Origin of the sequence: Vibrio astriarenae (assembly GCF_010587385.1) — a bacterium.
Classification (GTDB): domain Bacteria; phylum Pseudomonadota; class Gammaproteobacteria; order Enterobacterales; family Vibrionaceae; genus Vibrio; species Vibrio astriarenae.
In genome coordinates this window covers 1729486-2190858 of record NZ_CP047475.1, presented here as the reverse complement: position 1 = coordinate 2190858, position 461373 = coordinate 1729486, and the positions used below count along the sequence as shown (strand labels likewise).

The window sequence follows — 461373 nt, the reverse complement described above, 5'->3', positions numbered from 1 at the left end:
TCGAGCAGATGCGCTTGTCCGCGACGAAAGCATTGCTAGAGCGCAAAGACGCCATCATCATTGCTTCTGTTTCCGCTATTTATGGTTTGGGCGATCCCGAGTCTTACTTAAAAATGATGTTGCATGTGTGTCGTGGAGACATGATTAATCAACGTGATGTCATTCGACGTTTAGCAGAGTTGCAATACACACGTAATGATGTCGCTTTTGAACGTGGTCAGTTTCGCGTGCGCGGCGAAGTGATCGATGTTTTTCCTGCGGAGTCTGACCAAGATGCGGTTCGTATTGAGATGTTCGACGATGAAGTCGACAACATCAGTATTTTTGACCCATTAACCGGTGTAATAAAACAGCGCGATTTGCCGCGTATTACAGTTTATCCGAAAACTCACTACGTCACCCCGCGAGAGCGAATCCTTGAAGCTATCGAGAATATTAAAGATGAGCTAAAAGACAGGGCGCAATACCTAAAAGACAATAACAAGCTACTTGAAGAGCAACGCATCACGCAACGTACCCAGTTTGATATTGAAATGATGAATGAGTTGGGTTTCTGCTCCGGCATTGAAAACTACTCTCGTTTTCTAAGTGGGCGTGCGGAAGGTGAAGCGCCACCAACGCTATTCGATTATCTACCTCATGATGGTCTTTTGGTCATTGATGAATCACACGTTACGGTGCCACAAATTGGCGCCATGTACAAAGGTGACCGCTCACGTAAAGAGACGCTGGTGGAGTATGGATTCCGTCTACCTTCGGCGTTAGATAACCGACCGATGAAGTTTGAGGAGTTTGAGGCAATAGCGCCGCAGACGATTTTTGTATCAGCAACGCCGGGTAAATATGAACTAGAAAAATCAGAAAATGAGATAGTCGACCAAGTGGTGCGACCAACAGGTCTGCTCGATCCAGAACTTGAAGTTCGCCCTGTTGCGACTCAGGTGGATGATCTGCTTTCTGAGATACGAATCCGATCTGCGAAAGACGAGCGTGTACTGGTGACGACGCTTACAAAGCGCATGGCTGAGGACCTAACAGAATATTTACACGAGCATGATGTGAAAGTGCGTTACCTCCACTCAGACATTGATACCGTCGAGCGGGTGGAAATTATTCGCGATCTTCGATTAGGAGAGTTCGATGTGTTGGTGGGTATCAACCTTTTGCGTGAAGGTTTAGATATGCCGGAGGTCTCGTTAGTCGCTATTTTGGATGCAGATAAAGAAGGCTTCTTGCGTTCTGAGCGTTCACTAATTCAGACGATAGGTCGAGCGGCACGTAACCTACAAGGTAAAGCGATCCTTTATGCAGATCGAATCACCAACTCGATGAAGACTGCAATGGATGAGACCAACCGACGTCGTGAGAAGCAACAAGCATACAATGAAGAGCAGGGAATCACTCCTCAAGCTCTTAAGCGCAACATCAAAGATATTATGGAGCTTGGTGATATCACTAAGGCGAAGGGAGATCGTAAGTCTAAAGTGGTGCCATTGGCGAAAGTTGCTGAAGAGAAAGCCGATTATGGCTCACTCTCTCCACAAGCTTTGGAAAAAGAGATCGCGAAGTTGGAAGCCCAGATGTACAAGCACGCACAAGATTTGGAGTTTGAGTTAGCGGCAGAAAAGCGTGACCAAATCGAGAAGATGCGTCAGCAATTTATTGTTAATAGCTAAACAGCAGGCAAAAAAATAGCCAATAGCAAAAAAGCTATTGGCTCTATTTGTGAAAAAACTTTTCACTAACAACGTCAGTTGGCTAGGTGACCCTTGCGGGTCGAATTTAATAAAGCATTCTTTGTGCCAAGTTTTAATTTTTAGCATCCAATTAAATTAACCCTATTAAAATCATTGTTTTAAGTGTTATCTTATGTTTCATAATTCTTTATGCGGCTTGTTGCGCTACAAATGATTGACGAAATCATTTGATATATGCAATTGCAAATTGCAAAATGGAAACCATATAATTATTAAATTGCAATTATAGCGGCTAGGTTATGCAACATAATGATAAAAGCAACAAATACCTATTGATGGTAGAGGACACTGCGTCTGTTGCGACTCTGTATCGCACCTATCTCACTCCTCTTGGCATTGATATCAATATCGTTGTCAACGGACATGATGCGATAGAAAGCCTCAACCATCGAATTCCTGATCTTATCCTGCTCGATCTTCGCCTACCCGATATGACGGGTATGGATGTTCTAGAGATAGTAAAGAAAACACATCCCGATGTTCCCGTCATCTTCATGACCGCCCACGGCTCAATTGAAACCGCGGTTGAGGCGATGCGCTTGGGTGCACAGGACTTTTTGATTAAGCCCTGTGAAGCTGACCAACTCCGTATAACTGTTAATACCGCGATGCGCAAGGCAGAAAAGCTCAAAACGGATGTGGGCAACCCTAAGAACCATCGATACCAGGGGTTTATCGGTAGTAGCCAGAATATGCAGTCGGTGTATCGAGTTATTGACTCCGCTGCGAGCAGTAAAGCAAGCATCTTCATTACTGGTGAGAGTGGTACGGGTAAAGAGGTGTGTGCAGAAGCTATCCACGCTGCAAGTAATCGCCGTTCTAACCCGTTCATCGCGATCAACTGTGCAGCAATTCCTAAAGACTTGATTGAAAGTGAGCTGTTTGGTCATGTCAAAGGCGCCTTTACCGGGGCTTCTACTGATAGACAAGGTGCAGCAGAGATGGCGGATGGCGGGACGCTGTTCTTGGATGAGATCTGTGAAATGGATTTGGACCTGCAGACTAAACTATTGCGGTTTATCCAAACGGGCACTTTTCAGAAGGTGGGCTCTTCAAAGATGAAGAGTGTTGATGTGCGTTTTGTATGTGCGACTAACCGTGACCCGTGGACAGAAGTTCAAGAAGGGCGTTTCAGAGAGGACTTGTACTATCGTCTGTATGTGATTCCATTGCACCTACCGCCATTGCGTGAGCGAGGTGAGGATATCATTGAGATTGCCTACTCACTGCTTGGCTTTATGTCAAACGAGGAGGGGAAAGCGTTCAACCATCTGTCACCACCAGTAGTGGAACGTTTTATTAGCTATGAGTGGCCAGGTAATGTTCGTCAGTTGCAAAATGTTTTACGTAATGTCGTGGTGCTCAACACCGGTAAAGAAATTACGCTGGAGATGTTACCTCCGCCGATAAACAGTATTGATATTCAATCTGCTAGCGTATTGAGAGGGGAGGCAGAGGCACCTCAATCGGATCCTGTTATCTTCACGGAGCAAGATATTTTGCCTTTGTGGGAAAGTGAAAAGGCGACCATTGAACGAGCGATTGAGGCATGTGAGGGAAATATTCCCAAGGCAGCACGCCTTTTAGAGGTGAGCCCATCAACCTTGTACCGTAAGTTGCAATCCTGGGAACAGCGTAAAGAGGTCAACTAATGCAAATCATGAATAGAGTAAAAATTGATGAATTAGGTGCTCAAATAGGCACGGGTAACCTGGTTCCGTTATTTGAAATTTTTACGGGTGAGCTAGCTCAATATCAGGAGCTACTCAAGAACTGCGATAGTGGTATGGTTTCAAGGGAGTTGGGTGAAATATGCCATGCATTAAAGAGCAGCGCGGCAAGTTTTGGTGCGGATGCTCTGTGTGAGCACGCAATTCAAGTCGATGGAGAGTTCAAGGCAGGAAACGATCTATCAAAGGGTGAGTGGGTAGCGGATACCCTTGAGCTTCTCGTTCAAACCCACGAAGCCTACACACAATATAAGTAGAACACTGACATTGATAGGACTGTGCCAGGCTGTCGTCACGGCACAGTCAATGTGATGGTGCAAATTACTCGGAAAGTAAATCGACGATCGCTTGCTGAAGCTTGTTGCGGTCATGGCGCCAATCACGGTTGGCGGACGCCAGTGGTGTTTTGACGTAGTTCCATTGCTCGGTAACAACAGGATTATTATCTTCACCTAACACCAAATCAATTTTGCGTGCTTGGCATGCCCGCTCACACCACTGTAACTTCTCTTGTGGTGTCATACGTCCAGCAGGGCCGTATTCTGGTGACAGGTTTTCAATAAAGACCAGTTTTGCTTTGGTATTATTAGCAATCGCCCTACCGATTTCTGGCAGTAAAAGTGGCGGCATGATACTGGTTAGGAAACTCCCAGGTCCGAGAATAATGCAGTCTGCGTCTTCAAGTGCGCTCACGGCTTCTTTGGTCGCAGGTACCTCTGGGGACAAATCCATACGCAATAAATCTTGCTCCATTTCATCGACCGACGTTTCCCCCGTCACCCAGACACCCTCTTTAGATAGCGCGGTTAAATCGGAAGGATGCTCAGTCATTGGTACGATATTAACGTCAACCTTCAACATATCACGAATCAGGTTAATCGCCTCTAAAGGGCGGACAGAGAGGTTATCGAGCGCGGTTAGCATCAGGTTGCCGAGGTTATGTCCATCGAGTTCGCCGGCACCACGAAAACGATATTCGAACATCATAGAACTAATAGAGGGTTCGGTAATCAGCTGATTGATGCAGTTGCGCATATCCCCCCAGGCGATACCACCCTGACAAAGGCGAATACGCCCAGTTGAACCGCCATTGTCCGTGGTGGTCACTATGCCTGTTGCATTGCTACCAAACTCTTTGAGTGCGGCCAACATACGCCCTAAGCCATGACCGCCACCGACGGCGACCACTTTTTTGTTTTGATAGATATTCATGTGTATTCTTATTGTTTGGCGTAATTAGGACTAAACTTTACTCTAACACTGGTTTTTTGCCCACTGATTCAGGCTAATTTGAGATTTCATCAATATTATTTGGGTTTTCCGCTAGCCAATAAAGGCAATATTCAGTATTTTAGCGACAGCTGTTATCTGCTCGTCATAAGAGGCTTGCAGATAATTGCCATAACTCCGAGCTCTTTTCGCTAAGTTGCACAGGTTGTATCTCAATCTAAGACAATACGCTATCAGAGCCAGTGACCATAGAGTCACAAGGGCATCGTTGGAAATGACGACGCCTCCCGTGTTTGGAAAGGTGTTCCGTGGCGCAACAACAATTAGAAGATATATACCATCGCAAGTTTTATTACTTGCGCCTATCAGTTACAGACGTTTGTAATTTCAAATGTACCTATTGCTTGCCTGACGGTTATAAACCCTCGGGGCGGCGCAACTCGTCTTTTTTAAACCTGCCAGAGATAAGCAGAGTCGTGAAAGCTTTCGCTGATTGCGGAACCTCCAAGGTTCGCATCACAGGCGGTGAGCCAACGCTGCGTAAAGACTTCACAGAGATTGTGAATGTCATTTCTCAGACTCAAGGTATAGAAAAAGTGGCAATGACCACAAACGGTTACCGCATGAAGCGCCAAGTTGAAGACTGGCGTCAAGCGGGTCTATCACACATTAATGTGAGCGTTGATAGTTTAGACCCTCGTTTGTTTCATCAAATTACCGGTGAGAATAAGTTCCATGACGTCATGGATGGCATAGAACGCGCCTTTGAAGTCGGTTATGAACAGGTGAAAGTGAACGTTGTTTTGATGAAGGATCTCAACCATCATCAGTTGCCGCAGTTCCTGCAATGGATAAAGACGCGTCCAATTCAGCTTCGATTTATCGAGTTGATGCAGACGGGAGAAATGAACGATCTGTTCAAAAATCATCACGTTTCTGGCGTGGCTATTCGTAATCAGTTGATCGCTAATGGTTGGTTGCTCAAGCCGCGTGGACAAAGTGATGGTCCAGCTCAAGTTTTTTACCATCCCGACTACTTAGGTGAAATCGGTCTAATTATGCCTTACGAAAAAGATTTCTGTGAGACATGTAACCGACTTCGAGTGTCAGCGATGGGTAAACTGCACCTATGTTTATTCGGTGAACATGGTGTTGACCTGCGAGACTTGCTTGAAGATGACACTCAAGAAGCGCAGTTAATAGAGCGTATCCAACACCATTTGCAAACCAAAAAAGTAAGCCATTTCCTTCACGATGGTAATACAGGGATGACACCGCACCTCGCTTCGATTGGCGGCTAACCCAATTCCAACTGAGATTTCATGATCTTCGACGTTTTGTCGAGGATCACTGACGATAAGAATACTAAGACATAGGTAAAGTTATGGGACACGCAGAGAGCAAATTCCAGCCAGCAAAAATTGCTGTTTTAACAGTTTCTGATACGCGAACAGAAGAAAATGACACATCGGGTCGCTTCCTAGTAGAGAATGCGCAGGACGCTGGCCATCAGGTGGTTGAAAAGCAAATTGTTATTGATGATATGTACAAAATACGCGCGGTTGTGTCTCAGTGGATTGCTGATGACAACGTGCAAGCCATCATGATCACAGGCGGTACTGGATTTACTTCTCGCGATAGCACTCCAGAAGCACTAAAACCGCTATTCGATAAAGAGGTTGAGGGCTTTGGTGAGCTATTCCGTATGGTGTCATACGAAGAGATCGGCACATCAACAATTCAATCTCGCGCTGTGGCGGGTTTTGCTAACCATACGGTTATTTTTGCCATGCCGGGTTCAACGGGTGCTTGCCGTACTGGCTGGACGAAGATCATCAAGCAGCAATTGGACGCCAGTCATCGCCCGTGTAACTTTATGCCTCACCTTTCAGTTTAAGGGCTCAAACAATGACAGATTTTACTCATATCAATGCCAGTGGTGAGGCGAACATGGTCGATGTCTCTGCCAAAGCTGAAACGGTACGTGAGGCGCGAGCTGAAGCTTTTGTGCACATGGCGCCGGAAACGCTTGAACTGATTGTATCAGGACAGCACCACAAAGGGGATGTGTTCGCGACGGCCCGCATCGCGGGCATCCAAGCAGCAAAGAAGACTTGGGACCTCATCCCTTTATGTCACCCACTACTGTTATCAAAAGTTGAAGTACAGCTTGAGGCAATAGAAGCGGATAACTGTGTGCGCATCGAGTCGGTGTGTAAGCTGGCAGGTAAAACAGGTGTTGAGATGGAAGCGCTGACGGCAGCTTCGGTAGCAGCGCTAACGATTTACGATATGTGTAAAGCGGTACAGAAAGATATGGTGATTAGCCAAGTTCGTTTATTAGAAAAAACAGGCGGCAAATCGGGCCACTTTAGGGCGGAATCATGATTAAAGTTCTTTTCTTTGCGCAAACACGCGAGCTGATTGGTCAAGATGAGTTAGAGCTTGAGTCAACATTTGACTCGGTGGAAGCCTTGCGTGCTGCTTTGGCTGAGCGAGGTGATAAATGGGCACTGGCGCTGGACTCGGGTAAGCTTCTAGCCGCAGTGAATCAATCGATAGTGCCTTTAAATACTGCACTGAATGAAGGGGATGAAGTGGCTTTCTTCCCTCCTGTTACAGGTGGTTAAGGCGGCATAATGGATAAACGAATTTCAGTGCAAGCAGCAGACTTTTCTGTCGGTGACGAATATCAAGCCCTGGCACAAGGCACGGCTGCAGGGGCGGTGGTGACATTTGTCGGTAAGGTGCGCGATATGAATTTGGGCGACGAAGTAACAGGTTTGTCTCTTGAGCACTACCCTGGGATGACAGAAAAAGCGTTGGCGGAGATCTGTGATCAAGCCGAGCAGCGCTGGCCACTATTGGATATTCGCGTGATCCATCGAGTAGGGGATCTGGATATAGGCGATCAGATTGTTTTTGTCGGCGTATCGAGTGCCCACCGAGACGCCGCTTTTGAGGCGTGCGAGTTTGTTATGGACTACCTGAAAACGAAAGCGCCTTTTTGGAAAAAGGAACGTACTTCGGAGTCGACGCGTTGGGTTGAATCTCGTGATTCAGATGCCAAAGCCGCTGAGCGTTGGCATAAGTAGTTTATCCTCATCCATCTTACTCATTATCAAAAGAGTCGCGCAAGCGGCTCTTTTTATTGGTGGCGTTCCTCAACTCCTTTCTGCATATACGTTTTCGAGCCTATTGGATTTAGCTATCAATAAAATTACCAATTTCGATTTAGCAAAATCAAGAAATTAGGCAACAATTAAGTTAAAGGGATATACCTACCAAAGGACGTGTATTCCACAATCAGCAACGAAAGTTGCGAGTTAGGTATATCGGCAGAATAGCGAGGAACGAAGATGCAATCACTAAAAGTAAGAGACTACATGACACTGCAAGCAGTCACCTTTACTGCGGACATGTCGTTGAGTGCTGCGCTAGATAAAGTATTAACATCGGATTACCTGGGTGGCCCCGTTCTTGATGAGAATAAAGAGGTTATTGGTTTCCTATCGGGACAAGACTTGTTAGAGAAGCTGATCAAAGTGAGTTATATGTGCCAGGAGACCCACACCGTTGGGGACTGTATGTACAAAGAGGTTCTGTCAGTCTCTCCTGAAACTTCGGTGATTGAGCTAGCTGATATGATGAAAGTCGGTAAACCGAAAGTTTACCCCGTCATTGAAAATGGCAAGCTCGTAGGGATCATTACTCGACGCCATGTTCTTAATGCCATCGCTAAAAACATCGACCTATGTTTCAAAAACCCCGTTTAACAAACAGATCAGTATAAATAAGGCGCCATCTTGGCGCCTTTGTCGTCTTCAACTGCTAGAAAGAGGTTGCCATGGAGCAAGAGGGTAAATTCACGCAAGGATCCACCATGAAGCATATCTTGGTGATGTCCGGAGCTGGCTCAATCGGCTTGATGGCACTGTTTGTCGTCGACCTCGTGGATATGCTGTTTATCAGTATGCTAGGACAAGATGAGCTTGCAGCCGCAGTGGGCTTTGCTGGAACATTGGTCTTCTTTTCAACTTCAATTTCGATCGGAACCTCGATCGCAATGGGGGCGTTGGTCTCCAAATCTTTAGGCGCAAAACGACACCTTGAAGCGCAACGAATCAGTATCAGTACTATGATGACAGCGCTGCTCATTGGCTGTACTGTCAGCGTCATAGTGTATATTTTTATACCAGAGTTGCTCAGTCTCATTGGGGCAAAAGGCTATGCGGCTGAAAGAGCAGAAGCCTATTTGAGGATTTTGATTCCTAGCGGGCCTCTCGTCGCAGTCGGCATGGCGGCGGGTGCAGGCCTGCGCGCTGCAGGTGATGCAAAACGTTCAATGTGGGCAACACTCGCGGGTGGGATTGTGAATGCTATTCTCGACCCGATCTTTATCTTTGCCTTTGAGATGAATGTGGAAGGCGCTGCTTGGGCATCGGTCATCGCCAGGTTCACGGTGTTCTACTTCTCTGTCACTCCTTTGGTTCGGGTGCATAATTTGGTGGCCATGCCCTCCATTGTTCATTGGCTTGGACACAGCAAAGCGATCTTTGCGATTGCTCTACCAGCCATTCTTACCAATATTGCAACGCCGTTTGGCAACGCAATCGTAACGTCCGCAATTGCGCAGTTTGGTGAGGACTACGTAGCCGGTTTTGCGGTCATTGGTCGACTAACCCCTGTGTGCTTCGCGGTCATATTTGCTCTGTCTGGCGCTGTAGGCCCAATTATTGGCCAAAACTATGGGGCGGAGCGTTATGACCGAGTCGAAGATACCCTGAAAAACTCATTGTTCGTGACGACCATCTATACCATTGTGGTTTGTTTTTTACTCTATTTCTTACAAGACTATGTGGTCGCAATATTTAGCTTGCAGGGTGATGCCGCATTAATCGTGACCGCATTTTGCACCTACGTTGCTATTAGCTTTATCTTCAACGGCACGTTGTTTGTGGCCAATACTTCTTTCAATAACCTGGGTAAGCCTTTGTACTCCACAGCCCTCAATTTGGGTAAGGCAACACTAGGGACAATCCCTTTCGTTTATCTCGGCGCGGATATGTTTGGTGCGCTCGGGGTGATGTATGGTCAAGCGGTAGGTACTCTGTTATTTGGCCTGATTGCACTGGTTGTGTTGCGTAAACACATCAGTGATATCGCGAAAGGCCACGAGCCAGAAATGGAGGAAGACGTACCGGCGACCTGTGTCAATACTCAACCATTTTGCACACACGATGCTTTGGTGATTGATGATGCAAGCTTGGTAACAGATGAAGCGACTAAATAGCATAGGTCGGGTATTTGTCTTAGACCATTCATTTAAAGGTCGTTCAATCAACGGTATAGATGCGATTTCTATAACAATTCTATGTAACGTGGGCTCTAAAGTACGCCAATAAATGTGATGCAAATCGATTAACTGTGTAACTTGCACTAATGGTGTTCATATTGTTGTGAGATTGATCACCAAACATAACTCTGGGGTTGGTTACATTGAGTTGTACCCGATAATTACATTTTGAGCGAAAACGCCAACCAAGGAGCCCCCATGACACAAGCCGTATTTCATTTAGGTGTGACCGAAACAGACCTCGCTGGTGCGACATTGGCCATTATTCCAGGTGACCCTGCTCGAGTTGAAAAAATTGCTGATCAGATGGAAAATCCGGTCTTCCTCGCGAGCCATCGCGAATACACACTTTATCGCGCAGAACTCGACGGCAAGCCAGTGGTTGTGTGCTCGACAGGTATTGGTGGCCCATCGACATCGATTGCGGTTGAAGAATTAGCACAGCTTGGTGTACGCACTTTCTTGCGAGTGGGCACAACGGGTGCTATTCAGCCTCACGTTCACGTTGGCGATATGATTGTTTCAACAGGCTCAGTCCGTCTTGATGGCGCGAGTCTCCATTTTGCACCAATGGAATTCCCAGCCGTTGCCGATTTTGACGTGGCAACCGCGATGAAAGCCGCAGTGGAAGAGAGTGGAGCACCTGTACACATGGGTGTAACAGCTTCAAGTGATACTTTCTACCCTGGTCAAGAACGTTACGACACCTTCTCTGGTCGTGTGGTTAAGCGCTTCCAAGGTTCGATGAAAGAGTGGCAAGATATGGGTGTGCTGAACTTCGAGATGGAATCGGCGACGCTGTTGACAATGTGTGCGAGCTCGGGCTTGAAAGCGGGCTGTGTTGCTGGTGTTATTATCAATCGTACTCAAAAAGAGATCCCCGATCACGACACGCTAAAAGAGACCGAAGCGCGTTCGATTAAAGTTGTGGTAGAGGCGGCGCGTAAGATGCTAGCGTAACACGAATGAAAAGTTCCCCTCCTCCCTGGAGGCTTTCAGAGGAGGGGAAAAACGGAGTCCCCACTGCTGGTGGGCATTTCAAGTAACTATGTTCTAATAACCGTGTTCTCAATAGCTGTGTTCATGTTCTCCTTTCTAATCATCGTTTTATGCTCTTAATGACTCAGCTGTGACGGGCGGTAGGTCATCAAGTGGTTGATACAGGTCTTCTGCAAAAGTTTTTAACATGTCGTCATAGACGTCTGAAATTGCAAGAGAGACTTCACTACTCAGTGAATACAAATTATTGGTATTGCTAAAATCGGCATAGCCTTCACTCACCTCATTTAGCCTGTTCAGTGCAATCACACACTGTGGTGTATTAATCACTTTGCGGTTAATCACCGATAGGCGATTCATTTTGTTTAAAATGCTGCCACAGTAATAGCGAATGCGCTCCTCACTATGGCCGATATCTGACTCTTGAATAGAGATGCGCAGCTGGGTAAGTGATTCCATTGAATCTAAAATCGCTTGCCAATTTTGGTGATACTCTTCGTAGAGATCGTCTCGTCCTGCTTGGGCAAGCCACGCTAACACCACATCATCCAACAGATACATACAGTGGCGAATCACTTTGCCATGCATCATTTGATTCTTGGCAATACTCTGCTCGCTCCACTGATTGATCATCGCTTTGACTTTGATTTCTAATACGCGGTAGAGAGGCTTGTTCTCGAACTTAGCAATGGTGACTAGGTGTTGAACAATGTCCATCAATTGACTCTCAACACGAGTGAGAACCTCTTCATCAAGGCGGTGATGAACCTTGGCATGATGAGTGAGGCTACGGTGCTGTCGGCAGAGACTCAATACCGTGCGCAGATCCATCACGAGTTGGTATTTACGCTCGAAACCAGAATTGTGCTGCTTAGAGTAAAACAGCAGCAATGCAATGATGCTGATAGAAACGAATATAGAGATGGCCACAATCATAGTGTTCTCCTCTGTGTGGAATAACACTTTAGAGTTAGCAGAAGCCGTGCCATATAATTTTTTATATTAAAATCAATAATTTAATATTTTGTGGATGGCAGAGTGCACAGACATGGTGCGATGGTGCGGGATTTTGGTTAGTTTTATCGTAAAGTTTGCTCGACTTTGAGCATAAAAAAGGCTGATACCCAGTGAGTATCAGCCTTAAAGACTCTGTTTACGCTCGATTACATCACGCGCATGCCAGGCTGTGCGCCTTCGTGCGGCTCAAGAATCCAAAGGTCACTGCCGCCAGGGCCAGCGGCTAGGATCATGCCTTCAGACATACCGAACTTCATTTTACGTGGTTTCAGGTTGGCTACCATCACCGTTAGCTTGCCTTCTAGTTCTTCAGGTTTGTAAGCGGACTTAATACCTGAGAAGACTTGGCGAGTCTCACCACCGATATCTAACTGGAATTTCAGTAGCTTGTTGGCTTTTGGCACTTCCTCACACGAGATAATGCGAGCGATACGCATGTCAACAGCAGCAAACGCATCAAACTCAATCTCATCAGCGATTGGGTCTTTGCTTAGCTCTGTCTCTGTTTTCCCCGCTTCTGCCTTCTCTTTAGCCGCTTGCTCTGCTGCTGCATCTTCTTTTGATGCTTCAATCATTGCTTCCACCTTCTTAGGGTCGATACGGTTAAATAGCGCTTTAAACTTAGTGATCTCGTGACCCGTCAGTGGTGCAGCGATGCCTTCCCATGTTAGTTCTTCGTTCAGGAAAGCTTCAGTGCGTGCTGCAAGAGCTGGCATCACTGGTTTTAGGTAAGTCATCAGGACGCGGAACAGGTTGATGCCCACAGAGCAGATATCTTGTAGCTCTTGGTCTTTGCCTTCTTCCTTTGCAACAACCCATGGTGCTTTTTCATCAACGTATTGGTTCGCTTTATCAGCCAGTGCCGTAATTTCACGGATAGCACGACCAAATTCACGTGTTTCGTAAAGTTCAGCAATACGATCAGCCGCAGCAACGAACTCGTTGTACAGCTCTGGCTCAGCAAAGTTTGCTGACAGTTGACCTTCAAAACGCTTAGTGATGAAACCCGCGTTACGTGAAGCTAGGTTAACAATCTTGTTTACAACGTCAGCGTTTACGCGCTGTGTAAAGTCTTCAAGGTTCAGATCTAGGTCATCAATACGACTGTTCAGCTTAGCGGCGTAGTAGTAGCGTAGACACTCAGGATCTAAGTGATCTAGGTATGTCGCTGCTTTAATGAACGTGCCTTTAGACTTAGACATTTTCGCGCCATTTACCGTTACGTAACCGTGTACGAAAACGTTGTTTGGTTTGCGGAAACCTGCGCCTTCAAGCATGGCTGGCCAGAATAGTGAGTGGAAGTACACAATGTCTTTACCGATGAAGTGGTAGAGTTCTGTTGTGCTGTCTTTTTTCCAGTACTCATCGAAGTCTAGGCCTTCGGTTTTGTCACATAGGTTCTTAAATGAAGCCATGTAACCAACCGGTGCGTCTAGCCAAACGTAGAAGAATTTATCTTTCTCGCCTGGGATTTCAAAACCAAAGTAAGGTGCGTCTCGTGAGATATCCCACTGCTGTAGACCTGACTCAAACCACTCCTGCATTTTGTTTGCGGTTTCAGATTGAAGTGAGCCAGAGCGGGTCCACTCTTTTAACATGCTCTCAAACTGAGGCAAGTCAAAGAAGAAGTGCTCAGAGTCTTTCATTACAGGGGTTGCGCCAGAGACGGCTGACTGCGGGTTGATCAGCTCCGTTGGGCTGTAGGTTGCACCACAGTTGTCACAGTTATCACCGTATTGGTCTTCAGACTTACAGTTTGGACAGGTACCTTTTACGAAACGGTCCGGCAGGAACATCTCTTTCTCTGGGTCAAATAGCTGAGAAATAGTACGGCTAGAAATGAAGCCGTTCTTTTTCAGCTCAAGGTAGATGTGAGAAGCCAGCTCGCGGTTCTCTTCTGAGTGTGTGCTGTGGTAGTTATCGAAGCTAATATCAAAGCCAGCGAAGTCTTTTTGGTGTTCTTCACTTACTGCCGCGATCATCTCTTCTGGCGTGATACCCATCTGTTGTGCTTTCAGCATGATAGGCGTGCCGTGTGCATCGTCAGCACAGATAAAGTTTACAGTGTTGCCACGCAGGCGTTGGTAACGGACCCAGATATCCGCTTGGATATGCTCAAGCATATGACCAAGGTGGATAGAACCGTTAGCGTACGGAAGGGCACAAGTTACCAGCAATTGTCTCGGATCAGTCGCCATACTTATTAATTCGCTTCTAGTGATAGGTATAAAAATTGATGCAACATATTACCTCATGACGCCTCATACGCCAAGGCGTCAAGCTTGGAAGTCCCTAACTTTTGTCCTGAAAAGAAACAATAAGACCTTCAGATAATTATGGTTATGTAACGACGGTATCACTGCTAGTATTAAGCGTAACAAGGAGGCCAAATGCGTCAGATCTCATCTCTTAGTGATTTTCGGCAGCTGCTTGAGCAGTTCGAACATCCACATCTCATCTCAGGATGGGCGAAACACCCAGGACTTATTACCGCTAAGCCGGATGGCGTGATACAGGTAAATGTTCCTTTTGCCTCGCACACATTAGTGCATCAATTATCCGATTGGATTTCCGCCCAACATCAGCACTATCAGTTACCAGCGGTTGAAGTCGTCTTAGCGCCTAAGGCGCTCGAGACCCAATCTCAGGCAATCAAGGGCGTTAAAAACGTCATTGCCGTGACATCAGCGAAAGGGGGAGTGGGTAAGTCGACGACTGCTGTTAACCTTGCTCTCTCCATAGCGCAAACTGGGGCCAAAGTCGGCATACTCGATGCGGATATCTATGGCCCTTCGATTCCATTGATGATGGGAACACTTGAGGCGAAATTGCAGGTTCGAGATAACAAGTGGATGCAACCGATTACCGCGCATCATGTGGCGACCCAATCTATTGGTTACCTGGTCGCTCAGGATGAAGCAGCTATCTGGCGTGGCCCAATGGCGTCAAAAGCGCTCGCCCAGATGGTCAATGAAACGGAATGGCGAGAGTTGGACTACCTCGTGCTGGATATGCCGCCGGGTACGGGGGATATTCAGTTAACCCTTTCGCAGCAGATTCCAGTAACAGGAGCCATTATCGTTACAACACCACAAGATCTTGCGCTTGCCGATGCACGCAAAGGCGCAGCGATGTTCGACAAGGTTGATGTGCCCGTTGTTGGGCTAGTAGAGAACATGAGCTACCACATTTGCAGTCATTGTGGGCACCATGAAGCGATATTTGGCACCGGAGGCGCAGAGCGTATGGCGCAAGATTATCAGCTATCCGTGCTTGCTCAGGTGCCGCTGCATATTGGGGTTCGTGAGGACATTGACCAAGGAGAACCGACGGTAGTTCGACGTCCAGAAAGTCAGCATGCTGAAATCTATGCTCAACTCGCCGATTCCGTATGCAGCAAACTGTTTTGGCAGGGTAAAACTAGACCAGAGTCGATAGCCTTTACTATGCTTGATAGTTAAGACGAGGTTAAAAGTTCAGGGAGAATACTCAATCTGTTGAGTAATTTCTCCCTCCGTTTCACGACATATCGCGACAAACTTAAACTCAATTACAGTTTATCGTGATGAAGTTCACATAAGTGCTGGCAACGAGTCGTGTCAACGCCTATAATCTGCCGGTTTTCCTCAGTCCATCATCATCGGGTGCACATAATGTCTGATAATAATCAATGCGTAATCGTCGGTATCGCAGGTGCTTCTGCATCGGGTAAGAGTCTGATTGCTAGCACGATCTACAACGAACTACGTGAAAAAGTGGGTGATCACCAAATTGGTGTAATAACAGAGGATTGTTATTACAATGATCAAAGCCACTTGAGCATGGAAGAGCGCGTTAAAACTAACTATGACCACCCGAAAGCGCTTGATCACGATCTACTATGTGAGCACCTAGAAAAGCTAGTCAGCGGCGAAGCGGTTGAAGTGCCAGAGTACAGCTACTCTGAGCATACACGTACAGAAAATACCAGCACGATGACACCAAAAAAAGTGATCATCCTAGAAGGTATTTTGCTATTAACAGACCCACGTCTACGTGACCTTATGCACGCTTCAGTATTTATGGATACACCACTAGATATCTGTCTTCTGCGCCGCGTGAAGCGTGATGTAGAAGAACGTGGGCGCACGATGGAGTCGGTATTAGAGCAGTACCAGCAAACCGTTCGTCCGATGTTTATGCGCTTCATCGAGCCTTCAAAACAGTACGCAGACATCATCGTACCTCGTGGCGGTAAAAACCGTATCGCTATCGACGTACTAAAAGCGCACATTGCTAAGTTGCTAAAAGCTTAGTTTTGCGTAATGCTTAGGGCATATAAGCCCGTAGAGACAAGTCTCTAATAGTAAAAAAGAAAGTGGCGCTTAGGCGCCACTTTTTTCGTTCTAGCAAGGACTCAGCTAATGAAAAAACTCTTTATCGCCCTCGGTGTGATTGTGGTCGTCTTGATTGGTGCCGTGATTGCTCTGGTGACTCTCGTCAATCCGAACCAATTTAAGCCTCTTATTGTTGAGCAAATTCAGAAAAATACTGGCTATGAGCTGGTCATTGAAGGTGATCTCGGCTGGACATTCTTCCCATCGGTGGGCCTGTCTATTGGGCGTACTGAGCTGAAAAACCCTGCGGGCTTTAGCGAGCCAAACTTGTTTGCCGTTGATCGTGTGGGCGTTGAGGTTTCAGTGATGCCGCTGCTCGACCGAAAGTTAGAAATAGGTAATATTTTACTCGATGGTGCCAAGGTGAATATTGAGCGCTTGAAAGAGGGTAGCACCAACCTTGATCAGTTAACTCAAAAGGGAACTTCGTCAGCTGAAAAGCCTCAAACTCAGTCAACCGATACACAAGCCAGTGAGCAGTCTGCACAAGACTGGGCTATTTCACTAGCAGGTTTGACGATCTCTAATGCCTCACTGTCTATTAATGATCAACAACAGCAGCAAGTGACACAACTGCAGGATGTTAACGTCACCCTGTCTCAGTTTGATTTTGAACAGTGGGCAACACTTCAAGCGAATGTTCAAGGCAGCAACAACCAACAAGTTTTTGCGGCTGACTTAGCTTTAGAGTTTTTGTTAGGCAAAGACTTTGCCCGCTATGAGTTGAGAAACATTGTGCTTGATGCCTCTTTTAGTGACGAAGTGAATAAGCTAGAAAGAGCATCCCTTAAGCTCGATCGTTTCGCTTTTGATGAGGCGAATACGCTCTCCTTCGAGGTGGCTGGGCAGTTCGCCGAGCTTGGGTTAAAGACCTCAGGAAACGCCGAAGTTATCGTCGATAAAGCCATCGAGACGATGTCGATTGACTCATTGACAGTTGCGACCACATTAGAGGGAAGCTCGCTTCCAGTATCACCGCTTGAATCTAATCTTGCTGCTGATATCAGCTATCAAGTATCGAAGGGTCACTTAGATTTTGTACTCGAAAGTTTCAAAGCACTGGATACGGAGTTAGACGGTAAGCTTGCCGTCACATTGGATGAAATTGCTAAGGTTCGTTTCAGTTTGCACAGCCCGAATATCGACGTTGACTCTCTGTTGGCGAAAATGGCGCCCGAACAGCAAGGCAAAGGTGAGGGCTCAACATCTGAAGATGCTCAATCTTCGAAGTCAGCTAAAGAACAAGAGCCGGATTTAAGTGTGTTGAAAACTCTCGATGTTCAGGGTGATGTGGCCATTGATAAGCTGAAAGCGAATAACGTAAAGTTAGATAGCGTTAAGACGGAGCTCAAGGTGAATCGTGGTGTTGCCGAAATTACGTCGTTGAGTGCAAACCTATATGAAGGGTCAATTGCGGCCAATGCGCGTTTAGACGCGAATAAAGCGCCAGCAAGTTACACCACGAAAGCCGCGGTTAAAGGTGTAAAAGTGCTTCCGCTACTGGTGGATGCGGCTGACGTTGACCTCCTTGAAGGTACGGGCAATATTGATATGGACCTGAAAGGAAAAAGCCTAACGCCGACCGGGATCAAGCAAAACCTGGCAGGTACAGTGAAGATTAACTTTGCCGATGGGGCCGTGCACGGCATTAACGTTGCACAGTTGATTCGTGAAAACTACGCCAAGTTTACGGGTAAAAAAATTGATGGTGTCGATGGCCCGCAAAAGACTGACTTCTCAGCGATGACGGCGACGTTAAAAATGAATAAAGGCGTTGTTACTACCAATGACCTTGCCGCTCAATCGCCACTGTTGCGTGTGCGCGGAGAAGGGCAGGCTAATTACTTGAAAGAGACGATGGATATGACCATCAGTACATCGGTTGTTGGCTCTTTGAAAGGTCAGGGCGGTTCGGATATCGATGAGCTTAAAGATGTGACGATTCCTGTCCGTATCCACGGTTCTTGGGCGCAGCCACAGTTTGCACTGGTTTTTGATGACTTACTGAAAGAGAAAGCGCAGAAAGAGATCAATCGTGGGCTTGATAAAATTAAGGATGAAAAAACACGCAAAGCTGTCGATGGCCTGCTAAAAGGGTTATTCAACTAGTCATAGATATTCAAACAAGTTCAACGAGAGTCGCTTGATTGACGCTCTCGCTGAACTTATTCGCAGATTACTTATCTTAGTTTGTTCAGGCTTAATATTTTGGCTAGGAAAAATGGATTTAAATCTTCTTTCAACGTTTCAATCGGTCTATAAACTCCGCTCGATTACTCTTGCAGCAGAAGAGTTAGACTTATCCCAACCCGCCGTTAGTGCGGCTTTGAAGCGCCTCGAAAAAGTCACGGGCAGAGCACTCTTCGTTAGAGAAGGGCGAGGTATTGCTCCGACCGGAGCGGCTGTTGCGTTAGCAAATAAAATTGAAGGCCCAATGTCTGTTCTCGAAACGGTTGAGACCCAAAGTGAAGACTTTAACGTCTATTGCAGTGAAAGTTTGATGCATTTGGTCTCAAGTATTGATGGGTTGAAGTTTCATGAGGCGCCACTCAACGAGGAAGCCATCCTTGATGACTTGACGAGCCAAAAGGTCGATTTGGTCATTGATGTTTTGGGAACAAAGCGCCAGGCCTTTGTCGTTGAAGATCTTTATTCAGAACCCACTGTCTGTTTGTGCCGTAAAGACCACCCCAGAGTGAAAGAGACGATGACCTATGACGACTACTATGCTGAGCAGCATATTGCCCTTAAAGTTCGCCGTGGTGATCTCGATACTCTTAACTTTCTCTCCAACCACCCGGTAAAGCCGAGAAATATCAAGGTTGAAACTAGTTCTGTATCGAGTATGTTGATGCTCGCATCTACCACGGATTATGTGGCATCATCGACCCGATCGTTGGCGACTCATCTTGCAGAAAGGCTCAACTTAAATGTCTTTACCATCCCGCTTGAATTGCGTCCTATCACCTATCGCATGATCTACCATCGCCGCTATCTTCACGATACAGCACACAAAGCGATGCGTGAGCGATTGCTTGCTGCGGTCAGTCCATAAATAAAACTGAGGTATCAACATAAGTAGAGGGCATTTTTTTGTTACTGCCTTTTGTTGATACTCCTCCTGAACTTTCAACCTCATGAATTCAGGAGTATCTTAGATGACGTTTTCACGTACCTCACTTAGCCTATTGATGGCAGGTCTATTCTCTGGCGCGGCAATGGCTGCGCCAGTCGAAGTTTATATTGAACAAGAGCTTTCTTCGAATGCCACTGATGAGTCTGTCTACAAGACAGAGGCGGGTGCAGTCATTGATACATCGGAAAACGGCTATGTCTACGTTGGTTTTGACGATCAAGGTTGGTTGGCGGCTGGTTATGGGCACTCATTTGCATTGTCGGATGGTTGGTTGCTGGGCCTCTATGGTGAGTTAGGTAAATGGGAAGATGGCGAAGAGATGCTGTTAGAGGCGGTGGTTGATTACCAGCTGGTGGATAACATTAATCTATTTGCCGGTTATGGCTATAACCGCTCTGGTCAAACGCCTGAGCTGTTGAGTGACACCGCGATTAACACAAACCAGTTTATTGCAGGTACATCCATGGCGTTTGGTCAGTTCAGTCTTGACTATACATACACACATGAAAAGCGAGATGGTTCTAATGGGTTTATTAGCGGCCCAGGTGGAGGTGTCGACTTCTCACAAGATAGTTATCGGACAAATGAACATGAAGTTGTGTTCAGTATGTATATTGACGACTGGCGACCTTACGTGAAATACACCTACTTCAACTCGGGTGCTGATAGCGCAGAAGCAATAAGCTCGAGCCCTTTCTCTAGTAATAACCTACCGCTTTATGTCCCGGTCGATAGCGACCACATCTGGACGGTCGGCTTAGCTTACCAGTTCTAACATCGACCACTGGTGTTCCGTTGAGCCGTTAACCACAAATCGTGATAGTCACTCCGAAGTGAAAGCTTCGGAGTGACTGACGTCTAGCGGCTCTATGCTAGAACTCCGCTTGCTTGCAAAGTTTCTAACTGAGCAAGGTAAGGCAGCAGATCACCAATATTCTCTTTCACCCACGTTTCGTCGTAGTAAGTATCTAGATATCGCTCACCACTGTCACACAGTAAAGTGACAATGGAACCTGTCTCGCCGCGCTGTTTCATTTCGCTAGCGAGTTGAAGCGCGCCAAATAGGTTCGTGCCGGTCGATGCACCTGCTTTGCGTCCTAAAATACCTTCCAACCAGTGCACTGTTGCCACACTAGCGGCATCAGGAATCGTACGCATCTCATCAACCACACCTGGTATAAAACTAGGCTCAACGCGAGGGCGACCAATACCCTCAATTTTGCTGCCGCAATCGTGAGTCACCGATAGGTCACGAGTTTGGTAATAGCGATGGAATACCGACTGTTCAGGATCAACCACACACAGTTTGGTATTGTGTTGTTGGTAACGAATAAAGCGGCCAATGGTTGCTGATGTGCCCCCTGTGCCAGGGCTCATTACTACCCAAGTTGGAATGGGGTGTTGTTCCATTTTCATTTGATTAAAAATAGAGTTGGCAATGTTGTTGTTACCACGCCAGTCGGTTGCACGCTCAGCATAAGTAAACTGGTCCATATAGTGACCATTAAGCTCTTTTGCTAAACGGTGTGATTCTGCATAGATTTGATCCGAACGCTCGACAAGGTGTGCTTGACCACCATAAAACTCAATCTGTTCAATTTTCTTTCTCGCGGTACTTTTTGGCATCACAGCAATAAAAGGCAAGCCAAGTAAGCGAGCAAAATAGGCTTCAGAGACAGCAGTACTGCCAGATGATGATTCGATGATCGGTGTCTTAGGACCTACCCACCCATTACAAATTGCATATAGGAAAAGGGATCTCGCCAGTCTGTGCTTTAGAGAACCCGTTGGATGTGTGCTTTCATCTTTTAGATAGATGTCGATACCTTCAAGGCTCGGTAAATCTAACTTGATCAGGTGAGTGTCCGCAGAACGTTGAAAATCTGCTTCGAGTTTTTGAATTGCACTGTTAATCCATTGGTGGTCGGTACACATAGCCGGGTTCCTCACAATAACTTGTCGATAGGGATAAGTTACCTCTTCATAGTGAGAAGAACTTTGCTATATTTACTTTGTTAATGCCATTTTGTAGAAAATAATTCTCCACATGAACGATATGATAGATTCAGTTGACCGCAAAATACTCAAGTTGCTGCAAAATGATGCAACACTCTCCCTTAGTGACATCGCTGAGGCGGTAAATCTCACAACAACGCCTTGCTGGAAAAGGCTAAAAAAGTTGGAGGAGAGTGGGGTGATAGGTAAGCGTGTTGCTTTATTAGACCCTGAAAAACTCGCTCTGTCGTTTACCGCATTTGTGATGATCAAAACCAGCAACCACTCCAATCAATGGTACGAAGAATTTGTGTCTACCGTGAGCGATTTTCCCGAAGTGATGGAGTTCTATCGTATGGCGGGGGAGTATGACTACATGATGAAAGTACAGGTTAAAGACATGAAATGTTTTGATGCCTTCTATAAGAAGCTGGTCAATAGTGTGGAAGGTATATCTAATGTAACATCGACGTTTTCAATGGAGCCGTTGAAGTATACAACAGCTCTACCTATTGAATAACAAAGGAAAATCATGAAGGAATATGTTGCTATCGGTAGCCGTATGATACTGGCAGTGGCCATTGGCTATTTGGGGTATTCAATTATTCATTTTACCCAGAAGGTAGAGGACTTGGCCTTGAAGTATCCGCACGTTATTGAGGATGTTGAACGTGTAACTCAAGAGCTAAAAATTGAGCAGTGGTTAGCGTTAACACAGTCGTTCGAGTCAATGCTACCTGAAATCATCAATACCGTTGATAACGTCAATTCAACGGTCAGTGAGGTTCAAGCGAGTATTGCTTCGGTGGATGCAAAAATTCCGGCCATTCTTACACAAGTTGAGCAGCTGCAAAATGAGTCTCTTCCGCTAGCTTTGGATGAAATGAAAGAGTACCGAGTTGGCACCATCCCAAGTGTTGTTGACGAAATGCAGGCTTATAGAAAGGACGTGATACCTGATGTTCAACAGGAGTCTGAAAGTTTAAGAAGAGATGTACCTGTGATCTTAGCTCAGGCGGAGACGATAGTAGATAAAAGCCAAGAGTTGACAGCACAAGCGGCGACTGGTGCAGTGAAAGGCGTCGTCCTGACGCCTTTCAGTCTAATTAATGATGCGAAGGAAGGTGTCACCGAGCGAGTGCGCGCCGTCGGGGACTCACCAGACAAGTAGTGACACAGGCACTAGGTAAATCGCATGACGCCTTCTTGCACTGCGGTTGCCACCAGGTCGCCTTGACGGTTATATACCTCGCCACGAACCAAACCACGAGTATTACTCGCTGTTGGGCTTTCAATGGCAAACAGTAGCCACTCGTCCATCTTGAAAGGGCGATGGAACCAAATAGAGTGGTCGATGGTGGCTACTTGGAACTTAGGAGTCATCAACGACACTTCATGTGGATGAAGGGCGGTTACTAGGAAGCCCCAGTCAGAGGCATAGCCTAGGAGATACTGGTGAATCAGTTGCTCGGGTGGCACCGAGCCATTGGCCTTGATCCAAAGATACTGTTTGGGCTCTGCTTTTTGTGGTTTCAACGGGTTAATGACGGTGACCGGACGAACCTCAATCGCTTTATCACCACAGAAAGTTTTCTTTAAGTTTTCTGGCAAAAGGTGCGCGATTTGCGATGCAAGCTCAGATTCTGAGGCAAAATTCTCAGGCCCAGGCACTTCTGGCATCGTGTTTTGATGCTCAAAGCCGGGTGCATTTTGATGATAGGATGCGGTCAAATAGAAAATAGGACGTCCGTTCTGAATTGCTTTGACTCGTCGAGTGCTAAAGCTACGGCCATCACGCAGGTTTTCCACATCGTAGATAATAGGCTTTTCAACATCACCAGGATATAGGAAGTAGCTGTGGAATGAGTGCACAAAACGGTCCTCTGGTACGGTGTAACGAGCAGCTGATAGAGCTTGTCCAATCACTTGTCCACCATAAACTTGGGGTAGTCCGAGGTTTTCGCTGTTTCCTCTGAATAAACCTTCTTCAAGTTTTTCTAACTGTAAAAGTCTTAACAACTCATCAAGAGCACGACTCATAATGCCTCACTTTGTTTTCATAATTCACTATTTTTACAGGGTATAACAACACTGGTCGGATTACCAAGTTGATGAGTTGGTCAACTCCTATTGATATTTATTATGACTCGGATCGCATATTTGTTTTTAGTCAGAGAATTGTAAAAAAATCTACTCACAGCAAGACAGCGGTTTCGAGTATAACTATACTCCGTTCGTCCTTTTGACTATGAGAGGCTTTATGAAAAAAGCACTACTGTTGGCTGCAGTGATACTAGGGACGACAACGCTAGTTGGCTGTCAGCAATCAGAGAAACAGGAACAAGTTTCTCAAATGCAAATGGTAACAGGGACAATTACCTACCGTGAGCGCATTGCGCTTCCAGAAAACGCCGTCGTAGAAGTGACATTGCAAGATGTGTCGCTTGCCGATGCCAAAGCTCGGGTGCTATCACAGCATCGATTCAAATCTAATGGTGCACAAGTGCCGTTTAAATTTGAATTACCTTACAATGTATCGGAGATCGATGATCGTCATCGTTACAGTGTAAGTGCTCGAATTGAGGTAGATGGTAAGCTGCGATTTATTACAGATACTTCGAACCCGGTGATTACGGATAACAATAAGTCACATAAGATTGATCTTCGACTTATTGGTGTACGCTAATTTATTAGCATACTAAGGATTGTTTCAAGGGAGCTTCGGCTCCCTTTGTTGTTTTTTGTGCTGGCTAGTCGGGAGACCAGCGATAGTGCCTTAGTGAGATCTTACCGCCCGTCTCAACCTTAACGCCCTCATCGCGCAATTTTTCCATCTGCCTTGCTAAATCAGATCCTTGTAACGAAATTTTACCTTGACTGTTAATCACTCTGTGCCATGGTAACTTAGTGCCTTGTGGTAAATTTTTCAGTGCCGCACCCACTTGACGTGCATAGCCGGGATAACCAGCTAGCTTGGCAATGTCGCCATAGGTAGAAACTTGACCATGTGGAATTTGGTGAATTACTGCAAAGATTTGCGCTAAAAATTCATTCATACTGAATACGTGTCCAACCAATACTCACCAACGGATGGTGATGAATAGAGTAATTAGTTTGGCTAATAAGAGAGATTAGAGTAGCAAATCCTGTTGCGATTTAAATAACCATTTTTGATCTGTGCTTAGTCTCTTCAAAAAGCTTGGGTAATGCCATAAGGAGGATGTATGGTTTATTCAACGATTCAATTTCTTGCCGTTGTGTTTTTAGCGGTAATCTGCTCACAGGCCATGATGTTCAGTCAAGGTGAGTTGCCAGCACTTGTCGTATTGATACCTGCACTGTGGTTAGTGAGCCAGCTCCGCTCGACTGGCGTTGTATTTGTGGTCACCATGCTCATTTATGGGCTTACACTCTCTCATCAACCCGTTGCGCTCTCTGTTGGGCTATGGATGCTAGCTCCATTGTTGATGGTGGTATTTTCTCATCGCAGCACGTTATGGGTGATAGGCACTACGGGATTAATTACTCTAACGCTGCTTGTGGGTATCACCTTAACCCAATCAGCTGGTCGTTTGGACGGCACTCCTCTCGTTACTGTCGTTCAAACTCTGTGTGTAACATCGATATCATGGTGTCTGCACCATTGGAAACCCTGCAAGTCTCATAGTTGGTGGACATTGGGTTTACTCGTTCCCATGTGGATATCGGGATTAGTTTATGCGGCGCTGGTGACACTTTGCATCACCGCGATAATGGGTACGGTTGAGCACTTAGCGAGAATAAAAGGGTTCCGTTGGAGTAAGCTACTGACATGGACTTTACCTACCGTTGGGTTTGCAACGCTTGTCGTTCACCCCAATGTTGATGTACCACACCCGGTTTTCGTTTTGTGGTTCTGCTTGCTTGGTACAGCTTGGATGACGGATTACATACTCAGAGTGGCTGCGATTGAATCAGAAAACGAGTGAATTTACCCTTTCAGAACGATGATCCTGACTTAAAACTACTAATCTGTGCAACTCTTAGGCAACCAGATCGAATTTGAGATGAGGGGGCTTGCATTCGCCAGAGGGATAATGAATAATGCCCACACGTTAAGAGATAGAGCATCTCTAACAACAGAATCTATGGGGTTCTGGTCCTCTCGCAACAATAGCTCGTGAACTCGGTCAGGTCCGGAAGGAAGCAGCCGCAGCGAGTGACTTGTGTGCCGGGATGTGGCTGGGGCCCCACCCATATAAAAAGCCGCTTCAATGAAGCGGCTTTTTGCTATCTGATACTTTCAAATAACCTCATCACTTTCAGTTCATTCACCTGATGATCAAATCAATGTCGAACCCAGGTTAGTCATGTTGTGACACAGGAATTAGTATTGATCTATTGAAGTGGCGAATAACGGTTATTTTACTGAATACCAAACGCAAAAAAGCCGCTGATTTCTCAGCGGCTTTTTTAGAATGTGGCGGAGAGATAGGGATTTGAACCCTAGATACGCTATTAACGTATGCCGGTTTTCAAGACCGGTGCTTTCAACCACTCAGCCATCTCTCCGTTGTTGAAGCGCATATTAAAGGGGTTCTGAAATCTTGTAAACCCCCAAAATGTTCGTTTGTTTACTTCGTATGCGTTTTTTGTCTATTTATTTGTTTTTTCTGTTTGTTGGGATAAAAAACAAGCTAAAGCGACCATGATAACTGAGTCCAGTTACGTTGTTCGGCTTCCCTTTTCAACTTTGGGCACGCATTTATCGTGACTGGGTTGGGGACTTCCAATAGCAAAGGCAGGTCATTGATAGAGTCCGAATAGAAATGTGTCGCTTGATATTTCCCACTTTGTTGCTTTATCCACTGTTTTAAGCGGATGACTTTCCCTGACTGGTAGCTTGGTACACCGGATATTAAACCAGTATAAAACCCACTTTTGACCTGTAGGTCTACACCCTCAGAAAATTCAACAGCAAGGTGTTTGGCCAACGCTCTCACCAAGAAGGTAACCGTTGCGGATATGATCATACACGCTTTATCTTGTTGCTTTAGGTTCGTGATCAGCGCTATTGCATCAGGGTAAATGTATTTGGTCGCGACCTTTTTGACAAATAGGTCGGCCAAGTCGTCGATCTCTTTGGTGCTGAGATGTTTTACTGGGGACATACTGAACTCGATGTAGCTATCAAGATCCATTACCCCTTGATAGTAATCGCTCATCATTTGCTCATCTGCTTTTAAAAAGGACGCATCGGCTAGTTTTAGTTCATCGACGAGAAAATGGTGCCAAAGGACGGATAGGTCATGGGCAATGAGGGTTTCGTCCATGTCGAAAACAAAGAGAGAGGTTGGTTGAAGTGGGTTGCTCATATAAACTCCAGAGCAGGCTAGATAATACAGCCTGAAAGCGAATAATTTTTAGAAAACGCGTTGCTAATCATCACTGAATTATCACTTGAACAGATAACAGTATTGTTACAGTTGGCATTCATAATGTTCGATGAGATTTTTAGCACAACTTGCTATCCCTATAACGTTTTTAAATTTGGAGTTTATGTTGCACTACTTGTTACTTAGTCTAGCCATCGCCGCAGAAGTGATTGCCACCAGTTTTCTCGCGAAAACAGAAGGGTTCAGCAAGCCTTTACCGACCTTGATGTGTCTGGGGTTTTATGCCATCGCATTTGCTTCCCTAGCACAAGTTGTAAAAGTGATGCCGGTCGGGATTGCCTATGCCATTTGGTGTGGGGCAGGTATCGTTTTGGTCGCTGGTATAGGTTGGCTTTACTACGGCCAGAGGTTGGACTTGCCAGCGATAATCGGCATTGGTTTTATTCTCGTAGGCACAGTGATTATCAACGTGTTTTCTAAAGCAGTAAGTCATTAACCTCATCGCTTTGAAGGGATGAATATCTGATAGTCACAATTGTATTGTTGCTTCCTTTACACTGCTTTCTAAGATGAAACTCACACTAAAGGTACGATCACGATGATGCACGATAAACGACAGACCGTCACAGTAAATTTCAGTGAGAGGGGTGCATTATGATCAGTGTACCTATGGTGATTTTTCTTGCGTTAGCCATTCCACAGTTATTGGGAGGTTAATATGCTGATACCTGCAGTCCTTGATGTGATGATTATGTTGGTGGCAACGTGTATCGCGGGGGCAGGCATACACACAAGTGATAAGCGTTAAACGAAAAAAAGGTCAGCAAAAGCTGACCTTTTCTGTGTCTGGTCGGACTGGCGGGATTTGAACCCACGACCCCCGACACCCCATGACGGTGCGCTACCAAGCTGCGCTACAGTCCGATAAGCAAGATAGTATCATGAGCTTATCGATCGTCAAGTGGTTAACGTGTTGAAAAATAGCGTTTTTAGAATCTAGCTCACAGTGTAACACGCGAGATTCATTGCTAGTCGTTATAGAAGCGTTGCAGCTCTGTCAGGCCTTGCATCAGTACGGGTAGCGTTGGGCTTGCATCTTTCAAGCGGCGATACTGCTCGTCGTAGATCTTAAAGTTGCCAAAGCGGTCAACAACCGTTGTGTTGCGTTTGGTCAGTAGTGCTAGCTCGGAGTTATTACCGGCAATGACCCAATTTCGTTTGCGCTCATTAAACAGGTTACGACCACTACTGTAATCACTTGGGTTGGATGACGCACCAAGCAGCTCTTCCATTAATGTAACCGAGATATCAAGGTGACTCGTCGCATGGTCATACTGTGCAGAGAGCTTACCCGGCCACTTGATGACAAGCGGCACAGAAAGCTGGTATTTGCTGTAGTTTGAGCCAGCACCCCAACTATTGGTCTCCGTCTCATTAAACTCAATACCGTGGTTAGATGTGATAACGACGACTGTCTCATCTTTATCTTCTAACAACGCAAGTTGTTCAAACAGTTGGCGTAATTGCTCGTCAGCTTGACGAACAGATTCGGCGTATCCTTGGCGAAGGATATCTCGTGTTGACCCTTTGTATTCCGCGACAGGATTAAATTGCTCGACGGTAGTGAGTTCGATAAAGCTAAACCATGGTTCATCAGTTTGCTCTGCTGCCCACTCGCCCCAGGCTTGTGCAATTTGTTCATCGTTTTCAACATTGATGATTGGCATATCCTTGAAGACCACTTGCTTGTATAGGTCGTCATCAAAGTTATCACCGCTGAATAGCCCAAATTGGTACTCATTTTCTGCCATTGTAGAGAGCAAAATGGAGCGTTCATCTTGGTTTGCAACACTGCTTAGATAGCTGGTTGGCAGTCCGTAGAATAGGCCAAAGATACCTTGCACGTCGTTGCTAGAGCTGTAGTGCTCAGTAAACGAAAGGGCATTGTTTGCATAGCGATAAGTGAATGGCATTGCGTATTGGTTTAAAGCGTCCGCTCGGAGATTATTGACACTAATCACCAAAACATTGAGCGGGTTGGCACGTCGCTCAAAGACAATAGATTCCAATGGGTATTTAATTTCATCACCACGTGCTTCATTCTCTTTGAGGCGTCGTTCGTACTCTTCACGGTCAAGAATACCGTGTTTTTCCATGAACGATTTCGCTGTCATTGGGTAAGAGAGCGGGAAGTTAGCACGTTGCTTAGTAATTGGCTCATAGAATGAGACGTCTGCCCACATGTAGCTCAAGTGGCTGATAATGAAGCAGATAAAGTAAATGGAAGCGATAGGACGACCAATGTGACGCTGAGATAGCTTACGCTGCTTTCGCCATACCCACTCAGACAAACCGAGTTGCAGTAAAAAAATTAAGGGTAAAACAATAAACAGATGCTGAATGTCACGACTGACTGGAGACGCGTCATCGGTGAACAGCAACTCCCAAACAACGGGGTTTAGGTGCAGGTTGATAGACTGATAGGCTTGAGTATCAATCAGTAAAACGGTAAGTCCAATTGTTGCAAACAGCACCGCAATAAGGCGGAGCAGCTTGCGCGAGGGGACTAAAAATGTCAGAGGGAACAGCACCAGGAGGTATAGGGCAAACACCAAAAAGCCAAAATGACCAACCCAAGAGACAGCTAAATAGAACTGACCAAATAGAGTTTCAGGCCATGGTGACTGCACGATATAGCGCGTACCAATAAGCATGGCTGCAATGATATTGAAAAATGCAAACCAATGTCCCCATCCTACAAGGCGAGAAACGCGTTCCGAATAGGAATTTCCACTATCTACCATAAGTGCTGTTCTTTTATCCAACGTATTAGTGAGCTTTATCTTCTAGAGAAGAAACAAGAGCTTGAGCAAATTTATCAGCAATCGCCTTACGCTGTGAAGGTGCAACGTTTTGATTTAAGACATTAGTTGCAATATTACCTGCAATCATCAGAGACAATTCAGGTGATGCTTGGTGCTTTTCAAGGATAGCGGCAACCTCTGCTAGGATTTGCTCAACTTGTTCGTCACTGTATTTAGATGTAATTGGCATAGAAACTCTACATGTATATATGATAGTAAAAACGTCTTATGATAACCTACTAGACCCGCTAACTAAACCAAGATTACTTCAAATCCTATGAGTCTGCAGCTTTCTAACATCATTTTGCACCAACTAAGTAAGAACGATCAGGAAGAATTGGTCGTTAATTATCGCGCTGACGCGTTAGACCTCGATCAATCGAGTGAAAATTTAGTGGCTGAATTGCACCGTACATTCAATGCCAAAGCAGGCAAGGGCTTTGGTTTGTTCAAGAACGATAGCGAGTTTCAACAGCGCCTTGATACATTTCGCAAAGACGAGATGAGCTTTTACGAGTTTTCTCAACAGTGTGGTGAGAGCTTAAAGCAAGAGCTAAGTAAGTACCCGTTTGCCGACGAAGGTATTTTTGTATTAGCTGAGTATCAGTCTTTGGCTACTGATTACCTTTTCATCGGTATTTTACCATCCAACCAGAGCCTTAAAGTGACGGAAGGGCTAGATATCAGTGCGACAGACTACCTAGATATTAATAAAATGGATATTGCGGCACGTCTTGATCTATCTACTTACGACACGGATAAAGAGTCAAACCGTTACCTTACCTATATAAAGGGGCGTGTAGGGCGCAAAGTCGCTGACTTTTTCCTAGACTTTTTGCAGGCGGAAGTTGGCTTAGACAGTAAGCAGCAGAACCTTGTATTGATGCAAGCGGTGGAAGACTTTTGTGCCGATGCGCAGTTAGACAAGCAAGAAACCACGGAATACAAGAAGCAAGTGGCGACGTACTGTACCGAGCAGCTAAAGGCGGGCGATGAGATTCAGCTAACTGAGCTATCAGGTGAGCTTCCACCAACAGACTCTGGTAGTTCGTTCCAAGAGTTTACTCAATCTCAAGGCTATGAACTGGAAGAGAGCTTCCCAGCAGATCGAACAACTGTGCGTAAACTAACGAAATACGTTGGTGCTGGTGGTGGATTGAACTTGAGTTTCGACAGCCTACTACTCGGTGAGCGCGTCTTCTATGATCAAGAGACTGACACCCTGACTATCAAGGGGTGTCCACCTAATCTAAAAGACCAGTTGACGCGTCAATCGAATTGATTGTGATCGATAAATGGGAGAGGGCGTTTGCTCTCTCTTTTTTTTTAGTTTAACGTGAAACCGGGTGCACTCAATTTCTTAAGGACAAGGATGAAATTTCACAAGGGTTACATAGCGTTAGTCATTTGGGCTTTAGCGACGATAACCGGTATTATCTGGATTCGTGGAGAGTATGCCATTCTCACCGCACTCGAGGAGTTAGATAGTGAAATTCAACAGACACGGACACTGGTGAGTATAGAGCCTGTCTATCAAACCAATCATTTAGATCATCTTGCCCTATCAACACACTTGATTAACTCCCTGAAGTTAGAGTTACTCTCTTCGCAACAAAATGCACTTTTCACCCATGATGTGAATCAGTTAATGCTTTTGGTTGAGCGTTTTACTCGACTTACTGAGCAGCTTAGTGACAACCAGCTGCAAGTGGTTGATCTTCTTGATACGCTTGGCCGCCTGATGGAGCAGTACAAAACGGACCCTAAGGTTCATGCATTGCTTACCGAATTGGGCTCACTGACCTTTATTGCGATGTTTGGTGATACCAGCTCAAATGCCTATGTCTATCGAGATTTGGATCGACTTTATACCGCGTCTTTAACATTACCAGAACACGACCGAGTACCGTTTCAAAGGATATTAGCAGAGAGCTCCGATACTCTGGGTGCCTATGCGCAAGGAGCCTACTTAATTGAGCAGTTGGTTGAGTTTGAGGTGAGTCGTTACGTTACGGATTTGCGCCAAGAGTTGTTGAGTCATATTCGTAACGGCGGCATTGCTTTTGCGTTGGTTGGCTTTATTCCGGCGTTCTTACTTCTGTTTGATCACTCAAACAAACCAAGAGTCGCTAGCCCGTCACCAATAGGGAGTTCGAAATCTGTCTCTGAGGGACAATCGGTGTCGAACGATAGCTCTTCCAATCCTCCTCAATCGGCGTCTTATGAAGAGAGGGATGCCGAAACGATGCAGAGTAGCCCTGAGGCGGTGAGTAAAGTGGATTACGACTATATGCTCGATTCCGTCAATGGTGACAAAGAATCAGTAGCACTCTTATTGGGTGTATTTGTTGAAGACCATAAAGGTGATGCTCAGAAAATCGGTGATCTTATTGCACAGCAAGATCCTGAAGCAATGCGCGCAGCACACAGTTTGAAGGGGGTGGCTGCGAGTATCGGGGCATCACCACTAAAAGAGATTGCGACTATCATTGAAGCGAACATCAAACAGGGGCGAGTGACGAGTGAAGCCGAACTCGACCAGCTCGCCAAATATCTAGCCCAAACGGTAGAGAGCGCTAAACAATATACCTAGGCCATTCATTTTTATTAAAAATATCACTCGGATGGATGGTTTAGCCAGTAAAAGTAGCGTCGTTTATAAGAATTGAAATACGGGCCTCTTTTTGTTTGTGCTGTAAAGTCGTTTTTGGTCTAATCACGCCACAAAAATAAGACGGGACGAGTGTTTAGCTTGTCACTGCTCTTTCTTGATTATTACTATCCGTTGGTTAATCCAATCTATTAGTTAGTACAATGTTTAAGGCTACAGTGTGATTAAAAAGCATTTATGGTTACCCATTCTATTGATGGTCACTACTTTGAGCGGTTGCTCCTTACTAGAAGTTAAAATTGACAACCAAACCACGCCACTGACTCAGCAAGAGTTAGCGACCCGCTTATTGACTCGAGAGTATGCGCTTTCGTTCTTTTCACAAGTGGAGCAAAACGCTGATTTACTCAAAGAGCAATACTTAGTGGATGATCGCTACCATCAGTCTTATGTCTTGTTGTGGAAAATCAATGCGCAAGAGGGGCTGCAGCGCGCCGTTTATCAAGCATCGCCACAAGCGGGCTTAATTGATAGCTGGGTGTTCACCAAACAGATGGATGAGTTTTTTAAGACTGAACAGGGAATGGCGCTCTTTGAATCGCAATTACCCGGTCAAACATCCACTAAGTTGTTGGCAGAAATCGAGCAACTCGCGAGCATGTTAATGTCTCGCAGCCTGTTCAATTCATCAAAAGAGTTTGTAGAGCAGTTCAGCCAAGCGCACCCTTTTGATGAAATTCGTTTTATTCAGACTCCTTCTTATCGCAGTTGGCTTGAGTTTAATGGGTTGTCTACAGAGGAAGCGGTCACCAGTGTTGGCACGATGGCAGAGGCGATGGGAGATGTATCCGATCGCCTGAGCTTAGTCTCTCAACAAACACCAAAACTTATTGGTTGGAAAGCGGAGCTAGTGGCACTTAACAGTGACCTCACTGCGGAAGACGTATCGAGTGCGTTGGAAACACTTAAAGCAACCTCAGAATCTTTCCAGGACTTTGTAGAGAATAACCCAGAGTATATGCGTAACCTTGCTGCTTACATGGCGGTAGAGCTGCAACCATTAGTCGATGATATTGATAGTAAAACCACGGAACAACTGGGTAAGCTGTCTCAAGAGCGTCAAGCTTTGGACGTGATGGTAGAGCGTGAACGGCTGGAGTTGATTGCTTTGGTGGAACGCGAACGCCAAGCGATTGCAGGTATCGTTTCAGAGCAGCGACAAATGCTGACACAAGAGCTCGATCAAGTTTCGCAAGATGTGCTTACACTGGCGATGGATAAGCTCATCGAGTTGATTAAGAGTACGATCATCTACTTTATTTTATTCATTACTGCGATTTTCTTTGCACCACTTGGCTTAGGTTATATGTTGGGTAAACGCAGTGCCATAAAGACAAGCAATGGGTAACAACTCATCGGGGTTGTGCATAAAAAATCGTTAAAAAATGTGTGTGGGTGAAATAACACTTGCGCTTTGAAAGGGAAATCTTTATTACTGAGGTTTCCCTTTTTTATTTACCGTTTTGACATGGAGTGCGAAAGCTTATGAGAGTTGGTCTAGTTGGTTGGCGTGGCATGGTGGGCTCTGTCCTGATGCAGCGCATGGTTGAAGAGCGAGATTTTGATCTTATCGAACCGGTCTTCTTTAGTACCTCGCAAGTGGGTATCCCAGCCCCGAATCTTGGTAAAGAAGCAGGTCTTCTTCAAGATGCGTTTGATATTGATGCTTTAAAACAACTAGATGCCGTGATTACCTGTCAAGGCGGTGGTTACACTGAAAAAGTGTATCCAGCACTTCGTCAAGCAGGCTGGAAAGGCTACTGGATTGATGCAGCTTCTACTCTTCGTATGGCGAGTGACTCTATCATTACTCTTGACCCAGTGAATATGAAGCAAATCCAAGAAGGTATTCACGGTGGAACGAATACCTTTGTCGGCGGTAACTGTACCGTGAGCTTGATGCTCATGGCCCTGGGTGGCTTGTACGAGAAAGGCCATGTTGAGTGGATGAGCGCAATGACGTATCAAGCCGCTTCAGGTGCTGGTGCTAAGAACATGCGTGAGCTGATTTCACAGATGGGCACAATCAAAGAATCGGTTGCGTCAGAGTTAGCGAACCCGGCTTCTTCAATTCTTGATATCGACAAGAAAGTCGCAGAAACCATGCGTGCAGATTCATTCCCAGTCGATCAATTTGGTGTGCCTCTAGCGGGCTCACTGATTCCATGGATTGATGTGAAGCGTGATAATGGTCAAAGCAAAGAAGAGTGGAAAGCGGGCGTTGAAGCGAACAAGATCCTAGGTTTGCAAGATGCACCAGTGCCGATCGATGGTACTTGTGTGCGTATCGGCGCAATGCGTTGTCACGCGCAAGCTCTCACCATCAAGCTTAAGCAAGCAATCCCAATGGACGAGATCGAAGAGATGATCGGCACTCATAATGATTGGGTTAAAGTGATTCCGAACGATCGTGATATCACTGCTCAAGAGCTGACACCAGCCAAAGTGACAGGTACGTTGGATATTCCTGTTGGTCGTCTACGTAAGATGTCGATGGGTGATGACTTCCTAAATGCCTTCACCGTTGGTGACCAACTGCTTTGGGGTGCTGCGGAACCACTACGTCGTACATTACGCATTATCTTGGCAGAAAAACAGTAACCATTTACTGAATAATTGATAAAAGGAAGCGCCAGTAGGCGCTTTTTTTTGTGCAATACTCGTTGCAGCAAACTATTTGTCTGACGTTTCTACAGGGACAACTCGCTGATCAGGGTCGGCTAGCTCACTGCCGCAGTATTTACAAAACATGGCTTCGGTTTCATGTCCAGACTTTGAACAGTTTGGACATTTAACCAGTTGACGGTGGGATTTCATCTCGTTGTTCAGCTCTGCTGTGATGATTCCAGTTGGCACTGCCAAAATGGAGTAACCTAATAGCATAGTGAGTGATGCAATGGTCTTTCCTAGGCCCGTTTGGGGAACGATATCTCCGTAGCCGACGGTGGTGATAGTGACAATTGCCCAGTAGATGCTTTTAGGAATACTCGTAAAGCCATGTTCTGGTCCTTCGATAACATAGATCAGAGAACCGAAAATAGTGACTAAAATCCCTACGGTGGAGAAGAAGATGAAGACCTTTCTTCGGGCCATAAGCAGACTGCGTAACAGCAGGTTGGAATCTTGTAAATAGCCGACCAACCGAAGAATACGAAAGATACGCATGATGCGTAGCATGCGTATCACCACCATATAAGAGGCTCCGGGGACGAACGGCGCTATATAAGTAGGTAAAATGGCTAAAAGGTCGACGACGCCATAATAACTTCTAGCGTAGGCAAAGGGTTTTGGCGAGCAATAGAGGCGGACTAGGTATTCAATAGTAAACAGCCCGGTCAAGCCCAGTTCTATGTAGTGAAGAGGTACGCCATAGGCAAGCTGTATTTCAGGAACCGATTGAGCAACGACAATACACAGCGAGGTTAAAATAGCGATTAGTAACCCAATGTCGAACGCTCTACCCGCTGAGGTGTGGGTGCCGAATATTATGACATAGAGTCTATTTTTGAGAGGGTGCGGGTGCTGCTCTTGTTCCATACTGATTCCATTCAAGTCACTATCGTGTGTCTATTCAGTATGATACTAGCGAAGCGGGTGGCAAGTCATTAGGCAAGTTCGCCTCTAGCGGAAGGCTAGAGGCGATCGAAAAGTGATGGTTACATCAATCCAGGGAATAGGTTACGAAGACCATTGGCAATAAATTCGATACCAAGCGCGCCCAAGATCAAGCCCATAATACGTGTGATCACGTTGATTCCGGTTTGACCTAAGAAACGAACAATCAGTGGCGCAGAACGGAACAGCAGCCATGAACTAAAACAGAAGGCGATAACAGTTAGAGCGATACCTACGGTTTCAAGCGCGCCAGGGTAACGTGAACCGTAAACAATCGTAGAGCTGATTGCACCAGGTCCTGCCATAAGCGGCATCGCGAGAGGAACTACGCCAATTTGCTCACGACTGACATATTCTGACTTCTCTTGTTTGTTCTGCTTATCTTCACCGAGTTTACCGCTCATCATTGAAAACGCGATACTCAATAGCAGCAACCCGCCTGCGACTCGAAATGAGTCTAGCGAAATACTGAACATATCAAGCAGTACTTGGCCAGCGAGAAGTGAAGTGATCAAAATAACTGCGACAGCGATATTGGCAGTCTTGGCGGTTTTGTGTTTTTCCTCAAGAGTCATGTGTCCAGTCAACGAAACAAAAACCGGCATGATCCCAACCGGGTTCACTGCGGCGACTAAACCAAGAAAAAACTGAAGAAAAATAGCGATTTCTATGCTTTGCATTTTGGCATTCAATCCAGTGTGAAAAAGGGCGACAAGTAAGCGCGGCTAATGTAGGACTTTTTTAAGCAAAATTCGAGTAAAAAACGCAGTAAGGTTTGTATCTTTTTATGAAAAAGGGAAGGTAGAACCTAGCAAGGGGAAAAGTTCGTGCAACAAAATCTTTGTTTTGTAATGCAATAGTAATTTTTTTGTGTCGAACATCTTGTGAACATGAAAATAATCCCAATATAAAAACTAGCGAGTTGACCAAAGATCCTTATACTAAAGTGGCACGTAAATGCTGTGTATGTGTCGAAAGTTGTTCAATTATGAAAGTTTTTTTCAAAATTATGTGGTTAAACTTTCATCGCGCAACCGTTCGATTGTTTTTTGCACAGATTTATTTTCGGCCATAAAAGATTTATAAATCAGTTGCTTAGGTTTAATTTGTTCGGTTGTGTAACCCTAATGGGGTAATTAATTTTTCATAACTGATCTGAGTCAATTTATTTCACACATTGAAACATTATACTCAGTCTCGAAAGCAATTTACTAAGCCTACTGGTTTACAAACAGTTAACTTAGTCGTCATTGAAGCGTGGGGGCGTGACAATGGCACCGGAGCAGTAAGCTCAATAAATTAGCTTTTATATTTTATTATTTTAGGAGATTTTCTATGCCTGTAACTAACCTAGCTGAACTAGATGCTCTAGTAGCACGCGTTAAAGCTGCACAAGAAGAGTTTGCTACTTTCTCTCAAGAGCAAGTAGACAAGATCTTCCGCGCAGCTTCTCTAGCAGCTAACCAAGCACGTATCCCTCTAGCGCAACAAGCGGTAGAAGAATCAGGTATGGGTATTGTTGAAGATAAAGTAATCAAGAACCACTTCGCTTCTGAATTTATCTACAACAAATACAAAGATGAAAAAACTTGTGGCGTTCTAGAAGAGGACGACAACCTAGGTACTATGACTATCGCAGAGCCTGTGGGCATCATCTGTGGTATCGTACCAACGACTAACCCAACTTCGACTGCTATCTTCAAGTCTCTAATCTCACTTAAGACTCGTAACGGTATCATTTTCTCGCCACACCCACGTGCGAAAAACTCTACTAACGACGCAGCGAAACTTGTTCTAGATGCAGCAGTAGCAGCAGGTGCTCCAAAAGACATCATCGGTTGGATCGACCAGCCTTCTGTTGAGCTATCTAACGGTCTAATGAAGCACGATGGCATTGCTCTTATCCTTGCGACTGGTGGTCCAGGCATGGTTAAAGCAGCTTACTCTTCTGGTAAGCCAGCAATCGGTGTAGGTGCGGGTAACGTTCCTGTCGTTATCGACGAAACTGCTGACATCAAGCGTGCAGTGGCTTCTATCCTAATGTCTAAAACGTTCGATAACGGCGTAGTTTGTGCTTCTGAGCAGGCTGCAATCGTTGTTGACGAAGTATACGACGAAGTAAAAGAGCGTTTCGCTTCTCATAAAGCTGTTGTACTAAGCAAAGCTGATGCAAATAAAGTACGTAAAGTCCTTCTAATCGACGGCGCACTAAACGCGAAAATCGTGGGTCAACCAGCACCAGCAATCGCTGAGCTAGCAGGCGTTAAAGTTCCAGCTGACACTAAAGTTCTAGTAGGTGAAGGTCTTGGTAAAGTTTCTTACGACGACGAGTTCGCACACGAAAAACTATCTCCAACTCTAGGTCTATTCCGTGCAGACAACTTCGAAGACGCAGTTGCTCAAGCGGTAACTATGGTTGAGATAGGTGGTATCGGTCACACATCTGGCCTTTACACTAACCAAGATACTAACGCAGACCGTATCCGTTACTTCGGTGACAAGATGAAGACTGCACGTATCCTAATCAACATCCCGACGACTCACGGTGGTATCGGTGACCTGTACAACTTCAACGTTGCACCTTCTCTAACTCTTGGTTGTGGTTCATGGGGTGGTAACTCTATCTCTGAGAACGTAGGTCCTAAGCACCTAATCAACAAGAAAACTGTAGCGAAGCGAGCTGAAAACATGTTGTGGCATAAACTACCTAAGTCAATCTACTTCCGTCGTGGCAGCCTTCCAATCGCAATGAGCGACCTAGAAGGTAAGAAACGTGCGTTCCTTGTAACTGACCGTTTCCTATTCAACAACGGTTACGCTGACGAAGTAGTGAAGCTACTTAAAGAGCAAGGCATCGAAGTTCAAACTTTCTTCGACGTAGAAGCAGATCCAACACTATCTGTTGTTGAGAAAGGTGCAGAAGCAATGAAGAGCTTCCAACCTGACGTAATCCTAGCTCTAGGTGGTGGTTCACCAATGGATGCTGCGAAGATCATGTGGGTAATGTACGAGCACCCAGAAACTCACTTCGAAGAACTAGCAATGCGCTTTATGGATATCCGTAAACGTATCTACAAGTTCCCGAAAATGGGTCAAAAAGCTGAACTTGTATGTATCACTACAACTTCAGGTACTGGTTCAGAGGTTACTCCATTCGCGGTTGTTACTGACGACAAGACAGGTGCTAAGTACCCACTAGCTGACTACGAAATCACGCCAAACATGGCTATCGTTGATGCTAACCTAGTAATGAACATGCCTAAGTCTCTAACAGCGTTCGGTGGTTACGATGCAGTAACTCACGCTCTTGAAGCTTACGTATCTGTTCTTGCTAACGAGTACTCTGACGGTCAAGCTCTACAAGCACTTAAGATGCTAAAAGAGTACCTACCTTCAAGCTACGCGAACGGTGCAAACGACCCAATCGCTCGTGAGAAAGTACACAACGCGGCAACAATCGCTGGTATCGCGTTTGCGAACGCATTCCTAGGTGTTTGTCACTCAATGGCGCACAAGATTGGTGCTGAGTTCCACCTACCACACGGTCTAGCGAACGCACTACTAATCTCGAACGTTGTACGTTACAACGCGAACGACAACCCAACTAAGCAGACTGCATTCTCTCAATACGACCGTCCTCACGCACGTCGTCGTTACGCAGAGGTTGCTGACCACCTAGGCCTAAGCCAAGCTGGTGACCGTACTGCTCAGAAGATTGAGCGTCTACTAGCATGGCTAGAAGAGCTGAAACTAAACCTAGACATCCCAACGTCTATCCAAGCTGCAGGTGTTGCTGAAGCTGATTTCGTTGCGAAACTAGATGAGCTAGCAGTTGAAGCGTTCGATGACCAGTGTACAGGTGCTAACCCACGTTACCCACTAATCACTGAGCTTAAAGAAGTACTAATGGCTTCTTACTACGGCAAAGCATTCGTTGAAGGTGAAACTTTCGAAGGTACTACGGTAATCAAGAAGAAAGCAGACCAAGAAGCAGCGCAAGCGCCTAAAGCTAAGAAAGAGAAAGCAGAAGCTTAATGGTAAGTTTTAGTTATGAGATAAGTCTTCGCTAGCACGATAACTTATCGGAAAAGATTGAGACCCCAGCCGGAAGGCTGGGGTCTTTTTTTGGTTTTGGGAAGTGCTGAAGTAATGGTTAAGCACAGTACCAGTGCCTCCTCTTTTGAAGGGGAGGCTAGGAGGGGTTAAACCATCTAACGAGTTACGCCAGAGCTGACTAGTGAGCAGGTACTGAAAAGAGCAGTGGAGTGGGCGTTTTGGACGAGTCGCAGTGACCCCTCCCTAACCCTCCCCTTGAAAAGGGGAGGGGACTAGATCAACGCACAAACTGACCGCATCGTTTACAAATCAAATCACAAAGGCGCCCTTTGAACACGCAATACTCAAATCAAAGTGCCCAACCAGTCCCTCCCCTTTTGAAGGGGAGGCTAGGAGGGGTTAGACCATCTAACGAGTTATGCCAAAGCTGAATTATAAGCAGGTGCCAAAGAAGCAATCAAGCGACTGATTTGGTTACCACAACACGGTCATACTGAATTTATTTCAGTATCTAATTGAGGTGTTCACAGGGATATGAGCGCGTTGAGTAGACCCTGAAACCAGTTCAGGGTGACCACATTTCGAATGGTACAAAAACAAAAAGGGTCGGAATAATCCGACCCTTTGCTAAATACCAACTACGTTGTTATTTGAATTAGAAGCTACGGCTGTATTGCAGACCCACTAGGATAGCATCAGCACGTGTTGTTGCTGTTAGAACAGGAGTATCTCCGACTAGATACTCTTCAGCCGATGTGTCTTTTCCGATCAAGTATGTAAAGCCAAAGTCTACATTAGATTTTTGGTCAATATGGTATGTGAAACCTGCGGATAGCCATTGACGGTCTGAATCTGGAACAGATATCGAAGTCAGTTTATCCTGGGCACTTGTATCGTACATATAGCCTGCACGCAGAGTCCAGTCAGAGTTAAGGTAGTATGTACCACCTAAAGCGTAGTGCCAGCCATCTTGCCATTCGTAAGCTTTAGTGTAAGAGCCGTTAACGCCGCCTACTGGTGAGTCCGCTAAGTTAAGGTTAGTAAATTCGATCTCATCAAATGCACTCCAACCTATCCATTGTACGCTATAGTGTACAGCGAATTTAGTATCCTCTAAGCGATGGTAACCAGAGAACTCAGCCATGTCTGGAAGCGCAAGTGAAATTTCTTGCCCTTTGTCATCTTTTGCATCGAACTGAGGGCTATAACGATAAGATAAGCCAAATCGGTTGTTTTCATCTAACTCGTATACAGTACCGATGTTAAAACCGACACCCCAACCATCTGCGTCTTCAACCTTAAGTGTTGTTTCAGGTGCGAACTGAGGGAATCCTGGTGGTGCGAGTTCAGCGCCTCCACGTACGAAAGTCCCAACACCGTAAATAATGTCTAGGCCAGCACCAAAACTCCATTGTTCATTTAAACGGTATGACCCGGCAATACCAATGTTGCCACTCTTAACATCTGTTTCACCGCCGAACACAGAGTTTTCTAAAGCGCCTTTAAATTCTGTACGTGTACCAAAGTTCGAGTAAGCGTTAATACCCCAGGCAAACTTCTCGTTTATAGGCATAATGAAGTGAATGTTAGGCGCAACTGATGTGCTGCCGACATCATCGTTACCAGCTGTAGGGCCACTGGCTGTGTAGTTAACATCAGATACAGAAATATCTGTAATGATAGTTTCAAAACCTAGAGACAACTCCATAGAGTCAAAAAGTGCCATAGCAGCAGGGTTACGAGCCATTACAGATGCGTTATCAGCGATAACTGCATCACCCGCGAATGCGCGGCCGATACCTGTTGCAGATTGTGCGTTTAGTTGGAAGCCAGCAGCTACCGCTTGCTGAGAAGCCAGTGCGACCGTTACGGCTACCACTGATTTTTTAAACAGACGCATGTTTTTCATTTGCTTTTCCTTTTTACGTTGCCTCTATCGGGCAGTTTGTTGAGCTTTAGCTCTTTTGGGGGCTAATCCTAGTGGCAAGTATAGGAAATAGAAATCCGACCATTGGATAAAATTAGCTAAATTTCGTAGAAATGATGGGTATCTGGCAGGAAAAGGGGGGTATTTGATGATAATTAGAGTTTTAGCTCTATAAAAGTGAGACAAAAAACGCCTCATGGGGTACAAGAGGCGTTGGAATAGATAACTTTCAATGAATTACATAGGTTTGAGTATATACTCTATATTTTCGGCGATTTTAGCGACATCTTCGTTCAAGTGAGCCACGATGATCATGCTCGAATTTTCTAGAGGTACAACCATACCCTTCATTTTATCGTCATTGAATGTCTCATCCTCACTAGGCTGATTGGTTATAAAAACAGTCACTCGACCATGTTCGCCCCTTAATACCGCGTGGAAAGCATTGCTTGTACCAAATGAGCAATGATTCAAGTAATAAACGTGGTATGGGAATTGGCTATCAACTTGGTAGTGGAAAGGCGTTAACTTCGCGTTTATCTGCTCGATAGAAGAGCTCTCATCAAGCGAGGCGATAAAATCTTTCTCACCGTAGAAATATTCAAGGGCAGTAACGCCTAAACTTGCTTGTGCTTGGGGAACAAACACATTGCCCCAGTTGATTTGCCCGGCAAGTAAGCCAGCCATAAACGCTACTGAAGCGGCCATTGACATCATACGCTTAGTAAATGTTGGGCGTACGACTTTGGTTTCCTCGACGGCTTGGTTTAAAAGAATTCTGTCTGCAAGATCATCCGGCACATCAATTTTCATGGCTTCGTTGATCTTTTTGTCGAGATCAAGCACGTCATCTAAAAACTTTTCGTTTGCCTCACTCGCACGTGTCGCGTCCATTATATCGGCGTCACGAACGTTTGGTTCAGTCAAAACTCTTCGACGAAACTCTAACTCATCCATTGCTCATACCTCGACTCGATGTGGATGCATCCACTTTCTCTTTCAACTGATTTCGGGCGCGGAAAAGGCGAGTCATTACTGTATTCGTATTGAGCTCAAGAATCTTTCCTATCTCCTCACCACTAAATCCCCCAACGACCTGTAGATAGAGTGGCTCACGATACTCTTCGTCTAACGTCATGATCTGCTCATGAAGCCACTGCGTTTGATGATGGTTGTCATCAGACGTTTTGGCCTCTTGGCTGTAATCATCAATGTCCACAAGGTCGAACTGTTTACGTTCAAAACGACGTGCGTTTTCGCGACGTAAGATCGTAATCAGCCATGATTTAGCCGCCTTATCGTCTTGCAGGCTATCTAAAGACTTCCATGCACGCATGAAGGCTTCTTGCACCACATCCTCTGCAATGGTTGGATCTTTACACAACCAATAAGCATAACGATAGAGGTCCTTGTGATAGGCTCTGACGAGCGCTTCGTACTTTCTTTGCTTGTCCATATCCCTATTGACCGAGGTAGTGGACTTTTTCTTTCCGAAAAATTCAATAATCGCCACAAGCAATACCTAAATGTTGTCTTTAGTAGGCATAATCCCACTAAAAATTGATCTACTTCAAAATCTTATACCCGAATGGCTTTATAGTACACCTTGTCATCTAGTTAGTTCTTTGAGCTAACATGTTGAGCAAGATGACACTTCCTTTTGAAGGCTGACTTTACTTTCTCCTAATCAGGAAACTGATTATTTTCAATTGGCGTAAGTTAATTGTTTTATAGATTCCGACCACACAGTTTTGTGTGGTTTTTTTTTGCCTAAATTCCTTGTTGAGTGTTCGCTCAGTAATATTTCATACGCTAGCTTTAAACAGTAGCGTGATGGGCAAGTGATCGCTATCTATTCTGATTTCGTTGCCAATATCACGTTTATTTAAACGCTCGTTTGATTCTGTTAACATTCTCGTTACACTGTTCAGGTCAGACCTCTACAATGGAAGGAATCCTACATGGGCAAGTCGCATACTTCGCAGCAGCTCAACCTGCAAACTCGCTCCGGTGAACGTATCGCTGTCGTTTCCGGACTTCGTACTCCCTTTGCTCGGCAGAGCACCGCTTTTACTGATGTTCCAGCAGTCGATCTCGGAAAGATGGTCGTGTCAGAAATGATGGCACGCGTCGATATTGACCCTGCGTTAATTGATCAGGTCGTGTTTGGTCAAGTGGTCCAAATGCCAGAAGCGCCGAACATCGCACGTGAAATTGTTCTGGGAACAGGGATGAACATACACACCGATGCGTACAGCGTGTCACGAGCTTGTGCGACGAGTTTTCAGTCTGCGGTAAATGTGGCTGAAAGTATTATGTCAGGTGCCATTGATATCGGTATCGCTGGCGGTGCGGATTCCTCTTCTGTTCTACCTATTGGGGTTTCTAAGAACATGGCCGCTAACCTGCTCGCACTGAGTAAAACGAAAACCGTCACTCAGAAACTCAAGTTACTTCAGAAGCTCTCATTTAAAGACTTGATGCCTGTCCCACCTGCGGTTGCAGAATACTCGACTGGGCTATCTATGGGGCAGACAGCCGAGCAAATGGCAAAATCTCATGGCATTAGTCGTGCCGAGCAAGATGAGCTGGCACACCGCTCTCACTCGTTGGCAGCTCAGGCATGGGCGGATGGCAAGATCCAAGGTGAGGTGATGACGGCTTTCCCTGAACCCTACAAGCAGTGGATTGATGAAGATAATAATATTCGCAAAGACTCGACCATCGAGGGCTACGCCAAACTAAGACCTGCTTTTGACCGTCAGTTTGGTTCAGTGACAGCGGCAAACAGCACGCCGCTGACGGATGGCGCTGCAGCGATCATGTTGATGCGGGAAGGGCGTGCAAAAGAGCTTGGTCTGGATGTGTTGGGTTACATTCGATCGTATGGGTTCTCAGCGATAGGCGTACATGAAGACATGCTGATGGGGCCTTCCTATGCGACACCTATCGCTTTAGACCGTGCAGGGGTCACCCTCTCAGATTTGACCTTGATTGATATGCACGAGGCGTTTGCCGCGCAAGCACTGTCGAATGTGAAAATGTTTGCCAGTGAGAAGTTTGCCAAAGAGAAGCTGGGCCGCAGTCAGGCTATCGGTGAAATAGATATGGATAAGTTTAACGTGCTTGGTGGGTCGATAGCTTATGGGCATCCTTTCGCTGCAACAGGGGCACGAATGATTACTCAAACCCTGCGTGAACTTCAACGTCGCGGTGGTGGTTTAGCGCTTAATACTGCATGTGCGGCAGGTGGCTTGGGTGCTGCAATGGTGTTGGAGGTAGAATAATGACAACTCAGAACGCTTTTACATTAAACATTGACGAACAGAAACTCGCTTGGCTGACCATTGATGTGCCGGGTGAGAAGATGAACACACTGCAAGCAGCGTTTGCCGATGAAATGACAGAGGTTTTTTCGCAACTAAATGAACATAGTGACCTAAAAGGCTTAGTCATTGAATCAGGAAAGCCTGACAACTTTATTGCTGGTGCGGATGTCCGAATGTTGGCGGCGTGCAACTCTGCCGAAGAAGCCAAAGCGTTAGCTGCAAAAGGGCAGGAGATGTTCCAGCAACTGTCAGCTCTTCCTTTTCCTGTGGTGGCGATGATTCACGGGCCTTGCCTTGGAGGTGGCTTAGAGCTGGCTCTTGCTTGTGACTATCGCGTGTGTAGTGATGCGGATATTACTCGTTTAGGTTTACCCGAAGTGCAATTGGGTTTGTTGCCTGGTTCTGGCGGTACACAGCGACTACCAAGATTAATTGGTCTGCTTCCATCCCTTGACCTGATCTTGACGGGTAAGCAATTGCGAGCCAAGAAGGCGAAAAAACTGGGTGTGGTAGACGCCAGTGTTCCCGTAAGTATCTTAAAAGACGTTGCTATCTCAATGCTTGATAAAGGTAAGCGTAAAAAAGAGAAGGTCTCTAACAAAGAGAAATTGATGTCAGGCACAGGCTTGGGTCGAAAAATGATTTTCGAGCAAGCCGCTAAGAAAACACGCGCCAAAACGCGAGGCAATTACCCGGCCGCTGACGCGATTCTCGATGTGATCAAACATGGTCTTGAGAATGGCATGCCAAAAGGCTTGGAGTTTGAGGCCAAGCGTTTTGGTGAGTTGGTGATGACATCAGAGTCTGCCGCGCTTCGTTCCATCTTCTTCGCTACCACAGAAATGAAAAAAGAGAGTGGTTCGTCAGCAGAGCCTGCCCAGGTAAACCAAATAGGCGTGCTTGGCGGTGGCCTGATGGGGGCGGGTATTGCACATGTTTCAGTTTCAAAGGCAAAAGTTCCCGTGCGCATCAAAGATGTATCGAATGATGGTGTGCTTAACGCCATGCGCTACAACTACGATCTATTCGCTAAGCAACGCAAGCGCCGAATCCTGTCTAAAGCGCAGCTTCAAGAGAAGATGTTGCAGATTTCAGGTGGCACAGATTTTACTCGCTATCAGCATGCAGATATGGTGATAGAGGCAGTATTTGAAGATCTTGAACTAAAACAGAAGATGGTCGAAGATATTGAAAAGAATGCGAAAGATAGCACCATTTTCGCTACGAATACTTCCTCTTTGCCTATTGGGCAAATAGCAGAAAAAGCACAGCGACCAGAAAACATCGTTGGTCTACATTACTTCAGCCCTGTAGAGAAAATGCCCTTGGTTGAAGTTATACCCCACGACTCGACATCGGAAGCAACGATCGCAACGGCAGTGAAGTTTGCCAAGAAGCAGGGCAAAACGCCGATCGTTGTTAAAGACAAAGCGGGCTTCTTCGTTAACCGAATTTTAGCACCGTACATGAATGAGGCTGCCAATATATTGATGACGGGAGAGCCGATTGAGCACCTTGATGAGGCTTTGTTGAACTTCGGATTCCCGGTTGGCCCGATAACATTGTTGGATGAAGTCGGCGTTGATATTGGCGCTAAAATTATGCCAATCATGGTTAAAGAACTGGGGCCAAGATTCCAAGGTCCTGATGTTTTTGACACTTTGCTTGATGACGACCGCAAGGGTCGGAAAACGGGTAAAGGTTTTTACACCTATAAGGGGGGTAAGAAGAAGGGCGTCGATGAGTCGGTTTATAAACTGTTGAGTTTGACGCCTGAGAAAAAGTTGAGTGAAAAGGAAGTTTCTCTGCGCTGCGTGTTGCCAATGTTAAATGAAGCGGTACGCTGCCTAGATGAGGGTATTATCCGTTCTGCTCGAGATGGTGATATTGGCGCAATCTTTGGGATTGGATTCCCGCCTTTCCTCGGAGGTCCATTCCGTTATATGGACCAGATTGGGCTGGTGCAGTTAGTTGAGATGATGAACGAATATGCAGAGAAGTTTGGTGATCGATTTGCGCCTTGCGATGGGCTGCTGACGCGTGCAGGTAACAACGAAAGCTTCTACTGATGCGCGTGAAGTGATTGTTAATCATGGATTTGGCGAGCTTCGGCTCGCCTTTTTAATAGTTGAGAGTTATTATCAATTACGGTAAAGCTGTTATTTCAAAGGATAAGGTATGGACGCACTCGAACTACTATTAAATCGCCGCTCTATCGCTAAACTTTCTGCTCCAGCACCTGAGGGTGTTGCGTTGGAAAATATTATTCAAGCGGGGTTGAGAGCGCCTGATCATGGTAATTTGCAGCCATGGCGATTTGTGATTGCGCAAGGAGAAGGGCTATCTAAGTTGTCAGATATTTTGCTCGGTGCTGCGCAGCAAGAGAACAGTGAGCAAGCGGTACTCGACAAGGTTAAAAATGCCCCATTTCGTGCGCCAATGGTGATTACGGTGATTGCTAAGGTCTCAGAACACGAAAAAGTGCCTGCCTTTGAACAGTACTTATCTGCGGGTTGTGCTGTGCAAGCGATGCAGATGGCAGCAGTAGCGCAGGGCTTTCAAGGTTTCTGGCGTTCAGGAAAGTGGATGTTTCACCCAAGTGTTCATCAGGCTTTCGGACTTGAAGGTGATGACCAAATAGTGGGCTTTTTATATCTAGGAACACCAGGCTGTGAGCCGATGAAAGCGCCAAAGAGAAATTTGTCGAACTTTGTAGAGTTTATGTAGGTCTTGTTGAAAAAGCGCCGCTCAAATTGCGGCGCATTGAGAGCTTAGCGCTTGTTGGTCTCTATGTAGTCGATAACAAAATCGATAAATAGACGGACTTTCTCTGGTAGGCGGTCTTTATGGTTGTACAGCATAAAGATATCTCGTGGGTTTGCGTGCCAATCGGAGAGGACACGCACAAGCTCACCACGCTGCATGTATTCTCTGATCATAACGTCGGGCATCAGGGTGATACCTAGCCCTTCCGCACAAGCGCGACGTACAGTATCGAGAGAGTCGGCTTCAAAGCGGCCCTTGTCTAAGTTGACAACGTGTTCACCTGAACTGTTGGTTAGCTGCCATTTGAGAAGCGGATGCCCTTTAAGCAATGAATGTTCTGCAAGGTCTTCTGCATGGCTTGGAGCCTGCTTCTTTGCAAGATAGCTTGGGCTAGCCACTAAGATATCTTCAACCGCACCCACTTTACGCGCGATTAAGCTTGAATCACGTAGTGACCCCACGCGAAAAATAACGTCCCACTCAGTAGGGTCGAGTTGGTCAAAGTGATTGGTCGTCATCAACTCAATGTTGATTTCTGGGTACTGAAGCATGAACGCATTAAACAGCGGCATGATCATACGCTTAGTTAGATTAGATGGAGCAGCAATCTTGATGCGTCCAGCAGCCCCACGGCACGAATCAGAAAGAAGCTCCGCAGTCGTTGAAAGGGTTTTGAGCAGTGGAGAGCACTCTTGGTAAAAGCGCTCACCAGCTTCAGTGAGTGACAATTTGCGTGCATGACGATTAAGAAGGCGCAGATTAAGAGACTCTTCCAAAGCTTGGATGCGTCGAGTTATCGTCGCAACAGGAATCATTGTTTTGCGTGATGTTGAGGTGTAGCTCCCATTTTCAACAACCAGTCGAAAAAGGTTTAGGTCATCTAGTTTCATATGATATGAGACGCAATAGTGGTCGATTTCATTAAATGTATAGTGAGATACTGATCAACAGCTTGAGTTGTGTCAACTAAATGTGTAAAACGTGATGTATATCTGACACTAGATGCTGTGTTTTACCGTCACCCATACCTTGCTCACTGCCCTATTTCTGACTACTTTTAATAGAGTGGTTATCCATTATTTATTTCCTAAAATACAGCTCCTCGATGTTTCCATACAATAAATAATACGATTTCGGGTGGGCTGACAGAGTAGTAAGACGGTAAATGCGTCAGTAGTGAGGTCAATACATGTTAAACACTCACCCTAGTGTGAGTCCACAACCTGCAAGCGAACCTGCCCTTAAAAAGACAATAATGTTGGTAGATGATGATCCGATATTTCGTCAGGTCACCAAACAGTTTTTGGTCGTGAAAGGCTACGATATTGTCGAGGCAGAAAACGGGTTGGACGGACTGCAAAAATTAAATGGCGCTGAACCGGACTTGATCCTATGTGATCTTTCGATGCCGATACTTGACGGTATTGAGTTTGTTGAGGAGGTCAGTCAGCAATACCCTTCTATGCCGGTGATCGTCGTGTCTGCCACCGATGAAATGTCTGATGTCGCCAAGGCTCTGCGTTTCGGTATCAAAGACTTTCTCCCAAAGCCGATTGGCAATTATCAACATCTCAGCGATGCCGTTGAAACTGTGATTAATGAGAGTGATTCCATCAACTCAGATGGTAAAGATTTTTCAACCCAGTGGTACCGTGTTGATGGGGGAGGAGAATTACCAGAAGAGCAAGAGCTGCATTGGCACTTGGAGTATCTTCAGAATAACCCGGCGGCGGCACGGGATCTATTGCACGCACTGTTACCAGAAAAAGACACGGTTCAAGGCAGCTGGCGCTGTAACTACCGCTTGCTGCAATCGACAGAAGCGATGCCCTTGGTGTTTGATTATGCTTGGCTGATGAACGGACAGTTCATTTTCTACATTGTGGATTCTGGTAATGAGGACTTTGAGAGTGATCACTCTGCTAGTGTTGCAACGACCATCTTAGTCCGTGCGCTGTTTCATGACTACTTGCGCCACTTGAAGAACTTTAGTGCTGATTTGAAAGATATGATGAGTGTCATCGAACGCGGTATAGAGTGTTCACAAGGCACAGGGTCGGTTCCTGCGCTGTTTGGACTGGCAGATTTACCCAGTGGCACCGTGGATATATTACCGGCAGGCTTAGGCTGTCGCTGGGCAAGCGACGAGTTTACTCAAACGATTCATGAAGGGGAGCGCCTAGGTGGTCAGTCCCTCAAGAATTTTATCACCCGCGATCTGCCTATCAATAGGGCGGGTAAATTAACACTATCGATTACTGGCACAACGAGCTTCAGCTTCGACATACAGCAAAGAGAGGGCTAGCTCCTATTTTGCGATGCTCGTTTGTTGACGAAGGTCTCAAGCGAGCAATACCCCCACTTTCCTTCGGTTTTTGATGACTCTGAGTTTGGTTATAGTCACGTTGCCAAACGATAAAGGAGGATTTTCAATGGCTGATATGGATTTCAAAGAACCCTACAATATACTCTATTTTTTGGGTTTGGTTCTCGCTCTACTGATTCCAACGCTTCCAGCCACACTCACTTGGTTGTCAGTGTTGCAGAATATGAATAGCTAGGTGATTTCACTTGCGCCAATAGGCGAGTCATTCTAACTTACTCAAAGTTGAGCCGAGTGGCATTGTCATTGAGGAAAAAATCATTCGTAAGGTTAAGCAGTTACTATGGAATCTCGCGGGTGGTCTCTGTCTGCTACTCGGTGCTATCGGTATTTTTCTCCCTCTTCTTCCAACAACTCCTTTTGTTCTGCTTGCTAGTGCCTGTTTTATGCGTGGCAGTGAGCGGGTGCACCGTTGGTTACATCAACATTCCACCTTTGGTCCAATACTCGACAACTGGCACAGCCATCGTGCGGTTTCACGTCAAGTAAAGCGTCGCGGTGCCGTCTTGATCGTGCTGAGTTTTTGCTTTTCGATCATTGTCGTCCCCAAGCTTTGGTTAAAGGTTATGCTAATCGCATTTATGTGCGCACTTCTTTCATGGTTTCTTCGCTTACCCGTGATGGAGTCGGTTGCTGAAAACCAAGAAAATAACTAAGATGTCAGCCTTATGTTGGCTCTACCAACATTGAACAAATCTTCAGCATGGAAACGTCCCTGCTATGCTTATACCAATCTGGATAGGGTATTTTTTGATGCCTTACCTAGATTGGTATGAAACCTTTAGGTCACATAGAAAAGCACAATTATGAGTACTGAAACTATTTCACTTATCCAATCAAGTATCAAAAGCATCCCAGACTACCCAAAGCCAGGCATCTTGTTCCGCGATGTAACCAGTTTGCTCGAAGATGCCGCCGCTTACCAAGCAACCATCGGTCTATTGGTTGAGAAGTATAAAGACATGGGTTTTACCAAAGTGGTTGGTACTGAGGCGCGTGGCTTCCTATTTGGCGCACCACTAGCGCTTGAGTTAGGTGTTGGCTTTGTTCCTGTGCGTAAGCCAGGCAAGTTGCCGCGCAAGACGATCGGTCAGTCTTATGAACTTGAGTACGGCACAGATACACTAGAGATTCATGTTGATGCGATTTCTGAGGGTGACAAAGTATTGATGGTGGACGATCTGCTTGCGACAGGTGGTACAATCGAAGCGACAACGAAACTGATTCGTCAGCTAGGTGGTGAAGTTGAGCACGCGGCTTTTGTTATCAACCTGCCAGAGATTGGTGGTGACAAGCGTCTAGAAGCGATGAACTTGAACGTTTACAGCATTTGTGAGTTCGACGGTCATTAATCAATGAGTTATCTAGCACTCGCCCGTAAGTGGCGCCCCAAGGCATTTAATCAAGTCGTTGGCCAGGCACATGTCCTGACAGCGCTTGAAAATGCGCTTGACCAGAATCGCCTGCACCATGCTTACCTTTTCTCTGGTACGCGTGGCGTTGGTAAGACAACGATTGGTCGCCTTTTCGCGAAAGGGCTGAATTGTGAAACTGGCATTACCAGCAAGCCATGTGGCCAATGTGATAGCTGTATCGAGATCGATCAAGGCCGTCACGTCGATCTACTTGAGATTGATGCGGCTTCACGAACCAAGGTCGAAGATACTCGTGAGCTGCTAGATAATGTTCAATATAAACCTGCCCGTGGTCGCTTTAAGATCTATCTGATCGATGAAGTTCACATGCTCTCGCGTCATAGCTTTAATGCGCTATTGAAAACGCTAGAAGAGCCACCGGAATATGTGAAGTTTTTGCTAGCGACCACCGATCCACAAAAATTGCCTGTGACTATTTTGTCACGTTGTCTACAGTTCCACCTGAAGCCGATTTCTGTTGATACGATTCATGAACAGTTAGATACGGTATTGGCGAAAGAGTCAGTGGAGTCTGAAGCGCGTGCACTGGGCATGATTTCTCATGCGGCTGATGGCAGTATGCGTGATGCATTGAGCCTGACGGACCAAGCGATTGCGTTAGGCAATGGCTCTGTCAGTGTCGAGACCGTGTCACATATGCTCGGTACGCTTGATACTGACCAAGCGCTGCACATCTTACAAGCCATTGCTGCAAAGCAAGCGCAAGGCGTGATGGACTGTGTTCAATCTCTGGCTGCGAATGGTGTTGAGTGGGATAACCTATTGCAAGAAATTGCTAACCAACTTCACCGCATTGCTATGTACCAAGCACTGTCTTCAACGCTAGATAAAGCGCAGCCTGATGCTGAAAAACTCGCGTTACTTGCGCAGCAGTTAACCGCGCAAGATACGCAGTTATTTTATGACATTGCGTTGAAAGGGCGTCAGGATCTGCCATTTGCGCCGAATGAGCGTACAGGGCTAGAAATGACGCTATTGCGAATGCTCGCTTTCCGCCCAGCGCAAGCTTCAGTCGTAAATGTGGTCTCAACAGAGACGGTTGCAATGGCGCAGCCAGCAGTGCAACCTGCACCAGCTCAACCAGCTCAACCAGCTCAACCAGCTCAACCAGCTCAACCAGCTCAACCAGCTCAACCAGCTCAACCAGCTCAACCAGCTCAACCAGCACCGCAGCACTCTGCTCCGGTACCATCTCAGCCTCCAATGATGAATGAGCCGCCGATGATGGACCCTGACCCTTATTATGAGCCAGTGCCAGAGCACTACATGGACCAGGGCTCAGCTCCAGTTCAGGCAGCGCAAGTTGAGCCTGTTGCACCGAGTCAGGCCCAAAATACAGCGATAACTCAACCTTCCGCAGGTTCTTCAATTGGTGGTCTGCGCCATCAGCTGCGCTCTCGACGCGGTTCTAGCGCTGGCGATAAAGGAAACACTGGAAAAAAGTCTAGTGCGGCATCTGGGCAACGTGAATCGGTCATTGATCGCGTTGCTAAAAAGCAGTTATCTGCGCCTCAGGTGTCGCGAACGTCAGAACAGACAATGGCTGCACCGAAACCAGATGAACCTTATCAGTGGGCGCCAATCAATCCAGTCGTCGAGAAGGTTGATAAAGAGCTAACACCGACTCAAATCAAAAAGTCACTAGAGCATGAAAAAACACCAGAGATGGTGGAGAAGCTGCTGAATGAGTCTATTGCTCAAAGTGAATGGGCAGAGCTTATTAGTCGCCTTGACATCCCTAAGCTGGTGGAACAGTTGGCGCTAAACTCTCATTACCAACAGCAGGGTGATGAGATTCAATTGATGCTACGTAGCTCACAGGCGCATTTGAATAAAGAAAGAGCTCAAGCGGAACTGTCTGAAGCGATTAACAAAACGCTCGGTAGCCCACATTCGCTAACAATTACGGTTGGTGAAGAGGGGCAAACCCCGCTAGAGTTACGAGAAGAGCTCTATCAAGCTCGACTACAACAAGCATTTACAAGCTTAAACCAAGACAAACATGTCCAGTTTATGCTGAATCGATTTGATGCTGCTCTTGATGAAGACAGCGTCAGGCCGATTTAACCTTTGTTGGGGTTGAAAAATCGACTTTTCGACCCCATGTGTATAGAAATCAATCCAACCAGAGAGTATACAATGTTTGGTAAAGGCGGTATGGGCAACCTAATGAAGCAAGCCCAGCAAATGCAAGATCGCATGCAAAAGCTTCAAGAAGAAATTGCTAACATGGAAGTGACTGGCGAAGCTGGTGCTGGCCTTGTTAAAGTGACTATCACAGGTAGCCACAGCACTCGTCGCGTAGAGATTGACGAGAGCCTAATGGAAGACGACAAAGAGATGCTTGAAGACTTGATCGCAGCCGCGTTCAACGATGCAGCTCGCCGCGTTGAAGAGACTCAAAAAGAGAAAATGGCATCAGTTACTGGCGGTATGCAATTACCACCAGGCATGAAAATGCCTTTCTAATTAAGGTATACGATGCGAACCAGTTCTATGCTGGAGCATTTGATGGAGGCCTTGCGTTGTCTACCTGGGGTGGGTCCCAAGTCGGCTCAGCGCATGGCCTTTCATTTGTTACAGCGCGACCGTCAAGGCGGTTTGCAGCTTGCTGATGCCCTTTCACAAGCGATGACGGAAATCGGCCACTGCCAAGAGTGCCGAACGTTTACCGAAGAGGAAACGTGTCACATCTGTACGAACCCTAAACGCCAAGAAAACGGTTTATTGTGTGTTGTTGAAAGCCCTGCTGATATTGCAGCGGTTGAAGCAACCGGTCAGTACTCTGGGCGCTATTTTGTGTTGATGGGACACTTGTCACCACTTGATGGCATCGGCCCAAGCGATATCGGCTTAGACATGCTCGATTTTCGCTTAAGACGCGGTGACATCAGTGAAGTCATTCTGGCAACCAACCCTACGGTGGAAGGCGAGGCCACTGCGCACTACATCGCTGAGCTTTGTAAAGAGCACGGTGTCTCTGCAAGTCGCATTGCACACGGTGTCCCAGTGGGTGGGGAGTTAGACTTAGTGGATGGTACAACGTTGTCCCATTCCATCTTAGGTCGTCATCAGCTCTAAGCTGTCTCTGTGATTATTGAAAACCGCGCTTCTACAGCGCGGTTTTTTCTTGCCCCTAGCACAAGCTTTGGGATTATTATCTAATTAAATTTGATAATGTCTCTGTTTTAGTGCGGTTTATCCAATGGAAATTAGCGACTATTCTTTACCTCGTATTACAGACAAACGCGGCAGACCAACATGCCCATTATCGAGGAAAAAAGTATGTCAAAGCTAACTATCGTTGCGAATATCATTGCTAAACAAGACAAAGTTGAACTGGTTAAAGCCGAGCTACTAAAGCTTATTGATGTCACCCGTGCTGAAGAGGGTTGCATCAACTACGACTTACACCAAGACAATGAGAACCCAGCACATTTCATGTTCTATGAAAACTGGACGTCACGTGAGCTATGGCAGCAACATATGGGTAACCAGCATCTTGCAGAGTACATGGCAGCGACGGAGGGGGCGGTTGAGGAATTCATCCTCAATGAGATGACTCATATCGCCTAGGGGTGATTGAGTCGCTCTCAGTGATTTAGAACGCAGTAAAGAGTGCTTTACTGCGTTTTTAGTTTTGTGTGAGTGCACGTTGCAAGTGGAGACCTAGGCCGATGAACGGAGAGTCATTTTGGCCGAGCAACAGAGGCTCGACGCACAAGTATCGGCATGAAAAGCTTGTGTTCATCGGGTTTATGGTCGGCTTCATTGGCTAGTTTGATGGACAGCTTCACGGCCTCATTGGCCATGACTTGAATCGGGTATCTAACCGTAGTGAGTCTTGGATATATGAAGCGAGCAATATGCCCATCATCAAAACCAATAACAGACAGGTCATCGGGAATTTGGTACCCGTTCTCTTGCAACAGTGCCAAACATCCGGCGGCCATGTAGTCGTTATAAGCAGCAACAGCGGTAATGGGGGTGTTCTTGGCCAAAAGATTCACCATACACTGTTCTCCGCCCATTTCATCAGGCTCACCGTATTCAATATACTCATCTCGGTATTCGATGCCATGTGTTGCGAGTGCGTCGAGATAACCCCGCTTTCGGTCATGAGCATCATCAATATTGTGGCTTGAGCATAGGTAGCCAATATGTCTGTGACCACTGCGGATGAGATGTTCTGTTGCCATATAAGAACCACGGTAGTTGTCTAGAGCTACGCAACGGTTGGCGATGTCCGGTACTACACGATTGATGATCACTAGCCCCGGAATTTCTTTGGCAAACGCGACCAACTCCTGATCAGCTAACCCTTTACTGTGAATCACGAGTGAATCACAGCGGCTATTGATGAGAAGGTTAATTGCATTTCGTTCTTTGTCTGGGTCGTGATAGCCACTGCCTATGAGGAGCTGTTTTTCTTGCTCGCTCGCAATGGTATCAATTGCTTTGATCATGGTGCCAAAGAAAGGTGCGCTCGCATCGTTGACCAGAACACCAATGGCATTGGTCGTTTTATTCACTAGAGCGCGTGCGTTTGCGTTAGGGCGATAACCCAATTTCGTCATGGCTTGCTGAACCGCATCCAGTGCTGCTTGACTGGTGTTAGGCGAGTTATTGATCACGCGTGATGCTGTGGCGATGGATACCCCAGCTTCCTTCGCTACGTCTTTGATAGTGGCCATGAAAATCCCTAATAAGTGTTCGGATACATTTAACAATGGCCAACCAAAGATGACAAGCGACTTACCCATGTTTGTGGTGTAGATAGAAGAAAAAATCCCCAAGCGGGGGGCTTGGGGATTATCAGGAGGCTGACCGTTAGCTAAAGACGACCGAGTAGTGGTAGTGATTATCAGTAAGCTGGAAAGCCTTATGAACACTTGGACTCCAAGAGTCATCACCACCAACACCCATTTGCTGGTGATCTATGCGCAGGTATAGCGTTTCCTCTTCGATAAGCTCATTAGTGTGTTTCGCCGCGGCGAGTTGGGTGAGAGAGTAATGCCCTGTGCTAAAGTGAAAATCACCAGACACTCTCAAGTTGCTTACATTGAGCCACTGAGTATGACAGCGCAAACCATTGTCGGTTGGGAAAACATAAGGTGTATGCATCTCATTGATTGACGCCTTATAATGACCAAACCGAGCGGCCGCAAGGCGGTCAGGGTAGTTTTCAAACGGTCCAAGACCTTTCCATTCAATGTTATTGGTGGAGGCGACCTGACACTCCATACCAATACGCGGCATTGGAGGGAGGTGGTCGGCGAGCTGTACATCAACATCGACTTTCATTTGCCCATCATCGGTAATCGTATAGTTCCATGTTGTAACGGCTTGAACTTGGTCTTTAAACTGATAGGCAAAGCGAGTTTCGATACAGACCTTCTCACCCTGTATTTGCGCTTTCGTTGCTAGGCATTGACGCTGCCATTGACCGATGCCCGCCATGTCCCAGCGACACATCCAAGCATTTGGGTCGACGTTGTCGATTTCACTCACGCCAATGTCATTATCGAGCGGCGCACGGTAGAAGTTGTCAACGAGCGGTGCGGCGAGTTTATCGACTCCGAGCTGTTGCCATTGGACGAGAAGACCGGAAGATTTGTCCCATGTCCAACGGCCGCTGTCCGTGTGTACATTGATCTCATTGCCCGAGGCGTCTAAAACGGGAGTGGTTGACTCCTCATCGATAGCAACCACAAGACCACTGTAGTTAGTAAGCGCAAGCTGTTCAGTAGCAATGACATAACCACCATCAGACCATGGAGTATTGCTGATCAGTGTAATATCCGTGTTCAAGTGATAACGTGCGCCGGATTTTGGCTTGAAACTGATATCCAGCGTGATGGTTTTTTCACTATCTGCGTCTACGTCTAGGGGTAAATTGCCGTTGAGCACTTCAACGCCATCTTCAAGCAGTGACCAGTTTAGTTGTTCATTATCGGTGGCTCGGAACAAGTTCTCATTGCGGACGTTCAAGGTATAGCGCCCTGGCTGCTCATGACTCAGTGCCACGGTGATCATACGTTGACAGAACTTCGCCTCTTCCAACGTTGGATGTGGCGTTCTGTCTGGAAAAACAAGGCCATTGATACAGAACTGACGATCGTTGATTTCATCATTGAAGTCACCGCCGTACGCCCAATACTGGTTACCATTGTCATCAGTTTTGGCAATACCTTGATCAACCCAATCCCAAATAAAGCCACCTTGGAGGCGAGGAAATTCGCGGAAGGCATGCCAGTATTCATCGAAGCTACCCAAACTGTTGCCCATCGCATGCGCGTATTCACACAAGATCAACGGGCGCTGTTCGTTAGGTAAAGAGATCCATTTCTTGATTGGCCATTTCGGTACTGCTTCGTCTTCAATGACTGTATTCACGCGAGCGTACATTGGCGCGATGATATCGGTTGCCGTGGTATTTGAGCCCCCACCTTCGTATTGCACTGGTCGTGATGGATCGTATTGCTTAGACCATGCATACATAGCGTTGTGATTGGCTCCATGACCCGACTCGTTTCCAAGTGACCAAAGAATAATTGACGCGTGGTTCTTGTCACGCATGACCATCTGGGTGTAGCGATTCATGTAGGCATTTGCCCATTGAGGATCGCTCGATAGACGATTCATTGGCTGCATACCATGCGTTTCAATATTGGCTTCATCACATACATATAAGCCGTATTGGTCGCACAACTCATACCAGCGTGGGTGGTTAGGATAGTGCGCAGTACGAACGGCATTGAAGTTATGCTGTTTAAGTAAACGAATGTCTTCAATCATGTCTTTTTCAGTCATGACATGACCTAGTTCAGGGTGATGTTCATGCCGGTTAACACCACGAATCAACAGCGGTTTACCATTCAGCTTTAGTTGACCATCTGTGATCTCGATTTTTCTGAACCCAACATCATACGCTTCGCTCTCAATATGATGGCCCTGTTCATCAATTAATGAAACAACCAGGCGGTAGAGGTTAGGCACTTCGGCCGACCACTGCTTTGGCTCACGAACGGACAGGGTTTGGAACACGATATCGTTATAGGAGCCACGTTCATCAATACGGCGGTTATTTGGTGTCGCTGATTGCGGGTCAAAAATGGCTTGTTCGCCATCGAACAGTTGGAGTTGAACTTGGTAACTCTCAGGGGCATTGATTCGCGTTTCTACTTTAAGTGTTCCATCGCGGTAACACGCATCAAGGTCTGGTGTAATAAAGACATCTTCAATGCAGTTGTTTGGTTTTGATAGCAGCGTGACATCACGGAAAATTCCGCTTAGCCACCACATATCTTGGTCTTCGAGATAACTACCATCACTCCAACGAATCACCATGACAGCGAGCGTGTTGCGGCCTTCAGTTAAATACTCTGATAGGTCAAACTCAGTGGGTAGTCGACTATCTTGGCTGTAGCCAACCCAAACGCCGTTGCACCAGAGGTGGAAAGCGGAGTTAACGCCATCAAAGATAATGCGTTGAGTGTGTTCAAGATCAGCGGCTGTCATGTCGATGTTCGTGCGATAGCAACCGGTTGGGTTATCTGATGGAACGTAAGGAGGGTTAACCTCGAAAGGGTATTTTACATTGGCGTAAATGGGCTTGTCATAGCCTTGTAACTGCCAGTTTGACGGCACGGGAATACTTGACCATGGACTGTCGTTAAAGCCCGCCTTGATGAAGTCTTCATCGACTTGCTCTGGGGCGTCAAATAGCTTGAATTTCCAGTCACCATTTAGAGAGCGTCGATGACTGTTGTTATTTTCTTGAGCATCTTTTGCACTGCGAAAGCTCGCTAACGGACTGTGCGCTTTCATGCAATGTAGGTTAACACTCTGTGGGTTTTCCCAATCACGTCGTTGGATAATTTCGGAAAATGCCATGCGATTCGATCCTAGTATGTCGTTTTTTTACTTGCCACTGTGCTTAGCGTTTCTTTGTTGATGAAACGGCACTAGTCTGCAAGATGTTGTAATAAATAATCTTTTGCTTGAGGGTGGCCTGCTTTGCCTGCCTCTTGAACGATATTGGCCGCTTCACTGATATTGTTGCTCGCTAAAGCTTGGTCAATACGGCTTTGATAGTGTGCCCAACCATGTTTGTCAGGGTGTTTTGATGTTGGGTCGGTATCGGTTTCAGCACGTTGCGGACTCGTCTTGGTGAACTCGGCGAGCATGGAGAGCAGCGCACTGTTTGAAAATTCGCTCGTCGTAATGTCTATTCTGCCATAGTCACTGTACTGCGCCGTTAGCGGCAGGTGCTTTTGCCCAATCACATTGTTTTGTTCGGCATACACTTCTTCTGGGTGCTTACGCGGCAGTGTATGGCCTAATAATTCAACATCGGTTGTGACCACCATAAACTTAGCGCGAGTAGTTTTTGGCGATAGGGTGATGATTTTTTCAACACGCTCCAATCCTTTTAGACTCGTTGGGTAGTATTTATAACTGTCAATATTATGCTGGTCGATGATTTGCCACTCAGAATCCATAAATAGCACTTTCGCTGCAAAAACCTGGTCATTTGCGATGTAACTGCGCAGCAAAACAGAAAACAGATCGGATTGAGAGTTGTTCACAGTGCCGGGCAGTTCGTACACTATCACTGGAACGAGCGCATCGTCGGTTGTGACTAAATCCTTGTTCAGCATAGACAAGGGGATGTGTTGTGTGTGTGAGGTTAGTATCACTTCTTGATGAAAAGGAACCGTCAGCGCGGTCTTATCAACCGAGTGAACATCGTTGCAACACGAGACCCTAGGGGTTAACGACTGTGTAGAAACAGGGGCAGTGCTGCACCCTGTCAGTGCCATAGTCAGTGCTGATATTATGAGAGTTTTCACGTTCATCTGAGGTTCCTTTTAGGGGGAGGGTGCACGCACCCTCAGTTTCTACAGGATTTGTTACGAGGCTGGATTACCACCAAGTTTCTACGTTGAAGCCGAAGGTCACTTCGTCAATCGTTTCTCCGCTGGCACTCATCGCTGTACCGTAGGCATCTCCACCACGGCTCCACTCATCTGTGGTCTCTGAGTAAGTAACAAACAAACGTAGAGATGGTCGTGCCCAAACGCCTTTCCCTGCTTGGAACATTTGAGAGAGTGTGACTTTATACATGTCGTTGGTACCGGCACCATTTTGAGCTTCTACTGTCTCATAGCCCGCTTCAATCGCTGTAGCCATGTAATTGTTCCAGCTGTATTGAGGGCGAGCGCCGACGCTGAACCACTTTTCACCATCGTTGTTGTCGAGGTTCTTATCTTGGTATGCAATGGAGTACATCACTTGGAAGTCTTCATTGATATTAAGGTCACCGTGGTTAAATACGCGCCAGCTATAGCCGTCGTGATCAACACCAGTGCTGTACTTGCGGTTTGAACCGCCCTCTGCACTCATTAAGCCACCGGCAAGTGCGTCTGTACCGTACTGGAATGCAAAAGTGTTGGAGCCGTATTCCCACGCTTGGCGGTATAGGGCTGAAAGCATGGTACCAGAGGTGGTAATGTTGGTATCATCGTAGCTAGAGTTGTGTGCTGCCACGTAGTTCAGGCCGACAGTAAGGTCAGCGCTGTCGCTCAGCGCGATATCACTGATACGAGCATCGATATTATGCAGGCTACGGTCGTCAGCGCTTGAATCTGGCGCCATCCATGCAAAGTGACCATTACCAAAACCTAGATCCCAATCTTCGACACCAATACCAGTGCTTGACGTGTCCCAGTACTTAATGTCAATCATGTGCACTTCATGACGTCGGTAGAAGCGTTCACCGGCCCAAAGTTTTGCATTAGGTTGACTATCAATCAGACCATGACCTGCTGACCACATCTGAATGATACTCACGTCACCCCAGCTCTCACCACTGCCAAGATAAAGGGTTGTATCGAAGTAGGCATCGTTATTGCGCCATACGTCTGCCTTTAGACCTGCTTCCCACCAGTTCATCTCGTTACCTAGTCGGTAGTTACCGTAACCTTCGCCTGCACGAATGACGTCATTACGTTCGCCTTTACCATCATTGTGGTCTTTGTTGTCGGTGTAGATGTTTCCCCATTTGGCATAACCAAAGTAGGTGATGTTCTCCACTGCTGCCAGACCGGCCATCGGCGCAAGGGCGAGGGAAAGCCCAAGTGCTCTAACAAGCGCATTATGTTTCATGAATCGTCTCCATATGACGGTTATTGGATTTATTTTTTGTGTTGAGTCCTAACTCAGGAGGGAGTGTAATGATTTTGTGGAAACGTTTTCATGACGAAGTTGGCATTTTGATGTGATGAATTAGGTAATAACTGATTCTTGTGATTTAGATCGAACAAATAGCTATATTTGACTAAAAATAAAGCAGTTTATATAGAGGATGGAATGTAAGCGTTTATTTTCAGGGTGTGATAGTGAATAGCAGGTAAGAATAACCCAGTGTCAGAAAACACTGGGTCTGTGAGACAAGAGAAGGCAATACAATCACTTGAGGTCATGTATTGTCTCGTTGGAATATAAGTTAGGACCCAACGGAGACGCTTCATATTGTATACAGGCTTAATGCCTATAAACTGAATCTCGAAGACTTTACCTTACGAATGTAAGGCGAGAGGTGCAAGTGGTGAACTCACGTTATCGTGTTTCCAACGGTAAAAAATAGTTATCTTATTGATAAATATCAGGCTCAAGGTGAGTTAGTGTGCAGAAATTCCGCGAAAAATGGATAAGAACAGTCTTAATCGATGTGAACGTAGAATTATGATGTGAAATTGTAAACGTTTCCATAAGTTTGCTTTGGCTCACAGACAATCAAGATAAACTGTTTAATATGCAGCAAAAACGAATGACACTAGGTGTGCAGTTATGACTGATAAAGTTCTCTATTCACTGACAGGTAATAAAACTCAACTGATTGTTGAGGTAGGCGAGTATGCGGAAATCCTTCACTGGGGACAGCCTTTCAATGGCGATCTCTCGATAGCTCGTCACGCGTTGCATCGACCGGTTCCATATGGTCGCTTGGACATTGATGTGCCGGTGACATTAACACCAGAATTGGGACGAGGCTCCTTTGGCAGCCCTGCTTTGGAGGGACATCGCGCAGGTCAAGATTGGGCGCCAGTAATGAAGGTCGTTAAGGTTGATCACGGCGCCTTGGGGCTGAAGATCTACTGTGAGGATACGCTGGCTGGACTAGAAATTATTAGTGAACTGTACCTTGATCAGCACGATGTGATTAAAACTCGCCAGACCCTACGCAATATTGGTCAAGGCGCATATCAAGTTGCGCGTTTAGCGAATACCTTACCTTTACCTGGGCGCGTTAGTGAGTTGATGACCTATCATGGACGCTGGGTGTATGAGTTTCAGACAAGTCGCCAGTCGCTGACACAAGGGGGTTATCAGCAAGAGAACCGTCGCGGGCGTACTTCGCATGAGCACTATCCTGCTTTTGTTGCAGGCACAGCCAATTTTGATGAGCTGTCTGGTGATGTATTTGGTTTTCATCTTGCTTGGAGTGGCAACCACCGTATGCGCATTGATGTAAAAGCCGATGGTCGCCGTGTGATGCAGGGTGAGGCGATCTATTTACCTGGAGAAATTGAACTGAGTGAGGGTGCATCATTATCAACACCTTGGTTGTATGCGACACACAGTGGTCAAGGCTTAAATGAAATGAGCCATCATTTTCATGAGCATGTTCGCGCTTCGATCTTGCCGTCTGAGTTTGCCAACAAGCCTCGCCCGATCCATTTGAACACATGGGAAGGTATCTATTTCGATCATGACCCAGACTATATAATGCAGATGGCGACACAATCCGCGCAGATGGGTGTAGAACGTTTTATTATTGATGACGGCTGGTTTAAAGGACGTGATGGCGACAAAGCCGCGTTGGGAGACTGGTTTTTAGACGAGAAAAAATACCCCAATGGTCTGGAGCCAATCGTGAATCATGTCAATGATTTGGGGATGGAATTTGGTCTGTGGTTTGAACCTGAGATGATCAATAAAGACTCCGATCTCTATCGTACACACCCTGATTGGTTGTTGGAAGTGAAAGGCTATGACCAACCTACCGGGCGTAACCAGTATGTGATTGACTTAAGTCAGCCACAAGCGTTTGAGTTTTTATATCAGCGTTTGGATCACTTCTTGTCTACCTATAACATTGGCTACATCAAGTGGGACATGAACCGAGAGGTGGTACAACCGGGACATGAAGGCAGAGCGTCCGGTCATGCACAGGTTGAACGTTACTATGAACTCGTGGATAGAGTTCGCCTTAATCACCCTAACGTGGAAATTGAATCTTGCTCAGCTGGCGGCGGGCGTATCGATTACGAAGTGCTTAAGCGTACTCATCGATTTTGGGCATCAGATAACAATGATGCGCTAGAGCGTCAGACTATTCAGCGCGGCATGAGTTATTTCTTCCCACCAGAAGTGATGGGTAGTCACATTGGTGCTAGTCATTGCCATAGCACCCGTCGCCGCCATAGTATTGAGTTTCGGGGTTTGACGGCTCTATTTGGCCATATGGGTATTGAACTTGATCCAGTCAGAGAGTCAGAGGAAGAAAAGCAGGGTTTCGAGCACTATGTGGAGTTGCACAAATCAATACGCACATTATTGCACTCAGGCAAGTCATGGCGTATTCCTACCGATGATACCGCACATCAAATTCAAGCGGTTGTTGCTCAAGATCAGTCTCAAGCTGTGGTATTGATTGCGCAACTTGCGATGCCTACCAACGCACTGAGTGGCCACTTAAGAATACCAGGTCTAGATCCGGATGCGCTTTATCAAGTGACCGTTATTGATCAACCGACCAATTATCATGACATTGTTAACTATCAACCCCCTTGGACAACAGATGGATGCCAATTAACCGGTCGCTGGTGCCAAGATATAGGCTTAACGATGCCAGTGTTGGATGCAGAAACCGCGCTGCTGGTGAAGCTAGAACAAATCGACTAGTTCTCAGGTAAACCCTTTCATAATCAAGCTTAATGACGAGTGCCGCAAGCTATTTTTAGTTGCGGCGTTTTTGTTTTTTTGACTCTATCATCGCTATCAAATAACAGACTAACCATCTGTTTTATATTTGTATATTTAGTAACAACTTCGCAGCATTGTGTTGGAGATCTCAGTTTCCATCATCGACTGTAAACGTTTCCATAAAGCGGTTTTTGATCACAGTAAATCTGCGCCCCAATGATTAGCATTAGCCTCGAAACTTATAAATAAAAAGGCCAATGTCGCTCATTCTAGTTAGGGGAAGGGTGATAAGCCTAAAGGAAACAAAATGTCTGAGAATATCACTTTAAAAACCAAAGCCTCCTACGGCATAGGTGCATTAGGTAAAGATTTCGCTTGTGCACCAATTTATATCTTCCTCATGTTCTACTTCACGGACGTGGCTGGTTTGTCTGCCGCTTTCGTGGGTACCATCTTCTTAGCGGCGCGTATTATTGATGCGATTACTGACCCAATGATGGGTGTGATCGTTGATAATACTCGTTCGCGCTTCGGTAAGTTCCGTCCATGGATTGTGATTGGCACACTATTGAATGCCATTGTTTTAGTGGGCCTATTCAGCACTCACATGTTTGATGGGAAAGCGCTTTATATTTACGCGGCAGCGGCATACATTCTTTGGGGTCTGACCTACACCATAATGGACATTCCATACTGGTCAATGATCCCTGCACTTTCAAGCTCTCGCGAAGAGCGTGAAAAGTTAGTTGTTTGGCCACGTTTGTTCGCAAGTCTTGCATGGTTCATTACGGGTACATACGGCCTACATATCGTTGGTGAGTTGGGCAATGGTGACCAAGGTGCAGGTTTCTTCAACATGGCTATGCTCATAGCAGTGCTGTTCGTTATGAGTGCGTTTTTGATTGCACGTAACGTGAAAGAGAAAACCGCAGCAGTCACCAACACACCCGCTGAAAGATTCGCATTCAAGGATGTACTGACCATCATTGGCAAAAACGATCAGCTAAAAGCACTGATCGGTACAGTGCTTTCTTTCCAAATTGCTAACCTGCTTGTGGGTGGCTTTGCTATCTACTACTTCTCATACGCGTTAGGTAACCCAGAGTTATTCCCTGTATACATGATGGTTGCGGGCGCGGCTGAAGTGGCAGGTGTATTCTTGTTCCCACGTATCGCAGCGGCATTGCCACGCAAAAATCTATGGTTAATTGCTTGTGGCTTCCCAATCCTGTCTTGCTTAGTGCTTCTTGTTATGGGCGTAATGGTACCAGGCAACGCAATGCTGATTGGTGTGGCAGGTGCAGCGATTAAGTTTGGCGTGGGTATCGCAAACGCACTACAAACCGTAATGCTAGCAGACGTAGTAGATTACGGTGAGCACAAAACAGGTCACCGCAGTGAGAGCGTTATTTTCTCAGTGCAAACGATGCTAGTGAAGTTTGCCGGCGCTGCAGGTGGTTTCATTGTCGGTGTGGGTTTGACTATCGTGGGTTACGTACCAAATGTAGAGCAAGCGGAGAGCACAATTATGGGTCTGCACTTTATGATGGTTGGTCTTCCTGCAATTCTGATGCTAATCAGTGGCCTTGTTTACAAGCGTTACTACCACCTTCATGAAGGTTTTGATAAAGAAGCCTTTGAAGCAAAAGAGAAACGAGTAGAAGGTCAAACAGCCCAAGCGTAAGACAGCTCTCCTAAGTTCCTCAATTTAGTCCTAAGAAAAAGCCATCTCTTTGCGAGATGGCTTTCATCTTTCTAGTGCGGTTGATTCTGTGCGACCGGTTCTGCTTTACGCCTTAGCCATTTACGCCATTGAACTGGCATCATTGGGATAACAATAAAAGCGATACCCAATAGCGTCAAGAAGTCGGGTATTTCGTCAAACCACATCACGCCGAATAGCGTGACAAACACCAACCCTGAATACTCGGCAAGTGCAATCTGACTTGCTGGCGCTTTTTTATAAGCCACGACAACTAAGGCGTGATAACCCAATACAAACAAGTTGATCGCCATGATCCAACCCACATGTCGCCACTCTATTTCCGCCCATTGGGGTAACGCAAAAGCCAACGCAAGAGGAAGTGTCATCAAGCTGGTCCAGAATAGGGTTGAGATAATATGCTGATCATCACTCAAGCGCTTGATTAAGATATTGCCTACTCCCATCGCGAGGGCACTACCTAAACCCGCAATCGCAGCCCAATGGAAGTGCTCAGGGCGAAGCACAATCAACACACCCATAAAGCCTATCAAGGTAGCGATCACTTTGCCTCTATTTGGGCGCTCTTTGAGGAGTAATATCGAGAGGGGGAGCATTAAAATCGGGCCGACATAGAACATAGCGTTTGCGGTAGCAAGGGTGAGGTGGGTGATCGCAATCATGGCACAGCCACTGCCCACCAAAATGAATTGGGCACGCAAGAAGTTGATTCTGCAGCCGCCCTGCATACGTGTTGCTCGAGGCAGCTTTAGCCAGAAAGGCAGAAGCAGCATGACACTTAAAAACTGACGTATAAATACGTATTGAAACGTTGGCACTTCGCCATTAAGTACCTTTAGCGAAACATCGGAGAAAGACGCGAGCAGGTTGGCAAGGACGAGGAGAAAGATTGCGTGATTGGTGGCTTTGCTCATGAAACGATTACAGCTTATTTGTCATACAAGAAAACAGCGGCACATCATACAGGAGAAATTTCAAAAAAATAGCGCCAAAGCGCATTAATCGACGGTTCGATAGCCTAAGGTGGTCGAACCGTGAGGCTACCTATAGAACAAACAAGCATAAAGTATTTGTTTTTATTCATTTAGAAATCATACGTTAGCCCCATATTAGATAGGGTATGCACTGCACAAACACTAAGACCAAGGATTAGAATTATGTCGAATGAATATATCCCACCAAAAGTTTGGACTGCTGACAGTGAAAACGGCGGTACATGGGCGAGCATAAACCGCCCGGATTCCGGAGCTCGTTTTGATCGTGATCTACCTGCAGGTGAGCACCCATTCCAGCTTTACTCGATGGGGACACCCAATGGGCAAAAAGTCACTATTATGTTCGAAGAACTATTGGCTGCTGGTGTAGATGCTGCTGAGTATGATGCGCACATCATTAAAATTGGTGACAGTGACCAGTTTTCATCTGGCTTTGTTGATGTGAACCCAAACTCTAAGATTCCAGCGCTGGTTGATCACTCAGGTGTCGAGCCTATCCGTGTGTTTGAGTCGGGCAATATTCTCCTGTATTTGGCAGAAAAGTTTGGTCATTTCTTGCCAAGTGATGTGGCTAAGAAAACGGAAGTGATGAACTGGCTGTTCTGGCTACAAGGTTCAGCGCCTTATCTTGGCGGTGGTTTTGGCCATTTCTATGCGTATGCGCCGGAGAAGTTTGAATACCCAATAAACCGTTTCTCGATGGAGGCAAAACGCCAACTGGATGTGCTTGACAAACGTCTTGCTGACAACAAATACCTGGGTGGTGATGAGTACAGCATCGCTGATATCGCGACATGGCCTTGGTATGGCAGCCTAGTGTTGGGCAAGTTGTATGATGCAGCCGAGTTCCTCGATGTAGAGAGCTACAAAAACCTAACGCGCTGGGCACAAGATATTGCCGCGAGACCAGCCGTAGAGCGTGGCAAGATTGTTAACCGAGCTTGGGGAGAGGCTTGGGAGCAAGTGGTAGAGCGCCACAGCGCTGCTGATATTGACGCTGCACTAAAGCAAAAACCTTAGCGCTTTATCTCTCCACCCCATCTTGGGGTGGAGATGATTACCAATCGACACCCTTGAGTGCTTTTACACCAGATTCGAATGCGTGCTTAACGTTTTTCACTTCGGATACCGTATCCGCCATTTCAATTAATGTACGGTGAGCACCGCGTCCAGTAATGATGACTGACTGCATCTTAGGGCGGTTGTTTAATGCTTCAACCACTTCTTCTAGCTCAATGTACCCATAGCTCACCATATACGTGAGCTCGTCAAACAGCACCACATCCAGCGATTTATCTTGCAGCATACGCTTACACTCTTGCCAAATCAGTTGGGCAGCTTGTGTGTCAGTTGCTTTATTCTGCGTTTCCCAAGTAAAACCCGTTGCCATGACTTGAAACTCAACACCTAATTTTTCAAGTAAGTTTCGTTCACCATTGTCCCAGGTGCCTTTGATAAACTGTGCAACAGCGCACTTCTTATCATGACCAACAGCTCGGGCGACAGTACCAAATCCTGAGGTTGTTTTTCCTTTGCCATTGCCAGTGATGACAAGCAATAATCCTTTCTCTTCTTGAGCCGCCGCGATCTTCTGGTCAACTTCCTGCTTTACTTTTTGCTGTCGCTGCTTATGTTTCTGATCTTTGTAAGAAAGATCTTGGCTATCATTGCTCACTGTTTATTTCCTTTGTCGCAGTTTAATCACGCCATAGTAGCGAAGTTTCTATATCCTAAATACCCCAAATTTATTCAGGAGATAAGGAAATGACACCGCTTGTTGGTTTAAATCATTCTGGCTATGATGAAATGACTTGTTCAAGTAGCGTTTCAAGTGTGGGTGAAGGATGGGTCAAGTAGTGAATAAACGGATTTTAGTGGTGTGCATGGGCAACATTTGCCGATCACCAACAGGAGAGGCGGTACTGCGAGCGAAAGCGAAGCAGCTTGGCGTTGATGTCGAGGTAGACTCGGCGGGAACGATTGATTTCCATAAGGGAAAGGGGCCTGATTCACGCAGTAAACTGGCGGGTGAAAAACGAGGATACTCGTTCAAAGGTATCACGTCACGACCAGTTGTCGCTCAAGACTTTATCGATTTTGATCTGATTTTAGCTGCAGATAAGGCCAATTTAGCGGATCTTTATGATGATTGCCCAAAAGAGTATCAACACAAGCTATCGCTGTTTTTGACTCACGGAGAGTCGAGTTATAGTGAAATTCCAGACCCATATTATGGTGGAGAGCAAGGGTTTGAGCTGGTGTTGGATTTAATCGAAGAGTCGAGCGAAGCAATACTACGTAGTTTATAACCACGATGAATTGAAAAGCCGAAGCGATCACTCGATTGCTTCGGCTTTGTTATGCGGGGTAAATTAAAACTCAGCCGACATGACTCGTCCGTTAAAGTAGTCGTTGGCAACAATATACTCAGTATGGCGCACCAGTTCGTCCTGAGAGGCGGCGATATGGCTGTCTGAATAGTTCACGCGCGGTGCTGGGACAATGCCTCCAACACGGATGTTGAATGGGTTCAGTTCACTTGCCCAACGCTTAGTGAAACCTGCAACAATCGAGGAAGCAGAATCTCCCCCCATCAATGTGCCCACTTGACCGTCAGAGATTATATTGATGATCACCCCTTCTTGTTGATGTGGCTTCATTCGCTCTGCTGCGACTTTACCTAGGTTTAATAAACTGCCGGTTGCTTTCGCAAGTTGCTGAACAAAGGTGTCGGAATCCGTCTGCTCAAGTGCGTCTGTGTTGGGGAACCCGGTACAGAGGTTAACCACAATATTCGGTGCTTGAGCGTTGGTGTGTTCAACAAAATCGAATAAGGCGTTATTGGCTTCGATAGATTGACACTCCATAACATGTGCATAGACATTTGGGGTATGTGCTGCACAAAGGGTGAGAGTGTTGTTGAGGGCTGATTCATTAGTGTCAGTGATCACAACCGAAGCACCTTGCAAAGCAAAGTGTTGTGCGAGCGTGCGACCTAGCATCGTACCCGCAGCAGTGACCAAGATGACAGCTTGAGCAATATTCATATCTCTTATTACCATTGTTGTATTTTGTTATCTGGTCACTTCAGGATGGTTTAACAATGGTTGCAGTGCTGTGAATGAGGTCAAATAAATATCGAATGGCGTACTTATTTGGTGGTTTTTAGTTGTACATCACATTAAGCGTGCAAGTTAAGCGTATCGCGACGGTGTGACTCATTCATCTGGTGATAGAAATGGTGCGGCAGTTTCGCTGTGTTGTCGGGTGTGTTTAGGTGGCGCAGCTGGTGGTATGAGAGGTTATGGTACACCTCTTCGGGTAAATCTGCCGTATTTTCAGGCAGGTAGGCCAGTGCTTCAGGTGTTAGGTAGTGGCTTAGTTTGGCGCTTGCCATACCGCCTTGCTGGAACTGACGCGCTTGCTCTGCCGATGTATCGTAAGACGGTGCAGAAGAGCGTAGCGCTTGCGGCTCGCTCAATTGAAACTCTTTGCGTAGCAGGTCATCGCTAGTGACGACTTCTTCAATGCTATCAACAGGCGTCACTTCTCGAATATCGTGTGAGAACATCGATAGAAACAGGGCAAAATCAGCACGACGACCTTCATGTACAGCACGGTTAATGCCGTTACCCGCTTGAAGTTCGTTGATGATGATATTTTGCTCAGCAGCAGTGATTTGCATGATGTTCTCCGTCTTAACAATTAGTTATCGACAGAGTGCTGGATGACTTTAGAAAAAATGAATAAATCAGAGAGAAAAGAAAACCCGCGCTATAGGGAGCACGGGTTTGGTATTCGATGACTAAATCGAGTGGCTAAGTGCCAAATTACTTAGCTAGGTTCGCTGCTACGAATTCCCAGTTAACTAGGGCCCAGAAACCGTTCATGTAGTCTGGACGTACGTTGCGGTAATCGATGTAGTATGCGTGTTCCCAAAGGTCTACAGTTAGAAGCGGTGTTACACCTTCTTCTGTAAGCGGAGTTGCTGCATTAGACGTGTTTACGATGTCTAGTGAGCCATCTGCTTTTTTCACCAACCAAGTCCAAGAAGAACCGAAGTTATTGATTGCTGAATCAGTGAATTTTGCTTTGAACTCTTCGAAAGAGCCAAATGCTGCATTGATTGCGTCTGCAATTGCACCTGTTGGTTCACCACCTGCGTTTGGCGCTAGACAGTGCCAGTAGAATGTGTGGTTCCAGATTTGTGCAGCGTTGTTGAAGATGCCACCAGTAGAAGTCTTAACGATCTCTTCTAGCGTCTTACCTTCAAACTCAGTACCAGGGATAAGACCGTTTAGCTTAACAACATAAGTGTTGTGGTGCTTACCGTGGTGGAAATCTAGAGTCTCAGCAGAGATGTGTGGTTCTAGTGCGTCTTTTGCATAAGGAAGAGCTGGTAGTTCAAATGCCATTACTCGTTTCTCCATTTATTTGATTGAAAGAGGGGTGTCTCTTTCGTGAGCTTCCAATATTGTTTTAGGCGTCTTTTTGACTGACTTCACGCTAGTTTATCAAGTTTTTAGCTAAAAAAAAGCATCTTTGAGAGGTTTGCTATAACCTTAAATATTATGGGCTTTTTATTCTCTACTAATGGTTTAGAATAACTGGATCAAAAAAGAAGTAACTCCATCACGAGGAAGCCATGGAAACTATCGACAAAATCAAACAGCAAATTGAAGAAAATGCGATCCTTCTATACATGAAAGGCTCACCAAAACTACCTAGCTGTGGTTTCTCTTCTCAAGCTGCACAGGCTCTAATGAACTGTGGTGAGAAATTCGCATACGTAGATATTCTACAAAACCCAGACATTCGTGCAGAGCTACCTGCTTACGCACAGTGGCCAACTTTCCCACAGCTTTGGGTTGAAGGTGAACTGATCGGTGGTTGTGACATCATCATGGAAATGTTCCAAAAAGGTGAGCTGCAGCCGTTGATCAAAGAAGCGGCAGCGCGCAACGCAGAGTAAATTGCATTTAATGACTGTATGTAGATACAGTTATTAGTTGATTTTATAAGGCCACATTGGATAATGTGGCCTTATTTATTTGTGCTGGAAGCCATTATGTCTCGTCTCTATATCGCTGAAAAACCAAGTCTTGGCCGCGCTATTGCAGCAGCGTTGCCCGGGGCGCAAAAAAAGGGCGAGGGTTATATTCAGTGCGGTAGTGATATTGTGACCTGGTGTATTGGGCACTTGTTGGAGCAAGTGGAACCTGATGCCTATGATGAGCGCTATAAAAAATGGAATTTAGCCGACCTACCTATCATTCCCAATGAGTGGCAGCTAAGACCGCGTAAAACTGCCAGCAAGCAGCTGTCTGTGGTAAGAAAGTTACTCAAGAGTGCTAATGAGATCGTCCATGCTGGAGACCCTGATCGAGAAGGGCAGCTATTGGTTGATGAAGTCTTGGATTACTGCAAAGTCTCGAAAACAAAGAAAGCGGCGGCGCAGCGACTATTAATCAGTGATTTGAACTTGCCGGCCGTTAAGCGAGCATTAGGCTCCATGCGCAGCAATCGTGATTTCATTCCTCTTTCAGTTTCCGCATTAGCTCGCTCAAGAGCGGATTGGTTATACGGTATGAACATGTCACGAGCCTATACGTTGCTCGGTAAACAAGCGGGATATCAAGGCGTACTTTCTGTCGGGCGGGTACAAACGCCAGTGCTCGGACTTGTGGTTCGCCGAGACGAAGAGATTGAGAATTTTGTTCCCAAAGATTATTACACCCTGCACGCACTGATCCCTTATCAACGTGACGGAAAAGCATTTGATATTCGCGCTCGCTGGAAGCCAAGCGAGGCTTGCCAGCCGTGGATGGACGAAGAGGGGCGTGTACTCAACAAGAAACTGGTAGAAAACGTTGCGGGGAGAATTGCAGGTCAGCCGGCGATTGTGCAAGACTCAGAACAGAAGCAAACCAAGCAGTTTGCGCCTTTACCTTATTCCCTGTCAGCCTTGCAGATTGATGCTGCTAAGCGTTTTGGTATGAGTGCTCAACGTGTGCTTGATACCTGTCAGGCGCTCTATGAAAAACATAAGCTGATTACTTACCCACGCTCGGACAGCCGTCATCTACCGAAAGACCATTTCAAGCAAGCAAGAAGTGTGTGTGACGCGATCGCAAACAATAGTCGAGAGATGCAATCCGCTGTTAATGGGGCGGATTTGTCAATCAAATCGAAGGCTTGGAATGACAGCAAAGTGGATGCGCACCACGCTATTATCCCAACACCGAAAAAGGCATCGAGCAATGTGATGTCTGGCGATGAGAACAAGGTCTACGACTTGATTGCGCGTCAATATTTAATGCAGTTTTATCCCCCTGCGGTGTATGCAGAAGCCAAGCTTGTGTTTGATATTGCGGGAGGCACCTTTATTGCCAAAGGCCGTCAGTTAATCGAATTAGGTTGGAAGGTCTTGATGGGCAAAGTGGAGGAGTCTGACAGTGGCGTTGACCAAGTGCCACCTTTAGCGAAAGGCACACGGCTGGTTTGCCGTGAAGGTGAGATCAGCGAGAAAAAGACCGAGCCGCCACGCCACTTCACTGAAGCAACTCTCTTGCAAGCGATGACAGGTATTGCACGCTATGTAGAGAATAAAGATCTTAAAAAGATACTGCGTGATACTGATGGCATTGGCACTGAAGCGACTCGCGCAGGTATTTTGGATACCTTGTTTAAGCGCCAACTTTTGAAACGGCAAGGCAAACAGGTGTTGAGCACGCCAGCAGGTAGAGGGTTGATCCATGCTTTACCATCAGAATCGACCTATCCAGACATGACAGCACACTGGGAGCATCAACTGCAGAGTATTGCCGAGAAGGGGCAGGCCTATCAGCCATTTATGCATGATCTTACCCAACGGCTTGATCAGCTTATGAATACTGTCAAAACTTCACCAGTGCCTGACTCTCTACGCAGCTTGCCACCAGTAGAGCGACCTGCCTACAAAAAACGAAAATACAGCGGTAAGAAAAGAGCCAAGAAATAAAAATGGCCTGCAATAGCAAGCCACTTCTGAGCTGTCACCCTTGAACATTATCTTGCTCTACTCAAAGAGCTGGTCATTGCCTTTGATTGCGCTACTGACATCGGTTTGAGTCAAGACACGTTTACCTAAGTCTTGCTTTACCTGCCTACCTAAGCCAATCAGTGCTTCCCTGTTGGCTTTGGTTTGACGTTTTCCCGCACTGCGTAGGCAGTAGTTCAACTCATGGTCTTGACTAAAATTAACTAGGTCTTTATCTGCCGCCATCGTTTGTCTCCATCCGATTGGTTGATTCCCAATAATCATGGAAGAGATTGGTAGATTTTCAAGTCAATATCGTTGTCGTTCGCGCCAAATTTTCGCTATATCTCGACAGTTGGCAACTAATTATAAATGAATCAATAAATTACTTGTTGTGGTGCAAAATTGAAACTGCGTTCATTCTGTTCGTTACCAAGGCAGTTCATTGCCGTCGTAGTTCAGGAAGCGTCCAGAGTCCTTTGAGCTCGATGATGCAATGACCTCCACTAGCCCTTGCGCACTTTGTTTTGTCGTGATGAGTGCATTCGGCCCACCCATTTCAGTCTGAACCCACCCTGGGTGTAGAGCGAGAACAGTATAGTGCGATGAGGAGAGATCGTTGCTCAGACTTTTCACTACTGAGTTGAGCGCGGCTTTGGAAGAGCGGTAAATGTACCCGCCCCCAGATGTATTTTCAGTCATACTGCCGACCTTTGAGGAGAGGCACATGATTTTTTTATCTTGGGCTTTTTCCAGCAGTGGATAAAGAGCTTCAACCAACTTAAGTGGGGCAATGGCGTTGATCTCGAATACTTTGCGCCATTCAGCCACGTCGGTATGACCAAATCCATAGCCTTTGGGACCATAGTAGCCAGCATTATTAATTAATATATCGATGGGGCTCAAGTGGGTTGCAAACTGTGTGACGGCCTCATAGTCGGTTACGTCGAGCTGGTAGCAGGTGAGGTTTTGATTGCTATCGGCTAACTCTAAAAGCTCAAGTGACGATTCCATCGTTCGATAAGTCACCGAGACTTGAGCGGATTGAGAAAGGTACTCTTTTACCAGTGCTAACCCGATACCGCGGTTGCCACCAGTGATCACAATATGCTTCATCGTATTGTCCTTAAGGGATTATTGAGTAAACCGCACCATCATACGCGCGGTTTTCATAGATATATCGGTTCCTAGCTATGGTTTCAAATTGTCCACCACAACGCTCAATGAGTTGTCGACTGACGCTATTGCAAGGGTCACACACCGCCTCGATACGAGTGACTTTGAGCATTTCAAAACAGAAGTTAACCAATGCGGTTACGGACTTTTTGCCCAATCCCTGATTCTGATATTGGTCGGCAACCCAATAGCCAATCGAGACCATATTGAACGTGTGGTACAACTCGTTTATGACCACCATACCCACCAGATCTTTGTTTTGTCGAGCGAAAACACCAAAGCCATAGGCACTACTTTTTACCCAATTAAGCCGGGTTTCGTAGATAAACCTCTGTGCTTGTTCAAGCGAAAAGTCGGGCTGACACCAATCAATCCATTGGTGCAGAGAAGGGGAGTGGCAGATGAGAGATTGAAGCTGCTCAGCGTCGTTATCGCTGAGCAGCTTGAGTTCGAGCGAGTCGGTAATGATTGAAAAATCAGGACTCATTAGTGGGTGCGCGGCGAACCTGAATGATCATACCCATAAGAGGATGATCAAAGTAATGAATTTCACCACTGCGCATACGACGTTTTTGGTCTAGGCGATAAGATTTTAAGAACTTCTCTACTTCTGTGGTGTACTCAATTTGCTGCATATTGCCAGCAACCACACTGTCGCCCTGCTGATCTTCTGTAGGCTCAACATATTCGGTGGTTTCGACAACCACTTCACGCACGCTAGGGCGTTTAAGGTCGAATTCCGCTTCTGCAAACAGATAGTGCTGAACATAGATTTGTAACTTGCCGTCAAGCTCGTAAAGTGGACTGGCGACACTTTGCTCAACCACATCATCGACCGGAGACTCTACAAGTTGATCAGAGTAGACAGAGCCATCAGGCATATACGAGCCAGAGTAGTCTTTTCCACCCTTGATCCTGAACACTGGCGCTGAAGCACGGCCGCGATCATCTTGACGCCAAGCGGTGTGTAGCAGTACTGAAAAACCTGCATGACGACGGAGGTCATCGACCTGAGGTGTCAACTCATAGCTAGAGGCTGGAAGTAGAGTTACCCCTTTATTGCTGCGATATTGAGCATTTGCAAGGCTACCTGCATTACTCATATTGATCTCTGGAAGGCTATTTGGCCAGGCTTCCGTAGTTTGCTCTGGGTTCACTGAACGTTTGAATACGATCACTTCTATATCGAATTCTCGTTGTGCCATGCTAGGCATAGACACTAGAAGAAGTAGAAATGGGATCAGTTTGTTCATCATTACTCCGTAAGTCGGTGAACAAGGTGAGTCACTTTGCTCGCTCACCACAATTATTAGTAACTATACCCAAGTCTTTCATTAATGTCAGGTTCTTGGGTATAGGCAATAACAGCTTATAAGCCTAAACGGCCGATTCACTATGCTGGTAGTCGATTTTGGGCAAATTCATCCAGCATGTTTTTCACAAATTTCAAGCGCTCTCTGCGGTCAGTCAATGGCAATACGAACTTGAACTTTGTTGGTCCTTCCATGCCGAACTGCTTTGGCTGTGATTGAAGTAGTTTAACCAAGAAAGCTGGGTTTATGTCAGCGTCTGGATAGAATTCGATGTAGCCCCCTTTCTCATGAGCTTCAATCTTCTTCACTTTGAGTTTTGCTGCATTCAGTTTTAACTCAGACACTTTAAGAAGATTCTTAGTGGCATCTGGCAATACGCCAAAACGGTCAATCAGTTCGACTTTTAGCTCTGCTAATTCGGCATCGGACTCAACACTCGCAATTTGCTTATACATTGACAGGCGTGTGTTGACGTCTGGAATGTAATCGTCCGGCAGCAGGGCAGGCAGGCGCATCTCTACTTCGGTTTGCTCTCGCAACAGCTCATCAAGGGACGGTTCTTTCCCTTCTTTCAATGCTTCAACCGCTTGCTCGAGCATTTCCATGTATAAAGTGAAGCCAACGGATTGGATCTGACCACTTTGTTCATCACCGAGCAGTTCACCTGCACCACGTATTTCAAGGTCGTGGGTTGCTAGGGTGAAGCCCGCGCCCAAATCTTCGAGAGAGGCGATGGCATCGAGACGTTTTACGGCGTCTTTACTTAGGGCTTTAGGGTGCGGCGTCAGCAAATAAGCATAAGCTTGATGGTGGGAGCGACCCACACGGCCACGCAGTTGGTGCAACTGTGCAAGACCAAGACGGTCGGCGCGATCCATAATGATTGTGTTTGCTGTCGGTACATCGATACCGGTTTCGATGATGGTCGTACAAACCAAGAGATTAAAGCGCTGATGATAAAAATCATTCATCACTTTCTCCAGGTCACGTTCACGCATTTGACCGTGTGCAGTGACCACGCGTGCTTCTGGGATAAGGTTGGCAAGATCGGCAGCCACCTTTTCAATGGTCTCGACATTATTGTGCAGGAAGTACACCTGACCACCGCGCATGATTTCTCGCAGCACCGCCTCTCTGACTACCGCATCGTCTTTTTCGCGCACGAAAGTTTTGATTGAAAGGCGACGTGCTGGTGGCGTAGCAATGATAGAGAGATCGCGCATACCACTCATCGCCATGTTGAGTGTGCGTGGAATAGGTGTTGCAGTGAGCGTCAGGATATCAACATCCGCACGCATCGCTTTCACTTTCTCTTTCTGGCGTACCCCAAAGCGATGCTCTTCATCGACAACCAGTAAACCTAGGTCTTTAAATTGAATGTCACTGGTGATCAGTTTATGTGTGCCTACCACAATATCGACTTTACCCTCAGCAACATCAGCAAGGATCTGCTTTTGCTCCTTGGCAGATTTAAAGCGAGATAACACCTCTACGCGAATAGGTAGGTTAGCAAAGCGGTCACGGAAATTCTCAAAGTGCTGCTGTGCGAGCAGTGTTGTTGGCACTAAAACCGCCACTTGTTTGCCATTGTCCGTTGAGACAAACGCAGCGCGCATCGCCACTTCTGTTTTACCAAAGCCAACATCACCACAAACCAGGCGATCCATTGCTTTGGCTTGACACATATCAGAGAGTACCGCATTGATGGCCATCGCTTGGTCATCGGTCTCTTCAAACGGGAAGCTCGATTTGAAGGTTGCATATTGGCCTCTATCGAGTGCAAATTTATAGCCAGGTTTTAACTCACGTTTGGCATAAACATCCAAAAGCTCAGCCGCGACATCACGAACTTTCTCTGCCGCTTTACGACGTGCTTTACTCCAGGCATCACCACCCAATTTGTGGAGTGGGGCAGATTCTTCAGCGCCACCGGAGTATCGGCTAATGAGGTTGAGTGACGCAACTGGGACGTAAAGCTTGGCATCATTCTGATACTCAAGCGTGACGTATTCGGTTGTCATACCACCAGCTTCAAGAGTTTGAAGGCCAAGGTAGCGACCAATACCATGGTCAATATGGACAACGGGCTGGCCCGGCTTGAGCTCTGCAAGGTTACGAATAACCGCATCACTATTGGTATTACGGCGATCTTTTTTACGACGTTGAATGACGCGGTCACCAAGCAGGTCACTTTCACAGATGAACGCTATTTGGTCATTGCCGAAGATAAAGCCTTTTTCACTTGCGCCGAGTACTAGGCTGGCTTTTTTACTGCTGCCCAAGGCTTGTTCAAAGCTATCACACGGTGTTGGCTTGAGCTTAATAGGCTGTAAGAGTTCGAGCAACGCCTCGCGGCGACCTTCAGACTCTACAGAGAAAATGACTCGGCCCGTAAAGCCCTCGATGAACTGACGCAGGCTAGCCAGTGGCTCTTTGTTTTGTGGTTTCGCGGCAAGGTCGGGCAGTGAACTGAACTCTGGATTGAATCGTCCTTGCTTCTCAGCCGCGGGTTCAACAGAGAGTCTTGCGACACCAAGCGTTTTTAGGTGAGCAAACAGCTCGTCCTTTTTAAGCCAGAGAACTTCAGGCTTAAGCAGTGGCCTTAACGGATCAATACTGCGCTGATCGTAACGATGCTCAACGTCGGCAAGGAAACTATCGATACCTGTTTCGATGTCACCAATAGTGATCAGCTGCGTGTCATCTGGCAGATAATCAAACAAGGTTTCGGTGTGATCAAAAAACAGCGGTTGCCAATATTCGATACCAGCAGGCCAAGTGCCTTTTGATACCTGCATGTAGATACTCTCTGGCTCGCGACGAGCTTCAAACTGCTGGCGCCAACGAATACGAAAGTCCTCAATCGCTTCGTTGCTGGTTGGGAATTCGTGCGCAGGCAGCAGGCGAATCTCTTTGACATCTTCTATGGAACGCTGATTTTCAGGATCAAACGTTCGAATGGTATCAATCTCATCGTCAAAAAAATCAATCCGATAGGGTGCATTGCTACCCATAGGAAAGAGATCAATGATCGAGCCACGACTCGCGTATTCACCGGGACTAAAGACTTGGTCACTATGACGATAGCCTGATTTCTCAAGCTGCATGCGTAGCTTTTCAAGTGAGAAGTTATCGCCTTGCTTGACCATTAAGGTGTGCTGAAGCAAAAAGTCACGAGGAGATTGTCTTTGGAGCAGCGTGCTCACCGGGACAATGGTAATGCCGGAGCTTTGTGTTGGCAGTTGATACAGACAAGAGATACGGTCTGAAATGATCTCTTCATGTGGCGAGAAGTTATCATAAGGCAGTGTTTCCCAATCTGGGAAGATATTCACGGAGCCTAAATAGAACTGCTCTATTTCTTGCTGCAGTTTAAGTGCAGTTTGAGGGTCAGGTACGACGACCAGGTTGTGCTTGCCCTTCTGGCTAGCAAGTTCTGCAACCGTCAGCGCTAACCCCGAGCCAAGTAGGTTTCCGTAGTATTTATTGTCTCCTGCGCCATTTGGCAGCTCAAGAGAGAGGAGTGTTTGTGATGTCATAGTATTAAGTGTCGCCTCGTTCAAGTGAGCGCTGGCGGAGTAATTTTTGCTGTTGATGTAGAGCCGCTTTAATCAGCATGTCTTGGTCTGTTTCTTTCAGTCGAACAAATTTCACCTGCACAAGGTAGCCAGCCTCCGAATGTGGCTCGCACTGAGTCACCTCACCATAGCAATAGATAGCGGCTGCAGGATGTTCTAGGAACAGCTTGGCCCGCAGTGGTGTGGCAATATCGATGTTGGTGCTTGAGACGTAAGTGAATCGACTCGCGCCGAATGATTTAGTGGTGACTGCAAATTGAGGATCGTCTTGCTGCGATAGCATATAGCCAAGTAATAAATTGAGCTTGGCGTTTTGTGTGTCTAAAAGCTCGATGACATGGCGCAAGTCAGAGTTTTTGAGTTCGGTTCTTGCACTTTCTTGCAGTGGGTCAAGGCGAGAAAACTCACTTGCTACAATAAATGGCGCAGGTGTCTCTGCCTCGAGCTCATCCATCGTTGGAAAGTGAAAATTGGTAGCGAGCGGTTCTACGTTGGCTTTCATCGCATGGTGGACGGTGAAAAACTCTTGCTCTGACATAAACCATGTCCCTTGTAATAGTCCTAGTGCCGACATGTTAGCGAGCCACCGAAGTGGTTTCAATCATGATCAAGCATAGCTCGTGAGTATTTGGTTACGCTGTGACCACAACGATGATCACTTTGCATGATGTGTAGATAGTATTGATTATTTAGTGTGGTTTTATTCGGTAAGTTGTCAAGATTTGGGAATTTTTGCAGGTTTTGGGCTACACCCTATGCGCAATTACGTTTAGAGTAGAGTTCTCAAATTATCGTCATGGACGTCTATGTTTCATCCAGTTTCCCTTTTTATCGGTTTGCGCTACTTGCGAGGGAGAAGTGGTGACCGTTTCGGTCGCTTTGTCTCGTTTATGTCAACTGCAGGCATCACTATTGGTGTGATGTCGCTTGTCACCGTCCTTTCAGTCATGAATGGTTTTGAAAACCAACTGAAAGGACGCATGCTTGGCGTGTTACCACAAGCGGTGGTCAGTCAAGAAGGTGGCAAGACCTCGACAACGGAAGGGGTGCCAGATTTTATTTCCGCTCTCACGCCATATCAAGCGCAGCCCATTGCCCGTAGTGAGGCGGTCATACAGAGCTCTGAGGGACTGGGTGTCGCCATGATGGTTGGCATTGAATCTGACTCGGAAAACCCTGTCGCCCAGCATCTTGTTACTGGTCACATGTCCCACCTTAACGCTGGAGAGTACGGCGTGTTTTTAGGGCATTCATTGGCGAGAGAGCTCAATGTGTCTATGGGAGATAAAGTCCGCCTTATGGTGACCAGTGCAAGTCAATTTACTCCACTAGGGCGTATCCCAAGCCAACGTAATTTCACAGTGGTTGGGTTGTTCAATACGGGTTCCGACATAGATAAGCAGCTTGTGATTACAAACCTTGAAGACGCGACGCGTTTAATGCGCTTACCTAAAGAAACCGTATCTGGTTGGCGTCTTTACTTTGATGACCCGTTTATTGTCTCCGATTTAAGTCAGAAAGCGCTACCTGATGGTTGGGTATGGAGCGATTGGCGAGAGCAGAGAGGTGAGCTTTTCCAAGCGGTGAAAATGGAAAAGAACATGATGGGCCTAATGCTCGGGCTTATTGTTGGCGTAGCGGCGTTCAATATCATTTCAGCCTTGATTATGGTGGTCATGGAGAAACAGTCGGAAGTCGCCATCTTGAAAACCCAAGGCATGACATCAGCAAAAATCATGGCCATTTTTATGGTGCAGGGGGCAAGTTCTGGCATTGTTGGAGCCGTTGTTGGCGGCGGTTTAGGGGTCATATTGGCACAGAATCTTAATCCACTCATGCAAATGCTAGGTGTTGAACTATTTACGCTAGGTGGCTCGTTGCCAGTATTGATTCAGCCACTGCAAATTATTAGCGTTATTCTACTGGCGATTGCGTTGAGTCTACTCGCAACCGTTTATCCATCTTATCGTGCATCATCAGAAAAACCGGCAGAGGCCCTTCGTTATGAGTAATTTATTAAGCTGTCATAACATCAGCAAAACCTATCGTGAGGGGGAGGTGGAGACACCGGTGTTGCGAGGGGTAAGTTTTGATATAGCGCATGGTGAGTTGGCGGCGATCATCGGCACGTCAGGGTCGGGCAAAAGCACCCTGTTACACATTCTTGGCGCACTCGATGATGCTAATGATGGTGAAGTGTTTTTCCAAGAGCAATCTCTGCTCGATATGTCATCGAATCAGCAGGCTAAAATTCGCAATCAGAATCTAGGTTTTGTTTATCAGTTTCACCACTTACTGTCAGATTTCTCAGCGCTAGAGAATGTCGCGATGCCGCTGATGATCGGCGGTATGAATCCCAAACTTGCCAAGCAAGAGGCGTCGCAGTGGCTGGATAAAGTGGGCTTAAGTCATCGTTTAGAACATCGCCCATCAGAGCTTTCTGGTGGTGAGCGCCAGCGAGTGGCGATCGCACGTGCATTGGTGAACAACCCCGCACTTGTGCTCGCTGATGAACCTACGGGTAACCTCGACCACAATACTGCACTTGCTATTTATGATTTGATGCGCGAGCTCAACCGTGAATCGGGTACTGCGTTTTTGGTCGTCACTCACGACAACGAACTTGCCGACAAAATGGATCGTCAGCTGCGTATGCAAGACGGTCTGTTGGTGCAGGAGTAGTTTATGTCACTCTCTTTGTTAGTTGGCTACCGATTTAGCCGCGCGAAAAAACGCAACAAGATGGTGTCCTTTATTTCGATGTCATCGATGATAGGAATCGCCGTTGGCGTCGCTGTGATCATTATTGGTTTATCTGCGATGAATGGTTTTGAGCGTGAATTGCAAAATCGCGTTCTATCTGTGGTTCCCCATGCTGAGCTTGAGGGGGTAAGAGGTCCTTTGTCTGATTGGCAACGAGTCGCAGAGCGTGCGGAACTGCATCCAGACGTCGAAGCTGCAGCGCCTTACGTGACCTTAACCGCGTTAGCAGAGAGGGGCCAAGAGATTAAGGCAATCGAAGTGCGAGGTATGGATCTTGAGTTAGAGTCTCGCGTTTCTAGTTTGGCCAATTTTGTCGGCGAAGACGCTTGGCAGAGCTTCGCTCCGGGTCATCAGCAAATCATCTTAGGAAGTGGTGTTGCGAGGCAGCTAGGTGTTGATACAGGAGATTCCCTATCGTTGATGCTGCCCTCTTCTGATACCACTAAGGTAAGAGCGCCGAAACGAGTTCGCGTTAAAGTGATTGGCCTATTAGAGCTGCACGGACAAATCGACCACAATTTGGCGATTATTCCTTTGCAAGATGCGCAAACGTACGCACAGATGGGGGAGGGCGTGAGTGGTGTCTCCCTCAAAGTCAGTGACGTGCTCAATGCCACGCAAACTGTTCGCGAAGTAGGAGGTACCCTCGATGTCTATGTTTATTTGAGTAGTTGGCAGCAAAAATATGGCTTCCTCTATCGCGATATTCAATTGGTGCGCACGATTATGTATCTCGTTATGGTACTGGTTATTGGGGTCGCGTGTTTTAATATCGTATCGACATTGATGATGGCGGTGAAAGATCGCGCATCTGAGATTGCGATTTTGCGAACAATGGGAGCAAGCGATGGCTTAGTTAAACGGATTTTTGTTTGGCAGGGTGTCTTTTCAGGAGTGTTTGGTAGCCTGGTGGGTAGCTTAGTTGGCCTTCTTGTGGCAATGAAACTAACATCGTTGATCAAAGCGCTTGAAGCTCTGATTGGTTATCAATTCCTCTCTGGAGATATCTACTTTGTTGACTTTCTGCCTTCGCAAGTTGTGATGTCAGATGTTTTCCTTGTATCGGGTACGGCCATTGTTTTGAGCCTGATTGCCACTTGGTATCCAGCAAAACGGGCAAGTCAGTTAAACCCAGCGAGTGTATTGAGTGCCAAATAACCCAGTAACCGCTCAACATATGCGATACATGAAAGTGATAACTCACTCGTAGGTTTATCACCGTCGATTGTACAGAAACCACAAAAAAGAGAGCCTTACAGTAGATGTAAGGCTCTCTTTTTTATTCGTTTGTATTTACCAGCTATTTGCTTATGCGTCGCTGCTGCCAGCTTCTCACCACTGAGTAGCGCCAAAGGCCACGGATACCGAAGTAGCCCAAAATGGCTGCTGCGATACCACAGACCAAACAACCCACTAGAAATGGTGGGCCAATGGTATTCATTTGAGTGGCTAGGTACTCCCAAGACAGCTCAAAGTGGAAAGGCTGAGGAGGGGTGTTCATTAACAGCGCACCGACTTTGTATGCGAAATAGAACAGCAATGGCATGGTCACTGGGTTGCTGATCCAAACCAAAGCAACAGCTAGCGGCAGATTGACACTACACATAATTGCAGCTCCGGCTGCCATGATCATCTGACTAGGCAAAGGCATGAATGCCATAAAAAGACCAACAGCAAAAGCACCCGAAGCGGAGCGGCGGTTCAAACACCACAAGTTCGGGTTATAAAGCACATTTCCAAAGATCTTTAATGCTTTTTGACGCTTAATCACGTCGTGGTTCGGCATAAAGCGTTTAATGAACTTTCTAGGCATAGGGCAAATATGACTCTCTTAAATCACTCTTGGTCGTTGCTCACTTTCTCTATCACACTGCTGTCAGTTCCATTTTGGCCTGCACTACCCGGCACTGGCTGGATATGTGCAGTTCTAGCGCTAACCTTGCTTTCCCTGAATTATAGACGGATGAGATATTTGTCTGTTGTTTTACTGGCCATGTTGTTGGGTATTGCACATGGCAAGTTCGCACAACAGCAAACTCAGAGACTATTTGAAAACGGGCTGAATATTACCATAAAAGCAGAAGTTGACAGCTTTTTTAATCAAATCAGACACGGTTATGAGGGGACGGTCTTGATCCGCTCGATAAATGGGCAGGAACTGTCTTTTTTTACACCAATAAAAATGAAACTAATCAGTCCTGTAGCGCATGAGTTAGGGGATGAGATTTATGCTCAAATAAAATTAAAACGCATTATCGGTAGACTGAATTCTCATGGATATGACCGAGAATCCATGGCGATGGTAGAGGGGGTCTTTGGAGCTGGCACTATCGATGAAAATTCCTCTTGGCGGGTTATCTCCGACACATCGATAAAGCAAAAGCTTTATCACCGGATTGGTCATGCGCTTAATGACTCTGAATATCTCGGATTAGTGCTCGCACTCACGTTCGGAGAGCGTAAAGATATTGCGCCTCAACAGTGGATTCAAATGCAACAGATGGGTTTGATCCATTTGATAGCGATCTCTGGTCTGCATATTCAACTGGTGTTTGCCTTGGGAGTCGTGATATCGCGCGTGCTGTTTAGTCGCAGTCTGTTCATCCGCTGGGGGCCTCACTTGGTTGGATTAGTGGTCGCGACGGGTTACGCATGGCTGTCGAGCTTTTCTGCCCCTACGACACGAGCACTGTTAACTTGCATACTGTTCACCATCATAGCGATGGGTAATCTGCATCTCACGCGAAAAAGTAAGTGGTTACTTATTCTTGCGCTTATGCTGGCTTTGAATCCTTTTTATGCGCTCAGTGCAAGTTTTTGGATGTCTTTTACTGCGGTGGCGACGATTTACTTGGCTCTATCTCAACATGGTTCTAAACCATGGTGGCAACTGGCTTTATGGATGCAGGGCTATTTGACTCTGTTCCTTGCACCGATTGCTGCCTATCTGTTCGGGGGGGTAAGTTTGAGTGCTTGGTTATTGAACCTGTTAGTGGTGCCAGTGTTTAGTGTCGTTGTGATGCCCAGTATTTTGCTCGCCTTACTGGTTGAGCTGAGTACGTTATTTGTAGGGCTGCAAACAATAGAGCCTTGGTATTGGGTTAGTTTTGCGCTGTGGCCACTAGCGCGGCTTTTTGAATTGGATTTGGGCTGGTGGCTACAAACCAGTAGAGTTGAGTTATGGTGGATTATCGTGTTGTGCGCATTGGTCGTATTGCTGCGATATATAACCCGTGGTGCGCTTTTGTGGATTGGTCTAACGTTGTTTTGGGTGATGAGTGAGTTCTTTCCGACGAAACGGTGGCAACTTGCGATGTTTGACGTTGGACATGGCTTGGCAATCGCGATTCGAGAACCACGACATCTGTACCTCTACGATGTCGCAGCGAGCTGGCCTTTAGGAAGTGTTGCTGAGCAGGTCATTATTCCATGGTTGAATTGGCAAGGCGTGTCCGAGATAAATGGAATTTTTATCAGTCATGATGATAACGATCACGCTGGAGGCGTGGCTATTCTGCGTGAAAAGTTTAGAGGTGCTCCGGTACTTGGCAGTCGAAATATGAACAGTGATCAGGCTTGTATTGAAGGCATTACGTTTGATCTTGAAGAGGTTTCGCTTGAGGTTGTGTGGCCACATCAACAGCCTGAGCGAGCTTATAACCCTCACTCGTGTGTAGTTCGTATTCGTGACAGAAAATTAGGCTTAACGGTGTTGCTGACGGGGGATATTGATGCGGTAAGTGAATACTTACTAAGTCGGAATGGATCAGCGATAGCGAGCGATGTGGTCATTGTTCCCCATCATGGTAGTCGAACATCCTCAACCAAGGCTTTTATTGAGACAGTGAAACCTAAGATTGCTCTCTCCTCTAATGCGTACCAAGGGCGCTGGAATTTACCGAATGAAGAAGTCGTAAAGCGCTATACTGATCAAGGTGTTGTTTGGTATGACACTGGCCGTGACGGTATGTTATCTATTGATGTTTACCACGATAATTGGCAAGTTACTCCACGCCGTACTGGCACAAGAAACGCTTGGTATAGGCAGATGCTGCGTAACCGAGTAGAATAGCCCCCTTAACTATCGCAAAAATAAGAAAACACGATATGTCTGTAGAAACCTCAGTCGATCAAGATGAGAAGACGTGGCACACCTTTAAAAGGTTGTGGACCTATATTCGAGAGTACAAAAAAGGCCTTGTAGTTGCTGTCATCGCTCTAGTGATTAACGCTATTGCTGATACTTATATGATTTCTTTGCTAAAGCCACTTTTAGATGAAGGCTTTGGCGATGCCGATTCGCAATTCTTGCGTACATTACCCCTGATAATTTTCGGCATGATATTTATCCGTGGTTTGAGTGGTTTTGTCTCTACATACTGTTTGAGTTGGGTATCGGGTAACGTCGTGATGCAGATGCGTCGCGGTATTTTCCGCCAGTTTATGCATATGCCGGTCTCTTTCTTTGACAAAGAGTCGACAGGCGGCTTGCTATCACGCATCACTTACGACTCGGAACAGGTTGCCAATGCAACGAGTGGAGCGCTGGTCAACATCGTGCGTGAAGGCGCAAGTCTTATCGGCTTGATGGTATTGATGTTTTGGAATAGCTGGAAGTTGTCTTTAGTCCTGTTCTTAGTGGCACCCATTGTTGCTTGGGGCATTGGGGTGATTTCGCGTCGCTTTAGAAAGATTTCTAAGAACATGCAAACTGCGATGGGTCATGTCACGTCGTCGGCAGAACAGATGTTGAAAGGTCACAAAGTGGTGATCAGCTATGGTGGCCAAGACGTTGAATCAGAGCGCTTTGATGGTGTAAGTAACCGTATGCGCCAGCAAACAATGAAATTGGTGGTCGTTCAAGGTCTGGCAAACCCAATTATTCAGATGATTGCCTCTATTGCGATTGTGACGGTTCTGTTCCTTGCGAGCTTTGATAGCATTCGTAACGAATTAACACCAGGTACGTTTACCGTTGTGTTCTCCGCTATGTTCGGCATGATGCGTCCATTAAAAGGCTTAACTAACGTTGCTGGTCAGTTCCAGCGAGGCATGGCGGCGTGTCAGACCCTATTTGGCTTAATGGACTTAGAGACCGAGAAAAACACTGGCAAGCATAAAGTGGACAGTGTGAAAGGCGATGTGTCGGTGAAGGACGTGACTTTCACCTACGAAGGCAAAGACTCACCAGCACTTAAAGAAGTCTCTTTTGAACTGCCTAAGGGTAAGACCGTTGCATTAGTCGGGCGCTCTGGCTCAGGTAAAAGTACCATTGCTAACTTATTTAACCGTTTTTACGATGTAGATTCAGGTTCGATTGAACTTGATGGCTACGACATTCGCGATTACGAGTTGAAAAACCTACGTGAGCACTTCGCTTTGGTATCGCAAAACGTTCACCTGTTTAACGATACGATAGCAAACAATATCGCTTACGCGGCAGAAGAAAATTATACGCGCGAGCAAATTGAAGAAGCGGCACGTCTCGCTTATGCAATGGACTTTATTGAAGGGCTAGATGATGGTTTAGACACGGTTATCGGTGAAAATGGTGCAAGCCTCTCTGGTGGCCAACGTCAGCGTATCGCGATTGCACGCGCTCTATTACGTGACGCTCCTATCCTGATTTTGGATGAGGCAACCTCAGCACTGGATACCGAGTCAGAGCGAGCGATTCAAATGGCGCTTGATGAGTTGCAAAAAGATAAGACGGTACTTGTGATTGCTCACCGACTATCGACCATCGAGAAAGCGGATGAGATCTTGGTGATTGATGAAGGCGAAGTGGTTGAGCGTGGCTCTCACACAGAGCTTATCAGCCAGCAAGGCGCTTATGCTCAACTGCACAAAATCCAGTTTGGTGAGAAGCAGTGATAGAGCGACTTTGGTATCAGCCAAGTGCGCTAGCAACATGCTTAAAGCCAGTTTTATGGCCTTTAAGCATGGTGTTCAAATCGATCAGTGAATCCAGAAAAGCGGCGTTTGAGCGCGGTAGTAAAGAGAGTTATCGTGCTCCAGTGCCAGTAGTGGTTGTGGGAAACATTACCGTGGGTGGCAATGGTAAAACCCCAGTGGTTATTTGGTTGGTGGAACAGCTACAGGCGCTTGGGTATCAGCCCGGTGTTGTATCTCGAGGTTATGGTGGCAAAGCCGAACAGTATCCTGTGATTGTGACTCCAGATGTGCGTGCAGAAGCTTGTGGCGATGAGCCTAAGCTTATCGCTCAACGCACAGGTGCTCCCGTTGCCGTCGACCCTGTCCGTAGCAACGCAGTGAAAGCGTTGCTCAAACACGATGTTGATATCATCATTACCGATGATGGCTTGCAGCACTATGCATTACAAAGAGACATTGAGTTCGTGGTTGTGGATGGTAAGCGTCGCTTCGGCAATGAGTCGTTTATGCCACTAGGCCCGTTACGTGAGTCGCTACAACGTCTCGATAGTGTGGATTTTATTATCAACAATGGTGGTGAGCCGCATAGAAATGAGATTCCAATGTTGCTGCAGCCGCAACTGGCGGTGAATATGGTCACTGGGGAAACCAAGAAGGTGTCTGAGTTAAAGAATTTAGTGGCATTTGCAGGCATTGGTCATCCGCCGCGATTTTTCAACACATTGACGACACTCGGCGCGTCTCTGGTGGCAGCACAGGGGTTTGCAGACCATCAGGCTTATGATCAACAAAAGCTCAGTACCTTGGTTGAAAAAGGTGACAATGTCATTATGACCGAGAAAGACGCCGTAAAATGTGGTGAAATTGCCCAGGATAATTGGTGGTATCTCCCAGTCTCCGCGGAGTTACCCAAAGAAGATGCCCAGCGCATCCTAGAACGAATTAAAGAGGTTAAAGAACAGTATGGATCACCGTTTGCTTGAGATTGTTGCATGCCCAGTGTGCAAAGGTAAATTGACTTACGATAAAGACCAACAAGAGCTTATTTGTAAGTTTGACCGTTTGGCGTATGCGATCAAAGAGGGTATTCCTGTTCTACTTGAAACGGAAGCTCGCTCTATTTCGATGGATGAGGGACAAGGGTAATGGCTTTTACCGTCGTTATTCCTGCTCGCTATCAGTCTAGTCGATTACCTGCGAAGCCTTTGGCGGATATCGCGGGCAAACCTATGGTGCAATGGGTTTATGAGAAAGCCCTGCAGTCTGGAGCCGACCGAGTCATTATTGCGACAGACGATGAGCGTATCGAAACGGTTGTTAAAGGCTTTGGTGGCGTAGTGTGCATGACCTCACCCGATCACCAATCGGGCACAGAGCGTTTGGCGGAAGTTATTAAACTGCTCAATATTGCTGACGACGAAATTATCGTCAACGTGCAAGGTGATGAGCCGCTTATTCCACCATCGATCATCCGTCAAGTTGCGGATAACTTGGCTCAATCTCAAGCGCCGATGGCAACCTTGGGTGTTGCCATTGAGGATGAAGAGGAAGCGTTTAATCCGAATGCAGTTAAGGTGGTGACAGATGCGAATGGCTATGCGCTTTACTTCAGCCGCGCCACGATTCCATGGGATAGAGACCAGTTTGCAGCGAAGCAGGGCGGCTCTCAATTAGAAGGTGGTTTAAAGCAACCTTTGATGCGCCATATTGGAATCTACGCTTACCGCGCTGGATTCATCAATACCTATGTGAGTTGGGCACCATCACAGCTAGAGCAGATTGAGTGTTTAGAGCAGCTGCGTGTACTGTGGTATGGTGAGCGAATCCACGTAGAGCTTGCGAAAGAAGCGCCGCAGGCGGGTGTGGATACACCAGAAGATCTTGAAAAAGTTCGTGAGATTTTATCGAAGTAGCCTTGTCTGTTCTGGATAAAAATGAAGCCCCTGAATGGGGCTTCGTTGTATATGAACCATCGTATGTGAACAATAGAAATCAGGTTAGATTTTCGCACCGTAATCGTGTCGTTGCGGGCAGGTCGCAAGGATTTCCCTTCTTCCGGTATCCTTTACTTCCTCAAGAATGACATCGAACCCCCATAAACGATAAAGGTGCTTCATTACCTCATCATGTCCCTTATCTAGCGGCACACGGTTGTGTGGCACATGCTGTAGAGTTAGAGAGCGGTCGCCGCGAACATCAACATTAAAAACTTGAATATTGGGTTCTAGATTACTCAAGTTGTACTGAGCTGCGAGCTTTTCGCGAATTTCACGATAGCCCATCTCATCATGTATAGCGCTCACCTCAATAAAATTACGTCTGTCGTCATCAAGAATTGAGAACAGCTTAAACTCACGTATCAGGTGAGGTGACAAGTATTGGCTAATGAAGCTCTCATCTTTAAAATTATGCATTGCGAAGTGAACCGCATCGAGCCAGTTGGTATCGACTAAATCTGGGAACCATTCGCGATCCTCATCGGTAGGCTCTTCACAGATACGCTTGATGTCCTTGAACATGGCAAAGCCAAGGGCATAAGGGTTAATACCACTATAATACGGGCTATTGTAAGCTGGTTGAGCCACAACACCGGTATGGCTATGTAAGAACTCGAGGATAAAGCGGTCACTCACGACGCCTTCATCATAAAGGTGATTGAGGATGGTGTAGTGCCAGAAGGTTGCCCAGCCTTCATTCATCACTTGTGTCTGTTTTTGTGGGTAGAAATATTGACTGACTTTACGCACAATCCGCACGATTTCACGTTGCCATGATTCAAGTAGGGGGGCGTTCTTTTCAATGAAGTACAGAATGTTCTCTTGTGGCTCTGAAGGGAAGCGAACTTTTTCGACTTCTTCCTCTTTTTCTTTGTTCTTAGGAACCGTGCGCCACAAGTCGTTGACTTGAGACTGCAGGTAAGATTCGCGCTCCTCTTGGCGCAACTTCTCCTCTGCGATGGAGATTTTTTCAGGGCGCTTGTATCGGTCAACGCCATAGTTCATCAAAGCATGGCAAGAATCGAGAAGTAGTTCGACTTCTGATACTCCGTACTTCTCCTCACATTTCGCGATGTAGTTTTTAGCAAACAGAAGATAGTCAATAATGGAGCTGGCATCCGTCCATGTTTGGAACAGGTAATTCCCCTTGAAGAAAGAGTTATGCCCGTAACAAGCGTGCGCCATAACCAGCGCTTGCATCGTCACGGTGTTTTCTTCCATCAAATAGGCGATGCAAGGGTCTGAGTTGATCACAATCTCATACGCTAACCCCATCTGACCATGTTTATAGCCTTGTTCGGTTTGGATAAATTTCTTACCAAACGACCAGTGGTTGTAGTTAATTGGCATACCGATACTGGAATAGGCATCCATCATCTGCTCAGAAGTAATCACCTCAATTTGGTTTGGGTAGGTGTCGAGTCTGTAGTGTTGTGCAACGCGTTTGATCTCTTGGTGATAACGCTCAAGCAGATCGAAAGTCCAGTCTGGACCATCGGGTAGCATGCGTGTCGAATCCGCGACTTTTTCTTCTATCATGCTGTCCTCCTAGACGTCTTCCTTGGCGAATAGCTCCCTAAATACAGGGAAAATATCGTCCGTTGAACGGATGTTTTTCATGGCAAAGTTACTGAACTCACTCTGTACTTTTTCATATTCGTGCCACAAGGTTTGATGTGAACGGCGAGTAATTTCGATGTATGAATAATACTGACAGGTCGGGAGTAGTTTGTTGACCAACAGCTCTTTACAGCGAGGAGAATCATCGGCCCAGTTATCACCGTCAGAGGCTTGTGCAGCGTAGATATTCCACTCAGAAGAAGGATAGCGATCATCGACGATCTCTTTCATCAATTTGAGTGCGCTTGAGACGATTGTGCCCCCTGTCTCTTGAGAGTAGAAGAACTCATGTTCATCCACTTCTTTAGCTTGAGTGTGGTGACGAATAAAGACCACCTCGACGTTTTCATAGCGGCGGTTCAAAAACAGATATAACAGCACATAAAAACGCTTGGCGATGTCTTTCGTCGCTTGATCCATTGAACCAGATACATCCATTAAACAAAACATCACGGCTTGGCTTGATGGTACAGGTCGTCGTTCGTAGTTCTTAAAGCGTAAGTCGAATGTATCGATGAACGGTACTTTATCGATTTTTCTTCTTAGCTCTTGGATTTCAGCTTTTAGACGCTGTTCTTCCATTAGCTGTGCTGGCTCGCGATTTTGGATTGCATCGAGTTCATCTTCGAGTTCGTTGATGAGTCGTTTCTTGCCAGCCGTCATTGCTGTGCGGCGGGCAAGAGATTGCTGTAGAGATCGCACAATTGCGATGTTAGAAGGCATACCGGCTGTTTGATAGCCTGCGCGATGTGTTTTCCATTCAGTGATTTTATTCACTTGGTTTTTTTCTAGGTTTGGTAGCTCCAAATCCTCAAACAGAATATCGAGATACTCATCTTTGGAAATCTGAAATACAAACTCATCTTGGCCTTCACCGTCTTTGCCCGCATCTCCTTCGCCAGCACCCCCACCGCCTTGGCCGCCTTTCGGACGCTCAATTTGGTCGCCTTTAGTGAACTGGTCGTTACCAGGGTGGACGCGCTCTTTTAAGCCGCCTTGACCTTGGTGAAATGAAGGTTCTCGAATGTCCTTTGACGGAATCGCTATATCCTCACCGGTTTCCGTATCGGTGATAGAGCGACGACTCACGGCATCGGTAACAGATTCTTTGATCTGCGCCTTATGCCGCTTGAGAAATCTTTGACGGTTAACAGCACTTTTGTTTTTGCCGTTTAAGCGTCTGTCTATAAATTGCGCCATAATCATCCCCTCAATCGAGCCCCTCAGCGTGCGCTGAGGGACACACTAACCACGATTATGATGACTTACGTACACGCAAGTACCACTCAGAAAGTAGACGTACTTGTTTCTCGGTATAACCTTTTTCCATCATACGAGCGACAAAGTCGTCATGTTTCTTCTGATCTTCAGAAGAGGTTTTTGCATTGAATGAGATGACAGGCAGTAGCTCCTCAGTATTCGAGAACATTTTCTTCTCAATAACGGTGCGAAGCTTCTCGTAGCTTGTCCAAACGGGGTTTTTACCATTGTTATTGGCACGCGCACGAAGGACAAAATTAACGATTTCATTACGGAAATCTTTCGGGTTACTGATCCCTGCCGTTTTCTCGATTTTTTCTAGTTCATTGTTAAGCGATGAACGGTCGAATAGCTGACCCGTTTCTGGGTCACGATACTCTTGGTCCTGAATCCAGAAGTCTGCGTAGGTAACATAACGATCAAAGATGTTTTGACCATATTCTGAGTACGACTCTAGATAAGCGGTTTGAATCTCTTTACCGATGAACTCCACATAACGCGGCACGAGATAGCCTTTCAAGAACTCCAGCAGTTTCTCAGCAGTTTCTTGAGGGAACTGTTCGCGTTCAATCTGCTGCTCTATGACATAGAACAGATGAACGGGGTTGGCGGCAACTTCTGTTTGGTCAAAGTTGAACACACGAGAAAGGATCTTAAACGCGAAGCGCGTTGAAAGACCGTTCATACCCTCATCGACACCCGCGTAGTCGCGGTACTCTTGGTAGCTTTTCGCTTTCGGGTCGGTGTCTTTGAGTGTTTCACCATCATAGACACGCATTTTCGAGAACAGTGATGAATTTTCTGGCTCTTTCAAGCGAGACAGAATACTGAACTGCGCAAGTAGGTCGAGCGTGCTAGGTGAACATGGTGCTTTGGAAAGCTCGGAATGGTCGAGCAGTTTTTGGTAAATTTTCACCTCTTCAGACACGCGTAAACAGTAAGGCACTTTCACGATGTATACACGGTCGAGGAAGGCTTCATTGTTTTTGTTGTTGCGGAATGTCTGCCACTCAGACTCGTTCGAGTGCGCGAGAATCATGCCATCAAACGGCAGGGCAGAAAGGCCTTCGGTACCGTTGAAGTTACCCTCCTGAGTCGCGGTGAGTAGAGGATGAAGTACTTTGATTGGCGCTTTGAACATCTCAACGAACTCCATCAAACCTTGGTTCGCTTTACAAAGCGCGCCAGAGTAGCTGTAGGCATCAGGATCGTCTTGAGAGAAGTGCTCAAGTTGGCGAATATCGACTTTACCCACGAGTGAAGAGATGTCTTGGTTGTTTTCGTCACCCGGCTCGGTTTTCGCGATCGCTACTTGGTCTAAGATTGATGGGCGTACTTTGACGACTTTAAACTTGGTGATGTCACCGCCAAATTCATGTAGACGTTTGGCCGCCCATGGTGACATGATAGAGCGTAGGTATCGTTTCTCGACGCCGTACTCTTCTTTAAGTAACTGGCCATCTTCACTGGCATCAAAGAGACAGAATGGATGGTCATTGACCGGGCTTCGTTCGCCATTCGCAGAAAGGATGTAGATCGGCATCTTCTGCATCAGGGCTTTGAGTTTTTCCGCCAATGATGACTTACCACCACCCACAGGGCCGAGTAGGTAAAGAATCTGTTTACGCTCTTCCAATCCTTGTGCAGCATGTTTTAGGTAGGAAACGATCTGCTCAATGGCATCTTCCATCCCGTAGAAATCTTCAAACTCCTTGTATCGAGAGATGACTCGGTTGGAAAAGATACGACTCAGTCTTGGGTCTTGGGCAGTATCAATAATCTCGGGCTCGCCTATCGCTAGCAGCAGACGTTCAGCTGCATTGGCGTAGACACTTTTATCGTCTTTACACAGGGACAAGAACTCCTGAATGGACAGCTCTTCATCCTTCGCCGCTTCATATCGTGATTGATAATGGTCGAAAATACTCATGGCTATTCCCCTCTGTTCCTTTTGCCTCAACCTCAAGGGTTGTTAATGGCAATTCACTCGCGCTCTTAGTTTTATACGTGATGTCAGTCTTTCTATATCAGGTCCATCAATCTATATGACCGACTTCGTTTGTTAAAAATTACGAGGAGGTAGGTAACGAACTTTACTGCGCACTACATCCATCGAAACTAATTAAAGTTCTAAACGTATACCTATAGCCTAGTAATGGTTTGGCAATTTTGCTTAACAATTATAGATTTAATGAACAAACAGCGGACTAGTTCAACATTGAAACCTTTTCCAGTTGTATTTTCCGACTTTGTTTACTTTTTTAGATCTTATGTGCATGAATTGTTGAAAAAATATTGCATTTATGCCTATAAAAAGGTGAACATAGGCTTAAGCAGCGCTATCAAACGCTGTGTCTGACTCATAACGCGGTGCAAAATAGAAAATGGAACAGCCTCCACCGCTATCTTGAATTGGCTAACTTCACGGAGAGATCATGTTGTATAACTCTAAGCGTCAGTTTTTACTCTTTACTGCCCTTGCGTGCAGTGCAAGTGTCAGTGCGGCTCCTTCGCCTTGGTCTGTGGGTGTCGGCGCTTCTTATTCCCCAGAAGTGTATATTGATACCGATTCAAATCGTACGGTGATTCCGATTATTGGCTATGAAGGAGAGCATTTGTTCCTGCGTGGTTTTTCGGCGGGCTACCGAGTTTTTCCACGCGGTACACCTCACAATTTTGTGTTCAGACTCCAATATGATCCTCGAACACTGGACCCAGGCGATTCAAGTGACCCTGATATCAAAAAGCTCGACAAGAGGAAGTCGTCAGTGCTGGGGGGCGCGAGTTACCAATACTTGAGTCGCTATGGCATGTTTGAAGTGTCTGCTGGTACTGATATTGGCTCAAGGCACAATGGTCTTTATGCGCAAACTTCCTACTCATATCCTATTCGAGGTGAACGTTGGGGAATTACCCCTAACATTGGTTACGCTTACAACAGTGAAAAGTTAAATCAGCACCTCTATGGAGTGAGCGCAGCAGAAGCGGCAAGAACGCGATTTGATGAGTTTCAGCCAGGGTGGGATGGTAACTTCTTTATTGGTGCATCGGGATATTACGGTATCACCCGCAGTATTCGCGTGATGGGGGCAATTCGCTACTCTAACTTAGAGGGAGACCTTGAAGAGAGCCCAATTCTAGATGCGACTCATGGTACGAGTGTGATGCTGGGGCTGACATACTCTTTCTAGGTTCGATATGATAGCCAATAAAAATGCCGTAACGGTTTCGACGCGTTACGGCATTTTTGTATGCGGGAGTTGGGTGATTAAGCGTTAAAAATCTGCTTAAACTCAGCTGCTGACAAGTGATATTGACGAGGGCAGTGGCGCCATGTCGCAAGCATACGGCGGTACTTATCAAGCATTGGCATTTGCGAGTTAAAGTGGTGATCGCCTTTATCAAATTGAGGGTAAAGGCCCTCAGAATCTACAAGGAAGCGCACATAGTGAACGTATTGCGCTTCAGTCGCCGCGTCAAAACCCAAGAACAGAAGGCGGCGCTGGTCGACGTCCGCACGCTCTTCTGCATCTAGCATTTTGTTCGACTCTTGCATCGCGTGATACATTTCCATGAAATCGATCACTTCACGACAAGCATCTTCCGTTAGGCGGCCGAAGTCTTTGTCTAGTTCACGCATTTGTAGCCCGTATCCACGCTCTACAATGGTTTGTAGACGTTGGTAACGACCTGAGTTCTCTGGGTCCATCTTCATCATCAGACGGTATTGATTTGATAGGATCAAACGTTGAGCGTTTGTCATTTCCATGGTTTAGAGCCTCTTTACTTTGTTGTCGGTCTACCGGATCGACATCCGATAGACACTTATTAGTATTTAATGTTGTCGTGGTATTCGCTAAGGACTTCTACGATGCTATCCATCACCTCTTTTGAAGGTGGGTTAACGCCTTCGAGCGGGTATTCATGACCCAGCGCTTCCCATTTGTGTGCACCTAGCTTGTGGTAAGGCAACAGCTCCACTTTCTCGATGTTGTCCATATCTTTAATGAACTCACCGAGCTTACGTGCAGCGTCTAGGTCATCTGTGTAACCTGGTACGACAACATAGCGAATCCATGTCGTTTGACCGATTTTCTGTAGATAACGTGCAAAATCGAGTGTACGGTGATTAGAAACACCAATCAGATCTTCATGGATTTCGTCATCCATATGCTTAAGGTCAAGCATCACTAGGTCGGTTTGTTCCAACACTTCATCAATGACTTCAGTGTGTTTACGGATGTAGCCGTTGGTATCAAGACAGGTGTGAATACCTTGTTCTTTCGCTGCTTTAAAGAAATCACGCACAAACTCAGGCTGCATCATAGCTTCACCACCTGAACAAGTGACACCGCCACCAGAAGCGTTCATGAAGTGACGGTAAGACGTCGCATCTTTGATGATTTCATCCACCGTGACCTCTTTGCCACCTTTCGGATCCCAAGTATCACGGTTGTGACAGTATTTACAGCGCATCAGACAGCCCTGTAAGAAAACGATAAATCGGATACCTGGGCCATCGACAGTGCCACAAGACTCGAACGAGTGAATACGACCAGTAGTAGACATGAGTTAATCTCTGTTCTTCAAATAGTTGAGATATTTTATTACAAAAGTTGAGGATTAAATAGGTTTGATTGCAGCGAAGCTGGTTACAGAAGGTAACAAGTTTTACAACTGTGACAGGTGGAAAGGATTGAGGGAGTGCATGACTCCCTCGAAGAGTTTAGAAGAAGCCGAACAGGGTGAAACCACCGGTGCCATAAACAGATTGAGGGGCGTTCGTGTATTCAGGTGTATGCCCGGCGATAGTCAAACTTGCACCAAAGTTTTGGTTATACCAAACCAAGCCGGTAACCAGCGTGGCTTGCAGCGGCTCGACTTCCATCTCATAGGCTGACAATGGCAAACTCGGGTCGGGGTTGACTAAATCGCGATGACCTTCAATAGTCACATCATTGAACCGAATTCGACCCTCAGCACCCACAAAGCCAAACCAACCCGAATTGGACGCGCCAATCATACCAGCTCGAAATGGATTCTCATGGTCAATATTTGCCGCACCCATATTACCATCAAGATCAGTACCCCATCTAAACATGACACCCGTCGATACATCACTTCGGAAGTTACCAACATTGACTTCACTAACATTAGAGATCTCAACTTGAGAGTTACCGAAAGAGCGTTCACGCATCAAATTGTAGTGGCTGAGGTAGCCAACACTTCCGACCCAACCTTCATCGATTTGGTTATCCCAACCCCTAGGGTCATCAGAACCAACGATACCATGAACAATGCTTTGAGCTTGTGAAGCAAAAGAGTTTTCACCCGTCACACCCACCGTTAAGTTAAAGCGGTGAGCTTGCTGAGGGTGCAAACTGATATAGTTAAATTCGGTATGGAAAAAACCGGCGTAAGGACGGTCACCAGCAATCGCATTCTCTTCTTCGATGTCTTCTGGCGTCCACATCTTATGGCCGAGTACGAACTCAAATTTATCGAGAGAAGAGACGCCCCACATGGATAAGCTCAAAGGGCGCAGAAACATCGGTGGATTGATCGCTCCCGTTGTGTAGGAGAGAAACAGACCATTTGAATAGTCGTGATCAGTGCGCACCATTCCATCGTTATCGATGCTGAATACAAGTGTATTTCTATCAGAGGCAGCAACGCTGCAAGCGAGAGAGGAAAGGCTTAATGCCAGAACTGATAAAGGCTTCATTATTATAACTACAACTTCCTTTTGTTAATTGCAGCTATAGTACATAAAAAATGGGCTTAGTCCGAGAAATTGTCAGGGTTATGTGAGGTTTTGTGCAGTTTGTCTGCATACAAAAAGCCCCGCACGCAGGCGGGGCTTTCTCTATTCAATGAGTGTCTCTAATTATAGAGATTCAGTGAATGTACGTGCGATTACGTCAGCTTGTTGCTCTGCAGTTAAAGAGTTAAAGCGTACAGCGTAACCAGATACACGGATTGTTAGCTGAGGGTACTTCTCTGGGTGCTTAACAGCGTCTTCTAGAGTTTCGCGGTTAAGAACGTTCACATTTAGGTGTTGACCACCTTCGATGCCAGCTTCGTGGTGGAAGTAACCATCCATCAGACCAGCAAGGTTAGAACGTTGTGAATCCTCTTCTTTACCTAGTGCGTTTGGAACGATAGAGAACGTGTATGAGATACCATCTTTAGCGTCAGCAAACGGTAGTTTACCTACAGAAGTAAGAGAAGCTACAGCACCTTTCTCATCGCGACCGTGCATTGGGTTTGCACCTGGAGCGAATGGAGCGCCTGCTTTACGACCGTCAGGTGTAGTACCTGTCTTCTTACCGTATACCACGTTTGAAGTGATAGTAAGGATAGACTGTGTAGGTACTGCATCACGGTAAGTCTTAAGCTTACGGATTTTACCCATGAAGATAGAAACAAGTTCACAAGCCATGTCATCAACACGTGCGTCGTTGTTACCAAATTTAGGGTAGTCGCCGGAGATGTCGAAGTCGATCGCGATGCCGTCTTCGTCACGGATTGGCTTAACTGTGCCGTATTTGATTGCAGATAGAGAGTCAGCTGCAACAGATAGACCAGCGATACCACAAGCCATAGTACGACGTACGTCACGGTCATGAAGAGCCATTAGCGCTGCTTCGTAGCTGTACTTGTCGTGTGAGTAGTGGATAGCGTTTAGTGCAGTCACGTACTGCTTAGCTAGCCAGTCCATGAAGCTGTCTAGGCCAGCCCAAACTTTGTCGAAGTCTAGAACTTCGTCAGTCATCGCTTCAGTCTTAGGACCAACTTGGATCTTAAGCTTCTCATCTACACCGCCGTTGATAACATAAAGTAGAGTCTTAGCTAGGTTCGCACGAGCGCCGAAGAACTGCATGTGCTTACCGATAACCATTGGAGATACACAACAAGCGATAGCGTAGTCATCGTTGTCGAAATCTGGACGCATTAGGTCATCGTTTTCGTACTGGATAGAAGAAGTATCGATAGATACTTTCGCACAGAACTTCTTGAAGCCTTCAGGTAGCTGCTCAGACCAAAGTACAGTGATGTTTGGCTCTGGAGAAGGACCCATAGTGTATAGCGTGTTTAGGAAACGGAAGTTTGTACGCGTAACTAGCGTACGACCGTCAACACCCATACCACCCATAGATTCTGTTGCCCAGATTGGGTCGCCAGAGAATAGCTCATCGTACTCAGGAGTACGTAGGAAGCGAACCATACGTAGTTTCATTACGAAGTGGTCGATCATTTCCTGAGCTTGTTCTTCAGTGATAAGACCAGCAGCGATATCACGCTCAACGTATACGTCTAGGAAAGTCGAAGTACGACCTAGAGACATAGCCGCGCCGTTTTGAGATTTAACAGCCGCTAGGTAACCGAAGTAAGTCCACTGGATTGCTTCTTGTGCAGTAGTCGCAGGACCAGAAATGTCGAAGCCGTAAGAAGCTGCCATTTCTTTCATTTGACCTAGTGCGCGGTGTTGCTCTTGAAGCTCTTCACGCAGCTGCATAGTCATTTGCAGGTTGTCACCCGCTTCTAGTTGCTCTTGAGTTGAATGGAACTGAGCAACTTTGTCCTTCATTAGGAAGTCTACACCGTATAGTGCTACACGACGGTAGTCACCGATGATACGACCACGACCGTATGCATCAGGAAGACCAGTCAGAACACCAGACTTACGACATTTTAGGATGTCTGGAGAGTAAACATCGAAAACACCTTGGTTGTGCGTTTTGCGGTACTCTGAGTAGATTTTAGAAACTTGTGGGTCAAGCGTACGGCCGTATGCTTTACAAGAACCTTCGATCATGCGCACACCACCGTTAGGCATGATTGCACGCTTAAGAGGCGCTTCAGTTTGTAGACCAACGATAGTTTCTAGGTCTTTGTTGATGTAACCCGCATCATGTGAAGTGATGGTAGAGATAACAGAAGTATCGAAATCAACAGGAGCGTGAGTGCTGTTTTCCTGCTTGATACCTTCCATTACTTTAGCCCAAAGCGTGTTAGTCGCTTCAGTACCTTCAGAAACTAGGAAAGACTCGTCGCCTTCATAAGGAGCGTAGTTCTTCTGAATGAAGTCACGTACGTTTACTTCGTTTTGCCAATCACCTTCAGCAAAACCTTCCCAAGCTTTAGCAAATTGCTCAGCCATGACATACCTACCTTTTTAGTAGAAAAAACACGTACATCAGACACCGTGTGGCGTCCTAGTACACTCTAAGTAACAATATGTATAGACGATAAAACGTGCTATACATCCATAAATATTGTCACCACCTATAGTGTGGAGATTTACTCGATTTAATTCAAGGGTAAAACAAAAAAATTTTTGAAACCTTAAACTAAATCAATAAATGCTAAATTTTTTTGTAATTGTTAAAATTCATTTACAAAGGGCAGCCGAAGCTGCCCCTGTCATAGGCTTAACTTATTATAGCCAAGCTTTTAAACCGTATTGGCTCTCTAGCATACCTACAGCAAGCATTGCTACAAGACATACTGCGAATACACCAACTGGGATCACAATCTTATCGACAAACGATAGACGCGAAGCACGCTCTTTATCGCCGATTAAACCGTTGTTGTCTAGGAACATTGTCAATGCCCATGCAAGAACTGGGTTTGCAACAACAGAAGCGAAGATACAGATACCTGCAGCTTGAGAATCTTTGGTGTCCTTAACCATCTGCATACCTGCTTCAAGTAGTGGCAAGAATACGCCGACAAGCAGTGCAACACGCATTACTGGTGGCCATACTGCCACATCCATTGGGAAACCAAGGATAGCAACGATGATACAGAATGAACCAAGTAGGATCGCACCAGCAGGAATCGGGCGCTTCGCGATTGCGGCTGGAATCATGTATGTGCCCCAAGACGAAGTGATGTTACCACCACCAACTGCAGTACCTACCATTTGACGGAATGAACACATGGTCATTGTGTCATCAACGTCCATCAGTACTTTCTCAGTACGACGCGGGTAGTTGAGCTCTTGGAAGATACGGTGACCAAGGAAATCAGGAGACCACATTGCTACTGCTAGAATAGCGAATGGCAATGAAGCAATGAAGTGCTCTAGGTTTGGAAGACCTAGCATCCAACCTTGCTCAGTGCTGCCCCACCAGTAGACTGGGTTAAGGTTAGGTAGACCCATCTCGGTTTCAAACGTTAGGTCGAAACCAGCGCCTAGACCAAGCGCGATCAATAGACCCGCAATTGCACACACAGGGATAGCCAACCAACGCTTGTTGATTTTTGCTAGGTATGCGTAGATTGCGATGTTGATACCAAGAACGATCAGACCAACGTAACCCATGCTGCCTGCTGCAACATCACCAGACTGCAGGCCGACAGCCCAAGACTGGATAGAGCCAATCTGACTCATTACACCGGTAAAGCCGAGGAAGATAAGTAAGCCACCAGCGGTACCCTCAGACGTCAAGTTGACGAGTTTGGACCCCCCTTTAAAGTAGCTCAACAGAAGGCCGAACACACCAAGCAAAATTGCTAGTGCTAGAGGGTGAGCACCCGCCAAAGCAATAGAACCGATCAGTGGGATCATCGGGCCGTGGTTACCAGCAAGGTTTGCTCTTGGGTTAAAGAAACCGGAAGCAAGGATACAGAAGAGTAGCGCAGGGATAAGCATCTCTACACGGGCAACTTCAATAGCAAACTCTTTGCCGAGTTCAACGTGGTCCCAAGCAGCGGTTAAACCATCTGCCCAAGACATCATTACCGCCGAGTACATTGCGATAATGCCGATAGTACCTGCAAGTGCAGGAACAAGATCTTCAAGTTCAAAGCGGAAATCACGACCTGGAAGGTTTAGACCGAAGCGACGAGGCTTCATAATTTGTAGTTCGTGATCGAGATAATCTGAGCGTGAATCGAACTCTGATGCGGGACGATGTAGCTCACTGTAGCTTTTAGTCTCAATATCTTCAGCTGAATGAGCCTTATTCATTGCGTCTGACATAGATTCCTCATGATGTTAGAAATAGTAAGTATGTTCTTTCGAACAAATCGCAATCCTTGCGATGAATGGTTATGAAAATCCTAGCACACATTTTAGTTGCCAAAGGTTTAATACGGCTGCCAAGCGATATTCAACCCGACCCTCTTCGTGCCAACAAAAAGGGGAGTGTACCCAGATTGGCAGGGAGTTTAACGTGCTTACCCTTTTGGGTGATTGATTTAGATCACTTTATAAAATTAATGTGAAATTTAATTACATTTCGTTCTATTCAATGGTAAATCCCTGCCAAATATAGGGAAACTGGATTTCAAAGTGGAAAGTAGATTACTTTGTCATACAAAAATGACCCTTTTTTAGCCTGATTTTGAGTTGGTAACACTTATTTACATTTGTGGCATGAACCCTGCATTAAACCGCTATATAACTAACACAGTCAGATTTCCGGCACGAGTTTGCCGCTCAGAATGAATTGAAAGGACCAAATAATGAAAAAAGCAGTTGTTTTGCCAATCGTGGCGGCACTTTCGGGTGCGTTGCTAGGTTGTGGTGGTGGCGGTGGTGGTACGCCTCCTCCTCCGGCACCGACGAAGTACACATTTAGCTTTATCCAGATGGAAGTGGATAAAGATCCAGATTTACTATCGTCTACTTGTAAAAATCCAACGTACTTCAAAGAGTATGATTCGGGCAATGTGGATTATGCAAAAATCGCCACAACAATTGAATCGGTTATTAGTTACGATGCAAATGGTGAAATGTTTAAAGACTTAACGGCAAGTATCAATAGCTCGGGTACTCTCACTTTTACAGAGAATGATGTTCCTGATGCAGGGTTCGTAGTCGTTATGGATAACGTTGGCTCATCATCTAGCCGAAACTACCATTCTTTAGCTATCCAAAAAGAATTACTGGGTAATTACCTCATCAATGTTGAATCGCCACAAGGTGGCAACGCTGCCTGTTACACAGCTGGCAAACTGAGTGTTTCAGATGTAGCTAAATCTGCTAGTTTAGCTTCTGCTGACGGGAGTATCGCCATAGCAGATTATAGTTTTGAGACACTACGCAATAGCAAAATAACTAATAGCGCTTCAATTAAGAGAGAGATTGATATTGTAGCGACCTCAGAAAGTGTGCTTTTCGCTGGCTATGATGCTTCAGGAATGATTAATTCTTTTGCGATGCCTAAAGCTTCCTCATTGTCAAATGATGTTGAAGGTAGTATTCCATCAACAGTAGAACTTGAAACTCTTACTGGTTTTTCTTACGTAAATTGGACCAGCGATTCTTCAAAATCTATCGATAGTTCAAATGTAATGACTTACTCGAAAGATACAGCGTTTGTTTGGCAGGAGTTAGATCTATCACGAACACAAGTTAACCTGACAGATGAGTTAAGTTACGCTTTAAGAAATGTAGGCGAGTATAATGGTTGGAAAGTTGAATCGAACAAACTCATCGCATCAAATGAATCCTTTGATAATGAGTTAGCAGAAGCTTATGTCTATTTAGGGAATGAACCAGAGGTTTTCTGTAGTGCGGCTGGCTGTTCAGTTGAAGGGAACGGGGTGGTGAATACTCGTGATGAAAACTTTGTAAGAGCATATATCGAGGTTGGAGCGAACGCTAAGCATACGATTTACGCAATTGCGGATGATCGAGATTCTGTTGTTATTCCAGATTATGAAATTAGTGCGAGTTACAAACCTGAAGGAGGGGAGAATATAGAGTTCTCCGTAATCGCCAGCAGTGACGACTTGAACTCAGATTTCGTTAAGTTGATGATGTTTCAATACCATGCTCCGCTTTCAACAGAACAATTTGTAGACAAAGTTTCTATTGTATCTACGCCTAATGAAGCTCAATCAAATAAACTAGATTTGGTTAAAGTTGGGTATGAAATAATCCAAAAATAGTAGTTTTAGTAGTTTTAGTAGTTTTAGTAGTATTTAGTGATATAAGCGCTCCCTTAAGGGAGCGTTTTTTGTTGCGTTAATGTTTCACGAGCTTTAATGGGTGCGCTTGAGTAAATATTCAAACTTCGGCATACATCCCCGCATTTACAAATTATTACAGACTAATTATTCGCGACCGCTGTTTTTTACCGCGCTTTTTGCTGAAAAAGTAAACGTTTGCCGTTAATGCTATGTTGCGTTCCCTGTGGCTGGGTGCTAGTTTAGTACGCAGACTTTCTCATGATGAGAATAAATGTTAAGACAGGGAGTTAGAGCGCATGAAAGATGTCGCCGCGCTAGATATCAAAGATCTACACAAAACCTTTGGCCAAAATGAAGTATTGAAAGGGATCTCCCTTGAGGCGCACAAAGGTGACGTGATCTCCATCATCGGCTCCTCTGGCTCAGGTAAAAGTACCTTCCTTCGTTGTATCAACCTTCTTGAAACACCTACTGCGGGTGAGATTTGGGTCAATGGTGAATTGATTCAAATGAAACAGAACCGCTCTGGTGAATCCCAACCCGTCAATGAAAAGCAAGTTCAGCGTATCCGCTCTCGTCTTGCGATGGTGTTTCAAAGCTTCAACCTTTGGTCACACATGACTGTTCTCGAAAATGTTATCGAAGCGCCTGTGCACGTGTTGGGTGTACCTAAAGCACAAGCGATCGAAAACGCAGAGCTACTTCTCAAAAAAGTGGGTCTTTGGGAGCGCAAAGACTACTACCCAGGACACCTCTCTGGTGGTCAACAGCAGCGTGCAGCTATCGCACGAGCACTCGCCGTTGACCCAGAAGTGATGTTGTTTGATGAGCCTACCTCCGCACTCGACCCTGAACTCGTTGGTGAAGTATTGGGTGTGATGCGTGAGCTTGCCGAAGAGGGGAGAACCATGCTGGTGGTGACGCACGAAATGGCTTTTGCTCGTGACGTATCAAACCACGTCATGTTCCTTCACCAAGGGAAAGTGGAAGAGCAGGGAGATCCAGCTAAGCTATTTACGAACCCTGAATCAGAACGACTACAGCAGTTTATATCATCTATTTACTAAAAACCTGTGCTCACAGAATGGATAAAGGCAGTCTATTGGGTTTCAAACCAACGAGCACGACAATAACAATCACAGGAGTATGGAAATGAAAAAGTGGTTATTAGCCGCGACAATCGCAGCAACAGCAGTAACAGGTATGGCGCAAGCGAAGGAATGGAACACCATTCGTTTCGGTATCGAGGGCGCATACCCTCCATTTAGCTGGACAGAAGGTGACGGTTCACTGAAAGGCTTTGATGTGGATATGGCAAACGCGCTGTGTGAAGAGCTAAAAGCGAAGTGTGTGATCGTACCGCAAGACTGGGACGGCATTATTCCGTCACTGCTAGCGCGTAAATACGACGCGATTATTGCAGCGATGTCTATCACTGAAGAGCGTAAGAAGCGTATTGATTTTACTGAAAAATACGCTCTTATCCCGAACAAATTTATCGCTAAGAAAGATGCAGGTATCGACTTCGAAAACCTAGCAGGCGTGAAGATTGGCGTTCAACGTGCAACCACTCATGACAAATATCTGACGGACAACTACAAAGATGTAGACATCGTACGTTATGGCTCTTTTGACGAGGCATACCTTGACCTAGCAAACGGTCGTATCTCAGCAGTATTGGGCGATGCATCTGCACTAGAAGAAGGTGTATTAAACGCAGATGGTGGTGATGCTTATGAGTTCACAGGCCCATCACTGACTGATCCTAAATGGTTCGGTGAAGGTTTCGGTATCGCTGTACGCAAGCAAGATAAAGACCTAACTGAAGCATTGTCTGGTGCTATCCAATCTCTACGTGAGCAAGGCAAATACCAAGAAATCGCAGCAAAATACTTTAACTACGACGTTTACGGCGATTAATCAAAATAGTTGGCCTGCTCAGGTAGGCCAACCCTCCTTTCTCCCTGCCAGTGTAGTTTTGAAAGGTCAGGACAGGAATCCTCTATGATCGACTTACAAGGATATGAAGCCTCTATCTTTAAAGGGGCTATCTTGACGATTGAAGTAGCGCTTCTATCGCTATTGCTTGCCGTCATTCTTGGCATGGCTGGTGCGCTTGCTAAGCTTGCACCTTACCGATGGGCACGCGCCATCGCGACTCTTTACACCACCATTATCCGTGGTATTCCCGACTTAGTGCTGATGATGCTGATCTTTTTCGGCGGGCAAATTCTGCTTAATAACACCCTTTATGGCACTAATGAGTGGTTGAACGAATTCTTTACAGGTCGTAACCCTGATCATGAATGGGTTTCGTACCTCCCTGATTACATCGACGTTAGCCCATTTATTGCGGGTGTGTTGACTATCGGATTTATCTTCGGTGCCTATATGGCAGAAACGTTCCGCGGCGCCATCATGGCGGTTGATAAGGGACAAATGGAAGCGGCAAAAGCCTATGGCATGAGCGCGTTCAAGGCCTTCCACCGTATTTTGCTTCCACAAATGATTCGCCATGCTCTGCCGGGCTTTGGTAACAACTGGTTGGTACTGCTTAAAACTACGGCTCTGGTTTCGATTATCGGTCTTGAAGACATGGTGCGAATCAGCTCTCTAGCGGCAGGTTCAACCAAAATGCCGTTCACTTTCTACATGACAGTGGCCGTGATCTTCCTTTTCTTTACTGCAGTATCAACAGGCTTGCTGAAGCTGGTTGAACGTAAATTTAGTATTCACGCGAGGTAATCATGGATTTTTCTTTAGTTGTAGAAAGCTTTCCAATTTACCTTGAAGGGTTATGGACGACCGTTTGGCTGGTGGGTCTCGCGCTGATCATTGGGTTGTGTATTGCCATTCCGTTAGCGATAGCTCGCAACACATCCAATCCGATATTTTGGCTACCGAGTTGGGCGTTTATCTACTTTTTCCGAGGTACACCGCTTCTTGTTCAGCTCTACTTGATCTATTACGGTATGGATCAGTTCTTCCCAGTGAAAGATACCATGTGGCAACATGCTTGGTTCTGTGCCTTGGTGGCTTTTGTACTTAACACTTCGGCTTATACCGCAGAGATCATTCGCGGTGCGATTAACGGGCTACCAAAAGGGGAAGTAGAAGCTGCGAAGGCTTATGGTATGGGTACGTTCATGACCTATCGCCGTATTATTTTGCCAAGTGCGTTGCGTAGAGCGCTTCCTGCGTACAGCAACGAAGTGATCTTTATGCTGCATGGCTCAGCGGTTGCAGGGATTGTCACCATCTTAGATCTAACGGGTGCTGCTCGTTTGGTGAACTCGCGCTACTATGCTCCGTTTGAGTCATTCCTTACGGCAGGCATGTTCTATATGGCGCTGACGTTTATTATTCTGTGGTGCTTTAAGTTTGCAGAGAAGCGTTTCTTGGCGTATTTGAAGCCTTTGAGTTGATGTGAAAAGAGCGCCATAATGGGCGCTCTTTTTGATTCTAATGAATTCGTCTATTACTTAAAGCTAGACCAAATAGGTGCATGATCCGAAGGTTTCTCAATGCCACGGAGTTCATAATCGACATCTGACTCGAAGCACTGTGCTGCGAGTGACTCTGTAGCCAATATCACATCGATTCGTAGGCCGCGATTGTCAGGGAAACCTTTTGAGCGGTAATCAAACCACGAGAATCGGTCATTCACATCAGGGTGAATTTGACGGAACGTATCAGTAAGACCCCAATCAAGGAGAGTTTGTAGCCATTCACGCTCTTCTGGTTGGAATGAGCACTTACCAGTTTTCAGCCAACGCTTGCGGTTAGGCTCACCAATACCGATGTCGTCATCTATTGGGCTGATGTTGATATCACCCATCACAACCAGTTTTTCATCGGCACTGTGGTGCTCATTGAGGTACGTCATAAGGTCTTTGTAAAACTGACGCTTGTACGGAAACTTTGTTTCATGAGCGATATTGTCGCCTTGTGGGAAGTAGCCGTTAAGCACCGTCACCTTATCACCGTTATCATCTTCCACAGTGCACATAATCATGCGTTTTTGGTGCTCTTCGTTATCCGTCGGAAAGCCTTTTTGCACGTGCAGGGCTTCTTTCTTGCACAGCATAGCGACACCATAGTGCGCTTTTTGGCCATGGAAGTAGACGTGGTAACCCATGGCTTCTACATCTTCGATTGGGAAGGCTTCATTGTGCACTTTGATCTCTTGCAGACCAATGACATCTGGCTGATGTTTGTCGATCAGCGCTTGAAGTTGATGGAGGCGGGCACGCAGGCCATTTATGTTGAAGCTGACTATTTTCATTGTTCGATCCGTCTTTTATTAAGAGTAAACACAGCGTGTTTTTAGGGATTCTAACATGAAGAACAGTCAAAATTTCTTAAGTTAAGGGTAAAGCGGTCGATAAAGTATTGAGTTGTTAACTTAATGTGATGTATTTTTGGTTTCTACAACCAAAGTTGTATGACTATCATTCATGTGGCACGGGCAAGGATATGGCCGGCTACACAATCACTTCAAATTATAATTGTAAGTTTGTGCCTCAAGGCATGGCTTATTGCGGATGTTTGCCTAAATAAGGATGTGTTATGCGAACACTTTCAGTGCAGTGGAAAATCACTTTACTCGTCGGTTGCTGTCTACTTGTAACTTCTTTGTCTCTTGTCGCTCTGTCACTATATAACGCCACAACCAACCAGAGCGTGGTTCAAGCGCATTCAACGCGTACTGTTCAAGACAAATCTCAACAATTAGTGATTACTCAAGCGATGCTTGCATCACTTGAAGTGGAGCAATATCTCGAGCGAGCACAGTTGCGAGCAGAAATGATTGCTGCAACGGTGTTGTTGTCGAAATCCAGTAGCGAAGATAGTTTTGGTTCAAGTGAAGATTTGCGAACGGCATTAGTCGACATTGTTCGTGAAACGGTGGTGAGTTTTGACGAGATCGATAGCGCGTATCTCGTCTTTCTTCCCGATGCGCTAGATAGTGAAGATACGAACTACGCCGGGGCTGATTACGTAGGTTCAAACGACGTAGGTCGCTTCGCCTCTTTGTGGTCGATGGAAGAGAACAGTCAGCAGCCAGTTCAACGAGTACTCAAAGAAAGTCAACTGGCTAGCGGCCGGTTTAATAGTATTGAATCTTGCCTGTCTGCATCGAACTCGGTCTGTCTTGGGGCTGTCGAAACGAAAATTTTCAACAGCCGTACTATTTTGAACGTTCCACTCTCGGTGCCAGTGAGATCTGAGGGAGAGTTACTCGGTTTCTTTGGCACTGTGATTAACCTCTCCTCAATGGCATCAATCGTTACGAATGCCGATGAACAGCTCTTTGATGGTGTAGGGCTTGTTACGATAACAGACGCACAGAATCGTGTCATTGCGACTGACAGCACGGATCTTACACTGCTCACAGCATATACAAGTGCGGATTTTACCCAACCAGAGTTAAGTCGTTTGTTTGCTCAGTCTGCAGTGACATCCCAATGGAGTGAAAATCAGCAGCAATTCGCTGTTTATGTGCCGATTTCACTGGGCAGTCAAGTTTGGCGTGTGATGATTGAAATTCCGCGAGATGCCGTATTTGCAGATGCTTTTAGTTTGGATACCGTTATTGCAGAGCAGATGAAAGAGGCGATAGAAAAGGAGCTAATTTTTGCGGCACTAGTGATTGCAGTAGCGCTCGGTGTGATTTATCTAATGGCTAGGAGTATCGTGAGACCGATTAGGGCTGTCGCTAACCGCCTTGAAGAAATTTCATCGGGTGAGGGTGACTTAACCCAACGTTTAACCGTCAACTCGAAAGATGAGCTGGGGGCCTTGGCTCACGGGTTTAATACCTTCCTTACCCGCTTGCAAGAGACTATCTCAGATGTTGTTAATACCTCCAATGAGATCGCAAGTACGACACAGCAAGCAAAACACTATGCTCATGAGACACGAGAAAGTAGCAGCGCTCAGTTCAAAGAGGTGGATTTAGTGGCGACTGCATCAGAAGAGATGACACAAACGGCTGGTATGGTAGTACAAAATGCTGAATCTGCAGTGGTTGCTGCGCTTCAAGCGCAAGAATCAGCACTGGCCGGTGAGCAAGTTGTGGTGTCTACTGAGGGTGAGATGAATAAGCTTGTCGATAATATGACAGCGGCGGTACCTGTAGTGACCGCGCTTGCCGAAAACAATGCCAATATCACTGAGATACTTGCTGTCATTGAAGGGATTTCAGAGCAAACCAATCTATTGGCACTGAATGCAGCGATTGAAGCAGCCCGTGCGGGTGATCAGGGACGTGGCTTTGCCGTTGTCGCTGATGAGGTAAGGGGCTTAGCGACACGCACGCAAGACTCCGTGGGAGAAATTCGTGAAGTGATCAATAAGGTTGAAGCAGGAACTCAAGATGTTGTGGATGCCATTGAAGTGGGTAACACGCTCGCATCAGGCGCTGCGGTTGAGGTAAAAAAGGCGGTAGAGGAACTTAAGCAAATCGCTGATTCGGTTAACGCTATTCATGATATGAATAGTCAAATTGTCAAGGCTGCCGAAGAGCAGCAGCAAGTCTCTACAGAGGTGAATCAGAATGTTGCAAATATCCGAGACCTAAGTGCAGGAATACTGCAAAACGCAAAGGATTCCGAAGACGTCGCGCAATCAATAGATGGAATATCTTCACAGCAGCAGGCCTTAATGCAGCAATTTAAAGTTAGCTAAATATCGAAACCAAAAACACCCAGAAACTTTGGCTTGGGTGTTTTTAGTTTAATCAGACGGTTAAGTATTATTCCATATGGAATAGTTACTATTCCTAGGTGAGTTGAGAGGAATGCGGTTAGTCTTTGTGGAAACAACAAGGTTAAATCAGTCTCAACTTCCGGAGTTTTTATGAAACGCCTGACATTATTTATCACTTTGACCAGTTTGGCTGCTGGCGCACACGCCAATCTAATCATCGACAAGAACGGTGTTGATGAAAAAGATTACATCTACGATCTACACCAATGTGAAGAACTGGCTGGACAAGTACAGAAAGAGACACGTTCACGTGGTGCAGTTGGCGGCGCAGTGAAAGGTGCAGCACTTGGTGCAGCAGGTAGTGCAATTGCCGGTGGTTCAGGCTCATCTGGTGCGAAAGTAGGCGCGGGTGTTGGCGTTGCTGCAGGTGTTCTAGGTGGCAGTCGCGATCGTCGTGAAAATCAAGATAACTATGAAGCTGACCAGCAAACGGTAATGCGCAACTGCATGACAAATCGTGGATATACAGTATTAAACTAATAACGTCAGGGCCCCTTTATTGGGTGACTCACTGATGGCTAGTGGCGGCAGAGGACTTTGTTCTCTGCCGTTTTTCTTTTTGTGGCGACGAACGTTATCGCAAACAAAAAAAGCGCCCAGGCCATAGAGGTCTGGGCGTATCAATATTACAGGAGTTAAATAAGAAAAAGCAGCTTCATTAGTAGCGGACAGATGAAAAAATATTTCGACGGCCAGTGAAACTCGGTGTTATCTGTTCGCTACATGTATGTAGACCGACTTTAAAGTAAAGAGTTCCATAAAAACTGAAATTTTTATTTGCTGCTGATATATCAACTCGTTAACACATAACCAACCGAGAATCTGCCAAAGTGTGATGTTAATTACTTGTTAATCTGATGTTGTGGGGGTATATTTCAAACAGGTGTTTAATACGGTCGATTGAAATGACGTCAAGAAATTCTACGAAAGACAAAATTTTGGATGTTGCAGAAGCGCTATTTGCAGAGCATGGTTTTAACGATACTTCGCTACGAACGATCACAAGCAAAGCGGGAGTGAACCTAGCTTCGGTCAATTATCACTTTGGAGATAAAAAGACGCTGGTTCGAGCGGTATTAGACCGTTATTTGGAAGCATTCATGCCGGCGGTCGAAGACGCATTGATTACACTTAATCTCAATAAGAGTTACGCAATGGCGGATGTTTTTGAAGCGCTTCGCGCGCCTTTGCGCTCACTCAATGAGGTTCGACCTAACGGGACCGCACGCTTTATGTCCTTGATAGGCCGTGGCTACACCGACGTGCAAGGGCATTTGCGTTGGTTTATCACAACGCGTTACCAAAACAGCCTGTCTCTCTTCACTCAATCGATTATGCAAGCAAACCCTAAGCTAACCCCCGATGTTCTGTTTTGGCGTTTGCATTTTACGCTCGGTACCTGTGTCTTCACCATGGCATCGAGTCAAGCATTAACCGAGATCGCGAACAACGATTTCGACCAAGCAGCAGATCCCAAATCTGTGGTGGATCAATTGATTCCTTTCTTAGCTGCAGGGATGTCCGTTGATCTTATTGACGCAAAATAACAATAAAACGATATACAGCACGTGAATAAAAGGATTAAACCATGAGCTCTCTACGTAAAAAGTGGATCAGTGATCCCGCATTTAAAATGTTCAAAAAGGTGCTCCCACCGCTTTCTAGCACCGAAAAAGAAGCGATGGAAGCGGGTAGTGTTTGGTGGGATGGTGAACTGTTTTCTGGTCAACCAGACTTCACTAAATTGCACCAATACCCAGCGCCAGCACTGAGTGCGGAAGAACAGTCCTTCATGGACAACGAGCTGGAAACCTTGCTCGGTATGCTGGATGATTACGAAATCGTCTCTAAAGACCGTAATTTGCCACCACAGGTGTGGGAGTACATGCGAAAAGAGCGATTTTTCTCACTGATCATTTCCAAAGAGTATGGAGGTAGAGAGTTCTCGGCCCTTGCTAACTCAACTATCGTAAGCCGTTTGGCCACTCGCAGTATCAGCGCAGCCGTGACGGTTATGGTGCCCAACTCATTAGGCCCAGGAGAGCTGCTGTCTCACTACGGAACTCAAGAGCAGAAAGACTACTGGCTGCCACGACTTGCTAACGGTACGGATATCCCTTGCTTTGCATTGACTGGCCCGGAAGCAGGGTCCGACGCTGGCGGTATCCCTGATACTGGTGTCGTCTGTTACGGTGAGCATGAGGGAGAGCAAGTGCTCGGTTTGCGTCTTAACTGGAATAAACGCTATATCACGCTCGCACCTGTCGCTACCGTACTTGGTCTGGCTTTCAAAATGTATGACCCAGAGGGCCTACTCGGAGATAAGCAGGATCTGGGGATTACCTGTGCTCTGATTCCAGCCGACCACACCGGAGTGGAGATTGGTGAACGCCATGACCCAATCGGCCTTGCATTTATGAATGGCCCTACACGGGGCAAAGATGTGTTTATCCCGATGGACTGGTTGATCGGTGGTCAGGACTATGCAGGCAAAGGTTGGCGTATGTTGGTGGAATGTCTGTCAGCGGGGCGAGGTATTTCATTGCCAGCATTGGGTACGGCAATTGGTCACCTGACTTCTAGAACAACGGGTGCCTACGCTTATGTTCGCAAGCAGTTTGGCATGTCTATTGGTAAGTTTGAAGGTGTCGCAGAGGCACTTGGCCGAATAGGTGGATTAACCTATCTACTTGAGGCGTCAAGAACCATGACCACCACGGCGCTTGATCTGAAAGAGAAGCCGGGCATTATCACAGCGATTGCTAAATATCATATGACTGAGATGGCGCGAACCATTTTGAATGATTCGATGGACATTCACTCAGGACGTGCGATTCAGGCGGGCCCAATGAACTATCTCACGTCAGCATACCTTGGTGTGCCAGTCGCCATCACGGTTGAAGGGGCAAACATCCTTACTCGAAACCTAATGATTTTTGGTCAAGGTGCCACACGTTGTCACCCTTATGTTCTCAAAGAGATGGAGGCTGCAGCAAATCCCGATGAGAAAGAGGCAGCCCAGCAGTTTGACGATCTATTGTTTAAGCATATTCGCCATGCAACCAAGAACACCTTTGGCGTATTTGGCGCGGCCTTGACGGGATCTCGTTTTGTTAATGCTCCAATGCCGGGTCCGACAAAACGCTACTATCAAGAGTTGACGCGCCTGAGCAGAGCTTTAGCGGTAAGTGCAGATTTTGCCATGCTGACGCTCGGTGGTGACCTTAAACGTAAAGAGATGATTTCTGCTCGTTTGGGCGATGTGCTGAGCTATCTATATCTAGCGTCATCTGCTTTGAAAAAGTATGAAGATGAGGGACGTCAGCAGCAGGACTTAAACTACGTTCACTACGCGGTGCAACACTGTTTCTACAATGCGGCAAAAGCGTTATCTGATGCATTCCGTAACTATCCGGTTGTGGGTGTGGGCGGGTTGTTGAAAGGGATCGTTTTCCCACTGGGTAATCATTTCAAACAGCCAAGCGATGATCTGACTGTAGAGATCGCTCAAAGCATGATGACTCCAGGGGCACATCGTGAGCGCCTAACCAAACTGTGTTATATCGGTCAAAGCGAAGATGACAGTGTTGGTTTGATGGAACGTGCATTTGTTGCCATGTATGACATCAAAGGTATCGAACGCAAAATCTTTAAAGCGGTAAAAGAGGGCAAGGTGGATAAAAAAGGCATGCTGCAAGATCGTTTAGAGCAGGCATTGCAAGCGGATGTACTGACGCAGGAGGAAGTGGAGCAAGTCCTAGCGGCAGATAAACTTCGCTACCATGCGATTCAGGTTGATCACTTCAGTCATGATTTTGCTGAGGTCAGAACTCAAGATACATTGGGAGGCGGTGAGGATAAAAAGTCTTCGGAGCTTAACAGTGCCGCTTAGAATGTTTTAGGTATTACTTTTCATTACCTGGCAGTGAACGTCGACGAAATGTACAGACTTGGCTGCCAAACTCTGTTTTCATCTTCTATCCTGTTTTCGACCACTCTCTTTGCCGGGCGTGGTCGCTTTTTTTGTGTGGAATGTCACCAATTGTTGGCTTTTAGCAGACAACAATGTTGCGGCAGGCTCAAACTTTGGTGTGAAAGTCATCCAACCACTTGCAAATTTCGTGGAAATTTACACAAACTAGATGCGATTTTAGTGTGAACCTTTTATCCTACTGCCAACTGATAAAGGAAGTTGAATATGATCATCAAACCTCGAATTCGTGGATTTATTTGTACAACAACGCACCCAGTTGGCTGCGAAGCAAATGTAAAAGAACAAATTGCTTACACACAAGCACAAGGCAAAATTGCTAACGCACCAAAGCGTGTACTGGTTATCGGCTCTTCAAGTGGCTACGGTCTCTCTTCTCGTATCGCAGCTGCCTTCGGCGGTGACGCATCAACTATCGGTGTTTTCTTTGAAAAAGAAGGCACAGAGCGTAAGCCAGGCACGGCTGGCTTCTACAATGCCGCGGCATTTGACAAGCTAGCTAATGAAGCGGGTCTTTACTCGAAAAGCTTGAATGGCGACGCGTTCTCAAATGAAGCAAAACAGAAAACGATTGATCTGATCAAAGAAGACTTGGGTCAGGTGGATATGGTGGTTTACTCGTTGGCGTCTCCAGTGCGTAAGATGCCGGAAACGGGTGAGTTGATTCGTTCGGCGCTTAAGCCAATCGGTGAAACTTACACAGCAACGGCGGTAGACACCAATAAAGATGTGATCATCGAAGCGAGCGTAGAGCCTGCAACAGAAGAAGAGATCGCAGATACAGTGACGGTAATGGGCGGTCAAGATTGGGAGTTGTGGATTAATGCACTTTCAGACGCTGGTGTTCTTGCTGACGGTTGCAAGACCGTGGCGTATAGCTACATCGGTACCGAGCTGACATGGCCGATCTACTGGGATGGTGCATTAGGTCAAGCGAAGATGGACCTTGATCGTGCGGCGTCAGCATTGGGTGAAAAGCTGGGCGAAACAGGCGGCACTGCAAACGTAGCCGTATTGAAGTCGGTCGTTACGCAAGCAAGTTCTGCGATTCCAGTTATGCCTTTGTACATCGCGATGGTATTCAAAAAAATGCGTGAAGAGGGCGTACACGAAGGTTGTATGGAGCAAATCTACCGCATGTTTAGCCAGCGTCTATATAAAGAAGATGGCTCGGCACCAGAAGTGGATGAGAAAAACCGTCTGCGCCTTGATGACTGGGAGCTTCGTGAAGACATCCAGCAACACTGTCGTGACCTTTGGCCACAAGTGACTTCAGAGAACCTGAAAGAACTTACAGACTACGTTCAATACAAAGATGAGTTCCTGAAACTATTCGGCTTTGGTGTTGAAGGTGTTGACTATGAAGCTGACGTAAACCCAGCCGTAGAAACCAAGTTCATCGCTATCTAATCCAAGATTACGCAAAGCACCCAGAGAGCCGTTCTTACCAGAAGTAGAGTAAAACGGCTCTTTCTTTTTTACCGGATGTATTAGTCACGGTAGTCTGCTTTAACCTTTAACCTTCAACCTTCAACCTTCAACCTTCAACCTGAACCTCTAAAGTTCAATCTCCTTCCACTCTCCAGGCTGCAACCCACCAAGCTCAATCCCTGCCATAGATGCTCGAATCAACCTCAGAGTCGGAAAACCGATATTTGCCGTCATACGCCTAACCTGGCGATTGCGACCTTCAATGATAGTGATCGATAACCAGGTGGTAGGAATGTTGGCGCGGAAGCGAACTGGAGGGTTACGGTCCCATACAGGTGGCTCAGCCATCACCTCTACGTCTGCTGGCAGAGTCATGCCGTCTTTAAGCTCGACACCTTTACGTAACTTATCTAAATCAGCTTCAGTAGGGGCGCCGTCAACTTGAACCCAGTAGGTTTTTGGCGACTTTGATTTTGGTTGAGTCAACCTTGCTTGAAGTATGCCGTCGTTCGTCAGTACCATTAGCCCTTCGCTGTCGCGATCGAGACGACCAGCCGCATAAACTTCTTTGATTGGAATATAATCGGCTAGCGTTTTTCGACCTTCACCATCGGTAAATTGGCTCAGCGTGTCATAAGGCTTGTTAAAGATGATGACTTTGCGCTCTGCTGGAGAAATAGCTTTTGGCTTAGAGTGATTTTTTCTCACTGGGCGTTTGAAGCGTGTCGAATTTTTCGATGAAGAGGGACGACGTGAAGAGCGCGAATCTCTAGCTGGCATGTTAACTACCTTGCAAAAATGTAACGAAAACGTATGCGGAATTTCTGAATAGAGGCAAAATGCGCTATCATTCGCACGCCCAAAATCAGTATTCGAGCGCAAGATGATAGACTATTTCTCTCATTTTGTTTAATTATGTAGTCTGGAATACGCAAATCACCAAAACAGAGTACTCAAATGATAAGTTGAGTACCAAGACACGAAGTCATCTGTTGAGGCAATAACAATAAGTGAGTAGCAAGAGTGGGGATGAAAATCAGCTTGCTGCTTCAACCATCTCGGCATCATACATCCATTGATGTCGCTAAATTATAGGGAAATTTCATGTCTTCAGAAAAGCCTACAATTATCTATACCATCACTGATGAAGCTCCGGCGTTGGCAACATACTCTCTCCTGCCAATCATTCAGTCTTTTACCGCTTCTTCTGGTATTAATGTAGAAACTCGTGACATCTCACTGGCGGGTCGCATCCTAGCTAACTTTCCAGAACATCTAACTGAAGAGCAACGCATTGGCGATGCACTAGCAGAACTTGGTGAACTGGCGAAAACGCCAGAAGCGAATATCATCAAGTTGCCAAATATTTCAGCTTCAATTCCACAGCTACAAGCTGCAATTAAAGAGCTGCAAGCGCAAGGTTATGCTCTTCCTGATTACCCTGCAGAGCCAAGCACTTATGAAGAAAAGGCAATCAAGGAAACCTACGATAAGATTAAGGGTAGTGCGGTAAACCCAGTACTGCGTGAAGGTAACTCTGACCGTCGCGCACCACTTTCGGTCAAGAACTACGCGAAGAAGAACCCTCATTCGATGGGTGCTTGGTCGGCAGACTCGAAGTCTCACGTTTCAAGCATGAGCGATAGCGATTTCTTTGGTAGTGAAAAATCCACCACGATCGATGGCGCTACAGATGTGTCGATTGAGTTTGTCGCGGCATCAGGTGACAAGAAAACACTTAAGGCTGCTTTCCCTCTACAAGATAAAGAGGTGATTGATTGCTCGGTCATGAACAAGAACGCGCTCGTCCGTTTCTTTGAAGAGCAAATTGAAGAAGCGAAGCAGCAAGACGTTCTGTTGTCTTTACACATGAAAGCAACCATGATGAAAGTCTCTGACCCAGTGATCTTTGGTCACGCGGTTAAGGTGTACTACAAGTCTGTGTTTGATAAATACGGTCAGCTTTTCGATGAGCTAGGTGTAGACGTGAACAATGGTGTGGGTGATGTCTACGCTAAGATTGCTCAGCTACCAGCGGATCAGAAAGCGGAAATCGAGCAAGCACTTGAAGCGGTTTACGAGACGCAGCCACCGTTGGCAATGGTAGATTCAGATCGCGGCATTACGAACTTACATGTTCCAAGTGACATCATTGTTGATGCGTCTATGCCCGCGATGCTGCGCGCATCGGGGCAAATGTGGGGGCCTGACGGTAAGCAAAAAGACACCAAAGCTATGATCCCTGACCGCAGCTATGCGAGCATCTATCAAGCCGTTATCGATTTCTGCAAACAACATGGCGCGTTTGACCCAACGACAATGGGCAGCGTGCCAAACGTGGGCTTGATGGCACAAAAAGCGGAAGAGTATGGCTCTCACGACAAGACTTTCGTCATGGAAACAGAGGGTGAAGTACAAGTCGTTGCTGCTGATGGTAGCGTGCTACTCGCTCAATCTGTTGAACAGGGCGATATCTTCCGTATGTGTCAGGTTAAAGATGCGCCAATTCAGGATTGGGTGAAGCTGGCAGTGACTCGTGCTCGCGCAACGGGTGCACCAGCCGTCTTCTGGCTGGACAAAAATCGTGCGCATGATGCACAGCTGATCAAGAAAGTCGAAGCGTACCTGCCAAACTTTGATACGGAAGGTTTGGACATTCGTATCTTAGCGCCACTGGAAGCGTGTTTAGTCTCTTTAGAGCGTATCAAAGAGGGTTTGGACACTATCTCTGTGACAGGTAATGTACTGCGTGACTATCTGACCGACCTGTTCCCGATTCTAGAGCTTGGTACTTCAGCGAAAATGCTATCGATTGTGCCGCTAATGAATGGAGGTGGCTTGTTTGAGACGGGGGCTGGTGGCTCTGCGCCGAAGCACGTACAGCAGGTACAAAAAGAAAATCACCTGCGTTGGGATTCTTTGGGTGAGTTCCTTGCTCTCGCTGCATCGCTTGAACACTTGAGTACAGTAACAGGCAACGAGAAAGCGCAAGTCTTGGCGCAAGCGCTTGATGCTGCGACAGGCGAGTTCTTAGACAACAACAAGTCGCCTTCCCGTAAGGTGGGTGAGCTGGATAACCGCGGTAGCCACTACTACTTAGCTCGTTATTGGGCAGAAGCACTAGCAGCTCAATCAGCAGATGCCGATCTTGCAGCAGAGTTTGCTCCTATTGCTAAATCACTTCAAGAAGGTGAAGAAGCGATTGTGGCAGAACTTAATAATGCACAAGGTGTAGCCGGTGAATTAGGTGGTTATTACTCACCCAATGATGAGCAAGCGTCTAAATTGATGCGACCAAGCCAAATGCTAAACAGCATTATCGATTAATGACGGACTTGGTTTAATCAACAAAGGTTTAATCAAGAAAATAGAAAGCCCCGTACTGACTAAGTAGTGCGGGGCTTTTTCTATCTTTTGGCCTGTCTTTAGTCGCGCGTTGACGTTAGACACGCTAATTTAAATAAGTCGAACTATTTAGCAGCTTGTGCGAGCTCAAACTCCACAGGTGTGACCGTGCTTGCGTGTGACCCTTTCGGACCTTTCTCCACTTCATACGATACGGTTTGGCCTGCTTTCAGTGTGCGGTAGCCATCCATCTGAATTGTGGAGTAGTGAGCGAAGATATCTCCCTCACCAGACTCTGGACAAATAAAACCAAATCCCTTGGCGTTGTTGAACCATTTAACTGTACCTGTAGCCATGCTTTACATCCCTCATGCATTATTACTTGACGTTGTTACGTGATATTTATCTAGCTGCTGCTAAATTGTTACCCACACTTTCCCAATCTAGACCAAGATTTAGCCAAGTCAATATCTAAGCGTTATATTTGATTACTAATTAGTAATTGGATTCATTTTTGAGATTTACGTTTGTTTAACCTTCCTGAAATCAATGGCCTTGTTGAGCACAGAGCTCAGTGGGTATTGGCGGCTGGTGGCATACTTAATCATAACGTCATTGAGTAGCTACTCAGCAGCGTGATGTTTTTTTCGGCAATCGATCTGCGAAATCAAAAAACTGCGATGATTTTATTTGCAGCGATTCATCGGCTGGATTAGTCTTAAATTGAAGCTGCTAAAAACAATTAACTAACAAAACTAAAACACACTTAACAATTAAAAATGTCGATGAGTTTTAGGCGCTAAGGTGTTAGGATATTTAATTAGTAGCCAATAACAATGTAACTAGGAACATGAGCGGAAATTTTGATTGGGTATCCCCGGATTTTGACCTTTTGGAACGAGAAGAGACGAAGGTTAAACCGCCGGCGATGTATAACGTAATACTTAACAATGATGATTACACTCCAATGGACTTCGTCATTGATATTTTAACGCGCTTTTTCTCAATGGATGAAGACAAAGCGACCCAGACAATGCTTCAAGTTCACTACCAAGGCAAAGCCATTTGTGGCACGTTCACTTCTGAAGTGGCAGAGACGAAAGTCGCGCAAGTCACCATGTATGCAAGAGAGAACGAACACCCACTGCTTTGTACTATGGAGCAAGCCTAACTGGTCAACAACGTACTTTCTTAGGCGGTTCTATAGCAAGCATCAGGATGAGCTTAGTTAGGATATGTTCCGTAAGGGGGTACTTATGCTTAATAAAGAACTAGAGTCGAGTCTCAATAGCGCATTTGGTCGTGCGCGAGATAAAAGACATGAATTTATGACCGTGGAGCACCTCCTACTGGCGTTGTTGGATAACAACGCGGCGAGAGAAGCGCTAACGGCTTGTCAGGCTGATATCGAGGCGCTTCGCCAAGAACTTGATATCTTTATCGACCAAACCACTCCTCTAATTCCAGAAAACGACGACTCACGTGAAACGCAGCCTACGCTTAGCTTCCAACGTGTTCTGCAGCGCGCCGTTTTCCATGTTCAGTCATCTGGGCGCAATGAAGTCTCAGGTGCTAATGTACTCGTCGCGATATTCAGTGAACAAGAGTCTCAAGCGGCATACCTACTCAAGAAGAATGACGTTAGTCGTTTAGATATCGTCAACTTTATTTCCCATGGCATTTCAAAAGACGGCAGCAGTAGCTCGGGCAGTGAGCCTTCGTCGGGCCCTATGGGGGGCGCAGAACCCGTTGAAGAAGCGAGTTCAGAGGATCGACTTGAGAATTTTGCAACTAACCTCAACCAAGTTGCCCGTAACGGCAACATTGATCCATTAATTGGCCGAGACAAAGAGCTTGAGCGCACGATTCAGGTACTTTGCCGTCGTCGCAAAAACAATCCACTGCTTGTGGGTGAAGCGGGCGTAGGTAAAACGGCGATTGCTGAAGGACTTGCTTGGAGAATCGTTGAAGGGCAGGTGCCTGATGTGATTCAAAACAGCATCATTTACTCACTCGACATCGGTTCTTTGCTGGCGGGTACTAAGTACCGCGGTGATTTTGAGAAGCGCTTCAAAGCGATCTTGAAACAGCTGGAAAAAGAGGATGACGCGATTCTGTTTATCGATGAGATTCATACCATCATCGGTGCTGGTGCCGCCTCTGGTGGGCAAGTGGATGCTGCTAACCTAATCAAGCCGTTGTTAAGCAGCGGTAAATTGCGCTGCATCGGTTCAACGACGTACCAGGAATACAGCAACATTTTTGAGAAAGAACGTGCGCTGTCACGTCGTTTCCAAAAAATCGATGTGGTTGAACCCTCTCTTGATGACACCACTAAGATCTTGATGGGGCTGAAACCTAAGTACGAAGAGCACCACGAAGTTCGCTACACCAACAAAGCACTGAGAGCGGCAGTTGAGCTCTCTGCGAAATATATCAATGAACGCCATCTGCCAGACAAAGCGATTGATGTGATTGATGAAGCGGGTGCCCGCAGTCGTCTAACACCTGCAAGTCGTCGCAAGAAAACGGTCGGTGTCGCTGACATTGAATCGATGGTCGCCAAGATGGCACGTATTCCTGAGAAGTCAGTGTCTTCGTCTGACAAAGATACGCTGCAAGCACTCGATAAGAAGATGAAGATGCTGGTGTTTGGACAAGATCCTGCAATTGGTGCATTGAGTGAAGCGATCAAGCTTTCACGTGCTGGACTAGGTGTTGAACACAAACCAGTCGGCTCTTTCCTATTTGCTGGCCCAACGGGTGTGGGTAAAACGGAAGTGACCGTCCAGCTCGCTAAGTTAATGGGTATTGAGCTGCTACGCTTTGATATGTCTGAGTATGGTGAGCGTCATTCTGTGAGCCGTTTGATTGGTGCGCCTCCTGGCTATGTTGGATACGATCAAGGTGGTCTACTGACAGATGCTGTGATTAAGCACCCTCACTCAGTGGTTCTTCTTGATGAGATTGAAAAAGCACACCCTGATATCTTTAACTTGTTGCTGCAAGTGATGGATAATGGCACGTTGACCGATAATAACGGTCGCAAAGCTGACTTCCGCAACGTCATCTTAGTGATGACCACCAACGCTGGTGTACAAGAGACTCAAAAAAAATCGATCGGCTTGATCCAACAGGATCACAGTCACGATGCGATGTCAGAAATCAAGAAAGTGTTTACTCCTGAGTTCCGCAACCGCCTAGACAGCATCATCTGGTTCAATAGCCTAGACGAGCAGGTTATCCATCAAGTGGTGGACAAATTTATTGTTGAGCTGCAAGTTCAGCTTGATGCTCGCGGTGTGTCGCTGGAAGTGGATGAGGATGCTCGCCACTGGTTAGCTAACAAGGGCTATGATAAGGCGATGGGTGCTCGACCTATGGGACGTGTTATTCAAGAACAGCTTAAGAAGCCGCTGGCGAATGAGTTATTGTTTGGCTCTCTCGTCGATGGTGGTACGGTGAAAGTATCGCTCAAAAAAGGTGAGCTTAAGTTTGCGTACATTGGCTCAAAAGAAGAAGCTCTACACTAAAGTTGATCAATCGAAAGTGAAACCGAAGAGTACCATCTCTTCGGTTTTTTTTTGTCTGCGCTTAGCTGCGAGGATAGATATTAAGAATAGTTTGGTAGGCGATAGAGACGTTCTCAGGTATCTCTTGTTCAGTCAGGAACCCAAGTGCGGGGTAAGCTTTGATACGCTCAAAGTCCTCTAACAGTGCGTTGATCACAAAGTCTGATGTAAACACGTCATTGTCTAAATAGTCTATGAACGTACCTGCCTGTGAAGTCACTTGAAGACTTTGGTAGTCTCTCGGCCATTGAGCCTCAAACGTCGCTAAAGCTCTACGTTCCATAAAGGGTTTCTGCACCAGGGTAAATGTATCTGCTTCTGGTAGCACCTCTGCAAGTAACTGAGCCGACAACAATACGTTCTCTCCGGAGTTGCTTGCTTTGTTTTCTATAAAAATAGCTTCTTGAGGCACACCAAGTGAACGCGCAATCAGAGCGAAGGTCTCGGCTTCGGTATGTTCAAACTCACCTTGGGTAAAGCGCCCAAACCCACCCGAAAAGAGAATTTTGTTGGCCACGCCTTGTTGATAAAGAGTCGTAGCGACTTGGGCAACGCGTGTGTCATTGCTGCAAAACACGACAATACAGTCGCTTTTTTGCACTTGGTGATGAAGCTGCATGTAATCCCATAACGTATCAATCGCTTGAAATAGGCGCATAATTCTATTTGTCTCCCAGTGCGTCTAGCGCTTCAAAAATATGTGGGTATTTGAACGTAAAGCCAGTATTTACGAGTTTGTCCGCCATGATCTGTTTGTCAGGTGTATGGACGGGAGCTGGCATCGAAAATGGTTCGTGGTAAAGCCCTGTTGCACGTCGATAAAATTCATACTTGCTGACGGTTTCTGGGGTAGTGACGTTAAATATCTGATTGGTGCCGTTCTCAAGCATAAATACGATAGCAGCGATAACATCGTCCAGATGTACCATATTTGCAGGCGCTTTATCGCTGATTGCTTTTAATCGAGGGGCAAATCTTGCTGGATGACGGTTAGGGCCAATCAAACCAGAGCACCGTAAGATAGAGTATGGAACACCACCGTTGATGACCTCTAGCTCTCCTTTGGAAAGTAAATTTTGTTTACTATCATGCGGTTGTGATGCCAGTTCCCGACACTCGTACATCTTCTCGGCTAAAGTAGGGTAGACACCTGATGTGCTGATCATGATGACTTTTTGTGCCTTAACAGTGTGGGCCAGCTTCGAAAGCTGAGACCAGTTTTCTACGTAATTTGCTGGTTTTTTTGCGCGCAACCCCGGAGGAAAGCAGCCAATGATGATATCTGGACTGAAAGTCTCAAAGGCTTCTTTTTGCTCTTCATTAAGGTCCTTCCCAAGACTTAAAGCGAACGAGTGGTAGCCCTGTTTTTCGAGTAAGAGACAGCCTTCTTGAGTGGTTTTCGTCACAGCAACAATATGACCAAGTCCCTTTAAATGTTTAGCGAGGGGCAGTCCAAGCCAACCCCCTCCAACGACGACAATTTTCAATCTAGTTTCCCTCCTTGAGTCAGGTCGGCTAAATCATAACCTGAAAGTGATTAGGCAGGCACATGTTATCCACATTTTCTGTGGATAACACTGTAAATCAAAGTGAATATTGGGGCTTTGCTAGAGTCAATAAAAAAGAGAGAATTTCTTATTTGTTAATGGTTTGTATCGGCCGTTTCATTCTATAAACTGACATAACCATTAACAAGTTTTCATATAAAAACCCAATCGTTCACATCTCTGGATGAACTCAAAAAAGTGTTGATTAACAAGGGGTGAGGGGCACTTTAACGTTGAAAAAATGTGCCTCAATGGTCTACCATTTTAACTAAGAAGTAGTATTTCAAATTCGTGCTCAATCGAGGGCGGGTCAGTCTTTCAATTACAATTTACAGGCATTATGTATGAGTGATGTTAATAAAATCGACAGCGCAGAGGAGCGTTCACTGGAATGGAAATCATTCTTAGTGATTGCTGTTCTCCTGTTCCCAGTGCTAAGCGTCGCGTTGGTCGGTGGCTACGGCTTTATCGTTTGGATGCTTCAGGTCTTCGTATTCGGTCCTCCTGGTGCTCATGGTTAACACCTAGCTTTGTTTTTAAAGAATCATTAGAGAAGTAATCGTATGTCTTTCATTAAAAAATTGTGGCGCACTATGACGCGCCCCGCTGTACACATTAGCCTTGGTGTACTCACACTCGGTGGTTTCCTCGCCGGTGTCATCTTTTGGGGTGGCTTCAACACAGCCCTAGAGGTAACAAACACGGAAGAGTTCTGTATCAGCTGTCACACGATGCGTGACAATGTTTACGTAGAACTTCAAGATACAGTTCACTGGAAAAATAATTCTGGTGTTCGTGCAACTTGTCCAGACTGTCACGTACCACATAACTGGACAGACAAAATCGCGCGTAAGATGCAGGCTTCAAAAGAAGTTTTTGCACAGATTTTCGGTGATTTAGATACACCTGAAAAATTTGAAGCTCGCCGTTTAGAGCTAGCTCGTCACGAATGGGATCGTTTCTCAGCAAATGGCTCTCTGGAGTGTAAAAACTGTCACAACTATGACTCGATGGACTTCGAGCAGATGTCACCAACAGCACGTATCCAAATGGCTTCGGCAGCTGAACGAGATCAAAGCTGTGTGGATTGTCACAAAGGTATCGCGCACCACCTTCCACAAGACATGGCAGCGGCAAGCGGTATCGTTGGTGACCTAGAGCAAGTTGCCAACAGCACGCGTTACTCAAGTGGTAATGATGTTATCTCAGTTCGCCACTTACCAATGTACACCGATGAGTCGGCTCAAACAGAGGCAGGTCTACTTAGCCCAGCAAGCCAAGTGGCGATCGTGGGCGAAAAAGGCGACATGATTGAAATTCAAATTGACGGTTGGCGTAAAGCGAAAGGCTTTGGTCGAGTCCTTCAAGAAGAGTTTGGTATGAACATTGCGACTGCAATCCTGACTCGTGAAGTGTCGACAAGCGATATCGTTAAAGTGGGTGAGAAGAAAGAAGACGAGCTGACAGGCCTTCCGTGGGAAGAAGTTTCAGTCAATCTATGGATGAAGAAAGAGTCTATGGTGTCTGACTTTGATCCGATCTGGAAAGCAGCGGGTGAAGCTTACGTAACGAACTGTTCAACCTGTCACACGCAACCTGATGAAGCACACTTCAGTGCTAACGGTTGGGTCGGCATGCTAGACGGTATGATCGCATTCGTTAACTTCGATACAGATACAGAGGCGCTAGTACTTAAGTACCTACAGAAGCACTCATCTGATTTCTCTGAAGGCCACCACTAATAAGACGTCAATTGGAGTTAAAAAATGGCAATTACACGAAGAAGTTTTCTTAAAGGTGTAGCAGGGACAAGTGCGGCCTCTCTAATCGGCCCGAGTCTACTAGCATCAGCGTCAGCAAACGCAGCGGAAACTGAAGGTACTTGGAAAGTATCTGGTTCACACTGGGGCGCATTCCGCGCTCGAGTGTGGGGTGGTAAAGTTCAAGAGATTAAACCACTAGAGCTAGATAAATACCCAACAGACATGTTGAATGGTATTAAAGGTATTATCTACAGCCCATCACGTGTGCGTTACCCTATGGTGCGTCTTGATTGGCTGAAAAAGCACAAGTATGCGGCGGATACACGCGGTAACAACCGTTTCGTTCGTGTGACTTGGGATGAAGCGCTTGATCTATTCTATCGTGAGCTAGAACGCGTACAGAAAGACTATGGCCCTTGGGCTCTACACACTGGCCAAACAGGTTGGCGTCAAACGGGTCAAATGCACAGCTGTAATAACCACATGCAACGTGCAATGGGTCTACATGGTTACTCTGTGAAGAAAGTGGGTGACTACTCAACAGGTGCAGGCCAAACGATCCTACCTTACGTTCTTGGTTCGACCGAGGTATACGCGCAAGGTACGTCTTGGGAACTCATCCTTGAGAACAGTGACAACATTGTCCTTTGGGGTAACGATCCTGTTAAGAACCTACAGGTAGGTTGGACGTGTGAAACTCACGAGTCATTTGCGTACCTAGAACAGCTAAAAGAGAAAGTGGCGAAGAAAGAGATCAACGTTATCTCTGTTGACCCTGTTCGCAATAAGACAGCTCGCTACCTAGAGAACGATCTGCGTTACATTCACCCACACACAGACGTACCGTTTATGCTGGGTGTTGCGCACGTTCTATATAATGAAGACCTGCACGACAAAGACTTTATTGAAACCTACTGTTTGGGCTTTGAAGACTTTATCAAATACGTTCAAGGTGAGACCAAAGACCGTATTGAGAAGACCCCTGAGTGGGCGGCTGAGATCTGTGGCGCAAGCGCACAAGAGATCCGCGACTTTGCTCGTATGCTAGTTAACGGCCGTACGCAAATCTTGGTTGGTTGGAGTATCCAACGTCAAGAGCATGGTGAGCAACCATACTGGATGGCAGCAGTTATCGCAGCAATGGTGGGCCAAATCGGTCTACCGGGTGGCGGTATCTCTTATGGTCACCACTACTCTGGTATCGGTGTTTCTTCAACAGGTTTTGCAGCGCCAGGCTCATTCCCATTGAACATCGACCAAGGCCAAGAGCCGAAGCACACCAACCAGGATTTCAACGGCTACAGCCGTGTTATCCCAGTCGCACGTTGGGTTGATGCGTTGATCGAACCGGGCAAGAAAATCAACGCAAACGGTGCAGTGATTACGCTTCCAGATACCAAGATGATGGTATTTAGTGGTAACAACCCATGGCACCACCACCAAGATCGCAACAAGATGAAGCAAGCGTTTAAAGCACTTCAAACCGTTGTATCGATTGACTTTGCGTGGACGGCAACGTGTCGCTTCTCAGATATCGTATTACCAGCATGTACTCAGTTCGAGCGTAACGATATCGATGGTTACGGTGCATACTCTGGCCGTGGCTTGATTGCGATGCACAAGCTAGTGGATCCATTGTTCCAGTCGAAGACAGACTTCGACATCATGACTGAGCTAACGGCTCGCTGGGGTCGTGATAAGGACTACACTCGCGGTATGACAGAGATGGAGTGGGTTAAATCACTTTACGATAGCTGTAAAGCATCAAACGAAGGCAAGTTCGACATGCCAGAGTTTGAAGAATTCTGGGAGAAAGGCTTCCTAGACTTCGGTAAAGGTAAACCTTGGACTCGTCACGCAGCATTCCGTGAAGACCCTGAGATCAATGCTCTAGGTACACCATCGGGTTTCATTGAGATCACAAGCCGTACTATCGGCAACATGGGCTACGAGCACTGTCAAGAGCACCCAATGTGGTTCGAGAAGTCTGAGCGTTCACACGGCGGCCCAGGCTCTGAAAAACACCCATTCTGGCTGCAGTCTTGTCACCCAGACAAGCGTCTGCACTCTCAGATGTGTGAATCAGAAGAGTTCCGCGCAACGTATGCGGTACAAGGTCGTGAGCCAATCTACCTCAACCCTGAAGATGCCAAGAAGAAAGGCATCAAAGATGGTGATGTGGTACGTGTATTTAACGATCGTGGTCAGCTTCTTGCAGGTGCAGTTCTGATGGATGCTTACGCTCCAGGTGTTGTACGTATCGAAGAAGGTGCTTGGTATGGCCCTCTTAACGAGAAAGTCGGTGCCATTGACACCTACGGCGATCCAAACACACTAACACAAGACATTCCGTCTTCTGAACTTGCTCAAGCAACCAGTGCAAACACGTGTCAGGTTGATATTGAGAAATTCAATGGTGACCTTCCGCCAGTAACAGCATTCGGTGGACCGTTAGAAGTCGCCTAGCGACAGTTCTAAAATAGACCTCAAAGGCGACAGTGCAAACTGTCGCCTTTTTTGCGTTTGATGTTCAGTGCTTTTAAAACAGTGAGCTAAGTGAGTGAAAAGGATAGTTGCTGATAAGCTTTGCTTATTAGCTTAATTGAAAATCCTACTTAGACCAAATCATCATCAGTGAATAATATTTGAACGTTAGGGAGAGAGGTTGGGCAATTGAGGGAATCGTGCTCGTTTAATCATCGAATTAATGTGAGAAGTGAAATGAAAAAAACAGCTGCATTAGCCTTGTTGCTATCTGTTTTTGTGGTCGGATGTAATAGTTCAGATAATGATTCAAGTGCGCCGGTGGACCCTATTCCAGGTAATCCAGGTTTGCCTGTCTTGCCTCCTGGCTCAGGTGGTGGCGATGATGGCAATGATCAAACGACTCCAGATAACGATACCGATATTGATTTCCCACAAGAAGATCCACTTATTGCGGAAGCTGCCCACCGTTGGGGAACCAGTTATAAAGAGATGGAACGCGCTTGTAAACTATGGACGTGTAACCTTGGTAGTGTGCAGGAAAGAATGATTTTCTCTCTTGAGCGTGATACTCAAAATACGGAAGGTTCGGCGCGCGTTACATTTACTCTATCAGAGAGTAAACCCGATTTCTGGGCGAGTTATGTTTTTTACAGTGAGCTTATTCAGAATAAAAATGTGCAGATTGAGTCGGTGATTTCAAACTTTTATTACCTGAACGATGATACTCCGGTTACGGTTGATTCTGTTTTGATGGGAGAGAAAACGGGATTTGATCATTGGAGCACACATCAGCCAAGAGATTGCGGGGGACAGCATTGCGGGGAGATGAAGGCATCAATACTGGGCTCAGCGACATCATCTTTTGCTATGGCGGTATACCGCACTGATGGCGTGGTTACCTCAACGCAAACAGTTTATGTGACCGATGAGGAACTCCAAGTCCTAGCTCCAATATTTAGCCCAACTTTCCCTGAGAAAGGTTGGTAGCCAAACAAAAGCCGCCCGAACAAAGGGCGGCTCATTTACTGGTGCTAAATAGCCTTTAAAGAGCTATTTACGTTTTGATTCGCGTTTTTGCAGTTCAAATTCGAATTCATCTGGGTAAAGAACAACCCCTTCACCATTGGTGTCTGGGAAGACCACGAGTGATAGCTCATCTTCTTCCAAACCGCGTGTCCAGCGACTTTTCCACTTAGCCAGTGAAATAGGCTCAGCTTTGAATCCTTCCCACTCGTCGGTTGCCCACATTAATGCGTGCTCTTCTGACGGCCATACTGGGACACACTCTTCATCATCTGTGTTGAGCAGCACACTGCCGTGCTCATCAATCAGAAGCCAAATTTTAAGATCAGCAACAGCGGCCTTAAAGAAGATATTCATTCGCTCCATCGGATCTTTAGGAACAGATGGTGTATTTACAGAAGTCATGACAACCCTTTGGTGTTCAGTGAGATAAACTAGATTATAGTCGAGTCAGGTGGCGTGTGGCTACCGTAGAAAAGAGTAAGGGGGCCTAATGGAGCAATGTATATACCTTGGTATCGATGGATGTAAGTTTGGCTGGTGGGCTTGGTCTATAGAAGATGGTCGGCTGACTGGCGGTCTATTTTCTGGCTTGGAAGCGTTACTTTCGCAATATGACCAACCTATCCATTGCCTGATCGATATGCCAATAGGTTTTAGCGATTCAGAAAGTCCTGACCGACAGTGTGATAAAGCAGCACGAAGGAAACTTACTAAAGTGAAACAGTCATCGATTTTTCCAGTGCCGTGTCGAGATGCTGTGTATTCGGATAGCTACCTGCAAGGTTGCGAACTTAATATGAAAGAGGTAGGGAAGAAATTTTCGAAGCAGACTTGGGGGATCGTCCCAAAGATACGTGAGTTGGACGAGCATTTACGCCGAGCCGAGGTAGGGTATAACGACGTTATCAGAGAATCACATCCAGAGGTGTTATTTGCACAGTTAGCTGGAAAGCCACTTGAAACGAATAAACGCACGTCCGAAGGACGTGATGAACGAATAGCCTTACTCGAAACCTTGCATCCAAGTCTTGGTAAAGCAGTTCATCAAGCGACTAACAAAACGCTGAGAAAACATGTCATGCCTGATGACATCATTGATGCGTTAGTGTTGTGTATGGCGAGTCAATCGGCCTTGCATTTGACTCGCTTACCAGATAAAGCAGATTACGATCGCTACGGAAATTGCAGAGAAATTGTCTATCCTAAGTCGTTTTCACTGCCCGAGATTGAGCAGATTGTGCTGATGGAGGAGCCGTTCGAGACACAAATGCCGTGACGCAGCCCCAACTGAGAACCAGAATCCAAAGGTGAGTGTAAAGGTGATTGACTTGACTCCAATCTGCCCCCATTTGATTCAACGATAAGAACGCCTTGATGGCGACGGTACTTGGAAAGAGATCGGCAGCCCATAACAGCGGAGCGGGAATCATTTCTACCGGCCAAATAAAGCCCGCCAAAAACACCAACGGCATTGAACTGACGAGCACCAATACCGTGACAAGCTCACGCCTTGGAAGCCAGTAGCCCAGCGTATAGCCAAGAAGACAACACGCCACAATGAACGGCAGTAACATGGTGAGAATGTGGCTCATTGAAGCGAGCGTGGTGACACCATGCATGTTAAAGCTTGCTCCAAAATAATACATGCTTAACACGTAGTAGATGAATGACAGAACAAAGGTTCTCGCCGCTAGCAGTTTAAACTTCGAGACCTGTTGCCAATAGCCGTTGTTGCCTTTTTGTGTTCCTACCATCAGGCCAGCGGCCATGACGAGTGTTTGTTGCAGTATCAAAACAAATACTGCGGGCACCACGTAGTCTACGTAGCCCATTCGAGGGTTAAAAGTGGGTTTAAGATTGGATTTTACTGAGCTGTACTGCTCAGAAGCTAAAGCGATAGGCTCTCCGGAAGAGAGGATTTGGGCAACTTTAACCTCGGCACCTAATGTGCCCCCAGCTTGCGCCAACCCTTCAACCACCGTGCCATAGACAAGAAAGTAAGAGGCGTCCCCAGCATAGGACAAAACCGGGCTCTTCCCTAACAGGAGGTCTTTGTAAAAGTGAGCCGGAATGACAATAAACCCGGAAATATCACCGCGCATGAAGCTGGTTTTGGCATCCTCAATCGTATGTACTCGTTCAACCACCTGCACTTGAGGAGTTGCATCAATCATTCGTTCAAGCTTCAGGCTCACTTGGCTGTTATCAAGGTTCACGACGGCTACTTTCTGCTCTAATGGTGTTTGATGAGCATAGGGGAGAGGGTAAAGAAACGAGTAAAATACCACACCGCCAAATACGGTAATCACCACGACTGGGTTGGTGAGAAGTGCGACGAGCTCTTCTTTAAGTAGAGACCAAAAACTCATGCTATCGCCTCCGGACGCAGCTTCTTGTTCACGATGAACACAATTAAAAGCGCTGGAATGATATAGCCAGTCATTGGAACTAAGTGCGTCAGTGATTCTAGAGCAGTGAGACCATAGTTGGTTTGACTCACTTGAACTTCGATATAGTGGCTGATGGGTAGCAAGTTACGCCATGCTTGGGCAACAAGCCCCATATCGGTCACAGGAAACGTAATCCCCATAAATGCGAAACTCGGCGCGGTAAACGCACCTGCAAAGCTCATGGCTCGCGCTGCATCGAGAGTGATAAGGTAGAAAAGCGTACCCATTATCATGCATGCGATGATCGTTACCCATTGAGCCACCATTACAACCCAAAGGTTGCCATGTTGGGGCCATGCTAAAACGATGTAGAAGAAGAACAGAAAGAGTGCGCCTTGCAGAGCAAATATCAGGAAGTAACGGCTCAGTAATGTTCCCATGGTATGAACAGGTTTAGAACCGAGCCACAATTGGATTGAGTCGCCGACAGCGCGACGATTGGCTGCCAAAATCATAATGGTTCCGACAACAATACCAATTTGCCAAATCGCAGGCACAATAGCGGAGACTAAGAACTGAGCGTAGTTGGTATTGCTGTTAAAAAGAGGTGTGATTTGAGTGCGAATTGGGACGGCTTTTCCCATCGCAGCATCCAGCACTTGGTTGCCTTTAGCTAATTGCTTACCGGTTTCAACTGATGCGTTAAAGTAGCCCGTTGACTGCACAATCGCAGAGTTAATCAGCCTGCCAATAAGGATGTATTGGCTGTTATAAAAGGTGGTGACTTGAGGTAACGTCTGTTTGGTTAACTGCTTATCAAAATCCTTCGGTATCACCACATAGGCGTAGACTTCGCTCTCAACTAAGGCGTTTTTAGCACGTAAGGTATCAGGATAGTAGTGTGCGACCTTCATGGTTGGTGAGGCATTGAAGTGATTGATTAAGCTTCTTGATGCTTTGCTATGGGACAGATCAACGATGCCAATGGGAAGGTCGCGAGCGATCCCTTTGGAAAAGATCGCCCAGATAACTATCGCCAAGACGATCGGTATCCAACTCAAGCAGGCAGTGAGCCACTTATCTTGTTTCAGTATCGCTAGTTGTGACATTGGTTGTTTCATGCCATCGCTCCGCTATAGTTCAACAACCAGACTCATTCCAACGCGCAAATCTTCCGTCTGAGTGACGGGCCTTGCTTCGATTTCGAACGTACGCAGATCAAAGCCCTGCGAGGCATCGGTTGAACGCCAAGTGGCAAAATCACCCATCACTGAGATATGAGCAACGGTGAACTTTTCTGTACGATCGAGCGCGGGTAGATAGGCTTCAAAGATATCACCTTTGTTGAAGTGCTTCAGATAGTCTTCGCGCACATTGAGAATAGCCCAAGCATCTTTGGTGTCGATGATAGTCACAACAGGAAAGCCTTGTGGTGCGAGCTCGCCGGTTTGCAGTAGAACTTGAGAGACTTCCCCTTCAAACCAACTCTCTATTTGCGTGTCTGCAGCGAAAGCCTCGACCTCTGCCACCGCGCCAGCGGCCATACGAGCTTTTTCAGCCGCGGCTACTTTCGTCTCTTCACGAACCCCTTCTTGCGCCATTTGATACATTTGGAACGCGGCACTTTCAGTGTACTTAGCGGCTTGCCATTGAGTGCGGGCTTCATCGCGCTTTTGTTCAGCGACGACACCATCAGAGTACAAGTTGTTCACACGCTGATAGGTTTTTTCCATTAAATCGGCCGCCGCTTTCGCTTTGAGCCATTGATCTTTAGCGGCTTGAATTTGCTGACTGCGAGCACCGATTTCCGCCTCTTGCGCCAGTGCCCCCGCGGCTTTTTCGCCTGCTCTGGCTTGCTCGAGTTTAGCTTCTATTTCGGGGCTATGAAGGGTAAAGATCAATTGACCTTTTGCTATTTGATCGCCTTTACGCACTAGTACTTCATCAATGCGTCCCGGAACTTTTGATGAGATGCTGTATTGCTGTGCTTCTATCATGCCTTGAATACGAACAGGCTGTGGTTGATACGCGAGATAAAAACTGTAGCCAACCCAACCGATCAGCGCGATGGCCACCAAGGCAAGAGGAAGAGATTTAATCGATTTCATGAAAGCTCCTAGTTCGCACTGACGTATGCGCTGGTTTGATATTGGTTGAAGGTGTCCATCTGACTGCTCACGGCGAGTAGGCGATTTAAAGAGACAAGGTATTGATAACGCGCAACTGACTGCTGCGTTTGAATACTGGCGAGATAAAGTTGGGCGTCCACCACATCAAGTGAGCTAGATAGACCCTGCTTAAAGGCTTTTTCGCGCAGACGAAGATTCTCCTGCGCCAGTTCAATACTCGACTCAAGCCCCAGAACTTCATCGATGGCTTGCTGTGCCTCTAGGTAAGTCTTTTGTACCAAAATACTCAAGTCTTCTCTTGCTTGAGACTTAAGCGCCTGTACTCGCTGAACCATAGAGTTTGCGGCTTTGATATTGTCTGAACGACCGGTGGACTCGATAAGCGGAACGCTTACGCCCACACCAACCATCCAATCTGGTTTGAGTTGACTGGCAAGGGTATCCTCTTCATAGAGGCTATAATCACCGTAGAGGTACACTTCAGGGTAGTATTTCCCTTTTTCTGCTTTGATCAGGCTCGTCGCTTGTTTCTCTTTGGCTGCCAACAGATCGAGGCCTGGGTAGGTGGCGAGAGTCTGGTCGATATAGACCTGCATCGGAGGCAGGTTTATATTGATAAACAGTGACTCTGTTGGTTGAACTGAGGTGTCTTGGGCGAGGATTTTGCTCAGTGCGGATTGCGCGATGGTCAGCTGGCTTAGTGCTTTACGCGTTTCTACTTTGGCTTTGTCTAAAGAGGCATCGGCCTGAAGTCGTTCTACGCGTGCAATCTGTCCTTGCTCTTCGAGTTTAATTGCAAATGCTTGGTGTTGTGCCAAACCTTTCTCAACCGCTTGGCGTGTTTCATAGACCTCTTGAGCGAGCACCACTGAGAAATAGTATTTGCTCAAATCTTCATAGCGAGCTTGAACTTCCATATTAAATTGGCTTTTCGCGACTTCTGTTTCACCCTGTGCAGCAGTTTGTGCAGCAGTAATTCGCCCGCCGGTGAAGATAGGCCACACAGCACGGATAGAGGAAGTGAAGATATCTTTTTCGGTGATGCTTGTTTCGATACCACCAAGCAATGAACTTAGGCCGGGCAGAGAGGGTAAAGTCGGTAAGCCGGTCGTCGCATCAGCCAGTTGTTTACCAGTCACTATCACGTCGTTATCTAAACGTGTGTAATTTGCGCCAATAGATACCTGCGGCAGATTCAAATTTCCTTTAGCGGACTCCAAATGTTGATAGGCGTCCACATTCGCCCTTCCAGCTTCCAACGAGTGATTGTTTAACTGGAGTACCTGCCAAGCTTGATCAAATGAGATCGCACCAGAGTAAGTATTAAAGCTCAGCAGCGAAGCACTGCATAGCAAAGCTAAACGTTTAAATCGCACATTCATCCTGAGTACCATTAACTTAACTATCGTTTCAATTATATTTAGAGCATTAACTCTAAATATAACGGAATTGTATGGTGTTGTTAACAATAAACTATAGGATCATTTGTAACTAAATATCTGGCAGGCATAAAAAAACGCGAGCATAGGCTCGCGTTTGATGGGGATTTGTGAGGTGGCTATTTGCGCTTACCGTGGCGCTGGGTATTACCCCTATTGCCGTTCGGTTGGCCAGCTTGGCTGCGACGCTGCTGACCTTTAGAATTCGACTGAGCTTGTCCGCCTTTGCCCTGAGGACCTTTACTCTGGCCTGGGCGATTAGCGCTACCCTTTGCTCCGCTTTTTCCTTTTGGCTTATTGTCAGAACGGCGCTCACCACCATTATTGCCAAAGCCAGGCTGATTCTTAGTGTGCTTGGTAGCAAAACGGTTTGCACCATGACGACCCGAACGGCGGCGTTGGGCAGGCGTTTGCGTATCTAGGTCTTCTGCGGGTACTAGGCAACTTGACTTGTCACCGATAAGGTGTTTTTTACCCATATTGACTAACGCTTCGCGAATCAGTGGCCAGTTGTCAGGATCGTGATAACGCAGTAGCGCTTTATGCAGGCGACGTTGACGTTCACCTTTCGCCACAGGTACGTCTTCACGTTTCTTGTACTTCACTCGCTTGAGCGGGTTGGTTTCTGAATAATACATTGCCGTAGCATTACACATCGGAGATGGGTAGAAGTTCTGCACTTGGTCACACTCAAAATTGTTGTGTTTAAGCCAAAGCGCAAGGTTGAGCATGTCTTCATCTTCAGTACCTGGGTGGGCTGAGATAAAGTACGGGATCAAGTACTGCTTCTTACCCGCTTCTTGGCTGTATTTTTCAAACATCTCTTTGAAGCGATCATAGGTACCCATACCCGGCTTCATCATTAAGTCGAGTGGGCCTTTTTCGGTATGCTCTGGTGCGATCTTTAGATAACCACCAACGTGGTGTGTCACCAACTCTTTGACATACTCTGGCGATTCAATAGCAAGGTCGTAACGAACACCTGAAGCGATCATGACTTTCTTCACGCCTTTCACTTTTCGTGCAGCGCGGTAGAGGTCGATAGTGTGTTTGTGATCGGTATTGAGCTTGTTACAGATACCTGGGAACACACATGATGGACGGCGGCAGTTTGCTTCTGCTTTAGGGTCACTACAGCCCAAGCGATACATGTTTGCGGTAGGGCCACCAAGATCCGAGATAGTCCCAGTGAAGCCCGGAACCTTATCACGAATGTCTTCAAGCTCATTAAGGATCGATTCTTGAGAGCGGTTCTGGATGATTCGACCTTCATGCTCGGTAATTGAGCAGAATGAGCAACCACCGAAACAGCCGCGCATGATGTTCACTGATGTCTTGATCATGTCATACGCAGGGATTTTTGCATTGCCATACATTGGGTGTGGCACACGGGCGAACGGCAGACCAAAGACATAGTCCATCTCTTCAGTTGAGAGAGGGATAGGTGGTTGGTTTACCCAAAGTTCACGGTTACCGTGGCGCTGAATGAGAGCACGACCGGAGTACGGGTTGGTCTCTAAGTGCATGATGCGTGCAGCATGTGCATACAGAATGCGATCGTTATTGAGCTTCTCGAAAGGTGGCAAACGTACTGCCGTCGTTTCAGCGTCATGGCGAGAAGGGCGGATCGTGATTGGCTTGGCAGCCTCTTCTTTTTCAATTTCTGGCTTAGTTTCGCACTGAGTTTCCACAGCGTATGGGTTTTGCGGTACAAACGCCTCTTTGCGTGGTTTCTCGATGCGTGAGGAGTCGATGATATTAAACTGCTCTGGCTCTTGCGCCAGATTCACCGCCGTACCACGAATATTGGTCAATTGTGCAATGTCTTCACCATCCCCAAGACGATGCGCCACTTCGATCAGGGCACGCTCTGCGTTACCGAAAAGAAGAATATCAGCTTTTGCATCGAACAGCACTGAGCGACGAACTTTGTCAGACCAGTAGTCATAATGCGCGAGACGACGAAGACTCGCTTCAATACCACCAAGAACAATCGGAGCTTCTTTGTAGGCTTCACGACAGCGCTGTGAATAAACCAAGGTGGCGCGGTCAGGGCGTTTACCCCCTTCGTTATTTGGGGTATAAGCATCGTCATGACGCAGTTTGCGATCCGCGGTGTAGCGGTTGATCATCGAATCCATGTTACCCGCAGTAATACCAAAGAACAGATTTGGTTTACCGAGCTTCATGAAGTCAGTTTTATCGCTCCATTTCGGTTGGGCTATAATACCCACACGAAAGCCCTGTGCTTCCAGTAGACGACCAATGATGGCCATACCAAAGCTAGGATGGTCAACGTAAGCATCACCTGTGACGATGATAATGTCACAGCTATCCCAGCCGAGTGCGTCCATCTCTTTTCTGCTGGTTGGCAAGAATGGCGCAGTACCAAAGCATTCTGCCCAGTACTTTTTGTGTTCGTGAATTGGTGTGATGTTACTTAACATAGTTGACTCTCATTTTCAGGAGCGCGAATTATATACTTCTGCTCGGTAAGTTGCACCCTGCGTTTCGTGTGGTTTTTTTCGGCGTTCAGTCGTGGTTAAAACCCTTTGAGCAAATTGCTCCCATCTCTTGTTTTGGTTACACTCTCGCTTCATCAATTTGACCTGTTAAGTGACTAACAAAGCCATGATTGCAACCTTATTAATGACCTTTCCGCCGATGCTGCTGGGTGCTCAACTGATCCTTACTCTTATTTTAGTCAAAGGTGAGATTTGTCCTGGACAACGTGGACGTATTCATCGAGTTTTGCCCGTTTTAGCGATTTTGTGGCTAGCGGTATGCTCTCTGCGAGTGGAAGCCTTTATGGTGGTGTTCGCGATTTTCTATTTCTACACCCAAGTACAAACCAAGAAGACCCGTGAGCAAGGCCCGTTGTGGCTACTTTATCTCGGCGGTGGCTTGGCGGCGACCTTTACCTTGATGCTCGCATTCCAAGCACCTCAATCTGCGATCACCCTGGGTATGATCACTTGGCTTGTTTTACTTGGTGGCGCTCTTGCACATGTGCTGTTGGTGACTGCCCGTACACGATTGCAAGCATTTCATCGTTTGCTGCCTTTCTGTGGTGTCGTTTCCGCAATGGTGTTTGCGCTCAGTGTGTTGTGGCTAAGCTATTCTCTGGACCTCGACGCTCACCCACATCTACTAATGCCTATTCTAAGTTCAGTGGTGATGTTGATTGTCGGTATCGTTGCTTGGTGCTGGCACTTGATCCGACAAACTGACCCGAACAAGTTTGTTATTCTGTTTGCTTTAATTCTCTTGTTGGGCGCAAGCCAAGTGTTTTTATCCCTAAACTCGTTAGTGACTGCGGCTTAGGTTGGAGTGAGATAACGAACACAGAAACGACAATATTTGATTCATCGCGCTGCGGTCTATATGAATACCATCTATGCTTACATCAATGGTGTGAATACAAGGAGTGTCGTATGGACCTATCCAATGTGAGAAATTTCGATAGCGTGATTTTACTGGGTATTGTTAACGAAAAACTACGTCTAGAGTGCGACAGCTTTGAGGAGTTTGCTTCAACGTATGAAGTGGATGTTGAAGGTGTTGTGGGTAAGCTTGATGTGCTTGGCTACCAATACGATCCTTTGACGAACCAATTCAAATCTTACCCACGTTAGATTGCTATATTTGACGATAGTTGACCTTAGTTGAGAGTGAACAAATGGGCTAACTAAGCCATCTTGATACCATCAAGGTGGCTTTTACATTGTTGGCGCGCAGTTGAAAAAAACGCTTGAAGATAGCGTTTGTCTTTATCCGATGCCCGAGTCGCGGCAAACAGCCTTCGCCATAAGCCTTCTCCAAGTGGCTTACTTGTAATTAAACCTTGTCTTGAAAACTCACTGATCGCCCAATTTGGTAGCGCTGCCACCCCTAGTCCAGCTGAGACCATCTGTACCAGCATCAGTGTATTGTCTGCTTGTTTCCATTTAGCGGGCTCGATGCCTGCGGGACTAAGAAAGTGTTTTACCACATCGAGTCTTTGCTTTTGCACCGGGTAGCTGATCATCGTCTCATTGATTAAATGATCGGGTTGGATCACATCGACATCGGCGAGTGGGTGATTCGTCGCGGTAATTAAGCGCATTTCAAAGTCGAACATCGGTTCATAATGCACTTCTGAGCGAGGATTTACATCAGAGGTGACAACGAGATCCAATTCACCATTAATCAGAGCAGGAAGTGGCTCGAAGCCAAACCCGGATGAAAAATCCAAAGTCACACTCGGCCAGGTGACTTGATACTCTTTGAGTGCGGGCATCAGCCACTGGAAGCATGAGTGGCACTCGATCGCCATATGCAAACGACCATTCACATCTTCTTTTAGGCTGGCTAGGTCATTTTCTGCCTTGGCAATTCTTGGCAGCACCTCGTCTGCAAGTTTTAGCAAAATGTCACCTTCAGAAGTAAATCTAACCGGCTTGGTCTTGCGCAAAAACAGCTGACTGCCTAGGCGAGCTTCAAGATCTTTAATTTGATGGGAGAGAGCAGACTGAGTCAGATGTAGTGACGTTGCGGTCGCGGTTAATGACCCCGTATCTCGTAGCGTAGCCAGTGTTTTGAGGTGTTTTAAATCGAGCATTTGGGCTGTCCTTTTGCCTAAGTATTGTCCGTTGTCCTATCCAAGACTCTGTTTTCACCTTAGAAACTTTCATTAGCAATGTAAATAGAATTAATGAAAGAATTTCATAAATGAAATTCTTTCATGTTGAAGCTGAATGAAGGTCGCTTGGCTACAAGGAAAGTCTAATTAATACTTTAGCCATCTGGACGCCTAAAAAGGTTGGGCGCGATAATCTAAAGGAATGGACTTATGACTACGACGCATATTCTTGGTTTCCCTCGTGTTGGTGACAAACGTCAACTCAAGTTTGCATTGGAAAAATATTGGCGTGGTGAGATATCACAACAGGCGCTAAAAGATACCGGCTCAACCATTCGGGCGGTTAACTGGCAAACTCAAGCTGATGCCAATTTAAGCTATGTGACCTCAGGTGATTTTGCTTGGTATGACCATGTACTGACGACAAGCCTCTTGCTCGGTAATGTTCCTGAACGTCATCAGAGTGAACGCATCACATTAGATACTCTGTTTCGTGTCGGGCGTGGACGATCTCAAAGTGATTGCGGTTGTGGCGCAGCTGCATCAGACATGACCAAATGGTTTAACACCAACTATCACTACTTGGTCCCAGAATTTAAAGCGGATACACAGTTCTCTATTCAATGGAGTCAGCTATTTGAGGAGACCAAGCAGGCGATGGAAGCAGGGCATTCTGTCAAGCCAGTACTATTGGGGCCGCTGAGTTATTTATATCTCGGTAAAGAGGTCGAAACAGGTTTCGATCGACTATCACTACTGCCAAGGTTAATCACCGCTTATCAGCAGATCTTCACGAAGTTGGAAAACCTTGGTGTTGAGTGGATTCAAGTTGATGAACCTATCTTGGCTTTAGAGCTGGATAAAGAGTGGCGTAGTGCATTTAAGCTCGCCTATCAGATGCTTGGTTCAAAAACCAAAGTATTGCTAACGACGTATTTTGATTCCATCAACCATCACCTTGACGAAATTACGCAGCTAGAAGTGGATGGCTTGCATGTTGATGTTAGCCAAAACCAAAACTGCCTTGATGAGATCATCGAAAAGCTTCCTACAGACTGGGTGTTATCCGTCGGTGCGATTAATGGTCGAAATGTTTGGCGTGCCGACCTTGCTCAATGGCTGGACATTCTAACCCCAGTTCAACAGCAGCTAGGGGAGCGTTTGTGGGTGGCAAGCTCATGCTCTTTACTTCATAGCCCAGTTGACCTTGAGCTGGAAACTCAGCTTTCCGCCGAGACCAAAAGTTGGTTTGCGTTTGCTAAGCAAAAAGTGGATGAAGTGAGCCTATTGGGCCAAGCGCTTGCCGGAAGCACGACGGCGATTGCTGCATGTCGTGAGTATAGCGAACCTTTGCGAGCACGAGCGCAATCAAACTTAATCCACAAAACGCATATTCAGCAAAAAGTAAAAGCTTTGGTGTCAGGGTCATCCGAACGTGCTGCTCCGTTTGCAGAGCGTATTGCCGCTCAAGCTGAATACCTCAAATTACCGTTACTGCCGACCACGACGATAGGCTCATTCCCGCAAACCGCCGATATTCGTTTACAGCGTAGTGCTTATCGTCAGGGCAAGTTAGGAGAAACAGAATACAACCAAGCATTAAAGGGACATATTGAAGATGCGATACGTCGCCAAGAGGCGATAGATTTAGATGTTCTAGTGCATGGTGAGGCTGAGCGTAATGACATGGTAGAGTATTTCGCAGAGCTACTGTCTGGCTTTGAAACCACTCAGTTTGGTTGGGTACAAAGCTATGGTTCTCGCTGTGTGAAGCCAGCGATCGTTGTCGCTGATATTGAGCGAGAGCGAGCAATGACGGTAGAGTGGACGCGATTTGCCCAATCATTAACTTCCAAGCATATGAAGGGAATGCTGACCGGGCCTGTGACGATTCTTTGCTGGACGTTCCCACGTGAAGATATTTCTCGACAGCAGATTGCACAGCAGTTAGCACTGGCTCTAAAAGAGGAGGTTTCTGACCTGCAGCAAGCAGGCATCAATATTATTCAAATCGATGAGCCTGCCATTCGTGAAGGGCTGCCGCTTAAGAAGAGTGAACAAGCAGAGTATCTTGATTGGGCTGTGAATGCGTTTAAGTTGTCTGCTTCAAGTGCACTGCCTCAAACACAGATCCATACCCACATGTGTTATAGCGAATTCAACGAAATTATTGAGTCGGTGGCGGCTTTAGACGCTGATGTCATCACTATTGAAACCAGTCGCTCAAACATGGAGCTCCTCAACGCCTTTGAAGAGTTCGCTTATCCGAATGAAATCGGCCCGGGTGTTTACGATATTCATTCGCCAAACGTTCCGAGCACGGAGTGGATTAAAAACCTAATCAAGAAAGCGGCAGAGCAGATACCGATTGAGCGTTTGTGGGTTAATCCAGATTGTGGTCTAAAAACGCGGGGTTGGGAGGAGACAGAAAAGTCACTGACCAATATGGTCACTGCCACCAAAGAACTTCGTAAAGAGTACACAAAGTAGCATTTAATTTTGTTCGTAAATAGTAAGTAAGGGTGGCTGAGAGGTTGCCCTTGTTTACTATAGAGCACGGTCACAAACTAAGTATAAAGTGGTAGTTAGTTCAAATATTGGCCTGATGAATTTTGTGTCATTCCAATGTTTTACACCATACTCAGTTTTCAACGGAGGCTGACCTTTTCGGAGGGAGGGTAAGATGAAATCAAAATGGTATGGGTATATCGGTATCTTGATCACAGCGCTATTCGTGTTGCAAATTTGGCTAAATAATGACGATGTAGAGTTGTTTACTTCGCCTGAAACACAACAGTCCATGCCATTATGGGAGGGCACTCAACCTGATTTGATCTCCCTTCGGCCACCTCTACCAAACGAGGATACAATAACAATAGAGTCTCCTTCAGATGTGGTTATAGATGTGAGAATGAACACCTTTACCACTGAGCTACTAAAGTCAAAGCAGTCACAACTGCATCGTAAGCAAACGATAGCCGCCGAAACCATGATGATGAACAACTATCACTATTTTTTGCAAGAGTTGTATTCTGATGAGGCAATAAGAGGCTATTACGTGAATTTGGTTCCTAATTACGTATTGAACGCACTTTTGAGTCTTAGAATAACGCTGATAGCGGAAGGGGCGGAGAGATATCGTTATATCATGCCCCACACCGCTGCGTTTCAAATGCTATCTGACCGGCTAGTTGAGCACTATCAGAATCGTTATTCTGATACAGAAGTGGTTGATTCAGGCGAGTTGTTGCTTCAAGCCAAACGGGAGCTAACGGATGCTTACGGTGAGGACTTTAGCAGTGTGATACATTGGTTTGGAATCGATAAGTTACCAGAATACAGCGATCTATTGATTTTGACCCCAGTTGAGTTGGGCCAACCTCACGATGATACACCAGTAACCCACCAACTCGTCAGTGAGCTGTTTCCAGAGTTTAAGATTGAGCTTGAGCGGTTAAAGTCTGTTCAAAGCTATCCGCTCGATATGGGCTCGGTTGATTGATATGTACGCTGGATAAAAAACGGCGCTCTTGTCGAGCGCCGTTGTAGGTTCTAGAACTAGCGATAAGTCTAAGCACTAAGGACGCGTAAGATGCGATCGGCGTGCTCGGCCACTTCGATACCTTCGTCGGTTAAGTAACCACCATCTGGTTGAGTACACAGCTTTTTGTCATACAGACGAGCAACGGCTTGCTGCATCTCTTGTGAGGCTTCTGAGTGAACTTTAATGCCTGTTGCAGAACTGCTCAGATCAAATTGAAGAAGTAGGTTGAGTTCGGCCAAGTATTCTGGAGTGTATTTCATGGGTTCTATCCTTTAGCTCTTTTTGTTCAAGCTATGCCTGAATAAGCCATTGAGCAACCGTGCGTTTGCAAAAGTGTTAGATAGGTAGCGAATGCAAAATAAAGCGCCGACTCTAGTAGCATTTGAGACAAAAAAGGCTTCCGAATTGGAAGCCTTCTGTTCTAGGTGGTTTGGTTAAGCTTGAGCAATTTCTGCTGCTGTCTCGCGCTGTTTCGCGGAAGCCAGCATTTTCTTGATAACCCAAGATGAACCGAAAGCGATACCGACCATCACCACTGCAAGTACTGTGAGTAGTTGGAAGTAATCACCGTAGACGTTCTGCACGATCTCTTGCGTGATCTCTTGGCCTTTTTCAAGTGCGATAGAGGTTGAGAATACCGCACCAACAATACCACTCAAAGCTATCGCAACAGAGAACAAACTAACAGAGAAGTTCTCAATGTGCTTAGGAGCAACCGAAAGAATAAAGGCGACAACCATAGAGCCCACGACGACTTCAGCGAACGCTTGGAAGAAGTGGATCGCAAGGAAGACTTCAGGACGAATGACTACGTCTGCGCCAACGGTGCTCACGGCCATGGTTAAAATACCAAACGCAATTGCCGTTAGGATGAATGCGAAACCGACTTTTGTTGCCGTAGAGAAGTTAATATTGCGTTTCTCAAGGTTTGAGAAAAATAGCGCAATAATCGGGCCTGCGACCATACACCATAGTGGGTTCATCGCCATTGCAGCCTCCGGTGCAACGGGAATGAAACCGAACAGGTCACCGCGCATCGTATTGATCGCGACCATGTTCATTGAGGTCATCATTTGACCGTAGTACACGAAGAAACAAGTCGTTAGGAACGTCATGATCAAGATCGTGCCCATTTTAAGCTTTTGCGCATAGTCAACTTTGACCATTAGGCTAACGAAGTACAAGATAGCGGCCGCGCCAATCGCGTACACGATGTTTTGACCAACATCCATGTTTGAGAACATGAAGAATACTAAGCCAATCATAGCTGCAGAAAGCACAGAGAAAGCGATCCAGTTTTTCGCACTCACAGGCTGTTGGTCGATTTCTGCAGCGACAGAGCGTAGGCCTTTTGCCGAGATAACCAGAGTAATCAGTGCAGCACCTGCCATAACACCTGAAAGCATGAAGCTGCCATTGAAACCAAGCACGAGAACGAGCATTGGGAATAGGTATTGACCCAAGAACGCGCCGATGTTGTTAACCGAATAGTTAACCGGATAGCCATTTTCAAAGTCTTCTTGGGTTTTGAAAGTTCGCTTGTACAGGCTCGGGTAAGACGGTGACATTAGGCCACGAGAGTAACTTGCTAGTGCGATACCACACAGTGCCATGGGTACGTTGAGTACAGAAGCACCTGCAAAAAGCAGAACGTAACCTGATGTAAAACCGAGATAGGAGATCGTTAGCGAGCGGTATGCCCCTAAGAATTTATCGGCAATAAAACCACCAGCAATCGCGAAAAGTGGACCGATAGCGGAGAAGGCACCCACCACCATCATGGTATCGGCTTCGTTGTAGTTGAGTTCTTCGAGGAAGAAACGGGTGAGGATTACCATCACACCGTAGAAAGATAAGCCAAACATCATTTGGCAGAACATCATTGATTTATTGAGTTTATTCCACATAGCTTTGTACTTCTCTTGTAGCTTCTCGTGGATAATTCGTCCCTAAATTAGCACTTGAGCAAAAAATTGTGTTGCCAAGAGATTTTCGCACAGTAGCACGCAAACCATGCGCACTGGAAAGTATGTTTACTTTTTTGATCGGTTGTTGATGGATTGGTTAATAGTGTTTTGATATTTAGTTTAGAGAAATGCAGTTTTTCCTTTTTGTTTCGACACGTAAAGGGCAACGTCAGCTCGTTTATAGATTTGATCAATTGTGTAGTCATTAGAGTTGAACTGACTAATGCCAACACTGATCGATAGCGTCATATTGCAGCAGTCCGGGTCGATGACCAGTTGAGATATCGTGTTTCTCAACCTCTCAGCAAGCGCTTGTGCAGAGTCCTCACCAGTTATTTTATGGATAATCGCAAACTCATCACCACCCAACCTCCCGAGCGTATCAGAACGTCTCAGCATTGCGAGGCAGGTTGAGCCGATATGTTGAATGGCTTTATCGTCGCACTGGTGGCCATACTTGTCGTTAATCAGTTTAAAATCATCAATGTCCACTAAGATAAAACTGTAGTTTTCTTGATAGCGTTGAAAGGCGTAAAACGACTTTTCGAGTTGTTCGAATAGCTTTCTGCGATTAAACGTTTTGGAGAGTGCATCCACCTCAGAATAATAGGTTAACTGCTGCTCTAGTTGATAACGCTCAGTGATGTTGCGAGCAACCTAAATGACCGCGCGTTCACCATAGCGGTTCGTTGGAAAAGGGGTGACTCGCCCCTCGAAGCGCAATAGCGCTTCCGGGCCAGATTGACTCTCTAGCGTGTCGACATCTTCTCCTGACAGTGAGTAGTCGAAGACCATGAGCTTGTTCTCATTTAATGTCTGGAGGATCCGCTCGGAAAACCATTGAGCTTTATCGTGAGGTAAAACGTCAGACAGGTTCCGCCCAACAAGCGCATGTTCTTGATGATAAAGCTCGTTGCTTTGACCTCCAAATACCGCGGCGTATCTCCCCGACTCGGTCAAAACAAAGACCAAGTCAGGTAGAGCAGCAATGAGGGCTAGGTGTTCTTCATGATTGTCTATACCCATATGCTCAAATCCTTTTGAAAACACGGTGAATGACTTTTATACAAAGACCTGTTTACATATTGACATGAAATATAGGTTGTTAGTTTGATATAAGCCCGATTTTCCACTTGTAGGAAGGAAGATTAAATGTCTGGTGATATATCAGATAGAATCAAAAGCCGCGGGATTTCCAAAACTGTCCTTCGTCACGGCCAGTGACTTTGAACGTTTTCTCTGCAATCACTTTGCCGCCCATATCTAGCACCATACGCCACTCGCCGAGATTACTTTCTAACCCGTCAGTAGGGTGCAGTAGTTGAATTGTATCGCCCAAGTAGAAATCCCAATCGTTGCTACGGACATAGATTTCGCCATCAAATGGCTGCAAAACTTGTCCCTTTTTATTCAAAATTCCTGGATGATAAATACAGAAGTTGAGCAGTGTGCCTTTGGCTTTTTTGATGTTAACAATAAAGCCGAACTCTACTCCCTCATCGGCAGGCACTGTGGTAGTGAAGTCTTTGATTTTTGGCAGGTCTTTAGATTGGGCATCCCAATGGGAGTAGATGCCGTAAGAGGTCATTTCGACAATGGGGGTTCGCTTGGCCACGATGACGATTCCGAGAAGGTGAAAGTTGCCTGAATGCTAAACCAATTCAATATTAAAGGGAAATCGCGCTAAGACAACAACATAATCAATTGTATTAACGCGATAGCGAACAAAATTAAAGTGGTGAGCTTCCAAAAAACAACCGGCTGCCTTTGTAGTAGCGGTTTCTCTTTGAATTCTCTTTGTAGTTTTTGGTTGGGTGTGTACAGGTCGAGAACGAACTCTGATAGTACTTCATACCGACGTTGTGGTAAGTGATGCGTGGCTTTTCTGAACGTAAGATCAATCCAGTTGGGCATGTCCTGTCGATATTCGTTCATCGAGTGATATTGCCATTGAGTATGTCGGGCTTTTTGCACATTCTGGCTGGTGGCTGGCTTATATGGCAGCGATCCAGTGAGCATCTCATAACCAATGACGGCGACCGAAAACAGATCAGAGGTTGTCGTAGCAACGCCCGTATCGATATATTCCGGGGCAATATAGTTGAGCGCGCCAAGTGGCACTTCATCCTGAACGATTGCCCCCCCTTCATCGGAGAACTCTTCGAAGCTTGATACTTTGACTGCCCCAAAGTCGATGATTTTAATCGCGCCAGTGGTGGTGATCATAATGTTCTCGGGTTTTAGATCTCTGTGCACCATTTCCGCCCTTTGAAATATGCGCAGTGCTTTGACGATCTCATCTAAGATCACTCTTACTTTACTCAGCTCTGGCATTGGGTTGTCATACATCCATTGGCGTAAAGTGACCCCTTCAATGTGCTCACACAACTGATAAATGAACGGGCTTGTCTTCGATGTCGGGTACATCTTCATTATGCGTTCACTGTTAAGCTGTGTTGATACCCAATACTCATTGGCAAATTGTTGCAATACCAATGCATTATCTGCGTCGTACTCTGAGGGTGTTTTCAATACATATTGCGCTCCGGTACTTTGTTCGGTGACTTGGTAGACATGGCTTCGAGTTCCAGCGTGAAGAACTTTGTCTATGTGATACCCCTCGAGTGTATTTCCTTCGGCTAGTGCTGGTGGTATTGCTCTTGTAAGGATATTTTGTTGATACTCAAGTTGTGAATGGTTAGGTAAGTGATTGATTTCGACAATCAGAGCACTGAGGTTGTCTTGGCTTTGGTTTTTTAGTGCCGAACGACAAAGTGATTGAGATGCTGTCTCTAGTTGCGAGTTAGATTGGGTGTGATGACTTTTGTTCGCTAGAGCAGTGCCGATCTGTTCATCGGAAAGGTAATCATGCACGCCATCGGTGCACAGTAGAAAGCGGTCTTCGAGCTGCAGTGGAACGGTTTGATAATCGACCTCTAGCGTATTATCCATGCCAAGTGCACGAGTGAGGTAAGCGGCTTTACCAAAATTCACTCGCTGGTGGTCTCTCGTTAATTGTTGAAGCTTGTTGTCTCGCATTAAGTAGATGCGAGAGTCGCCCACATGGAAGATATGGGCGGTATTTGATTTGATCACCAATACGCTGAACGTAGTCACTAACCCATTGTGACTAAGGCCCGATTGCGTGCCTTGCTCGAACAACCAGGCGTTTAAAGAGGTGAGAATCTTGTTGGCGGAACTTTTAATACTCCAGCTGTAGGGTGTTGCGTAATAGTCAGCAATAAACTGCATCACTGCGGTATGACTGGCTTTTTGGCTTTGCTCGCTGCAACTCACCCCATCCGCAATGCACGCGACGACGCCTTTGTGGGTGAGCTCATGATGCTTCTCAGGGATGTTAATGACAAATGCATCTTGGTTGTCTTGTCGTCGCCCTTTATCCGAATAGCCACCAAAGGATAGGCTCAGCTTTGGCATCATTAGAGTATTTGGTGAGTTCATCGTTTTCCTTGCTCAAACGTCTAAAACCCAGCCGCAAAGTGGCTGGGTTGTGTCGGCACTATGAATTAGTGAGAAACATCAATCAGAGTCACACTGCCGTCTTCATTGACTTCGGCAATTTTACCACTTGGCTCTTCCATGAAGAGTAGGGCAACAAAGCCAATGACAGCCGTTGCAGCAATCACATAGAAGAACGTTTGGTAATCAACGAAAGATAAAACGGTTAGGTACGTTACTGCACCGACATTACCGTACGCCCCTGTCATACCAGCAATCTGTCCTGTCATACGACGTTTGATAAGAGGCACGGTGGCAAATACGGCACCTTCACCCGCTTGCACGAAGAATGAACATACCATGGCACAGACAACCGCTAGCCATACGGGCCATTCACTGCCAACTTGTCCCATCATGAAGTAGCCCACAGCAAGGCCCGCTGTTAGAAATAGCAGCGTTGATTTACGGCCAAATTTATCTGAAATCCAACCGCCACCTGGGCGAGACATGAGGTTCATGAAGGCGTAAGCCGAAGCCACCATACCCGCTAACACCGGTGATAACTCAAACGTTTCAGAGAAGAACAGAGGAAGCATAGAAACGACGGCTAACTCTGAGCCAAAGGTCGCAAAGTACAGAACATTCAGCACCGCTACTTGCTTAAACTTGTATTGATGAATCTCTTCAACGGGCTTGGTAAAGATGCCTTTATTCACCTTCCATACTTGTGAAGCTTCGATAGCGTAAAGGGCAATGAGACCTGCATAAATGCCATAAACCATCGTATTGCTTAGCATCCCGATACCACTTGGTGAGAGCTTCCATGCAAGTAGGCCAAGAACCGCATACATAGGGATCTTCATACCCAGTAGGAAGAAGAAATCGCCTTTGGATGTCACTTCCATTGCTGTGAGGTGTTTAGGTTTGAAGTAAGTCGAGCCTTTTGGCGTATCGGTCACATTACGGTAAAAGATGAAGGAAAATACAAGACTCATGACCCCGGTAATCGCTACCGCGTAGCGCCACCCTTCGTCACCCCCAAATAGTAATGCCACTGTCGGTAACGTAAATGCAGCAGCGGCTGAACCAAAGTTACCCCAGCCACCATAGATACCTTCTGCTGTACCCAGTTCATTGTGTGGGAACCACTCCGAAACCAAACGAATACCAATCACAAAGCCGGCTCCGATGAAGCCAAGTAGGAATCGAGCAATGGCGGCCTGCATGAATGAGTCGGCAAATGCGAACATAAAACAGGGAATGGAGCACACGGCTAAAAGTGCGGAGTACACCAATCGTGGTCCATATTTATCGGTGAGCATGCCGATGATCACACGAGCGGGTATGGTGAGCGCTACGTTGAGTATCAGCAGCGTTTTTACTTCTTGGGTACTAAGGCCCAGTGTCTCTTTGACCATTTGCAGCAATGGAGCGAAGTTAAACCACACTACAAACGTGATGAAAAACGCCATCCAACTCAAATGGAGGATTTTCATTTTTCCTTTAAATGAAAAGATTGAAAATTGATTGTCTTGCATAAATTTGCCTCGAATTACTTCCGTATAATTGACTGACTTTAATTTTGATAATTTTTATTTTGTTGAGATGAGCACTTGGATTTCACCGTTGTGCTCTCGAATGCGATAGGTTTTGACCTGATATTCCGGCTCTTCCAAGCATGCCCCTGTCGTTAGGCTAAAGTGCTGCTTGTAGAGTGGTGATGCGACCACTGGCTCATCATTGATTGAACCTATGATGCCGCGAGACAATATATTTGCGTTGCCGATGGGGTCAAAATTGTCGATGGCGTATAGGTTGCCAGAGCGAGTACAATTGAAAATAGCCACTTGCTTTCCTGATACCAAAGCACAGACGCCTGTGTTTGGGGAGAGGTCTGCTGTTGTGCAGACCGTGAGCCATGAAGTTTTGGTTTCTGGTGCGATAGTCATGGTATTCATCGGACTCTCCTTAAGATTCTACTTCGACGACATCAATGTCACCGAGGGTTTGTTTGGTGGTAGGTGCTGGTAATCTTTGATCGCGAACCGAGATGAATTTGAGCTTTTCATCGCGCTCGTCACTATTGATGAAGTGATTGAAACGTTTAAGTTTCTCAGGTGACTCGATCGTGGTTTTCCATTCACACTGGTATTTGGCGATATTGGCCGCCATTTCGCTCTCAAGCTCGTCACAAACCCCCAGCTTATCTTCAATCACTACCTGTTTGAGGTAGTCTAGGCCACCTTCGAGGTTCTCTAACCAAACAGACGTACGTTGTAGGCGATCCGCGGTGCGGATGTAGAACATCAAGACACGGTCGATGTATTTGATCAGTGTGTCACGATCTAAGTCAGTGGCCAGAAGATCGGCATGGCGAGGACGCATGCCACCGTTACCACACACGTAAAGATTCCAGCCATTGTCTGTGGCAATAACACCAATATCTTTCGATTGTGCTTCGGCACATTCACGCGTACAGCCAGAGACCGCGAACTTGAGTTTGTGTGGTGAACGAAGACCCTTGTAACGGTTTTCGATATCAATCGCGAATCCGACACTGTCATCAACCCCGTAGCGACACCAAGTGCTGCCGACACAAGACTTAACCGTTCGCACTGACTTTCCGTAGGCATGACCTGTCTCAAAGCCTGCATCAACCAGCTTACGCCAAATGACAGGCAGGTCGTTAAGCTGTGCGCCAAAGAGGTCGACGCGTTGCCCACCGGTAATCTTGGTGTAGAGATCAAACTCTTTTGCGACTTCACCTAAGACAATCAGCTTATCTGGCGTAATTTCCCCGCCCGCAATGCGTGGGACAACCGAGTAAGTCCCGTCTTTTTGCATGTTGCCTAAGTAGATGTCGTTGGTGTCTTGTAGCTCCATATGCTCATTTTCTAGAATGTAGTCATTCCAGAATGAAGCGAGAATAGAACCAACCGCAGGCTTACACACGGTACAACCCAGGCCTTTACCATATTTAGTTAATAGCTCATCAAAGGTTTTGATTTTGTTGATGCGCACGATGTCACTCAGCTCTTGGCGTGTGTAGGCAAAGTGTTCACAAAGGTCGTTGTTGACCTCAACACCCAAGCTGAGCAGTTCACTATCGAGGACCTGTTTTGCAAGAGCGCTACAACCGCCACAACCCGTAGAAGCGTTGGTACTCTCTTTCAGTGCAGACATAGTAGTACAACCCGAGGCCACGGCTTGTTTGATGTCGCCTTTGGTCACATCAAAACATGAACAGATAACTGCGGTATCTGGCAGGGCATCCACGCCCATTGCACCGGAGCTGTCATCTGCGGTATTCGGAAGAATCAGCACAGACGGGTTGCTTGGCAGCGGCATATCATTTTGCTTGTATTGCAGGAGTGTGCCGTATGCCTCAGCATCACCGACGAGGACTGCACCCACGATCTTAGTGCCATCAGCTGAGACAATCAGACGTTTGTAAACCTGTTCAATCTCATCGTTGTAGGTATAAGACTGTGCGCCCTCGGTTTGGCCGTGTACTTCACCAATACTTGCGACATCCACACCGAGGAGCTTGAGCTTGGTACTCATATCTGCGCCAGTAAATTCGCTTTCTCTACTTGGCTCAAGAATATGTTGAGCTGCAATCTTGGCCATCTGATAACCGGGTGCAACCAGACCAAATATCTTGTTATCCCACAATGCACATTCACCAATCGCGTAGACATCATCAAGGTTGGTTTGACAAAAGTTATTGATCGCAATCCCTCCACGTTCACCCAATTGAATCGCGGTGTCTTTTGCCAATTCATCTTGAGGACGAATACCCGCAGAGAACACGATCATGTCGGTTTCAACATGGGTGCCATCTGCAAAGTTCATGCGGTAACGTGCGTTCTCACCAGCAACAATTTCGGTGGTGGCTTTCTCTGTATGGACAGAGACCCCAAGATCTTCAATTTTTCTACGTAGAAGGGCGCCGCCTCCATCGTCAAGTTGAACCGCCATCAGGCGGGGAGCAAACTCCACCACGTGTGTCTCAAGGCCTAGGTTTTTAATCGCGTTTGCCGCTTCAAGCCCTAATAGACCGCCACCAATGACGACACCCGATTTACTGTCCTTACTTGAGAGTTCAATCGCATCGAGATCTTCAATCGTTCGATAAACATGGCAGTGCGCTTGGTCATTGCCGGGAATAGGTGGAACAAAAGGATAAGAGCCCGTGGCCAGGATGAGTTTGTCGTAAGCTTCGATTCTTCCTGAGGCGGTGATGACCTGCTTGTTTTCTGTGTCTAGCTGGGTCACTTTTTCGTTCACCACATAGTTGATGCCGTTCTCTTGGTAATAAACTTCATCAGTCAGTGATAGGTCTTCAACGGTTTTTCCGGTGAAGTAGGACGTCAGTTGTACACGGTCATAGGCGAGTCTTGGCTCTTCTGAAAACGTAATGATGTCGAGATCATCACGATCAGATGCGATCAAGGTATCGATAAATTTGTGCCCGACCATGCCGTTACCGACAACGACAATTCTTTGTTTAGTCATGCGTTCATTCCTTTGCTCTTAAACTTTACTTCTAGATAGTGTTGTTATTTATGCTGTCATCATCATGGCGTCTGGCGCAGATTCTTGAAGTTGTTGTAGCCAGTCCATTTGTTGCGAGACAGTCACCACATGCCCGATAACGATGAGGGCAGGTGATTGAATTTTATGAGTGTTTTTCATCTCGGTGAGTTCAGCCAGCGTACCAGTAATAACGCGCTGCTCTGGTGTGCAGCCTTTTTCGATTAAAGCCGCTGGCGTGCTTGGGCACATGCCGGAGTCACTGAGTTTGTCGGTGAGCCACTGAGTTTTAGAAAGCCCCATGTAGACCACAAGTGTTTGGTTGAGAGTTGCAAGCGCTTGCCAGTTGAGGCCAAGGTCTTTATCAGCGTGCGCGGTGATAAATGTGCACCCTTGCGCAAGTCCACGATGAGTCAGAGGAATATTTGCGTAGGTAGTACACCCAGAAGCGGCGGTGATTCCTGGGATGACGTCGACTTGAACGCCATGCTTGCCAAGAAAAAGCATCTCTTCGCTTCCTCTACCAAAGACAAAGCTGTCCCCGCCTTTGACTCGACAGACTCTCAGGCCCTGTTCAGCACAACTAAGGATGGTATGGTTGATCTCTTCTTGTGAGGCGTTGTGGTGATTCTTTGCTTTCCCCACATAGATTTGTTGAGCATGGCTTGGAAACAGTCGACGGATTTCATGGCTGACCAGGTTGTCGAAGATAATGCACTGCGCTGCTTCAATCGCCTTCACTGCTTTTACGGTAAGCAAGTCTGGGTCACCGGGACCCGCGCCAACAAGAGTGACGTGTCCTTCCTTATATAGAGAATGCTTTTTCATCGTGCTTCCTGCTGTTCATCCGCGCAAATTCATTTTTGCTTGTTGAAAGAGAAGCAAGGGAAATGCCAAATGTTGTAATTTAGTTACGCAATTAATTTTATTTCCGATAAAACAGCAATTTAAATGTTATTTTTATTATTGGGTAGCAGAGTCTATATATTGGCTTTTGGGGTAAATTGTACAAAACTGAGCTTTTGTGGTGCAGGATTGCTCAAAGTGGTGCAATTAAGTACATATTGCTGGTTTTGCCTCTCATATTTGCATACTACTTTAGGGTTATATCGTATTTTAAAGTATTGAATTTAATGGTTTAAATTATGAATATTTAGTATTTGATATAACTGGATTAAATATTGCTTCAGGATTATCTAATTGTGTTTTATTGCGTTGGAGTGAATGTAGTGACTCAAGGAAATGACGGCTGGGTAAAGACAACGTGTGCGTATTGTGGTGTTGGTTGTGGCGTGGAGGCTAGACCAACGCTATCAGGTGAGCTGGAGATAAGAGGCGACCAATCTCACCCTTCTAATTATGGCAAACTTTGCACAAAAGGGATCGCTTTGGGTGAAACGGTCATTCAGGATGGCAGATTGTTATACCCAACATTGAAGGCGGCTGGAAGTGAGAAAAAAATTGATTGGACTGCAGCGACGTCGATGGTGGCGACTAAGTTTGCAGAGACGATAAAGGAGCACGGCCCTGACTCTGTCGCTTTTTATGTCTCAGGGCAGCTGTTAACGGAGGACTATTATGTCGCCAATAAGCTGATTAAAGGGTTTATGGGGACAGCGAATATCGATAGTAACTCACGTTTGTGCATGGCGTCTTCAGTAGTCGGTCACAAGCGAGCGTTTGGCACTGATACTGTCCCTGTTTGCTATGAAGATCTTGAGCAGGCTGAACTGGTGGTGTTAGTCGGCTCGAACCTCGCTTGGTGTCATCCGGTACTTTTCCAGCGCTTGCGAATCGCCAAGCAAAACAACGATAACTTGAAAGTGGTGGTTATAGACCCCAGAAAAACAGAGTCGAATGAGATAGCGGACTTACACCTTGGCATTGAGTCAGGTTCGGATGTCGCTCTCTTCAATGGACTGTTGAGTTATTTAGATGACCATGACTGTTTGGGTGAAGGCTTTATTGAGCAGCATACCAATGGCTTTGTTGAGGCTTTGCTACTCGCGAAGCAAGAACAGAGCGTTGCAAAAACAACAGGCCTTCAAGAGGAGGAGTTAGACGCCTTTTATCGACTGTTTGCTACAAACAGTAAAGTGGTTACTGTCTATTCACAGGGCGTCAATCAATCCACCAGCGGTGCAGACAAAGTCAACAGTATTTTGAACTGTCACTTAGCGACAGGGAAGATCGGTAAACCGGGTTGTGGTCCTTTCTCGGTAACGGGTCAACCGAATGCGATGGGGGGACGTGAAGTTGGCGCACTCGCTAACATGCTCTGTGGTCATATGGAGCTTGATAACCCTGGAGATCACCACAGAGTCAGTGAGTTTTGGGGCGCTCCTGATCTTGCGAGCAAGCCAGGGCTTAAAGCGGTCGATATGTTTGATGCCATGGCTGACGGCAAAATCAAAGCGGTGTGGATCATGGCAACCAACCCTGCGGTGAGCCTACCCAACTCCAATAAAGTGAAGGCGGCACTAGAGGCTTGTCCGTTTGTGGTGGTGTCTGATTGCATTGCACAAACAGAAACAACGGCATTAGCTGACTTGGTGTTACCAGTGCAAGGTTGGAGTGAGAAATCAGGAACCGTCACTAACTCTGAGCGTCGCATCTCGCGTCAAAGACGAATTTTGCCAAGTCCCGGGCTGGCAAAGCCCGATTGGTGGGTGATTTCACAGGTCGCACAGAAAATGGGCTTTGCTGAGGCTTTTGATTATCTACACGAAGGTGAAATTTTCAGGGAGTATGCTCAGCTAACAACGTTAGATAATGAAAATGGCGAACGTGACTTTTCATTGATTGGATTAAGCCGACTCGACGATCAGGGGTATAGCGTTCTTAAACCTCAGCAGTGGCCAGTGATTGAGCAGCAGGACAAGGTAGTCAATAAGCGCTTTTTTGCTGATGGTCACTTCTACACACAAGATGGTCGTGCTTGCTTCATTCCTGTCAATCATAGGGCACCACAAAGTGCCACTAACGGTGATTATCCACTGTTACTTAACAGCGGCCGTGTACGAGACCACTGGCATACCATGACCAGAACAGGGTTAGCTGCTCAGCTAGGCGAGCATATGCCGGAGCCTTACGTTTTGGTTCATCCCGAGACGGCTCAGCGATATAAGCTGCAAGAAAAGAGTATTGCGAAACTTTCCAGCGCACACGGTCACTGCCTGGCTAAAGTGATGCTCTCTACAGACCAAAAAGTAGGAGAGCTATTTGTTCCAATTCACTGGAATGGACTGACCGCTAAGAACAGTAAGCCTTGTAACCTGATTGCACCTTATATTGATAGCGTGTCTGGCCAGCCCGAATTTAAACACACACCAGTAAAGATTGAAGCGTGTGACTACAAAAGTCAGGCCTTGTTTACAACACGAACGCCTATAGCTCTCGATGACGTTGAATACTGGGCAAGGCAGAAGATTCAAGACGGTTATGCGTATCACATTCAGTCGACGCTAGAACCTCGAGCACTGGAACAAACACTCATGTCCTATATCGAGAGTGAAGGGCGGTTGATTCAATATGATGATGGAGAGCAGAGCTTTGTGACGCAGTTTATGCTTACAAATGCACTTCGATTAGAGCAGTTGGTTGTGGTGAAAAGCCAGTTCCCTCTAGGCGAAGTAGAGCGCTATATCACGCAGTTTAATCAGAGCTTACAAGATGAAGAGCTGCCACCTTTTTGCATACAAGACCAAGAAATGGTCGTCTAGGTGGCCATATCTCAAACTAAGAGCACAACATCAAAAAGAAGTACATCAATAGAGACTTCACTGATATGATAAGCGCCAATAGTCGGGGGGCCACTTGTGGCTGAGATCGAATTTAGAGACCCGTTGAACCTGATTCAGTTAACACTGACGTAGGGAACTATCGCGCTTTGATTGCTCGTTACTGGCTGATTGATCTCAATTGAGCCTCATATAATCAAAGCCCGTTCCTCTGCGTCTCGCATTAGGAGCGATCATGACAGACGCAACTCGTTCAAACATAACACCTACACCTATTGTTCTTACTATCGCTGGCTCTGACAGTGGTGGTGGTGCAGGTATTCAAGCCGATATCAAAGCAATGTCAGCAACAGGCAGCTTCGCCTGCTCAGTGATCACCGCGATTACTTCTCAAAACACTCAGGGCGTCTCCGCTATTTTCCCGATTCCGCTTGACCACGTTGAAAGCCAGTTGGATGCCGTATTTACCGATTTGAACATTGTCGCTGTAAAAGTGGGTATGTTGGCGGATTCGAACATTATTAAGGTTGTTGCCCAGAAGATTAAGCAATACCAGCCGAAATGTTTGGTTATCGATCCTGTGATGGTGGCAACAAGTGGTGACTTGTTGTTGGAGGAGTCTGCGATTTCAACCCTGAAATCTGAGTTACTTCCGCTGGCTGACATTATTACCCCAAACTTGCCAGAGGGCGCCGCGCTTACAGGCAACCCGGTGCCAGAAACTGAAGCGCAAATGAAGGCGATGATCGCAGAGTTGCGCGCTCTGGGAGCAAAAGCGGTGTTGCTCAAAGGGGGTCACCTTGAAAAGGACGAGAATAGTAATGACTTGCTCATCACCGAAGAGAGTGCAGAACTCATCAGTGCTAAGCGATTCCCAACCAAGAACACCCACGGTACAGGTTGTACGCTCTCTTCTGCCATCGCCTCATACTTGGCGCAAGGCAATGACCTACATGCCGCTGTGGCATTGGGCAAGCAGTACATTACCGAGGCAATTCAACACGCTGATGAGTTGAATGTCGGTCAAGGTCATGGCCCTGTTCACCACTTCTACGATGGTCACAATAATGTCCGCTAGCGCGATGGGCATTGAGATTTGCAATGCGAAACTGCAATACCTTGATGCTGATAAGCCAACGCTGGCCGGTCTCAATATGTCTTTGAAAGCTGGGGAGTGGACGGTGATCCTTGGGCGTAGTGGTTGTGGCAAAACGACGATACTGCGCTACCTTGCTGGGTTGTTAGAAGACAAAATAGATTGGCAAGGCGAGTTGGCCACCAGTGACGGAGAGCCCATTGATGAGCGCATCGCATACATGGCTCAGCAAGACCTGTTGTTGCCTTGGCTCAGCGTGATAGACAATGTCTGTCTGAGTGAGCGCTTTGCTCGCTCACAGAGCCCATCTTCGACTGATGATGTAAGAGATAAAGCGTCCAAGTTACTAATCCAAGTTGGATTACAAGATTACGCTCACAGCATGCCGGACCAACTTTCAGGTGGCATGCGACAGCGCGTCGCGCTCGCCCGTACGCTAATGCAAGACAAGCCGTTGGTGTTAATGGATGAGCCTTTCTCTGCTCTCGATGCTGTGACCCGTCATAAGTTGCAAACCTTGTCAGCGCAGCTACTAAAGGGTAAGACTGTGGTATTGATTACCCACGATCCACAAGAGGCGGTACGCTTAGCGCAATCTCTGTATGTATTACAAGGGACGCCAGCGCAAGCACAAGCAATGGCTGCCCCCTCTTCAATGATCCCGCGTGTGTTGGATGCAGAATGTGCGCAGCTGCAACAAGCGATACTCGACCAGTTGGAGCGCGATTATGAGTAATAGTATGCCAGCAGACATGAAAGTGAATCGCACGGCTAAAAATGAAAAGCTCGATCATCCCGCTCTGCGACTTCTCGTCACGACTCTGATTATATTTGGTTTGTGGCAAGGTGTGGTTGTGGTGTTTGAGATGCCGAGCTTTATCCTGCCGGCGCCTGTTGATGTGATGCAGCGATTGATTACCCGATATGATGTTCTGCTGCACCACTCGTGGGTGACGGCACAAGAGATCTTATTGGGGTTACTGCTCGGTCTCACGATGGGGCTGTTTTTTGCCTTGCAGATGCTGCTCTTTGAGCCATTGAAGCGTTGGTTATTGCCAGTACTTATTGCCAGCCAAGCCATTCCGGTCTTTGCGATAGCACCGATTCTGATGCTGTGGTTAGGTTACGGTATCGCCTCAAAAGTCGTGATGGCGGCCATCATTATCTTCTTCCCGGTGACAACCTGTTGCTACGATGGACTGCGTAACACACCAACTGGCTACCTTGACTTAGCAAAAACCATGGGGGCAACCAAATGGGAAAGGCTAAGGCATATTCAATTGCCGGCAGCACTGCCCACGCTGGCCTCTGGTATTCGCGTTGCCGTGGTGATTGCCCCCATCGGTGCCGTTGTCGGTGAGTGGGTGGGCTCCAGTGCCGGTCTTGGCTATTTGATGTTGCAGGCGAATGCACGAATGATCATTGATGAGATGTTTGCAGCGCTGTTTATCCTCGCTGTGCTGTCGATCTCACTCTATTTTATTACCGATAAATTACTTAAAAAATGGATTCCCTGGGAAAACCAATAAGGGAACGGATTCAGCTTAAAGGAACTGTCTAAATGTTAACAACTAAACGACTTGGCGCACTGGCGCTTCTAGCTTCAGCGCTTTCGACGAATGCCCTAGCAGCAGAGAAAAAAATGACTCTGATGCTGGACTGGTTTGTAAACCCTAACCACGGCCCGATTGTGATTGCTCACGAGCGAGGCTACTTCAAAGAGCAAGGACTAGAGATCGATATTCAAGAGCCGGCGGATCCGAGTACACCAGCGAAACTGGTTGCCGCGGGTCGTGTCGATTTGGCGGTGTCATATCAACCAAGTCTAACCATTGATGTGGCGGCAGGTTTACCGCTCATCCGCGCAGCAACCTTGATTGCCACACCCCTTAACACCTTGATGGTGCTAGACAATGGCAAGAACGACAATTTGGCTGATTTAAAAGGCAAGAAGATCGGTATTGCCATTGCTGGTAACGAAGAAGCGACCATTGGCACGATGTTAGGCCAAGAGGGAGTGAAGTTTGACGAAGTTGAAACCATCAATGTTGGCTGGGCGCTATCTTCGTCATTGGCTTCAGGTAAAGTCGATGCGATTTGGGGCGGTCTACGTAATTTTGAAACCAACCAACTTGATTTGGAAGGCTTTAAAGCGAAAGCGTTTTTCCCAGAAGAGCATGGTGTACCGTCATACGATGAGCTGGTGCTCGTGGCCAATGCGAACAAGCATGATAAAGAAGCACTGAAAGCATTCGCTAAAGCACTAGAACAGGCGACGACTTACATCGTTAACCATCCTCAAGCTTCTTGGGAAGAGTTCGTCGCTTACTCTCCAGATACACTTAACAACGAACTTAATCAGCGTGCATGGAATGACACATTGACACGTTTTGCATTGCGTCCTTCGGCGGTTGATCTAAAACGTTACGATGATTATGCCGAATTCATGTACAACAAAGGGATCATTGAATCACAGCCTAAAGCGGCTGATTACGTACCGAGCTTTAACTAAGAGAAGACTATGAACTATCAAGATCTTATTGATGCTTGTCGTGAAGACTGGCAAGAGTATACCCAACATGAATTTGTTCTACAGTTGGCAAAAGGTACGTTGGCACAGCCGTGTTTTCTTCACTACCTAAAGCAAGATTTTTTGTTTTTGAAGCAGTATGCCCGCGCTTATGCATTGGCTATTTATAAAGCGAAAACACTGGCAGATATGCGTCGTGCGTTGCCAAGCGTTCATGCGCTACTGGATTCGGAAATTGCCCATCATGTGAGCTATTGCGAGCAGTGGGGCCTGACTGAATCCGATCTGGAAAATGAACCTGAAGATTTCGGCACCGTTGCCTATACCCGCTATGTGTTGGATGCGGGTATGACAGGCGACCTCGTTGACCTTTATGCAGCTTTAGCGCCTTGTTCGATTGGCTATGCCGTGATTGGTAAAGCGCTACTAGAATCACCGGAGACGGTATTAGAAGGTAACCCTTATGCAAGCTGGATCAAGCTCTATGGCGGCGAGGAGTTCCAAACTGGTGTTGCGACAGGGGCGGATTACTTTAACGGTCTGCTAGCCGATATAGATATTAACAGTGAACGTGGTCAGCACTTGACTCATATTTTTAAAACAGCGACACGTATGGAAGTGGCGTTTTGGCAACAAGGACTGAATGCTTAAACAGCATAGAGGAAAAGAGATGCTAAAAGAACAGATTATTCAATCGCTTAATGCAGTACGCGAGCAAAAGCCACTGGTTGTGAACATCACTAACTACGTTGTCATGAATAACACTGCGAATGCACTTCTCGCGGTTGGCGCTTCGCCAATTATGGCCCATTCACAGCAAGAGATGGCAGAGATGATGTCATTTGCTGGTGCGCTAGTGATTAATATTGGCACGCTTGATAGCGTGTGGACACCACGCATGAGCTTCGCGGTCGAGCAAGCAAACAACAACGATAAAGTGGTTGTTCTTGACCCTGTAGGTTGCGGTGCAAGCCAACTGCGCACTGAAACGTCACGCCAGATTGCTGCGAGCGCGAACAAGCTGATTATTCGCAGTAACGCTTCTGAGATAATTGCTTTGGCAGGCGAGCAAGCTCAAAGTAAAGGGGTTGACGCACTTGATAGCAGTGATGCGGCTTTAGGTGCAGCGCAATTCCTCGTCTCAGAGTATGGAGCTAATGTCGTTATCTCAGGTGCAACGGATTACGTTGTCACGAAAGAGCAAGTGGTTAAGTTAAACAACGGCCACGAGATGATGCCATTTGTCACTGGTATGGGCTGTACACTGACAGCACTGACTGGCGCTTTCGCAGCAGCAGGTGATGAGACAGGCTTAGCCGCAGCAGCAGTGCTTGGCGTTGTGGGTGAAATCGCGGCGGAGAAATCACGTGGCCCAGGCAGTCTACAAATGAACCTACTAGATGAGCTCTACCTTCTTGATGAAAATGCACTGCTAGAGCGTTTGAAGCTCAGCTAGCACTGCGAATCTGCTCTTGGTCTTACACGCATGCTGTAGGCTAAGAGCAGAGATGACAATGATGATTCCAAGGTAAGTTATGAACCCCTATAAGCTTTATCTCGTTACAGACGATCAGCAGGATATTGAGACACTCAAATATGTGGTGACCGAAGCCGTCAAAGGCGGTGTTACCATGGTGCAAGTGCGTGAGAAGCATGGTGATGTGCGCGCATTTATTGAACGTGCTCAGGTTGTTAAAGAGATTCTCTCAAAGACAAATGTACCTTTAATCATCAATGATAGAGTCGATGTTGCTCTTGCGGTTGATGCCGATGGTGTTCACCTTGGTCAGTCAGATATGCCAGCTGACATCGCTCGAACACTTATTGGTCCAAACAAAATTCTAGGTTTGTCGATTGAAAATGAAGTCCAGCTTAAAGAGGTGGCATCACTACCGGTCGATTACATTGGTTTGAGCGCGATTTTCGCCACACCAACCAAAACCAATACCAAGAAACACTGGGGCATAGAGGGCTTGCAAGCGGCACTTAAGGCCACGTCACTACCCATTGTTGCGATAGGTGGGATCAACGAAACTAATATTCCACAGCTATGTGCAACGGGTGTACATGGTTTGGCTTTGGTATCGGCTATCTGTCATGCGGATGAGCCCAAGCATGCATCTCAGCACTTGTTATCCTTGATGGGGTAATCCAATCTCTATACAGAGAAGATTCTAAATGAGATTGTAGCGGGTAGGCAATGTGCCCGTAAAAAGTGAATCAGTGCAGAAAAGAATCAATAAAAAAGCCTCCATTTGGAGGCTTTTTAACATCTAAACTAAACCGGCGCTAATTACTTAGCTTCTTGGTCAGCCTGGATGGCTGTTAGAGCGATTGTGTAAACGATGTCGTCTACTAGCGCGCCACGAGAAAGGTCGTTCACTGGCTTACGCATACCTTGCAGCATTGGACCGATAGAAACTAGGTCTGCTGAACGCTGTACCGCTTTGTACGTCGTGTTACCTGTGTTTAGGTCAGGGAATACGAATACTGTTGCTTTACCTGCTACTGGAGAGTTAGGCGCTTTAGAAGCGGCAACGTTTTCCATGATAGCTGCGTCGTACTGTAGAGGACCGTCAATCACTAGGTCAGGACGTTTCTCTTGAGCAAGTTTCGTCGCTTCACGTACTTTGTCTACGTCTGCACCCTTACCAGATTCACCAGTAGAGTAAGAGATCATAGCAACGCGTGGGTCGATACCGAATGCTGCTGCAGAGTCAGCAGATTGGATAGCGATTTCAGCAAGCTGCTCTGCTGTTGGATCTGGGTTGATCGCACAGTCACCGTAAACCAATACTTGGTCTGGTAGCAGCATGAAGAATACAGAAGATACGATAGACGCATCAGGTGCAGTCTTGATGATCTGGAACGGAGGAACGATAGTGTTCGCTGTTGTGTGAACAGCACCAGAAACTAGACCGTCAACCTCGTCGTTCTCAAGCATCATTGTGCCTAGGAATACAGAGTCTTGTAGCTTCTCGCGAGCAACAACTTCAGTCATGCCTTTCTTAGCACGTAGTTCAACTAGACGAGCGACGTAGTTCTCACGAACGGCATCAGCATCGATGATTTGAACGCCAGCGCCTAGCTCAACACCTTGCTGTGCAGCAACGCGCTTGATCTCTTCCGGGTTACCTAGAAGTACACATTCCGCGATACCGCGCTCAGCACAGATAGCCGCAGCTTTAACTGTACGTGGCTCATCACCTTCAGGAAGAACGATACGCTTACCAGCGCGACGAGCAAATTCTGTTAGCTGGTAACGGAATGCTGGTGGGCTTAGGCGACGAGACTTCTGAGTACCTTCAGTCATTGACTCGATCCAGTTGCCATCGATGTGACCAGCAACGTGCTCGTTGATGAACTCAATACGCTCTTTGTCGTCTGCAGGAACTTCGATAGAGAAGCTCTGTAGATTTAGAGAAGTCTGCCAAGTGTTACCTTGTGCTTTGAAGAGAGGTAGACCTGTCTCAAACGCAGGCTTACATAGCTCTTCAATTTCCGCTGGGATGTCGTAACCGCCAGTCAGAAGTACCGCACCGATATCAACACCGTTCATTGCTGCTAGAGAAGCTGCAACGATTACGTCTGGACGGTCTGCTGAAGTCACAAGAAGTGAGCCTGGTTTGAAGTGCTCAATCATGTTTGGCAGAGAACGTGCACAGAATGTGATGCTCTTGATGCGACGCGTGTTTAGGTCACCTTCGTTGATGATGTCAGCATTTAGGTGCTTAGCCATATCAACGGCACGAGTAGCGATTAGGTCAATGCTCCATGGCACGCAACCTAGTACACGAATTGGAGAAGTGTTGAAGATTTCCATCACTTTCATTTCGTTTTGCTTCGCGCAATCTGTCTCATCGAAGATTTCAGATAGGTCAGGGCGAGTACGGCCTGCTTCATCAACTGGCGCATTTAGCTTGTTGATGATGACACCAGAGATGTTCTTGTTCTTAGTACCACCGAAGTTAGAACATGCTACTTCGATACGCTCTTTAAGTTGAGCTGGGTTGTCGTTGCCAGGAGTTGCAACTAGAACAATTTCAGCACCTAGAGTCGCTGCAATCTCAGCGTTAAGCTGGTTTGCGAATGGGTGCTTACGAGTCGGTACTAGACCTTCGATTAGCGTTACGTCAGCATCTTTATTGATCTGGTTGTAACGCTCAACAACAGTTTCTAGTAGCTCATCCATGTTGTCGTTACCGATTAGGCTCTCAGTAACAGACATTTGCATTGGTTCGCCGATCTTCATATCGCTGTTTGTACTAACGATAGTTGAAGTTAGATCTGGCTGGTCACCGCCGCTGCGAGGTTGAGCGATTGGCTTGTAGAAAGAAACTTTAACGCCTTTGCGCTCCATTGCACGAAGCACACCCATGCTAACGCTAGTTAGGCCAACGCCTGCGCTAGTAGGGATAAGCATAATAGTACGGGACATTGATTAGGACCTCTAACTATATGATTAGGTAAGAACTCAGTTAAACAAATTGGGGTATTTTTGCTTATGAGAGCCCAGAAAAAAATCTGGCTAGCCCAAGGGCCAGCCAGATTAGAAAGGATTAAAGACCTGCTAGACGAGCAGTATCTTCAGCAATCACTAGTTCTTCGTTAGTCGAAACAACCATTGCTGGGATGCGGCTGTCAGCAGTAGTGATTACGCCTTCGCCACCGAAGCGAGCTTTAAGGTTAGCTTCGCCATCAACTTCGATACCGAAGATGCCTAGACGGTTAAGAACTAGCTCACGGATTGGAGCGCCGTTCTCACCGATACCGCCAGTGAATACGATAGCGTCTAGACGACCGTCTAGAGTTGCAGTGTAGCCAGCAACGTATTTAGCTAGACGACGAGTCATTACGTCCATTGCGCGAGTTGCTGCGTCTTCTTTACCGAAGTTATCTTCGATGTAACGACAGTCAGGAGTTACTTCAGTTAGACCCATTAGGCCAGACTCTTTAGTTAGCATCGTGTTGATTTGCTCAACAGAGTAACCTAGCGCGTCGTGTAGGTGGAAGATGATCGCAGGATCGATATCACCAGAGCGAGTACCCATAACTAGACCTTCAAGAGGAGTTAGACCCATAGAAGTGTCTACAGATTGACCGTTCTTGATAGCACATACAGAAGCACCGTTACCTAGGTGACAGTTGATGATGTTTAGCTCTTCAACTGGTTTGCCTAGACGCTCAGCAACTTCGCGAGCGATGAATAGGTGAGAAGTACCGTGCATACCGTAGCGACGGATACCGTGCTCTTTGTATAGGTTGTATGGAAGTGCGTATAGGTACGCTTCTTCAGGCATAGTTTGGTGGAACGCTGTATCAAATACTGCAGAGTTCTTAAGCGCTGGGAATGCTTTTTGAGCTGCTTTGATACCAACGATAGCTGCAGGGTTGTGAAGAGGTGCAAGAGTTGCACAGTCTTCGATACCTTTCAGTACTTCGTCGTCGATAAGAACTGACTTAGTGAATTTCTCACCACCGTGAACAACACGGTGACCGATTGCAGCAAGTTGCTCAGCAAGTTCTGGCTTAGAAGCAAGAATAGTTTCAACGATGAACGATAGAGCTTCGTCGTGAGCAGCGCCATCACCTAGTTGAGCTTCGTGCTTACCATCAAGTTTCCACTTGATGCGAGCTTCTGGAAGGTGAAGACATTCTGCAAGACCTGTTAGGTGCTCGTCGCCGTTGTCTGCATCAACAATAGCGAATTTAAGAGAAGAACTACCGCAGTTTAAAACTAAAACTAGCTTAGACATGGTTGACTACCTGTAAAAATTGTCTGAATTTAAATCAGTAATAGTGAAAATCAATCACAAGGATAGTAGACGGCTAAAAAACTGCTACTCACCTTGGTCAGAAACCTTGAATTTCCGTATAAATGGACCAACGTACTATAAACAAGTTGGCCTGCATTCCATGCAAAGTCGTCACAGAGTTGCCATAATTGTAAATAAGGGCAACAATGAGATTGAGAGTGCGCATAGAATAGCGATAATGGCTCAATATAACAAAAAAATTTGAAAAAATATTAACTCGGGTCAATTTTTTGCAGGATTAGTTGAATACGTTCAATTTTTTTTAAGAAAGATGGCGAAAGGGTACTGGGGAGGTGTCATGAGTAGACAAGTAGGATTTATCCATAGCATGAAAGATGGACAAAGCTACATGGACATTTGGCCGATGAAAAAGGAGCTCAATCTGCTTTTTCCTGAAGCGAGAGTCATCAAAGCGACCAAGTTTGCCGTCAAAGTGATGCCCGCAGTGGCTGCGATCAGTGTGTTGACCCAAATGGCGTTTCGAAATGCAGACGCGATGCCACAAGCCATCGTCGTTGCTCTGTTCGCGATCAGTTTACCTTTGCAGGGGATGTGGTGGTTAGGCCACCGTGCCAATACCCAACTGCCGCCTTCTCTAGCGGCATGGTATCGCGAGATCCACCAAAAGATTACCGACAGCGGATTTGCCCTTGAACCTGTCAAAAGCCAACCACGCTACAAAGAGCTTGCCAAAGTGCTTAACCGAGCGTTTCGTCAGCTAGATAAAAATTCGTTGGAACGCTGGTTTTAGAAATCGAGTTTCCCAGAGAAAAAAAGAGGCCCATCCATTGATGAGCCTCTTTTTTTCATAGGTTGTTCAGGCATCTAAATTACCTGAATTTCACGCAACATCATCTAGCTAAACATCGTGATGGCAGTTTCAGCTTCCACGTATTCTAAGCCGAAGGACTCAGCGACCTCTTTACAAGTGACTTTACCGTGAATCACGTTAAGCCCCTCAAGGAAACCACCATCTGAAAGCAGTGCTTCACGATAGCCTTTATTGGCGAGGCTAACGATATAAGGCAACGTTGCATTGTTGAGGGCGAATGTTGATGTGCGAGCAACTGCGCCAGGCATATTTGCCACACAGTAGTGAACGACTTCATCAACAATATAGGTTGGGTCAGCGTGAGTGGTCGCTTTTGAAGTTTCGAAACAGCCACCTTGGTCAATGGCCACATCAACGACAGCCGCGCCAGGTTTCATTTTGCTGATCATCTCTTTGGTCACCAGTTTTGGTGCAGCCGCGCCTGGGATGAGAACAGCACCAATCACGAGATCAGCCTCTAAAACGTGTTTCTCGATGGCATCGGTTGTTGAGTAGACAACTTTAGCTCGACCTTGGAACTCTTCATCAAGTCGACGCAGAGTATCAATATTACGGTCAAGTATCGTTACATCGGCACGCAATCCTACCGCCATACGAGCTGCATTTGCACCGACAACACCACCGCCGATAACGACCACTTTAGCAGGCTCAACACCCGGTACTCCGCCCAATAGTAAGCCTCTGCCACCGTGGGATTTTTCCAGTGTAAGAGCCCCTGCTTGGATAGACATTCGGCCAGCAACTTCAGACATTGGCGCTAATAGTGGCAAGCGACCCATATTATCTGTTACAGTCTCGTAAGCAATACAGACGGCTTTGCTCTTGATTAGCTCATCAGTTTGTGGAAAATCTGGTGCTAGGTGCAAATAAGTAAATAATATTTGCCCCTCACGGAGCATAGCTCGCTCGACCGCTTGAGGCTCTTTTACCTTAACGATCATATCTGCTGTGGCAAACACCTCAGCAGCAGTAGGAAGAATGGATGCGCCTACGGAGATGTAATCTTCATCTGAGAACCCGATGCCAGAACCAGCTTGGGTTTCTACAAATACTTGGTGACCGTGTGAGATAAGCTCTCGCACACTCGCAGGGATCATACCTACGCGGTATTCGTGGTTTTTGATTTCTTTAGGTACGCCAATGATCATCCTGACTCCTCATTATTTTATGGTTTTAACGACTATGTGTAGGGTAAAATTGTCGAATTAATTGCTAGTATAGGAAGATATTAGTAACATTTGATGCTAAATATTAAGAAGTTGTAGTATAAATTTTTGCAAGGAAGTAATAAGGTGGAATAAAAAATGGCAGATAATTACAAGAAGCCGTCCAAGGATCTAGACCGTATCGACCGTAACATTCTGAACGAGTTACAAAAAGATGGTCGTATTTCGAATGTAGAGCTATCTAAGCGTGTGGGCCTTTCTCCTACACCTTGTTTAGAACGTGTGCGCCGTTTGGAGCGTCAGGGATATATCACAGGCTATACAGCCCTACTAAATCCTCAGTTCTTAGATGCATCGCTACTCGTTTTCGTAGAGATCACGCTAAACCGTGGTGCACCAGATGTGTTTGAACAATTTAACACTGCGGTACAAAAGCTAGATGACATTCAAGAGTGTCATCTCGTTTCTGGTGATTTCGATTACCTTCTCAAAACGCGTGTATCAGACATGAGTGCATACCGCAAGTTGTTAGGTGACACACTACTGCGTTTGCCGGGTGTTAATGACACTCGTACCTACGTGGTGATGGAAGAAGTCAAACAATCGAACCAGCTGGTTATCAAAACTCGCTAAAAACTAGCACTTCCCTGATTTTCTGATGTTAATTCATTGGGTTTTTTAGGGCATTGTGTTTAAATCTTTCTGAGCGGCATTTAGCCGCTCAGTTTGTTTTTAGACTAAGGACTCGCTGAGCCAATACACCGTATTTGCTCACCATAAAGAATCATCATGTTCATGCAGAACAAAATAAAAACAGTGAAAACCATCGTCAAAACTGGCCAAGACAACCCGAAGCGCAAGCTGTCGGGACTTCAGCGTTTGCGTGAAGCAGGGCTTATTCTATTCATATTGGGTTCGGTGTTTCTCGCCATCTCACTCTTTACCTTTAACCCAGCCGACCCTTCATGGTCTCAAACCAGTTGGGATGCTAATGTTCAAAACTCCGGCGGGCGTCTTGGGGCTTGGTTAGCCGATACCATGTTCTTTAGTTTTGGTATTTTGGCCTACACGCTGCCGTTCATTATTGCCGTTGTCTCTTGGTTGTCATTACGTACTAGAGATGAAGACGAGGACATCGATTTTGTTATGTGGGGCACTAAGCTGATTGGTTTGGTGGCACTCATCCTGACGAGTTGTGGCTTAGCGGATATCAACTTCGACGATATTTGGTACTTTTCTTCTGGTGGTGTGATTGGTGATGTACTCACGAGCTTGTCTTTGCCAATGCTTAATGTTCTGGGCACGACGCTGGTGCTGCTGTTCCTGTGGGGAGCGGGCTTTACTCTGCTGACAGGACTGTCTTGGTTGACCATTGTTGAGTGGTTGGGAGAGCGAGCAATATTGGGCTGCCAGGCAGTGTTAAGTAAGCTACGCGGAGAAAAAAGCACGGTATACAAACCAAGGTTGCAAGATGACCAGCCAAGTTCAGACTTGAATGCGGATAATAGTATCGACCCTGAGCTGTCTTTTAACGCGAACCTTGATGACGACCCACTATCAAAGCAAACGCCGCCAAAAGCGGGAACAGAACGTCGTTACAACATTCATATGCCGGAGAGTACACCACAAACGACTCCGGTGCATCAACCCGCTGGAAAGCAGCCAGATGTTGCAGCTTCAATTCCGGCGTTTATCGAAACGACCCCCGTTGCAATCGAGCCTGCGATTGATTCACAAAATAGTGAACCAAGAAGCATTCAGTTAGGTGCGACAATTGCTGAGCTTGAGCAAGATGCGCTAGCGCATGACGATCTGGCGAGTGACGACCTTGCCGAGCACAGTACGGCTTCAACTCACATGTCGGCCACTGAGTTTGTAAATACACAGATGGAAGAGCAGAGTGTCGAACAAATGGGGGAAGTTGAGGTTCGAGTTCAAGTGGCAGACATTGAGGTGGATGAAGACGTTGAGGATCGCACGCCATCTTTCTCGAGCATTGATATTGAAGAGGAAGAGCAAAGTGTTATTGCCCCTTCGATTACCGACGTCGATGTAGAAGACGCGCAACCACTAGAAGTTGATGAGCCTGTTTCAGTCGAAGGCATGCCTTGGGCAGAAGAGCCAATCCCAACAGTTGAAGCTGAAGAGATCGGCGAAAACCAAGATCAAGACGTTGCTGCGTTCCAATCAATGGTGCAAGAGGCGCAGAGCAATATTGCTGCGCAACAGAACCCATTCTTGGTACAAAATGATGTCAACCTTCCGGTACCGACAGAACCAATGCCAACGCTGGAGCTCCTTTATCATCCAGAAAAGCGCGAGAACTTTATTGACCGTGAGGCATTAGAGGGTATTGCACGCTTGGTTGAGTCGAAACTGGCAGACTACAAAATTCAAGCTGAGGTTGTGGACATTTTCCCTGGGCCAGTTATCACTCGATTCGAGCTGGATCTTGCTCCAGGGGTTAAAGTAAGCCGTATATCAGGTCTATCGATGGACTTAGCTCGTTCATTGTCGGCGATGGCGGTACGTGTCGTAGAAGTGATTCCGGGTAAGCCTTATGTTGGTCTAGAGCTGCCTAATATGAGTCGCCAAACGGTGTTCTTCTCTGACGTTGTTGGCAGCCAGCAGTTTATTGAGGCTAAGTCACCGACAACGGTGGTTCTTGGTCAAGATATCGCTGGTGAAGCGGTCATTGCCGATCTTGCGAAAATGCCGCACGTTTTGGTAGCGGGTACAACAGGCTCGGGTAAATCGGTCGGTGTGAACGTGATGATTCTGAGTATGCTGTACAAGGCGACACCAGAAGACGTTCGCTTTATTATGATTGACCCGAAAATGCTTGAGTTATCAGTGTACGAAGGCATTCCTCATCTTCTGTCTGAAGTTGTAACAGATATGAAAGACGCATCAAATGCACTACGCTGGTGTGTAGGGGAGATGGAGCGTCGCTACAAGCTGATGTCAGCGTTGGGCGTACGTAACATCAAAGGATTTAACGATAAGCTCAAGATGGCGGCTGAAGCAGGGCACCCAATCCATGACCCACTTTGGCAAGCTGGCGATAGTATGGATGCAGAGCCTCCATTACTAGAGAAATTGCCATATATCGTGGTGATCGTTGATGAATTTGCTGACTTGATGATGGTTGTCGGTAAGAAAGTAGAAGAGCTGATTGCTCGTCTCGCGCAAAAGGCACGTGCGGCAGGTATACACTTAATTCTTGCGACTCAACGCCCTTCGGTAGATGTCATCACTGGCCTTATTAAAGCAAATATTCCAACGAGGGTAGCGTTCACGGTGTCAACCAAAACGGACTCTCGCACAATCCTTGATCAAGGTGGTGCAGAATCGCTATTAGGTATGGGTGACATGCTTTATTTACCACCGGGCTCAAGCCACACTGTTCGTGTTCATGGTGCATTTGCTTCCGATGATGATGTGCATGCGGTAGTGAACAACTGGAAAGCGCGTGGCAAGCCTAACTATATCGAAGAGATCACGAATGGCGATCAAGGGCCAGAGGGATTGCTGCCAGGTGAAACAGCAGAAGCCGACGAAGATACTGACCCACTCTTTGATCAGGTTGTTGAACATGTCGTTCAATCTCGTCGAGGCTCTGTTTCCGGCGTGCAGAGACGATTTAAGATTGGTTACAACCGAGCTGCGCGCATCGTAGAACAGCTCGAAGCACAAGGCATTGTTAGTGCTCCAGGCCATAATGGTAATCGTGAGGTTCTTGCTCCCGCGCCAAATCGAGATATGAACTAATTTGAATTGTGCTTCAGAAAGTAAAAACGCAGAACATGGAGATGCTCTGCGTTTTTTTATATTTGCAGACTAGCGAGCTATCTGCTTATCACCGTTAAGCGATTAGCTGAACATGCGCGGTTTGCTGACGAATTGCGAAACGACAATAAAGGCGAGAGCAATTAAATTACCGGCAAATATGACAGCTAACCACTGTGGCATTGATAGCCCTAGAAACTCCCAAACAACCTTGCTGCAATCACCATACGCCTCGAACATCCAAGGAACCCACTGGTTTAGTGGTGCCCAATCAGGGAAGTTAACGAATAGGTCACAGGTTTTAAAAGGTGACGGGTTAAACTGATAATCAACGTGCTCGAGCGAGAGCATCAATCCTTTGTAGGAAGAGAACCCCCAGCCCGCTAAACCTAACCAGCGTATGACAGGATTTCTTGGGGCGATGGCTCCAATTAGAGCAGCAACCGCAATACCTAGCATTGCCACTCTTTCGTAAATACACATCACGCATGGTGCGAGCAACATGACATGTTCAAAGTAAAGTGCAGTCACTTCAAAAGCGAGGATGATGAAGAACAATAAAAGCCACGAGAGACGGCTTTTAGAGAAAGTTTGAAGAGAGTAGAGGAATCGCACACTAAATCCTTGTTAATAAAAAAACTCTGATTACTCAGAGCTTTTTAACGTGTAAAAGTTTCTAACGCAATGAAAAATTAGTGTCCGTGGGACATAACTGCGTCTGACATCGCGCCAGAATGGTGTGTAATCCATCCTACATCATAAAAATGTGCGGTGAGTGGCTCGAGGAAGAAGATAATCCCAATGAAGCCCACGATCGCCAAAACGATGGTGTAAGGCAGTGCCATGATCACCATTCGACCATAAGAGAGGCGAATGAGTGGAGCGAGTGCTGACGTTAGTAGGAACAAGAACGCAGCCTGACCGTTTGGCGTTGCAACAGAAGGTAGGTTAGTACCTGTGTTGATCGCCACCGCGAGTAAGTCAAACTGGTCGCGATTAATCACGCCTTCCACTAGCGCTGTTTTTACCTCGTTGATATAAACAGTGCCGACAAACACGTTATCAGAAACCATGGATAGCAGGCCATTCGCCACGTAGAAAAGCGCAAGCTGTGTACCACTGTCTTCGATGTGAAGTACGGTATCAATGATTGGTGCGAATAACTCTTGGTCAATGATGACAGCAACGATTGAGAAAAACACAGCAAGTAGTGCGGTGAAGGGTAGGGCTTCTTCAAACGCCTTACCCATAGAGTGCTCTTCGATAACACCGGTGAAGGCGGTTGCTAGAATGATCACTGAAAGACCAATCAAGCCCACTTCAGCGACGTGTAGAGCAAGGCCTAGGATCAACCAAACGGCAATTGCCCCCTGAATCCAAAGCTTTGCAATATCTTGTTTGGTGCGCTTTTTACGCTGCTCGTTATCAAAATCAACAAGGATTTGACGTACGTTATCAGGTAGCTGAGAACCGTAGCCGAAGACTTTGAGCTTTTCCACCATCACACAAGTCAAAATACCGCAGAAGAACACGGGTAGCGTCACAGGCAGCATACGCATGATGAACTCACCGAAGTCCCATCCCGCCTGGCTGGCGATCACTAAGTTTTGAGGCTCTCCAACCATGGTCGTTACACCACCTAATGCTGTACCAACACCCGCATGCATTAACAGTGAACGAAGAAACGCGCGATAATCTTCCAGGTTCTCACGCGTGAGTTCGTTAAGTTGATCATCCTGAGTGTGGTCGTGTTGAGCATTAGAGCCCTTGCCTGACACAACTTTGTGGTAAATAGCATAGAAGCCGACGGCAACACTGATGATAACGGCAATAACTGTCAGTGCATCAAGGAAGGCGGATAAAAACGCAGCGGCAAAACAGAAGGCGACAGAAAGAAGAACTTTAGAGCGAACACCAAGCAGGATCTTGGTGAAAATGAATAGCAGCAATTCTTTCATGAAGTAGATGCCTGCGACCATGAAGACCAACAATAGAAGAACCGGTAGGTTCATTTGGATTTCATGGTAGACCTGATCAGGGCTTGTCATACCGATCATAATGGCTTGAATAGCCAAAAGACCACCAGGTTGAAGTGGGTAGCACTTTAACGCCATCGCGAGAGTAAAGATAAATTCTGCGACTAACAGCCAACCAGCAATGAATGGATTAACAAAAAAGAAAACAATAGGGTTGATGATTAAAAATGCAATTATGGCAACTTTGTACCAATCTGGCGCTTTACCAAGGAAATTCTTAATAAAGGCGTTTCCAAGCGTCATTGGCATAGGAAATACTCACATGTTGTTTAAATAGACTGAATTAACAAGTGAATGCCGGCTTAAACAGTGACTTAGAAAAACAACAACCCGTGAATTATGGTCTTGCCAAGTCACTCCCTGTGACATTCATTTGAAGAACGAATTCGCCCGCAACTCTACCGACCTTCTTGTGTTAGTCAACGTTTTTTTAACAATCTACTCATGTTTAGGTAGGCATTTCGTACTGAAACGCGATCCAAGCCACGAGATTGAGAAAAATAGGGTGCTTAGAGCCAAAAAATATTGGGGCTTGCGCGAGAATGTAGATGAGATAGCACCTAATTAACAGCGCTGAATTTAGCAATGTAATATTGCAAAATTGTTGTTTTGGGTGTTTATAAGTAAAAGCGTGAATAGATATCTAAAAATACAGGTTTATATGAGCGATTAATCTGCTTTAATTCTATTTTACTTGTTTTGTTGTATTACAAATATCATGTGCTATTCGAGATGGTGAAATTTATTTCTTCACAACTCTTAATCTTTATTAACTTTGCAGGAAGCGAGCTTGTAAGTAGAGTGTAAACTCTAATTGTTAGGGTGTTGAAAGATTCTTAAGACTTTGTTTTCGCATCAACTGATCTAGTGGTATGATGAGTCGAATTGTCACAAAAAGAATTGGATCGAGCTTAATGGTTATTAAGGCAAAAAGCCCTGCGGGATTTGCAGAAAAATACATAATTGAAAGTATCTGGAACGGTCGTTTTCCACCAGGTTCTATCTTACCCGCTGAACGTGAACTGTCTGAACTGATAGGTGTAACTCGAACGACTCTACGCGAAGTGCTGCAACGCCTTGCTCGTGACGGTTGGTTGACGATTCAACACGGTAAACCAACCAAAGTAAATCAGTTTATGGAAACCTCAGGTTTGCATATTTTAGATACGCTGATGACGCTTGATGCCGACAATGCGACGTCGATTGTCGAGGACCTACTTGCCGCGCGTACCAATATCAGTCCTATCTTTATGCGTTACGCCTTTAAAGCCAATAAAGAGGCATCAGAGCGCACGATCACTAGCATTATCGAATCATGTGAAAGTTTGCTTGCCGCTGAATCGTGGGATAGCTTCTTAGAAGCCTCTCCATATGCAGATAAGATCAAACAAGAAGTGAAAGACGATGGCGAGCGTGACGCTGAAGTTCGTCAAGCAAACTTGGTTGCACGTACTTTTAACTTCTATGACTACATGTTGTTCCAGCGTCTTGCGTTCCATTCGGGTAACCAAATTTATGGTCTGATATTTAATGGCCTACGCAAGCTATATGACCGTGTAGGTAGCTACTACTTCTCAAATCCTCAAGCACGCCAGTTGGCGTTAGATTTCTACAAAAAGCTGCTTGAAATTTGTGAGACAGGTGATCGCGATGAGATCCTACATGTTGTGCGCAAATACGGTATAGAGAGTAGCCTAATATGGAATCAGATGAAGACCACACTACCATCAAACTTTACTGAAGATGACGCTTAACTCGTGAGTTAATTCAGAGTTCGCTTCTTAGATGGAAAGACCCCGCATATAAATGCGGGGTCTTTTTTATCATCAGTGAGAGGGTGGGCTAACTGTCAATGTGCGCTTCTACGCCACCAGCGCCTTGGAACCATTGTGTGAGATGAGTACGCAGGTCTTTAAGCTCATCAGGGCCGATCAAAGCCAGTCCCAAGTCTTCTGCACGAGTAATGTCGTTATAGCGCAAAGGTCTAAAACTCACGAGCATCGCTCTTGCTTGTAGGCCACCTAGCAGGTCTTTGAGCGATTCAAGTTTGTATAGGGTATCATCACCATCATCACGCATGCCCTTGGTTTTACACTCGATAATGTGCAGCTTGTTATTCACTACCGAGGCCACATCCAGTTCATTGCGCACCTCTCTATCACCTAATTGGCGGTATACCTGCACGTTGAGAGAGCGGTCTTGGATGGTAGGCATTGTGTCTTGAATCTGTTTTACAGTGCTGTGAACAAGCGTTTCTAGCCACTCTCCATTGGAGAATCTGCGGGCATCTTCACTTACAAACGTCAAAACACCATTTTCGTAACTGGCAATTTTTGCTTCCACGAGATCATCGAGCAACATATTGAGTTCACGATATCCTTGCTGCTTTTCAGAAAGCGCCACGTCTAAGCACTGCTCTTTTCGACATGTTGTCGCTAGATAGTTGAGTGTGGCAAGGCCAGGCCCGAGTTCGAGTGCGTTGCTTGCCCATTTTTCTCCCAGTTGGTAGAGCTTTTGGTCAAGCAGTGGCGGCAGTTCATAGTCGTTAAACTCAGCACGAGCACCAAAAATGGTTAAGTAATCTGAAATAGTGATGTGGTCTTGAACCTGGGCATTTTTCATGCCATCGGGGTAAAGCCAACACAGTGTATCGCTATTGGGTTCGACAACAAAAATAGGCCAACGGTAAGAGCGGAACACTTCGTATACTGACAACAAGCGGTGTCTTAAGCCACAGCTGGCATTGAGCTTAATATTTTCACCGCGCTGTTTGAGTGTTTCTGCGAGCTGTGTGACAGACTGTTTAATCAAAGAAGAGTTGGTCACATCAGGAATAGGGTAGAACTCGGAAGTAATCTCGCGTTTAGCCAACACGCTGGATAAGCGCTGAAACATCGTCTCTTGGCTCTGGTCGCCAATAAATACGATGTGACGACCAACACTGCGGTCGTCAAGTAGGGGGGTAACCAGACGGATAGGGTCTTGGTCGATAATCCCAACATGAATTGCCATAATTATCCTCATTATTATAAAACGGCTTATAAGTGAGTATCGTCTTATGAATGCACATGATGTCCTAGCCTGAACTCAGTGCATTATTGGGGTGCACTTTAATAGAGGGTCGCACTGTCCAAAGCGATGCCTCTGGGCAAAATAGATAACGAATACTCATAAGAGATATAAAGGCGAGAGCGAAAAAAAACAAGGGTGGTCATCAAAGATGACCACCCTTTTACGTTGTTTGCACAAAATAAACTTGTTACGAGGGCTGCACTCTCAACCCTTAGAGTTTAAAACGGTGCACAAGTTCACTTTGAGTTTGAGCTAAACGAGTTAAGTTAACACTGGTTTGAGCGATTTCTGACATCGCTTGGTAGCTCTCGTCAGCGATTGAGTTGATTTCTTCGATATTGCGAGCAATGCCAGCCGTTGTTTGACTTTGTTCTCCAGCAGCTTGAGAGATGTATGAGCTCATTTGGCTAATCTCTAGTATTAGCGCTTGGATCTCTTCCATCGCACTGTTTGCACTCGAGGCTTGCTGAACGGAGCGCTCCATATCGCTCATGCAACTCTCAATGACTGAGCTCGCAGACGACGAGCTTGTTTGAAGGTTGCTGATCATGTTTTCAATTTCGGTGGTTGACTCAGTCGTTCGTTGTGCAAGGACACGAACCTCATCGGCAACGACAGCAAAGCCGCGACCTTGCTCCCCTGCGCGTGCCGCTTCAATCGCTGCATTAAGGGCGAGTAGGTTAGTCTGTTCAGCGATGTTGCGAATCACATCTAGAATAGAGCCAATTTGGCTACTCATTTTCTGCAGCTCGCCAACAGCATCAACAGAGTCGTTTAGGCGGGTCTCTAGCTGATTAATCGTGCTGATGTTTTCGCTCATGATCTGACGACCAGAGTCTGAAGCGGTCTCCACTTCTTTCACCATCGAAAGCGAGCTTTGAGCGCTGTTTGCTACTTCTTGTACAGAGTGTGACATTTCTGTCATCGCAGTCGCCACGCTCGAGGTTTGCTCACGTTGTGTATTCAAGCTGCTCTTTGCACCGTTAGAGGTACTCTCATTACTTGAAGCGGTTTGAGTTAGTTCATCTGATGCACTGTTCAAACGCTGCAATATGTCATGCAAATTGTCAGCAAGTGAGTTGATGTGTCCACTTACACGGCTAAATTCGTTGTTGTAGCGAATCTCGATACGGTTAGTGAGGTCACCCTCTGTCAGGCTCTCAAGTGACTTTAGGATACGAGTTAGAGGCTCACGCACACTGTTGGCAATGTGATAGCCAATCGCAGTCGCCATCACGACAACCAGTACCAGTGAACCAATACTGCGAATAACACCTTGATCGTATACGTTGCCCGCTTCTACTAATGATGCTTCAAGCCCAGAAGACGCGGCGGCATTAAACGAGTTAAGCACCGCCATCGCTGAGTCGATGTCAGCGGCAAGGTTCGCGATGTTTTCATAGAGAGCGTAACGTGATTGCAGATATTGACTATGTTGGTCTAAAACACCACCTTTCTGGCCGATGTCTTGAGTGAAGGTTTCCACTGAGTTACCAAAGTTGTCTTTTAGGCGAGGCATCTGGTTAGCCAAACCGTTGAAAGAGTAATTAAGGTGAGTAACCGCCTTTTTGTTGGCATCCACGGCTTCTAGTACAAAGTTTACATCGCTGCTTGAAAGGGCGTCAGAGGTGATCACTTCCGCATCGCGTAGCTTAATGAAGTAGCTTTTCGCTAAGAACTTCACTGAAGCACTTTCTGCATCATCCACGTACTCTTTCATGCCAACGCTGAGTTCTGTGTGCAGACGTTGGAAGCGACGAGTTGATTCTTGAACGGCTTCTTGAGCTGCAAACATCGCAACGTAGTTATCCATTGCTACATTGGCTTCAGTAAAGTAGCGCGTCTCAAGCTCTTTAAGTTGTTCAATCTGTTGTGAAAGTTGGGCGTTGTTACCACTGATTGATGTTAGGTCACGGAAGGCAGTATCAAATTCAGCACGTGCTTGATTAAACTGCTCACGAGCCTCTGCCATTCGTTCTGGGTTTTCTGTTGTAAGGTAATCTTTAAATGATTTATCTGCGGATAGAAGGCGCACTGATGTTTCATTTGATTGAGAAACAAGGGGAAGTGCAACATCAGAAACCGACTTGAAGTTGGTATGGATTTGGTTCATGCCACTGATCATCATGTAAGTCGAAATGACAAACAAGGTGATGATAATTGCAAAACCGGCATACATACGACGTATAACCGAGCCTTTCATTTTTCTCTCCATGTATAACAACGAATATCAACCAAAGCGGCTGAAAAATAAAAATCTTGAATAGTTTTTGTGTATATCAAAGATTTGCGTAGTGTAAATAGAATGCTGCGCACGTTTTTTGACGAGCTATACAATTATTTCATCTAGTTTCACACAATGTTGATAAATGAGTCATTGGGCAAGGTTGTATATGCATCAAGTCCTGTTGGTTGTATGTAAATTAAACAGGCTTGCCGAAGGGGGCAGGGCATGGCTACCGCATATTGTGCTTTGACAGCAGATGACGCATACTCAAACCTAAAGTTTTGTTTAATTTCAAGGAGCTCTCATGGCTGAAGAAACCATATTTAGTAAGATCATTCGTAAAGAGATTCCATCGGATATCGTTTATCAAGATGATCTTGTCACAGCCTTCAGAGACATCACCCCACGTGCTCCAGTTCACATTTTGATCATCCCTAATAAGCTTATCCCGACCGTTAATGATATCGAAGCTGAAGACGAGCTCGTGATGGGACGTCTATTTACAGTGGCAAAGAAAATCGCTAAAGAAGAAGGCATTGCTGATGATGGTTTCCGTCTTATCATGAACTGCAACTCTCATGGTGGACAAGAGGTGTACCATATCCACATGCACTTGGTGGGCGGTCGTCCACTCGGTCCTCTATTAATGAGCTAATATTGAACCTAAGCACTGTTATTTAAGGTGCTTAGGTGTTTTATCCAGATGGAGCTTCCATTGAAGTCATACTCTCGCAAAGCAGTATTGCTGCTGGCAACGGTAGGGTTAGTTGCTTGTAGTAACTTGTCTGTGAGTAATTTATTCAGTCACTACTCTGTGACCAATCAATCCACCAGAAATGCACTCGTGCAGGGCGATTATAGTGCAGCACAAAAATCGCTTGAAAGTCGTGCTGATCAAACCATGTTGGGCAGCTTTGAGTTAGGACGCGTCTCTTTCTTAAATGAACAAGAAGCCTTGAGCCTATCATCTCTGCAGCGCGCTGATACTCAAGTGCGTCAATGGCAAGACAAGCCCGTCATTTCTATTACTGATAGCTTATCGAGTGCTGGTGCTTTAGCCGTCAACGACAATTTAACCGATTACCACCCGCGTGATTACGAACTGGGCTTTCTTCACCTTTACCTTGGCCTCAACTATATTTATAGCAATGATTTAGAAGGAGCTTTGGTTGAGATTCGACGAGCAAATCAAGTTCAAGAAGCTGCCAAGCAGAAACGCGAGAAAAGCCTTAAGTCAGCGGAAAGTGAGCTCAAATCTCAAGGTATCCAGCCTAATTTGGGGACGGTTTTATCTCGATACCCAAATGCGGGGAAGAAGCTACAAGCCGTTCAAAATGGTTATCTGTTTTATTTATCTGCACTGCTTTACGAAGCAGAGCGAGATTTGAACAGTGCGTATGTTGATTATCGACGCGCCCTAGCCGTGATGCCAGATAATCAGGCCATTATTGATGGTGCGCGAAGAGTTGCAAGAAAACTCGGTATGCGTCAGGACTTAGAGCTGCTCGAAAAAGAGTATGGTCAAACACCAGTACTCAAAGATGGGCACGTTAGAGTGATTGTTGTGGAGGAGCGTGGCGTCGTTGAGGCAATGAAAGGTTGGCGTTTAGATTTACCTATCTATGACAGTCGCGACAACGGTACGATTTATTCTATTGCATTGCCATATTATACCGGTCAGTCACAACAGTCTTGGCCGCCACTGATGGTCAACGGCTTTTCAAGCTCTGGGGATTTGTTAGTGGATGTTGATGCAATGGCTCAACAGGCGCTGTCGGAGGAGATATTGGGCACCGTGACTCGACAGGCGATTCGCGTTTGGGTGAAAGACCGAATCCGTAAGCGATCTGCGGGTGATGATGATGTCGGCAACGCGTTATTCAGTGTATGGAATGCAGTGACAGAGCAACCCGATACACGCTCATGGCAATCTCTACCTCAGTATGTAGTGGGTAGTGAATTACGCATTCCCGCTGGAGAGCAAACGGTACGTGTAGACGGGGTGGAGTATCCGTTTACGGTTGAAGCGGGAAGAACAGTGTTACTTTGGGTTTCTCGACACGGTAATCAGCCAGTAGTTTGGCACAAGCAGTTAGGTAATTTGTAATGAAAAAATGTCTGGTCGCATTAATGTTGGTTGTTTTGGCTGGGTGTTCGACACCGACTGCCGGACTCAGAATCGACAGTAAACAGCAGAATGTCATCTTTGGTGACAATGTTTTAGGGCAACGTCTACAAGTGAACGACATTATTACTACTGAGGTAGATGGTCGTGTAAGAGGCGTTGTTACTCTAGAGAGCTTCTACAAAGGTGATCAAAATATTCAGTACCGTTTCTATTGGTATGATGATCAAGGCCTAGAAGTGAACACCAAACTAGGACCATGGAAACAGATGGTGGTTCGTGGTGAAGAGATTGTAACTATTTCTGAGGTGACGGTGAATCCAAACGGCCGTCAGTTCCGAGTTCAAATTAGACAAGCAGACTAGTTTTCGTCGAACGTCAGTCTCTTCGAAAAGAAAGCTTCGTCGAAACGTCGCTTAATTTAAAACAGGAAATTAAAATGAAAAAAAGTGTTATTGCAATGCTCGGCCTTGCCGTCATTCTTGGTGGTTGTTCAAACAAGGTGAGCTACGGTGATGCACAAGCCGTTGAAACCACCACGATTGATTTTGGTTCAACCGATTTACAAACTATCGTAGGTGAAATGGTCGATAGCATGCTGATGTCTGGCTCTGTCGCGGCAATCACCCGTGATGAGCGTCCAATTGTTTTTGTTGAGCGTATCAAGAACAAAACGCCTGAGCACATTGATACAGAGTCAATCACTGACAGTATCAGTACCAAAATGCTTAACTCAGGGAAGTTCCGCTTCGTTGATATGGATCGTGTGGAGTCAGTACGTGACCAGCTAAATTTCCAAAATAATGATGAGCTCGTGAATCAGAGCACGGCCATTCAGTTTGGTAAAATGGTGGGGGCGCAATATATGTTGTACGGCAACCTATCAAGCATTAATAAGCAAGCGGGCAACGATAAAGACGTTTACTACAAAATGACAATGCGCCTGATGGACTTGGAAACAGGCCTTATTGAGTGGGCAGACGAGACTGAAATTCGTAAGCAGCAATCTAAGAGCTTCCTCGGGTTGTAATTCGATCTCTTTAAAAAGGCCGTGCTAACTGTGGATCAGTTCAAATAGCACGGCCTTTTTATATTCGGGGCTCAACAGTTTACGCCGATGAACGCCAAGAATAATCAATAGCAAAATCATACCTCTATCAACTCATCACCAGAGTGAATAGTCCTTTTCTTCACAGCCCTAGCGAGTAGCTTGTGGCATTGAATAAGTCACGCATACCTGTGTATTTGAACGGTTAAATTTTGACTTATCGCCTATCATTTGTGATAAAGAGATCACTTTTTGGCAATCAGCCAAACCAATTCCATTCACATTTCATTTTAAACCTTATCAATCATGGTAGATTGAAGGTAGAAATGCTGAATTACCGTATAGAGTGCACTTCAGTGTGTACTCCAGAGAAAAAACAAGGGAATGCCTTATGATTATTTATTTGCATGGTTTTGATTCAACAAGCCCTGGTAACCATGAAAAAGTACTTCAGCTGCAGTTTATTGATGAAGACGTTCGCTTTATCAACTACAGCACGCTCCACCCAAAGCATGATATGCAGCACCTTCTGAAAGAAGTATCGAAGGTGATTGAACAGTCTGGAGATAAAGATGCTTTAATCTGTGGGGTTGGACTTGGCGCATACTGGTCTGAACGTATTGGTTTCTTGTGTGGCATCAAACAGGTGATGTTCAACCCAAACCTTCACCCTGAAATCACGATGCAAGGTCGCATTGATCGCCCTGAAGAGTACGAAGACATCGCGACGAAATGTGTAGAAAAATTCCGTGAAAAGAATAAGTCCAATTGTATGGTAGTGTTGTCTCGTGAAGATGAGATCCATGACAACACCAAGACCGCTGCGGAGTTAGAACCCTACTACCAAGTAACTTGGGACGATACCCAAACTCATAAATTCAAAAAGATCTCCCAGCATCTTCAAGCGATGAAGGCGTTTAAAGAGGCGTAATCATGCGAATGCTTTGCTCGTGATGACGTGAGGCTAAGCGAGTATGGAGTGATTCTTTTTTAGGGAGCGAAGTCATTAAGCTCCCTTTTTCATTACAAGTCAGCGATTCCTTGTTAGGGCAACAAACTTAATGATTTCAACTGCCTGAGTCATGCTCAGTTCATACGAGTGATAAAGGTTTGCTCGTCATCCACGAAAGCCACAAACCCGCCATGATAGATAAACACACGACCACGTCCCTCAACTAAGCAGGCTAGCTGTGGGTTCATGTCTTCTAGATTATCCTTGCTTTGAAAAGTGCCTGTATCGGTGATTACACCGCTGAGCTTAGGCAAAAATCCATAAGCTCGTTTAGCTTGGTCAATCAAGCTCAGTTCACTCGCAGCAGAGAAGCAAGAGGGGGTCGTTCCAGCGTCTTCGATAAATAGAGGTTTCAGCTCTTCGAAAGCGGTAATAACTAACCAGTCGATGCCGTTAACATGATGGATAAACATAGAGTTTCTCGATAATTCTGATGCGCAGATCTTATCATTATTAGCGGCTGAGTATAGGAGAGATTTAGGTGTAAAGGGCAGGTGAGTTTTTGCCATCCCTGGCCGAGTGATTTATTTACCCAGCAAAGGCCGCTTGTACCTCTTTTACATCACTTTCAACTTCAGACTTTTTAACGTAACGAATGTCGTCTTTAAGTAATGCTAGGTTGTGTTCTGCTTCGTTTAAGCTGTCTGCCATGGAATCAATAGATTGCTGCTGGCTCTCAATATGACCATGTAGAGTACAAGATTCAACAACACCAGATGGTGCATGAGTGGCGTTTTGCTCACAAGCTTGTTGAATTGGATCAGCGTGTGCTGTCGCTACTAGACCAAATGTTAATGCTGCAAGTGCGATGATTTTTTTCATGTTGATAATCTCTTTTGGTTAAGTCGGTGCGGGCCGTTTTAGTATGGCTCCGTGTTGGTACGGGGGCATTATGGTGAAGTGTGGAGGATAGGAGTTGCCATTTTACGCCACACAAGATCTTCCTTAAAGCTGTGTATTGTTTAGGCGGCGACGGGGGATACTTGAATTCACTAATCCAGCCATAATCGGTAACAGGTTTCATCTCCTCACTTCGGTAGGGGAGTGCTATCATAACGGCTAGTTATTATTTTATAGGTCGCTTTGCTTTTGATTAGCGCAACTTTCCATCGTAGCCGTCATGTCCTTTATTACATGTGGCATCGCCTTCGTACCTCTGGGTTTCAGATGTTAACGAGTTTTCTCTTGGTGCGAGCGACGCTGCTGACTCTTTTCGTACCGCTTGATCTATGGTTAACCTCACAACTGATGCAGTTGCATGGCGTAAGTGCAATTGCCAATCAAGAGCTGTTGTCTTTTTTCTTATCGCCGATTGGTTTTTTGCTAAGCTTGTGGGTGGTGACGCACCTAAGTTTTGCCTTTTTCGTTGAGCACTCCACCATCAGTATTTTGTTGGCGCAGCATGATGTGGGTAAGCGTTCTATTCTGGATACCTTCGGGTTACTGGTCCAGCGAAGCTTTAGGGTGGCTAAGGTGTTACTGGCGCAGTCTTTTGGCATCAGTTTACTGTTAGCGATAGTGCTTTGGTGTGGTCGGTGGATCTATGGCTTGGTATTGAGTGATTGGGACATCAACTACTACCTCGATAATCAAGCGAGTGCTTTATGGTTTGCTGTGGGTTTATTGGTACTCGCGACACTGCCAGTGGTTCTTTTCGTTTTAAGATATTGGGCAAGCTGGTGGTTGGCTCTACCTTTGAGCCTATTTCAAAACTGCACGCAGTGGGAGCTCTTTAAACAAGCAAAGCGATTGAGTGCGGCTATTTATCCCCATATTCTCATTGGGCACCTTATTTGGTTGTTTGCTCGAGTTGCCATTGCTGCCATGTTTGCGGCGGGGCTGCTGTTCTTACTTAACCCTATCTTAAATTGGGCAACCACTGACCCAGAGCGATATCCGTGGCTGATGCTTGCTGGTGCATTGCTGTTTGGTGTTGCGTTGCTGCTAAGTTTCTTTGATCGCTTTATTTATGCCAGTTGCCAGTATTACGTGCTGCGCTTGCAAACAAAGCGCCTCAAGCTAGTTAATGAACAGGCTCGATTTATCGGTTTGAAGCAAGATACCAACCGACGTATGTTGATGATCGTGGCAATGGTGTCGTTGGTATCTGTTGCTAGCTACAACGGCTATAGTGACATTAAGCAGTTTGTTGAGCATGTACAAACTGATGGTTCTGGTTACGTCATATCTCATCGCGCAGGGGGTTTTAAATACCCAGAGAACAGTGAGCAGGGCATTCAATACTCAATTGAACTCGGAGTTAAAAGTGCTGAAATCGATGTACAGTTGACCCAAGATGGGCAAATTGTCGTCTTCCACGACCGCGATTTAGGGCGCATGATCGGTTCTCCTCTCATTGTTGAAGAATCAACGTATTCAGATATCGTGGCGGTTTATGAACAGCAAGGTCAAACCCCACCGCCTTTACTGAGGGAACTGCTTGATCAATATGCAGATGATATTGAGTTTAACATTGAACTTAAACGCTATAATCGGAGCCTCGATTTAGCGGTGGCAATGGCGCAACTCCTGCCGAATTATCAACAAGCGATGATCGTTTCGAGTCTAGACAGTGAGTTGCTTGCCTACACCATGGAAATGATGGCGGCCCAGAAACCCGAACAGTTACCCGAACAGCTTCTTGAACAGCTAACTGAACAGCTTCGCTATGCATTAATTTACGCAGCAGCAGTCGGCGAGTCGCAATTAGAGCGTGAAGTGGATTTGCTTATGGTCAGTGGGCAGTGGCTAACGGCATGGCGGATCTTAGAGATTCAGCAAAGGGGGCAAGAAGTCTTGGTGTGGACGATCAATGACTCGGCCACCATGCAGCGAATGTTTTTGTTGGGTGTCGACGGAATAATTACCGATGAGCCGAAACTTGCTATTGAGGCTAAAGCGGCGATCAAAGAGTTAGATTTTTCGGATCGTGCCTTACTCACCCTAAGGCATTGGTTATCACTCTAGTAAATGTTTGATTTGTCGCTTTGCGAGCAACTTAACTGCTCGTTTTTAGGGCTTTGATATACTGCAAGAACACAGTTCTGAAAGGTGCAATAAGAATGTCAAAAGTTTCCAAAATACCTAACGAAGATAAGCTGGTTAAAAAGGCGCTGGAAGTGGGTTTTAAGATGGCTAAGATGCAGGGAATTGAGCTGCCTGCATCTTCTCAACCGATTAAAATCAAGGCAGTGTATCTGTTTTTGGTGGAGGTAAATCAAATCACACCGCTGCCAGAAAGCAAACTTGATGGAGCAAACATCAAGAAGCGACTTGCGATTTGGTTACATAATGCCTTGCCAGAAGGTGACCCTCTAAAATAACCACCGCTTTATGGTGTGACTCAGAGTCCTAACTGCTTTCGAGAGCCACCATTTCATTTTCTGGTGGCTCTTTTACTTGGCTACTCGAAAGATGGTTAATGATACGGTGCTCTTTTTCGGTGAGTTTTAAGTTCAAATTTGCTTGTGTCTGTGGAATCGGCACAGAGCGGCGAAACCAATTATTGAGCGCTCGAGTCATGCTGTGTTTTACCACCGAGCCGTCTTTAATATTCATTAATAAAGGCTTAGCTAATCCCTGCAGGTTGATGATGTTATCGACCCCAAGAGTCTGAGCGATTTCATCTCGAAGTGGCAGAGTGTCATGCTCGCCCATCTCACTGGCGATATAGAGCCAGATGTAGGCAACGGAGTTTTTTCTACCCATCCATAGCTTGCCAGCATAGAGCATGGCTTTTGTGTTACCTTGCTCAGACGCGCGCTCAAACCAGTATGCAGCACGCAAGGTATCTGTCTCGGTACCCACGCCATCAAGATAATGAAAGCCCACGCGGATCATACCTAAAGGTGAGCCCAGTCTTGCGGCGATTCTATTCCAATGAATCGCCTTATCTATATCTTGCTGTGCACTGTCACCTGATTGGTACCAGTGTCCTAAAAACAAAATAGAGTCGATATGTTCTTGAGTTGCCGCGTGTTCTAGCCACTCTATCGCCTTGTCTGGATAGTTCATCATGCTCTCTTCACCGAGTAACATAATCGAGGCTCGATAGGTCGCATCTAGATCGCCACTGATCCCCTTACTAACCTGGGTCCAAAAGCGAAGTTTATCCTTTAATACAAGGTTATCAGGGTGCAATTGACAGATACTAATGATCGCTTTGATTGCCGATGCACTGTTGAGAAAGCCTGCTTTTTCATACCATTTAAGAGCATCGACATAATTGTTGCGTTTTTCTGCTTCCTTGGCGGCATAGAAAATACTTGGAATATGGCCAAACTCTGCCTTCGCCAATCGCTCTTGCTTCTCTTGTTCTAGTGATTTTGCAAGCACCTGTTTATATAGCTTATCTTTGTCTCTTTTTTCCTGTTCAAGGCGAGCTTTACGTAGGGATAAGGAGTAGACCCACACAAACATGGAGATCAGTGTCAGGGCTAATAATCCGATAATAGTTTCAATCATTGTTAGTGTCGGGTGGCATTGATTTGTTTATGAAAGCGTATTTGATATTGACCTCACTTTTGGGCTTAGTAACTGTGTTGTCGTTCCACTCGCAACTTCAGCTTGGTTTTGCATTCATCAATTAACCATAGGTCAACCGCGTTTCTCATCGCAAGTTCATCGTTGTCGTCAAGAGAGGTTTCGCCTCGTTCATAAGAGTTGAGTATCTGCTTCATGTAAAAAATTAGCGCTTTGACGGCAAAGGGCGTTCCATTTTTTTGCTCATAAGCAAGCTCTTGTAGAAGCGCTAATATAGACTCACGGTCCATTGGTGATTCCAATAGTGAAAAGTCGAAGAATGTTAATAAATACGGGGTTTAGTGGCTGTTCTTTTAGGAACACTTACTTATGTTTAGTGAAACTCTCTCGAGTGGCTATTGAGTTGGCCAAGCTTGTCGCTCATATCAATCAATCGTCCAGCGATGACATGCGTTACTTCCCCCTCTCGTTCCAGTATGCCTTTTACCATTAATACCTTAGCGGTGAGATAAGCTTGTTTTTGTGCGCGAGCGGTTGCTTTCCACACCACAACGTTAATGTTACCTGTGTCATCTTCAAGGGTAAAAAAGGTCACTCCGCCAGCAGTTCCAGGTGATTGTTTACCTGTCACAACTCCTACGACGGTAACGAGTGATTTATGAGCTTTAGTTATGAGTTGGTTCATTCTGGTAAATCGAGGGAGCAATCGGGATTTATCTAATAGAGTAATCGGGTGTTCGCCCAAAGACAGACCTGTGACGGCGTAATCTTCGAGTAAGTTCTCCATGTCGCTAGGTGCTGAGGGTGTGGTGGGAGAGTCATCATGCATATTGGCAAATAGAGGAAGATCTGAAAGATTATCCATCATCTGCCAACGCGTCGCATAGCGGTTGTGTGCGAATGCTTGCATCGCGTTTGCAGAGGCAAGGGCATTAAGATCCTTTTGACTAAGACCAATATGCTTAAGCTGATTGGTATGTTGATAGCCTTGAATCGGGCGGTGTTGAATGAGCAGTAACGCACCTTCATTGCTTAAACCTTTGATAATTCTTAAGCCCAACCGAATTGCTTGCTGTGGGTTGGTGTCATCCAAGCGGTGATCATAGGTCGATTGATTCACACATACTGGGAATACGTTGATGTGATGGCGTTGCGCATCTTGAATCAGTTGTGATGGACTATAAAATCCCATTGGCAGGCTATTGAGAAGCGCAGTGTAAAATGCCGTAGAGTAGTGAAATTTTAACCAAGCAGAGCAATAAGCAAGTACCGCAAAGGAGGCAGAGTGACTTTCAGGAAATCCATATTCACCAAACCCGCAAATTTGCTGAAACAGTTGTTTGGCGAATGCCTCTTCGTAACCGCGCGCCTTCATCCCATCAATTAACTTTTGCTCAAATTTTGCAAGGTTGCCGTTTTTCTTCCACGCCGCCATTGCTCGGCGTAGTTGGTCTGCCTCACCTCCTGTGAACCCTGCGGCTACCATAGCAAGCTTGATGACTTGTTCTTGGAAAATAGGTACCCCCATTGTACGGGAAAGCACACTCTTCACTTCTTCTGAAGGATAAGAGACGGGTTCAAGCCTATTACGACGCTTTAAAAAAGGATGTACCATATCCCCTTGAATTGGCCCTGGTCGCACGATCGCAATCTGAATCACTAAATCATAATAAGTTTGCGGCCTTAATCGAGGCAACATACTCATTTGAGCTCTAGACTCAATCTGAAATACCCCAACGGTATCGGCTTTCTGGATCATGTTGTAGACATCAGGATCATCGTGTTTGCGAGTAATGTCTGCAATCGTCAGCCGATGTCCATAGTGCTGATGCACAAGAGCGAAACATTTGCGGATTGCCGAAAGCATACCTAGGGCAAGCACATCAACCTTGAGCAGCCCAAGGCTCTCTAGATCGTCTTTATCCCACTGAATAACGGTTCTCTCATCCATAGCCGCATTTTCTACAGGAACGAGTTCATATAAGGGGCCAGAAGAGATCACAAAACCACCGACATGTTGTGATAAGTGACGAGGAAAACCCAATATTTCATTGACCAAAGCAATGAATTGTTGGCCTTTGAGTGTACTAGGGTCTAGCCCTAATTGAATGATTTGCCCTTGCCAGCCAGCACTTCGATCACGACGGTCGACGTTTTTTATAAAATAATCCAACTGAGTCTCATTGATACCAAGAGCCTTACCGACATCCCTAACTGCACTTTTAAAACGGTACGAGATCACCGTAGCCGCAAGCGCTGCACGCTCACGACCATATTTTTTATAGATGTATTGAATGACCTCTTCTCGGCGCTCATGTTCAAAGTCGACATCAATATCAGGCGGCTCATCTCGCTCTTTACTGATGAATCGTTCGAAGAGAACCGAGATTTGACGAGGATCGACAGAGGTAATTTCTAAACAATAGCAGACGACGGAATTGGCTGCTGACCCTCGTCCTTGATAAAAAATTCCTTCACGCTTTGCAAACATGACGAGGTCATGAATGGTTAAAAAGTAGTAGGGATATTTAACCTCTTCGATGAGGGCCAGCTCTTTATCAATGGTTTGACGAATATCGGATGGAACCCCTTTAGGAAAGCGAATGCGCTCGCCATTAGCGACGAGTGCTCGTAAGTACTGCATGGGTGTATAGCTATTGGGTACGAGTTCACTAGGGTATTCATACTTAAGTGACTTCAGCTCAAACTCGCAGAGATCTGCAAGGTGATTGGCTTCTTCTCGCCACTCTTTAGGGAAAAGGTGAGCCAGTTTTTCCAGGTTACGTAGAGCTTGCTCACAGTTAGGAGTCAGCTGGTGGCCTAGCTCATCAACACTACAACCTTGTTTAATCGCTGTGAGGGTGTGCTGTAAAGGCAAACGATCAGCGGAATGGTAGAGAACACCACCACAAGCAGTAATCGGTATCTGCCATTCCCGAGAAAGCCTTTTGCAGTGTTCGATATAAGCCTCTTCTCCGTTGTTGAGATGGCGTTGAACACCTAGCCATAGCCTTGCAGAATGATGCTGATTTAGCCATTGCACCCAGTATTCGTCACACTCTTTATTTTGCGGTAGCCAAATAACCAAGCAGTGCTTTATTGACATTAAATCCCACTCTGATAATTCGTAGCTGCCTTTCTCAGCTCTGCGGCGCGCATTGGTTATGATACGACATAATTCCGCATAAGCTTCTCGGGATGGGCAGAGTAAGATCACCTGACACTCCTGGTTGAGCCAAAGCATGCTGCCAACGATTTGTTTTATTCTAAGCTTATGATCTTTAATTGCAGTGTGAGCACGTACGATACCTGCAACAGAGCATTCGTCAGTGATTGCGATCGCTTTGTAACGCAAGAAATCAGCTTGGCGAACCAGCTCTTCTGGGTGTGAAGCACCAGTTAAAAAAGAGAAATTGCTTTGACAAAATAGCTCGGAGTAAGACATAGCGATACCGTGAAACTAGCTAAAATAGCCATGTAAAAACCACTGTTTTTGCTCAGTGCGAAATACCCACAGCCACTCTGATTGAGGTGTCAAAGCGACAAAGTAGTCACGAGTGATCACCTCTCCGTCCCACCAGCCAGTGACGATTCTCTCAGGTCCATGGACTAACTCTATTTTGTGTGCAAGTGGTGCTGGCGGATTAATCAAACGTGTTGGACGCAGGCGGTTGATTGTCATTGCTTGGGCATCTTGTGAACCTTTTATAGAGCGATCGGCATGTTCAAATCGCGTTGATTTTTCTGGCCGGTGATCGGCATTAGGAATTGGCCGAGTGACGTTATGATTACCTAGCTTCGCTTGAAGGAGTGCGATGAGGTCTGCACCGTTTCGATTACCTTTATCGCCATCAAAAATATCAATGTAGTCTTGATTCATTTGCCCTGTTCTTATGGCTTTGAGGGTGAGGTGATAAACAGGACCAGATAGCTTGACTGACTCGAGAGTCAATCCACACAGCTTTTGCCACTTCTCATGGCGATAGTCACCGCCACCAGAGGTAAAGATAATGCTTTCTGGGGCTGCATCTCTTTGTGATAGGGTCAATCTAAGCTCGTAAGCCACTCGATTTCTGAGAGTCAAGAAGGTTTCAAGTTGCTGTAATAGGCGTGTTAGAGGTCTGTATAACCACTGAATATTTTCAATGTCATACAGGAGCTCTAAGCTACTTTCAAACGCTTCTTGTGGCTGGAAGAATGGAACAGGGTGGGAGAGCTGCCCAAGCAGCCTACCAACGTAATTCACCAGATCGATATTGAATCGACGAGCTACTTCTTTTAAAGGGATTTTAAGTAGTTCTGAAAAGTTTTTGATGCCGACTCGATTCAGTTGCTCAACTTGCTTACTCTCTAGTTCTGATAGGTTTAGAGATTGTTTGGACAAATAGTTTAAGGTTGTCTCATGACACGATGTGATTTGATTTATTCCTTTTTTAGCCAGTAACATGGCAGAAAATGGAGAGAAGCCAGTTGCAAATTGATAAGACAAGCGCAGCGGTTCTAGATGTTGCTCGATGACCTCCCAATAGCGATTGAGATCAGAATAAAGGGTGAGCATATTGCTGGCTTTTAATAACAATCCATTAGGAGCATAAAGTGCGATATCAGAAGTGACTAAATAGAGCCATTGGGCCACTTGGTTTAGTCGTTGAACTTCAATCTTCTCATCATAAGGGTGAACATTGAGCTGCGCGCACAAGGCTGAGGCGCTGCCAAGCCCCATACCTAACTTCACTCCATGTTCTAGTGCTAACGAGTTTGCTTGTACAACACAATGCTGACGAGTATCTACAATGATCGTTGCTTGTTCTTCGTTTTCACTTTGATCCGTAAACAAGGTGTTGAGTTGTAAACAAGGAAAATGTAGGTAAATCCACAATGACATAGCTAGCCCTGCAACTGCATAGGGAAAGGAACGACTGTTGAAGGAGTACCTTGAGAAAGAAGGTGTTTTGGCACTAACTGTGGCCAATATTGGCGCATATCAACGAAGAAAGGTTCAGTTGGCCATCCCCCTTTTTGTTTAGTGATAGTGACATTCAGCCCATAAGGCTGAGCGTGCAAATTCATACTTAAGCTCACTGGTAGGGAGAAGGTACGCTGGTGACGCTGCGTAAAAAGAAACTGAATCGCGCTGCCTTGCTCCGCTGCAACTTGCAGTCTTCGAGCTTGATGTACTTCAATGTCCTCTTGCCACAAAAGAACATGGCTACAGGCTCCACTTTTTAAACACTGCTCTGCAGCCCATAGCTGTGACTTACTCTCTTGGGAGTTAACAAGAAGTAGCTGCGAAAAATTGATCCCCATGGAGGTAAAAGACTCCAGGCAAAGCTCATCAGGAAGTCCGATTAAAGCGATCAAACGTTCACCACAAGCCGCGGCTAAGTGTGGTTGAAGCAGACGTAATTCACCAATCCCTAGCGCTGTTGTTAACTCAATAACGCCATTATTTGGATAGCCACCTCCTAGTCGTTGATCTAAATGATCAAAGCCAGTGCTTGTACGATCAATGTGTGATGGCTGCTGGCTACCTTGCCAGAGCCACTGCTTATCTTTTAGGTGAGAGATTAATTCATGCATAATAAAATACCTGTATATTTGTACAGTATATTCAGTAATAGGCAGACTGCAAGCGTCATGTGTATCGAAAGGTGGTTTTGTCGCCAGGGCCTTCGATTAAAACTGAGGATTGAATCCGTCTTAATGCAGTTTGTTGAAGGGCTGATTCTGATTATTATTTCCCCACTTCGCGTGAGCGAAAAAATCGAATCACAATGAACAGATCCTAAGAGGTAAATTATGTCTGACTATCAGAACCTAGATAATGAAGTTACTGCGATTGCTGATGAGCTTTGGGCCGTATCGTCAAAAGTATGGGAGCTTGCTGAGCTGAGCTATCAAGAGATTGAAAGCTCCGCCCTGGAGAGTGCGTTACTTGAAAAGCATGGCTTTGAGATAGTCGAGCGCAATATTGCAGGACTAGAAACCTCTTGGGTTGCGACTTGGGGAAGCGGCAAGCCTGTCATTGGGTATATGGTTGAGTTTGATGCGCTGCCAAGCTTAGGTAATAAGGTTACGCCAACGCAACAACCGACAGAAAATGGAAATACGAATGGCCATGGTTGTGGACATAGCACGATTGGCCCTGCGTCTATTGGCGGTGCCATCGCCCTCAAAAAGCATATGGAAAAAGAGGGTATTTCAGGCACGATCAAGGTCTTTGGTTGCCCTGCGGAAGAAGCTCTAAATGGTAAAAACTATATGGTGGCTGCAGGAGCTTTTGATGGTATTGATGTTGCATTGCATAATCACCCATTTGATGTCACAACTGCAGTTAACTTTCATACAACGGCTTCGGTTGACCTTATCGTCGAGTGGCATGGTGTCACCGCACATGCTGGCGTTTCACCATGGGAAGGTCGTAGTGCGCTACATGCCTCTGAAATTTTTCTCGTGTCTGCCAATATGATGCGCGAGCAGCTTGAGCCTACAGCTCGATTGCATTACCAAATTCTAGAGGGAGGCGCAGCAGTGAACGTTATCCCTGATCATGCCAAAGTTCTGGTTCGTTACCGAGGAAAAAGTGCTGATGATGTGCGCAAGCATAAAGCTTGGTTAGAGGATATGGCGAAAGGTGCGGCACTTTCAACGCAGACACGTGCTGAAGTAACAAACCTAGGTGGTATCTACGATATTCTACCAAACGATACCTTTGCAGACAGTATTACTCAGCACCTCAATCGTTACTTCCCCGTTGAATGGACGGAGGAAGAACAAAACTTTGCACGAGCAATTCAACGTGAAGCAGGTAAAGCGGAGGATGGTCTTTTCTCTAAAGTATTAGCACCTCAAAAAGGTGTAGAGAATGGAGGCTCATCTGATGTGGGGGATGTGAGTTGGACGGTACCAACCATGGGCATTGGCTTTTCAGCATGGCCTCTTCATATTCCAGCACATCAATGGGGTGTAACAGCGTCAGTGGGCTCGAGTATTGGTCGTAAGGCGATTGTTCAGGCTTCCCATACTTTAGCCGCGCAAGGGTTAGAGCTAATGACTAATCCAGACCTTTTGGAGGCGATTAAAAAAGATTTCGAAACTCAAAAGGCTGGCCGAGAGTACGTCACGCTTAATGATTTGGATGTGAACCCAGCGGCAGGTTTGACTGAAGAGCAACGTGCGCAGCATGAAGAATTCTTAAAAAAATCCATCGATAACTTTTTACCAAAAGAAGGTCGATAGCATAGAAGCAAGCCCGCTTTGAGCCTTATCAAGGCGGGCTTTATTAGTTATATTTGTGCGCTAAATGAATGTGGGGAGGTAAATAAGCCGCCAGTTGCACATTATCTTCTATATAAATACGCCCGCGAGCTTGGCTGATGATGCCGTCACTATTGAACTTTTTTAAGACTTCATTGACTCTAGGCCTTGATAGACCAGTCATGATCGCAAGTTGATCTTGGGAGAGCAGCAGCAGAGGTTTTGCACCCAGTACCGTCGACGTTTGTCGTGCTAGCTCATGCAGTAAATAGGCAACACGAACATCTCTGACATGCTGCGAGATATGTTGGGCCTGCAACCACTGTTGGCGCAATGTCTTTTTGCTGTGGTGTAATAATTTATAGCCTTCATGATTCTGTTCGCTGATTGAGAGCAACTGCTCTTTGCGAAACCAGAGGTACTTCAAAGGCTCAATTTCTTCTATGAATCCCCCCATCTGCAATGCGTAGATCATCATCTCGCTATCAATCCATGCACCTTGACCAAGGATGACAGAGTTTTGTGTTTGTACTTGGTCATTGTCAAAGCAGATTGATATGACCCCTTCACTAATATAGGCAATACCCCATCGACTGACATCGTTTGGTTTAGCGATGGCATTGAGTGCAAATTGTGTCAGCGTCGCCGTGTTTTTTAAGGGGGTTGAGATTGCTAGTAGCTTTTGCTGAAGATGATGTGATAGCTCACAGGGCCAAGAGATAGCGTAACTCATTACTATACCTCAATGGCGTTATGCAAAATTCTGAGCGAGCAGTTGTTCCAATTGCTCGCTGGGAATCGGTTTGGAAAAAAAGAAACCTTGTAGGAGATCGCAGCCTATTTGTTGCAAGGCAAGTGCTTGTTGCTTAGTTTCTACACCTTCGGCAACCACGGTAAGGTTAAGTTTTTTAGCGAGCGCTACGACAAACTCGACAGTAGCCATATGACTATCGCTAGTCAGCATCTTGTTGATAAAGAAACGGTCGATTTTTAGTTCGTTAAAAGGGCTCGATAATAATTGGGCAAGGGATGAATACCCAATGCCAAAATCGTCAATAGAGATATTGACCCCGTTGAGCCTCAGGCGTGAGGTGTGCTCAATCAAAAGGTTGAGGTTTGAGGCGACTTCCGTTTCCGTGACTTCCAAAGTGAGAAAGTGGCCAGGCAGGCGAAATTCTTCAAGTAAACCGACAACGCGATCAGCAAAATCGGCTTGCATCAGGTCACTTGGAGCCGCATTGACAGACATTGAAACGGGAAAGCCTTTATCGTGCCATTGCTTCAATTGACTAAATGCCATTCTTAGCATGGTGCTGCAAAGCAAGTAGTTGAGACCAAACTCAGAAACAGCGGGTAAGAATCGATCTGGAGTCAGCAATCCCTCCGTTGGGTGGTGCCAACGAGCAAGTGCTTCAATGCCCACTATTGTTCCAGATTTTGCATCATATTGTGGTTGATAAAACGGACGAATATCACCACTTAAGAGAGCGTGCTGGATATCGTCTTCCCCTAGCATGAGCTTAGCAGCAGCATGCCCAGTGGAAGCGCCGACATTCACTTGGTCAAATTGCTCTAGAACTCGAACAATATCTTGTTTTGAGATGGGTTTGTTGAGTTTGGTACAGTGTTTTAGCCCTTGATTCGAAGCCATATGCACGACGGCGTTGAGGATATCCGTCTCTGTGCTACTGATGAACACAAGCTTAGTCTCTATTGAAAGGCTGACTAACTTCTGAGCAAACTGAACGCCATCCATATTCGGCATCTTTAGATCACAAAAGATCAAGTCAGGGCTGAATTGAGTCGCAAGATCTAACCCTTCCATACCATTTTCAGCAATATGAATCTTGGCATCAGTGAGAGACTCTAGAGCGCGTTGTAGCAAGCGACGCTGCAGTCTTTCATCTTCGATAATGAGGATATTGTGATAAACACTATTCATGGTTATAAGGCCCTTGCGAAATCGGGAACCAGAAGGTTTTTCTCTAGCTGCTTACAGACAGATTTAAACTCAGCGGTCTGGATATAGGGAGTGGCGTTGACGCGACGAATACAGCGATATACCAAGCTTATACAATCAGTACGCGACATCTTAGGAGGCATGGTTCGTGTCAGTGCAAACAGCAGCAAACGAGGTGTCATAGTATCGACCTTATTAAGTTCGAGTGATTGTATTAGCAGCTCAATAGCACGCTCGTTTTTACCTGCTTTTAGCAAGGTATCTGCATCTTTTCGCAGCGATTCAGCCTGTGTATAACTGAGTTGGGTTTTATTACGCCATTGGGCAAGGTAGGACTGGATCAGCTTCGCCTCGACAGGATCGTACTCTTTTATCAGCGTCCGTATTTGCTCTTGCATACGATTAACCTGTCTGTCGTTTTGCGTTAGCGAAGCAATTTTCAGAAGTTCGATACAGTTGAAAAGACCTAAGGTGTCTAAAGAGGTATCTTTCATTTTGCTTTGCGCTAAGTTAAATGCGTTAACAAACAGTTTGCGGTTCCCATACAGTAATTGATAGCGAGCAATGAGCAGTGATTCAGTAATATTGTAGTCACTGTGCTTACCGCGTTTTTTCATTGCATCTACATAAAAGCGTAGTTGTGTCTGTTCTTTATTTCTAATCTCAATTTGAGAAAATTGACACTGATCCAGGAGCATTTGAGCGCCAAGGTTATAGGTGTCTACATGATCAAAACGCGTGAGTTTGCAATGGTTTGTTATGTACTCGAAGGTGTCTTGAGCATCTGAAAACTCACACAGTGCCATTTCGATTAAGCCTAATATCCAATAGCGTTCTAAGCGCATTGCAGAGAGCTTAATAGAACGTTTCTGGCTCATTAATGCCATCTCTAAACAACTTTGCATGATCTGCACGGTTGTTTGTCTATCGAGCACTAACGGTGCAGAGACAGAGTTTTTGGGCATGTGATCGAGAATAAACTGTGCTTGCTTGTATTGACGTTGCTTCAGGGCGATGTCGAACTGCATAAAGTAGCTAATGGGTAAATGCGTGACCTGCTGAAGGCTGACGAGGGTATTACGCGCATCGTGCAAAAGGTTGAGCTCAATCTGAGCGCGAGCTTTAAGGGCTTGAGCCGCAATTAAAGTGCTCTCGTCTTCTTGAATCATCTCTTCTGTCATCTCAAGCACTTGCTCAAAACGGCCTTGATCTAACGCGATAAAGGCTTCGCTTAGTGTCGCCTTGGTTTTCACTATCGTTGGCAGCTTTTGTTTGAGAATGTCATGACTGATTGGTTTCAGAAGGTACCCATCGGGTGACAGCTCCATAAAACTGCGCACGACATTGACAGCCCCCTCAGCGCTGACCACGATGTTAGTACAGTCACTGGCGATCGCTTTTTCGCTAACCAGTTCCTCCATTAGGTGATAGCCACTTAAGCCTGCACCTAAGTTGTAATCGTAGAAGATGATCGCATAGTTATGCTCGGCACAAAGAACCTTCGCTTCTCTACCGTTTTGTGCTTGATGAACGTTCCGTGCTTCAAATCCGAGTTTTTGTAAAATCCCTTTCGCCGCAGAACGGTAGACAGAACTATCATCAATAATGAGAACAGGACGTTCATGATTAAACAAATAAGGTTGAAGAAACTCTTTGACCATTGGATGCACTACTACATATCTTGCGTGTTAGGGCGTGATTTTAGACTGGTCGCCTCTTAAACAACTGTTATCTATGTAACAGAGGTGCTCAGACACTTTTCCTATAATTTTGTAACAATCAGAAATAACGAGATATTTAGATGGTTCAAGTTGTTAGACAAAAAAGGCTGAAGATACAAACGATCCTATTGCTGTCGCTGTGTGGAGTGTTTGTACACGCCAATGAAATACAACTTGATGAATCAACCCAAAGGGTGATTCTAGGTTTGCCAACCGATATTTTGAACTTCGACATGCAGGGTCAGGCGTTGCTTAATGACTTAGACCTCGACAATCGAGCCGTCACTGTTCAGGCACAATATATTGAACTGATTTGGCAAGAGTGGGGGAGACGCAATCGTTTTGAGTTGGACATTTTTTGGCTGCCCCATGACCAATTGCTTGAGATGTTGCACGAAGGTGAGATCGACATACTTGGCGTTGGCGACCAAGTTAAAGGTGTAGAGCGCTTATATCGCTCAGTACCCTACGTGGAATATAGAGCAAAGATTTACGAGCGTGTTGCGTTAAAATCTAAAAGCAATGAAGCCGCTGCGTTTCATCTAAGTATTCAAAGCACACCAATGAACACGAATGACTCGTACTCGATACTCCTGCGTTCGACAGACGCTGATTATATCGCATCGTATGCTGACAACCTTAGTTATATTTATTCGATTCGCTGGTGGAAGTTAGATGAAGCACTCAAGTCAGTAGGTAAATTTCATCATTTTAAATCTAAGTTAGACAGCAGTGCCCCTCTCTATGCGCGAGCATTAGTAAAGCCGGAAAATATCGATCTGATTATCAGCTTTAACCGCTTTGCCCGCAGCGAAGAGGTAGCGATCTTACGAAAGGTCCGGCTTGAAGAGTACGCAGCAAAACTGCCTTCACTCAGGCTTTTAATTGGTGATTATTCGCGTCGAGTGACTCAAGAGCAGGAACGGTATTTAGCCAGAAATTCGGTTGTGCCTTATGCCTATATTGTTTCAGGTGAATCGCCGTTTTTTGAAGGAGAAGATCTGTTCTTGGATGGTTACTACCAAGATATCATTGATGTCATTGGACGTAATATTGGGTTTACTCCTAAGCCAATCACTTTTGCATCAAGAGCGGATGCCATTGCCGCTCTGAATCGAGGTGAGGTGAAGCTTATTCCAGGAATTTACTTCCAAAGGCTAGAGCTTGTTGGTGATCTGGTGGCCACACAATCGATCGATCAAGTGGAACTTTCGTTGGTCTCGAGAGGTGTTTATCGAGGTCTTGATGAGTTAAACGGGAAGGTTATCGCCGCAGTGTCCCGTTCGAATATCAACAACCTTGTGTTGGAGAGGTTGCCGTCGAGTCCGGTGTTGTATTTCGATACGACGACAGATGCTCTGCGCGCTGTAGCCGATGGAAGAGCCGAAGGGTTTATCGGCAATCAGCTCAGTGTTACTTATATTCTGGCAAGAAATCGCTTCCATAATCTGAACAATATTTCTGTCGAAAGTGAGTTTCCGACAGGGCAAATCAGCCTCGAGGTCGATCCCAATGAGGTGGAGTTGATAGAGCTGTTAAACTCTGCGATACAAGAGCTGGATCAGTCTGTGATCGAAAGCGTGACTGCAAAGTGGCGATTGAGTGTGAAGCAAGTCGATATCTTTGACCGCGAGGAGTTCAAACACTACTTATGGTTGTTGATCCTTATCTTTGCGGGCATGACCAGCTTTATGCTCTACCATCGAGTGCAAGTGCGCAAAATGACGTCTGTACAGAGCCAGTTAAAACATGCACTCAAAGAAACAGAAAAAGCCCACCAACAAGCTCAGCAGTTAGCAAAAGCGAAAACGGAGTTTTTAGCCAAAATGAGCCATGAAATACGTACTCCAATGAATGGCGTGCTGGGTATGGCTGAAGCGCTCACCTTTGGCAAGTTATCGGGCGAGCAGAAAGATCAGCTTGAGGTGCTCTCAGGCTCAGCTTACAACCTCATGTCTCTACTCAATGATGTGTTGGATTTTTCAAAAATGGAAGCAGGAAAGATGACGCTGTCTCCTGTTCCTACCGAATTATATCGTCTGCTCAATCAGGCTGCCGCTAATTTTGAGTTTAGTGCTAGAGAGAAAGGGGTGAATCTCAATATCAAAGTTCCATCGAATATGGAATCGCGTATTTACAATATTGATCCAGTACGTTGGCTACAGGTCATTAATAACTTGCTCTCCAATGCGACTAAGTTTACTCAAGAAGGGTTTGTTGAAGTCAGTGTTGAAACAATCGAGTCGACGCTAAATGAGGACGGCACTTTTGAAGATAGGCTGAGATTACAAGTTAGAGATAGTGGTATTGGTTTATCTAAAGCTCAATTAGAAAAACTGTTTACGCCATTTGTTCAAGCTGACGATCATATTAGCCGACGCTTTGGCGGAAGTGGATTAGGTTTAAGTATTTGCCAAGAAATCGTGGAGGCAATGGGGGGGAGAATAGAGGTGTCGTCAATCGAAAATGTTGGCACCGTATTTAGTGTAATCATCGGTGTCCAGCGCTTGAAAGAGGAGTTACCCACCCACAGTAGTGAACAACTGATTTACAGAAATTTAGCCGATTTGGGTCTTACGATACTGCTGGTTGAGGATAACCTAGTGAATCAACGAGTGTTGATTGGTCAACTGGCCAAGTTAGGGCTCGAATGCACCATTGCGAACAACGGTGCAGAAGGGTTAGAGCGCTACCGACAACAGCATTTTGACATTGTCCTCTCAGACTGCCACATGCCAGTAATGGATGGTATTGAGTTAGCGAAGCAATTGAATCATCTACCGGAGAGATCAAGTTCGTATGTCGTAGTAATTACTGCCGACGTATTCAGTGATCTTGAATTTGACCTTGATGACGTTGGCTTTGATAGCTTTATATCTAAGCCTTGCACAATTAATGACTTATCTGAAGTCGTGCTCAAAGCGAGTGAGCACTTACATGGAGAAAGGTGTTTCCCCCCACTGACGCCAAGTAGTGATGATAATAATGACGTCGTTAACAACAATGAAAATTGGTTAGATGAACTAGCGATAGCCCCCCAAGAACGAGAGTTTAGTGAAGCAGCACCACGTTCGATTGAACTATCAGAGCGCTTTAGTGTTTCCACAATCTTGGAGTTAAATGGCAATGACATGGACATTACCCTCGATGTGCTCAACGACTATTTAAGCTCTTACCAAGAAGATATGGAAGCGTTAAAGGAAGCCATTGAGACGAATAATCCGGTCTCTATCAAGGATGCTGCACATAAGCTGAAAGGTATATTTATGTATCTAGGTTGTGGCCCAGCACATCAATTAGCCAAAAAAATTGAAAAACAAGCAGACCGATTAAACGGTCAATTATTAGAAGAAACTTATCACACTCTTGAACAGGAAGTTGAAAACGTAAAAGTGGAAGTGAGTGATTTTATAACAAGTAAAAAGTAAAGGTTAACCTCCGTGGAAAAAGAAGAAAAATCCTATTCGCTGGTTAGAAATATAAAGTTAGTTTACGTTCTTGCCTTCTCTGTTGTATCAATATTTTACGTACTTTCGGTAATAACAATAAGTTATCACGAGAGAAAGGCGGGTGTAGAGCATCAAGTAGAAGATCTAACGTCATTTGTGTTGGGATATTACACCAACTCAGGCTCTATTTATCATCAGGACTTCAAAGTGGGTCTATCAACGTCCTTTGTGCAGGATATTCTAGAGAGGGAAGATTACGAGCAGCTTGAAAAGATGATCCGTGAGCGCCGACTGGCTAGAAGCTCAGACTTTATCGTCTTGCTAGATGAAGGGCGCCCGGAATTTACGGTCAATCGTTATAACTACAATATGTATCGTCAATTACTTAGACAACTCTCTGATGCTGAGGTTTTAAGTAAGATGTTAAATAAAACGGAAGTGTTGATCGTATTTAATGGTCGTGTAATTAGTGCTGCTAATATGCCTTTAGAGGGTGCGAAAGAGCGCTATATGTTGGCTTTTTCGGAAGTCACCAGCAATGTGTTGAATCGATACACCTCATTCATGAGTCAGCGCTTTTATATCGAAAACATTACGGCAAATTCTGAAAAGTTCAATATTATTGATCTAACAAAGCAGGTGGAAGTAAAGCAAAAGAGTCTTAAATTCGAGTCAGATCAATACATTTCCAGATCTGGGGTCTACCAAGGAGAACAGCGTTATTTTGATTTGATTATGTATGAAGATTACTCTTTAGCTAGTGTGAATAGGGCAACTTGGGTAGCAATTGTTTCCTTACCATTGGGCGCAATATTAATCACTGGCATCTGGCTTCTCTTTAGTCGAAGAAACCTTGAGCCAGTAAAAAACATGGTTCATAGCCTGCGACGAAGCTCATCAATTGATATAGACAGTGGTCCTGATGAGTTGCTTGTATTCAGTCGCAACTACAAAAGATTGGCTAAAGAGCTAGAGTCTAAAAATCACTTCAATGAATTATTAATCGGTAGTATCACCGATATGATCTTTACCGTTGATGAAAAAGGGCAGGTCAACTTTGCCAATGATGCTGCGCTTGATTGGCTTGGTTTAGATATGATGTCTATCGAAGGTCGACAGGCGAGTCTTTTGTTCTCGAACATGGATAGAGATTCATCAGATGTTGCAACTTGGATACATCGTGTCAGTGAGCGCAATGAAACCGTGAAAGCTCAAGGTGACCTCGTCCCAATAACCGGTAGAGAATGGGTTTATCAAAGTGAGATAACTTGTCAGCCGCTAGATAGAAACTCGCGGCGATCTTCGGCTATTGTGATTATCAAAGTGCTTGAACGCATGGAGATAGATAGCTATTTGAGTGTACAAAAAGTGTAATTAAAAAAGTTGCAAAAAATCACATTAAAAGTGTTGAAAATTCATGTCAGCTTAGTTAGTGTGTTGAACATAGTGTTAAGGAAAGAAACTTTAGTTATGCGTACATTTGGAATGAACATTCATCATCACCATCACCCAATATAGTCTTTCGGGCGATGTACGCGTACCCGGGAGACAGGTTACTCCCGGTGGTTTGAATCTCATACTAACAAGATTACCAACCCTCGGGAGACCAACATCTCTCGAGGGTTTTTTGCTTTTATCAGGTTTGAAAATTTATCCAAATTAGGAACAGGGAATTTAGTCATGTCTACACAACGTTTAAGAATTGCGATTCAAAAGAAAGGGCGCCTAAGCAAAGAGTGTCAAGATCTTCTCAAAAAGTGTGGTGTTAAGTTCAACATCATGGGCGAGCGCCTTGTTGTCCACTCACTGAACATGCCAATTGATTTGTTGTTGGTTCGTGACGATGATATTCCAGGCCTGATTATGGATGGTGTTGTAGACCTTGGCTTTATTGGTGAGAACGAACTGGAAGAAGTACGTTTAGATCGCAAAGCACTCGGTGAGCCATGTGAGTTTGTTCCACTGCGCCGCTTAGATTTTGGTGGTTGTCGTCTGTCTATAGCGATCAATAAAGACCAAGAATACAACGGCCCACAAGACTTGGCGGGCAAACGTATTGCAACCACTTACCCTCAATTGCTTAAAGCTTATATGGATGAGCAGGGCATCCCATTCTCAACGTGTATGCTCACAGGTTCTGTAGAAGTCGCGCCACGTGCAGGCCTTGCTGATGCCATTGCTGATCTGGTATCAACGGGCGCAACACTTGAAGCGAATGGCCTAAAAGAAGCTGAGATCATCTTCCAATCTAAAGCCACCTTGATTCAACGTAAAGGTGAGTTCGATGCAGAGCGCCTAGCACTGATTGAGAAGCTGCTTACTCGTATGCAAGGTGTTCAGCAAGCGAAAGAATCAAAGTACATCATGCTACACGCACCTGTTGCTCAGCTTGAGCAGGTGAAAGCCTTACTACCTGGTGCAGAAGACCCAACTGTTCTTCCGCTTGCTTCTGATAAAGAGAAAGTGGCTGTACACCTAGTGAGCACAGAGAACCTGTTCTGGGAAACGATGGAGCAGCTTAAAGAGCTGGGTGCGAGCTCAATCCTTGTGCTACCAATTGAGAAGATGATGGGGTAAGGCGATGAGAAGCGTTGTTTGGCAATCGCTGAGTGAGTCTCAGCAAGATTCAATTTTAGAGCGCCCGGCGATTACTGAAGGTGCAAATATCACAGCCGCTGTTTCAGAGGTTATTGCAAAGGTTCGCAACGAAGGTGACGCTGCTTTAGTCGAGCTGACAGAAAAGTTTGATGGTGTGAAACCTGAGTCAATTCGTGTATCAGAGCAAGAGATCGATGAGGCTTCAGCGCGTCTTACTACGGAGATGAAGCAAGCACTAGAACAGGCTTATGCGAATATTGCTAAGTTCCACGAAGCGCAGAAACCTCAGTCGCTGCGTGTAGAAACACAGCAAGGTGTGGTCTGTGAACAAGTCACTCGCCCGATCAACAAAGTCGGTTTGTACATTCCTGGTGGTAGTGCACCACTGCCTTCTACCGTATTGATGCTCGGTGTTCCCGCGCAAATCGCTGGCTGTCGTAAAGTGGTTTTGTGCTCGCCACCACCTATTGCTGACGAAATCCTGTATGTCGCTAAGCTGTGTAATATTGATGAAGTCTACAACGTAGGTGGCGGTCAAGCGGTGGCCGCAATGGCATACGGCACTGAAACCGTCTCTAAAGTGGATAAGATCTTCGGTCCGGGTAATGCTTATGTGACGGAAGCGAAGCGTCAAGTGAGTAATGATTTCCGTGGTGCAGCGATTGATATGCCTGCAGGCCCATCAGAGGTATTAGTGCTGGCTGATGAAACTGCCGATGCAGATTTCATTGCTGCTGATCTATTGTCTCAAGCAGAGCACGGCCCTGATTCACAAGTCGTGCTAGTTACGCCGTCACCGATCGTTGCCGATCAAGTGACCGATGCCGTTCAGCGTCAACTTGCCGAGCTATCTCGCGCTGAAATTGCACAGCAAGCACTTTCATCAAGTCTGATCATCATCGCTGAGTCAATGACTCAAGCGGTATCAATCTCGAACTACTATGGTCCAGAGCACTTGATTGTTCAGACGAAGAACCCTCGTGAACTTTTGCCTCTACTCGATAATGCAGGTTCAATTTTCTTAGGTGACTGGTCACCAGAATCAGCGGGTGATTACGCCTCGGGTACTAACCACGTCTTGCCAACCTACGGTTATACTCGCACATACTCAAGCTTAGGACTGGCGGATTTCAGCAAGCGTATGACAGTGCAAGAGTTGTCTAAAGAGGGCTTGCTCAACCTAGCGCCAACGGTTGTGACAATGGCAGAAGCGGAAGGTCTAGATGCTCACAAACGAGCCGTCACTATCCGCGTTGAGAAGCTACAAGGAGCGTCGTAATGGAGAAGTTAGCAAGGAAGCAAGTTCAAGCACTGACGCCATACCTGTCAGCACGTCGTATTGGTGGTTCGGGCGATGTCTGGCTCAATGCCAATGAATCTCCATTTGATAACGAATACAAGACCGATTTTGCACGTTTGAATCGTTACAGTGAATGCCAACCGAAAGCTTTGATAGAAGCATATGCGGCGTATGCGGGCGTCAAGCCAGAGCAAACACTGACGTCACGCGGAGCGGATGAAGGGATTGAACTGTTAATTCGTGCGTTTTGTGAGCCGGGAGAGGATGCGATCCTCTATTGCCCGCCAACCTATGGAATGTATGCGATCAGCGCAGAAACCATCGGTGTTGAGCGCAAAACTGTGCCACTGACAGCAGATTGGCAGTTAGACCTTGACGGTATTGAGCAAAACCTTGGTGGCGTGAAACTTGTTTTTGTATGTAGCCCCAACAACCCGACCGGAAACCTTGTTAAGCGCGAAGATATCGTTTCTTTATTAGAGATGACGAAAGACCGCGCCATTGTGGTGATGGATGAGGCATATATTGATTTCTGCCCTGAGGCTTCGACGGTCGATCTACTAGAACAGTATCCTAACCTTGCAATCTTACGCACACTCTCAAAGGCATTTGCGCTAGCGGGATTACGCTGTGGCTTTACATTGGCTAATGAAGCGCTGATCAATGTTCTATTGAAAGTCATTGCGCCATATCCGGTGCCTGTACCGGTTGCGGATATTGCGATTCAAGCACTTTCAGAGGCGGGATTAGCAAGAGCTAAATTTCAGGTTCTCGACCTTAATGCGAATCGCGCCTATCTTCAGGCGGGATTATCTGTTATTGATGGTCTGACAATTTATGAAGGGTGGGGGAATTACCTGTTGGTAAAATTCCCACAAGGCGACGACCTGTTTAAAGCTACATGGGATAACGGCATCATCTTGCGTAATTCACCTATCGAAGATTGCGTACGAATCAGTGTTGGTAGCCGTGATGAGTGTGAAAAGACCCTGAGCTTTATCCGTAATTACTACTCGTGATAGGTCACGAGTTTGCCCACAACTCATAGAGTTGAAGAATATTCGCCCAATGATGTCATCGTTGGGCACACAAAATGAAATAAGGAAGTTCGCGTGAGCAAGCAACAAAAAATTCTTTTTATCGACCGTGATGGCACCTTAATTGTTGAGCCTCCAGTTGATTTCCAAGTTGACCGTTTAGACAAGTTAAAGCTAGAGCCTTTTGTTATTCCAAGTTTGCTGGCCTTGCAAGATGCTGGTTATCGCTTGGTGATGGTGACAAACCAGGACGGCTTAGGCACAGATAGCTATCCACAGGCTGACTTTGATGCACCACACAACATGATGATGGAGATTTTTGAATCTCAAGGCGTGAAGTTTGATGATGTATTGATCTGTCCACACTTCGATGAAGATAACTGCTCTTGTCGTAAGCCAAAGCTAGGTTTAGTAAAAGAGTACCTTCAAGGTGGCAAAGTTGATTTCCAGAACTCTGTAGTGATTGGTGACCGTGAAACCGATCTACAGTTGGCTGAAAATATGGCGATCCGTGGTATTCAATACAACCCAGAAACGATGGGTTGGCCAAAAATCCTCAAAGATCTGACGGTGAAAGCGCGCGTTGCTGAAGTCGTTCGCATCACCAAAGAAACAGATATTAAGGTATACGTGAACCTGGATGAGCAAGGCGGCAATGAGATCTCGACAGGCTTGGGCTTTTTCGATCATATGCTTGATCAAATTGCGACACACGGCGGTTTCCAAATGAAATGCCAAGTTGAGGGTGATTTGCACATTGATGATCACCACACAATCGAAGATACCGCATTGGCATTAGGTCAAGCGCTTAAAGATGCACTTGGTGACAAACGTGGTATTGGCCGTTTTGGTTTTAGCTTGCCGATGGATGAGTGTTTGGCTCAGTGTGGTTTAGATCTGTCTGGCCGCCCATACCTGAAGTTTGAAGCGGAATTTAGTCGCGAGCAGGTCGGTGACCTTTCTACGGAAATGGTAGTCCACTTCTTCCGCTCACTGACAGACACACTTGCTTGTACGCTGCACCTATCCTCTAATGGTGATAATGATCACCACATTATTGAAAGTCTATTTAAAGCCTTTGGCCGCACACTACGCCAAGCGGTGAAAGTAGAAGGGAATGAGCTGCCAAGTAGTAAAGGCGTACTGTAAGGAAATACGGTTATGACAGAACAAAAAGTCGTCATTATTGATACCGGCTGTGCCAATGTATCATCAGTAAAGTTCGCGATTGAGCGCTTGGGCTATGAGGTCTCTATCTCGAAAGACCCTGAGGTGGTTCTCGCGGCGGACAAGCTGTTTTTACCGGGTGTCGGCACTGCCAGTGAGGCAATGAAAAACCTTGAAGAGCGTGACCTTATTGATCTGGTCAAGCGAGTAGAAAAACCGCTGCTTGGTATTTGCCTAGGCATGCAGTTGTTGGGCAAGTTATCCCAAGAGAAAGGGCAAAAGGCGGATGAGCTGGTGGAGTGCTTGGGTTTATGTGATGGTGAAGTGCGTTTGCTAGAAACGGGTGATCTTCCGTTGCCTCACATGGGTTGGAATACGGTCACTGCGAAACCAGAGCACCCACTGTTCAAAGGCATTGAAGAGGGTGAGTACTTCTACTTTGTACACAGCTTTGCGATGCCTGTGGGAGATTACACCATTGCCAGTTGTGACTACGGTAAGCCATTTACTGCCGCTGTTCAAAGTGGTAACTACTATGGCGTGCAATTCCATCCCGAGCGTTCATCGAAAGCAGGTTCAATCCTGATCAAGAACTTCCTAGAGCTTTAATTATAAGGACATAAACTCAGTGATTATTCCAGCATTGGACCTTATTGAAGGTCAAGTGGTTCGCCTTTACCAAGGTGATTACGGTCAGGTAACCGAATACAAAGTAGACCCGTCAGAGCAGTTCAATTTATACCACCAAGCAGGGGCAAACTGGTTACACCTTGTTGATCTGACCGGTGCGAAAGACACCACAGCACGTCAACTTGGCTTGATTGCCAAGCTACTCGATAGCACGCCAGCTAATATTCAAATCGGTGGCGGTGTACGTACTGAACAAGATGTAGTTGACCTTCTTGAAGCTGGCGCCCAGCGTGTGGTTGTCGGCTCGACAGCCGTTAAGCAGCCGGAGTTAGTTAAAGGTTGGATGGAGAAGTATGGGCCAGAGAAAATTGTTCTAGCTCTAGATATTAATATCGACCAAGATGGCGTGCGCAAGGTGGCTATCTCTGGTTGGCAAGAAGATTCAGGTGTGACGATTGAAGCCCTGATCGACGATTACTTAACCGTTGGATTGAAACACGTGTTATGCACTGATATCTCACGTGATGGTACATTGGCAGGCTCTAATGTTGAGCTGTATGTAGACTTATGCAAACAGTACCCACAAGTACAGTTCCAATCATCAGGTGGCATTGGCTCACTCGACGATATTGCAGCGTTGAAAGGCACTGGTGTTGCTGGTGTGATTGTTGGGCGCGCTCTGCTTGATGGCAAGTTTACTGCTGAAGAGGCATTTGCTTGCTGGGCAGAGTAAATCACTATTCTAGTTTTTAGAAACGAATATTTCTGTGGGATTTGATGATGCTATCAAATTCCACTTTTTTATTTCCAATCATTCGGTTTCCAATCACTCGGTAACAAGCAGCTTTTGCTCCATCGCGATGAGCTGATGCTCCCCAACGATCTCAACTTCTTCGATAAATTCAAACCCTAGCTTCTCGTAATAGGCTCTTAGGTATTCATGTGCATGAATCTCAATCGAAGAGACGCCGATATTTTTAGCGTGCTGTTGAAGAGCAGTAACGACTTTCGATGCAATGCCCTTACCTCGATAAGCCTTATCGACAGCAACTCTTGCCATGGTTGCAGAACAATCCTCATGTACAGTCAGTCTGGCTGTCGCAATGGGGGAGTCATTGTCAGTAACGAGGGCATGAAAGGATTGGTTATCCAAGCCATCAAGGTCAAGTTCAGTTGGGATACTTTGCTCCAGAGTAAAAACTTGGTAGCGGATCTCTTGTCCTTGTTTAATCACTTCATTTTTTTGGCTAACAGTTACTTTCACAGCAGTGCATTCCTTTGTGTGGCGAACAGATGGTTCGGTTGCAGATATTATGTACAGTCGGCACTGATTTTCAATGAAAATGAGTAAGGAGGTATTACACCATTCATTCTCTTTTTCAACCGCACTATGGCACTATGCCTGCACTGTATTTTCGCCAACACCATAGGCAATCAACCGCGAAAGTTCGGTTAAACTGCGACCAGACTCGCTTTGCCAGTGATTAAATGCGCGCTGAATCGCGTCCAGGCTACGTTTACTGTAAAGGCCACCCTCGATGATACTGTGCGCTCTCAAGTAGCTTTCTACATCGCTACTTAATATGAATGTGTCTTTACCTAGTTGGCGCAAAGCATAGGGGCCAGTGTTACCTCCCAAACGTTGTCCATGCTTCTTTAAATACAGCCACAAGCCAACGATGTCGCTCTCGGGCCAATTGGCAATAAATTTGGCAAAGCTGCCATGTTCTAACTGAATGTTGCGAATCATCTGAGCGTTGGCTGGGATAGTTTTCACCTTAGTGAAGTTACGTACGATGCGCACATCTTGGCTTTTTCTCTCAAGCATATCGGCTGGCATCATCAGCAGCTTTTCAATATTGAATTCCCAAAATACTTCCTCAAATGCTGGCCACTTATTGCGTATGACTCGCCATACAAAGCCGGACTGGAAAATTGACATGCTGAACTGGGCAAGAAATCGGTCGTCAGGGATGAGTGCCAGTTGTTTGTTGGATAGAGGCTCAGAGAGTAATGACTCCAGCGCTTCAACACCACCTTTACGTTGGCAAGCGCGCGAGTAGATATCATCAAAAGATTCGTATTTCATGTATAAAGTCGATTAAACGGTGATGATCATAGCCTAACCGAAATCGACAGTAATTGTATGGTTATCTAGATGTAGGTTGAAAAGCGAGTCGCCGGAAACTAAAAAGGAGGCCAACTTGGCCTCCTTCATTGCATTCATAGCTTAGTTTAGAACTTCGTAACGATATACCAGGTTACCAGAGGCTAAACCGCCTTCAGGGCCTGTGTTGCTGATAACTTGTACTTTGTAGTATTGGTAGACACCGCCAGCAATCTCTTGTTGCAGCAGGTAGGTCGTAAATGTCGGCCACATATCATGACCACCATCGACGCCATAATGCAACGCACCATAGTTACCAGGTCCATCCATAATACCGGTAGTAGCATCTGCCCCCCAATGATAAGGGCTCACAACTTCTTCGTCTGTCGGGTCGAAGGCCGCACCAGAAACAATATCAGCTTCTACATCCGCCACAGCACCGATGGCGTCACCCGAAGCTCCGCCGTTAATCTGAATAAGGTAGTTGCGGCCATCCACGATAAAGCTAATATCCCATTCATCCGTTTCAGTCGCATTAGGGTTATCAGTATCAAGGTCGATATACACTCTTTGGTCTGCAAAGTTGAAATCAATGTCACGAGCCGTTTCCCATCCATTATTCCACTGCTCAACATTGATCGTCGTATCTTTGTCATTGTTTAATGAAGTGACGCTAAATCTGGACATCGTTGAACCATCAGAATGTTTTATTAAGAAGGCATTACCTTCTTTTGCACTCACTTGATGAGTCAGGAAGTCGTAATGCACCCAGTCATCAAATTCGATTCTTGTTTCTAAGGAATCCGATTCGAAACTGTCACAGCTGTCCATCGTCACGCTTTCGAATGACTCGAGCGTGTTACTGCCAGTGAGTTTCATGAATTCATCTGCAACAGCATTACCTTCATCGTCAAATAGAGCCTCGAACTCTGCGGCTACACAGCCTGCAACATTGCCGCTACCTGACCCCCCTCCATTCAAGGCAAACCCTACATATTTTTGGTAAGACACATGCCAGTTATCATCTTGAACAGAGGTGCCTGAATCTAAATCGACTTTGGTTTGTGCACCAGAAGAGGAGTCGATATGAATCTCCTTTGCATTCGATGGAGTTTCGCCACCTCCTTCGTTACTAGAACCACCAGAGCTGTTGCATCCCGCTAACGCGATACCTGATAAAGCAATAGGTAGCCAAAGTTTATAGTTAGACATAGTTAATCCTCTCCTTTTTGATATTTTTAGTATTCGTAAGTCATACCGAGGTAGACGAATCGTCCAGTTGAAGGGCGGTAGTCATTACCACTGCTTAATGAGTCTTGAATCGTGTCTGTTAGGTTGTCGACACCACCAAACACTTTGAATTGGTCAGTAATCCAGCTGTTTACCATAAAGTCGAAGACGGAGTGGCTTGGAGACTCCATGAGGTTGTCACTGTCTGCATAGGATTCTGTCTCGTAGCGGCCAAACAATGAAAACTCAGTGTTGATAAGGGACCAATGGTAGTTAATATTGAATTTGAATTGATGGTCAGGCAGTTTGACGAGTTTATTGCCTGTTGTTTTGTCTTCCGCGTTTAGGTAGCTATAGCCAGCATAGCCACTCCACCCATTGGTGCGAGCAACGTTCATCATCAGGTCGACACCTTGTGAGAAGCTCTTGTCCATATTTTCATATTGGTAAATAGCTAAGCCAGCCTCTTCTCCAACGTAGTCGGAGGTAATGAGGTTCTTTGTATCGTTACGATATACGTTGATATCACCTGAGAGATACTGATTGAAAACAGCATCAACACCAACTTGGAAACTGGTGGATGTTTCTGGTTCTAAGTCAGGGTTACCCAAAACCATGTAGCCGACTTCACTGTGGTCAAACACAAAGTAACGCTCTTTTAGGTCAGGCACGCGATAACCTGTTCCGGCACCAGCTCGAACACGAACCTTGTACTCATCGAGCGCAGTAGGGCGATACATTAAGTTCACTTTGGGAGCAAAATGCCCACCGAAGTCTGAGTCATATTGAGCTCTGAAACCCGGCAGTAACTCGAGTTCATCGGTGAGGTAGAAATCGTCTTGGAGATAGAACTCAACGTTATCCTGAGTTGGATTTATTGGGTCGAGATCAGATACACCATCTTTTGTTTGCTCTAGAGAGCCAGAGTATCCAACCAAGCCTGCAGTGATTAGGTGATTGTCACCAATGTGGAAGTCTACTTGTGCTTCAGCTTTGTTAAAGTCGACTTGGCTTTCTCGGTGCTTGCTGGTGGCATTATTACTAAGGTTTCTCACTTGCGTCTCGTCCGAGTAGCGCTCAGAGATAGCGTAAGCAGTGAGATAAAAGTTGTCGTTGATTGGTCCGTTGTAGTTAATGTTTAAGTTGGTACGGGTGGCTTGTTCTTCATTACCTTTTAAAACATCGCCAACACCCGGCTCAAATTCTGAGTATGAGGTGTCTACGTCGCTGGAGTAGTAAGAAGGAGTCACACGCAAGTGTCCTCCATTGTCGAACTTATACCCAGCAGTGAGTGATAGGTTGGTTTTTGTGCCTCGTTCATTGCTGAAAGTAGGGGAGTCAGCATCAATTTTACTGCCGCCTAAATCGCGATGATCGGCGGCGAACTGCACATAAAAATCGTCGGTGGCGCCATGAGTGATCAGGCTAAAGTGGCCGTCGTTCGAGAATCGGTCTGAGGCGTCACGGTCTCCATATGAGCCACCGTCAGCCGTCACTTTAAAGCCAAAAGGAGTATCAGGTGTCGTCGTGATGACATTGATAACACCACCCATTGCCTCACTGCCATACAAAGCAGACACAGCACCACGCACAATTTCGATTTGCTTGATGTTAACGACACCGACTTGATCCAAATCGACGCGAGAACCCGTCGATGGTGAAATGGGCATTCCATCAATGAGTATTAACACTCTCTCACCGTCATAGCCCTGCATGGAGACTTCTGTTCCCGTCTTACCATGGATAGATCGAAGCGTTAGTCCAGGGATATTACTAAGAGCTTCAGTAAGATCTTTGGCATGCATTCTATCAATCTGCTCTGAAGTAATGACTTCAGTTCTTACAGGAGTGTCTAGAAGACTACGTTCAGTTCGAGTTCCTGTAATGACCATTATGTCGTCAGGAGACTGGTTAGCATAAGAGGCTTGGCTTATCAGAGCGATGGCTATAAAAGAGCAAATTTTACTTGGGCGCACAACAACTACCTATTTAACGTCCGTACTTAAATAATAATGCGCATGATATTGATAACAATTATCAATTGCAAACAAAATAATCATGCGAACTCATTGTTTTGATGAAATTTGTTTATTTCAGCGTTTAATTTTGGAGACACTTGGGTCAACGCAGTGGAATATCTGCTGACTTGTTTTGTCTGATTTCAGTAATTCATGAGTTAGGCGGGCTACCTCCATACGATGGATAACGCCATGAATTTCTTGGACTTGAGATAGCATGCCTGTTTGTGTCACCGACCCGTTGATGAGTCCTCCAGGCCTTAAAATAGTGTAATCGAGTTTACTAGACTGCAGCCAAGCCTCTGCGAGAGACTTTTCTCGTACCGCATTGCCGAAGCCATTTTTCGCGGCTTCGGAAAGATATTGCCATGAGTCTCCGCAACCGAGTGATGTAACGAGTAGAAAACGAGCACAAGAATTTTGTTCTAGAGCATCAATCAAATAACGATGTCCAATGTAGTCAACGGGTGTGTCTGCTTTGAAACTCCCCATCGTTGAAATTATCCATGCATCTTTGGGTAGTTTTGCTACTGTCGCTTCAACTAGGTCTTTGTTGGTTGCATCGCAGGCATACGTTTCCTCACAAACAACGAGCGCTCTTTCAGACTTTTCTGGGGCACGTGAAACGCCATAAACGCTTAAACCTTGGCTCTTGTAATACTCAGCGATAGCGAGCCCAAGGCCGCTACCAGCGCCCCATACGACAACTTTATTCATCCTCTAACTCCAAGGAAATTAACTGATTACGACTGGGTAGTGCCCAGTAGGGTGGGTGATTACATCAACAGACCATTGATAAACGGACTGGATAAGATCGGGGGTTAGCACTTGTTCTGGTGTGCCATCTGCGGCAATTTCTCCTCGGTTTAACACAATGAGCCTATCGCCATATTGAGCGGCTAGGTTGAGGTCGTGAATCACTGCAACCACAGCCGCTCCTTTGTCTGCCATGCGTTTGGCTAGCTGAAGCGTTTTGTGTTGATGGCCTAAGTCGAGCGCGGAAGTCGGTTCATCGAGCAGGAGTGCGCATTTGTCTTGGCATTGGGAGAGTTGAGTTAACACTCGCGCGAGGTGAACGCGCTGTTTTTCTCCACCAGATAGAGAGGGAAATTGCCTGTCAGCGAGATGGATGACGTCGGTTTGCTCCATATTTTGATGTGCTATCTTTTCAATCCCCTTTTGACAGGAGTGAAGATTCAGCCCACCTAACTCAACCACCTCTTTTGCTGTGAAGGCAAAAGTAAGGTTGCTGTGCTGTGGCAATATACCTAAATGTTTAGCGAGGTGCGCAGGATTCCATTCATTCAGAGCTCGGCCAAAATAGGAGACGTCTCCCTTAGTCTTCCACTCTCGGCTAATCAGTTTTAGAAGACTACTTTTACCGGTGCCATTAGGACCGAGTAAAATCGTAAATTCACCTGCTTTTATCGATGCAGACGCCTGTTTAAGGATAGTTTTATTACCTAACGTTAAGCTAAGCCCTGAGAAGTCGATGGCACTCACGCAAGCTTTCCTTTTTGTTGAATCAATAACCAAATGAAGAATGGGGCTCCCAGTAACGCGGTAACGATACCGACTGGCATATCGAGTGGCGCAATGACTGTACGTGCGAGCATATCGGCCACCAAGAGCAATAAAGCCCCGAGAATCATAGACAGAGGAATGAGACGACGGTGATTCGGTCCTCCGATCATGCGTCCAATATGAGGAACGATGAGGCCGATAAAGCCAATCATGCCCGCTAAAGAGACGGTGATCCCAACACCCGCAGCGGTAAGAAGAATCAGGCGTTTCTTCAAACGCTGCACATCAATACCCATATGATTGGCTTCAGCCTCACCGAGGAGTAGAGCATTAAGTTTGTCTGCATCGCGATAAAATAGAGCGGTTAGCGTCACGAGAGCGATAAACCCAAGTAAAATACCCTGCCAATCTGCGCCAGCCAGTGATCCCATACTCCACAAAGAGAGGTCTCGCAGTGCTTGATCATCGGCATAATAGTTCATCAATCCTAAGCCTGCGCCGGCGAGTGCACCAATAGCCACACCAGCAAGTAGCATCATAGCAACGGAAGTACCCGTTGAGCTTGTACCGAGCTTGTACACCAAGACAGTAGAGATAGCCCCGCCAAGGAAGGCAAATAACGGAACAGTGCCGAACAGTAGTAACACCGGATAGGATGCGGCGAGAGAGCCGAACAAGACGATCGCTACCGCAGCTCCGAGTGAGGCACCAGCAGAGACTCCAATAATGCCCGGGTCTGCCAGGGGATTTCTAAACAAGCCTTGCATGACGGTACCGCAAATGGCCAGTAAGCCGCCCACCACTAGACAGAGTAGAGTTCGCGGTAAACGCACCTGCTGGATAACCATCAAAATATGTTGTGGTAGATCGGTCTCGATGGGTAATAGTGCGCGCATACTGTCTTTAAAGCCAATGTCCATTGGCCCCATCGCTATTGAGGTGATGACAGCACAGTACAGAGCAATCGATCCCACAATTAAAATTCCAGATAAAGGAAGACGGCTTGGTGCAATATTCATTATTGCGCGATCCCCAGTTCAAACTGCTGATGTAAGTCTTCAGAGAGCTCTAGGCTCTCCAATCCGAAACCACCAATGATCGCACGACCAGGAATTGGAATGATCTGTTGGTTAATACCCGCAGGCGTCGCGGCGAGTAGAGGCATTTTTGCCATAATAGTGTCGATGCCCCCCATAATGCCCAGGGTGCGGTCTGAAATTAGAATGTAGTCAGGTTGTAGCTCTAGTACAGACTCAATCGACATTGGCTTATAAGAGTCAAACTGAGTGGAAGCGGGATTTTCAGCACCTGCAAGCTCAATCACAGCGTCAACAGGGGTACCTTTACCTGCGACGGTGATTGGTCGGCCTTCGCTGAGCATGACAAAAATGACTTTAGGTGCTTGCTCAAGAGGGCGTGTTTCGAGTTTATCTAAGCGTGCATTAATCTGTTGTTTTAACTCTACCGCTTTAGTTTCAGTCCCTGTCAGAGCTGCCACTTGGTCAATGCGCTGATTAAGTGCGGCTCTATCGATTCCGGTAGAGACTTTTTCAATTTTCACCCCAGCGCTTGATAGTGAGTTAATTGTCGTGTCTGGTCCCATTTCTGGTGAGCCAATAATCATGTCGGGCGCGAGCGCAAGCAGGCCCTCGGTCGACAGTTGACGGTGATAACCCACTTGCGGGATGTCAGAGCCCTCAACAAAGTGCTTACTGGTTGAGTCTACTGCAACGAGTGTATTTTCAGCGCCCAAGGCATAAATGAGCTCGGTCACCGTTGATCCAGCGCTAATAATTCTCGGGGGTTCTGATGCATAACTGTTATTCGATAAAGTCCATAATGCAGTGGTAATGGCTAAGAAAGTCTTTTTCATTTCAATCTATCCCTAATTCACTTCTATCCGACAGTCAGGGTCGAGCAAGGAACTGATGTGGGGCTCCGGAAATCGTAATTCGTTAGCGCTGATTATCCATGAAATACAAATAAGATCAATTATCAATTGCATTTGCATTTGCGATAAGTATGATAATCGCAAATCGAAGAGGCTCACACGCTTGTGGTAAGCCGTTATGATCAAAGAATTATCCAGCATGATTGATTTAGAAAATCTAGAGCTGACTGGCCAGCATACGCCAGATCCTCTCCGTTATGCCTTTAAGCGAAAGGGCGGTGCACACTCTGGTAGTGCGGCTCGTCCTATCGCGAAAGAGGAAACGCAGTCACGTTTGACGCAAGCATTAGGTGAGTCGGTAGACAAACGTTCACCGCGCTGCCTGTATATCCACATTCCATTTTGTCGCGTGCGTTGCACTTACTGTAATTTCTTCCAATATGCATCAAGCACTAAGCTCATGGACGCCTACTTTGAAGCGTTGAAAACAGAGATAAAGCGTAAATCTGCCGAGGCATGGACACAGTCTGCTCCGTTTCATGCTGTGTATGTCGGTGGAGGAACCCCCACTGACCTGAGTGGTGCTCAGTTGCAACAATTAGGGCAAATGATTCACCAGCATTTCCCTTTGACACCGGATTGTGAAGTGACGTTGGAAGGACGTATTAATCGATTTGGTGAAGACAAATTTGAATCAGCACTGGAAGGTGGGTTCAGTCGTTTCTCTTTTGGTATTCAGAGCTTTAATACTCAGGTTCGTCGCGCCGCAAAACGCCTTGACGATGGCGATGTGGCATTGGAGCGAATTCAAAATATGGTCGCCTATAACAGCGCACCTGTCGTGATTGACCTACTGTTCGGACTTCCTCATCAGACACTCGATATCTGGCAGAAAGACCTAGAGTTGTATCTCGAGTCCGGTGCAGATGGTGTCGATCTCTATCAACTGATTGATATGAAGGGATTACCGATGCAGCAGATGGTTGAGCAGGGCAAACTGCCCGCGCCAGCCAACACTGCAACCAAAGCGACAATGTTTGAGATGGGTGTGAACTTTATGGCTAAGCGCTATCAAAGACGACTTAGTTGCAACCATTGGGCAAGAGGTAATCGAGAACGAAGTATCTACAACAGTCTTGCAAAAACCACGGCCGAAGTCTTACCAATAGGTGCTGGCGCTGGTGGCAATGTTTCCGGTCTGCAAATGATGCAAACTCGAAACATGGAGGATTACATTCAAGCAATTGAAGCGGATCAATATCCTGTGGCGATGTTGATGCTTGCAGATGCAAATCGAGAAATCACGAGTTGTATACGTGCAGCATTTGACCGGGGCGTCCTGTCTAAGCAGGTTTTGAACCACACTGCGGGATGGGATATCTACTCTGCAGCAATGCCTCTTTTCGAAAAGTGGCAAACAAATGGCTTAGTTAAAGTTGACGGCGATTATATCGCTTTGACTTTAGCGGGTGAGTTTTGGAACGTAAACCTCGCACAGAATTTGATTAATACAGCATCGAGCTTGAATCAGTCTCATATAGCTGCTTAAAACACGGTTAGTCAGCCAAGTCTAGGCTAAACAAATAGAGAACAAAAACACACGCAGACAGCGTGAATTAAGGAGAAGTCTATGTACACCACTTGTACATTTGAAGAAGCGAAGCAAAAGGTTGCTGAGTTATGTCAAGCTGAGCCAAGCTTATCAGTCACTGATATTGCTACTCGTTTATCACTGAGTGAAGCAGAGGCGAGCTTAGCTCTGCCTGAAGAAATGGTGACGGCCATTGCAGGCGAGAATGCGGAGTTGATTCTTAGCCAGCTACCTGAATGGGGTAACGTAACAACGATCACAAACTCATTTGGTTCAATTTTTGAGTTCAAAGGCCCTTTCCCTAAAGGAAAAACGGCACATGGTTACTACAACATTATGGGCAAAGCGGGCTTACATGGGCATTTGAAGCTAGACTTGATTACAGATATCGCTTTCGTGAGTAAGCTTTTTCACGGTACAGAAACGCATCATATTGCGTTTTTCAATCAAGATGGCAACTGCGTGTTCCGTGTGTATTTAGGCCGCGATAAAGCACGTAATCTGATCCCAGAGCAAATTGAAGCGTTTAACACGTTAAAGCTATCAATGACGAAGTAAACAAGGACGTTGAACATGAACCCAGAAGTCAAACAAGAGCGACTGCAATCTAGACTTGTACCAGAAATGCAGGAGTTTCGAGACAACTGCAAAACACTTCAGTTGGCCACAATCAATAGTCATCAGTTGCCAACAGCCAGCTATGTCCCGTTTGCTTTCACTGAATCCGGCTTTTTTATTTTAGTGAGTGATATTGCTCCTCATGGAAAGAACCTACAGGCGAACAATAATCTGTCTATCATGCTGATCGAAGATGAGGCACAAGCGAAACATATCTTTGCACGTAAGCGACTCTCTTTTGAAGCGAAGGCAGAATTTGTCGAAAGAGAAACGAACTTGTGGAGTGAGGGTGTTAGTGCATTAACGCAGAAGTTCGGTGAAATCATCGATAATCTGAGCAATTTGGGTGATTTCCGCCTTTACCAAATCCAACCTGAGAAAGGTCGCTATGTAAAAGGGTTTGGTCAGGCATTCGATGTGAATGGCTTTGATATGGTGGATGTTGTTCACCTTACCGAAGGTCATGTTAAGCGTGAAAAAGAACAAGCGGCTAACTAATTCAGTCCTGTTTTTATTTGCTAAGCCCCATGCTTTTTGTGTGGGGCTTCGTTGTTTATAGTTCAGATTAATAATGGAGTAAGGCGTGACCACTGAGCGCTTAAGCTATCTTTCACCCAAATGGCTCTATCAACAGGCAATCAAGCACAAAAAGCGGCTTGTGATTGCCAACTATTTAGCGATAGTTGCTACGTTAATCAGCGTGCCCATTCCGCTTCTTCTGCCTTTAATGGTTGATGAAGTTTTGCTCAATCAACCGAGTGTTGGTGTTGCGTGGATGGACAAGTTACTGCCAGAGACTTGGCAAATGCCCACGGCATACATTGTGTTGTGTTTGCTGATGATCATTGTCATGCGTTGCGTAAGTCAACTGCTTAATATTGTACAAAATCGCCAGTTTACTCTGGTTGCGAAGAGTATTACTTGCCATATTCGACAATCGTTGCTTGATAAGCTTGGACGCGTGAGTATGCGTCAATATGAGCAAAAAGGGAGTGGCGGGATCAGCTCCCACCTAGTGACGGATATTGAAACGATAGATAAGTTCGTCGGAGACACGCTGAGTCGACTTATTATTGGTGTACTCACCATCGTTGGGACTGCAATCATTCTTCTGTGGATGGAGTGGCGTCTGGGCTTGTTTATTCTGGCGATGAACCCTGTGATTGTCTATTTGTCGCGTAAATTAGGGCAGCGAGTCAAGCATCTCAAAAAAAGAGAAAACCAATCTTTTGAACGTTTTCAGCACAAGTTAGTGGAAATATTAGAGGGGCTTTATCAATTGCGAGCTTCGAACCGAGAGTTAGCCTTTTTAGAATCACTAAAGATGGACGCTGAGAACATTCGTCACGATGCGGATCGTTATGCTTGGCAGTCAGATGCCGCTAATCGAATGTCCTTTTTGATGTTTCTCATCGGGTTTGAGATCTTCCGCGCTGCCGCGATGATCATGGTGTTATTCAGTGATCTTTCGATTGGCCAGATCTTCGCGATTTTTGGCTATCTCTGGTACATGCTTGGACCCGTACAGGAACTGTTGGGCGTACAATACGCTTGGTTTAGTGCCTCAGCAGCAATGAAGAGACTCAATAGCCTGCTGACATTGGAAGAAGAAGAGCGACCTATGCCTACTGTCTCACCGTTTGTTACAGGTGAACCTCTGGATATCCAAGTACAAGATGTCAGCTTTCAATATGACGATGAACGACAGGTTCTTGATAAGCTGAATTTAACGATTCCCAAGGGGAAACGTGTTGCTCTTGTCGGTGCGTCTGGTGGGGGGAAATCGACATTAATTCAACTGCTCATGGGTATCTACCGAAAGGGGAGTGGCGCTATTCTTGTCAATGGAGAACGAATAGAAGATGTCACCTATGAGTCGTTGCGAGAGCATATGGCAGTAGTGCTTCAACAGCCGGTCATTTTTAACGATACGCTTCGTGCTAATTTGACGCTAAATGACGGACGTTATGCTGACCAGCAATTGTGGCAGGCTCTTGAGGTGGCTCAGCTCAAAGATGTGGTAGAACAACTGAGTGATGGTCTGGACTCTGAATTGGGTAGGAATGGTGTGCGCCTATCTGGGGGCCAAAGGCAGCGTTTGGCTATTGCGCGAATGGTGTTGAGTGACCCTCAATTTGTCATCCTCGACGAAGCAACTTCCGCACTAGATACTGCCACTGAGGCCGCGTTGCATGAGGCCATGAGCCGTTTTTTATCAAATCGAACCACACTCATTGTTGCTCATCGACTCTCAGCAGTAAGGCAAGCTGATGTTATTTATGTGCTTGAAGATGGGCAGGTTAAGCAGTCTGGCAGCCACAGTGAGTTAGTGGGTCAACAGGGGTTATATCAAACCTTATATGGGGAGCTGCAAGCTTCATAAACAAATTGGTGTAATAACTTAGATTAATTCTTTACGGAATCGCTAATAGCCCTTTACTGACCTCTGAAAATGTGTAAATTGAAGGTAAGTCATATCTGCAGGCAAACATGAGGTTTGCCTGACGCAGGTAGCAACACCTTTGAAATGGAGTTTAGTTTGAATCAAATGCGTAATTGGGAGGTGTTGTAACAATGCTTGCCAAAAGAATCATTCCTTGCCTTGATGTTCGCGATGGACAAGTTGTAAAGGGCGTTCAGTTCCGCAACCATGAAATTATTGGTGACATCGTTCCTCTTGCCCAGCGTTACGCTGAAGAGGGCGCAGATGAGCTGGTTTTTTATGATATTACCGCCTCAAGTGACGGCCGTGTTGTCGATAAAAGCTGGGTAGCGCGTGTTGCGGAAGTCATTGATATTCCTTTTTGTGTCGCGGGCGGTATCAAGTCTGCTGAAGATGCTGCAAGAATTCTTGAGTTCGGTGCAGATAAAGTGTCAATCAATTCACCTGCACTGGCGAATCCTGAGCTGATTACTGACCTCGCTGACAAGTTTGGTGTGCAGTGTATCGTGGTGGGTATCGACTCCTATTACGATAAAGACACTGGCAAATACAAGGTCTATCAATTTACTGGTGATGAAGCTCGTACGAAAGCCACTCAGTGGGAAACTCGTGATTGGGTTCAAGAAGTCCAAAAACGTGGTGCAGGCGAAATTGTCCTGAATATGATGAACCAAGATGGCGTGCGTAACGGTTACGACATTGATCAGCTTAATATGGTTCGAGAAGTGTGCAATGTACCTCTTATTGCATCAGGTGGTGCGGGTGTAATGGCGCACTTTGCTGAAGCTTATCAAAAGGCAAATGTTGATGGGGCTCTAGCTGCATCGGTATTCCATAAGCAAGTCATCAACATTGGCGAGCTAAAACAGTATCTAAAACAACAGGACATTGAGGTGCGACTATGAGTTTTGCAGCGGCAGAAGTAAGCGCACTGGCAGAGCGTATTAATTGGGAAAAAGTGGACGGTTTGGTACCAGCGATCGTTCAGGACTTTCAATCTAGTCAAGTGCTGATGATGGGTTACATGAACCGCGATGCGCTAGCCAAGACGGCGGATACCGGTAATGTTACTTTTTTCTCTCGTACTAAAGAGCGTCTTTGGACTAAGGGTGAAACGTCAGGCAATGTCCTTCAATTAGAGAACATTGCACTTGATTGTGACCAAGATACGCTGCTCGTGAAAGTGAACCCGGTTGGGCCAACTTGCCATACAGGTACTACAACCTGCTGGGATGGCGATAAGCAAGAAGAGTCTCAGATGGTGTGGCTTCATCAACTTGAGCAGCTATTGGCTGCCCGCAAGAGTGCCGACCCAGAGTCATCTTACACCGCGAGCCTTTATGCCCGTGGCACCAAGCGTATTTCGCAGAAAGTGGGTGAAGAAGGCGTTGAAGTCGCGCTTGCGGCGACGTCGGGCGATAAGGCGGAGTTAGTTTGTGAGTCAGCTGATCTTATTTATCACCTATTTGTGTTACTTCAAGATCAAGGTCTATCAATGGACGATGTGATCAACAAACTTAAAGAGCGCCATAAGTAGACGGGTGTCTTTTGGGTTTTAATATGAAAACGGCGAGCTAAATAGCTCACCGTTTTAGTTTCAACCGATTAGTTGAGTATGATGAGTATCGTGCCTGCCAACGTCATTAAGATATTGGCGATGGCGTAGGTGCCGGCATAACCTAATGCAGGGATGGTTGATTTCGCATAGTCGTTAACGATGTCCATGGCGGGAGCGCAGGTTCGAGCTCCAATAATCGCACCAAACAACAGAGCACGGTTCATCTTTAGAATATAAGCGCCGACTAGGTAAGCACAAACCACTGGCACCACACTGATCACTAGAGCGAGTGTGATAACTTGGAAACCAACGTCTGCAAGGTGCTCAAACATCTTGCCACCGGCACTTAATCCAATCCCCACCATAAAGAAGGCAAGCCCTAAATCTTTAACTAAGTTCAGTGCTCCTTGTGGAACATAGCCAAAGGTTGGGTGGTTAGCACGGAGGAAGCCGAGTGTGATACCAGAAAGTAAAAGACCCACCGCATTACCAAGCCCAAAAGAGACTTGACCGAAAGTCATCGTGACGAGGCCAAACATAATGCCCAAAATGAAGAAGCTACAAAACGCGAGTAGGTCCGCCATTTGTGAGTGAATTGAGATAAAACCGATACGCTCCGCAAGGCCATGCACGCGGCTCTTTTCACCACTGACTTGGATTACATCGCCTTTAGCCAAAACGATATCGTGGTCCATTGGCATCTCTATCTGAGCTCGAACCACTCGGTTTAGGAAACAGCCGTATTCAGACAAGTTGAGATCTGAAAGACGTTTACCCGCAATCGAGTCGTTTTTTACCACGATCTCTTCTTCAACGATCCGCAGGTCAAGCAGGTTACGATCGAATACCTCTTTGCCATTTCTAAAACTTGGGTCGAGTCGGGCGTGACTGTCTGGGAAGCCAACGAGAGCTATTTCATCACCCTCTTGCAAAATCGCGTCACCATCAGGATGGGCAAGAATACCGTTGCGGCGGATACGCTCGATATAACAACCTGTCTGACGATAGATACCCAGTTCACGCAGGTTTTTTCCGTCGGTCCAGTCAATCAATTCAGGGCCGACACGGTAAGCGCGAATAATCGGTAGGTAGACCTTACGTTGCCCAGAACTGCCCAGGCCGCGCTCTTGCGCAATTTGCTGTGCAGAGTCCGATAGGTTTTGCTTTTGCAGACGAGGCAATAGCTTTGCAAACACGATCATACTGATAAGACCGACTAAGTACGCCATTGCGTAACCGACAGAGAGATTTTCAAGTACCGCTGCGAAATCCATGTTTCTTGGGATTTCGGCAAGTCCTGAACTTAACGCATCCTGTGCGCCAACTAAGACTGGTGTCGAAGTTAGTGCCCCCGCCATCATGCCGGTCGCCAAACCAAGGTCGAGGTGTAGAAACTGAGTTGCAAAGTAAGTAATTGAAATTGCCGTTACTAACACCACCATACTCAAGATGAAGTAGTGCTTTCCATCGCGAAAGAAAATACCGAAGAAGTTTGGGCCCGCTTCAATACCCACACAGTATATGAACAACATAAAGCCGATAGTTAAAGCTTCTGGGTTAAACGTAAACCCAAGATGTCCCATAACTAATGAAGTGATCAATACACCGATTGAGTTACCAAGTTGGAAATTTCCGAAACGGATTTTGCCGATCGCAAGTCCTATCGCAAGGACTACGAAGATGAGAAGAATAGGGTTGTGCTCTAAGAGGCTAACAACGTCAATGTTCACGGCTTTGAACCAGATTGTAAGGGGTGGACAGGAAGTGTGCGAATTGTACTGATTTATTTGTAAATGATAAGCACAAATTACCCTAAATGCATAAAAATTTGCACATGCCTCACCAAATGGGGATTTTGTTAACTTTCGGGTTTAAGAAATAATAAAAAACCGCCGTAAAAACAGCGGTTTGATAATAATTCAATCGAGTTGATTAAGCGAATAGACCTAGGTGCTCTTTTGCGTAAGCTTCGAAGTCATCACAGCCACCGATGTGCTCTTGGTCAACGAAGATTTGCGGCACAGTTTCTACTGGCTTACCTACTGTCTTCTCAAGGTCTGCTTTTGAGATACCTTCTGCGTGAATGTCTACATAGCGGTAGTTAAAATCATCACGCTTTTCTTTCAGTGTTTCAGCGTACTCTTTTGCACGAACACAGTAAGGGCAAGCAGGGCGACCAAAGATAACAACAAACATAAACTTTTCTCCTTTGTTTTATGGGAACAACTATGCCTGATCGCAGTCATAAAATAAAGGGGGCAATGCCTGTTACAGCGATAGACAAAAGCTATTGATTACTTTTTAGCAGATGTGATATTTCTCAAAATTACCCTAAATTTAATAGGGACAAATGGAAAGCTTTGCACTAGGTCAAACCGATTATTGTTTAGATAGTTAATGATCAACTTAGAGAAAGAAATAGAAAAGGGAGAGTCTATGTTCAATTTTATGACCAGTGGGCGTGTCATATTTGGAGAAGGGTCGCTGGCTCAGTCCTTGTCAATGATTCGCCACTATGGTTACAGCGTACTGCTGGTGACGGGTAAAGGTATACAGCGCAGTTCAGTGGTGCTCGACTATCTGGTTAAGCAGCAGTTACGTTATCAGCATATCGCGGTCGGAAATGAACCTAATATCACCATGGTAGAAGAAGCGGCAGTATTGGGGCGCAAGTTCAACCCAGAAGTTATTGTTGCTTTTGGGGGGGGCAGTGTTATTGATATGGGTAAGGCCCTTGCTGCAGTTATTCCTAATCAAGGTAATGTCTACGATTATGTTGAAACCGTGGGTCGTAACGTTCCGCTAAAAACAAGGCCCTTGCCCGTGATTGCGATTCCTACTACAGCAAGTACAGGTAGTGAGGTGACTAAAAATGCGGTGCTTCGTTCAGGGCAAGATCGCATCAAGGTAAGTCTGCGCGATGCCGATATGTTGCCTAAAGTAGCGATCATTGATCCAACGCTAACCTATGGTACCAGTAAAGCGATATCTGCTCGGGGAGCAATGGATACCTTTACTCATCTGATGGAAGCTTATGTTTGTAACGAGCCTAATCCATTTAGTGATATGTTGTGTGAAGAGGGGTTTCGACGCTTGAGCCGCTCGGTAACGGACGCTTGCTTACATGACGATCATAAAGCACGTGAAGACCTCTCTTTTGCAGCAATGCTTGGGGGAATGGCCTTAACAAACGCAAAACTAGGGGGTATTCACGGGTTAGCTTCAGTGCTTGGCGGAGAACTAAAAGCACCGCATGGAGTGATAACCGCTCGGTTAGCTCCGTTCGTTATGCGAGAGAATATTTTGAATGCAGAGGCGAATGGTGAAGAATTGATCCTCGAGCGATACCAAAAAATGGCTCAGATACTGACAGGTCGTCAGAATGCGAACCTTCATGATGCGGTACTCTGGGTTGAGAGTATTCTGTCGCGCTTAGATATCCCTGATTTACGTGAGTTTGGTGTGTGTAGCACCACGTTTGAACTTGTTGCTGAAAGTGCACTGAAGTCGGTCGATATCAAAGGAAATGCGAGTACTTTAGATAGTGAGCGACTGGTGAGCATACTTGAGTCGGTATGTCAGTGTGATGGACATTGTGAAAAGCGGCAAGATACTGAGGACGACTGCTTACTGGTGGAGCTTGTCCATGATTCTAGTGTTGAAACCAGCGATATTTAAGCTGGGTAAGATAAACAAAAAGACCTTCATTTGAGAAGGTCTTTTTATTTGAATACATGGAGTTTTATAGCGGATTGATTTTCTCGTAACGAGAATCTTTTAGAGCATCTTTAACACGACGTAGGTTTTCTCTGAAGCCCGAGCCACGGCGTAGTGTAAAGCCAGTCGCGAGTACATCGATCACTGTCATTTGAACGACTCGGCTAGCCATTGGCATATAGACGTCAGTATCTTCCGGTACGTCAAGCGTAATGGATAGTGATGCTGCTTTGTCGAGAGGTGAATCTTTTGCCGTAATCGCAATCACAGTAGCGCCGTTTTCACGTGCTAGATGGGCGATCTCCACCAAGCTCTTAGTCCGGCCAGTGTGAGAAATCAGGACAATAACATCGTTATCGGTGCAGTTAATGCACTGCATACGCTGCATCACGATATCTTCAAAGCAACTGATTGGAATATTGAATCGGATGAACTTGTTTTGAGCATCGCGAGCAACAGATGATGAAGCGCCGAGACCGAAGAATGAAATACGTTTTGCTTGTGTCAGTAGGTCAACAGCTCGGTTTACTTGCATAGAATCAAGGCTATTCTTAGCAACGTCCAGACAAGCCATTGTAGATTCAAAAATCTTGTGGGTATATGCTTCAGCCCCATCGCTTTCTTCAACATTTCTGTTTACGTAAGGGGTGCCATTCGCCAAGCTTTGGGCTAAATGCAGTTTGAAGTCTGGAAATCCTTTCGTGTCTAAACGACGACAGAAACGGTTCACCGTCGGTTCACTCACGTCGGCCATTTTTGCCAGGGTAGCAATGCTCGAGTGGATAGCTGTCTGAGGTGACGCCATTATGACTTCAGCAACTTTGCGCTCAGACTTACTAAAGTTTTCAATGTTATTTTGAATTTTTTCTAATGTATTCATAATGTTCACGAGGGAATGGAGAACAACTCACTGGTTACAACAATGTGGGTTTTATCAAAGTAAACCGCACTTAAAACGACCGCCAGCGCCACAAACTTCAGTATAAACCGTTAAAAACTAAATCCATTATCTAATTAATGATAATATGACAAGCCTCAAACAAAATTTAAGAAAACTACGATTTCCGGCATCAAATGGGAGTTTTTTGGCCAAAAAACTGTGAGATTTTCCACATTTTGTTGGTTTACTTACAAGATTATAGAAATAAATTTTCAGTAGGGCCTATAAAACACAACAAAGTCCTAACGATGACAAGGATTAGTTAGATGTCGTCGTTTGAGGCGCGCTCTGAATCGCCAGGCATTGCTCATTTAATTTGTTGATTAAACTTGGCACTTTTGTGGCTATCTGGCGCTGTTCTTCCAATACTTTGGTCAGAACATCCTTGCTTGTCAATGGGTTAGCTAATACCACTCTGAATACGATGGTGTCGCGCAAAGCCCATTGAATTGGGTTTAATTGGGTACGAGATACAAATGACCGGCCGGTTTCGCGTTGCCTCTTTTGAATGAACTTGGTTAACTCATTCAAAAGTTGATGAATTTTATCTTGCTGCTCTGGTGAAGCCAGTTTTAGCGCCTCACGAACATTTTTTGGTACGTAGCGGTAGGTGAGTAGGCAGAGTTCTGGTTGTGATATCAGCTCAAAATCCGCTTGCTGTTGGATAAGGTTGGCGAAATAGTCAGCTTTTTCGATACCTTGATCGATCAACATTTCATAACCTGGTCGGCTGATGATGTGCATTGCTGCATATACCAACATCGCCATTCCTGAACGTGAACCTTCTAGTGTATGACTGCCAAGATCTTTGGAGCCTTTGCGAAGGATATATTGCGCGTGATGCTCGATGGACTTCATGGCTTCAGGCGATCGAAACAACACCATACCAGCACCCATAGGGATGTAGAGCTGTTTGTGCGCGTCAATGGTCACAGAATCGGCAAGCTCGATACCATCAAGAAGGTGACGGTGATTGTTTGACATCAAAGTGGCACCGCCCCAAGCTGCGTCAACGTGGAAGTGACACTCTTCTTGTGCGCAAATCTCGGCGATGGCGCGAAGTGGATCAATATTGCCTGTCTCTGTTGTCCCCGCAACGCCAACAACCGCGAATGGCTTGATGCCTTGTTGTTTTAACTCAACGATCTTTTCTTTGAGAGCCTCTGGAACAATACGGTTATTACTATCCGTTTTGACAGCAACTAAGCCCTTTTGACCAATACCTAGCACGTCCGCAGCTTTTTTTAGAGAATAGTGACCCCGTTCTGATACGAGTATCGCCAAGCCTTTGTAACCATGATGCATCATCGCGGCAAATAGGCCCTCTTTTTCCACACCAGAAAAGTCGCCTTCGGCTTTTAGTGCGTTGTTACGAGCCACCCACAGCGCTGTAATATTGGCGATGGTTCCACCGGAACAAAATGCCCCCAGTGAGTGGTTGGCACTGTGCATCCACTGAGAGTAGAAAGACTCTTTTTCACTGTAGATTAGGCGGTGTAGCATACCGAGTACTTGGCGTTCAAGTGGCGTGAATGCTTTTGACGTCTCGATTTTTACCAGATTTTGATTCAGCGCGATCATGATTTTTGAAAGCGGCATCAAGAAATAAGGCAGTGCAGAGGTCATATGACCGATAAAGCTTGGTGAAGAAGTATGAACCGAGTGAGAGACAAGTGTATCAAGCAAGTGTTGCGTATGGTCAGAGACAAACTGTGGTTGCTCTGGAATAGCTGGATCAGAAAAGTCTTTCTCAATGTCACGTAGGGGTTTTTCCTCCGCGACAATATGTTCTCGGAGAAAGTGATTGAGGTTTTGAGATAGTTTGGCTTCAATTTGTGTCAACGTAGAATCTGGCCCTTCTGGCACGGTGAAGATTCTAAGAAGACTATCAAAGCTTACGTCTGCGGTTTTCTGATCCATAACTCTTTCGCGTGTTCTTACCAAAGCGAGCAGCACAATCTAAACCAAAAATTGTTGTGTGTCTGCAACAATTTGGAGAAGTATGCTTTCATTTTCGTCACTTGCTCTAATTGTTACAGCTTTTGCTTTGAATTTGTTCAATAGATTGGTTGTATTTGTTCAACAAAGGTTGAATCTCGGTAGGGTGGCTGAGCAAGTCTGCGAAAGCAGAGCGTAATTCGTAATTTTGAGCATGAGGCTTAGCTTGGCGATCTTCAAAGGTCGCTCGAGCGACGTCACCTAATCGGTCATCTCTCTCAGTCATCGCTTTCACCTCTTTTTGCTCAAGGCTTAACCATGACTCGACCGGTTGCTCTGTTGCGATTTTCTGCGGCTCTGCCATTAAGTAGTAATGAACAGCGGTACGGTTTAGTTCGAAATGGTTTTTTCTTCCTTGCATAAACCAATCACTGACCTCTGCTAACTCGGGGTATTTTTCAACGGTTAAGTTAGTGAGATCTTGGTACCATTGTAATGATGCATCCACGTAGGCATCGTACTTGTTGCTGTAACAGTCAGTGTTATCAGCAGCAAAGGCATTTAATGAGAGTAGGGCAGTAAGAGTCGCTACAGCATAACGTTTCATGATATATCCTTATCGTTTGTTTTTTTACGTTTACGCAACAAGAGAAACAAAGAATAACATAAGAACCGGAACCAGTAAGCTAAGAATAAACCCGCTAACTATTGCAACAGGGACACAGCGCACACCGCCGGTGGTTTGAATGACCGGTAAGGTAAAGTCCATAGCGGTAGCGCCTGCATAGCCGATAGCCGTGCATGGCAGGCGGCGAATCAACATTGGGATCATAACCAGAGCAACCAATTCTCTAGCAAGTTCAATCAGAAATGATGCGCCACCGAATACGGGCCCGAAAGCATCACCCATTAAAATCCCAGATAGAGAATACCACCCGAAACCCGATGCCATTGCGAGTCCTTGGTAAATAGAAATATCCAGTAGCCATGCCGCTGTAACTCCTCCGAGCCATGAGGTCAGAATAATGACCAGCGCAAGGACCATGCCTTGTTTGTTCAGAATAATCTGCTTTAGCGTTAAACCACTGTTTCTTAGCTGAATACCGATAAAGAACAGCAATACAATAAGAATGCCCTCACTTGCGGCATCAACCCACCCGAGACTTATTGGCAGTAATAATCCAGCAAATAGGCCTCCCCCCACGACAAAGATGAGCTTAATCGACTCAAGTGCCATTTGAGACAAAGGCACTTTCTTGTGTGTGGAATCAGTTTGAATCGGCAGATATTTGTCTATAATCGGTAGAGCCGATAGGTTTGCAATGCCGATGCACACAAAAAACGTCACTGTATAGGTGAGGATCAGCTGTAGGTTGGAGCCTAGGTTATCGAGTGCAGCGAGGCTTAAGCCCATTAAGCTCAGTATGATATAGATGAGGTAGGATGTTGTACGATTGACTAAGTTCAGTCGCTTCTCGTTGCGCACAACAAATAAGTACCCCAAAAAAAGGGGGGTGAAGATAAATATCATCCCTGAAAACATAAGCACAAGCCTGCGAGTAATTAGTGCGGATTAAAGCCCACTCGACATGAGTACATCTGCCAGTTGGCTAGAGAACTCCGAATCATCTAAGTTACTGAGGTTATACAGGACTTCAGCCCCGTTTGCATCAATTTCAACAAAGTGGTCATCGATGCTTTCATCCCCTTTACGATGCAAAAGAACATGATTCGCGACACGAGCTAAATCTAGGTAACTAAAGGTTGATTCTGTCTTCGATGTAGCTCGGTTGGTGGCGACATTGATGAAGTCGTAATCAAAGCCCCAGTTTTGTAAGACGAGTTCACTTGCACCGCTGCACAGTGATTCGAAAACAGGGAGTGCGAGTTCTTGATTTAGGTAATTTCCCTCTTCTAGATAGAAGTGGTATTCGTTAACGAGACTAAACAACCCGATGTCAGCGAGTAAGCCAACTAACAGTGCTTTGTCTATATCAACCAAGCGGTAGCTTTCAGGCTCGAGCTCTTTTAGTTGTTTAAGAACGAGAACCATCGTGGCGCCAAGATCACGAGAGCAGTGCGCACTCTGCGCAAGAATCGCTTTGCATGAAGGGGTAAACTTAACGGAGAGTTTGAGCTGCTCGATTGCCTGTGCGGTAACAATGTCGCGTACGCGCAATATACCTAGGCGTGAGACTGCAGTGACTAAATCAGTACAGGTGATGTTACGTCTGTTAAAGATAACTGAGTTAGCAACCTTAATGACAGTAGCAGCTAAGCTCGGGTCTTCGAGCAGGCACTCAGCAATGTCAGAAATATTTGTAGTTTCTTTTATACTCAAACGCTGAATGGTGATGACGGCCTCGGGAATAGGAGGCAAAGAGATCTTGCGTGAGGAAATAGAGACTTTAACTCTCTCGAAAAACTCGCTCTCAAGACCTTTGAGAATGTTGTCGCGCTCCGGAGAGAGCCAAAAAAATGACAAATGTTGCATGTGATTATACCAAAAAACTGACAGCTGCAGTTTACCGACTCTTGTTCAGTGAAAGCAATAGCTTGCATCCTGTCTGATGGATTTATCGCCGTATTTTAAATCATCATTTAAATCAATGAGAGGCCAATTAACAATAACTGAATGTTAGTTATTTCTTTTGCTCATACTTGCTTCATTTAATGTCAGATATTAACTGTCATAAATATCACTAACTCTGGCAATTACTCAGGAAGTCAATATTGAACTAGGCGTTGATACTTGTTGTTGCACAAAGTGTGATGTGTGTCATGTCAATTCTAATATGCAAGCGTTTGTATGTGACTGTTGCCCAGACTTAATTTGCCGCGTGAACTATGATTAACTCAATAAAAGAGTGTGTAGTAATGGAACAAAGCTCAAACTTTTGGTTGGGACATTTCAATCATAAATAACCATTTTATTTTTTCGCCGCTGTTATCTGGTGATCAACATTAATCGGGGCATTGATTAAATGGATCAAGGGATATGACAGACCAAGTATTTTTAGATTACGTAAGCAACTTTGGAAAATTTCAACAACGAGCTATGTTTGGAGGTACAGGTATTTTCAAGCAAGGAGCCATGTTTTGCCAGTTTATCTCTGGTAGGTTTTATCTACGTGGAGGTGGAAAACTTGATGCACGCTTAAACGCATTGAATTGTGTCAAATACCGTCAAGTAAAAAGGCAGTGTACTGCAACGGTAAACTATTATGATGTGACAGCTTTGTTTATAAAGGGTAGTGAGGAGCTCAATAGTTTGATGAGGAAGTCAATAGCACTAGCGGTAGAGCAAAAAAATGGTCGACAATTGGGTACAGATCTTCGGATACGTGATCTCCCCAATATGCAGTTGACGATCGAGCGTATGTTGAGGAAATCGGGTATTGAAGATGTCGACACCTTCAAAGATTTGGGGGCTCACGAAGTGTTTGAGATGGTAAAAGGGACGTATGGTAATAATGTCGATCCTAAATTGCTGTGGAAGCTCGCTGGTGCAATAGAGGGTGTTCACTGGAAAGTGCTAAAAGAAAATAAAACGTTCAACCAACGTGTTGAGCACTACTGACACAAAAAACCCAAGCAATGTTGCTTGGGTTTCATTCTTTCAGCATGCCGCTAATTAAAACTTAAAGCGCGTTGTCATCATTAGCTGTTCACCGTAAGAGTCGTTGATACGGAATTCTGCACCCAACGAGAATAATTCGGTCGAGTGGAAGCGAGCGTGTAGTGAGCCAATCACTTCCTCTTCACTCTTAATCGAGACATAGCCAACTTTACCGCCCACCTCTAGTTGTGGACCAAGCCACTGGCGCACGCCTAGGTTAACTTCGACGCCAGATTCAGTACTATCAAAATCTTGAATACGAAATAGCATTTCACCGGTCACATCTGCCCAGTTACTGACAGGAGCATGGAAGCCTAAACCCGCCGCCGCATCGTAATCACTTTCCATTTCAGTATCAATTCGAGCAACGAAGTGTGCATTCGGGTGAATGCTCTTACTAAATTGTGCGCCCACAGTGACAGGGCTAATACCAACACGGGCTTCTAGGTAGTCGTAACTAAAGTTACTCATTACCGCGCGTTCACGCTCACGATCTGAATTCGCTAATGCTTGAGTTGAAATCAATGCGAGAGCGACTGCTACTACAGTTTTACGCATAACTAAAATAACACCTTATATAACTAGTCTGTGTACAAGCGAAATACCGTGGTCGAGGAAGAGCGTGCTCTCCCTTTACGCACGACAATGCTGGCCCAAGAAGAGCGTGAAACGCCCTTCCGTTTTATCCCTTAATTAGGCAGCAATGATAATCTATCAGTTAGTTCAAGTCATTAGATCGCAATCAATCACTCGCCAAATTGTGTTCTTTTATCTGAAATTGCGTTTAAAATACGCTCAGTGTCCAGTACGGCAGTCCATTGCATCAGGTTTGTGTCATTTTTTATCACGTAATCTGTAAGCAGTTGTGTCACACGATGGCGCAGCTCTTCACCATTCCAGGGTTTACCGATGAAGTAATCGAGGTGGGCCTGATTGACGGCTTGTACTGTATCCTCTAGTTCAGCTTGACCTGTGAGCAGAACTTTTTTTGCGTTGGCGGTTTCTTTTGCTTGGTCCAATTCAACCAAAAATGACACGCCAGTTTGCTCAGGCATAATGTGGTCACATAGGATCAACGCCAGCTGTTTTCCTTCATTGATGGCGGATGCGACAACTTCTCTCGCTTCGGCGACCGACTCTGTGGCTTCAACGATAAAGTGCTCTTCAAATTCTTCTAAATCTTGCAACACACTGTCTAATACATACCTTTCGTCATCGACACATAAAATGAGATATTCATTCATAAGCTCTCCTTGATGCTCTGTTGCAATACGGGTAACCATACCGTCATGATTGTGAATTTATCGGGCTGTGACTCAACTTCGATTCGACCTTGATGTAAAGAAACGACCTGCTGGCAGACGGATAAACCGATACCTAAACCAAAATGACCCTCTTTTTTCGTGGTGAAGTTGAGTGTGAAAATCTTTTCTTGTAGCTCCAAAGGGATACCGGATCCATTATCTTGGACGCTGACTTTGATCCAACTTTGACCATCTAATAACGTATGAGCGGTTTTGACGGCTAATTCACCATGCTCTGGGAAGGCATCGATTGCGTTCGAGATGAGATTGGTCCAAACCTGTTGTAGGGCATTCGGTTGGCAGTAGAGCAGCGGCACATCGGTGTAGGCTTTTTCGACCTGGTGAAACTTGAGTTTGTTTTCGAACATCACTAGTGTGTCATCAATGCCCTCGTGAATGTTGGCGTATTGAAAATGCTCCTCTCCTGGTCTTGCGTAACCTTTGAGACTTTTGACCATCTCAGCGATACGTTTGGAGCAGTTGTCCATGCTCCTTAATGTACTGCCTGTTTGGTGATGCGTTTCGTAGTGCTTGAGCAACGCCTTCGCCTTATCAGGAGCGCTTTTCGCCATGTTTATAAGGTTCATATCCCCTTCTAGTCCGAGGTTAACCAGCTTTTTAGCCACCACCCGGTCGGTCACCTGTTTTTCTAATTCACGGGCGCGTTTGCGTAGCTCTGCTGTTGAGAGAGGGTTGGAACTCAGTGCGTGTTTAAAGAGGTTTTCACTCATCGATTTATCAATGGGTTGATAGTCCATTTCAACCAGCTTTTGTACATTTTGAATCACCACCTCTGTTCCGCGCATGATTGCGGCAATCGGGTTATTGATCTCATGGGCAACGCCAGCGACAAGTTGCCCTAGGACCGCCATTTTTTCACGCTCTATGAGCTGCTGATGAGCAACCTCAAGAGATTCGATGGTTTTCTGCAGTTCTAATTTGGTGAAAATACTGCGTTGCAATCTGCGGTTAAAGTGACGAAGAAGCAGGTTGGTAAATAGTGGCAATAGTTCGGTATTGCTATTCATGACTTGAGCAAAGATGTCACGATCAAGCTTAATGACTTCCGTTTGACAAAGTGTTAGACCAGTGGAAAAGGAGGGCTCACCGGTGACAAAAGACATACCGCCAACAATGTTACCCTTACCGTATCTAACGACTTCACGTTGCTCTCCAAAATCATCTTTTTTATACAGGGCAACTTCTCCTTCGGTGATAAACCATAGGAAACGATTATCTTCACCTTCTTTGGTCAGAAGGTGATCAGAGGAATAAGTTCGACAGGCGTTCGATTCGTCGCTGACGGCGAAGAACTCCCTAAGCGATTGGATGACCTTTTCGGTTAGCTCTTTGTCTGAAACAAGATGATAGTCAATGAACCCGCGTTGATAGTGCTGCACTTTCTCATCGATGTGGCTACGTAGAATGCGTTTCTGATCGAGCACATAGGCGTAATTTAAGACGTTGTCCTTGTCTTGGTCGATGATAAAAGAGGTCAGCTCTTTCACAATGACAGGTCGTATGGAGTCAGTGTCAAATGGCAGAGTTTCACAATGATCTAGCCGTCCTAGATTGACGGCACTGATGATGGCGCCAAAATCTTGTTCAGATGAGATAAGAATGCGTCGGGCAGGTGTGTGAATGATGTTGTGCTCTAGTTCTATGAGAAGCTTAGAGCCTTCAAAACCATTGTAGTGTTGGGCAACGACCATTGCGAGAGGCTGTTCGTTGGCAGCAGAATTGATGATCTCTCTAGCCTGTTCAAGGCTGTCGACATAACGTATATCAAAAGCGTGTTGAAATGATGCGAGAGACGTTCTAACCGCCTGTTTAGAGCTCTCATCATTAAACACACACAAAATCGCAAACCGCTTCACAAATAGACTTCCTTTTAACGCAGAATAATCGCTCGTGTCATTCACACAAAAGCATTAAGGTTACTTTACCAACGATTTCACCAGCAGTTTGAGAGCTTGGTATGAGAAATTTGCTCTCGAAGCAAATAAAAGCAATACTCTGACTTATCTCAATGTTTTGATTTGAATTTATTACGAGTAATTTATGACACAATTGAAGAAACTCGGGGCCATAGGTGGTGTAGTCGGCCTTGTCCTTTGTTGGCCGCTAGCAGTAGGACAAATTGGTGAACGCGTTATTGAAGACGGTATCGAAGAGGCAAATAACGAGACCTTAAAAGCAGAGATTGTAGAATATGATCGTGGCTATTTGTCTTCTGTAGCAAAAACACGCTATTCCGTTCGTGATGAAGTGTTTAAAGCGCAACTTGAAGCCGATGGCTTACCAACTGAATTTACTGTCGATAGTCATATTTCTCACGGCATCGCGAGTATCTCAGCGATTTCCACGGTAGAGGACTTTCCAATTCCAGCGGAGTTGAAAACAACAACCCAACTCAATGGTAATACCGATTACGCACTAAACATAGCAAGTTGGCACTACCAGCCGGAAGATAACCCTGATGTTTCACTGACGATCTCTCCTTCTTCTGCAGAGGGTTCGGTCACCGTTCTGGGTGAGTTGGATTTTACTATGATGGTGCCGTCCATCTCTTTAGAGTTTGATTCAGGAGAAAGCTTTCTTGTTGAGGGTTTGAAAGCTCAAGGCGAGGGTAAAAAAGCGAAATATATTTGGCTTGGAGAGCAGAGCATTGAGGTTGAGCAAGTGCAGGTCTCTGATGGTATTTCTGCGGCAATGGCACTGCAGAATGCGAAATATACGTTTAATGCCAATGAGGATATGGATACAGAGCGCTTGACGAGTACTCATAGAGTAGAAATCGGTGAAGTTGATACAACCGATGGTATTGTGAGCAATCTTGATATCGACTTTACCATTGGCAACCTTGATCAGCCGTCGTTCGCTGCGATTATGGAGATCTATCAAAATGCCGTTGAGCTCACCGAACAAGACGTGATTTCAAGCTTACCGCACCTTGAGACGCTGGTAGAGCGTGGCTTCGTCCTATCGATGAATAACATGTCTCTCACTTTGGGGGACGGTGACTTTACCTCAAAATGGAAGCTAGAAGTCCCTGAGGGGACGGCGGGCTTAACAACTGACCCACTAGGGGTGAGCAACGCAGTGGTTGGTCAATTAGAGACTAACTTTACCCACGCGCTGGTGGATGAATATCCATTCATTGAAGAGGGTATTGATGAAGCTATTATCATGGAAATTGTGCAGGAGTCAGACTCTGGTTACAGCATCAATGCACAATTGGTAGAAGGACACCTAGTGTTTGAAAGTGGCCAAAAAATTCCGCTAATGGCGCTCATTTTACCTATGATGATGCAATAACTTAGCGATATGGATTAAATTAGCTCTTCTCGATGGGCCCTGGCAATTAAATTTAATTGCAGCGGAAACCGAGAAGGGCTTTTTTATTGCCTACAAAAATGGTATTAAACCAACAAGTAATCAATATTTATGCAGGAGCAACCGACATCATGGAGTCTTTGACTGACAACATTTTCAATTTCAGTGCAGGTCCAGCCGCATTACCGAAAGCGGTGATGCAAAAAGCACAGCAAGAGTTTGTTAACTGGAACGCACTAGGTACCTCGGTGATGGAGATCAGTCACCGCAGTAAAGAGTTCATTAAGGTTGCCGAGGAAGCGGAGCAGGATCTGCGCGACCTTTTGGAAATTCCAGATAACTACAAAGTACTGTTTTGCCAAGGTGGCGCGCGCGCGCAATTTGCAGCGGTACCGCTAAACCTATTAGGTGATAAATCAACAGCGACTTACATCGATGGTGGCTATTGGGCGGTAAGTGCAGTAGAAGAAGCGCATAAGTATTGTGATGTCGATGTTTTCGATGCGAAAACGGAAATTGAAGGCAAAGTGGCGATCAAGCCAGCTTCAGAATGGCAAGTATCTCCCGAGGCTGCGTATGTTCACTTCTGCCCGAACGAGACCATTGATGGTATTGAAATTAACGACTTGCCAGTAACGGACAAGCCAATTGTTGCTGATATGTCGTCGACCATTTTGTCTCGTAAAATCGACATCTCTAAATATGGTGTTATTTATGCGGGGGCGCAGAAGAACATAGGTCCCGCAGGGATAGCAATTGCAATTGTGCGTGATGACCTACTAGACTTCGCTCACAAGACACTACCAAGTGTATTAAGCTACAAAGTCTTGGCGGAAAAAGAGTCAATGTTCAACACGCCACCGACATTCGCCTGGTATCTATCAGGACTAGTATTCAAATGGTTGAAAGAGCAGGGTGGTGTTGATGCAATTGAAAAAGTTAACCGCGAAAAAGCGGCGATTCTCTACAATTATATTGACCAGTCACCGTTCTATCGCAACCAAGTGCATTCAAACAATCGCTCACTGATGAATGTGCCTTTCCAGCTTGCTAAGCCAGAGTTGGATGCCAAATTCCTAGAGCTCGCCACAGAGCGTGGTTTAGTCTCTCTTAAAGGGCATAGGGCGGTAGGAGGTATGCGTGCTTCCATTTACAACGCGATGCCAATCGAAGGTGTTCAAGCGCTTGTCGACTTTATGAAAGAGTTTGAGCAAGCGAACGCGTAATAGCGCCGTTTCTTTTCTCTATAAACAACAGAGCCAGCATGATGCTGGCTCTTTTTTGTCTGGATTGATCAGTTGTCTTCTGGCAACTTCACATTTAACTCAAGCACTGAGATGTCGTCATCTTTATGCTCAAATGTCAGGTCTACCATGCTTGGATCAACAGCGACATACTTGCCGATCACTTTTAGAATATCTTCTTTTAGCTGAGGTAGGTAGTCTGGCGCGGGATCGTCATGGCTACGACGCTCGGCGACAATGATCTGTAAGCGCTCTTTTGCTAAGCTTGCTGATTGTTTCTTTTGCGGTCGAAAAAACTCAAGTAGTGACATGTTGTATTAACCCCCGAAAAGTCGCTTGAAGATGCCTTTCTTCTCCTCAGTTAAGAAGCGGAATGTCACTTCCTCGCCAAGTAGACGTTCTACAGTATCAGCATAGGCCATACCAGCATCTGATTCTTCATCGAATATGACGGGTATACCCTTGTTTGATGCATTCAACACGGCTTGGCTTTCTGGAATAACGCCTAACAATGAAATGTGTAGGATCTCTTCAACGTCTTCAACACTGAGCATTTCGCCTTGGTTGACTCGCGCTGGGTTGTATCGAGTCAGTAATAAGTGCTGTTTTACTGGAGGTAGATTCTCTTCCGCGCGGCGTGATTTTGAATCAAGAATGCCTAGAATACGGTCAGAGTCACGAACAGAAGAAACTTCAGGGTTAGTGGTAACAATGGCTTCGTCAGCAAAGTATAGAGCCATAAGCGCGCCTTGCTCGATACCAGCAGGTGAATCACAAATAACAAAGTCGAAACCAGCCTCATCTAGCTCTTCAAGCACGCGCTCTACTCCTTCACGAGTCAGTGCGTCTTTGTCGCGAGTCTGAGAAGCAGGCAAAATGAATAGGTTTTCATTGCGCTTATCTTTAATTAGCGCTTGATTCAGAGTTGCTTCACCATTGATCACATTAACGAAGTCGTAAACGACGCGACGCTCACAACCCATGATCAAATCTAAATTACGTAAGCCGATATCGAAGTCGATAACTGCTGTTTTTTTACCTTTAAGCGCCAACCCAGAAGCAATCGCTGCGCTAGAAGTGGTTTTGCCAACGCCGCCTTTACCTGAGGTCACAACAATTACGCGTGCCATATTATTTTTCCTTTTTGTTTTATACTTTTAGCGATTCGATTTGTAGAAGGTCGTTATCAAGACTCACCATGACGTTCTGTTTCCAGTATTCGCTATTAATTTGGTCACTAAGCCAGTATGTCCCTGCAATGGACACCAGTTCAGCTTGTAAATCTTTACAGATAATTTTTGCACCTTTTTGACCACTTGCTCCCGCAATAGCGCGTCCTCTTAGAGTGCCATGTATATGTATTGAGCCATCAGCGATAACCTCAGCCCCAGCACTGACATGACTTAAAATCATGAGATCACCATCTTTGGCGTAGACTTGTTGCCCAGAACGAATAGGAGTGCGGACAACTTTTAGTGGTGCGAAAGCCGCGGGAGCGTTATTGGCAGAACGGCTAGCAGTCATCACAGCCAGCCCGGCATCCGTCGCTTGAGTTTGCTGACGCTTGTCTTTGCAACCGGTTACGCCCACAGGAAACATACCAACATCGAGAATGCCCGCTTTCAATGCCTCAAAATCTATGTCTAAAGTCGATTGCGATACGTTGATGACAACCGGGGCGTTGGCAAAAAAAGTGGGTGCTTGCTCTGTTTTATCTCGAAGGAAGGTTAAATTTCCATCCATATCAATATCTGCAAGATGAAATACTGACAGCGTAAAGCTGCTGCCTTTTAAATCGGGATTTTGAGCCATTTTATTTTTGCCTGAGAACAAAGGACGTTGCTTTTACCTAGGGAACTCATGTTATATTTCCCGCTATATATCAGCAAGCTTTGTTGGTATGAAATTCTTAAATTATGTGTGTTTATTAGCGCTTTGTGGCGCTGAGAACCCAAACCATGCAGTAGGGTGGCTATGCTTTGTACAATCTATAAGAGCGCGAAGAAAGAAGGCGCTTATCTTTATGTGGCAAAAAGAGAGGATTTCTCAGCTGTCCCTGATGAACTGATGCGAATGTTTGGCAAGCCAGTTCTGGTCATGACGTTGAATGTCGCAACGCGAGAGCTGGCTCTTGTTGATGTAGATAAAGTGAAAGAGTCTATAACGGAAAAAGGTTTTTTCTTGCAGTTGCCGCCCCCACCAAAGAATTTGTTGGATGAATACAAGGCAAGAAAGCAGCAACAGCAGTAAAATGATAAAAGCCTAGACTAATGGGCATCAACGATTAACAAGGAGAGTACTGTGAAACGTTGGTTAGTAGGCGTTTTGTCTGCCGCCATTTCAATGGGCGTCATGGCAAACGAAAAGAGTTTTGATGATTATGTGTTGAGCTTGAAGCAAGAGGCGATCGCTCAAGGCATTGATGAGTCGCTTGTAAATAGGGCATTGGCCGATGTTCAGCACCGTCCACGTGCGGTCGTCGCTGATCGTAATCAGCCAGAGCGCAAGTTAACCCTGGATGAGTATATTCCTAGAGCTGTACCTCAGTGGAAAGTCGATCAAGCAAAAAATCTATACAATAAGCACTATTCAGAGTTAAAACGCATCGGTGACCAATATGGTGTTCAGCCACGCTTTATTGTGGCTTTGTGGGGGGTAGAAAGTAACTTTGGTAAGTTTACGGGTAACTACAAGGTAGTGGACGCTCTAGCCACCATGGCTTATGACGGGCGACGTGAAGCCTTTTTTAAGAAAGAATTGATGGCCGCACTGCAAATTCTTGAGCAAGGGCACATTGAACTTGAGGACATGAAAGGTTCATGGGCAGGTGCGATGGGGCAGTGTCAGTTTATGCCGAGCTCTTTCCTAGCCTTTGCGGCTGATGGCAGTGGTGATGGCAAAAAAGACATTTGGAACAGCAAGCCCGATGTCTTCGCGTCAACGGCGAATTACTTGAGTCAGTCAGGTTGGGACGACAACTTTACATGGGGCCGCCAGGTTCTGGTTCCGAATGACTTTGATGAAAACTTGCAAGGTCGAGAATCAGAAAAAGCCAAATACCTTCAAGATTGGGCAAAATTGGGTGTAACTCGTTACGATGGCACGCCTTTGCCAAGCCTTGATGAAGATATTAAAGCCTGGTTAATCATGCCGGACGACCACAATGGGCGCGTTTACTTGGTATATAACAACTACAACGTGTTAATGAAATGGAATCGCTCATACTACTTTGCGCTTGCCGTGAGCCATCTTGCGGATCGCATTATCTTCTAGTCCAAACTCTGCCAGCATGTTAATTAGCGGCTGCCTTCGGGCGGCCGTTCTATTTTACTTTCCCCCCACAATGAGGTTGTAGCACTAGAACCTCCACAGAACGTGATGCGGCTAACACCTTGTTATCAAATGAATCACAAAAGTCATGACACAAGAAGCGGTTCGGTCCATGCTTGAGCAAAATCAGTACGCCTTGCGCGACGTTCTAATTATGGTGTGCCATGACCTATCAGATAACCCTTCCTTGTCATAAAGTAGCAACGGTGAGAAATACCGATATTGATGTTCAACTAGAGCGTCAGCAACTCAACTTTCGCTATATTGGACTGCATAATGTTGCCGTCGATGAACACTATGAGTTGTGTCAGATCCCTCTCGATGCAGGTTTATCAGCAGTCATGTTAGGGGATGGATTTCAAATGTTGTCTCAGTGTCGTGGGACAGCAGGGCAGATTGAGGAGGTAGGTCGCTGCCCTGATAATAACAGCAGTTACCGAATCTATCCTCAAGATGCGCCCAAGCGTTTCTATAACACCTTAGTTATAGAAGAGGCTGATTCATTTGTGCTGTTTGGGTTCACCTCATGCCATCGTTTTGCCGGCTACTTTGAAATTCAAGATTCTGAACAGGGTCGGGTAGTGACAGCGTTTATTGATGGAGAGAGTACCTACCCTCAAGACTGGGAGAACAGTGATTTAGAATCTATTGCCGTTATAGAAGCCAACACGCTTGATGAGCTTTACCAGCAATATGCCTCTCTTATACAGAGCAATCACCCACCACGTCCCCATGTGAAAGCGAAGGCTCCAATAGGGTGGTGTTCTTGGTATGCCTACTATGCTGATGTTACCGAACAAGACGTTGCGAAAAACCTCGACGCGATGCAAGGGGAGTTAGCCCCGTTGGATTGGGTGCTGCTTGATGATGGCTATCAAGCATTTATGGGAGACTGGCTTGATCCTTCAGATAAATTCTCATCTGGGGTCAAAAACCTTATTCAAGATATCAAAATGAAGGGCAAGCGCCCTGCCATCTGGCTGGCGCCCTTTATTGCACAACCTGAGTCGAAGATCTTCTCACACCACCCCGATTGGTTCGTGAAAAACCACGACGGGCAGCTACTCAAGGCAGAGGACATTACCTATGGTGGTTGGCGCTGCACACCGTGGTACATACTTGATACGTCAAATCCTGAAGTACAAGATCATCTCACTCGTGTTGTAAAAACCATGCGTGAAGATTGGGGTGTCGAGCTATTTAAACTCGACGCTAACTACTGGGGAACGCTAAAAGGCGTGCGTTATCAGACTGGAGTGACAGGGGTTCAATCTTATCGCATGGGTATGCAAGCCATCGCCGATGGTGCAGGAGATGGTTGGTTACTCGGTTGTAATGCCCCTATGTGGCCTTCACTAGGTGCCGTTGATGCGATGCGTGTTTCTGACGATGTTGAGCGACGTCCAGACCGTTTTCGGCAGATCGCGTTGGAAACCTTCTATCGCAGTTGGCAGCACCGCAAGCTGTGGCAAATTGATCCTGACTGCATCACGTTAGTGTCATTACCGAATCAGAGTACCGAAAGGCAATATTATGACTTTCATCGTACAGCCGTACTGGCAAGCGGTGGTCTAATGCTGTCTGGTGATCCACTCCCTGAGCTGACGCCCTATGCGATTCAAACTTGGCAGAAATTACTGGTTCGGCAAAGACATACTCAAGAATCGGCAACGTTCCGCTCGCTATCGATGAACCACGCTTTCTTAGCGTTGACAGACAATAACGATTTACACTGCTTGTTTAATTATGATGAGTCACCACTGACAATAACGCTGACTTCAAGCCGTCCAGTCCACTGGTATGATTACTGGACAGGTGAGCGACTAACGGAAGAGAAGCTGCAGATCTTAGAGATTGGACTGGATAGCGGACTTTCAAGTAAAGCGATTGTCACTGCGTAGCTCGCAAAGAGCAAAAAGCTTCATTGGATACGTCATTAAAAATCAGGTAAAGTATCGGCCTTTGAAACAGTCGTGGATATTAAACGGCGGCTGATAAGAATTTTACAATCTAGACTGGCAGGTGATGCACTAGGTATCGCACTGTTTGAGTCAACCTGATGATATAGGAAGCAAGATGATTCTAGTTGTTGGTCATAAGAACCCTGATAGTGACAGCATTTGTGGCGCATTGGTTGCTGCTGAACTTCTAAAAGCACGTGGTCTTGAAGCGAAAGCTGTTCGCCAAGGCGACATCAACCGTGAAACGCAACACATTCTTGAAACTGCTGGTATGGATCAACCAGAAATGTGTACATCTGTAGCGGGTCAAAAGATCTGGCTGGTAGACTACACAGACGTGGCTCAAGCACCTGATGACATCGCAGAAGCTGAAATTCTAGGTATTGTAGACCACCACCGTCTAGGTGATGTGATGACAGTAAACCCTCTTGAAGCGTGGATTTGGCCTGTAGGTTGTACTTGTACGATCCTGTTCAACCTATTCAAAATGGAAGAAGCAGAAATCACTCGCCCAATGGCTATCCTTATGATGTCTGCAATCCTTTCTGACACGGTAGGCTTCGCGTCTCCAACGTGTACTCAAAAGGACAAAGATGCCGTTCAAGAACTTGCTACGATTGCTGGCGTTGAAGACCTAGATGCATTCATCAAAGATCTACTAATCGCAAAGACGAACATTGAAGGCCTATCAGCCGCTGAGCTTGTTGAGAAAGACCTAAAAGCCTATCCGTTCAATGAGCGTGATGTTGTTGTTGGCCAAGTTGAACTAGCAACACTTGAGCAAGTTGACGGTATGATCGAAGCGCTTGAAGCGGATCTAGAGCGCCGCTGTAACGAGGAAGGTCTGGCGTTCGCTGCAGTAATGCTAACGGACATCACAACAGCGCAAACTCGTCTTCTATACAAGGGCGAGTGGGCTGAGAAGCTGGTTAAGCACGAAAAAGACGGCATGCTAATGATGGAAAACACATTGAGCCGTAAGAAGCAAGGCTGGCCTTGGCTGCAAGCCGAGCTGGTTTAATCGGTCTCGAGTGTTTATTAAAAACCCAGCTTCTGCTGGGTTTTTTTCATTATAGCGTTACGAAAATCTCATCAAGCGGCAGTCGGGCTTTAGGAAGACCGTGATTGTAGTCTTCCCCGACCTTGTGATAACCCATTGCCAAAGCAACTTCACAGACATATCCTTCAAGCTCTTCTTTAAACTCTTCGGCAACAAGGTCAGCATCAACACCCTCCATTGGTGTCGATTCAATCTCCAATCTTGCTAAGGTGTGTAGTGTGTTACCTAATGCGAGGTAAAGCTGTGCTTTGGTCCAATGGCCGTTAAATCCATCTTCGTCGGTATTCAGCTCAGCGAAAGTGAAACCACCGTTTAGCATGTTATCGTACATTTCTGGTGGGAGGTGACCTGACTGTACTTCAACATCGACACAACGAGCATATTGCTCCTTAGTGAACTTAGGATTGTAAGCTAACAACAAGACGTGGGAAGCTTCGATCGCATGGTGCTGGTTAAACTGATATTTAATAGCGAACGTTTGATGAAAGCGCTGCTTCGCTTCGTCACTTTCAAGAAGTATGAATTTCCACGGTTGAGAGTTGATTGATGAAGCTGAGAGTCGCATGGCCTGCTTAAGGATATCGATGCGCTCTTGGGGGATCTTCTTACCAGAATCATATTGCTTTACGGTATAGCGACTCTCAAGGTCTTTGACGATGCTATGCATAGTTTGTGTCCTTATAAATCTATTGTGAGATAAATAGCGGGTGCAAACTTAGCTTAGTTCAAATCTGGTTTTCTGTTTAACCGTCATCAGATTGCAGCGCAAACTCAATAGCAGCTTGCGCATGAATCAGAGTAGTATCGTAAAGTTTTACCAACGTATCCTCTTGCTGGACCAATAAACCGATTTCAGTACAGCCCAGAATGACGGCTTCAGCGCCTCTCTCATACAAGCTGTGAATAATGGCAAGGTAGGCGTCTTTTGACTGTGACTTTATCTCCCCCTGACAGAGTTCTTGATAGATAATATCGTGAACAACGGTCTGATCATCACTATGTGGCACGATCACCTCTATGCCAAAGTTGTCTTGGATTCGATCCTTGTAAAACCCTTCTTCCATCGTAAATCGGGTTCCGAGTAGGGCAACTTTGCGAATGCCATCGCGCTGAAGCACTTGGGCTGTGGCATCGGCAATGTGGATTAAGGGGATCGATAAATGCTCTTCAACCTCAGGAGCCACTTTGTGCATAGTATTAGTACAAATTAGTAAGCAGTCAGCGCCTGATGCAGCAATACCTTTCGCATGGGTGGTTAAGATATCGGCACAGGCACTCCAGTCGCCTTGGTGTTGCAGTCGCTCAATGGGTTGGAAGTCGACGCTAAAAAGGCTGATTTTTGCCGAGTGTAGGCCTCCTAAGCGTGATTTTATTCCCTCGTTAATCGCTTGATAATAGTGCGCCGTGGATTCCCAACTCATTCCACCTAATAAGCCGATCGTTTTCATGCTGAACCTTAGATAGTGTTTTCTAAACTATATATCTAAGACAGTGTTTTACCAAGCAAAGGCTAAAGGTGCCTGAACGAAAACAGGCAGTGTAGGGCAGGATTCTGATATCATCCCATTGAACATTAAATTAAGGTCAAACCCCTAGATGCAAGACGCTCTCGATATATCAGTATTGAACCTATTCGCTTTTTCACTCTTGATGTTGATTCCTCTCTCTATCAATGCCTATTTTAAATTGTCACTAGCAAAAGACATACTCCTAGGTGTGGTGCGTATGGCGGTTCAGCTCGCGCTAATCGGTATTTATCTAGAATACCTTTTTGAGTTGGACAGTTGGATCGTTAACCTAGTTTGGCTGTTAGTCATGATGCTAATCGGTGCAAGCTCAGTGGTTAGTAAATCAAGATTACCCAAGTCTCTGTTATTGCTGCCGGTATTCTCCGGTCTATTCTTTGGCTTATTACCTATTTTGCTGGTGGTGTGTATTGCTGTGGTTCAGCCACAGCCTTTCTATAGTGCACAATATGTGATTCCTTTATCCGGTATGCTGCTCGGTAATAGCCTAAGCGGTAATATTGTCGCATTGCAGAATTTCTTTGGCTCTTTTGATGCGCGACAAGAGGAGTATGCAGGCAAGATATCTTTGGGAGCCTCTCCCATTTATGCATCGAGGCCGTTTGTTGAAGTGGCACTGCAAAAGTCGCTTGCTCCGATTCTTGCCACCATGGCGACAATGGGTTTGGTGTCTCTACCAGGAATGATGACGGGCCAAATTTTATCGGGTACGTCTCCTATAATCGCGATTAAGTACCAGTTACTTATCATGATGGCGATCTTTGTGATGATGAATATCTCTATCACTAGCTGTTTGTTGTTGACCCAGCGCAGAGTTTTGTCACCGGAAGGGCGGCTACTGTGTAAAATTCGAGATAAGTAGCTAACTTTATGAGAACACGATTGAAATCAAAAGGAGTAGAGAGTGTTTTCACATGTAATGATAGGTGTTAATGATGTGGCGCGTGCCAAAGCATTCTATGACGCAGTATTGGGCAAGCTAGGACACAAACCGGGAGTCATGGATCCCAAGGGGCGTTGTTTTTATATGTCAGAACATGGTGTCTTTGCGTTAACCAAGCCGATTGACGGTGAAGAGGCGACACACGCAAATGGTGGCACCATCGGTTTTAGAGCCAGTAGCCCATCGATGGTGGATGATTTTCACGGGGCAGGAATTGTGGCCGGGGGCAAACCGATTGAAGACCCTCCAGGCGTGCGTGAAGGGTCAATAACGAAGCTATATATGGCTTATCTTCGTGATTTAGACGGTAACAAAATTTGCGCAGTTAACTTCATGTGAGTTTATTAAACAGGCCGGCTACGTGGCTGTGAAATAAGTGCGGGCCTGTTGTTTTAAAGTTCACTTAGCCTTTAGTTTGCTCCGAAAGGAAATGAGCAAACGCTGACCAAGACTTCGTATCGGCTTGTTCGTGATAACGCGGACTACCAAAAACAGTAAACGCGTGGGGCGCGCCACTGTAAGTAATCATTTCATGCTCAACCTTTGCCTCTTCCAGCTTTGCCGCCAAATCAGCAAATTGCGTCATAGGAATGGCAGTGTCGGCAGTACCGTGTAACACGAGTACTGGTGCTGATACTTCGCTATAACCTTGACCGTCAGGTGTGCCTAACCCACCATGAAATGTGGCAAAACCGTTGGCCTTCATGCCTGCGCGAGCCGCTTCTAGAACGGCAGCGCCGCCAAAGCAGTATCCCATCACGACCGTATTTGAGGCATTACCGCCAAGACTTACCGCGTGATCTAAGCTCGCTTGCATAAGAGAACGAAGCTTTTCTCTATCCTTGTACAATTCACCAGTGTGCTGTTTTTTGTCTTTGACTTCTGTTGGACGCACACCCTTGCCAAATAGATCAGCAGCAAAGACGCTATAACCCATGTCGTTGAGCATTTTCGCTCGCTCAACTTCATAGTCAGTGAGTCCATCCCAGTCATGTACCAATAAAACGAGTGGGGCGTTATCGCCCGCTGGAGACCAGTATCCTTCGTAGTCGACACCTGCTACTGAGTAAGTACTGTTATCCCCTGCAAAGGCAATCGATGACATTAGGGTAAATCCAACCAGTGTTGTTTTGAGCATCAGTCTTTCCTTGTTGTTGATGGTGATGATTTTTATTCTCACTTTAGTACGTGAATGAACAAATTTCAGCTCAATGAAAAATAAAGTTGTGATATCAAGCCTCTTACTTAGCGGTCTGATCACATAAAATGGCGTTAAATCACAAATTAGGAAGCGTCGATGACGGACATTGAAACACTGAGCACAGAAGTTGTGTATCAGAACAAGTGGATGACAGTGAGAGAAGACAAAATACGTCGCTCAAGCGGTGCAGAGGGGATATATGGTGTCGTCGATAAACCTGATTGTGCAGTGATTATCGCAGTGGGTGACGGTCAGATTCATTTGGTCGAGCAGTATCGTTATACCGTTGCAAAGCGTTGTTGGGAGCTACCGCAAGGAGCGTGGGAGTCAAACCCAGATGCGGATCATTTAGAACTTGCCAAAGGTGAGCTACAAGAAGAAACTGGATTGATCGCGAGTAAAATGGTGTATCTAGGCAATCAGTTTATCGCATACGGCTTTCTAAATCAGACTTGTCATATTTATTTGGCCACAGATCTTGAGTTTGTTGGAACCAAGCTCGATTCGGAAGAAGAAGACCTTGTTAGTTGCGCATTTCCAATTTCAACATTTGAGAAGATGCTGGTGGATGGAACGATCAAAGACAATGTGACATGCGCGGCGTATGGGTTGGCGAAGCTTAAAGTACCAGAATTATTGCAAGGATAAAAAATGCCGACGTGAGGTCGGCATTTTAAGATTCATATAACGGACGAATTACTTCGCGAAGTTAACGATAGGGAAACAAGGGAAGAAACCATTTGCAGCACAGTTGATTAGGCCAATCTGAACGCCTTTGATGTTCGTTGTATTGTTAAACAGACCAAGCTGAACGGTTGAAGTTTCTGATAGGTTAACGGTACCGAAATCAACCAGTGTGTTACCTGTAGAGTAGTTTACAAAACTCGCGTTTAGACCTTTAACGTCGTTTGTCATGTTAACGGTACCAAAGTTAACGCCTGTTGCTTCACCTGTGTTCCAGTTGAATAGGCCTAGAGAGACACCTTTCATGCTCTCGTTGACTTTGTTTGCACCAAAGAACAGACCAAAGTTAACGCCTGTTGTTGTGTTTGTCTCTGACATACCTAGTACTGCGAAGTCGACACCTTTAAGTTGATCAACTTGACCGTGAAGGACTGCTAGACGAACACCGCCAACTGCGTTTTCATCTGGCGCGTTGAAGTTGTCTAGAGAAGAGAACATCACAGGGGTAGATGCTACTGCTGCTGTTGATGCAAATAGAGCAGACACTGCTAACGTTGTTAGTTGCTTTTTCATTGTTTTACTCCGTGTACCTTTGGTATCAGATACTTAATTAGTTATGCAAAATATAGGACGAACTATAAAGCGCATTCTACATTTACGCAAGTAGATGATAACGTTGAGTTAACCTTTCGGTTAATTCTTACGCCATGTTAACACTGCGTGTTGTTAATCATTTGATCCACCATGAGCTGACCGCGGCTATTACGGATCTTCAAACGATAGTTTAGGCCGACCTCAAGGTTTTTTCTCACAGAGTCATCGCTGCAGTAGTGGCTCATTGTTGCGTTAAGCAGACGTTGGGTAGAGATGGCACCTGGCGCTTCATCATTGTAAATCATCATGATTTCGATGGTGGTTCCAGAGGATGAAGCTCGCATAATCGATAAGGGCCCATGCTCGATTGGCAACTCAGAGCTCAACAGGCTAGCACGGTTAGAAGCGAGCATTTCGAGTTGTTTTTGCTTGTTATCACTTGAGGCGCAGCCAGCAAGTAAAATCATTAGAGCAATAGAGATAGCTTTGCGCATAATTAGAAGACTTTTTTGAATGGTTTAACAATAACGTTTGCGTACACACCAGCGGCTATATAAGGGTCTGCATCAGCCCAAGCTTTTGCATCTTCTAGCGAATCAAATTCGGCTATCACAGTTGAGCCAGTAAACCCAGCACCTTCAGGGTTTTCACTATCAATTGCGGGCATCGGCCCAGCCGTCAGCAAGCGTCCCTGTTCTTGCAATGCGGTTAAACGTGCAAGATGATCCGCACGAACGCTCATGCGCTTTTCTAAAGAGTTCTCGACATCTTGAGCAAAAATGACATACCACATAGTTTGATTTCCTTTCTCTAAATTCCAATATTATTCAGGTTTGATTGGGCGAGGACGGCCTTGACTGTCAATAGCGACGTAGTTGAATGTGGCTTTACATACCATAAAGCGATCTTTCACCCCGTCCTCTTTTACTGGCTTCACCCACACCTCTAAATGAATTGACATTGATGTACGGCCAATTCGAGTGCACTCACCGTAACAGCATACAACATCACCCACTTTAACAGGTTTTTTAAATTCGATACTTGAAACAGATACCGTTGCGATGCGACCACTTGAGATCTCTTTGGCAAGAATACCTCCGGCCAAATCGAGTTGTGACATGATCCAGCCACCAAAAATGTCACCGTTAGCATTGGTATCAGCTGGCATCGCAAGTGTACGTAATAATAAGCTGCCGGTTGGCTCAGGGAGAGTGGTGCTCATGGTTAATTATTCCTGATCTCTGTGTTTATTTTGTGGGAGGTGTTTGTATAGATAAATGCCTGTTGCGATCGTAAAGGCAACAGTCGCTGCTAGCAGGCCAAACACTTTAAAGTTGACCCAGCTATCTAACGGCATATTGAAAGCAATATAAAGATTGAGCCCAGCACAGCTGGCAAAGAAGGCCACCCAGGCCCAATTGATGTTTGCCCAAACGTTATCGGGTAGCGTTAGCTCCTTTCCTAACATCGCCTTAACTGCAGATTTTCCCATAAGGTGGCTAATGGTGAGCCCTAATGCGAAAGCAGAGTAGACGATCGTGACCTTCCATTTTATGAAGTTGTCATCATGCAGAAAGAGAGTCATACCACCAAATACTGCGACCGCGATAAAGGTGATGAGCTGCATCTTTTCGACTTTCTTGTATAACGCATAAGTCACAATTACTTGAATTGCCGTTGCGATGATCAGAGCCCCTGTCGCCGTATAAATATCGTATATTTTGTACAGTACAAAAAAGACGATCAGTGGGATAAAGTCGATAAGCTGTTTCATAACAAGAAATGCATATTTAGTCGTAGACTTAGTGTACCCAAAAGCGGGTATGGAAACCTAGAGAAAATAGCAATTAGGTGTAAACAACAATTAAATTGTGTTGGAAATGTGCGCTAATGAGGGCGCACATGAACTTGAAGTATCCTTTTGGCCTCTTGTTTAACGTCAGTTCTTCCTCGCCAAGACCACAGTCTTTCTCTTGCTTTTCGAGCACATTCATCGAGATTGATCACAGGGTTCAAGTAAACACTGTCTTTTTCAAGCTGGTACATTTCGATTTCCATTTCGGTCAGTTGACTGGGCTCAAATATCAACGGAGTGGGGATGTGAGTCAGTTCAGGAATCCATTTCCTAACAAATTCGCCCTCCGAATCATGTTCTTTGGCTTGTTTGGTTGGATTGTAAATACGAAGGGTGTTGATACCCGTTACTCCCGCTTGCATTTGGAATTGAGGGTAGTGGATGCCGGGTTCAAAATCCAAAAACAGTGAAGCCAAGTAAGGAGCACCTAGCCGCCAGTCGATGTTCATATGATGGGTAAGAACGCTAACCAGCATAGCCCGCATTCTAAAATTGATATACCCGGTGTGTATTAAGCAACGCATGCACGCGTCAACAAGCGGGATTCCGGTTTGACCGTTTTTCCATGCCATTAACAGAGTTACGTTATTTTCACAGTGTTTTTCTAGCAGTGATTCGTAGGCCTTGTTAAGACAACGAAACTCCATCTCAGCCTCAGATTCGAACTTCTGAATAAAGTGACAATGCCAATGCAAGCGGGATGAGAGTGCCATGAGGCTTCTCCTAAACCCTGGTTGCTGCCAATGATCCAAAAGTGTCTGATAGACTTGTCTTAGCGAAAGGTTGCCCCAAGCGAGATAGGGAGAGAGTCGAGAGCATGCAGTACGCGAGTCGCTTGGGTTGGATATCGAGCAGTAATAGCGTTTTCCACGGCGCTGAAAGAAGTCCTCAAGCGTTATTTGTGCGAGAGTAGCACCACCGGTCTGCACGCCGCTTTTTTTGAGCGTCCACTTTGTCGGGATTATCGCCAGATAGGATTTTGGTATTGGGGGCGGAGTAACAAAGTCGCATGAGGTAGCCGTGAGTTTGGGTATCGGCTTTCGCATGACCTCCTTCCAGTGTCTATCCCATTGATGACGTGTTTTTGCTCCGCGAACGACGGCACCGCTAGGACTTTCATTCCATTTAATATCTTTGGATGAAAGCCAATCGCTGAGTTGAACATCTCGCTCATGAGTACACTTTAAGCCAATTTCTTGATGCGAATAGACGACTTGGATGTCAAACTCACTATTAAGATATTCAAAGCAGTCAATTGTTTCACCTTGCATCATGCAGACAGACGTATCCAACGCATGAAGTCTCTTGTTGAGGTCTTCAAGGGATTGATAGATGAAGCGCCAATGCAAAGTCGAGTAGTGAGGGTTGTCTAAAAGTATAGGTTCGAACAGGTACAGCAATAGGGTGGGGTAACGGCTGCTTACGGCGGCATTGAGAGGTTCATGATCCTCTAGTCGCAAATCTCTTTTGAACCAAACGATATTGATTTTTTGCATTAGACACTCCTTGTTCAAGAGTGATACGCAGCGAATGAGAGTCAGATTTAAAGGTCTAGAAAAGAAAAAGCCCAGCATGAGCTGGGCTTAAAGGAAGAGATGAAAGATTAAGCTTCTTGTTTTTGCATCTCAGCTTGTTTCTCAAAGTCTTCTTCTTCAACGAGAGAGTCAACAATTACGGCACACGCAGCATCACCTGTGATATTCAGTGCAGTACGAATCATGTCGAAGATACGGTCAAGAGCGAACAGTAGTGGTAGACCTTCGATTGGAATACCCGCTGCAAGTAGAACCGCTACAACTAGGAAAGATGGACCAGGAACGCCCGCTTGACCAACCGCGCCTAAAGTAGATGTTAGGATGATTGCAATGTAAGCGCCCATAGATAGGTCGATATTGAACAGCTGAGCGAAGAAAATCGCTACCAAACCGTAGTAAATCGCGTTACCAGACATGTTGATCGTTGCGCCAAGTGGCAGAACAAAAGACGCAGTAGAGTTCTTCACATTCAGCTCGTTTTCTACTGTGTTCATTGTTACAGGTAGCGTCGCCATTGATGATGACGTTGATAGAGCAACGGCTTGTGGCTTCTTCATCACAGATAGGAACTTCTTCGCAGAAGTCTTAGTGAAGACTTGAATCATCAGAGGGTAAACAACAAAACCAAAGATTGCGATGGCCGCTACGTAAACAAGGAATAGTTTGAATACGACCATTAGCGCGCTAAAGCCAAATGTACCCACCGCTTCAGCCATCAGACCAAATACACCGATTGGCGCGATGATCATGACTTTGTTGATCATCCAAACCATTGAATCAACGATCGTATTAACACCGTTAACGATTGGGTCACGGCGCTCTTTAGACTGCTTAGAAAGTGCGATACCAAAGAAGAGGCAGAATACTAGGATCTGAAGAATGTTGGCTTCGTTAAGAGATTGGAATACGTTCTCTGGGATCATGCCAGTGATCGTTGCCCAGAAAGTCGGTAGCTCGCCTTTCGATGCATATTCTGCTGAGAACATACCTTCAACGCCTGAGGTATCAACACCGATGCCTGGCTGGAAGATTGCGCCCATCACAAGTGCAAGTGCTACTGCAAGTGCAGACGTTAGGCCAAAGTAACCCAGCGTTACCATGCCCACTTTACCCGCGTTTGAGCTGTTACCCAAACCCGCTGCACCAGAGATTAGCGCAACCGCAACCAATGGGATTACGAGCATTTTGATGAGGTTAATGAAAATTGCACCGAGTGGAGCAAAGACAACTGCGCCTTCACCCATCATTGCACCGACCAATGTACCAACAACCATGGCAATCACGACTTGAACGCCGAGATTTCCAAGTAGTCCATCTTTATTTAACATTTTAGCAACTCCTGCCTGTCATATTGTATGTTTATAGTCATTGCGCCTAGGAACGACTCTAGACGTAGATGATTATGTGGTGTGTTTTACACCTAACAACCGAAGGATTCAAGGGTTTACTGACTAAAAAATGCTAAAAACAACGATTAAAATGGGGTAAGAGTGAAAACTTGCGCAAACGTTTGCGCGCGCGATCACTTTTGGTGCAGTGCGCTATTTTGTGGTGCACCAAATTTTAACGAATGAGATTTTGAAATGTTAACTAAGTGTGGGTAGTTATAGTGCACCTTCAAGCTGAAGTAGGGTTTTCTTTCGCTCGATGCCGCCTGCGTATCCCGTTAATTGACCGCTTGCGCCAATCACGCGGTGACAGGGGACAATAATAGAGAGCGGATTTTTGCCGTTTGCTGCTCCAACGGCTCGCACCGCTTTTGGTTTGCCAATATGGTTTGCGATTTCTTGGTAGCTCCATGTTTGACCGTAAGGTATTGCACACAGAGCTTCCCAAACGCTTTGTTGAAACTCGGTGCCTGTCGCTGAAAGAGGCAGTTCAAACACTTGACGCTCTTTTGCGAAAAACTCGCCGATCTGCTGTTTCGCTTGGAGTAACAACGGGTTCGAGTCGTTTTTGATGCCTAATTCATCAGGCAATGTGGTGTTGGTTTCAAACCAAACACCGGTCAAACCCAACTCATTGGCTTGGACGGTGATTAGGCCAAGCGGGCTTGGAAAAATGGTATATGAGTTCATTAAGCATGGCTCCAACAATGAAAGGTGGCATAGCTTCCCCACGGAGAAACGGACTGCTGAGTTAAATGTGGATAGTTGATGAGGGCTTTCTTCACCACTAAATCACTATCAAGAAAACAATTTGGGTCAGATAAGCCGCGAATTTTGGCATAGTTGATTGTCCAAGGGCCAACGCCTTTTATCTCAATCCAGTTATCGGGTGTGCAATGCCAATGTTGACTCATAAATAGCGCAAAGCGTTTTAAGGCCTCTTTACGCGAGATTGGCATTTTTAGGAAGCCAAGATCGTTATCTATCAACTCTTGCGGTGTAGGGAAGTACTTTATATCCCCATTTTGCAAAGTGGACACCAACAGGTTGAGTTGACCAATGGCAGCTTTGACGGAAACTTGCTGACCAACAATTGCTCTTACTCCTGCCTCCCAATGATCCCACACTCCAGGTATGCGAATTCCCGAATGCTTAACGAGCTCAGGTGCAATCTTAGAGAGTGATTCCTCGACCGTAGTAACATCAGTATCGAGGTCGAATACTCGGCGTATTTGTTGAATCAGAGTGCGTAATTGACGTATGTCATCGAGCTCAAATTCGACGTCTACAAAAAATTTTCCTTGCTCTAGGGGAGCAAAGTCGACAGAGAACCAGGCTTTCGTGCTCTCTAGCAAGCAATAGCGGCTATAGCGAGTGCTTTCTATTTTTTCTATGCCTTCGATGGCTCTCAGCGCATAAAAGTCGAGAAGGTGTCGCCAATCATAGGGTGTTCTCACTGCGATAGATAAGCGATTACTATGAGAGGTTGTCCCCGCTTTTCTTAATTCGCTCGGTGTTAGCTTTAATGTGTTTATAAATGCATCATTGAAGCGGCGTGTGCTGTTAAACCCTGATGCATAACCCACATCGGTGATAGAAAGCTGGCTGCTATGCAGCAATCGCTTAGCAAACATCAGTTGTTGATACAGAGCGTACTGTTTAGGAGCTAAACCCAAATAACGCTCGAATAATTTACGCAAGTACCGATCACTGATACCTAGCTTATCAGCCAACGATTGGATTGAATGCTGTTGAAGGTATCCACTTTCCACTTCACTGACTGCACGCTGAAAAGTGGTTTCAACCCCTAACCATCGCCAAGAAGTCGGTGCACTATCAGGGTGGCAGCGTTTGCACGGGCGAAATCCATCTCTAAGTGCGCCTGCTGCGTTAGCGTAATAGTCGACATTTTCTTCTTTGGGTAAATTGGCCGGGCAGATAGGACGACAGAATATCCCTGTGGTTTTAACCGCAACAAAAAACTGCCCATCAAAGCGTCGATCACGTGAAAGGCGGGCCGTTCGGTATTGGTCACGATTGGAAAGTGGCATAACATCATTGTCCTATGACGGGGCAAAATCTCAGTCTTAATAGAAACATTGTAAATCTTGTTATGTTATCTGCTAGCCACTTTCGGAACTGTATAGGCCTAGACCTAATCCGAGACAGTTTGGTTGGCTTTGATCTGCTGACTTATTGCAATGAGTGTATCTAGGATATGCTCACCGTCCGCTCGCAGTCCATTGTGCTCATACTCGTTCGTTATCCACGCTTTAGAGTGGGGTAGGTTTGCTAATGTTTCTCGGCTGATATCCATCTCAACAAACATATCATCGGCATAAACGGCACAAGCGACAGGCACGGTATTGTTACTCAGGACCTCGGCATCATATAGGTTTGCCCAATCGGTTTTATCTGCCAGTATTTGTGCGGTCTGTTGCAGAGGCTTGAGGTTAGTGTATTGCTCAAACATCCAAGGAAAGACCATTTCGCCGGTAAATAGGAAAGGCTTGTCAGACTGATAATCAAATATAGACAGCTGCTTGCGAACTCGATCGGCACTCCACTGTGATGCAAACCCTTGGCAGTAGATCGATTCATGCAAAATGGCATAAATCGGATTAGTTTGGAAACTTTGCTGCATCAGTATCTGGTTAAGAAAATCATAGCTAAGGCGACGTTTTCCATCGACTTCGACGAAGGCTGTCTCTAACTGGTAGTACATAGGCAAGAAAGTATCGCTCATACCAAAATTGATACCGAGTTGTTGGAACTGCTCTACAGTCAGTCTTTGCCCGTTGGGTAGATGCTCTTCAGTGTGAAGTAGGTGGTCAGCGATGGCCTTACACAGATTCTGAGCGGCAGGGAATTGCTCAAAGAACTGTGTATTCTTTTCTTGTGTCCGTTTAAACGTAGCCTGATACACATCATCAGGATGACGGTGAATAGAGGGTATACCGCCGGTGACAAAACTTGCTTCAAGGCTTTGCGGGAACATTGACAGGTAGGTGAGGGTACAGAACCCCCCGAAACTCTGGCCTAGCGTAGACCACTTTTCAATACCGAAGGATTCACGAATGAACTCAGCGTCACGTACGATATTATCTGCTCTAAAGTGGCTCAGATATTCAGCTTGTTGTTGTGCATTTAGGTGGTTTAACGTTTGGTGTGAGATGACACTACTGTTGCCAGTGCCTCGTTGATCCAGAAGCAACACGCGATAGTCTTGCAATGCGCGTTTTAGCCAGCCCGATGTGCCGTTGGGTCTTGGAGAAGGAAAACCGGGGCCGCCTTGGAAATAGACAAGCCATGGTTTGCTTGCACTTGAGTGATCACTGTTCCTGATTTCACGAGCAAAAATTGAGATTGTCTTACCACTAGGGAGAGAGTAATTGAGTGGTACATTGAAAGTATGCGGTTGATACTTGATACCAGCGTCGATAAAAGTTTGTGAGTTCATAGGCTAACTTTGTTTTTGTTATACTGAGTGAAACAATGTACACGGTTGCCATTATAAAGTCAGGTCGGTTTAAACGACCCTTATAAACAATACCTTAAGCATTTTGTCAGAAAAAATTCACTATCAAACCTGTTGAGTATTAAGTAGTGTTATCAACCTTACCGCAAAAGTGGTAAGTCTAAGCTGTAGCAAGGAAGTCACAGGTAGAAGCAATGTCGTGGGAAAAAGTATGTCAGTTGCCTAGTATCAAGCACGTTGAAGTCAAAACTTTAGCGTTCTTGTTGTTGTTTATATTTCTCGTCAATACACCAATTAGTTATATAAAAAAAAATGCCATTGTGGATATAGAGGAAAAAGTTGAAAAATCTGCTCAACTTTTCGCATCTAACCTTGCTATTGTTCAATCCTATATCAGCCTATCTCGTACTCCTTTAGCGATGAACTTTGAACGCGATCCTGACGCCTTTAATGCAACTGTATCTAAAATTCTTAGTGGGCAAACATATTTGAAATTGGCCTCAATAGTTCCGAGTGAAATGAACAATGACGAGTTAAACTCTCAAAGCTTACCGATTATTGACCTAACTAATGATGGCCTCTACCTACTGCGTACTCCGGTGATTGATCAGGGAAAGGAAATAGGACAATTGCTGTTAGCAATAGAAGCTCGCGCCTATTTTTCTTATCTCTATAATGGGATGTTTATCATGGCTGAGGATGGATTTATTCACTGGACTCGCCATGACGATGTACCCCAAGGTGCTCATTTACCAGAGAACTATCAAGAAGTTTTGCGTCAAATTCATCGTCTAGGTCGCCTTAAAGGAAGCATCGACCTTGGACCTCATACGGCTGTTTTTAAAACAGTGGAAGATATCCATAACGATAGAGCTTATTTAGTACATCTGGTGAATAACTCAGAGATCGTGCCTACACATATTTACATCACATTTGCGTTAGCGATCATGTTGGTTGTTGTTACTAATGTATTTATGGATACTAAAAAGCGTAAAAGAGAGTTGGAGCAGATAAGTTTTGTTGATCAGCTTTCTACACTAAACAATCGTCATTACCTCGATCATATTGAGCCTTCGATATTGTCCAACGATGCCTATCATATCGGTATTATCGATATTGATCATTTCAAACGCGTCAATGATAGTTTTGGACATGCGATAGGAGATAAGGTAATCCGTTCGGTCGCCCAAGCCATCAAGTCTTCGATTAGAGCAGATGATTACGCTTTTCGCTTGGGAGGGGAGGAGTTTGCTGTAGTGATAAAAACCAGTGATACAAAAGTGGCTTGTGAAGCGATGGAGCGTATTCGTTTAAAAGTAGCAGAGTGTAGTATTTCACCAAGAGTGACAGTATCAATCGGCATTGCACCGATTACGAAAACAGTAAAAGATGCCCTAAGTGTGGCTGATCAGTTTCTCTATGTGGCAAAGAATTCCGGCCGAAACCAAGTACGCAGTGTTCCCTACTGTTGCTGAAAAAGCCCAGTTGTTCAAAACTGGGCACTCTTCGTTATTTTTAATTTTAAATGTTGTCTAGACGGACATGACTATTTTTCAAGTCGTCACGAGTGATGCCTTTACCATCATTTAGCTCGTTAAAGTGGCGAAGCAGACTTGCAATGGCATGAATTGACGCCAGCAAATCGCCTGTGTGTGCTGATTCTGATGAAGTATGCATGTTGCGGATCGGGTAACCGATAGATATCGCAGCACTATCAACACCAGCAAGCGCTGCTGCCATACCATCCGTGCCCATATCTCGACCAGAAAAATCAAGCTGATGAGGGATATTTTGCTCACGGCAAATGTTTTCAATAGATTGAACTAAGAACTCGGATACCACAGAGCCACGAGAGACAGTAAAACCTTCACCCATTTTTAGAGGGTTCATATTACGGCTTCCGATACCCGGTGCTGCTTCATAATCATGGTTGACATCTGTCGCGATGAGAACATCGGGTTTAAGTTCACCAACGAGCTGTGTCGAACCGAAGCGACCAATTTCCTCATGAGTCGCGATAGTGTATAACACGCGAACGTTATCAAGCCCTTCGTTGGCAACAAGACGAGCAATTTCGGTGACAGAAAAACAACCTAAACCATTATCAAGGTATGCACCGTAGAAGGTGTCTGGAGACACGCCATGCTTGATTGGGCGATCGAGAATGATTGGATCACCAGGGCGTAACCCAAGCGCTTCTACTTGCTTTTTACGGTCTTTACCATGGGTGTGTAGTTCGAGGTAGATAGATTCAGGTTTGATGCCTTGCTCGCCGGTGCGTTGTGCTGGCGTAGAGAAGTGGATTGCGCCCAGTGCTTCAACGGTACAACCTTCAATGACTTTGAAACTGTTTGGCTGGTCTGGGTTTTGACAAAAGACCTTCACTTCATGACCAATGAGAGTTGTCGGCAAAAAAGAATCCGTATTGATCCAAACCTTGCCATCATTATCGATCTTACGTACTTGCATACGAATTTTGTCTGCGTGGCCCACAATCATCACACTCACTAGGTCATCACGGCCAGGATGTGAGTCGAAAACGATTCCAGCATTCCCTTTAAATTGGTGGACACCCCAAGTTGTAGGCATGAACGACTCAAATTCAGGCTTAATGACCCCATAGCTCATAGCCGCTTCAAAGCCGATAGGGGATGGAGAGGCAAGAACCTTTTTCATAAAGTTGAACTGTTCTTGTGGCATCGGTGTCTGCCATGCGGTTTTTTGTGTGTTTTTTAACGTCATCACTTAGCCTTTCTGAAATAAGGGACTTTGGAACTAAAAGCAGCGTTGAGTCTTGTGTCACCACCGTTGCCTTGCGTGAGGTGCAAATAAGTGAAGGGTAACAGCGACAATACTGCTCACTTATCCCCTAAACCTAAAGATTGTTAGTCACGACTTCAAGTAAAATGACATTGAGAAAATGGAAAGTCACTCAGGTTGCTTGGAAATTAAACGATAGATATTGCCATTGTCGGTTGAGAAGAAGATTTCGTTGGTCGGGCTTATCGTAATGTCTCTGATTCTCTCGTTGAGGCTCCCAAGGATTCGAGCATGTTTGTGTAGTTGGTTATCTTTTATTTCTACGACATTAATGTGAGCGAGTTTAAGTGCTCCTGCGAGCAGTTTACCGTCTAGCTCCGGGTATTTGTCACCTCGGTATAGAACGATATTGCTTGGTGCGATAGAGGGAATATAGACAAGCTCCGGGTCAACCATGCCGGGTAGAGATTTCGCCTCGCCAACGTCGAGCGGGCCCCAATATTCACGTCCATGAGAAACCCTTGCCCAACCGTAGTTGGCGCCTTTTTCAATTCGGTTAATCTCATCACCACCTCTTGGACCATGCTCGATAGACCACAGAGTTTGACTAGGTTCATCATAGAAGAGTCCTTGAGGGTTACGGTGGCCATATGACCAGATCTCAGGGAGAGCCTCGCTGTGATTTGAAAATGGATTATCAATGGGAGCGTTGCCTTGCAGATTCAGTCTAACGATTGTCGCGGCATGCGTTGTGACGTCTTGTCCATTGTCTCGCTCACCTCGGTCACCAATAGAGACAAAGAGATGTCCATCTACAATTTCAATTCGACTACCAAAATGGCGAGAGGTGTCACTTGTAGAATCCGCGACGAACAGTTCTGTAAAGTTTTGAATTTGGTCTTTGATGAAATCTGCTTTAGCGACAGCCAGCGTCGCACCTTCAGGGGTTGGTTTGCTATAGCTGAAAAATAACGTAGTGTTTCCCGTGCTGTCTTTGTAGGAGGTAACGTCCAGTAAGCCGCCTTGCCCACTATTGAAGATATCTTTGATCGTATATAGACGTTGTGTTTGCCCGTTATTAAGATCGAGTAGAGAAATCTTACCGTCTTTCTCATTGATGATGAGTTGATGTTCTGTCACAAATTCAATCGCCCATGGGATAGACAAGCCTTGGGCAACTCTTTCTACATCGTAGTTAGCGAATGTTGAGAAGGGAAGTAGTAAACCTGTGAATAATGTCAGCAGCCTATGCATCGTTGTTCTCTCTTAAGTCTTTATTTTTGTTAGAGGGGGCTTTAATAAAGTTATAGACCATAGAGAGGCTTTGTGATGTTGTGAGAAAAGAAAACGCCCAAGAGATCTCTTGGGCGTTGAAAGCTATCATTTGGGCTAAATGGTTTTACGCTTTGTCTTCTTCCATTTGCGCATTATCAACAACGTGATTCTCACCGAGTTGACGAGGCAGAATTTGGTTGAGCAAGATAGCGACAATACCGCACAAGCTCACACCCTGAAGGCTGAAATCACCCACACCAAATGCCATGCCACCGATACCAAAGACCAGTGTCACTGCGACAATCACCAGGTTTCGCGAGTCATGTAGATCGACTTTGTTCTTAATTAAAGTGTTCAAACCAACCGTCGCAATAGAGCCAAACAGAAGGATCATGATGCCACCCATTACCGGGACTGGGATGGTTTGAAGCAGTGCACCGAGTTTACCAATCAACGCTAATGCAATAGCCGTAACAGCAGCCCATGTCATGATGATAGGGTTAAAAGCTTTGGTGAGCATGACCGCACCAGTCACTTCACTATAGGTGGTATTTGGTGGAGCGCCCACCATCGATGCTGCGATGGTTGCGACCCCGTCACCAGTGATGGTGCGATGAAGTCCTGGTTTCTTCAGGTAGTCCTTACCTGTTACGTTCGAGATAGCAAGCATATCACCAACGTGCTCAACAGCAGGGGCTATTGCGACAGGAATCATGAACAGAATAGCGTTAATGTTAAATTCCGGCATAGTGAAGTTAGGCAGTGATAACCAAGCGGCTTGAGCAACTGGAGTAAAGTCAACAATACCAAAGCCAAGACTTAGTGCATAACCAACGGAGATACCGCCAAAGATGGGGAGTAGTTTTAAAAAGCCTTTAGCAAAAACACTGATTGCGATCGTTGTAATCAATGATGCTGCTGAAACCCAAAGCGCGGCATTGCCATCAATTAATTGAACTGCTCCATCTCCCGTTTTACCCAGTGCCATGTTGACCGCAACAGGCGCTAAACCCAAACCGATCACCATAATGACAGGGCCTACCACGACAGGTGGGAGTAAGCGATGAACGATTTCGACACCCTTGGCTTTAATTAAGCCTCCCATTGCTACATAAACAACACCCGCTGCCATCAAGCCGCCCATCGTGGCAGGTATACCCCAAGTTTGTACCCCGAACATAATTGGAGCGATGAAAGCAAATGAAGAGGCGAGGAAAATGGGAACAGTACGACGGGTAATAAACTGAAAGAGCAGTGTGCCGACACCAGCTCCGAATAGAGCCACACTTGGGTCAAGTCCGGTTAGCAGAGGTACCAGTACCAAAGCACCAAAGGCGACAAACAACATCTGTGCACCCTGAATCACATTCATCATGGTTAAATATCCCTATTTATCGAAGAAAAAGATCAAAACGGCAGGAGACTAGCATGTTCGGCATGCAGTTGGAGTTGATCAAATCAATTTATTTTACCTATGGATAATACCACTTGCATAGAATGTGAAGTGCAACACGATCTGCAAGGAATTGTTCCACTTTAACGTTAAAGGAATTCAGACTTTCAAAGGAGATTTGGGGCACTGCAATGGCATCTTGACTAACTAATGATGGGTAACAATAATCGCCCAGGACAGTCACAAAATTTCCGCTTTATATTTAAAAATCATTAGAATGAGAAAAGGATTACAGAATGTAACATCTTTGGGTAGGTGATTTTCCGTACAAGTATTGATATCTTACCCGGGACTTTTAATAGGTACTAATGATCTGGTTATCGAGTAAAATCATCATGCTCACAGGGATGTATCTCTACAAGAAGTACAAGGAAAGACAGGTAGATTCTGAAGCCCACCAATAGGTGGGTTTTGTTTTTCTGCGATATGAGGATGCTCTTTTTTACAAGGTTAATTAAGCCATTTCTCAAACCACTTTTTCCAAAGTGGTTTGTTTGTTTCTGAGCTTTGAAAAGCACTAATGCCTTGATAATAAGCTTTGTTTAACTCGCACCTCATTACTTCAACCTCTGTATTTAACACTCCGGATAGCGCCTTTGATACTTCAGTCGCGTGATCGTTGGCTAAGCTAAAGTCTAGGTTCATACGACCTTGCAGAAACAACCAAATGTAACTAGAAAGCCACAGTTGTTTGATAATCGGCGCAGAAAATTTCTCTTGATGCTCCGTTTCCAAATGCGTTTCAAACACCCTTTGCATTTCGGACAGAGAAGCTTTCTGTGACAAAAATTGTCCCATTAAATCTTGGTGATGATAGGAAAACAGCCCGAGAAATCTCTCAAGTTCAGTCATGTCTGGCTTCTTAGATAGGCTCTTTTGGTATAGAGGCCACAATGACTTCTCAATCATGACCAGATCGGATTGTGAGCAGCTAACAAGAGAATTCTGATTAGGTAGATTAAGCCCCAACTGTAACAGTTGAGGGTAAAAGCTGTTTTCCTGGTTCATGGCTTAGTCTTCAGCGTGAAGCGTTTCGATAGAGATAGTAATTGAGTCGCTACCCGTATCAACATAGATATCATTGCCTGTCAGCATTACCGATATGTCCATGGTGCGAGTCAGAGTTTCGCCAAATTGGTCAAGCGCTTCGCTATCAATCTTATAAATACCGTCACAAAAGCCAGTGATTTTTGTTTGGTTTTGTTGCCACCATTGGTCAACCGATGTGTTGTAACCGTAAATGGATACGCGGCTAGCGACACGAGAGGCTTTCTTGACGCGATCCAGATCAGGTTCACCTAATTCTACCCAACGGCGAATATCACCGTGTAACTCTTTTTCCCATAGGTCTGGCTCATCTGTTGTGCTCAAACCTTTTGTGAACTCAAGATCTTCAGTATAACCATGACAGTAAGCCAAGATACGCGCGCATAGGCGGCGTTCATTCTCTGATGGGTGTTGTGCAACGGTAATGTTGCTTGAAGTGTAGAGATCACGGTTCATATCGCTCAGTGAAATGCGAAACTTGTAAATCGTTGGTTTTAGAGCCATTTGGGATACTGCTTTGATTTAAAAATAAGATTCTATCAGAGAGTGGGGTAAAGGGCATGCCAGATTTCGGGATTTCACCGACAGTGAAACTTAACGTGAAACTGACGTATGGTTTCAAACCGAGTCTGCTAAAATATACGGAATTTCATTTATTTAAGCGAACAATTCTCCTGATGAAACGCCCAATTTTTGCACTGTCGCTTCTACTTACAAGCACACTTACTTATGCGCAAGCGCTTAATGTTCTTATTTATCACCATGTCGATGACAATACACCGCACTCTACATCGACGAAAGTTGATGATTTTATTGCACAGCTCGATGCCTTTGAAGAGCAGGGCTATGAGATCGTAGATCTAGAAAGCACCCTCAAGCAGATCCAAAGTGGCGAAAAGGTTGAAGGGAAAAAGCTCGCTCTAACGTTTGATGATGGATTCAGGTCTGTGTGTGATACGGCGTATCCAATTCTTAAACAAAGACAATTACCCTTTACTGTATTTGTTACGACAGACCCTATCGATGCGAACTTCCAAGGCTACTGCTCTTGGGATCAGCTACGTGATATGTCACAACATGGTGCTACCATTGCCAATCACACTTTAGACCATGCCTTTTTAGTACGAGAGTCCCTACAAACTGAAGAATGGTTCGAGCGTGCAACATCTAACATTGAGATGGCGCAACAACGTATAGAAGAGGAAATTGGGACTGCGCCGATGCTCTTTGCTTATCCTTATGGGGAGTATAATTACCCACTGCGTGATTGGTTAAAAGAGCAAGGTTACGTTGCTTTTGGTCAGCAATCTGGTTCGGTAGAATTTAATAGTGATTGGCAAGCCTTACCAAGGTTTAACGCCGCTGGTTATTATGCGAGTGTTGAATCGTTGCGCTTTAAAATAAATGCAAGGGCGTTGCCTACCAATTTCACGCTGTTACCAGACCCAGTTGTAGCAGAGTCTTTGCCTGCACTCAGAGTGGAGCTCGAACCATCGACAGAGGCTCATTATCCACACTTGCAATGTTACTTTAATGGACAAACGGTTGATGTCGATTGGCATGACAAGACAAGCTTCACTGTATTACCGCCAAAAGAGCTAGTGAATGGTCGTCACCGCATAAACTGTACCGCACCACATCGAAATGGTTCCCCGTTTTATTGGCTATCGCAGCAGTGGTTGGTGGTTAACCCCTAGCTTTCTCTTTACGCAGGGCTCGATTGGAGAGCCCTGCTGGTGGCTTATCTGGAAAAGCTTTACGCTCCTTGATTAAGTGACGAATGGCCAGAATAGGGTGGTGTATGAGCATTCTTGGGCCAGCATATCGCATTACTGCTTTCATTGCTTGCTTTGGCTCTGGTTTGTAGCAGTGAATAGGGCACCGGTTACAAGCCGGTTTAGCGTGACCGTACGGGCATCGATCAAGCCTTACCTCTGCATAATCAATGAGCTCCTGGCACTGCTCACAAATCGGTGAGCCTTGATGGTGTTTTTGGCAGTACAAGTAAACCATGTGAGAGACGGTTTTGAACTCGGTACCTAAGCTATCTTTCAGTAGCTCACTTTGGTGGGGTTTACTCATGGCGATAAACATTTAAATGAAATGTATGTTTAATTTAGTGGTAAGTGGGCTGAGACTCAAGAAGAAAGTGGATAGAGAATGGGAGAGTGAGCGTTGTCGGTCAAAAATAGAAAGGGCGCATGATAGCGCCCTTGAAAGAATAGCTTACGCTAGATAATCGTGAAGATGGATTATCGTGTTACGTATTGACGGATGAAATCAGAGATCTTCACCATGTCGTCGATTGCAATGTACTCTTCAGTTGTGTGCACTTTGGCCATACCTGTTGATAGGTTTAGCGTATTAATGCCTTTCGCGAAGAAGTTGTTTGCGTCACTGCCGCCACCAGTCGGTTGGCACTGTGGCTCAATACCGATAGCCTCAAACGCGCTCTTAACGTCAACAATATGTGCGTCAGTTTCTTCGATACGGAAAGCGTTGTATGCACGGTTAGATTCGATTTCTAGCTCTGCGCCATGCTTGTCTGCAGCCGCTTGGAAAGTTTCAACCATGTGAGCCACTTGTGCTTCTAGTTTCTTGTCACACAGAGAACGAGCTTCGGCAGCGATTTTTAGCTCAGGCATTACGATGTTTGTCGCTTGACCACCGTTAACGGTACCAATGTTAGCCGTTGTCTCTTCATCGATACGCAGTAGCTTCATGTTAGCGATTGCATCTGCAGCAACACCGATAGCGCTGATACCAGTCTCTGGAGCAAGACCCGCGTGAGCTGGGCGACCTTTGATCGTCACTTTCAGGCTTTGCTGACCAGGCGCAACGTTGATGATAGTGCCGATAGGACCGCCTGAATCAAGAACGATCGCCTTGTTTGAAGTCACGTTCGACATATCGAAGAACTTAGAACCGAAAAGGCCACCCTCTTCGTAAACGGTAAAGGCAAGTTCGATCGTTTTGTGCTGAGCGTTCTGCTCTTTGATCACGCGAACCGCTTCCATAATGGCAGCAATACCCGATTTGTCGTCACCACCTAGGATGGTGTCACCAGCAGAGCGGATAATTCCGTCTTCAATAACAGGTTCAACACCGTTACCCGGTGCAACCGTGTCCATGTGGCAGCTAAGAAGAATGCTGTCGTCAAGTTCACCCTCAAGACGCGCGTAGACGTTGAAGCCGTTAGTGTAACCCTCAGGCATTTCAAGTTTGTGGACTGTAAAGCCTAGGTTGCCTAGTTGCTCTGTCAGTGTCTCCGCGATCTGTTTCTCGTTGCCTGATTCACTATCAATCTTTACAAGTTCAATGAAGTGATCGACAAGGCGTTGTTGGTTAATCTGAGTCATAATTCTTCTCTTTTGGAACGGAACAGTCAATCTAGACTGATTGTTAGAAAAAAAGACTGCGCTGAATCAAAAAAGTGGTGTGAATGATAGGTTCTGCAACGAAAATTAACATTTAATATGACAAATTGACGAAAGAGAAGTGCAATCAGTGGCATTGAATGCGCTTCTCTTTAAGGTGGCGAGCTAATCGTGTGTCGGGTAGATGAGCTGCTCAGTATCGAACCCAGCTTGCTGAGCAATTTCTTTATATCGATTCAGCTGTTCGGCCTCTAGCGTAGGTGTTCTAGATAGAATCCAGAAATAGTCCAGATTCGGTCCACTGATGAGTGCAGTGGAGTAATCTGGTTCTAGGTGAAAAACGATGTAGCTGCCATAAAAAGGGCCAAAAAATGAAACTTTGAGATAACCCTGGTCACTGCTGTCTACAAACTTCGCTTTACCGACCGCTTCACTCCATTGCTGCTCTTTCTCATTCCATCCACGGTTAAGCACGTTAACACTGCCATCATCATTAAGTGCGTAGGTTGCCGTAATTTTGTTGAGACCGCGCTCAAAACTGTGATCGAGTCGTGCGATCTCATACCAAGTTCCCAGGTACTGGTCGAGTGCAAAAGGCGAGACTGGCTCGACATTTGACGGCTTTCCAGTGCAACCGGAGACTAAGAGAGAACCGAGTATTAGACAAAATACTTTGATTTGATTCATAGCGATACATCCTTGCTAACGTTGCCAGAGTAGCTCCATTAAACCGTGCAGAGATAATTCTGTAAACAATTGTTTAACAAAAGAGTCTGGGGAGACAAGGAAGTGATCACTAAAGATACCAGATGATATATTGATAATATGCACAATAATGTGACTGCTATATTTAACTTATTGTAAATATTGATTTTTGTTGCTGATTTTTGAACGAAAGTCTAACAATCAGTCAAAGCGTAAAATATTGAGAGTGGTCGGAGGTTTACTGTCACATACATGCCTTAGTTTCAGTTGCTTATGTATTTGGTCGTCTTATTTGATGACTATTTTGGTAAGTAATAAAGGTGATATCATGACTACAAGTTCTTTTGCAGAGCTTGACGCACTCGTGGCTCGAGTAAAAAAAGCCCAAGAAGAGTTCGCAAATTATACACAGCAGCAAGTTGACGACATTTTTCGTGCGGCGGCTTTAGCGGCTTATCAAGCTAGTCAGTCGCTTGCTGAGCAAGCCGTTGAAGAGTCTGAAATGGGCATCATTCAGGACAAGATCATCAAGAACCAGTTTGCTTCTGAATATGTGTATGAGCAGTACAAAGACGAGAAAACGTGCGACATTATCGAAGAGAACTCATTGCATAACTCAATGACAATTGCTGATCCTGTCGGTGTGATTTGCGGTGTTATCCCGACCACAAACCCTACCTCAACAGCCATTTTTAAGTCTCTAATTTCACTGAAAACACGCAACGGAATTATCTTTTCTCCGCACCCGCGTGCCAAAGAGTCGACTAACCGTGCTGCAAGCGTCGTTCTTGAAGCGGCGGTTGCTGCAGGTGCGCCAGAAGGGATTATTGGTTGGGTAGATAAGCCCTCAGTGGAACTATCGAATGCCTTGATGACGCATCAGGATATTAGTCTAATTTTGGCGACAGGTGGTCCAGGTATGGTGAAAGCCGCATACTCTTCGGGTAAACCAGCGCTTGGTGTTGGGGCTGGTAACGTACCCGTCGTGATCGATGAGTCAGCGGATATTGAGTACGCGGTTGAGTCAATAATTAAATCCAAGACATTTGATAATGGCGTGGTATGTGCCTCCGAGCAAGCTGCTATTGTTGTTGAAGGGGCTTACGAGTCTGTTAAGCGCGCTCTGGAGGGAAATCACTGTTATATCTTGAGCGAAAACGAAGCAGAGAAAGTGCGTTCAGTATTGCGTAAAGATGGATGTTTGAATCCTAACATTGTCGGGCAGTCTGCGTATGAAATCTCGTTGATGGCAGGCATCAACGTGCCGGTAGGGACAAAAGTGTTGGTCGGTGAGGGGCTAGGAAAAGTAAATGTTTCTGATGCTTTTGCACATGAAAAACTATCGCCAACACTAGGACTATTCAAAGCTGATAGCTTTGAAGATGCAGTGGAACAAGCCGTTACGATGGTTGAGCTGGGTGGTATCGGGCATACATCTGGAATGTATACTAATCAAACTCTGCACCCAGATCGCGTTCGTTACTTTGGTCAGAAAATGAAAACGGTACGCATATTGGTTAATACACCAACATCACAAGGTGCAATTGGTGGAATCTACAATACGATTATTCCACCTTCATTGACGCTAGGGTGTGGTACATGGGGAGGCAACTCAATTTCTGAAAATGTTGGCCCTAAGCATCTAATCAATAAGAAGATTGTTGCAGCACCACTGGATAAGCATTTAATGGCAAAAAAAGTGGCTAACTCTTCGTTTGCAGATGAAGTCAACACCCTAGCCACGGGAACTCAGGGATAATTATTCCTTGTGTCTTTGAGCGTATAACTAAAGAGCTCCGGGTAATCCCCAGAGCTCTTTTACATTACAACTTTTTACTTGAAGAACAGCTTGTTGATGCTGGGTGAACGACTAATAACAAAGGTCAAAATAACCGAGCTAATCAGTGCACCAAAAAAAACAAGACCATCTCTTGCTAGGCTCTGAGTTTTAAGGACCGCAGCGAGATTACTCATATAGATAATCAACAAAAGATGAAGTAGGTAAATACCCAATGTCATGTTTGCTATGGCATATATCCAAGGGTGGTTACCCCAACTAGGATTTGCTAAAAGAAGTAAAAAAAGCCCGACAGCCCACAATGATGTACTGAACAAGAAATCATGGATTCTGAAGTCGATATCAAATTGCGTGAGCGCGAATGCTTCACTAAAGTGGCCAATGAAACCTATCAGCATAATCATCGTTGCTTGCAGAGATGACAGACGCAAGCGGTGTTGTCGAATCAAGAATCCAGCGCTCACCATGAGTAAGCTAAAGAAAGGACCATTGCGAGTAAAAAACAGCGGTTGCAAGTCGGTTAATGGTTGGTAGCTTCCAGCTAGCACACCGTAGAGATAAAGTGACACTGATAATGGCAGGAGCCAAGCTGCACGCTTTAGGTGGACTAACACTGCAATGATGCCAACGGCCATGATGAGAGAAGGTAAAAACCAAAGGTGCACCATCCCCCCTTCAAGAAAAGAGTTGAGTGGAGCTTGTGCTAGGTAGCTCCAATAACCGCTGCGCTCTGCTAACCACCCGTCTTGTGAGAGAGTGTGTAGGTTGAATGGTGCGATTAAATAAATAAAGCTCCATATAACCCACATAAAGATCAGAGGCTTGCAGTAACGCCATCCGGTTTCTAGTGGTGTTTTTTCAAGTTTAGGTTGGAGAAAATAGCCAGAGGTGATGAAGAAAAATGGCACAGCAAAGCGGGAAAGCTGATTGATGATGTTGCCTAGCCAAGGTTCATTGTTGAGAAGCGGGTACCCTGTCATTAATTGGCTATGAATAGCGATGACCGCAATGATGGCGATCACACGTCCTAGCTCTACACTGGCAATTTTTTGATGTTCAGTCATGGTAATTGAATAGATTGAGGAAACTTGTCTCTTTTACCTCAAGACCGAATTATATACCAACTAGTTTAATCGTTTTTATCTTAACTTTGCGAGCTAAAGCGTTGGATTATCAAGCTGTTGTTCCGTTAACCATAGAGAAAGGGTCGTGTTTGCATTAGCACAAGAACCAAACAAAATTTGGTATTCAGGATCAAAAGGTTCACCAATATAGGTGGTACGGATCATCTGGTCAGTCTTTAGGTCGACTTGTGTGACAACACGTCCTTTGAAGTTGTGAAACACTGCAAATTGATCGCTTTGGTAGATGAGCTGTTCGGGAAAGTAGACGAAACGGTCATTAGACGCTTTTAGTGTACAGCTCAGAGAGTAGCTCATTGCTGATTGTGTTGAGAAGGAGATAGAAAAGGCTAAAAGTGCAGTGCTGGCGAGAAGGATTTTTTGCATAAAAAACACCGAACGAATTGATTTGATTATTAGTATAGTCAATAGTTCGGTGTTGTTTGCTTGAATTCGATCTGGCTCTGATACATTCGGTTTATGCCTCGCAGGAGTATTCAGCTCTCCATATTAAGCGGCTTGAGCCCTGCATAGAATCAAGAACCTGTTGACCAGACATTTGCGGGTATGCTAATACCACGTCTGAAGATTCAAGTTCACGCTGGGGGGAATATGCTCGCACATGGGTAAAAGTGGTGCTTAGATGTTCTTTCAGTACTCCTTGTGACAAACAGATCCCTAAACAATCTTTGTTCATAGTTCCTCCTTTCACGGTTACTTTTTAATAAAAATTAAAGCATTCCTGACCAAACTTTAGCCAGTTTACTTGCTCGTAGATTTGATTTGGATCAAATATATTTCCTAATGCGTGCAATCTTTGGGCGTCGATTTCATGCGCTTTAAGGCCTATTTAATTGTGTAAACGTTACCCATGTAGAGCCCACAAGGGCTCAATATATGGACAAAGTTTTTCTAAAACAGCTGGCCCAGAATAAAAAATGTAGGGGATTTGAGGGCAGTTTTGGTTACAATCCTATGAACTAGTCAAGTTGGGTTGAATCAGGCATGCAGAGCATTTTTATCATTTTGATCGTTTTGGTGGTTTTCTTTGTTATTGTCCAAAAGCGAGTGATAAAACCAGATGAGTTGAAAGATAGCCGTTATAAAAAGAAGGCTGCGGTTTTAAATAACCAAGAGATCGCATTTTTACAGGCGTTGCAGGAAGCGGTAGGAAAGCACGGTATCATTATGCCCAAAATTGCAATGACGAAAGTGATCGCCCCAATTGCGGCTAATAAGAAGCAATGGTTTGTCTCCAATACACGTATCGCCAAGAGTTATTTTGATTACGTCATTTGTGACCCGCGTACCATGGAAGCGAGGGTGGTGATTGAGCTTGATGATGGTCGTGAGTTAGACAAGGGTAAAGCGGAAAGACAAAAGCTGCTTATCCATGTGTGCAAATCCTCTGGTCTCCCACTGATAGGTACATCTCACAAGCATAGTTATCAAGTTGGGCGCCTGCGTCGTTTACTAGCAGCACATATCGACTTAATCGAGCCAGATCAGGAAGTTCGTTTCTGTAAAAAATGTCATAGTCCAATGGTGATAAAAGTCGCAAGTCAGGGTGACTACAAGGGGCGTCGATTCTTTATCTGTAGCCGAGCCCCTCACTGCAACTACACTGAAAACTACAACGTCGTGTTTGAGAGTCAGGAGTAGCCTAGTAGGAGCTGGCTGGTGTCAATTCCATCTCTTCTTGGGCGCAAACTTTTACCTGATTACGCCCGCTTTGTTTAGCCCGATAGAGCTCAGTATCCGCCAACATGAGAACCTTGCTTAAGTCGTGCTCTTCACACGCGCAAACGCCGATACTGAGTGTAAGATGGAGATTTTTTGTTTCCGCCAAGAATCGGTGTTGGTATATTTCGCTGCGTATCGCTTCAGCAAGCCTAGCTGCTTGCGTAACGGACTCTCTTGGAAGTAATACACAAAACTCTTCGCCACCAATTCGATAGACATCCGTATTGATTAATGTACTGAGTACCTGACCAATCTCTTGCAGCACTTTATCCCCACATGAATGGCCATATTCATCGTTGATCGACTTAAAATGGTCGATATCTAAGATAAGCATAGAGACTGGTTGGGAAGAGGTTTGTTGAGTCAGTTGTTCGTATTGGTGAATAAGTGCGAGCCGATTAAGACACCCTGTAAGTGTATCTTTAGTTGCTAGGTTGTGCAGGGTGGCCTCCGCGCACGCGCGATTATGCTCATAGGCGTGAGTGAGTAGCCAAATCGCAATGTAGCAAAGACCAATATTTGAAATGATCGAAGATGCAGCCACGTGTTCGGGGTACGTTTTGTCCACCAATATCGCGCCGTGAGTTGCGAGTGAAACAAAGCTTGCCGTAAAACCGTGTTTTTCCCCTAATAATGCGTAAAGCAAAACAGGCGATAATAACATCCACACTACCGCACCAGTTTCTAAAGGAGAAAGAAGTGAGGTTGCACAACCTAATAGAATCGTGAAGTACGCATAAATCAAAACAACATATGTCGATGCTGCTTTTTTTTTCGTGCTGCAGTAAACATAACCGCAATATAGACCACAGAACATTTGAATAGCGGCCAAGGCGTATTCGCGGTCAATAAATAGATTAATCGTAGCGAGAATTGGAAGAAGAAAGCTAAAGCACAAGCTAGAGAGCGCAAGCAGTTTGTTTCTGGACTGTTCTGCGTAGTTGAGAAAGAATGAATCCATGCGCTCTGTTTCTTATCCTGTTAAATGAAAGTGACATATTAATATGAATGTGGCATGGATCAAAATATTTGTGGAATAGAGATCACAGAGTGTGATCTCTACATCGAACTAAGAAAGTGGCTATTTCACAACAGTTTAACAGTTGAGGCTTTGCAGAAGGTGGATGAGTTCTTCTTCGGTTTTAGGTTCCGACTTGAGTTGTACGGAAGGTGAAGCCCCTCCCTTTAAAATGTATGCGTGCGTCGTGCAGTGATCGTAGTGGTACCAAAGCCCATTCACACACACGTCAGTGTAGCATCGAGTGTCTTGTTTCAAGTCCATAGAAAATCTCCTCTTCACACTTGATTAACATTTTAAACATACGTGCTCTTTGGCCTGCTCGCTATTGATAGAGATCAATATAACTCCACTTAACCGAGGGGCGTGTTGTAACTCAATGAAAAAGCAGCGAAAGGCTCGCTGCTTTATTGGTGGAAATGTGATGTGGACTAGTAATAAAAGGTGTTGTCATCCGCTGTTAGTTCTTTTTGAATAGGGTCGCTACCATCGTAAAACCAAACTTCAGCGAGTACTTTATCAATGCCGTCTGCGTAAATAATGTCGATGTTACCCGTTCCTGCTTCCAGCGCTTGGCCTGCGAGCTTGTGATCACCACTTGGTACTAGCATACCTGTATCAGACATTTCGTATTCACTGTAAATTGAGACGTAAGCACGTTGAGTCGATAAGCTACTGATGTCGATATCGATATTCATTTCAGTTATAGGGTCAAAGCTAAAGCCATCTGGAACAATCAGATCTTGCACTGTTTGTGCTGTTGATGTGATAGGCTCCACTACTGCTTCTACCTCCTCTGCAACTTCCTCTACCGCTGCTTCCACGACCTCTGTAACCGCCTCTTCTTCAGGTGCAGATGAGGTTTGGGCTGGTGCCGAGCCTCCGCCGCCTCCACCGCCACAGCCGATTAATGCAAAACTCATTACTAGGGATAGGTATAGGTTGTTGTTTGTGATGTTCATAGTCGTATTCCTTTTCGATATTTATTTCTGTGCGTTTTGCTATCGGTTATTCGTAAATTTTTGCGTCTACTGCGTTTTCACGTTCGTGCCATGTGTGGGCTTGAGAGCCAGCACTTTCAGCGTATTCAGCAAACTGAGGGTAAGCTTGTACTAGGTCCGTACGCTCTGTTGGCCAGCGCCACTCTTCTGTCATTAGTAGTGCCCATGGTAGGTTTTCTGCTGTCTTGAAGTAGATACCCTCAGATGGAGAGCTTGCATCCACACCCATATTCCACATTGCGTCACCGTTGAATTTTTCAGTTGGTGCGTAATCGGCTAGGTGCACTTCCCACTGACGCCCTGGGTGTAGCGGTAACCCTTCACCGTGGTAATAGCCAGGAGTTGCAAAGATGAACGGGTCATAAGGCATACCGAGCATCGCGCTAGTGTCAGTGTCTTGATTGATTGAAACGTGAAGCTCAAACATAAACTGCTCATCTTCTTTACAGTCCATCTGAGTTCTGTGGTAAGCACAGCCGGGCTTCATAGCAGTCACATCTGGAGAGACGATGAAGATAGCTTCATTGCTGTCATGCTCTAGTCCGCTGTCCAGCAGAAGCACATCATTGTGGTATTGGCGCGTTTTAGTTTGGTCAATATCGGATCTTTGAATACCTTTCAGGCGAACTGCAAATCCGTTGTGGTAGTCAGCACCCACCGCTGCTAAGCGACCTCGGATATAAGATTTTTCAACATTCCCATCACGTAGAATTTCAGTAACGCGGTAGTGCATGACAACGTCATTCATGTCGTAGTCTGCGGTGTATGGCCAGTTGTCTTCGTAGGCTAATGTTGCGTAACCCGATTCACTAGGGAAGTGTCGAACGGTGATGCCTTCACCCGTTACGGTTACTTGATGGTCTTCCACCTCTCCTGACGTTGCACCGCCAAAGTAGTTCAAGCCTTCTTGTTGACTAAAACGGAAGCGAGCCCATGTCACGCCGGATATAGCGTTGAAATCTACGTTGAAGACAATATTTTGTAGGCCCTCATCGATGAGCTGATCCTGAATGACGTGCTCGCCCTCATCATCAAAGTCGCCATCTTGGTTCCAGTCGAACCATGCGGTCAAATAGCCTTGTGTTGAAGCGTTAACTTGGATGACAGAGTCAAGACCCGGCTCAATCGCTGTAACGAAGTTGATACCGTCTTCATCGTCAATGCCCGTAGTATCATCGCTTAGAGGCGCGATTTGAGCATCAGTGTCGCCATCAGGATGTTGCGAACCCAAGTAAGTCGTGCCATCAAGTTGGTGGCGAGGACCATTGCTGGCAAGCGTAGTCAGGTAGGTATCAGGCGCATCACCAAAATCGATAGTCGAAGATTCATCAATCACTGGCGCAAAGGCACAGCGCGCACCGTCATTTTGGCCTGAAGCTGGGCCATCTGCAAATTTGACCGCGGTTACGTTGCCATTATCGATGTTTGACTGGCTTGAAAGGTCAATTCGGAAAATATGGCCATCTTGGTTGCGTGATAAGTAGTAGTAACCATTCACATCGAAATAGCCCGCACCGAAAGTACCCGTAACACCAATATCGCCGATTAACGTAGTGTCTCCGGTTGTGGTATCGAAGCGGTAAAGGATACCTGAGCCATTATCCACCCCGTAAAGTTGTTCATCATTTGGATGAAAAGCCATATCGGTTAGGCTGATTTTTGCATTGCTTGATACCTGAACGACATCTAGGACAGCATTAGGATCAGAATCGAGGGGTGACAAATCTATCATGAATAGGCCTTTTCCTTTGCGGTAAAGGAAATAGTGTTTATTGAATACATCACCAACATAAAATGTGTAATCCGTTGGTAAGCCATTTGTATTGATGTCTTCAACTTGGAAATCTTTACCCAGACGAACGATTTTCTTGTTTGTAGTGTCATAGCCAAAGATGTAACGGCTGTCGAAATCAAAGCCCACACCATTTACGTTTGCTGTAGTGCCTGTGTCACCTTGCAGTAACGTAGATTCACCTGTGACCAAGTTCACGCCATAAACTTGTACAGGTTTAGATTGGAATAAGTAGGCTTGGCTTGGGCAAGAATCGAAAGGTGCTGCATATGAGTAAGCAGCTTGGCCCATCATTGCAAGACCGATTAAAAAGCTGGTTTTGTTGATTGAGAATTTAGGTGTGTTGCTCATAACAATGTTCCTTATCACTGACGTTTTATCTGGTTACAGTAGATATAGCGAGGAACGTGCCAACTTTTATCTCAATGATTTTATTGAAAATTATCTAATTTTCTCAATATGATAATTCAACAGGCGGATAGTTACGTCGATATGAGAAGGGGTATTCTCAAATTGAGAAATTAGGCGTTAATCATGGCTGAAAGTGGAGAGAAAATGTAAATGGGATGGCGAGATCATCGTAGGGTGTGTTCGGCGGGACAAAAAAAAGCCCAAGCTAGGCTCGGGCGAAACTAAAAATGCTCAGGAACAATCATGAATACCAATATTGATAAGCTAGGACAGAGATGTGTCTAATCCAAATTTATTTTCCTCGTCCGTCCACCATGACCACAATAGTGCGGAAGACAATAGACATATCCGTTTTGAACCAATTGATTAAATTACCTTGTGACAAGGCGTAGCTGTGGTCGTAACCAACTTTTGAACGAACGTCCTCGATGCTAGTGTCATAGCCTTGGTTTACTTGAGCTAGGCCGGTAATACCAGGAAGAACACCATAAGTACGGTCAGCGAAGAAGGGGATTTCGCGCTCTAGAGTGGTATAGAAGACCGGGCGCTCTGGTCGTGGACCAATAAGCGACATCTCACCTTTCAGCACATTGAATAGTTGTGGCAGCTCGTCCAGTCTTGTTTTACGCAGGAATCTTCCAACAGGCGTGATTCGTGGGTCGTTATCTGTTGCCCAAGCAGCACCGCTTTTCGCTTCGGCGTCTTGATACATAGTTCTGAACTTGATGATTTCAAACAGTGCCATATGCTCGGGTGTGCTCTTGCCTACTCGGGTCTGCTGGTAAAAAACGGGCCCTTTCGACGTTGAAACAATCGCAAGTGCAATGATCGGAAAAATAGGTAGAAAAAGAGCGAGGCCGACTATCGCGCCGACTAAATCGAAACAGCGCTTTCCAAACCCTACTGCAGTTTTGTTATTTGTTAGTGTGTACATAGTAAATTCCTTTCTTTACCAAAGCTGACGTTCAAGCTCGGCAGCGGTTAACTAGATATTTGAGGCCACCGATTAAGTTGGCGAAATGTCCCATGAGAACATAATGAATGAGCTGGAAAGTTTTTATCTTGTTTGTGGCTGGAATCAGCCAGCAACACACTCCAACTCCATACACAAGTACTTGAGCAAGCACCATGCCAAAAAATAGCGGATTGTGAATCATCATTAAGCTGCTAATGAATGCTGCAAGCATAAGATATGGCGTCAGAAGGCGTAGCCCTTTACCAGAAAAGAAGGCGAAGGCGACACGACGAAAGCGTGGGTGGAATAGCTTACCAAGGAACAGTGCTTGTTGCATGTTACCTGCTGATATTCTCAGTCTTCTAGAGAAATCATCTGATAAATCAGTTGGTTCCATCTCTGTGGCGATGACATTGTTGTCGTACACAGCGTCGTAACCTCGGCTCACAATCTCCATGGGGATGATAAAATCATCGTTAATCATGCTGGTTCCAAGTGGTGTGAATAGGGCTGTGCGGAAGATATAAAAAGCACCATGTGCGCCAATCGCGGTCGCCATTTTTGCTTCCGCAAATTTCATGTCACATTGATATTCCCAGTATTTTTTCTCACCAGCAGAGCCAGATTCGTATAAAACGTACTGACCGTTGACCACACCAACGTCAGGATTCTCAAAATGACGTTCTGCAATCAATAACGCATCGATAGATGTGATTGCGGAGACATCACTAAAGGTAGTTAGGTCGGTTTCGACAGATTTCATTGCGTCATTGATAACCGCGACTTTGCCACGATTTTGCTTGCAATCATGAATGATAAAAAGCGTGTCCGCACAGGTTGCTTCTTGAATCGTTTGCTGAGCAATATTGACTGTTTCATCGGTACAGCCATCACAGTAGATCTCAACACGAAGCTTGTCCCTAGGGTAATCGATCATGGCTAAGTTTCTGATCTTCTGAGCAATCCACTGCTCTTCATTATATGCAGGGACAATGACAGTAATGGAAGGGCGAAAATAATCAGAGTGATTAAAGCCAAACTTACGCTCATTACCTTTCTTAATTTTTCGCGTACGATACTTAAGGTAAAGTTTAAGCAGTAGAGGGTAGCCTACGTGATGGTAGATGATCAGTAGGCAGCTCAAAGTGAAGATTGTCGTCCAAACCCAGTCTGATGTACTCATGCTGTCTCTCCCTTGATAGCAAGCATTTCATATTTGGCAATCATTTTGCGAATATCGTTGTTTTCAACGATAAATTGGCGCGGTGATGTTGCAACGACCTTTTTTGCAGCCGTGCTGAGTGTTCTAGCCATTTCGATGACTCGATTTGGCTTAATTAACGTACCGCTTTCTGGGCACAGTGTTTCGCTTGAGGAACCGACGTCGGTTACGGCCGTTGGAACGCCACAAGCTTGAGCCTCTAATGCTGTAAGCGGGAAACCTTCATGGCGCGATGGCAAACAAAATAGGTCTAGCGCCTGATAAAATGTTGTCATGTCATCAATGCGTCCAAGTAAGGTGACACGGTCGTTTAGTTGCATCGCATCAATAAGCTTTTGTAGATGTTCCTTTTGACTGCCGTCCCCGGCGATAACAAGGTGTACGTGGCTTGGTACATATCGCATTGCCTTGATCAACACATCGTGCCCTTTGACGATCTCTAGGCGACCCGCACTGCCGATGGTTTTTATGTTCTGTTTAATATTGAGCTTTTTTCTTGCTTGATATTTTGGACCTTGATTGAAACGAACAACGTCAATGCCATTGTGAATAGTTGATAGGTCTGAATAATTGAACATGTCTGATAGGCTCTGTCCTACGCGGTTAGCATCTGCAACGAGTTTAGGTTGTACATATTTTAGTAGCAGAGACTCCATGAAACGATTTTTTGTGTTTGATAAGTGCCAGACATCATGCTCAGTGTGGACTCGAACAGGAACCCCGGCTCTTTTGGCTGAGATACCGCCGTAGAGGAGTGGCCCAATATGATGGGTATGGACAACATCTGCTTCGCAAGTTATGAACAAGGTCTTCAAAGATTCAAAAACTTCAGTTTGGAAGCCTGGCTCTTTATTTAGGAATACCAACTTCTGTTCGTATTTAGCAAGCTTAGGCCAGTGAGAGATGGCTCGTTCCTTTGTGCCTTCAAGGCTTACCACATAGACATCCGTATTTGGGTCTGCAAAAGTGACAAAATCCAATACTAAGCTCTCTAAACCTCCTGGTGCTAGATGCTGTACGATGTGAAATACGGTGGTTTTATTTGTATTCATGTCGAGACCCTTAAGACGTTGTTGTTGTGCAATCTTGAAGTGATTAACCACTCCTCTCTTGATACTGCACGGTTTATGCCAACACTTAAGGGTCTGATTTAATGATATATTTTGTGTTAATGAAGATTAAATCTCATTTTGAGAATGAATTTGACGAGTCGTATTTGCAAACTTTGGTAGTGAAGTAATTACCGGAATATCTGTAAGTTGTTCGATATCTGAAGCGTTGCGAATGGTAGAATCGAACAGCTCGATCATAATTGAAATACCAATACCCAGTGCAATCCCACCAAACAGGCCGGCGATTACGAAGACGATGGCAGGTAGATTCGATGGTGTACTCGGCGTGTAAGGTAGGTCGATGACTTTAATACGCTTATCTTCTTCAAACTCACCGAGTGAGCCCGTCAATTCCGCCATTTCGTAGCGCTGAAGCAACTCTTCATAGAGCCCACGCTTTAGCTCTACGTCTCGCTGAAGGCGATAGACCTCTTTAACTTCATCACCAAAGCTGCGAGTGCGTTCTTCAAGATCGGTAATCATAGTCCGCATACTTGCCGTTTCTTCTTTTAACGCCTCGTATTGACCACGAGCCTCTTGCAAGCTCTGCAGTTGCGTCATTAACAGTGGTTGGATAGAGCTCGACGATTGAAGGTTTTGACTACTGGCCATATCCCACAATTGGTCAGTGTTTAGGTTTGGCTGCTGAGATTGAAGAAGCGTCTCTCGTTCAAGTTCCAAGCGCTCAAGCTCGCGTTTCTTTGCTTGTACCGCACTGTGATTATCTGTGTATTTGGCTTGCAATAGAGTAAGCTCACTACGAATTTCGATAATTTGTTCTTCTATTCGACCCACCACGGGGTTGGTCTGAGAAAGTTGTTGGTCGAGAGACCCAAGGCCTTTTTCTAACCCAGAAAGCTGTGCCTCTTTCTCTGCAAGCGTCTGCTTTAGAGACTCTATGCGCGCGTAGCTTTGATTTTGCAGTTCTGGAGTGATGCCTGGGTTTTGGTTGGTATAGTCTGCCAAGCGCTGCTCGGCTTGTTGTAGCTCAGTAAAGCGTTTGTCGATATGTTGCGAGAGGAAGGTACTTGAATCTCGAATTGAAGAACGCTCTGGCGCTAATACTTGTTCTACAAAATGCTTGCTGATGGTCTCTAGCAGTTCTTTCATTCCCTCTGGCGAATCGGCAGTGTATTGAATCTTTAGGAGATCCTTACCCATTTGACTCACACTTAAATTACTCGCGATGGTTGCGATGACTCTGTCTTTTTCTGCAGGAGAGGACTCTGGGATAATAAGACCACGTTCTTCTGCCACCATAGTAAGTACATGTCGACTTTTTAGCAGAGTTTTGATCGCATTCAAGCGGTCATTGAGCATCGTTGAAACAGCAAGATCTTCCAAGAAAGGGTTCATCTTAGCGGTTTCTTGAATCAACATGCTAGTGTGTGATGTGTATTTCAGCGGAGCAAGTTTAGATACACCTAGCGCAATGATTGGCAGGATAAGCATAGGCAAAACGATCACCCAACGACGTCGCCAGCCTGCCAATATGATGTGGCTAATTCTTAACTTCAGTTGCGTCATAGCAGCTCCAATAACCAATCAACAAATAAGGCACGTGTTGCCCAGCTTTCTGATTCAACCGTCCTTGGTTGAGTTTGAACAAGGCGTGGATATTGACTAAGAGCAGCAATGAACTCTTCCGTATCAGCCACCTGATTCAATTGATTTTCATACGCTTTTGCGGCAGGAAAAGGAGTATTGATTACTGGCTTACCCGCTGCAATATATTCTAGTAGCTTCAAAGGGCTACATGCACGAATCTGTTCGTTATCCTTAAAGGGTAGTAGGCTTACGTCCCAATGCTGACTATATTTTGGTAACTCGTGGTGCGGTTTGGGACCTAACACATGAATGTTGGGTAAATCAGCAAGAGGTTGGTAGCGAAGTTCGTTTTTACCAATAAAAACAAAGTTCCAACCGGGTAATGCTTTTGCTGCCGCATTGATCATGTCATAGTCTAGCCACTCCGATAGGCTACCATAAAAACCAGCGATAGGTTTTCCTTCTGGGAGGTCAAGTGCGCGCTCAGCGGGTTGAGAGAATCGCTGGAAGTCAACGCCATGTCGTAAGATATGCGTTTTACTGTCAGGGAACTTACTACTGATATTTTGGCTAGCCGCCAAGATGATGTCCGCGTGATCAGCCATATTGGTTTCATGTTGACTGATGGTGTCGTGATCGACGCCGGCAAGTGCATTGAAGTCGTCGCCACAGTAGTAGACTACGGCAGATTCGTCTAGTGTCCCACACAAGTCAGCGGCTGTTGGTAGCGAGGACCAAAGTATCGGTTTGTTAAAGCGATATTTTTCTAAAATCGGTTGTAGCTGCTTCAGCATTGCTTTTTTTGCCAGATCTCGCTCCCAATCGTGTTTAGGGGCTGGAATGGTTCTTAAGTTAACCACTTTGATGTTGTCAGGGATGTCGTTTCGAGTTTGATTATCTGCAAAATCTTGCTTGCCTCGCCCCATCACTTTTTCAAATACTCGTTTTGCATCATTGGCACTTAAGCGAGGTTTACGCAGACCAATGGAATTTACCCAAAGGATTTTTCTCTCTTTACTCAAGTTAGTGATAAGGTGTTGAGTGCTTGATGGAAGACCGCCGAAGTCTTCACCGAATACGATAAGATCACGCATGATTCGTCTCCTCTGTGTGTGAGGATGGTTCAATAGCTTTAATCACTTTCGCTGGGCTACCACCAGCAATAACGTAGGGTGGAATGTCTTGAGTAACAACACTACCTGCCGCAATAATTGCGCCTTCACCAATCGTGACACCAGATTTCACGATGACATTGGTGGCCAACCAGCAGTCTTTTTTTAGAATAATGTCGCCAATTTGCTCGATGTCGTCTGGCTCACTTGCCGCTCTGCGCTTTGCATCTAACGGGTGTCCTGAATAACCAAATAGGTTTGCTCGGCCAGCAATTCGAACGTTGTCTTCGATAATCACTTTCGTGCCAACCGCGATGGTGGTCTGCCAACCAATACCCACGTTGTTGCCGATTTCAAGGGTTGGGGTATGGCAATGGCTGCTTGCAGAGAAGGTCGTTTGACCCGAGATGCGACAGTCGTCGCCTACGTTGATAGTCATAGGCCCAGAGATAAACGGCATACCTGCATATAGGTATAGCTTGTCACCGCATCGGGTACAACGGCCGCGAAACGCTGGAGTTTGAATTAATATGCGAACCAGGTTGCTCCACGAGTCTCTTGCAAATGTGTAGGTTGCATAGAGTGCAGAGTTGATGAAGCTTGGGTACCTGACATCACAGACACGCACCGTTTTCGCGAATTGAAAGAGTGTTTTTGCCGTTGGGCTTTCACTCTCTTTTAGCCAACGTTTTAGTTGAAGTACCGGGGCATAATTCATGGTCACGTCCTCGCTTTAGTTTTCAATCCGCCTTTGAATCTAAGTTTGAGAAAGTGTTTCTCAATTTAAGAAGCAAAAGCGTCCGGGTTACTAAAGACGTTTCACATTACGTGCCAAAAAATATTATGATTATAATCAGTGGTTTAGGTCGTTGCTATTTTAGGTTCTCATTTTGAGAATCGTTTTGAACGATAGTGGATATTGAAATAATGAGCGCAGCAAGAATGTAAATGGGCCAAACAAAACCCTGAGTAAGGAAGGTGCCTGAGACAATCGTCCCCATCAAACCAGCGAATACCGCTTTAGCGGCGGAGACAAGATAAGGGGATGGAGAGGTTTGTTGTTTAAGAATATCGAGCGACCGCTTAGCGGTTCTCGCAAGAGAGACGATGAGGGCAATGAAGATGCATAATCCCAAAATGCCAGTTTCTGCAAGCACACCGAACCAAGTACTGTGTACGGCATGGTTGAGGCCGTCCCAATGTGAGCTATAGAAGTAGTAGTTAAAGTAGAAGTTATTTAGACCAACACCGGTAAGAGGGTTAACAAGTGCCATTCTAGCTGCCGCTTCCCATGCATAGATACGTCCCATTGCCGAGGCGTCGATCCCTTCCTCAGCAGCGCCACCAGAAGCACGGTCGGAAATACCTGCAGCGACGTATAAAAACGCGATACCAGCAACGGCGATAAACGTTAACAGAGTCTTTGACTTGATCGATTGTTGCATGAAGACACCGTAAACAGTGAGCATGCCCAGCAAGCCACCTCGGCTTTGTGTCTCGATAATCGCAAGTGATAGGGAGGCTGCAACTAAGAAACCGAAAGCTCTGGGTGCAAACCCAAGCTTAGTATTAAACAGAAAGCTGACTGAAAAGGCCAAGGGGAAGAGAAGCACGAGAGCTAAATCATTCGGGTCGCCGAGCATAGAGCCAATATTTCGACCAATGGTGACCCTTGACCCTTCAACCAACCCAATCCCCATTTGAGCGTTATAAATCGCAACACCTGCCACGAGCAGACCTGCCCAAACAATCAGCCAGCACGTTTGCGATAGTTGCTCTTTGTTGTTGACGATCCAGATTATCGCTAACGTCATGATGATGATCTTCCAATACACCGACTTAAACGAGGTAATCGCAATTCCCCGATTTGAAGCAAAGATGAGTCCGACAAAGACCAAAGCCCAGAAAATCGCCAGCCATTTCATTGAAGGGTGCCAGTAGAGCGGTAATGTACGGCTGATGAAAGCATGCCAGCATAATGATGCCAATGCACCTAACGATAAGAGCAGGGGGAGTTTAAACGGCATCAGTTGCGGAATCACTTCGTGAATGCGGAAGAAAGAGAAAACAACGAATAAAATCACAAACCAAAACAGGTGGCGTATGACAACGAGGATTGCAATAGGCAGGGCACAGATTGCAATGACTAGTGCGGGATGTGGTACAAGCATCCATGCAGCACCAATTATACCAATGCAAAGTAGGGTAATGAGTGGGGCTGGCGTGAACAACGAGTGATTCATAACGCTTTACTGTCAGAGGTTAGCTTGGATAGTGAACCAAATATTCTGATCTTATTGGGGATCACCGATATGATGATACCAAAGCACGTAACCACCCATGTGAATAGCATAGTAACTATGGACGCATTGGAGTTCAGAGTCGCCATTCCTACTAGGGTAATGACCAAAATTATGCCGAGCTTGTAAGTGTTGTAGGGTAGACGGAAACTACGTTGGCTGAAGGCAAAGATGGCTATGGCCCGCAGCAACTGAGTGATACCAACAGTGAGAATGATGCTCCAGATGCCGTATTGATATGTCACCATCATAGCGGTGATAGCAAAAATGGCAGAGACCAGATTAATGTAAAACAGCGTAGTTGTTTTCTTTTGCTTCAAAAGTCCAAGGTTAAGCAACTCGCAATACTCTTTCCCTAACACCATGAAAATGGCTCCTGTTAACAACTGTGACGCTGGGGTGTAGGTATCAGTCAGTAAAAATTCGAGCGCCCATTGACCACATAAGCTAATGGTAAGAGCCAGTAAGCAGATGTAAGCGATACCTTTTTCTGTAATTCTAGTCGCTTTCTCAACATTTGAATCCAGCATGGCGAAACGTTTGGGCATCCACCACATACCAAATGGTTGAACCAAGATACACATAGCGAGGGCAAATTTTGCAGCAATCGCATACTGGCCAAGTGTCGCGAATGACTCCCCCTCTAAAATAAACCAGCGCTCAGCACCATTCAGGCCGAAGGCACAGATCCCAGAAAGCATAATCGGTGCGGTGTATTTGAGCGATTGTTTGACAAATCGTGAGGTTGGAATGTGGAGTTTCAACTGAGTTGTTCTGACGACCCAACCTAGCTGGATTAAGTGGGCAATGAAACCAGCAATCAGCACACCGTTAATGCTGAAACCTATCTCTAGGCCTAGTAGCACTAGAGTGACTTGCAAACTGCTTGTCACAATGCAAATCAAAGTGAATATTTTTGATCGCTCTAGCATTCGTAACCATGCTAGCGACATTGCCAACGCGCCTTCAATAGTCAGAGAGCCGAATAATATGAGTACGGGCGTTTTTTCTAGCTCCCAATCTGTTGGCCACTCTATGTGAGCGAGGAATGCGATACCAGTGCATCCGGCGCAAAAAGAGAACAGTAAAGTCATTGTAAACAGAGAGTTGGCTATTTTTGCTTGCTCTTCGCCTTTCGCTTGTCCTGCAAAGCGGTACAGAGCCTCATGGAGAGCGACAGAGAACAAAATGCCAAGTAACGCTCCGGTCACAGCAAGAATTTCAAGCTGTCCCATCTCGGCAGGAGCAAGGTAGCGGGTAATGATTGGGAGCATGATCAGTGACAACCCTTTCATGAAAAACAACGCAATGGCATAGCTCGCCATATCACCGGCTTGTGAACTTGATATCTTTTTAATGCGTTGACGTATTCCATAGCTGACTGACATAGCTTTATCCTCGTTTTAAGTCGTTACCTTATCAGTGACACTGGCTTGGATAGCGTCCGCAATATCACGATAGGTTTCGCGTGCTTTATAGAGGTTTGCAATTTTCTGACCATTTATTGCCACTCTTCGACAACTTTTCATATTTCGGCAAATGTGCTCCAAGATTTGATTTAGGCTTTCCGGATCGTTCATACGGTATTTGTAGCAGTTGTAGCCGTGTTGAAGTTGGTGGTCCCAGTAGGCACCGTCAGCAGGAATAACGACAATGAGGCCGGCAGCCAATGCTTCTAGTGTCGATAGCCCAAAAGGTTCGAACTGGCTCGTCGAGACGTAAATATCAGAATTTGCTCGCAGTTCATCAAGGTCACGAGGCGAACGATGCCATTGACAATTTTGTACAGGAATATTGGCCTGACTGACTTCTGCTGATGTTTTTTCTGGTTGGATGTAACAGATGTTGCTGTGTAAATGTTGGCTTAGTCTGTGACGCTGTAACGAATCAACCAGTAAATCAAGCCCCTTCCATTTTAATAGAGACGCAGCCCAAAAAACCGTCGGATGGTGCCACTGTCTTTGCACGAGACTGTTGGTTGGCCAAAGTCTTTGGGGTAGCCCATTGACGAATGCATGGAAGTGTTTAGGTAGCTCCGCAAATGGCGTTTCCAGCGCAGCCAACAAAGAAGGTTTCGCAGATTCTAGATAAAAAGTCTGATGCGCTTGAGTTAGACACCACTTCGCTACACGACTCTTGCCTACAGGCCCGTGAACCAGCTGTACCGCAGGTAATCGAGTAAGATGAGCTAACACGTAACCAGCAAAATCGACACCCGGCCCTGAAGCTAGAACAATTTTACTAGGGCATTGTAGGTAGCGTGTAAAAAGCGCAAGGGTGTACATCAACAACATCATGACGAGATAACCCTGTTTTAGCCAGTAGGCTAGGCCCTGTGTTTGAGTCGCTAGCAAGTTGGGTATTGGTAGCGTCGATACATGAATCATAGGTTCATTGGCGTCAGCGAGGTTCGCACTTTGCCAACTTTGAGGATGAGCTGACAGCACATGGAATAGTACACTCTCATTGGTTTGTTCAAGCGCATGCAGCGTCGCAACTTTTGAGCCGCCATGAAACGGGATAGGGTCATAGACAATAACATGTCGTAGGTTAGCAGTTTTCATAGCGAGCTCCTCTCACAAAGAAGCGATTAATAATGTGTTTTTTCCACACGGTTTTTAAGGGGCGCAAAGCGCAGCGGAACACAGAGAAAACTGATTTGTGCTGTCCTGGCTGGAGTAGAACATGTTCATATACCGCCTCAATATGCGAGACATTGTTTTCAACCGAGAAGTGTTGTTGAGCATGAGTCAAACCAGCAGCCGCAAGCTCTTGGCCATATTCTTGGTCATAAAGGATTGAAGTTGCACGTTGAGTGATATGCTCAACCGCGTCTTTATTGTTTGGGTAAAGTAGGCCAGTTTTTCTATCCTTGATCACTTCGACAATGCCGCCTGTAGCAGGAGCAATGACTGGAATACCTGCTAGCGCTGCCTCAACAAGAACGAGTCCAAATGCTTCGCTGCGAGCGCCGCTAATAAACAGGTTTGCCCCACCGTGCAGCCATGCATTTACGTTATTTTGTTCACCAATTAGATGAACGTAATCTTCTACATTAATCGCTTGTGCAAACTGTTCCAGCAAAGTTTTGCATTCACCATCGCCTATTACTACTAGATGGGCGTTGATGCCTTCTTCACGTAGACGATAGATAGTGGAGATTAATCTATCCACGCCCTTACGTTCTATAAGAGAGCCAACACTCAGTATGATTTTAGCGTCTTCGTTGATTCCTAGCTCTTCTCGAATGTTGACAGGCTCAATATCTTCTTTGCTTGTCACTGGAACGCCGTTGTGTACGACATGAAGGCGATGCTGTTCATATCCCTCTTCAAGTAGAGATTGGCTGATGGCATGACTAACCGTGATAATGTTTGGCACTGTATGCAGGCCAAGTGTGAAGCGGTCGTGCAGGTTATATTCGCAATGCAGTTGAGCGACAATGGGAGTATGAGTCGCACGAGCAGCGGAAGCCATCCACTGACATGGAGCACCACTGTTAACGTGTATCAGTTTGATGTGGTGCTTGCGGATTAGGTACCGCGCTTTGTTGAATAGAAGACACCAATTATTCCAGTCAATTTTGCGTTGACCTGAGTGAAGGCACACCAGTTCCGGGAACTCGCTTTGCTCAACTATGATATGGTTTGCTTCGGCATAGTCAGCGAAAGCGGGATTGTTTGTCCACACAATCGGGACATAACGATTATCGAGTGAATCAATCATATTCATGAGACACACTTCACTGCCGCGAATCCAGTTATCACCGTAGTGCACAATAAGTAGTGGAATTTTTTTAGTCATCCTAGCCTCTCTTGACTGTGCTTAAGCACATTGCGTTCTATTCGTGTATTCAAAGTCTAAACAGATAGAGCAAAGAGGATGCCAATCTAAATTGTTCAATTTATTCAGTGATTTACTGTGTTCAACTCTAGTGTTTCTCAAATTGAGACTAGATTGAGTTGAGTATCGAAGTGGTGATTCTCATTTTGAAACGACAAGTAATCAGGGAAAGGAGCGGTGTCAGAATGAAAAAGCCGCCCTATTCGCAATTTGAAATAGAGCGGCTTTGATGGCTAAAGACCTTGTTTTAGCGATTTCTCTTTTGAGCGATTAACCGTTCTAGCGACTAGCTGCCCAAACATAAAGTAACTCCAATGCAATCGTTGCTCCTGCTAGCGCTGTAATGTCGCTTTGGTCATAAGCTGGAGAGACTTCAACCACATCCATACCAACGATGTTGAGTCCGACCAGTTTACGAATGATCTTCATTACTTTGTCAGAGTTCAGCCCACCAATAACGGGTGTGCCGGTGCCAGGAGCAAATGCTGGGTCTAAGCAGTCGATGTCAAACGTGACGTAAACAGGCCTATCGCCAACCGTTTGTTTAATGCGAGCAACGATTTCATCGACACTGAGATCGTTTGCTTCCATCGCATCGATAACATTGAGCGCATGTTCCGATTTGTCATACTCGGTTCGAATACCAATCTGCATTGAGTGACTTGCCGAGATCAACCCTTCTTTTGGCGCATGATAAAACATGGTACCGTGATCGTAGCTGCTACCGTTAGCATAAGTATCGGTATGGGCATCGAAGTGAATCAATGCCATTTCACCATACTGTTTAGCATGAGCACGCAAGATCGGTAGAGTAACGAAATGATCACCACCGAGTCCTAATAAGGTTTTTCCGCTGCGCAGAATCTCACTGGCTGCGTTTTCCAAGCGATAGGTAAAATCTTCAGCATCTCCAGCATTAAAGACTAAATCACCGGCATCAACAACTTTGACTTTATCAAAGAGATTGAAATTCCACGGGTACTTATTCCCTTCCCATGCTAAGTTCACCGACGCTCGACGAATGGCATCTGGGCCTAGGCGAGCACCGGGACGTCCCGATGTTGCTAGGTCTAACGGTAGACCTAGCACAACGACATCCGCGTTAGCGTCGACTGGATTTTGAACCATTGGTCGACGCACGAATGACATGGAGTTTGAGTACAGTGAATAATCAGTTTTTGAGAACAAATCATTCATTTTAGAAATCCTCTAAATAGGTATAACCCACCAAACCTTGTTCAAGTTCAGCAAGTACTTGCTGCTGTTCGCTCGCTGGTACGCGCTGGCTAACCAAGGTGCGATAATTATCGCGAATGCTATCTACATCAATGTGCACATAACGCATCATATCTTCGACGGAATCACCCGGATTGATGTTGCTAATCTCAAACTGACCATTGTCATCGACATTCACTACGGCACTGTGTGTATCACCAAACAGATTGTGCATATCACCCAAGATCTCTTGGTATGCGCCAACTAAGAAGAAGCCCATTAGATAGGGTTTATCTTCACTCCATGCCGGGACAGGCAGTGTTTTTTCGATGCCTTGTCCATCGACATAATGGTCAATCGCACCATCGGAGTCGCAAGTAATGTCCAGCATCACAGCGCGACGTTCCTCTCCTTGCCCTAAGCCAGAAAGCGGCATGACAGGGAAAACTTGATCGATACCCCAAGCATCTGGTAGCGATTGGAACAGCGAAAAGTTCACGAAAAACTTATCCGCCAAACGCTCACTCAGTTCATCAATAATCGGGCGATGAAAGCGGTTTTTAGCGCTCATGTTGCGATTCAATTCAAAGTAGATACGCAGTGAAAGTTTCTCTGCCCAGGCTCTTTGCTCAAGGTTCAATAGACCCATTGCAAATTGAGAATGAACTTCAGATAAGTCACTTTGCGTATCGTTGTAAATCTCAATCAATGCACGAGCATCAGTCCCATCTTGTAAATTGAGCCAGTTGCGCCACATGTTCTGTAGTAACGTCGGGGCATCTGCAGCCAGCTCTTCAATTGTTTCTGGCTGGTATGACTCGGTACCAATGACGTTTGAAATCAAAACCGCGTGATGCGCAGTCAATGAGCGACCAGACTCAGAGATGATCACTGGCATCGGCTCACCATACTCAACACACACATCACCCACGCTGCTGACTACGTTTCTCGCGTATTCCGCAAGACCGTAGTTCATCGAGTTCGATGACTGGCTGCGTGTTCCATCGTAGTCAACTGCTAGGCCACCACCGACATCGAAGTAGTCGATTTGAGCACCAAGCTTGCGCAGTTCACAGTAAAAACGTGCAGATTCATTGACACCGTTTCTCACGTCACGAATATTCGCCATTTGAGAACCAAGGTGAAAATGCACGAGTTGTAATCTGTCTAGCAAGTCCTGCGTTTTTAATCGTTCTATAACAGTGAGAACCTGTGATGCTGATAAGCCAAATTTTGACTTCTCACCACCACTTGCTTGCCACTTACCTGCTCCCTGAGAGGCAAGGCGAATGCGAATCCCCAAACGAGGCTGTACCCCAAGATTTTTCGCTTCTTGCAGAACAATATCGAGCTCTGACAGCTTCTCAAGTACGATAAATACTTTATGCCCAAGTTTCTCTCCGGTTAGAGCTAAACGAATATATTCACGGTCTTTGTAGCCGTTACATACAATCACCGAACTCGCTTGTTGCGCTAACGCAAGTACAGCAAGCAGTTCTGGTTTGCTACCAGCCTCTAAGCCGAGTTGCTTATGCTCTAGAGATGCCTGACTTGCAAGGATCTCATCCACCACTTCTTTCTGTTGGTTTACCTTAATTGGGTAAACGAGTAAGTATTTATTCGGGTATTGATAGTCTTCAATTGCTTGATTAAATGCCAGGCAAATACTGTTCACACGTTGATGTAGAATCTGTGGAAAACGAACCAATACAGGCAGGTTTATCTGTTTAGACTCTAGCTCTTTAACGATGGCGCTAAATGGGATTTGGTGGTCACGGTTTGTTGTTGGTGACGCATACATTTCGCCATTGTCGTTGATGCCGTAGAAGCCTTGGCTCCAGTAATGAACATTGTAATCAGCTCGGATTTGGTCGAGTTGAGATGCAGAGTTTTTCATTGCGAATCTCACAAAACAATCAGAGAAAACAACCCCTAACGATTATTTATAGGTGTAGGGACAGAAGTAAAATGGGGTTGGGAGCAACCCGTTCACCGAAACATAAGAGGCTCATTTCGGAGTGCGCATTAACGGATAAAATGGCAGGTGAGTCTAACGATAAAAATTTGTCGTCAAGAAAAAAAATTGACGTTGCATAAGACTATCGATATGAATCAATAATTTGTGGAATGACGGCCTGAGTGGAGTAGTGAGAAGTGATGGTATTTTCTGCACTGTGCACTATTTTTTGTCGAAGTTGGTTGTCTAATTCAAGCCATTGCTGAATAAGACTAGGGAAATCATCAATACTGTTAGCAATCCAACCGTTTTGCTTATCGCTGATCAGTGACTCAATCGCACCAACTCTGGTGCTAATGACTGGAATGCCTCTTGCCATCGCCTCTAGAGCGGTCATCGGCAGCCCTTCGTAACGTGATGTGATTAAGAGTAGCCCTATCTCTGGCCAGACTTTGCGCATGTCAGATTGAAAACCATGGAACACAATGTTACTCGGGGAATCATGACCTAGTGATTGCATCATTGGACCATCGCCATAGAGGTGAAAGGTGATTTGCGGAAGCTGCTCTGCTACTGAGATAAAGAGGTCGGGGCCTTTTTCGTGGCTAAGTCTGCCGACAAAAGCGACTTGTTTACCCTGAGACGACGTGAGCCCATCCACACTGATAAAGTTATTAAGCACATGGGTTTGTGTTGGGATTTTATCAGAGATAGCTTGGCTTACAGTGAAGTTATGAGCCGATAAAAAAGCGCTAAATCGGTCAAAAAGATCATACAGTCGAACAAGTCCTTTTGGTGTTTCACCGGAATGGAATGTAGACACTTGCCTAGTCGTGCCTGAACTCAGTTTACTCACAAGATTAGCTTTGTAGCCATGTGCATGGATGACTTTGGGTTGATAGCGCAGACAGGCTTGCCTGCACTGTTTTAATAGGCTCATAAAGCCTGTAGAAGAGGGTACATCTGAGAGTTGATGTAGATAACAGTAGTTGAGTTCGAGCGCTGCTAATTTTCCAACGATAGCCGAAGGGCGGTCGAACTCAGTTAACAGCACAACACGCACAGGTTGCTCAAAGGTCTTTAAGCCGAGCGCCAACTCGACGACATGCGTTTCAATCCCACCAAAAGTAAGGCTATCCAATAGTAGCCATATCTCCCCGATGTCTGGTTCGACAAAATCGCGTTGATTCGATTGGCTCACGCATCCCCCTAGCTCAGTCTTGCTTTTAACTCTCGCTTTGTTCTTCTTGTTCCCATTGCTGTTTCTTTCGATACACTGTTGATGGGCTCAAGTCGAGTAAAACCGCTGCGTTGAGAACGTTACCGTCACAATACTCAATCGCATTTTGAATCGCTTCTCTTTCCACTTGCCACATCGGGCGTATCTCTTGTGGTTGCGTCGGTGAGCTGACTGCCACTGGTTCCACTGGACTCGCTTGTGGCGCTTCGTCGACATACACTGGCGCGTGCGGCTCAGGCTCAACATACACAGGTTGTGGTACTATGGCCGCTGGTTGATGAGCTGTCGTCTCAGACACGGTTTTGGTAGCAGCCATAGGTGTATTTAGAGGAGGAGGCAACATCGACATCTCTACGTAGTCACCGTCATTGAGCACGACAATATTGCGCATTATATTTTGCAGTTGGCGAACATTTCCTGGCCATTCGTAACTTAAGAAGTATTTCTCAACGTCTTTACTTAGGCCTTTGAATTTCTTCTTATCTTGTTTGGCATACAACTTAACGAAATGATTAGCCAGAGTCACAATATCATTACCGCGCTCTCTTAAAGGCGGCATATCGATTGGAATAACGTGAACACGGTAATACAAGTCTTCTCTAAAACGCCCCTCAGTAACTTCTTTTAGTGCGTCTCGGTTCGTTGCACAGATGATTCGGCAATCAACTTTGATCTCTCTGCTACCCCCCAACGGTGTGAATGTACCGAGTTGTAAAAAACGCAGCAGCTTTTTCTGCATCTCCAATTCCATTTCACAAAGCTCATCGAGGAAAAGAGTCCCCCCATTGGCCTGCATTGCTGCGCCTTTACGGTCTGTTGTTGCACCAGTGAAAGCGCCCTTTACATGTCCGAAGATCTCGCTTTCCATCAGGTCTTTAGGAATAGCACCACAGTTGATGGCGACAAAAGGCTTGTTAGCACGGCTACTTTGCTGGTGGATGGCCTCGGCGCACACTTCTTTACCTGTACCACTTTCACCATGTACGAATACACTGGCAGACGTTGGGGCTGCAGACTCAATGGTTTTGTAGACGGCTTGCATCTGTAAACTCGAACCGATAAATCCATGGAAGTTAGTTCGGTCGAACTCCGTCTCCATCTTGTTGACGAGAGTTTCGAGTTTAGCGCGCTTGAGATGAAGCCGAACCGAGGTTTTTAGTCTGTCAGCTTGAATGGGCTTTTCAAGGAAATCATCAGCGCCGATTTGGATGAGATTCACGGCGATATCAACCGAGCCGTGAGCTGTCGCTATTACCACGGAGATGGGAAATTCATTCTCGACGATCCACTCTAAGATTTCTTCACCTGACGTATCGGGCAATTTGAGATCAAGTATCACAAGTTGCGGCAGTTGCTTCTCGATGAAAGCCTTTGCTTCGCGTCCAGTTTCAACGTGAAACATATCGTAGGGTTCGTCTTTGACGTACTGTTGGTAGAGAATAGCCAGTGAAGTTGAGTCTTCCACCAAGAGAACTTTGGGTCTCATAAAACATCCTTGTTCAGCTAAGTACGCTGATTTTTATTATTAGTTCAATTAGTTAGTAAATAGGTCAGTATTTATAGTTATAGACCTTGCTTCAATGTTTGCAAAGCACTGTGTGATCGTTCTGCGAGCTCAGAGACCTGAGGGTATAGCGCGAAAGCTTCATCATGCTTCCCTTCAAGGCATAAATGCTCTATCTGTCGTGATAAACGCCCCAAGGCTTCTACCCCAATGGCTAGAGAAGTGCTGCCTAAAGTGTGAACTTCAAACTCTAAGGTTTCTCCATCTTTGCTTTCTACCGCTTGAGCAATGTTCCCGAGTCGAATTTTAGATTCATCTAGGTAACTATCTATCAAAAGTGGCAAGATCTCTATGCCAGTGTCACTGACCACTTGATCGACTACATTTTGATCAAGGATAGGAAATTCGGTGTTAGACATGTGCAAAACTCCTTTTGTCGTCTTTAGTGCTATACAGACTGCCTAAATAGGGCGCTGCGATTGAGCCAAGCTTTGATGTACACTTTCCACTTCTCTGGCAAAAAGCGTCCTTTATCTGCGACGCGTACAAGCTCTTCTGAAAGGGTATTTTGATCAAATTGATTGAGTACGATTCCTACAAGATTAGCATCTGTCGCTTTAAGTTGGGCAACAGCACTGTTGAGTTCTTCACCCTTGGTGTGCCCGCCTGCAATGACTAAAACCGAGGCATCAGTAACATGGGCCACCACCGCTGTCGGAATATTGGACTGGTTGGTTTGCGAGAGTGCACACGTGTCGAAGACAACTCTGTCAAAATGCTCTTTCCATTGTTGGATATTTTTGCGAAGGTTTGTTGGATCGCGATAGGAGAGTTGATCGGAGAGTACTCTAGGCGCTGCGATACCACTAAAGACTTGTTGCGTATCATCTCGCAAAACCAAAGGTTCGTTCTTGTTTGTGTGGTTTAGGGTCATATCGCTAAATGACGGGTTAAAGAGATTAAAATCCACAAGCAGCGTTTTATAGCCAGCGAGCATGTAACGCTCTGTCAGTGCCGAGGCAAGACTCGTTGAGCCAGAGCGAGGCTTATCAGACGTAATACAGATCGTTTTCGCTTCGGCGAGTTCTAGCTTGATAAACACCTGCTCCAGTTCGGCGTGAGTACTTGAAACTGTCATTACAATGCTCCTATCAGCGCGATGGCTGTAGCGATGCGTAAAACATCGTCTAAGCTATTTCGAGCTTTTTCCATAAAGCTGTCGCGGCGGTGGGGGATGTAGACGGTATCACCAGTGCGAATGACGGGTAGATCTCTATACTCTGCCGTCTTACTAAACTCAATAAGGTCGAAGGTTCTCGCTTGGTTTTGGCAGCATGAAAGGTTCACTACGCTAATCTTCTCTAGATAAGCAAACTCGGTAGGGCCGCCGGCTTCAGCCAGTAGATCTAAGATCGTCATATTATCATCAAAGACATAGCGTCCTGGGTTGCGTACAGCCCCTAGCACACGAACGGTTGTCTCTTTTGATCTATCTAGCCAATTTTTGTCTTTCTCTGGGATATAGATCGTATCGCCTGGAAGAACAACGGGCAGGATAGATTCATCCCCTGTCTCAAAGTAAAGTGAAAGGTTGAGCTTACTTACTTTAGCGTAGGGCTTATCACGATGTGTCACGCGGATGTTGTGTATGTCAGCGTCTTTAGTCGGACCATCGGCTGCAGATAGAATATCCAAGAAGTGCATCTCAGTAGTAAAGCGGTAACGGCCGGGGGCATTCACTTGACCAAACACGTAAATTGATGCGTCAGAGCTTTGTCTCACCCATTGAGATTTGTTATCAGAAGGGTCTTGAGGCAAATCATGGACGCGGACGATAGTGCCAGCGTTAATGAGAGGTAAATCTCCCTGAGGTGCGCCATTTTTAATGAATGCATCGAGGTCAAAGACTTGAAGAGGACCACGTCCATTGGCGATTTCAAGCTTTGTGGTGTCTGCTCGTAAAGTAGGGCCACCAACATGCGCGAGGAGATCCATTAAATCCATTTCGTCTGACCACTCAATTCGACCGGGGCGTACCACTTCCCCGATAACATGTACGACTTGATTGGGTGGAATTTTCAGCCATGACTTTTCGTTGATATCTGTCTTTTCGGGAATAAAGATCGCATCACCGGGTTCGATAATTGGAGGAGGAAGGTTACTTAACCCTTCAGTGTAGGCCGATAAGTTAAAGCGAACGACTTTTCCGTCGGACTTGAGTACCCGAATATTTCTTGCTTCTGCAAAACGCGTTGGACCGCCGGCATTTGCCAAAATATCCATGAAAGTGGCGCCTCTGTTTTGCTCGAAAGCACCGGGTTTAGCCACTTCACCCATTACGTAAACCGTGTTAGACCCCGCTTTTATCTCCTCTTCCATTTTTGGAACAAAAATAGTGGAGCCAGGGGTGAGTTCTGGGAGCAAAGAGGCGTCACCAGAGTCGAGGTAACGTTTCAGGTTAAAAAGAGTAGGAGTATTGTTGGAGATAATACGAATTTGCTCAACACTTGCGTATCGAGTGACGCCACCTGAGCGCATGATCACGTCAACTAAGCTTGTGTTTTCTTTGAATCGAAATGAACCCGGTTCATTCACCTCTCCGAAGATCTTGATTGAGGTGCGTGTATCTCCCGCACTACCGGTATTGGAGAGGCGTATCACTGCCCCTGATTTGATTTGAGGGAGTTCGTTTCGAGGTGCGCCGCTTCGAATGAAGGCATCTAAGTCAAAGACGGTTGCTATGCCATCACCTGTAGCAATCTCAATTTTTGTCGTATCAGCAAGCAATGTAGGGCCGCCAACGTGAGCGAGAAGGTCGATTAGGTCCATTTCGTCAGACCATTCAACTCGCCCTGGGCGCGTCACTTCACCGAGAATATTGACGGCTCTATCAGGAGAGACTTTTAGCCACGATGCTTCATTCATGTCCGTTTTCTCTGGAACAAAAATCGCGTCACCCGGTTTAATTTCTGGTGGCGTAGAGGCTCCTATGCCTTCTGTATAAGCAGTAAGGTCGAAGCGGATCACGTCACCGTTGGCTCTTAATACTCGAATTTGACGAGACTCAGCAAAGCGAGTTGGGCCACCGGCATTAGCCAGAATGTCCATAAAAGTGGCGCCTTTATTGCCTTCAAACGCGCCGGGCTGGGCCACTTCACCCATCACATACACGGTATTTGCTCCGGCCTTTATCTCTTCCTCCATTTTTGGAACAAAGACAGTGGAGCCCGCCGTTAGTTTTGGCATCAAAGATGAGTCACCGGTATCGAGGTAGCGTTTTAAGTTGAACAGCGTAGGCTTCTCGTTTGAGATAACGCGGATTTGCTCCACGCTAGCAAAACGCGTCACACCGCCAGAGCGCATGATGATGTCAACAAGGTCTGTGCCCTCTTTAAAGCTAAATGATCCAGGAGCATTTACTTCACCGAATACTTTGATGGCGGAACGGCTGTCTGCGCTATCTCCGGAGTTAGCTAATTTAGCAGGGTCGAACTCTTGTTCAATATTACCCACAAGAGGTGAAGCAGGGACAAAGATGGAATCGAGCGATTGAAGCGGTGGGAGGACTTTGCCATCGCCGGTGTCGAGAAAATGCTTATAGTTGAAGACGATGGTTTTTGGGCCGCGTTTTAATTGTAATTGGTCGAGTTGAGCTCCAGGTCGAAGCCCTCCTGCGGCAAAGAGCGCCATTTGCACTGTGGAGCTATCGGTGAGCGTATATTCACCTGGAGAGCGAACATAGCCCTGAACTGAAATGATGACCTGTTTTTTTGCAACGAAGACACGAAGATTATTCACATCTCTAAGCACGTTAGCCATGGCTTTACTTACGACTGACGCCAACTGCTCTTCATTGTAACCAGCAACGTAGGTTGGCCCGACTTCTGGAAGATTGATTCGACCGTTTTTGTCAACTTGGAAGCCGCGATTGAGGGACTCTTCACCAGGGAGGTTTACCTGAACTAAATCACCGATTTGTACCGGGTTTGCTTGAGCAGAAAAAACGGAAAAACATCCGACAAAAATCAGAAGAAGAAATCTAATAACCTGCATTAGAGCCTCCCCCGCCTTGTTTGCGAGTTGAGATGATATCAATACTCACACGGCGATTGGTTAATCTAACTCCCGGCGTTTCTCCCTCGAAGAGCGGGAGGGATTCGCCGACAGAGAGTGTTTTGATTCGAGCTGGTGTTAAACCAAAAATCACTAAATAACGTTCCACCTGTTTTGCTCTACCCATGGCAAGCGAGTCATTATATCGCTCTGTCCCCGTTGCATCAGTATGGCCTGTCACATTCAAGTTCAAGTGAGGGTGTTCTTTGAGGATATTAGCCGCTTCGGCAAGATTCCCCATATATTTCGGATTCACCTCTACCGAGTCGACGGCAAACTGGTTATCAACGTTTAAGATATCAACAAGATGATTGATAACAGTAACTTCGCTCTGAAAGGCTAAGTTGTGCTCTGGAGGCACGCACTCGGCTTCGTTCGTTACGTAATCGAGTCTTCGCTCTAGCAGCGCGAGATTCTTGCGCTGAATAATAATGTCGTTAGCTGCGTCTAGTAGCAAATCACCCTCAAGCTCTCGTGCGATACGTTTCTCTTTGGTTTTTGCTTGAACGACCGACGCTGGGAAGCACCATTCAGCGCCTTGAAGAATGAGTTGGTCGAGATGAAGTTGCGTAAGGTGAAAGTCGAAGCGCAGGCCGTGCTCAGGGCCAAGAGGTTCATCTGGTAGTACGGGAGAGTATTCCGGAAGCGCCGTATACTCTGCCATACCACCATCACCATGGTCTGGGTAGTTGGAACAACCTGCTATCAAAGATAACGCAGCCGTTGTTGCCAATAGTATTTTTGTTTTCCCTAGCGCCATGACGTCTACTCCTTTTGACGACCTTTTTGTTTTATTTATTGGTCCTCACGATCATGTTGTCACGTTCGGACTTTTAGTGAGTAGTGGCAAGTTCCTGGTTTGCTACCGTCACTGAATTATGTTTGTTTAGAGGAATTGCCTGACCAATGCGCAATAACTCCATCATTTTTAGCGGCTGACCATGTGCGTTCTCGATGCGCATTTGTCTTTCCGCCTCGACTAGTCGTTTGTAAAAGTAAACGATGGCGCCGATGCCCGATGAGTCTAGAAACTCGACTTGAGCCAGGTCTATTTCGATCTCTTTGTGATCATCGGCTTGTAGTAGAGAATCGATACAGATTTGTGCTTGCTTACTTCCTGATGCGTCAAAGTCACCGATGATTGCTAGAGAAAGTAGTTGTTCGTTGATAGCGTGAGTTTGTAGTTCCATAATGTTATCTCCAAATGACTTTTTTGTCTGATAACCCTACAAAGCACTATCTGTGCCAAATTTAACTATCCTTTTATTTCAATGCCTTAACTACAGTCTAGTCACGATTCTCAAAAAGAGAAAACGGAGATACTAACTATTTCTCAATTTGAGAATGTATCTAGTAACCATTTTGCTAGAGCGTTTGATATCTCTTCCGCACGATAAGGTTTAGTCAAAATATCATTCATTCCAGATTCAATACATAACTCACGTTCAGCAAGTGTTGTACTGGCGGTCAATGCGAGTATGGGTTGGGTGAAACCGGCCGCTCTCATTTTGGCAGTGGCTTCAAATCCATCCATGACAGGCATGCGACAGTCCATAAAGACAAGGTCATACTGCTTGGTCTCTATCGCCTCTAAGGCTTCAACACCATTCTCTTTTATATCTGGCTCTATCCCCAGTTTGCCGAGCATCTGGTTAATTATCAACTGATTCATCTTGATATCTTCGACAACTAAAATGGAAAGGTTATCTGGGAGAGCTTGCGCTTTTGCATTTTTAGTGACTGCAGGCTTCGCTTCACTTTCAGTAAGAGCTCTCAAAGGAATGTGTCCGAAAAAGCGAGTACCTTTGTCGATGACACTGTTGAGTGAGAGAGTGCCTCCCATCAGTTCAACCAGTTGGTGACAGATAGCCAAACCAAGACCAGTCCCTTCGAAATTTCGCTTACTTGAACGGTCTTCTTGAGTGAAAGGCTGGAAAAGCTTCTCTTGAGCTTTTTGACTAATGCCAATACCTGTATCTTCCACTTCAAAATTGAGGGTACCTTTAGACCAATCAAAACGAACAGTTACGGACCCAGAATCCGTGAACTTGATAGCATTACCGATCAGGTTAACCAAGATTTGAGTTATTCGCTCTAAATCACCCTCAAAGGCTTTGGGTAGTGATTGAGAGCAGAGAATAGAAAACTTAAGGGATTTTTCCGTCGCTTTCGGTTCAAAAATGCTGGTTAAAGAAGAGAGTAGGTGAGAAAAAGCAAAGTTACTCGGTATCAGTTCGAACATGCCTGCATTGATCTTACTGAAATCGAGTAGGTCGTTAATAATAACACGAAGAAATTCGCCAGATTGAGAAAGGTTATTGACAAGCTCGAGCTGGTGGTTATCGAGGCTGGTTTGCTGTAAAAGCTCGGAACTGCCGAGTAACCCGTTCAGTGGTGTGCGTAATTCGTGATTAATCATGGCGACAAAGTCACGAGTAGCTTGCTCAGATTTTTCTGCTTTTTTACGAGATTCAATATTGGTATCGATGATGATCTGACGGTTTACCGCGCCGCAGAGTAGGTCCGCGACAAGCTGAAATGAACGTTGGAAAAATTCGAGCTCGTAGTTTTCATTCAAGACCTCGACGCTCAATACGCCAATTCTAGTTCTGTTGGCAGTCAGTACCAAGTAGAGAGTCTGCTCATTCCAATGTGTATCATCGACACTCTTTTCTAGTTCACTGTTTCCATAACCACTCTTTTGCAGGTTCAGAAGCAGGTCTCGATTAAGCTGAATATAACAAGATTGAACAAGAGGTGTTTCGACTATGCGCTTGACGAGATTACCAATTAACACGTCATCTAGGTGATGGTTGAGAAAGGCTTGGCCAAAATAGATCAGTAAGGAGTCGATCTGTTGCTGAAACTCTAGTTTAACAATATTGTCGGCAGAGGTTTTCTCGAGTTGAGCGATCGCAACTTCTAGCCTTTGGTTAGCTTGGAACAGTTCGAGGCTTTTTTGTTCAAGCAGTTGCTCCGCTTGCTTGCGAGATGCAATCTCCCTAGCAAGCTTTCTCATCATAGCTCTACTGGCTATTTGGTCGTTGTTTTCTGTGCTCAAACCTACGCCTCACATGATTTATCTAATTTAAACGTCAATTAGGTCGCAGTCACCGTGAAGCGAACTTCACTGCCTTGCTCATTGAGCGGCGACATTGTCATGTCTATGGTTTGATTGAAGTGTTTAGCGCATCCTTTTAGTAGGCCAACGCAGACATGAGCCATGCAGCGTGCGCTTTTGTAATCGAAAACGAGTTCAGTTTCTGACTCTGAAATAAACTCAAACTTTGGCGGATTGGCATCTGGGTAGAGTTTTTTCACTTCTACGTGGATATACTCTTCAACGTGACGGACAAATTCGAAGCAATGGGCACAGTCCTTTAGCGTTGCATTAGATGGCAGCGTAGCGAGCAAGTTTTTGAAGACGGTTTCACCGAAGACTTCTTGTAGTTGATCTGGTGGCACGTCCGTTGTTTTGCTCAAGTTGACAATAAGTTTAACCAGATCTTTGTGGTCGTAACTGCCCACAGAGGTGTATATCCCCTCATCATCAGACAGGTCAAGTACCTTATCAAGTACCTCTAAACCAAACTCTTGCTCGACGAGCTCCAAAAACTCGGTAAAAATGATTCCTTTCATTATTTCTCCACCTGTGATGAAAACTTGAGCAGTTACAAAGACTAACCTATACAGTACATATAGTTAGTAAACCATCAAATCTCAAATTGAGAATCAAGAAACTTTAACTGACCCTCATATCCATATTTCTTTTATTCGACTTTCCTGCCATTGGCTGTAGTGGATTTGAGCTTGAAGAAGCTCGGCTGTCGCAATGGCATCGGTGAGGGCATGGTGAGGTGAGTAAGTTGGCAAGCCATATCTCTCGCGAGATTTGGCCAGTCTAACCGATTCGGTGGTTTTGCCTTTCAATCTATTTAAAAGGCCGCCATTCATTTTTTGCTGTATTGCTGATTCTATCGCCATGGTATCGACTAAGGGGAACTCAACCCTGTCTCCATAACGACTGCGAAACTCATGATCGAGGAACCGACGCTCAATATGATGGTAGTGAACTACGGTGACCACGCCTTGCATAGATTGTAATACTTCTGCGATCACATCCTCAAAATCAGGCGCGTCGACGAGATCAGAGTGGGTGATGCCGTGAATGACAACCGAGTCCTCACTGAGTTGCTTTCTTGGTCTAATTCTCCACTCTAGCGCTTCACGCAAATAGATGCGGTTGAGGTCGAAGGGAACCACACCGATGGATATAATGCTGTCCTCTTTATAGTCAAGGCCAGTGGTTTCAAAATCCATTGCAAGAAATCGAACGTCCTTTAAAGGCGTATCACCATCGGGTAGCCCGGATTGATAAAAATCCTTCAATGCAGGGTGCGCACTTAAAGAAGCGCGTTTTGCAAACTTGCCAGCCCAGTCGACAGTCGGTTTTTCGAGTAAACGTTTAATCATGGACACTACCTAAAATTGTTGCTGGCTTGATAACGGAATTTTAGGAAATTCTGCGCATTACTTAAAATTTGGAAAGCGTCCTTGAGGTTTCGACGTTCAAAGTCGGAAAGATTATCGGGTTCAACATTGTTGTCTGCCTCTATACCGTTTTCAACATCCAGTGCTTGGTGACGAATACGTACCATACAGATGAATTCCATCGCGTCCCGAAGATCTTTCGCTCGGCCTTTCGGCAGGATGTTCGCGTCGATAATATCATCTAAACGTTCAAAGGAGTTTTTAGCTCTAGAACCGACAGCTAAAGCATGCACGCGAATGAGATCAGCCAGTGGCGCCGTGCCGCGGCGCTTCAGGTTGATAGAGTTCTTGTGTTGGCCATCCTTTTCCATTACGAAACTCTTGAAGAAGCCAAGAGGTGGAGTGCGGTTAAGTGCGTTTCTTGCCAAACAAGCTAAGAAACGATTGTTTTTACGTGCTCGGCGGACAATAAAGCCATTAAGTTGCTCAGCCCATTTTAAGCGTCCATAAACACCATCTAAGTCAAAGAAGATAGAAGCATTGAGCAGTGCTTTCGGATTGGGATCATCAATCCAGTTGGCAAAACACTCCTCCCACTCGCGGCGAGTCATGCGCCAATCTGGATTGGTTGCCATGATGTCACCAGTACAATAGGTGTAACCACATTTATCGAGCGCATCACAGATGAATTTGGCAAACTTTTCAAAGTAAGCGCCGTGCTTCTCTTCGTTATAGTCATCATCCAAAATGATCGCATTGTCTTGGTCTGTGACGATGAGTTGCTCATCGCGCCCCATTGAGCCCAATGCTAGGAAGCAATATGGGATAGGCGCGTTACCAAACTCTTCTTCCGCTAACTCAATGATACGCTGCTTGAATGAGCGCCCAATTACTGACATAGCGCTACCCACCATGTGGGAGTTTGCATCTTCGTTGACCATACGGACAAAGCTATCTTTCACTTGCTCCAACAGCGCAGCTAGGTCGTCGACAGACTGCTGCTGGAATATACTACTCACTAGGAGCAAGGAATTCTGGGATTCGTAACGAATGAGGTCGGTGGTCTCAATGACTCCAATGGGTTTTCGATCTTTCAATACTGGTAAGTGATTCACGTTGTAGCGAAGCATGGTCAGCATGGCTTCGTATACGTATGCATTGTGATCAAGCGAGATCAGCTCGGTAGTCATGACTGTATCCAATGGCGCTTGTGGGTCTAAACCCGCGGCGAGAACGCGTGTACACAAATCACGGTCAGTGATAATACCAATTAATGGTGAACGATCTTCTTCGTCATCCTCAGGGATATTCGGGTCCATGATTAACAGTGAAGATACAGATTGCTCAGCCATCAATACTGCTGCCGCTTGGATGGTTTCATCACGCATAATATGGTGCACATCGCCCGTGAGCAGTGAACGGACTTTTGCAGTCGTCAAATCATTGCCTTCATTCGAGGTCGATATCGCATTTCGAAGACGGGTTTTGTCGTCGATTTCAACAAAGTCAGCAAAGCCATCAAACTCGTCGTACAGTTCTTGGAAGATAGCTTCAGGAATGCAGTAGACCAGGGTGTCTTCAATCGCTTTTGCAGGAAAGCGAACCTTGTTATTAGTGAGAAGCCCCATCTGGCCAAAGGTATCGCCTTCATCGAGTCGGTTGTATAGCTCACCCTTGCGGCGGTATACCTCAACAACACCACTTCTTACGACATAGAGGTCATGAATCGGGTCACCAAAGTGAATAATAGGAGTGTCAGCTCGAAAGTAAGAGATTTCAACATGCTTGGTGACATGCTGCATCACTTCTTCTGGGAGTTCATCGAAAGGGGGATGACTGGATAAAAAACTTTGAATTTCGAGCAGCTCAACTTCCATCTACTTTCCTTCTTTAGCGGATGTTAATCATAAACTTACACTGAACAGTATACACAATTGAACCTGACAATAGAGTAGTTGTGAGAGGCAAAACGCACATGCTTGAGTAAGTAATTGAAACCAAGTATAAATCCCTCTTCCTTTTGCATCTTTGTTCCTCTAGACTCGGGCTAATGAACAAAAAGACAAACAAGGACAGAATATGTCGTCAAGCAAGATTTTAAGTGCTGAATTGATAAAAAGTGGTCGAGATATTCCACTTAACGAACTGCTGTTCGCCAAGCGTGTTTTGGATAACTATATCGCTATTGCCAAAGAGACCAGCCCAAAAGAACTTTTGGCAGAAATGCGTGAAGCTGCTCAGGCTGTGGAGTACTTCAAAACTGAAACGAACTCAATTGAAGCTCGTAATCATATCAGTCGAATGTTTGCAGAGATTCAAAACGTTGAGTCTTTTGATGCTTACAAAACAACGGCTCGTCCACCACAGCAGGCTTTGCAAGAGTTGATTGATGATAGAGCGCAGCTCATTAAACATGAGCGAGGATTATTGATCGCTGCTGGGTATGACTTTTCAAGAGTCTAACGGGAAGCCTAGCTGATTAAGCTTATTGCTAACGGAGAAGACTGAGGTTGAGAGAAAACAACCTCAGTCTTTATTTTTTTGGGATTACTCAGCTTTCGCTTTTGTTGGCTTCCTAGTCTTGTTTTTGTTGGCTTTTACTTTGTCTACCTGTTTGTGACGCGGGTTTTTGCTCACAGGCTTATTACCACGGCGCTTACTTGAAGAGCGTTGACCATCAGCATGTTCAGGCTTATCTTTGCTTGGTTGCTGCGCCTTTGGTTTTTTCGGCTTTTTAGGTTTCTTTGCTTTAATTGGACGGGTATCAAGCACGGACTCTTGCACCACATTGACCGCTTTATACTCTGGGTGCTCTTTACGCGGCAGCAGTTTCTGAATCAGGCGTTCGATCGCGAACAGCTCAGCGACTTCATCATTACAAACCAGAGAGACCGCCTCACCGACCGCGCCAGCGCGGCCAGTACGCCCAATTCGGTGTACATAGTCTGCAGCAACGTGGGGTAGATCGAAGTTGACTACATACGGCAGATGGGAAATATCGATACCACGCGCAGCGATGTCTGTTGCAACCAACGCGTTAATCTCACCATTCTTGAAGCCTTCCAGCGCTCGAGTACGCGCACCCTGACTCTTGTTGCCGTGGATTGCAGCAGAGGTAATGCCTTGCTTATCAAGATGGAAGCTTAATCGGTTAGCACCGTGTTTGGTTCTGGCAAAGATAAGCACTTGATTCCAGTCATTCTCTTTAATCAAGCTTACCAGTAGTGGGGCTTTCTTACGCTTGTCTGTCGTATAAATACACTGTTCAACAGTTTCTGCAGTAGAGTTTTTCGGGCTCACAGAAATTTCAACAGGGTCGTTAACCAAGCCTTTGGCAAGATCACGAATTTCTTCAGAAAAGGTGGCTGAAAAAAGCAGGTTTTGGCGCTTTTCAGGCAGCAGTTCAAGAATCTTTTTGATATCTCGAATAAAGCCCATGTCCAGCATGCGATCTGCTTCGTCCAATACTAGCACTTCAAGCTGATCAAATCTGACGGCGTTTTGCTGATAGAGATCGAGCAATCGCCCTGGCGTCGCCACCAATACGTCAACTCCTTTACGTAAAGACATCATTTGTGGGTTGATTTTTACACCACCAAAAACCACGGTCGATTTAAGGTCGGTATAACGGCTGTATTTGAAGGCATTTTCTTGAACCTGTGCAGCCAGTTCACGAGTCGGCGTTAAAATCAAAGCGCGAACATGATTCGCGCGCACCCGCTGCCCATCAGACAAGCGCTGTAAAATTGGGAGAACAAATCCAGCAGTTTTACCTGTACCTGTTTGCGCTGCAGCCATGACATCTTTACCAGTAATCACAGCAGGAATCGCTTGCGCTTGGATTGGCGATGGCTCGGTATAGCCTTGCTCGTCAACCGCTTTTAATAGTGGAACAGATAAACCTAGGGAGGAAAAACTCATAGAAAGCGCTCGTATTGGGGTAGGGAGAGTAAGTAAGCATACTCTAAGAAATCAAAGGGTGCGTATTGTGAAGAGAGTTGAGGGAATATGCAAATGAATCAGCGTAGAGAGACAAAATAAATGAAGCCAGCATAACTGCTGGCTTCATTATGAGAATAACCAAGCGGTTTACTTAGCGATAAGACCATACTCTTTATCAAGTACGTCAATAATCTCTTGCTTAGGATTTGCACTCAATTTGATTGGCTGGCCAGTGATCTTCTCTGCAACTCCAGTATAAGTGCGAGAGATATCCATCAATGCTTCGACTGGCAACTCATTATCACGAGCGAGTGCATCGCGCTCAGGCATACGCTCTTTGTTAAGCAGAATATCTGGATCTGGGAAGTGGTTAAGTAGGAATTGGCGGAAGCCCTCTTTTGAGTTCTCCACGATGTTGCCGGCCAAGTATTCTTTAGTGTCCCAAATACGTGACGAGTCAGGCGTACCTACTTCATCCATGTAGATCAGTTTTTCAACTCCCTTTGAATCTGTGACGTAGCCGAATTCAAATTTGGTATCGACAAAGGTTTGGTTGACTTTTTCAAGCGCGTCACTGATAACGCCAAAGCCTTCTTTTAATAGCTTTTCGTAAAGGGCAATATCTTCCGCTTTTGAAAAGTTGAATGCTGAGAAGTTTTCGACAATGTTATTGCGTGTGATATTCACGTCATCAGCTTCTGGTACGCCTGGGATGCCTTTAAGAATACCTTTAGTTGATGGGGTCATAAGCAGCTCAGGCAGCTTTTTGTCTTTTTCTAGACCTTCAGGAAGCTCAATACCACAAAACTCACGCTCACCTTTCTCGTAGGCACGCCACATAGAGCCGGTGATGTACTGACGGCAAATTGCCTCAATCATGACAGGTTTTGCTTTTTGAACGATCCATACGAATGGGTGAGGGATGTCTAGGATATGGCTATCGGCTAGACCATTGTCTTTAAACAGCTTGAACCAATGATTAGAAATAGCATTTAGAGCCGCGCCTTTACCCGGAACACCTTTCAGGCCGCCTTCACCACGCCAGATACAATCAAACGCTGAGATACGATCACTGATCACCATGATGGCAAGAGGGGCGTCTTCAGCCACATCGTAGCCCTTTTCTTTAATCAGGCGACGGCTATCTTCTTCAGTTAACCAGTAAACAGAGCGAACTTTGCCACTGTGAACAGGTTTATCAGTGCGGATTGGAAGATCATCATTTACGGCTAGAACTTGATCAGCGAGGCTCATCTAGGCATTCCTATCGTGTTTTCATTCAGTTAGTACTGAATAGTCGGTTAATAAAATATCCTCGAAATTTGCTGAGGATAGGTACAACAACACGAATGATACCAGAACAAAATTGATGTTCCACCTAAAAAGCAAACGTTTGCTTTATTGTTGTTCAAAGTCATCTTTAAACAACTTTAATGAGGCTAATCGAACAACTCAGCCAAAGTCAATTTCGTGCTTAATGAATACGATCCATGTGTGGAGTGTGTAATTGCAAATCATTTAGGAACACAAGTTGACAGCCTTGGTCTTCGGCAAGTGATTGTAAGCAGTGTCGTTCAATCGTAGAGAAACGACCAGAAGTAACAATTGCACTAGCGCTACGAGCTTGAAGTGCACGAGTGACGACTTCAAGTTCACTGAATTGGTGAGAAGCTTTAAGTTGCATGACTTTATCGACATCGACAGCGTAGTGAAGACATTCACCATAAGTTGGACGAGGGCATTCAGCCGTAAAGAAAATCCACTGACGTGACTCTGATGCTTGGGACAGTTGAGCAAATACGCTTTGAGGAATACTCATAGCACTCGATGAATTGAAAGACGCAGGGGAAGCGGGCATGTGTGATTCAATGTGATACATATTTACTGTCTCCATATACATACTGTATGCGTATACAGTATTGCTGTTTTCACAATTGATCAAGAGTGAAGATAAAAAATGTTGAAAAAGTGTACTCAAGTAGCAAGTGTGTGATGACAGTTATGTCACATGGATTGGCGAGAAGATTAGCACTGATAAATAGAGGGTTGTCAGGAAGCAAGCTAGACTTAACCGTAATCAAAGTTGTTCAGATAGGGGTAAGTATGCGAGAAGTGATTTTGACGATGTTTATTGTAAGTGTATTGGGTGGCTGTCAGCTAACTCGTGTTGAAGGCAAAGTGAAGGACGTAGACGTAAAAGTCAGTACAAAAGACGGCAATCGTTCCGACGGAGAGTTCTGTCCGCCGGGTCACGCGAAAAAAGGATGGTGTTAATGGTTGTCTTCAAGGTCTTCTATAGCCTCAATGACTTGAGAACTTGATTGCTCGTGGGCCATCAAAATTAGACCGAGCAGAGCCTGTGCTTTGTCCGCAACCGCGGCTGGCTCATGAAGGATTTTCATTACCTTGCTATGCAATAGATTAATTTCATGTTCAACAAAGCCGCGACCTTCTTCTTCTCTGATGAAATCATCCGGTGCGCTATCAAATTGCAAGTGCAGTAGCTCGTTATCTAGCTGGGTATCAATGAGCCTCTCAGGTAGCCAGACTTCTCCTGTAACAATCTCTGGATCAGAGCCTTCAGGAAGCGTATCTAAAATGATCTTTAAATCAGAGACTTTCACTCTTTGTAACTCGGTTATTATGAAAACAAATATCTATCGGCCCATTGTCGCAAATCTTTAACGACAATGACATAATGTGCGCTATGTCACGAGAACTACTCACTTTGTGGGGGGGATTAATGGACGTGACTATACTTGCAGGGATGTCAGAATGTTGTTTTACAAGGAATTTACGTAATTTTCATGTGGGATTATTATACTGTCCCGTTAGTGAATGGCTAACAAAAACTATTGGACAATGATTAGAGGCTCAATGAGAAGCTCAACTTTACTAAATTGGACATTGGCAAGCAGCCTACTTTCTTTCGGGGCTGTTGCTGAATCGGACGTATCTTCGCCTTTCTCTCTTGACCGAGAAAATGAACATCAAACTTGGGGTGTATCAGCGCAGTTTCGTGTTGCTTCTACGCCTTATGACCTGGACCAGAGTGGCAGCTCGACAACAAGCTTTATTCCACTTCTTCATTTTGAAAATGACTACTTTTTTGTGGATGGACTGGATGCTGGTTACAAAGCTTATGAGCAAGGGCAGTGGACATTTAACGCAATTTCACGCCTAAGGTTTATCGATTTACCTGAGGATTTACAACATGAGTATGGCAGTGCTCGAATGGATCTTGGTGGTGCTCTGGGCTATCAGCTAACAGATGCGACCATAGCCGAGCTAGAGCTTTTGAGCGACAGTGATGGTGCTCTGCACGGTAATTGGCGTATATCAACCGAATACACAGGTGAAGATTGGTGGGTTAAGCCCAGTGTGACACTACGCTATAAGTCTGCGGAGTTTAACTCACAATACTATGCTGTTGAAGATCTCACGGGAGAACGCATTGGAGCGGGTATTGATGCGACTGTTGGGGTCGAGGGGCGCTATCATTTGGTTTCAAACCTATACCTGTTAGGTTCTACCAGTCTTACGGTATTAGACGACAACGCATACTCCAGTAGGGCGGTTGATAGCAATACTCAAGGAGAAGTCTACCTTGGTTTCGGTTTCTTTAACGAGCCTAAGAAAACCAAGCGCTCTGACGTTAAGGCGAAACCTTATGTACGTATTGCTCATGGTTGGGGAACGATTTCTAACATGGGCGATATTCTTCTTCGATGGGATGTCGAGAAAGATGAATACAATAACCAGATGACATCGGTGTTCTATGGTCACCCGCTCAGCGATACACTTTTTGGTTTACCTTTAGAACTTTACTTTACACCGGGTATCGGTCACCACTGGTCATCAGAGGTACAGGGGCATAGCACAGAGTATATTGCTGCCGTAAAAGCCTACTATACATTTCAGTGGCCATTTCAGTGGCGTTTTGGTCTAGCACAAGGTCTATCTTGGGTTGATCGAACGACTTACCTTGAGTATCAAGACATGATCGTTAATAAGGATGATTACACGACGGCAAGTCGCCTGCTTAACTATCTCGATTTCTCATTTGATTTTAATCTGGGTGATGCCTTCAATAATAGTAATTGGAATGACATCTGGCTGGGTTACACACTACACCATCGTTCAGCTATTTTTGAAACGGCTGCGCAATATGGTCGAATGAAAGGGGGTAGTAACTACAATATGGTTTACCTTCAGTTCGATTTCTAAGCAACGACTATATAGCTCAAGTTCGCTTGGGCTATTTTTTACCCTACCATTATGTCTTCTAGATAATAATTCTGTGACAAAGCCCGAAGCCCCTTTAAGTCGAGGGCGTTTCGTGGCATAGTTGTGATGTTATAACATTTCAGCGCCGTTTCAAAGATGACCTCTCCTTTACTTCAAATTAATGATCTGACATTAACCAGTTCATCACGAACTATTGTTCAATCTCTTAACTTAGAGCTTTATGCTGGTGAGGTATTGGCGATTATGGGGCCCTCTGGAACCGGAAAGTCGATGCTCTCGAAAGCGATAGCGGGCTTCCTGCCTGATGAAATTCATATGCAGGGTAGTGTACGTATTTCCGGAACAGAAGTCGGTCATTTGCCGTTGATATTACGCTCAAAGGAACAGAGACCAGGGGTTGTTTTTCAAGATGCACTTCAAGCGCTGAACCCGTTGGCGAGTGTGGAAGCTCAGTTGGCCCTTGCTTTGACTTCGAGCAAAACTAAGCTTAAGGCGAGTGATAAAAGCCAAGTCATCGCTCTTCTAGAGCGTTTGGGGTTCAGTGAGCCAGAAAAAACTTTAAAGTCGCACCCAAGTCAGTTGTCGGGTGGGCAGAGGCAACGTATCTGTATCGCCATTGCGTTATTGAATAGTACACATTTGATTATCGCCGATGAGCCAACAAGTGCACTTGACCCAATCACTGAAAGAGAGATCTTGAAGTTATTTAAAGGCAGTGTGAAGCAAGACAACCTTGCAGGTGTGCTGATCACTCATGATTTGGCCTCAGCACTCACCTGTGACAAGTTGCTGGTTATCTGTGATGGTCAAATGGTGGCCTTCGGGACGCCGCATGATGTCATCTCTCATGAACATGCATTCTGTCAGCAAATGAAAGAGTTGGTGGAATAATCTCCCTATGAAATTACATAATCATTCCGTTTCCGCTGAAGTACACTTTGACAATGTCAGTGTGCACTATCAGTCTCGACCATCTTGGTTGGGTGGTGAGGTATTTAAAGCACTCGACAAACTCAGTTTAAAGGTAGACAGCAAAAACCTAGCCGTCGTCGGACCGTCGGGGGCAGGTAAATCAACATTAATAGAGTTGTTGTTTGGTTTAAGAAAGCCCACACACGGTGAAGTGATAGTGTGTGGCTACCCATTGTCAACGTTGACCAAACAGCAGCGTCTCAAGTTGTGTAAGCACATTCAGTTGGTTCCTCAAGAGCCGCATACGAGTTTGAACCCATACCTGACCGTCAGAGATATCCTCTCCGAGCCCCTCATTAACCTTGGTTTTGGCGGAGACTATGAGCCAAAATTAATCAGTACCGTAGCTGATGTGGGTTTACATGACGGTGTACTCGACCTTTATCCTAGGCAGTTGTCAGTGGGTCAGGCTCAGCGAATCGCGATCGCAAGAGCACTGGTGGTAGAGCCGTGTGTGCTGGTGGCTGATGAGCCAACAAGTAGTTTGGATCCGATTAACAGACGCAATATTTTGGATCTAATTTCAAAGCTCCAGCGCGAGCGTGGCATGTTACTGATTCTGGTGACTCATGATCTAGGCGCTGCGAAAGCACTTTGTGATGAGGTGTTAGTTCTCGATAAGGGACAGGCTGTGGAAAATAGTGCCACTCAAGATGTTATGCAAGATCCTCAGCATCCAACTAGCCAAGCGCTGGTCAATGCACAAAATATGATGAGTGTGTGATTCGGATTCGGTTCACGCACGCTATTTACCCAATGGAATATATAAAAATGAAAACTAACAAGCTTAAGTTGGCCATCGCGCTAGCACTCGCTGTACCACTCGCAGGCTGTTTTGGCTCAGACTCAAAACAAGAGACGACAGCCGTAGAAAAAACAGAGATTCGTTTAGCGATGATGCAGCCACCGCGCACAGGTTTATCTCCACTATCGGACGACGCATTTAAGCTGTCTCGTTGGAGCACGGCTGAAACGCTAGTGAACTTGAACGACGAGGGCAATACAGAGCCTATGTTGGCAACAGAATGGCAGCAAGTTGACGATCTTACTTGGACATTTACCATTCGTCAGGGGGTAAAATTCCATAACGGCGCAGATCTAGATGCACATGCTGTTGTACTGAGCTTCCAAAAAGCGTTTGAAGCAGCACCAAAGCCACGCATTCTTGATGGTATCGAGTGGCAAGTCCGTGCTCTGGATGACAATACGGTAGAAATTAAAACTGAATTTAATGATCCACTGTTACCTAGCCGACTCTCTAGCCCACAGCTTGCTATTTTGGCGGCAGACGCTTATCAAGAAAATGGTCGCGTGTCCCCAATTGAGACAGGTACAGGGCCTTTCATTTTGACCGAAATCAATGGTCAATCGAGCGCAAAGCTTGAACGCTACGATGCTTACTGGGGTGAAAAGGCAAAAGTTGACACCATCATTGCCGATTATGTCCCTGATGGTTTCGCTCGCGCGGCCGCGCTAAGAACAGGTGAGGCTGATGTTGTAGAAGCGGTGCCAATTTCTCAAATTGCGATGATTGATAGCGAATTGCTGCATGAAGTTTCAATGCCACGCACTAATACACTTTACTTGAACAATCAATCTGAAGTGTTTAGTCAGCTAGAAATGAGAAAGACAGCTGCTTCTGCAATTGATCGCAACCAAATTATTGAAACGGTGTATGAAAACCACGCGGACCTCGCAAAAGGCCTATTAGGTCCAGCACTACCGTGGGCAGATTCATACCGTACTCCACGCCTAGAGCAAGCGATTGAGCGCCGTGCGTCGGGTGAAAAAATTGTTATCGGTACATTTACAGACCGAGCGGAACTCCCTGAGGTTGCAGCACTTCTCAAGCAGCAACTAGAAGCCGTTGGCTTTGACGTTGAATTAGATATTCGTGAATATGCGCAAATCGAGAATGATGCACTTGCTGGACGTTTCGATGCATTTATTCTGTCTCGCGCAACGGTTCTAGATTCAGGTGACCCAGTGGCTTACATGCAAAGTGATTTTGGCTGTAACGGTTCATTCAACCTTGGCCAGTTCTGTGCTGAAGATGTAGACCAAGCACTTGATCATGCTGATCTACAAGAGCTCGGAGAGCCACGCCAAAAAGCCATTATTGCTGCGGAGCGTGCGATCTTAGACCATTATGCAGCGATTCCTCTACTACACGAGCGTGTGGTACAAGGTGAAAGTGCGCGAGTGTCTAATGCTAAACGCGATCCAGCAGAACGTCGCCTGATAGACCAAACAACAGAGGTTAAATAGGCACAATGTTGTCTGCTGTTTCCCGCAACTCTCAGCTTGACGCAGCCTTGCCCTGGATTTCAAGGGCAATTGCGGTTTTGATTGTGGTGGTTTTAGTGGGGTTAATGCCGGAAATTTCCGGTATTGATCCCAGCCAGACGATTTTACGAGCTCGAGCAGGCCAACAACAGTTACTGACCCCAGAAGCCCTTGCTGCAGTGAGAGCTGACTTGCAACTCGATCGAAGTGCTGGCGAACGTTTGTGGAGTTGGGCAAGCTCCGCTATGCAGGGTGATCTTGGTAACTCTTGGATTGATAACTCATCAGTGACTGAGAGCGTAAAGAAAAACGTCGTTACTTCTTTAACCTTAACTGCTTCCGCTTTTGGACTCACCATCATCCTATGTGGAATCAGCGTGTGTTATACCTTGTATCGTTGGAGTCGCAATCAATTAGGTGTAGAGCACAACGCCATTAGTTCGGTTTTGGTTGCGCTTCCAGAGTACGTCATTGCCGCACTACTGATTCTTATCTTTTCCGTTTGGTTAGGGTGGTTCCCTCCCTATGGATGGAGGAGTATAGATAACTTATGGCTGCCAGCTTTCGCATTGGCTTTGCCAGCCAGTGGCCTTTTTAGCCGTCTACTGAATGATAGCTTGAAAAGAGTGCTCAATGAGCCTTGGGTTATTACTTGGCTAAGCGCTAATGTTAAAAACAGAAAAATCGCTCGCTTTGCTGTGTGGCGCGCAATAAGCAATTTGTTCCCGCAAATTGCGATGACCATTATTGGCTTAACGGGGGGGGCAGTTGCGGTTGAGCAAATCTTCTCAATACCAGGGATAGGCCGTTATATTCTTGGCGCTGCGAAAGCGCAGGATTTACCGCTTCTTCAAGGTGGGCTTCTTGTCCTACTGGTTTTTTCGATATGTGTGAGTAGCTTAGGTATCATGCTGCAGAAGCTGGTTTTGGGGCATAGTCTGCAAAGTGGCAAGCTGATTAGTAGTCACTCGACGTTTAGTTTTACAAGCTCAAAACTAAAGCGCGCATTAAGTGTGGCTATATTTGCTTCGCTAGCGGTTGTCGTTCTGTGGGGTTCACAACGTGATGCCACACTGAGCCAGTTCGCGAGATTGGCACAACCAAGCTTTGATGCACCTATGGGGGCAGATAGTCTAGGGCGAGATATGCTCGCTCGTGTTGGCCAAGGTATGATTGAAACCCTACAAGGGGGTGTGATTGCGACTTTCTTGAGCCTGGTTGTGGGCATATTGCTAGGCTTTTGTACTCGCTTTAGTCAAGGCTTTATCGAGATCACTAAGGGTGTGCCATACATCGTTGCGGGTTTGCTCGTTGCAGGTCTTACAGGCATGAACCCAAACAGCGCGATGATCGCGATCGTGCTTGTATCGTGGGCACCGCTTGCCGCTCACTGTTCGAGTTTGCTGGTTGAAGCAAAAGCGCAGCCCTATACTCACTTAGCGCCGATTTGGGGCACGCAGCAATGGCGCATACTAAGGTACTACTTACTTCCTTATGTTTTGCCGCCACTCGTGCGTCACGCCTTGTTGAGGTTGCCAGTCATTACGTTAAGTCTCACGTCATTGAGCTTCATCGGACTGGGCGCGAAACCACCTTCACCGGAGTGGGGTCTATTGATTGCGGAAAACTTGCCGTATATTGAGCGCTCTCCACAAGCGGTCCTGATACCAATAATGGGGCTAGTGATGATTGGTGTCGCCATCAATTTGTTGTTTGATGACTAAACAGCTTGGAATAAAAAATGCAGTGATGGGGAACCATCACTGCATTTTTTATCGCACAAGAAGGGAAGAACCTGTTAAGAATCAATCTTCTCTGTTAGTAGCCTTAGCGCATTTAGAGTAACTAAAGCGGTTGCGCCCGTGTCGGCAAGTACGGCTGCCCAAAGGCCAGTGACACCGAGTAAGGTAGTGATTAAGAACAGTACCTTACTGCCCACCGCTAGGGCGACGTTCTGACGGATAATCGACATCGTTTTACGAGAAAGCTTGATCAGTCCGGCGATGGATTGCAGGCGATTGTGAGTCAATGCGCAATCTGCCGTTTCTAAAGCAACATCGGTACCATTTCCCATAGCGATACCAACAGAAGCCGCTTTTAACGCCGGAGCATCGTTAATACCATCACCAATCATTGCCACGGAGTCTGAGATTGAGCGTATTGCGTCAAGTTTATCTTCTGGCATTAACTCAGCTTTGTAGCTGATATCTAGCTGGTCTGCGATTGACTTAGCGGTACGCTGATTGTCACCGGTTAACATTGTGCTGTTGATGCCCAAAGACTTAAGGCTTTGAATGGTGTTTTTCGCATCGTCTCGCAGGGTGTCTTGCAGCGCAATAGTAGCGACAGGTTGTTCATCAACCGTTACAACCACGACCGTTTGACCTTGTGCTTCAAACTGATGAATGTCATCAAGTAGAGCAGACTCAAGGTTACTGATGTGACGAGGCGCGAGTACTTGAACTGATTGGTGATTGATCACACCCGATGCGCCAACACCAGAAATTGAAGTGGTACTTTCTGCTTGTGGAATATCCAAATCGCGACGCTTTGCTTCATTCACAATAGCGACCGCCAATGGGTGAGTCGATTTTCTCTCAATCGCCGCTGCAAGCGCAAGGGCAGAGTCATCACCGACATAGTTGACAACCTGAGGCTGACCTAGTGTCAGTGTGCCTGTTTTGTCGAATGCGATATTATCAATACGACCTAGCTGTTCTAACGCTAATCCGCCTTTAATTAGTGCGCCACGTCGAGTCGCGTTAGCAAGTGCTGAGGTGATAGCTGCAGGTGTAGAAATAACGAGCGCGCATGGGCAAGCGATGAGAAGCAAGGCGAGTGCTTTGTATATCCACTCTTGCCATTCGCCTGCAAAAGCGATTGGTGGAATGACGGCGACAAGCAGGGCGATGAACATCATTAGCGGTGTGTACCAGCGGCTGAACTTGTCAATAAAGCGCTCTACTGGGGCTTTTTTCTCTTCAGCTTCTTCAATCAATCGAATAATACGGTCTACGGCACTGTCGCCTTGCTCTGAAGTAACTTTGAGCCGAACCGTTTTTTCAACCACCAGACTACCTGCCATGACGCTGGCTTTAGACTTCAATTTGACTGGTAGCGACTCTCCGGTCAATGCACTCTGGTCAAAGTGTCCGTGACAGCTCAGTAGCTCACCATCTACAGACAGTCGTTCACCGGGTAGAACCTCAATTGTGTCACCGACTAAAATAGACCCAACAGGTACAGCCTCAACCTCTCCATCGGCTTTAACATGACGAACTTCATCTGGAGTTAATGCAATCAGTTTTTGCACGCCACTACGCGCCTTATTCGCTGCAAAACCCTCGAGTTGCTCCCCTAACATAAATAGGATGAGCACCATTGCCGCTTCGACGGTCTCACCCAGGAACAGAGCGCCAATGACCGCAACAGACATCAAGGTTTCAATCGAGAATGGGGTGCCATTGCGCATCAATGCGACCGCTTTTTTCGCGATTGGTATCAGTGCAATCACAGTGACACCATACAGCATTGCCTGCTTAAGCGTTGAGTCGAATGCACCAGTTATCATTGCAATAGCGAACAGGCAAGCGACTAACACAATGTGTGCGTAGGGCTTTAGGCGATTGACGGGCTTCGACAACTTTGGTTTTGATTCATCAACAACGGAAAAGCCGGTTGCGTGAATCGCCGCGATGACCTCGCTCACATCGAGCTCAGAAGTGGCGGAGATAATTAATCTTTCAGTGGAAAAAGCAACTCGCGCAGCGTTTACACCTTGTAAGTTCTCTACGGCTTTCTCGACTTTTGCCGCACAGCTAGGGCAATCCATACCCTCTAATTGCCAGCTGTACCTTTTTCCCGAAGCCTCCAGTGTTGCTGGTTTTTTCTTTGAAGAGCAGCAACTTGAATGGCTGCAGCTTTGGGACTGACTCATTGTAATACCTTAATTTACTTTGTGATCTTGCATTATATAAAAAATGGGCGTTGAACATAGTACAAATATGTTGCGAAAAAATTATATCGGATATAACTAAACCGTGAATCTGTCGGGCAACGATTTGAAGGACGAGAACATACAATTCCAATAAAGCACTGGCTAGGAGTGAAGAAAGTGATGCAACTTGTGCTACAATTCGGCCAGTTTTAAGAGTAAGAACAATAGGAAACGCTTTGACCTCGTCTCAGCCAGAAAACAACGCTCAGAAACCACAGACTGAGCAAGCGCAAGCCAATAGCGCACAGTCCCTTCGCAAAGCACTAAGCCAGTGTATGATGCGTGACCGCTTCCGTTTAAGTAAGCGTATCTCAGGGGCGAACAAAATTAAAAAAGACGCCTCGCGTAACGCGGTGTTTGACGAAATTGCCTTAGATATAGCGAAATCCATGATGGAAGCTGAGCAGCGAGCAAGCGCTGCCGTGACCATTGATTACCCTGAAATCCTACCTGTTAGCCAAAAACGTGATGATATTGCTGAGGCGATTCAGAACAACCAAGTGGTGATTGTTGCCGGCGAAACGGGTTCAGGTAAAACCACTCAGCTACCAAAAATTTGTGCTGAACTTGGTCGTGGCAAGTTTGGCTTGATTGGTCACACTCAGCCTCGCCGTCTTGCAGCACGTTCAGTAGCCACACGTATTGCTGAAGAGATGGAGACCAAACTCGGTGAGTTTGTCGGTTATAAGGTCCGATTTAACGATCAGATTTCCGAGAATACTCAAATCAAGTTGATGACCGACGGTATATTGCTTGCTGAGATTCAGCACGACCGATTTTTGAATCAGTACGACACCATCATTATCGATGAGGCGCATGAGCGCAGTCTAAACATCGACTTTATTCTTGGTTACTTGAAAGAGTTGTTGCCACGTCGTCCCGACCTGAAAGTGATCATCACCTCAGCGACCATTGACCCAGAGCGATTCTCAAAGCATTTTAATGATGCGCCAATTATTGAAGTTTCTGGCCGTACTTATCCGGTGGATGTGCGTTATCGACCTCTCGGTGGTGAAGATGAAGCTGATCGCGATCAGATGGAAGGCATCTTCGATGCGGTAGATGAACTTTGTGATGAGGGGTTAGGGGACATCCTCATCTTCATGAATGGTGAGCGTGAAATTCGCGATACTGCCGATGCTCTGACCAAGCGCAAGCTTCGTGATACTGAGATAGTGCCGCTGTACGCGCGTTTGTCTGCGGGTGAGCAGAACAAGATATTCCAGCCTCATGCTGGACGACGTATTGTTCTCGCGACGAACGTAGCGGAAACATCTCTGACGGTTCCGGGCATCAAGTACGTGATTGACCCAGGTACGGCGCGTATTAGTCGATACAGTTATCGAACCAAAGTTCAGCGCTTGCCTATTGAGCCTGTTTCTCAGGCAAGTGCAAACCAGCGTAAAGGTCGTTGTGGTCGTGTTGCGGAAGGTATCTGTATTCGACTTTACTCAGAAGAAGATTTTGAGTCACGTCCAGAGTTTACCGATCCAGAGATTCTGCGTACTAACCTTGCGTCTGTTATCTTGCAAATGACCGCACTGGGTCTTGGTGATATTCAAGCATTCCCATTTGTAGAGGCTCCCGATAAACGCAATATCCAAGATGGTGTTCGCCTATTGGAAGAGCTCGGTGCTATCAATGATAAGGCCAAAGATGCGAAGAAACGTTTAACGTCAACAGGCCGTCAACTGGCACGCTTGCCTATCGATCCGCGTTTGGCTCGTATGGTGTTAGAGGCACCGAAAATGGGCGCACTGAAAGAAGTGATAGTGATTGCTTCTGCATTGTCTATTCAAGACCCGCGTGAGCGACCAAGTGACAAACAACAATCATCTGATGATAAGCATCGCCGTTTCTTCCATGAAGAATCAGATTTCCTAACGTTTGTGAATCTGTGGGATTACATTCAAAAGCAGCAGAAAGCTCTATCAGGCAATCAGTTCCGCAAGCAGTGTAAGCAAGACTACCTCAACTACTTGCGAATTCGTGAGTGGCAAGATGTTTACTTCCAGATCCATCAAGCCATGCGTGAAATGGACTTTAAACTCAATGATGAACCTGCTTCCTATCAGGGTGTACACAGCTCACTACTGGTGGGCTTGCTTTCGCATGTGGGTATGAAAGATCAGGAGAAGAATGAATATCAAGGCGCTCGTAATGCGCGCTTTCATATCTTCCCGGCGTCAGGTCTATTTAAGAAACAGCCGAAATGGATTATGTCTGCAGAGCTGGTGGAGACCTCAAAACTCTGGGGGCGCATCATTGCTAAGATCCAACCAGAATGGATTGAGCCATTAGCCAAGCACATCATTAAACGTAGCTACAGCGAGCCGCATTGGTCGAAAAAACGTGCTGCCGTTATGGCGCATGAAAAAGTCATGATGTATGGCATTCCAATCGTGCCGAAACGTCTGGTTAACTACGGGAGCATTGATACACCAGTAAGTCGCGAAATATTTATTCGCAGTGCTTTAGTGGAAGGCGAGTGGGACACTAAACACGCCTTCTTCAAGCAAAATCGCAAGTTGCTGCAAGAAGTTGAAGAGCTGGAGAATAAATCTCGTCGCCGTGACATTTTGGTGGATGATGATGAGCTGTTTGATTTCTATGATCAGCGAGTGGATACCGAGGTTGTTTCTGGTCGTCATTTCGATACCTGGTGGAAGAAGGCGTCAAAAGGCAATAGTGAGCTGCTGAACTTTGAAAAAGAGATGCTGTTCAAAGGGGATGCCAGCCATGTAACTGATTTGGACTATCCAAATTTCTGGCATCAAAATGGCCTAAAGCTGAAACTGAGCTATCAATTTGAGCCAGGCGATGACAATGATGGTGTTACCGTTCATATTCCGCTACCGATTCTAAACCAGATTGAGCCAGCGGGCTTTGATTGGCAAATTCCAGGGCTGCGCCATGAGCTCGTTGTGAGTTTAATTAAGTCCCTGCCTAAGACACTGCGTAAGAATTTCGTGCCAGCGCCTAACTATGCTGATGCCTTTTTGTCGCGTGTGACACCGATGGAAATGCCACTGCTAGATGCATTAGAAAAAGAGCTGCGCAGAATGACAGGTGCGGAGATTTTGCGTGATGATTGGAAACTGGACCAAGTACCAGAACACCTGAAAGTCACCTATCGCGCTGTTGACCATCGTAACCGCAAGCTTAAAGAGAATGCCGACCTTCATGAGCTCAAAGAGAGCTTAAAAGAGAAGGTTCAGCAAACGCTGTCTAAAGTAGCGGATGACGATATTGAACAGCAGGGTCTTCATACTTGGAGCTTTGGTGAACTGCCGAAAGTCTACCAGCAAAAACGTGGCGGCTATGATGTAAAAGCCTATCCTGCACTGGTTGATAATAAAGACAGTGTTGAAATCAAGCTGTATGAAACGGAGCAAGAGCAGCACCTTGCAATGCAGGCTGGTCAGCGCCGCTTAGTGCTACTTAACGTGCCGTCGCCAATTAAGTATCTGCACAGCAACTTACCGAATAAGTCTAAGTTAGGGCTCTACTTTAACCCTTATGGCAAAGTGCTTGATCTGATTGACGACTGTATCGCCTGTGGTATCGACAAGTTGATTGAAGAGAAGGGCGGTATTGTTTGGGAGCCTGAGCAGTTCGACGCTCTCAAGGAGCATATCCGTGCTGAGCTGGGCGACACTGTGGTTGAAATTGCTAAACAGGTAGAGACAATCTTGACTACTGCATTCAATATCAACAAAAAGCTCAAGGGTAAGATCGACTTCACGATGGCGTTTGCGCTGTCAGATATCAAGGCACAAATTGAAGGGCTTATCTTCAAGGGCTTTGCAACAGAATGTGGTTGGAAACGTCTGCCAGATATCCTACGTTATATGCGGGCGATTGAGCGTCGCATGGAAAAGTTGCCGATTGATCCGAACAAAGATCGCTTGCACATGTTGAAGATTGAGTCAGTGGCGAATGATTACGAAGAGTTACTGAATAAAATCCCGAAAGGTGTCATGGTGCCACAAGAAGTCAAAGAGATTCGCTGGATGCTAGAAGAGCTGCGCGTAAGCTATTTTGCGCAGCAACTGGGCACACCATACCCTGTGTCGGACAAACGTGTAAAAAATGCAATAGAAGCGATCTGATTTTATTCAATTATTTTGCATCAAACTAACAAAAAGCATCAATGTGCTGAATTAATTATGGTAATTGGCACGTTGTATGCTTTAAAATCCCCAACAATCAATAGGACAGACATTTTTTGCCGCTTGGGCAAAACATGGAGATAAAGAAGGTAAATATGAAAAAGACGCTTTTAGCTGTTGCATTAATGGGTATGTCTGCCACTGCGGCAGCAGATTCTTGGATTTACGCTGGTGCTTCTGTAGGTCAGTCAGACCTTAAAAGCAGCAACGATACTGCATTTAGCATCCACGCAGGTACAGGTATCTTGCCATTCATTGGTCTTGAGCTAGGTTACACTAACCACGGTTCACTAGAAGCTGATGCACAGAAGTTCGACGTTGAGTCTATCTACTTTGCTGCAAAACCGAGCATCAACTTTGGTCCACTTCAAGTGTACGGTAAAGCAGGCGCGCACTCTTGGTCTGCAAGCGGCGACTACGACAAAGACAGCTACGACTTTATGTACGGTGTTGGTGCTGACTACCAAGTATTTGGTCCACTTTCTGTTGGCGCAGAGTACATGGTTTACCAAATCAACAAAGGCGACATCGGTACATTTGCGGTAACAGCGTCTCTAAACTTCTTATAAGCTAACGCGTTATAAACGGTTTTCTACAAAGCCTGATTCAGTGGTCTGAATCAGGCTTTTCTTTTTCTAACAATCGATACACTTCTCAAATTACTGACCGTTCGGATATAAGAAGCGACAGCGGTTACTAGCGATTTGCTTCGATTCGCCTAGGATCTAGGCGTCACTCGAGCAAAATTAATAATTTTGCAGCGTAAGTAGGAGAGAGTATATGGGTATTTTTTCTTGGATTATTTTAGGTCTTATTGCTGGTGCACTGGCTAAATGGTTGATGCCAGGCAAAGATGGTGGTGGCTGGATAATGACCATGCTATTGGGCATTGCTGGTGCGTTTGTCGGAGGCTTTATAGGCGGCTTTCTAGGTTTTGGAGGTGCTGATGGGATTAATATTGGCAGCATCGTCACAGCGACGTTAGGAGCGTTTTTACTGTTGTTTGTTTATAACCGTTTTATTCGTGGCTGACCTATGCTGTCACGCCCCCACGCACTCAAAAAGTGAAGAGAGCTCAATCGTAGATTTTGCTCTTTCATGAAATTTAGGATTCCGTCCCTATATGTCGTTAGAACTAAATAGGTCAGTAGAGGGTCTTGAGGAAGGATGATTTAGCTTAGAACGGAAGATCATATAAGGCTGGTATGCGGAACTGAAAAGTAAATAGGCGACTTACATAGCCGCCTATTTACCTAATGGGTGGTTAACCTAAGAACGAGATATATCCTTGGAGGATGATTAGGTTAACGATATCGATAAAGAAAGCACCAACAATCGGAACGACCATGAACGCTTGTGGCGATGGACCAAATCGGTTGACGATGGTGCCCATGTTCATGACGGCCGTAGGTGTCGCGCCAAGGCCAAAGCCACAGTGGCCGCCGGCGATAACAGCTGAGTCGTAGTTACTACCCATCGCTTTGAAAGTCACGTAGTAAGAGAATACGGCCAACACAACAGACTGCACCGCCAGAATGATGAGGAACGGAATAGCAAGGTCAAAAATGTTCCACAGGCGCAGGCTCATAAGTGCCATCGCGAGGAATAGAGACAACGAAACCGTGCCTAACATATCAATAGTTTCGGCATCGAGTTTGCGGATCTTTGTGACTTCAAGGAAGTTAGTGATGATGACACCAATAAACAGTGCATATACAAAGTCAGGGATCATGAGCCAGCTAATCTCAAACGTTGAGACCCACTGCTCTGCGTATTTTGCGCCAGTCACACAGAGCAATAAGAAGAACAGCTTTTCGACAACCTTCTTGGCCGTCACTTTGTCCTCTTCATACTCGTTGTAGGTGACAAGCTCAGGGAACTTGTCATGAGTATGAGTACCAACACCATACTCGGACTCGATGTTGTTTTTCTGGATGAGTCGTTGAGCCACCGGGCTACCGATGATACCACCGATAATCAATCCGAAGGTCGCAGACGCCATAGCGATCTCTAGCACGTTGTCGAAGCCATAGACTTCTTGGAAAGTCGTAGACCAAGCTGCACCAGTACCATGACCGCCGGATAGTGTAATTGAGCCTGCAATAAGGCCCATTAGAGGGTCGAGTCCAAGCATAGTGGCCAGAGAGACCCCAACACCGTTTTGAATGATGATGTAAACGGACGCGATAGCCAAGAATAGGAATACCTTAGCGCCACCTTTCATTAGTTGGGTGTAGTTTGCTGCCAAGCCCACGGTAGAGAAGAACATCAACATAAAGGTGTTTTGGAGCGGTAGGTCAAACTCAAGGTCGACGCCATTGAAATGAAGGCCGGTGATAATACATGCGACGATCAATCCCCCAACAATCGGTTCGGGAATGTTGAACTTTTTCAACACTGGGAGCTTAGAGTTGATGAAATGACCTAAAAACAGAACGATGATAGCAATCAGGAATGATTCTAACGCGCCTACAGAAATTACTTGATTCATAAAGCCTCTTGTAATCTGACTCTCACATTCTTCCTGATGTTTGAGTGTTAACTTAATCCTGTTGGAAAGCAGAGCATCTCGCGGCTTTTAAGTGAAAGCCGTTAAAGTGCGCCTTTGGCTAATTTGAGGGTATACGCTCGGCGGTGTAAGTGTTCGCCGGTGATCAGTCAGTGTTTGATCGTGCCCAAAAATGTCAAGAGCTCGGTGAGCTCCTGGAGCGAGTGCGTCTGGTGTTCTCCTAAATCGTGCCATCTACTGGCTCCTTTACAAAACGATGAGAGGAGAAGCTAACCAACAAAATATAGACTGTTATCACTGTGCTAACTCATTGAGACGGATTAAAAATGTCTCTGACCCTTCGTATAAAAAATAGTCGATAGTAACGAAGTAATCTAGTCGGGAGTTATGCGTGCCAGTGATAACCGGACCAAAGACTAACATAGAATTGACGACAATGCCTAATTAGGCGAAAATTGCGGAATTATTGACCGGCACTGTGCTGGGTGATTATCGCTCAATTATATCATAAGTATTTGTTTTTAATTTGATTGTGTCGATTGTTTATGCTGGTTTTTAACCTGTAACGAAATGTATAAAAATGCAGTTCGGGGTCAACTTTGATCGTTTTCACCAAGGGAGAATTTCGCCAGCATAGTTATAGAAACGTCCGGTCTTCTCTGGTCCTAATTCATCAATCAATTGGTTAAGTTTTTCAGCCAACCAATCAGGAGAGTTCAATTGCTGTTTCGAGATGCGTTTTTGAAAAGGGACGGACAGTGGTGTGTCGACAGTTCCTGGATGGAAGGCGATAACACAGCATTTGGGTAATTTGGTTTTCCATTCGATCGCAATTGTTTTGATACACATGTTTAAAGCGGCCTTTGACGCCCGGTAACTGATCCAACCGCCGAGATGATTATCCTCTATGCTGCCCACTTTCGCTGATAGACATATGAAGTAGGTAGGATGTGGGGCCTTCAATCTGGATTGAAAGTGTTTAGCAAGCAGTAGGGTAGGTAAGGTGTTGGTTTGAATGTTTTTTTGGAAAAAATCTACGTTGAATTGCTGTATGGATTTTTCTGGTAACTGTAGGTCGGTATGCAATATGCCGATGCAGTTAATGAGCAGGTCTATGTGGCCGACTGAAGCGGCGAGGCGCTCTACACTGCGCTCGTCCGTTGCATCACAAGGGTACCAATACATACCAGCATCAGTGGTTGCTGGCTGTATGTGATAGGTAGCGTGGACATCATGACCTTGTTTTTGAAATATTGAGATGAGCGCTCTTCCTATTCCGCCGGTCCCACCGACAATGAGAACTACCATAGAACCTCCCTATGTGCGCATCTAATAACATTAGCAAAGAGAATGATTAGATAACTTAGCAACACTTCCAGCTTTCAACTTACGAGTTATTGGCTTTATGGGATCAGGGAGTCTTGGACTGGGTCTACGCTAGGTTGAGATGCGGTGGTAATGATTAAAAACAGGTTTGCCTATTCATTCACTTCTATTGTCTGCGGAATTGGGGCTGCAGAAGAGCTAGGAAGTAAGCGCTCGAAAATGACGTCTGATGTAATCGGCTCTTTAGGACCTAAGAACTTAGGTTGTGTGTTGAAAATAAACAGGTCTAGAACGGCTTTTACACGGGCTAGAAGCTCTCTAACTCTCAGTTTGACAGAGAGTGTTTCACCGGGGGTTTGTGCAGCGAAACAGGCAGCATCAATATCAATGTTTCTTGCAATGAACATTGCACGCTCACAATGGAATCTTTGGGTAATGACGATAAAGCGATTGGTATCGAAAATCTCTTTTGCGCGCACGACAGAATCAAGTGTACGAAAGCCTGCGTAATCGAGATGTATCTGCTCTTCAGTTAATCCTAGTTTGAGAAAGTCTCGTTTCATCGTCCATGGCTCATTGTAAGAGCGGTGGGCGTTGTCGCCACTGAGGAGAACATGTTTGATCTTACCTTGCTCGAACAGGGCTTGTGTCGCATCAATACGATATTGATAGAAGAGGTTAAGTGTTCGACCAAGGTACTTGCTCGTGCCAAGCACTAAGCCGACATCGTAATCTGGTACTTGGGATAAATCGGTGTAAATCACATCTTGGTTTTGTTTGGTGATCCAGGTATCAATGGCAATAACGGAGACAAACGCTAGCAAGACTATCAAAAATAGCCCCTTAAGCGTAAGAATCAGGTATTGCAGCATCACTTATCCCTTTGTGAATTAGATCTGTCGGTTTTTCTGCGCCCAAACACCAATAATGATAAAGGAGATAATCACCGTCATTGCCATGTAAGCGGATGGCATTTGGCGAAATCCATTACTAAGGTAGGGTGCAACTTTAACGATGAGTAAGCCGTAACCGAAAGCATTGATAATAATGAAAATTAAGGTTCTGACAATAAAATTCTGCTCTCTGAGCAGTTTACGCAGCAGACGATTGATCTCACCACCGCACATTACTAAGAAGCAAGCTACCAGAGCAGTAGAAATTTCGGACAGGTGTGGGTAAAAATATTGTCCGATAGAAGCAAAGAAGTTCAACATAACATCCATGATAAAAAAACGCCCTAGCTTTGAGCAAGGGCGTTTCTAAGTGATTAATATAATTAGAAAGCAGTACGCTTATACTTGCGGTAAACAGGCTGCCAGAAGTGCGAGTCAATTGCATGCTCGAGTGCTTCATCTGTGATCTCTAGCGCAACACCTTGCTCAATTGCTTTTTTAGCAACGGCGAAGGCAATCTTCTTAGACACCAAGTGGATCTCTTCAAGTGGTGGAAGTAGGGCACCTCGGCCATTCTTTGCTAGTGGCGAGCAGCTTGCTAATGCACGGCTTGACTCCATTAGCATTTCATCAGTAACACGTGTTGCACCAACCGCTAGAACCCCTAAACCAATACCTGGGAAGATGTAGCTGTTATTACACTGCGCAATCGGGTAGCTGTTACCTTCAAAAACAACAGGCGCGAATGGGCTACCAGTGGCAACCAGTGCGCTGCCTTGAGTCCAGTTTAGGATATCGCTAGGCGTCGCCTCAACACGGCTAGTAGGGTTTGATAGTGGGAAGACGATAGGACGCTCACAGTGTTTATGCATCTCTTGAATCACGTCTTGGCTAAATAATCCAGGAGCACCAGAAACACCGATCAATACGGTTGGTTTCGCGTTCTTGACGACATCGTATAGCGAGAAGCCATTTTCAGAGACTTCCCAGTTCGCTGTGTCTGCATTTTTCTGAACGAGGCGTTGCTGGAAATCGAGTAGGTTCGGCATACCTTCTTGCAGAAGGCCCCAGCGGTCTACCATGAAGACTTGAGAGCGTGCTTTCTCTTCAGAAATACCTTCAGACACCATTTGTGCGATAATCGCTTCAGCAATGCCACAACCAGCAGAACCAGCGCCTAGGAAGGTCACTCGCTGATCTGAAAGCTTGCTGCCTGCCGCATGACAAGCGGCTAGCAGAGAGCCGACAGTAACAGCAGCGGTACCCTGAATATCATCATTGAAACAACAGATACGATCTTTGTAGCGCTCTAGAAGTGGCATTGCATTTTTCTGTGCAAAGTCTTCGAACTGAATCAACGCATCTGGCCAACGACGTTGTACGGCTTGGATGAACTCTTCAACAAACGCATCATACTCTTGACCCGTGATACGCGGGTGGCGCCAACCCATGTACATAGGATCTGCTAAGCGTTGAGGGTTATTGGTACCGACATCAAGTACGATAGGTAACGTGTAAGCGGGACTGATACCACCACAAGCCGTGTAAAGAGCCAGCTTACCGATAGGGATACCCATGCCACCGATACCTTGGTCACCAAGACCAAGAATACGCTCGCCATCGGTAACTACGATAACTTTGACATTGTGGTTGGCTGCATTATTGAGTAGGTCGTCAATACGGTCACGATTTGGGTAAGAGATGAAGAGACCGCGGCCACGACGATAGATATTTGAGAAGTTCTCACAAGCCGCACCAACGGTTGGCGTATAGATGATCGGCATCATCTCAGAAATGTGGTTTTGAACCAGGCGGTAAAATAGCGTCTCGTTAGTATCTTGGATATTGCGCAAGTAGATGTGCTTATCCATATCGTTTTCAAAGCTTAGGTACTGTTGATAAGCGCGTTCAACTTGCTCTTGAATTGTCTCGGTGTTCTCTGGTAGAAGACCTTCTAAGTTAAATGAGATGCGTTCTTCGGCAGAAAATGCGCTGCCTTTGTTCAAAAGAGGGGTACTTAGAAGAGCTGGACCTGCATAAGGGATATAAAGCGGGCGCTTATCGTTATTCATCGTTTACCTATAGTCGTTGAGAGTGTGAAGAGCCAGAGTATGGCATCTTGAGCGAGAACATCCGTTGTAGCAAAAATCGGTGAAATTCTAGTTATATAGGTGACTAACTTCAAGCTGCATTCGGTAAGATTGCAGATAAAAATAAAGCCAACCCGAAGGTTGGCTTATAAATACTACTAAAGGGTAGGCCTTAAAGTACCGCAGCGATACCTTTACACAGTGGACCCATATTCGATTTCGTCATGCCCGCAACGCTGATACGTCCTGAGCCAACGATGTAGATGCCAAACTCTTCTTTTAGGCGATTCACTTGCTCTTTTGATAGACCCGAGAAAGAGAACATGCCGTTTTGTCTTTCGATAAAGCTAAAGTCTGCATCAACGCCTTCTGCTTTCAGTGTGCTAACGAATAGTTCGCGCATTTGCTGGATACGATCACGCATTTCAGCAACTTCGGCTTCCCATTCTGCGCGTAATTCTGCATTGTTTAGAATGTGTGTTACCACCGCACTGCCGTGTGCTGGTGGGTTTGAGTAGATAGAGCGGATAATCGCTTTTACTTGTGAGAATGCAGTTGCAGCGACATCTTCAGATTTAGCCACGAGCGTAAAGGCACCCACTCGCTCGTTATAGAGACCGAAATTCTTAGAGAATGAGCTTGCTACTAGGATTTCGTCACAGTATTGAGCGAAAGTACGCAGACCTGCGGCATCTTCCTCAACGCCCTTTGCAAAGCCTTGGTATGCGAAGTCGAACAGTGGTAGTAGTTTTTTTTCAGCCGCAAGTTTTGCCAACGCTTCCCATTCTTCAGCAGTAGGATCGATACCCGTTGGGTTGTGACAGCAACCATGTAGAAGCACGATGTCGCCTTCCTTCGCAGCTTGCAGGCTGGTTAGCATGCCATCGAAGTCTTTATCTTTAGTTTCAGCGTTGTAGTAGTCGTACTGAGCAGTTTCGATACCAGCAGCCGTGAATACGCCGTTGTGGTTTGCCCAAGTTGGATTACTGATCCAAATCTTCACGTCGCCGAGTTGGCGTTTGATAAACTCACCAGCCACTCGAAGCGCACCCGTACCACCCGGTGCTTGTGCTGTTTTTGCACGTTTTTGACCAACAATGTCAGAATTGTCACCAAATAACAGTTTTTGCACAGCCAAACCATACTCAGCAGTACCTTCAATCGTTAGGTAAGACTTTGTTTTTTCGGTTTCAAGTAGTGCGGCTTCCGCTTTTTTAACTGTTGCCAATACTGGAGTTTGGCCGTCCTCGTTCTTGTAAATACCAACGCCTAGGTTGATTTTTTCAGCACGTGGGTCTTTTTTAAACTCCTCAGTTAGACCAAGAATAGGGTCTGCCGGAGCTGCAATTACTTTTTCAAACATCAGTCTCGTCCTTGTAGTAGAAGATAGCTTGCTTTTTTATACCTTTTACACTGTCAATAAACAACAAAATCAGTAAGAAAAGTACGATTTTATTGAGGTCGACAATATGTTGAATGAAAAGTCATGTCTTTTGGAAAGCTTTGTAGTGTTCGCCATTCAGAGTTAGGTGTTGTTCTCACCAAACGTAGAACTAAGAGAGATTATAGATGAGTTGTTTTTTGGCTAGTGTTTCGATTGATTCGCAGACAATATGGCACTTAAATAAAACTAAAGTGGTATAAATGTATGTTTGCATCAAGATATGACAAAGGTATCAATAATACTATTTGTATCACTTTTGAGTGCAATATGGCTCAAGATATAAGGTAAAGTGGCGACTTAGTTGCCGTATTCGTTGCAAATGCGATAAATAAGTGCAATTGTTGTCATAGCCTATAAGCAATCGGTGTTGTATCACCGAATAAAAACAATAATTATCTACAAGCAGAAGGTCTGCTTGTGAGATTGGTATGAAGTTGTATTGAAACGGCTTCATACGTTTAGTGAGCGAGCAATAAATTGAGTACTAATGCCCACAGCTTTGTTGCTGAAAAACTGTCTGAAATTGTAAAAGATAAGCAACGTAGACAACATTTGATGGTTAAATCTTTAGCCATTTTCGGTCTTCTCTTTCTTAGTGTATTTTCAATTCAAGCCTTTTTTTGGGGGCATTTTGCTATTGGTGGCACTTTGGCTCTCTTCACTGTTTGGGGTGCTAGTAATCTCTATCTTTTGAGTTACAAAAGAGAGTGGGGACTAATAAGTCTTACACTAATTATTTATAGCTTGTCGTCCTACTTAGTCATTACAGGTGGGCACGACAATACAGGCATTATGTGGGTTTATCCGCTTGCAGCGATAGCGATCTTTATCAATCGGTTTAAGGTTGGTCTAGCAGTCAATGTCCCTTTTATAGCACTTTTATCTTTATTGCTTTATCAAAACTGGTTGTTAACGGAGTATAGCCCGTTAGTCGAATTTCGCTTTATTTTAACTCTGATGGCTCTTAGTGGGATGTGTCATATTCTAATCTTCTTCCAGCAGCGCATGGATGATTACATAATGAAGATGCATGAAGAAGGGATTCATAAGTTAGCCTACTTTGATTCACTTACGCAGTTAGCAAATCGTGCTACATTTCGTTCTATTCTTTATCATTCGACCCAACGGGAGCTTTATGACAAGTCGGCACTGATCTATATTGACCTTGACCATTTTAAGCAAATTAATGATCAGTATGGGCACGACTATGGTGACAAGGTGCTTGAGGAGTTTGGGCAACTCATTAAGGAAATCGTGCCGCGCAGTTTAGGGCGTGACTTGGGTCAGTATGATATCGCCCGCCTTGGTGGTGATGAGTTTGCCATTTTTGTTGAAGATGCCTTTGATGAAACCGAAGTCGTTCAGCTTGGACATGAAATCTTGAATATCTTCAAAGATGGTAGAATGAAAACACTGAAGTGTGTGAATAACCAAGTGAGCGCCAGTATAGGCATTGTGTTTGTTTCTGCCGCGCAGCTGGATCTCGAAGAAAGCTTGAAACTGGCTGACCGAGCGATGTATGAAGCAAAAGACGCCGGCAAGAGCCAAGTGAAAGTCGTTTACTGATTTAAAGTAAAATAGATCTCTAAGCGGCATAAAACAGAAAAGGGAGAGTTAGCAAAGCTATCTCTCCCCTTTTTTTTTAACTTTCTAACGAATTAGAAGTTCGCAGAGCGTGGTGTACGTGGGAATGGGATCACGTCACGAACGTTGCCCATACCTGTTACGTAAGACACTAGGCGCTCAAAGCCTAGGCCGAAACCAGCGTGCGGTACAGTACCGTATTTACGTAGGTCGCGGTACCAACTCATGTGCTCTGGGTCGATGCCCACTTCACGCATACGCTCGTCTAGAATGTCTAGACGCTCTTCACGCTGAGAACCACCGATGATTTCACCGATGCCAGGTGCAAGTACGTCCATTGCCGCTACTGTCTTACCGTCATCGTTAGCACGCATGTAGAATGCCTTGATGTCTTTCGGGTAGTTCTTCACGATGACTGGTGCTTTGAAGTGCTCTTCCGCTAGGAAACGCTCGTGCTCAGAAGACATATCGATACCCCATTCAACTGGGAATTCGAACTCACGACCAGAGTCCAGAAGGATCTGGATTGCGTCAGTGTAGTCAACTTGTGCGAAGTCAGAAGAAACAAACTGCTCTAGACGAGTGATTGCTTCTTTATCGATGCGTTGAGCAAAGAACTCAAGGTCATCGCGACACTCTTCAAGTACCGCTTTGAATACGAACTTAAGCATGTCTTCAGACAGCTTAGCCACGTCTTCTAGGTCAGCGAATGCCACTTCAGGCTCAACCATCCAGAATTCTGCTAGGTGGCGGCTGGTGTTTGAGTTTTCAGCACGGAACGTAGGGCCAAACGTGTAAACCTTACTTAGTGCGCAAGCGTAAGCTTCTGCGTTTAGCTGACCAGATACGGTTAGGAATGTTTCTTTACCGAAGAAGTCTTCGTTGAAGTCAACGTCACCTTTGTCTGTGCGAGGCAGGTTTTCCATGTCTAGCGTAGAAACGCGGAACATTTCACCAGCACCTTCTGCATCAGAAGCTGTGATCAGTGGAGCCGATACCCAGAAGAAACCTTGCTCGTGGTAGAAGCGGTGAATCGCTTGAGACAGGCAGTTACGAACGCGCGCGACAGCACCAATTACGTTAGTACGTGGACGTAGGTGCGCTACCTCACGTAGGAACTCGATAGAGTGGCGAGTTTTCGCCATCGGGTACGTTTCTGCGTCTTCAACCCAGCCCACGACTTTAACGTCAGTGGCTGCAAGTTCAAAGTCTTGGCCCTTCGCAGGAGACTCAACAATCTTACCTGTTACTTCAACAGAGCAGCCTGTAGTCAGCTTTAGTACTTCGTCTTCGTAATTATTAAGATTATTAGGGACCACGGCCTGAATCGGGTCGAAACAAGAGCCGTCATAAATGGCAAGGAAAGAGATTCCAGCTTTGGAATCACGACGTGAACGGATCCAGCCGCGAACAGTTACTTCACTGTCAACTGCGAGCTTGCCGCCAAGTACGTCTTTTACAGGCGCGTAAGTCATGTTGATGTCATTCTCCATTGAGGGATGCTTAACTCAGTCAATTAGCCAATCAACCACAAGTAAGTGGATGAAAAATGCGCAATTTACTAAGTCCTACTAAAAATTTGAATCAAACGTCCATATTACCTAGCAATTCTAGAGCTTCAAGCCCTTATTGAGTAAACAAGACGTTTTTTTCCTTAGTCACAGTAGTGAATTGGCCAGACACGACCAAAATGGTGTTGATGTTAAATTCTCGCTACCGTTTAGCGTCGTAATACGTGTTATTATTACAGCGGTCAGCTTGTTATCCAGTCTCAACATAAAATGGAGGCTGTTCGTTCACTACTGGCCGTATCTCGCCCAAAAGAGCTCAACGGTATCATCGGCAAGTTCGTTTATTTGCTGCTCATTGAGTTCGTCTGATAGGCCGACCATCTGCGGCCAATAGGCGGAGCCTTTGACCAAATTGTGGATCTGCATCATCGCTTTTTCAACGTCACACTCAGTAAGTTTGAGTTGCTGGTTTTCTGCCCGAAGCATCAACCACTGATAGAGTTTTGTGTCTTTCTTATCGATAGAGCCGACTTGCTTCTTGAGCTCTTCTGGCTTAAATAGGAAATGCCCCATGGCTACCTTAGACAGCTCAATATAGTCAGGATCGCTGGCGAGTTGTATTTGCTCTCGAACTAGTGCTGTCAGTTGTTGCTTTAGTGTGAGTTCACCTTGCAAAAATGAGTCGTCCAGTGTTTCTTGACTATTCCAAAGACAAGAAAGCAGCGCCATAACCAAAGACTCTTTCGACTCGAAATGATTGTAGACAGTGCGTTTAGACACCCCGGCCATGGCAGAAAGCTTATCCATGCTCGTGTTATCGACACCATATTCTAGGAATGCTTCCCGAGCGGCATTTAGAATCGCTTCTCGCTTGATTTCACTACGACTTTTTTTTGTCACTGACATGTCATTGGTCCGTCTCATTAAACTGCGAGAATTGATTTTACACTAATCAGTTTACTTTTGAAAAAGATTAAGTAAACTAGTCGGTGTAGTTTACATGGCGAGCATGAACGTGAAGACGAAACGAATCATCCTAGTGGGAGCGATACTTATGGCATTGACGCAATTGACTTGTACCACCGTTGGCGGCTCAGAGTCCCAAGAGTTACCGAAGAAGTTCACAAATACTGAAATGGAATATAAGTCAGGTCTGAGGGATCTCTACGACATTACAAAGATGTATCTGACCGTGGAGCGAGTAGAGCCAACCCCTAAAGCAGACTTACCGGTGTTAGAGATGACAACTGAGTCTCTCATTGAAGAAACTGAAAATGTTGTCTATCGTCTCGGGCACTCGAGTGTGTTGATGAAACTCGATAACCAATTTGTGATGACGGACCCGGTGTTTAGTGATCGAGCCTCGCCTGTGCAATGGGCGGGTCCCAAACGTTTTCATAAAGCGCCTATCGCCATTGCAGAACTACCTGCCATTGATGTGGTCGTGATCAGTCATGACCATTATGACCATTTGGATAAAGCCGCTGTTAAAGAACTTGCAGACAAAGTGTCGCTGTTCTTAGTCCCATTGCGAGTAGGGGAACACCTAATCAAGTGGGGTGTTTCAGCTGACAAGGTGATTGAGCTCAACTGGTGGGAGTCTTATGTTTTTAATGGTATTGAATACACCCTGACGCCAACACAACACTTTTCTGGTCGCACAGGCGTAGATAGAGACAGGACTTTGTGGGGGAGCTGGGTGATTGCTGCACCAACACAACGGGTGTTTTTCAGTGGTGATTCAGGTTACTTTTCTGGTTTTAAAGAGATCGGCGAAAAGTACGGGCCGTTTGACTTAACCTTGGTTGAAACTGGCGCCTACAATGAAGCTTGGTCGCAGATCCATATGTTTCCGGAGCAAAGCGTTCAGGCACATATTGATCTAAAAGGTAAGGTGATGTTCCCGATTCACAACAGTACATTTGATTTAGCAACTCACGATTGGCAAGAGCCTATCAATCGCGCATTGGCTAATGCTCAAGAGCGTGGCGTGGATGTCGTGATGCCAAAAATGGGTGAGCGTTTAGTCGTCGGGGATGCGATGCCATTGAGTTATTGGTGGGACCAATAATCACAACTCGATACTAATAAAAAAGGCAGAATAAATTTCAGCCTTTCTACATATTGAGCGAATAGGATACTACTCTTGCCCTCGGGTATGGCTGCTCTCAAGGACCACCCACTTCAACGCGCCATTGAGCTCAAAGTCGTTGCTCTCTTGACAAACGAGAACTAAATCTCGTATCTCTACTATCGCACCAAGCGAGTATGCTTCACCTTGGTAGAGGCATACGCGCTGATTGGTTTGGGCACCATCAACGACAACAATCGGCTTGGCCTTGTTTTTACCAACAGATGCCTTGGTAACGGTAGTGGTATTGGCAAATGCAGCAGTAGAAAACATCGCTGTGGCGATGAGCGCGAATGCAATGGATTTAAATGACTTTACCATGTTGATTTCACTCCAAATTCTCGTTGGTATCGAAGCTGCATACTCTCATTACCAAGAATACCACCCTGGTGAACGTAGAGAAGCTCTCCATCGAGGTTATGTGACGCCCATTGTCTAATACAGCGCCACATTAAAGGGTCGTAAAGAAGGTCAAACTCAACGTGCGTTTGCTCTTCTAACTGTGCCCAAACCTCATAGTCTTCTTGATATAAACGACCAAAATGATGTTTTTCTTCAGGTTCAAGAATCGTCGGGAAATCACTTTCACCTAACTCCTTAAACTGCTCGATGAGATAGTCTTTGCCACCGACAACTGGGCAGGTAATAACCTGAATGTTATGGCTCTTTAGGTGCTTATGAAGGTAGAGTGAGGTTGTGCCAGTCCCTGAGGGAAGTGCAATGGTGAAGTGACTTCCCGGATGGAAACGGATGTAATCTAATAGTTCGTCGGCCAATTGCTTGACGCCATCTTCAGATAATTTTGAACGCCCGCCCTCAGGAAGTACCAGGCATTTATCGTTTGGTTTGCGTACCTGTTCGATATAGTCTGCAGGGTGTAATGAAGTGTCAATTTCATTCATCCCAATCACTTTTGCATCAAGTTCTAGCGCACCTCGAAAGTTACCTATCGGGTTCTTACGCAACCACTGAGGGACATTATGAACGTAGTATTCAAGCTTCCAGCCTTTGATTTTTGCCAAACCGGCCAGAGAGTAAAGCGAATTCGCTTGGGCTGAACCATAGGAGATAATGGTTTCAACCGAATCAGAAGGGTACTCAAGCAGTGTACTGAACTTTCGGGCTTTATTACCGCTAAATAGGGGATGAAGCTGATCATCTCGTTTTAGATGAAAAGAGATGCCATCAAATTGATGCTGAGTCACAGGACTTTGATTGAGTTTCATCGGACTGTCTCGGCGTTAACACTGCCACTTAAAAAAGGGGGCACATCATAACGATCTACCCCAGAGAACTCAAATAACTTAGGTCTGAACCTTACTTGAAAGAAGGCGCTTTATTAAAATGACTTTCAATTAATCGTTGAGTCACGGTATGTTGTGGGTGACTCAGAATTTCGTGCGTATCGCCAGCTTCAACGACTTCACCTTCGTGCATCACCATCAACTTGTCAGTGATGTGTTTCACGATACCAATATGCTGAGACACATAGACAAATGAAACCCCCATCTCCTCTTGAAGCTCTAAAAACAGGTTAATGATTTGCGAACGCATTGCCATATCAAGACCATTCAGAGCTTCATCGGCAATGATGACTGACGGCTGTAGAACGAGTGCTCGAGCCAGGCACACGCGCTGCTTTTGCCCAGCGGCAAGCATTTGAGGATAAAAATAGGCATGCTCTGGCAACAGGCCGACACGCATAAGTGTTGCTTTCACACGCTCCATTCTCGCTTCTGGGGACATGCTGGTATTTCGCTTGAGTGGGCCTTCCAAGATACGTCCAATTTGAATTCGCGGGTTAAGCGAGGTATTTGGATCTTGGAAGATCATACGAATAAGCTTACAACGCGTAGAGTAGTCTTTATGAGCAAGAGTCTCGCCATTGACTGAAATCGTACCTGATGTTGGCTCAACAACGCCTGCTAGCATACGGGCAAGCGTGGATTTTCCCGAGCCATTTTGGCCGATAAACCCTATTGTTTGACCTGCTTCAAGCGTAAAGCTAACCGGTTTCACGGCTTGCTTTACCGTTTTACGAAAGATACCGGAGCGATTGGTGAATGATTTACTGAGCTCTTGTACTTCAAGTAAGGCACTCATGCTTTTTTCTCCAGATTCAGCGGGAAATGGCAGGCGAACTTATGGTCTCGCAGATGTTTCGTTCTCGGCATTTCGACACAATCACGTTGTGCGTAAGGGCACCGTGGCCCAAGGCGACAGCCGATGGGCAAGTGTTGGAGTGGGGGGATAGAGCCCGGTAGTGATTGCAATTTTTGCTTGTGCGGAACCCACTCGCTAAAGTCCGGCACTGCTTTAAGTAGTGCGACGGTGTAAGGGTGCTTAGGCACTTTAGTCAGTTTCTTGGTACTTGCAGATTCAACCGATTGACCACAGTACATAACGGTGATTCGGGTTGCCCACTGAGTTATCGTTGTTAAGTCATGACCAATCAGCAAAATGGTTGTATTGTGCAGTTGGTTCATACGACTCAACAGGCGCAAAATCTGTGATTGCGTAATGGGGTCCAAGTCATTGGTCGGCTCATCGGCGATCAGCAGTTTTGGCTTAGTCGCAATGGCCATTGCTATCATGATTTTTTGGCACTCACCGTCAGTCAGCTCATACGGATAGCTATCCATCACCCGTTTGTGGTCTTTAATACCGACTTTGTGCAGCAGTGCGACAGCTTGCTTTTTACGCCATTGAAATCTTTGCCACCAGCGGCCTTCAAACATACGTGAAGGAATAGACTCAATCAGCTGACGACCTACATCTTCGGAAGGGTCCAAACAGGTTGAAGGCTCTTGAAATATCATCGCGATATCACGAGCGATGACTCTACGACGCTCTTTCGGGGTCAACTGCAGTAAGTCGATATCACCAAGACGCATCCTATCTGCGGTCACACGCCAGTTCTCTTTACAGACACCAACGATGGCTTTAGCCACCAAGCTTTTACCTGAGCCAGACTCGCCCACTAGGCCGCGTATTTCGCCTTCCGTCAGCGTCATACTCATACGATCCACCGCACGAACAATTCCGTGGGGTGTTTCAATTTCAATCGTTAAGTGTCGAATATCTAAAATGGGCATTACTCAACCCCTGCGTTAAGCGCTTGGCGAACTCCATCGCCAACCAGGTTAACGATGATAACAGTAAACATAATGGTGAGGCCGGGTAGGGTCACAGTCCATGGTGCGATATAGATGAGCTCTACCGAGTCACCCAAAATAGCGCCCCACTCAGAGCTCGGTGCTTGAGCGCCTAAACCCAAGAAGCCCAGTGCAGTGATATCAAGAATCGCGGCAGCAAGAGCAAAGGTAAACTCAGTCGCAAACACAGCGAGGATATTAGGCAAAATCGAGTTCCAAAGTAGGTAAACGTTATTCGCCCCATCCAGCCTTGCCGCCATGATGTAGTCTTTTTCCATCTCACTGTGAACAGCAATATAGACCGAACGAATAAAGCGAGGAATCAATGCAAGACCAATAGCCAATAGGATATTGAACTCGCCAAATCCCAAAAATGCACAGAATATGATCGCCAGTAGTAGAGAAGGGATCGACATCACGGTGTCAAGTAAGTGGTTGAGTGTACTTGAGAGTAACCCCTTCGTCATACCGGCTAGAACGCCAATCAGAGAGCCGATCGCTGCGGCAATCACCGTTACAATCACGGCAGCGCCAAAGGTAAGTTGTGAGCCTTTAATCAAACGAGAGAGAATGTCTCGCCCTAAATCATCGGTTCCTAAAAAGTAGTCAATCGTTCCTTCTGAGTTCCATGATGGAGGCAGAAGGAGATATCCAGATTGAGCTTGAGGATCGTGTGGCGTAAGCCAGCTAGCAAAAATGGTAATGACAGTGATAAGTCCCAAGCACCACAAGCTAAACATCGCGAGATTGTTGTTACGGAAGCTACGCCAGAATCGCTCAAACTGAGTTGGGATCTGCTCTTCTTGGTAGACACTATTGCTTAGCATACCATTCCTTCCTTACTAACGGGTTGATCATTGCCCCCACCAAATCTGACAAGATATTTGCGCTAAGTACCAAGGTTGCAATAACAATGACACCGGCTTGTATCGCAACGTAATCTTGATTACCCAGCGCGTCTAATAACCAGCGTCCAATACCGGGCCAGTTGAAAATCGTCTCGGTGATGATAGCCAGTGTTAGCATACTTGATAACTGAACCCCCACTTTTGGAACAATAGGTGGGAGCGCATTTCGTAGAACGTGCTCGGTAATGATCTCATAGGCGGATAGACCTTTGATACGAGCAGCGCGAATGTAGTTTTTAGTCATAACTTCAGCGACAGAGGCACGCATCAGGCCGATAACCTGCATTGTCGGAGAGAGAGCGAGTACAAAACCTGGCAAGATCAGATGGTCGAGGACACTTTGCAACGCATGGGTTCGATATTCGCTTTTCATTATAAACGCATCGATGATAGCGAAACCCGTCACATTTGGGATTTCATAGAGGAGGTCATACCGCCCCGAAACAGGGAACAGTTCATAGTTCAGTGAAAACGCCATGATCAGTAGCAGTGCTACCCAAAAAACAGGTGCAGATTGGCCAGCCATCGCAGTAAAAGAAATGGAGAGATCTTGCCATTTACCCTGACGCATGCCCGCCAGAGTCCCAAGTGGGATACCAATCAACAAGGCAAGGATAAAGGCGATAATGCACAGTTCTAGGGTGGCAGGAAAAACGACCTTAAGGTCTTCAATCACAGGAACGCCACTTTTGCTGATACCAAAGTTAAGGTGAATGAGCTCACCTAAATAACTCTGCCATCCTTGCCAGAAATCGAGCTGCGACCAAGGCGACAGCGGATCTAAACGTAGAATGCTGAAACCCACCATGGTGATGATCATCATGGTAATGACAAACAGGTTAAAGCGACGAACAGCATAGACAAACATTATTTGATACGCTCCACTTCGTTCAATGGTTGGACATTGAATGGGCTCATTTTAAATCCTTTAAGCGATTCATGGTGCGCTTGAAAGTGCATCCCGTGTGCGATGGGAACAACAGGAACTTCTTCATTAAGAAGATTCTGCACTTGGTTGTACAAGTTGGTGCGGTAACGCGGCTTGTCAACCTCAAGTGCGAGATCGATTAAGAAGTCAAAATCGGGATTACACCACGACGACAGGTTTAGTCCAGACGGCTTAGCGTCACACGATAGCAATGGACGCAGGAAGTTATCTGGGTCACCGGTATCACCCACCCAACCTGCAAGTACAAGGTCAAAGCGACTGTTTCGCTCGGTGTCGGTTCGATTTAAACGCTCTTCTGTCACAAGTTGCAGAGTCACGCCAATATCGGCAAAGTTCGCTTGGATAAGTTCCGCTGTCTTTCGCGGACTTGGGTTGTAAGCCTTGGGCTCCAGAGGCACTGACATAGACAGAACCAACCCCTTTTCATATCCCGCTTCTCTCAACAGCCCAAGCGCATAGTTCCTATCGTAGCGAACCTGAGTCGTATCCGGTTGGTATGCCCAAGAAGAAGGAGGTAAAACCGTGTAAGCCTGAGTGCCGGTACCATAATAAACGGACTCAAGAATGTTCTGGCGGTTAATCGCTAAACTCAGTGCCTTACGTACACGTGCATCACTAAGGGCAGGGTGCAAAGTATGGATCGAAATGAACGACACGTTCATTGCCGGCTTGGTTTTTAGAACAATGTCATCTTGCTCCTTGATAACGGGTAATTGGCTCGAGATAGGCGAGCTTAAAACATCACACTCTTGGCGCAGAAGTTTGGCAAGTGTACCCGTACCACGCACTGAGACGTCAAAGATGACTTGCTCCATTTTCGCTTTTCCGTCCCAGTAGCCGTCGTGTCTTTTTAAGCGAATGAGGTCATTCACTTGATACTCTTGCAGGTAAAACGGACCAGTTCCCACCGGATGCGAGTCTAGTCTCTGCTTTTCATCTTGGAGTAACAGTTTATTTGCGTATTCTGCAGAGTGAATCACCGCGAATGCAGTGGCTATATTAGATAGAAAGGCATTGTCAGGACGTGTCAATGTGAACTTAACGGTGTGTTCATCAACCGCTTCAACCGAGTTGAGCAGGTTGGCGAAGTTAATACTGCTGAACCAAGGATAAATACCCCCGCCGTTGTAGTGAAACGGATGGGTTGAGTCAACAATGCGTTCAAAAGAGAACACCACATCTTGAGCATTTAAAGCCCGAGTAGGTGAAAACCAAGGTGTAGTTTGAAATTCAATATCTGGGCGCAGAGAAAACGTGTACTCAGTGCGCTCTTGATTGGTCTGCCACTGCGTTGCGATATTTGCACTAGGCTGGTGGGTTTTGGGGTCGAGTACCAACAGCGTATCAAAAATTTGTGGGCTTATGGCTTCTGCTGTGACTCCACCATCCACTAATTGAGGGTTAAAAGTTTGCGGCACGCTCTGACCACAAAAAACAAATCCACTCTTGCGGATTTGTGTGTGTTCAATAGGCTCTCCACATCCAGCGAGAGTAGCCGCCCCAAACAGGCTTAATGTCAAGCGAATCAGTGCTTTCATAGCGCAAACGTAAAAATTAGTTAAGTGGTAGATTATGCCCTATACAAAACAGGAATAGCCAATAAAAAACGTGGGCTAATCTAATTTTTTGTTTATGGCGTCATTGATGTTGGGTTAACGAACCAGACTAATCGAGAGTTTTTCTCACCGAGTGTTTCCTTACCAGACCTCGTATTTGATCATAGCTTAACCCCAACTGTTTTGCTGCTTGTCGTTGATTAAATTGGGATTTCAGTAGTGCAAGCTCAACCCATTCGCGCTCTTTGTCACAAAGCCATTGCTTAAGATCTTTTGGCAGCTTGTTAATACTCGCTTCTTTGGGCTCGGTGTTTGTCGGCTCTGCTTCTCGTATCGGAGCATTCTCAAATTTTTGATCAGACAAATTCCACGGGCTAACAAATGGGTTAATTATAATATGCTCGATGGGTTGACTACTGCTGTTGTGTTGATAAACCGCACGCTCTATGACGTTCTTTAATTCTCGAACATTCCCGGGCCAGTGGTAGTCCAAGAGTTGCTTTATTGCCGATTGGGAAAAGCCTTCAAAGTGCGATAGGCCAAGCTCACGACACATACTGATCGCGAAGTGTTCCGCGAGTTCGAGTATATCTTCTTTCCTGTAACGGAGCGGAGGCAGGTGTATGACGTCAAAGGCCAGTCGGTCTAGCAAGTCGGCGCGAAACGTTCCATCTTGACTTGCTTTAACTAGGTCGGTGTTGGTGGCACAGATCAGTCGTACATCTGTGTTAATCATTTTTGACCCGCCGACGCGTTCATACTGACCGTACTCAATCACGCGAAGTAGTTTTTCTTGCACGTTTAACGGCATAGTACCGAGTTCATCGAGAAATAAACTACCACTTTCAGCACGTTCAAAGCGCCCTTGGTGCTGCTTGTTAGCGCCGGTAAATGCCCCCGCTTCGTGTCCGAATAACTCGGAGTCAACCAGGCCTTCTGATAGCGCTGAACAGTTCATCGCGACAAAAGGTTTATCCCACCTTTGCGATAGATAGTGAAGGCGCTGTGCCACTAACTCTTTGCCTGTTCCTCGTTCTCCTAGTATTAGTATGGGGCGGTTGATTTTTGCGACGCTCGATACTTTGTCGAGTACTGAGAGGATTTCGCTGGAACTGCCTCGAATGTTGGGGAGCATAAAATTACCCTTCAATGGTTATATTTACCTACTATAGGTTAAATCCGCTCATTTAAAAAGGTGGATACAGATGCCTAATCGAATAAATAACTGATTTATCGCCAGTATTCTTGTTGGCATGTTTCTCGCTAAGTAGAAAATGAAAGCAATAAACATGGTTTTTATAAGGGGAACAGATATGGGTATTTTTTCACGTTTTGCCGACATCATTAACTCGAACGTCAGTGCACTGCTGGATAAAGCGGAAGATCCAGAGAAAATGATTCGCCTGATTATTCAAGAGATGGAAGATACTTTGGTGGAAGTTCGCAGCAACTTAGTCAAAGCCATCGCGGATAAAAAAGAGTTGAGCCGCCGCATAGAGTATGTGGAAGATCAAGTGGGTGACTGGCAGAGTAAAGCGACGCTAGCACTCACCAAGCAAAGAGAAGATCTTGCGCGTGCTGCCTTGATGGAGAAGCAGAAGGTTACCGACATTCACAAAACCTTGCTTGATGAGCAGTTGTTGGTCAATGAAAACATCGATAAGCTAAAAACTGAGATCGATAAGCTAGAAAGCAAGATCACCGAAACACGAGCTAAGCAGCAAGCATTGATGATTCGCGCGAAAACGGCGGTGAATCGCAAAGACGTGAATCAGCAGCTTAACTCTCGTAAAACGCGTGAAACTATGGCGAAGTTTGAGCAGTTTTCGCGTCGAATTGATGAACTGGAAGCAGAAGCAGATATACACTTAGACAGCCAGTCATCGCGCAATCTTGAGCAAGAGTTTATGGAACTTCAGGTTGAAGATGAGATCGAAAACGAACTGCAAAAGCTAAAACAACAACTGAGCGAGAAGGAGTCAAAATAATATGAGTTCATTTCTATTATCAGTGCCACTGATTGTTTTTTTTATCTTTGTGGCGCCATTGTGGCTCTTTCTTCACTACCGCAGTAAAAAGCACACGGCAACGGGGTTATCGAGCCAAGACTTAGAGAAGTTAGAACAACTTTCTCAACGAGCAGACAAGTTAAAACAACGTGTTTCCCATCTAGAAAGTGTACTTGATAGTGAAACACCGGATTGGAGGCGCAGATATGATGCGTAAAGAACTGTATCGCGACCCGATTAATGGCAAGTTGACCGGCGTGTGTGCCGGTCTAGCGAACTACTTCAGTGTCGAAGTTTGGCTAGTGCGTATTATTGCTATCACATTTGCATTATTAGGGGGCGCGTTTCTAGTTGTCGTTGCCTATGTTGCTATGACATTGATGATAGAAAAACAGCCTAAAGGCTATCAAACCCAATGGGAAGATAAACGAGATCACACACTCAAGAGTAAAGTGTGGCAGCAGGGGCGAGCGCCCTCTGATTGGTTGGCAACCATCGCCAAAGATTTAGACACTGCGGAATCACGTATTCAGAGTATGGAAAGTTACGTGACGTCTGATCGTTTCAAGTTTGATAGAGAGTTTTCTAAGCTGTAATTAAATAGAGTCACTAACATCTATTGAACCCAGATTGATTGCGTTTTAATCGTTTTCAATCTGGGTTTTTTTATTATCTCTACTTTTTCGATAATTTATGAAAAATAACAGTACTTTAACTAGCGATTAACGATTGGCTCTTCTATCTTTGTTTGCATAAGGATACAAATAAAGATGGATCATGCATGTTTAAGAAGTCACTCAATTTTCTTGCTCTTTCCGCGGTATTAGCAGGTTGTGGTAAAGAGCTACCTCCCATACCTGAGCCCGAATCTCGGCCGGTCAAAATGACCACTGTCTCGGTCGGCAACAGCAGTTTTGAACGAAAGTTCCCAGCGGTGTCAGAAGCGGGCGATCGCGCTGTGCTCGCGTTTCGCGTGCCTGGTTTGTTGATGAGCATAGATGTTCTTTCTGGCCAAACCGTCGATAAGGGTGATGTACTGGCCCAGCTAAACCCTGATGAGTACACCTTGTTGGTTCAACAAGCCCAAGCGAATTTCAATTTGGCTAACGTGCAGTTCAAACGAGCTGAAAGTTTGCGTAGAGATCGCGTGGTGTCAGAGCAAGATTACGATGAAGCCAAGGCAAACCTCAATGTGGCCAGAGCGAGCTTAAATCAAGCAAAAGCGAATGAGCGATATACACGCCTTGTTGCACCCTATGATGGAACCATTTCAATCATTCCTGCCGATAACCATGAGTATGTTGCGGCGCAGCAAGGTGTCATGAACATTCAAACTAATCAGCTATTGAAAATCATTTTCCAGCTTCCTGATCACTTACTCAGTCGATACTCACAGAGCGTTGACGTGCAGTCAACGATGGAGTTTGATGCATTTCCAGGCCGAATTTTCCCCCTAACGTTTCAAGAGATAGATACAGAAGCTGACCCGACGACGGCTTCCTACAAGGTGACGATGATCATGGAGCGGCCAGACGATATCGGTGTGCTACCCGGTATGGCAGGGAGCGTGACAGCGATGGCTCCGAAGTCCACCGCCAGTCGCATTCCTTTAACCTCTATCCAAGATATTGATGGCAAGAGCTATGTTTGGCGTGTGAATGATGAGGGTATTGTTAAGCGTATTCCTGTGGAGCTGAACGAACGCAGACAGGTCGTGTCTGGGCTTAACGATGGGGACCAAATCGTGGTTTCAGGCGTGGCTGGTTTAGAAGATGGAATTAAGGTTCGCCCATGGGTGAAGGAGCGAGGTTTATAATATGAAAAATAACCAACTCATCTTGCCTATTATCCTTAGTGCAGCCCTTGCGGGATGTGAGCGCCCAACGGTAGAACCTAAAGAGTTTATTCCAAGCATTCGAGTCGTTCCGGTTGGAGAAAATACGGAAATAGACAGCCTATACTTTCCTGCGATTGCCAATGCTGCTGAACGTTCACATTTGAGTTTTCGAGTGACGGGGGAAATCAGCAAACTGGTGGTCAAAGAGGGGGACATGGTCCAAGAGGGCGATGTGATCGCTATGCTCGATCCGACCGATTATCAGATAGATGTTGATAATGCTGAGGCGCGTTTTTCTGTTATTGACAGCCAAGTTCGACGTTCGAAACCGCTTGTTGCTAAAGGCTTGCTGGCTCAGTCGCAGTACGATGAGATCTCTGCGGAAAGACAAATAGCCAAAGCAGAGCTAGAACTTGCCAAATTACGCCTTTCGTTTACCACGCTGCGCTCACCAATGGCAGGTATTGTCTCTCGTGTGGTAGTCGACCGGTTTGAGAACATTCAAGTAGGGCAAAACATCGTCAATGTTCACAGTGTGGATGATGTTGAGGTTGTGATTCAACTGCCGGATCAGCTCTATCAAAAACAGCCTTCAAATGAGGTGTTTAATCAAATTAAGGCTCAAGTCAAAGTGCCGAGTGGTAATGAGTATTTGGCAAAAATCAAAGAGTTTACCACCCAACCTGATCCTGCTACGGGGACATTTTCCGTGACGCTGTCACTTCCAATGCCAGAGGATGACCTTATTCTCGATGGTATGGCGGTAGAAGTGACTTCGAATGCCAAAGGTGCGGGTTTACATCTAAATGCAGGTGTCAAAGTGCCTATTGAGACCGTGTTTAATGAAGATGGTGATTCATTAGATAGAGCGAACAAATTTGTCTGGGTATATAACCAAGACAACACTGTGACAAAAAGGAAAGTTGTCGTGGGCAATGCTTCACAAAACCACTTACAGATTGTTGATGGCCTAGAAAATGGCGAGCTCATTGTCAGCGCCGGTTTATCGCGCTTGCGAGATGGCATTTCAGTCAGTCTAATTGAAGGTTCAGTAGCGCAGGAGGCGGGTAATGAGTAGTGAAAGCATGCCACAACAAGCAACACACAGCGATAATGATGTTACTGGTATCGCGGCGTATTTTATCCGTAACCGTGTTATTAGTTGGATGATATCACTCATTTTCTTAATTGGTGGTACAGCGGCATTTTTTGGGCTTGGTCGTCTAGAGGACCCCGCGTTCACAATCAAAGACGCCATGGTAGTGACCTCCTATCCAGGTGCAACGCCACAGGAAGTTGAAGAAGAGGTCACTTATCCAATAGAGAAAGCCATTCAGCAGCTTTCGTATGTTGATGAGATTAACTCCATTTCCAGCCGTGGATTGTCTCAGATCACTGTCACCATGAAGAACAACTATGGACCGGATGACTTGCCGCAAATATGGGATGAGCTGCGCCGCAAGGTGAATGATCTCAAAGCGACACTTCCACCCGGGGTGAATGATCCTCAGGTCATTGATGACTTCGGCGATGTGTTTGGTATCTTGCTTGCCGTGACAGGAGAAGGGTACTCATATAAAGAGCTGATAGATTACATCGACTATTTGCGGCGCGAGCTCGAACTTGTCGATGGTGTGAGTAAAGTTTCAGTATCAGGTGACCAACAACAACAGGTCTTCATTGAAATATCAATGAAGAAGATGAGTAGCTTAGGGTTATCACCCACTACGGTATTCAACCTCCTTTCTACCCAAAATGTCGTCTCTGATGCGGGTGCTGTGCGCATTGGTAATGAGTATATTCGCATCCATCCAACAGGAGAGTTCCAGGATGTTGACCAACTCGGAGACTTGATACTTACCGATGGCGCGTCATCTGACGGGCTAATCTATTTGCGTGATGTTGCAGAGGTTAAGCGGGGCTTCGTTGAAGTTCCCTCGAACATTATTAACTTCAATGGTCAAACGGCGCTCAATGTCGGTGTTTCATTTGCGGAAGGCGTCAACGTTGTAGAAATTGGAAAAGCCTTTGATCGAAAACTGGCAGAGCTAAAATACCAACAACCAGTGGGTATTGAGATTGCCCGTGTGTATAGCCAACCAACCGAAGTAGATAAGTCGGTCAGTGGATTTGTTGTCAGTTTAGGGCAAGCGGTGGCGATCGTTATCGTGGTGCTGTTGTTCTTTATGGGGCTGCGTTCAGGTCTCTTGATTGGTCTCATTCTGTTACTGACAGTATTGGGTACATTCATATTTATGCAGTACTTCAGTATCGAGCTGCAACGTATTTCACTTGGTGCCCTGGTTATTGCACTCGGGATGCTGGTGGATAATGCGATTGTGGTGGTGGAAGGGATCCTCATAGGCACTCAGAAGGGCCGAACGAGGATGCAGGCAGCCACCGATATCGTTATGCAAACCAAGTGGCCACTTCTTGGCGCTACTGTCATCGCAGTAACGGCTTTTGCACCGATTGGGCTGTCGGAGGATGCGACTGGTGAGTACTGTGGCACCTTGTTTACAGTTCTTCTGATCTCGCTGATGCTGAGTTGGTTCACCGCGATTTCATTGACTCCGTTCTTTGCTGATATCTTCTTTAAAGGTCAGAAAACACCGGAAGCCAGCGAAGATCACGACCCGTACAACGGCATCATCTTTGTTGTGTACAAAAACTTCCTAGAGTTTTGTATGAAGCGAGCATGGTTAACCGTTATCGTACTGGTCGTCGGGCTCGGAGCAAGTATCTACGGCTTTACATTTGTTAAACAGTCTTTCTTCCCATCATCGACCACACCGATGTTCCAAGTAGACATTTGGTTACCTGAAGGAACAGACATTCGTGCGACTAACGATAAGTTGAAAGAGTTAGAGGGGTGGATTTCCAGTCAGGATCACGTTGAGCATATTACCACCACCGCAGGCAAGGGTTTGCAGCGTTTCATGCTGACCTACGCACCGGAAAAGAGTTATGCTGCCTACGGTGAAATCACGACTCGTGTTGACGATTTTGTTAATTTAGACCCGCTGATGGTTCGCTTTAGAGAGCATGTAGCGAAGAATTACCCTGAGATTAACTACAAGCTGAAAAAGATTGAGTTAGGCCCTGGTGGCGGTGCAAAAATTGAAGCACGAATTATTGGCTCTGATCCCGATGAACTCAGACGAATCGGGGCTCAAGTTGCTGACATCATGCACGCGGACCCAGGGGCGACTAATATCCGTCATGACTGGCGTGAGCGTACCAAAGTCATTGAACCTCAGTTTAATGAAAGCCAAGCGCGTCGCTATGGTATCACTAAGTCAGATGTCGATGATGTATTAAGCATGTCCTTCTCAGGCAAATCTGTTGGTGTGTATCGTGATGGCACAACCTTGATGCCGATTGTCGCTCGTCTACCGGAAGATGAACGTGTTGATATACGTAGTATCGAAGGAATGAGAATATGGAGTCCGGCTCAATCGGATTATATCCCATTACAGCAAGTCGCTCTGGGCTACGATATCTATTGGGAAGACCCAATTATCGTACGTAAAAACCGCAAGCGTATGCTAACAGTAATGGCAGACCCAGATTTATTAGGGGAAGAAACGGCAGCGACTCTACAAGGGCGTTTACAACCGCTGATTGAACAAATCGAATTGCCTCCAGGTTACTCATTAGAGTGGGGTGGTGAGTACGAGTCGTCAGCGGATGCGCAAGAGTCTCTGTTCACGACGATGCCGCTGGGTTATCTATTTATGTTCCTCATCACAGTATTCTTGTTCAATACAGTGAAAGAACCGATTATTGTCTGGTGTACCGTGCCACTTGCTCTTATTGGTGTGACCACGGGTCTGTTGGTGCTCGATACGCCATTTGGCTTTATGGCATTACTTGGCTTCTTAAGTCTTTCCGGTATGATCTTGAAAAACGGTATTGTTTTGCTTGATCAAATCAATATCGAGATAGAATCTGGCAAAGAGGCCTATAACGCTGTGGTAGACGCTGCCCTTAGCCGTGTTCGCCCGGTTTGTATGGCAGCCATCACCACTATATTGGGTATGATTCCGCTTTTGCCGGACATCTTCTTTAAACCGATGGCGGTAACTATCATGTTTGGTTTGGGCTTTGCAACTGTACTCACCTTGATTGTCGTGCCGGTACTGTATCGCATCTTACACAAGGTCAAAGTACCCGCCTAACCTAAGTGATTATTGACATTAACACGCCTCGTTTGAGGCGTGTTTTCTATTGAGGTAAAGGAAATGAAACGTTGCCAATGGCTGGATGAGAGTAAAACTGACTATGTTGAGTACCACGATAAAGAGTGGGGCGTACCGGTTTACGAAGACAAGGTGTTTTTTGAGTTTCTGGTGCTTGAATCTGCCCAAGCTGGGTTGAGTTGGTACACGATTCTGAAGAGGCGGGAAGGTTACCGTAGTGCATTTGCGAACTTTGACCCGAAAATAGTGTCTACTTTTGATAGTGAGAAAGTGGATGCGCTTTTGCAAGACAGTGGCATCATTCGCCACCGAGCTAAAATAGAATCAGCCATCAACAACGCTCAGCGCTTTTTGGAGATTCAACAAGAGTTTGGTAGCTTTAGCGATTATGTTTGGGGTTTTACCAACAACAAAATCATTGACGTGAGAACGAAAGATGATTTTCCACCGGCGACAACGCCGTTGTCGGATAAGCTATCAAAAGATCTGAAAAAGCGTGGATTTAAATTTGTCGGCAGCACAACGATGTACGCATTTCTACAAGCGACTGGGATCGTTAATGACCATGATGTTGACTGTATTTGCCGCCAGCGATGAACATCCTGACATTCACTAAACATTATTCTGTATTGTTCGTACATAATCATAAGTAAATCAAATACGTCGCTTTGCCGTTACTTGAGTTGCAAAACCGATACAAGAAAAGCGACTAGACTCATCTCAAGCACTTAGCAAATCGAGGTTGTGTAATGCTAAATTCGCTCAAAAAATCTTTAGTCTTGGCGTCAGTCATTGCCGTTGTCTCAGGATGCGCTTCTAGCGTGGCGACTGACTATGACTCAAACGCCAATTTCTCTGGCTATAAAACATATCAGTTTGAAGATAGAGGGGACGCGCCACTCAGTCTGGATGGTAGCCGTATTCAGCAAGCGGTCGACAGCGAGTTGGCAATGAAGGGACTTTCACAATCAGAGCAAGACAGTGACCTAGTGGTTCGTTTTGATATCTTGGAGGCGAGTGAACTCCGGGCCGATGGCCCAACGTTTAGTTTCGGCGTTGGTTCTGGCAGTCGACGCAGTGGCGTGGGTTACGGTATTGGGGCAAGTACACCAACACGAGTGACGGAGATTAAGTACGGAAAAATTGCCGTTGATCTTGTAGACAGTGAAACCAACGAGGTTGTGTGGCGTTCTATTTCGCAGCGACAGCTACGCGAAACAATGAAGCCGTCTGACCGTCAAGAGTTCATCGTAAAACAAGTTAGCGAGATGTTTAAAGAGTACCCTGTGGTAATCAACTAGTATCGAGAAGTGATTGAACAAGAGCGGCTACTACAGCCGCTCTTTTTAATCTACAAAGTAAAAATGAAATTATGCCGTTACAGCGTTTTCCAGAATGACCGCATTGTAGCGAGCAAGTCCACGTTCAAGGTCCGCAATTAAATCTTCGATATCTTCCAAGCCAATGTGCAGACGAATTAAGGTACCTTCAAAATTAGGATTCGCTACCGTGCGTAAGCTGTTGAAACTCTTTGGCTCGTTAGCAAGAATCAAACTTTCAAAGCCGCCCCACGAGTACCCCATGCTGAAGTGATCCATGCCATCGAGAAGCGCCGTTGTCGCTTTCGGATTGGTTGTTTTTAGCACGAATGAGAACAGGCCATTGCCACCTGTAAAGTCGCGTTCAAAGAACTCATGACCGGGACAGGATTCAAGCGCAGGGTGGCGAACATGATCGACCTCTGGGCGCTGTGCTAACCACTGTGCCACTTTAAGACTGTTTTCAGCATGTTGTTTGAGACGAACATCCATCGTGCGCAAGCCACGTAGGCCAAGATAGGCATCATCAGGAGAAACACACTGTCCCATTAAATAGCTTTGCTCGCGCAGTTGGTCCCAGTATTTTTCAGAAGCAACGGCAGTGCCTAGCATCACATCTGAGTGACCAACAATGTATTTGGTTGCAGCTTGGATCGAAATATCCACGCCATGCTCAAATGGAGAGAAGTTCACACCAGCAGCCCAAGTATTATCTAGCATGACAATGATGTCTTGCTCATGTGCAAGGCGTGCAAGCGTTGGTACATCTTGTACTTCCATCGTGATAGAGCCTGGTGACTCTGTAAATAGAATCTTGGTGTTTGGCTTGATGTAATCACGAATACCGGCCCCGATTTCTGGCGGGTAGTAGGTGGTCTCGATGCCCATTTTCTTGAGGATGGTATTACAGAAATCGCGCGTTGGTTCGTAGCAGGTATCGACCATCAATACATGGTCGCCCGTCTCAACAAAAGAGAGAATGGCGTTAGAGATTGCCGCTGTTCCACAAGGGTAGAGTGCACAACCCGCGCCGCCTTCAACTTTGACCATCGCATCTTGGAACGCAAAGTGGGTTTCGGTGCCACGGCGTCCGTAAAACAGGGTCTTATTCGCACGATTGATGGTTGCTTGTTGTTTCTCCGCAACAGTATCAAAAACGATGGTGGAAGCGCGTTGTACTGGTGGGTTAACCACGCCGTGCGTCCATTTTTTATCTCGCCCGGCTGTGATTAGTGTTGTCTTTTTACCTTCAGACATGAATATTCCTTTATTGAGTCGATTTCTCTTATACCTTTGACCTTCTCAACAAAAAGGAATCTTTGCAAGTCTTTGCTGGCACGACCTTTTAAAGAAGTGGATTGAAGAGGTAGTAAAAACGTTCAAGTACCCGGTTCCGAATGGGTCTCTCTTGCCATTCCACAAGGTCAATGGGGTAAGATTGCTTGATGTACTGTTTCTGTAGATGGTCCATTTGATGCGTAAACTCTTGGTCTTCTACGGCAAGAGAAACCTCAAAGTTGAGCCATAGGCTGCGCATATCCATGTTTACTGTGCCAACAAGACAGAAGAGGTCATCAATCACAACCGATTTGGTATGCAGTAAGCCACCATCAAACTCATAGATTTTGACGCCTGCTTCAAGCAGTTCTGTGTAAAAAGCACGTGATGCCCATTGCACCATCAAGGAGTCATTTTTGTGCGGAATGATAAGCTCAACATTAATGCCTCGCTGAGCCGTTGTTTTTAATGTCTCAGTGAGATCGGCACTCGGCACAAAGTAAGGAGTGGTAATTCTCACTGTGTGTTTAGACTGATGAATTGCGACCGTTAAAACCTGAGAAATGAGGTGATCAGGCATACCTGGGCCTGACGGTACCACTTGAATCGGCAACGGACGTTCTGCCTCAATCAAAGGGCATTCTGGAATACGCGGTAATTCGCGCTTACCGGTTTCCACTTCCCAGTCCCAGCTGTGAATCGCGGACAATACATTGACCGTAGGGCCGGTGACGCGAATCATGATGTCTATCCATTGCCCAACCCCAGAATCTTGCTTGAAATATTTTGGGTCAACCAAGTTCATTGAGCCGGTGTAAGCCACGTCATCATCAATGACAATGATTTTTCGATGCTGCCTAAGATCTAACCTACGTAAAAACATACGCCAGGGCTTAACAGAAAGTGCTTGGCGAACCTCAATACCAGCATCGAGCATCATGGTATACCACGAACTTCGAAAGAAGCGAGGACTGCCCGCAGAGTCTAAGAGCAGCTTAACTTCAACACCACGCTTACGCGCTTGAATGAGCGCACTTGCCACTGCATCAGCTACGCCACCGGGGTGCCAAATATAGAACACCATCTTGATTGAGCTTTGAGCGTGATTAATGTCTTCAATGATGGACTCGAGGATCTCTTCTGGATTGGTGCGCAGGTCTAGGCTGTTGCCACAAAGGGTCGGAATACCAATACGGCGGTTACATAGTTCATCGATTGGAGAGATGTGAACGTCCATGCGCTCTGGAGTGTGCGCCTGACACTCGTTGAGCAAGCTAAACCACTCACCAAAGGGAGTAAACATTTCGCGAGCACGGTCAGCCCGCTTTCTTCCGAGGTTAAGTTCACCGAACATAAAGTAAGAGATCACCCCAACAACCGGGATGATATAAATAATCATCAGCCAAGCGAGCGAAACACTGACGGAACGCCTTTTTAAAACCACTCGGAGAGTCACACCGGCAACTAAAAACCAATAGATTCCGATAAGAGTGAGGGTGAAATAGTGATAAAAAGCGTCCATTTTGGCCTGCGAGCATGAAATACAAAGATCATCATATACTTAAATAAACCGAACCCCAAGCAAGGTCAACAACATACCTTGAGACATAACACAAATTCTTATTTTGGTATGGCGTGGATGAACAGTGCCCAAACAAGCAAAACGAGGTTCAAGTATTGAAGGGGACTCGGTATACTCTGCGCGGCAATGAGTGAGGCCTTATGTTTGATATAGTTTTCGATTCTCCCGAGTTTGTGGTGATCAACAAGCACCCAAATGTTTCAGTACACAAAGATGATGGCGACACCATGCTGGTGGCAGAGGTTGCTCACCAACTAGGTTGTGACGCGCTTTTTCTTGTTCACCGCCTCGACAAGATGACATCGGGTATTCTTCTGCTTGCTAAGACAAGCCAAGTAGCCTCGGAGCTATCCGCTCAGTTTGCCGAACGAAAAGTAGAGAAGTACTACTTAGCCATCGCGGATAAAAAGCCCAAGAAGAAGCAGGGCTTGGTCTCTGGAGATATGACACGCTCTAGACGCTCTGCGTGGAAGCTTAATCCAACCACAGAAAACCCTGCGGTGACTCAGTTTTTCACACAGGCGGCTTTGCCCGGGCAGCGTTTGTTCTTGTGTAAGCCATATACAGGCAAAACTCATCAGATTCGCGTCGCGATAAAATCAGTCGGCTCGGCGATAGTGGGCGACCCTATCTATAATCCCTCGAGTCAATCAGATAGGGGTTATTTACACGCTTACTGTTTAGGGTTTGAGTTTCGAGGTGAGAATCATCGCTTTGTCGTTAACCCAAGTAGCGATAGCTTAGGTGAGCTTTGGCAAGCCCCAGAAGTTATTCAGGCGATCAGTCAGTGGAGCGAACCGTGGGCGCTAACGTGGCCATCACTACCAAAATCAATTACAGGTTAAAGACAACATGCAGTTACAACAACTTACCACTTTTATTTCGACGGTAGAGCAAGCGTTACAAGTCGCTCCAGATGAGGTGCGTAGACTGTTTCATGGTCGCGGACGCAGCTGGGAAGGGTTGGAGCAGATCACCTGTGATTGGCTACAAGGTCAGCTTGTGGTTAGCCTATTTAAAGAAGTCGATGAAGACTTTTTAACGGCACTGCGCGAAACACTCATCACCTTTACCCAAAGCGCAATTTGGAATGAGCGACAAGGGCGCTGTATCTTGCTACAACACCGCTATGAATCGGGCGCGCCTGCAGAAGTTATTTTCGGCGAGCTTGAGTCTCGCCCTGTCGTGGTTGAAAACGGCCTAAAGTATCAATTACACCTTGGCTCAAACCAAAATGCAGGCCTGTTTTTCGATATGCGCCTGGGTCGTGAGTGGGTACAGAACAATGTCAAGCATGCTAACGTACTCAACTTGTTTGCGTATACCTGCGGCTTCTCTGTTGCCGCTATTGCAGGTGGGGCAGACCAAGTAGTGAATCTGGATATGGCAGGCTCTTCTTTGAGTAAAGGCCGAGAAAACCACAAACTCAATGGCCATAATATCCAGCAAGTGAAGTTCATGGCGCATGATATCTTTAAATCTTGGGGAAAAATTAAGAAAAACGGCCCTTACGATATGGTGATTATCGATCCACCTTCATTTCAGAAGGGCAGCTTTGCTTTGACCAAAGACTACAAAAAGATTCTACGTCGGTTGCCAGACCTATTAACCCCTAACGGTAAGGTGATGGCGTGTGTGAATTCACCGGCGGTAGGCAGTGAGTTCATCGTTGATTCAATGCAGGAAGAAGCGCCTGACATTCGGTTTGTCGAGCGTTTAGAGAACCCACCAGAGTTTGCAGATATCGATACCGAAGCAAGCCTTAAAGTGATGCTGTTTGAACGCAACGCTTAAGTCACTTTCAATAAAAAAGCTCGCAGTGTTTGCGAGCTTTTTCGTTTCTGTGGGGGTGTGATTATCAAGGAGAGTTAGTTTACCCAGTCACGAAGATTAAACGTTAATGTATGAATGCCGTTAGTCAGAATCATTTGGTCTTTCGTTAACGTCACATCACTCCATTCCATCAGCGTTTTTGACATCGCTTGCTCGACTTCCATCGCGGCATCTGGACACATTTTCATCGTCATGCCCATTTTATCGATGCGCAGCTGGTTGTTCTTCAGCTCAGCTTGGCCAAAGAAGTTATTACAACCAGCATTACCATTCGCCGTCATGTTCTCGCCAATTTCCAAGCGAGGCGCAACTTCCTTACTATCAAGGTTGATATCTTGGCCATCAATTTGTACCAACTCCCAGTTGTGGTGTTGGAAATCCGTAGCGGTCAATTCCATACTTTCTCCATTACTCTGGCAAGCAGTCAGCAGAACAGGTAGTGTGATAGCTGCAAGCAGTGATTTTGAACTAAGCTTCATAGAATAAACTCCAAAAATACGTGGCGAGACAGCCACTAAGCAATGCATTGAATTGTATGCAATAAAACAGTGTTTTTGTTAGCGCACTGTCATGATTGCATATAGTATAGGTCAAATGTTGCAATGTAATGCGGCTTTGCAGTCAGGAAGGACTTTAGTGATGGAACAACTCGAGTTTTTTAATATCCCCAGCCCCTGTATCGGTGTATGTACTACCGATGAGCGAGGATACTGCAAAGGGTGTATGCGTAAACGTGAGGAACGCTTCAACTGGCTTAACTTCACGCCCAGAGAACAGAAACACATTATTCATTTGTGTCGTCAGCGATATCGTCGCAAAATGGCTAAAAACCAGATAAATAAGCCTCAAGAAGAAGATCCCAACGGAGCACAGGATTCGCTTTTTGATTGACCAGGAGAAGGATCCTCCAGCATGAAAAAGACGCTCAGTCTTGTACTATCGTCATTTAGTTTAATCTCAACACCAAGTTTCGCTTTCAGTTTTACAGACCCCATCGATGGAATGTTCGATATGGGGGAGTATTTGGCCGAAAACGCCTATGGTTTCTTGCCTGTTCCTATCGTCATCACAGAACCAGCTGTCGGTTTCGGTGGCGGTATGTTCGGCGTATTCTTACATGAAAGTGAAGAAGAAAAAGAGCAGAGAAAAAGCAAAGCCCTAAGCTCTGTAGATGGGGGAGCTCAGCTTATACCTCCTGCAGTGACGGTTTTTGGTGGTGCGGCAACAGAGAATGGTACATGGTTCGCGGCCCTTGGACACCGCCGTACTTGGAACCAAGACTCTATTCGATATATGGGTGGTATTGGGTATGGGAACGCGTTGGTTGATATAGGGACGCGGTTTAATGGTGTTTTACTTCCAGACAAAATTGAGACCGATACAGAGGGGTTTGGTGGAATTCAGCATCTACAGTTTAGATTAGATAACACCGATCTATTCTTGGGTTTTTCTCAGACATTCTTTCGTTCAGAAATTACTGTTAATACTGGGTCTAGTCGAATCGACAGAATACTGAGTGATGTATTTGGTGATAGTTCTACGACTTCTGGGCTTGGCATTAGCTTAGAATACGATACAACCAATAGTTTCTTTTTCCCAACCGATGGTATCGTGATAGAAACAGAATACATGTGGTACCGAGATGGGTTTGGTAGTGACTACGATTACGATACATTAGCGTTCAGCGTCACTAAGTTTCAGCCGCTTTCCTCTAAGTTCACTTTAGTAGGGAGTGCTAGTCTCGACTCACTCGCCCAGCGAGATGAGAGCCAGATATTACCCCCACTTGCTAGACCATATATCGATATGAGGGGGATTGCCGCTTACGCTTACCAAGACGATATTACTTCAGTTTTGCAGGCTCAATTGATTTGGCATGTTGACCCTCGCTGGTCAACTTTGGCTTTTGGAGGTGTGGGTAGCGTTGCCGAGAAAGCCTCTGATCTCTATTCGCAAAACGAGTGGGCTTATGGCATTGGCTTCCGTTACCAAATAGCGAGGCGATATGGCCTGCATTTAGGAATGGATTTCGCTTTTAGTGATGACGAAAACGCCTTTTATTTCAATCTTGGATCGGGGTTTTGATATAACAAAGCCCTCAAAACTGAGGGCTTCATGTCAAATTGCTACTAAAGTGGTAATTATCGCTTATTTCATATTCCACATATCACTGACCCAACCGCCAGCACTTTCATCAAAGTGCGCTCCGCTGAAGCGTCCATTGGCTTCAAAGCTGTTGTCTTTATCGGGTTGTTCTTCCATCAGGTGATGAATATAGTCCGCCATAGGGTCGTGCGTATGCACTCCTTGAGTTTTTAAAGCCGCCTCTTTGATCAACTGCAAACGATAAGATGTACTCGCGCGTCTCATAACATTCCCCTGTGTTTTTGTGGACTAGAGAATAAAAATCTAGATGGCGAATATTTAACCGTCAAACGCGTTTTTATACGATTTTGCTCTATTTTCCTTTCAAAATGAACATAAGGCGATAAATTGATGAATGTTCGATGAATTATTTATTATGAATTATTTGTGACTAAGCCTTTTACATTAGTGGTTTGAGGCGACAAAACTGAGCATTTCATCAACAAGGTGAGTATAATCGCGCCAACGCTTTAATTGATGAATGTTTCAAATGCAAGACACTAAAAACTTCACAGAGCTCGTTCAGGCTCGACGTTCAGTTCGCAAATATGATGTGAATGCGGAATTTAACCACGATGATGTACAAAAAGCCCTTGAGCTTGCGCTATTGAGCCCAAACAGCAGTAACATGCAGCTTTGGAAGTTTCACCGAGTGATTAGCAGTGATATTCGCAGCCGAATAGCAGAGTATTGCATGGGGCAAAATGCAGCGAAAACAGCCAATGAGTTAGTTGTTGTGACCACGACACCTGCGTATTGGAAACAAAGAGCAGAGTTGAATGCTCACCAAGTAAGAACAGCTTTTGAAGGACGCAATGACTCGATCGCTAAACGAGCACGAAAATATTACGAAAAGTTAATTCCAACGCTGTACAACAACGATGGGTTGGGCGTTCGCGGCTTGGTTCGTCGATGTTACAGCTGGTGGGTAGGGCGCAATAAACCGATGGTTCGTGAGGTGAGTAAAGCAGACCTACGTGTATGCTTACACAAGAGCACCTCGCTAGCATCAATGACTTTCATGTTAGCAATGCAAGATATGGGTTATGACACATGCCCAATGGAAGGTTTTGATTCAAAGAGAGTAAAATCAGCACTTAGCCTAGCCGATGATGAAGAGATCACGATGATCATCTCGTGTGGGGTTCGAGCCGAAGATGGCATATACAGTGAGAGACACCGAGTGCCACCTTCAGACGTGATCCGACAGTATTAAGCCTTTACTACATCGGCAATGGCTGCACAGCGACTTCTGCATCTGATTTCTCTTCAGAAGTCGCCAATAGAGACTTCGCCGCTCTTTCGAGGTACCACATCTTGTACTGATCATCACACCAAGATTTGTTCAAGTTTCGGCGATTAAACTCTGCGCCGATCGCGACTTTGGTTTGGGTGGTGCTGCGGCCGTAATAAAGGGTTTCACACAGCTGAATGTTGGTCATGTTTTGTGCGTAAACATTCAACGTTGAGCCACGCATGCCGAGCTGTGTCGCTTGATTGTGCGAGCAAGCGCTTAAGGTGATGACCATACCCAGCGCAAGTGTGTTGCGGTTAAACATGTCCGAAATCATTGATTTATCGTTTTATATTCTTGAAGATGACGCATTCTAAACGATTTTTGACTCCAGTTTTATTAATTTGAGGAGATTTAGTTTTGCCATCTGTAACAGCGCTTCGAGATTTTGATCAGAAGCGTCGCCATTTTCGTCTTCGCTACCCCAAACGAGCAAGACCGGTGATTCGGTTTGATGATCAGTATTTTCATGTGAATGAGCTTTCTGAAGGAGGTATTCGCGTCGAAATGCGTCATCCTGAGGTCTACTTCCGTGGCATGACTGTGTCTGGTCGAGTTCGAATGAAAGGGGGAACAAGCATAGAAGTCGAAGGGGAGGTACTGCGTATCGAAGGCAATGAATTGGTGATCAAGTTACTGACTGGCCCTAGCTTTAAAGATATGATGCAACAACAGGGTTTTGTCCGTCGCCACTATCCTCTGTATTTTTCTAAGGGTCAGGAATAAAAGTTATTGGATGATGAAGTAAGGTTGTTTTTTACTCCGAGGATCAAACCTTATGACATTAATTCAAACTGCACCAACGTTTCTACAGCAACATGGCCTTGAGTAGTATTTGGATATGAGCGCCTTCTATGTTAAGTTTATAATAATTAAATGGTTTATTCGGATTGGCATAAACAGGAGCTAGTTTTCGGGTTTTTGTTAATCGAGGTGTCAAGTAAAAAATGGCAGAAAAAACAGCATCAAATAAATACGCAGTCCCTGCTTTAGATAAAGGTCTAGATATTATTGAGTATCTAGCTTCACAAGAATTACCTCGTTCACAAGCGGAAATTGCTACTGCACTGGATCGATCTCCGAATGAAATATATCGTGTCCTTGTTGGGTTAGAAATGAGAGGTTACCTTATCCGAGAGGATCTGTCGGGTAAATACCGAGTTTCTCTAAAGCTATATAACCTGTCCCGCCGTATTAATCCTATAGATAAAGTGAGACAATGTGCCTTACCTTATATGGAGGATTTAGCTTTTGATTCAGGCTGTTCTTGTTATTTGACGATGCTTTACCAAAGCCAAACCATGGTAATAGTGCATGCCTCAAGTCATGAGCCAGTATCACTAATGATTGCAGAAGGCACTCTTATTTCTACTATGTCGACTTGTCCAGGGAAAATACTATTGGCCAACAGTAATGTAGAAGTAAGAGATATGATTTTAGATCGTGACGATTCATACAGTAAAATGTCTCAGGTACGAAAAGAAGCACTGCTTGCCGATTTGGCTTTGATCAGAGAGCAGGGCCATCTGGTTGCACCGAGCCCATTTGTTGCAGGTGTGCAGGATTATTCTACACTGATAGGTCACCCAGAAGGGCTTGTTATCGCGTCATTGTCTATTTCTACAATGCCTACAGTACTCAATGAAGAAGCCGATCAAGAAGAAATTATTAACAAGCTTAAAGAGACTGCGTCGAAAATAACAACTCAGTTAGGTTGTTAATCTATTAGTGGAAAAAGCTTGCCTTAATATATTGGTTGTATGGCAAGCTTGTTTTGGAATGTTGATTTTAAATATTCTTGCAAAATAAAATTTTAGTTTTCTTTGGACCTGGTTGCCAAGCATGAGGTGTATTGGGTGCGAATGAAATAAAGTCACCTTGCTGAAAAGAGATTGCTTCGGTCTCCTCGTTACACGTTATATTACCCGCTACCAGCTTTCCCTCTCCTTCAATAACGTAAGCCATCCACTCCGACTCATCAGCATGTAAAGGGAATTTATCTGCATCTGGTTCGACATCAAATAAAAACATAAATAGCGATGAGTTTTGCATCGAAATACCTTTCCAGCCACGAAAATCTAAAGGCGTAAATTGAGGTAACATGGAAGACTCTAAAGCACTCTTATCAGTCAGCTTAATCATATCTATGAACTTTGACATTGAAATATCCTCTCAAAAAAGAAGAGGCTGAACGCCTCTTCAATTAATGTATCAACTTAACTTACTCAGCGTCCCACATTTCAGGCCAGTAACGGTACACGCAGTGACCGTGTCGCTCTAGACGCTCTTGTGCTTCGGCTAGGTAAGCAAGGCTTTGCTCTTTCGCTTTTTCTTGATTGCCAACCAACAGCACGTAGTGGTTGTTTGCTAGTTCATCACCTGAGCTGTCCTTCAGTGAGAGCTTCACTTCAAACTCACCCTCTGCATCAGCTGGAATAGGCCATGCAATTTCACTTAAGTTCACAGCGCAATCCAGGCCTACATCCTGAGTTAATGAACCGCTAGCCACCTCGTTGCCTTGATATAGAATGCTCCAATTTAGGGTTGTGCCTTCGAACGTGTATTGGTGATCATTGACGATCCATAGATTACCGTTGAATGTTTTGCCTGCATCCCAGCGACGTTTTGAAAACTCTAAGCTTGGTAGTAGAGGTTGGTAAGTGCGTTTTAGGTAGTCAAAACTGATTTTCTTCTCACCATAGAAATCCACCACACCCCATTTAATATCTGGTACGTGTGTAATGAAATGACACAGCGCGACACCGCTCATCTTCGGTTTACGACGTCGATAGGTTTCTAAAGCAAACTGAATAACAGTGCCTTGAGCGATTTGAGTTGCTTCGACAAACTCTTCCAACGAACCCATTTTGTAATCATTGAAAACTTCAAAGTTAAGGTTCTTTAGAATATCGATGTCTGCCCAGTGATAAGCCCAACTTGGCCCCATAGGCCACAGTTCATCTTCTGGGATAAACTTCTTCAAGCTAGCAATTGATGGCGCAGAGGCCGCGGTTAGTTCCGGAATAATACAGCAGTCTAAAGCTGGGTAATATTCTTCCATAAACTCCGCACCACCTTGGTAGTAGTGCTCATTTGCGTGAATGGACTCATGTGCTTTAAAGCCCATATTTTGTGCCGATTCAGAGCTTAGTGGTGAAGCAAGTCCGTAAGGTACATCAGTGAGATCCGCGACGGATTCCCCAATCACCTCCATTAGGCGCTTGTTTCCACTCTCTTCGTGCGCACCAGAGAAGAATACCTCCTCACCGCCCATCCAGAAGATATTTGAAGGGTGGTTGCAGCGCTGTTTCACCGTCTCCGCACATTCATGCAGAACACCTTCGATGAACTCTTCGTCTTCTGGGTAAGCTTGAGTAGCAAGGGTAAAGTTAGTCCAAACAGTGATACCTAACTCATCACATAGACGGTAGAAATCTGGGATTTCAGGCGGGTGCCAACCGAAAATACGCAGGTTATTGATATTGGCTTCTCGAACCATCTGAACACGTTTTTCATACTTTTTAAGGCTGTTTTGGCCGTATAAGAATGACGGCTGACCGCCCCAACAAGCAGACCGTAGGAAATGGCGTTTGCCATTAATGAAGAACGTCCATGGGAATTCTGCTTCATCACGGGTGTAACCAGGGTTAAAGTCCATCTGAACTTCACGCAAGCCAATGGTTTCTTGCGCACGATCCAGCTCAGTATCTCCTTGCTTGATAATGGCATCAAGCAAGTACAGGTTTTGGTCGCCCATATCCCATGGCCACCACAGTTTTGCTTGATCAACCTCAATCACCGCTTCAACGGTGTGCTCACCAGGTTGAACGATTAGCGTTGTTTCTGCAAAGTAATCTTGAGTTTCACAGTTTTTACCACGAAGGTGAGAAACAACGTCTATCTGTTGTTCGGTCTCCATGTGGTTGAATACAGCAAACTGCGCTTTGACAGTCGCTTTTGTCTCGCTTGCCACTTTCACATCCGTACGAATATTTTTGACACGGACTTTTTCAGTTGCCTCGACACGAACTGGGCGCCAAATACCGAAAGGGACTAGACCAGAGAAGTAATCACCTGAGAAGTTAACTTTTTTACCGCCACAATTTCGGTAGTTCTTCGGCGGTGGATCGAGTTTTACCATCAGCATGTTTGAACCATCACGCCAGTTGGCAAAGCTTGCCGCTTTGGTGATGTCGAACTCAAACTCAGAGAACATGCCCTCATGGCGACCCAGATAGTGACCGTTTAGCCAAACTTCACAACTATAATCCACACCTTCAAAAACAAGGCGGATCTTCTTGCCTTTCATCTCCGTTGGCAATGCAAAACGGCGGCTATACCACCATTCGTACTCGGCTGCCCATTTCGCACGATGCATGTTACGACCAAAGTAAGGGTCGTCAATTTCATTTGCGCGGTACAGGTCGCTATAAACATCGCCAGGAACTTTAGCAAAGTTCCAACTAAAGTGTGTGCCTTGGTATTCAGCAGGCAATAGGTGCAGACCTTCTTTGACGCCCTGACCTGGGCGCATTCTTTCCATCTGCCAGCGTTCTCCACTTAAATCTAGATTAATGCGTGTCATTTCTGTTCTCCATAATTGTTGTAAATATGATATTCATATATAAATGAAACATTCAAATGGAAATTTGACTTAAATCGTAATTGGTGATCCACCTCTCACAGAGCCCAGTTTGAGACGAAATTGGGACAATGTGACTAAAAAGTGGTCAATGTCACGTTTCTAAAATTGAATCTTGTTGTCTATTGACTATCAGTGATGTTTGCAATTTTAATTTAAATATAAATTGAACATTCATATATGGAAAGTTAGATGATTACACTCAAAGGCATTACTTGGAATCACACCCGTGGCTTTACGCCTATGGTTGCAACAGCACAACGTTTTGAAGAACTCAACCCAGATGTTCGTATTGTGTGGGAGAAACGTTCTTTACAGGCTTTCGCAGATGAACCAATTGATAAGTTAGCTGAACGCTATGACTTGTTGGTTATTGATCACCCTTGGGCTGGCTTCGCTGCTAAAACGGGTGTTATTGAGGCGTTGGATAACATCTTACCGGCAGAGTTTTTGCAAAATCAGGCTGACAATTCAGTGGGTCACTCTCATGTAAGTTACGGTTACAACAATAAGCAATGGGCGCTAGCAATGGATGCAGCGACGCCAGTTGCTTCAGCTCGCATGGACTTGCTTAAAGAATTAGGCAAAGAGATGCCACAAACCTGGGATGATTTAATGGAGCTTGCACGTAAAGGTCTGGTTGCAGTTCCGTCAATACCCCAGGACACGCTTATGAATTTTTACATGCTGTGCTGTACGCTTGGTGAAGATCCATGCGTGAGTGATGAGTTTGTTGTTAGTGACGAGATTGGCATCAAGAGTTTAGAGATGTTACGTGAGCTCTCTCGTCACCTTGATAAGCGATGCTTTGATTGGAACCCAATTAAAGTTTACGAAGCCATGACCCAGAGTGATGACTTTGCTTACTGTCCTTTTGCTTATGGCTACGCCAACTATGCAAAAGCGAGCTATGCTCGCAAGCTTTTAAAATTTGCAGACACGGTTGATCTCAATGGTAACGGCCGCTTAATTACGACTTTGGGCGGTACGGGATTTGCCGTGTCTGCAAGCTCCAAGCATAAAGATATTGCGGCAAAATATGCAGAGTTTGTTGCGAATCCTGAAATGCAGGCAAACTTCTTTATTGAGTTTGGTGGCCAACCAGGTCACAAGGATGCATGGCAGAGTGAATTTGCTAATCAAACATCAGACGACTACTTCACCGATACGATGCCAACGTTAGAGCGCGCATTCCTACGTCCTCGCTATCATGGTCACATGTACTTCCAAGATCATGCTGGTGCGCCAATTCGCGAATACCTAATGAATGGAGGAGATGCAAAGAAAGTACTGGCACACCTAAACGAACTCTATTTAGCGTCGAAGGAAGTGACACTATGAAAAGACCTCTAGAAGGGGTAACCGTATTGGAGTTCAGTCAGTATATGGCTGGACCCTATGCCGGATTACGCCTCGCTGATCTAGGTGCCAGAGTGATAAAAATCGAGCGCCCTAAATACGGTGACTCTTGTCGCCAGCTAGCGACAAAAGGCATGTGGGCAGATGGTGACAGTGTGCTTTTTCATACGGTTAACCGCAACAAGTCATCTTTTGTGGCTGACCTAAAGAACCCGGGTGATATTGAAACCATCAAAAAGTTAATCACTCAGGTAGATGTAATTACACATAATTTCCGTCCTGGAATTATGGCTCGTCTTGGCCTTGATTACAGTACCGTTGTGCAAATCAATCCAAACCTTATTTATGCTGAAGTCAGTGGTTATGGTGAAGAAGGCCCCTGGAAATACAAACCAGGACAAGACCTACTTGCGCAAGCTATGTCGGGCCTAACTCACCTTAGCGGTAATCAAGAGCAACCGCCAATCCCGTTTGGTGCAGCTGTCGCTGATATGTTGTGTGGGACGCACTTAGCACAGGGCATTCTTGCCGCTCTCATCAAAAAACGTCGCACCGGTAAGGGGAGTAAAGTCGAAGTCAGCTTGATGGAATCCGTGGTGGACTTCCAGTTTGAAGGTTTGACCGCTTATCTTCATAACTCTGACTTCGCTCCTGTCCGCAGCGAGCAGTCTAATGCACATGCATATCTTGGCGCACCTTATGGTATCTACAAAACACTCGATGGCTATATCGCTCTAGCGATGGGAGAAATGGAGCGTCTTGATAGAGCATTTGATGACCAAAGACTTAAACCCTGGGTTGAGGGTGAGTTGTATTTTAGTCATCGAGATGAAGTGAAGGCCGTGATAACGGAAATTTTGGCAGAGAAGGGAACTCATCATTGGCTAACAAGATTAGAACAGGTTGGCTACTGGTGCTCAGACGTGTACGACTACGACAAACTCACACAGAGCGAAGCCTATCAAGCCCTGGATATGGAACAAGTGATTGCTCGCTCAGAAGGCACCCAAATCCGTACCACTCGCTGTCCAATTCATATTAATGGTGAAACGTTAACGTCAAATAAAGCCGCGCCGCGTCTAGGCGAAGATACTAAAGCGATTGCTGAGGAGTTTGGACTATGAGCTTACCTTTAGAGGGTATTACGGTTTTGGATTTTACTCAGCTACTGTCGGGTCCAAGTGCTTCATTGAGACTCGCTGATCTTGGCGCTCGAGTCATTAAGGTTGAGCAAAAAGGCAAAGGTGACTTGTCCCGTCACCTTTATGGTGAATCTTATCGCGTGCACGGTGAATCGGCATTTTATCAGGCGATCAATCGCAATAAAGAAAGCATCGAACTAGATCTGAAAACATCCAAACAAGACATCCAATTGGTTCAAGAGTTGATTAAAAAAGCAGATGTACTCTTACACAACTTTCGACCGCAGGTAATGGAAAGACTGGGCTTGAGTTATGAACAAGTAAAGGCTCTCAATCCAGCTCTAGTGTATGGCTCTATCTCTGGTTACGGTCAAACAGGTCCTTGGAGTTTCAAGCCAGGTCAAGATTTGCTGGTTCAAGCATTATCTGGTCTTGTTTGGCAAACCGGCAGCGATCAAGATGGCCCAGTCCCAATGGGCTTGGCTTTGGCGGACATGTTTGCTGGTGGTCAATTGGTTCAAGGTGTCTTGGCTGGGCTAGTGAGTGGTGAAGGCACTTTAGTGGAAGTGAGTATGCTAGAGGCTATGCTTGATTTCCAATTTGAGCCACTGACTTTGTACTATCAAGACGGCGAACCCGTTACCCGAGGAGACGTCAATGGTGCGCATCCATTGGTGGCCGCGCCTTATGGTTTATATAAAACCCAAGATGGCTATTTAGTATTAGCAATGGGATCGATTTTAACACTTGGTGCACTGTTTGAGTCGCAAGAGTTATTGGCTTTTGATGACCCGAGTGTTTGGTATACCAAGCGTGATGAAATCAAATCAGTGCTTAAAGCTTTGCTACTCACCAATACGACCCAGCATTGGTTATCTATTCTAGAGCCTGCAGACATCTGGTGTGCTGAGGTATTTAACTGGGAACAGTTGCTAGCTCACGATGGGTTCAAGGTATTAAATCTATTGCAAACCGTCACTAATGCGAAAGGTGAACAGTATCAAACGACTCGTTGCCCGATTCGTATCGATAGTGAAGTTTATACGAACAATAGAGCAGCTCCTTTGCTAGGTGAGAACACAGCGAAAGTTCGCGCAGAGTTTACCTTAATTGAAGAGGAGGTATACAGCTAATGGACAATCAATGGGTGCAATATCATCAAGAAGATCGGGTAGGGGTCATTACTCTCAATAGAGCGAAAGCGAATGCGTACGATCTTAATTTTGTCATTCAGTTCGGCGAAGCATTGGCAAAGGCGGAAGCGGATACACAAATCAACGCCGTAGTAATTAAAAGTGGTGTCGAGCGTTTCTTTTGCGCGGGCGCAGACATCAATGCATTTCAGCAAAACTCAACCAAAGATAACCAAAAGATGGTCGATCAAGCACGTCGAAACATGGCGGCAATTGAGGCCAGCAATAAGATTTATATCGCACAAATATCGGGTCATACCTTAGGTGGCGGTCTAGAAATCGCGATGGCGTGTGACCTACGTTTTGCCGCTAAAGGTGGCTATTGGTTTGGCCTACCAGAGATAAAATTAGGTCTTATACCGGGTAACGGTGGTACTCAGCGTCTAGTGCGTTTGGTGGGATTAAGTCGAGCTTTAGAGCTGCTAGCGACAGGCGACAGCTTTACGCCAGAGCAAGCAGCAAGTTGGGGCGTTGTTAACCGACTTTACGAAAAAGAAGAGCTCAATGAGCAAACTCATGTGTATGCACGAACTCTATCTGAAGGGGCTGGTCTTGCTATTGCGGCGACGAAGAAAGCGTTAAGGCAAGGTATAGAGCTGTCATTGGCAGATGGTCTCAAAAGGGAGCAGGAGTTAGTGGATGGCCTCTACAACACGCACGATGGTCAAGAAGGTTTCAATGCCTTTGTAGAAAAGCGTGAACCGGAATTCTTAGGAAAATAACAAAGAGATAATAAAAATGATTCATAACGTGAAACACTACCCTTGCTTTATTCATGGCGAATGGATAAACGCATCTAATAACAAGACATTTGAGGTCACTGACCCTTCAACTGAACAAGTATGGGCAACGGTTCCGGATTGTACTCGGGAAGACATAGAGCGTGCTATGCAGAGTGCAAAAGAGGCACAAATCTCATGGCAGATGTTGTCCGCAATTGAACGTGGTCGATATATTCTTCGACTCGTTGAAGTGCTTAAACCCAAAAGAGAGCACTTTGCAAAATTATTGGTTAGAGAGCAAGGTAAAACTCTTGCAGAGGCGTATGGGGAATTCGATGATACGCTGAATTATCTGACCTATTCAGCTGAAGCTGCACGTCGAATTCAGGGTGAAATCTTTCCATCTGATGCGCCTAATGAGCAGATTTACATCAACCGCGTCCCTTATGGGGTGACTCTGGGTTTGTGTGCCTACAATTACCCACTAGCATTGATTGGTCGCAAGATTGGCCCAGCTCTCGTGACGGGCAATACGATGGTTCTTAAAGCGCATGAAGCGACACCGGTAACGGCTTCAGAATTCTGTAAGGCAGTAGAAGAGGCAGAATTCCCCGCTGGTGTGATTAACCTGGTGAGCGGGGCTGGTATTGATGTGAGCTCACAGCTGGTGACCCACCCAATGACACGCCTTGTCTCACTCACGGGCAGTACTCGCGCTGGTCAAGCGATTTACAAAGCATCATCAGAAAATGTATCGGGATTGGTACTAGAGCTTGGCGGGAAAGCGGCATTTATTGTGTTAGCCGATGCTGACATTGACAAAGCTGCAGAGGCCGCAGTGATTTCTCGTTACGCTAACTGTGGACAAGTCTGTATTTGCAATGAGCTGGTTCTCGTTGAAGCTTCTGTCGCAGAGGAGTTCACGCAAAGAGTGATAGAGAAAGTGCAGAAAATTAGAGTAGGTGACCCGATGACCGATATCGACATGGGCCCTAGCGTCACCCAGCAAGGTTTGGACCGTGTTGCCTCTATGATTAAAGAGTCAGTAGCGATGGGTGCCAAACTAGCCATTGGCGGTGGTCGCCCTCAGGGGGAGCAGTTTGAGAAAGGCCACTGGTTTGAACCAACAGTATTAACGGGCGTTACGTGTGATATGCCGGTCGCAAAAGAGGAAATGTTTGCACCAGTGATGCCAATTATCGCGGTAGACAATTTTGATGAGGCGCTTGAGATTGCGAATGACCGCGAAGATGGTTTGTCTTCTTACATCTACACGCAAAATGTGAATCGTATTATGCAAACCATTAATCACCTTGAAGTGGGTACTGTGTTTGTAAATCGCCAGATCACGGGCAATGTACAAGGCTATCATTCGGGGCAAAAACGCAGTGGCGTGGGTGGTGAAGACGGCATTCACGGTATTGAGAACTACTTACAAAAACGCGTAGTGTACTGGAGCTATGACGCTTAAGAAGACGGAGTTCTCCTCGGCTGAATAGTTGGGTCTGTACCCTAGTCTAAATTGATAAATTACCCGCCCAACGGAAGAGGGCGGGTAATCATTGATTATACTTATTCAGTATGGAACTGCTCACAAGCAATCATCGTATTCTCGATTAAGCTTGCAACCGTCATCGGGCCCACACCACCTGGTACTGGTGTAATGAAGCTCGCATTGTCTTTGGCTGCATCATATTCTACGTCACCCACCAGAGAGCCATTCTCTAAACGGTTGATGCCGACATCAATAACCACTGCGCCTTTCTTAATCCAAGCGCCCGGAATAAAGTTAGGCTTACCAACAGCGACAACAACAATATCGGCTTGTCGTACATGACCTTCTAGATCTTTCGTAAAGCGGTGACAAGTCGTTGTTGTACAACCTGCAAGTAGTAGCTCTAACGTCATTGGACGACCAACAATGTTTGATGCCCCCACGACAACCGCGTGCTTACCACGAGTCTCGATGTTGTAGCGTTCAAGAAGGGTAATAATGCCTTTAGGGGTACAAGAGCGTAATTTTGGAATACGTTGCGCTAGACGACCTACGTTATATGGGTGGAAGCCATCCACATCTTTCTCTGGCGTGATGCTCTCAAGCACTTTCGTATCATCGATGCCAGCCGGAAGCGGCAGTTGAACAAGAATACCGTCAATTTCCGGGTCTTGGTTAAGCTCTTCCACCAACGCAAGTAATTCTTGCTCGGTTGTCGTTGCTGGAAGGTCAAAAGATTTAGACACAAAACCTACTTCTTCACATGCACGGCGCTTACTACCTACGTAGACTTGTGAGGCAGGGTCTTCACCCACAAGCACGACAGCAAGACCAGGTGCTCGTAAACCCGCATCAAGACGTGCCTTTACGCGTGCACCCACTTCCGAGCGCACAGTTTGAGAAATCAGCTTTCCATCAATATTTTGAGCAGACATGACATTCCTTTCGATTCTTAGGTCATATATCGCCGGGTATTGTCGCAGATCTATTTGATAACATCTATAGGCAAACGTTTGCGTTGTGTTAAAAAGCAACACTCAAGCAATTCGTGATTTAAAATTAAGCACTTGATTAGTAAAGTTGAACAAAGCCGTTGATTTACGTAAATCTCGCCTTATACTACTCCCCTGTAGCGCGCCCTTAGCTCAGCTGGATAGAGCACGTCCCTTCTAAGGATGTGGTCGTAGGTTCGAATCCTACAGGGCGTGCCATTTATTCGATAAAAGCCCGCTAGCTCAATGAGTTAGCGGGCTTTTCGCTTTTCTGTGGTGCCTCTGTGGTGCCGCTGAAATTTAATTTCAGCAAATTTCGTTAAACTTGGCCGCATTTCTATTCTTCGTTATTTTCGAATCGTTGTTCAATCCTTGCACGCTTGCTTCATCTATACAAAATGATATTGTCTACTGTAGAGTATATACGTAACCAGTTGCATGGAGTGCATTGTGGTCGGTTTAAGCAGGAAGCAAAAAGACGAGTTGAAGAGTATTGGGCTTGATGAGAGCCAAGTTCAAGCATGTTCACGCGTTCTTACCCAGATTCCATCTGAGATGGACCTCAAGGCAATTAAGCGCCTTTCTAAGATACTAAATCAAGCCCAATCAACATTTGATCACATCAGGGAAGCTGACCCGCATTTCTACGGTGAAATAGAACAGCAACTTCATAAAAAAATGGAATGGTCTGACACGTTATTTAGCAAGATATCTGAAACTTTGGAAGATGTTCATGAGCAGAAGCAAGGTGTCTATGTTTCAGAGTTAGATCTTTTCACTAGTAAACAAGTTGTTCGAGTTACGACCCCGAAAAGCAGAGACTATCGTCGCTATGAAGCGCTTACAAATTTGTGGTGTAGCTGGGGCAAGGCAGTAAAGACATCAAAAGAATCTGAGTTCCTTTCCTTCTTAACAATCTGCCTCAAGGGTGGATTTTCATTCGATGGAGTTGCAAGTGTTAGGACACACTTCCGAAGGTATTTTCTAGGACAAACAATAGACATAGCATCGGAAGGCAACAAAGATGACAATCTTGATATGTTAGGGATCGAAATAAAGTTGAAAAATGGTAAAGCAAGATCAGCAGTTCTAACGGTTCCCAAATTGAATAACCTGTCGAAAGATATACGAAAGCTCATGAACAAGCGCAGTTAATTACTCTCTAACGCAAAATTTAGAATGAAGGAAGCAAACTGATGTTGATACCGTTTGGACTAAAGAATGGTAAATACTTTGATGTAGGAGAAGTGGAACGAGGAAGGGCATGTGGGTGTGTCTGTCCAAGTTGCAAACAGAATCTTGTAGCTAAAAAAGGGCCGAATCCTGACAAGATGATCCATCATTTTGCACATGACAAAAAAGTAAAGGACGAAAAAGGGAATCCAATCGAATGTAAATATTCATTCTGTGTTGTCGCTAGGCTTGTAATCAAGCAGTGCTTTAAAGAGCTCGAACAGTTTGAGGTACATCTACCTGATTGGAAGTCAAATTTAACTAAGGAAGATAAATACGGTAGAGAAGTTAATGTTTCAGGATATGTAACTAAATCACAAAATCTAGTCATTAACAATTTTGAAGTTGAACCCTCTGGACACTATAGTGAACTAGACATTCTTTGCCGAATAAATGGCTATGAGATTGGTCTTCATTTCAACTACTCAAACCGACAAATCGGCCATAATTATAGACGGCGACATGACGCTTCAATCGTCAGTATCGACTTAGAGCCTTTGCAGGCGCTCTATGCTAGATTCGAACACAAGGCTCATGATTCTTTTAAATCATTTGTAATGGAATACGTATTGAAGACTGGAAATAGATATTGGGTTGCCCACGCTCGATATGCTTCGGTGCATATAAAAATGAAAAACAGACTCAGGCATTTAGTAGAGCAATCGAACCAAAACCCACCGATGGTAAAGCCTAAGCAAACTGCTGTAGGGGTTATTAAACGTAAGCCCTATAAACATAATTTGCGTAAAGCGGAACCAGAACAAATGAGAAAGCCTGGTCAGAAATGTCTACGGTGCCGTAACAATAAAGCGGATTATGTAGATAATCTGATATGTGCAACGTGCTTACAAACGTTTTACAGGGAAGGAGTCTTCCACACTGGCTCAATTAAAAAAATAGTAATGGAAACATGTCTCGATTAGGGACTACAGAAGCTGAGAGAAACTGGAGTACTTTAGTTTGAATTAAGTCAGTTCTAAGCTGTATTGAATCGTAATCGTTAGGGTGGAGAATAAAAAGCTGTCTTGACATAAGTATATGATTTTATGTGCTAAATTCTAATTTGTCACTTCACGTTCTGAATGTTGCTGCTGCTCACGTACAATCGAAGCTTATCCTGTTAGCATAAAGATAAATCAAGAAGCATGAACTGGGCTAAGCATGATACTAAATAGATTGATAAATATTAATTACAAAAGTGCAAGATATACTGAGATTGAAATTCAGAACAATACTCCTACTGTGTTAATAGGGGAGAATGACTGTGGAAAAACAACATCGCTTCAATCAATAAAATTTTTGCTTGATCCAAAGTTCAAGATAAATGTACCAAACTCACAATCAGAAAAATCAGACTTGTGTCATACAAGCTTAAGCGACTTGGAAATAAATAGTCATTTAAAAGAACTTAGGTTGCCATCTATATGTGAGGATTCAATTTCTAGAAATAGTGTATTGATTTTGGGAAAGTTTGCTATTGAGGGGTTTGAGTTTGATGCTGATAGTGATTGTTCATCGCAGCTAAAGTATATACTTGAGCATAATAGTGAACTAGTTATCGCTCGACTTTTTAATGTCAAGGATGGTAGTGATGAGTTTTATTATATGGTTGAACAACCTGAAGATAAAGTACTATCTGATTTGTTTGAACTCAATGATTCAAAACTAAACAATGCTATGAAAATTTACAATCCAGATAGTATTAATTTAGAAAATGATAATGGTAAAGGTAAGCACTCTATATATGAAAAAGTAAGGTCAATCATAAAGACGGTAGATACTAGTGTTAGATTTTCTCTTGTTCCAGCAAAAAAAATCAAAGAGGATTTGAAAGTATTTCCCATATACAGTTACCTCAGTTGGGAAGGCTCACTTGATGGTATTACAACTGCTGCGAAAAGCATTTTAGATAATGCGATCTCTGAAGAAATAGAAAAAGCAGAACGAACATCCAAAGAGTTAAGTCGAACAGCGCAAGAAAAGATTGACCAAAGGCTAAATATGTTGGGAATTCAAAAAGAAGTCGCTAGTATAGAAGAGGTAAGTGCTAAAGTAGGTTTTGAACTAAAGTCTCAATTGACAGATTTGTTTATCAAGAAAGCAACTTCAGTGGATCCTATTCATATTGAAAACCAAGGCGAAGGAGTTAAGCGACAAATATGGTTTGCACTTTTAAAGCTACAATCAGACTTAGGTAGACTGAAGGAAACTAATAAAAGGTATATATGGTGCTTTGATGAGCCTGAAACGCACCTACATCCTAAGGCACAAAGAGAATTTATTTCAACACTTCGAGATTTGGCATTACAAAATTTTCAAATAATTGTAAGTTCTCATAGTACAATATTCGTGGATAGTTCAAGTTTAGAAGATATTAGATCGTTTGATATGGTTAATTCAAATACTAATATTACTACAGTTCGTAGTGTTGGGGACGTGCATGAAAGCTTAGGTGTTCAAAATAGCGATATACTATTCTATAACAAGTTTATTGTAGTTGAGGGTGATACTGAAGAAGGACTAATACCAATACTTTACGAAAAGATTGTAGGTACAGCCATCAATAAAGATGATGTTAAAATAATAAATATGGGTGGTTGTGGAAACAAGCAACTGGCTGATGAAATATTGACCGAGATATTTACTGGGTTTTCAGATCGAAATGACAATTACATTTTTATCTTAGATAATGATACAGGTGTTGAGTCTGGTAACCAAGTGTATAAAGTAGGTAGGCAGGACTTAGAAGATACAATTCCGACTTATGTTTGGTTAGAAATTGCCTATGAAATATTTGGAGATTCACTAGTTCTAGATGCTGCAGAGATAGATGAGCTGAGAGATGGTATCCCAACTATGGAGCAAAATAATTGTTGCTCCAACTCGCAAAAAATGGCAGGCAAGTTGAAAGCATATATATATAGAAAGTTAACGGATAGTGATAATCAACATATGATATCAATGTGGATGGATAAAGGTAAAGAGTGGGGTGTAACTATTGGAAATAAGATAAAAGTAGATGATATTCCATTGCCAATTAAGCAAGCTATTGAGAGTGTGAAATAATAGTTATGTACAGTTTTGATTGCCTTAATGATAAAGAGTTTGAAGAGTTGGCTAATGATATTGTTGAGGTAGTATTTGGAATTAGAATAGAAAGATTTAAGCAGGGGCCGGATCAAGGTATAGATGGGCGCTTTTACATTTCCAACGAACAGAATGTAATTGTACAGTCTAAACACTACCAGAAGAGTGGTGTAACTAAGCTAATTAATCATTGTAAAAAAAGTGAATATAAAAAAGTTCATAATCTAAACCCTAATAGCTACGTCTTTGTGACCTCTGTTTCTTTATCACCAAAAAACAAAGAAGACCTAGTTAAAATATTTTACCCATACTTGAAATTAACAGATGTTCTAGGTTTTGATGAGTTGGTTAGCGTACTCAATAAAAATCCGGATATAGTTAGAACCCACTATAAGCTTTGGATCAATAGCTCAAATGCACTGTTTAACACAATTAATAATGATATCTACGTTAACAATAAATGGTTAATAGATGATATAAAAAGTAAAACGGGTCTATATGTAATAACTCAAAATCATACTAATATAAAAAATGCAATTGAAAGTAATAATTATGTCATAGTCACAGGAGAGCCGGGTATTGGTAAAACAACGATATCCAAATCGATTTGCCTTGAATATATAGTCGACGGATATGAATTGGTTAATGTTACTTCGACTATCAAGGAGGCGATGAGATTATATAAAGAAGGAGAGCGACAGGTATTTTATTATGATGATTTCCTAGGTTCTAACTTCTTGGAATATTTCGAAGGCAAAGAAGACTCTGATATCATCAGTTTTATAAATGCTGTAAAAAGAGATGACACAAAAAAGTTCATTCTAACATCTAGAACAAATATATTTAATCAAGGCGTTTATATTTCAAGTAATTTTAGAGTTAGAAAAATTGACAAAGGGAGTGTTGTTAATGTTCAAAAGTATACAAAGTTAGAAAAAGCTAGGATTTTGTACAATCACCTCTATTTTTCTAATTTGGATCTGTCAAAAGTTGAAGCGGTTTTCGAAAATGGAAAGTACCATTCAATAATAAATCATAAAAACTTCAACCCACGTCTAATTGAGTTCATAACCGACTCTGAAAGGTTAGTTGATGATATCGATTATTTGTCTTTTGTGGAATCAGTGTTGACAGATCCCAGTGACATATGGAGTCATGTTTTCGATTGCCAGATTAATAACTTGGATAGAGTGTTTGTATATATTGTTTGTCTTTCTGATAAAAATATCGAAGAGAGCATTATAAAATCCAGGTGTGAAGAATATTTTTTAGAGTCTAAATGGACCTTTGATGATAATTGGTTTGATAAATCTAGACGAACTGTGGTAGGTTCTTTGTTAAATCGAATTATATATAAAGATGGTATAAGGTACGAGTTATTTAACCCATCTATTAAAGACTATGTGATAAGGGTTCTAATAAATAATTTGAAGGTGTTGGAAAGATTAACCATCACAACAAACAACCCTAGTGAAATCGATGGTATGCTTTATCATTGTAGAGCAAGTGTTGACCGGTCTTTGTTCTATAGCCGATTAATCACAACGTTGACTAACAAGAGTAACTTTGAAGAATATTATGATTTATTTATTGTAGCGTATTACCATCTTTATGCATATAGTGAAGGTTACTCTATTTATACATCTAAATTTCTTTATGTGATAGAAAGTGATAAATTTAGTACAAAAGTTATTGATCGAGTAATTTTTGTATTTAAGCATTTCATTCAAGAGGATGTTGACAAATTAGACTGGAACAAGTATCTAGGGATTGTTCTAACTAAGTGTAATAGTTATGAAATACTCGCAGAATTTTCTTCAGTTATTCATGATCTTGAAGAAAATGAATTTGATTTAGATGTCAATCTGATTGATTCATATCAAGAGTATGGCGTGGATATTGCTCACGACGAAATTGATAATTATGTTAGCTCTGAGCTGTCATTCTATGATGATATCGATGATCAAATATTTAGTCTGGTAGACAAGTTTTTGGACCAATTTGAATATCCACTAGAAGTTTCTTCTTATGATTTGCTTTCGTCTGTAGACAGAAATAGTATCCTGATCGATAGAATGCATGATGAACAGGATTATTTCACTACACGTGAGGTTAAAGAAATAGGAAGCCAGCGAGAAATTAGTGATTTATTTACTAAGTACTGGTAGCGCTCGCAGGTTGTTGCCAGAATTTATAGTTATATATTGTGTGTTCATGGGTCGAGAAAATGCAATACGTTTGCATCATAATGGTTAATAGTGTTAATTTCAATTTCGAAGATAGTATTTTGATCCATTATAGTAATAAACAGAGACAACTGTTACTTCTAACAAGATTATCTAATTACCGATGTCGAATGTTAGTCGATTTTTAAAGGCGCTTTTAAAGTGATTTTTTACTGTTTGAGGCTTTACTCAACATAACTGTTTATGAATTAGGAGCTTTGTCTGATTTGGTCAAGTGTACTTTAGTGTACCTAAACCTGTCTCATAGCTCTGATAGCAACATTGTGGTTAAATTGCGGTCACTATATGTCTCTGATTTGTGGATTTAAGTCGTTCACTAAAGTGCACTGCTTGCAGGAATATTACTGATTTCAAACTCCTTCATAGCTCCGCTTAATTTGCATTTCTACCAAGCCGTTCCCATCTCACCCATTGGAAGTAAAGGCCTCACAGTGTTTTAGTCATGCATCTAACAGAAAATCCGTTCCCCTAATCGAATTGCTGTTAAACCTCTTAGTTCGTAATCTTTTTTCATCCAATCCGGATCATAACAGTATAGGAAGATTAAGAATGAACAACGTAGAAAACTCAAAGTTTGGAAGCAAACTAAACCGTAAACTGGCAGCAGAGTATTTAGGAGTAACTGAAGGAACACTCGCGGTATGGGCATCAACAGGACGCTATAGCCTACCGTTTGTCAAAGTTGGCCGTAAGGTGTTTTATACACTAGCCGACCTTGATGCCTTTCTAGAAAGCCGTGTTCAAACTCAAACAGCATAAGGAGCAGGTATGGAATGCATCGCTGAAGGGATTGACCAGCCTAATGAAAACACTAAGCCGAACTATCCTGATTTGGATGCTAGGTTTAACCCATTGCCCACATCAAGGAACTTGCAAGCGCTGTTATCAAGCAACCGAATCGATGTAGTAGTGAACAAAATGAACATGGAAGTGGAGCTATTTGTAGATGGACGAATGCTAAATAAAACCGCCGAGCAAAAGCGAAGTTTGTTGATCGATGTTTGTCTTAGAGGTGGATTGAAGAAGGAGATTCTAACTGATCACCTAATGTCATTGGCAGAGAATAACAGCTACCATCCTTTTGCCAACTACCTCGAAGAAAGCGGTTGGGATGGAAAGGACCGCATAGGTATTTTAATTGAAGCTATGAACGCGAAGGATAGCGAGTTAGCATATTGTGTGATGCGAAAGTTCTTCATTGCCGTTGTGGCATCAATATTTGAAACGCCATTTAGCTCAAAACTCATCCCTGTACTTCAAGGTGGGCAATCATTCAGGAAGACTGCATTTATTAAACGCTTTGCTTCCGTGTTTGAGGGAGCTTTCCTAGAAGGGCAGGAGATTAACCCTGATTCCAAAGATTCAGTAATAAGCTGTATCAATAGTCTGATTGTTGAGTTGGGTGAGCTAGAGCGTACGTCCCGCAATAGCCAAGGTAGTCTAAAGGCTTTTATTACCAAAGAGGTTGATACAGTTAGACCACCCTATGGTGCAAAAGATATTAAGAAACCTCGACAAACCTCGTTTATCGCTACCGTTAATGTTACGGGGTTCCTACGCGATGAGACAGGCTCAAGTCGATATGCAGTTATCGAACTTGATACTCCAATTGATATGGAAGTTGTGAATCAAACCTTAGGTTGGCGTTACGACAATGGAAGATTGAAGCATCTGTATCCAGATGAGTTGAAGCAATTTTGGCTTCAAGTCTATGAGTTATACAAATCTGGAGAGTCATGGCACCTTACGGAAAAGGAATTAGAGCTAGCGGCAAGGGTTAATAACGAACACAACGCTAAAAGCTCTTACTATGAGGCAATTGTTGAGCGATTCCTTATCGATAATCCTGATAAATATATATGGGAGTGGGTGACCGCTTCTGAGGTCTGTAAGTACATTAATGTCCACATAGATAAGAATCGAGTCGTTGGAAAAGAGCTTAAGCGGTTAGCTCAAGATGAGGGTGCAATTGAGTTCAAGTCTGGAAGATCAAATTCATCTCTGTATCGACTCCCGGTTTCTGTGCGTGTAGTAAGCTGATCTCTATATTCTCTTTAACCCACTAACCAAAAGTGGTTAATGGGTTAAAGAAATAATGAAGATAAGACGATATTTTTACCTATTAGGTTCAATTTAACTGGTTAGGTAGCCAGCAACATTAGGCTAAAAAAAGATGTTCAAGCCAGTGAAATCAAGGCTTCCCACGGTTTAAGCCCTATAAGTTACAGAATTTACCGACTCTTCTATATAACTCTTTAATTCCTGCTTTGCCTCGATAGGTAAGCTATCAATGTCTTGTTTGATGCGCCCTAACTTGGTTTGTAAAGAATCTCCCAGCATATAGCTAACGGTGTTTTCTAAAGTTTCTCTCACACTATCGTCAGAAAGATGGGCATAGACATCATTGGTTATGCTGATATTAGAGTGCCCAAGTAGCTTACTCGTAGCTTGTATTGAACCACCGGATGTCACTTGATAGGTGGCTAGAGTCCGCCTTAGATCATGAACCGTCAGGTGTTTCTCTTGGTTATCAGGTGCATACATGCCTATGCGGTCAGTGACTCTTTGCCAGAAACCGCCTTTACCACTTTTATCTGTGATATGCCCGACATGACTTCTTGCACTCGGAAAGACAAATTCTTGGTTAAGCTGAGCTTCGTTTGAGCGTCGGGTTAGAATCTTCATTGCCTCGTGAGGCAGAGGGACAGAATGCGCTTTTTTACTCTTATTTTTACTGGCTGGAATAACCCATCGACGATTATCTAGATCGATTTCTTGCCAACGCATAGATAGGACCATCGACTTACGTTGCCCAGTAAGTAAGAGCAAAAATATACAATCTTGATAAATTTGCTTTTCTTGGCTTAGTGAGTTGAAAAACTGTCCGAGTTCTTCTTTGGATAAGGTTCTTTCTCGCCTGAAAAGAGATTCATCAACCTTACTGATTTTGGCGAAGGGGTTAAACTCAACGTAAGCCCGATTGAACATGGACTTAAGCAGAGTTAATGAATGGTTGTGTTTGCTATAGCCGTTCTTGGTAAATATACCCTGCATAAACGTTCTTGCTTTTTCAGCGTCAAAGTCATTGATCGTTTTTTTACCCAGTTCTGCTTTTAAGTGTAATCGGTATAAGGTTTTACTGGATTTTAGGCTACTGGCTCGGCGTTTCTTGGCTTTAATATCTAGTTCAAACGATGCTACATAAATGTCGAATAAGTCATCAAAGGTTTGGCTTTCTCTCGCTTCTCTTTTTTGTTGATTGGGGTTGATACCATTAGCAAGATCGGTAGCGGTGCTTCGTGCCATTTCTCTTGCTTGTTCAACTGTTGTTGTAGGAAATTCGCCCAGTTTGACCTTGATGTTTTTCCCATTCACTTTGCGCTGATAACGGAAAACTTTAGCACCAGAAACTAACGCATCGAGCACCAGCCCTTGGACACTTTTGCTGCTTCCAACGTCTCTATAGGTAGTGCGACGTTTCGGTTTTTCTATGCTTTCTAGCGCTCGCTTTGTGAAGTTAAATCCCGTATCCATACTCTTTTACCTTCAAATCCTGTGGTGCCTCTGTGGTGCCAATGGCATCAATTTAGAGCTATTTTTGGTTATTTTGGTTAAATATACAATTCGGTTATTTAGCCGTTAAGTTAATGATAATAAAGGAATGTCTAGCTTCATTAAACGAAGTTAAATTGAAAACGAGATACCTACAGGGCGTGCCATTTATTCAGAAGGCCTGACAACTTATTAAGTTGTCAGGCCTTCGTCGTTTCTACGGTTTGTAGCCCTGTAATAGGTAATCTTCCGAGATTCTTCTAAACTTTATAGCAGCAACACGAGTGATTTAAACAAATTGATTGACCTTACCCTAGGGGCAGGGTTTATATTGAATACCGAATTGACATCGGACATGTTATGAACAATCAATGGCAGGCAATTTGGGTTACCCTTATCAGCATTTTTTCAATGCTGATGTCTGCGTATGCGTCGAGTTCTCCAGAGATGTCATTCCACATAATAGAGACCTCACATTCGGTGACAGAACAGCAAGAGCTGACGGATTGTCACTCGATAAGTTCAGGCATGCATCATTCCACAGAGCAAGCTAGTGATGTTGATGAGCACTGTAACTCAGGTAGTGGTGTCCATATGTGTTGCACCGCAGCGTGCAGCAGTGTGCATTTCCCTTTAACACCAACCAGTGAACTTGCCTCAACAGAGTCCTCGCTGGCTCCTTACACACATCTCACCATAGGCCAAAAAGTCGTGCGTCTACAGACGCTGTTAAGGCCACCTTCAGCATAATTTTTCCTATCAGTAATTTGTTGAACTCGAGAGAGTTCGCTTAACAATATTTGACGCTCCAAGAAAGACAAGAAATTGACCTGCGTGTTCCTTTTCGCTTCGTTCTTGTAGTGTTTCCAAAAGGAATAAATTGTGAAAAATCAATTAGCAATGAGTGTGATAGCCGTTGGTGTGTTCATTTCTTCTGCCGTTATCGCGCATGATGTGAGCGTGGCCTCTATGTCGGCGAAGGAACAAGCTAACACGAAATCTCAGTTAGATTTACTTGTTCTACTGGCGTTAGAGAATGACCATGGGCGCAAACAATACTTCGCCCAATCTCAAGCGATGAGAGAGACAGGTGTCGCGCAATCCACCCTGATGGATCCAAAACTCAAAGTAGGTTTTGGTGGCCTTCCAGTCGATAGCTTTAAGTTCGACGACGACCCAATGACTAACATCTCAGTCGGTTTGATGCAACAGTTCGAGCGTGGAGCGACGCTAGACCTAAGACAAAAACAAGCCAATCAAAAAGCAGATGGTATTGGGCTGCAAGTAAATAGTCGTGAGCTAGATGTTACTCAGAGCATGTCCCAGCTTTGGCTTGAGCTCGGTTATCAGCAATATGCTGAACAAACCCTTAAAGCCAATCGCTCATTGTTGGTTGAGCTAGAGCAGTTCATACAAACCAATTACGGCTTAGGGAAAAGCGAAGCACAAGATGTACTCAACGCGCAGCTGAAAATCAGTCAGTTGGACGAAAAGCTTCAAAGCAATGCACAGATGCAAAGGCGTCTACTTTCTCAACTTTCCGAGTGGTTGGGAGATGATTGGGTGACTCGAAACAAAGAGCTAAAAGCTAGCAATCAGTTGACTTGGCCGATGCTCGATAGTTATCTCGCCAATCATATTGACTCTCATCAGCACTATCAAAAACTTAACCAACATCCAATGGTGAAAATGGTTGATGCCAGCATTGCTGCTACGGAGACTCAAGTCGAGTTGGCAGAGCAGGCCTACACTCCCCAGTTTGGTGTAGAGGTGATGTACGCCTATCGACAAGCCGACAATATGTCAGGCCCAGCTTCAGACCTAGTGAGTGCTTATCTCACAATGGATATCCCACTGTTTACCGATAATCGTCAAGACCGAGAACTGTCAGCGGCCCAATTCCAAGTCGGTGCAGCACGCTCGCAAAAAGATGTGGTGTTAGCACAACTGAATGCCCGAGTTAATGCGTTGATTGTTGATCGTGTCAACTTAGAGCAGCGACTAGATCGATACCAATCAACGCTATTAAATCAGTCCCAAGCGAGAACTCAGGCCGTTGAGCGCGGTTATCAGAACAATACCGCACAATACAGTGACGTGATTCAAGCATCGATGGATGAACTGACTTTGCAGCTTGAATATCAACGACTCATTACTGATTTAAGCGTTGTTAACAGCTCGCTGGCTGCTTTATTAGGTGGCTTTGAATACCAAGTAGCGTCACCACAACTCAAAATTGAAGAGTAAAAAGGCAAAAAGAAAATGAATAAAACTCATCAAGTTGCAATTCTAGCCCTTGTTATTGGCGGCGCTCTTGGCTATTCCGCAAGTCATTGGTTCTCCATGTCCGGACACAATATGTCGGACATGAGCAGTGCGGCTCAAGAAAGTAATAAGCCACTCTATTGGGTTGCGCCAATGGACCCTAATTATCAGCGCGATCAGCCAGGAAAATCGCCGATGGGGATGGATCTTATCCCGGTGTACGCAGAAGATCTGGCGGGCGGCAATGATAAGCCCGGTACAGTTACCATTGACCCAGCGGTGGAGAACAATCTGGGCGTGAAAACGGCATTGGTACAAAAAGAGGCATTGTCTCCAAGAATAGAGACTGTAGGTTATGTCGCCTTCGATGAGAGTCTGCTTTGGCAAACCAATGTGCGGGTTGCTGGTTGGGTTGAAAAGCTTAATGTCAATGCGGTGGGCGATCATGTTAAACGAGGCGACACGCTGTTTACCCTCTATTCCCCTGAGTTAGTGAAAGCGCAAGAGGAGCTGCTCAACGCATATCGCAGCGGGCGTAAAGGACTAGTCCAAGGCGCGTCAGAGCGCTTAATGACGTTAGGCGTTGATAAAGGCCAGATTGATAGCATCAAACGTCGTGGACGTGTGGTGCAAAATATTGCAGTTAAAGCCCCGGCCAATGGGGTGATAGCGAGTTTAAATGTTCGCGAGGGTGGTTATCTTTCACCTGCGCAAGCGGCAATCAGTGCAGGGCCTCTGGCAGAGGTATGGGTGGATGCTGAAGTCTTTGAACGCCAGTCTCACTGGATTGAATCCGGTAGTCTCGCGACCATGACACTTGATGCGATTCCGGGTAAGGAGTGGCAGGGAGAAGTCGATTATGTCTACCCGATATTAGACCCGAAAACTCGTACGCTTCGAGTTCGACTTAAATTTGATAACCCGATGGGTGAGCTTAAACCCAACATGTTCGCTAACATCGCTTTGCGGCCACAAACATCAGAGCAGGTGTTGACGATTCCACGCTCATCGGTGATTCGTTCTGGTGGAATGACTCGAGTCGTGTTGTCAGAGGGAGAAGGCAAGTATCGCTCAGCCCGCATTGAGGTGGGCCGTGAAGCGGGTGAGCGTATTGAAGTAACGCAAGGGTTATCGCTAGAGGACAAAGTCGTCACATCAGCCCACTTTATGCTTGATTCAGAGTCATCTCAAAGTGCAGACCTTGAACGCATCAATGGTGTAGAGGTGCCCGCAGAGACGGTTTGGGCTAAAGGAGAGATCACCGACGTCATGCCAGATCACGCCATGTTGACGATTAACCACCAACCAGTTCCGGAGTGGGATTGGCCGGGAATGGTGATGAACTTTAATCTAGCAGAGGATGTGACTTCAGAAGGGCTTGAGTCAGGGCAAGCCATCGAGTTCGAGATGAAAAAAACACCAGATGGCATGTATGAAATTGTTGAACTGAAAGTGGATCAAACGCCTGTGATCAACCAAGTATGGGTACGTGGAGACATTACGATGTTGATGGCAGATTTTGGCATGATTACTCTGTCTCACGATGCTGTTGATGTTTGGGGCTGGTCGGCCGGAGAGATGAACTTTACCGCTGACCCAAGTGTTGACCTTACAGATTACGTTGAAGCACAAAGCGTCGAATTTTTGGTAGAGAAGCAAGGCTCAGATTATGTGTTGAAAGCTATAAAGAAAGGCGAGGGTGAACAATGATTGGTGCCATTATTCGTTGGTCTATCCGCAACCGTTTTTTGGTCATGCTTGCCACATTAAGTTTGGTGCTCGGTGGGCTCTATAGCGTTAAGAATACCCCTGTCGACGCCATTCCAGATCTGTCAGATGTACAGGTGATCATCAAGACCAGCTATCCAGGGCAAGCGCCGCAGGTAGTGGAAGATCAAGTGACTTACCCCCTTACCACGGCAATGCTAGCAGTGCCGGGGGCTGAAACGGTACGAGGCTTCTCGTTCTTTGGTGACTCGTACGTGTACATCATTTTCAATGATGATACCGATATGTATTGGGCACGCTCACGTGTATTAGAGTATTTGAGTCAGGTAGCACCTAACCTTCCGCCGAGTGCGAAACCGACGTTGGGGCCCGATGCGACGGGTGTCGGCTGGGTGTTTAACTACATCTTGCAAGATACAACCGGCCAACACGACTTAGCTGAGCTACGAAGTATTCAAGATTGGTTCTTGAAGTATGAACTGCAAACCGTCGATGGCGTATCGGAAGTTGCCACGGTTGGAGGGATGGTTAAGCAGTATCAAGTTCAAATTGACCCAGCTAAGTTACGTGCATACGACTTAACGCTACAACAAGTCAATATGGCGATCAAAAATGGCAACCAGGAGACCGGAGCGTCGGTGATTGAAAATGCCGAGGCTGAGCATATGGTTCGTACAACAGGTTACCTATCTGGCGTTGAAGATATCCAATCACTGCCATTGAAAGTCACTGAAAATGGTACGCCACTGCTACTGGGTGATATTGCAGACATCAACTTGGGGCCACAAATGCGTCGAGGCATCTCCGAATTTAATGGAGAAGGTGAAGCCGTTGGTGGGGTTGTTGTGATGCGTTTTGGCGAAAACGCAAGCGAAGTGATCGAGAAGGTGAAAAACAAACTGGAAGATCTGCAAAGAAGCTTGCCACAGGGCGTGGAGATTGTCACAACCTATGATCGTTCGACGCTAATCGATGCTGCAGTTGAAAACTTATGGAAGAAACTGGCTGAAGAGTTCATCGTGGTCGCGATCGTTTGTGCTCTGTTCCTATTCCATATTCGCTCCTCCTTGGTGATTGCGTTGAGCCTACCCGTTGGTATTTTGTCGGCGTTTATCGTCATGCACTGGCAAGGCATTAATGCCAACATCATGTCATTAGGAGGGATCGCCATCGCGATTGGCGCGATGGTGGATGGGGCTATCGTAATGATTGAGAATGTGCACAAGCATATTGAGCGCACACCTCTCAATGATAACAATCGTTGGCAAGTCATTACCAAAGCAGCAGAAGAGGTGGGCGCGCCTTTGTTCTTTTCACTGCTTATCATTACGTTAAGTTTTATGCCTGTGTTTGCGCTAGAAGGGCAAGAGGGCAAGATGTTCTCTCCACTGGCGTTTACCAAAACCTACGCAATGGCCGCCGCTGCGGGCCTTGCAATTACGCTCGTTCCAGTTCTGATGGGCTATTTCATTCGAGGCAATGTATTGCCCGAACATAAAAACCCCGTTAACAGAGGCTTAATTTCCCTATATAAGCCAATGCTTAACGCGAGTTTGAAATACCCGAAAACCATCATTGTGTTGGCACTTGCCTTGATGGCCTCGGCCTATTACCCAACATCTAAGTTAGGTAGTGAGTTCATCCCTCCTCTAGATGAGGGAGACTTGATGTACATGCCAACCACTTACCCAGGTGTCTCTATCGGTAAAGCGAGAGAGCTTTTACAGCAAACGAATAAGCTGATTAAGACTGTACCGGAAGTGGAGACCGTGTGGGGGAAAGTGGGTCGTGCTGAGACCGCGACTGACCCTGCGCCACTGACGATGATTGAAACGGTCATTCAATTAAAACCGCGCGAAGAGTGGCGTGAAGGCGTGACAACAGACTCGTTACGCCGAGAGTTTGATAGCCTGATCCAGTTCCCTGGGTTAACTAACGCATGGGTCATGCCGATTAAAACGCGTATTGACATGCTGGCGACCGGGATAAAAACACCGATCGGTATCAAGATTGCGGGCCCCGAGCTAGAGGTCATTGAAGGCATTGGGGCACAACTTGAACCACTACTCAATACGATAGAAGGCACCGCTTCGGTGTATGCAGAGCGTGTCGCTGGTGGGCGTTATGTGACGATTGATATTAATCGACGTGCTGCGGCTCGCTACGGCCTCAACATCAGCGATGTGCAGCAGGTCATCTCTACCGCAATTGGCGGCATGAATGTGGGTGAGACCATTGAAGGCCTGGAGCGCTACCCAATCAATGTTCGCTATCCTCAAAGCTACCGTGATTCGGTGACTAAGCTGCAGAACTTACCTCTGGTTACCCCAAATGGCGCGCGTATCGCCTTGGCGGATGTGGCCGATGTTCGCTATGAAGATGGCCCGCCGATGATCAAGACTGAAAATGCGCGACCGAATGGTTGGGTGTTTGTGGATATTGATGGCCGTGACTTGGGCTCATACGTAGAAGAAGCACAGCGCTTGGTCGCTGAAGAGTTGGCCCTACCCGCAGGTTATTCCCTTAACTGGTCTGGTCAATATGAATACATGGAGCGCGCGAAAGAGCGCTTGAGTATCGTGGTTCCAATCACCATCGCGATCATTATGCTGCTGCTTTACTTTAGCTTCCGAAGAGTCGGCGAGGTGATGATCATCATGCTTACCCTTCCTCTAGCAATGGTTGGCGGGCTGTGGTTAATGCATCACCTCAACTACAACTTCTCTATTGCCGTCGGGGTCGGCTTCATAGCGCTCGCAGGGGTAGCGGTTGAAATCGGGGTCATCATGCTGGTTTATCTCAATCAAGCATGGCACTACAAAAAGCTTGAGGCTTCAGAGAAGGGCAAGTCGTTAAGTCAGCAATCACTCATTGAAGCAATCCGCGAAGGCGCGGGCTTACGTGTGAGGCCCGTAATGATGACAGTACTCACTGTGATTATTGGTCTCATTCCAATCATGTATGGCGTAGGCACCGGTTCAGAAGTGATGCAGCGAATTGCTGCCCCAATGATCGGAGGAATGGCGTCAGCGCTAGTGCTAACACTGGTAGTGATTCCAGCGATTTTTAAACTCTGGAAACAGCGTGAAATCACGCAATCTTCAAACGCAAATTAACTTAAATTCGTGACAGTCACTGTTGATGACTGTCGCTACCCAATAAGCAAAAAGGACATAATTATGAAAGCTACTCTAATCGCACTCGCTCTAACTGTTGTGACTGGAAACGCAATGGCAAGCTCGGAACATATGGACCACAGTAAAATGGATCACTCAAATATGAGCATGGAGGGTATGTCCGCTGTGGGTATGCCCGCGACAGGTGCCAAGCCAGACAAAGTGGTGCACGTTGTGCTCAGTGACGATATGACGATGGAGTTTAAGCGCGATGTGAAGATTGAGCTTAACGATGTGGTTCAGTTTGTTGTAATGAACACGGGCAAAATGAACCATGAGTTTGTGATTGGCTCGCCAAAAGAACAGCTTGACCACCGCGAAATGATGAAGAATATGTCAGGCGATCACATGCATGATAGTGGAAACTCTGTCACCGTTGAGCCCGGTAAAGCCAAGCAAATTCTGTGGCACTTTCATGGTGAAAAAGAGGTTGAGTTTGCCTGTAATATGCCTGGTCATGCCGAGGCGGGAATGGTTAAAAAAATTGAACTCTAGGCCGTACTAATACGCTTAGAGTTTAACCATCAATATATGTAGTTGCTCTCAAAGATATAGCGAGTTTTGTAGAGCAACTTTTCTTGAGTGAATGGTACAACTAGAGAACTTTAGATCTTCTTGAGCCTTAGATATGTCAATCGAAGGGAATTTAACACTAAATTCAGGCTCTTAACTTGAATTGCTACCTGCCTTGTACCAACCTTATTTCATAAGTACAAATAGGGGTTAGGTATGCAACTGACGCGCACGGTCAACAAGGACGTAATTAAGAGGGTTCTCGTCCCGTCAATCCTCATCAATCTGTTATCTCTTGCTGTTCCACTCACCGTTTTACAGATCTATGATCGAATCTTGCCCAACCAAAGCTATGGCACTGCGACGGTATTGATAGCAGGCGCGTGTGTCGCGGTCTTACTAGAGGCGTTAATTCGCTTTGTTCGTAGTTGGTTACTGTCTGCCGCCGCGAGCAATACCGAAAAAAACACATATGATGACCTTGTAAAGAAAATAACACTCGCCAACGCTGATGCACTAAGAAAAGTTGGCGCAGCAGGTGTGGATAATGCGTTATCTTCTACGTCTAAGGTTCGTGAGTGGTATTCCGGCGGCATAGTGGCTGGGTTTATTGATTTGCCGTTTGCGTTCCTGTTTTTGTCTTTAGTTTATTACATCGGAGGGACTCTGGTTGTCGTGCCTATTGTGGTTTGGCTAGCAGCAACCATCATTGTTTGGGTCGCCTCTCTGAAGTCTAAGCGCTTGGGTGATGTAGCATCGAGTAAGGAACAAGAGAGAAGGGGCTTTATGTTGTTGTTGGGGCAAAACCTACAAGGCATTAAGCGACAAGCTGTAGAGTCTCGATTGTACAGCCAGTTCAAACGTTCAAATGACGCTAAGTTTCTATCTAAATCAAGTGAAGAGCAGCAAAATGCGTTTGCTCTTGAGTTTATCCAGTTAGCCTCTTTAATGACGTCGGTTGTGATTGTAGTGACAGGGGCCTTATGGGTGTTAAATGGCGATCTTACTACCGGCGGTTTAGCGGCGTGTTCAATCCTTTCCGGCCGAGCCGTTGCCCCCTTAAGTGCTTTAATCGGAATGCGTGTGAAACTAAACACGATTCATACTGCCAAGCAATCAATCGAGCAAGTCCAGCGCCTTTCTTCAGCACAAGAACCAACGGAACAGAACAGCAAAGTAGGTTCTCTATCCATCAAAAAGTTGATAGCGTATAGATACGCGCAACCTTTTGAAACAACGGTTATCGCTGATAGTGGTGAAGTCGTTCTGCTTACGAGCGAAGAGCGTCATGTTGACAGTTATTTTGCTGGCCTATTAGCAGGGGTAGATGAACCCTTAAGCGGCGATTTAGAAGTGAACGGTATTTCGACAAGCTTATCGGTTTTATCGAGTATTACGTCCTATGTTGGGGTTAAAGGCCAATTAGTGAGTGGCACTTTACTCGACAACTTGTGTGGTTTTGACCCAGAAAGGACCGACAAAGCGCGAGAATATGCGCAAAGACTTGGGTTGGCAGGCAAACTTTCACAGTTGAGTGAAGGCCTAGAAACGAAAGTGGGACATACACCGTCGAGCCCATTAAGTATGGGTAATATCAAGCTATTGAACATAGCGACACAACTGGCTGCCCCTACCAATATCGTTATTTTAGACAAACCGGATGCTTCGTTAGACCTTGATGGTCTAGCCGCGCTCATAAAGGTATTGGAAGAAGAAAAGCAACGAGGTCGAATTATCGTCCTCGTCACGCATTATCCGGCTTTGGTCGATATAGCCGACAAAAGAGCAGCAATTGTTCCATGTGAGCAAGGGGAAGCAAGATGAGTAAAAACTACGAAACATCAAGCGCTTTGCTCTTAAAAGGGCTCGAAGTCAGCACTAATATCCAGCTATTTGCGAAGCAGTGGATTGAAGAAAACGGCATTCATAATGCTGATGAATTGTTGTCATTGTTTGACCGGATTCACTTGCCTTACGAGGTGATACCTAACCTAACTCGAGAACAAGACGGAAAGCATGTGTTAGCCTTTTACGGAGATGACAAAGTTGAAGTTCTTTCTCCTACGGATGCTGCAAACTCATCGAAAAGAGCAGACTACTACGTCGTGATTTTGGGCCAGCCTTTAGAAAAACACCCAACTGATTGGGTTGGAGAAAGGTTAAGCGCATTCAAATCGATTATTCCGAGGCTGTTATTGGTCACCTTGTTTACAAATCTGTTCGCACTTTGCATTCCCTTTATTACGATGGCCATTTATGACCATGTCATTGCCGGTGATGCGGCTCATGAGCTGATGGGGATTGCTGTTGGAGCGGGTCTACTGTTTGTGATGATGGGAGTTTTAAAAACTCTCAGAAGTCGTGTTCTAGTGAATTTATCGAATCGGGTAAGCCGTGAAGTCTCTCAAGCATTGGTGAAAAAACTCCTTAAAAACGCTTATGCCCAGAACCAGCAATCGACAGCTTCGAGTCAACAAAACCAAATATTGCTCTCCGAAAGAGTGTCCAGCATACTGTCCGGGCCTTTAGGCGGAGCACTGTTTGACTTGCCTTTCGTCCTGTTATTTATTTTCGCAATAGGCGTTTTAGGTGGTTGGTTGGTTGTGGTACCCATCGTTGCGCTCGCACTCTATTTTTTTCTTGCAAACAGAGCTATGACCGCCACCCGAAGGGGAGCGATGCAGTCGACAATTGCAGGAACTAATCGACAGAATCTGATTAATGAACTTGCTTCAAAGCTGGTGTTTTTGCGCAGTTCGGGGTTTGCTCACTATTGGTTCAAACGGTTTGAAAAAGCCAACTATCTCGCTGCGAAAAATGGGTTCGATCAGGCAGTTCGTCAACATAAATTCACTTCAATCTACTACGCGATTACCTTATGCGCGACCATATCAGTGATGGGATTAGGTATTGGTCTAATCTTTGAAGACGTTCTGACCCCGGGCGGACTCATTGCCTCAATGATGCTGATATCACGTGTCACCGGCCCAGCACAGATGCTTGCGAACAGCGCATCAAGATTTTCAAGTTTTAGTCAGTCAAAGCTACAGATCAATCGACTCTTAACCCAGTCCTCTGAACGTGACTTTAGTTATCAGCACCATACGCTACCAACGGGGGCTCCAGCCATAAACGTCGACCAAGTGACTTTCCGTTACCCGAAACAATCTCGGCCAGCGCTTTCTGCTGTGAGTTTCAATGTTGAAAGAGGAGAGGTTGTGGCGATAGCAGGCCCATCGAGCAGTGGGAAATCGACATTGATAGAGGCGCTTGCCGGCTTACAGGTTGTGCAAAATGGCACCGTTGAGTTAGAAGGGGTGAATCTATCTCAATACGATCCTCAGTTGTTCCGCCACTGGTGTTTTATTCGTGCTGCTTATCCGGACCTACTTTCATTGTCCGTGCGTGAGTGGTTATCTGATGGTAATCAGATAAGTGATCAGCAGATGGAGGAAGCATTGGAAAAAGTTGGCGGGCATTTATGGCTTGAGTCTCTGCCTGACGGGCTGGATACGGTGATCAGTTCCCTGATGCCTGATAGCTTGTTCGACATACTTTCCGGTACGGTTGCACAGGTTCTCATTGATGCAAAAGCCGTGGTTTACGAGCATAAAATGATGCTTATGGATAATCCGGTTCCAGATTATCACCCTAAAGCTAAGAGGCTTTTCTCTGAGTTTATAAACGCTAGAAGAGGGAAAGCGACGATTATTTTTTCTTCTCATGACCCAGACTTAATCAAGCTGGCAGACAAAGTGGTTGTGCTCAATGATGGCGCTGTAGCTTACGCTGGACCATTGGAGGCAGAGTCACCAGAACATCAACATTCAAATCAAACGGCGATGGGCGAAGAGGTATCGAATGGCTAATCAACAATATGGTGAGTTAGTGGAATCGAAGGCAACAGCGAGATCTCTAGCCGTTGCGACATGGGCTGTGGCAGTCTGTGTACTTGCCTTCGCTGTTTGGTCCTTGATGACACAAGTCGATGAGATAGCAAAGGCGAAAGGGTCGGTAGTGCCTGAAGGGGAAAGGCAAATATTACAGAGTGAAATTGGTGGTAAGCTCAAACGAGTATTAGTGGAAGAAGGGGACTTAGTCGAAGCAGGGCAAGCTTTGGTGGAATTTGATGCGACGTTCCAAAATACAACGTTAGACGAACTCAAGTCTCAACAAGTTACGCTTAACCTGAGTATCGAAAGAATGAATGCGTTGCTCGATCAAAGAGAGCCTGATTTTTCCCTATATTCCGTTGAATACCCATCGTTAGTCAGTGAACAGCAAGCACAGTTGAGTGCTCAAAAAGCGTTATTCTACCAACAACGTGTCGTGCTAGAAAAAGACAGCGAACAAATTGCTGAGCAGCTTCGCTCGGTCAATAAAGCATTACCCTCATACGAAAAGCAAGTTCAAGCCACAAAGCAAGAGCTTACAATACTTGAAAAAGGCCTCAAGGCAGGAAACATCTCGCGCTTAAGGGTGCTAGAGATGAGACAAAAGTTAGCAAGTATCGAGCAGCAAATCGCAGAGGCGCTTGGAAAACGTTCTGTTCTCGAGAAACAAGCGGCCACAAATGAGCAGAAAATCGAGCAGCTATTGGCGGAAGCAAGAGTTAAAGTCAGTGACGAGCGCTCTAAAGCAGTCTCTGATCTTTCTGCGCTAAATGCGCGAGTTCGCTCAAGCGAAGCTAAGGTGTTGAATACGGTGGTAACGTCCCCCCTCAAGGGGCTTGTTCAGAGTGTCCCAAGTACCCAAGTGGGCGGAGTAATCCAGCCGGGAGGAACCGTGGTTGAAATAGTTCCCATTACAGGTAAGGCAAACTTCAAAGCGAAACTCTCACCAAGAGACATAGGCTTTGTACGTGAAGGGCAATCTGCACGAATTAAGGTCGACGCTTTTGACTATAGTCGGTTTGGCGCGTTGCAAGGAAAGGTGGAGAACATCTCTCCAACGACGAGTCAAAATGAACGTGGGGAACTCTTCTATGAAGTCGTGGTATCGGTTGAAAAGCCGTATTTTCACGATGATCCAGAGCGCTTTGCAATTCTACCTGGTATGACCGGGGAAGCTGACATAACTACCGGCGAAAAGTCGGTATTTCAATACCTTTGGAAGCCTATTTATACCAATTTGAGTGTTGCGTTTGGTGAACGATAGGCGATCCTCAATTGAAATACCAAAACGGGCAGCAGATTCGCTGCCCGTTTTTATTGGCTTAAGTTTAATGAAGTCTAGTATGGGTCAATGAAGCTACTAGGGTCACCTTGATCATGATGCTCATCAGGGTTGATGAGGTCCTCATGTTTGTCGTCCTGATGCTCACCTTCATGTGCCGATCCCTCTGTTCCGTCAGGCGCTAACGGTGAATTATCTACGGGCTCTTGTGTATCAGCAAATACGATATCGATATCATCCGGTAATGCGGCATGAGCCGAGGTATCGTGCGTTGTTTGTGTCGCTTCAATACCCAGTGCAGAAAGGTAAGCTGCAGCGCCATGTGATGAGTCGCTGATATCAGCATGGCTCGTTTGATGAGAGGTGTTGTACTGGCTTACGTAGTGTTGGTCATCTTCTGTGTTCGCTGGTAACGTGATATCAACATCCAAAGTATCCACATCAGCCACTTCATCTGATTGACTTAATACTGGTGGCGGAGGTGGTGGTGACAATGGCGATACATCAATCCCAGTCAGTGTTGTCATATCGATATGGTGACCACTATGGCCATGTATAGATTGAGAATGTAGGTGTAAATGTACCGCAACTTGAGAGTCTCGTGAGCCATCGAGAGTGAGAATGAAAGAGTCGGTTTCATCAGTACCAGAACCATAACTGCCTCCGGTGTGTGTTTTAATCACACCCGAAGAGGTACTGTAATCGTAGTCGAGATGCCCAGTATTGGGGTCGACATGTAAAGTACCAAATTGGCCATGTAAGCTTGTGACGACACTACCTCCACTAGTGAGAATACCCCAACCATGATGTTGAGTGGTGCCAGTGTGGTGTTGTGGTGGTATACCAAGCGACGCATGAAGATCTTGGTGTCCAGCACCACCCGTAATTTGGGCAGGCTTGACCAGAGTTGTTGGCGGTTGCTGGGGCTCATCAGTACCTTGGATTGAGATCGCAAGATGAGCATTAGCTTGGTTCCCTGCTGCATCTTGTGCGGTATAACTAATCGTATCGACGAGTGGTTTAGAACCTGAACTAAGCTGTTGAACTGAAGCCAAGTTATTGTTCAATGTATAGGTATAGCTACCGTCTGAGTTCAGGTGGAACAACCCGTATTGACCTTGAATATCACCGGTTGATATCACTGATTGAGCATCTAAATCATTGGCTAAGACGTTGCCCGAGAGTTGAGTTGTTGTGTCTTCTACCGCGGTGTTGGTATCGTCAGTCGCACTTGCAGAGGTATCTAATGTGTAGGTCAAAGAGGTCGAAGGCGATACGTTACCCGCGACATCAGTCTGTCTAACCTGAACGGTATTTACGCCTTCCACTGGTGTGAATTGAGTGCTCCAATGGCCCCCATGGTCGACGGAATATTCTACTGTCGCACCTTGTTCAATCCCTCCAATGTTGAGGTCGCCAACATTGGTAATGTTATCTGAGGAAGAGTTCCCAGAATCGGTGGCTAGTGTTACCGTTGGCGCGGGTGATGAGTTATCTAAAGTAAAGGTTAAAGAGCTGCTGGTTGATACGTTCCCCGCAACATCCGTTTGTCTCACGCAAACGGTATTTGAACCTTGCTGTGGCGTAAAACTTGATGTCCAAGTGTGACCATTGTCCGTCGAGTATTCAATGAGCGCACCAGATTCTTGCCCCGTAATCGTCAGTGAACCATCGCTGGTGGTTAAGTCAGATGTGTTACTTCCCGTATCCTGCGTTAAGGATATTTGTAGTGGCGTAATGGTCGTATCAACATGAATAGAAAGAGGGGAAGATGTTACTGGTACTGCTGCGGCAGGCGCTAACGCTAAAGCTGATAGATTATGATTGCCATCGGTTAAGCTGCTTACTGCAACACTATATTGACCAGTTCCATCAGATACCGTGTGCCCTATAGGTTTGGTACCTTCATAAATGGTCACTTGTGAATAGGGGATATCGGTTTGTCCCGTGATAGTAGGGGTATTGTCTTTGGTGAGGTTGTCAGAATTTGATGCGCCAGTGTCACTCGGCGTTGCTAAATCAACGGTGACTGCATTGCTTGGCGGAGTGTTTGTTTCTGCTGGCAAGCTTGGTTGCGTTGCCGTAATGAGTGGGTTGACCGGCACAGAAGTTGAAACAGTCGGTTGTTGCCCCGGTATAACTGACACCTGACCATTGGTATCAAAAGTCATAAATCTCGTTGATTCGCCACCATGATTGTCCACTACTTTGACCTCAAAGACATCGATGCCATGATAGGTCTGAGTGACTGTGTTATAGCTCATCCCTGCCACCGAACCATTTGCCGTGTAGACATAAGCTCCAGAATCTGGGTCGACTGAGAGCGAACCGAAGTGCCCGGTTGAACTGACGACAGAGAAAGCATGAGTGTCGTTTGTATCGATATCAGTTTCGGAGAGTGTTCCTGTTGTTGGGGTTGTCTGAGTCACCGATAACACGGGATCGTCGTTGGTTCCGACGATCTTGATGTTAATTACATGAGTATCACCACCGATGGTATGTACGTTGTACTGGACATGCTCCTCTTGGCCTGCGGCGAGTTGCTGAATTTGACGGTTGTTAACGGTATAAGTCCAAGAACCATCTTTAGAGATATGAAGACCGCCGTGAACACCGCTGTTGAATGGATCATGACGTTTGCCAACATCTGTTGAAAATTCGGATTGGCCGTGGTCAGGGTCGACGACACTCAGTTGACCAGATATTACCTCAACAGGCGTCGATGAGCTGTCTTCGTGCACGTCTGGATTTGAGACCACCGTAATTGTCGCTTTGTCATTACTGCCTTGAACCAAGATTTCAATATGCTTGGTCGCAGTAGAACCATCTGTTGATGTTGCAGTGATATCAAAACCTTCTGCTTTGGTTTCACCTGGTTGAAGAGCATTGGCTTTTGAGTGGTCTAGGTCGTAATGCCATTGCCCGTTACTATCAACATGTAGTGTGCCGAATGAACCAACCGAATCACCTGCTGTAAATGTGACGGAGTCTTTGCTGTCAGAATCGTGGGCAAGTAAGGTGCCTGAAATTGACGTGATCTTATCTTCAACGGCAGTACCCAGTGCTGCAGTCAGCGCATCAGGAGTATCGATAACCACATGGTCATCGGTGCCTAAGATTTTGGCGGTAAGAGGGATTCGAGTTCCATCTGATGTAATCAACGTGATGGTATCTGTTAGTGATTCACCACTGCTCAGGCGTTGAATCTCGGCATGAGTATTGTCTGCGCTATAACTCCATTTATTGTGGCCATCGGTCGAGTGTGTGAAGTTAAAGGTGCCGTGCGCACCCGTTAGGTTCATCGCGAAGTCTGCAGGCACAGTATGTGTGACACCGTTGACCACTATTTGAGTCACTTTTGCCTCCGATGGTGAGTCAATATCCTGAATATCGAGGTTTTTCCACCCAGACCATAATTCACTGGTGTGTGTTCCTGATTTTAGGTGGTCTTCAGTGACAAAGTTCGCAGCTTGTGCCGTTGGTAAGGTCGCGGCATCGTTGCTCGGCAATAGTGTCGTAGATGCTCCGGTATGAGTAACGCCATCATGCGCATCTTTAACGTCGTAAGTGAAGTGAACTTGTCCGTTGTAATTACGTGCTGGTGTGAAGGTGAATGTACCATCTTTGTGGTCGACGAGAGTACCATGATCCGCACGTAGGTTGGCGATAGAGAGCTGCCCAGCATCATTCGTGTCAACGTCTACAGTATTGGCGAGCAACTCGGTCGTTGTAATGGTTTGTGCGAGATCTTCTTTTCCACTGTTGAGCTGAACTTCTGAAGAGCAGTATGGACGGTCATTGTCGCCATGAATGGTAATGTGAATATCGTGAGTGGTGCCATCTGCTGATTTGACGGTGACGGTATCGGTTATTGATTCACCCTGACCGAGACGATCTATCCTTCTCCCCGTAGCATCTTGGCCTATGGAAGCGTAGTAGCTCCAATCTCCGTTACTCTGTAGTATCACATGTCCGTGCGTACCTTGGTAAGTGCCTGTTTTGGCGTGGCTTTCACCGGAGTCTGGGTCAACGATGTCCAGATGACCATCAGTGTGTATTTCGTCGTTCCATATTTTACCGACATTTCCATGCATATGGTCTGGTGAGCGGTCATCGACGTAACCACCAGACACACTGCCGTCAGGCGCTGTATAGGTATGTCCTTCATGAACATCTCCAGTGTCGCGCCCCGAGATTGTTGCAGCATCGCCAACAGCATCGATATGCAGAGTATTGGTGGCTTCTTGTGAGTCGACATGTCCGTCATTAACCGTAAACTTAAACTGAACATCGCCGTTGAAATCTGGGGTAGAGATGAACTGTAACTTCGCGATATCGGCAGCAAGAATACTCTGACTGGCCGTAATATCGTGGCCATCAAGCACAAACTTACCTTGAGCAACGGGTGGTAGGTCGGTGATAGCCATTGAGTGCAGCGTATCGCCAGTGTCGACATCGGTGAAACCAAATTGACTCGCCTGCATTTGATAATGTGTATCTTCTGTACCGTTGCTGAGAACCACCTTAGTGACTGTCGGGGCGTCGTTGGTTCCCACGATATCAATATTTAAGTCGTAAGCGGTACCATCGAAGCTGTGTACTCGATAGGTTACCGTTTCAACTTGCCCTTGTGCTAAGTGTTGCAGAGCCGCATTGTCAACGCTATAGCCCCAGCTACCCGCGCTATCAATTCGAAGCATTCCGCCAAATGGGTCGTGAATACGGGTTTCACCAAATTGGCTGTATTGGAACTTACTTTCGCCGCTGTCTGGGTCTATGACGTGAAGTTGACCACTTGCCAACTCGGTAGTTGTGCCGTTGCTGTGCGTTGCATGTGGCCCGTCTTCTATCACGCTTCCAGTAGTTACCTCTGAAATAATGGCTTTATCTGGGGTCGCTACCAGTGTGGTATTTGCTCCAGTGTGTGTGGTTCCACCATGAGCATCTTTGACGTCGTAGGTGAAGTGAACTTGGCCGTTGTAGTCTTTATCTGGTGTGAAGGTATAGGAGCCGTCTTTGTTATCAAGGATTGAGCCATGGTTGGCATGCAAATTAGCAATGCTTAGTTTACCGAGATCATTGTGGTCAACATCAATACTATTGGCGAGTAGCTCTGTCTGAGTAAGGGTTTGTGGTAAATCCTCTTTCCCAGAGTTAAGTTGAACTTCACCAGATACATAAGGTGCGTCATTGTCACCATGAATCGTGATTACGATGTCATGGGTTGTGCCATCCTTGGATTGAACGGTAATGGTGTCAGTGAGCGTTTCACCTAAGCCCAATTTATCTATGGTTGTACCTACGGTGGTGCTCGCTCCTTGTCTCAGCCAATCGGTCTGGCCTGCTGCAACTTTGTAGTCCCAATGACCGTTTTCGCGGAGTAGTAGATGTCCATACTGACCGTGATAAGAATAGACCCCGCTTTTTGTATCAAACTTCGCTTCTCCAGAGTCGGGATCGATAATAGACAACTGACCGCTCGTCATTAACCCATCATGACTAATTTTTGACATGCCTGGTTGAGCATAATCCGGCGACATATTTTGCCCAGCTTGGTTTTCATGAACATTGCCTGTATCTACACCGGCAATGGTAGCTGCGTCATTCGTGCCTGTAATTACAATCTCGAGGTTCTGAGTTTCACTCGCACCATGTTCGTCTATCACTGTGACAGGAACGGTAAGTGTTTCAGTTTGTCCCTTTGATAGGTGTTGGTAGCTAGCATTCATTGGGTCAAAACTATAGCTGCCATCAGCGTTAAAGGTTAATCCATCAATGGGTTTCGCAATGGAGTAAGTTAGCGTGGCATCGTGGTCGATGTCGTGTCCTACCATCTGTCCTGACAGCAAAGAACCGTCTTCTGTAACAGAGTGATGTTGAGCGGTTAAAGACGGAGCATCATTGGTGCCGTTTATACTTACTTTGATGGTGAACGGAGTGCCGTCTTGCGATCTGACTATACATTCATCAGTGATGGTTTCACCCTGTTTCAGGTTCTGGACTAATGGTTGATGATCTCGAATGGTGTAGGTGTAGCGACCATCTTGCATTATCAAGACATGGCCACCGAGTTTAGTGTCATACCCGATGCCTTGGTAGGTCTGTGGGCCTAAGTTAATATCAAACTGAGCTTCCCCTTTGTCTGGGTCAACGATATCTAATTTGCCATTGAAGTGAAGATTATCGTGGGTATCAATGTAATAGCGATCTTCAGTCACACCACCTTGATGGTTATCTGTTGCGGCATAACCGATTTGGGCGTTATCAGGTGCAGCGGTGAGGTCGAATTTCGCTTGCGTACTCACGCTACCCCCATGCTCATCAGTCACGTCATAGGTAAGTCGAATTTCACCGTTGAAATCTTTATTTGGTGTGAAGGTATAAGTGCCGTCTTTATTATCAGTTAGGCTTCCGTGTGTGGCTTGCAAATTACTGACATGCAGATTGTCGGTGGTGTCTACATCGCTTGCATGGGTTAGAAGATCGGATGCTTTTATCGTGACAGGTTGATCTTCTTTTCCTGCTGGAAGCTGCGTCCAAGCACTGACAATGGGTTTGTCGTTGCTACCTTGTACATCGATGACAATCTTTTGAGGGGTTGAAGCGCCGGTACTGTCGGTTGCTGTAATCCAAAATGATTCAGATTGATGTTCACCTGCAGCGAGTTTATCTACCGCACCTCCTACAGAGTTGTCTAGGTGATAATGCCAGTGTCCTTGTTGGTCAATCGATAGCACACCAAATTGTCCCTGAGACTGATTTACCGCCCATGTAATGGTGTCCGAAGTATCGATATCAGTTGCGGTTAGAATACCGTTCGCATCGGGTGTTCCTGTGGTATTTAATCCCTGCTCAACGACTGCGCTACTGGATGTTCCTGATACCACTGGGCGGTCATTGGTGCCGTTCACCGTTATAGTGATTTGATGAGGTGTCCCGTCGACTGACATCACGCTAATTGTGTCAGTTGCGGCACCACCTTGAGCGAGTGCTTGCACCTTCGGATTGGTGTTATCGAGATTGTAAGTCCAAGACCCATTGTCTTTGAGGTGTAAAGTGCCGAATGTGCCAATTACATCGACATCGGAGAAGTGTTCCTCGCCAGTATCGACATCGCTAACGTTTAATGTACCTGAGGTTTGTAATTGAGACTCTTCGGTCACCGAGCCAGAATCTGTTCCTGCGATCACCGCAGTATCGTTGGTGCCATTAACGGTAATGGTCACTTGATGGGGCGTACCATCGGCAGAATGCACTGTCATCGTATCCGTGGCGGTTGCGCCTTGAGCGAGTGCTTGCACTTTCGGATTGGTGTTATCGAGATCGTACGTCCACGCACCGTTGTCTTGGAGGTGCAGAGTGCCGAGGGTGCCGACCACGTTGGTATTGGAAAAGTGTGCTTCGCCAGTATCCACATCGGTCACGGTCAGTGTCCCTGAGGTTTGTAATTGAGACTCTTCGGTCACTGAACCAGAATCTGTGCCTGCTATCACCGCTGTATCATTGGTACCATTAACGGTGATGGTCACTTGATGGGGCGTACCATCGACAGAGTGAATGGTTATCGTATCCGTTGCGGTAGCGCCTTGAGCGAGCGCTTGCACTCTTGGGTTGGTGTTATCGAGATCGTAAGTCCAAGTCCCATTGTCTTGGAGGTGCAGGGTGCCGAATGTACCCACCACGTCGGTATTGGAAAAGTGCGCCTCGCCGGTATCTATATCGGTAACGTTCAATGTACCTGAGGCCTGCAGTTGAGACTCTTCGGTTACTGAACCAGTATCTGTGCCTGCGATCACCGCAGTATCGTTGGTGCCATTGACGGTGATGGTGACTTGATGGGGTGTACCATCCGAGGAATGCACAGTTATTGTATCTGTGGCAGTCGCACCTTGAGCGAGTGCTTGGACTTTCGGGTTGGTGTTATCAAGATCGTAAGTCCACGCGCCATTGTCTTGGAGGTGTAAGGTGCCAAATGTGCCGACTACGTCGGTATTGGAGAAGTGTGCTTCGCCGGTATCTATATCGGTAACGTTCAATGTCCCTGAGGTTTGTAATTGAGACTCTTCGGTCACCGAGCCAGAATCTGTTCCTGCGATCACCGCAGTATCGTTGGTGCCATTAACGGTAATGGTCACTTGATGAGGCGTACCATCGGCAGAATGCACGGTCATCGTATCCGTGGCGGTTGCACCTTGAGCGAGTGCTTGGACTTTCGGGTTGGTGTTATCAAGACAGTAAGTCCAATTGCCATCTTCTTTAAGATGTAGAGTGCCGAGTACGCCGACCACATCGGTATTGGAGAAGTGTGCCTCGCCAGTATCGACATCGGTCACGCTCAGTGTGCCTGAAGATTGTAGTTGAGACTCTTCCGTCACCGAGCCAAAGTCAGTGCCTGCGATCACCGCTGAATCGTTGGTGCCATTGACGGTAATGGTCACTTGATGCGGTGTACCATCAGCAGAATGCACAGTTATTGTATCCGTGGCAGTCGCACCTTGAGCGAGGGCTTGCACTTTTGGGTTGGTGTTATCAAGATGGTACGTCCATGCTCCATTGTTTTGGAGGTGCAGGGTGCCGAGCGAGCCAACAACATCAGTATTGGAAAAGTGTGCCTCGCCAGTATCGAGATCGGTCACGCTCAGTGTGCCTGAAGATTGTAGTTGAGACTCTTCCGTCACCGAGCCAAAGTCAGTGCCTGTGATCACCGCAGTATCGTTGGTGCCATTAACGGTAATGGTCACTTGATGAGGCGTACCATCAGCAGAATGCACAGTTATTGTATCCGTGGCAGTCGCACCTTGAGCGAGGGCTTGCACTTTCGGGTTGGTGTTATCGAGATCGTACGTCCACGCTCCATTGTTTTGGAGATGTAGAGTGCCGAATAAGCCAACAACATCAGTATTGGAAAAGTGTGCCTCGCCGGTATCGACATCGGTTACGGTCAGTGTGCCAGAGGTTTGTAATTGAGATTCTTCGGTCACTGAGCTTGAATCCGTGCCTGTGATCACCGCTGAATCGTTGGTGCCATTGACGGTGATGGTCACTTGATGGGGTGTGCCATCAGCTGAATGCACGGTCATCGTATCCGTGGCAGTCGCGCCTTGGGCGAGCGCTTGCACTTTCGGGTTGGTGTTATCAAGATCGTACGTCCACGCTCCATTGTCTTGGAGATGCAACGTGCCAAATGTGCCGACCACATCGGTATTGGAGAAGTGTGCCTCGCCAGTATCGACATCGGTCACGCTCAGTTTCCCTGAGCTTCGTAATTGAGACTCTTCGGTTACAGCGCCCGAGTCTGTACCTGTGATCACCGCAGTATCGTTTGTACCATTAACGGTAATGGTCACTTGATGAGGCGTACCATCAGCAGAATGCACAGTTATTGTATCCGTGGCAGTCGCACCTTGAGCGAGGGCTTGCACTTTCGGATTGGTGTTATCAAGATCGTAAGTCCAATTGCCATCTTCTTTAAGATGTAGAGTGCCGAGTACGCCGACCACATCGGTATTGGAGAAGTGTGCCTCGCCAGTATCGACATCGGTCACGCTCAGTGTACCTGAAGATTGTAGTTGAGACTCTTCCGTCACCGAGCCAAAGTCAGTGCCTGCGATCACCGCTGTATCGTTGGTGCCATTGACGGTAATGGTCACTTGATGCGGTGTACCATCCGCCGAATGCACGGTTATCGTATCCGTGGCAGTCGCGCCTTGAGCGAGGGCTTGCACTTTCGGATTGGTGTTATCAAGATGGTACGTCCACGCTCCATTGTTTTGGAGGTGCAGGGTGCCGAGCGAGCCAACAACATCAGTATTGGAGAAGTGTGCCTCGCCAGTATCCACATCGGTTACAGTCAGTGTGCCAGAGGTTTGTAATTGAGACTCTTCGGTCACCGTTCCAGAATCCGTGCCTGTGATAACCGCTGAATCGTTAGTGCCATTAACGGTGATGGTAATTTGATGCTGAGTACCATCTGCTGAGGTCACAGTAATAGTATCTGTCGCGGTAGCGCCTTGTCCTAATGCCTGAACTTTGGGATTAGCGTTGTCTAAGTCGTAACGCCACGCTCCATCTTTGGTGATGGTTAACGTACCTAACACCCCAATAACTTGGGATGCTTGAAAATGGTCCTCCCCAAGATCCGCATCAGTTACCAAAAGTTGCCCTTGAACATGTGTGGTTTGATCTTCATTTACTGCGCCATTGTCTACGCCCGAGATTATAGCGTTGTCATCTTCACCACCGATGGTCATGTTTAGGACTTGCGGTGTTCCATCTTTCGTATGAATGGTGAAGGTTTCATGCAGTGCTGTACTTTGAGTGAGCGCTTGAATATTGCTCTGGGAGTTATCCACTTGGTATTGCCATTGACCCTTCGAGTTTATCGTCAATGTGCCGAATTGACCTTGTATTGTTTCAGCTTGTACTGAGCTTTCGCTATGGTCAGGGTCAACGACGTCAATTTTTCCTGAAGTACTTATTAAGCCCGCAGAATTAACGTGATGCTCTTCTCTTACAAGCCCTTGTAAATCGCCACTGATCGAAGGGGCATCTTGTTTGCCTTGTACCGGTATGTGGATAACAGTAGTGGAACCATTTGATAGGTGTAGCGTGAATGTGTCAGTGCCTGGTTCTTGTTTTTGCAAAAGGATGTAAGCGGGTGATTTAGGGTCAAGCGTAAAGGTATACTTCCCTGAAGTATCGATATGGAGTGAGCCAAATTTCCCTTTTATTGTCTCATCAATATAGGTTGCTGTCGGATTGGGCTGTGTTTGGTGCTCATGAGACTTTTCGGAAGTCTTAGGATCAGTCAATGGCAGTTTAGGCTCGGTAACAGGCTTATCTACATCGTGTTTTTTTGATTCTTGATGAGAACCTGTTGGGCGGGATTTTCCTTTACCTTGTGAATGTTCAGCTGGGCACTTCTCGTCGCCGTTTGTTTTATCCCTTGCGTGCTCTGTTTCTGGAATTAATTTGTCCGGCCAATGAGAGCCTGGATTTGGATGTGTCCCATATTGATGTGTTTTTTCACCCGTGAGCGAGGGAGTTTCAGGGCGCTCAAGGGGATTCACCGGGGCTGCAATATGATTAACTATTGGATGTAGCTTAGTGGACAAATAGTGAGATGAGCGAGCAGTTGTGCCGTGATTTTCACTCCTATTGTCGGTTGACTCATCCGTTGGCGTATGTGCCTTTGTTTCAAACTGAACAGATACATTTTCTGAAGCAGAGTTTTGCTCGTTCTGTTGACTCGTTTTTTGACTGGAAACGTTGGCCATTACATTAGCAGTAGAATCAATGGCGTCATCGTTTGTGACTGCCTGTTCACTCGTGGCATTGACAGACAGTGATGGTAGGATCAAGGTAAGTTCACGGGGTAGAGGAACATTTATATTAACCTGAGAAAACAGTCGTACTTTCTTGAGCAGTTTGTTTTTCTCATGAGTTGCTTCGCCACCTTTTACTGAAGTACTTGTTTTTATGTTCTTTTTGTCTTCACTAGCCATCTATAATTCCTGTCATAATTCCGATACTCACCTACTCAGTAAAGTACAGAAAATTGCGTTTAGCTATATCAACTAACTAATTAAATTAAAGGGATATTTTGGGCTTATTATGACTAAGATATATCAGACAGAATGTTGATAGTTCCATTATCTCAATGACAGCGAAAAGCGACGATTTAAGGAGAAGTGATGACAAAGCAACCCTATCCAATTCTCTATTCTTTGCATAACTGCCCCTACGCGATAAGAGCGCGAATGGCCCTAGTCAAAGCAAAGCAAGTTGTAGAGATTCGCTCGATAAAGCTAAGCAATAAGCCCATAGAAATGGTTGAAGTGTCGCCCAAGGGGAGTGTTCCGGTATTAGTGCTCCCCAAACCAATGAATGATGAGCCCTTGCTCGTGATAGATGAGAGCCTAGATATCATGCTTTGGGCGCTCAATAAAAGTGACCCCTACAATTTATTGCAACAAACTCATCGTAACGAGCTAGATGAGATGCTTGATTTCATCAAGCATTTTGAAAATCGCTTCATTCCCGCACTAGAGGCTTATGCGGCTGCTAAACGTTACCATCAAGAGAATAGGGCAGAGCTGCGAAAGGTTTGTGAGGGTGAGCTGGTGCAACTAGAAGGACTGCTCAACAAGCATAGATTTCTATTAAGTGATAAGGAAAGCCTTGTCGATATCGCGCTTGTGCCATTCATTCGTAAGCTAGCACGAGTCGATAAGCCTTGGTTTCGAGATGGCCCTTTCCCGTATGTCCGCGATTGGCTTAATGGCTATCTAAACAGTCGATTATTTTCTGAAGTGATGACTCAATACGATATCTGGCATGAGCACCAGAATGCGGTGTATTTTGGTGATAAGAATAAGTTAGGAAACAAAAAATAACCCCCAAATATCGCTATTTGGAGGCTGAGGTTAGTGTGAGGCTTCTAACGTATTGAGTTTACGAACTATTCAGCCTTGAGTGCAGATATGATGGGATCTTCATTTGCTACCATTACTTTAGGATTCACTCCGTAATGACGAGATGTGAAGGTAAAATCATTCCCTTTGGTATCAATATTGTTTTTTGCACTTTCACCACAGTTGAATGAGATTGTGATTGACCCATCTTCGTTCTTATCCCAAGTGTGTGAGTTAATGTTACGCACACCTTCCATTAGATATTTGTCACCATCGTAGGCAGTAATCGAAGTGAAGAACTTGTTTTCTGGGTCTGCAAACGTCGTCGTATAACAGATGTTCGCTTTTAACTGCGGGCTGTTTGCATACTTATTTCCCACGAATGCCTCTGGGCTCGCACCACCCCAACCCGCTGCGTTTTCTAAATTCCATTGATGCAAGTCTGTTACTTTGTCACTAGTGCGAGGGAAGGTATAGGTGAAGTTCGCCTTACTGTTCACCTCTTGTGTGTACTTTTCAACCCAAATTTCGACTTCATCATAATCGTAGGGTTGTACCTCATACTCACGAGCAAAATTGAAATCACTTTCGTCTACTTTGTTGAGCTCTTCTAGTGCGCTTTCAATACCGTTCTCTGTGCCTGAGCGGTAGATGAGAAATGCATAGTCTGACTCGACAGTTAGGTTGTAATCACCATCCTCAACGACATAGTGCTGGCCATGGCCTCGTTCAGTTATAACCTGAACCGCCATATAGTTGTCGGTTTGGGGGATAGAAAATTGTACCTTCCCATCAACAGCCTCGACGATCGCCACGCCATACAAGGTATCATCATTCATTTGAACGGTTGGCGCGGCTTTACCTCGAGGTGGTAGACCCTGCATTTTCACAAATTGCTGAGTCGCGCCTTTACTCGCCCAGTTTCGATAGTTACGAGCGGTTTCAGCGTGGCTGAAGTTATCAGCGGTGACTTCAATTTTAGTCGTTTGCTGCGAAGCAAATACGCTTGTTCCCATCATTAATGTACCAGTCATTACAGCCAGTGTGGTCAATCGTCGTGTTTTCATAGTCAACTCTCTCGGTCGTCGTGAAGCTAAATCCTTTTGTGCAACGTGAACAGTTTAGTGAATGTGCAGAGAGGTATCTTTAATTTCTCATGCTCATGTCGTTTGCTGATATCTAAAGTAACGCACCAGAGAAATGACGGGAAATGAAACGGAGTGATGACTGATATGCGTTTATCACATATCACAAGTATTGAGAGAGGAAAGTTGTGGCTGCGTAAAACGAAAAAAACCGCTGATAAATCAGCGGCTTCTTAGAATGTGGCGGAGAGATAGGGATTTGAACCCTAGATACGCTATTAACGTATGCCGGTTTTCAAGACCGGTGCTTTCAACCACTCAGCCATCTCTCCGTTGTTGTGGCGAATATTAATGGGGTTCTGAGATCTTGTAAACCCCAAAAACCACACTTTTTGTGGATTTTAGTCCGTTTGATGCAAATTTGCGCTAAAAGTCTATTGTTTGCACACTTTGGTGTCCGTTTTGAACACAAAACTAATCTCTGGTTAACAAGGCAATTAAAGGTATTTACTCGATGACTAATGACCAAACTCTTAGTTAATTCCAAACAAAATAAATAGTCAGTCTTTTTGTAGTAGAATTCATTAGGTTGATACATCTCATTGTTGTCATTGTAAACTTGTATTATCTTTGTTCTATAACTATATGTGTGACACATTTTTTTCGTATTTTGTTGGCTAGTTCTCTGTGATATTTAAAAATTTTAATAAAAGAAGTTTATTTACACTGTTGCTACTGTTCTTAACGGTTTTCGTTTATGGACTTAACGAGTCAACACAGCGTGAAGTTAACCTGTTTGATTATCCTATTCGTGTGACGACGGATAATGCCTCTAATGGTGGTACTTCTAGCGGTTTTGCAGAGTTTAATGATGACGGCTCACTTGGGTTCGAGTGTCTTTTGACGGAAACGTATGAATGGCGTTTTTGTGAATTACAGTTCGAGCTTGCCAATATTTACGGCAGCGGCATGGACATGCAGCAGTTCAATCTTATGACGTTAGATGTTAGCTTCGAGGTCAACGGCTTTGAAGAGCAAAAGCAGCCAGTTCGTATGTACTTCAAAAACTTAGTCAATAGTGGAAAGTTAAAGCCTTCGAGCATTGAATTTACCCCGTCTGATTATCAAGGTTCGGTAGCGATACCACTCGAGTACCTCAAGGTGCCAGATTGGTGGCGACTTGAAAATCGAGTGAGTCTACGCGAGGGGCAGTCTGATGTTCGTAATGTGACTGAAATTAGCTTCAGCACCCCCGCAAATGCACAGCCAGGGATGTATCAGTTATTGCTTAATAGTGCGACCGTGTCAGGTCCATGGATCGCCTATGATACTCTTACCAATATTTTACTCATTGTTTGGTTGACTCATGGTATCTCTAATTTAATTTATTCATTTAGAGAAACGTGGCGAGAAAACTTATTACTGAGCTGGGAATATAAGCAGCTAAAAAATGAAAACTCACTCCTGGTAAATCTTGCTCACAATGACAAGTTGACTGGGGCTTTAAATCGACATGGCGCCCACAAAGTTATATTTGAGCAAACGCCATCGAATACCGCAATTAGCATTATTTATTTGGATATTGACCATTTTAAGTCGATAAATGACACGTACAGTCACCAAGCGGGCGATGCCATTTTGATCATGCTCGCGAGTCTGATTGAGTCATCAATCGACGAGCAACATCGACTTGTTCGATGGGGTGGTGAAGAGTTTGTCATTCTGTGTACTGATATCAGTGCTCATGGTGCAGCAAAGATTGCGAGACGTCTCCAGGAACGTTTTGAAGAGATGGACTGGCCACACGTGCATAACGTTACTTGTTCATTTGGTATCGCAACTTGTAAGACGTACGAGCAGTTTAATCAAGCTATCGAGCGCGCTGACCATGCCCTTTATCGCGCTAAGGCCAATGGACGAAATCGTGTCGAAATTGCGCCACAAGACGTATGATAGATTAGATTGATATATAAATAATAAGGCCACGCAAATGCGTGGCCTTTCTGTTTTACGAAGATTACTTTTTCTTCATCATGTTTGCTAGGTCAGCAAATGGGTTGTGCGTTGCTGAAACATGGTCATCCAACCTTGCCGTCGCTTCAACACCGTAACGCTCATGGTCAGTGTATTTTGAGTGCTCGTGGTCATGACAATACAAACACAACAGTTCCCAATTACTGCCATCTTCTGGGTTGTTGGTGTGGTCATGATCAACATGATGAACAGTGAGTTCACGAAGGTTAGAATAAACAAATTCTCGTGCACACTTGCCACACACCCAAGGGTAGAGCTTAAGGGCTTTTTCACGATAACCTTGCTCTTGGCGAGCGTATGCGGCGCTCGTGCCGTTGTAATCTGAAGACATAATTTTCATCTTTACTGCTCATTGAATCTGGGTGCAACATATCACAGTTGCGCAAAAACGCGCTAGTGTGTCGCTGATATTACCGATAGCCCTTAACGACAGTGTGACTGCACGCACAGCCTTATCGATTCTCAAAGCGATTGTAATCAAGCAGTCCAAATTCAATGGGTTGATCTTGTTGGTACCAGCGATGCACGACGTCACTGTGTGACCAAAATTCTGGATTGCTCCGTCTCACTGCATACCTGTCCAGAATTTGAATGTAGTCTTGCTCCTCTTCAATTCCCTGAAGCATCATGACCAGCTTGATCACCTCCTTCTCCTCAAGCTGCAAGAAAGCCTGCGGGTAACTACCAATCACACCTTTGACGATGGTCAGCGAGTCCTTGGCATAGTCGCGGTTTTTCTCTTCGGCGAACAGGCTAGAGATATTGGTATGCGCATTATTGTGCAAGATGGTAAACAACTGCTGGTTGCCGGAATCTGAGTTGACGGAAAGCATGATTGTCTGGGGCAGGTGGACTAAACCTTCGCCTTGAATGTAGTTGATTTGGTTGAGCAGCGCCTCATTATTTTTCGACAGGCCTGTATCAACAATCTCAAAGCGTGGTTGAAGTACCGGGGCGATACGTTTTTTCAGCATGTGTAATAGTTCGTTCTTTGGATCATCGGTTTTGTAAACGATTTGAGAGGGCTGATTGAATGGCTCAACATTACGTTGCAAATAGTCACTTAATTGCGCATGTTGATTCTGATACCAGCTAGCATGAATCTCATGTCTAACATCTTGAGGGAGGAGCGAGAGAAAGTGACTTTCGCCTTCCAGTCTTAAAAAGTCCATGAACATGCGTGTGACAAGCTGGTGGCCGAAGTTGCCATAGACATCAAACCCAGCAACAAGCAGATAATGGATTCGCTCTAAAAGTGCATAATCTAGTACCCATGCAGTTTTTGGAGGCGTGCCGACTAACCCTTGAACAACGGAGGCGCTATCGAAATGGCGGAAAACAGTGAGCGCGGCATTCGGGTTTTGACCGTCACCCGCCCAGATTAGGTCAAGGTTGAGGGCGACATCATTTTCAAACTCTTTTGTGGAAAACTCTGATTTTGCCTGCAAGTAGCGCGCTTGTTGGCGAGAGTAGCTTACCCATGTGGTAAGAGGAAGGACATTGCTGTCACGCTCTCCCGGTAGTTTAAGGTTGTCTGCTTGTGAGCGATAAAACTCATTGAGCTCTGGAATATCGCTTTTCTCTGGGTCGAGAAAGAAAACCCAGAACCGATCATTAATCACATTCAAAGCCAGTTGCCCACGACATACAGGCCCCTTGATGTATGCCATGATGGTGTTTTGGGCATTATTGAGCATAAATTTGTAACGTGACTTAACGGGTAAATCAATAAAAGCCGTCATCGGGTTTGCTGCCACATCCGTCTCGTAACTCGGTAATTGACTGACCGTGTAATCGGCGTGGACGAACCATTTGCGCCACTTTTCAAGCAACACTCCACTCAACTCAAACGGCATATGAGTCTTGTCAACGATGGTGGCTTGCTCAGCAATCACGCGGTAATAAACACGATCAACTTGAGGGTCGTCGTAAGGGCGTCGGGTAGAGATGCGCTGAATGGGCTCTCCTGGTGGTGTTGCCGAACGAACGAGAGTGAAAAAGCGAGGTGTCGGGTTTTCTTCAGTAACTAGTTCAGAGAAGTACAAATGGGATAGGAACAGATGCTCATAAATATATCTCGCTGCCAACTGGTGCTTGAGAGAGTCATGGTTAAGAAACTCCTCATACTGTCTGATATGGGTCATCTCCTCGCTAGACAGTGGCAATGGCGCATTCATAATCGCGCCATTTTGCAGCCAACTCATTAATGTGGCGTACTCTTGACCCTCTAGGTTAGGCATTCCATAAGGCATTCCCCATGTAGGGTAGTCTTGTTCATATTTATCAAACTCGCTCATCGTCGGGCATTGCTGTTGGCGGTCAATGGCGAAATCGAACCCTTCAAGTTGTTCTTGATTGGGTAAAGGGTGCTTCTCTTTTTGCATTAGCATGCGGGCAACGAGACCGGCTTCGATATTGGCCGTTGGGTTCTGGTTACGTTCGTTAAGTACCGGGTGGAAGCTAAAATCGCGCCACTGCTGTGTGGTGGTCGCATCTTCGAATAGTCTAGTTGGGGTTGAGGCAACAAGACGGGTTCCCTGATAGACCAGCGCTTTACTGCCTCCACGATCAATGCCTTCTGGAGAAGACATCTTTAACTGACAAGGTGCATCGTAACAAGCATGGCAAACCACACATCGGTTATCGATAATCGGTTTAACCTCGTTGACATAGTAAACAGCGGCATCAGCCGAGATAGAGGCTTGGCGATTTTGCACCCTCTCTTCTTCAAACAACTTGTCGTAATTGATACCTGCATAGGTAGCACAGCCGGAGAAGAGAACAATAAACAGAATAAGAAGGCTTTTTCGTGGTCGCATAAAATGAACTATTTGAGGTTTATCATGTAATTAAAGCAGAGAAACCAGCTTTCGCCATTCGGCTTTTATGACAAGTACGTTGTGGTCAATAATCGAAAAGATAACTTCTTCGTAATGGTTGCTAGGCGTTGATTGCTAAGCGTTGCCTACACTTAAGCAGGAGCAGGGAGAGTGTGAATGATGAAACTCAGACTATTGAGCTTATTTGTAATAGCTGTGCTGTGTCGCGATGTACAAGCGGAGTCAATTGAGGCCACAGATTGGTTCGAGAAGGGCATGGAGGCGAGATACTACTTGCGTGACGAACAGGCGCTAGAGAATTTTGAAAAAGCAGCCAAGTTAGGTCATGTGCAAGCACAGTTCGAAGTCGCGAAACTTCTTCTCTACAGAGAACTGAATCAAGGTGAGCCGCATACACAAAGCCTATATTGGTTTACTGCCGCCGCTGAGGCGCAGCATGCGGAGGCTCAATATGAACTGGCACTCTTTTATATGGATGAGTACGACAACCCCGACGCACCAATGTTAGTCAGAAAGTGGATGGCTGCGGCAGCAAGCAATCAACATGAGAGGGCACAGATCTGGATAGATAATAATTCACAAATTGAATGAACATTTAACAGGTTAGGGCGTAGGAAAACTAGTACAGCATATTAGGGGCATACTATGGATTCAGTGGCTATCGACCTGGCGCGATTTCAATTTGCATTCACGGTTTCATTTCACATTATTTTTCCCGCATTCACTATCGGTCTTGCAAGCTTTCTCGCAGTGCTGGAAGGCCTATGGTTAAAAACGGGTGATGACAAGTACATCCAACTCTATAAATACTGGTTGAAGATTTTCGCGATTAGCTTCGGTATGGGCGTGGTGAGCGGTATCGTTCTGAGTTATCAGTTTGGGACAAACTGGAGCGTGTTCGCCGATAAAACAGGACCAGTCTTGGGGCCACTAATGGGTTACGAGGTCTTCACTGCGTTTTTCCTCGAAGCAGGTTTCTTGGGTGTCATGTTGTTTGGTATGGAACGAGTGGGTAAGAAAGTGCACTTTGCCTCAACCTGCGTCGTTGCATTTGGTACCTTTCTATCCGCCTTTTGGATTCTTTCAGTCAACAGTTGGATGCAAACCCCAGCAGGCTTCGACTACAACGAAGCGGGGCAGTTCATTCCAGTAGATTGGTTTGAAGTGGTATTCAATCCATCATTCCCTTACCGTTTGGTCCACATGCTGTTCGCTGCTTATTTAACGACAGCATTCGTTGTGGCGGCGGTTGGTGCGTATCATCTACTCAAAGCACCGCACAATCCACTGGCTCGAACCATGTTTTCGATGGCGATGTGGATGGCGGCGATTGTGACTCCACTTCAAATCGTCGCAGGTGATTTTCACGGGTTAAACACGCTAGAGCACCAGCCTGCCAAAATCGCTGCGATGGAAGGGCATTTTGAAACCCATCAGGGCGCGCCACTGATACTCTTTGGCATCCCAGATGAAGAGAATAACAAGATGGATTATGCCGTCGAAATTCCTAAGTTGGGCAGTTTGATACTGACTCATGATCTCAACGGAGAGGTGAAAGGGTTAGATGCCTTTCCCGAAGAAGAGCGTCCGCCTGTCACTATTGTGTTCTGGAGCTTCAGAGTCATGGTGGGCATTGGGTTTGGTATGTTGGCCATTGGTTCGTACAGCTTGTGGCTGCGCAAAAAGAATAACCTCTACGAACAAAGATCCTTCTTGCGTATTTGTACCTGGTTTGGCCCCGCAGGCTTTGTCGCAGTTCTAGCCGGATGGATAACCACCGAAGTGGGTCGCCAGCCATACACTGTGTACGGATTACTAACAACTGCCGATTCTGCATCACCGATTGATGCCGCAGCGGTGAGCGTTTCCTTAACCGCGTTCATCGTTGTATATTTTATTGTGTTCGGCTGTGGTTTCTTCTACCTGCTACGTCTGATGAAAAAATCTCCATCAAAATACGAGCAGCCTTTGGAAGCGCGCTTACCCGATGGTAGTGAAGCGCCTGCCACAACGCATTCAAACCACCTAACCTGAGGGTAGCACTATGGATTATGCATTAATTTGGTATGGCTTAATCGGGTTAGCGGTGCTGATATATGTCATCTTAGATGGTTTCGACCTTGGCATTGGTATCCTGTTTCCGAGCGCTCATAGCGACGATGAGCGGGACATGATGATGAACAGTGTCGCGCCAGTATGGGATGGCAACGAAACTTGGTTAGTGCTTGGGGGAGGAGGCCTTTTTGCTGTTTTCCCACTTGCTTACGCCGTCATCATGCCAGCGCTTTATGCTCCGCTGATTATCATGTTGCTTGGCTTGATACTGCGCGGCGTGTCGTTTGAGTATCGCTTTAGAACAAAACGAGGAAAGTTCCTCTGGGATACATCTTTTTTCTTGGGCTCTTTGCTCGCAACCCTGATGCAGGGCGTGATGCTCGGAACCTTGCTACAAGGAATAGACGTTGATGGTCGACAGTATGCTGGGTCATGGTTCGGCTGGCTGACACCGTTTAGCCTATTTTGTGCATTGGGGTTATTGTGCGCCTACACATTGCTTGGTGCCTGTTGGTTGATAATGAAACTCCCCACTGATCTTATGGGGCGCTATTACACCATTGCCAAGCGTTGGGGCCTCGCTTTTGTAGCCTGTATCGCAGTAACCAGTATTTGGCTACCGATCACCAATCACTTGGTTTTCGAGCGTTGGTTTACGTTCCCGAATGTCTTCCTATTCTTAATCATTCCAGTGGCAGCAGCGGCTTGTGTTTGGCAGTTGTTTAAATCGCTATTAGACCACAAAGCGTTACGAGCTTACCTCTGCGGTATCGGGTTGTTTTTGATTTCTGCGCTGGGTTTCGGGGTGAGTACGTTCCCTTACTTGGTCCCATTCGCCCTCACATACAGTGAAACCGCTGCGCCAGAATCTAGCCTTAAGTTTTTACTCGTTGGGGCAGTGATACTGCTACCGATGATCATCGCCTACACAGCCTACTCATACTGGGTGTTTAGAGGTAAATTGAAACACGGCGAGGGGTATCATTGATGGATGATCGTATAAAAAAAGCGCTTTGGTTCATTGCGATTTGGTCATGCAGTGTGACGGCACTCTTTATCGTGTCATACACCATACGCTCGATATTGCTGTAGCCAGCAGAAACAGGTGGGGAGAGTGGATCTCTCCCTACTAAGAGCTAAAACTCTTTATTCATCTGCCTTAACGTATTAATAAGGTGCTGCGCATCTTGTTCGTTTACGTTTTGTGTTAACTCTCTCATCAAATCAAGATGGAGCTGGTTATGACGCTGGTGGATAGTCTGTCCATCGCTCGTCAAAGCCACAACGATTGATCGGCGGTCTTCCGGATGAGGAAGGCGCTCGATAAGGTCTGCCGTCACCAATTTGTCTACCTGAACCGTTAGCGTACCTGTGGTAATACCTAGCTTACTCGCTAGCTCCTTCATTCTCATAGACCCATGACTACCTAACACTTCAATAGTATGAACCTGAGCGAGCGAATAGCCGGTCTCTTTGACAACCGACTGCTCCCATGAAGACATCTTGTCATAGAATTCGGTCACAAGTTGATTCAGTGTTTCTAGGTCGATCATGGCTTACTCGTTCACTTCTAAAGTTAAGTGACTGATTTTATCAAATTTTGCAAGCTTTTGCTTAAAATCACTGAGCGACAAACTCGAGTTCGAATCGATGGTGATAGCCGCACTGTAATGATGACTGCTAACCCTCCAAATGTGTAAGTCAGTTACTTCACCGAAAGGAGAGAGCTCATCGAGAATCTGTTGTATATAATCCTCGTTAATGCTTTCATCCAATAGGATTGGGCTAGTCTGTTTGAGTAGGTTATGCGTCCACTTCAAAATAACCAAACCACCCACCATACCCATGATCGCATCGAGCCAATTCCAGCCGTAGAACTTACCAAATAGCAGAGCAATAATCGCAAGTAATGACGTCAGAGTATCGGCGAGTACGTGCATATAGGCGGCTCTTAGATTGTGATCGTGATGATGCTCATGGTGGTGATGGGAGTGTTCATGACTATGTGCATGGCTATGGTCGTGATGATCATGGCCGTGGTGGTGATCGCCAAGCAAAAACATACTGGCTAAATTAACGACAAGGCCAAGGCAGGCAACGAGTATCGCTTCATTAAATTGAATGTTTTGTGGATTAAAGAGTCGACCAACCGACTCAACAATCATCAGCAAGGCGACAATCCCCAGCGCAATTGCACTGGTAAACCCACCCAATACACTGACCTTGCCCGTGCCAAATGAAAAGCGACCGCTGTATTGGTGTTTCTTCGCATAGCGATAGGCAAACAGCGTAATACAGAAGGCGGCGGCATGCGTGCCCATGTGCCAGCCATCGGCAAGCAGTGCCATTGAGCCATAGTAAGTCCCGGCAGCAATCTCTACGAACATGGTTGTCACGGTGAGGATCAGGACATAGAGGGTCCGTTTTTCACCGTGGTGGTTGTGTTCAGAGAAATCGTGCTGATGTTTGATTGAAGTATCCAAGAAACAGTCCTTTGTTTGATAATCAAAATACTTGATTGTAAATTTAGTTTGATTATCAAGTTAAATCAAGGTGAGATTGCGAGAGGATGAGTGATTAAAGCAGTAGGGGTTGCTATGAGCGTTAGGTTTCTGAAGGCCTAGAAAGAAAAAATCCAGACACTCGAAAGAGCATCTGGAGAACTAAAAAGGTTCTTAAACAACGTCAGTTGGCTAGGTGACCTAATGACTATCAAAAGGTCGCTGTTACTGATACAAGCGGCGTGCCAAGATTAAAGTTATTTTAATATCAATAACTTAAATTAAATTTTATTAAACACATTGATTATAGGTGGTAGCTTTCGTTGCTATATGCAATTCATTGTTGCATTTTGCAATCCGTTATTGGTACACAAAACCAGAAAAGACCGCACGGTTAGGCTGCGCTTTGCTGCCGCTGAAGGTGTAAAGCATGATGCCTTGTTCTTGCCCCTCATGTCGTGGCGTTGAGCCAACAATATTCCATTCAATACGACTGTCATTCCGATAGTAGGCAGTCACGTCATTACCTGTGACTTCAAGCTTTAGATTCACCTTGTTATCAGAGTAGGGGACTAAACAGACGATAGACGGATTCCCGTCTTTTTCACTGGCAAAAACGAGGGAAAGCTCGCCGTTAAACATCTCTTTACTGAACTTGATGTAGTTATCTTTGTCCCAAAACACACCAATGCCCGCTTGCTCAAAAGTGCGTTTGGATGTGAGTTTCACGTTGACCTGGGCTTGATAGCTATTCTTATCAGTCGGAAGAAGAAACAGATTCTCTTTGGGCTCTCCACCATAGCCCCACATATTTCCCTCAGCGATGTCGACATAGAGCTGTTCATCTCTCAACTGCCAGGCGTCAGGATTATTATTCACGATGTTCCACTGGTCTAAGTTAATCATACTTTTTTCCCTTAAATCATTCGCTGGCGAAGTTGGTAAAAGACATCATCGAGTACTTCAACGTTGGCTTTCGCCAACTCACGTTGGACGGTATCAAAGTAAAGCTGGTTGTGCATATCATCCATCGTATTGTAGTAATGAATGCGACGACCAAGAATGAAGTTATACTGCTTTTCAAGCGGGAGCGACAAAAAGCGCTCAATCGTGCTAAGGAACTGCGATTTATCGGCAGGAAGCTGGCCGTTAATTTCCATCAATAGGTTAATCGAGTGGAAGTTACCAAACTTGCTGCTGATACCGTTCAACTGCTCAATCAACGTTTGTTGCTCTTGCACCATTTCAACTTCGCTCAGAGGTGTAAACGAGCCGTTTTGCACCATGTCATCCAACTCTGTGCCGGGTTTAACGGCCAAAGAAAGCACGCGGATCTCTTCTGGGTCGATTTGGTTGAGCAATTCAGCCGTTTCACGTACATGCGAATCGGACAGCTCTTTGCCGCCAAGCCCCAGGATGATGAATGTCATCATCTTCATACCGGCTTGCTTGGCGTGTTGTGCTGACTTAAGAATGGATTTCGGCGTAATGCCTTTCTTCATCTTCTTCAACACATCAATCGAACCTGACTCCATGCCGCAGTAGAGCATGTTTAAGCCTGCGTCACAGATAGCTTTCATCTCTTCAGCCGATTTTTTGCTCATGGTTTGCGCGCGTCCGTAAGAGCTGATTTGTTTCAGATCGGGAAACGCTTCTTTAAGGGTTTTAAGAACCTCAAGCAGATCCGCGGTTTCCATTGCGAATGAATCACCGTCTTGCAAAAAGCACGTCTCAAACTTACGCCCTTTGTAAAATGCTTTCGCTGCCCAAATATCTTTTTTGATCTCTTCCACTGGGCGGATTGAAAAATCCATGCCCTTGAACAGGGTACAGAAGCTACATTTATTCCACGGACACCCTTGTGTAGTGCGAATCAACAAGCTGTTAGCTTCTGAAGGTGGGCGAATAGGGCCCTGTTGGAAATTAAGATGTTGCATAGGTGCTGTCTCTACCTTGTTCGTTTCTTGAGGTGGGTAGTGTACGCCTTGTCGTATCTGCGAAAAACGCTATAGTAATTGATAGATTCTCAAAAACGGATTGATAATATGTTGCTCAGTGATCTGACAGTGGTGCTGAAAGTCGCCGAATTTCGCAGTATTACTGCTGCTGCTAATAGCTTAGATATGCGCATGGCAACAGCCAGTGCGGCCATTAAACGCGTTGAAGCTTCATTGGGTGTCGAGCTATTCGTTCGCACGACTCGCCAGCTAAGGCTGTCTCCGGCCGGAGAGCGTTATCTTCCTCAGTGCGAACAAGCGTTGCAACTGCTCGATACGGCTAAGCAGAATGTTCAAGAAGACTTGGACCAATTGGGTGGTGAAGTCAGAATTGCACTGTCATCTGATCTAGGGCGTAACGTAGTGACACCTTGGCTCGATGAGTTCCTCGCGGATCACCCAGAAGTGGCGCTGCGCAGCAACATCAGTGACAGTAATATTGATTTCTATCGTGATGCGGTGGATATGGCTTTGCGATATGGCTCGCCAAATGATGCGAGTATGTATGGTTTTAAAATCTGCAATGTGCCGCGTTTGTTGTGCGCCTCTCCTGAGTATTTAAAGCAGTTCGGCACCCCTACTAATCTTGAAGCGCTCAAACAACACAACGGCCTGTTCTATCAACTGCAAGATATTGTCCAAGATGAGTGGCGCTTTGACCATCAAGGTCAAAGCCATAAGGTCAAACTCAAAGGAAATCGCGCCTCTAATGATGGTGACCTCGTTAGACGCTGGTGCGTGACGGGAAAAGGGTTTGCGATAAAATCATGCCTAGATATGGCAGACGATCTTTTGCAGCAAAGGGTAGTGAATGTCATGCCGGAATATAAACCGATGTCGACAGAGCTATGGTTGGTGTGCCCAAGCCGCCAATCCATCACCCCTACGGTGCGATTACTGCGTGACTTCTTTCGTGAGCGCACAGACAAGGTACTAAAAGAGTTAATCGGCAGTGGGTTTGTCGACCCGAAGTCTATTTAATATAGAGAAGAGCCCCCATCAGCAGATGAGAAGCGATGACCACACTGGTTAAGATGGTGCGTAGCTTGATGTAATCTGCATTGTCCTTGCGGGGCTCGAATAGATAGTTGAATCCGTGGGCGAGAATCAGTCCAAGCGTCAACACAGTAAAGTTGTGAAAACTCACTGTGCTCAAAGCGATAACGAACAGTGTGATGAGGTTTGACATCACGAGCACCGCGTTGTGTGGCTCGACTCTATCAATAACACGACCCCACAGAGCGCCTGCCATGAAAATCGCAATGCCCGCACTGTAGGCAAAGTAACCGTACATTGCCATTCCGCGCGACATATCGTCGAGCATCAGCACAGCAACGGGCAGAATGATGAAGGGGATCAACCCCATGTAACCTAGTGTATTTCTCATAACCAAGTCTACGCCCCAAAGAAAAAATTGATCACCACTGCTCATAAGGTTACAACACTAGTAATCACCAAGCTATTTATACGTGAGGGATGCTAAGTAATGAATCTACGAATAGAGAGGCAAAAAGAGGAACGGACTACATGAAAGAGTATCTGCAGCAGTTGAGTAAAGAAATTTAACTGAAAAAAAGTTGATGCCTAAAACAGACATCAACTTCATCAATATAGAGTTTAAATGAGGGGCTTACTTCTTGAAATTGTGGAATTTCTGCGCCAAGTAAGGGTCCCACATTGCAGCGGTCGCGCTCATTACTAGGTCTGCGCCCATGTCTAGACGACGGTGCAGATCTTCAGCGTTCATCATGCCGCCGACTGAACAGATAACGAAATCATCTTTCCACTTCGTACGCAGGTCGATAAGGTTTTGCGTCACTTCTTCAGCTAAGTCACCGATAGCGAAACCACACGTACCGCTTTGTAGACGACCTTCACCAGGAAGTGCCGCTTGGCCGTCAGGTGTGATTACTTTACGTGGAATCGTGTTGATTGCTGCAAAACCGTCAACGTATGGGCGGTTCGCTTCAATCACTTTCTCTAGCTGTTCCGCTGGCATCCAACCAAGTTTGATCATTAGTGGCGTATCACCGATAGACTCGCGGATTTTCTTAGAAACTAGGGCAGAGTTTTCTGGGTCAGAGAACAGAGCGCCTTCTTTGCTGCCACCTAGGTTCGGACAAGAGTAGTTAACTTCAATAACTTTCGCACCGGCTTCTTTTGCCATTGCAGATACGTAACCGTAATCTTCAACAAGGTCACGCTCAGCAAGGCCAGGTGTACCATTTACAGACACAACCATTAGCTGGTTTTTGCCCATCTTACGGTTACCTTCCTCGATGTCTTTCATCCATACAGAAGGCGCTAGAGAAGGTACACCGAAAGAGTTAGTAATCGTGATGCGCTCATCAAGAGAAGGGCGAGCACCTGGGTGAATCTCAGAGTTAATCTCTAGATTGTTAAACTGCTTGTCAGTATCAAGGAATACACAGTTTGGCGCTGGGTGACATGCACGCTCGACGCTTCGCACCGTTTTGTATACTGGGATATCAAAGCCAAGCTTTGCATAAACGTCACACCAGTGGCTGTTTAGTAGGGGACCCGCTGGTACACCTAGGCGTGAGTTTACTTCGAAATCAAACACCTTCTGAGTCTGCGTGATAGCAGGACGAGAAGGGTAATCAGCATCAAAAAAAGGCCCGTTTTGGTAGTTATCCTCATAAGTTTTGAGAATATCGTAGAGTTCGAACTGAGTTGGAGTAGTCATTAGAAGCCTCTTACTGCATGTGCCAATCAAAATTTGCAGGGATTCTACCTCTTATGGATAGCCTTGAACACAGGCGGAGTTTGATCTCGGATAAGATAAAGCGATGAAATGACGGTTTTTCGCCATTCTTTTTCACTTTGAAGCAAACGTTTGCATTGGGTGGTGTTTGGATGGGAGATCAGAGTCAAATTGACTCTGAACCACTTTGTCATTTTAGTAACGTGACTTAACGAAAAGCCATCGCTCCTTTACCGACACCTTCATAAGCCACAACTTGCAAGCTATGTGAGTCAGAAAGGGTATTACTCACCTCATCCGCGATAAAGTCAGCCAGCAACTCGACCGTGGTATCCGTTTCAATAATTTCTGTTTCACTCTTGGCGATGGCGAGCTCAAAGTGACCTTGTGGTGCTTGGTAACAGAAGCCATAGTGCGTCTCATCAGTGATGTTACGTGCGTGCTCACTGAGCTTTAATTGCGCAGTCGGTACCATATCCTCAGCAGAGCCAAGGTAGATGTCTTCCCAACGTTTAGCGAACTGTTCTTCAAGGGCACTATCACGTTGACCATCAACAATTAATTCAATCGGAGAGCGGTGCCCGTGGGCGATACGCTGACAGTTGCCATCGTGCTTTTTGAGACCGTGCGAGTAGTGATAGAAAGCACCTTCAATGGCTTCTGGGCGAAGTGTGATGGTGAAATCTTTAACGTTGTCAGGCAATTTACCTTGCAGTAATTGATGTACATGCTGGGTAAGGCTATCAAGGGTAATCGCATCAGCATCGACAAAGCCAAAGGCTTCATCAGGGCAATGTAAATGAAGGCTTTTGTCGTCACGCAGCATATCAACTTGCGAGTATCCGTTTTGCGTAGCTGCAACGTGCACATTCGCGCTACGGCTTGGGATAAGCAAGCGATGGTCGACATATTCATCAATAAGGTACTTAATTTGGGATTTGACCTTGCCAAAATCCAACACCATGCTCATTTCATTGAGGTCGCCAGAAAGGGTGACATCGACAATCCAACTGTCACCGACCATACCACGCTGGTCACACAGATAAGAAGAATCAATGACGGTGAGTGCTTTGACAAATAAATTCAAAATAAAACCTTAATCGGATTGAAAGCCATTTTTGCGAGCGAGCATTATACTTAAACCTAGCTAAGATGCATGGTCATTTCGAGATTTAATTTCTACTCAATCATAGACATAATAGGGTTATCAGTGATGATCACGACCGAGCGCTTGTGCTCGTTGTACTTTTGATGGAACTAAAAGATGAACTACGACCAATTCAATCAATTTTGCGGCGCTTTCCCTGCAACCTCTCATGTCATTCAGTGGGGGGATGCGCACGTATGGAAGGTGGGCGGTAAGGTCTTTGCCATCGGAGGGTGGAGCAGTAAACGTAATCAGCCTGCTTTCACCTTCAAAACATCACCGCTGAATTTTGATTTTTTGAGTGAGCAAGAAGGCTATATTCCGGCGCCATACTTTGCAACTCGAGGAATGAAGTGGATACAACAGGTAGAGACTTCAGGCTTACTGGATGAAGAGCTGGAATACTACTTGTCTGAATCGTACGGAATCGTAGCTCTCGGTCTATCGAAAAGAAAACGTGCTGAGTTGGGCATTGAGGTTGAAGCTAAATGAACGAACAATCAATAGCTTAATACGCTTAAATTCCCTTCCGTTATAGGCTCTGAAGCCTTTAAGGTTTGTGAACACGACAAGATTAAGTGTAAACACAATTTGATATGTTCAGAGATATCCAAACATAAATTGTGGCCGCCCAATGCACTTTAAATCTCTGTTACCAATACTCGCGATATCCACTTTTAGTTGTCAAGCTATCGCGCAATCTCAGCCTAACTATCACACCATGCTACCCAATGGCGATGCTTGGATTACTCATGCCGACAAAGGCTTGAGTCCCTACTGGATGGCATCGACGGCTCAAGGGAGCCCGATAGGCAATTTCCCCACTTTCCGCTGTGACAATGGTGATGTGCTTAATATTGATGCCCCCTGTGCTGAACTCGTCAATCATTCTTGGATAAAGGCTGAATTTGGGCGTGATTACACGCGCATGAAGTCTCGCCAAATATACGCCTATGGTGTGCGTTATCACTTGACCGGTGACCCTGAAGCACTCGCGCTCGCCAAAGCGGGTGTAGATTATCTATTACAAGAACTGCGCGACGAAAAGAACGACGGCTACATTACCTATCGAGAGCAAGGTAATCCGGGATTAAAGTGGCAGCAGCGTACCTCACAAGACCAAGCCTATGCCATCGTTGGCCTGGCTTTCTATTACTATCTGACACGCGATCCCGCAGTGGAACAAGCTCTGATTGACCAACAGGCGTTCATCTTCGACAAATACCGAACCCAAGCCAATGACCAACTACTCTGGGTGTTAGAGGACAGTGATGTCGATAAAAAAGTCCAGCTAGAGCTGGTGGCTCAGCTAGATCAAATCAACGGCTATTTGCTGCTTGTTATGCCGCTACTGCCTGAGCCTCATCAAGCAAAATGGCGAGAGGATTTAGAGTGGCTGACCAAACAGATGTTAGCCCTCTATCATGATGACGACGAGTGGCGGTTCTATGGCGCGATTCATCATCCAGCAGTAATGAAAGAGGGCGCGAAGCACAACGACTTTGGCCATACGATTAAAGCCTATTGGATGACTTATCTGACTGGGCAGGCATTAGGTAACCAAGAGTGGCAGAGCTTTGCAGAAAAAGGCATACAGAAAACACTAGAGCGCGCCGCCTTTAGCTATCCAAAGACTAACTTAAAAACGGTAATGAGCGAAGAAGAGTATAACGCTATACCGTTTGAAGAGATCTACTCTTGGAAAAGTGAAACCTACAACTACGGTATCTCCGCGTGGCAGTGGGCAGAGTTAGACCAAGCGCTAATGACACTCGCCATCAAAGAGGGAAATAAACTCGATAAGAGCTGGACGAGACAACTCTTCTTCACGACTACAACGTTTCATCAATACTGGGTAGACCATCACTATGGCGGCGTCGGCATGATGCCGAAATCGGTTAAGCAGTTCCAATGGGGCAACGGCTACCACCAATTTGAGCACGCGCTTGTTGGATATATCAGTGCTCAATTTTGGTATGACGAGTCAGCGACATTGTACTACGCGCTACCGAAAGACAGCCAATTTGCCTTGCAACCTTACTACTTCACTGGCAAAGAGATCTCGCGAAAAATCACAGAGCAAGACCTCAACTTGGATAAATTGCAGCAGGTTGCCGTGGCGTTCGAAGTTGAATAACTCTAAACGGAAAAAGCTGCCTTCATTTGAGTATTGGCTTGATCGGCGGCATAGATGCTCTTCACAAAAGTCTCTTTATCAGTGGTTGATTTGGAGAGCTCTATAATTTGACGCAGGGGTACAAACAAGCGCCTGTCAGACACTAGGCAAATGCCAATACTTTCGAGTTCTTTTTGGATGTCATTGTTCATTATCAATCGCCTTTGCTATCTATGAGCTGAACGTTTTGAAGGGCTCATAAGTTGTTGGTTTTGAACGCTGATTGTGATTGGACATGCCCACTATTACCAATTCGATTTGATGGATCTTATCCTGCATAATAAGTCAGCCTTTCGCTAGTTTTTGCCTTATTGATTCGCAACATGTTTTGAGTAATGAAAAACGATTGGCAAGAACCACGACTTAAGTGAGGGTTCCATCCGTCATAAGCGATTTATAGGATGGTCTAATCCTGCGTAATATCCAAATCGTTCCCTAATGGTTTGGAGAAAAACATGAAGCTAAAAACAATAACTCTTGCTCTACTTGCTGCGTCTTTCACAAGCGGAATTGCACATGCGTGCACATCTGTGTCTTGGAACACGGAGTTAGGTACCTTTACTACACGCACAATGGATTGGATGGAGTCGACCAAGCCTGTATTGGGTAATATCAACAAAGGCGATATTCGTTCTATTCAAGGCAATGGTCTAGGTGATACTTATACGGTGAAATATGACATGGTAGCGGTCTTTGCCTATGGCGAGCTCGTTGGCGATGGTGTTAACAGTGAAGGTATGCAGGTTAACACGCTCTTTTACCCTGACATGACGATGCAAGATGTGACCAGTGACAGTGATATTACTCAGTTCACATTCGCAGAATATTTGCTCGCTAACTACGCCTCCGTTGATGAAGTAGTTAAAGCCCTACCAGATCTGAAATATGGCTCAATCATGATGGATGGGATGCCAGTGGAAATGAAACTTCACTGGTCAGTGACGGACAAAAGTGGTGACCGCTTAGTTATCGAGATGGATGAAGATGGGTTGAACACCTATCGTGGTGACGAAGCTCAAGTGATGACCAACGACCCTTCAATGAAAGAGCAGATCGAAACGCGTAACAAGGTTCAACCAACATGGGAAAACTCGACTCGAGACACCGACTATGGCTCAATTGGTAATGGTAACTCGCCAAGTCGCTTTGTTCATGCGAGCTACTTCGCTAGCAAACTCACAGAGCCAAGCAGTGTACGCAACGCTATGATGAAGTTATCCACCGTACCATTCAGAGTGCCAGCCGACGCGCCTTATAAAGATTTCGGTAACGGCCAAGGCGTATCAACTTACGCGACCGAATGGACGTTAACTCAGAGCCTCGAAACGGGTGATAGTGTGTTTGAATACAACTTTGAAGATGCTTGGAACACCGTTCAGTTCAACGTGTATGACATGATGGGCAAAGAGTTCCGTCTACCACTAACAGAGTCTTACATGGTTAAGTTCTAATAAGGGGGCGTAGGCCAGTGTAACTGTACTAAGTGACACTGGTCTTAAGTTGTTCGCTGACGTGGATTGTTAGCATGACGCGCGTTTATACTCTTGATTAATAAGCCGCACACGGTTCGATTTCATGTCTATTGTGCGCAAGATATAGCCTTTGCCCCAAAATCTCGTTTGATCTACTTACTATTCTTCAAACTCACTTTAACCCTCTAGGAAGGACAAGCCTCAGAAACCAAAGCCTCATCAAACGCCAACCCAACAAATTGAAACTCCCGAACAAGGTCAACAAACGTCTGCGTGCAAAATAGCGAGGTTCCCCCTTGCATTTGTGAACGGAACAGCAACTTATTCGTCAAGCTGTCTTGATCAAATGAGAGTGAGTCTAGGCCATCCTCATGGCCATCAAAATACCTCACCTTGGTAAGCGCTCGATCTTCGTCTGCAACGGTCAAGCAGTTAAACACATAGTAGATACCGCCATCACAGCGAAGCGGCAGAAACTCACCAAAGCGTGCTAGATAGTGACGCAAACCCAAATAAGCGTCTTGGTTCATTAGCAGTAGGCGGGAGTCCCAGAGGCAAATGTCGGGCTTCATTAAAGCCGAGCTAAAGTTTGGGGAAAAGTGATGATAGACCATTCCCCAGTAGGGTAAGAGTGGCCCAAAGGAATATTGGGGCATCATCATCTTATTGATAATTTCACTGCGACCCACTTGCTCGCTTAGGGTCACCACATCCAGTTCAAAAGCCTGATATTCAGTTGGTATGTTCGCTAATCGATAAACCTTCATGATTTTGTCTTCCGTTAAATAGTGTCTCACACTGCCTTTCCTACAGGCGTTTAGCTATCGAACTGCTCATAAATTAAACGGAAGTATACACATGTGAAAACCTCGTACTAACCGAGTGAATCACGTTTTTTTTGCCCTGTTTCTGAAAAGCCAAATGACATGATTTATGTCAACGAAACGCACGGAAATAAGGGGTGAGCTCTGATATTGGAATGAAGATAAATATACGATCAGAGATTTATGATGAAACGATTTCGGATCATTGTGAGTGGATGAAATGTCACAAATACTGCCCGTTTAATTGATGAGTTTGTAGATACTTTAATTGAGTGGCATGTGACAGAGCTTAGTTGTGTCATTGGTGGATTTTTACGCTGTATATATTGTCTTCTGGTAAGTGGTTATAATTTAACTCCACAATGATGGTTAAAGTTGGTGCAATAGTCTTTTTGTTTAATATGCTGATTTTAAAGGGAAAGATATTTAATGAACACTGCGCCACACTATTCAATTTCAGTGATTGACACCCCAGTAACGATTCAATAAAACTGGATTTACACACATGTGTCATTACATACTGAATTATAGGGATATTATTATGCGCATACGTCTTGCTGTTAAGTATCTCAGCATCTTTCTTTTATCATCGGCTGTAGGTTTCGCTGCTCATGCAAAAACCTATCGTTTATCGCACAACGTCTCAAACACCACAACTTGGCAACAGGGCGCAGAAAAGTTCAATGAACTGCTTGCAGAAGCGACAGATGGCGACATGAAAGTTCGTATCTTTCCAAACTCAGTGCTGACTGGTGGCGACCAGATAAAGCAGGCTGAAATGCTTGGGGCCAATAAGATCGACTTTGTTCTCACATCGGCTATCAACGTCACGCCTTTAATCCCCGAAATGGCGGTGTTTTCACTGCCTTACCTATTTGATGGCTACCAAGCAGTGGATGACGCCATTAAAGGCGAGGGTGGTAAGAAGATCGAACAGATTGCACTTGAAAAGAACATCATCATACTGGCGTGGGGAGAAAATGGTTTCCGCGAGCTAACCAATAGCGTGAAATCAGTGAGCTCTCCGGATGACTTAAAAGGCATGTCTGTGCGTGTCGCTGGGCCGATGTATATTGACGTGTTCACTGATCTAGGTGCAAACCCACAGCAAATACAGTGGGCAGAAACCTTCCCAGCGTTGCAGCAAGGGGTGGTCGATGGTCAGGAAAACCCAGTAGGGGCGATTATTGTTCCGCAAAGGCTATTTGAAATCCAAAGCAACATTACCCTGTGGCACTACTCTTATGACCCTATCTTCCTCGCAGTGAGCCGTAAAGTATGGGATAGCCTTGATGAAACGACGCAAGACAAAGTAGCGAAAGCGGCTAAAGAAGCGATGGCATATCAAGTGAATATCTCTCGCCAGAAAACGGCAGATGGCGTGCAAATACTGCGCGATAACGATATGGAAGTGATAGAGCTTACGCCTGAGCAATTAGATGCGTTTAGAAAACAGACTCGACCTTCTTACAACAAATGGAAAGACAGAGTTGGCGAAGACATCGTTGCGCTGTTTGAAGGCTAGGGAACAACCTCAGAAATCTCTGGTGCGAAATGAAACCAGCTAAGAGTAAGAAAATAGGACCGCGACATTAATGAAAAAAGCATGGCAACATCTGGAAGAGGTCATTTGCGTAGTGATATTTATCGTTATGCTGGTGCTTGGTTTTTCAAATGTCGTGGTGCGCACCATGACAAACTACTCCTTGGCTTCAACCCAAGAGATCGTCATCAACGGGATGGTGGCACTCACGCTTTATGGCTCGGCAATCGCCATAAAGCGTGGCCAATTGCTCGCGGTCGGCTTTCTTATCGACAACGTCACAGTAAAAGTGCGTCGGCTTCTTCAAGTGGTGATTTCAGTGGCCATCATCTCGACACTGGTTGTGATCCTCTACTACATGGTGGATCTGCTATCAAACCAATATCAACTGCAGATTCGAACCAGTGCGTTGCAAACCAAGGCATGGTATTACACCGTAATACTACCGCCAGCGTTTGTACTCATGATTATTCGTCAGCTCGAATGGTTATCAACTCAATTTAAACGCCCTGCGTGATCATAAAATAAGGCTGTATTTATGGACCTATCCACGGGTAGCCAGATGATAATTCTGTTCTTTGCGCTCATCATCATTGGTGTTCCGGTTGCATTTTGTCTGGCGCTCTCATCACTGTATGCCATGTGGCAAATGGAATTTGGCCTGGATATGGTAGCAGATTTGGTGATCGCGAGCGGCTCCAAATACACCCTCTTAGCCATTCCTTTCTTCATTCTTGCCGGCAACATCATGGGAATAAGTGGGATCGCCGAACGGATGATCACATTCTTTCGGGTGCTTGTCGAAAAATTACCTGGAAACATGGGCCTAGTTGGAACCGTTGTGTGCCTTTTTTGGGGCTCGGTGAGTGGGTCTGGCCCAGCGTCGGTCGCGGCGATTGGACCCCTGATTATAAAAGGCATGGTAGAAGAGGGGTACAGCAAACCCTTTGCTGCAGGTTTAGTGTCAACCGGCGCAGCACTGTCACTGATCATACCGCCTTCAATCGGCTTAGTGATTTATGGCGTGATTGCTGAGACGTCCATCAGTGACCTGTTCTTAGCGACGATTGTTCCCGGGCTGATGCTGGGAAGTTTAATGATCCTAATCCTGCCTTTCTCACGATTTTACAGCGCAGAGCATGACGATGGAGAATCCATCTCTCTACAAGCCCAAGACAAACAGCAACCTTACTTTAGCCGGCTTTGCCACTCATTCGCCCACGCATTTTGGGGGCTGTTTACCCCAGTGCTTATTCTCGGTGGTATTTATGGGGGTATTTTTACCCCGACTGAAGCGGCAATCGTGGCTTCTGTTTATGCCATCGCAGTTGGTAGCTTAATCTATCGCACTATCAACCTAACACAGCTCTACACTGCGTTTGCTCATTCGGCATGCTCATCCGCCGTTGTGATGATTGTAGTGGCATTTGCTGGGCTATTTGGCTGGGTCATCGAGATTGATGGCTTGGTGGTAGAGTATTCAGAAATCTTAATCACCATCAGTGAACACCCGCAGATCATTTTGTTTGTGATCCTCGCTATCTTGCTCGTCGCGGGTATGTTCATGGATGCCATCACCATCATGTACATTACGCTACCCATCTTCTTGCCCGTGGTGCGTGAACTCAATATTGATTTAACCTGGTTTGGCGTACTGCTGATGACAGCGCTGTCGATAGGCTTAATCACACCACCGGTCGGGATTAACCTATTTGTTGCGGCCAATATTACACGCTGCTCGCTTGGCTCAATTGCAAAGGGCGTGATGCCATTCTTACTCATTGCAATATTTGGGCTGTGCCTACTGGTTTGGTTTCCACAAATCTCATTGTTCTTACTATAAACACCAATGTGCAAACGGGTGAGACTAATAGCAAAAGGATTTAAGCATGAATACAAAGGAAAGCAGTACGTTAGAGCAAGAGTTTGATATTCATATCATCGGCTCGGGCATCGGTGCGATGACGGCGGCTGTGTTGTTAGCGAAAATCTACAAAAAGCGAGTGTGTTTACTCGAGCAGCACTGGACAGCGGGCGGACAAACCCAAACCTTCAAGCGCAAGAGAAAATACGAGTGGGACGTGGGTGTTCACTATATCGGAAATCTCCAAGGTAAGGGGTTAGATGCGCAGATCAGCCAATACATCTTCAACGACAAACTCAGCTGGAGACCATTAGCGGAACACTACGATAAAATCCGTTTCCAAGATGCGAAATTTGATGTACACCAGCAGGGTAATGACTTCAAGCAGTCACTCATTAAGCAATTCCCCTATGAGAAAAATGCTATTGAGCGATATTTTGATGATATTGCGAAAACTCAGCAGTGGTATCACCGCTTATTTGCAAGCCAACTTGTGCCCTCAGCCATAGCGCCAATCCTCAAAGGGATAAATTGGTTTGGCAACAAACGTGCACAACAGACGCTGGCCAATTACCTCGAGCGTAAGTTTACCTCACCAGAGCTCAAGAACATCATTGCCGCCCGTTGGGGGGACTATGGGCTTGCACCACAAGAAAGTAATTTTGCAATACATGCCTTAGTGATGGGGAGCTATTTTCAAGGTGCGTATTACCCAGAAGGGGGGAGTAAGGCGGTCGCCGAAATATTACTCGAAGAGCTACGTGCTCACGGTGGCGATTGTCTTACCAACGTCAAAGTGAAACGCATCGTCACCGAGAAAGATAAAGTCACCGCATTAGAAGTGATAGAGCATTACCACACCCCTAAAGCGCGCGAAATGACGCTCAACGTACAGCAAGTGCTCTCAAGTGCAGGTGCCTATAATACCTATAGAAAACTGTTGGATAAGCCTCTGTTTGATGCCTTGGAGCAAGGGGGACGCTCTATGGGAACTTTGTGCCTATACTTGGCGCTCGACCGGGACCCGAGTGAGCTCGGCTTTTCCAACAGCAACTATTGGCTATACCCGAGCAAAGCGAATGGGAAACTACTCAATAAAAACAACACCTTCTATTTCTTGAGTTTCCCAAGCCTAAAGCAAGGCCAGCAAGACGCGCATCTCGCAGAGGTGACGTGCACAGTGTCCGCTGACAAATTTGAACAGTGGCAGGGGACAACATGGAAGCGAAGAGGCAAAGACTATCGAGCGTTAAAGCAGCAACTCACCGATGAAGTGATTGAAGCAGTGTGCCAGCAATATCCACAATTACGCGACGCCATCTGCTATGAAGAGTTATCGACTCCTTTGTCGATGGAGTTTTTCACCCAACATCCTGGCGGCAGCTTTTACGGAGTTCCGTTTGTTCCTGGACGAGAACATTTGGAATACTGCCAAGCCAAAACGCCATTTAGTAATCTTTTCTTGTGCGGTCAGGATGTCGTCAGCCTCGGCTTTGTCGGTGCCATGATGGGTGGTGCCATCAGCGCTGTTGTCTCTCAAGGTAATAGAACCTTCCCTAAATTCCAGGCTGAACTCACCAAAAGAGACAAAGCAAAGAGCACCGTTGAAATGACGGAATAATCAACGAAAGGGATCAGAGTCAATAACACCCCCAAGCAACAACCTCCGCTCCAAGAATTGACTCTGATCCCTCTATCCTACGCCCCACTTTATGAGCACCATCACTGTTAAATAACTATCATTGGTTTACCTTTGCCTAATCATTGGTAAACAAATAAGTTAACAACAGGAAAGGCTTGATGAAAGTGATAAAAATGCAGCAGCACTCGCAAAGCAAAGCACACAAAATCGAAGTAACGCCTTTAATACTGGGTAGTGGAAGCTTCTTAACAGAAAGTGACCGAGAGCGAGCGTATCGACTCTTGGATGCCTTCGTTGCCCTGGGCGGCAACACAATCGACACTGCAAGACACTATGGGATAGCAGAGCACATCATTGGTGACTGGCTAACACTGCGAGAAAACCGTGATAAGATTGTATTGTTAACCAAAGGTGGTCACCCAACTCAAGAAAATCCAACCCATCATCGTTTATCAGCCACAGCGATTAGCGAAGACCTGAATACCAGTTTGTCTGCGCTTAGAACAGAGCGAGTCGAGTTTTACGCCTTACATCGTGATGACCCCGCGGTTGGCGTTGATGAGATCATGCATCAGCTGCATCAGTTCGTGCAGCAGGGTAAAGTAGGGGCAATTGGCGCGTCGAACTGGAAAACTGACCGTCTCATCGCTGCAAACCAATACGCACAAGAAAACAACCTAACGCCATTTACTTTCAATAGCCCGGGATTTAGCTTGGCAACGTGCAATCGGCCGCGCTGGCCAGGCTGTGAAATAGCCAATGCTGAGATGCTGGAGTGGCACAAGGACAACAATATTCCACTGGTGGCCTGGTCTCCCCAAGGTGCAGGTTTCTTCTCTGGGAAATACTCACCGGACAATCTCGACAACCGCGAAATGGTTGATGTTTACTACAATGACGCGAACTGGAAGAAGTATGACCGAGCCGCCACATTGGCACCAGAGCTCGACGTTTCAACATCGCAAATCGCATTGGCCTATGTATTAAATCAACCCTTCAGCAGCCTCGCTGTCATTGGTGCCCGAAATGAAGAACAGCTTCGAGAAGCTTTTAAAGCTAGCCAGTTATCGCTAACGCCAGAGCAAGTCTTATGGCTTAACTTACAACAATAATCCACTCTACAGAAAACAATGAGGTTGTTATGCCATCGAACATACAAAAGCAGTTCGCACTGTCACTTAACTACTGTGGTCGCATATTAGAAGTTGAAGGCAAGCATGTATGGGGGACAAGTGGTTTTGTCGATGAGCAAGGCCGTGTGCATGTCTACTTTAGTAATTGGTCAATGGATGATGCACGCGCCTCTTGGGTGATAAGTTGCAAGGTTAACTATGCCATTGCAGAGTCACTCGATTCGGAATTTGTCGACCAAGGCACCGTCCTCGAAGGGGCAGGGGGAGATTGTTGGGATGCCTGGAGCATCCATAATCCTTGTGTTCATAAAGTCGGCGACAAGTACGTCATGCTATACATGGGCAGCAATGGCAATAGTTTTGAGCTGACGAAACGAGACCTCAACCAGATGATATTGGTATGCGAAAACGAAGGTACATTTAACCCACCCAATGAACGCACATCTAACATGTCAGAGGATGAAAAGCACAGGGTAGAGTTAGCATGGGACAGCTATACGAAGGTCGTCGAAAGTAAACGTATCGGTATGGCAATTGCCGACAAACCATCAGGCCCATTTGTCCGAATTGGAGATACACCACTGATAGACACAGGCTTGCCGGGGGAGTGGGATGATCTTGTGACAAGTAACCCTGCTTTTTGCGTTGCCCCTAATGGCCAGTTTTATCTCTACTACAAAGCATGGAACAAAAAGAGCTGGCAAGAGAAACACGGAAATCGAAAGTATGGCGTTGCGGTCTCTGACACTCTAGAAGGCCCCTACATTAAATCGGATGCCAACCCCATCGTTGATTTCGAACCAATGGGAGAACACTGCCAACTTGAAGATGCAACCGTGTTCTATTTGAACGACCAATTCCACATGGTCGCCCGAGACATGGGCCTACAAGATCACGTCCGCGGCATCATCATGTCCTCAATTGATGGCATCACGTTCAACGATCCAGAGCTGGCCTTTCACGGAGTATCACAATACAGCGATGAAACGATAGTCGAACTTAAAGACATGGCAAGATCAGGCAATTACGAACGACCTCAGATCATTAAGGACCTAGATGGGGCGCCGGTTGCACTTATTTGTGCTTCAACAGGAGGGAAATATGGGACATCGTCACCGGTGCTTTTCAAGATAGATGAAAGTAAACTTAAATAGGGTTAAACAGCAAAGAAACTGGGATGAGCTTTGGCTAGATGGTTCGGTTTGTCCTACTCTACCTTCCTTCGATGTTACACTTTTAGTGCAACTTGCACCTAAGTCTTGCACTAAAAGAGAAAACAACTAGCCATGCATCCTTAGTGAATAAGAGTCCATATCCTTGGCATGGTCATTGCACTTAACGTTATGTTTTTAAACATAATAAAGGAAGTGGTAATGATAAGAAAATCAATAATGGCGTTATTGGTAGGGTCTTTCTCTATGGGAGTAATGGCAGCGCCTGCAGTGATGGATGGTGTTGAAGTTTTGCAGCCGCTTTTTGATGAGCCAACTTATATCGAATCGGGTAAATATGCAGACAGTCTTTATATTCCTTCTACCGTAGATACCATTTTATGGGGTTATCTACCAAACAAGCTGACGCCACCGGTTGCAGCGATTGAATCGGGTGATGTTGTTGTATTTGATACAGTGTCGCATGAAGGCATTTTGGAGGATCAAGGACGAAACCCACTCAAGTACTTTGGCAGTCACGGTTACTCTAAAGAGTTTGTTCTAGAGGATGCCGTCGCGATTACTTCATCGGATTTAGAGCATGATTTCTTTAAAGATGGTCCACATATTGTTACTGGACCCGTTGAGATCAAAGGGGCGAAAAAAGGTGACGTTCTAAAAGTCGATATCGTTAAGCTTGAGCCGCGAGTCCCTTATGGCGTAATTTCAAACCGCCATGGCAAAGGTGCATTGGTGGGAGAGTACCCGCGAAGAAAGCAGCAGCCTAATCCGAGTGCGGAGTTTCCAGAGCGTTTTGGTAACGTGTCTATCTTGTCACCAATTTTCAAAGAGGGTGAGAAGTACTTCGGTAAGTTACCATCAGGTGATAAGAATATCGTGTTTCCCCTTAACCCGTTTATGGGAATCATGGGCGTTGCGCCAGATAAAGAGTTTCCTATTCACTCTGTACCGCCACAATATTTCGGAGGCAACTTGGATGTAAAGGACCTTGTTGAAGGTACCAGCGCCTACTATCGCGTCAATGTTGATGGCGGCATGTTTTTCACTGGAGATAGTCATTTTACACAGGGTGATGGCGAGGTCGCTTTGACTGCGCTTGAGGCATCTGTGAGAGCAACCTTTAGATTGACGGTGTTAAAGGAGGGGGCTGAAGCGATTCCCGGTGCTTTCATCGATACACCATTGGGTGAAACGGCGGAGTTTTGGATTCCTGTCGGTTTAGATGAAGACCTGAATATTGCGATGCAAAATGCGACTCGTGAATCAATTCGTTTCTTAGTGAACCAGTATGGGATCAGCGAAGAAATCGCGTTGGCGTACTTGAGCGCGAACACTGACTTTGCTGTTTCTCAAGTCGTGGATAAGACAAAAGGCATTCACGCCAAGATTCGTAAGTCAGATTTCGCTGAGTTTGAAGCGGAATAAATTTCGTAAAGTGATATGGGGTCAGAAACTGACTCTGCCCCCATTACTAATAAAAGGCCTACAAAGGAAGGTGCCAGATATCTTATTGCAGGTCTACCCGAATAAAATCAGCGCTGAAGAGCTAAAAGCCAAACTCAAGGCCAACAGCCCATCGGCATACTATTCCGCTCTACGTAACGCAACCATCTTCGTGGATGTAAACAGCCGAACCTGCGAATCCTCAGCAGAAAAATACCACGTGTTAGATAAACACATCGTCCACCACCACCTATCCAGAGGAGTGATGGGCACCGTCAGCTAATTATTATCAATTATTCATTGCGCGCAAATGATTGATAATTCGATTTGATAAACAGTCTCTCTTCTTTTACTTAGCCTTTCCTTTTCTCGTTGTCGGAGGGCATAAAAGTTGAAACTCGACAATATAGACTGCAACTATGACAAAAAAGATAGAAGCTTTTCGGCACCTTTTGCTGTTGTTTGCTCTGAGAAGGTTTTACGCCAATGTGAGCCAGCGGTACCCAACTTCGAAAATCACAGCGAAGTAGTCTGAGCGACTTTTTCTTATCTGTGTGACCTCGAGCATCTAGCAAGTTGAGGGCTCACCAACTGTATTTATGCAGCTCATGCTTGTTCGCAAGCGAACTTGGAGCAGGTCATGTTGAAATATAAAATCAGCGATTTTGTCCAAAAAGGCAGATTGTAAGGTCATCGTTAAAGCCATAAAGATCAGTCTGTGCCGTCATATGGATGATAGACGGCAATTTGCCGTGTAATTCAACAAGTGTCATAATGGTCATTCGCTAATGCTATGACTTTACGGGGTTTATTGGTGGTACATTACGAATTGGTAGAAGTGATAGGCGGCAGGGTGAGAGTGGGAAAAGCGGCTTATTGCCGTATATAAAGCCACATGGACTCCCTCTTTTGTCAACAATAGCTCCCGCTAACAACAGTGGATCTGACAGCAGCTCTACATTCGGTGTTTAATCGGAGAAACTCCGTCACCCTGATGATATTCGCTTGATGCTGGCCTCATTCGTTAGGCAGTATTTGATTACTAGCTTTATAGTCAGGTTTTAGCATCTCGGTCTGACCGTATTGTCATCAATTGCTATTGTGTTGACTCGGTGAGGGCTATTGATTTACATAGTTAGCCTTGTATTCATTTTCTGTCGTTAACAGTGCCCAAATGATCCTTGCGTTCTTTGCTGCTAGGGCTACGGCAGCTCTCTTGTATCCTCGCCTTTCGACAAGTCGTTGTAACCAAAGACTTGTACTATCAGTTTTAGTTTTGCATTGTGCGATTACCGCCCTAGCTCCATGTACAAGCAGAGTACGAATGTGTTTTTCGCCTCGTTTTGTTATATGACCGAGGTTTGTCTGTCCCCCGGTTGAGTACTGTTTGGGAACTAGGCCAATCCATGCAGCGAACTGGCGACTTGAAGCAAATTGCTTTCCATCATTAACTGTTGCGATGATAGCTGTAGCAGTATGTTCTCCGACACCTGGAACTGCTAGTAGCTTTGATGCTTGCTTCATCTCTTTGCTTAGTTGATAGATCTTCCTGTCATAGCGAAGGATTTCTTCGTTGAGTTTCTTGATGTTAGCGATTAGATCGTTGAGTAATTCCCTTGCTAGGAACGGAATGCCGTTGTTTGCGTCTTCGAGTATGTCCGGCACGGCTTTTTGAAGTGAGTAACGGCCTTTAGGAACAATTACACCAAACTCTGACAGTAACCCTCGGAGTTGGTTAATGGTGGCAGTACGATTTTTTATTAAGCTATGTCTAATGCGGTGGAGGCAAAGCACAGCTTGTTGCTCCTCGTCTTTGATAGAGACAAAGCGTGTTTTTGGTCTTGATACGGCTTCACAAATTGCTTCGGCATCATTTGCGTCGTTTTTCTCATTTTGTCTGTAAGGAATGACAAACTTCGCTGCCATAATCTTTGGGGAGTGACCAAGTTTGGTTAGTTCTCTCGCCCAGTAATGAGCACCAGAGCAAGCTTCCATACCGATGACACAGGGTGGAAGATTAGCAAATGTGTCTAACATTTTGTTTCTTTTGACTGTTTTGCGTAAGACGCACTTGCCATATGCATCAACGCCGTGAATACTGAATACATTCTTGGCGAGGTCAACGCCAATAGTTTGAATGGTGGACATAGTAACCTCCAGCTTTTCAGCGTGTACATGCTTAGTATGGCATGCGGACTACAGGGAGAGGGAGTCCATATCATTCGTTAGCATACTTTGATAGGAGTTCAGATGGCTACGATAGTCGAACAAATTGTTAATCGTGAAATTGACTCGGTCATCGTGTACGAATCTGACCAAGTTATAGCTTTTGCAGATCATGATCCAATCAACTTTGGGCATATTTTAATTTGTCCTAAGACTCAATATCGTACATTCATTGACCTGCCTGAGTCTGTGTTTTTTGAGATCACCGACGTTGCAAGAGATTTATATAAACGTATAGAAGCTAAGTTCAATCCCGATGGTATCGGCTTTATGCAAAACAATGGAGAGGCACCTCATTTCAACGAGCTCGATCACTACCATTTGCATATTTTCCCTAGGTTTCATGGAGACCAGTACGGTTGGGTTAGTAGTGAACTTGGAATTCAAACTATGGATAAACTAAGAGAATCACTTAAAGGTCTATGAACATTGAAAAAGTATGCTAACAAATTGTTCAAGAGTGATTCGGCACGCGTGGCATTTTTACTATGCGTTGGTTTTGGTGGTTAAGGTGTTATGCGGAAGCATCGGTATTGCGTGCCTCACACCTTAACAAGGCGTTAGGTGACTACAGAAAGGACATTATCCATGAGCGATTTTGAAGTCGGCAACAGCACTTTTCGATACAAACGTGATGAGTATCCCTTGTCGAAAATAAGAAATGCAAGGGTTAAATCAAATTCAATAATTGACCATGCTCTAAAATTATTTTTGACAGGTGCAATTGTCTCTAGCATTGTGTGGGTTATTTGCCCAGAAGGTTTTGGGATGATAATGGCGCCGATAGCGTTTGTTCTAGGTGTGGTTGGTACTGCTTTTACGGTAAACAAATATGAGCTTCAGGTTGAGTTTCAACATATAGATGAAACTGGTGTTCAGTGGGTATCGGTAACAGGATCAAGCAAACGTGAGTCCAAAGCAATATATGAAGAACAGGTCAGTGCCGTCAAGCGAGCAATCACCTAACAATTTGTACAAGCAGACAGCTAATAGTCTGCGCTTTTGGTTTGGTTCAGTTTGGTGATTACGACGGTGGCTTTATTGGGGTTCCGCGGCAGTTAGCTACTACTTAACAAGGCGTTATACCTCAAAGGAGAAATAAACATGGAACTAGTTGTACCGTCAGATGAGTTCGAGGCGGCGTTTGCGTGTTTTTATGAAGATTTTGCCAACAACGATGTAGAAAATGCAGAGTATTACTCAGACGGTATGACTGACTTTTCTAAATATATTGAGAGACTTAAGGATGAGTCACTAGGTCTAAATTTACGCGAAGGTTATGTTCCCTGCAGTCATTTCTGGCTTGTTGATGCTTCCAAGCAAATCGTTGGTGCAATCCGTGTTAGGCACAATATTGATAATGAGTTCCTTAGCTTAGAAGCGGGTCATATCGGTTACGACATAGCTCCATCATCACGCCGCAGAGGGAATGGAAAACGAATGCTTGAGCTTGCATTGGTTAAGGCGCAGGAACTTGGACTTAATCGTGTCATGCTCACCGCAGATGAGGACAATATCGCGTCTCGACGCGTTATTGAAGCTAATGGGGGGCAACTAGACAGTGTGGTCATGGGGAAGGTATTTCCAAACTTGTTGGCTAGGTACTGGATTGCGCTGTAATTTCGATATAACATATATGAGCCCCAGGCCTATCAACAGGCAATATCTCTCCTTGCCTGCGTCAGCAGCTAATATAGACTCTAAACCCTTATGTCCAAACTGGAAAACACGCTTGTCGCCAGCGTCAATCGTCAACTTAACTATCGAGCAGTATGATCCTCACAAATTAGTGAGGTAATTATGTTTCGTTTTCTTCTTTGCAGCTTCTCTTTCATTCTTTTATACCCAACAGCGATTGACCTCTATTTAGTCGGTCTCCCTCAAATTGCCGCCGATTTACAGGTGGATGAGGCGAGTTTGCATATGGCGTTCTCGGCTTATCTTGCAGGGATGGCAAGCACAATGTTGTTTGCTGGTAGATTTGCGGATTCGATAGGCCGTAAGCCAGTTGCTATTTTTGGCGCGGTGGTGTTTATCTTTGCGTCTTATCTTGGTGGAGAAGCGCAGAGCCTGAACGTGTTTGTGGGTGCGCGTTTTTTGCAAGGGATAGGTGCGGGTGCCTGTTATGTCACTGCGTTTGCGATTATTCGGGATGTATTGGATGAGCAGCGCCGTACAAAAGTGCTGTCGATGGTGAACGGTGTGACGTGTGTGGTGCCCGTCATTGCACCCGTCGTGGGGCATCTCATAATGATTCATTACCCTTGGACGACCTTGTTTACGGCAATGGCAGGGATGGGTGTCGCGGTCGCTTTATTGGCCGTTTTACTTCTGCGAGAAACCAAGCCCGCGTTACAACCTACAACTGAAGTAACGCAGGAAGATAGCGTCAGTGAGTCATTCATGCAGCGTCACTTTCTTAGTTACTTGGTGATGACGTCAATGGCGGTGACGGTGATTTTAACTTACGTTAACGTCTCGCCGATGTTGATCATGAGCCAATTGGGCTTTGAGCGCGGTGGTTATTCTAGCGTGATGGCGGGAACCGCGATCGTGAGTATGGTGACCTCGTTTAGTGCTCCGTTTCTACTTAACGTGTTCAAGCCTAAAACACTACTTATTGCGGCCAAATGTCTGTTTGTGATTGCTGGTGTGACTTTGATAGCTTCAGAGTGGTTTGCTCATAATGTAAACGGGTACTTGTTTGGCTTTGGTTTAGTGTGTGCAGCGTTCTCATTGGGTTTTGGTGTGGCGATGAGTGGCGCCCTAGCGCCGTTCGCGAAACGTGCAGGGATGGCGAGCTCAATATTGGGCGTGAGCCAAGTATGTGTGTCGGCACTCTATATCTGGGTAATGGGGATGTTGGGTGTCAGCCCAATGACTATGTTGGTGACGATTCTTATTGTGACTAGTCTTGTGAGTTTGGTTTTAATACTATGCTTACCACAAGCCAATAACTCAAACGATTATGAACCCATCACTAGCGAGACTTGATTTGAACTTGCTGCTGACGTTGCAGCTACTCATTCAGGAAAAGAGCGTCACTAAGGTGGCTAAGCGGCTTAGCGTGACGCCTTCAACCGTCAGTAAAGCGTTGGCGAAACTTCGTAATGCGTTTGGTGACCCGCTGTTTATCAAAACGCCACAAGGATTAGCCTCGACACCGCTGGTAGACAGTTTGGCGCTAGATTTGGCTGATTGGACACAAATTGGTAATCAAATCGTTGAAAAAGCACAGACTCAGGCTGCGCGTGGTGTGGAGTTTCATCTCGCACTGGAGTCACCGCTTTTATTGACGTTTTTAGATGATCTGATGGTGAAGATCCACCAGGACTATCCAGAGGCGAAAATCAGAACTAGCCATTGGGACTACGATTCGATTGAAGGCATCGTCAATGGCGCGATTGATATTGGATTTACTGGGCGTGAAACCCATCCACGCTCGAAAGAGTCGCTAGATTTACTGCCTTATTTTATTGACCATGAGATCCTGTTTTCAGACCTGCCCAAAGTGTTCGTGCGTAACGGCCACCCGATTCTAGAGCAGGAGTGGACGTTAGATAACTTCTTGGCTTATCGCCATATCGGCATTGTTTGGGAAAAGAACGAGACTTGGGCGCTGGATGAAGTGCTCCATGATATGGGGCGAGAAAGGCAGGTTGGCTTAACGATGTCGAGCTTTGAGCAATCATTATTTATGGCTGCTCAGCCAAATCATGACATGTTCACCACTGCGCCGGGTTATTGCCAGCAATATGTGGAGAGCCTTAATTTGGACTTGGTGTGCCTACCGATACCTTTGGCCAAAGAGGAGTTGGAAAAGTTAGAAATTCCTTTCACTATGATATGGCATAAACGCAACGCCTATAATCCTAAAACCCAGTGGTTAAAAGAAGCATTCCGCTCGATAGTCGCGAGTATGCATTAAGCTGGTTTCGACACTATACTCTTGTCTGTCTACCTTGCGATTATTGCACTGAGAGGCTATTTCACACTCTAAGTTAATGTTTAGAAACGATAACAAGCGCGATTCAATCGGTACTTTTATTCTATTGAAACAAAGAATAGGGTAAAATTCCGCACAGAAACTTTTGATATGGAATGAATCAACAATGTTGTTAGAGCAAATCTTAGAAGTCATCGAGTTTACTGACAGTGACTTTTTAGAAGAGGCTATGGAGCTTTGTAATCGACAGGGTGTTGTATCGAGCGACCACTTTCCTTTCTTCGACTGTGTTTTTGAGCAAGCTCCGAATGAGCTCTGCGCTCGTTTGTCGAGATTGGGTTTTAAAGGCTCGCTGGAAGTGCAAAAGGTCAACTTTGATGGCTCTGAGCGATACGCGGTCGTCGATACTACTCGTGAGCCCCAAGCCCTTAAGTTGGTTGAGCAATCCTCAGTCGCCTAAAGTCAAACAGACAATGAGTGAGATAGCCAATGTTGCGCTTGTAATATTGGCTTATATTTGTTTTTATATAGTACCAAATACGGTAATTATGGAGGCTATATGAAAATTCACCGTTTGTCAGTGCTCAATCAAGGCGACCTTTGTCCTCATTGCGGCTTTATTATTGTGATGCCACCTGATCTCGACCCTATCTGTATGAGTTGCGGCAAGAATGTGTTGGAAGCCTAGCTTAAGAGGACTTTTTCAGTATTTTCAATATTGATACCTAGGTATTGATTAAATGCCAAAGTTGTTAAGCTGACTCTGACTGCTCTACATATAACGACTATCATAATCAAAACAGTTGAGGGTACGTTTATGGCACAGACGCAGATTCAAAAAGTTAGAGATCTACTGATTGCAACTCGTTACGGCGTTTCAGCATCCGAGATGCCAATCACCATCCAAGTGCCACAAGATGAAGCATTAGAGATCATTGAACAGCTAAAAGCCAGTGGAGAAGACATTCATTCACTCGGTGAGGGAACCAATGCCAAGGAGTTGGTGCTGTATTCCATTGGTAAGATAGACGAGGGGATCACACCAACTTAAGCTCTGTATACCGTCTGTAAGAGAGTCTAGGAGAACTGATAAGCATCTAGCGCCAACACTCGGTTATCTAAGTCGCTATGAATGCGTCGAATCTCTTTTCCATCGCTCGTACCTAAAATGGTCAGGAGTGGTAAAAAGTGCTCCTGTGTTGGGTGGTTAAAGTCTGCTTCGGGCGCGAGCGATTGATAGTCAAGAAGCGAGTCACGATCGCCTTCCTCTAAATGGCGATGCACCCATTCGGTAAACGCCTGTACTTTCCCTTCATTCTCTGGAAGCGAATCTGGGCTAAAGTAGGCCTGTAAGTTGTGGCTTATTCCGCCCGAGCCAATCATCAATACTTCTTCTTCGCGTAAAGAACGAAGAGCTTTGCCCAAACGGTGGTTATATTCAGTGCCGGCATTGGCGTCAATCGATACCTGAACAATTGGAATATTGGCGTTTGGATAAACCAACATCAGCGGCATCCAAACCCCATGATCCCAACCCCTTTTCGGGTCAAGAAAGACTGGGAAACCCGCTTCTGAGAGCTTACTCGCTATGGTTTGAGCCAGGTTTGGCTCGCCCGGTGCAGGGTAGTTGAGCTGATAAAGAGGTTCTGGAAAGCCATAGAAATCGTGCACCGTGTGAGGGTGTTCAGCGGCGGTGACAATCACCTCATGACGACTGTCCATGTGTGCAGAGAAAATGACAATGGCTCTGGGTATTGGAAGTGCCTCACCCAGGCTTTCGAAGAAACGCGTGGTTTTTGTCTGCTCGACAACAAGCATAGGGGAGCCGTGAGAGATAAAAAGTGCGGGATAGATAGAGTGACTCATGTCGGCGCCTCCTATAAACTTGTTGTGGTCAGTGAATTTTACATGGCTAATTTTTGACGAATAACTTGGTCTGCAGACACGCTACCACCACCAATAACGCCTAGGTAAGCGCTTGCAGCAAGTAGGATGAGTGCAAACTCGTAGCCTTGATTACTAACGAACAAGCCATTACCAATGTGTACTGTCATGGCCATTGCCATAGTAAACGCACAAACAATCGCAGCAGGTCGCGTGAAAATACCGATAAGCAGTGCGAGGCCACCGAAGAATTCAGCGCTACCGGCAAGAAGTGCCATCAAAAAACCGGGTGCAAAGCCAATGCTCGCCATCCAGTTGCCTGTCGCTTCGAGGCCATATCCCCCAAACCAGCCAAACAGCTTTTGAGCGCCATGCGCCATCAAGATGATGCCAAGTGGGATTCGAAGGAGCAGTGGCGCGATGTTGTCTTGTGAGCCAAAAAGTAGGTTAAGTAGTTTATTGTTCATGGTTTGAGTTCCTTTTCTTCATGTTCATAACTGATACTGACTAGAGTAATAGCAAAATAGATGTTGATAAATTGAGTGTATGTTGAATAATTAACAATGTTGTGTTGTTAATGGGGTGGTTATGGACAAGCTAGAAATGATGAAAACCTTTCTTTGTGTCGCACAAGAAGGGTCATTCTCAAAGGCTGCAAATAAACTTGAGCTCTCGCCTCAACTGGTGAGCAAGTATGTGGCGGTGCTCGAACAAAAGCTGCGTAGTCGCTTGTTTCATCGCACAACGCGTAAGGTGACATTGACAGAAGCAGGCAAGCTCTATTCTAAGCGCTGTATTCAGATACTTACAGACATCGACGAGGCTGAAAGCGCATTGGCTGATTGGCATCAAAATGTCTCTGGTGAGCTCACTCTCAACGCACCGATGTCATTTGGCCATCGGCATTTACCTGCACTGTTGGCAGACTTTCGCCGCCAATATCCGGATGTGGACATTAATCTCACGTTGACCGATGATAAAATTGACTTGGTTGAGGCAGGCGTGGACGTTGCGCTAAGAATAGGCGCGTTGAAAAGCGATCTGTTGATTGCCAAAAAGGTCGCTGATATGCGCTTAGCAATGATGGCATCGCCAGACTATCTTAAGCGATTTGGCACACCCAAAACGGTGGATGATCTGCGAAATCATGTGTTTCTCAACTACTCGTTTGCTGAGCAAGATCAGCTGAAGCAGTTTCTAGGTATCAATGTCAGTGAATTAAACATCCAGCTACCAATCAAGGCAAATAATGGCGACTATCTTGTTGAAGCCGCTGCGCAGGGTGGGGGGATTGTTCTTCAGCCAACTTTTATCGCGAGTGACTGCTTGCGAGAAGGGCGACTTGTCGAAATCTTGCCTCAAGAAAAACTCACTGATTTAGGGTTATATCTCGTTTACACCAATCGTACCTTTCTTCCTAATAAAGTGCGCTCTTTCATTGATTTCACAGCAAATTACTATGATGGCGTGCCAGAATGGGAGAAGCCACTTCTTAACCTCAGTCCCACCTCGGATAGCAAAAGTTAACTTTAACCTCTCTGCTAACACCATAATGTTTGAGCTCAATATGTGGAGAAGTGTTGTAGCGCGAGACGGAACAGTGTGTGCCGTTTCCAGAACGGGCGATCACTTTACGACCTATGGCCAGGGAGGCGTGTTATTTCTGCGCAGAGAGCCAATACCGCTAATTCAATTAGCCTTCCAAACTAGCACTATCAACCGCGAATATGTGGGCTCCAACTCAGCCGGGTGGCTGTTTATTTGGATTGCAATTTAGCAATCTTGTTGATGTTAATGTGGCTTGAAAAGTACGGTACCAGTGACGATGCGATGGTGGGCGAGCGGTTTGGCGGCGAGAATTCTCGCTCATGAATTGTTTGTGGATTCGTAGTGGTGTGTAAAAGAGTACTTATTGTTGTTTTACACACTCAGATCTCAAATGCAAATATAAGCATAGGATAGAGGCTTGACACATCCTAACACTACTTTTCCACGAATTTCATTTAAAGGAGCTAACATGAAACTTAAAGCGGCATTCATATTTCTTGCCCCCGAAGCGGACAGCAAAATTCACCAGAGCACGATAGACACACCAGCCGTTGAGCTTATCACTGTAGGGGTAAAAAATTACGCCGAGGCAGAGTGCATGGCGCAAGAGTTGGTCAATAAGGGCGTCAAAGCCATCGAACTCTGTGGTGGTTTCGGTATTGAGGGTGTTGCACGGGTTAACAAAGCAGTTGGAGGCGATGTGGCTGTGGGGGTGGTAAGATTTGAAAATCACCCAGGGCTCAATTTCCAGAGTGGTGACACTCTGTTCCTACAAGCTTGATTAGAGAGAATCAAGCCGTATCTCTATTTCATGAGTAACAAGCCAACAAATGGCAGTGACTCTATAAAGTCGGAATTTTCTATCCGCTTTAGTCGTAATTCCCCATTTTCAGATACACTTCAACTTATACCTTAGTCTTAATTGTCGACAATTCACTTGATTGTCGACAATTAAGTAGTCTATTTTTTATTCAGAATTTAACATTGTTGACACATTAGGATTTAGCAATGAACATTTTGAATACCCACAGTGAGGGATTTAAGGCCTCTTTAGGGACGGACAAGGAGCACACCAAGTCCGAGAGCCTCACTGAGCTTTTGATTGAGTCTATTGTGAGTGGCGAGATCCCGTCGGGCAGTAAGATCTCAGAGCCAGAGCTAGCCAAGCATTATCAAGTCAGTCGTGGTCCGCTGCGTGAAGCGATTATGCGATTAGAAGGGCTGGGGTTGATAGAGCGTACCGCCAATGTTGGCGCTCGAGTCATTACCCTCTCGCCAGAGAAGCTTCTTGATCTCTACACGGTACGTGAAGCACTTGAGGGAATGGCCGCAAGGTTGGCTGCGCGTTTTATCACCGCAGAAGAGCTTCATGGCTTAGAGCTGTTATTGTCGACACATTCCCATCATATTGATGAGGTGGAAGGGGCTTCCTACTTTCACCAACAAGGCGATTTCGACTTCCATTATCGAATCATTCAAGCCACGCGCAACACCAAACTAATCTCTGTGTTGTGCGATGAGCTTTACCATCTGTTGCGTATGTATCGCTATCAATCTCCACGTGCACACTCTCGGCCAACCGAGGCGCTCGCTGAACACAAATTCATTCTTCAGGCGATCAAAAACCGCGATGAAGAGTTGGCTGAAATGCTGATGAGACGTCATATCTCAGGCAGTCGAAAACTAGTAGAACAACAAATGTTACAAGGAAACTAGCTATGGGACTTTCGCAAGGAGCAAAATTTAGGCTCGCAGTTAAACAAAATAATCCGCTGCAAATTGTGGGTACGGTGAATCCGTACTGCGCCATGATGGCGAAAAATGTCGGTCATCAAGCCATCTATCTGTCAGGAGGGGGGATCGCCAATGCTTCTTACGGCTTGCCGGATTTGGGTATTACCACGTTAAACGATGTACTGGTAGATGTTGAGCGTGTGAGCAACGCGTGTGACTTACCGTTATTGGTGGATATTGATACCGGTTTTGGTGGCGCGTTCAATATTTCCCGCACCATTAAAGCAATGGAAAAAGCGGGCGCGGGTGCGGTTCACATGGAAGATCAGGTCGCGCAAAAGCGTTGTGGGCATCGCCCGAATAAAGCCATTGTGTCGCAGTCGGAGATGGTGGATCGCGTAAAAGCGGCCGTTGATGCGCGTACTGACGAAGATTTTGTGATTATGGCGCGCACCGATGCATTGGCGGTGGAAGGTTTTGAAAGTGCAGTGGAGAGAGCTATTGCATGTGTGGAAGCTGGCGCTGACATGATCTTTCCTGAGGCGATGACCGAGCTTACCCAATATCAGCAATTTTCATCTGCACTCAAGCAAGCAACGGGTAAAGACGTGCCCATTCTCGCCAATATCACCGAGTTTGGACAAACCCCTTTGTATGGCTGTGAAGAGTTAGCGCAATCAGGGGTCGATATGGTGCTGTATCCGCTTAGCGCGTTCAGAGCTATGAACAAAGCGGCGGAAATGGTCTATCAACACCTTCTTTCTGAAGGCAATCAAGAGGCGCTGCTGGCGTCGATGCAAACCCGGAAAGAGTTGTATCAGCACCTTAACTATCACGCATACGAAGACAAGCTTGATGCACTGTTCAATCAAGACAAGTAACGAGTCACCGAGAACGATAAAGCCCAAGAAAACACATTCAACTTAATCCAATAACGTGAAAAACCTGAGATAGAGATTCCGTCAGAGAGTCCGGTCAGGGTCAAAAGGAGTTCAACATGCCACATTCGGAAATTGGTGGCGCAGGCCTACGTGGTCAAAGCGCTGGAAGCACTGCACTATGTACTGTTGGTAAATCCGGGACAGGTCTCACTTATCGTGGTTACGATATTACCGATCTGGCCAATCATGCTCAATTTGAGGAGGTCGCTTACTTGCTGCTCAGAGGACATTTGCCTAATCGTGCAGAACTGGATGAGTACAAAACACACCTTATTGGCCAGCGCGGCCTACCTAAGGCGCTTAAAGAGGCGTTAGAGCTTATTCCGGCAGAAGCACACCCAATGGATGTGATGCGTACAGGCTGTTCCGTGCTGGGTAATCTAGAGCAAGAAGAGGACTTTTCTCAACAGCTGTCGGCAACCGAGCGTATGCTGGCCCTTTTTCCGGCGATCATCTGTTACTGGTATCGCTATAGTCATGATGGGGTCAGAGTCGATACCCAAGACACCTCTGAAGATTGTATTGGCGGCTACTTCTTAAAAATGCTAACGGACAAAGCGCCAACTGAACTACACAAGAAAGTGATGCATTGCTCTTTGATTCTCTATGCTGAGCATGAATTTAACGCGTCTACCTTTGCAGCAAGGGTCTGTGCTTCAACGTTGTCTGATCTGCACTCTTGTGTGACGGCGGCGATTGGTACCTTGCGAGGGCCACTCCACGGTGGTGCCAATGAAGCGGCAATGGCAATGATCCAAGATTGGCACACGCCTGATGAAGCCGAAGCCAAGATCATGCAGATGCTGGCAAACAAAGACAAAATCATGGGCTTTGGTCACGCGATTTATCGTGAGAGTGATCCGCGAAATGCGCTGATTAAAGCTTGGTCGAAAGAGCTTTCAACAGCCGTTGGTGATACTCATCTCTATGCGGTTTCGGAACGTGTTGAGTCGGTGATGAAGCGTGAAAAAGACTTGTTCTGTAACGCTGACTTTTTCCATGCGTCAGCCTATCACTTTATGGATATTCCCACCAAGCTGTTTACTCCTATTTTCGTGATGAGCCGTTTGACTGGTTGGGCTGCGCATGTTTTCGAGCAGCGTGACAATAACCGAATCATTCGACCAAGTGCTGATTATACCGGGCCAGAGCATCAAGACTGGGTTCCTATTGAGAACCGTTAAAGATAAGTCGCAATGAAAGGAAGCCCAAGATGATGATTTCGAATAATTCAAAATATCGAAAAGCACTGCCCGGCACCGAGCTTGATTATTATGACGTGCGAGAGGCATTAGAGAGCTTAAAACCCAACAGTTATAAAACACTGCCATACACATCACGTGTTCTGGCTGAGCAATTAGTGCGTCGCTGCGAGCCAAGCGAACTGGATGCGAGTCTATTGCAGTTAATAGAAAGAAAGCGTGACCGAGACTTTCCGTGGTACCCAGCCCGAGTGGTGTGTCACGACATTCTGGGTCAAACCGCGCTGGTGGATCTCGCAGGTCTTCGTGATGCAATCGCCGAGCAAGGTGGTGACCCATCGCAAGTGAACCCAGTCGTTGAGACGCAGCTGATCGTTGACCATTCATTAGCCGTTGAGCACGCCGGCTTTGATCCTGAGGCGTTTGAGAAAAACCGCGCGGTTGAAGAGCGCCGCAATGAAGATCGCTTTCACTTTATTGAGTGGTGCAAAACCGCCTTTGAGAATGTCAGTGTGGTGCCGGCGGGCAATGGCATCATGCATCAGATTAACCTTGAGAAGATGTCGCCAGTAGTGCAGTCAAAACAGGGCATCGCTTATCCAGATACCTGTGTGGGCACAGATAGCCACACACCGCATGTTGATGCGCTGGGTGTGCTTGCGATTGGTGTGGGGGGCTTAGAGGCGGAAACAGTAATGCTTGGACGCCCGTCGATGATGCGACTGCCTGATATTGTCGGTGTTAAGCTAACCGGGAAAAGACAAGAAGGGATCACGGCCACCGATATTGTGCTGGCTTTGACAGAGTTCTTGCGCAACCAAAAAGTGGTGTCCTGCTACCTTGAATTCTTTGGTGAGGGCACGGAATCGCTAACCATTGGTGATCGCGCCACCATTTCAAATATGACGCCGGAATATGGAGCAACCGCAGGGATGTTCTATATCGATGAGCAAACCTTGCTGTATCTGAAACTGACCGGCCGAGACGAACAGCAGGTTCAACTCGTCGAGAACTACGCGAAACAGGTCGGCTTGTGGGCAGATGACTTAACAGACGCGGAATATGAGCGTGTGCTTGAGTTCGATTTGTCACAAGTCACCCGCAATATGGCGGGGCCTTCCAACCCTCATCGACGTTTGCCAACCTCAGAGCTATCTAGTCAAGGTTTGGCAGGCCATTACGAGGAATCTGAGGATAAACTGCCGGATGGCGCGGTGATCATTGCGGCCATCACTTCTTGTACCAATACCAGTAACCCAAGAAACGTGGTTGCGGCGGGGCTGCTGGCGAAAAAAGCCAATGAGCTAGGCTTAGTACGTAAACCTTGGGTGAAATCTTCGTTCGCACCAGGCTCGAAAGTCGCCAAGTTGTATCTTGAACAAGCAGGACTGCTTGAAGAGATGGAGAAGCTCGGTTTTGGTATTGTGGCTTATGCGTGTACCACCTGTAATGGCATGAGTGGTGCCTTAGATCCAAATATCCAACAAGAGATCATAGAACGCGATCTCTATACAACGGCTGTGCTTTCAGGGAATCGTAACTTTGATGGACGAATCCACCCTTATGCGAAACAAGCGTTTCTTGCGTCACCGCCGTTAGTGGTGGCCTACGCACTTGCGGGCTCGATTCGATTTGATATTGAGCGTGATGCGTTGGGTCATGATGCTCAGGGCAAACCTATCTATCTCAATGATTTGTGGCCATCGGATGCTGAAATTGACGCGGTTGTAGGTGAGTTTGTTAAGCCAGAGCAGTTTAAGCAAGTCTACATTCAAATGTTCAAGCTTGATGATGCGCAGCAAAGTGAAAGCCCCCTCTATGATTGGCGAGCGATGAGTACCTACATCAGAAGACCGCCGTATTGGGAAGGAGCATTAGCTGCGACAAGAACCCTGAGTGGTATGCGTCCGCTGGCAGTGCTTGGAGACAACATCACTACTGACCACCTTTCTCCTTCCAATGCCATTTTGGCAAGCAGTGCTGCCGGGGAATATCTGGCCAAGATGGGTCTCGAGGAGGAGGATTTTAACTCTTACGCGACTCACCGAGGCGATCATTTAACGGCGCAACGTGCCACGTTCGCCAACCCGAAACTGTTTAATGAAATGGTCAAAGACAATGGTGAAGTCGTGCAAGGCTCTCTTGCTCGCATTGAGCCAGAAGGGCTGGTTGTTCGGATGTGGGAAGCGATAGAGACCTACATGAATCGCAAGCAGCCGTTGATTATTGTGGCCGGGGCAGATTATGGGCAAGGCTCTTCTCGTGACTGGGCCGCCAAAGGGGTGCGTCTCGCTGGCGTTGAGGCGATTGTTGCCGAAGGCTTTGAGCGTATTCACCGAACCAACTTGGTGGGTATGGGCGTGTTGCCGCTTGAGTTTGTCGATGGTATGAACCGGAACACATTAGAGCTTGATGGGACTGAGCTTTATGACGTGGTGGGAGATATCACGCCGGGCGCACATTTAGCGCTGATTGTCACCCGCGCCAATGGCGAAAAACTGGATGTAGCGGTGAAGTGTCGCCTTGATACTCAAGACGAAGTGAAGGTGTATCAGGCTGGCGGTGTACTGCAGCGTTTCGCACAAGACTTTTTGGCCTAAGGAGCAAACCATGACCAATGGAAAACAGTGTCGTGTTGCGGCGACTTATATGCGTGGTGGAACCAGTAAGGGTGTCTTTCTTAACCTAGAGGATTTACCCCAAGCTGCGCAAGTGCCGGGCAAGGTGAGAGATGATTTTTTACTGCGCGTGATTGGCAGTCCTGATGCGTATGGCAAACAGATTGACGGAATGGGGGGCGCGACGTCGAGCACTAGCAAGACGGTGATTGTGTCTAAGAGTGATAAGCCTGACCACGATGTCGACTATCTTTTCGGTCAGGTGTCGATTGATAAGGCCTTTGTTGACTGGGGAGGCAATTGCGGGAATCTATCGGCAGCTGTTGGGCCGTTTGCCATTCATGCAGGACTCATTGATAAGGACCGCATCCCGAATGAAGGCGTCGTGTCTGTTCGGGTTTGGCAGGTAAATATACAAAAGAGCATTTTGATTGATGTTCCAATTGTGGATGGGGAAGTTCAAGAGCTGGGTGATTTTATGCTCGATGGGGTGACTTTTCCGGCTGCTGAAATCAAGGTCGATTTTGTAAAGCCGATTGCGGATGACGAAGCTCTGTTCCCTACCGGAAGCCTAATCGATGATTTGAAAGTCCCTGGCGTTGGAACGCTTAACGCTACGCTAATTACTGCAGGTATACCCACCATTTTCATCGATGCTGACTCGGTAGGCTACTCAGGAACGGAGCTTCAAGAAGCCATCAATAACGATACACAAGCGTTAGCGATGTTTGAAACGATTCGCGCATATGGCGCGTTGAAGATGGGTTTGATATCGGAGATAGAGGATATCAAAACCTCGCAGCATTCACCCAAAGTGGCGTTTGTCAGTAAAGCGAAACCTTATCAGAGTTCAAGTGGAGAGTTGGTCAGTGCGTCGGATATTGATTTGAATGTACGAGCCTTGTCGATGGGCAAACTCCACCACGCCATGATGGGGACGGCAGCGGTGGCGATCGCATCGGCGGCGAGTGTGCCAGGTACTTTGGTGAATCTCGCCGCAGGTGGTTATGGGCGTGACTATGTCACCTTTGGTCATCCATCAGGCAAACTCAAGGTTGGAGCTAAAGTGACACAGGTGCCAAGCGGTTGGCAAGTAGAACAAGTGAGTATGAGCCGCAGTGCTCGTATCATCATGGAGGGCTTTGTGCACGTTCCCTCCAACATCTTTGAATAAGAACAGCAGTGACATCATTGGATAGAATCACTGGAGGGAATGTTATGTCGGCTTATGAACAAGAATACAATTGGGCACAATCGAAACCAGAAGAGTTCTGGCTCAATCAAGCACAAAATATCGATTGGTTTAAGGCGCCAAACACCGCCTTACAAACGGATGAGAATGGCATTGAACGCTGGTTTCCTGATGGGGAGTTAAATACTGCTTGGCTTGCACTGGATTATCACTGTGAGCAAGGCAGGGGTGAGCACACCGCGATGATTTATGACTCGCCTGTGACGGGGGTTCAGAAGCAATACAGCTACAATAACCTACGAGATCAGGTAGCAAAAATTGCTGGAATGCTCGCAAGCGAAGGTGTTGAGAAAGGGGATAGGGTGGTCATCTACATGCCGATGATACCGGAAGCGGCGATGGCGATGTTAGCGTGTGCGCGCCTAGGAGCGATTCACTCGGTGGTGTTTGGCGGGTTTGCCCCCAATGAGCTCGCGGTGAGAATCGAAGATGCCGAGCCTAAAGTTGTGATGACGACTTCATGTGGTATCGAGATTAACAAGGTGCTTCCCTATAAACCGCTAGTGGATAAAGCGATCATGGATAGTCGCTGGAAGCCGGATACGGTGTTTGTGTTGCAGCGCCCTGAGTGTGAAGCGGAGTTAGGACAGGAGCGCGATAAGGATTGGCTATCAGCGGTCAACCAAGCCAAGGCTCATCCGTGTGTGCCAGTAAAAGCCACCGATCCGCTGTATATCCTTTATACATCTGGCACTACAGGCAAGCCGAAAGGTGTGGTTCGCGACAATGGCGGTCATGCAGTCGCGATGAAGTACTCAATGAGTGCCATCTATAATGTTCCTCAAGATGGCGTGTATTGGGCAGCGTCTGATGTCGGTTGGGTCGTGGGCCACTCTTATATTGTCTATGGCCCGCTCATTCATGGTTGTACAACAATATTGTTTGAGGGCAAGCCAGTGAGAACGCCAAACCCGGGTGCGTTCTGGCGAGTATGTGAGCAGTATGATGTCGATGTATTATTTTCTGCGCCCACCGCTTTTAGAGCGATCAAGAAAGAAGACCCTGAGGGAGAATATCTTCATCAGTACGATCTTTCCAAACTCAAAACCATTTTCATGGCAGGTGAGCGCCTCGATCCGCCCACGTTAGAATGGGTACAAACCAAGTCGAACAAACCTGTGATTGACCATTGG

At 45.7% G+C, this 461373-nt stretch carries 395 protein-coding genes, 4 tRNA genes, 1 other RNA gene, 6 pseudogenes, 2 riboswitches and 1 other annotated feature (2 of these 409 cut by a window edge); of the genes and pseudogenes, 205 read left to right on the top strand and 201 right to left on the bottom strand.

The genetic code is table 11. From position 1 onward, the window contains the following. The 3 genes from uvrB to GT360_RS10210 form a co-directional block, all read left to right on the top strand. On the top strand, window positions 1–1676 hold the 3' portion of the coding sequence (gene uvrB, locus GT360_RS10220; RefSeq protein ID WP_164648767.1) for an excinuclease ABC subunit UvrB. Its footprint begins 355 nt before the window's first position; the window shows 1676 of its 2031 coding nt (coding positions 356–2031); its start codon lies off the left edge, out of view; the stop codon is at window positions 1674–1676. A gap of 320 nt (window positions 1677–1996) precedes the next feature. Beyond that, a complete protein-coding gene (gene luxO, locus GT360_RS10215) occupies window positions 1997–3409 on the top strand; it encodes a quorum-sensing sigma-54 dependent transcriptional regulator LuxO (protein ID WP_476718530.1) in 1413 nt (470 codons plus the stop codon). Then, the gene (locus GT360_RS10210; RefSeq protein WP_164648766.1) at window positions 3409–3744 is read left to right on the top strand and encodes an Hpt domain-containing protein; all 336 of its coding nucleotides are present in this window, start codon (window positions 3409–3411) and stop codon (window positions 3742–3744) included. Before luxO ends, GT360_RS10210 begins: the two co-directional genes overlap by 1 nt. A 64-nt stretch (window positions 3745–3808) precedes the next feature. Here GT360_RS10210 and GT360_RS10205 read toward each other — a convergent pair whose 3' ends face one another. Continuing rightward, window positions 3809–4699 carry a YvcK family protein gene (locus GT360_RS10205; protein ID WP_164648765.1) on the bottom strand — a complete coding sequence of 297 codons (891 nt, stop codon included), beginning with the start codon at window positions 4697–4699 and terminating at the stop codon, window positions 3809–3811. Between the two features lie 181 nt (window positions 4700–4880). Then, window positions 4881–5037: riboswitch (molybdenum cofactor riboswitch) on the top strand. Between GT360_RS10205 and moaA the strand changes: the two genes are divergently transcribed. The 8 genes from moaA to udp all read left to right on the top strand — a co-directional run bounded on the left by moaA (window position 5011) and on the right by udp (window position 11033). Further along, a complete protein-coding gene (gene moaA / locus GT360_RS10200) occupies window positions 5011–6018 on the top strand; it encodes a GTP 3',8-cyclase MoaA (RefSeq protein WP_164648764.1) in 1008 nt (335 codons plus the stop codon). (Overlaps the previous riboswitch by 27 nt.) Window positions 6019–6101: 83 nt before the next feature. Next, the gene (gene moaB / locus GT360_RS10195) at window positions 6102–6614 is read left to right on the top strand and encodes a molybdenum cofactor biosynthesis protein B (protein WP_164648763.1); all 513 of its coding nucleotides are present in this window, start codon (window positions 6102–6104) and stop codon (window positions 6612–6614) included. Window positions 6615–6625: 11 nt separating this feature from the next. Continuing rightward, entirely contained in the window at window positions 6626–7105 is a 480-nt protein-coding gene (moaC, locus tag GT360_RS10190) for a cyclic pyranopterin monophosphate synthase MoaC (protein ID WP_164648762.1), read from the top strand. Next, window positions 7102–7347 (top strand): molybdopterin synthase sulfur carrier subunit, encoded by a 246-nt coding sequence (moaD, locus tag GT360_RS10185; RefSeq protein ID WP_164648761.1) that lies wholly within the window; start codon window positions 7102–7104, stop codon window positions 7345–7347. Before moaC ends, moaD begins: the two co-directional genes overlap by 4 nt. Before the next feature lie 9 nt (window positions 7348–7356). Then, a complete protein-coding gene (gene moaE / locus GT360_RS10180; protein ID WP_164648760.1) occupies window positions 7357–7812 on the top strand; it encodes a molybdopterin synthase catalytic subunit MoaE in 456 nt (151 codons plus the stop codon). A gap of 264 nt (window positions 7813–8076) precedes the next feature. After that, entirely contained in the window at window positions 8077–8493 is a 417-nt protein-coding gene (locus GT360_RS10175; protein WP_164648759.1) for a CBS domain-containing protein, read from the top strand. 71 nt (window positions 8494–8564) lie between these two features. Next, entirely contained in the window at window positions 8565–10010 is a 1446-nt protein-coding gene (locus tag GT360_RS10170) for an MATE family efflux transporter (protein WP_164648758.1), read from the top strand. A 261-nt stretch (window positions 10011–10271) separates the two neighbouring features. Beyond that, entirely contained in the window at window positions 10272–11033 is a 762-nt protein-coding gene (udp, locus tag GT360_RS10165) for a uridine phosphorylase (RefSeq protein WP_164648757.1), read from the top strand. A 147-nt stretch (window positions 11034–11180) separates the two neighbouring features. Here the strand turns inward: udp and GT360_RS10160 are convergent, their stop codons facing one another. Continuing rightward, window positions 11181–12008, bottom strand: coding sequence for a hypothetical protein (locus GT360_RS10160; protein WP_164648756.1), 828 nt, complete (start codon window positions 12006–12008; stop codon window positions 11181–11183). A 227-nt stretch (window positions 12009–12235) separates the two neighbouring features. Continuing rightward, entirely contained in the window at window positions 12236–14287 is a 2052-nt protein-coding gene (metG, locus tag GT360_RS10155; protein WP_164648755.1) for a methionine--tRNA ligase, read from the bottom strand. A 192-nt stretch (window positions 14288–14479) separates the two neighbouring features. Here metG and apbC point away from each other — a divergent pair, with 192 nt between their 5' ends. The 5 genes from apbC (at window position 14480) to GT360_RS10130 (ending at window position 20376) form a co-directional block, all read left to right on the top strand. Next, window positions 14480–15550 (top strand): iron-sulfur cluster carrier protein ApbC, encoded by a 1071-nt coding sequence (gene apbC, locus GT360_RS10150; protein ID WP_164648754.1) that lies wholly within the window; start codon window positions 14480–14482, stop codon window positions 15548–15550. Between the two features lie 192 nt (window positions 15551–15742). Continuing rightward, window positions 15743–16384 carry a uridine kinase gene (gene udk / locus GT360_RS10145; RefSeq protein WP_164648753.1) on the top strand — a complete coding sequence of 214 codons (642 nt, stop codon included), beginning with the start codon at window positions 15743–15745 and terminating at the stop codon, window positions 16382–16384. A gap of 108 nt (window positions 16385–16492) precedes the next feature. Next, on the top strand, window positions 16493–18574 hold the full coding sequence (locus GT360_RS10140; RefSeq protein WP_164648752.1) for an AsmA family protein: 2082 nt from the start codon (window positions 16493–16495) through the stop codon (window positions 18572–18574). A 112-nt stretch (window positions 18575–18686) separates the two neighbouring features. Then, window positions 18687–19520: a LysR family transcriptional regulator gene (locus GT360_RS10135; protein ID WP_164648751.1), complete on the top strand. Its 834-nt coding sequence runs from the start codon at window positions 18687–18689 to the stop codon at window positions 19518–19520. A 103-nt stretch (window positions 19521–19623) separates the two neighbouring features. Continuing rightward, window positions 19624–20376, top strand: coding sequence for a hypothetical protein (locus GT360_RS10130; protein WP_164648750.1), 753 nt, complete (start codon window positions 19624–19626; stop codon window positions 20374–20376). A 92-nt stretch (window positions 20377–20468) separates the two neighbouring features. Here the strand turns inward: GT360_RS10130 and GT360_RS10125 are convergent, their stop codons facing one another. Beyond that, entirely contained in the window at window positions 20469–21536 is a 1068-nt protein-coding gene (locus GT360_RS10125) for a PLP-dependent cysteine synthase family protein (RefSeq protein ID WP_164648749.1), read from the bottom strand. A 121-nt stretch (window positions 21537–21657) separates the two neighbouring features. On the opposite strand from GT360_RS10125, the gene GT360_RS10120 reads away from it, so the two are divergent. Together GT360_RS10120 and GT360_RS10115 are read left to right on the top strand one after the other, a co-directional pair. After that, entirely contained in the window at window positions 21658–22116 is a 459-nt protein-coding gene (locus GT360_RS10120) for an Lrp/AsnC family transcriptional regulator (protein ID WP_164649642.1), read from the top strand. Window positions 22117–22128: 12 nt separating this feature from the next. Further along, on the top strand, window positions 22129–22767 hold the full coding sequence (locus tag GT360_RS10115) for a hypothetical protein (RefSeq protein WP_164648748.1): 639 nt from the start codon (window positions 22129–22131) through the stop codon (window positions 22765–22767). An 11-nt stretch (window positions 22768–22778) separates the two neighbouring features. On the opposite strand, the gene tesB is transcribed toward GT360_RS10115, so the two are convergent. Next, the gene (gene tesB / locus GT360_RS10110; protein ID WP_164648747.1) at window positions 22779–23636 is read right to left on the bottom strand and encodes an acyl-CoA thioesterase II; all 858 of its coding nucleotides are present in this window, start codon (window positions 23634–23636) and stop codon (window positions 22779–22781) included. A gap of 220 nt (window positions 23637–23856) precedes the next feature. On the opposite strand from tesB, the gene GT360_RS10105 reads away from it, so the two are divergent. Next, the gene (locus GT360_RS10105) at window positions 23857–24282 is read left to right on the top strand and encodes a YbaY family lipoprotein (protein WP_164648746.1); all 426 of its coding nucleotides are present in this window, start codon (window positions 23857–23859) and stop codon (window positions 24280–24282) included. A 64-nt stretch (window positions 24283–24346) separates the two neighbouring features. On the opposite strand, the gene GT360_RS10100 is transcribed toward GT360_RS10105, so the two are convergent. Beyond that, window positions 24347–24652: an MGMT family protein gene (locus tag GT360_RS10100; RefSeq protein WP_164648745.1), complete on the bottom strand. Its 306-nt coding sequence runs from the start codon at window positions 24650–24652 to the stop codon at window positions 24347–24349. Between the two features lie 168 nt (window positions 24653–24820). Here GT360_RS10100 and GT360_RS10095 point away from each other — a divergent pair, with 168 nt between their 5' ends. After that, window positions 24821–25564: a VP0952 family biofilm-associated protein gene (locus GT360_RS10095; protein WP_164648744.1), complete on the top strand. Its 744-nt coding sequence runs from the start codon at window positions 24821–24823 to the stop codon at window positions 25562–25564. Between the two features lie 165 nt (window positions 25565–25729). Continuing rightward, window positions 25730–25826, top strand: an RNA gene (ffs, locus tag GT360_RS10090) — signal recognition particle sRNA small type. 230 nt (window positions 25827–26056) lie between these two features. On the opposite strand, the gene GT360_RS10085 is transcribed toward ffs, so the two are convergent. Together GT360_RS10085 and GT360_RS10080 are read right to left on the bottom strand one after the other, a co-directional pair. Beyond that, window positions 26057–26147, bottom strand: a tRNA-Ser gene (locus tag GT360_RS10085). A gap of 125 nt (window positions 26148–26272) precedes the next feature. Further along, on the bottom strand, window positions 26273–26950 hold the full coding sequence (locus tag GT360_RS10080; RefSeq protein ID WP_164648743.1) for an HAD family hydrolase: 678 nt from the start codon (window positions 26948–26950) through the stop codon (window positions 26273–26275). Window positions 26951–27134: 184 nt separating this feature from the next. Between GT360_RS10080 and GT360_RS10075 the strand changes: the two genes are divergently transcribed. Then, window positions 27135–27467: a DMT family transporter gene (locus GT360_RS10075; protein WP_164648742.1), complete on the top strand. Its 333-nt coding sequence runs from the start codon at window positions 27135–27137 to the stop codon at window positions 27465–27467. A gap of 351 nt (window positions 27468–27818) precedes the next feature. On the opposite strand, the gene GT360_RS10070 is transcribed toward GT360_RS10075, so the two are convergent. The 3 genes from GT360_RS10070 to GT360_RS10060 form a co-directional block, all read right to left on the bottom strand. Beyond that, a tRNA-Pro gene (locus GT360_RS10070) sits at window positions 27819–27895 on the bottom strand. Window positions 27896–27999: 104 nt separating this feature from the next. Further along, window positions 28000–29775 carry a DUF3413 domain-containing protein gene (locus GT360_RS10065; RefSeq protein ID WP_164648741.1) on the bottom strand — a complete coding sequence of 592 codons (1776 nt, stop codon included), beginning with the start codon at window positions 29773–29775 and terminating at the stop codon, window positions 28000–28002. A 25-nt stretch (window positions 29776–29800) separates the two neighbouring features. Beyond that, complete coding sequence (locus tag GT360_RS10060; RefSeq protein WP_164648740.1) at window positions 29801–30025, bottom strand: YejL family protein; 225 nt, start codon at window positions 30023–30025, stop codon at window positions 29801–29803. Between the two features lie 87 nt (window positions 30026–30112). Between GT360_RS10060 and yejK the strand changes: the two genes are divergently transcribed. The 4 genes from yejK (at window position 30113) to asd (ending at window position 35107) form a co-directional block, all read left to right on the top strand. Beyond that, window positions 30113–31117 carry a nucleoid-associated protein YejK gene (gene yejK / locus GT360_RS10055; RefSeq protein WP_164648739.1) on the top strand — a complete coding sequence of 335 codons (1005 nt, stop codon included), beginning with the start codon at window positions 30113–30115 and terminating at the stop codon, window positions 31115–31117. Window positions 31118–31207: 90 nt separating this feature from the next. Then, window positions 31208–32428 carry an Hpt domain-containing protein gene (locus tag GT360_RS10050; protein ID WP_164648738.1) on the top strand — a complete coding sequence of 407 codons (1221 nt, stop codon included), beginning with the start codon at window positions 31208–31210 and terminating at the stop codon, window positions 32426–32428. Window positions 32429–32702: 274 nt separating this feature from the next. Beyond that, window positions 32703–33854 carry a chemotaxis protein gene (locus GT360_RS10045; RefSeq protein ID WP_164649641.1) on the top strand — a complete coding sequence of 384 codons (1152 nt, stop codon included), beginning with the start codon at window positions 32703–32705 and terminating at the stop codon, window positions 33852–33854. Between the two features lie 137 nt (window positions 33855–33991). Beyond that, window positions 33992–35107 (top strand): aspartate-semialdehyde dehydrogenase, encoded by a 1116-nt coding sequence (gene asd, locus GT360_RS10040; RefSeq protein WP_164648737.1) that lies wholly within the window; start codon window positions 33992–33994, stop codon window positions 35105–35107. 72 nt (window positions 35108–35179) lie between these two features. Here the strand turns inward: asd and GT360_RS10035 are convergent, their stop codons facing one another. Then, window positions 35180–36043: an ion transporter gene (locus GT360_RS10035; protein ID WP_164649640.1), complete on the bottom strand. Its 864-nt coding sequence runs from the start codon at window positions 36041–36043 to the stop codon at window positions 35180–35182. A gap of 119 nt (window positions 36044–36162) precedes the next feature. Continuing rightward, entirely contained in the window at window positions 36163–36801 is a 639-nt protein-coding gene (locus tag GT360_RS10030) for a YchE family NAAT transporter (RefSeq protein WP_164648736.1), read from the bottom strand. Window positions 36802–37456: 655 nt separating this feature from the next. Between GT360_RS10030 and adhE the strand changes: the two genes are divergently transcribed. Further along, entirely contained in the window at window positions 37457–40156 is a 2700-nt protein-coding gene (gene adhE, locus GT360_RS10025) for a bifunctional acetaldehyde-CoA/alcohol dehydrogenase (RefSeq protein ID WP_164648735.1), read from the top strand. A gap of 676 nt (window positions 40157–40832) precedes the next feature. Here adhE and GT360_RS10020 read toward each other — a convergent pair. From GT360_RS10020 to GT360_RS10010, 3 genes are all read right to left on the bottom strand, one after another. After that, entirely contained in the window at window positions 40833–42086 is a 1254-nt protein-coding gene (locus GT360_RS10020) for an outer membrane protein transport protein (RefSeq protein WP_164648734.1), read from the bottom strand. A gap of 255 nt (window positions 42087–42341) precedes the next feature. Continuing rightward, window positions 42342–43061 (bottom strand): DUF3379 family protein, encoded by a 720-nt coding sequence (locus GT360_RS10015; protein WP_164648733.1) that lies wholly within the window; start codon window positions 43059–43061, stop codon window positions 42342–42344. After that, window positions 43054–43617: a sigma-70 family RNA polymerase sigma factor gene (locus tag GT360_RS10010; RefSeq protein ID WP_164648732.1), complete on the bottom strand. Its 564-nt coding sequence runs from the start codon at window positions 43615–43617 to the stop codon at window positions 43054–43056. Before GT360_RS10010 ends, GT360_RS10015 begins: the two co-directional genes overlap by 8 nt. A gap of 448 nt (window positions 43618–44065) precedes the next feature. On the opposite strand from GT360_RS10010, the gene fadI reads away from it, so the two are divergent. The 3 genes from fadI to GT360_RS09995 all read left to right on the top strand — a co-directional run bounded on the left by fadI (window position 44066) and on the right by GT360_RS09995 (window position 48160). Continuing rightward, window positions 44066–45391: an acetyl-CoA C-acyltransferase FadI gene (fadI, locus tag GT360_RS10005; RefSeq protein ID WP_164648731.1), complete on the top strand. Its 1326-nt coding sequence runs from the start codon at window positions 44066–44068 to the stop codon at window positions 45389–45391. Continuing rightward, window positions 45391–47502, top strand: coding sequence for a fatty acid oxidation complex subunit alpha FadJ (fadJ, locus tag GT360_RS10000; protein WP_164648730.1), 2112 nt, complete (start codon window positions 45391–45393; stop codon window positions 47500–47502). The genes fadI and fadJ overlap by 1 nt, the downstream gene beginning before the upstream one ends. 109 nt (window positions 47503–47611) lie before the next feature. Further along, window positions 47612–48160 (top strand): NAD(P)H nitroreductase, encoded by a 549-nt coding sequence (locus GT360_RS09995; protein WP_164648729.1) that lies wholly within the window; start codon window positions 47612–47614, stop codon window positions 48158–48160. A gap of 44 nt (window positions 48161–48204) precedes the next feature. Here the strand turns inward: GT360_RS09995 and GT360_RS09990 are convergent, their stop codons facing one another. Further along, window positions 48205–49089, bottom strand: a complete 885-nt coding sequence (locus tag GT360_RS09990; protein WP_164648728.1) for a LysR family transcriptional regulator — start codon at window positions 49087–49089, stop codon at window positions 48205–48207. A gap of 299 nt (window positions 49090–49388) precedes the next feature. Between GT360_RS09990 and GT360_RS09985 the strand changes: the two genes are divergently transcribed. The 8 genes from GT360_RS09985 (at window position 49389) to GT360_RS09955 (ending at window position 55594) form a co-directional block, all read left to right on the top strand. Continuing rightward, entirely contained in the window at window positions 49389–50504 is a 1116-nt protein-coding gene (locus GT360_RS09985; RefSeq protein WP_164648727.1) for a response regulator, read from the top strand. A gap of 127 nt (window positions 50505–50631) precedes the next feature. Further along, on the top strand, window positions 50632–50760 hold the full coding sequence (locus tag GT360_RS21995; RefSeq protein WP_275426968.1) for a hypothetical protein: 129 nt from the start codon (window positions 50632–50634) through the stop codon (window positions 50758–50760). A gap of 130 nt (window positions 50761–50890) precedes the next feature. Next, window positions 50891–51238, top strand: coding sequence for a YbaN family protein (locus GT360_RS09980; RefSeq protein ID WP_239502630.1), 348 nt, complete (start codon window positions 50891–50893; stop codon window positions 51236–51238). A gap of 150 nt (window positions 51239–51388) precedes the next feature. Next, window positions 51389–51934 (top strand): adenine phosphoribosyltransferase, encoded by a 546-nt coding sequence (gene apt, locus GT360_RS09975; RefSeq protein WP_164648726.1) that lies wholly within the window; start codon window positions 51389–51391, stop codon window positions 51932–51934. Between the two features lie 3 nt (window positions 51935–51937). Further along, window positions 51938–54085, top strand: a complete 2148-nt coding sequence (gene dnaX / locus GT360_RS09970) for a DNA polymerase III subunit gamma/tau (protein ID WP_164648725.1) — start codon at window positions 51938–51940, stop codon at window positions 54083–54085. Window positions 54086–54157: 72 nt separating this feature from the next. Beyond that, window positions 54158–54487, top strand: a complete 330-nt coding sequence (locus GT360_RS09965) for a YbaB/EbfC family nucleoid-associated protein (protein WP_164648724.1) — start codon at window positions 54158–54160, stop codon at window positions 54485–54487. Window positions 54488–54499: 12 nt separating this feature from the next. Further along, window positions 54500–55099, top strand: coding sequence for a recombination mediator RecR (recR, locus tag GT360_RS09960; RefSeq protein WP_164648723.1), 600 nt, complete (start codon window positions 54500–54502; stop codon window positions 55097–55099). A 204-nt stretch (window positions 55100–55303) separates the two neighbouring features. Continuing rightward, the gene (locus GT360_RS09955) at window positions 55304–55594 is read left to right on the top strand and encodes a putative quinol monooxygenase (RefSeq protein ID WP_164648722.1); all 291 of its coding nucleotides are present in this window, start codon (window positions 55304–55306) and stop codon (window positions 55592–55594) included. A gap of 113 nt (window positions 55595–55707) precedes the next feature. On the opposite strand, the gene GT360_RS09950 is transcribed toward GT360_RS09955, so the two are convergent. The 4 genes from GT360_RS09950 to GT360_RS09935 all read right to left on the bottom strand — a co-directional run bounded on the left by GT360_RS09950 (window position 55708) and on the right by GT360_RS09935 (window position 62188). Next, entirely contained in the window at window positions 55708–56712 is a 1005-nt protein-coding gene (locus GT360_RS09950; protein ID WP_164648721.1) for a substrate-binding domain-containing protein, read from the bottom strand. Between the two features lie 136 nt (window positions 56713–56848). After that, the gene (locus tag GT360_RS09945) at window positions 56849–59914 is read right to left on the bottom strand and encodes a beta-galactosidase (RefSeq protein WP_164648720.1); all 3066 of its coding nucleotides are present in this window, start codon (window positions 59912–59914) and stop codon (window positions 56849–56851) included. Window positions 59915–59985: 71 nt separating this feature from the next. Further along, window positions 59986–60879 carry a MalM family protein gene (locus GT360_RS09940; protein WP_164648719.1) on the bottom strand — a complete coding sequence of 298 codons (894 nt, stop codon included), beginning with the start codon at window positions 60877–60879 and terminating at the stop codon, window positions 59986–59988. Window positions 60880–60946: 67 nt separating this feature from the next. Then, window positions 60947–62188, bottom strand: a complete 1242-nt coding sequence (locus tag GT360_RS09935; RefSeq protein WP_164648718.1) for a carbohydrate porin — start codon at window positions 62186–62188, stop codon at window positions 60947–60949. A gap of 684 nt (window positions 62189–62872) precedes the next feature. Here GT360_RS09935 and GT360_RS09930 point away from each other — a divergent pair. After that, window positions 62873–64990, top strand: a complete 2118-nt coding sequence (locus GT360_RS09930; RefSeq protein ID WP_164648717.1) for an alpha-galactosidase — start codon at window positions 62873–62875, stop codon at window positions 64988–64990. Between the two features lie 328 nt (window positions 64991–65318). Continuing rightward, the gene (melB, locus tag GT360_RS09925; RefSeq protein ID WP_164648716.1) at window positions 65319–66695 is read left to right on the top strand and encodes a melibiose:sodium transporter MelB; all 1377 of its coding nucleotides are present in this window, start codon (window positions 65319–65321) and stop codon (window positions 66693–66695) included. Window positions 66696–66766: 71 nt separating this feature from the next. On the opposite strand, the gene GT360_RS09920 is transcribed toward melB, so the two are convergent. Further along, window positions 66767–67648, bottom strand: coding sequence for a DMT family transporter (locus tag GT360_RS09920; protein ID WP_164648715.1), 882 nt, complete (start codon window positions 67646–67648; stop codon window positions 66767–66769). Between the two features lie 243 nt (window positions 67649–67891). Here GT360_RS09920 and yghU point away from each other — a divergent pair, with 243 nt between their 5' ends. Then, window positions 67892–68749 carry a glutathione-dependent disulfide-bond oxidoreductase gene (gene yghU, locus GT360_RS09915; RefSeq protein ID WP_164648714.1) on the top strand — a complete coding sequence of 286 codons (858 nt, stop codon included), beginning with the start codon at window positions 67892–67894 and terminating at the stop codon, window positions 68747–68749. A gap of 37 nt (window positions 68750–68786) precedes the next feature. Here yghU and cobO read toward each other — a convergent pair whose 3' ends face one another. Further along, on the bottom strand, window positions 68787–69404 hold the full coding sequence (gene cobO, locus GT360_RS09910) for a cob(I)yrinic acid a,c-diamide adenosyltransferase (protein WP_164648713.1): 618 nt from the start codon (window positions 69402–69404) through the stop codon (window positions 68787–68789). Window positions 69405–69612: 208 nt separating this feature from the next. Between cobO and GT360_RS09905 the strand changes: the two genes are divergently transcribed. Continuing rightward, window positions 69613–70038 carry a low molecular weight protein-tyrosine-phosphatase gene (locus tag GT360_RS09905; protein ID WP_239502629.1) on the top strand — a complete coding sequence of 142 codons (426 nt, stop codon included), beginning with the start codon at window positions 69613–69615 and terminating at the stop codon, window positions 70036–70038. 63 nt (window positions 70039–70101) lie between these two features. On the opposite strand, the gene GT360_RS09900 is transcribed toward GT360_RS09905, so the two are convergent. The 3 genes from GT360_RS09900 to sodB form a co-directional block, all read right to left on the bottom strand. Continuing rightward, the gene (locus GT360_RS09900) at window positions 70102–70776 is read right to left on the bottom strand and encodes an SDR family oxidoreductase (protein WP_164648711.1); all 675 of its coding nucleotides are present in this window, start codon (window positions 70774–70776) and stop codon (window positions 70102–70104) included. A gap of 134 nt (window positions 70777–70910) precedes the next feature. Then, a complete protein-coding gene (locus GT360_RS09895) occupies window positions 70911–71414 on the bottom strand; it encodes a VC2046/SO_2500 family protein (RefSeq protein ID WP_164648710.1) in 504 nt (167 codons plus the stop codon). A gap of 145 nt (window positions 71415–71559) precedes the next feature. Beyond that, window positions 71560–72144: a superoxide dismutase [Fe] gene (sodB, locus tag GT360_RS09890; RefSeq protein ID WP_164648709.1), complete on the bottom strand. Its 585-nt coding sequence runs from the start codon at window positions 72142–72144 to the stop codon at window positions 71560–71562. A 230-nt stretch (window positions 72145–72374) separates the two neighbouring features. Between sodB and GT360_RS09885 the strand changes: the two genes are divergently transcribed. Together GT360_RS09885 and GT360_RS09880 are read left to right on the top strand one after the other, a co-directional pair. After that, window positions 72375–72701 (top strand): Grx4 family monothiol glutaredoxin, encoded by a 327-nt coding sequence (locus GT360_RS09885; RefSeq protein WP_164648708.1) that lies wholly within the window; start codon window positions 72375–72377, stop codon window positions 72699–72701. 96 nt (window positions 72702–72797) lie between these two features. Continuing rightward, the gene (locus tag GT360_RS09880) at window positions 72798–74729 is read left to right on the top strand and encodes a DNA topoisomerase III (RefSeq protein WP_164648707.1); all 1932 of its coding nucleotides are present in this window, start codon (window positions 72798–72800) and stop codon (window positions 74727–74729) included. A 57-nt stretch (window positions 74730–74786) separates the two neighbouring features. Here the strand turns inward: GT360_RS09880 and GT360_RS09875 are convergent, their stop codons facing one another. The 6 genes from GT360_RS09875 to GT360_RS09850 all read right to left on the bottom strand — a co-directional run bounded on the left by GT360_RS09875 (window position 74787) and on the right by GT360_RS09850 (window position 81352). Continuing rightward, window positions 74787–74993 carry a hypothetical protein gene (locus GT360_RS09875; RefSeq protein WP_164648706.1) on the bottom strand — a complete coding sequence of 69 codons (207 nt, stop codon included), beginning with the start codon at window positions 74991–74993 and terminating at the stop codon, window positions 74787–74789. 183 nt (window positions 74994–75176) lie between these two features. Then, window positions 75177–75863: an SDR family oxidoreductase gene (locus GT360_RS09870; protein WP_164648705.1), complete on the bottom strand. Its 687-nt coding sequence runs from the start codon at window positions 75861–75863 to the stop codon at window positions 75177–75179. Window positions 75864–75873: 10 nt separating this feature from the next. Then, window positions 75874–76410, bottom strand: a complete 537-nt coding sequence (locus GT360_RS09865) for a GNAT family N-acetyltransferase (protein ID WP_164648704.1) — start codon at window positions 76408–76410, stop codon at window positions 75874–75876. Further along, window positions 76400–77176: a peptidoglycan binding protein CsiV gene (locus GT360_RS09860; protein WP_164649638.1), complete on the bottom strand. Its 777-nt coding sequence runs from the start codon at window positions 77174–77176 to the stop codon at window positions 76400–76402. The genes GT360_RS09865 and GT360_RS09860 overlap by 11 nt, the downstream gene beginning before the upstream one ends. Window positions 77177–77316: 140 nt before the next feature. Next, entirely contained in the window at window positions 77317–80775 is a 3459-nt protein-coding gene (gene mfd / locus GT360_RS09855; protein WP_164648703.1) for a transcription-repair coupling factor, read from the bottom strand. A 4-nt stretch (window positions 80776–80779) separates the two neighbouring features. Then, window positions 80780–81352 carry a PilZ domain-containing protein gene (locus GT360_RS09850; protein WP_164649637.1) on the bottom strand — a complete coding sequence of 191 codons (573 nt, stop codon included), beginning with the start codon at window positions 81350–81352 and terminating at the stop codon, window positions 80780–80782. A 268-nt stretch (window positions 81353–81620) separates the two neighbouring features. Here GT360_RS09850 and lolC point away from each other — a divergent pair, with 268 nt between their 5' ends. Genes lolC through lolE form a run of 3 tightly spaced genes read left to right on the top strand, consistent with a single transcriptional unit; the run spans window position 81621 to window position 84735 of the window. After that, window positions 81621–82826 (top strand): lipoprotein-releasing ABC transporter permease subunit LolC, encoded by a 1206-nt coding sequence (lolC, locus tag GT360_RS09845; protein ID WP_164648702.1) that lies wholly within the window; start codon window positions 81621–81623, stop codon window positions 82824–82826. Next, on the top strand, window positions 82819–83496 hold the full coding sequence (lolD, locus tag GT360_RS09840) for a lipoprotein-releasing ABC transporter ATP-binding protein LolD (protein ID WP_164648701.1): 678 nt from the start codon (window positions 82819–82821) through the stop codon (window positions 83494–83496). Before lolC ends, lolD begins: the two co-directional genes overlap by 8 nt. Window positions 83497–83499: 3 nt before the next feature. Beyond that, entirely contained in the window at window positions 83500–84735 is a 1236-nt protein-coding gene (lolE, locus tag GT360_RS09835; protein WP_164648700.1) for a lipoprotein-releasing ABC transporter permease subunit LolE, read from the top strand. A gap of 142 nt (window positions 84736–84877) precedes the next feature. Here the strand turns inward: lolE and GT360_RS09830 are convergent, their stop codons facing one another. Then, a complete protein-coding gene (locus tag GT360_RS09830; RefSeq protein WP_164648699.1) occupies window positions 84878–85390 on the bottom strand; it encodes a DUF2062 domain-containing protein in 513 nt (170 codons plus the stop codon). A gap of 159 nt (window positions 85391–85549) precedes the next feature. Here GT360_RS09830 and GT360_RS09825 point away from each other — a divergent pair, with 159 nt between their 5' ends. The 5 genes from GT360_RS09825 to kdsB are packed head-to-tail and all read left to right on the top strand — an operon-like array spanning window position 85550 to window position 91385. Next, on the top strand, window positions 85550–87649 hold the full coding sequence (locus GT360_RS09825; RefSeq protein WP_164648698.1) for a DNA internalization-related competence protein ComEC/Rec2: 2100 nt from the start codon (window positions 85550–85552) through the stop codon (window positions 87647–87649). Window positions 87650–87684: 35 nt separating this feature from the next. Continuing rightward, window positions 87685–89451 (top strand): lipid A ABC transporter ATP-binding protein/permease MsbA, encoded by a 1767-nt coding sequence (gene msbA / locus GT360_RS09820; RefSeq protein WP_164648697.1) that lies wholly within the window; start codon window positions 87685–87687, stop codon window positions 89449–89451. Next, entirely contained in the window at window positions 89448–90455 is a 1008-nt protein-coding gene (lpxK, locus tag GT360_RS09815; protein ID WP_164648696.1) for a tetraacyldisaccharide 4'-kinase, read from the top strand. The genes msbA and lpxK overlap by 4 nt, the downstream gene beginning before the upstream one ends. After that, window positions 90436–90618, top strand: a complete 183-nt coding sequence (locus tag GT360_RS09810; protein ID WP_164648695.1) for a Trm112 family protein — start codon at window positions 90436–90438, stop codon at window positions 90616–90618. The genes lpxK and GT360_RS09810 overlap by 20 nt, the downstream gene beginning before the upstream one ends. Beyond that, complete coding sequence (gene kdsB / locus GT360_RS09805) at window positions 90618–91385, top strand: 3-deoxy-manno-octulosonate cytidylyltransferase (RefSeq protein WP_164648694.1); 768 nt, start codon at window positions 90618–90620, stop codon at window positions 91383–91385. The genes GT360_RS09810 and kdsB overlap by 1 nt, the downstream gene beginning before the upstream one ends. Before the next feature lie 84 nt (window positions 91386–91469). On the opposite strand, the gene GT360_RS09800 is transcribed toward kdsB, so the two are convergent. Genes GT360_RS09800 through GT360_RS09790 form a run of 3 tightly spaced genes read right to left on the bottom strand, consistent with a single transcriptional unit; the run spans window position 91470 to window position 96279 of the window. Further along, complete coding sequence (locus GT360_RS09800; RefSeq protein WP_164648693.1) at window positions 91470–93008, bottom strand: SpoVR family protein; 1539 nt, start codon at window positions 93006–93008, stop codon at window positions 91470–91472. A 9-nt stretch (window positions 93009–93017) separates the two neighbouring features. Continuing rightward, a complete protein-coding gene (locus GT360_RS09795) occupies window positions 93018–94289 on the bottom strand; it encodes a YeaH/YhbH family protein (protein WP_164648692.1) in 1272 nt (423 codons plus the stop codon). Between the two features lie 55 nt (window positions 94290–94344). Then, entirely contained in the window at window positions 94345–96279 is a 1935-nt protein-coding gene (locus tag GT360_RS09790) for a PrkA family serine protein kinase (protein ID WP_164648691.1), read from the bottom strand. 505 nt (window positions 96280–96784) lie between these two features. On the opposite strand from GT360_RS09790, the gene GT360_RS09785 reads away from it, so the two are divergent. Then, window positions 96785–97540 carry a MipA/OmpV family protein gene (locus GT360_RS09785; protein WP_164648690.1) on the top strand — a complete coding sequence of 252 codons (756 nt, stop codon included), beginning with the start codon at window positions 96785–96787 and terminating at the stop codon, window positions 97538–97540. A 77-nt stretch (window positions 97541–97617) separates the two neighbouring features. Here the strand turns inward: GT360_RS09785 and GT360_RS09780 are convergent, their stop codons facing one another. The 5 genes from GT360_RS09780 to GT360_RS09760 all read right to left on the bottom strand — a co-directional run bounded on the left by GT360_RS09780 (window position 97618) and on the right by GT360_RS09760 (window position 104340). Continuing rightward, the gene (locus GT360_RS09780) at window positions 97618–98118 is read right to left on the bottom strand and encodes a YfbU family protein (RefSeq protein WP_164648689.1); all 501 of its coding nucleotides are present in this window, start codon (window positions 98116–98118) and stop codon (window positions 97618–97620) included. Window positions 98119–98177: 59 nt separating this feature from the next. After that, on the bottom strand, window positions 98178–98918 hold the full coding sequence (pflA, locus tag GT360_RS09775) for a pyruvate formate lyase 1-activating protein (RefSeq protein ID WP_164648688.1): 741 nt from the start codon (window positions 98916–98918) through the stop codon (window positions 98178–98180). 157 nt (window positions 98919–99075) lie between these two features. Then, the gene (locus tag GT360_RS09770) at window positions 99076–100074 is read right to left on the bottom strand and encodes a lipid A deacylase LpxR family protein (RefSeq protein WP_164648687.1); all 999 of its coding nucleotides are present in this window, start codon (window positions 100072–100074) and stop codon (window positions 99076–99078) included. 162 nt (window positions 100075–100236) lie between these two features. Next, a complete protein-coding gene (pflB, locus tag GT360_RS09765; RefSeq protein WP_164648686.1) occupies window positions 100237–102513 on the bottom strand; it encodes a formate C-acetyltransferase in 2277 nt (758 codons plus the stop codon). Window positions 102514–102792: 279 nt separating this feature from the next. Next, window positions 102793–104340 (bottom strand): DUF3360 family protein, encoded by a 1548-nt coding sequence (locus GT360_RS09760; RefSeq protein WP_164648685.1) that lies wholly within the window; start codon window positions 104338–104340, stop codon window positions 102793–102795. A 485-nt stretch (window positions 104341–104825) separates the two neighbouring features. Here GT360_RS09760 and GT360_RS09755 point away from each other — a divergent pair, with 485 nt between their 5' ends. The 5 genes from GT360_RS09755 (at window position 104826) to GT360_RS09735 (ending at window position 109702) form a co-directional block, all read left to right on the top strand. Next, window positions 104826–106256, top strand: a complete 1431-nt coding sequence (locus tag GT360_RS09755; protein WP_164648684.1) for a hypothetical protein — start codon at window positions 104826–104828, stop codon at window positions 106254–106256. Between the two features lie 317 nt (window positions 106257–106573). Continuing rightward, window positions 106574–107344, top strand: a complete 771-nt coding sequence (locus GT360_RS09750) for an ABC transporter ATP-binding protein (protein ID WP_164648683.1) — start codon at window positions 106574–106576, stop codon at window positions 107342–107344. 85 nt (window positions 107345–107429) lie between these two features. After that, on the top strand, window positions 107430–108197 hold the full coding sequence (locus GT360_RS09745; RefSeq protein WP_338062493.1) for an ABC transporter substrate-binding protein: 768 nt from the start codon (window positions 107430–107432) through the stop codon (window positions 108195–108197). An 84-nt stretch (window positions 108198–108281) separates the two neighbouring features. Then, window positions 108282–109022 carry an ABC transporter permease gene (locus GT360_RS09740; RefSeq protein WP_164648681.1) on the top strand — a complete coding sequence of 247 codons (741 nt, stop codon included), beginning with the start codon at window positions 108282–108284 and terminating at the stop codon, window positions 109020–109022. A gap of 2 nt (window positions 109023–109024) precedes the next feature. Next, complete coding sequence (locus tag GT360_RS09735; RefSeq protein ID WP_164648680.1) at window positions 109025–109702, top strand: ABC transporter permease; 678 nt, start codon at window positions 109025–109027, stop codon at window positions 109700–109702. Window positions 109703–109755: 53 nt separating this feature from the next. On the opposite strand, the gene xthA is transcribed toward GT360_RS09735, so the two are convergent. Further along, window positions 109756–110562 (bottom strand): exodeoxyribonuclease III, encoded by an 807-nt coding sequence (gene xthA, locus GT360_RS09730; protein WP_164648679.1) that lies wholly within the window; start codon window positions 110560–110562, stop codon window positions 109756–109758. 284 nt (window positions 110563–110846) lie between these two features. Between xthA and GT360_RS09725 the strand changes: the two genes are divergently transcribed. From GT360_RS09725 to fabV, 5 genes are all read left to right on the top strand, one after another. After that, window positions 110847–112967: a methyl-accepting chemotaxis protein gene (locus GT360_RS09725; protein ID WP_164648678.1), complete on the top strand. Its 2121-nt coding sequence runs from the start codon at window positions 110847–110849 to the stop codon at window positions 112965–112967. A 171-nt stretch (window positions 112968–113138) separates the two neighbouring features. Next, window positions 113139–113528 carry a glycine zipper family protein gene (locus GT360_RS09720; RefSeq protein ID WP_164648677.1) on the top strand — a complete coding sequence of 130 codons (390 nt, stop codon included), beginning with the start codon at window positions 113139–113141 and terminating at the stop codon, window positions 113526–113528. A 425-nt stretch (window positions 113529–113953) separates the two neighbouring features. Beyond that, the gene (psrA, locus tag GT360_RS09715) at window positions 113954–114595 is read left to right on the top strand and encodes a TetR family transcriptional repressor PsrA (protein WP_164648676.1); all 642 of its coding nucleotides are present in this window, start codon (window positions 113954–113956) and stop codon (window positions 114593–114595) included. A gap of 41 nt (window positions 114596–114636) precedes the next feature. Continuing rightward, a complete protein-coding gene (locus GT360_RS09710; protein ID WP_164648675.1) occupies window positions 114637–116940 on the top strand; it encodes an acyl-CoA dehydrogenase in 2304 nt (767 codons plus the stop codon). 306 nt (window positions 116941–117246) lie between these two features. Next, window positions 117247–118449: an enoyl-ACP reductase FabV gene (fabV, locus tag GT360_RS09705; protein WP_164648674.1), complete on the top strand. Its 1203-nt coding sequence runs from the start codon at window positions 117247–117249 to the stop codon at window positions 118447–118449. 147 nt (window positions 118450–118596) lie between these two features. On the opposite strand, the gene GT360_RS09700 is transcribed toward fabV, so the two are convergent. Next, window positions 118597–119250: a pseudouridine synthase gene (locus GT360_RS09700; RefSeq protein ID WP_204274528.1), complete on the bottom strand. Its 654-nt coding sequence runs from the start codon at window positions 119248–119250 to the stop codon at window positions 118597–118599. A gap of 324 nt (window positions 119251–119574) precedes the next feature. On the opposite strand from GT360_RS09700, the gene GT360_RS09695 reads away from it, so the two are divergent. After that, a complete protein-coding gene (locus GT360_RS09695) occupies window positions 119575–121797 on the top strand; it encodes an NADP-dependent isocitrate dehydrogenase (RefSeq protein ID WP_164648672.1) in 2223 nt (740 codons plus the stop codon). Window positions 121798–121940: 143 nt separating this feature from the next. Here the strand turns inward: GT360_RS09695 and cspD are convergent, their stop codons facing one another. Beyond that, window positions 121941–122171 (bottom strand): cold shock domain-containing protein CspD, encoded by a 231-nt coding sequence (cspD, locus tag GT360_RS09690; protein ID WP_164648671.1) that lies wholly within the window; start codon window positions 122169–122171, stop codon window positions 121941–121943. Window positions 122172–122665: 494 nt separating this feature from the next. Here cspD and clpS point away from each other — a divergent pair, with 494 nt between their 5' ends. Further along, the gene (gene clpS, locus GT360_RS09685) at window positions 122666–122986 is read left to right on the top strand and encodes an ATP-dependent Clp protease adapter ClpS (RefSeq protein WP_164648670.1); all 321 of its coding nucleotides are present in this window, start codon (window positions 122666–122668) and stop codon (window positions 122984–122986) included. An 85-nt stretch (window positions 122987–123071) separates the two neighbouring features. After that, window positions 123072–125348 (top strand): ATP-dependent Clp protease ATP-binding subunit ClpA, encoded by a 2277-nt coding sequence (gene clpA, locus GT360_RS09680; protein WP_164648669.1) that lies wholly within the window; start codon window positions 123072–123074, stop codon window positions 125346–125348. Between the two features lie 61 nt (window positions 125349–125409). Here the strand turns inward: clpA and GT360_RS09675 are convergent, their stop codons facing one another. Both GT360_RS09675 and GT360_RS09670 read right to left on the bottom strand, forming a co-directional pair. After that, window positions 125410–126045, bottom strand: a complete 636-nt coding sequence (locus tag GT360_RS09675; RefSeq protein WP_164648668.1) for a YdcF family protein — start codon at window positions 126043–126045, stop codon at window positions 125410–125412. 4 nt (window positions 126046–126049) lie between these two features. After that, on the bottom strand, window positions 126050–126874 hold the full coding sequence (locus tag GT360_RS09670) for an NAD-dependent epimerase/dehydratase family protein (RefSeq protein WP_164648667.1): 825 nt from the start codon (window positions 126872–126874) through the stop codon (window positions 126050–126052). Window positions 126875–127278: 404 nt separating this feature from the next. Here GT360_RS09670 and torE point away from each other — a divergent pair, with 404 nt between their 5' ends. From torE to GT360_RS09650, 4 genes are all read left to right on the top strand, one after another. Continuing rightward, a complete protein-coding gene (gene torE, locus GT360_RS09665; protein WP_164648666.1) occupies window positions 127279–127455 on the top strand; it encodes a trimethylamine N-oxide reductase system protein TorE in 177 nt (58 codons plus the stop codon). 42 nt (window positions 127456–127497) lie between these two features. Continuing rightward, complete coding sequence (torC, locus tag GT360_RS09660) at window positions 127498–128676, top strand: pentaheme c-type cytochrome TorC (protein WP_164648665.1); 1179 nt, start codon at window positions 127498–127500, stop codon at window positions 128674–128676. Between the two features lie 24 nt (window positions 128677–128700). Further along, window positions 128701–131163, top strand: a complete 2463-nt coding sequence (torA, locus tag GT360_RS09655; RefSeq protein ID WP_164648664.1) for a trimethylamine-N-oxide reductase TorA — start codon at window positions 128701–128703, stop codon at window positions 131161–131163. 255 nt (window positions 131164–131418) lie between these two features. Continuing rightward, window positions 131419–132171 carry a hypothetical protein gene (locus GT360_RS09650; RefSeq protein WP_164648663.1) on the top strand — a complete coding sequence of 251 codons (753 nt, stop codon included), beginning with the start codon at window positions 131419–131421 and terminating at the stop codon, window positions 132169–132171. A gap of 63 nt (window positions 132172–132234) precedes the next feature. Here the strand turns inward: GT360_RS09650 and GT360_RS09645 are convergent, their stop codons facing one another. Further along, complete coding sequence (locus GT360_RS09645) at window positions 132235–132612, bottom strand: DUF2750 domain-containing protein (RefSeq protein ID WP_164648662.1); 378 nt, start codon at window positions 132610–132612, stop codon at window positions 132235–132237. A gap of 88 nt (window positions 132613–132700) precedes the next feature. On the opposite strand from GT360_RS09645, the gene GT360_RS09640 reads away from it, so the two are divergent. After that, a complete protein-coding gene (locus tag GT360_RS09640; protein ID WP_164648661.1) occupies window positions 132701–133486 on the top strand; it encodes a DUF429 domain-containing protein in 786 nt (261 codons plus the stop codon). Here GT360_RS09640 and GT360_RS09635 read toward each other — a convergent pair. The 5 genes from GT360_RS09635 to GT360_RS09615 form a co-directional block, all read right to left on the bottom strand. Next, window positions 133413–134579: an ABC transporter permease gene (locus GT360_RS09635; protein ID WP_164648660.1), complete on the bottom strand. Its 1167-nt coding sequence runs from the start codon at window positions 134577–134579 to the stop codon at window positions 133413–133415. The genes GT360_RS09640 and GT360_RS09635 overlap by 74 nt on opposite strands. Continuing rightward, window positions 134576–135721 (bottom strand): ABC transporter permease, encoded by a 1146-nt coding sequence (locus tag GT360_RS09630; RefSeq protein ID WP_164648659.1) that lies wholly within the window; start codon window positions 135719–135721, stop codon window positions 134576–134578. The genes GT360_RS09635 and GT360_RS09630 overlap by 4 nt, the downstream gene beginning before the upstream one ends. A 12-nt stretch (window positions 135722–135733) precedes the next feature. Then, window positions 135734–136708, bottom strand: coding sequence for an HlyD family secretion protein (locus GT360_RS09625; protein ID WP_164648658.1), 975 nt, complete (start codon window positions 136706–136708; stop codon window positions 135734–135736). An 8-nt stretch (window positions 136709–136716) separates the two neighbouring features. Continuing rightward, window positions 136717–138111: a TolC family protein gene (locus tag GT360_RS09620; protein WP_164648657.1), complete on the bottom strand. Its 1395-nt coding sequence runs from the start codon at window positions 138109–138111 to the stop codon at window positions 136717–136719. Between the two features lie 176 nt (window positions 138112–138287). Further along, window positions 138288–140615 (bottom strand): YgiQ family radical SAM protein, encoded by a 2328-nt coding sequence (locus GT360_RS09615; RefSeq protein ID WP_164648656.1) that lies wholly within the window; start codon window positions 140613–140615, stop codon window positions 138288–138290. 184 nt (window positions 140616–140799) lie between these two features. Between GT360_RS09615 and GT360_RS09610 the strand changes: the two genes are divergently transcribed. Both GT360_RS09610 and GT360_RS09605 read left to right on the top strand, forming a co-directional pair. Next, window positions 140800–141492 (top strand): hypothetical protein, encoded by a 693-nt coding sequence (locus tag GT360_RS09610; RefSeq protein WP_164648655.1) that lies wholly within the window; start codon window positions 140800–140802, stop codon window positions 141490–141492. Window positions 141493–141602: 110 nt separating this feature from the next. Beyond that, window positions 141603–141803 (top strand): DUF4250 domain-containing protein, encoded by a 201-nt coding sequence (locus GT360_RS09605; RefSeq protein ID WP_164648654.1) that lies wholly within the window; start codon window positions 141603–141605, stop codon window positions 141801–141803. Between the two features lie 53 nt (window positions 141804–141856). Here GT360_RS09605 and metR read toward each other — a convergent pair whose 3' ends face one another. Further along, window positions 141857–142768 (bottom strand): HTH-type transcriptional regulator MetR, encoded by a 912-nt coding sequence (gene metR, locus GT360_RS09600; RefSeq protein WP_164648653.1) that lies wholly within the window; start codon window positions 142766–142768, stop codon window positions 141857–141859. Window positions 142769–142999: 231 nt separating this feature from the next. On the opposite strand from metR, the gene metE reads away from it, so the two are divergent. After that, window positions 143000–145279, top strand: coding sequence for a 5-methyltetrahydropteroyltriglutamate--homocysteine S-methyltransferase (gene metE / locus GT360_RS09595; RefSeq protein WP_164648652.1), 2280 nt, complete (start codon window positions 143000–143002; stop codon window positions 145277–145279). Window positions 145280–145472: 193 nt separating this feature from the next. Continuing rightward, entirely contained in the window at window positions 145473–146291 is an 819-nt protein-coding gene (locus GT360_RS09590; protein ID WP_164648651.1) for a hypothetical protein, read from the top strand. A gap of 68 nt (window positions 146292–146359) precedes the next feature. On the opposite strand, the gene GT360_RS09585 is transcribed toward GT360_RS09590, so the two are convergent. The 10 genes from GT360_RS09585 to cobA all read right to left on the bottom strand — a co-directional run bounded on the left by GT360_RS09585 (window position 146360) and on the right by cobA (window position 157123). After that, window positions 146360–146593: a TIGR02647 family protein gene (locus tag GT360_RS09585; protein WP_164648650.1), complete on the bottom strand. Its 234-nt coding sequence runs from the start codon at window positions 146591–146593 to the stop codon at window positions 146360–146362. Between the two features lie 174 nt (window positions 146594–146767). Next, a complete protein-coding gene (locus GT360_RS09580) occupies window positions 146768–148240 on the bottom strand; it encodes a peptide MFS transporter (RefSeq protein WP_164648649.1) in 1473 nt (490 codons plus the stop codon). A gap of 180 nt (window positions 148241–148420) precedes the next feature. Further along, window positions 148421–148897 carry a GGDEF domain-containing protein gene (locus tag GT360_RS21910; RefSeq protein ID WP_239502546.1) on the bottom strand — a complete coding sequence of 159 codons (477 nt, stop codon included), beginning with the start codon at window positions 148895–148897 and terminating at the stop codon, window positions 148421–148423. A 60-nt stretch (window positions 148898–148957) separates the two neighbouring features. Beyond that, the gene (locus GT360_RS21905; RefSeq protein WP_239502545.1) at window positions 148958–149326 is read right to left on the bottom strand and encodes a PAS domain-containing protein; all 369 of its coding nucleotides are present in this window, start codon (window positions 149324–149326) and stop codon (window positions 148958–148960) included. Window positions 149327–149477: 151 nt separating this feature from the next. Beyond that, window positions 149478–149915 (bottom strand): DUF3859 domain-containing protein, encoded by a 438-nt coding sequence (locus GT360_RS09570; RefSeq protein ID WP_164648648.1) that lies wholly within the window; start codon window positions 149913–149915, stop codon window positions 149478–149480. Window positions 149916–149983: 68 nt separating this feature from the next. Beyond that, window positions 149984–151762: a bifunctional protein-serine/threonine kinase/phosphatase gene (locus GT360_RS09565; RefSeq protein ID WP_164648647.1), complete on the bottom strand. Its 1779-nt coding sequence runs from the start codon at window positions 151760–151762 to the stop codon at window positions 149984–149986. A gap of 65 nt (window positions 151763–151827) precedes the next feature. After that, window positions 151828–153297 (bottom strand): NarK family nitrate/nitrite MFS transporter, encoded by a 1470-nt coding sequence (locus GT360_RS09560; protein WP_164648646.1) that lies wholly within the window; start codon window positions 153295–153297, stop codon window positions 151828–151830. A gap of 54 nt (window positions 153298–153351) precedes the next feature. Beyond that, window positions 153352–153717: a nitrite reductase small subunit NirD gene (gene nirD / locus GT360_RS09555; protein WP_239502544.1), complete on the bottom strand. Its 366-nt coding sequence runs from the start codon at window positions 153715–153717 to the stop codon at window positions 153352–153354. A gap of 10 nt (window positions 153718–153727) precedes the next feature. After that, window positions 153728–156277: a nitrite reductase large subunit NirB gene (gene nirB, locus GT360_RS09550; RefSeq protein WP_164648645.1), complete on the bottom strand. Its 2550-nt coding sequence runs from the start codon at window positions 156275–156277 to the stop codon at window positions 153728–153730. A gap of 48 nt (window positions 156278–156325) precedes the next feature. Then, window positions 156326–157123, bottom strand: a complete 798-nt coding sequence (gene cobA, locus GT360_RS09545; RefSeq protein WP_164648644.1) for a uroporphyrinogen-III C-methyltransferase — start codon at window positions 157121–157123, stop codon at window positions 156326–156328. A 401-nt stretch (window positions 157124–157524) separates the two neighbouring features. Between cobA and GT360_RS09540 the strand changes: the two genes are divergently transcribed. From GT360_RS09540 to thiE, 8 genes and pseudogenes are all read left to right on the top strand, one after another. Continuing rightward, window positions 157525–160017, top strand: coding sequence for a molybdopterin oxidoreductase family protein (locus GT360_RS09540; protein WP_164648643.1), 2493 nt, complete (start codon window positions 157525–157527; stop codon window positions 160015–160017). Window positions 160018–160090: 73 nt separating this feature from the next. Beyond that, window positions 160091–160190, top strand: a riboswitch (TPP riboswitch). An 80-nt stretch (window positions 160191–160270) separates the two neighbouring features. Next, window positions 160271–161113, top strand: coding sequence for a bifunctional hydroxymethylpyrimidine kinase/phosphomethylpyrimidine kinase (gene thiD, locus GT360_RS09535; protein ID WP_164648642.1), 843 nt, complete (start codon window positions 160271–160273; stop codon window positions 161111–161113). After that, window positions 161103–161867, top strand: a complete 765-nt coding sequence (locus tag GT360_RS09530) for an ABC transporter ATP-binding protein (protein WP_164648641.1) — start codon at window positions 161103–161105, stop codon at window positions 161865–161867. The genes thiD and GT360_RS09530 overlap by 11 nt, the downstream gene beginning before the upstream one ends. A gap of 91 nt (window positions 161868–161958) precedes the next feature. Beyond that, window positions 161959–162660: pseudogene (locus tag GT360_RS09525) on the top strand (ABC transporter permease); the annotation flags it as partial. Window positions 162661–162692: 32 nt separating this feature from the next. Continuing rightward, complete coding sequence (locus tag GT360_RS09520; protein WP_164648639.1) at window positions 162693–163643, top strand: ABC transporter substrate-binding protein; 951 nt, start codon at window positions 162693–162695, stop codon at window positions 163641–163643. A 9-nt stretch (window positions 163644–163652) separates the two neighbouring features. Next, the gene (gene tenA / locus GT360_RS09515; protein ID WP_164648638.1) at window positions 163653–164312 is read left to right on the top strand and encodes a thiaminase II; all 660 of its coding nucleotides are present in this window, start codon (window positions 163653–163655) and stop codon (window positions 164310–164312) included. A gap of 19 nt (window positions 164313–164331) precedes the next feature. Next, entirely contained in the window at window positions 164332–165117 is a 786-nt protein-coding gene (gene thiM / locus GT360_RS09510) for a hydroxyethylthiazole kinase (RefSeq protein ID WP_164648637.1), read from the top strand. A gap of 79 nt (window positions 165118–165196) precedes the next feature. Continuing rightward, complete coding sequence (gene thiE, locus GT360_RS09505) at window positions 165197–165811, top strand: thiamine phosphate synthase (RefSeq protein WP_164648636.1); 615 nt, start codon at window positions 165197–165199, stop codon at window positions 165809–165811. Between the two features lie 143 nt (window positions 165812–165954). Here the strand turns inward: thiE and pta are convergent, their stop codons facing one another. Both pta and GT360_RS09495 read right to left on the bottom strand, forming a co-directional pair. Beyond that, complete coding sequence (gene pta / locus GT360_RS09500; RefSeq protein ID WP_164648635.1) at window positions 165955–168099, bottom strand: phosphate acetyltransferase; 2145 nt, start codon at window positions 168097–168099, stop codon at window positions 165955–165957. A 121-nt stretch (window positions 168100–168220) separates the two neighbouring features. Then, entirely contained in the window at window positions 168221–169417 is a 1197-nt protein-coding gene (locus GT360_RS09495) for an acetate kinase (protein WP_164648634.1), read from the bottom strand. A gap of 358 nt (window positions 169418–169775) precedes the next feature. Here GT360_RS09495 and yfbV point away from each other — a divergent pair, with 358 nt between their 5' ends. Beyond that, the gene (gene yfbV / locus GT360_RS09490; RefSeq protein ID WP_164648633.1) at window positions 169776–170228 is read left to right on the top strand and encodes a terminus macrodomain insulation protein YfbV; all 453 of its coding nucleotides are present in this window, start codon (window positions 169776–169778) and stop codon (window positions 170226–170228) included. A 104-nt stretch (window positions 170229–170332) separates the two neighbouring features. On the opposite strand, the gene ald is transcribed toward yfbV, so the two are convergent. Beyond that, the gene (gene ald / locus GT360_RS09485) at window positions 170333–171457 is read right to left on the bottom strand and encodes an alanine dehydrogenase (protein ID WP_164648632.1); all 1125 of its coding nucleotides are present in this window, start codon (window positions 171455–171457) and stop codon (window positions 170333–170335) included. Window positions 171458–171613: 156 nt separating this feature from the next. Between ald and lrp the strand changes: the two genes are divergently transcribed. Then, the gene (gene lrp / locus GT360_RS09480; protein WP_164648631.1) at window positions 171614–172108 is read left to right on the top strand and encodes a leucine-responsive transcriptional regulator Lrp; all 495 of its coding nucleotides are present in this window, start codon (window positions 171614–171616) and stop codon (window positions 172106–172108) included. A 156-nt stretch (window positions 172109–172264) separates the two neighbouring features. Then, entirely contained in the window at window positions 172265–175246 is a 2982-nt protein-coding gene (locus GT360_RS09475) for a DNA translocase FtsK (RefSeq protein WP_164648630.1), read from the top strand. Between the two features lie 102 nt (window positions 175247–175348). On the opposite strand, the gene dsbB is transcribed toward GT360_RS09475, so the two are convergent. Together dsbB and nhaB are read right to left on the bottom strand one after the other, a co-directional pair. Further along, window positions 175349–175879 (bottom strand): disulfide bond formation protein DsbB, encoded by a 531-nt coding sequence (gene dsbB / locus GT360_RS09470; protein WP_164648629.1) that lies wholly within the window; start codon window positions 175877–175879, stop codon window positions 175349–175351. A gap of 77 nt (window positions 175880–175956) precedes the next feature. Beyond that, the gene (nhaB, locus tag GT360_RS09465; protein WP_164648628.1) at window positions 175957–177549 is read right to left on the bottom strand and encodes a Na(+)/H(+) antiporter NhaB; all 1593 of its coding nucleotides are present in this window, start codon (window positions 177547–177549) and stop codon (window positions 175957–175959) included. Between the two features lie 665 nt (window positions 177550–178214). On the opposite strand from nhaB, the gene fadR reads away from it, so the two are divergent. Continuing rightward, window positions 178215–179054, top strand: a complete 840-nt coding sequence (gene fadR / locus GT360_RS09460) for a fatty acid metabolism transcriptional regulator FadR (RefSeq protein WP_164648627.1) — start codon at window positions 178215–178217, stop codon at window positions 179052–179054. Window positions 179055–179142: 88 nt separating this feature from the next. On the opposite strand, the gene GT360_RS09455 is transcribed toward fadR, so the two are convergent. The 3 genes and pseudogenes from GT360_RS09455 to GT360_RS22065 form a co-directional block, all read right to left on the bottom strand. Then, complete coding sequence (locus GT360_RS09455; protein WP_164648626.1) at window positions 179143–180312, bottom strand: DUF1887 family protein; 1170 nt, start codon at window positions 180310–180312, stop codon at window positions 179143–179145. A 271-nt stretch (window positions 180313–180583) separates the two neighbouring features. Then, window positions 180584–182251, bottom strand: a pseudogene (locus tag GT360_RS09450) (methyl-accepting chemotaxis protein); the annotation flags it as partial. A 104-nt stretch (window positions 182252–182355) separates the two neighbouring features. Continuing rightward, window positions 182356–182575, bottom strand: a pseudogene (locus GT360_RS22065) (CHASE3 domain-containing protein); the annotation flags it as partial. A 328-nt stretch (window positions 182576–182903) separates the two neighbouring features. Here GT360_RS22065 and hinT point away from each other — a divergent pair. The 5 genes from hinT to ycfP all read left to right on the top strand — a co-directional run bounded on the left by hinT (window position 182904) and on the right by ycfP (window position 186703). Continuing rightward, window positions 182904–183254 (top strand): purine nucleoside phosphoramidase, encoded by a 351-nt coding sequence (hinT, locus tag GT360_RS09445; protein ID WP_164648624.1) that lies wholly within the window; start codon window positions 182904–182906, stop codon window positions 183252–183254. 48 nt (window positions 183255–183302) lie between these two features. Next, window positions 183303–184706, top strand: coding sequence for a COG3014 family protein (locus tag GT360_RS09440; protein WP_204274526.1), 1404 nt, complete (start codon window positions 183303–183305; stop codon window positions 184704–184706). Then, window positions 184706–185089, top strand: a complete 384-nt coding sequence (locus tag GT360_RS09435; RefSeq protein WP_164648622.1) for a YcfL family putative periplasmic lipoprotein — start codon at window positions 184706–184708, stop codon at window positions 185087–185089. Before GT360_RS09440 ends, GT360_RS09435 begins: the two co-directional genes overlap by 1 nt. 74 nt (window positions 185090–185163) lie before the next feature. Next, window positions 185164–185754: a penicillin-binding protein activator LpoB gene (gene lpoB / locus GT360_RS09430; RefSeq protein ID WP_164648621.1), complete on the top strand. Its 591-nt coding sequence runs from the start codon at window positions 185164–185166 to the stop codon at window positions 185752–185754. Between the two features lie 409 nt (window positions 185755–186163). Continuing rightward, entirely contained in the window at window positions 186164–186703 is a 540-nt protein-coding gene (gene ycfP, locus GT360_RS09425; RefSeq protein WP_164648620.1) for an alpha/beta hydrolase YcfP, read from the top strand. 155 nt (window positions 186704–186858) lie between these two features. Here ycfP and GT360_RS09420 read toward each other — a convergent pair whose 3' ends face one another. Next, window positions 186859–187197, bottom strand: a complete 339-nt coding sequence (locus GT360_RS09420) for a cytosolic protein (RefSeq protein WP_164648619.1) — start codon at window positions 187195–187197, stop codon at window positions 186859–186861. Window positions 187198–187312: 115 nt separating this feature from the next. After that, window positions 187313–187606, bottom strand: a complete 294-nt coding sequence (locus GT360_RS09415) for a hypothetical protein (RefSeq protein ID WP_164648618.1) — start codon at window positions 187604–187606, stop codon at window positions 187313–187315. Between the two features lie 345 nt (window positions 187607–187951). On the opposite strand from GT360_RS09415, the gene GT360_RS09410 reads away from it, so the two are divergent. Continuing rightward, window positions 187952–189751, top strand: a complete 1800-nt coding sequence (locus tag GT360_RS09410) for a glycerophosphodiester phosphodiesterase (protein ID WP_239502543.1) — start codon at window positions 187952–187954, stop codon at window positions 189749–189751. A gap of 95 nt (window positions 189752–189846) precedes the next feature. After that, the gene (locus GT360_RS09405) at window positions 189847–190107 is read left to right on the top strand and encodes a DUF5062 family protein (RefSeq protein WP_164648617.1); all 261 of its coding nucleotides are present in this window, start codon (window positions 189847–189849) and stop codon (window positions 190105–190107) included. A gap of 28 nt (window positions 190108–190135) precedes the next feature. On the opposite strand, the gene GT360_RS09400 is transcribed toward GT360_RS09405, so the two are convergent. The 5 genes from GT360_RS09400 to imuA form a co-directional block, all read right to left on the bottom strand. Beyond that, window positions 190136–191248, bottom strand: coding sequence for a tetratricopeptide repeat protein (locus GT360_RS09400; RefSeq protein ID WP_164648616.1), 1113 nt, complete (start codon window positions 191246–191248; stop codon window positions 190136–190138). A gap of 65 nt (window positions 191249–191313) precedes the next feature. Then, window positions 191314–191556, bottom strand: a complete 243-nt coding sequence (locus tag GT360_RS09395) for a hypothetical protein (protein ID WP_164648615.1) — start codon at window positions 191554–191556, stop codon at window positions 191314–191316. An 83-nt stretch (window positions 191557–191639) separates the two neighbouring features. After that, window positions 191640–194711 (bottom strand): error-prone DNA polymerase, encoded by a 3072-nt coding sequence (locus tag GT360_RS09390; protein ID WP_164648614.1) that lies wholly within the window; start codon window positions 194709–194711, stop codon window positions 191640–191642. A 15-nt stretch (window positions 194712–194726) separates the two neighbouring features. Then, entirely contained in the window at window positions 194727–196151 is a 1425-nt protein-coding gene (locus GT360_RS09385) for a Y-family DNA polymerase (protein WP_164648613.1), read from the bottom strand. Window positions 196152–196153: 2 nt separating this feature from the next. After that, complete coding sequence (gene imuA, locus GT360_RS09380; RefSeq protein ID WP_164648612.1) at window positions 196154–196846, bottom strand: translesion DNA synthesis-associated protein ImuA; 693 nt, start codon at window positions 196844–196846, stop codon at window positions 196154–196156. Between the two features lie 219 nt (window positions 196847–197065). On the opposite strand from imuA, the gene GT360_RS09375 reads away from it, so the two are divergent. Beyond that, window positions 197066–198505 (top strand): amidohydrolase, encoded by a 1440-nt coding sequence (locus GT360_RS09375; RefSeq protein WP_164648611.1) that lies wholly within the window; start codon window positions 197066–197068, stop codon window positions 198503–198505. A gap of 43 nt (window positions 198506–198548) precedes the next feature. Here the strand turns inward: GT360_RS09375 and GT360_RS09370 are convergent, their stop codons facing one another. From GT360_RS09370 to GT360_RS09360, 3 genes are read right to left on the bottom strand one after another with little or no spacing between them, the layout of a single operon-like run. Beyond that, window positions 198549–199256: a Crp/Fnr family transcriptional regulator gene (locus GT360_RS09370; RefSeq protein ID WP_164648610.1), complete on the bottom strand. Its 708-nt coding sequence runs from the start codon at window positions 199254–199256 to the stop codon at window positions 198549–198551. 18 nt (window positions 199257–199274) lie between these two features. Continuing rightward, window positions 199275–200465, bottom strand: a complete 1191-nt coding sequence (locus GT360_RS09365) for a two-component system response regulator (RefSeq protein ID WP_164648609.1) — start codon at window positions 200463–200465, stop codon at window positions 199275–199277. Between the two features lie 2 nt (window positions 200466–200467). Continuing rightward, window positions 200468–202144, bottom strand: coding sequence for a response regulator (locus GT360_RS09360; RefSeq protein WP_164648608.1), 1677 nt, complete (start codon window positions 202142–202144; stop codon window positions 200468–200470). A 140-nt stretch (window positions 202145–202284) separates the two neighbouring features. Here GT360_RS09360 and GT360_RS09355 point away from each other — a divergent pair, with 140 nt between their 5' ends. The 8 genes from GT360_RS09355 (at window position 202285) to hisA (ending at window position 213118) form a co-directional block, all read left to right on the top strand. Continuing rightward, a complete protein-coding gene (locus GT360_RS09355; RefSeq protein WP_164648607.1) occupies window positions 202285–205632 on the top strand; it encodes an ATP-binding protein in 3348 nt (1115 codons plus the stop codon). Window positions 205633–205644: 12 nt separating this feature from the next. Then, window positions 205645–207027 (top strand): PAS domain-containing protein, encoded by a 1383-nt coding sequence (locus GT360_RS09350; protein WP_164648606.1) that lies wholly within the window; start codon window positions 205645–205647, stop codon window positions 207025–207027. Window positions 207028–207146: 119 nt separating this feature from the next. Further along, window positions 207147–207285 (top strand) — a sequence feature (His leader region). A 48-nt stretch (window positions 207286–207333) separates the two neighbouring features. Beyond that, window positions 207334–208230 carry an ATP phosphoribosyltransferase gene (gene hisG / locus GT360_RS09345; RefSeq protein WP_164648605.1) on the top strand — a complete coding sequence of 299 codons (897 nt, stop codon included), beginning with the start codon at window positions 207334–207336 and terminating at the stop codon, window positions 208228–208230. Between the two features lie 4 nt (window positions 208231–208234). Then, complete coding sequence (hisD, locus tag GT360_RS09340; protein WP_164648604.1) at window positions 208235–209530, top strand: histidinol dehydrogenase; 1296 nt, start codon at window positions 208235–208237, stop codon at window positions 209528–209530. Beyond that, the gene (hisC, locus tag GT360_RS09335; RefSeq protein ID WP_164648603.1) at window positions 209530–210570 is read left to right on the top strand and encodes a histidinol-phosphate transaminase; all 1041 of its coding nucleotides are present in this window, start codon (window positions 209530–209532) and stop codon (window positions 210568–210570) included. The genes hisD and hisC overlap by 1 nt, the downstream gene beginning before the upstream one ends. A gap of 93 nt (window positions 210571–210663) precedes the next feature. Continuing rightward, window positions 210664–211737 (top strand): bifunctional histidinol-phosphatase/imidazoleglycerol-phosphate dehydratase HisB, encoded by a 1074-nt coding sequence (hisB, locus tag GT360_RS09330; protein WP_164648602.1) that lies wholly within the window; start codon window positions 210664–210666, stop codon window positions 211735–211737. A gap of 12 nt (window positions 211738–211749) precedes the next feature. Beyond that, entirely contained in the window at window positions 211750–212364 is a 615-nt protein-coding gene (gene hisH, locus GT360_RS09325; protein WP_164648601.1) for an imidazole glycerol phosphate synthase subunit HisH, read from the top strand. 19 nt (window positions 212365–212383) lie between these two features. Further along, the gene (gene hisA / locus GT360_RS09320; protein ID WP_164648600.1) at window positions 212384–213118 is read left to right on the top strand and encodes a 1-(5-phosphoribosyl)-5-[(5-phosphoribosylamino)methylideneamino]imidazole-4-carboxamide isomerase; all 735 of its coding nucleotides are present in this window, start codon (window positions 212384–212386) and stop codon (window positions 213116–213118) included. A 93-nt stretch (window positions 213119–213211) separates the two neighbouring features. On the opposite strand, the gene GT360_RS09315 is transcribed toward hisA, so the two are convergent. The 8 genes from GT360_RS09315 to GT360_RS09280 form a co-directional block, all read right to left on the bottom strand. Then, entirely contained in the window at window positions 213212–213649 is a 438-nt protein-coding gene (locus tag GT360_RS09315; RefSeq protein ID WP_164648599.1) for a GNAT family N-acetyltransferase, read from the bottom strand. 132 nt (window positions 213650–213781) lie between these two features. Next, window positions 213782–214474: a DNA-3-methyladenine glycosylase I gene (locus tag GT360_RS09310; RefSeq protein WP_164648598.1), complete on the bottom strand. Its 693-nt coding sequence runs from the start codon at window positions 214472–214474 to the stop codon at window positions 213782–213784. Window positions 214475–214615: 141 nt separating this feature from the next. Further along, window positions 214616–215704 carry a hypothetical protein gene (locus GT360_RS09305; RefSeq protein ID WP_164648597.1) on the bottom strand — a complete coding sequence of 363 codons (1089 nt, stop codon included), beginning with the start codon at window positions 215702–215704 and terminating at the stop codon, window positions 214616–214618. Between the two features lie 26 nt (window positions 215705–215730). Continuing rightward, entirely contained in the window at window positions 215731–217698 is a 1968-nt protein-coding gene (locus GT360_RS09300) for a TonB-dependent receptor plug domain-containing protein (RefSeq protein ID WP_164648596.1), read from the bottom strand. Window positions 217699–217815: 117 nt separating this feature from the next. Then, window positions 217816–218457 carry an SDR family NAD(P)-dependent oxidoreductase gene (locus GT360_RS09295; RefSeq protein ID WP_164648595.1) on the bottom strand — a complete coding sequence of 214 codons (642 nt, stop codon included), beginning with the start codon at window positions 218455–218457 and terminating at the stop codon, window positions 217816–217818. Between the two features lie 18 nt (window positions 218458–218475). Next, window positions 218476–219243 carry a heme ABC transporter ATP-binding protein gene (locus GT360_RS09290; protein ID WP_164648594.1) on the bottom strand — a complete coding sequence of 256 codons (768 nt, stop codon included), beginning with the start codon at window positions 219241–219243 and terminating at the stop codon, window positions 218476–218478. Beyond that, the gene (locus GT360_RS09285; protein ID WP_164648593.1) at window positions 219240–220283 is read right to left on the bottom strand and encodes a FecCD family ABC transporter permease; all 1044 of its coding nucleotides are present in this window, start codon (window positions 220281–220283) and stop codon (window positions 219240–219242) included. Before GT360_RS09285 ends, GT360_RS09290 begins: the two co-directional genes overlap by 4 nt. Beyond that, window positions 220283–221137, bottom strand: a complete 855-nt coding sequence (locus tag GT360_RS09280; RefSeq protein WP_164648592.1) for a heme/hemin ABC transporter substrate-binding protein — start codon at window positions 221135–221137, stop codon at window positions 220283–220285. Before GT360_RS09280 ends, GT360_RS09285 begins: the two co-directional genes overlap by 1 nt. Window positions 221138–221333: 196 nt before the next feature. Between GT360_RS09280 and hutW the strand changes: the two genes are divergently transcribed. The 6 genes from hutW to hisIE all read left to right on the top strand — a co-directional run bounded on the left by hutW (window position 221334) and on the right by hisIE (window position 227344). After that, window positions 221334–222704, top strand: a complete 1371-nt coding sequence (hutW, locus tag GT360_RS09275) for a heme anaerobic degradation radical SAM methyltransferase ChuW/HutW (RefSeq protein WP_164648591.1) — start codon at window positions 221334–221336, stop codon at window positions 222702–222704. An 81-nt stretch (window positions 222705–222785) separates the two neighbouring features. Next, window positions 222786–223304: a heme utilization cystosolic carrier protein HutX gene (gene hutX, locus GT360_RS09270; RefSeq protein WP_164648590.1), complete on the top strand. Its 519-nt coding sequence runs from the start codon at window positions 222786–222788 to the stop codon at window positions 223302–223304. A gap of 15 nt (window positions 223305–223319) precedes the next feature. Continuing rightward, entirely contained in the window at window positions 223320–223862 is a 543-nt protein-coding gene (gene hutZ, locus GT360_RS09265) for a heme utilization protein HutZ (RefSeq protein ID WP_164648589.1), read from the top strand. Between the two features lie 85 nt (window positions 223863–223947). Continuing rightward, entirely contained in the window at window positions 223948–225747 is a 1800-nt protein-coding gene (locus GT360_RS09260; protein ID WP_164648588.1) for an ABC transporter ATP-binding protein, read from the top strand. Between the two features lie 191 nt (window positions 225748–225938). Then, window positions 225939–226712 carry an imidazole glycerol phosphate synthase subunit HisF gene (hisF, locus tag GT360_RS09255; protein WP_164648587.1) on the top strand — a complete coding sequence of 258 codons (774 nt, stop codon included), beginning with the start codon at window positions 225939–225941 and terminating at the stop codon, window positions 226710–226712. Further along, window positions 226709–227344: a bifunctional phosphoribosyl-AMP cyclohydrolase/phosphoribosyl-ATP diphosphatase HisIE gene (gene hisIE / locus GT360_RS09250; RefSeq protein WP_164648586.1), complete on the top strand. Its 636-nt coding sequence runs from the start codon at window positions 226709–226711 to the stop codon at window positions 227342–227344. Before hisF ends, hisIE begins: the two co-directional genes overlap by 4 nt. A 68-nt stretch (window positions 227345–227412) precedes the next feature. Here hisIE and GT360_RS09245 read toward each other — a convergent pair whose 3' ends face one another. Together GT360_RS09245 and GT360_RS09240 are read right to left on the bottom strand one after the other, a co-directional pair. After that, window positions 227413–229095 carry an aspartate:alanine antiporter gene (locus GT360_RS09245; RefSeq protein WP_164648585.1) on the bottom strand — a complete coding sequence of 561 codons (1683 nt, stop codon included), beginning with the start codon at window positions 229093–229095 and terminating at the stop codon, window positions 227413–227415. Window positions 229096–229297: 202 nt separating this feature from the next. Beyond that, a complete protein-coding gene (locus tag GT360_RS09240) occupies window positions 229298–229561 on the bottom strand; it encodes a GrxA family glutaredoxin (RefSeq protein WP_164648584.1) in 264 nt (87 codons plus the stop codon). Window positions 229562–229801: 240 nt separating this feature from the next. Between GT360_RS09240 and GT360_RS09235 the strand changes: the two genes are divergently transcribed. Then, window positions 229802–231043, top strand: coding sequence for an iron-containing alcohol dehydrogenase (locus GT360_RS09235; protein WP_164648583.1), 1242 nt, complete (start codon window positions 229802–229804; stop codon window positions 231041–231043). Window positions 231044–231107: 64 nt separating this feature from the next. Here GT360_RS09235 and GT360_RS09230 read toward each other — a convergent pair whose 3' ends face one another. The 5 genes from GT360_RS09230 to GT360_RS09210 form a co-directional block, all read right to left on the bottom strand. Continuing rightward, window positions 231108–231962 (bottom strand): MurR/RpiR family transcriptional regulator, encoded by an 855-nt coding sequence (locus GT360_RS09230; protein ID WP_164648582.1) that lies wholly within the window; start codon window positions 231960–231962, stop codon window positions 231108–231110. Between the two features lie 318 nt (window positions 231963–232280). Further along, window positions 232281–233942 (bottom strand): pyridoxal-dependent aspartate 1-decarboxylase PanP, encoded by a 1662-nt coding sequence (panP, locus tag GT360_RS09225; RefSeq protein ID WP_164648581.1) that lies wholly within the window; start codon window positions 233940–233942, stop codon window positions 232281–232283. A 106-nt stretch (window positions 233943–234048) separates the two neighbouring features. Further along, window positions 234049–234567, bottom strand: a complete 519-nt coding sequence (locus tag GT360_RS09220; RefSeq protein ID WP_164648580.1) for a hypothetical protein — start codon at window positions 234565–234567, stop codon at window positions 234049–234051. Window positions 234568–234597: 30 nt separating this feature from the next. Then, on the bottom strand, window positions 234598–235503 hold the full coding sequence (locus GT360_RS09215; RefSeq protein WP_164648579.1) for a LysO family transporter: 906 nt from the start codon (window positions 235501–235503) through the stop codon (window positions 234598–234600). 30 nt (window positions 235504–235533) lie between these two features. Then, entirely contained in the window at window positions 235534–236454 is a 921-nt protein-coding gene (locus GT360_RS09210; RefSeq protein WP_164648578.1) for an HDOD domain-containing protein, read from the bottom strand. 504 nt (window positions 236455–236958) lie between these two features. Between GT360_RS09210 and GT360_RS09205 the strand changes: the two genes are divergently transcribed. Beyond that, window positions 236959–237540: a TfoX/Sxy family DNA transformation protein gene (locus tag GT360_RS09205; protein ID WP_164648577.1), complete on the top strand. Its 582-nt coding sequence runs from the start codon at window positions 236959–236961 to the stop codon at window positions 237538–237540. 54 nt (window positions 237541–237594) lie between these two features. Here the strand turns inward: GT360_RS09205 and GT360_RS09200 are convergent, their stop codons facing one another. The 3 genes from GT360_RS09200 to GT360_RS09190 all read right to left on the bottom strand — a co-directional run bounded on the left by GT360_RS09200 (window position 237595) and on the right by GT360_RS09190 (window position 240760). Beyond that, window positions 237595–238137 carry a hypothetical protein gene (locus tag GT360_RS09200; RefSeq protein ID WP_164648576.1) on the bottom strand — a complete coding sequence of 181 codons (543 nt, stop codon included), beginning with the start codon at window positions 238135–238137 and terminating at the stop codon, window positions 237595–237597. A 188-nt stretch (window positions 238138–238325) separates the two neighbouring features. After that, on the bottom strand, window positions 238326–238823 hold the full coding sequence (locus tag GT360_RS09195; RefSeq protein WP_164648575.1) for a response regulator: 498 nt from the start codon (window positions 238821–238823) through the stop codon (window positions 238326–238328). Beyond that, the gene (locus GT360_RS09190) at window positions 238820–240760 is read right to left on the bottom strand and encodes an ATP-binding protein (RefSeq protein ID WP_164648574.1); all 1941 of its coding nucleotides are present in this window, start codon (window positions 240758–240760) and stop codon (window positions 238820–238822) included. Before GT360_RS09190 ends, GT360_RS09195 begins: the two co-directional genes overlap by 4 nt. A 184-nt stretch (window positions 240761–240944) precedes the next feature. On the opposite strand from GT360_RS09190, the gene GT360_RS09185 reads away from it, so the two are divergent. Together GT360_RS09185 and serC are read left to right on the top strand one after the other, a co-directional pair. Beyond that, window positions 240945–242201 (top strand): DUF945 family protein, encoded by a 1257-nt coding sequence (locus GT360_RS09185; protein ID WP_164648573.1) that lies wholly within the window; start codon window positions 240945–240947, stop codon window positions 242199–242201. 149 nt (window positions 242202–242350) lie between these two features. Further along, window positions 242351–243445 carry a 3-phosphoserine/phosphohydroxythreonine transaminase gene (serC, locus tag GT360_RS09180; protein WP_164649634.1) on the top strand — a complete coding sequence of 365 codons (1095 nt, stop codon included), beginning with the start codon at window positions 242351–242353 and terminating at the stop codon, window positions 243443–243445. 68 nt (window positions 243446–243513) lie between these two features. Here the strand turns inward: serC and minE are convergent, their stop codons facing one another. The 3 genes from minE to minC are packed head-to-tail and all read right to left on the bottom strand — an operon-like array spanning window position 243514 to window position 245275. Continuing rightward, a complete protein-coding gene (gene minE / locus GT360_RS09175; RefSeq protein WP_164648572.1) occupies window positions 243514–243774 on the bottom strand; it encodes a cell division topological specificity factor MinE in 261 nt (86 codons plus the stop codon). Window positions 243775–243780: 6 nt separating this feature from the next. After that, the gene (gene minD / locus GT360_RS09170; protein ID WP_164648571.1) at window positions 243781–244593 is read right to left on the bottom strand and encodes a septum site-determining protein MinD; all 813 of its coding nucleotides are present in this window, start codon (window positions 244591–244593) and stop codon (window positions 243781–243783) included. 19 nt (window positions 244594–244612) lie between these two features. Beyond that, window positions 244613–245275: a septum site-determining protein MinC gene (minC, locus tag GT360_RS09165; protein ID WP_164648569.1), complete on the bottom strand. Its 663-nt coding sequence runs from the start codon at window positions 245273–245275 to the stop codon at window positions 244613–244615. A gap of 162 nt (window positions 245276–245437) precedes the next feature. On the opposite strand from minC, the gene GT360_RS09160 reads away from it, so the two are divergent. The 4 genes from GT360_RS09160 (at window position 245438) to GT360_RS09145 (ending at window position 249775) form a co-directional block, all read left to right on the top strand. After that, window positions 245438–245713, top strand: a complete 276-nt coding sequence (locus GT360_RS09160; protein WP_164648568.1) for a YcgL domain-containing protein — start codon at window positions 245438–245440, stop codon at window positions 245711–245713. Between the two features lie 51 nt (window positions 245714–245764). Next, a complete protein-coding gene (locus tag GT360_RS09155) occupies window positions 245765–246736 on the top strand; it encodes a lytic murein transglycosylase (RefSeq protein ID WP_204274525.1) in 972 nt (323 codons plus the stop codon). A 221-nt stretch (window positions 246737–246957) separates the two neighbouring features. Continuing rightward, window positions 246958–248694 carry a glycoside hydrolase family 36 protein gene (locus tag GT360_RS09150; RefSeq protein ID WP_164648567.1) on the top strand — a complete coding sequence of 579 codons (1737 nt, stop codon included), beginning with the start codon at window positions 246958–246960 and terminating at the stop codon, window positions 248692–248694. Between the two features lie 175 nt (window positions 248695–248869). After that, a complete protein-coding gene (locus GT360_RS09145) occupies window positions 248870–249775 on the top strand; it encodes a manganese-dependent inorganic pyrophosphatase (protein WP_164648565.1) in 906 nt (301 codons plus the stop codon). Window positions 249776–249824: 49 nt separating this feature from the next. Here GT360_RS09145 and GT360_RS09140 read toward each other — a convergent pair whose 3' ends face one another. Together GT360_RS09140 and GT360_RS09135 are read right to left on the bottom strand one after the other, a co-directional pair. Beyond that, window positions 249825–250481, bottom strand: coding sequence for a nitroreductase family protein (locus GT360_RS09140; protein WP_164648564.1), 657 nt, complete (start codon window positions 250479–250481; stop codon window positions 249825–249827). A gap of 76 nt (window positions 250482–250557) precedes the next feature. Then, window positions 250558–251262, bottom strand: a complete 705-nt coding sequence (locus tag GT360_RS09135) for an aspartate/glutamate racemase family protein (RefSeq protein WP_164648563.1) — start codon at window positions 251260–251262, stop codon at window positions 250558–250560. A 148-nt stretch (window positions 251263–251410) separates the two neighbouring features. Between GT360_RS09135 and GT360_RS09130 the strand changes: the two genes are divergently transcribed. Then, window positions 251411–252202 carry an ABC transporter permease gene (locus GT360_RS09130; RefSeq protein WP_164648562.1) on the top strand — a complete coding sequence of 264 codons (792 nt, stop codon included), beginning with the start codon at window positions 251411–251413 and terminating at the stop codon, window positions 252200–252202. Window positions 252203–252244: 42 nt separating this feature from the next. Beyond that, on the top strand, window positions 252245–252622 hold the full coding sequence (locus tag GT360_RS09125) for a VOC family protein (protein ID WP_164648561.1): 378 nt from the start codon (window positions 252245–252247) through the stop codon (window positions 252620–252622). 64 nt (window positions 252623–252686) lie between these two features. On the opposite strand, the gene GT360_RS09120 is transcribed toward GT360_RS09125, so the two are convergent. Continuing rightward, window positions 252687–253424 carry a dienelactone hydrolase family protein gene (locus GT360_RS09120; protein WP_164649632.1) on the bottom strand — a complete coding sequence of 246 codons (738 nt, stop codon included), beginning with the start codon at window positions 253422–253424 and terminating at the stop codon, window positions 252687–252689. Window positions 253425–253580: 156 nt separating this feature from the next. Between GT360_RS09120 and GT360_RS09115 the strand changes: the two genes are divergently transcribed. Next, on the top strand, window positions 253581–254132 hold the full coding sequence (locus GT360_RS09115; RefSeq protein WP_164648560.1) for an NUDIX domain-containing protein: 552 nt from the start codon (window positions 253581–253583) through the stop codon (window positions 254130–254132). A gap of 48 nt (window positions 254133–254180) precedes the next feature. Here the strand turns inward: GT360_RS09115 and GT360_RS09110 are convergent, their stop codons facing one another. From GT360_RS09110 to GT360_RS09065, 10 genes are all read right to left on the bottom strand, one after another. Further along, entirely contained in the window at window positions 254181–254741 is a 561-nt protein-coding gene (locus GT360_RS09110) for a VC2662 family protein (protein WP_164648559.1), read from the bottom strand. A gap of 137 nt (window positions 254742–254878) precedes the next feature. Further along, the gene (locus GT360_RS09105) at window positions 254879–255256 is read right to left on the bottom strand and encodes a GspS/AspS pilotin family protein (RefSeq protein WP_164648558.1); all 378 of its coding nucleotides are present in this window, start codon (window positions 255254–255256) and stop codon (window positions 254879–254881) included. 2 nt (window positions 255257–255258) lie between these two features. Next, window positions 255259–255555, bottom strand: a complete 297-nt coding sequence (locus GT360_RS09100; protein WP_164648557.1) for a YciI family protein — start codon at window positions 255553–255555, stop codon at window positions 255259–255261. A 30-nt stretch (window positions 255556–255585) separates the two neighbouring features. Next, entirely contained in the window at window positions 255586–255984 is a 399-nt protein-coding gene (gene yciA / locus GT360_RS09095) for an acyl-CoA thioester hydrolase YciA (protein ID WP_164648556.1), read from the bottom strand. Between the two features lie 6 nt (window positions 255985–255990). After that, window positions 255991–256536: a septation protein A gene (locus GT360_RS09090; protein ID WP_164648555.1), complete on the bottom strand. Its 546-nt coding sequence runs from the start codon at window positions 256534–256536 to the stop codon at window positions 255991–255993. 113 nt (window positions 256537–256649) lie between these two features. Continuing rightward, window positions 256650–258113 (bottom strand): cryptochrome/deoxyribodipyrimidine photo-lyase family protein, encoded by a 1464-nt coding sequence (locus GT360_RS09085; protein ID WP_164648554.1) that lies wholly within the window; start codon window positions 258111–258113, stop codon window positions 256650–256652. Between the two features lie 107 nt (window positions 258114–258220). Next, on the bottom strand, window positions 258221–259480 hold the full coding sequence (locus GT360_RS09080) for a dicarboxylate/amino acid:cation symporter (protein ID WP_164648553.1): 1260 nt from the start codon (window positions 259478–259480) through the stop codon (window positions 258221–258223). A 276-nt stretch (window positions 259481–259756) separates the two neighbouring features. After that, window positions 259757–260230, bottom strand: a complete 474-nt coding sequence (locus GT360_RS09075; RefSeq protein ID WP_164648552.1) for a methylated-DNA--[protein]-cysteine S-methyltransferase — start codon at window positions 260228–260230, stop codon at window positions 259757–259759. Continuing rightward, window positions 260230–261591 (bottom strand): AlkA N-terminal domain-containing protein, encoded by a 1362-nt coding sequence (locus GT360_RS09070; RefSeq protein WP_164648551.1) that lies wholly within the window; start codon window positions 261589–261591, stop codon window positions 260230–260232. The genes GT360_RS09075 and GT360_RS09070 overlap by 1 nt, the downstream gene beginning before the upstream one ends. A 104-nt stretch (window positions 261592–261695) precedes the next feature. Further along, window positions 261696–263000, bottom strand: a complete 1305-nt coding sequence (locus GT360_RS09065) for an alpha/beta fold hydrolase (RefSeq protein ID WP_164648550.1) — start codon at window positions 262998–263000, stop codon at window positions 261696–261698. Window positions 263001–263212: 212 nt separating this feature from the next. Between GT360_RS09065 and GT360_RS09060 the strand changes: the two genes are divergently transcribed. Then, window positions 263213–264493, top strand: coding sequence for a GGDEF domain-containing protein (locus GT360_RS09060; protein ID WP_164648549.1), 1281 nt, complete (start codon window positions 263213–263215; stop codon window positions 264491–264493). A 46-nt stretch (window positions 264494–264539) separates the two neighbouring features. On the opposite strand, the gene GT360_RS09055 is transcribed toward GT360_RS09060, so the two are convergent. From GT360_RS09055 to GT360_RS09035, 5 genes are all read right to left on the bottom strand, one after another. Continuing rightward, the gene (locus GT360_RS09055) at window positions 264540–265760 is read right to left on the bottom strand and encodes a M20/M25/M40 family metallo-hydrolase (RefSeq protein WP_164648548.1); all 1221 of its coding nucleotides are present in this window, start codon (window positions 265758–265760) and stop codon (window positions 264540–264542) included. A gap of 186 nt (window positions 265761–265946) precedes the next feature. Continuing rightward, window positions 265947–267032 carry a PQQ-dependent sugar dehydrogenase gene (locus GT360_RS09050; RefSeq protein WP_164648547.1) on the bottom strand — a complete coding sequence of 362 codons (1086 nt, stop codon included), beginning with the start codon at window positions 267030–267032 and terminating at the stop codon, window positions 265947–265949. 145 nt (window positions 267033–267177) lie between these two features. Further along, complete coding sequence (locus GT360_RS09045; protein WP_164648546.1) at window positions 267178–268428, bottom strand: uracil-xanthine permease family protein; 1251 nt, start codon at window positions 268426–268428, stop codon at window positions 267178–267180. A 528-nt stretch (window positions 268429–268956) separates the two neighbouring features. Beyond that, window positions 268957–269514, bottom strand: coding sequence for a hypothetical protein (locus GT360_RS09040; protein ID WP_164648545.1), 558 nt, complete (start codon window positions 269512–269514; stop codon window positions 268957–268959). Window positions 269515–269517: 3 nt separating this feature from the next. After that, window positions 269518–270057: a YaeQ family protein gene (locus tag GT360_RS09035; RefSeq protein ID WP_164648544.1), complete on the bottom strand. Its 540-nt coding sequence runs from the start codon at window positions 270055–270057 to the stop codon at window positions 269518–269520. Window positions 270058–270230: 173 nt separating this feature from the next. On the opposite strand from GT360_RS09035, the gene GT360_RS09030 reads away from it, so the two are divergent. Continuing rightward, a complete protein-coding gene (locus GT360_RS09030; RefSeq protein ID WP_164648543.1) occupies window positions 270231–271250 on the top strand; it encodes a polysaccharide deacetylase family protein in 1020 nt (339 codons plus the stop codon). Here the strand turns inward: GT360_RS09030 and GT360_RS09025 are convergent. From GT360_RS09025 to GT360_RS09015, 3 genes are all read right to left on the bottom strand, one after another. Further along, window positions 271240–271635 carry a nitrous oxide-stimulated promoter family protein gene (locus GT360_RS09025; protein WP_164648542.1) on the bottom strand — a complete coding sequence of 132 codons (396 nt, stop codon included), beginning with the start codon at window positions 271633–271635 and terminating at the stop codon, window positions 271240–271242. The genes GT360_RS09030 and GT360_RS09025 overlap by 11 nt on opposite strands. A gap of 170 nt (window positions 271636–271805) precedes the next feature. Beyond that, complete coding sequence (locus GT360_RS09020; protein WP_164648541.1) at window positions 271806–272912, bottom strand: M20/M25/M40 family metallo-hydrolase; 1107 nt, start codon at window positions 272910–272912, stop codon at window positions 271806–271808. A gap of 183 nt (window positions 272913–273095) precedes the next feature. Then, entirely contained in the window at window positions 273096–273617 is a 522-nt protein-coding gene (locus GT360_RS09015; RefSeq protein WP_164648540.1) for a lipocalin family protein, read from the bottom strand. Between the two features lie 346 nt (window positions 273618–273963). Between GT360_RS09015 and GT360_RS09010 the strand changes: the two are divergent. Then, a pseudogene (locus GT360_RS09010) lies at window positions 273964–275331 on the top strand (aldehyde dehydrogenase family protein); the annotation flags it as partial. Window positions 275332–275468: 137 nt separating this feature from the next. On the opposite strand, the gene GT360_RS09005 reads toward GT360_RS09010, so the two are convergent. The 3 genes from GT360_RS09005 to GT360_RS22060 all read right to left on the bottom strand — a co-directional run bounded on the left by GT360_RS09005 (window position 275469) and on the right by GT360_RS22060 (window position 277251). Then, window positions 275469–276512, bottom strand: coding sequence for an acyltransferase family protein (locus GT360_RS09005; RefSeq protein WP_420825446.1), 1044 nt, complete (start codon window positions 276510–276512; stop codon window positions 275469–275471). 78 nt (window positions 276513–276590) lie between these two features. Then, window positions 276591–276941: a hypothetical protein gene (locus tag GT360_RS09000; protein WP_164646941.1), complete on the bottom strand. Its 351-nt coding sequence runs from the start codon at window positions 276939–276941 to the stop codon at window positions 276591–276593. Window positions 276942–277032: 91 nt separating this feature from the next. Next, window positions 277033–277251 (bottom strand): hypothetical protein, encoded by a 219-nt coding sequence (locus GT360_RS22060; RefSeq protein WP_239502542.1) that lies wholly within the window; start codon window positions 277249–277251, stop codon window positions 277033–277035. 308 nt (window positions 277252–277559) lie between these two features. Here GT360_RS22060 and GT360_RS08995 point away from each other — a divergent pair, with 308 nt between their 5' ends. Then, window positions 277560–278216 (top strand): DUF2726 domain-containing protein, encoded by a 657-nt coding sequence (locus GT360_RS08995; RefSeq protein WP_164648537.1) that lies wholly within the window; start codon window positions 277560–277562, stop codon window positions 278214–278216. Between the two features lies 1 nt (window position 278217). Here the strand turns inward: GT360_RS08995 and GT360_RS08990 are convergent, their stop codons facing one another. From GT360_RS08990 to GT360_RS08855, 28 genes and pseudogenes are all read right to left on the bottom strand, one after another. Next, window positions 278218–279258 carry a GGDEF domain-containing protein gene (locus GT360_RS08990; protein WP_164648536.1) on the bottom strand — a complete coding sequence of 347 codons (1041 nt, stop codon included), beginning with the start codon at window positions 279256–279258 and terminating at the stop codon, window positions 278218–278220. 135 nt (window positions 279259–279393) lie between these two features. Next, window positions 279394–279579 (bottom strand): hypothetical protein, encoded by a 186-nt coding sequence (locus tag GT360_RS21895; RefSeq protein ID WP_164648535.1) that lies wholly within the window; start codon window positions 279577–279579, stop codon window positions 279394–279396. Window positions 279580–279746: 167 nt separating this feature from the next. Continuing rightward, window positions 279747–280277, bottom strand: coding sequence for a hypothetical protein (locus tag GT360_RS08980; protein ID WP_164648534.1), 531 nt, complete (start codon window positions 280275–280277; stop codon window positions 279747–279749). A gap of 46 nt (window positions 280278–280323) precedes the next feature. Beyond that, a complete protein-coding gene (locus GT360_RS08975; protein WP_164648533.1) occupies window positions 280324–282459 on the bottom strand; it encodes an LruC domain-containing protein in 2136 nt (711 codons plus the stop codon). A gap of 352 nt (window positions 282460–282811) precedes the next feature. Further along, window positions 282812–283453 carry a sugar transferase gene (locus tag GT360_RS08970; protein WP_164648532.1) on the bottom strand — a complete coding sequence of 214 codons (642 nt, stop codon included), beginning with the start codon at window positions 283451–283453 and terminating at the stop codon, window positions 282812–282814. A 31-nt stretch (window positions 283454–283484) separates the two neighbouring features. Continuing rightward, a complete protein-coding gene (locus GT360_RS08965) occupies window positions 283485–284657 on the bottom strand; it encodes a glycosyltransferase family 2 protein (RefSeq protein WP_164648531.1) in 1173 nt (390 codons plus the stop codon). Further along, the gene (locus GT360_RS08960) at window positions 284654–285748 is read right to left on the bottom strand and encodes a glycosyltransferase (protein ID WP_164648530.1); all 1095 of its coding nucleotides are present in this window, start codon (window positions 285746–285748) and stop codon (window positions 284654–284656) included. Before GT360_RS08960 ends, GT360_RS08965 begins: the two co-directional genes overlap by 4 nt. A gap of 126 nt (window positions 285749–285874) precedes the next feature. Further along, window positions 285875–287335: a GumC family protein gene (locus GT360_RS08955; RefSeq protein ID WP_164648529.1), complete on the bottom strand. Its 1461-nt coding sequence runs from the start codon at window positions 287333–287335 to the stop codon at window positions 285875–285877. Further along, window positions 287332–288450, bottom strand: a complete 1119-nt coding sequence (locus GT360_RS08950; RefSeq protein ID WP_164648528.1) for a glycosyltransferase — start codon at window positions 288448–288450, stop codon at window positions 287332–287334. Before GT360_RS08950 ends, GT360_RS08955 begins: the two co-directional genes overlap by 4 nt. Then, window positions 288443–289186 carry an acyltransferase gene (locus GT360_RS08945; protein ID WP_164648527.1) on the bottom strand — a complete coding sequence of 248 codons (744 nt, stop codon included), beginning with the start codon at window positions 289184–289186 and terminating at the stop codon, window positions 288443–288445. Before GT360_RS08945 ends, GT360_RS08950 begins: the two co-directional genes overlap by 8 nt. A 154-nt stretch (window positions 289187–289340) precedes the next feature. Beyond that, entirely contained in the window at window positions 289341–290711 is a 1371-nt protein-coding gene (locus GT360_RS08940) for an O-antigen ligase family protein (protein ID WP_164648526.1), read from the bottom strand. Then, entirely contained in the window at window positions 290708–292156 is a 1449-nt protein-coding gene (locus GT360_RS08935; RefSeq protein WP_164648525.1) for a lipopolysaccharide biosynthesis protein, read from the bottom strand. Before GT360_RS08935 ends, GT360_RS08940 begins: the two co-directional genes overlap by 4 nt. 15 nt (window positions 292157–292171) lie before the next feature. Continuing rightward, window positions 292172–293332, bottom strand: coding sequence for a glycosyltransferase family 4 protein (locus GT360_RS08930; RefSeq protein ID WP_164648524.1), 1161 nt, complete (start codon window positions 293330–293332; stop codon window positions 292172–292174). Next, window positions 293319–294572 carry a glycosyltransferase gene (locus GT360_RS08925; RefSeq protein ID WP_164648523.1) on the bottom strand — a complete coding sequence of 418 codons (1254 nt, stop codon included), beginning with the start codon at window positions 294570–294572 and terminating at the stop codon, window positions 293319–293321. The genes GT360_RS08930 and GT360_RS08925 overlap by 14 nt, the downstream gene beginning before the upstream one ends. A 318-nt stretch (window positions 294573–294890) precedes the next feature. Further along, entirely contained in the window at window positions 294891–295808 is a 918-nt protein-coding gene (speB, locus tag GT360_RS08920; protein WP_164648522.1) for an agmatinase, read from the bottom strand. Between the two features lies 1 nt (window position 295809). Further along, window positions 295810–297723, bottom strand: a complete 1914-nt coding sequence (gene speA / locus GT360_RS08915) for an arginine decarboxylase (RefSeq protein ID WP_164648521.1) — start codon at window positions 297721–297723, stop codon at window positions 295810–295812. A gap of 202 nt (window positions 297724–297925) precedes the next feature. Beyond that, complete coding sequence (locus GT360_RS08910; RefSeq protein ID WP_204274524.1) at window positions 297926–298984, bottom strand: glycosyltransferase family 4 protein; 1059 nt, start codon at window positions 298982–298984, stop codon at window positions 297926–297928. A 25-nt stretch (window positions 298985–299009) separates the two neighbouring features. Further along, entirely contained in the window at window positions 299010–300509 is a 1500-nt protein-coding gene (locus GT360_RS08905; protein WP_164648520.1) for a sigma-54-dependent transcriptional regulator, read from the bottom strand. A 77-nt stretch (window positions 300510–300586) separates the two neighbouring features. After that, window positions 300587–300946, bottom strand: a complete 360-nt coding sequence (locus GT360_RS08900; protein ID WP_164648519.1) for an Hpt domain-containing protein — start codon at window positions 300944–300946, stop codon at window positions 300587–300589. A 29-nt stretch (window positions 300947–300975) separates the two neighbouring features. Beyond that, entirely contained in the window at window positions 300976–301665 is a 690-nt protein-coding gene (locus GT360_RS08895) for a P-loop NTPase family protein (protein WP_164648518.1), read from the bottom strand. Next, a pseudogene (locus GT360_RS22055) lies at window positions 301665–303155 on the bottom strand (SLBB domain-containing protein); the annotation flags it as partial. The gene GT360_RS08895 and the pseudogene GT360_RS22055, both read right to left, overlap by 1 nt. 24 nt (window positions 303156–303179) lie before the next feature. After that, a pseudogene (locus tag GT360_RS22050) lies at window positions 303180–304508 on the bottom strand (polysaccharide biosynthesis/export family protein); the annotation flags it as partial. 58 nt (window positions 304509–304566) lie between these two features. Further along, on the bottom strand, window positions 304567–305400 hold the full coding sequence (locus tag GT360_RS08880) for an OmpA family protein (RefSeq protein WP_164648517.1): 834 nt from the start codon (window positions 305398–305400) through the stop codon (window positions 304567–304569). Window positions 305401–305473: 73 nt separating this feature from the next. Beyond that, a complete protein-coding gene (locus GT360_RS08875) occupies window positions 305474–305830 on the bottom strand; it encodes an STAS domain-containing protein (protein ID WP_164648516.1) in 357 nt (118 codons plus the stop codon). A 143-nt stretch (window positions 305831–305973) separates the two neighbouring features. Beyond that, window positions 305974–307662 carry an ATP-binding protein gene (locus tag GT360_RS08870; protein ID WP_164648515.1) on the bottom strand — a complete coding sequence of 563 codons (1689 nt, stop codon included), beginning with the start codon at window positions 307660–307662 and terminating at the stop codon, window positions 305974–305976. Window positions 307663–307739: 77 nt separating this feature from the next. Then, on the bottom strand, window positions 307740–308279 hold the full coding sequence (locus tag GT360_RS08865) for a heme NO-binding domain-containing protein (protein ID WP_164648514.1): 540 nt from the start codon (window positions 308277–308279) through the stop codon (window positions 307740–307742). A gap of 114 nt (window positions 308280–308393) precedes the next feature. After that, on the bottom strand, window positions 308394–309113 hold the full coding sequence (locus GT360_RS08860) for a 3'-5' exonuclease (RefSeq protein ID WP_204274523.1): 720 nt from the start codon (window positions 309111–309113) through the stop codon (window positions 308394–308396). 5 nt (window positions 309114–309118) lie between these two features. After that, window positions 309119–311008, bottom strand: a complete 1890-nt coding sequence (locus tag GT360_RS08855) for a DUF294 nucleotidyltransferase-like domain-containing protein (protein ID WP_164648513.1) — start codon at window positions 311006–311008, stop codon at window positions 309119–309121. A 202-nt stretch (window positions 311009–311210) separates the two neighbouring features. Here GT360_RS08855 and GT360_RS08850 point away from each other — a divergent pair, with 202 nt between their 5' ends. Continuing rightward, window positions 311211–311594, top strand: a complete 384-nt coding sequence (locus tag GT360_RS08850; protein WP_164648512.1) for a hypothetical protein — start codon at window positions 311211–311213, stop codon at window positions 311592–311594. An 84-nt stretch (window positions 311595–311678) separates the two neighbouring features. On the opposite strand, the gene GT360_RS08845 is transcribed toward GT360_RS08850, so the two are convergent. The 3 genes from GT360_RS08845 to GT360_RS08835 all read right to left on the bottom strand — a co-directional run bounded on the left by GT360_RS08845 (window position 311679) and on the right by GT360_RS08835 (window position 314952). Continuing rightward, entirely contained in the window at window positions 311679–313052 is a 1374-nt protein-coding gene (locus GT360_RS08845) for a DEAD/DEAH box helicase (RefSeq protein ID WP_164648511.1), read from the bottom strand. A 168-nt stretch (window positions 313053–313220) separates the two neighbouring features. Then, window positions 313221–314327, bottom strand: coding sequence for a phosphoribosylaminoimidazolesuccinocarboxamide synthase (locus tag GT360_RS08840; protein ID WP_164648510.1), 1107 nt, complete (start codon window positions 314325–314327; stop codon window positions 313221–313223). A gap of 220 nt (window positions 314328–314547) precedes the next feature. After that, window positions 314548–314952, bottom strand: coding sequence for a hypothetical protein (locus GT360_RS08835; RefSeq protein ID WP_164648509.1), 405 nt, complete (start codon window positions 314950–314952; stop codon window positions 314548–314550). Window positions 314953–315065: 113 nt separating this feature from the next. Between GT360_RS08835 and GT360_RS08830 the strand changes: the two genes are divergently transcribed. Beyond that, window positions 315066–315347 (top strand): hypothetical protein, encoded by a 282-nt coding sequence (locus tag GT360_RS08830; RefSeq protein WP_164646940.1) that lies wholly within the window; start codon window positions 315066–315068, stop codon window positions 315345–315347. Here the strand turns inward: GT360_RS08830 and GT360_RS08825 are convergent. After that, window positions 315344–315697, bottom strand: coding sequence for a VC1380 family protein (locus tag GT360_RS08825; RefSeq protein ID WP_164648508.1), 354 nt, complete (start codon window positions 315695–315697; stop codon window positions 315344–315346). The genes GT360_RS08830 and GT360_RS08825 overlap by 4 nt on opposite strands. Before the next feature lie 253 nt (window positions 315698–315950). On the opposite strand from GT360_RS08825, the gene GT360_RS08820 reads away from it, so the two are divergent. The 5 genes from GT360_RS08820 to GT360_RS08800 all read left to right on the top strand — a co-directional run bounded on the left by GT360_RS08820 (window position 315951) and on the right by GT360_RS08800 (window position 322303). Beyond that, a complete protein-coding gene (locus GT360_RS08820) occupies window positions 315951–317300 on the top strand; it encodes a MipA/OmpV family protein (RefSeq protein ID WP_164648507.1) in 1350 nt (449 codons plus the stop codon). Between the two features lie 156 nt (window positions 317301–317456). Beyond that, entirely contained in the window at window positions 317457–318212 is a 756-nt protein-coding gene (locus GT360_RS08815; protein ID WP_164648506.1) for an ABC transporter ATP-binding protein, read from the top strand. 7 nt (window positions 318213–318219) lie between these two features. Further along, entirely contained in the window at window positions 318220–319017 is a 798-nt protein-coding gene (locus tag GT360_RS08810) for an ABC transporter ATP-binding protein (RefSeq protein WP_164648505.1), read from the top strand. Window positions 319018–319064: 47 nt separating this feature from the next. Beyond that, window positions 319065–320561 carry an ABC transporter substrate-binding protein gene (locus tag GT360_RS08805; protein ID WP_164648504.1) on the top strand — a complete coding sequence of 499 codons (1497 nt, stop codon included), beginning with the start codon at window positions 319065–319067 and terminating at the stop codon, window positions 320559–320561. 5 nt (window positions 320562–320566) lie between these two features. Then, window positions 320567–322303 (top strand): ABC transporter permease subunit, encoded by a 1737-nt coding sequence (locus GT360_RS08800; RefSeq protein ID WP_164648503.1) that lies wholly within the window; start codon window positions 320567–320569, stop codon window positions 322301–322303. Window positions 322304–322377: 74 nt separating this feature from the next. Here the strand turns inward: GT360_RS08800 and GT360_RS08795 are convergent, their stop codons facing one another. Beyond that, window positions 322378–324516, bottom strand: coding sequence for a heavy metal translocating P-type ATPase (locus GT360_RS08795; RefSeq protein ID WP_204274522.1), 2139 nt, complete (start codon window positions 324514–324516; stop codon window positions 322378–322380). Window positions 324517–324752: 236 nt separating this feature from the next. Here GT360_RS08795 and hrpA point away from each other — a divergent pair, with 236 nt between their 5' ends. From hrpA to GT360_RS08780, 3 genes are all read left to right on the top strand, one after another. Continuing rightward, on the top strand, window positions 324753–328688 hold the full coding sequence (gene hrpA, locus GT360_RS08790; RefSeq protein ID WP_164648502.1) for an ATP-dependent RNA helicase HrpA: 3936 nt from the start codon (window positions 324753–324755) through the stop codon (window positions 328686–328688). 155 nt (window positions 328689–328843) lie between these two features. Then, window positions 328844–329317 carry an outer membrane beta-barrel protein gene (locus GT360_RS08785; protein ID WP_164648501.1) on the top strand — a complete coding sequence of 158 codons (474 nt, stop codon included), beginning with the start codon at window positions 328844–328846 and terminating at the stop codon, window positions 329315–329317. Between the two features lie 211 nt (window positions 329318–329528). Further along, window positions 329529–329780, top strand: a complete 252-nt coding sequence (locus tag GT360_RS08780; protein WP_164648500.1) for a GlsB/YeaQ/YmgE family stress response membrane protein — start codon at window positions 329529–329531, stop codon at window positions 329778–329780. Between the two features lie 232 nt (window positions 329781–330012). Here the strand turns inward: GT360_RS08780 and gltS are convergent, their stop codons facing one another. The 6 genes from gltS to GT360_RS08750 form a co-directional block, all read right to left on the bottom strand. Beyond that, the gene (gene gltS / locus GT360_RS08775) at window positions 330013–331239 is read right to left on the bottom strand and encodes a sodium/glutamate symporter (RefSeq protein WP_164648499.1); all 1227 of its coding nucleotides are present in this window, start codon (window positions 331237–331239) and stop codon (window positions 330013–330015) included. A 627-nt stretch (window positions 331240–331866) separates the two neighbouring features. Beyond that, entirely contained in the window at window positions 331867–332565 is a 699-nt protein-coding gene (locus tag GT360_RS08770; protein ID WP_164648498.1) for an SDR family NAD(P)-dependent oxidoreductase, read from the bottom strand. A gap of 170 nt (window positions 332566–332735) precedes the next feature. Beyond that, the gene (locus tag GT360_RS08765) at window positions 332736–333455 is read right to left on the bottom strand and encodes a SanA/YdcF family protein (protein ID WP_164648497.1); all 720 of its coding nucleotides are present in this window, start codon (window positions 333453–333455) and stop codon (window positions 332736–332738) included. 18 nt (window positions 333456–333473) lie between these two features. Continuing rightward, window positions 333474–333797 carry a DUF3392 domain-containing protein gene (locus GT360_RS08760; protein WP_164649628.1) on the bottom strand — a complete coding sequence of 108 codons (324 nt, stop codon included), beginning with the start codon at window positions 333795–333797 and terminating at the stop codon, window positions 333474–333476. 62 nt (window positions 333798–333859) lie between these two features. Beyond that, window positions 333860–335548 (bottom strand): NAD-dependent malic enzyme, encoded by a 1689-nt coding sequence (locus tag GT360_RS08755; RefSeq protein ID WP_164648496.1) that lies wholly within the window; start codon window positions 335546–335548, stop codon window positions 333860–333862. Window positions 335549–335738: 190 nt separating this feature from the next. Next, window positions 335739–336929: an amino acid aminotransferase gene (locus tag GT360_RS08750; RefSeq protein ID WP_164648495.1), complete on the bottom strand. Its 1191-nt coding sequence runs from the start codon at window positions 336927–336929 to the stop codon at window positions 335739–335741. Window positions 336930–337487: 558 nt separating this feature from the next. Between GT360_RS08750 and GT360_RS08745 the strand changes: the two genes are divergently transcribed. Then, the gene (locus GT360_RS08745; RefSeq protein WP_164648494.1) at window positions 337488–338576 is read left to right on the top strand and encodes a GGDEF domain-containing protein; all 1089 of its coding nucleotides are present in this window, start codon (window positions 337488–337490) and stop codon (window positions 338574–338576) included. A gap of 92 nt (window positions 338577–338668) precedes the next feature. On the opposite strand, the gene asnS is transcribed toward GT360_RS08745, so the two are convergent. Beyond that, window positions 338669–340069 (bottom strand): asparagine--tRNA ligase, encoded by a 1401-nt coding sequence (gene asnS, locus GT360_RS08740; protein WP_164649627.1) that lies wholly within the window; start codon window positions 340067–340069, stop codon window positions 338669–338671. A 324-nt stretch (window positions 340070–340393) separates the two neighbouring features. Beyond that, window positions 340394–341011, bottom strand: a complete 618-nt coding sequence (locus GT360_RS08735) for a TetR/AcrR family transcriptional regulator (protein ID WP_164648493.1) — start codon at window positions 341009–341011, stop codon at window positions 340394–340396. 148 nt (window positions 341012–341159) lie between these two features. On the opposite strand from GT360_RS08735, the gene GT360_RS08730 reads away from it, so the two are divergent. Further along, window positions 341160–342176 (top strand): MBL fold metallo-hydrolase, encoded by a 1017-nt coding sequence (locus GT360_RS08730; protein ID WP_164648492.1) that lies wholly within the window; start codon window positions 341160–341162, stop codon window positions 342174–342176. 69 nt (window positions 342177–342245) lie between these two features. On the opposite strand, the gene GT360_RS08725 is transcribed toward GT360_RS08730, so the two are convergent. The 8 genes from GT360_RS08725 to pspF all read right to left on the bottom strand — a co-directional run bounded on the left by GT360_RS08725 (window position 342246) and on the right by pspF (window position 349939). Beyond that, entirely contained in the window at window positions 342246–342557 is a 312-nt protein-coding gene (locus GT360_RS08725) for a DUF1496 domain-containing protein (RefSeq protein WP_164648491.1), read from the bottom strand. Further along, the gene (locus GT360_RS08720) at window positions 342551–343462 is read right to left on the bottom strand and encodes a 1-aminocyclopropane-1-carboxylate deaminase/D-cysteine desulfhydrase (protein WP_164648490.1); all 912 of its coding nucleotides are present in this window, start codon (window positions 343460–343462) and stop codon (window positions 342551–342553) included. The genes GT360_RS08725 and GT360_RS08720 overlap by 7 nt, the downstream gene beginning before the upstream one ends. A 91-nt stretch (window positions 343463–343553) precedes the next feature. Beyond that, window positions 343554–344339 (bottom strand): peptide ABC transporter ATP-binding protein, encoded by a 786-nt coding sequence (locus GT360_RS08715; RefSeq protein WP_164648489.1) that lies wholly within the window; start codon window positions 344337–344339, stop codon window positions 343554–343556. Then, window positions 344336–345331, bottom strand: a complete 996-nt coding sequence (locus GT360_RS08710) for a peptide ABC transporter ATP-binding protein (RefSeq protein WP_164648488.1) — start codon at window positions 345329–345331, stop codon at window positions 344336–344338. The genes GT360_RS08715 and GT360_RS08710 overlap by 4 nt, the downstream gene beginning before the upstream one ends. After that, complete coding sequence (gene sapC, locus GT360_RS08705; protein ID WP_164648487.1) at window positions 345331–346218, bottom strand: putrescine export ABC transporter permease SapC; 888 nt, start codon at window positions 346216–346218, stop codon at window positions 345331–345333. The genes GT360_RS08710 and sapC overlap by 1 nt, the downstream gene beginning before the upstream one ends. Beyond that, window positions 346205–347167, bottom strand: coding sequence for an ABC transporter permease (locus GT360_RS08700; protein ID WP_164648486.1), 963 nt, complete (start codon window positions 347165–347167; stop codon window positions 346205–346207). Before GT360_RS08700 ends, sapC begins: the two co-directional genes overlap by 14 nt. Further along, complete coding sequence (locus GT360_RS08695) at window positions 347167–348786, bottom strand: ABC transporter substrate-binding protein (protein WP_164648485.1); 1620 nt, start codon at window positions 348784–348786, stop codon at window positions 347167–347169. The genes GT360_RS08700 and GT360_RS08695 overlap by 1 nt, the downstream gene beginning before the upstream one ends. A gap of 127 nt (window positions 348787–348913) precedes the next feature. Beyond that, a complete protein-coding gene (gene pspF / locus GT360_RS08690) occupies window positions 348914–349939 on the bottom strand; it encodes a phage shock protein operon transcriptional activator (RefSeq protein ID WP_164648484.1) in 1026 nt (341 codons plus the stop codon). A 178-nt stretch (window positions 349940–350117) separates the two neighbouring features. Here pspF and pspA point away from each other — a divergent pair, with 178 nt between their 5' ends. The 8 genes from pspA to GT360_RS08650 all read left to right on the top strand — a co-directional run bounded on the left by pspA (window position 350118) and on the right by GT360_RS08650 (window position 358153). Further along, complete coding sequence (pspA, locus tag GT360_RS08685; RefSeq protein ID WP_164648483.1) at window positions 350118–350792, top strand: phage shock protein PspA; 675 nt, start codon at window positions 350118–350120, stop codon at window positions 350790–350792. A 1-nt stretch (window position 350793) separates the two neighbouring features. After that, the gene (gene pspB, locus GT360_RS08680; protein WP_164648482.1) at window positions 350794–351030 is read left to right on the top strand and encodes an envelope stress response membrane protein PspB; all 237 of its coding nucleotides are present in this window, start codon (window positions 350794–350796) and stop codon (window positions 351028–351030) included. Further along, window positions 351020–351409, top strand: coding sequence for an envelope stress response membrane protein PspC (gene pspC / locus GT360_RS08675; protein WP_164648481.1), 390 nt, complete (start codon window positions 351020–351022; stop codon window positions 351407–351409). The genes pspB and pspC overlap by 11 nt, the downstream gene beginning before the upstream one ends. Before the next feature lie 185 nt (window positions 351410–351594). Next, window positions 351595–352629 (top strand): efflux RND transporter periplasmic adaptor subunit, encoded by a 1035-nt coding sequence (locus tag GT360_RS08670; protein WP_164648480.1) that lies wholly within the window; start codon window positions 351595–351597, stop codon window positions 352627–352629. 1 nt (window position 352630) lies between these two features. After that, complete coding sequence (locus GT360_RS08665) at window positions 352631–353728, top strand: efflux RND transporter periplasmic adaptor subunit (RefSeq protein WP_164648479.1); 1098 nt, start codon at window positions 352631–352633, stop codon at window positions 353726–353728. Window positions 353729–353735: 7 nt separating this feature from the next. Next, the gene (locus tag GT360_RS08660) at window positions 353736–356831 is read left to right on the top strand and encodes an efflux RND transporter permease subunit (RefSeq protein WP_420825445.1); all 3096 of its coding nucleotides are present in this window, start codon (window positions 353736–353738) and stop codon (window positions 356829–356831) included. A 63-nt stretch (window positions 356832–356894) separates the two neighbouring features. Beyond that, window positions 356895–357449 carry a DNA-3-methyladenine glycosylase I gene (locus GT360_RS08655; protein WP_164648477.1) on the top strand — a complete coding sequence of 185 codons (555 nt, stop codon included), beginning with the start codon at window positions 356895–356897 and terminating at the stop codon, window positions 357447–357449. Window positions 357450–357601: 152 nt separating this feature from the next. Beyond that, the gene (locus GT360_RS08650; protein WP_164648476.1) at window positions 357602–358153 is read left to right on the top strand and encodes a DUF4136 domain-containing protein; all 552 of its coding nucleotides are present in this window, start codon (window positions 357602–357604) and stop codon (window positions 358151–358153) included. Between the two features lie 69 nt (window positions 358154–358222). On the opposite strand, the gene GT360_RS08645 is transcribed toward GT360_RS08650, so the two are convergent. Continuing rightward, entirely contained in the window at window positions 358223–359428 is a 1206-nt protein-coding gene (locus GT360_RS08645) for a cystathionine beta-lyase (RefSeq protein WP_164648475.1), read from the bottom strand. Between the two features lie 88 nt (window positions 359429–359516). After that, window positions 359517–360971, bottom strand: a complete 1455-nt coding sequence (cls, locus tag GT360_RS08640; RefSeq protein WP_164648474.1) for a cardiolipin synthase — start codon at window positions 360969–360971, stop codon at window positions 359517–359519. A 200-nt stretch (window positions 360972–361171) separates the two neighbouring features. Here cls and GT360_RS08635 point away from each other — a divergent pair, with 200 nt between their 5' ends. Further along, a complete protein-coding gene (locus tag GT360_RS08635) occupies window positions 361172–361876 on the top strand; it encodes a TIGR01621 family pseudouridine synthase (protein WP_164648473.1) in 705 nt (234 codons plus the stop codon). Window positions 361877–361883: 7 nt separating this feature from the next. Next, on the top strand, window positions 361884–362825 hold the full coding sequence (locus tag GT360_RS08630) for a class I SAM-dependent methyltransferase (protein ID WP_164648472.1): 942 nt from the start codon (window positions 361884–361886) through the stop codon (window positions 362823–362825). 74 nt (window positions 362826–362899) lie between these two features. On the opposite strand, the gene GT360_RS08625 is transcribed toward GT360_RS08630, so the two are convergent. Next, a complete protein-coding gene (locus tag GT360_RS08625) occupies window positions 362900–363343 on the bottom strand; it encodes an META domain-containing protein (RefSeq protein ID WP_164648471.1) in 444 nt (147 codons plus the stop codon). A gap of 160 nt (window positions 363344–363503) precedes the next feature. On the opposite strand from GT360_RS08625, the gene GT360_RS08620 reads away from it, so the two are divergent. Next, the gene (locus GT360_RS08620; protein WP_164648470.1) at window positions 363504–363755 is read left to right on the top strand and encodes a DUF1289 domain-containing protein; all 252 of its coding nucleotides are present in this window, start codon (window positions 363504–363506) and stop codon (window positions 363753–363755) included. A 21-nt stretch (window positions 363756–363776) separates the two neighbouring features. Continuing rightward, window positions 363777–364949 (top strand): BamA/TamA family outer membrane protein, encoded by a 1173-nt coding sequence (locus GT360_RS08615; RefSeq protein WP_164648469.1) that lies wholly within the window; start codon window positions 363777–363779, stop codon window positions 364947–364949. 63 nt (window positions 364950–365012) lie between these two features. Here the strand turns inward: GT360_RS08615 and GT360_RS08610 are convergent, their stop codons facing one another. After that, window positions 365013–365234, bottom strand: a complete 222-nt coding sequence (locus tag GT360_RS08610; protein WP_164648468.1) for a hypothetical protein — start codon at window positions 365232–365234, stop codon at window positions 365013–365015. 265 nt (window positions 365235–365499) lie between these two features. Between GT360_RS08610 and GT360_RS08605 the strand changes: the two genes are divergently transcribed. Further along, window positions 365500–366225, top strand: a complete 726-nt coding sequence (locus GT360_RS08605; RefSeq protein ID WP_164648467.1) for a nitroreductase family protein — start codon at window positions 365500–365502, stop codon at window positions 366223–366225. Between the two features lie 7 nt (window positions 366226–366232). Here GT360_RS08605 and GT360_RS08600 read toward each other — a convergent pair whose 3' ends face one another. Further along, window positions 366233–366580 carry a hypothetical protein gene (locus GT360_RS08600; protein ID WP_239502540.1) on the bottom strand — a complete coding sequence of 116 codons (348 nt, stop codon included), beginning with the start codon at window positions 366578–366580 and terminating at the stop codon, window positions 366233–366235. Between the two features lie 83 nt (window positions 366581–366663). On the opposite strand from GT360_RS08600, the gene GT360_RS08595 reads away from it, so the two are divergent. Both GT360_RS08595 and GT360_RS08590 read left to right on the top strand, forming a co-directional pair. Next, on the top strand, window positions 366664–367029 hold the full coding sequence (locus tag GT360_RS08595) for a PilZ domain-containing protein (protein WP_164648466.1): 366 nt from the start codon (window positions 366664–366666) through the stop codon (window positions 367027–367029). Window positions 367030–367250: 221 nt separating this feature from the next. Further along, complete coding sequence (locus GT360_RS08590) at window positions 367251–368024, top strand: IclR family transcriptional regulator (protein WP_164648465.1); 774 nt, start codon at window positions 367251–367253, stop codon at window positions 368022–368024. A gap of 67 nt (window positions 368025–368091) precedes the next feature. Here GT360_RS08590 and GT360_RS08585 read toward each other — a convergent pair whose 3' ends face one another. Continuing rightward, window positions 368092–368463: a cupin domain-containing protein gene (locus GT360_RS08585; RefSeq protein ID WP_164648464.1), complete on the bottom strand. Its 372-nt coding sequence runs from the start codon at window positions 368461–368463 to the stop codon at window positions 368092–368094. Between the two features lie 61 nt (window positions 368464–368524). Beyond that, on the bottom strand, window positions 368525–370888 hold the full coding sequence (locus GT360_RS08580; RefSeq protein ID WP_164648463.1) for a glycoside hydrolase family 2 protein: 2364 nt from the start codon (window positions 370886–370888) through the stop codon (window positions 368525–368527). 249 nt (window positions 370889–371137) lie between these two features. On the opposite strand from GT360_RS08580, the gene GT360_RS08575 reads away from it, so the two are divergent. Genes GT360_RS08575 through GT360_RS08555 form a run of 5 tightly spaced genes read left to right on the top strand, consistent with a single transcriptional unit; the run spans window position 371138 to window position 376832 of the window. Beyond that, window positions 371138–372286 (top strand): extracellular solute-binding protein, encoded by a 1149-nt coding sequence (locus GT360_RS08575; RefSeq protein ID WP_164648462.1) that lies wholly within the window; start codon window positions 371138–371140, stop codon window positions 372284–372286. Further along, complete coding sequence (locus GT360_RS08570) at window positions 372283–373428, top strand: CaiB/BaiF CoA transferase family protein (protein WP_164648461.1); 1146 nt, start codon at window positions 372283–372285, stop codon at window positions 373426–373428. Before GT360_RS08575 ends, GT360_RS08570 begins: the two co-directional genes overlap by 4 nt. Further along, on the top strand, window positions 373425–374579 hold the full coding sequence (locus GT360_RS08565) for a CaiB/BaiF CoA transferase family protein (RefSeq protein ID WP_164648460.1): 1155 nt from the start codon (window positions 373425–373427) through the stop codon (window positions 374577–374579). Before GT360_RS08570 ends, GT360_RS08565 begins: the two co-directional genes overlap by 4 nt. Then, window positions 374579–375361 carry an enoyl-CoA hydratase/isomerase family protein gene (locus GT360_RS08560; RefSeq protein ID WP_164648459.1) on the top strand — a complete coding sequence of 261 codons (783 nt, stop codon included), beginning with the start codon at window positions 374579–374581 and terminating at the stop codon, window positions 375359–375361. Before GT360_RS08565 ends, GT360_RS08560 begins: the two co-directional genes overlap by 1 nt. Window positions 375362–375377: 16 nt before the next feature. Further along, a complete protein-coding gene (locus GT360_RS08555) occupies window positions 375378–376832 on the top strand; it encodes an aldehyde dehydrogenase family protein (RefSeq protein WP_164648458.1) in 1455 nt (484 codons plus the stop codon). Between the two features lie 101 nt (window positions 376833–376933). On the opposite strand, the gene folD is transcribed toward GT360_RS08555, so the two are convergent. Then, window positions 376934–377791: a bifunctional methylenetetrahydrofolate dehydrogenase/methenyltetrahydrofolate cyclohydrolase FolD gene (folD, locus tag GT360_RS08550; RefSeq protein WP_164648457.1), complete on the bottom strand. Its 858-nt coding sequence runs from the start codon at window positions 377789–377791 to the stop codon at window positions 376934–376936. A 199-nt stretch (window positions 377792–377990) separates the two neighbouring features. Here folD and GT360_RS08545 point away from each other — a divergent pair. The 7 genes from GT360_RS08545 (at window position 377991) to GT360_RS08515 (ending at window position 386454) form a co-directional block, all read left to right on the top strand. Then, a tRNA-Arg gene (locus tag GT360_RS08545) sits at window positions 377991–378067 on the top strand. Window positions 378068–378298: 231 nt separating this feature from the next. Continuing rightward, window positions 378299–379003 carry a hypothetical protein gene (locus GT360_RS08540; RefSeq protein ID WP_164648456.1) on the top strand — a complete coding sequence of 235 codons (705 nt, stop codon included), beginning with the start codon at window positions 378299–378301 and terminating at the stop codon, window positions 379001–379003. A gap of 41 nt (window positions 379004–379044) precedes the next feature. Next, window positions 379045–380004 (top strand): hypothetical protein, encoded by a 960-nt coding sequence (locus GT360_RS08535; RefSeq protein WP_164648455.1) that lies wholly within the window; start codon window positions 379045–379047, stop codon window positions 380002–380004. A gap of 238 nt (window positions 380005–380242) precedes the next feature. Further along, the gene (locus GT360_RS08530; protein ID WP_164648454.1) at window positions 380243–382147 is read left to right on the top strand and encodes an AAA family ATPase; all 1905 of its coding nucleotides are present in this window, start codon (window positions 380243–380245) and stop codon (window positions 382145–382147) included. A gap of 5 nt (window positions 382148–382152) precedes the next feature. Then, the gene (locus tag GT360_RS08525) at window positions 382153–384336 is read left to right on the top strand and encodes an nSTAND3 domain-containing NTPase (protein ID WP_164648453.1); all 2184 of its coding nucleotides are present in this window, start codon (window positions 382153–382155) and stop codon (window positions 384334–384336) included. Between the two features lie 627 nt (window positions 384337–384963). Continuing rightward, window positions 384964–385173, top strand: coding sequence for a helix-turn-helix domain-containing protein (locus GT360_RS08520; protein WP_164648452.1), 210 nt, complete (start codon window positions 384964–384966; stop codon window positions 385171–385173). Window positions 385174–385182: 9 nt separating this feature from the next. After that, window positions 385183–386454: a VapE domain-containing protein gene (locus GT360_RS08515; RefSeq protein WP_164648451.1), complete on the top strand. Its 1272-nt coding sequence runs from the start codon at window positions 385183–385185 to the stop codon at window positions 386452–386454. A 168-nt stretch (window positions 386455–386622) separates the two neighbouring features. On the opposite strand, the gene GT360_RS08510 is transcribed toward GT360_RS08515, so the two are convergent. Continuing rightward, window positions 386623–387948 (bottom strand): tyrosine-type recombinase/integrase, encoded by a 1326-nt coding sequence (locus tag GT360_RS08510; RefSeq protein WP_164648450.1) that lies wholly within the window; start codon window positions 387946–387948, stop codon window positions 386623–386625. A 378-nt stretch (window positions 387949–388326) separates the two neighbouring features. Here GT360_RS08510 and GT360_RS08505 point away from each other — a divergent pair, with 378 nt between their 5' ends. The 8 genes from GT360_RS08505 to GT360_RS08470 all read left to right on the top strand — a co-directional run bounded on the left by GT360_RS08505 (window position 388327) and on the right by GT360_RS08470 (window position 400805). After that, window positions 388327–388716, top strand: coding sequence for a hypothetical protein (locus tag GT360_RS08505; RefSeq protein ID WP_164648449.1), 390 nt, complete (start codon window positions 388327–388329; stop codon window positions 388714–388716). Between the two features lie 150 nt (window positions 388717–388866). After that, window positions 388867–390213 carry a TolC family protein gene (locus GT360_RS08500; protein ID WP_164649625.1) on the top strand — a complete coding sequence of 449 codons (1347 nt, stop codon included), beginning with the start codon at window positions 388867–388869 and terminating at the stop codon, window positions 390211–390213. 15 nt (window positions 390214–390228) lie between these two features. Beyond that, window positions 390229–391941 carry an efflux RND transporter periplasmic adaptor subunit gene (locus tag GT360_RS08495; protein WP_164648448.1) on the top strand — a complete coding sequence of 571 codons (1713 nt, stop codon included), beginning with the start codon at window positions 390229–390231 and terminating at the stop codon, window positions 391939–391941. Further along, on the top strand, window positions 391938–395075 hold the full coding sequence (locus GT360_RS08490; protein ID WP_164648447.1) for an efflux RND transporter permease subunit: 3138 nt from the start codon (window positions 391938–391940) through the stop codon (window positions 395073–395075). The genes GT360_RS08495 and GT360_RS08490 overlap by 4 nt, the downstream gene beginning before the upstream one ends. A gap of 63 nt (window positions 395076–395138) precedes the next feature. Beyond that, the gene (gene copI, locus GT360_RS08485; protein ID WP_164648446.1) at window positions 395139–395630 is read left to right on the top strand and encodes a copper-resistant cuproprotein CopI; all 492 of its coding nucleotides are present in this window, start codon (window positions 395139–395141) and stop codon (window positions 395628–395630) included. Window positions 395631–395864: 234 nt separating this feature from the next. Beyond that, window positions 395865–397472 carry an ABC transporter transmembrane domain-containing protein gene (locus GT360_RS08480; RefSeq protein WP_164648445.1) on the top strand — a complete coding sequence of 536 codons (1608 nt, stop codon included), beginning with the start codon at window positions 395865–395867 and terminating at the stop codon, window positions 397470–397472. After that, window positions 397469–399517 (top strand): ATP-binding cassette domain-containing protein, encoded by a 2049-nt coding sequence (locus tag GT360_RS08475; protein ID WP_164648444.1) that lies wholly within the window; start codon window positions 397469–397471, stop codon window positions 399515–399517. The genes GT360_RS08480 and GT360_RS08475 overlap by 4 nt, the downstream gene beginning before the upstream one ends. After that, a complete protein-coding gene (locus GT360_RS08470; protein ID WP_164648443.1) occupies window positions 399510–400805 on the top strand; it encodes an HlyD family type I secretion periplasmic adaptor subunit in 1296 nt (431 codons plus the stop codon). Before GT360_RS08475 ends, GT360_RS08470 begins: the two co-directional genes overlap by 8 nt. Before the next feature lie 74 nt (window positions 400806–400879). Here the strand turns inward: GT360_RS08470 and GT360_RS21890 are convergent, their stop codons facing one another. Beyond that, on the bottom strand, window positions 400880–412327 hold the full coding sequence (locus GT360_RS21890) for a VCBS domain-containing protein (RefSeq protein WP_239502538.1): 11448 nt from the start codon (window positions 412325–412327) through the stop codon (window positions 400880–400882). Window positions 412328–412516: 189 nt separating this feature from the next. Here GT360_RS21890 and GT360_RS08450 point away from each other — a divergent pair, with 189 nt between their 5' ends. Continuing rightward, window positions 412517–413218 (top strand): glutathione S-transferase, encoded by a 702-nt coding sequence (locus tag GT360_RS08450; RefSeq protein WP_164648442.1) that lies wholly within the window; start codon window positions 412517–412519, stop codon window positions 413216–413218. A 65-nt stretch (window positions 413219–413283) separates the two neighbouring features. Here GT360_RS08450 and GT360_RS08445 read toward each other — a convergent pair whose 3' ends face one another. Further along, window positions 413284–414303 carry a DUF1214 domain-containing protein gene (locus tag GT360_RS08445; RefSeq protein WP_164648441.1) on the bottom strand — a complete coding sequence of 340 codons (1020 nt, stop codon included), beginning with the start codon at window positions 414301–414303 and terminating at the stop codon, window positions 413284–413286. A 259-nt stretch (window positions 414304–414562) separates the two neighbouring features. Next, window positions 414563–414653, bottom strand: a tRNA-Ser gene (locus GT360_RS08440). Window positions 414654–415050: 397 nt separating this feature from the next. On the opposite strand from GT360_RS08440, the gene GT360_RS08435 reads away from it, so the two are divergent. After that, window positions 415051–416274 (top strand): GGDEF domain-containing protein, encoded by a 1224-nt coding sequence (locus GT360_RS08435; protein WP_164648440.1) that lies wholly within the window; start codon window positions 415051–415053, stop codon window positions 416272–416274. Window positions 416275–416338: 64 nt separating this feature from the next. Here the strand turns inward: GT360_RS08435 and GT360_RS08430 are convergent, their stop codons facing one another. Then, entirely contained in the window at window positions 416339–416686 is a 348-nt protein-coding gene (locus GT360_RS08430; RefSeq protein ID WP_164649624.1) for a YajD family HNH nuclease, read from the bottom strand. A 121-nt stretch (window positions 416687–416807) separates the two neighbouring features. Beyond that, complete coding sequence (locus GT360_RS08425; RefSeq protein WP_164648439.1) at window positions 416808–419174, bottom strand: fatty acid cis/trans isomerase; 2367 nt, start codon at window positions 419172–419174, stop codon at window positions 416808–416810. 177 nt (window positions 419175–419351) lie between these two features. On the opposite strand from GT360_RS08425, the gene GT360_RS08420 reads away from it, so the two are divergent. The 4 genes from GT360_RS08420 to GT360_RS08405 are packed head-to-tail and all read left to right on the top strand — an operon-like array spanning window position 419352 to window position 422342. Then, complete coding sequence (locus tag GT360_RS08420) at window positions 419352–419786, top strand: SEL1-like repeat protein (RefSeq protein ID WP_164648438.1); 435 nt, start codon at window positions 419352–419354, stop codon at window positions 419784–419786. Between the two features lie 54 nt (window positions 419787–419840). Further along, entirely contained in the window at window positions 419841–421229 is a 1389-nt protein-coding gene (locus GT360_RS08415) for a cytochrome ubiquinol oxidase subunit I (RefSeq protein ID WP_164648437.1), read from the top strand. 10 nt (window positions 421230–421239) lie between these two features. Then, entirely contained in the window at window positions 421240–422238 is a 999-nt protein-coding gene (gene cydB, locus GT360_RS08410) for a cytochrome d ubiquinol oxidase subunit II (RefSeq protein ID WP_164648436.1), read from the top strand. After that, window positions 422238–422342, top strand: coding sequence for a DUF2474 family protein (locus GT360_RS08405; protein WP_164648435.1), 105 nt, complete (start codon window positions 422238–422240; stop codon window positions 422340–422342). Before cydB ends, GT360_RS08405 begins: the two co-directional genes overlap by 1 nt. 44 nt (window positions 422343–422386) lie before the next feature. Here GT360_RS08405 and GT360_RS08400 read toward each other — a convergent pair whose 3' ends face one another. The 4 genes from GT360_RS08400 to GT360_RS08385 form a co-directional block, all read right to left on the bottom strand. Beyond that, a complete protein-coding gene (locus GT360_RS08400; protein ID WP_164648434.1) occupies window positions 422387–422803 on the bottom strand; it encodes a MarR family winged helix-turn-helix transcriptional regulator in 417 nt (138 codons plus the stop codon). 3 nt (window positions 422804–422806) lie between these two features. Beyond that, window positions 422807–423733 (bottom strand): CDF family Co(II)/Ni(II) efflux transporter DmeF, encoded by a 927-nt coding sequence (gene dmeF, locus GT360_RS08395; RefSeq protein WP_164648433.1) that lies wholly within the window; start codon window positions 423731–423733, stop codon window positions 422807–422809. 378 nt (window positions 423734–424111) lie between these two features. Next, on the bottom strand, window positions 424112–424657 hold the full coding sequence (locus tag GT360_RS08390; RefSeq protein WP_164648432.1) for a DUF1349 domain-containing protein: 546 nt from the start codon (window positions 424655–424657) through the stop codon (window positions 424112–424114). 11 nt (window positions 424658–424668) lie between these two features. Further along, window positions 424669–425688 carry a B12-binding domain-containing radical SAM protein gene (locus tag GT360_RS08385; RefSeq protein ID WP_164648431.1) on the bottom strand — a complete coding sequence of 340 codons (1020 nt, stop codon included), beginning with the start codon at window positions 425686–425688 and terminating at the stop codon, window positions 424669–424671. Window positions 425689–425796: 108 nt separating this feature from the next. Here GT360_RS08385 and GT360_RS08380 point away from each other — a divergent pair, with 108 nt between their 5' ends. Further along, on the top strand, window positions 425797–426729 hold the full coding sequence (locus GT360_RS08380; protein WP_164648430.1) for a LysR family transcriptional regulator: 933 nt from the start codon (window positions 425797–425799) through the stop codon (window positions 426727–426729). Here GT360_RS08380 and GT360_RS08375 read toward each other — a convergent pair. From GT360_RS08375 to GT360_RS08365, 3 genes are all read right to left on the bottom strand, one after another. Next, window positions 426722–427135, bottom strand: a complete 414-nt coding sequence (locus tag GT360_RS08375; protein WP_164648429.1) for a DUF3429 domain-containing protein — start codon at window positions 427133–427135, stop codon at window positions 426722–426724. The two genes, GT360_RS08380 and GT360_RS08375, sit on opposite strands and share 8 nt — an antisense overlap. A 243-nt stretch (window positions 427136–427378) precedes the next feature. Beyond that, on the bottom strand, window positions 427379–428455 hold the full coding sequence (locus GT360_RS08370) for a beta/alpha barrel domain-containing protein (protein ID WP_164648428.1): 1077 nt from the start codon (window positions 428453–428455) through the stop codon (window positions 427379–427381). A 226-nt stretch (window positions 428456–428681) separates the two neighbouring features. Then, the gene (locus GT360_RS08365; protein ID WP_164648427.1) at window positions 428682–429560 is read right to left on the bottom strand and encodes a 6-pyruvoyl trahydropterin synthase family protein; all 879 of its coding nucleotides are present in this window, start codon (window positions 429558–429560) and stop codon (window positions 428682–428684) included. 177 nt (window positions 429561–429737) lie between these two features. Here GT360_RS08365 and GT360_RS08360 point away from each other — a divergent pair, with 177 nt between their 5' ends. Continuing rightward, a complete protein-coding gene (locus GT360_RS08360) occupies window positions 429738–430112 on the top strand; it encodes an MmcQ/YjbR family DNA-binding protein (RefSeq protein ID WP_164648426.1) in 375 nt (124 codons plus the stop codon). Window positions 430113–430254: 142 nt separating this feature from the next. Next, entirely contained in the window at window positions 430255–431757 is a 1503-nt protein-coding gene (locus GT360_RS08355) for an AGE family epimerase/isomerase (RefSeq protein WP_164648425.1), read from the top strand. 2 nt (window positions 431758–431759) lie between these two features. On the opposite strand, the gene GT360_RS08350 is transcribed toward GT360_RS08355, so the two are convergent. After that, window positions 431760–431948, bottom strand: a complete 189-nt coding sequence (locus tag GT360_RS08350; protein WP_164648424.1) for a hypothetical protein — start codon at window positions 431946–431948, stop codon at window positions 431760–431762. 303 nt (window positions 431949–432251) lie between these two features. Here GT360_RS08350 and GT360_RS08345 point away from each other — a divergent pair, with 303 nt between their 5' ends. Further along, a complete protein-coding gene (locus GT360_RS08345; protein WP_164648423.1) occupies window positions 432252–433247 on the top strand; it encodes a linear amide C-N hydrolase in 996 nt (331 codons plus the stop codon). 206 nt (window positions 433248–433453) lie between these two features. Here GT360_RS08345 and GT360_RS08340 read toward each other — a convergent pair whose 3' ends face one another. Continuing rightward, window positions 433454–434065 (bottom strand): hypothetical protein, encoded by a 612-nt coding sequence (locus tag GT360_RS08340; RefSeq protein WP_164648422.1) that lies wholly within the window; start codon window positions 434063–434065, stop codon window positions 433454–433456. 568 nt (window positions 434066–434633) lie between these two features. Between GT360_RS08340 and GT360_RS08335 the strand changes: the two genes are divergently transcribed. The 8 genes from GT360_RS08335 to GT360_RS08300 all read left to right on the top strand — a co-directional run bounded on the left by GT360_RS08335 (window position 434634) and on the right by GT360_RS08300 (window position 443172). Further along, window positions 434634–435617 carry a DctP family TRAP transporter solute-binding subunit gene (locus GT360_RS08335; RefSeq protein ID WP_164648421.1) on the top strand — a complete coding sequence of 328 codons (984 nt, stop codon included), beginning with the start codon at window positions 434634–434636 and terminating at the stop codon, window positions 435615–435617. Between the two features lie 70 nt (window positions 435618–435687). Continuing rightward, on the top strand, window positions 435688–436152 hold the full coding sequence (locus GT360_RS08330) for a TRAP transporter small permease (RefSeq protein WP_164648420.1): 465 nt from the start codon (window positions 435688–435690) through the stop codon (window positions 436150–436152). Between the two features lie 21 nt (window positions 436153–436173). Next, window positions 436174–437478, top strand: a complete 1305-nt coding sequence (locus GT360_RS08325; RefSeq protein ID WP_164648419.1) for a TRAP transporter large permease — start codon at window positions 436174–436176, stop codon at window positions 437476–437478. Between the two features lie 46 nt (window positions 437479–437524). Next, complete coding sequence (locus GT360_RS08320; protein ID WP_164648418.1) at window positions 437525–439120, top strand: phytoene desaturase family protein; 1596 nt, start codon at window positions 437525–437527, stop codon at window positions 439118–439120. 179 nt (window positions 439121–439299) lie between these two features. Continuing rightward, window positions 439300–440253 carry an aldo/keto reductase gene (locus GT360_RS08315; RefSeq protein ID WP_164648417.1) on the top strand — a complete coding sequence of 318 codons (954 nt, stop codon included), beginning with the start codon at window positions 439300–439302 and terminating at the stop codon, window positions 440251–440253. A 29-nt stretch (window positions 440254–440282) separates the two neighbouring features. Then, entirely contained in the window at window positions 440283–441428 is a 1146-nt protein-coding gene (locus GT360_RS08310; RefSeq protein WP_164648416.1) for a glycoside hydrolase family protein, read from the top strand. A gap of 219 nt (window positions 441429–441647) precedes the next feature. Then, the gene (locus GT360_RS08305; protein ID WP_164648415.1) at window positions 441648–442871 is read left to right on the top strand and encodes an acetamidase/formamidase family protein; all 1224 of its coding nucleotides are present in this window, start codon (window positions 441648–441650) and stop codon (window positions 442869–442871) included. Between the two features lie 70 nt (window positions 442872–442941). After that, window positions 442942–443172 (top strand): hypothetical protein, encoded by a 231-nt coding sequence (locus GT360_RS08300; RefSeq protein WP_164648414.1) that lies wholly within the window; start codon window positions 442942–442944, stop codon window positions 443170–443172. An 836-nt stretch (window positions 443173–444008) separates the two neighbouring features. Here the strand turns inward: GT360_RS08300 and GT360_RS08295 are convergent. Further along, entirely contained in the window at window positions 444009–445037 is a 1029-nt protein-coding gene (locus GT360_RS08295; RefSeq protein WP_164648413.1) for an IS110 family RNA-guided transposase, read from the bottom strand. Window positions 445038–445139: 102 nt separating this feature from the next. On the opposite strand from GT360_RS08295, the gene GT360_RS08290 reads away from it, so the two are divergent. The 8 genes from GT360_RS08290 to GT360_RS08255 all read left to right on the top strand — a co-directional run bounded on the left by GT360_RS08290 (window position 445140) and on the right by GT360_RS08255 (window position 450112). Next, window positions 445140–445541 carry an HIT family protein gene (locus GT360_RS08290; RefSeq protein WP_164648412.1) on the top strand — a complete coding sequence of 134 codons (402 nt, stop codon included), beginning with the start codon at window positions 445140–445142 and terminating at the stop codon, window positions 445539–445541. Between the two features lie 162 nt (window positions 445542–445703). Further along, window positions 445704–446081, top strand: a complete 378-nt coding sequence (locus tag GT360_RS08280) for a hypothetical protein (protein WP_164648411.1) — start codon at window positions 445704–445706, stop codon at window positions 446079–446081. 138 nt (window positions 446082–446219) lie between these two features. After that, entirely contained in the window at window positions 446220–446735 is a 516-nt protein-coding gene (locus GT360_RS08275; RefSeq protein ID WP_164648410.1) for a GNAT family N-acetyltransferase, read from the top strand. 180 nt (window positions 446736–446915) lie between these two features. Then, the gene (locus tag GT360_RS08270; protein ID WP_164648409.1) at window positions 446916–448109 is read left to right on the top strand and encodes an MFS transporter; all 1194 of its coding nucleotides are present in this window, start codon (window positions 446916–446918) and stop codon (window positions 448107–448109) included. Further along, window positions 448084–449043 (top strand): HTH-type transcriptional regulator YidZ, encoded by a 960-nt coding sequence (gene yidZ, locus GT360_RS08265; RefSeq protein ID WP_164648408.1) that lies wholly within the window; start codon window positions 448084–448086, stop codon window positions 449041–449043. The genes GT360_RS08270 and yidZ overlap by 26 nt, the downstream gene beginning before the upstream one ends. Before the next feature lie 184 nt (window positions 449044–449227). Further along, on the top strand, window positions 449228–449521 hold the full coding sequence (locus tag GT360_RS08260) for a hypothetical protein (protein WP_164648407.1): 294 nt from the start codon (window positions 449228–449230) through the stop codon (window positions 449519–449521). A 99-nt stretch (window positions 449522–449620) separates the two neighbouring features. Continuing rightward, complete coding sequence (locus GT360_RS21990) at window positions 449621–449749, top strand: hypothetical protein (RefSeq protein ID WP_275426975.1); 129 nt, start codon at window positions 449621–449623, stop codon at window positions 449747–449749. A 129-nt stretch (window positions 449750–449878) separates the two neighbouring features. Then, a complete protein-coding gene (locus tag GT360_RS08255) occupies window positions 449879–450112 on the top strand; it encodes a hypothetical protein (RefSeq protein WP_164648406.1) in 234 nt (77 codons plus the stop codon). Between the two features lie 26 nt (window positions 450113–450138). On the opposite strand, the gene GT360_RS08250 is transcribed toward GT360_RS08255, so the two are convergent. Both GT360_RS08250 and GT360_RS08245 read right to left on the bottom strand, forming a co-directional pair. Continuing rightward, the gene (locus GT360_RS08250) at window positions 450139–450927 is read right to left on the bottom strand and encodes a DODA-type extradiol aromatic ring-opening family dioxygenase (RefSeq protein ID WP_164648405.1); all 789 of its coding nucleotides are present in this window, start codon (window positions 450925–450927) and stop codon (window positions 450139–450141) included. 38 nt (window positions 450928–450965) lie between these two features. After that, window positions 450966–451412 (bottom strand): DoxX family protein, encoded by a 447-nt coding sequence (locus tag GT360_RS08245; RefSeq protein ID WP_164648404.1) that lies wholly within the window; start codon window positions 451410–451412, stop codon window positions 450966–450968. Between the two features lie 121 nt (window positions 451413–451533). Here GT360_RS08245 and GT360_RS08240 point away from each other — a divergent pair, with 121 nt between their 5' ends. The 8 genes from GT360_RS08240 to GT360_RS08205 form a co-directional block, all read left to right on the top strand. Further along, complete coding sequence (locus GT360_RS08240; RefSeq protein WP_164648403.1) at window positions 451534–452472, top strand: LysR family transcriptional regulator; 939 nt, start codon at window positions 451534–451536, stop codon at window positions 452470–452472. Window positions 452473–452962: 490 nt separating this feature from the next. After that, window positions 452963–453274: a DUF6506 family protein gene (locus GT360_RS08235; protein ID WP_164648402.1), complete on the top strand. Its 312-nt coding sequence runs from the start codon at window positions 452963–452965 to the stop codon at window positions 453272–453274. Between the two features lie 227 nt (window positions 453275–453501). Beyond that, entirely contained in the window at window positions 453502–454209 is a 708-nt protein-coding gene (locus GT360_RS08230; protein ID WP_164648401.1) for a GntR family transcriptional regulator, read from the top strand. Between the two features lie 2 nt (window positions 454210–454211). Then, entirely contained in the window at window positions 454212–455108 is an 897-nt protein-coding gene (gene prpB / locus GT360_RS08225) for a methylisocitrate lyase (protein ID WP_164648400.1), read from the top strand. 116 nt (window positions 455109–455224) lie between these two features. Continuing rightward, window positions 455225–456352 (top strand): bifunctional 2-methylcitrate synthase/citrate synthase, encoded by a 1128-nt coding sequence (gene prpC / locus GT360_RS08220; RefSeq protein WP_164648399.1) that lies wholly within the window; start codon window positions 455225–455227, stop codon window positions 456350–456352. Window positions 456353–456381: 29 nt separating this feature from the next. Next, window positions 456382–458970 carry a Fe/S-dependent 2-methylisocitrate dehydratase AcnD gene (acnD, locus tag GT360_RS08215; protein WP_164648398.1) on the top strand — a complete coding sequence of 863 codons (2589 nt, stop codon included), beginning with the start codon at window positions 456382–456384 and terminating at the stop codon, window positions 458968–458970. A gap of 10 nt (window positions 458971–458980) precedes the next feature. After that, on the top strand, window positions 458981–460162 hold the full coding sequence (gene prpF / locus GT360_RS08210) for a 2-methylaconitate cis-trans isomerase PrpF (protein ID WP_164648397.1): 1182 nt from the start codon (window positions 458981–458983) through the stop codon (window positions 460160–460162). Between the two features lie 44 nt (window positions 460163–460206). After that, window positions 460207–461373 carry the 5' portion of a propionyl-CoA synthetase gene (locus GT360_RS08205; RefSeq protein ID WP_164648396.1) on the top strand. The gene runs 708 nt beyond the window's last position, so 1167 of the gene's 1875 nt are visible here — the first part of the coding sequence; it begins with the start codon at window positions 460207–460209; its stop codon lies off the right edge, out of view.

Excerpts from the sequence above, each read along its gene's own strand:
- luxO (WP_476718530.1), top strand. The coding sequence starts at position 1,997 with ATGCAACATAATGATAAAAGCAACAAATACCTATTGATGGTAGAGGAC.
- GT360_RS10210 (WP_164648766.1), top strand. The coding sequence starts at position 3,409 with ATGCAAATCATGAATAGAGTAAAAATTGATGAATTAGGTGCTCAAATA.
- GT360_RS10205 (WP_164648765.1), bottom strand. The coding sequence starts at position 4,699 with ATGAATATCTATCAAAACAAAAAAGTGGTCGCCGTCGGTGGCGGTCAT.
- moaB (WP_164648763.1), top strand. The coding sequence starts at position 6,102 with ATGGGACACGCAGAGAGCAAATTCCAGCCAGCAAAAATTGCTGTTTTA.
- moaC (WP_164648762.1), top strand. The coding sequence starts at position 6,626 with ATGACAGATTTTACTCATATCAATGCCAGTGGTGAGGCGAACATGGTC.
- moaD (WP_164648761.1), top strand. The coding sequence starts at position 7,102 with ATGATTAAAGTTCTTTTCTTTGCGCAAACACGCGAGCTGATTGGTCAA.
- moaE (WP_164648760.1), top strand. The coding sequence starts at position 7,357 with ATGGATAAACGAATTTCAGTGCAAGCAGCAGACTTTTCTGTCGGTGAC.
- GT360_RS10175 (WP_164648759.1), top strand. The coding sequence starts at position 8,077 with ATGCAATCACTAAAAGTAAGAGACTACATGACACTGCAAGCAGTCACC.
- GT360_RS10170 (WP_164648758.1), top strand. The coding sequence starts at position 8,565 with ATGGAGCAAGAGGGTAAATTCACGCAAGGATCCACCATGAAGCATATC.
- udp (WP_164648757.1), top strand. The coding sequence starts at position 10,272 with ATGACACAAGCCGTATTTCATTTAGGTGTGACCGAAACAGACCTCGCT.
- GT360_RS10160 (WP_164648756.1), bottom strand. The coding sequence starts at position 12,008 with ATGATTGTGGCCATCTCTATATTCGTTTCTATCAGCATCATTGCATTG.
- metG (WP_164648755.1), bottom strand. The coding sequence starts at position 14,287 with ATGGCGACTGATCCGAGACAATTGCTGGTAACTTGTGCCCTTCCGTAC.
- apbC (WP_164648754.1), top strand. The coding sequence starts at position 14,480 with ATGCGTCAGATCTCATCTCTTAGTGATTTTCGGCAGCTGCTTGAGCAG.
- udk (WP_164648753.1), top strand. The coding sequence starts at position 15,743 with ATGTCTGATAATAATCAATGCGTAATCGTCGGTATCGCAGGTGCTTCT.
- GT360_RS10140 (WP_164648752.1), top strand. The coding sequence starts at position 16,493 with ATGAAAAAACTCTTTATCGCCCTCGGTGTGATTGTGGTCGTCTTGATT.
- GT360_RS10135 (WP_164648751.1), top strand. The coding sequence starts at position 18,687 with ATGGATTTAAATCTTCTTTCAACGTTTCAATCGGTCTATAAACTCCGC.
- GT360_RS10130 (WP_164648750.1), top strand. The coding sequence starts at position 19,624 with ATGACGTTTTCACGTACCTCACTTAGCCTATTGATGGCAGGTCTATTC.
- GT360_RS10125 (WP_164648749.1), bottom strand. The coding sequence starts at position 21,536 with ATGTGTACCGACCACCAATGGATTAACAGTGCAATTCAAAAACTCGAA.
- GT360_RS10120 (WP_164649642.1), top strand. The coding sequence starts at position 21,658 with ATGATAGATTCAGTTGACCGCAAAATACTCAAGTTGCTGCAAAATGAT.
- GT360_RS10115 (WP_164648748.1), top strand. The coding sequence starts at position 22,129 with ATGAAGGAATATGTTGCTATCGGTAGCCGTATGATACTGGCAGTGGCC.
- tesB (WP_164648747.1), bottom strand. The coding sequence starts at position 23,636 with ATGAGTCGTGCTCTTGATGAGTTGTTAAGACTTTTACAGTTAGAAAAA.
- GT360_RS10105 (WP_164648746.1), top strand. The coding sequence starts at position 23,857 with ATGAAAAAAGCACTACTGTTGGCTGCAGTGATACTAGGGACGACAACG.
- GT360_RS10100 (WP_164648745.1), bottom strand. The coding sequence starts at position 24,652 with ATGAATGAATTTTTAGCGCAAATCTTTGCAGTAATTCACCAAATTCCA.
- GT360_RS10095 (WP_164648744.1), top strand. The coding sequence starts at position 24,821 with ATGGTTTATTCAACGATTCAATTTCTTGCCGTTGTGTTTTTAGCGGTA.
- GT360_RS10080 (WP_164648743.1), bottom strand. The coding sequence starts at position 26,950 with ATGAGCAACCCACTTCAACCAACCTCTCTCTTTGTTTTCGACATGGAC.
- GT360_RS10075 (WP_164648742.1), top strand. The coding sequence starts at position 27,135 with ATGTTGCACTACTTGTTACTTAGTCTAGCCATCGCCGCAGAAGTGATT.
- GT360_RS10065 (WP_164648741.1), bottom strand. The coding sequence starts at position 29,775 with ATGGTAGATAGTGGAAATTCCTATTCGGAACGCGTTTCTCGCCTTGTA.
- GT360_RS10060 (WP_164648740.1), bottom strand. The coding sequence starts at position 30,025 with ATGCCAATTACATCTAAATACAGTGACGAACAAGTTGAGCAAATCCTA.
- yejK (WP_164648739.1), top strand. The coding sequence starts at position 30,113 with ATGAGTCTGCAGCTTTCTAACATCATTTTGCACCAACTAAGTAAGAAC.
- GT360_RS10050 (WP_164648738.1), top strand. The coding sequence starts at position 31,208 with ATGAAATTTCACAAGGGTTACATAGCGTTAGTCATTTGGGCTTTAGCG.
- GT360_RS10045 (WP_164649641.1), top strand. The coding sequence starts at position 32,703 with ATGGTCACTACTTTGAGCGGTTGCTCCTTACTAGAAGTTAAAATTGAC.
- asd (WP_164648737.1), top strand. The coding sequence starts at position 33,992 with ATGAGAGTTGGTCTAGTTGGTTGGCGTGGCATGGTGGGCTCTGTCCTG.
- GT360_RS10035 (WP_164649640.1), bottom strand. The coding sequence starts at position 36,043 with ATGGAACAAGAGCAGCACCCGCACCCTCTCAAAAATAGACTCTATGTC.
- GT360_RS10030 (WP_164648736.1), bottom strand. The coding sequence starts at position 36,801 with ATGCAAAGCATAGAAATCGCTATTTTTCTTCAGTTTTTTCTTGGTTTA.
- adhE (WP_164648735.1), top strand. The coding sequence starts at position 37,457 with ATGCCTGTAACTAACCTAGCTGAACTAGATGCTCTAGTAGCACGCGTT.
- GT360_RS10020 (WP_164648734.1), bottom strand. The coding sequence starts at position 42,086 with ATGAAAAACATGCGTCTGTTTAAAAAATCAGTGGTAGCCGTAACGGTC.
- GT360_RS10015 (WP_164648733.1), bottom strand. The coding sequence starts at position 43,061 with ATGGATGAGTTAGAGTTTCGTCGAAGAGTTTTGACTGAACCAAACGTT.
- fadI (WP_164648731.1), top strand. The coding sequence starts at position 44,066 with ATGGGCAAGTCGCATACTTCGCAGCAGCTCAACCTGCAAACTCGCTCC.
- fadJ (WP_164648730.1), top strand. The coding sequence starts at position 45,391 with ATGACAACTCAGAACGCTTTTACATTAAACATTGACGAACAGAAACTC.
- GT360_RS09995 (WP_164648729.1), top strand. The coding sequence starts at position 47,612 with ATGGACGCACTCGAACTACTATTAAATCGCCGCTCTATCGCTAAACTT.
- GT360_RS09990 (WP_164648728.1), bottom strand. The coding sequence starts at position 49,089 with ATGAAACTAGATGACCTAAACCTTTTTCGACTGGTTGTTGAAAATGGG.
- GT360_RS09985 (WP_164648727.1), top strand. The coding sequence starts at position 49,389 with ATGTTAAACACTCACCCTAGTGTGAGTCCACAACCTGCAAGCGAACCT.
- GT360_RS21995 (WP_275426968.1), top strand. The coding sequence starts at position 50,632 with ATGGCTGATATGGATTTCAAAGAACCCTACAATATACTCTATTTTTTG.
- apt (WP_164648726.1), top strand. The coding sequence starts at position 51,389 with ATGAGTACTGAAACTATTTCACTTATCCAATCAAGTATCAAAAGCATC.
- dnaX (WP_164648725.1), top strand. The coding sequence starts at position 51,938 with ATGAGTTATCTAGCACTCGCCCGTAAGTGGCGCCCCAAGGCATTTAAT.
- GT360_RS09965 (WP_164648724.1), top strand. The coding sequence starts at position 54,158 with ATGTTTGGTAAAGGCGGTATGGGCAACCTAATGAAGCAAGCCCAGCAA.
- recR (WP_164648723.1), top strand. The coding sequence starts at position 54,500 with ATGCGAACCAGTTCTATGCTGGAGCATTTGATGGAGGCCTTGCGTTGT.
- GT360_RS09955 (WP_164648722.1), top strand. The coding sequence starts at position 55,304 with ATGTCAAAGCTAACTATCGTTGCGAATATCATTGCTAAACAAGACAAA.
- GT360_RS09950 (WP_164648721.1), bottom strand. The coding sequence starts at position 56,712 with ATGGCCACTATCAAAGACGTAGCGAAGGAAGCTGGGGTATCCATCGCC.
- GT360_RS09945 (WP_164648720.1), bottom strand. The coding sequence starts at position 59,914 with ATGGCATTTTCCGAAATTATCCAACGACGTGATTGGGAAAACCCACAG.
- GT360_RS09940 (WP_164648719.1), bottom strand. The coding sequence starts at position 60,879 with ATGAACGTGAAAACTCTCATAATATCAGCACTGACTATGGCACTGACA.
- GT360_RS09935 (WP_164648718.1), bottom strand. The coding sequence starts at position 62,188 with ATGAAACATAATGCGCTTGTTAGAGCACTTGGGCTTTCCCTCGCCCTT.
- GT360_RS09930 (WP_164648717.1), top strand. The coding sequence starts at position 62,873 with ATGACTGATAAAGTTCTCTATTCACTGACAGGTAATAAAACTCAACTG.
- melB (WP_164648716.1), top strand. The coding sequence starts at position 65,319 with ATGTCTGAGAATATCACTTTAAAAACCAAAGCCTCCTACGGCATAGGT.
- GT360_RS09920 (WP_164648715.1), bottom strand. The coding sequence starts at position 67,648 with ATGAGCAAAGCCACCAATCACGCAATCTTTCTCCTCGTCCTTGCCAAC.
- yghU (WP_164648714.1), top strand. The coding sequence starts at position 67,892 with ATGTCGAATGAATATATCCCACCAAAAGTTTGGACTGCTGACAGTGAA.
- GT360_RS09905 (WP_239502629.1), top strand. The coding sequence starts at position 69,613 with ATGGGCAACATTTGCCGATCACCAACAGGAGAGGCGGTACTGCGAGCG.
- GT360_RS09900 (WP_164648711.1), bottom strand. The coding sequence starts at position 70,776 with ATGAATATTGCTCAAGCTGTCATCTTGGTCACTGCTGCGGGTACGATG.
- GT360_RS09895 (WP_164648710.1), bottom strand. The coding sequence starts at position 71,414 with ATGCAAATCACTGCTGCTGAGCAAAATATCATCATCAACGAACTTCAA.
- sodB (WP_164648709.1), bottom strand. The coding sequence starts at position 72,144 with ATGGCATTTGAACTACCAGCTCTTCCTTATGCAAAAGACGCACTAGAA.
- GT360_RS09885 (WP_164648708.1), top strand. The coding sequence starts at position 72,375 with ATGGAAACTATCGACAAAATCAAACAGCAAATTGAAGAAAATGCGATC.
- GT360_RS09880 (WP_164648707.1), top strand. The coding sequence starts at position 72,798 with ATGTCTCGTCTCTATATCGCTGAAAAACCAAGTCTTGGCCGCGCTATT.
- GT360_RS09875 (WP_164648706.1), bottom strand. The coding sequence starts at position 74,993 with ATGGCGGCAGATAAAGACCTAGTTAATTTTAGTCAAGACCATGAGTTG.
- GT360_RS09870 (WP_164648705.1), bottom strand. The coding sequence starts at position 75,863 with ATGAAGCATATTGTGATCACTGGTGGCAACCGCGGTATCGGGTTAGCA.
- GT360_RS09865 (WP_164648704.1), bottom strand. The coding sequence starts at position 76,410 with ATGAGTCCTGATTTTTCAATCATTACCGACTCGCTCGAACTCAAGCTG.
- GT360_RS09860 (WP_164649638.1), bottom strand. The coding sequence starts at position 77,176 with ATGAACAAACTGATCCCATTTCTACTTCTTCTAGTGTCTATGCCTAGC.
- mfd (WP_164648703.1), bottom strand. The coding sequence starts at position 80,775 with ATGACATCACAAACACTCCTCTCTCTTGAGCTGCCAAATGGCGCAGGA.
- GT360_RS09850 (WP_164649637.1), bottom strand. The coding sequence starts at position 81,352 with ATGTCAGAGCAAGAGTTTTTCACCGTCCACCATGCGATGAAAGCCAAC.
- lolC (WP_164648702.1), top strand. The coding sequence starts at position 81,621 with ATGTTTCATCCAGTTTCCCTTTTTATCGGTTTGCGCTACTTGCGAGGG.
- lolD (WP_164648701.1), top strand. The coding sequence starts at position 82,819 with ATGAGTAATTTATTAAGCTGTCATAACATCAGCAAAACCTATCGTGAG.
- lolE (WP_164648700.1), top strand. The coding sequence starts at position 83,500 with ATGTCACTCTCTTTGTTAGTTGGCTACCGATTTAGCCGCGCGAAAAAA.
- GT360_RS09830 (WP_164648699.1), bottom strand. The coding sequence starts at position 85,390 with ATGCCTAGAAAGTTCATTAAACGCTTTATGCCGAACCACGACGTGATT.
- msbA (WP_164648697.1), top strand. The coding sequence starts at position 87,685 with ATGTCTGTAGAAACCTCAGTCGATCAAGATGAGAAGACGTGGCACACC.
- GT360_RS09810 (WP_164648695.1), top strand. The coding sequence starts at position 90,436 with ATGGATCACCGTTTGCTTGAGATTGTTGCATGCCCAGTGTGCAAAGGT.
- kdsB (WP_164648694.1), top strand. The coding sequence starts at position 90,618 with ATGGCTTTTACCGTCGTTATTCCTGCTCGCTATCAGTCTAGTCGATTA.
- GT360_RS09800 (WP_164648693.1), bottom strand. The coding sequence starts at position 93,008 with ATGATAGAAGAAAAAGTCGCGGATTCGACACGCATGCTACCCGATGGT.
- GT360_RS09795 (WP_164648692.1), bottom strand. The coding sequence starts at position 94,289 with ATGGCGCAATTTATAGACAGACGCTTAAACGGCAAAAACAAAAGTGCT.
- GT360_RS09790 (WP_164648691.1), bottom strand. The coding sequence starts at position 96,279 with ATGAGTATTTTCGACCATTATCAATCACGATATGAAGCGGCGAAGGAT.
- GT360_RS09785 (WP_164648690.1), top strand. The coding sequence starts at position 96,785 with ATGTTGTATAACTCTAAGCGTCAGTTTTTACTCTTTACTGCCCTTGCG.
- GT360_RS09780 (WP_164648689.1), bottom strand. The coding sequence starts at position 98,118 with ATGGAAATGACAAACGCTCAACGTTTGATCCTATCAAATCAATACCGT.
- pflA (WP_164648688.1), bottom strand. The coding sequence starts at position 98,918 with ATGTCTACTACTGGTCGTATTCACTCGTTCGAGTCTTGTGGCACTGTC.
- GT360_RS09770 (WP_164648687.1), bottom strand. The coding sequence starts at position 100,074 with ATGAAGCCTTTATCAGTTCTGGCATTAAGCCTTTCCTCTCTCGCTTGC.
- pflB (WP_164648686.1), bottom strand. The coding sequence starts at position 102,513 with ATGGCTGAGCAATTTGCTAAAGCTTGGGAAGGTTTTGCTGAAGGTGAT.
- GT360_RS09760 (WP_164648685.1), bottom strand. The coding sequence starts at position 104,340 with ATGTCAGACGCAATGAATAAGGCTCATTCAGCTGAAGATATTGAGACT.
- GT360_RS09755 (WP_164648684.1), top strand. The coding sequence starts at position 104,826 with ATGAAAAAAGCAGTTGTTTTGCCAATCGTGGCGGCACTTTCGGGTGCG.
- GT360_RS09750 (WP_164648683.1), top strand. The coding sequence starts at position 106,574 with ATGAAAGATGTCGCCGCGCTAGATATCAAAGATCTACACAAAACCTTT.
- GT360_RS09745 (WP_338062493.1), top strand. The coding sequence starts at position 107,430 with ATGAAAAAGTGGTTATTAGCCGCGACAATCGCAGCAACAGCAGTAACA.
- GT360_RS09740 (WP_164648681.1), top strand. The coding sequence starts at position 108,282 with ATGATCGACTTACAAGGATATGAAGCCTCTATCTTTAAAGGGGCTATC.
- GT360_RS09735 (WP_164648680.1), top strand. The coding sequence starts at position 109,025 with ATGGATTTTTCTTTAGTTGTAGAAAGCTTTCCAATTTACCTTGAAGGG.
- xthA (WP_164648679.1), bottom strand. The coding sequence starts at position 110,562 with ATGAAAATAGTCAGCTTCAACATAAATGGCCTGCGTGCCCGCCTCCAT.
- GT360_RS09725 (WP_164648678.1), top strand. The coding sequence starts at position 110,847 with ATGCGAACACTTTCAGTGCAGTGGAAAATCACTTTACTCGTCGGTTGC.
- GT360_RS09720 (WP_164648677.1), top strand. The coding sequence starts at position 113,139 with ATGAAACGCCTGACATTATTTATCACTTTGACCAGTTTGGCTGCTGGC.
- psrA (WP_164648676.1), top strand. The coding sequence starts at position 113,954 with ATGACGTCAAGAAATTCTACGAAAGACAAAATTTTGGATGTTGCAGAA.
- GT360_RS09710 (WP_164648675.1), top strand. The coding sequence starts at position 114,637 with ATGAGCTCTCTACGTAAAAAGTGGATCAGTGATCCCGCATTTAAAATG.
- fabV (WP_164648674.1), top strand. The coding sequence starts at position 117,247 with ATGATCATCAAACCTCGAATTCGTGGATTTATTTGTACAACAACGCAC.
- GT360_RS09700 (WP_204274528.1), bottom strand. The coding sequence starts at position 119,250 with ATGCCAGCTAGAGATTCGCGCTCTTCACGTCGTCCCTCTTCATCGAAA.
- GT360_RS09695 (WP_164648672.1), top strand. The coding sequence starts at position 119,575 with ATGTCTTCAGAAAAGCCTACAATTATCTATACCATCACTGATGAAGCT.
- cspD (WP_164648671.1), bottom strand. The coding sequence starts at position 122,171 with ATGGCTACAGGTACAGTTAAATGGTTCAACAACGCCAAGGGATTTGGT.
- clpS (WP_164648670.1), top strand. The coding sequence starts at position 122,666 with ATGAGCGGAAATTTTGATTGGGTATCCCCGGATTTTGACCTTTTGGAA.
- clpA (WP_164648669.1), top strand. The coding sequence starts at position 123,072 with ATGCTTAATAAAGAACTAGAGTCGAGTCTCAATAGCGCATTTGGTCGT.
- GT360_RS09675 (WP_164648668.1), bottom strand. The coding sequence starts at position 126,045 with ATGCGCCTATTTCAAGCGATTGATACGTTATGGGATTACATGCAGCTT.
- torE (WP_164648666.1), top strand. The coding sequence starts at position 127,279 with ATGAGTGATGTTAATAAAATCGACAGCGCAGAGGAGCGTTCACTGGAA.
- torC (WP_164648665.1), top strand. The coding sequence starts at position 127,498 with ATGTCTTTCATTAAAAAATTGTGGCGCACTATGACGCGCCCCGCTGTA.
- torA (WP_164648664.1), top strand. The coding sequence starts at position 128,701 with ATGGCAATTACACGAAGAAGTTTTCTTAAAGGTGTAGCAGGGACAAGT.
- GT360_RS09650 (WP_164648663.1), top strand. The coding sequence starts at position 131,419 with ATGAAAAAAACAGCTGCATTAGCCTTGTTGCTATCTGTTTTTGTGGTC.
- GT360_RS09645 (WP_164648662.1), bottom strand. The coding sequence starts at position 132,612 with ATGACTTCTGTAAATACACCATCTGTTCCTAAAGATCCGATGGAGCGA.
- GT360_RS09640 (WP_164648661.1), top strand. The coding sequence starts at position 132,701 with ATGGAGCAATGTATATACCTTGGTATCGATGGATGTAAGTTTGGCTGG.
- GT360_RS09635 (WP_164648660.1), bottom strand. The coding sequence starts at position 134,579 with ATGAGTTTTTGGTCTCTACTTAAAGAAGAGCTCGTCGCACTTCTCACC.
- GT360_RS09630 (WP_164648659.1), bottom strand. The coding sequence starts at position 135,721 with ATGAAACAACCAATGTCACAACTAGCGATACTGAAACAAGATAAGTGG.
- GT360_RS09625 (WP_164648658.1), bottom strand. The coding sequence starts at position 136,708 with ATGAAATCGATTAAATCTCTTCCTCTTGCCTTGGTGGCCATCGCGCTG.
- GT360_RS09620 (WP_164648657.1), bottom strand. The coding sequence starts at position 138,111 with ATGAATGTGCGATTTAAACGTTTAGCTTTGCTATGCAGTGCTTCGCTG.
- GT360_RS09615 (WP_164648656.1), bottom strand. The coding sequence starts at position 140,615 with ATGTTAAGTAACATCACACCAATTCACGAACACAAAAAGTACTGGGCA.
- GT360_RS09610 (WP_164648655.1), top strand. The coding sequence starts at position 140,800 with ATGATTGCAACCTTATTAATGACCTTTCCGCCGATGCTGCTGGGTGCT.
- GT360_RS09605 (WP_164648654.1), top strand. The coding sequence starts at position 141,603 with ATGGACCTATCCAATGTGAGAAATTTCGATAGCGTGATTTTACTGGGT.
- metR (WP_164648653.1), bottom strand. The coding sequence starts at position 142,768 with ATGCTCGATTTAAAACACCTCAAAACACTGGCTACGCTACGAGATACG.
- metE (WP_164648652.1), top strand. The coding sequence starts at position 143,000 with ATGACTACGACGCATATTCTTGGTTTCCCTCGTGTTGGTGACAAACGT.
- GT360_RS09590 (WP_164648651.1), top strand. The coding sequence starts at position 145,473 with ATGAAATCAAAATGGTATGGGTATATCGGTATCTTGATCACAGCGCTA.
- GT360_RS09585 (WP_164648650.1), bottom strand. The coding sequence starts at position 146,593 with ATGAAATACACTCCAGAATACTTGGCCGAACTCAACCTACTTCTTCAA.
- GT360_RS09580 (WP_164648649.1), bottom strand. The coding sequence starts at position 148,240 with ATGTGGAATAAACTCAATAAATCAATGATGTTCTGCCAAATGATGTTT.
- GT360_RS21905 (WP_239502545.1), bottom strand. The coding sequence starts at position 149,326 with ATGGGTATAGACAATCATGAAGAACACCTAGCCCTCATTGCTGCTCTA.
- GT360_RS09565 (WP_164648647.1), bottom strand. The coding sequence starts at position 151,762 with ATGAACTCACCAAATACTCTAATGATGCCAAAGCTGAGCCTATCCTTT.
- GT360_RS09560 (WP_164648646.1), bottom strand. The coding sequence starts at position 153,297 with ATGCAAGACAATCAATTTTCAATCTTTTCATTTAAAGGAAAAATGAAA.
- nirD (WP_239502544.1), bottom strand. The coding sequence starts at position 153,717 with ATGAATACCATGACTATCGCACCAGAAACCAAAACTTCATGGCTCACG.
- nirB (WP_164648645.1), bottom strand. The coding sequence starts at position 156,277 with ATGACTAAACAAAGAATTGTCGTTGTCGGTAACGGCATGGTCGGGCAC.
- cobA (WP_164648644.1), bottom strand. The coding sequence starts at position 157,123 with ATGAAAAAGCATTCTCTATATAAGGAAGGACACGTCACTCTTGTTGGC.
- thiD (WP_164648642.1), top strand. The coding sequence starts at position 160,271 with ATGACAGACGCAACTCGTTCAAACATAACACCTACACCTATTGTTCTT.
- GT360_RS09530 (WP_164648641.1), top strand. The coding sequence starts at position 161,103 with ATGTCCGCTAGCGCGATGGGCATTGAGATTTGCAATGCGAAACTGCAA.
- GT360_RS09520 (WP_164648639.1), top strand. The coding sequence starts at position 162,693 with ATGTTAACAACTAAACGACTTGGCGCACTGGCGCTTCTAGCTTCAGCG.
- tenA (WP_164648638.1), top strand. The coding sequence starts at position 163,653 with ATGAACTATCAAGATCTTATTGATGCTTGTCGTGAAGACTGGCAAGAG.
- thiM (WP_164648637.1), top strand. The coding sequence starts at position 164,332 with ATGCTAAAAGAACAGATTATTCAATCGCTTAATGCAGTACGCGAGCAA.
- thiE (WP_164648636.1), top strand. The coding sequence starts at position 165,197 with ATGAACCCCTATAAGCTTTATCTCGTTACAGACGATCAGCAGGATATT.
- pta (WP_164648635.1), bottom strand. The coding sequence starts at position 168,099 with ATGTCCCGTACTATTATGCTTATCCCTACTAGCGCAGGCGTTGGCCTA.
- GT360_RS09495 (WP_164648634.1), bottom strand. The coding sequence starts at position 169,417 with ATGTCTAAGCTAGTTTTAGTTTTAAACTGCGGTAGTTCTTCTCTTAAA.
- yfbV (WP_164648633.1), top strand. The coding sequence starts at position 169,776 with ATGAGTAGACAAGTAGGATTTATCCATAGCATGAAAGATGGACAAAGC.
- ald (WP_164648632.1), bottom strand. The coding sequence starts at position 171,457 with ATGATCATTGGCGTACCTAAAGAAATCAAAAACCACGAATACCGCGTA.
- lrp (WP_164648631.1), top strand. The coding sequence starts at position 171,614 with ATGGCAGATAATTACAAGAAGCCGTCCAAGGATCTAGACCGTATCGAC.
- GT360_RS09475 (WP_164648630.1), top strand. The coding sequence starts at position 172,265 with ATGTTCATGCAGAACAAAATAAAAACAGTGAAAACCATCGTCAAAACT.
- nhaB (WP_164648628.1), bottom strand. The coding sequence starts at position 177,549 with ATGCCAATGACGCTTGGAAACGCCTTTATTAAGAATTTCCTTGGTAAA.
- fadR (WP_164648627.1), top strand. The coding sequence starts at position 178,215 with ATGGTTATTAAGGCAAAAAGCCCTGCGGGATTTGCAGAAAAATACATA.
- GT360_RS09455 (WP_164648626.1), bottom strand. The coding sequence starts at position 180,312 with ATGGCAATTCATGTTGGGATTATCGACCAAGACCCTATCCGTCTGGTT.
- hinT (WP_164648624.1), top strand. The coding sequence starts at position 182,904 with ATGGCTGAAGAAACCATATTTAGTAAGATCATTCGTAAAGAGATTCCA.
- GT360_RS09440 (WP_204274526.1), top strand. The coding sequence starts at position 183,303 with ATGGAGCTTCCATTGAAGTCATACTCTCGCAAAGCAGTATTGCTGCTG.
- GT360_RS09435 (WP_164648622.1), top strand. The coding sequence starts at position 184,706 with ATGAAAAAATGTCTGGTCGCATTAATGTTGGTTGTTTTGGCTGGGTGT.
- lpoB (WP_164648621.1), top strand. The coding sequence starts at position 185,164 with ATGAAAAAAAGTGTTATTGCAATGCTCGGCCTTGCCGTCATTCTTGGT.
- ycfP (WP_164648620.1), top strand. The coding sequence starts at position 186,164 with ATGATTATTTATTTGCATGGTTTTGATTCAACAAGCCCTGGTAACCAT.
- GT360_RS09420 (WP_164648619.1), bottom strand. The coding sequence starts at position 187,197 with ATGTTTATCCATCATGTTAACGGCATCGACTGGTTAGTTATTACCGCT.
- GT360_RS09415 (WP_164648618.1), bottom strand. The coding sequence starts at position 187,606 with ATGAAAAAAATCATCGCACTTGCAGCATTAACATTTGGTCTAGTAGCG.
- GT360_RS09410 (WP_239502543.1), top strand. The coding sequence starts at position 187,952 with ATGTTAACGAGTTTTCTCTTGGTGCGAGCGACGCTGCTGACTCTTTTC.
- GT360_RS09405 (WP_164648617.1), top strand. The coding sequence starts at position 189,847 with ATGTCAAAAGTTTCCAAAATACCTAACGAAGATAAGCTGGTTAAAAAG.
- GT360_RS09400 (WP_164648616.1), bottom strand. The coding sequence starts at position 191,248 with ATGATTGAAACTATTATCGGATTATTAGCCCTGACACTGATCTCCATG.
- GT360_RS09395 (WP_164648615.1), bottom strand. The coding sequence starts at position 191,556 with ATGGACCGTGAGTCTATATTAGCGCTTCTACAAGAGCTTGCTTATGAG.
- GT360_RS09390 (WP_164648614.1), bottom strand. The coding sequence starts at position 194,711 with ATGTCTTACTCCGAGCTATTTTGTCAAAGCAATTTCTCTTTTTTAACT.
- GT360_RS09385 (WP_164648613.1), bottom strand. The coding sequence starts at position 196,151 with ATGTCATTGTGGATTTACCTACATTTTCCTTGTTTACAACTCAACACC.
- imuA (WP_164648612.1), bottom strand. The coding sequence starts at position 196,846 with ATGCATGAATTAATCTCTCACCTAAAAGATAAGCAGTGGCTCTGGCAA.
- GT360_RS09375 (WP_164648611.1), top strand. The coding sequence starts at position 197,066 with ATGTCTGACTATCAGAACCTAGATAATGAAGTTACTGCGATTGCTGAT.
- GT360_RS09370 (WP_164648610.1), bottom strand. The coding sequence starts at position 199,256 with ATGAGTTACGCTATCTCTTGGCCCTGTGAGCTATCACATCATCTTCAG.
- GT360_RS09365 (WP_164648609.1), bottom strand. The coding sequence starts at position 200,465 with ATGAATAGTGTTTATCACAATATCCTCATTATCGAAGATGAAAGACTG.
- GT360_RS09360 (WP_164648608.1), bottom strand. The coding sequence starts at position 202,144 with ATGGTCAAAGAGTTTCTTCAACCTTATTTGTTTAATCATGAACGTCCT.
- GT360_RS09355 (WP_164648607.1), top strand. The coding sequence starts at position 202,285 with ATGGTTCAAGTTGTTAGACAAAAAAGGCTGAAGATACAAACGATCCTA.
- hisG (WP_164648605.1), top strand. The coding sequence starts at position 207,334 with ATGTCTACACAACGTTTAAGAATTGCGATTCAAAAGAAAGGGCGCCTA.
- hisD (WP_164648604.1), top strand. The coding sequence starts at position 208,235 with ATGAGAAGCGTTGTTTGGCAATCGCTGAGTGAGTCTCAGCAAGATTCA.
- hisC (WP_164648603.1), top strand. The coding sequence starts at position 209,530 with ATGGAGAAGTTAGCAAGGAAGCAAGTTCAAGCACTGACGCCATACCTG.
- hisH (WP_164648601.1), top strand. The coding sequence starts at position 211,750 with ATGACAGAACAAAAAGTCGTCATTATTGATACCGGCTGTGCCAATGTA.
- GT360_RS09310 (WP_164648598.1), bottom strand. The coding sequence starts at position 214,474 with ATGAAATACGAATCTTTTGATGATATCTACTCGCGCGCTTGCCAACGT.
- GT360_RS09305 (WP_164648597.1), bottom strand. The coding sequence starts at position 215,704 with ATGTCTAACTATAAACTTTGGCTACCTATTGCTTTATCAGGTATCGCG.
- GT360_RS09295 (WP_164648595.1), bottom strand. The coding sequence starts at position 218,457 with ATGAATAAAGTTGTCGTATGGGGCGCTGGTAGCGGCCTTGGGCTCGCT.
- GT360_RS09285 (WP_164648593.1), bottom strand. The coding sequence starts at position 220,283 with ATGAATATTGCACCAAGCCGTCTTCCTTTATCTGGAATTTTAATTGTG.
- GT360_RS09280 (WP_164648592.1), bottom strand. The coding sequence starts at position 221,137 with ATGAAAAAGACTTTCTTAGCCATTACCACTGCATTATGGACTTTATCG.
- hutW (WP_164648591.1), top strand. The coding sequence starts at position 221,334 with ATGATCAAAGAATTATCCAGCATGATTGATTTAGAAAATCTAGAGCTG.
- hutX (WP_164648590.1), top strand. The coding sequence starts at position 222,786 with ATGTACACCACTTGTACATTTGAAGAAGCGAAGCAAAAGGTTGCTGAG.
- hutZ (WP_164648589.1), top strand. The coding sequence starts at position 223,320 with ATGAACCCAGAAGTCAAACAAGAGCGACTGCAATCTAGACTTGTACCA.
- hisF (WP_164648587.1), top strand. The coding sequence starts at position 225,939 with ATGCTTGCCAAAAGAATCATTCCTTGCCTTGATGTTCGCGATGGACAA.
- hisIE (WP_164648586.1), top strand. The coding sequence starts at position 226,709 with ATGAGTTTTGCAGCGGCAGAAGTAAGCGCACTGGCAGAGCGTATTAAT.
- GT360_RS09240 (WP_164648584.1), bottom strand. The coding sequence starts at position 229,561 with ATGTTTGTTGTTATCTTTGGTCGCCCTGCTTGCCCTTACTGTGTTCGT.
- GT360_RS09235 (WP_164648583.1), top strand. The coding sequence starts at position 229,802 with ATGTTCAATTTTATGACCAGTGGGCGTGTCATATTTGGAGAAGGGTCG.
- GT360_RS09230 (WP_164648582.1), bottom strand. The coding sequence starts at position 231,962 with ATGAATACATTAGAAAAAATTCAAAATAACATTGAAAACTTTAGTAAG.
- panP (WP_164648581.1), bottom strand. The coding sequence starts at position 233,942 with ATGGATCAGAAAACCGCAGACGTAAGCTTTGATAGTCTTCTTAGAATC.
- GT360_RS09220 (WP_164648580.1), bottom strand. The coding sequence starts at position 234,567 with ATGAAACGTTATGCTGTAGCGACTCTTACTGCCCTACTCTCATTAAAT.
- GT360_RS09215 (WP_164648579.1), bottom strand. The coding sequence starts at position 235,503 with ATGTTTTCAGGGATGATATTTATCTTCACCCCCCTTTTTTTGGGGTAC.
- GT360_RS09210 (WP_164648578.1), bottom strand. The coding sequence starts at position 236,454 with ATGCAACATTTGTCATTTTTTTGGCTCTCTCCGGAGCGCGACAACATT.
- GT360_RS09205 (WP_164648577.1), top strand. The coding sequence starts at position 236,959 with ATGACAGACCAAGTATTTTTAGATTACGTAAGCAACTTTGGAAAATTT.
- GT360_RS09200 (WP_164648576.1), bottom strand. The coding sequence starts at position 238,137 with ATGCGTAAAACTGTAGTAGCAGTCGCTCTCGCATTGATTTCAACTCAA.
- GT360_RS09195 (WP_164648575.1), bottom strand. The coding sequence starts at position 238,823 with ATGAATGAATATCTCATTTTATGTGTCGATGACGAAAGGTATGTATTA.
- GT360_RS09185 (WP_164648573.1), top strand. The coding sequence starts at position 240,945 with ATGACACAATTGAAGAAACTCGGGGCCATAGGTGGTGTAGTCGGCCTT.
- serC (WP_164649634.1), top strand. The coding sequence starts at position 242,351 with ATGGAGTCTTTGACTGACAACATTTTCAATTTCAGTGCAGGTCCAGCC.
- minE (WP_164648572.1), bottom strand. The coding sequence starts at position 243,774 with ATGTCACTACTTGAGTTTTTTCGACCGCAAAAGAAACAATCAGCAAGC.
- minD (WP_164648571.1), bottom strand. The coding sequence starts at position 244,593 with ATGGCACGCGTAATTGTTGTGACCTCAGGTAAAGGCGGCGTTGGCAAA.
- minC (WP_164648569.1), bottom strand. The coding sequence starts at position 245,275 with ATGGCTCAAAATCCCGATTTAAAAGGCAGCAGCTTTACGCTGTCAGTA.
- GT360_RS09160 (WP_164648568.1), top strand. The coding sequence starts at position 245,438 with ATGCTTTGTACAATCTATAAGAGCGCGAAGAAAGAAGGCGCTTATCTT.
- GT360_RS09150 (WP_164648567.1), top strand. The coding sequence starts at position 246,958 with ATGACCTATCAGATAACCCTTCCTTGTCATAAAGTAGCAACGGTGAGA.
- GT360_RS09145 (WP_164648565.1), top strand. The coding sequence starts at position 248,870 with ATGATTCTAGTTGTTGGTCATAAGAACCCTGATAGTGACAGCATTTGT.
- GT360_RS09140 (WP_164648564.1), bottom strand. The coding sequence starts at position 250,481 with ATGCATAGCATCGTCAAAGACCTTGAGAGTCGCTATACCGTAAAGCAA.
- GT360_RS09135 (WP_164648563.1), bottom strand. The coding sequence starts at position 251,262 with ATGAAAACGATCGGCTTATTAGGTGGAATGAGTTGGGAATCCACGGCG.
- GT360_RS09130 (WP_164648562.1), top strand. The coding sequence starts at position 251,411 with ATGCAAGACGCTCTCGATATATCAGTATTGAACCTATTCGCTTTTTCA.
- GT360_RS09115 (WP_164648560.1), top strand. The coding sequence starts at position 253,581 with ATGACGGACATTGAAACACTGAGCACAGAAGTTGTGTATCAGAACAAG.
- GT360_RS09110 (WP_164648559.1), bottom strand. The coding sequence starts at position 254,741 with ATGAAAAAGCAACTAACAACGTTAGCAGTGTCTGCTCTATTTGCATCA.
- GT360_RS09105 (WP_164648558.1), bottom strand. The coding sequence starts at position 255,256 with ATGCGCAAAGCTATCTCTATTGCTCTAATGATTTTACTTGCTGGCTGC.
- GT360_RS09100 (WP_164648557.1), bottom strand. The coding sequence starts at position 255,555 with ATGTGGTATGTCATTTTTGCTCAAGATGTCGAGAACTCTTTAGAAAAG.
- yciA (WP_164648556.1), bottom strand. The coding sequence starts at position 255,984 with ATGAGCACCACTCTCCCTGAGCCAACCGGCAGCTTATTATTACGTACA.
- GT360_RS09090 (WP_164648555.1), bottom strand. The coding sequence starts at position 256,536 with ATGAAACAGCTTATCGACTTTATCCCACTGATCGTCTTTTTTGTACTG.
- GT360_RS09085 (WP_164648554.1), bottom strand. The coding sequence starts at position 258,113 with ATGCAAAAAATCAATATCGTTTGGTTCAAAAGAGATTTGCGACTAGAG.
- GT360_RS09080 (WP_164648553.1), bottom strand. The coding sequence starts at position 259,480 with ATGTTAAATAAAGATGGACTACTTGGAAATCTCGGCGTTCAAGTCGTG.
- GT360_RS09075 (WP_164648552.1), bottom strand. The coding sequence starts at position 260,230 with ATGAACTCATATACCATTTTTCCAAGCCCGCTTGGCCTAATCACCGTC.
- GT360_RS09070 (WP_164648551.1), bottom strand. The coding sequence starts at position 261,591 with ATGCCACTTTCCAATCGTGACCAATACCGAACGGCCCGCCTTTCACGT.
- GT360_RS09065 (WP_164648550.1), bottom strand. The coding sequence starts at position 263,000 with ATGAACTCACAAACTTTTATCGACGCTGGTATCAAGTATCAACCGCAT.
- GT360_RS09060 (WP_164648549.1), top strand. The coding sequence starts at position 263,213 with ATGTCGTGGGAAAAAGTATGTCAGTTGCCTAGTATCAAGCACGTTGAA.
- GT360_RS09055 (WP_164648548.1), bottom strand. The coding sequence starts at position 265,760 with ATGACGTTAAAAAACACACAAAAAACCGCATGGCAGACACCGATGCCA.
- GT360_RS09050 (WP_164648547.1), bottom strand. The coding sequence starts at position 267,032 with ATGCATAGGCTGCTGACATTATTCACAGGTTTACTACTTCCCTTCTCA.
- GT360_RS09045 (WP_164648546.1), bottom strand. The coding sequence starts at position 268,428 with ATGATGAATGTGATTCAGGGTGCACAGATGTTGTTTGTCGCCTTTGGT.
- GT360_RS09040 (WP_164648545.1), bottom strand. The coding sequence starts at position 269,514 with ATGAACCAGGAAAACAGCTTTTACCCTCAACTGTTACAGTTGGGGCTT.
- GT360_RS09035 (WP_164648544.1), bottom strand. The coding sequence starts at position 270,057 with ATGGCTCTAAAACCAACGATTTACAAGTTTCGCATTTCACTGAGCGAT.
- GT360_RS09030 (WP_164648543.1), top strand. The coding sequence starts at position 270,231 with ATGAAACGCCCAATTTTTGCACTGTCGCTTCTACTTACAAGCACACTT.
- GT360_RS09025 (WP_164648542.1), bottom strand. The coding sequence starts at position 271,635 with ATGAGTAAACCCCACCAAAGTGAGCTACTGAAAGATAGCTTAGGTACC.
- GT360_RS09020 (WP_164648541.1), bottom strand. The coding sequence starts at position 272,912 with ATGACTCAGATTAACCAACAACGCCTTGTCGATCACTTCATTGAACTT.
- GT360_RS09015 (WP_164648540.1), bottom strand. The coding sequence starts at position 273,617 with ATGAATCAAATCAAAGTATTTTGTCTAATACTCGGTTCTCTCTTAGTC.
- GT360_RS09000 (WP_164646941.1), bottom strand. The coding sequence starts at position 276,941 with ATGCAAAAAATCCTTCTCGCCAGCACTGCACTTTTAGCCTTTTCTATC.
- GT360_RS22060 (WP_239502542.1), bottom strand. The coding sequence starts at position 277,251 with ATGAACAAAGATTGTTTAGGGATCTGTTTGTCACAAGGAGTACTGAAA.
- GT360_RS08995 (WP_164648537.1), top strand. The coding sequence starts at position 277,560 with ATGCAGAGCATTTTTATCATTTTGATCGTTTTGGTGGTTTTCTTTGTT.
- GT360_RS08990 (WP_164648536.1), bottom strand. The coding sequence starts at position 279,258 with ATGGATTCATTCTTTCTCAACTACGCAGAACAGTCCAGAAACAAACTG.
- GT360_RS21895 (WP_164648535.1), bottom strand. The coding sequence starts at position 279,579 with ATGGACTTGAAACAAGACACTCGATGCTACACTGACGTGTGTGTGAAT.
- GT360_RS08980 (WP_164648534.1), bottom strand. The coding sequence starts at position 280,277 with ATGAACATCACAAACAACAACCTATACCTATCCCTAGTAATGAGTTTT.
- GT360_RS08975 (WP_164648533.1), bottom strand. The coding sequence starts at position 282,459 with ATGAGCAACACACCTAAATTCTCAATCAACAAAACCAGCTTTTTAATC.
- GT360_RS08970 (WP_164648532.1), bottom strand. The coding sequence starts at position 283,453 with ATGTACACACTAACAAATAACAAAACTGCAGTAGGGTTTGGAAAGCGC.
- GT360_RS08965 (WP_164648531.1), bottom strand. The coding sequence starts at position 284,657 with ATGAGTACATCAGACTGGGTTTGGACGACAATCTTCACTTTGAGCTGC.
- GT360_RS08960 (WP_164648530.1), bottom strand. The coding sequence starts at position 285,748 with ATGAATACAAATAAAACCACCGTATTTCACATCGTACAGCATCTAGCA.
- GT360_RS08955 (WP_164648529.1), bottom strand. The coding sequence starts at position 287,335 with ATGACGCAACTGAAGTTAAGAATTAGCCACATCATATTGGCAGGCTGG.
- GT360_RS08950 (WP_164648528.1), bottom strand. The coding sequence starts at position 288,450 with ATGCGTGATCTTATCGTATTCGGTGAAGACTTCGGCGGTCTTCCATCA.
- GT360_RS08945 (WP_164648527.1), bottom strand. The coding sequence starts at position 289,186 with ATGAATTATGCCCCGGTACTTCAACTAAAACGTTGGCTAAAAGAGAGT.
- GT360_RS08940 (WP_164648526.1), bottom strand. The coding sequence starts at position 290,711 with ATGAATCACTCGTTGTTCACGCCAGCCCCACTCATTACCCTACTTTGC.
- GT360_RS08935 (WP_164648525.1), bottom strand. The coding sequence starts at position 292,156 with ATGTCAGTCAGCTATGGAATACGTCAACGCATTAAAAAGATATCAAGT.
- GT360_RS08930 (WP_164648524.1), bottom strand. The coding sequence starts at position 293,332 with ATGAAAACTGCTAACCTACGACATGTTATTGTCTATGACCCTATCCCG.
- GT360_RS08925 (WP_164648523.1), bottom strand. The coding sequence starts at position 294,572 with ATGACTAAAAAAATTCCACTACTTATTGTGCACTACGGTGATAACTGG.
- speB (WP_164648522.1), bottom strand. The coding sequence starts at position 295,808 with ATGAATGATTTGTTCTCAAAAACTGATTATTCACTGTACTCAAACTCC.
- speA (WP_164648521.1), bottom strand. The coding sequence starts at position 297,723 with ATGAAAAACTCTGCATCTCAACTCGACCAAATCCGAGCTGATTACAAT.
- GT360_RS08905 (WP_164648520.1), bottom strand. The coding sequence starts at position 300,509 with ATGAGACCCAAAGTTCTCTTGGTGGAAGACTCAACTTCACTGGCTATT.
- GT360_RS08900 (WP_164648519.1), bottom strand. The coding sequence starts at position 300,946 with ATGTCTAACACCGAATTTCCTATCCTTGATCAAAATGTAGTCGATCAA.
- GT360_RS08895 (WP_164648518.1), bottom strand. The coding sequence starts at position 301,665 with ATGACAGTTTCAAGTACTCACGCCGAACTGGAGCAGGTGTTTATCAAG.
- GT360_RS08880 (WP_164648517.1), bottom strand. The coding sequence starts at position 305,400 with ATGGCGCTAGGGAAAACAAAAATACTATTGGCAACAACGGCTGCGTTA.
- GT360_RS08875 (WP_164648516.1), bottom strand. The coding sequence starts at position 305,830 with ATGGAACTACAAACTCACGCTATCAACGAACAACTACTTTCTCTAGCA.
- GT360_RS08870 (WP_164648515.1), bottom strand. The coding sequence starts at position 307,662 with ATGATGAGAAAGCTTGCTAGGGAGATTGCATCTCGCAAGCAAGCGGAG.
- GT360_RS08865 (WP_164648514.1), bottom strand. The coding sequence starts at position 308,279 with ATGAAAGGAATCATTTTTACCGAGTTTTTGGAGCTCGTCGAGCAAGAG.
- GT360_RS08860 (WP_204274523.1), bottom strand. The coding sequence starts at position 309,113 with ATGATTAAACGTTTACTCGAAAAACCGACTGTCGACTGGGCTGGCAAG.
- GT360_RS08855 (WP_164648513.1), bottom strand. The coding sequence starts at position 311,008 with ATGGAAGTTGAGCTGCTCGAAATTCAAAGTTTTTTATCCAGTCATCCC.
- GT360_RS08850 (WP_164648512.1), top strand. The coding sequence starts at position 311,211 with ATGTCGTCAAGCAAGATTTTAAGTGCTGAATTGATAAAAAGTGGTCGA.
- GT360_RS08845 (WP_164648511.1), bottom strand. The coding sequence starts at position 313,052 with ATGAGTTTTTCCTCCCTAGGTTTATCTGTTCCACTATTAAAAGCGGTT.
- GT360_RS08840 (WP_164648510.1), bottom strand. The coding sequence starts at position 314,327 with ATGAGCCTCGCTGATCAAGTTCTAGCCGTAAATGATGATCTTCCAATC.
- GT360_RS08835 (WP_164648509.1), bottom strand. The coding sequence starts at position 314,952 with ATGTATCACATTGAATCACACATGCCCGCTTCCCCTGCGTCTTTCAAT.
- GT360_RS08830 (WP_164646940.1), top strand. The coding sequence starts at position 315,066 with ATGACAGTTATGTCACATGGATTGGCGAGAAGATTAGCACTGATAAAT.
- GT360_RS08820 (WP_164648507.1), top strand. The coding sequence starts at position 315,951 with ATGAGAAGCTCAACTTTACTAAATTGGACATTGGCAAGCAGCCTACTT.
- GT360_RS08815 (WP_164648506.1), top strand. The coding sequence starts at position 317,457 with ATGACCTCTCCTTTACTTCAAATTAATGATCTGACATTAACCAGTTCA.
- GT360_RS08810 (WP_164648505.1), top strand. The coding sequence starts at position 318,220 with ATGAAATTACATAATCATTCCGTTTCCGCTGAAGTACACTTTGACAAT.
- GT360_RS08805 (WP_164648504.1), top strand. The coding sequence starts at position 319,065 with ATGAAAACTAACAAGCTTAAGTTGGCCATCGCGCTAGCACTCGCTGTA.
- GT360_RS08800 (WP_164648503.1), top strand. The coding sequence starts at position 320,567 with ATGTTGTCTGCTGTTTCCCGCAACTCTCAGCTTGACGCAGCCTTGCCC.
- GT360_RS08795 (WP_204274522.1), bottom strand. The coding sequence starts at position 324,516 with ATGAGTCAGTCCCAAAGCTGCAGCCATTCAAGTTGCTGCTCTTCAAAG.
- GT360_RS08785 (WP_164648501.1), top strand. The coding sequence starts at position 328,844 with ATGAAAAAGACGCTTTTAGCTGTTGCATTAATGGGTATGTCTGCCACT.
- GT360_RS08780 (WP_164648500.1), top strand. The coding sequence starts at position 329,529 with ATGGGTATTTTTTCTTGGATTATTTTAGGTCTTATTGCTGGTGCACTG.
- gltS (WP_164648499.1), bottom strand. The coding sequence starts at position 331,239 with ATGAATCAAGTAATTTCTGTAGGCGCGTTAGAATCATTCCTGATTGCT.
- GT360_RS08770 (WP_164648498.1), bottom strand. The coding sequence starts at position 332,565 with ATGGTAGTTCTCATTGTCGGTGGGACCGGCGGAATAGGAAGAGCGCTC.
- GT360_RS08765 (WP_164648497.1), bottom strand. The coding sequence starts at position 333,455 with ATGCTGCAATACCTGATTCTTACGCTTAAGGGGCTATTTTTGATAGTC.
- GT360_RS08760 (WP_164649628.1), bottom strand. The coding sequence starts at position 333,797 with ATGTTGAACTTCTTTGCTTCTATCGGACAATATTTTTACCCACACCTG.
- GT360_RS08755 (WP_164648496.1), bottom strand. The coding sequence starts at position 335,548 with ATGAATAACGATAAGCGCCCGCTTTATATCCCTTATGCAGGTCCAGCT.
- GT360_RS08750 (WP_164648495.1), bottom strand. The coding sequence starts at position 336,929 with ATGTTTGAAAAAGTAATTGCAGCTCCGGCAGACCCTATTCTTGGTCTA.
- asnS (WP_164649627.1), bottom strand. The coding sequence starts at position 340,069 with ATGACTTACGCGCCTGTAAAAGACGTACTTGGCGGCAAGCTCGCAGTT.
- GT360_RS08735 (WP_164648493.1), bottom strand. The coding sequence starts at position 341,011 with ATGTCAGTGACAAAAAAAAGTCGTAGTGAAATCAAGCGAGAAGCGATT.
- GT360_RS08730 (WP_164648492.1), top strand. The coding sequence starts at position 341,160 with ATGGCATTGACGCAATTGACTTGTACCACCGTTGGCGGCTCAGAGTCC.
- GT360_RS08725 (WP_164648491.1), bottom strand. The coding sequence starts at position 342,557 with ATGGTAAAGTCATTTAAATCCATTGCATTCGCGCTCATCGCCACAGCG.
- GT360_RS08720 (WP_164648490.1), bottom strand. The coding sequence starts at position 343,462 with ATGAAACTCAATCAAAGTCCTGTGACTCAGCATCAATTTGATGGCATC.
- GT360_RS08715 (WP_164648489.1), bottom strand. The coding sequence starts at position 344,339 with ATGAGTGCCTTACTTGAAGTACAAGAGCTCAGTAAATCATTCACCAAT.
- GT360_RS08710 (WP_164648488.1), bottom strand. The coding sequence starts at position 345,331 with ATGCCCATTTTAGATATTCGACACTTAACGATTGAAATTGAAACACCC.
- sapC (WP_164648487.1), bottom strand. The coding sequence starts at position 346,218 with ATGCTAAGCAATAGTGTCTACCAAGAAGAGCAGATCCCAACTCAGTTT.
- GT360_RS08700 (WP_164648486.1), bottom strand. The coding sequence starts at position 347,167 with ATGTTTGTCTATGCTGTTCGTCGCTTTAACCTGTTTGTCATTACCATG.
- GT360_RS08695 (WP_164648485.1), bottom strand. The coding sequence starts at position 348,786 with ATGAAAGCACTGATTCGCTTGACATTAAGCCTGTTTGGGGCGGCTACT.
- pspF (WP_164648484.1), bottom strand. The coding sequence starts at position 349,939 with ATGCTCCCCAACATTCGAGGCAGTTCCAGCGAAATCCTCTCAGTACTC.
- pspA (WP_164648483.1), top strand. The coding sequence starts at position 350,118 with ATGGGTATTTTTTCACGTTTTGCCGACATCATTAACTCGAACGTCAGT.
- pspB (WP_164648482.1), top strand. The coding sequence starts at position 350,794 with ATGAGTTCATTTCTATTATCAGTGCCACTGATTGTTTTTTTTATCTTT.
- pspC (WP_164648481.1), top strand. The coding sequence starts at position 351,020 with ATGATGCGTAAAGAACTGTATCGCGACCCGATTAATGGCAAGTTGACC.
- GT360_RS08670 (WP_164648480.1), top strand. The coding sequence starts at position 351,595 with ATGTTTAAGAAGTCACTCAATTTTCTTGCTCTTTCCGCGGTATTAGCA.
- GT360_RS08665 (WP_164648479.1), top strand. The coding sequence starts at position 352,631 with ATGAAAAATAACCAACTCATCTTGCCTATTATCCTTAGTGCAGCCCTT.
- GT360_RS08660 (WP_420825445.1), top strand. The coding sequence starts at position 353,736 with ATGCCACAACAAGCAACACACAGCGATAATGATGTTACTGGTATCGCG.
- GT360_RS08655 (WP_164648477.1), top strand. The coding sequence starts at position 356,895 with ATGAAACGTTGCCAATGGCTGGATGAGAGTAAAACTGACTATGTTGAG.
- GT360_RS08650 (WP_164648476.1), top strand. The coding sequence starts at position 357,602 with ATGCTAAATTCGCTCAAAAAATCTTTAGTCTTGGCGTCAGTCATTGCC.
- GT360_RS08645 (WP_164648475.1), bottom strand. The coding sequence starts at position 359,428 with ATGTCTGAAGGTAAAAAGACAACACTAATCACAGCCGGGCGAGATAAA.
- cls (WP_164648474.1), bottom strand. The coding sequence starts at position 360,971 with ATGGACGCTTTTTATCACTATTTCACCCTCACTCTTATCGGAATCTAT.
- GT360_RS08635 (WP_164648473.1), top strand. The coding sequence starts at position 361,172 with ATGTTTGATATAGTTTTCGATTCTCCCGAGTTTGTGGTGATCAACAAG.
- GT360_RS08630 (WP_164648472.1), top strand. The coding sequence starts at position 361,884 with ATGCAGTTACAACAACTTACCACTTTTATTTCGACGGTAGAGCAAGCG.
- GT360_RS08625 (WP_164648471.1), bottom strand. The coding sequence starts at position 363,343 with ATGAAGCTTAGTTCAAAATCACTGCTTGCAGCTATCACACTACCTGTT.
- GT360_RS08620 (WP_164648470.1), top strand. The coding sequence starts at position 363,504 with ATGGAACAACTCGAGTTTTTTAATATCCCCAGCCCCTGTATCGGTGTA.
- GT360_RS08615 (WP_164648469.1), top strand. The coding sequence starts at position 363,777 with ATGAAAAAGACGCTCAGTCTTGTACTATCGTCATTTAGTTTAATCTCA.
- GT360_RS08610 (WP_164648468.1), bottom strand. The coding sequence starts at position 365,234 with ATGAGACGCGCGAGTACATCTTATCGTTTGCAGTTGATCAAAGAGGCG.
- GT360_RS08605 (WP_164648467.1), top strand. The coding sequence starts at position 365,500 with ATGCAAGACACTAAAAACTTCACAGAGCTCGTTCAGGCTCGACGTTCA.
- GT360_RS08600 (WP_239502540.1), bottom strand. The coding sequence starts at position 366,580 with ATGATTTCGGACATGTTTAACCGCAACACACTTGCGCTGGGTATGGTC.
- GT360_RS08590 (WP_164648465.1), top strand. The coding sequence starts at position 367,251 with ATGGCAGAAAAAACAGCATCAAATAAATACGCAGTCCCTGCTTTAGAT.
- GT360_RS08585 (WP_164648464.1), bottom strand. The coding sequence starts at position 368,463 with ATGTCAAAGTTCATAGATATGATTAAGCTGACTGATAAGAGTGCTTTA.
- GT360_RS08580 (WP_164648463.1), bottom strand. The coding sequence starts at position 370,888 with ATGACACGCATTAATCTAGATTTAAGTGGAGAACGCTGGCAGATGGAA.
- GT360_RS08575 (WP_164648462.1), top strand. The coding sequence starts at position 371,138 with ATGATTACACTCAAAGGCATTACTTGGAATCACACCCGTGGCTTTACG.
- GT360_RS08570 (WP_164648461.1), top strand. The coding sequence starts at position 372,283 with ATGAAAAGACCTCTAGAAGGGGTAACCGTATTGGAGTTCAGTCAGTAT.
- GT360_RS08565 (WP_164648460.1), top strand. The coding sequence starts at position 373,425 with ATGAGCTTACCTTTAGAGGGTATTACGGTTTTGGATTTTACTCAGCTA.
- GT360_RS08560 (WP_164648459.1), top strand. The coding sequence starts at position 374,579 with ATGGACAATCAATGGGTGCAATATCATCAAGAAGATCGGGTAGGGGTC.
- GT360_RS08555 (WP_164648458.1), top strand. The coding sequence starts at position 375,378 with ATGATTCATAACGTGAAACACTACCCTTGCTTTATTCATGGCGAATGG.
- folD (WP_164648457.1), bottom strand. The coding sequence starts at position 377,791 with ATGTCTGCTCAAAATATTGATGGAAAGCTGATTTCTCAAACTGTGCGC.
- GT360_RS08535 (WP_164648455.1), top strand. The coding sequence starts at position 379,045 with ATGTTGATACCGTTTGGACTAAAGAATGGTAAATACTTTGATGTAGGA.
- GT360_RS08530 (WP_164648454.1), top strand. The coding sequence starts at position 380,243 with ATGATACTAAATAGATTGATAAATATTAATTACAAAAGTGCAAGATAT.
- GT360_RS08525 (WP_164648453.1), top strand. The coding sequence starts at position 382,153 with ATGTACAGTTTTGATTGCCTTAATGATAAAGAGTTTGAAGAGTTGGCT.
- GT360_RS08520 (WP_164648452.1), top strand. The coding sequence starts at position 384,964 with ATGAACAACGTAGAAAACTCAAAGTTTGGAAGCAAACTAAACCGTAAA.
- GT360_RS08515 (WP_164648451.1), top strand. The coding sequence starts at position 385,183 with ATGGAATGCATCGCTGAAGGGATTGACCAGCCTAATGAAAACACTAAG.
- GT360_RS08510 (WP_164648450.1), bottom strand. The coding sequence starts at position 387,948 with ATGGATACGGGATTTAACTTCACAAAGCGAGCGCTAGAAAGCATAGAA.
- GT360_RS08505 (WP_164648449.1), top strand. The coding sequence starts at position 388,327 with ATGAACAATCAATGGCAGGCAATTTGGGTTACCCTTATCAGCATTTTT.
- GT360_RS08500 (WP_164649625.1), top strand. The coding sequence starts at position 388,867 with ATGAGTGTGATAGCCGTTGGTGTGTTCATTTCTTCTGCCGTTATCGCG.
- GT360_RS08495 (WP_164648448.1), top strand. The coding sequence starts at position 390,229 with ATGAATAAAACTCATCAAGTTGCAATTCTAGCCCTTGTTATTGGCGGC.
- GT360_RS08490 (WP_164648447.1), top strand. The coding sequence starts at position 391,938 with ATGATTGGTGCCATTATTCGTTGGTCTATCCGCAACCGTTTTTTGGTC.
- copI (WP_164648446.1), top strand. The coding sequence starts at position 395,139 with ATGAAAGCTACTCTAATCGCACTCGCTCTAACTGTTGTGACTGGAAAC.
- GT360_RS08480 (WP_164648445.1), top strand. The coding sequence starts at position 395,865 with ATGCAACTGACGCGCACGGTCAACAAGGACGTAATTAAGAGGGTTCTC.
- GT360_RS08475 (WP_164648444.1), top strand. The coding sequence starts at position 397,469 with ATGAGTAAAAACTACGAAACATCAAGCGCTTTGCTCTTAAAAGGGCTC.
- GT360_RS08470 (WP_164648443.1), top strand. The coding sequence starts at position 399,510 with ATGGCTAATCAACAATATGGTGAGTTAGTGGAATCGAAGGCAACAGCG.
- GT360_RS21890 (WP_239502538.1), bottom strand. The coding sequence starts at position 412,327 with ATGGCTAGTGAAGACAAAAAGAACATAAAAACAAGTACTTCAGTAAAA.
- GT360_RS08450 (WP_164648442.1), top strand. The coding sequence starts at position 412,517 with ATGACAAAGCAACCCTATCCAATTCTCTATTCTTTGCATAACTGCCCC.
- GT360_RS08445 (WP_164648441.1), bottom strand. The coding sequence starts at position 414,303 with ATGAAAACACGACGATTGACCACACTGGCTGTAATGACTGGTACATTA.
- GT360_RS08430 (WP_164649624.1), bottom strand. The coding sequence starts at position 416,686 with ATGTCTTCAGATTACAACGGCACGAGCGCCGCATACGCTCGCCAAGAG.
- GT360_RS08425 (WP_164648439.1), bottom strand. The coding sequence starts at position 419,174 with ATGCGACCACGAAAAAGCCTTCTTATTCTGTTTATTGTTCTCTTCTCC.
- GT360_RS08420 (WP_164648438.1), top strand. The coding sequence starts at position 419,352 with ATGATGAAACTCAGACTATTGAGCTTATTTGTAATAGCTGTGCTGTGT.
- GT360_RS08415 (WP_164648437.1), top strand. The coding sequence starts at position 419,841 with ATGGATTCAGTGGCTATCGACCTGGCGCGATTTCAATTTGCATTCACG.
- cydB (WP_164648436.1), top strand. The coding sequence starts at position 421,240 with ATGGATTATGCATTAATTTGGTATGGCTTAATCGGGTTAGCGGTGCTG.
- GT360_RS08405 (WP_164648435.1), top strand. The coding sequence starts at position 422,238 with ATGGATGATCGTATAAAAAAAGCGCTTTGGTTCATTGCGATTTGGTCA.
- GT360_RS08400 (WP_164648434.1), bottom strand. The coding sequence starts at position 422,803 with ATGATCGACCTAGAAACACTGAATCAACTTGTGACCGAATTCTATGAC.
- GT360_RS08390 (WP_164648432.1), bottom strand. The coding sequence starts at position 424,657 with ATGATTAACTTAGACCAGTGGAACATCGTGAATAATAATCCTGACGCC.
- GT360_RS08385 (WP_164648431.1), bottom strand. The coding sequence starts at position 425,688 with ATGCAACATCTTAATTTCCAACAGGGCCCTATTCGCCCACCTTCAGAA.
- GT360_RS08380 (WP_164648430.1), top strand. The coding sequence starts at position 425,797 with ATGTTGCTCAGTGATCTGACAGTGGTGCTGAAAGTCGCCGAATTTCGC.
- GT360_RS08375 (WP_164648429.1), bottom strand. The coding sequence starts at position 427,135 with ATGAGAAATACACTAGGTTACATGGGGTTGATCCCCTTCATCATTCTG.
- GT360_RS08370 (WP_164648428.1), bottom strand. The coding sequence starts at position 428,455 with ATGACTACTCCAACTCAGTTCGAACTCTACGATATTCTCAAAACTTAT.
- GT360_RS08360 (WP_164648426.1), top strand. The coding sequence starts at position 429,738 with ATGAACTACGACCAATTCAATCAATTTTGCGGCGCTTTCCCTGCAACC.
- GT360_RS08355 (WP_164648425.1), top strand. The coding sequence starts at position 430,255 with ATGCACTTTAAATCTCTGTTACCAATACTCGCGATATCCACTTTTAGT.
- GT360_RS08350 (WP_164648424.1), bottom strand. The coding sequence starts at position 431,948 with ATGAACAATGACATCCAAAAAGAACTCGAAAGTATTGGCATTTGCCTA.
- GT360_RS08345 (WP_164648423.1), top strand. The coding sequence starts at position 432,252 with ATGAAGCTAAAAACAATAACTCTTGCTCTACTTGCTGCGTCTTTCACA.
- GT360_RS08335 (WP_164648421.1), top strand. The coding sequence starts at position 434,634 with ATGCGCATACGTCTTGCTGTTAAGTATCTCAGCATCTTTCTTTTATCA.
- GT360_RS08330 (WP_164648420.1), top strand. The coding sequence starts at position 435,688 with ATGAAAAAAGCATGGCAACATCTGGAAGAGGTCATTTGCGTAGTGATA.
- GT360_RS08325 (WP_164648419.1), top strand. The coding sequence starts at position 436,174 with ATGGACCTATCCACGGGTAGCCAGATGATAATTCTGTTCTTTGCGCTC.
- GT360_RS08320 (WP_164648418.1), top strand. The coding sequence starts at position 437,525 with ATGAATACAAAGGAAAGCAGTACGTTAGAGCAAGAGTTTGATATTCAT.
- GT360_RS08315 (WP_164648417.1), top strand. The coding sequence starts at position 439,300 with ATGAAAGTGATAAAAATGCAGCAGCACTCGCAAAGCAAAGCACACAAA.
- GT360_RS08310 (WP_164648416.1), top strand. The coding sequence starts at position 440,283 with ATGCCATCGAACATACAAAAGCAGTTCGCACTGTCACTTAACTACTGT.
- GT360_RS08305 (WP_164648415.1), top strand. The coding sequence starts at position 441,648 with ATGATAAGAAAATCAATAATGGCGTTATTGGTAGGGTCTTTCTCTATG.
- GT360_RS08295 (WP_164648413.1), bottom strand. The coding sequence starts at position 445,037 with ATGTCCACCATTCAAACTATTGGCGTTGACCTCGCCAAGAATGTATTC.
- GT360_RS08290 (WP_164648412.1), top strand. The coding sequence starts at position 445,140 with ATGGCTACGATAGTCGAACAAATTGTTAATCGTGAAATTGACTCGGTC.
- GT360_RS08280 (WP_164648411.1), top strand. The coding sequence starts at position 445,704 with ATGAGCGATTTTGAAGTCGGCAACAGCACTTTTCGATACAAACGTGAT.
- GT360_RS08275 (WP_164648410.1), top strand. The coding sequence starts at position 446,220 with ATGGAACTAGTTGTACCGTCAGATGAGTTCGAGGCGGCGTTTGCGTGT.
- GT360_RS08270 (WP_164648409.1), top strand. The coding sequence starts at position 446,916 with ATGTTTCGTTTTCTTCTTTGCAGCTTCTCTTTCATTCTTTTATACCCA.
- yidZ (WP_164648408.1), top strand. The coding sequence starts at position 448,084 with ATGAACCCATCACTAGCGAGACTTGATTTGAACTTGCTGCTGACGTTG.
- GT360_RS08260 (WP_164648407.1), top strand. The coding sequence starts at position 449,228 with ATGTTGTTAGAGCAAATCTTAGAAGTCATCGAGTTTACTGACAGTGAC.
- GT360_RS21990 (WP_275426975.1), top strand. The coding sequence starts at position 449,621 with ATGAAAATTCACCGTTTGTCAGTGCTCAATCAAGGCGACCTTTGTCCT.
- GT360_RS08255 (WP_164648406.1), top strand. The coding sequence starts at position 449,879 with ATGGCACAGACGCAGATTCAAAAAGTTAGAGATCTACTGATTGCAACT.
- GT360_RS08250 (WP_164648405.1), bottom strand. The coding sequence starts at position 450,927 with ATGAGTCACTCTATCTATCCCGCACTTTTTATCTCTCACGGCTCCCCT.
- GT360_RS08245 (WP_164648404.1), bottom strand. The coding sequence starts at position 451,412 with ATGAACAATAAACTACTTAACCTACTTTTTGGCTCACAAGACAACATC.
- GT360_RS08240 (WP_164648403.1), top strand. The coding sequence starts at position 451,534 with ATGGACAAGCTAGAAATGATGAAAACCTTTCTTTGTGTCGCACAAGAA.
- GT360_RS08235 (WP_164648402.1), top strand. The coding sequence starts at position 452,963 with ATGAAACTTAAAGCGGCATTCATATTTCTTGCCCCCGAAGCGGACAGC.
- GT360_RS08230 (WP_164648401.1), top strand. The coding sequence starts at position 453,502 with ATGAACATTTTGAATACCCACAGTGAGGGATTTAAGGCCTCTTTAGGG.
- prpB (WP_164648400.1), top strand. The coding sequence starts at position 454,212 with ATGGGACTTTCGCAAGGAGCAAAATTTAGGCTCGCAGTTAAACAAAAT.
- prpC (WP_164648399.1), top strand. The coding sequence starts at position 455,225 with ATGCCACATTCGGAAATTGGTGGCGCAGGCCTACGTGGTCAAAGCGCT.
- acnD (WP_164648398.1), top strand. The coding sequence starts at position 456,382 with ATGATGATTTCGAATAATTCAAAATATCGAAAAGCACTGCCCGGCACC.
- prpF (WP_164648397.1), top strand. The coding sequence starts at position 458,981 with ATGACCAATGGAAAACAGTGTCGTGTTGCGGCGACTTATATGCGTGGT.